433 protein-coding genes, 6 tRNA genes, 2 other RNA genes and 6 pseudogenes (2 of these 447 cut by a window edge) are annotated in these 456,959 nt (G+C 60.3%); 198 read left to right on the top strand and 249 right to left on the bottom strand.

Going from position 1 to position 456,959, the window contains the following annotated elements; translation table 11 throughout:
- The 4 genes in view from STHERM_RS06865 to STHERM_RS06850 are tightly spaced (at most 44 nt apart) and all read right to left on the bottom strand, a layout consistent with a single transcriptional unit that may run on beyond the window.
- Positions 1-199, bottom strand: partial view of a hypothetical protein gene (locus STHERM_RS06865; RefSeq protein ID WP_013314162.1) — the 5' portion only. The gene continues 143 nt to the left of window position 1, outside the view; the window shows 199 of its 342 coding nt (coding positions 1-199); the start codon lies at positions 197-199; its stop codon lies off the left edge, out of view.
- Positions 165-1,124: a CBS domain-containing protein gene (locus tag STHERM_RS06860; RefSeq protein ID WP_013314161.1), complete on the bottom strand. Its 960-nt coding sequence runs from the start codon at positions 1,122-1,124 to the stop codon at positions 165-167. Before STHERM_RS06860 ends, STHERM_RS06865 begins: the two co-directional genes overlap by 35 nt.
- Positions 1,102-1,461: a hypothetical protein gene (locus STHERM_RS06855; RefSeq protein ID WP_013314160.1), complete on the bottom strand. Its 360-nt coding sequence runs from the start codon at positions 1,459-1,461 to the stop codon at positions 1,102-1,104. The genes STHERM_RS06860 and STHERM_RS06855 overlap by 23 nt, the downstream gene beginning before the upstream one ends.
- A 44-nt stretch (positions 1,462-1,505) precedes the next feature.
- On the bottom strand, positions 1,506-2,189 hold the full coding sequence (locus STHERM_RS06850; RefSeq protein WP_148223886.1) for a redox-sensing transcriptional repressor Rex: 684 nt from the start codon (positions 2,187-2,189) through the stop codon (positions 1,506-1,508).
- 100 nt (positions 2,190-2,289) lie between these two features.
- Here STHERM_RS06850 and STHERM_RS06845 point away from each other — a divergent pair, with 100 nt between their 5' ends.
- Genes STHERM_RS06845 through STHERM_RS06825 form a run of 5 tightly spaced genes read left to right on the top strand, consistent with a single transcriptional unit; the run spans position 2,290 to position 7,296 of the window.
- Entirely contained in the window at positions 2,290-2,772 is a 483-nt protein-coding gene (locus STHERM_RS06845; RefSeq protein ID WP_013314158.1) for a complex I 24 kDa subunit family protein, read from the top strand.
- A gap of 4 nt (positions 2,773-2,776) precedes the next feature.
- Positions 2,777-3,400, top strand: a complete 624-nt coding sequence (locus tag STHERM_RS06840) for an ATP-binding protein (protein ID WP_013314157.1) — start codon at positions 2,777-2,779, stop codon at positions 3,398-3,400.
- Positions 3,339-3,737, top strand: a complete 399-nt coding sequence (locus STHERM_RS06835; RefSeq protein ID WP_014625104.1) for a (2Fe-2S) ferredoxin domain-containing protein — start codon at positions 3,339-3,341, stop codon at positions 3,735-3,737. Before STHERM_RS06840 ends, STHERM_RS06835 begins: the two co-directional genes overlap by 62 nt.
- Before the next feature lie 9 nt (positions 3,738-3,746).
- Positions 3,747-5,534, top strand: a complete 1,788-nt coding sequence (locus tag STHERM_RS06830) for an NADH-ubiquinone oxidoreductase-F iron-sulfur binding region domain-containing protein (protein WP_013314155.1) — start codon at positions 3,747-3,749, stop codon at positions 5,532-5,534.
- 10 nt (positions 5,535-5,544) lie between these two features.
- The gene (locus STHERM_RS06825) at positions 5,545-7,296 is read left to right on the top strand and encodes an NADH-dependent [FeFe] hydrogenase, group A6 (protein WP_013314154.1); all 1,752 of its coding nucleotides are present in this window, start codon (positions 5,545-5,547) and stop codon (positions 7,294-7,296) included.
- 72 nt (positions 7,297-7,368) lie between these two features.
- On the opposite strand, the gene STHERM_RS06820 is transcribed toward STHERM_RS06825, so the two are convergent.
- Genes STHERM_RS06820 through STHERM_RS06800 form a run of 5 tightly spaced genes read right to left on the bottom strand, consistent with a single transcriptional unit; the run spans position 7,369 to position 12,401 of the window.
- Positions 7,369-8,838, bottom strand: coding sequence for a DUF4340 domain-containing protein (locus tag STHERM_RS06820; protein WP_148223885.1), 1,470 nt, complete (start codon positions 8,836-8,838; stop codon positions 7,369-7,371).
- Positions 8,835-10,301, bottom strand: a complete 1,467-nt coding sequence (locus STHERM_RS11480) for a GldG family protein (RefSeq protein ID WP_013314152.1) — start codon at positions 10,299-10,301, stop codon at positions 8,835-8,837. The genes STHERM_RS06820 and STHERM_RS11480 overlap by 4 nt, the downstream gene beginning before the upstream one ends.
- Before the next feature lie 10 nt (positions 10,302-10,311).
- Positions 10,312-11,175 (bottom strand): ABC transporter permease, encoded by an 864-nt coding sequence (locus STHERM_RS06810; protein ID WP_013314151.1) that lies wholly within the window; start codon positions 11,173-11,175, stop codon positions 10,312-10,314.
- On the bottom strand, positions 11,172-12,131 hold the full coding sequence (locus STHERM_RS06805) for an ABC transporter ATP-binding protein (protein ID WP_013314150.1): 960 nt from the start codon (positions 12,129-12,131) through the stop codon (positions 11,172-11,174). The genes STHERM_RS06810 and STHERM_RS06805 overlap by 4 nt, the downstream gene beginning before the upstream one ends.
- A gap of 45 nt (positions 12,132-12,176) precedes the next feature.
- The gene (locus STHERM_RS06800; protein ID WP_013314149.1) at positions 12,177-12,401 is read right to left on the bottom strand and encodes a hypothetical protein; all 225 of its coding nucleotides are present in this window, start codon (positions 12,399-12,401) and stop codon (positions 12,177-12,179) included.
- Between the two features lie 188 nt (positions 12,402-12,589).
- On the opposite strand from STHERM_RS06800, the gene STHERM_RS06795 reads away from it, so the two are divergent.
- From STHERM_RS06795 to rph, 3 genes are read left to right on the top strand one after another with little or no spacing between them, the layout of a single operon-like run.
- A complete protein-coding gene (locus tag STHERM_RS06795; protein WP_013314147.1) occupies positions 12,590-12,991 on the top strand; it encodes a HEPN domain-containing protein in 402 nt (133 codons plus the stop codon).
- Positions 12,930-13,280 (top strand): nucleotidyltransferase domain-containing protein, encoded by a 351-nt coding sequence (locus STHERM_RS11325; RefSeq protein WP_071650338.1) that lies wholly within the window; start codon positions 12,930-12,932, stop codon positions 13,278-13,280. The genes STHERM_RS06795 and STHERM_RS11325 overlap by 62 nt, the downstream gene beginning before the upstream one ends.
- Positions 13,281-13,328: 48 nt before the next feature.
- Entirely contained in the window at positions 13,329-14,009 is a 681-nt protein-coding gene (rph, locus tag STHERM_RS06785) for a ribonuclease PH (RefSeq protein WP_013314145.1), read from the top strand.
- Positions 14,010-14,037: 28 nt separating this feature from the next.
- Here rph and STHERM_RS06780 read toward each other — a convergent pair whose 3' ends face one another.
- Positions 14,038-14,232 (bottom strand): hypothetical protein, encoded by a 195-nt coding sequence (locus STHERM_RS06780; protein WP_041623390.1) that lies wholly within the window; start codon positions 14,230-14,232, stop codon positions 14,038-14,040.
- A 59-nt stretch (positions 14,233-14,291) separates the two neighbouring features.
- Between STHERM_RS06780 and STHERM_RS06775 the strand changes: the two genes are divergently transcribed.
- Positions 14,292-15,101 carry a ZIP family metal transporter gene (locus tag STHERM_RS06775; protein WP_013314144.1) on the top strand — a complete coding sequence of 270 codons (810 nt, stop codon included), beginning with the start codon at positions 14,292-14,294 and terminating at the stop codon, positions 15,099-15,101.
- Between the two features lie 80 nt (positions 15,102-15,181).
- Here the strand turns inward: STHERM_RS06775 and STHERM_RS06770 are convergent, their stop codons facing one another.
- Complete coding sequence (locus STHERM_RS06770; RefSeq protein WP_013314143.1) at positions 15,182-17,965, bottom strand: hypothetical protein; 2,784 nt, start codon at positions 17,963-17,965, stop codon at positions 15,182-15,184.
- 96 nt (positions 17,966-18,061) lie between these two features.
- Positions 18,062-18,379: a hypothetical protein gene (locus STHERM_RS06765; RefSeq protein WP_041623754.1), complete on the bottom strand. Its 318-nt coding sequence runs from the start codon at positions 18,377-18,379 to the stop codon at positions 18,062-18,064.
- Positions 18,380-18,512: 133 nt separating this feature from the next.
- Here STHERM_RS06765 and STHERM_RS06760 point away from each other — a divergent pair, with 133 nt between their 5' ends.
- The 4 genes from STHERM_RS06760 to STHERM_RS06745 all read left to right on the top strand — a co-directional run bounded on the left by STHERM_RS06760 (position 18,513) and on the right by STHERM_RS06745 (position 21,132).
- Positions 18,513-19,358: an ATP-binding cassette domain-containing protein gene (locus STHERM_RS06760; RefSeq protein ID WP_013314141.1), complete on the top strand. Its 846-nt coding sequence runs from the start codon at positions 18,513-18,515 to the stop codon at positions 19,356-19,358.
- A gap of 161 nt (positions 19,359-19,519) precedes the next feature.
- Positions 19,520-20,083 carry a hypothetical protein gene (locus tag STHERM_RS06755; protein ID WP_237223187.1) on the top strand — a complete coding sequence of 188 codons (564 nt, stop codon included), beginning with the start codon at positions 19,520-19,522 and terminating at the stop codon, positions 20,081-20,083.
- Entirely contained in the window at positions 20,073-20,456 is a 384-nt protein-coding gene (locus tag STHERM_RS06750) for a GntR family transcriptional regulator (RefSeq protein ID WP_013314139.1), read from the top strand. The genes STHERM_RS06755 and STHERM_RS06750 overlap by 11 nt, the downstream gene beginning before the upstream one ends.
- On the top strand, positions 20,437-21,132 hold the full coding sequence (locus STHERM_RS06745; protein ID WP_041623388.1) for a head GIN domain-containing protein: 696 nt from the start codon (positions 20,437-20,439) through the stop codon (positions 21,130-21,132). Before STHERM_RS06750 ends, STHERM_RS06745 begins: the two co-directional genes overlap by 20 nt.
- Here the strand turns inward: STHERM_RS06745 and STHERM_RS11860 are convergent.
- Positions 21,115-21,612 carry a hypothetical protein gene (locus STHERM_RS11860; RefSeq protein WP_013314137.1) on the bottom strand — a complete coding sequence of 166 codons (498 nt, stop codon included), beginning with the start codon at positions 21,610-21,612 and terminating at the stop codon, positions 21,115-21,117. The two genes, STHERM_RS06745 and STHERM_RS11860, sit on opposite strands and share 18 nt — an antisense overlap.
- Positions 21,613-21,709: 97 nt before the next feature.
- On the opposite strand from STHERM_RS11860, the gene STHERM_RS06735 reads away from it, so the two are divergent.
- The 3 genes from STHERM_RS06735 to STHERM_RS06725 all read left to right on the top strand — a co-directional run bounded on the left by STHERM_RS06735 (position 21,710) and on the right by STHERM_RS06725 (position 24,100).
- Positions 21,710-22,234, top strand: a complete 525-nt coding sequence (locus STHERM_RS06735; RefSeq protein ID WP_052295667.1) for a DUF6512 family protein — start codon at positions 21,710-21,712, stop codon at positions 22,232-22,234.
- On the top strand, positions 22,234-23,265 hold the full coding sequence (locus STHERM_RS06730) for an ATP-binding protein (RefSeq protein ID WP_013314135.1): 1,032 nt from the start codon (positions 22,234-22,236) through the stop codon (positions 23,263-23,265). Before STHERM_RS06735 ends, STHERM_RS06730 begins: the two co-directional genes overlap by 1 nt.
- A gap of 235 nt (positions 23,266-23,500) precedes the next feature.
- Complete coding sequence (locus STHERM_RS06725) at positions 23,501-24,100, top strand: VWA domain-containing protein (RefSeq protein ID WP_013314134.1); 600 nt, start codon at positions 23,501-23,503, stop codon at positions 24,098-24,100.
- Between the two features lie 124 nt (positions 24,101-24,224).
- On the opposite strand, the gene STHERM_RS06720 is transcribed toward STHERM_RS06725, so the two are convergent.
- The 3 genes from STHERM_RS06720 to STHERM_RS06710 are packed head-to-tail and all read right to left on the bottom strand — an operon-like array spanning position 24,225 to position 27,147.
- Positions 24,225-25,523 (bottom strand): TRAP transporter large permease, encoded by a 1,299-nt coding sequence (locus STHERM_RS06720; RefSeq protein WP_013314133.1) that lies wholly within the window; start codon positions 25,521-25,523, stop codon positions 24,225-24,227.
- Positions 25,516-26,061, bottom strand: coding sequence for a TRAP transporter small permease (locus tag STHERM_RS06715; protein ID WP_013314132.1), 546 nt, complete (start codon positions 26,059-26,061; stop codon positions 25,516-25,518). The genes STHERM_RS06720 and STHERM_RS06715 overlap by 8 nt, the downstream gene beginning before the upstream one ends.
- Positions 26,062-26,121: 60 nt before the next feature.
- The gene (locus STHERM_RS06710) at positions 26,122-27,147 is read right to left on the bottom strand and encodes a TRAP transporter substrate-binding protein (protein ID WP_013314131.1); all 1,026 of its coding nucleotides are present in this window, start codon (positions 27,145-27,147) and stop codon (positions 26,122-26,124) included.
- 161 nt (positions 27,148-27,308) lie between these two features.
- Between STHERM_RS06710 and STHERM_RS06705 the strand changes: the two genes are divergently transcribed.
- Positions 27,309-27,632, top strand: coding sequence for a cupin domain-containing protein (locus STHERM_RS06705; protein ID WP_013314130.1), 324 nt, complete (start codon positions 27,309-27,311; stop codon positions 27,630-27,632).
- A gap of 80 nt (positions 27,633-27,712) precedes the next feature.
- Complete coding sequence (locus tag STHERM_RS11855) at positions 27,713-27,862, top strand: hypothetical protein (RefSeq protein ID WP_158304546.1); 150 nt, start codon at positions 27,713-27,715, stop codon at positions 27,860-27,862.
- A 32-nt stretch (positions 27,863-27,894) separates the two neighbouring features.
- On the opposite strand, the gene STHERM_RS06700 is transcribed toward STHERM_RS11855, so the two are convergent.
- From STHERM_RS06700 to STHERM_RS06680, 5 genes are all read right to left on the bottom strand, one after another.
- Positions 27,895-28,350 (bottom strand): TPM domain-containing protein, encoded by a 456-nt coding sequence (locus STHERM_RS06700; protein WP_041623750.1) that lies wholly within the window; start codon positions 28,348-28,350, stop codon positions 27,895-27,897.
- Entirely contained in the window at positions 28,340-29,110 is a 771-nt protein-coding gene (locus STHERM_RS06695; protein WP_013314128.1) for a TPM domain-containing protein, read from the bottom strand. Before STHERM_RS06695 ends, STHERM_RS06700 begins: the two co-directional genes overlap by 11 nt.
- A gap of 14 nt (positions 29,111-29,124) precedes the next feature.
- Complete coding sequence (locus STHERM_RS06690) at positions 29,125-29,733, bottom strand: LemA family protein (protein ID WP_013314127.1); 609 nt, start codon at positions 29,731-29,733, stop codon at positions 29,125-29,127.
- Between the two features lie 126 nt (positions 29,734-29,859).
- Positions 29,860-29,932: transfer RNA gene (locus tag STHERM_RS06685), tRNA-Met, on the bottom strand.
- A 67-nt stretch (positions 29,933-29,999) separates the two neighbouring features.
- Entirely contained in the window at positions 30,000-31,238 is a 1,239-nt protein-coding gene (locus STHERM_RS06680; RefSeq protein WP_013314126.1) for an IS256 family transposase, read from the bottom strand.
- Positions 31,239-31,452: 214 nt separating this feature from the next.
- Between STHERM_RS06680 and STHERM_RS06675 the strand changes: the two genes are divergently transcribed.
- Positions 31,453-32,334 carry an energy-coupling factor ABC transporter permease gene (locus tag STHERM_RS06675; protein WP_013314125.1) on the top strand — a complete coding sequence of 294 codons (882 nt, stop codon included), beginning with the start codon at positions 31,453-31,455 and terminating at the stop codon, positions 32,332-32,334.
- 60 nt (positions 32,335-32,394) lie between these two features.
- On the opposite strand, the gene STHERM_RS06670 is transcribed toward STHERM_RS06675, so the two are convergent.
- The 4 genes from STHERM_RS06670 to STHERM_RS06655 form a co-directional block, all read right to left on the bottom strand.
- Positions 32,395-32,985 (bottom strand): PrsW family glutamic-type intramembrane protease, encoded by a 591-nt coding sequence (locus STHERM_RS06670; protein WP_041623386.1) that lies wholly within the window; start codon positions 32,983-32,985, stop codon positions 32,395-32,397.
- 2 nt (positions 32,986-32,987) lie between these two features.
- Positions 32,988-34,055, bottom strand: a complete 1,068-nt coding sequence (gene hisC, locus STHERM_RS06665) for a histidinol-phosphate transaminase (RefSeq protein ID WP_013314124.1) — start codon at positions 34,053-34,055, stop codon at positions 32,988-32,990.
- Positions 34,056-34,205: 150 nt separating this feature from the next.
- The gene (locus STHERM_RS06660; RefSeq protein WP_041623384.1) at positions 34,206-34,526 is read right to left on the bottom strand and encodes a DUF86 domain-containing protein; all 321 of its coding nucleotides are present in this window, start codon (positions 34,524-34,526) and stop codon (positions 34,206-34,208) included.
- 21 nt (positions 34,527-34,547) lie between these two features.
- Complete coding sequence (locus tag STHERM_RS06655; RefSeq protein WP_013314122.1) at positions 34,548-34,850, bottom strand: nucleotidyltransferase family protein; 303 nt, start codon at positions 34,848-34,850, stop codon at positions 34,548-34,550.
- A gap of 327 nt (positions 34,851-35,177) precedes the next feature.
- Here STHERM_RS06655 and STHERM_RS06650 point away from each other — a divergent pair, with 327 nt between their 5' ends.
- The gene (locus tag STHERM_RS06650; protein WP_041623382.1) at positions 35,178-35,879 is read left to right on the top strand and encodes a type 1 glutamine amidotransferase; all 702 of its coding nucleotides are present in this window, start codon (positions 35,178-35,180) and stop codon (positions 35,877-35,879) included.
- Here the strand turns inward: STHERM_RS06650 and STHERM_RS06645 are convergent.
- Positions 35,818-36,066, bottom strand: coding sequence for a DUF3783 domain-containing protein (locus tag STHERM_RS06645; protein ID WP_041623379.1), 249 nt, complete (start codon positions 36,064-36,066; stop codon positions 35,818-35,820). The genes STHERM_RS06650 and STHERM_RS06645 overlap by 62 nt on opposite strands.
- A 102-nt stretch (positions 36,067-36,168) precedes the next feature.
- On the opposite strand from STHERM_RS06645, the gene clpB reads away from it, so the two are divergent.
- Entirely contained in the window at positions 36,169-38,781 is a 2,613-nt protein-coding gene (clpB, locus tag STHERM_RS06640) for an ATP-dependent chaperone ClpB (RefSeq protein WP_013314120.1), read from the top strand.
- A gap of 295 nt (positions 38,782-39,076) precedes the next feature.
- On the opposite strand, the gene STHERM_RS06635 is transcribed toward clpB, so the two are convergent.
- Positions 39,077-39,346 (bottom strand): hypothetical protein, encoded by a 270-nt coding sequence (locus tag STHERM_RS06635; protein WP_148223883.1) that lies wholly within the window; start codon positions 39,344-39,346, stop codon positions 39,077-39,079.
- A gap of 70 nt (positions 39,347-39,416) precedes the next feature.
- On the opposite strand from STHERM_RS06635, the gene argH reads away from it, so the two are divergent.
- Positions 39,417-40,769, top strand: a complete 1,353-nt coding sequence (argH, locus tag STHERM_RS06630; protein ID WP_013314118.1) for an argininosuccinate lyase — start codon at positions 39,417-39,419, stop codon at positions 40,767-40,769.
- Here the strand turns inward: argH and corA are convergent.
- Positions 40,766-41,818: a magnesium/cobalt transporter CorA gene (corA, locus tag STHERM_RS06625; RefSeq protein ID WP_013314117.1), complete on the bottom strand. Its 1,053-nt coding sequence runs from the start codon at positions 41,816-41,818 to the stop codon at positions 40,766-40,768. The genes argH and corA overlap by 4 nt on opposite strands.
- 106 nt (positions 41,819-41,924) lie before the next feature.
- Here corA and STHERM_RS06620 point away from each other — a divergent pair, with 106 nt between their 5' ends.
- The 4 genes and pseudogenes from STHERM_RS06620 (at position 41,925) to STHERM_RS06605 (ending at position 47,369) form a co-directional block, all read left to right on the top strand.
- A complete protein-coding gene (locus STHERM_RS06620; protein ID WP_013314116.1) occupies positions 41,925-43,280 on the top strand; it encodes an MATE family efflux transporter in 1,356 nt (451 codons plus the stop codon).
- A 129-nt stretch (positions 43,281-43,409) separates the two neighbouring features.
- Positions 43,410-44,648, top strand: a pseudogene (locus STHERM_RS06615) (IS256 family transposase).
- An 85-nt stretch (positions 44,649-44,733) separates the two neighbouring features.
- A complete protein-coding gene (gene prs, locus STHERM_RS06610) occupies positions 44,734-45,999 on the top strand; it encodes a ribose-phosphate diphosphokinase (RefSeq protein ID WP_013314114.1) in 1,266 nt (421 codons plus the stop codon).
- Between the two features lie 71 nt (positions 46,000-46,070).
- Complete coding sequence (locus STHERM_RS06605) at positions 46,071-47,369, top strand: xylulokinase (protein WP_148223882.1); 1,299 nt, start codon at positions 46,071-46,073, stop codon at positions 47,367-47,369.
- On the opposite strand, the gene STHERM_RS06600 is transcribed toward STHERM_RS06605, so the two are convergent.
- The 6 genes from STHERM_RS06600 to bioA form a co-directional block, all read right to left on the bottom strand.
- Positions 47,366-51,088 carry a [glutamate--ammonia-ligase] adenylyltransferase gene (locus STHERM_RS06600; protein ID WP_013314112.1) on the bottom strand — a complete coding sequence of 1,241 codons (3,723 nt, stop codon included), beginning with the start codon at positions 51,086-51,088 and terminating at the stop codon, positions 47,366-47,368. The genes STHERM_RS06605 and STHERM_RS06600 overlap by 4 nt on opposite strands.
- 81 nt (positions 51,089-51,169) lie before the next feature.
- Positions 51,170-51,862, bottom strand: coding sequence for a dethiobiotin synthase (gene bioD, locus STHERM_RS06595; protein WP_013314111.1), 693 nt, complete (start codon positions 51,860-51,862; stop codon positions 51,170-51,172).
- 5 nt (positions 51,863-51,867) lie between these two features.
- Complete coding sequence (locus tag STHERM_RS06590) at positions 51,868-52,626, bottom strand: methyltransferase domain-containing protein (RefSeq protein WP_013314110.1); 759 nt, start codon at positions 52,624-52,626, stop codon at positions 51,868-51,870.
- Complete coding sequence (locus tag STHERM_RS06585; RefSeq protein ID WP_013314109.1) at positions 52,607-53,260, bottom strand: alpha/beta fold hydrolase; 654 nt, start codon at positions 53,258-53,260, stop codon at positions 52,607-52,609. The genes STHERM_RS06590 and STHERM_RS06585 overlap by 20 nt, the downstream gene beginning before the upstream one ends.
- Positions 53,257-54,393 (bottom strand): aminotransferase class I/II-fold pyridoxal phosphate-dependent enzyme, encoded by a 1,137-nt coding sequence (locus STHERM_RS06580; RefSeq protein ID WP_237223185.1) that lies wholly within the window; start codon positions 54,391-54,393, stop codon positions 53,257-53,259. The genes STHERM_RS06585 and STHERM_RS06580 overlap by 4 nt, the downstream gene beginning before the upstream one ends.
- Before the next feature lie 46 nt (positions 54,394-54,439).
- Positions 54,440-55,837, bottom strand: coding sequence for an adenosylmethionine--8-amino-7-oxononanoate transaminase (bioA, locus tag STHERM_RS06575; RefSeq protein ID WP_013314107.1), 1,398 nt, complete (start codon positions 55,835-55,837; stop codon positions 54,440-54,442).
- Positions 55,838-56,141: 304 nt separating this feature from the next.
- On the opposite strand from bioA, the gene STHERM_RS06570 reads away from it, so the two are divergent.
- Positions 56,142-56,441: a hypothetical protein gene (locus tag STHERM_RS06570; protein WP_148223881.1), complete on the top strand. Its 300-nt coding sequence runs from the start codon at positions 56,142-56,144 to the stop codon at positions 56,439-56,441.
- Positions 56,442-56,505: 64 nt separating this feature from the next.
- On the opposite strand, the gene STHERM_RS06565 is transcribed toward STHERM_RS06570, so the two are convergent.
- The 4 genes from STHERM_RS06565 to STHERM_RS06550 form a co-directional block, all read right to left on the bottom strand.
- Complete coding sequence (locus STHERM_RS06565; protein ID WP_013314105.1) at positions 56,506-56,847, bottom strand: P-II family nitrogen regulator; 342 nt, start codon at positions 56,845-56,847, stop codon at positions 56,506-56,508.
- Positions 56,848-56,857: 10 nt separating this feature from the next.
- On the bottom strand, positions 56,858-58,222 hold the full coding sequence (locus STHERM_RS06560) for an ammonium transporter (RefSeq protein ID WP_013314104.1): 1,365 nt from the start codon (positions 58,220-58,222) through the stop codon (positions 56,858-56,860).
- Positions 58,223-58,414: 192 nt separating this feature from the next.
- On the bottom strand, positions 58,415-59,989 hold the full coding sequence (gene nifA, locus STHERM_RS06555) for a nif-specific transcriptional activator NifA (protein ID WP_013314103.1): 1,575 nt from the start codon (positions 59,987-59,989) through the stop codon (positions 58,415-58,417).
- A gap of 45 nt (positions 59,990-60,034) precedes the next feature.
- Positions 60,035-60,478, bottom strand: a complete 444-nt coding sequence (locus tag STHERM_RS06550; RefSeq protein WP_013314102.1) for a hypothetical protein — start codon at positions 60,476-60,478, stop codon at positions 60,035-60,037.
- Positions 60,479-60,542: 64 nt separating this feature from the next.
- Between STHERM_RS06550 and rpsF the strand changes: the two genes are divergently transcribed.
- The 6 genes from rpsF to dnaB all read left to right on the top strand — a co-directional run bounded on the left by rpsF (position 60,543) and on the right by dnaB (position 64,496).
- Positions 60,543-60,887, top strand: a complete 345-nt coding sequence (rpsF, locus tag STHERM_RS06545; protein WP_013314101.1) for a 30S ribosomal protein S6 — start codon at positions 60,543-60,545, stop codon at positions 60,885-60,887.
- Positions 60,888-60,896: 9 nt separating this feature from the next.
- The gene (ssb, locus tag STHERM_RS06540) at positions 60,897-61,322 is read left to right on the top strand and encodes a single-stranded DNA-binding protein (RefSeq protein WP_013314100.1); all 426 of its coding nucleotides are present in this window, start codon (positions 60,897-60,899) and stop codon (positions 61,320-61,322) included.
- 18 nt (positions 61,323-61,340) lie between these two features.
- Positions 61,341-61,646, top strand: a complete 306-nt coding sequence (rpsR, locus tag STHERM_RS06535) for a 30S ribosomal protein S18 (RefSeq protein WP_041623375.1) — start codon at positions 61,341-61,343, stop codon at positions 61,644-61,646.
- A gap of 65 nt (positions 61,647-61,711) precedes the next feature.
- Complete coding sequence (locus STHERM_RS06530; protein ID WP_041623374.1) at positions 61,712-62,599, top strand: hypothetical protein; 888 nt, start codon at positions 61,712-61,714, stop codon at positions 62,597-62,599.
- A 2-nt stretch (positions 62,600-62,601) separates the two neighbouring features.
- Entirely contained in the window at positions 62,602-63,132 is a 531-nt protein-coding gene (rplI, locus tag STHERM_RS06525; protein WP_013314097.1) for a 50S ribosomal protein L9, read from the top strand.
- A complete protein-coding gene (dnaB, locus tag STHERM_RS06520; protein WP_013314096.1) occupies positions 63,129-64,496 on the top strand; it encodes a replicative DNA helicase in 1,368 nt (455 codons plus the stop codon). Before rplI ends, dnaB begins: the two co-directional genes overlap by 4 nt.
- 1 nt (position 64,497) lies before the next feature.
- On the opposite strand, the gene STHERM_RS06515 is transcribed toward dnaB, so the two are convergent.
- The 9 genes from STHERM_RS06515 to STHERM_RS06475 form a co-directional block, all read right to left on the bottom strand.
- The gene (locus STHERM_RS06515) at positions 64,498-66,468 is read right to left on the bottom strand and encodes a WD40 repeat domain-containing protein (protein ID WP_013314095.1); all 1,971 of its coding nucleotides are present in this window, start codon (positions 66,466-66,468) and stop codon (positions 64,498-64,500) included.
- 24 nt (positions 66,469-66,492) lie between these two features.
- Positions 66,493-67,857, bottom strand: coding sequence for an RIP metalloprotease RseP (gene rseP, locus STHERM_RS06510; RefSeq protein ID WP_013314094.1), 1,365 nt, complete (start codon positions 67,855-67,857; stop codon positions 66,493-66,495).
- Entirely contained in the window at positions 67,847-68,983 is a 1,137-nt protein-coding gene (gene dxr / locus STHERM_RS06505) for a 1-deoxy-D-xylulose-5-phosphate reductoisomerase (RefSeq protein WP_013314093.1), read from the bottom strand. The genes rseP and dxr overlap by 11 nt, the downstream gene beginning before the upstream one ends.
- Before the next feature lie 17 nt (positions 68,984-69,000).
- A complete protein-coding gene (locus tag STHERM_RS06500; protein ID WP_013314092.1) occupies positions 69,001-69,837 on the bottom strand; it encodes a phosphatidate cytidylyltransferase in 837 nt (278 codons plus the stop codon).
- Positions 69,834-70,532, bottom strand: coding sequence for a polyprenyl diphosphate synthase (gene uppS, locus STHERM_RS06495; RefSeq protein ID WP_013314091.1), 699 nt, complete (start codon positions 70,530-70,532; stop codon positions 69,834-69,836). The genes STHERM_RS06500 and uppS overlap by 4 nt, the downstream gene beginning before the upstream one ends.
- Positions 70,532-71,086 carry a ribosome recycling factor gene (frr, locus tag STHERM_RS06490; protein WP_013314090.1) on the bottom strand — a complete coding sequence of 185 codons (555 nt, stop codon included), beginning with the start codon at positions 71,084-71,086 and terminating at the stop codon, positions 70,532-70,534. Before frr ends, uppS begins: the two co-directional genes overlap by 1 nt.
- 70 nt (positions 71,087-71,156) lie before the next feature.
- A complete protein-coding gene (gene tsf, locus STHERM_RS06485) occupies positions 71,157-71,999 on the bottom strand; it encodes a translation elongation factor Ts (RefSeq protein WP_013314089.1) in 843 nt (280 codons plus the stop codon).
- A 3-nt stretch (positions 72,000-72,002) separates the two neighbouring features.
- Positions 72,003-72,953, bottom strand: a complete 951-nt coding sequence (gene rpsB, locus STHERM_RS06480) for a 30S ribosomal protein S2 (protein ID WP_013314088.1) — start codon at positions 72,951-72,953, stop codon at positions 72,003-72,005.
- Between the two features lie 48 nt (positions 72,954-73,001).
- Complete coding sequence (locus STHERM_RS06475; RefSeq protein ID WP_013314087.1) at positions 73,002-73,607, bottom strand: Maf family protein; 606 nt, start codon at positions 73,605-73,607, stop codon at positions 73,002-73,004.
- Between the two features lie 179 nt (positions 73,608-73,786).
- Between STHERM_RS06475 and STHERM_RS11730 the strand changes: the two genes are divergently transcribed.
- Positions 73,787-74,152, top strand: a complete 366-nt coding sequence (locus STHERM_RS11730) for a hypothetical protein (protein WP_148223880.1) — start codon at positions 73,787-73,789, stop codon at positions 74,150-74,152.
- A 543-nt stretch (positions 74,153-74,695) separates the two neighbouring features.
- On the opposite strand, the gene STHERM_RS11320 is transcribed toward STHERM_RS11730, so the two are convergent.
- Entirely contained in the window at positions 74,696-75,478 is a 783-nt protein-coding gene (locus STHERM_RS11320; protein ID WP_237223182.1) for an NADase-type glycan-binding domain-containing protein, read from the bottom strand.
- A 229-nt stretch (positions 75,479-75,707) separates the two neighbouring features.
- On the bottom strand, positions 75,708-76,313 hold the full coding sequence (locus STHERM_RS06465) for a Maf family protein (protein WP_013314086.1): 606 nt from the start codon (positions 76,311-76,313) through the stop codon (positions 75,708-75,710).
- Between the two features lie 179 nt (positions 76,314-76,492).
- Here STHERM_RS06465 and rny point away from each other — a divergent pair, with 179 nt between their 5' ends.
- The 3 genes from rny to STHERM_RS06450 all read left to right on the top strand — a co-directional run bounded on the left by rny (position 76,493) and on the right by STHERM_RS06450 (position 79,710).
- Positions 76,493-78,022 carry a ribonuclease Y gene (gene rny, locus STHERM_RS06460; RefSeq protein ID WP_013314085.1) on the top strand — a complete coding sequence of 510 codons (1,530 nt, stop codon included), beginning with the start codon at positions 76,493-76,495 and terminating at the stop codon, positions 78,020-78,022.
- A 105-nt stretch (positions 78,023-78,127) separates the two neighbouring features.
- Positions 78,128-78,913, top strand: a complete 786-nt coding sequence (locus STHERM_RS06455; RefSeq protein WP_013314084.1) for a TIGR00282 family metallophosphoesterase — start codon at positions 78,128-78,130, stop codon at positions 78,911-78,913.
- 5 nt (positions 78,914-78,918) lie between these two features.
- Complete coding sequence (locus STHERM_RS06450; RefSeq protein ID WP_013314083.1) at positions 78,919-79,710, top strand: TlyA family RNA methyltransferase; 792 nt, start codon at positions 78,919-78,921, stop codon at positions 79,708-79,710.
- Here STHERM_RS06450 and STHERM_RS06445 read toward each other — a convergent pair.
- Positions 79,683-80,405 carry a GerMN domain-containing protein gene (locus tag STHERM_RS06445; protein ID WP_013314082.1) on the bottom strand — a complete coding sequence of 241 codons (723 nt, stop codon included), beginning with the start codon at positions 80,403-80,405 and terminating at the stop codon, positions 79,683-79,685. The two genes, STHERM_RS06450 and STHERM_RS06445, sit on opposite strands and share 28 nt — an antisense overlap.
- Before the next feature lie 123 nt (positions 80,406-80,528).
- Between STHERM_RS06445 and ptsP the strand changes: the two genes are divergently transcribed.
- Genes ptsP through STHERM_RS06410 form a run of 7 tightly spaced genes read left to right on the top strand, consistent with a single transcriptional unit; the run spans position 80,529 to position 88,197 of the window.
- Positions 80,529-82,262, top strand: coding sequence for a phosphoenolpyruvate--protein phosphotransferase (gene ptsP, locus STHERM_RS06440; protein ID WP_041623747.1), 1,734 nt, complete (start codon positions 80,529-80,531; stop codon positions 82,260-82,262).
- A complete protein-coding gene (gene der, locus STHERM_RS06435) occupies positions 82,246-83,598 on the top strand; it encodes a ribosome biogenesis GTPase Der (RefSeq protein WP_013314080.1) in 1,353 nt (450 codons plus the stop codon). Before ptsP ends, der begins: the two co-directional genes overlap by 17 nt.
- A 1-nt stretch (position 83,599) precedes the next feature.
- On the top strand, positions 83,600-83,977 hold the full coding sequence (locus tag STHERM_RS06430) for a MerR family transcriptional regulator (RefSeq protein ID WP_013314079.1): 378 nt from the start codon (positions 83,600-83,602) through the stop codon (positions 83,975-83,977).
- Between the two features lies 1 nt (position 83,978).
- Positions 83,979-85,277, top strand: a complete 1,299-nt coding sequence (locus STHERM_RS06425) for a hypothetical protein (RefSeq protein ID WP_013314078.1) — start codon at positions 83,979-83,981, stop codon at positions 85,275-85,277.
- 33 nt (positions 85,278-85,310) lie between these two features.
- Entirely contained in the window at positions 85,311-86,450 is a 1,140-nt protein-coding gene (locus STHERM_RS06420) for a flagellar motor switch protein FliG (protein ID WP_013314077.1), read from the top strand.
- A 10-nt stretch (positions 86,451-86,460) separates the two neighbouring features.
- Positions 86,461-86,955, top strand: coding sequence for a TM2 domain-containing protein (locus tag STHERM_RS06415; protein ID WP_013314076.1), 495 nt, complete (start codon positions 86,461-86,463; stop codon positions 86,953-86,955).
- A 54-nt stretch (positions 86,956-87,009) separates the two neighbouring features.
- Positions 87,010-88,197 (top strand): OmpA family protein, encoded by a 1,188-nt coding sequence (locus STHERM_RS06410; RefSeq protein WP_013314075.1) that lies wholly within the window; start codon positions 87,010-87,012, stop codon positions 88,195-88,197.
- A gap of 6 nt (positions 88,198-88,203) precedes the next feature.
- Here the strand turns inward: STHERM_RS06410 and STHERM_RS06405 are convergent, their stop codons facing one another.
- Positions 88,204-88,518, bottom strand: coding sequence for an antibiotic biosynthesis monooxygenase (locus tag STHERM_RS06405; protein WP_013314074.1), 315 nt, complete (start codon positions 88,516-88,518; stop codon positions 88,204-88,206).
- Positions 88,519-88,672: 154 nt separating this feature from the next.
- Between STHERM_RS06405 and STHERM_RS06400 the strand changes: the two genes are divergently transcribed.
- The 3 genes from STHERM_RS06400 to STHERM_RS06390 are packed head-to-tail and all read left to right on the top strand — an operon-like array spanning position 88,673 to position 91,362.
- Complete coding sequence (locus STHERM_RS06400) at positions 88,673-89,089, top strand: RrF2 family transcriptional regulator (RefSeq protein WP_013314073.1); 417 nt, start codon at positions 88,673-88,675, stop codon at positions 89,087-89,089.
- A gap of 11 nt (positions 89,090-89,100) precedes the next feature.
- Positions 89,101-90,030, top strand: coding sequence for a cysteine synthase A (gene cysK, locus STHERM_RS06395; protein WP_013314072.1), 930 nt, complete (start codon positions 89,101-89,103; stop codon positions 90,028-90,030).
- A gap of 51 nt (positions 90,031-90,081) precedes the next feature.
- Positions 90,082-91,362: an O-acetylhomoserine aminocarboxypropyltransferase/cysteine synthase family protein gene (locus STHERM_RS06390; protein WP_013314071.1), complete on the top strand. Its 1,281-nt coding sequence runs from the start codon at positions 90,082-90,084 to the stop codon at positions 91,360-91,362.
- Positions 91,363-91,481: 119 nt separating this feature from the next.
- Here STHERM_RS06390 and radC read toward each other — a convergent pair whose 3' ends face one another.
- The 8 genes from radC to STHERM_RS06350 form a co-directional block, all read right to left on the bottom strand.
- A complete protein-coding gene (gene radC / locus STHERM_RS06385) occupies positions 91,482-92,138 on the bottom strand; it encodes a RadC family protein (protein ID WP_013314070.1) in 657 nt (218 codons plus the stop codon).
- A 142-nt stretch (positions 92,139-92,280) separates the two neighbouring features.
- A complete protein-coding gene (rsxA, locus tag STHERM_RS06380; RefSeq protein ID WP_013314069.1) occupies positions 92,281-92,853 on the bottom strand; it encodes an electron transport complex subunit RsxA in 573 nt (190 codons plus the stop codon).
- Between the two features lie 3 nt (positions 92,854-92,856).
- Positions 92,857-93,462, bottom strand: coding sequence for an electron transport complex subunit RsxE (gene rsxE, locus STHERM_RS06375; protein ID WP_041623370.1), 606 nt, complete (start codon positions 93,460-93,462; stop codon positions 92,857-92,859).
- On the bottom strand, positions 93,459-94,064 hold the full coding sequence (locus STHERM_RS06370) for an RnfABCDGE type electron transport complex subunit G (RefSeq protein WP_013314067.1): 606 nt from the start codon (positions 94,062-94,064) through the stop codon (positions 93,459-93,461). Before STHERM_RS06370 ends, rsxE begins: the two co-directional genes overlap by 4 nt.
- On the bottom strand, positions 94,057-95,085 hold the full coding sequence (locus STHERM_RS06365; RefSeq protein WP_041623746.1) for an RnfABCDGE type electron transport complex subunit D: 1,029 nt from the start codon (positions 95,083-95,085) through the stop codon (positions 94,057-94,059). The genes STHERM_RS06370 and STHERM_RS06365 overlap by 8 nt, the downstream gene beginning before the upstream one ends.
- 2 nt (positions 95,086-95,087) lie before the next feature.
- Positions 95,088-96,422, bottom strand: coding sequence for an electron transport complex subunit RsxC (gene rsxC, locus STHERM_RS06360; RefSeq protein WP_013314065.1), 1,335 nt, complete (start codon positions 96,420-96,422; stop codon positions 95,088-95,090).
- Between the two features lie 63 nt (positions 96,423-96,485).
- Positions 96,486-97,355, bottom strand: a complete 870-nt coding sequence (locus STHERM_RS06355; RefSeq protein WP_013314064.1) for an RnfABCDGE type electron transport complex subunit B — start codon at positions 97,353-97,355, stop codon at positions 96,486-96,488.
- A 10-nt stretch (positions 97,356-97,365) separates the two neighbouring features.
- A complete protein-coding gene (locus tag STHERM_RS06350) occupies positions 97,366-97,797 on the bottom strand; it encodes a SoxR reducing system RseC family protein (protein ID WP_013314063.1) in 432 nt (143 codons plus the stop codon).
- A gap of 287 nt (positions 97,798-98,084) precedes the next feature.
- Between STHERM_RS06350 and STHERM_RS06345 the strand changes: the two genes are divergently transcribed.
- The gene (locus STHERM_RS06345; RefSeq protein WP_013314062.1) at positions 98,085-99,848 is read left to right on the top strand and encodes a sugar phosphorylase; all 1,764 of its coding nucleotides are present in this window, start codon (positions 98,085-98,087) and stop codon (positions 99,846-99,848) included.
- Here STHERM_RS06345 and STHERM_RS06340 read toward each other — a convergent pair.
- Entirely contained in the window at positions 99,823-101,106 is a 1,284-nt protein-coding gene (locus STHERM_RS06340) for a glycosyltransferase family 4 protein (RefSeq protein ID WP_013314061.1), read from the bottom strand. The two genes, STHERM_RS06345 and STHERM_RS06340, sit on opposite strands and share 26 nt — an antisense overlap.
- 120 nt (positions 101,107-101,226) lie before the next feature.
- Here STHERM_RS06340 and STHERM_RS06335 point away from each other — a divergent pair, with 120 nt between their 5' ends.
- Complete coding sequence (locus STHERM_RS06335) at positions 101,227-102,252, top strand: hypothetical protein (RefSeq protein ID WP_013314060.1); 1,026 nt, start codon at positions 101,227-101,229, stop codon at positions 102,250-102,252.
- Positions 102,249-103,244, top strand: a complete 996-nt coding sequence (locus STHERM_RS06330; protein WP_013314059.1) for a CPBP family intramembrane glutamic endopeptidase — start codon at positions 102,249-102,251, stop codon at positions 103,242-103,244. The genes STHERM_RS06335 and STHERM_RS06330 overlap by 4 nt, the downstream gene beginning before the upstream one ends.
- A gap of 62 nt (positions 103,245-103,306) precedes the next feature.
- On the opposite strand, the gene STHERM_RS06325 is transcribed toward STHERM_RS06330, so the two are convergent.
- Positions 103,307-104,071 (bottom strand): SIR2 family NAD-dependent protein deacylase, encoded by a 765-nt coding sequence (locus STHERM_RS06325; RefSeq protein ID WP_013314058.1) that lies wholly within the window; start codon positions 104,069-104,071, stop codon positions 103,307-103,309.
- A complete protein-coding gene (locus STHERM_RS06320; RefSeq protein WP_013314057.1) occupies positions 104,052-104,948 on the bottom strand; it encodes an alpha/beta fold hydrolase in 897 nt (298 codons plus the stop codon). Before STHERM_RS06320 ends, STHERM_RS06325 begins: the two co-directional genes overlap by 20 nt.
- Positions 104,949-105,100: 152 nt before the next feature.
- On the opposite strand from STHERM_RS06320, the gene pyrF reads away from it, so the two are divergent.
- From pyrF to STHERM_RS06305, 3 genes are all read left to right on the top strand, one after another.
- The gene (pyrF, locus tag STHERM_RS12670) at positions 105,101-106,495 is read left to right on the top strand and encodes an orotidine-5'-phosphate decarboxylase (protein ID WP_013314056.1); all 1,395 of its coding nucleotides are present in this window, start codon (positions 105,101-105,103) and stop codon (positions 106,493-106,495) included.
- Complete coding sequence (locus STHERM_RS06310) at positions 106,495-107,652, top strand: mechanosensitive ion channel family protein (protein ID WP_013314055.1); 1,158 nt, start codon at positions 106,495-106,497, stop codon at positions 107,650-107,652. The genes pyrF and STHERM_RS06310 overlap by 1 nt, the downstream gene beginning before the upstream one ends.
- A 91-nt stretch (positions 107,653-107,743) precedes the next feature.
- Entirely contained in the window at positions 107,744-108,874 is a 1,131-nt protein-coding gene (locus tag STHERM_RS06305; RefSeq protein WP_013314054.1) for an FIST signal transduction protein, read from the top strand.
- A gap of 62 nt (positions 108,875-108,936) precedes the next feature.
- Here the strand turns inward: STHERM_RS06305 and STHERM_RS06300 are convergent, their stop codons facing one another.
- Genes STHERM_RS06300 through STHERM_RS06285 form a run of 4 tightly spaced genes read right to left on the bottom strand, consistent with a single transcriptional unit; the run spans position 108,937 to position 111,949 of the window.
- The gene (locus STHERM_RS06300) at positions 108,937-109,404 is read right to left on the bottom strand and encodes an RrF2 family transcriptional regulator (protein ID WP_013314053.1); all 468 of its coding nucleotides are present in this window, start codon (positions 109,402-109,404) and stop codon (positions 108,937-108,939) included.
- Entirely contained in the window at positions 109,401-110,357 is a 957-nt protein-coding gene (gene cysK / locus STHERM_RS06295; RefSeq protein ID WP_013314052.1) for a cysteine synthase A, read from the bottom strand. The genes STHERM_RS06300 and cysK (STHERM_RS06295) overlap by 4 nt, the downstream gene beginning before the upstream one ends.
- Positions 110,358-110,374: 17 nt before the next feature.
- Positions 110,375-110,938: an elongation factor P gene (gene efp / locus STHERM_RS06290; RefSeq protein WP_013314051.1), complete on the bottom strand. Its 564-nt coding sequence runs from the start codon at positions 110,936-110,938 to the stop codon at positions 110,375-110,377.
- Between the two features lie 36 nt (positions 110,939-110,974).
- Entirely contained in the window at positions 110,975-111,949 is a 975-nt protein-coding gene (locus tag STHERM_RS06285) for an amino acid--tRNA ligase-related protein (protein WP_041623743.1), read from the bottom strand.
- A gap of 140 nt (positions 111,950-112,089) precedes the next feature.
- Between STHERM_RS06285 and STHERM_RS06280 the strand changes: the two genes are divergently transcribed.
- The 9 genes from STHERM_RS06280 (at position 112,090) to aat (ending at position 121,291) form a co-directional block, all read left to right on the top strand.
- Positions 112,090-112,794 (top strand): 5'-methylthioadenosine/adenosylhomocysteine nucleosidase, encoded by a 705-nt coding sequence (locus STHERM_RS06280; RefSeq protein ID WP_013314049.1) that lies wholly within the window; start codon positions 112,090-112,092, stop codon positions 112,792-112,794.
- A gap of 186 nt (positions 112,795-112,980) precedes the next feature.
- Complete coding sequence (locus tag STHERM_RS06275) at positions 112,981-114,126, top strand: galactokinase (RefSeq protein ID WP_013314048.1); 1,146 nt, start codon at positions 112,981-112,983, stop codon at positions 114,124-114,126.
- Complete coding sequence (surE, locus tag STHERM_RS06270) at positions 114,126-114,884, top strand: 5'/3'-nucleotidase SurE (RefSeq protein WP_013314047.1); 759 nt, start codon at positions 114,126-114,128, stop codon at positions 114,882-114,884. The genes STHERM_RS06275 and surE overlap by 1 nt, the downstream gene beginning before the upstream one ends.
- Before the next feature lie 3 nt (positions 114,885-114,887).
- On the top strand, positions 114,888-115,565 hold the full coding sequence (locus tag STHERM_RS06265) for a tetratricopeptide repeat protein (RefSeq protein ID WP_013314046.1): 678 nt from the start codon (positions 114,888-114,890) through the stop codon (positions 115,563-115,565).
- Positions 115,562-117,571 carry a hypothetical protein gene (locus tag STHERM_RS06260; protein WP_013314045.1) on the top strand — a complete coding sequence of 670 codons (2,010 nt, stop codon included), beginning with the start codon at positions 115,562-115,564 and terminating at the stop codon, positions 117,569-117,571. The genes STHERM_RS06265 and STHERM_RS06260 overlap by 4 nt, the downstream gene beginning before the upstream one ends.
- On the top strand, positions 117,568-117,909 hold the full coding sequence (locus STHERM_RS11475; protein ID WP_071650337.1) for a hypothetical protein: 342 nt from the start codon (positions 117,568-117,570) through the stop codon (positions 117,907-117,909). The genes STHERM_RS06260 and STHERM_RS11475 overlap by 4 nt, the downstream gene beginning before the upstream one ends.
- The gene (gene clpS, locus STHERM_RS06255) at positions 117,881-118,198 is read left to right on the top strand and encodes an ATP-dependent Clp protease adapter ClpS (RefSeq protein ID WP_052295694.1); all 318 of its coding nucleotides are present in this window, start codon (positions 117,881-117,883) and stop codon (positions 118,196-118,198) included. Before STHERM_RS11475 ends, clpS begins: the two co-directional genes overlap by 29 nt.
- A gap of 8 nt (positions 118,199-118,206) precedes the next feature.
- A complete protein-coding gene (gene clpA / locus STHERM_RS06250) occupies positions 118,207-120,483 on the top strand; it encodes an ATP-dependent Clp protease ATP-binding subunit ClpA (RefSeq protein WP_013314043.1) in 2,277 nt (758 codons plus the stop codon).
- A complete protein-coding gene (gene aat, locus STHERM_RS06245; protein ID WP_013314042.1) occupies positions 120,452-121,291 on the top strand; it encodes a leucyl/phenylalanyl-tRNA--protein transferase in 840 nt (279 codons plus the stop codon). Before clpA ends, aat begins: the two co-directional genes overlap by 32 nt.
- Here the strand turns inward: aat and STHERM_RS06240 are convergent.
- Positions 121,187-121,507 carry a hypothetical protein gene (locus tag STHERM_RS06240; RefSeq protein ID WP_237223180.1) on the bottom strand — a complete coding sequence of 107 codons (321 nt, stop codon included), beginning with the start codon at positions 121,505-121,507 and terminating at the stop codon, positions 121,187-121,189. The genes aat and STHERM_RS06240 overlap by 105 nt on opposite strands.
- Before the next feature lie 182 nt (positions 121,508-121,689).
- Here STHERM_RS06240 and STHERM_RS06235 point away from each other — a divergent pair, with 182 nt between their 5' ends.
- Positions 121,690-122,541: a sulfide/dihydroorotate dehydrogenase-like FAD/NAD-binding protein gene (locus tag STHERM_RS06235; RefSeq protein WP_013314040.1), complete on the top strand. Its 852-nt coding sequence runs from the start codon at positions 121,690-121,692 to the stop codon at positions 122,539-122,541.
- Complete coding sequence (gene gltA / locus STHERM_RS06230) at positions 122,541-124,082, top strand: NADPH-dependent glutamate synthase (protein ID WP_013314039.1); 1,542 nt, start codon at positions 122,541-122,543, stop codon at positions 124,080-124,082. The genes STHERM_RS06235 and gltA overlap by 1 nt, the downstream gene beginning before the upstream one ends.
- Positions 124,083-124,150: 68 nt before the next feature.
- Here gltA and purD read toward each other — a convergent pair whose 3' ends face one another.
- From purD to STHERM_RS06200, 6 genes are read right to left on the bottom strand one after another with little or no spacing between them, the layout of a single operon-like run.
- Positions 124,151-125,395, bottom strand: coding sequence for a phosphoribosylamine--glycine ligase (gene purD / locus STHERM_RS06225; RefSeq protein WP_013314038.1), 1,245 nt, complete (start codon positions 125,393-125,395; stop codon positions 124,151-124,153).
- Positions 125,392-125,997: a phosphoribosylglycinamide formyltransferase gene (gene purN / locus STHERM_RS06220; RefSeq protein WP_041623363.1), complete on the bottom strand. Its 606-nt coding sequence runs from the start codon at positions 125,995-125,997 to the stop codon at positions 125,392-125,394. The genes purD and purN overlap by 4 nt, the downstream gene beginning before the upstream one ends.
- Positions 125,985-127,001 carry a phosphoribosylformylglycinamidine cyclo-ligase gene (purM, locus tag STHERM_RS06215; protein ID WP_013314036.1) on the bottom strand — a complete coding sequence of 339 codons (1,017 nt, stop codon included), beginning with the start codon at positions 126,999-127,001 and terminating at the stop codon, positions 125,985-125,987. Before purM ends, purN begins: the two co-directional genes overlap by 13 nt.
- 49 nt (positions 127,002-127,050) lie before the next feature.
- Positions 127,051-128,481, bottom strand: coding sequence for an amidophosphoribosyltransferase (purF, locus tag STHERM_RS06210; RefSeq protein ID WP_041623361.1), 1,431 nt, complete (start codon positions 128,479-128,481; stop codon positions 127,051-127,053).
- Positions 128,478-128,966 carry a 5-(carboxyamino)imidazole ribonucleotide mutase gene (gene purE / locus STHERM_RS06205; RefSeq protein WP_013314034.1) on the bottom strand — a complete coding sequence of 163 codons (489 nt, stop codon included), beginning with the start codon at positions 128,964-128,966 and terminating at the stop codon, positions 128,478-128,480. The genes purF and purE overlap by 4 nt, the downstream gene beginning before the upstream one ends.
- 35 nt (positions 128,967-129,001) lie before the next feature.
- Positions 129,002-132,781 (bottom strand): phosphoribosylformylglycinamidine synthase, encoded by a 3,780-nt coding sequence (locus STHERM_RS06200; protein WP_013314033.1) that lies wholly within the window; start codon positions 132,779-132,781, stop codon positions 129,002-129,004.
- Positions 132,782-132,979: 198 nt separating this feature from the next.
- Between STHERM_RS06200 and STHERM_RS06195 the strand changes: the two genes are divergently transcribed.
- Positions 132,980-134,920, top strand: coding sequence for an alpha-amylase/4-alpha-glucanotransferase domain-containing protein (locus tag STHERM_RS06195; protein ID WP_013314032.1), 1,941 nt, complete (start codon positions 132,980-132,982; stop codon positions 134,918-134,920).
- Here the strand turns inward: STHERM_RS06195 and STHERM_RS06190 are convergent.
- Positions 134,910-136,115, bottom strand: coding sequence for a hypothetical protein (locus STHERM_RS06190; protein ID WP_041623358.1), 1,206 nt, complete (start codon positions 136,113-136,115; stop codon positions 134,910-134,912). The genes STHERM_RS06195 and STHERM_RS06190 overlap by 11 nt on opposite strands.
- A gap of 220 nt (positions 136,116-136,335) precedes the next feature.
- On the opposite strand from STHERM_RS06190, the gene STHERM_RS06185 reads away from it, so the two are divergent.
- The 16 genes from STHERM_RS06185 to STHERM_RS06110 all read left to right on the top strand — a co-directional run bounded on the left by STHERM_RS06185 (position 136,336) and on the right by STHERM_RS06110 (position 154,799).
- Positions 136,336-137,631, top strand: a complete 1,296-nt coding sequence (locus STHERM_RS06185) for a cellulase family glycosylhydrolase (protein WP_013314030.1) — start codon at positions 136,336-136,338, stop codon at positions 137,629-137,631.
- Between the two features lie 144 nt (positions 137,632-137,775).
- Positions 137,776-138,895, top strand: a protein-coding gene (prfB, locus tag STHERM_RS06180; RefSeq protein ID WP_237223178.1) for a peptide chain release factor 2 whose coding sequence is annotated in 2 segments (ribosomal slippage) — positions 137,776-137,835 and positions 137,837-138,895 — 1,119 coding nt in all. Because the reading frame shifts where the segments join, the coding sequence is not laid out codon by codon here.
- A 7-nt stretch (positions 138,896-138,902) separates the two neighbouring features.
- Positions 138,903-140,309, top strand: a complete 1,407-nt coding sequence (locus tag STHERM_RS12550) for a PEGA domain-containing protein (protein WP_013314028.1) — start codon at positions 138,903-138,905, stop codon at positions 140,307-140,309.
- Between the two features lie 13 nt (positions 140,310-140,322).
- Complete coding sequence (ftsY, locus tag STHERM_RS06170; protein WP_013314027.1) at positions 140,323-141,192, top strand: signal recognition particle-docking protein FtsY; 870 nt, start codon at positions 140,323-140,325, stop codon at positions 141,190-141,192.
- Positions 141,193-141,194: 2 nt separating this feature from the next.
- Positions 141,195-142,259 (top strand): hypothetical protein, encoded by a 1,065-nt coding sequence (locus STHERM_RS06165; RefSeq protein ID WP_013314026.1) that lies wholly within the window; start codon positions 141,195-141,197, stop codon positions 142,257-142,259.
- Positions 142,256-143,554, top strand: coding sequence for an ABC transporter permease (locus STHERM_RS06160; protein WP_013314025.1), 1,299 nt, complete (start codon positions 142,256-142,258; stop codon positions 143,552-143,554). Before STHERM_RS06165 ends, STHERM_RS06160 begins: the two co-directional genes overlap by 4 nt.
- A complete protein-coding gene (locus STHERM_RS06155; protein WP_013314024.1) occupies positions 143,547-144,227 on the top strand; it encodes an ABC transporter ATP-binding protein in 681 nt (226 codons plus the stop codon). Before STHERM_RS06160 ends, STHERM_RS06155 begins: the two co-directional genes overlap by 8 nt.
- Positions 144,224-145,498, top strand: coding sequence for an ABC transporter permease (locus STHERM_RS06150; RefSeq protein ID WP_013314023.1), 1,275 nt, complete (start codon positions 144,224-144,226; stop codon positions 145,496-145,498). The genes STHERM_RS06155 and STHERM_RS06150 overlap by 4 nt, the downstream gene beginning before the upstream one ends.
- Positions 145,499-145,574: 76 nt before the next feature.
- Entirely contained in the window at positions 145,575-146,093 is a 519-nt protein-coding gene (locus STHERM_RS06145; RefSeq protein ID WP_013314022.1) for a UvrB/UvrC motif-containing protein, read from the top strand.
- Entirely contained in the window at positions 146,090-147,148 is a 1,059-nt protein-coding gene (locus STHERM_RS06140) for an ATP--guanido phosphotransferase (RefSeq protein WP_013314021.1), read from the top strand. Before STHERM_RS06145 ends, STHERM_RS06140 begins: the two co-directional genes overlap by 4 nt.
- Before the next feature lie 17 nt (positions 147,149-147,165).
- Positions 147,166-149,676: an ATP-dependent Clp protease ATP-binding subunit gene (locus STHERM_RS06135; protein ID WP_013314020.1), complete on the top strand. Its 2,511-nt coding sequence runs from the start codon at positions 147,166-147,168 to the stop codon at positions 149,674-149,676.
- A gap of 102 nt (positions 149,677-149,778) precedes the next feature.
- Positions 149,779-150,033, top strand: a complete 255-nt coding sequence (locus STHERM_RS06130) for a (2Fe-2S) ferredoxin domain-containing protein (protein WP_013314019.1) — start codon at positions 149,779-149,781, stop codon at positions 150,031-150,033.
- 3 nt (positions 150,034-150,036) lie between these two features.
- Positions 150,037-151,761 carry a [Fe-Fe] hydrogenase large subunit C-terminal domain-containing protein gene (locus STHERM_RS06125; RefSeq protein WP_013314018.1) on the top strand — a complete coding sequence of 575 codons (1,725 nt, stop codon included), beginning with the start codon at positions 150,037-150,039 and terminating at the stop codon, positions 151,759-151,761.
- Positions 151,754-152,944: a SpoIIE family protein phosphatase gene (locus STHERM_RS06120; protein WP_013314017.1), complete on the top strand. Its 1,191-nt coding sequence runs from the start codon at positions 151,754-151,756 to the stop codon at positions 152,942-152,944. Before STHERM_RS06125 ends, STHERM_RS06120 begins: the two co-directional genes overlap by 8 nt.
- 12 nt (positions 152,945-152,956) lie before the next feature.
- Complete coding sequence (locus STHERM_RS06115) at positions 152,957-153,232, top strand: NAD(P)H-dependent oxidoreductase subunit E (protein WP_013314016.1); 276 nt, start codon at positions 152,957-152,959, stop codon at positions 153,230-153,232.
- Complete coding sequence (locus STHERM_RS06110; protein WP_013314015.1) at positions 153,216-154,799, top strand: [Fe-Fe] hydrogenase large subunit C-terminal domain-containing protein; 1,584 nt, start codon at positions 153,216-153,218, stop codon at positions 154,797-154,799. The genes STHERM_RS06115 and STHERM_RS06110 overlap by 17 nt, the downstream gene beginning before the upstream one ends.
- 6 nt (positions 154,800-154,805) lie before the next feature.
- On the opposite strand, the gene STHERM_RS12665 is transcribed toward STHERM_RS06110, so the two are convergent.
- Positions 154,806-156,194: a CapA family protein gene (locus STHERM_RS12665; protein WP_261339201.1), complete on the bottom strand. Its 1,389-nt coding sequence runs from the start codon at positions 156,192-156,194 to the stop codon at positions 154,806-154,808.
- Positions 156,195-156,319: 125 nt separating this feature from the next.
- On the opposite strand from STHERM_RS12665, the gene STHERM_RS06100 reads away from it, so the two are divergent.
- Both STHERM_RS06100 and STHERM_RS12260 read left to right on the top strand, forming a co-directional pair.
- Complete coding sequence (locus tag STHERM_RS06100) at positions 156,320-157,360, top strand: DUF4236 domain-containing protein (RefSeq protein WP_013314013.1); 1,041 nt, start codon at positions 156,320-156,322, stop codon at positions 157,358-157,360.
- Positions 157,357-157,668: pseudogene (locus tag STHERM_RS12260) on the top strand (DUF2784 family protein); the annotation flags it as partial. The gene STHERM_RS06100 and the pseudogene STHERM_RS12260, both read left to right, overlap by 4 nt.
- A 15-nt stretch (positions 157,669-157,683) precedes the next feature.
- Here STHERM_RS12260 and STHERM_RS12025 read toward each other — a convergent pair.
- The 3 genes from STHERM_RS12025 to STHERM_RS06085 all read right to left on the bottom strand — a co-directional run bounded on the left by STHERM_RS12025 (position 157,684) and on the right by STHERM_RS06085 (position 161,734).
- Positions 157,684-158,901 carry a YibE/F family protein gene (locus STHERM_RS12025; protein WP_013314012.1) on the bottom strand — a complete coding sequence of 406 codons (1,218 nt, stop codon included), beginning with the start codon at positions 158,899-158,901 and terminating at the stop codon, positions 157,684-157,686.
- Positions 158,902-158,959: 58 nt separating this feature from the next.
- Positions 158,960-160,420: an alkaline phosphatase gene (locus STHERM_RS06090; protein ID WP_013314011.1), complete on the bottom strand. Its 1,461-nt coding sequence runs from the start codon at positions 160,418-160,420 to the stop codon at positions 158,960-158,962.
- Between the two features lie 84 nt (positions 160,421-160,504).
- Positions 160,505-161,734, bottom strand: coding sequence for an MFS transporter (locus STHERM_RS06085; protein ID WP_013314010.1), 1,230 nt, complete (start codon positions 161,732-161,734; stop codon positions 160,505-160,507).
- A 72-nt stretch (positions 161,735-161,806) separates the two neighbouring features.
- Here STHERM_RS06085 and mads3 point away from each other — a divergent pair, with 72 nt between their 5' ends.
- The 8 genes from mads3 (at position 161,807) to miaA (ending at position 168,319) form a co-directional block, all read left to right on the top strand.
- The gene (mads3, locus tag STHERM_RS06080; RefSeq protein ID WP_071650335.1) at positions 161,807-163,078 is read left to right on the top strand and encodes a methylation-associated defense system AAA family ATPase MAD3; all 1,272 of its coding nucleotides are present in this window, start codon (positions 161,807-161,809) and stop codon (positions 163,076-163,078) included.
- Positions 163,078-163,689: a methylation-associated defense system protein MAD4 gene (gene mads4, locus STHERM_RS11465; protein WP_148223933.1), complete on the top strand. Its 612-nt coding sequence runs from the start codon at positions 163,078-163,080 to the stop codon at positions 163,687-163,689. The genes mads3 and mads4 overlap by 1 nt, the downstream gene beginning before the upstream one ends.
- 38 nt (positions 163,690-163,727) lie before the next feature.
- Positions 163,728-165,197 (top strand): UDP-N-acetylmuramate--L-alanine ligase, encoded by a 1,470-nt coding sequence (gene murC, locus STHERM_RS06075; RefSeq protein WP_013314007.1) that lies wholly within the window; start codon positions 163,728-163,730, stop codon positions 165,195-165,197.
- Positions 165,185-166,051 (top strand): YicC/YloC family endoribonuclease, encoded by an 867-nt coding sequence (locus tag STHERM_RS06070; RefSeq protein WP_013314006.1) that lies wholly within the window; start codon positions 165,185-165,187, stop codon positions 166,049-166,051. The genes murC and STHERM_RS06070 overlap by 13 nt, the downstream gene beginning before the upstream one ends.
- Positions 166,052-166,056: 5 nt before the next feature.
- The gene (gene cmk / locus STHERM_RS06065; protein WP_013314005.1) at positions 166,057-166,581 is read left to right on the top strand and encodes a (d)CMP kinase; all 525 of its coding nucleotides are present in this window, start codon (positions 166,057-166,059) and stop codon (positions 166,579-166,581) included.
- A 122-nt stretch (positions 166,582-166,703) separates the two neighbouring features.
- Positions 166,704-167,111: a bacteriohemerythrin gene (locus STHERM_RS06060; RefSeq protein ID WP_013314004.1), complete on the top strand. Its 408-nt coding sequence runs from the start codon at positions 166,704-166,706 to the stop codon at positions 167,109-167,111.
- Positions 167,112-167,189: 78 nt separating this feature from the next.
- The gene (locus STHERM_RS06055; protein WP_013314003.1) at positions 167,190-167,390 is read left to right on the top strand and encodes a DNA-directed RNA polymerase subunit omega; all 201 of its coding nucleotides are present in this window, start codon (positions 167,190-167,192) and stop codon (positions 167,388-167,390) included.
- Complete coding sequence (gene miaA, locus STHERM_RS06050) at positions 167,387-168,319, top strand: tRNA (adenosine(37)-N6)-dimethylallyltransferase MiaA (RefSeq protein WP_013314002.1); 933 nt, start codon at positions 167,387-167,389, stop codon at positions 168,317-168,319. Before STHERM_RS06055 ends, miaA begins: the two co-directional genes overlap by 4 nt.
- Positions 168,320-168,599: 280 nt before the next feature.
- Here miaA and STHERM_RS06045 read toward each other — a convergent pair whose 3' ends face one another.
- The 3 genes from STHERM_RS06045 to STHERM_RS11460 all read right to left on the bottom strand — a co-directional run bounded on the left by STHERM_RS06045 (position 168,600) and on the right by STHERM_RS11460 (position 170,100).
- Positions 168,600-169,091: a hypothetical protein gene (locus tag STHERM_RS06045; RefSeq protein ID WP_013314001.1), complete on the bottom strand. Its 492-nt coding sequence runs from the start codon at positions 169,089-169,091 to the stop codon at positions 168,600-168,602.
- A 238-nt stretch (positions 169,092-169,329) separates the two neighbouring features.
- On the bottom strand, positions 169,330-169,794 hold the full coding sequence (locus STHERM_RS06040) for a GNAT family N-acetyltransferase (protein WP_041623349.1): 465 nt from the start codon (positions 169,792-169,794) through the stop codon (positions 169,330-169,332).
- Between the two features lie 3 nt (positions 169,795-169,797).
- A complete protein-coding gene (locus STHERM_RS11460; protein WP_081439510.1) occupies positions 169,798-170,100 on the bottom strand; it encodes a LysE family translocator in 303 nt (100 codons plus the stop codon).
- 95 nt (positions 170,101-170,195) lie between these two features.
- Here STHERM_RS11460 and STHERM_RS06030 point away from each other — a divergent pair, with 95 nt between their 5' ends.
- The 6 genes and pseudogenes from STHERM_RS06030 to ccsA all read left to right on the top strand — a co-directional run bounded on the left by STHERM_RS06030 (position 170,196) and on the right by ccsA (position 175,241).
- On the top strand, positions 170,196-171,035 hold the full coding sequence (locus tag STHERM_RS06030) for an SDR family oxidoreductase (protein WP_013313999.1): 840 nt from the start codon (positions 170,196-170,198) through the stop codon (positions 171,033-171,035).
- Positions 171,036-171,578: 543 nt separating this feature from the next.
- Positions 171,579-171,821 (top strand): annotated as a pseudogene (locus STHERM_RS12725) (transposase); the annotation flags it as partial.
- Positions 171,822-171,905: 84 nt separating this feature from the next.
- Positions 171,906-172,400 carry a hypothetical protein gene (locus STHERM_RS06020; RefSeq protein WP_013313998.1) on the top strand — a complete coding sequence of 165 codons (495 nt, stop codon included), beginning with the start codon at positions 171,906-171,908 and terminating at the stop codon, positions 172,398-172,400.
- Positions 172,401-172,765: 365 nt separating this feature from the next.
- Positions 172,766-173,767, top strand: a complete 1,002-nt coding sequence (bioB, locus tag STHERM_RS06015; RefSeq protein WP_041623346.1) for a biotin synthase BioB — start codon at positions 172,766-172,768, stop codon at positions 173,765-173,767.
- Positions 173,764-174,510, top strand: a complete 747-nt coding sequence (locus STHERM_RS11850) for a hypothetical protein (protein ID WP_158304545.1) — start codon at positions 173,764-173,766, stop codon at positions 174,508-174,510. Before bioB ends, STHERM_RS11850 begins: the two co-directional genes overlap by 4 nt.
- A complete protein-coding gene (gene ccsA, locus STHERM_RS06005; protein ID WP_013313994.1) occupies positions 174,507-175,241 on the top strand; it encodes a cytochrome c biogenesis protein CcsA in 735 nt (244 codons plus the stop codon). The genes STHERM_RS11850 and ccsA overlap by 4 nt, the downstream gene beginning before the upstream one ends.
- Here the strand turns inward: ccsA and STHERM_RS06000 are convergent.
- Both STHERM_RS06000 and STHERM_RS05995 read right to left on the bottom strand, forming a co-directional pair.
- A complete protein-coding gene (locus STHERM_RS06000) occupies positions 175,235-175,780 on the bottom strand; it encodes a cytochrome P460 family protein (protein ID WP_148223877.1) in 546 nt (181 codons plus the stop codon). The genes ccsA and STHERM_RS06000 overlap by 7 nt on opposite strands.
- Positions 175,767-177,206, bottom strand: coding sequence for an adenylate/guanylate cyclase domain-containing protein (locus STHERM_RS05995; RefSeq protein ID WP_013313992.1), 1,440 nt, complete (start codon positions 177,204-177,206; stop codon positions 175,767-175,769). Before STHERM_RS05995 ends, STHERM_RS06000 begins: the two co-directional genes overlap by 14 nt.
- A gap of 291 nt (positions 177,207-177,497) precedes the next feature.
- Here STHERM_RS05995 and STHERM_RS05985 point away from each other — a divergent pair, with 291 nt between their 5' ends.
- The 12 genes from STHERM_RS05985 to STHERM_RS05930 all read left to right on the top strand — a co-directional run bounded on the left by STHERM_RS05985 (position 177,498) and on the right by STHERM_RS05930 (position 193,733).
- Positions 177,498-178,106 carry an ATP synthase subunit E gene (locus tag STHERM_RS05985; protein ID WP_013313991.1) on the top strand — a complete coding sequence of 203 codons (609 nt, stop codon included), beginning with the start codon at positions 177,498-177,500 and terminating at the stop codon, positions 178,104-178,106.
- 11 nt (positions 178,107-178,117) lie between these two features.
- Positions 178,118-178,675, top strand: coding sequence for a DUF2764 family protein (locus STHERM_RS05980; protein ID WP_237223176.1), 558 nt, complete (start codon positions 178,118-178,120; stop codon positions 178,673-178,675).
- Positions 178,672-180,447, top strand: a complete 1,776-nt coding sequence (locus STHERM_RS05975) for a V-type ATP synthase subunit A (protein WP_013313989.1) — start codon at positions 178,672-178,674, stop codon at positions 180,445-180,447. Before STHERM_RS05980 ends, STHERM_RS05975 begins: the two co-directional genes overlap by 4 nt.
- Entirely contained in the window at positions 180,440-181,774 is a 1,335-nt protein-coding gene (locus STHERM_RS05970) for a V-type ATP synthase subunit B (protein WP_013313988.1), read from the top strand. The genes STHERM_RS05975 and STHERM_RS05970 overlap by 8 nt, the downstream gene beginning before the upstream one ends.
- On the top strand, positions 181,746-182,342 hold the full coding sequence (locus STHERM_RS05965; protein WP_013313987.1) for a V-type ATP synthase subunit D: 597 nt from the start codon (positions 181,746-181,748) through the stop codon (positions 182,340-182,342). Before STHERM_RS05970 ends, STHERM_RS05965 begins: the two co-directional genes overlap by 29 nt.
- A complete protein-coding gene (locus tag STHERM_RS05960; protein ID WP_013313986.1) occupies positions 182,339-184,243 on the top strand; it encodes a V-type ATP synthase subunit I in 1,905 nt (634 codons plus the stop codon). The genes STHERM_RS05965 and STHERM_RS05960 overlap by 4 nt, the downstream gene beginning before the upstream one ends.
- Complete coding sequence (locus tag STHERM_RS05955; RefSeq protein WP_013313985.1) at positions 184,240-184,671, top strand: ATP synthase subunit K; 432 nt, start codon at positions 184,240-184,242, stop codon at positions 184,669-184,671. Before STHERM_RS05960 ends, STHERM_RS05955 begins: the two co-directional genes overlap by 4 nt.
- 103 nt (positions 184,672-184,774) lie before the next feature.
- Positions 184,775-185,875, top strand: coding sequence for a flavodoxin-dependent (E)-4-hydroxy-3-methylbut-2-enyl-diphosphate synthase (ispG, locus tag STHERM_RS05950; RefSeq protein ID WP_013313984.1), 1,101 nt, complete (start codon positions 184,775-184,777; stop codon positions 185,873-185,875).
- Complete coding sequence (locus STHERM_RS05945) at positions 185,841-186,746, top strand: hypothetical protein (protein ID WP_237223174.1); 906 nt, start codon at positions 185,841-185,843, stop codon at positions 186,744-186,746. Before ispG ends, STHERM_RS05945 begins: the two co-directional genes overlap by 35 nt.
- Positions 186,747-186,755: 9 nt before the next feature.
- The gene (locus STHERM_RS05940; RefSeq protein WP_013313982.1) at positions 186,756-187,502 is read left to right on the top strand and encodes a DUF72 domain-containing protein; all 747 of its coding nucleotides are present in this window, start codon (positions 186,756-186,758) and stop codon (positions 187,500-187,502) included.
- Between the two features lie 34 nt (positions 187,503-187,536).
- Positions 187,537-190,368: an excinuclease ABC subunit UvrA gene (uvrA, locus tag STHERM_RS05935; protein ID WP_041623340.1), complete on the top strand. Its 2,832-nt coding sequence runs from the start codon at positions 187,537-187,539 to the stop codon at positions 190,366-190,368.
- A complete protein-coding gene (locus STHERM_RS05930) occupies positions 190,365-193,733 on the top strand; it encodes an LPS-assembly protein LptD (protein ID WP_013313980.1) in 3,369 nt (1,122 codons plus the stop codon). The genes uvrA and STHERM_RS05930 overlap by 4 nt, the downstream gene beginning before the upstream one ends.
- 31 nt (positions 193,734-193,764) lie before the next feature.
- Here STHERM_RS05930 and STHERM_RS05925 read toward each other — a convergent pair whose 3' ends face one another.
- A complete protein-coding gene (locus STHERM_RS05925) occupies positions 193,765-195,411 on the bottom strand; it encodes a nucleoside kinase (protein ID WP_041623338.1) in 1,647 nt (548 codons plus the stop codon).
- 77 nt (positions 195,412-195,488) lie between these two features.
- On the bottom strand, positions 195,489-196,322 hold the full coding sequence (locus tag STHERM_RS12545) for an NOL1/NOP2/sun family protein (protein ID WP_013313978.1): 834 nt from the start codon (positions 196,320-196,322) through the stop codon (positions 195,489-195,491).
- A 103-nt stretch (positions 196,323-196,425) separates the two neighbouring features.
- Here STHERM_RS12545 and STHERM_RS05915 point away from each other — a divergent pair, with 103 nt between their 5' ends.
- A complete protein-coding gene (locus STHERM_RS05915) occupies positions 196,426-198,174 on the top strand; it encodes a phospho-sugar mutase (protein ID WP_041623336.1) in 1,749 nt (582 codons plus the stop codon).
- A gap of 14 nt (positions 198,175-198,188) precedes the next feature.
- Here the strand turns inward: STHERM_RS05915 and STHERM_RS05910 are convergent, their stop codons facing one another.
- Entirely contained in the window at positions 198,189-198,473 is a 285-nt protein-coding gene (locus tag STHERM_RS05910; RefSeq protein ID WP_013313976.1) for a hypothetical protein, read from the bottom strand.
- A 29-nt stretch (positions 198,474-198,502) separates the two neighbouring features.
- Here STHERM_RS05910 and STHERM_RS05905 point away from each other — a divergent pair, with 29 nt between their 5' ends.
- The gene (locus tag STHERM_RS05905; protein WP_013313975.1) at positions 198,503-199,099 is read left to right on the top strand and encodes a PolC-type DNA polymerase III; all 597 of its coding nucleotides are present in this window, start codon (positions 198,503-198,505) and stop codon (positions 199,097-199,099) included.
- Here STHERM_RS05905 and STHERM_RS05900 read toward each other — a convergent pair.
- Complete coding sequence (locus tag STHERM_RS05900; RefSeq protein ID WP_013313974.1) at positions 199,096-201,108, bottom strand: hypothetical protein; 2,013 nt, start codon at positions 201,106-201,108, stop codon at positions 199,096-199,098. The two genes, STHERM_RS05905 and STHERM_RS05900, sit on opposite strands and share 4 nt — an antisense overlap.
- 83 nt (positions 201,109-201,191) lie before the next feature.
- On the opposite strand from STHERM_RS05900, the gene STHERM_RS05895 reads away from it, so the two are divergent.
- Entirely contained in the window at positions 201,192-201,722 is a 531-nt protein-coding gene (locus STHERM_RS05895) for a hypothetical protein (RefSeq protein WP_237223172.1), read from the top strand.
- A gap of 13 nt (positions 201,723-201,735) precedes the next feature.
- Positions 201,736-202,455: a HEAT repeat domain-containing protein gene (locus STHERM_RS05890; RefSeq protein WP_013313972.1), complete on the top strand. Its 720-nt coding sequence runs from the start codon at positions 201,736-201,738 to the stop codon at positions 202,453-202,455.
- Positions 202,456-202,522: 67 nt separating this feature from the next.
- Here STHERM_RS05890 and STHERM_RS05885 read toward each other — a convergent pair whose 3' ends face one another.
- The 5 genes from STHERM_RS05885 to STHERM_RS05865 form a co-directional block, all read right to left on the bottom strand.
- Positions 202,523-203,227, bottom strand: a complete 705-nt coding sequence (locus STHERM_RS05885) for a DUF6320 domain-containing protein (protein WP_148223876.1) — start codon at positions 203,225-203,227, stop codon at positions 202,523-202,525.
- Complete coding sequence (locus STHERM_RS05880; protein ID WP_013313970.1) at positions 203,224-204,519, bottom strand: hypothetical protein; 1,296 nt, start codon at positions 204,517-204,519, stop codon at positions 203,224-203,226. The genes STHERM_RS05885 and STHERM_RS05880 overlap by 4 nt, the downstream gene beginning before the upstream one ends.
- A gap of 291 nt (positions 204,520-204,810) precedes the next feature.
- The gene (locus STHERM_RS05875; RefSeq protein ID WP_013313969.1) at positions 204,811-205,113 is read right to left on the bottom strand and encodes an RNA recognition motif domain-containing protein; all 303 of its coding nucleotides are present in this window, start codon (positions 205,111-205,113) and stop codon (positions 204,811-204,813) included.
- Positions 205,114-205,303: 190 nt separating this feature from the next.
- Complete coding sequence (locus STHERM_RS05870; RefSeq protein WP_013313968.1) at positions 205,304-206,446, bottom strand: ABC transporter ATP-binding protein; 1,143 nt, start codon at positions 206,444-206,446, stop codon at positions 205,304-205,306.
- Between the two features lie 40 nt (positions 206,447-206,486).
- Positions 206,487-207,515 carry a glycosyltransferase family protein gene (locus tag STHERM_RS05865; RefSeq protein ID WP_013313967.1) on the bottom strand — a complete coding sequence of 343 codons (1,029 nt, stop codon included), beginning with the start codon at positions 207,513-207,515 and terminating at the stop codon, positions 206,487-206,489.
- An 84-nt stretch (positions 207,516-207,599) separates the two neighbouring features.
- Between STHERM_RS05865 and STHERM_RS05860 the strand changes: the two genes are divergently transcribed.
- From STHERM_RS05860 to STHERM_RS05850, 3 genes are all read left to right on the top strand, one after another.
- Positions 207,600-208,442: an alpha/beta hydrolase gene (locus tag STHERM_RS05860; protein WP_013313966.1), complete on the top strand. Its 843-nt coding sequence runs from the start codon at positions 207,600-207,602 to the stop codon at positions 208,440-208,442.
- Between the two features lie 181 nt (positions 208,443-208,623).
- The gene (gene wrbA / locus STHERM_RS05855) at positions 208,624-209,238 is read left to right on the top strand and encodes an NAD(P)H:quinone oxidoreductase (protein ID WP_013313965.1); all 615 of its coding nucleotides are present in this window, start codon (positions 208,624-208,626) and stop codon (positions 209,236-209,238) included.
- Positions 209,239-209,339: 101 nt separating this feature from the next.
- On the top strand, positions 209,340-210,131 hold the full coding sequence (locus STHERM_RS05850; RefSeq protein WP_013313964.1) for an SDR family oxidoreductase: 792 nt from the start codon (positions 209,340-209,342) through the stop codon (positions 210,129-210,131).
- Positions 210,132-210,204: 73 nt separating this feature from the next.
- Here the strand turns inward: STHERM_RS05850 and STHERM_RS05845 are convergent, their stop codons facing one another.
- The 6 genes from STHERM_RS05845 to STHERM_RS05820 form a co-directional block, all read right to left on the bottom strand.
- Positions 210,205-210,726: a flavin reductase family protein gene (locus tag STHERM_RS05845; protein WP_013313963.1), complete on the bottom strand. Its 522-nt coding sequence runs from the start codon at positions 210,724-210,726 to the stop codon at positions 210,205-210,207.
- 48 nt (positions 210,727-210,774) lie between these two features.
- Entirely contained in the window at positions 210,775-211,251 is a 477-nt protein-coding gene (locus STHERM_RS05840) for a flavodoxin (protein WP_013313962.1), read from the bottom strand.
- 26 nt (positions 211,252-211,277) lie between these two features.
- Positions 211,278-212,483 carry an iron-containing alcohol dehydrogenase gene (locus STHERM_RS05835; protein WP_041623332.1) on the bottom strand — a complete coding sequence of 402 codons (1,206 nt, stop codon included), beginning with the start codon at positions 212,481-212,483 and terminating at the stop codon, positions 211,278-211,280.
- 2 nt (positions 212,484-212,485) lie between these two features.
- Complete coding sequence (locus STHERM_RS05830; protein ID WP_013313960.1) at positions 212,486-212,902, bottom strand: cupin domain-containing protein; 417 nt, start codon at positions 212,900-212,902, stop codon at positions 212,486-212,488.
- 104 nt (positions 212,903-213,006) lie between these two features.
- Positions 213,007-214,227 (bottom strand): MFS transporter, encoded by a 1,221-nt coding sequence (locus STHERM_RS05825; protein WP_013313959.1) that lies wholly within the window; start codon positions 214,225-214,227, stop codon positions 213,007-213,009.
- 52 nt (positions 214,228-214,279) lie between these two features.
- Positions 214,280-215,275 (bottom strand): aldo/keto reductase, encoded by a 996-nt coding sequence (locus STHERM_RS05820; protein WP_013313958.1) that lies wholly within the window; start codon positions 215,273-215,275, stop codon positions 214,280-214,282.
- A 180-nt stretch (positions 215,276-215,455) separates the two neighbouring features.
- Between STHERM_RS05820 and STHERM_RS05815 the strand changes: the two genes are divergently transcribed.
- Both STHERM_RS05815 and STHERM_RS05810 read left to right on the top strand, forming a co-directional pair.
- The gene (locus tag STHERM_RS05815; RefSeq protein WP_013313957.1) at positions 215,456-216,367 is read left to right on the top strand and encodes an AraC family transcriptional regulator; all 912 of its coding nucleotides are present in this window, start codon (positions 215,456-215,458) and stop codon (positions 216,365-216,367) included.
- A 132-nt stretch (positions 216,368-216,499) separates the two neighbouring features.
- Positions 216,500-216,907 (top strand): iron chaperone, encoded by a 408-nt coding sequence (locus STHERM_RS05810; RefSeq protein ID WP_013313956.1) that lies wholly within the window; start codon positions 216,500-216,502, stop codon positions 216,905-216,907.
- Between the two features lie 178 nt (positions 216,908-217,085).
- Here STHERM_RS05810 and STHERM_RS05805 read toward each other — a convergent pair whose 3' ends face one another.
- Positions 217,086-217,517, bottom strand: coding sequence for a pyrimidine dimer DNA glycosylase/endonuclease V (locus STHERM_RS05805; protein WP_013313955.1), 432 nt, complete (start codon positions 217,515-217,517; stop codon positions 217,086-217,088).
- A 145-nt stretch (positions 217,518-217,662) separates the two neighbouring features.
- Here STHERM_RS05805 and STHERM_RS05800 point away from each other — a divergent pair.
- A pseudogene (locus STHERM_RS05800) lies at positions 217,663-218,901 on the top strand (IS256 family transposase).
- Positions 218,902-219,232: 331 nt separating this feature from the next.
- Here the strand turns inward: STHERM_RS05800 and STHERM_RS05795 are convergent.
- Both STHERM_RS05795 and STHERM_RS05790 read right to left on the bottom strand, forming a co-directional pair.
- Positions 219,233-219,305 (bottom strand) — tRNA-Asn (locus tag STHERM_RS05795).
- 59 nt (positions 219,306-219,364) lie between these two features.
- Positions 219,365-219,556 (bottom strand): ferredoxin, encoded by a 192-nt coding sequence (locus tag STHERM_RS05790; protein WP_013313952.1) that lies wholly within the window; start codon positions 219,554-219,556, stop codon positions 219,365-219,367.
- Between the two features lie 125 nt (positions 219,557-219,681).
- Between STHERM_RS05790 and STHERM_RS05785 the strand changes: the two genes are divergently transcribed.
- Positions 219,682-220,527, top strand: coding sequence for a hypothetical protein (locus STHERM_RS05785; RefSeq protein WP_237223170.1), 846 nt, complete (start codon positions 219,682-219,684; stop codon positions 220,525-220,527).
- 2 nt (positions 220,528-220,529) lie between these two features.
- Here the strand turns inward: STHERM_RS05785 and amrS are convergent, their stop codons facing one another.
- The 4 genes from amrS to STHERM_RS05765 form a co-directional block, all read right to left on the bottom strand.
- A complete protein-coding gene (gene amrS / locus STHERM_RS05780; RefSeq protein WP_013313950.1) occupies positions 220,530-221,405 on the bottom strand; it encodes an AmmeMemoRadiSam system radical SAM enzyme in 876 nt (291 codons plus the stop codon).
- Positions 221,402-221,713 carry a hypothetical protein gene (locus tag STHERM_RS05775; protein WP_013313949.1) on the bottom strand — a complete coding sequence of 104 codons (312 nt, stop codon included), beginning with the start codon at positions 221,711-221,713 and terminating at the stop codon, positions 221,402-221,404. Before STHERM_RS05775 ends, amrS begins: the two co-directional genes overlap by 4 nt.
- A 109-nt stretch (positions 221,714-221,822) precedes the next feature.
- Positions 221,823-222,536 (bottom strand): PilZ domain-containing protein, encoded by a 714-nt coding sequence (locus tag STHERM_RS05770; RefSeq protein WP_013313948.1) that lies wholly within the window; start codon positions 222,534-222,536, stop codon positions 221,823-221,825.
- A 1-nt stretch (position 222,537) separates the two neighbouring features.
- Positions 222,538-223,482, bottom strand: a complete 945-nt coding sequence (locus STHERM_RS05765) for a hypothetical protein (RefSeq protein WP_013313947.1) — start codon at positions 223,480-223,482, stop codon at positions 222,538-222,540.
- Positions 223,483-223,520: 38 nt separating this feature from the next.
- Between STHERM_RS05765 and mfd the strand changes: the two genes are divergently transcribed.
- The 3 genes from mfd to STHERM_RS05750 all read left to right on the top strand — a co-directional run bounded on the left by mfd (position 223,521) and on the right by STHERM_RS05750 (position 229,085).
- Positions 223,521-226,904, top strand: coding sequence for a transcription-repair coupling factor (gene mfd, locus STHERM_RS05760; protein ID WP_013313946.1), 3,384 nt, complete (start codon positions 223,521-223,523; stop codon positions 226,902-226,904).
- A gap of 40 nt (positions 226,905-226,944) precedes the next feature.
- The gene (gene trmB, locus STHERM_RS05755) at positions 226,945-227,634 is read left to right on the top strand and encodes a tRNA (guanosine(46)-N7)-methyltransferase TrmB (protein WP_041623318.1); all 690 of its coding nucleotides are present in this window, start codon (positions 226,945-226,947) and stop codon (positions 227,632-227,634) included.
- 89 nt (positions 227,635-227,723) lie between these two features.
- Entirely contained in the window at positions 227,724-229,085 is a 1,362-nt protein-coding gene (locus STHERM_RS05750) for a citrate/2-methylcitrate synthase (RefSeq protein ID WP_013313944.1), read from the top strand.
- Positions 229,086-229,184: 99 nt separating this feature from the next.
- Here STHERM_RS05750 and fusA (STHERM_RS05745) read toward each other — a convergent pair whose 3' ends face one another.
- Positions 229,185-231,266 carry an elongation factor G gene (gene fusA / locus STHERM_RS05745; RefSeq protein ID WP_013313943.1) on the bottom strand — a complete coding sequence of 694 codons (2,082 nt, stop codon included), beginning with the start codon at positions 231,264-231,266 and terminating at the stop codon, positions 229,185-229,187.
- 149 nt (positions 231,267-231,415) lie between these two features.
- Here fusA (STHERM_RS05745) and STHERM_RS05740 point away from each other — a divergent pair, with 149 nt between their 5' ends.
- Positions 231,416-233,344, top strand: coding sequence for a methyl-accepting chemotaxis protein (locus STHERM_RS05740; protein ID WP_013313942.1), 1,929 nt, complete (start codon positions 231,416-231,418; stop codon positions 233,342-233,344).
- 42 nt (positions 233,345-233,386) lie between these two features.
- On the opposite strand, the gene fusA (STHERM_RS05735) is transcribed toward STHERM_RS05740, so the two are convergent.
- Positions 233,387-235,435, bottom strand: a complete 2,049-nt coding sequence (fusA, locus tag STHERM_RS05735) for an elongation factor G (protein ID WP_013313940.1) — start codon at positions 235,433-235,435, stop codon at positions 233,387-233,389.
- 85 nt (positions 235,436-235,520) lie between these two features.
- On the opposite strand from fusA (STHERM_RS05735), the gene STHERM_RS05730 reads away from it, so the two are divergent.
- Complete coding sequence (locus STHERM_RS05730; protein ID WP_148223875.1) at positions 235,521-237,257, top strand: DUF5312 family protein; 1,737 nt, start codon at positions 235,521-235,523, stop codon at positions 237,255-237,257.
- 3 nt (positions 237,258-237,260) lie between these two features.
- Here STHERM_RS05730 and STHERM_RS05725 read toward each other — a convergent pair whose 3' ends face one another.
- Entirely contained in the window at positions 237,261-238,181 is a 921-nt protein-coding gene (locus tag STHERM_RS05725; protein ID WP_013313939.1) for a M15 family metallopeptidase, read from the bottom strand.
- 129 nt (positions 238,182-238,310) lie between these two features.
- A tRNA-Gly gene (locus tag STHERM_RS05720) sits at positions 238,311-238,384 on the bottom strand.
- A 114-nt stretch (positions 238,385-238,498) separates the two neighbouring features.
- Between STHERM_RS05720 and STHERM_RS05715 the strand changes: the two genes are divergently transcribed.
- Genes STHERM_RS05715 through lepA form a run of 3 tightly spaced genes read left to right on the top strand, consistent with a single transcriptional unit; the run spans position 238,499 to position 242,673 of the window.
- Positions 238,499-238,900, top strand: a complete 402-nt coding sequence (locus STHERM_RS05715) for a response regulator (protein ID WP_013313938.1) — start codon at positions 238,499-238,501, stop codon at positions 238,898-238,900.
- Between the two features lie 26 nt (positions 238,901-238,926).
- Complete coding sequence (locus STHERM_RS05710) at positions 238,927-240,825, top strand: response regulator (protein WP_013313937.1); 1,899 nt, start codon at positions 238,927-238,929, stop codon at positions 240,823-240,825.
- A 33-nt stretch (positions 240,826-240,858) separates the two neighbouring features.
- Entirely contained in the window at positions 240,859-242,673 is a 1,815-nt protein-coding gene (lepA, locus tag STHERM_RS05705; RefSeq protein WP_013313936.1) for a translation elongation factor 4, read from the top strand.
- 163 nt (positions 242,674-242,836) lie between these two features.
- Here lepA and STHERM_RS12660 read toward each other — a convergent pair whose 3' ends face one another.
- From STHERM_RS12660 to STHERM_RS05690, 3 genes and pseudogenes are all read right to left on the bottom strand, one after another.
- Positions 242,837-244,354: a 6-hydroxymethylpterin diphosphokinase MptE-like protein gene (locus tag STHERM_RS12660; protein WP_013313935.1), complete on the bottom strand. Its 1,518-nt coding sequence runs from the start codon at positions 244,352-244,354 to the stop codon at positions 242,837-242,839.
- Complete coding sequence (locus STHERM_RS05695) at positions 244,351-245,856, bottom strand: peptidyl-prolyl cis-trans isomerase (protein WP_013313934.1); 1,506 nt, start codon at positions 245,854-245,856, stop codon at positions 244,351-244,353. Before STHERM_RS05695 ends, STHERM_RS12660 begins: the two co-directional genes overlap by 4 nt.
- A 68-nt stretch (positions 245,857-245,924) precedes the next feature.
- Positions 245,925-246,279: pseudogene (locus tag STHERM_RS05690) on the bottom strand (hypothetical protein); the annotation flags it as partial.
- Positions 246,280-246,485: 206 nt separating this feature from the next.
- On the opposite strand from STHERM_RS05690, the gene STHERM_RS05685 reads away from it, so the two are divergent.
- Positions 246,486-246,560: transfer RNA gene (locus STHERM_RS05685), tRNA-Asp, on the top strand.
- A 26-nt stretch (positions 246,561-246,586) separates the two neighbouring features.
- A tRNA-Pro gene (locus STHERM_RS05680) sits at positions 246,587-246,659 on the top strand.
- Between the two features lie 186 nt (positions 246,660-246,845).
- On the opposite strand, the gene STHERM_RS05675 is transcribed toward STHERM_RS05680, so the two are convergent.
- Both STHERM_RS05675 and STHERM_RS05670 read right to left on the bottom strand, forming a co-directional pair.
- Complete coding sequence (locus STHERM_RS05675) at positions 246,846-247,331, bottom strand: nucleotidyltransferase domain-containing protein (protein WP_013313932.1); 486 nt, start codon at positions 247,329-247,331, stop codon at positions 246,846-246,848.
- A 112-nt stretch (positions 247,332-247,443) separates the two neighbouring features.
- A complete protein-coding gene (locus STHERM_RS05670) occupies positions 247,444-248,571 on the bottom strand; it encodes a PQQ-dependent sugar dehydrogenase (protein WP_013313931.1) in 1,128 nt (375 codons plus the stop codon).
- A gap of 106 nt (positions 248,572-248,677) precedes the next feature.
- On the opposite strand from STHERM_RS05670, the gene STHERM_RS05665 reads away from it, so the two are divergent.
- Positions 248,678-249,379, top strand: coding sequence for a DUF429 domain-containing protein (locus tag STHERM_RS05665; RefSeq protein WP_041623739.1), 702 nt, complete (start codon positions 248,678-248,680; stop codon positions 249,377-249,379).
- On the opposite strand, the gene STHERM_RS05660 is transcribed toward STHERM_RS05665, so the two are convergent.
- Positions 249,376-250,620: an OmpA family protein gene (locus STHERM_RS05660; protein WP_013313929.1), complete on the bottom strand. Its 1,245-nt coding sequence runs from the start codon at positions 250,618-250,620 to the stop codon at positions 249,376-249,378. The genes STHERM_RS05665 and STHERM_RS05660 overlap by 4 nt on opposite strands.
- A gap of 101 nt (positions 250,621-250,721) precedes the next feature.
- On the opposite strand from STHERM_RS05660, the gene STHERM_RS05655 reads away from it, so the two are divergent.
- From STHERM_RS05655 to STHERM_RS05645, 3 genes are read left to right on the top strand one after another with little or no spacing between them, the layout of a single operon-like run.
- Complete coding sequence (locus STHERM_RS05655) at positions 250,722-251,072, top strand: ArsR/SmtB family transcription factor (protein ID WP_013313928.1); 351 nt, start codon at positions 250,722-250,724, stop codon at positions 251,070-251,072.
- The gene (locus STHERM_RS05650) at positions 251,069-252,370 is read left to right on the top strand and encodes a permease (protein WP_013313927.1); all 1,302 of its coding nucleotides are present in this window, start codon (positions 251,069-251,071) and stop codon (positions 252,368-252,370) included. The genes STHERM_RS05655 and STHERM_RS05650 overlap by 4 nt, the downstream gene beginning before the upstream one ends.
- 33 nt (positions 252,371-252,403) lie before the next feature.
- On the top strand, positions 252,404-252,646 hold the full coding sequence (locus STHERM_RS05645) for a thioredoxin family protein (protein ID WP_013313926.1): 243 nt from the start codon (positions 252,404-252,406) through the stop codon (positions 252,644-252,646).
- 124 nt (positions 252,647-252,770) lie between these two features.
- Here the strand turns inward: STHERM_RS05645 and ssrA are convergent.
- The 4 genes from ssrA to STHERM_RS05630 all read right to left on the bottom strand — a co-directional run bounded on the left by ssrA (position 252,771) and on the right by STHERM_RS05630 (position 255,916).
- Positions 252,771-253,119, bottom strand: a transfer-messenger RNA (tmRNA) gene (gene ssrA, locus STHERM_RS11455).
- Positions 253,120-253,174: 55 nt separating this feature from the next.
- Positions 253,175-253,759 carry a tetratricopeptide repeat protein gene (locus STHERM_RS05640; protein ID WP_013313925.1) on the bottom strand — a complete coding sequence of 195 codons (585 nt, stop codon included), beginning with the start codon at positions 253,757-253,759 and terminating at the stop codon, positions 253,175-253,177.
- A 50-nt stretch (positions 253,760-253,809) separates the two neighbouring features.
- Positions 253,810-254,271 carry an SsrA-binding protein SmpB gene (gene smpB, locus STHERM_RS05635; RefSeq protein ID WP_013313924.1) on the bottom strand — a complete coding sequence of 154 codons (462 nt, stop codon included), beginning with the start codon at positions 254,269-254,271 and terminating at the stop codon, positions 253,810-253,812.
- Complete coding sequence (locus STHERM_RS05630) at positions 254,264-255,916, bottom strand: SUMF1/EgtB/PvdO family nonheme iron enzyme (protein ID WP_013313923.1); 1,653 nt, start codon at positions 255,914-255,916, stop codon at positions 254,264-254,266. Before STHERM_RS05630 ends, smpB begins: the two co-directional genes overlap by 8 nt.
- Before the next feature lie 96 nt (positions 255,917-256,012).
- Here STHERM_RS05630 and lepB (STHERM_RS05625) point away from each other — a divergent pair, with 96 nt between their 5' ends.
- The 8 genes from lepB (STHERM_RS05625) to queA all read left to right on the top strand — a co-directional run bounded on the left by lepB (STHERM_RS05625) (position 256,013) and on the right by queA (position 262,958).
- On the top strand, positions 256,013-257,020 hold the full coding sequence (lepB, locus tag STHERM_RS05625; protein WP_013313922.1) for a signal peptidase I: 1,008 nt from the start codon (positions 256,013-256,015) through the stop codon (positions 257,018-257,020).
- On the top strand, positions 257,017-257,733 hold the full coding sequence (gene lepB, locus STHERM_RS05620; protein WP_013313921.1) for a signal peptidase I: 717 nt from the start codon (positions 257,017-257,019) through the stop codon (positions 257,731-257,733). Before lepB (STHERM_RS05625) ends, lepB (STHERM_RS05620) begins: the two co-directional genes overlap by 4 nt.
- Entirely contained in the window at positions 257,730-258,962 is a 1,233-nt protein-coding gene (locus STHERM_RS12655) for a coproporphyrinogen-III oxidase family protein (protein ID WP_013313920.1), read from the top strand. Before lepB (STHERM_RS05620) ends, STHERM_RS12655 begins: the two co-directional genes overlap by 4 nt.
- 100 nt (positions 258,963-259,062) lie before the next feature.
- Positions 259,063-259,803: a YebC/PmpR family DNA-binding transcriptional regulator gene (locus STHERM_RS05610; RefSeq protein ID WP_013313919.1), complete on the top strand. Its 741-nt coding sequence runs from the start codon at positions 259,063-259,065 to the stop codon at positions 259,801-259,803.
- Complete coding sequence (gene ruvC, locus STHERM_RS05605; protein WP_013313918.1) at positions 259,800-260,309, top strand: crossover junction endodeoxyribonuclease RuvC; 510 nt, start codon at positions 259,800-259,802, stop codon at positions 260,307-260,309. Before STHERM_RS05610 ends, ruvC begins: the two co-directional genes overlap by 4 nt.
- A complete protein-coding gene (gene ruvA / locus STHERM_RS05600; RefSeq protein ID WP_013313917.1) occupies positions 260,299-260,892 on the top strand; it encodes a Holliday junction branch migration protein RuvA in 594 nt (197 codons plus the stop codon). Before ruvC ends, ruvA begins: the two co-directional genes overlap by 11 nt.
- A 49-nt stretch (positions 260,893-260,941) precedes the next feature.
- Positions 260,942-261,970 (top strand): Holliday junction branch migration DNA helicase RuvB, encoded by a 1,029-nt coding sequence (gene ruvB, locus STHERM_RS05595; RefSeq protein ID WP_013313916.1) that lies wholly within the window; start codon positions 260,942-260,944, stop codon positions 261,968-261,970.
- Positions 261,945-262,958 carry a tRNA preQ1(34) S-adenosylmethionine ribosyltransferase-isomerase QueA gene (gene queA / locus STHERM_RS05590; RefSeq protein WP_041623313.1) on the top strand — a complete coding sequence of 338 codons (1,014 nt, stop codon included), beginning with the start codon at positions 261,945-261,947 and terminating at the stop codon, positions 262,956-262,958. Before ruvB ends, queA begins: the two co-directional genes overlap by 26 nt.
- A 4-nt stretch (positions 262,959-262,962) precedes the next feature.
- Here the strand turns inward: queA and STHERM_RS05585 are convergent, their stop codons facing one another.
- Together STHERM_RS05585 and tmk are read right to left on the bottom strand one after the other, a co-directional pair.
- Positions 262,963-263,574 (bottom strand): hypothetical protein, encoded by a 612-nt coding sequence (locus STHERM_RS05585; protein ID WP_013313914.1) that lies wholly within the window; start codon positions 263,572-263,574, stop codon positions 262,963-262,965.
- 13 nt (positions 263,575-263,587) lie between these two features.
- Positions 263,588-264,235, bottom strand: a complete 648-nt coding sequence (tmk, locus tag STHERM_RS05580; protein WP_041623310.1) for a dTMP kinase — start codon at positions 264,233-264,235, stop codon at positions 263,588-263,590.
- Positions 264,236-264,498: 263 nt separating this feature from the next.
- Between tmk and STHERM_RS05575 the strand changes: the two genes are divergently transcribed.
- From STHERM_RS05575 to STHERM_RS05485, 20 genes and pseudogenes are all read left to right on the top strand, one after another.
- Positions 264,499-268,665 carry a translocation/assembly module TamB domain-containing protein gene (locus tag STHERM_RS05575; RefSeq protein ID WP_237223395.1) on the top strand — a complete coding sequence of 1,389 codons (4,167 nt, stop codon included), beginning with the start codon at positions 264,499-264,501 and terminating at the stop codon, positions 268,663-268,665.
- A gap of 19 nt (positions 268,666-268,684) precedes the next feature.
- Positions 268,685-271,273, top strand: a complete 2,589-nt coding sequence (bamA, locus tag STHERM_RS05570; RefSeq protein WP_013313911.1) for an outer membrane protein assembly factor BamA — start codon at positions 268,685-268,687, stop codon at positions 271,271-271,273.
- A gap of 14 nt (positions 271,274-271,287) precedes the next feature.
- Positions 271,288-271,812, top strand: a complete 525-nt coding sequence (locus STHERM_RS05565; protein ID WP_013313910.1) for an OmpH family outer membrane protein — start codon at positions 271,288-271,290, stop codon at positions 271,810-271,812.
- A 40-nt stretch (positions 271,813-271,852) separates the two neighbouring features.
- Positions 271,853-274,456: a DNA mismatch repair protein MutS gene (mutS, locus tag STHERM_RS05560; RefSeq protein WP_013313909.1), complete on the top strand. Its 2,604-nt coding sequence runs from the start codon at positions 271,853-271,855 to the stop codon at positions 274,454-274,456.
- Positions 274,426-274,566, top strand: a pseudogene (locus STHERM_RS12720) (ComF family protein); the annotation flags it as partial. The gene mutS and the pseudogene STHERM_RS12720, both read left to right, overlap by 31 nt.
- 72 nt (positions 274,567-274,638) lie before the next feature.
- Positions 274,639-275,136, top strand: coding sequence for a ComF family protein (locus tag STHERM_RS05555; RefSeq protein WP_237223391.1), 498 nt, complete (start codon positions 274,639-274,641; stop codon positions 275,134-275,136).
- Positions 275,137-275,213: 77 nt separating this feature from the next.
- The gene (locus STHERM_RS05550) at positions 275,214-277,055 is read left to right on the top strand and encodes a histidine kinase dimerization/phosphoacceptor domain -containing protein (protein WP_013313907.1); all 1,842 of its coding nucleotides are present in this window, start codon (positions 275,214-275,216) and stop codon (positions 277,053-277,055) included.
- A 41-nt stretch (positions 277,056-277,096) separates the two neighbouring features.
- Entirely contained in the window at positions 277,097-277,645 is a 549-nt protein-coding gene (locus STHERM_RS05545) for a ribosome maturation factor RimP (protein ID WP_013313906.1), read from the top strand.
- Positions 277,635-279,101: a transcription termination factor NusA gene (gene nusA, locus STHERM_RS05540; protein ID WP_013313905.1), complete on the top strand. Its 1,467-nt coding sequence runs from the start codon at positions 277,635-277,637 to the stop codon at positions 279,099-279,101. The genes STHERM_RS05545 and nusA overlap by 11 nt, the downstream gene beginning before the upstream one ends.
- 8 nt (positions 279,102-279,109) lie before the next feature.
- Positions 279,110-281,455: a translation initiation factor IF-2 gene (infB, locus tag STHERM_RS05535; protein WP_013313904.1), complete on the top strand. Its 2,346-nt coding sequence runs from the start codon at positions 279,110-279,112 to the stop codon at positions 281,453-281,455.
- A 12-nt stretch (positions 281,456-281,467) separates the two neighbouring features.
- Complete coding sequence (rbfA, locus tag STHERM_RS05530) at positions 281,468-281,854, top strand: 30S ribosome-binding factor RbfA (protein WP_013313903.1); 387 nt, start codon at positions 281,468-281,470, stop codon at positions 281,852-281,854.
- Complete coding sequence (gene truB / locus STHERM_RS05525; protein WP_013313902.1) at positions 281,854-282,720, top strand: tRNA pseudouridine(55) synthase TruB; 867 nt, start codon at positions 281,854-281,856, stop codon at positions 282,718-282,720. Before rbfA ends, truB begins: the two co-directional genes overlap by 1 nt.
- Complete coding sequence (locus STHERM_RS05520) at positions 282,705-283,496, top strand: FAD synthetase family protein (protein WP_013313901.1); 792 nt, start codon at positions 282,705-282,707, stop codon at positions 283,494-283,496. Before truB ends, STHERM_RS05520 begins: the two co-directional genes overlap by 16 nt.
- A 3-nt stretch (positions 283,497-283,499) precedes the next feature.
- On the top strand, positions 283,500-283,769 hold the full coding sequence (gene rpsO, locus STHERM_RS05515; RefSeq protein WP_013313900.1) for a 30S ribosomal protein S15: 270 nt from the start codon (positions 283,500-283,502) through the stop codon (positions 283,767-283,769).
- A 7-nt stretch (positions 283,770-283,776) separates the two neighbouring features.
- Entirely contained in the window at positions 283,777-285,906 is a 2,130-nt protein-coding gene (gene pnp, locus STHERM_RS05510) for a polyribonucleotide nucleotidyltransferase (RefSeq protein ID WP_013313899.1), read from the top strand.
- A gap of 36 nt (positions 285,907-285,942) precedes the next feature.
- Positions 285,943-287,217 carry an LptF/LptG family permease gene (locus STHERM_RS05505; protein WP_013313898.1) on the top strand — a complete coding sequence of 425 codons (1,275 nt, stop codon included), beginning with the start codon at positions 285,943-285,945 and terminating at the stop codon, positions 287,215-287,217.
- Positions 287,214-288,299: an LptF/LptG family permease gene (locus STHERM_RS05500; protein ID WP_013313897.1), complete on the top strand. Its 1,086-nt coding sequence runs from the start codon at positions 287,214-287,216 to the stop codon at positions 288,297-288,299. Before STHERM_RS05505 ends, STHERM_RS05500 begins: the two co-directional genes overlap by 4 nt.
- A 17-nt stretch (positions 288,300-288,316) precedes the next feature.
- A complete protein-coding gene (gene tgt / locus STHERM_RS05495) occupies positions 288,317-289,462 on the top strand; it encodes a tRNA guanosine(34) transglycosylase Tgt (protein ID WP_013313896.1) in 1,146 nt (381 codons plus the stop codon).
- Positions 289,449-291,008 carry a murein biosynthesis integral membrane protein MurJ gene (gene murJ, locus STHERM_RS05490; protein ID WP_013313895.1) on the top strand — a complete coding sequence of 520 codons (1,560 nt, stop codon included), beginning with the start codon at positions 289,449-289,451 and terminating at the stop codon, positions 291,006-291,008. Before tgt ends, murJ begins: the two co-directional genes overlap by 14 nt.
- Positions 291,005-292,375 carry a HEAT repeat domain-containing protein gene (locus STHERM_RS05485; protein ID WP_013313894.1) on the top strand — a complete coding sequence of 457 codons (1,371 nt, stop codon included), beginning with the start codon at positions 291,005-291,007 and terminating at the stop codon, positions 292,373-292,375. The genes murJ and STHERM_RS05485 overlap by 4 nt, the downstream gene beginning before the upstream one ends.
- Positions 292,376-292,427: 52 nt before the next feature.
- Here STHERM_RS05485 and greA read toward each other — a convergent pair whose 3' ends face one another.
- Both greA and STHERM_RS12715 read right to left on the bottom strand, forming a co-directional pair.
- Positions 292,428-295,124, bottom strand: a complete 2,697-nt coding sequence (greA, locus tag STHERM_RS05480; RefSeq protein WP_013313893.1) for a transcription elongation factor GreA — start codon at positions 295,122-295,124, stop codon at positions 292,428-292,430.
- An 11-nt stretch (positions 295,125-295,135) separates the two neighbouring features.
- Positions 295,136-295,699, bottom strand: a complete 564-nt coding sequence (locus STHERM_RS12715) for a tetratricopeptide repeat protein (RefSeq protein ID WP_335323044.1) — start codon at positions 295,697-295,699, stop codon at positions 295,136-295,138.
- A gap of 132 nt (positions 295,700-295,831) precedes the next feature.
- Between STHERM_RS12715 and STHERM_RS11985 the strand changes: the two genes are divergently transcribed.
- The 16 genes from STHERM_RS11985 to mazG all read left to right on the top strand — a co-directional run bounded on the left by STHERM_RS11985 (position 295,832) and on the right by mazG (position 311,272).
- Entirely contained in the window at positions 295,832-296,089 is a 258-nt protein-coding gene (locus tag STHERM_RS11985) for a hypothetical protein (protein WP_174266713.1), read from the top strand.
- 111 nt (positions 296,090-296,200) lie between these two features.
- Positions 296,201-296,992, top strand: a complete 792-nt coding sequence (locus STHERM_RS05470; protein ID WP_148223873.1) for a tetratricopeptide repeat protein — start codon at positions 296,201-296,203, stop codon at positions 296,990-296,992.
- An 82-nt stretch (positions 296,993-297,074) separates the two neighbouring features.
- Positions 297,075-298,169, top strand: coding sequence for a tetratricopeptide repeat protein (locus STHERM_RS05465; RefSeq protein WP_013313890.1), 1,095 nt, complete (start codon positions 297,075-297,077; stop codon positions 298,167-298,169).
- A 1-nt stretch (position 298,170) separates the two neighbouring features.
- Positions 298,171-298,620 (top strand): D-aminoacyl-tRNA deacylase, encoded by a 450-nt coding sequence (gene dtd, locus STHERM_RS05460; RefSeq protein ID WP_041623307.1) that lies wholly within the window; start codon positions 298,171-298,173, stop codon positions 298,618-298,620.
- 54 nt (positions 298,621-298,674) lie between these two features.
- On the top strand, positions 298,675-299,802 hold the full coding sequence (recA, locus tag STHERM_RS05455; protein ID WP_013313888.1) for a recombinase RecA: 1,128 nt from the start codon (positions 298,675-298,677) through the stop codon (positions 299,800-299,802).
- Positions 299,803-300,303: a 2-amino-4-hydroxy-6-hydroxymethyldihydropteridine diphosphokinase gene (gene folK, locus STHERM_RS05450; RefSeq protein WP_013313887.1), complete on the top strand. Its 501-nt coding sequence runs from the start codon at positions 299,803-299,805 to the stop codon at positions 300,301-300,303.
- A 13-nt stretch (positions 300,304-300,316) separates the two neighbouring features.
- Entirely contained in the window at positions 300,317-301,048 is a 732-nt protein-coding gene (locus STHERM_RS05445) for a segregation and condensation protein A (RefSeq protein WP_013313886.1), read from the top strand.
- Complete coding sequence (scpB, locus tag STHERM_RS05440; RefSeq protein ID WP_013313885.1) at positions 301,045-301,581, top strand: SMC-Scp complex subunit ScpB; 537 nt, start codon at positions 301,045-301,047, stop codon at positions 301,579-301,581. The genes STHERM_RS05445 and scpB overlap by 4 nt, the downstream gene beginning before the upstream one ends.
- Positions 301,568-302,335 carry a pseudouridine synthase gene (locus STHERM_RS05435; protein WP_013313884.1) on the top strand — a complete coding sequence of 256 codons (768 nt, stop codon included), beginning with the start codon at positions 301,568-301,570 and terminating at the stop codon, positions 302,333-302,335. Before scpB ends, STHERM_RS05435 begins: the two co-directional genes overlap by 14 nt.
- Positions 302,319-304,718: a 30S ribosomal protein S1 gene (locus STHERM_RS05430; RefSeq protein ID WP_041623305.1), complete on the top strand. Its 2,400-nt coding sequence runs from the start codon at positions 302,319-302,321 to the stop codon at positions 304,716-304,718. Before STHERM_RS05435 ends, STHERM_RS05430 begins: the two co-directional genes overlap by 17 nt.
- Position 304,719: 1 nt before the next feature.
- Positions 304,720-306,231 carry a sigma 54-interacting transcriptional regulator gene (locus STHERM_RS05425; protein ID WP_013313882.1) on the top strand — a complete coding sequence of 504 codons (1,512 nt, stop codon included), beginning with the start codon at positions 304,720-304,722 and terminating at the stop codon, positions 306,229-306,231.
- Positions 306,232-306,252: 21 nt separating this feature from the next.
- A complete protein-coding gene (locus STHERM_RS05420) occupies positions 306,253-306,933 on the top strand; it encodes a tetratricopeptide repeat protein (protein WP_013313881.1) in 681 nt (226 codons plus the stop codon).
- 28 nt (positions 306,934-306,961) lie between these two features.
- A complete protein-coding gene (locus STHERM_RS05415) occupies positions 306,962-309,325 on the top strand; it encodes an adenylate/guanylate cyclase domain-containing protein (RefSeq protein ID WP_013313880.1) in 2,364 nt (787 codons plus the stop codon).
- Positions 309,294-310,022, top strand: a complete 729-nt coding sequence (locus STHERM_RS05410) for a hypothetical protein (protein ID WP_013313879.1) — start codon at positions 309,294-309,296, stop codon at positions 310,020-310,022. The genes STHERM_RS05415 and STHERM_RS05410 overlap by 32 nt, the downstream gene beginning before the upstream one ends.
- A gap of 29 nt (positions 310,023-310,051) precedes the next feature.
- Complete coding sequence (locus STHERM_RS05405; protein WP_237223387.1) at positions 310,052-310,321, top strand: hypothetical protein; 270 nt, start codon at positions 310,052-310,054, stop codon at positions 310,319-310,321.
- A 45-nt stretch (positions 310,322-310,366) separates the two neighbouring features.
- Complete coding sequence (gene mazG / locus STHERM_RS05400; RefSeq protein ID WP_013313877.1) at positions 310,367-311,272, top strand: nucleoside triphosphate pyrophosphohydrolase; 906 nt, start codon at positions 310,367-310,369, stop codon at positions 311,270-311,272.
- On the opposite strand, the gene STHERM_RS05395 is transcribed toward mazG, so the two are convergent.
- The 18 genes from STHERM_RS05395 to STHERM_RS05315 all read right to left on the bottom strand — a co-directional run bounded on the left by STHERM_RS05395 (position 311,184) and on the right by STHERM_RS05315 (position 333,019).
- The gene (locus STHERM_RS05395) at positions 311,184-313,730 is read right to left on the bottom strand and encodes a TIGR03936 family radical SAM-associated protein (protein ID WP_013313876.1); all 2,547 of its coding nucleotides are present in this window, start codon (positions 313,728-313,730) and stop codon (positions 311,184-311,186) included. The two genes, mazG and STHERM_RS05395, sit on opposite strands and share 89 nt — an antisense overlap.
- Before the next feature lies 1 nt (position 313,731).
- Positions 313,732-315,045 carry a rod shape-determining protein RodA gene (gene rodA / locus STHERM_RS05390; protein WP_013313875.1) on the bottom strand — a complete coding sequence of 438 codons (1,314 nt, stop codon included), beginning with the start codon at positions 315,043-315,045 and terminating at the stop codon, positions 313,732-313,734.
- Positions 315,042-316,901, bottom strand: a complete 1,860-nt coding sequence (gene mrdA / locus STHERM_RS05385; protein ID WP_013313874.1) for a penicillin-binding protein 2 — start codon at positions 316,899-316,901, stop codon at positions 315,042-315,044. The genes rodA and mrdA overlap by 4 nt, the downstream gene beginning before the upstream one ends.
- Positions 316,898-317,386: a rod shape-determining protein MreD gene (locus tag STHERM_RS05380; RefSeq protein WP_237223386.1), complete on the bottom strand. Its 489-nt coding sequence runs from the start codon at positions 317,384-317,386 to the stop codon at positions 316,898-316,900. The genes mrdA and STHERM_RS05380 overlap by 4 nt, the downstream gene beginning before the upstream one ends.
- 2 nt (positions 317,387-317,388) lie before the next feature.
- Complete coding sequence (mreC, locus tag STHERM_RS05375) at positions 317,389-318,216, bottom strand: rod shape-determining protein MreC (RefSeq protein WP_013313872.1); 828 nt, start codon at positions 318,214-318,216, stop codon at positions 317,389-317,391.
- A complete protein-coding gene (locus STHERM_RS05370) occupies positions 318,213-319,244 on the bottom strand; it encodes a rod shape-determining protein (protein WP_013313871.1) in 1,032 nt (343 codons plus the stop codon). Before STHERM_RS05370 ends, mreC begins: the two co-directional genes overlap by 4 nt.
- Positions 319,245-319,259: 15 nt before the next feature.
- On the bottom strand, positions 319,260-320,174 hold the full coding sequence (locus tag STHERM_RS05365) for a tetratricopeptide repeat protein (protein WP_041623299.1): 915 nt from the start codon (positions 320,172-320,174) through the stop codon (positions 319,260-319,262).
- 44 nt (positions 320,175-320,218) lie between these two features.
- Positions 320,219-320,562, bottom strand: an RNA gene (gene rnpB, locus STHERM_RS11380) — RNase P RNA component class A.
- A 15-nt stretch (positions 320,563-320,577) separates the two neighbouring features.
- Positions 320,578-321,630, bottom strand: a complete 1,053-nt coding sequence (locus tag STHERM_RS05360) for a zinc ribbon domain-containing protein (protein WP_013313869.1) — start codon at positions 321,628-321,630, stop codon at positions 320,578-320,580.
- Positions 321,631-321,651: 21 nt separating this feature from the next.
- Positions 321,652-323,358 carry an RNA polymerase sigma factor RpoD gene (gene rpoD / locus STHERM_RS05355; RefSeq protein ID WP_237223385.1) on the bottom strand — a complete coding sequence of 569 codons (1,707 nt, stop codon included), beginning with the start codon at positions 323,356-323,358 and terminating at the stop codon, positions 321,652-321,654.
- Positions 323,359-323,374: 16 nt separating this feature from the next.
- Positions 323,375-325,165, bottom strand: coding sequence for a DNA primase (dnaG, locus tag STHERM_RS05350; protein WP_013313867.1), 1,791 nt, complete (start codon positions 325,163-325,165; stop codon positions 323,375-323,377).
- A gap of 17 nt (positions 325,166-325,182) precedes the next feature.
- Positions 325,183-326,226 carry an endolytic transglycosylase MltG gene (gene mltG / locus STHERM_RS05345; RefSeq protein WP_013313866.1) on the bottom strand — a complete coding sequence of 348 codons (1,044 nt, stop codon included), beginning with the start codon at positions 326,224-326,226 and terminating at the stop codon, positions 325,183-325,185.
- Between the two features lie 36 nt (positions 326,227-326,262).
- Positions 326,263-330,276 carry a FlgD immunoglobulin-like domain containing protein gene (locus STHERM_RS05340; RefSeq protein ID WP_013313865.1) on the bottom strand — a complete coding sequence of 1,338 codons (4,014 nt, stop codon included), beginning with the start codon at positions 330,274-330,276 and terminating at the stop codon, positions 326,263-326,265.
- Positions 330,273-330,464, bottom strand: a complete 192-nt coding sequence (locus STHERM_RS05335) for a hypothetical protein (protein WP_013313864.1) — start codon at positions 330,462-330,464, stop codon at positions 330,273-330,275. Before STHERM_RS05335 ends, STHERM_RS05340 begins: the two co-directional genes overlap by 4 nt.
- Positions 330,448-331,392, bottom strand: a complete 945-nt coding sequence (locus STHERM_RS05330; RefSeq protein WP_013313863.1) for an MBL fold metallo-hydrolase — start codon at positions 331,390-331,392, stop codon at positions 330,448-330,450. The genes STHERM_RS05335 and STHERM_RS05330 overlap by 17 nt, the downstream gene beginning before the upstream one ends.
- Before the next feature lie 4 nt (positions 331,393-331,396).
- Positions 331,397-331,834, bottom strand: a complete 438-nt coding sequence (locus STHERM_RS05325; protein ID WP_013313862.1) for a YkgJ family cysteine cluster protein — start codon at positions 331,832-331,834, stop codon at positions 331,397-331,399.
- 55 nt (positions 331,835-331,889) lie between these two features.
- Positions 331,890-332,702, bottom strand: coding sequence for a type I methionyl aminopeptidase (gene map, locus STHERM_RS05320; protein WP_237223380.1), 813 nt, complete (start codon positions 332,700-332,702; stop codon positions 331,890-331,892).
- Positions 332,699-333,019, bottom strand: a complete 321-nt coding sequence (locus STHERM_RS05315; RefSeq protein WP_013313860.1) for a hypothetical protein — start codon at positions 333,017-333,019, stop codon at positions 332,699-332,701. Before STHERM_RS05315 ends, map (STHERM_RS05320) begins: the two co-directional genes overlap by 4 nt.
- Positions 333,020-333,059: 40 nt before the next feature.
- Between STHERM_RS05315 and STHERM_RS05310 the strand changes: the two genes are divergently transcribed.
- Genes STHERM_RS05310 through STHERM_RS05300 form a run of 3 tightly spaced genes read left to right on the top strand, consistent with a single transcriptional unit; the run spans position 333,060 to position 335,327 of the window.
- On the top strand, positions 333,060-334,004 hold the full coding sequence (locus STHERM_RS05310; protein ID WP_013313859.1) for an HAD family hydrolase: 945 nt from the start codon (positions 333,060-333,062) through the stop codon (positions 334,002-334,004).
- Complete coding sequence (locus tag STHERM_RS05305; RefSeq protein ID WP_013313858.1) at positions 334,001-334,813, top strand: SPFH domain-containing protein; 813 nt, start codon at positions 334,001-334,003, stop codon at positions 334,811-334,813. The genes STHERM_RS05310 and STHERM_RS05305 overlap by 4 nt, the downstream gene beginning before the upstream one ends.
- A 10-nt stretch (positions 334,814-334,823) precedes the next feature.
- A complete protein-coding gene (locus STHERM_RS05300; RefSeq protein WP_013313857.1) occupies positions 334,824-335,327 on the top strand; it encodes an HIT family protein in 504 nt (167 codons plus the stop codon).
- 14 nt (positions 335,328-335,341) lie between these two features.
- On the opposite strand, the gene STHERM_RS05295 is transcribed toward STHERM_RS05300, so the two are convergent.
- On the bottom strand, positions 335,342-335,992 hold the full coding sequence (locus STHERM_RS05295) for a thiamine diphosphokinase (protein ID WP_041623737.1): 651 nt from the start codon (positions 335,990-335,992) through the stop codon (positions 335,342-335,344).
- A 146-nt stretch (positions 335,993-336,138) separates the two neighbouring features.
- Between STHERM_RS05295 and STHERM_RS05290 the strand changes: the two genes are divergently transcribed.
- Positions 336,139-337,011 carry a flagellin gene (locus STHERM_RS05290; RefSeq protein WP_013313855.1) on the top strand — a complete coding sequence of 291 codons (873 nt, stop codon included), beginning with the start codon at positions 336,139-336,141 and terminating at the stop codon, positions 337,009-337,011.
- 82 nt (positions 337,012-337,093) lie between these two features.
- Positions 337,094-338,479 carry a CCA tRNA nucleotidyltransferase gene (locus STHERM_RS05285; protein ID WP_041623295.1) on the top strand — a complete coding sequence of 462 codons (1,386 nt, stop codon included), beginning with the start codon at positions 337,094-337,096 and terminating at the stop codon, positions 338,477-338,479.
- A 6-nt stretch (positions 338,480-338,485) separates the two neighbouring features.
- Here STHERM_RS05285 and rnc read toward each other — a convergent pair whose 3' ends face one another.
- The 5 genes from rnc to coaD all read right to left on the bottom strand — a co-directional run bounded on the left by rnc (position 338,486) and on the right by coaD (position 341,330).
- Positions 338,486-339,241 carry a ribonuclease III gene (gene rnc, locus STHERM_RS05280; protein ID WP_014624717.1) on the bottom strand — a complete coding sequence of 252 codons (756 nt, stop codon included), beginning with the start codon at positions 339,239-339,241 and terminating at the stop codon, positions 338,486-338,488.
- A gap of 6 nt (positions 339,242-339,247) precedes the next feature.
- On the bottom strand, positions 339,248-339,490 hold the full coding sequence (acpP, locus tag STHERM_RS05275; RefSeq protein ID WP_013313852.1) for an acyl carrier protein: 243 nt from the start codon (positions 339,488-339,490) through the stop codon (positions 339,248-339,250).
- 30 nt (positions 339,491-339,520) lie between these two features.
- Complete coding sequence (gene rpmF, locus STHERM_RS05270) at positions 339,521-339,709, bottom strand: 50S ribosomal protein L32 (RefSeq protein ID WP_014624716.1); 189 nt, start codon at positions 339,707-339,709, stop codon at positions 339,521-339,523.
- A gap of 128 nt (positions 339,710-339,837) precedes the next feature.
- Positions 339,838-340,842: a calcium/sodium antiporter gene (locus tag STHERM_RS05265; protein ID WP_013313851.1), complete on the bottom strand. Its 1,005-nt coding sequence runs from the start codon at positions 340,840-340,842 to the stop codon at positions 339,838-339,840.
- Positions 340,839-341,330: a pantetheine-phosphate adenylyltransferase gene (gene coaD, locus STHERM_RS05260; protein WP_041623736.1), complete on the bottom strand. Its 492-nt coding sequence runs from the start codon at positions 341,328-341,330 to the stop codon at positions 340,839-340,841. Before coaD ends, STHERM_RS05265 begins: the two co-directional genes overlap by 4 nt.
- 67 nt (positions 341,331-341,397) lie before the next feature.
- Between coaD and STHERM_RS05255 the strand changes: the two genes are divergently transcribed.
- Positions 341,398-342,063: a hypothetical protein gene (locus STHERM_RS05255; protein ID WP_148223872.1), complete on the top strand. Its 666-nt coding sequence runs from the start codon at positions 341,398-341,400 to the stop codon at positions 342,061-342,063.
- 19 nt (positions 342,064-342,082) lie between these two features.
- On the opposite strand, the gene STHERM_RS05250 is transcribed toward STHERM_RS05255, so the two are convergent.
- From STHERM_RS05250 to STHERM_RS05180, 14 genes are all read right to left on the bottom strand, one after another.
- The gene (locus STHERM_RS05250) at positions 342,083-342,472 is read right to left on the bottom strand and encodes a hypothetical protein (protein ID WP_013313848.1); all 390 of its coding nucleotides are present in this window, start codon (positions 342,470-342,472) and stop codon (positions 342,083-342,085) included.
- A complete protein-coding gene (locus STHERM_RS05245) occupies positions 342,432-342,617 on the bottom strand; it encodes a hypothetical protein (RefSeq protein WP_014624711.1) in 186 nt (61 codons plus the stop codon). The genes STHERM_RS05250 and STHERM_RS05245 overlap by 41 nt, the downstream gene beginning before the upstream one ends.
- Positions 342,592-342,975, bottom strand: coding sequence for a YraN family protein (locus STHERM_RS05240; RefSeq protein WP_041623293.1), 384 nt, complete (start codon positions 342,973-342,975; stop codon positions 342,592-342,594). Before STHERM_RS05240 ends, STHERM_RS05245 begins: the two co-directional genes overlap by 26 nt.
- Positions 342,972-344,120 carry an HD domain-containing phosphohydrolase gene (locus STHERM_RS05235; RefSeq protein ID WP_013313846.1) on the bottom strand — a complete coding sequence of 383 codons (1,149 nt, stop codon included), beginning with the start codon at positions 344,118-344,120 and terminating at the stop codon, positions 342,972-342,974. Before STHERM_RS05235 ends, STHERM_RS05240 begins: the two co-directional genes overlap by 4 nt.
- Positions 344,098-344,412: an EscU/YscU/HrcU family type III secretion system export apparatus switch protein gene (locus STHERM_RS05230; RefSeq protein ID WP_013313845.1), complete on the bottom strand. Its 315-nt coding sequence runs from the start codon at positions 344,410-344,412 to the stop codon at positions 344,098-344,100. Before STHERM_RS05230 ends, STHERM_RS05235 begins: the two co-directional genes overlap by 23 nt.
- Positions 344,409-345,236 (bottom strand): hypothetical protein, encoded by an 828-nt coding sequence (locus STHERM_RS05225; protein ID WP_237223377.1) that lies wholly within the window; start codon positions 345,234-345,236, stop codon positions 344,409-344,411. The genes STHERM_RS05230 and STHERM_RS05225 overlap by 4 nt, the downstream gene beginning before the upstream one ends.
- Before the next feature lie 87 nt (positions 345,237-345,323).
- Positions 345,324-345,680: a 50S ribosomal protein L19 gene (gene rplS / locus STHERM_RS05220; protein ID WP_013313843.1), complete on the bottom strand. Its 357-nt coding sequence runs from the start codon at positions 345,678-345,680 to the stop codon at positions 345,324-345,326.
- Entirely contained in the window at positions 345,658-346,404 is a 747-nt protein-coding gene (gene trmD, locus STHERM_RS05215) for a tRNA (guanosine(37)-N1)-methyltransferase TrmD (protein ID WP_041623291.1), read from the bottom strand. Before trmD ends, rplS begins: the two co-directional genes overlap by 23 nt.
- Positions 346,401-346,916: a ribosome maturation factor RimM gene (gene rimM, locus STHERM_RS05210; protein ID WP_013313841.1), complete on the bottom strand. Its 516-nt coding sequence runs from the start codon at positions 346,914-346,916 to the stop codon at positions 346,401-346,403. Before rimM ends, trmD begins: the two co-directional genes overlap by 4 nt.
- A 4-nt stretch (positions 346,917-346,920) precedes the next feature.
- Positions 346,921-347,154, bottom strand: coding sequence for a KH domain-containing protein (locus STHERM_RS05205; protein WP_013313840.1), 234 nt, complete (start codon positions 347,152-347,154; stop codon positions 346,921-346,923).
- 10 nt (positions 347,155-347,164) lie between these two features.
- Positions 347,165-347,416: a 30S ribosomal protein S16 gene (rpsP, locus tag STHERM_RS05200; protein WP_013313839.1), complete on the bottom strand. Its 252-nt coding sequence runs from the start codon at positions 347,414-347,416 to the stop codon at positions 347,165-347,167.
- An 18-nt stretch (positions 347,417-347,434) separates the two neighbouring features.
- Positions 347,435-348,766 (bottom strand): signal recognition particle protein, encoded by a 1,332-nt coding sequence (gene ffh / locus STHERM_RS05195; RefSeq protein WP_013313838.1) that lies wholly within the window; start codon positions 348,764-348,766, stop codon positions 347,435-347,437.
- A 69-nt stretch (positions 348,767-348,835) separates the two neighbouring features.
- Positions 348,836-350,164, bottom strand: a complete 1,329-nt coding sequence (locus STHERM_RS11980; RefSeq protein ID WP_071650332.1) for a hypothetical protein — start codon at positions 350,162-350,164, stop codon at positions 348,836-348,838.
- Positions 350,165-350,506: 342 nt separating this feature from the next.
- Positions 350,507-353,290 (bottom strand): chromosome segregation SMC family protein, encoded by a 2,784-nt coding sequence (locus STHERM_RS05180; RefSeq protein ID WP_013313835.1) that lies wholly within the window; start codon positions 353,288-353,290, stop codon positions 350,507-350,509.
- A 112-nt stretch (positions 353,291-353,402) separates the two neighbouring features.
- Here STHERM_RS05180 and STHERM_RS11445 point away from each other — a divergent pair, with 112 nt between their 5' ends.
- Positions 353,403-353,984: a ribonuclease HII gene (locus tag STHERM_RS11445; protein WP_013313834.1), complete on the top strand. Its 582-nt coding sequence runs from the start codon at positions 353,403-353,405 to the stop codon at positions 353,982-353,984.
- Here STHERM_RS11445 and STHERM_RS05175 read toward each other — a convergent pair.
- From STHERM_RS05175 to nadC, 13 genes are all read right to left on the bottom strand, one after another.
- Entirely contained in the window at positions 353,920-354,192 is a 273-nt protein-coding gene (locus tag STHERM_RS05175; RefSeq protein ID WP_013313833.1) for a DUF3276 family protein, read from the bottom strand. The two genes, STHERM_RS11445 and STHERM_RS05175, sit on opposite strands and share 65 nt — an antisense overlap.
- Before the next feature lie 39 nt (positions 354,193-354,231).
- On the bottom strand, positions 354,232-354,711 hold the full coding sequence (locus tag STHERM_RS05170) for a hypothetical protein (RefSeq protein WP_013313832.1): 480 nt from the start codon (positions 354,709-354,711) through the stop codon (positions 354,232-354,234).
- A gap of 88 nt (positions 354,712-354,799) precedes the next feature.
- Complete coding sequence (locus STHERM_RS05165; RefSeq protein WP_013313831.1) at positions 354,800-356,572, bottom strand: S1C family serine protease; 1,773 nt, start codon at positions 356,570-356,572, stop codon at positions 354,800-354,802.
- On the bottom strand, positions 356,562-358,205 hold the full coding sequence (locus STHERM_RS05160) for a tetratricopeptide repeat protein (protein ID WP_041623289.1): 1,644 nt from the start codon (positions 358,203-358,205) through the stop codon (positions 356,562-356,564). The genes STHERM_RS05165 and STHERM_RS05160 overlap by 11 nt, the downstream gene beginning before the upstream one ends.
- Positions 358,206-358,227: 22 nt before the next feature.
- Complete coding sequence (gene ftsH / locus STHERM_RS05155) at positions 358,228-360,087, bottom strand: ATP-dependent zinc metalloprotease FtsH (RefSeq protein ID WP_013313829.1); 1,860 nt, start codon at positions 360,085-360,087, stop codon at positions 358,228-358,230.
- Positions 360,084-361,502, bottom strand: a complete 1,419-nt coding sequence (gene tilS, locus STHERM_RS05150; protein WP_013313828.1) for a tRNA lysidine(34) synthetase TilS — start codon at positions 361,500-361,502, stop codon at positions 360,084-360,086. Before tilS ends, ftsH begins: the two co-directional genes overlap by 4 nt.
- Positions 361,502-362,062: an aminoacyl-tRNA hydrolase gene (gene pth, locus STHERM_RS05145; RefSeq protein WP_237223422.1), complete on the bottom strand. Its 561-nt coding sequence runs from the start codon at positions 362,060-362,062 to the stop codon at positions 361,502-361,504. The genes tilS and pth overlap by 1 nt, the downstream gene beginning before the upstream one ends.
- 35 nt (positions 362,063-362,097) lie before the next feature.
- Entirely contained in the window at positions 362,098-362,727 is a 630-nt protein-coding gene (locus tag STHERM_RS05140) for a 50S ribosomal protein L25 (protein WP_013313826.1), read from the bottom strand.
- A 65-nt stretch (positions 362,728-362,792) separates the two neighbouring features.
- Positions 362,793-362,864: transfer RNA gene (locus tag STHERM_RS05135), tRNA-Gln, on the bottom strand.
- 27 nt (positions 362,865-362,891) lie between these two features.
- Positions 362,892-363,194, bottom strand: coding sequence for a septation regulator SpoVG (gene spoVG, locus STHERM_RS05130; RefSeq protein ID WP_013313825.1), 303 nt, complete (start codon positions 363,192-363,194; stop codon positions 362,892-362,894).
- A 37-nt stretch (positions 363,195-363,231) separates the two neighbouring features.
- Positions 363,232-364,098 (bottom strand): 4-(cytidine 5'-diphospho)-2-C-methyl-D-erythritol kinase, encoded by an 867-nt coding sequence (gene ispE, locus STHERM_RS05125; RefSeq protein WP_237223374.1) that lies wholly within the window; start codon positions 364,096-364,098, stop codon positions 363,232-363,234.
- A 28-nt stretch (positions 364,099-364,126) separates the two neighbouring features.
- Positions 364,127-365,692, bottom strand: a complete 1,566-nt coding sequence (gene nadB, locus STHERM_RS05120; RefSeq protein ID WP_013313823.1) for an L-aspartate oxidase — start codon at positions 365,690-365,692, stop codon at positions 364,127-364,129.
- A gap of 8 nt (positions 365,693-365,700) precedes the next feature.
- On the bottom strand, positions 365,701-366,576 hold the full coding sequence (gene nadC / locus STHERM_RS05115) for a carboxylating nicotinate-nucleotide diphosphorylase (protein WP_013313822.1): 876 nt from the start codon (positions 366,574-366,576) through the stop codon (positions 365,701-365,703).
- 96 nt (positions 366,577-366,672) lie between these two features.
- Between nadC and STHERM_RS05110 the strand changes: the two genes are divergently transcribed.
- Positions 366,673-367,149 carry a chemotaxis protein CheX gene (locus STHERM_RS05110; RefSeq protein WP_013313821.1) on the top strand — a complete coding sequence of 159 codons (477 nt, stop codon included), beginning with the start codon at positions 366,673-366,675 and terminating at the stop codon, positions 367,147-367,149.
- A 29-nt stretch (positions 367,150-367,178) separates the two neighbouring features.
- Positions 367,179-367,403, top strand: coding sequence for a hypothetical protein (locus STHERM_RS05105; RefSeq protein ID WP_013313820.1), 225 nt, complete (start codon positions 367,179-367,181; stop codon positions 367,401-367,403).
- On the opposite strand, the gene rsfS is transcribed toward STHERM_RS05105, so the two are convergent.
- The 19 genes from rsfS to STHERM_RS05010 all read right to left on the bottom strand — a co-directional run bounded on the left by rsfS (position 367,376) and on the right by STHERM_RS05010 (position 389,034).
- Complete coding sequence (gene rsfS, locus STHERM_RS05100; protein ID WP_013313819.1) at positions 367,376-367,747, bottom strand: ribosome silencing factor; 372 nt, start codon at positions 367,745-367,747, stop codon at positions 367,376-367,378. The genes STHERM_RS05105 and rsfS overlap by 28 nt on opposite strands.
- Positions 367,725-368,900 (bottom strand): LCP family protein, encoded by a 1,176-nt coding sequence (locus STHERM_RS05095; RefSeq protein WP_237223372.1) that lies wholly within the window; start codon positions 368,898-368,900, stop codon positions 367,725-367,727. Before STHERM_RS05095 ends, rsfS begins: the two co-directional genes overlap by 23 nt.
- Positions 368,901-368,907: 7 nt before the next feature.
- A complete protein-coding gene (gene yqeK, locus STHERM_RS05090; RefSeq protein WP_071650331.1) occupies positions 368,908-369,465 on the bottom strand; it encodes a bis(5'-nucleosyl)-tetraphosphatase (symmetrical) YqeK in 558 nt (185 codons plus the stop codon).
- A 7-nt stretch (positions 369,466-369,472) separates the two neighbouring features.
- Entirely contained in the window at positions 369,473-370,045 is a 573-nt protein-coding gene (nadD, locus tag STHERM_RS05085; protein WP_013313817.1) for a nicotinate (nicotinamide) nucleotide adenylyltransferase, read from the bottom strand.
- Positions 370,042-371,073, bottom strand: a complete 1,032-nt coding sequence (gene obgE, locus STHERM_RS05080; protein ID WP_013313816.1) for a GTPase ObgE — start codon at positions 371,071-371,073, stop codon at positions 370,042-370,044. Before obgE ends, nadD begins: the two co-directional genes overlap by 4 nt.
- A 15-nt stretch (positions 371,074-371,088) precedes the next feature.
- Positions 371,089-371,346, bottom strand: coding sequence for a 50S ribosomal protein L27 (gene rpmA, locus STHERM_RS05075; RefSeq protein WP_013313815.1), 258 nt, complete (start codon positions 371,344-371,346; stop codon positions 371,089-371,091).
- Positions 371,347-371,349: 3 nt separating this feature from the next.
- Positions 371,350-371,667 (bottom strand): ribosomal-processing cysteine protease Prp, encoded by a 318-nt coding sequence (locus tag STHERM_RS05070; protein ID WP_014624680.1) that lies wholly within the window; start codon positions 371,665-371,667, stop codon positions 371,350-371,352.
- Positions 371,668-371,671: 4 nt separating this feature from the next.
- Positions 371,672-371,983, bottom strand: a complete 312-nt coding sequence (rplU, locus tag STHERM_RS05065) for a 50S ribosomal protein L21 (RefSeq protein ID WP_013313813.1) — start codon at positions 371,981-371,983, stop codon at positions 371,672-371,674.
- A gap of 54 nt (positions 371,984-372,037) precedes the next feature.
- Positions 372,038-373,513, bottom strand: coding sequence for a glutamate synthase subunit beta (locus STHERM_RS05060; RefSeq protein WP_013313812.1), 1,476 nt, complete (start codon positions 373,511-373,513; stop codon positions 372,038-372,040).
- Positions 373,506-378,038, bottom strand: coding sequence for a glutamate synthase large subunit (gene gltB / locus STHERM_RS05055; protein ID WP_013313811.1), 4,533 nt, complete (start codon positions 378,036-378,038; stop codon positions 373,506-373,508). The genes STHERM_RS05060 and gltB overlap by 8 nt, the downstream gene beginning before the upstream one ends.
- Positions 378,039-378,244: 206 nt before the next feature.
- On the bottom strand, positions 378,245-380,008 hold the full coding sequence (gene argS / locus STHERM_RS05050) for an arginine--tRNA ligase (protein ID WP_013313810.1): 1,764 nt from the start codon (positions 380,006-380,008) through the stop codon (positions 378,245-378,247).
- 63 nt (positions 380,009-380,071) lie between these two features.
- Complete coding sequence (locus tag STHERM_RS05045) at positions 380,072-380,773, bottom strand: polyphenol oxidase family protein (protein ID WP_013313809.1); 702 nt, start codon at positions 380,771-380,773, stop codon at positions 380,072-380,074.
- A gap of 41 nt (positions 380,774-380,814) precedes the next feature.
- Positions 380,815-381,114: a Dabb family protein gene (locus STHERM_RS05040; protein WP_041623281.1), complete on the bottom strand. Its 300-nt coding sequence runs from the start codon at positions 381,112-381,114 to the stop codon at positions 380,815-380,817.
- 61 nt (positions 381,115-381,175) lie between these two features.
- Positions 381,176-382,192 carry a LacI family DNA-binding transcriptional regulator gene (locus STHERM_RS05035; RefSeq protein ID WP_013313807.1) on the bottom strand — a complete coding sequence of 339 codons (1,017 nt, stop codon included), beginning with the start codon at positions 382,190-382,192 and terminating at the stop codon, positions 381,176-381,178.
- Positions 382,192-384,453: a TIM-barrel domain-containing protein gene (locus tag STHERM_RS05030; RefSeq protein ID WP_013313806.1), complete on the bottom strand. Its 2,262-nt coding sequence runs from the start codon at positions 384,451-384,453 to the stop codon at positions 382,192-382,194. The genes STHERM_RS05035 and STHERM_RS05030 overlap by 1 nt, the downstream gene beginning before the upstream one ends.
- 59 nt (positions 384,454-384,512) lie before the next feature.
- A complete protein-coding gene (locus tag STHERM_RS05025; RefSeq protein ID WP_237223370.1) occupies positions 384,513-385,376 on the bottom strand; it encodes a sugar ABC transporter permease in 864 nt (287 codons plus the stop codon).
- 5 nt (positions 385,377-385,381) lie between these two features.
- On the bottom strand, positions 385,382-386,389 hold the full coding sequence (locus tag STHERM_RS05020) for a carbohydrate ABC transporter permease (RefSeq protein ID WP_013313804.1): 1,008 nt from the start codon (positions 386,387-386,389) through the stop codon (positions 385,382-385,384).
- 77 nt (positions 386,390-386,466) lie between these two features.
- On the bottom strand, positions 386,467-387,693 hold the full coding sequence (locus STHERM_RS05015) for an extracellular solute-binding protein (RefSeq protein ID WP_013313803.1): 1,227 nt from the start codon (positions 387,691-387,693) through the stop codon (positions 386,467-386,469).
- 102 nt (positions 387,694-387,795) lie between these two features.
- Complete coding sequence (locus tag STHERM_RS05010; RefSeq protein WP_148223871.1) at positions 387,796-389,034, bottom strand: DUF763 domain-containing protein; 1,239 nt, start codon at positions 389,032-389,034, stop codon at positions 387,796-387,798.
- 57 nt (positions 389,035-389,091) lie between these two features.
- Between STHERM_RS05010 and STHERM_RS05005 the strand changes: the two genes are divergently transcribed.
- The gene (locus STHERM_RS05005; protein WP_013313801.1) at positions 389,092-389,628 is read left to right on the top strand and encodes an 8-oxo-dGTP diphosphatase; all 537 of its coding nucleotides are present in this window, start codon (positions 389,092-389,094) and stop codon (positions 389,626-389,628) included.
- Here the strand turns inward: STHERM_RS05005 and STHERM_RS05000 are convergent.
- From STHERM_RS05000 to STHERM_RS11845, 7 genes are all read right to left on the bottom strand, one after another.
- Positions 389,589-390,137, bottom strand: a complete 549-nt coding sequence (locus STHERM_RS05000) for a cob(I)yrinic acid a,c-diamide adenosyltransferase (RefSeq protein ID WP_013313800.1) — start codon at positions 390,135-390,137, stop codon at positions 389,589-389,591. The two genes, STHERM_RS05005 and STHERM_RS05000, sit on opposite strands and share 40 nt — an antisense overlap.
- 10 nt (positions 390,138-390,147) lie before the next feature.
- Positions 390,148-391,164, bottom strand: coding sequence for a sigma-70 family RNA polymerase sigma factor (locus STHERM_RS04995; protein ID WP_013313799.1), 1,017 nt, complete (start codon positions 391,162-391,164; stop codon positions 390,148-390,150).
- A 61-nt stretch (positions 391,165-391,225) separates the two neighbouring features.
- Positions 391,226-392,023 carry a M23 family metallopeptidase gene (locus tag STHERM_RS04990; protein ID WP_041623279.1) on the bottom strand — a complete coding sequence of 266 codons (798 nt, stop codon included), beginning with the start codon at positions 392,021-392,023 and terminating at the stop codon, positions 391,226-391,228.
- A 43-nt stretch (positions 392,024-392,066) separates the two neighbouring features.
- Positions 392,067-393,263, bottom strand: a complete 1,197-nt coding sequence (locus STHERM_RS04985) for an ABC transporter permease (RefSeq protein WP_013313797.1) — start codon at positions 393,261-393,263, stop codon at positions 392,067-392,069.
- The gene (locus STHERM_RS04980; RefSeq protein ID WP_013313796.1) at positions 393,260-393,940 is read right to left on the bottom strand and encodes an ABC transporter ATP-binding protein; all 681 of its coding nucleotides are present in this window, start codon (positions 393,938-393,940) and stop codon (positions 393,260-393,262) included. Before STHERM_RS04980 ends, STHERM_RS04985 begins: the two co-directional genes overlap by 4 nt.
- 4 nt (positions 393,941-393,944) lie before the next feature.
- Positions 393,945-395,015 (bottom strand): efflux RND transporter periplasmic adaptor subunit, encoded by a 1,071-nt coding sequence (locus STHERM_RS04975; RefSeq protein WP_013313795.1) that lies wholly within the window; start codon positions 395,013-395,015, stop codon positions 393,945-393,947.
- 10 nt (positions 395,016-395,025) lie between these two features.
- Positions 395,026-395,838 (bottom strand): TolC family protein, encoded by an 813-nt coding sequence (locus STHERM_RS11845; RefSeq protein WP_158304544.1) that lies wholly within the window; start codon positions 395,836-395,838, stop codon positions 395,026-395,028.
- 713 nt (positions 395,839-396,551) lie between these two features.
- Here STHERM_RS11845 and STHERM_RS04965 point away from each other — a divergent pair.
- From STHERM_RS04965 to STHERM_RS04955, 3 genes are read left to right on the top strand one after another with little or no spacing between them, the layout of a single operon-like run.
- Positions 396,552-397,133 carry an RNA polymerase sigma factor gene (locus STHERM_RS04965; RefSeq protein ID WP_013313793.1) on the top strand — a complete coding sequence of 194 codons (582 nt, stop codon included), beginning with the start codon at positions 396,552-396,554 and terminating at the stop codon, positions 397,131-397,133.
- On the top strand, positions 397,120-397,413 hold the full coding sequence (locus STHERM_RS04960; protein WP_041623277.1) for a hypothetical protein: 294 nt from the start codon (positions 397,120-397,122) through the stop codon (positions 397,411-397,413). The genes STHERM_RS04965 and STHERM_RS04960 overlap by 14 nt, the downstream gene beginning before the upstream one ends.
- 18 nt (positions 397,414-397,431) lie before the next feature.
- Complete coding sequence (locus STHERM_RS04955; protein WP_013313791.1) at positions 397,432-397,836, top strand: hypothetical protein; 405 nt, start codon at positions 397,432-397,434, stop codon at positions 397,834-397,836.
- Position 397,837: 1 nt separating this feature from the next.
- Here STHERM_RS04955 and guaA read toward each other — a convergent pair whose 3' ends face one another.
- The 4 genes from guaA to STHERM_RS04935 are packed head-to-tail and all read right to left on the bottom strand — an operon-like array spanning position 397,838 to position 403,505.
- Positions 397,838-399,391 carry a glutamine-hydrolyzing GMP synthase gene (guaA, locus tag STHERM_RS04950; protein ID WP_013313790.1) on the bottom strand — a complete coding sequence of 518 codons (1,554 nt, stop codon included), beginning with the start codon at positions 399,389-399,391 and terminating at the stop codon, positions 397,838-397,840.
- Positions 399,376-400,602: an adenylosuccinate synthase gene (gene purA / locus STHERM_RS04945; protein ID WP_013313789.1), complete on the bottom strand. Its 1,227-nt coding sequence runs from the start codon at positions 400,600-400,602 to the stop codon at positions 399,376-399,378. Before purA ends, guaA begins: the two co-directional genes overlap by 16 nt.
- 27 nt (positions 400,603-400,629) lie before the next feature.
- Complete coding sequence (gene guaB / locus STHERM_RS04940; protein WP_013313788.1) at positions 400,630-402,075, bottom strand: IMP dehydrogenase; 1,446 nt, start codon at positions 402,073-402,075, stop codon at positions 400,630-400,632.
- On the bottom strand, positions 402,072-403,505 hold the full coding sequence (locus STHERM_RS04935; protein WP_013313787.1) for a lyase family protein: 1,434 nt from the start codon (positions 403,503-403,505) through the stop codon (positions 402,072-402,074). The genes guaB and STHERM_RS04935 overlap by 4 nt, the downstream gene beginning before the upstream one ends.
- Positions 403,506-403,583: 78 nt before the next feature.
- On the opposite strand from STHERM_RS04935, the gene STHERM_RS04930 reads away from it, so the two are divergent.
- A complete protein-coding gene (locus STHERM_RS04930; RefSeq protein ID WP_013313786.1) occupies positions 403,584-405,128 on the top strand; it encodes a pallilysin-related adhesin in 1,545 nt (514 codons plus the stop codon).
- Here STHERM_RS04930 and STHERM_RS04925 read toward each other — a convergent pair.
- Genes STHERM_RS04925 through STHERM_RS04895 form a run of 7 tightly spaced genes read right to left on the bottom strand, consistent with a single transcriptional unit; the run spans position 405,122 to position 411,204 of the window.
- Positions 405,122-405,943, bottom strand: coding sequence for an SPOR domain-containing protein (locus tag STHERM_RS04925; protein ID WP_237223368.1), 822 nt, complete (start codon positions 405,941-405,943; stop codon positions 405,122-405,124). The two genes, STHERM_RS04930 and STHERM_RS04925, sit on opposite strands and share 7 nt — an antisense overlap.
- 55 nt (positions 405,944-405,998) lie before the next feature.
- Complete coding sequence (locus STHERM_RS04920) at positions 405,999-406,268, bottom strand: hypothetical protein (protein WP_013313784.1); 270 nt, start codon at positions 406,266-406,268, stop codon at positions 405,999-406,001.
- On the bottom strand, positions 406,241-407,587 hold the full coding sequence (gene miaB, locus STHERM_RS04915) for a tRNA (N6-isopentenyl adenosine(37)-C2)-methylthiotransferase MiaB (protein ID WP_013313783.1): 1,347 nt from the start codon (positions 407,585-407,587) through the stop codon (positions 406,241-406,243). The genes STHERM_RS04920 and miaB overlap by 28 nt, the downstream gene beginning before the upstream one ends.
- A gap of 9 nt (positions 407,588-407,596) precedes the next feature.
- Positions 407,597-408,853 carry a phosphoribosylaminoimidazolecarboxamide formyltransferase gene (locus STHERM_RS04910; protein ID WP_013313782.1) on the bottom strand — a complete coding sequence of 419 codons (1,257 nt, stop codon included), beginning with the start codon at positions 408,851-408,853 and terminating at the stop codon, positions 407,597-407,599.
- Complete coding sequence (locus tag STHERM_RS04905) at positions 408,850-409,536, bottom strand: phosphoribosylaminoimidazolecarboxamide formyltransferase (RefSeq protein ID WP_013313781.1); 687 nt, start codon at positions 409,534-409,536, stop codon at positions 408,850-408,852. Before STHERM_RS04905 ends, STHERM_RS04910 begins: the two co-directional genes overlap by 4 nt.
- Complete coding sequence (folE2, locus tag STHERM_RS04900) at positions 409,518-410,318, bottom strand: GTP cyclohydrolase FolE2 (RefSeq protein ID WP_041623731.1); 801 nt, start codon at positions 410,316-410,318, stop codon at positions 409,518-409,520. The genes STHERM_RS04905 and folE2 overlap by 19 nt, the downstream gene beginning before the upstream one ends.
- A complete protein-coding gene (locus STHERM_RS04895; RefSeq protein WP_013313779.1) occupies positions 410,311-411,204 on the bottom strand; it encodes a bifunctional 5,10-methylenetetrahydrofolate dehydrogenase/5,10-methenyltetrahydrofolate cyclohydrolase in 894 nt (297 codons plus the stop codon). Before STHERM_RS04895 ends, folE2 begins: the two co-directional genes overlap by 8 nt.
- A 106-nt stretch (positions 411,205-411,310) precedes the next feature.
- Here STHERM_RS04895 and STHERM_RS04890 point away from each other — a divergent pair, with 106 nt between their 5' ends.
- Both STHERM_RS04890 and STHERM_RS04885 read left to right on the top strand, forming a co-directional pair.
- Positions 411,311-411,946 (top strand): TP0733 family outer membrane beta-barrel protein, encoded by a 636-nt coding sequence (locus STHERM_RS04890; RefSeq protein ID WP_013313778.1) that lies wholly within the window; start codon positions 411,311-411,313, stop codon positions 411,944-411,946.
- 8 nt (positions 411,947-411,954) lie between these two features.
- Positions 411,955-412,989, top strand: a complete 1,035-nt coding sequence (locus STHERM_RS04885) for a hypothetical protein (protein WP_013313777.1) — start codon at positions 411,955-411,957, stop codon at positions 412,987-412,989.
- 93 nt (positions 412,990-413,082) lie between these two features.
- Here the strand turns inward: STHERM_RS04885 and STHERM_RS04880 are convergent, their stop codons facing one another.
- From STHERM_RS04880 to STHERM_RS04790, 19 genes are all read right to left on the bottom strand, one after another.
- Positions 413,083-414,528: a Do family serine endopeptidase gene (locus STHERM_RS04880; protein ID WP_237223366.1), complete on the bottom strand. Its 1,446-nt coding sequence runs from the start codon at positions 414,526-414,528 to the stop codon at positions 413,083-413,085.
- Positions 414,529-414,545: 17 nt separating this feature from the next.
- Entirely contained in the window at positions 414,546-415,340 is a 795-nt protein-coding gene (map, locus tag STHERM_RS04875; protein WP_013313775.1) for a type I methionyl aminopeptidase, read from the bottom strand.
- A 40-nt stretch (positions 415,341-415,380) separates the two neighbouring features.
- On the bottom strand, positions 415,381-416,988 hold the full coding sequence (locus STHERM_RS04870) for a tetratricopeptide repeat protein (protein ID WP_013313774.1): 1,608 nt from the start codon (positions 416,986-416,988) through the stop codon (positions 415,381-415,383).
- Positions 416,985-417,395 (bottom strand): transcription antitermination factor NusB, encoded by a 411-nt coding sequence (gene nusB, locus STHERM_RS04865; protein WP_013313773.1) that lies wholly within the window; start codon positions 417,393-417,395, stop codon positions 416,985-416,987. Before nusB ends, STHERM_RS04870 begins: the two co-directional genes overlap by 4 nt.
- Before the next feature lie 5 nt (positions 417,396-417,400).
- Complete coding sequence (locus STHERM_RS04860; protein ID WP_013313772.1) at positions 417,401-418,441, bottom strand: peptidylprolyl isomerase; 1,041 nt, start codon at positions 418,439-418,441, stop codon at positions 417,401-417,403.
- A complete protein-coding gene (locus STHERM_RS04855; protein WP_013313771.1) occupies positions 418,438-419,253 on the bottom strand; it encodes a J domain-containing protein in 816 nt (271 codons plus the stop codon). The genes STHERM_RS04860 and STHERM_RS04855 overlap by 4 nt, the downstream gene beginning before the upstream one ends.
- A 10-nt stretch (positions 419,254-419,263) precedes the next feature.
- Positions 419,264-419,698, bottom strand: a complete 435-nt coding sequence (locus tag STHERM_RS04850; RefSeq protein WP_013313770.1) for a hypothetical protein — start codon at positions 419,696-419,698, stop codon at positions 419,264-419,266.
- 120 nt (positions 419,699-419,818) lie between these two features.
- On the bottom strand, positions 419,819-420,205 hold the full coding sequence (gene secG, locus STHERM_RS04845) for a preprotein translocase subunit SecG (protein ID WP_013313769.1): 387 nt from the start codon (positions 420,203-420,205) through the stop codon (positions 419,819-419,821).
- Between the two features lie 4 nt (positions 420,206-420,209).
- Positions 420,210-420,971: a triose-phosphate isomerase gene (gene tpiA / locus STHERM_RS04840; RefSeq protein WP_013313768.1), complete on the bottom strand. Its 762-nt coding sequence runs from the start codon at positions 420,969-420,971 to the stop codon at positions 420,210-420,212.
- Between the two features lie 11 nt (positions 420,972-420,982).
- Positions 420,983-422,161 (bottom strand): phosphoglycerate kinase, encoded by a 1,179-nt coding sequence (locus tag STHERM_RS04835; protein WP_013313767.1) that lies wholly within the window; start codon positions 422,159-422,161, stop codon positions 420,983-420,985.
- Positions 422,162-422,270: 109 nt separating this feature from the next.
- Positions 422,271-423,284, bottom strand: coding sequence for a type I glyceraldehyde-3-phosphate dehydrogenase (gene gap / locus STHERM_RS04830; RefSeq protein WP_013313766.1), 1,014 nt, complete (start codon positions 423,282-423,284; stop codon positions 422,271-422,273).
- Positions 423,285-423,371: 87 nt separating this feature from the next.
- Positions 423,372-425,336 (bottom strand): tetratricopeptide repeat protein, encoded by a 1,965-nt coding sequence (locus tag STHERM_RS04825; RefSeq protein WP_013313765.1) that lies wholly within the window; start codon positions 425,334-425,336, stop codon positions 423,372-423,374.
- A complete protein-coding gene (locus STHERM_RS04820; RefSeq protein ID WP_041623273.1) occupies positions 425,333-426,142 on the bottom strand; it encodes a hemolysin family protein in 810 nt (269 codons plus the stop codon). Before STHERM_RS04820 ends, STHERM_RS04825 begins: the two co-directional genes overlap by 4 nt.
- Complete coding sequence (gene ybeY / locus STHERM_RS04815) at positions 426,126-426,572, bottom strand: rRNA maturation RNase YbeY (RefSeq protein ID WP_013313763.1); 447 nt, start codon at positions 426,570-426,572, stop codon at positions 426,126-426,128. The genes STHERM_RS04820 and ybeY overlap by 17 nt, the downstream gene beginning before the upstream one ends.
- Positions 426,565-428,805 carry an HD family phosphohydrolase gene (locus tag STHERM_RS04810; protein ID WP_013313762.1) on the bottom strand — a complete coding sequence of 747 codons (2,241 nt, stop codon included), beginning with the start codon at positions 428,803-428,805 and terminating at the stop codon, positions 426,565-426,567. The genes ybeY and STHERM_RS04810 overlap by 8 nt, the downstream gene beginning before the upstream one ends.
- Positions 428,786-429,757, bottom strand: coding sequence for a PhoH family protein (locus STHERM_RS04805; RefSeq protein ID WP_013313761.1), 972 nt, complete (start codon positions 429,755-429,757; stop codon positions 428,786-428,788). The genes STHERM_RS04810 and STHERM_RS04805 overlap by 20 nt, the downstream gene beginning before the upstream one ends.
- Before the next feature lie 42 nt (positions 429,758-429,799).
- Complete coding sequence (locus STHERM_RS04800) at positions 429,800-430,519, bottom strand: DUF434 domain-containing protein (protein ID WP_013313760.1); 720 nt, start codon at positions 430,517-430,519, stop codon at positions 429,800-429,802.
- A complete protein-coding gene (locus STHERM_RS04795) occupies positions 430,516-431,088 on the bottom strand; it encodes a TIGR00730 family Rossman fold protein (RefSeq protein ID WP_041623270.1) in 573 nt (190 codons plus the stop codon). Before STHERM_RS04795 ends, STHERM_RS04800 begins: the two co-directional genes overlap by 4 nt.
- 34 nt (positions 431,089-431,122) lie before the next feature.
- Positions 431,123-431,506: a hypothetical protein gene (locus STHERM_RS04790; protein WP_237223363.1), complete on the bottom strand. Its 384-nt coding sequence runs from the start codon at positions 431,504-431,506 to the stop codon at positions 431,123-431,125.
- Positions 431,507-431,586: 80 nt separating this feature from the next.
- Between STHERM_RS04790 and STHERM_RS04785 the strand changes: the two genes are divergently transcribed.
- A complete protein-coding gene (locus tag STHERM_RS04785) occupies positions 431,587-432,669 on the top strand; it encodes a pyridoxal phosphate-dependent aminotransferase (protein ID WP_013313757.1) in 1,083 nt (360 codons plus the stop codon).
- A gap of 73 nt (positions 432,670-432,742) precedes the next feature.
- Here the strand turns inward: STHERM_RS04785 and STHERM_RS04780 are convergent, their stop codons facing one another.
- The 10 genes from STHERM_RS04780 to STHERM_RS04735 form a co-directional block, all read right to left on the bottom strand.
- Positions 432,743-433,321 (bottom strand): hypothetical protein, encoded by a 579-nt coding sequence (locus STHERM_RS04780; RefSeq protein ID WP_013313756.1) that lies wholly within the window; start codon positions 433,319-433,321, stop codon positions 432,743-432,745.
- A gap of 110 nt (positions 433,322-433,431) precedes the next feature.
- Complete coding sequence (locus STHERM_RS04775) at positions 433,432-434,007, bottom strand: hypothetical protein (RefSeq protein WP_148223869.1); 576 nt, start codon at positions 434,005-434,007, stop codon at positions 433,432-433,434.
- A gap of 132 nt (positions 434,008-434,139) precedes the next feature.
- The gene (locus STHERM_RS04770) at positions 434,140-435,168 is read right to left on the bottom strand and encodes a flagellar filament outer layer protein FlaA (RefSeq protein WP_013313754.1); all 1,029 of its coding nucleotides are present in this window, start codon (positions 435,166-435,168) and stop codon (positions 434,140-434,142) included.
- Between the two features lie 93 nt (positions 435,169-435,261).
- Complete coding sequence (locus STHERM_RS04765; protein WP_013313753.1) at positions 435,262-435,756, bottom strand: hypothetical protein; 495 nt, start codon at positions 435,754-435,756, stop codon at positions 435,262-435,264.
- 20 nt (positions 435,757-435,776) lie between these two features.
- Entirely contained in the window at positions 435,777-436,796 is a 1,020-nt protein-coding gene (locus STHERM_RS04760) for an N-acetylmuramoyl-L-alanine amidase family protein (RefSeq protein ID WP_013313752.1), read from the bottom strand.
- Positions 436,793-438,403, bottom strand: a complete 1,611-nt coding sequence (locus STHERM_RS04755) for an ATP-grasp domain-containing protein (protein WP_013313751.1) — start codon at positions 438,401-438,403, stop codon at positions 436,793-436,795. Before STHERM_RS04755 ends, STHERM_RS04760 begins: the two co-directional genes overlap by 4 nt.
- A gap of 78 nt (positions 438,404-438,481) precedes the next feature.
- Positions 438,482-440,179 carry a class I SAM-dependent methyltransferase gene (locus STHERM_RS12650; protein WP_041623264.1) on the bottom strand — a complete coding sequence of 566 codons (1,698 nt, stop codon included), beginning with the start codon at positions 440,177-440,179 and terminating at the stop codon, positions 438,482-438,484.
- A complete protein-coding gene (locus STHERM_RS04745; RefSeq protein WP_013313749.1) occupies positions 440,134-440,820 on the bottom strand; it encodes a cytidylyltransferase domain-containing protein in 687 nt (228 codons plus the stop codon). Before STHERM_RS04745 ends, STHERM_RS12650 begins: the two co-directional genes overlap by 46 nt.
- Positions 440,817-441,734 carry a hypothetical protein gene (locus STHERM_RS04740; protein WP_013313748.1) on the bottom strand — a complete coding sequence of 306 codons (918 nt, stop codon included), beginning with the start codon at positions 441,732-441,734 and terminating at the stop codon, positions 440,817-440,819. The genes STHERM_RS04745 and STHERM_RS04740 overlap by 4 nt, the downstream gene beginning before the upstream one ends.
- A gap of 10 nt (positions 441,735-441,744) precedes the next feature.
- Positions 441,745-443,238, bottom strand: coding sequence for a spiro-SPASM protein (locus tag STHERM_RS04735; RefSeq protein ID WP_013313747.1), 1,494 nt, complete (start codon positions 443,236-443,238; stop codon positions 441,745-441,747).
- 89 nt (positions 443,239-443,327) lie between these two features.
- Between STHERM_RS04735 and xseA the strand changes: the two genes are divergently transcribed.
- Both xseA and xseB read left to right on the top strand, forming a co-directional pair.
- A complete protein-coding gene (xseA, locus tag STHERM_RS04730; protein ID WP_013313746.1) occupies positions 443,328-444,584 on the top strand; it encodes an exodeoxyribonuclease VII large subunit in 1,257 nt (418 codons plus the stop codon).
- Positions 444,565-444,816, top strand: coding sequence for an exodeoxyribonuclease VII small subunit (xseB, locus tag STHERM_RS04725; protein ID WP_013313745.1), 252 nt, complete (start codon positions 444,565-444,567; stop codon positions 444,814-444,816). Before xseA ends, xseB begins: the two co-directional genes overlap by 20 nt.
- A gap of 3 nt (positions 444,817-444,819) precedes the next feature.
- Here xseB and STHERM_RS04720 read toward each other — a convergent pair whose 3' ends face one another.
- The 7 genes from STHERM_RS04720 to STHERM_RS11710 all read right to left on the bottom strand — a co-directional run bounded on the left by STHERM_RS04720 (position 444,820) and on the right by STHERM_RS11710 (position 454,660).
- Complete coding sequence (locus STHERM_RS04720; RefSeq protein ID WP_013313744.1) at positions 444,820-445,263, bottom strand: DUF192 domain-containing protein; 444 nt, start codon at positions 445,261-445,263, stop codon at positions 444,820-444,822.
- Entirely contained in the window at positions 445,238-445,774 is a 537-nt protein-coding gene (locus STHERM_RS04715) for a hypothetical protein (protein WP_013313743.1), read from the bottom strand. Before STHERM_RS04715 ends, STHERM_RS04720 begins: the two co-directional genes overlap by 26 nt.
- Before the next feature lie 8 nt (positions 445,775-445,782).
- Complete coding sequence (locus tag STHERM_RS04710) at positions 445,783-446,118, bottom strand: double zinc ribbon domain-containing protein (protein ID WP_041623263.1); 336 nt, start codon at positions 446,116-446,118, stop codon at positions 445,783-445,785.
- Entirely contained in the window at positions 446,115-447,062 is a 948-nt protein-coding gene (locus tag STHERM_RS04705; protein WP_013313741.1) for a hypothetical protein, read from the bottom strand. Before STHERM_RS04705 ends, STHERM_RS04710 begins: the two co-directional genes overlap by 4 nt.
- 67 nt (positions 447,063-447,129) lie before the next feature.
- Positions 447,130-451,722, bottom strand: a complete 4,593-nt coding sequence (locus STHERM_RS04700; RefSeq protein ID WP_013313740.1) for a SpoIIE family protein phosphatase — start codon at positions 451,720-451,722, stop codon at positions 447,130-447,132.
- The gene (locus STHERM_RS12535) at positions 451,719-453,485 is read right to left on the bottom strand and encodes a hypothetical protein (RefSeq protein WP_148223868.1); all 1,767 of its coding nucleotides are present in this window, start codon (positions 453,483-453,485) and stop codon (positions 451,719-451,721) included. Before STHERM_RS12535 ends, STHERM_RS04700 begins: the two co-directional genes overlap by 4 nt.
- Positions 453,410-454,660 (bottom strand): tetratricopeptide repeat protein, encoded by a 1,251-nt coding sequence (locus STHERM_RS11710; RefSeq protein ID WP_041623261.1) that lies wholly within the window; start codon positions 454,658-454,660, stop codon positions 453,410-453,412. The genes STHERM_RS12535 and STHERM_RS11710 overlap by 76 nt, the downstream gene beginning before the upstream one ends.
- Before the next feature lie 92 nt (positions 454,661-454,752).
- Here STHERM_RS11710 and STHERM_RS04685 point away from each other — a divergent pair, with 92 nt between their 5' ends.
- The gene (locus STHERM_RS04685) at positions 454,753-456,003 is read left to right on the top strand and encodes a UPF0164 family protein (RefSeq protein WP_237223361.1); all 1,251 of its coding nucleotides are present in this window, start codon (positions 454,753-454,755) and stop codon (positions 456,001-456,003) included.
- Here the strand turns inward: STHERM_RS04685 and STHERM_RS04680 are convergent.
- Together STHERM_RS04680 and STHERM_RS04675 are read right to left on the bottom strand one after the other, a co-directional pair.
- Complete coding sequence (locus STHERM_RS04680) at positions 456,000-456,782, bottom strand: hypothetical protein (RefSeq protein ID WP_013313736.1); 783 nt, start codon at positions 456,780-456,782, stop codon at positions 456,000-456,002. The two genes, STHERM_RS04685 and STHERM_RS04680, sit on opposite strands and share 4 nt — an antisense overlap.
- On the bottom strand, positions 456,763-456,959 hold the end of the coding sequence (locus tag STHERM_RS04675) for an ankyrin repeat domain-containing protein (protein WP_148223867.1). The gene runs 733 nt beyond the window's last position; the window shows 197 of its 930 coding nt (coding positions 734-930); its start codon lies beyond the right edge, outside the window — the gene reads right to left on this strand; its stop codon occupies positions 456,763-456,765. Before STHERM_RS04675 ends, STHERM_RS04680 begins: the two co-directional genes overlap by 20 nt.

Below are 456,959 nucleotides of genomic sequence, written 5' to 3'. Positions count from 1 at the left end.
CCCTGATGCCGGTGAGGATGGCCACCGCGATGGTGTTCTTGTGCGCCTGGATGGTGATGAGCACGGAGTCCTCCGGCGCATTGGCCATCACATCGCTCAGGAGGTCGGAGGTGTATCCGGTCTTCACCACCACCTCGGGATCGGGGACGAGGACCTCCTCCGCCTCAACCAGAGGGGGTATCTGCTTTATCGTGAGCATCTTCTCCTCCTTGAAGGGATATTGCGACCTTCACAATGGTCCCCTTTCCGGGGGTGGAGTGGATGGAGAACTCGTCCGCCACGCGCTTGGTGTTGGGAAGCCCCATCCCTGCTCCGAAACCGAGGGAGCGTATCCAGTCCGCTGCGGTGGAGTAGCCTTCCTGCAGGGCCAAGGCGATATCCTCGATACCCGGCCCTGAGTCCTCGGCCGTGATCTCCACCCTCCGTGGGGTGAGTACGAGCCTGAGCACTCCTCCCACGGAGTGGACCACGATGTTCATCTCGAGCTCATAGGCGGCGATGGAGGCCCGCCTCACCACCTTGGGGGGGAGCCCTCGCTCGGTGAGGATCCGTTTTATCTGGGTGGACGCGGTACCGGCGTGTTCGAAGTCGTACTGCCTGATGTAGAACTCCCTGGTGTATGAGCCTGCCTCCGGGGGATGTCCCTCGTACGAACGCCTGTAGAGGGTTGCTTCCATCTGCTCGAGGGCACGGTTCGCCTGCAAAAGGAGGCTCGTGATGATATCCCTGCTCGTGACGATGCCCACGAGGCTTCCCTTCTTGTCGAGTACCGGGAATCGTCCGTAGTGGTACTTATCGAGATAGGAGATGGCGAACCTGAGGGGCATGTCCTCTTCCAGCACCACCACGTTTCTCGTCATGTGCCTGCCCGCCGGTTCGTCGATGTAGCCCTTGTCGAGGGCGGTGATGATGTCGTCGAGGCTCACGATGCCCACCAGACGGTGTTTCTGGATCACCGGGACTCCGGTGATGCGATTCGCTTTCATCTTGTGCTGGATGGAACGCAGGGGTTCATCGGGAGTGGCGGTGATGAGATCCCTCGTCATCACGTCCCTCACCTTGAGGGTATAGATGAGTTCGAGGAGTCGGGGGGAGGGGATGTCACTCAGCGGGGTCTGATCCATGAGCACCTTCCTTGATGCGGGCGATGAGCGCACAGGTCTCGAACGTGGGCAGGGGTGTGGAGACGAGGCAGATACCGTATTCGTCGGCGAGGGCCTTCATCCGGGGCTGGACGGATTTCCCGCATACCAGGATCACCGCGGGAGCTCCCACGATGTGGGCGGTACGAATGGTCTGCTCGGAGGCAAGGGCAGTGATGAGCAGAAACCCTTCCCCGTCATGGGTGAGCACGTCGCTCATGAGATCGCTGGCCACCACCTCCTCACAGAGTATGTTCTCCGGCGGAGGCCCCCCTACGTGCGAGCCGTCGATGGTCTTCAGTATATCCGAAAGGAGCATCTTTCCTCCTCGTTCGTGTGGTTCATGCTGGAGTATATCCTTTCTCACTCCTTGAGCAACTCCGGTCGCTGCTCGGTGATGTGCACCATGTGGAAGAGGGTTTCGAGTTCGAGCCCGATATTCACCTGGTGGATGACGCACCGGTTTTCACAGCCGTGGGGGCAACGTTCCTGGCACTTGAGCTCCACCGTGGTGAAGTTGAGGAAGCCGCGTATACCCGCGGCTCGCATGCGTTCGAACACCTCGAGCGCTGCGTGCGAGGGCACGGCCAGGATGCCCACCCTTATTCCCTCTTTGTCAACGATGGACTCAAACTCATCCATGGGAAGGATGGGGACCTCACCCTGCTCTTCTGGGGGCGGGGGAGCTATGTCGAAGCCAGCCACTATCTGGATGCCCTCACGGCGGAGCTCCTGAGACTCGATGAGTGCCCGACCTATTCTTCCGCATCCTACCACCACGGTTTTGCAGGGGTTATTAGCGCCCAGCAGGTGTTCCAGGTGCTCTATGAGTTCATCGATGAGGTATCCACCCTTCTTCCGCCCTTCCATTCCCAGGAGGGAGAAATCTTTGCGGACCACGGCGGGAGTGAGGCCGAGTGCATCGGCAAGATTCGGGGAATAGACCCTCACGAACCCCAGTGACCTGAGGTTCTTGAGAACCCTGAGATACCGCGACGCTCTCGTTATAGTGTTTTTTGTGATCATCTTCTCGTTAAAAGATTCCACGGGAATTTATACTAGCATATTTCAGAAATAAAGAAAAGACTATTGATATTAATTCACCTATTGTCTATAATCCAGTATCCCACGATAGCTAGGAGGGTGCATGGCTCAGACAGCAGAGGTGACGCTCCATCCGGAACTCATGGCCTTCATCGAGCAATGGAAGGAGAAGCCTGGAAATCTCATCATGGTGCTCCACAAAACGCAGGAGATCTACGGGTACATCCCCCGGGAGATCGCCATGGAGCTCGCCAAGGTGATCGATGTGCCACTCGCGAAGATCTACGGCGTGATCACGTTCTACCACTTCTTCAAGCTCCGCAAGCCCGGGAAGCACCGGATCTCGGTGTGTATGGGGACCGCCTGCTTCCTCAAGGGAGGCGAGGACATCCTCAAGGAGCTGGAGGACCTTTTGGGCGTGGGGCCGAACACCGCGACCGAGGATGGACTCTTCTCGTTCGAGGCGGTCCGGTGCCTCGGGTGCTGCGGCCTCGCCCCGGTTGTGATGGTGGACGGCGAGGTGTACGGCAAGGTCACGAAGGACGATCTTCCGGGTATCCTCGCCAAGTACAGGGAGCAGGGATAACACCATGCATCGTACGCTCTCCGACTTCATTCTGGAGCTCGTGCAGAACGCTCTCGAGGCCGGAGCGCGTACGATAGAAGTCTCACTCCATACTGGAGAAGGGTGGTGTACGGTGGAGGTGAGGGACGACGGGAAAGGCATGACGCCTGAAGAGAAGGAGAGGGCCCTCGACCCCTTCTTCACCGATGGGCGGAAGCATCCCGCCAGGCGCCTGGGATTGGGGCTCGCCTTCCTCAAGCAGGCGGTCGACCTGGTCGGAGGCGGGCTCTCCCTGGAGAGTGAGCCGGGCAGGGGCACGGTGGTGCGCTTCACCATGCCGCTCGATCATGTGGATACGCCTCCGATGGGGGACCTGGCCTCCACGTGGCGGCAGGCCCTCTCGTTTGATGGGGACTACGAGCTGGTGGTGGAGAGACGGGGTGAGGGAGGTGGCTACACCCTCTCGAGGAAGGAGCTCTTGGAAGAGCTCGGGGACTTCTGGGATGCATCGCATGCCCTTCTCCTGGACAGGTTTGTGCACGAGCTCGAAGACTCGTGCCTCAACGCTTCACGTGAAGGAGATGTCTATGGGAAAGATGACGCTGGAACAGCTCAGGAAGCTTCGGGAAGAGAAGAAGCGGCTCCTTGAGATGCGGGATCCCGACAACAAGGAGATCCACATCGTGGTCGGTATGGGAACCAGCGGAATCGCTGCAGGGGCCAAGGAGACGCTCGATGCCTTCTTGAGGATCATCGAGGAGAAGGGGCTCACCAACGTGGCGGTTCGTCAGGTAGGGGGCTTCGGACTCGATTATGCCGAGCCCACCGTGGAGGTGATCATGCCCGGCATGCCGCGTGTGATCTACGGTAAGGTCACCCCTGATGTGGCGCGACGCATCGTGGAGGACCACATCCTCGGCGGGAAACTGGTGGAGAATCACGTCTACGACAGACCCGCGGCTGATATCGTGAGCAAAGAGGAATAGGAGGGACGCATGGCATACAAGCAGTACGTGCTCATATGTGGCGGTACCGGGTGTGAGTCGAACAAGTCCGACCAGGTGTACCGGAACCTTCTCGGGCTCCTCGAGAAAGAGGGGATTTCGTCCGATGTCCAGGTCGTCAAGACAGGATGCTTCGGGTTCTGCGAGCAGGGGCCGATCGTGAAGGTGCTCCCCGAGGAGTCCTTCTACGTCCAGGTGAAGCCGGAGGATGCGGAGGAGATCGTCAAGGAGCACCTCATAAAGGGGCGGCCGGTCACCCGGCTCCTCTACAACAAGGACCAGAGCAAGGAATTCGCGCGGGTCGACGATATCGACTTCTATCAGAAACAGTTCCGTGTGGTCCTGAGGAACTGTGGGTTCATCAACCCCGAGGATATCAACGAGTACATCGCCCGCGATGGGTATGCGGCCCTGGAGAAGGTGCTCCTCGAGATGAGCCCCGATGAGGTGATAGAAGAGCTCAAGAGGTCCGGGCTCAGGGGACGTGGAGGAGCGGGGTTCCCCACCTGGCGGAAGTGGCTCTTCACCAAGCAGGTGGAATCTGATATGAAGTACGTGGTCTGTAACGCGGACGAGGGGGACCCCGGCGCCTACATGGACAGAAGCGTGCTCGAGGGTGACCCGCACTCCGTACTCGAGGCGATGATCATCGCAGGTAAGACCGTGGGGGCTCACAAGGGCTACATCTATGTCCGTGCCGAGTACCCCCTCGCCATCCGCAGGCTCAACATCGCCATCGAGCAGGCGAGAGAGCTCGGACTCCTTGGAGAGGACATCCTGGGGAGCGGGTTCTCGTTCGACATCGAGATCAGGCTCGGGGCAGGTGCCTTCGTCTGCGGCGAGGAGACCGCCCTCCTCGCATCGATCGAGGGTTCCAGGGGTACCCCCCGACCCAGGCCGCCCTTCCCTGCGGTGAAGGGGCTGTGGGGAAAGCCCACCGTGATCAACAACGTGGAGACCCTCGCGAACATCCCGGTGATCATCCTGCGGGGTGGCGACTGGTTCGCGAAGATCGGTACTGAGACATCCAAAGGCACCAAGGTCTTCGCCCTCACCGGCAAGGTGAACAACTCGGGGCTCGTGGAGGTCCCCATGGGCACCACCCTGAGGGACATCGTCTTCAACATAGGCGGCGGCATCCCCAACGGCAAGAAGTTCAAGGCCGTGCAGACCGGTGGTCCCTCGGGCGGTGTGATCCCCGAGGAGTACCTCGACACGCCCATCGACTACGAGAACCTCCAGAAGCTCGGCTCCATCATGGGTTCGGGTGGTATGATCGTGATGGATGAAGACGACTGTATGGTGAACGTGGCCAAGTTCTACCTCGGCTTCACGGTGGACGAGTCGTGCGGCAAGTGTGCCCCGTGTCGGGTGGGCGGAAGGAAGCTCTACAACATCCTCGACCGGATCTCGAAGGGCAAGGGCACGCTCGAGGACATAGACAAGATCAAGGAAATCTCCCACGCCATGAAGCGTGCCTCGCTCTGCGGATTGGGACAGACCGCTCCCAACCCCGTACTCTCCACCCTCCACTACTTCGAGGATGAGTACCGGGCACACATCGTGGAGAAGCGGTGCCCCACCGGCAAGTGTGTGGAGCTGGTCACCTACACCATACTTCCCGACAAGTGTATAGGCTGTGGCGTGTGCGCCCGGAGATGTCCGGTGAACGCCATAACCGGGGAACGGAAACAGCCCCACGTCATCGATCAGGACAAGTGTATCAAGTGCGGTGCCTGTTACGAGGCCTGTAAGTTCAACGCCATAGAGAAACGCTAAGGGGGCCATGATGAAGACGATAACGGCTACGATAAACGGCATAAAGGTGGAAGTGCCCGAGGGGACGAGCATTCTCGATGCGGCGAAGAAGATGCAGGTGAAGATTCCCACCCTCTGCCACCACCCCGATCTCCCCGCGTGGGGTGCGTGTGGTATCTGTGTGGTGAAGGTGGCGGGAAGCCCCAAGATGCTCAGGGCCTGCGCCACACCGCTCGAGGATGGGATGGAGGTGATCACCCACGATCCTGAGATCGTCCAGGTGCGAAAGACCGTGATCGAGCTCATCCTCTCCACCCATCCCGACGACTGTCTCTACTGTCCCAGGAATCAGAACTGCGAGCTCCAGCGGCTTGCCGCCGAGTTCGGTGTGCGGGAGCAGCCCTACGAGAAGAACATCGTAGAGCTCCCCAAGGACACTTCCACTCCCTCCCTTGTGCTCGATCCCTCTAAGTGTGTGAAGTGCGGAAGGTGTGTGAATGTCTGTCAGGGCATGCAGAACGTGTGGGCCCTCGAGTTTCTCGGAAGGGGCGACGGTACCCGCATCGCGCCGGCGGGCGACATCGCCCTCAACGACAGCCCGTGCATCAAGTGCGGCCAGTGCTCGGCCCACTGTCCCGTCGGGGCCATCTACGAGAAGGACGACACCCGCAGGGTGTGGGAGGCCATCATGGATCCCGAGATCCACACCGTGGTGCAGATCGCCCCTGCGGTGCGCGTGGCGATCGGTGAGGCCTTCGGCTACGAACCCGGCACCCTGCTCACGGGGAAGACCTATGCCGCCCTCAGGCGACTCGGCTTTGATGCGATCTTCGACACCAATTTCGGAGCCGATCTCACCATCATGGAGGAGGCGAGCGAGTTCGTGGAGCGGTTCGCCCACGGCAAGGGCCCCATTCCCCTCATCACCACCTGTTGTCCCTCGTGGGTGGACTATCTCGAAAAGTACTACCCGGAGATGATCCCCCACTTCTCTTCGGCCAAGTCGCCGCAGATGATGCTCGCGGCCATGGTGAAGACCTACTATGCCCAGAAGAAGGGGATCGATCCGTCGAAGATCTTCATGGTCTCGGTGATGCCCTGTACGAGTAAGAAGTACGAGATCGAGCGCGACGAGAACATGTACTCCTCGGGCTACAAGGATCAGGACGCCTCCATCACCACCCGGGAGCTCGCCCGTATGATCAAGTCGGCGGGTATCGACTTCCACAACCTTCCGGACGAGGAGGCAGATCAGCCGTTGGGGATGTACACCGGTGCCGGTACCATCTTCGGCGTCACCGGCGGTGTGATGGAGGCAGCCGTTCGTACCGCCTACTACTTCGTCACCGGCAAGGAGATGGAGAAGGTGGAGTACACTCCCATAAGAGGGCTCGACGGTGTGAAGGAGGCCACTCTGGATATCGATGGTACGCAGGTGCGGATCGCGGTGGCCCACTCCATCTCCAACGTCCAGTATGTGCTCGATAGGGTGAAGCAGGCCCTGAAAGAGGGCAAGGAGCCTCCCTATCACTTCATCGAGGTGATGGCGTGTCGCGGCGGGTGCGTGGGGGGCGGCGGTCAGCCCTACGGCGCCACGGACGAGATCAGGGCCAAGCGGGCTGCAGGTATCTACACCGACGACGAGCGGTCGGTGTACCGGTGTTCGCACCAGAACCCTGCCATCAAGCAGCTGTATGAGGAGTTCCTCGAGAAGCCCCTCAGCGAGAAGGCCCACAAGTACCTCCACACCCACTACACCCCTCGTCCGCTCTACCTCAAATGACATGAGCAGCTGGGAAAGAAAGAGCGCGCCCTCCACCGGGCGCGCTCTTTTCTCTCTGTGAGCCTTTCGCTCCTAGCTTCCCGCCTCCTCCGCCCTTACCACCTGGTGGGTGAGGGTTTCCTCGGCCGCTTCGAGGAGGGCCTCTATCTGCCTGCGCGAGACGAGGAAGTAGGCCTTGCCCCGTCGTTGCGCGGCGTAGAACTCCTCGTCATAGGGAATGAAGGCGATCTGCTCACTCCTGTGTCCGAGGGTCTCGTCGAACCGGTAGGAGATCACCACCTCCGGTTTCCCCGTGATGTTCGGGGCGGGATTCGGGGAATCGCCGGCGATGCCCACGCACTTCTGATAGAACTGGCGGAAGGCCTTCTCCTCTATCTCCTTGCCGTTGAGGTAGAAGTGTTCTTCCATCTCAGGCGTGGGTGTAGGTGTAGGACTCGATGCAGGGGATGCTCCCGGGGTGGGGGAGGGTGTGGGTGCAGGCTTCGCTACCCTCTCGATCTTCGCTTCATAGGTGATATCCGAAGCCATGATGGAGAAGCCTTCCACGTTGTCTATGTTCACCAGGAATATGAGATTGTCGATGATATCGAACGGAGAGGCCTCGAGCACGTGACTGATGTCCTTTATCACGAACACCTCGTTGCTCTCAGGCCTGCGGGCGTAGTACCTGCCGTCGGGGAGCTGCTTCCCTATGTAGAGATCGAGCGTCTCGTCCTCGTCCTCCACCAGGAGGTGATAGGGAGGATCGACCAGATCCACCTCTTCGGGCGCACGATCCGTGAACTCCTGGATCATGATCCCGCTTATGGGGAGGATGAAGTCCTCGAACTTCTGGGGATCGATGGCGATCCAGTAGGCGAGCGGCTTCGTGAGCTTGTAGGTGTTCAGAGGGGCGAAGATCCTGTCCTCCTGGGTGGTCGGCTGTATCTCGATGGGAGTGGCTCCCTTCCTTTCGAGGAGGAGGTAGTTCAGCTTGCTGCTGTCGATCGAGGCGAGGTGTTTGTCCCTTATGTCGTCCAGGGTGATGAGGAATGCGTCTCCCATGTACTTGGGGATGGTGTAGACCGCGCTATCCCCTTCTCTCATCGCATAGTAGGTGTTTCCCGCCGGACTCAAGTTCCCGAGGAGGATCCGTTCGGTGTTTCCGTTCTTGTCCTCCAGGAGCACGCTCGCCCGTGGTGTATCCAGCCCGTACTTGGCGGGGTCCTGGGTGTTCTCCTCGAGAAGTCTGTCCGCCCGCAGGTTGGTGAGGCTGTAGCAGCGACTCGTCACCTCTGAGTCGTCGATCGCGTAAGGGGTCTCGCCTGCGAACTTCCATTCTCCCAACCCTTCCTCTCCTTCTTTCTTCTCGCGGACGAAGACGAGCCCCGAAGGTTCCACCGTGACCCTCACGATGTCCTGTCGTTCGAGGGTCCTCACGTAGAGGATCGTGTTCTCCTCTGCCTCTTCCTCCTTCTGGAGGAGCGGGCGGAGGAGAATGAGGGCCGCCACCACGGCGGTGGCGGAAAGGAGTATGACGAGAGTCTTTGCACGCTTGTTCACAGGTGCCTCCTCCTGAGCCAGATGATGGTCCCGGTGATGAAGAAGGCGAGGGGAATCACGGCCACCACCACCACGCTGTAGACGAGCACCTGCGTGGCGGTAAGGCTGAGGGGAAGATTGAGCAGGCTCTTGGAGGGAATGGAGAGCATGTCCTTCCTCTCGATGCACCAGAGCACACCTCCCATGAAGAAGTCGAGATTGCCGGGGATCTGGGCGTTGAAGGGGTACAGGTTCTCGAGGAGCGTACCGGCGCCTACGAGGACGATCCGCGTCTTCTTCTCTCCCCTGTCATCGAGGCGTTCCTCTATGGCCGCCGCGAGTGTGTGCGGGCCGGGGACGTCGCCCTCTCCTCTCTGGAGGTCTTCTCGCTCCAGGTCCTTCCTGAGAAAGGAGCTGCCCGAAGAGGTGAGGAGGGCCGTGACATTCACGTTCCGTCTCTTGATCTCTTCCTCCTTCACGGCCTGTGTCCACTGGAGGATGAGCGCCTCTTTGTTCTGGGTGATGGTCTTGGTGATGTCGTGGTACTCCACGTTGGGGACCACCTGGTAGGGGTTGCCCGTGTGGTGTTGCTTATCCTGCTCGATCACGAAGCCATAGTCGAACCGCGCGCCGTACCTGGAGAGGAGCTCGTTGAGCACGGGAAGCTCTCCTGCCTGTACATCGGCTGCGACGAAGAGACGTCCTCCCTCGGCGAGGTAGGTGTTGAGGACCTCTGCCTCACCCGGGGTGAGGTCTTCCTTGGGCGCGAGGATGAGCACCATGGCTGCGTCCTCAGGGACCTCGCCCGCCTGGAGGAGATTGAGTTCCTTGGAGGTGAGGTTCTCCCGTTCGAGGAAGTCGTTCATCGCGTAACGGGCGAGCCGTTCCTCTCGGTGGCCCACCAGCTCGTAGAGCACGGGGCTCGCGCCGGTGGTCACTGCGTGAATCGCTGCGGTGATGCGCTTCTCTGCAGAGAACCCCGTGATCTCGGGTCCCTGGGGAGAGTTGTAGTTGATGTCATAGAGATCGTACGACCTGATGATCCTGTAGGTCCTTTCTCCTTTCACGATGATCGAACCCTGCTGAAGGCGCTCTCCCTCCTTCTCGTACTCCGTGGCGAGCTGGGGGTTCTTCTCGAGGTCCATGAACTCCACGTGTACCCGTGGGGATGCCTTCTCGTAGAGGGTGAGCACCTCCTGTACTACCCGGGGGGCCTTTCCTTCCTCGTAGAGGGCGATGATGGTGATGTCCTCATCGAGCCCCTTGAGGAAGTTCACACTCTCTTCAGAGAGGGAGAAGAGCTTCTCCTCGGTGAGGTCGAACTTGAGATCGAGCTGCTGGACCAAGATGTTCACCAATACGAGGAGGAGGGCCATACCCACCGTGAGGATGGCCGCATACCCGCCGTACCGTACCGGATCCCTGTTGAGGGATGAGATGAGGTCTTTTGCGATCGTTCCTGTCTTCTTGAGTATCTCTTTCATTCCGGCCTCCTTACGACCAGCGCCGCTTCTCGAGCGCGTGGGTGGTGATGAAGAGGAAGAAGGTGATGAACGAGAGGTAGTAGACGAGGGAACTCACGTTGAAGATCCCGAGACCGAACTCCTGGTACCTCTTGTTGATGGAAAACCAGCCGAGCACCTTCTGTATGAGACGTTCGAACACGCTCTTCTCGACACCGTAGCCGATACCTATGGCGAGGATGCCGACGAGGAGTACCGCTGCGGCGAGGAGGGGATTCCTGGTGGTGCTGTAGAGATAGAATCCGAGGGCTCCTATCAGGAGTACGGCAAATACGGCACCGGCGGTGGCGTCCGCAGGGAGTGCGTTCGCAATGCTGTCGATGAGGATGAAGAAGAGGATGGCGAAGAAGGTCACCAGGCCCGCGGTGATCTGGTTCTCGGTGACCGCCGAGATGAAGGTGCCCACTGCGATGTAGCACCCACCCAGGAGGAGGAATCCCACATAGCTTCCCACCGTCTCCCAGAAGGGAAGGGAGCCGTGGATCTCGATGATCACCGCATACACCACGGTGGCGAGGAGGGTGAGCGCAAAGACCGTGAAGGCGGCGAGGAACTTCCCTGTGACGATCTGCCATACCGGCACGGGGGCGGTGAGGAGGAGCTGGTCGGTCTTCTGGTTCTTCTCCTCCGAGAGGAGCCTCATGGTGAGGATGGGGGCGGAGAAGAGGAAGACCATGATGACCGAGGAGAAGAAGCTCGCGTATTCAGGGCTCCTCGTGAAGAGATTCCCCGTGGCGAAGAAGAAGCCCGTGGTGAGGAGGAAGAGCCCCATGAAGACGTAACCCAGCGGACTCACGAAGTAGGTGAGCAGTTCCTTCTTGTAGATCGCCTTCATGCGATTGCCTCCTTGGTCTGGGATTCCTGGGTGACGAGCTGGAGGAAGATGTCCTCGAGCGAGATGTCGAGCGATCGCATCTGGAGTATGGGGAGGTCGGCCCTGGCGCAGGCGGTGAAGACGGCCTTGCGGATGTCGGTCTCTTCGGGAGCCTTGGCGACCACCTCGACCGTGCCCTCTTCCTGGGAGGGGCGGAACTCCAGCTCCTGCACCTCTTTGACGAGCGCGAGGGCCTTCTCCACCTCCTCTCTCGTGCCCTCGATACGGAGGAGCAGGGTGTTGGTACCCATGAGCCGCTTGGCGAGGTTCTCAGGGGTGTCGTCGGCCACGATGACCCCGCTGTTGATGATGAGCACCCGTTTGCACACCATGCTCACCTCGGGGAGGATGTGGGAGCTCAGGATCACGGTCCTGTCCTTCCCGAGGTCCTTGATGAGGGTGCGGATGTCGATGATCTGTCTGGGGTCGAGGCCTATAGTGGGCTCGTCCAGGATGAGGATCTCGGGATCCCCTACGAGGGCCTGTGCGAGCCCCACGCGCTGCTTGTACCCCTTCGAGAGGTTGCGCACCAGGCGTCCCCTCACGTGGAGGATCCCCACCTTCTCCATGATCGACTCGAGGTGTTCTTTCTGGCGTCGCTTCGGTACGTGTTTGAGGTCGGCGACGAACCTGAGGAACTCGTCCACCGTGAGGTGGCCGTAGAGGGGCGGGTTCTCGGGCAGGTAGCCGATCTTCTTCTTGCACTCCTCCGGCTCTTCGAGGAGCTTCACCCCGTCGATGACGACGGTGCCCTCGGTGGCCGAGAGATACCCGGTGAGGATGTTCATGGTGGTGCTCTTCCCCGCGCCGTTGGGGCCGAGGAACCCCACGATCTCTCCTTTCTGGATGCTGAAACTCACGTCGTGGACCGCCGTGTGGATGCCGTAGCGTTTGGTGAGATGCTGTACTTCGATCACGGCTTCCTCCTTCCTATATGAGATTCACGGCCGCTCGTGTGCGGCTCAGGAGTCTGAGCGGTCCTCGTCCGCCTCGCCCTTGTCGAGGAACGAGCGGACGATCCCCCACACACCCCCTACCAGGAGGGCCCCGTAGAGAAAGAGGGAGAAGGCGTTGTAGAGGGTGAGGGGAGGTTGGAGGACCTTCAGGATGTCACCCCGTACATAGAGGAGCACCGGAGCGGCGAGCGCAACCAGAGACGGAACGAGCGTCTGGAGGTGTGGTCGCATCGGAGTCCTCCTTCCGGGGGTTCACGCGTACCTATGATACGGGTACTTTTCATAAAAAACAATAGAGCGGGGAAGAAGTTACAGGTGCGCTACGAGAATGATGCCCACGCGGAGAGCCTCCTCAAGGAGCACCTGTGGACCACTTCTTTGGTTGCTTTTTTCTTGATTTTCTATGATGATGTACGTGGATGAACCGTTGGAGAGATTGGTACAGCCAGGGTGTGCGGGATCTCGAGAAGGCGTGCCTCGATGCGGAGGAGGGCTATCATGAGTGGGCGTGTTTCACCGCTCAACAAGCTGCAGAGAAGGTGACGAAAGCCCTCGCATTACGTGTGGGTGTTGAAGTCTGGGGCCATTCCGTGAGAGAGATTCTCCAGGTGGTCTCGGAAAGGGTGCATATCCCCCCGGCCGTGATGGATGCGGCGCGGATTCTTGATCTCTACTATATTCCTCCACGGTATCCCAATGGGTTCCCGAGCGGACGACCTGCCGATTATTTTACCCGACGGGAGTCAGAGGAGGCCCTGCGTGCGGCGCGTACAATCCTTGCCTTCTGTGAAGGCGTTCTTTCTGGAGAGAGAGACGCTTAAGGTACGACTCAGGGAGACTATCGAGGAGTGTAGCGCTCGTTTCCCTGAAGTGGTAGAGGTGCGCGTGTTCGGGTCTGTGGCACGGGGGGAAGAGACAGGGCTGAGCGACGTGGATCTCCTTGTCGTGATACGCGAGGGGCCCGATGACCCCCTTGAAAGGATGAGGCCGTACTTCTTGTTCTTCTGCGAAAGGATCCCTCTCAGTCTGGATGTGCTGGTGGTGAGGGAGGATGAGCTCCACCTCTTCGAGGGGCTCTATCGGGAGAGCCGCACGGTCACGGAGCTGTGAGGTGTGCTTTCCTTGACAGAGGCGGGGAGTCCCTCTAGCATAGGGGCCATGAGACCTGTGTCGTTTGAAGCGGGGGTCCTCGCCTATCCCGCAGGTTCGTGTCTGGTCTCGTTCGGCAACACCAAGGTGCTGTGTGCTGCCTCCATAGAGGAGGGGGTGCCGCCGTTCATCGAGCAGGAGGGCGAGGGGTGGCTCACGGCCGAGTACGCCATGCTCCCTGCGAGCGTGCCCGAGGGGCGGAAGCGGAGGGAACGGGACAGCAGGGCGGTGGAGATCCAGCGGTTCATCGGGAGATCGCTCAGGGCCGCGGTCGACCGGACGAGGCTCGGCCCTTACACCATAGTGATGGATTGCGATGTGCTCCAGGCGGATGGGGGGACGAGGACGGCGGCCATAAGCGGGGGATGGGTGGCGCTCTACCAGGCCCTCGGAAAGCTCGCCGAGATGCAGGGGGTGGAGGGGCCGGACTACTTCCTGGTAGGGCAGGTGGCCGCGGTGAGCGTGGGGATGGTGGAGGGGAGGCTCGTGGCCGATCTGGATTTCGCGCACGATCTTGCCGCCCAGGTGGACATGAATGTGGTGATGTGTGACGATCGGCTGGTTGAGGTGCAGGGGAACGGGGAGAAGGGATCCTTCACCCGGGATGAGCTCGATGCCATGCTCGATCTGGCCGCACGGGAGATCCGTATCATCTACGAGGCCCAGCGTGCGGCCCTGGGGATAGGGTGAGGGGCGGCTGATAGAGGGCGGGAGGGTTTCAGAGGATATAGGTTTCCAGGCGGATCCCGAAGAGGGTCTTTTTCCGGATGAGCAGGAAGGTGCGTCGGCAGGAGGGACAGGGGATCCTGAGGGCGTCTTCCTTTTCCGTGAAAGGGGGGAGAGGGTGGGTGTGCGTGTGCCCGCAGAACGGACACGTGAGCGGGCGCGTGGAGGACCGAGGGTACTTTCCCATACCCTTATTCCTTTTGTAAAGTATAGTGATTCTCGCGTGTAGATACCAGAGGAGGCGGTATGCAGTGGTTCGTGGATGCACACGTGATCCTTCAGGCCTTTCTCGCCACCCTGTTCACCTGGGGCATGACGGCGCTCGGGGCGGGAGGGGTCTTCCTCTTTCCCAATCCCTCGCGCAAGGTGATGGACGCCATGCTGGGGTTCGCGGCGGGTGTGATGATCGCCGCGAGCTTCTGGTCGCTCCTCAACCCGTCGATCGACCTCTCGGAACAGATGGGTCTTCCTCCCTGGTTGCCGCCGCTCGTGGGCTTTCTCCTGGGGGCGGCCTTCATCCGGCTCATCGACGTGATCCTTCCCCACCTCCACCTCGGGGAGCCGATAGAGCGGGCGGAGGGGGTCCACACGACCTGGAAGAAGACCCTCCTCCTGGTGCTCGCCATCACCCTCCACAACATCCCCGAGGGGCTCGCCGTGGGGGTGGCGTTTGGTGCGGTGGGGGCGGGTATCCCCTCTGCCGACCTCGCCGGGGCGGTGGCCCTCGCCCTGGGGATAGGGATCCAGAACTTCCCGGAGGGGCTCGCGGTCTCTGGGCCTCTCAGGCGTGAGGGGATGAGTCCGGCCAGGAGCTTCTTCTGGGGGCAGCTCTCCGCTGTGGTGGAGCCTGTGGCCGCGGTGCTCGGCGCGGCGTTCGTGCTCGCCATGCAGCCTGTGCTCCCGTATGCCCTCGCCTTTGCCGCCGGGGCCATGATCTTCGTGGTGATAGAGGAGGTGATCCCCGAGTCCCAGCTCTCGGGCAACTCGGATGTCTCGACCCTCGGCGCGATCGCGGGGTTTGCGGTGATGATGACCCTGGACGTGGCGTTGGGGTAGGGTATCGAGGGGCTCCCATCCGGGAGCCCCTCGTTGTGTGCGGGACGGTCCTCCTGTGGGCGACTTGAGGGGAGGCTCATCTACATGAGGAGGAAGCCCAGATCGACGTCGAGCCAGAGGCGGGGCCGTCCGTCGCCGTGGGGGGGGAAGGGCCAGTAGAGGCCGGTGGTGAGGCTGAAGACGAGCGAGGGGATGTCGAAGAGGCCCATGTCGGTGACGAGCCCGCATCCGGCGGATTGGGCCGGGGGGGTGGTGAGGTCGGGGAGTCGGGGGGCCGGGGCCTGCCAGCCTGCGGAGTAGATGCCCGCGAGTCTCATGCGCCTGAGGTAGATGGGGGAGCCGAGGGGGGCGAGGTCGGGGGAGAGGAAGGGGACGGTGTAGGTCGAGGTGATGCTGAGGATGCCCTGTGTGTCCTCGTCCGGGCGGTAGCCGAGGGCGAAGGGTTCCCCGTCGAGGTCGTGGGTGCCCTGGGCGGCGTGGGCCTCTATCGTGAGGCCTGCGTGGGGGAGCAGGCCGGGGGTGCGGAGCTCGAGGGTCTCTGAGAGGAGGTAGGGGGCCTGGCCCTGGAGGGGGTGATGGAGGTGGGAGAGTTCGGCGGTGAGGCCCCAGAGGGGGATGGGGTCCCTCGGGCCGCCTGTACGGCTGAAGACGAAGGAGAGGGTCTCCTCCACGGGGTAGTGTGTCCCCTCTTCAGGGGAGGTGGTGATGCCGGCGGTGAGTGCCGGCCTGAGGACCCACCGGGTGGCGTTGAGGCCTGTGCCGTGGCCGCCCTGGATGGGGAGGCGTGCGGTGGCGAGGTGGGTGGTGGTGAGGGTGCCCGGTACTCCCTCGAGGAGGTACTCGCCTGCAAGGCCGAGGTAGGTGGTGTCGAAGGTCCACACCCCGTGGGCGGTGCGGGTGGGGAAGGTGTAGGCGGCGGAGAGGGCGAGGTCTGCGGTGCCGAGGAGGTCGGTCGAGAAGAGGGTGAGGGAGGCGGTGTTGAAAAGGGTCTCCTCGGGGTGGGGGTGGGCGAGGTCGAGGGGGAGGATGAGCCAGGAGTGGATGTTGAGGAGGTGGCCGAGGACGGAGTAGTCCTTAACCGGGTAGGTGGTCTGCTCCATGTGGATGAGGGCGGTGGTGGCGAAGGGGGTGGAGGGTGCCTGGGGGGTGGGGGCGAGGGGGATGTGGGGCGCCTCTTCGGCAGGGAGGCGGGAGGAGGGGGTGAGGGCGACGGCCTGGATGGAGTGGCCCCTCCAGGAGGTGTGGGCGGCGTAGTAGAGGGTGTCGCCAGCGATGGAGAGGGCGGTGATGTCGTAGGGGGCGGTGGCGGTGAGGAAGAGGCGAGGCGGGCCGTCAGGCTGGGGGAAGGCGGCGTAAATGGCAGGATAGCCGTGGAGGGGGGCGATGAAGTAGAGGGCCTCGGCGCGGTAGAGGGGGCAGGTGAGGGGGAGTGGCTGTGGGGGGATGAGGGTGGTGCGGGTGGCGGTGGGGATGTGGAGGAGCTGGAGGGAGACGCCTGCGGGTGAGTGGACCACAACGGCGAGGGTCTCCTTGTCCGGGGAGACGGCAACCTCCGAGGGGACTTCGCCGTGGGGGAAGGTGTAGGAGAAGAAAGGGGCGGGGGGGAGGCTTCCCGGCCGGTCGAGGAGGAAGACCTGGAGCTGAGCGTCCCTCGAACGGGAGAACCAGAGGCCTACGAGTACCGTCCCATCGTCAGAGAGCCCCACCCCGTAGTACCTGCCCCTCGTGGTGAGCCGTCGTTTCGTGCCAGTGGCTATGTCCATGTACCAGAGATCGGCCCAACCCTCCCATGCTCCCTGCCCCGGGGAGTACTCCACCCAATAGGCACTCGTATCCGAGAGTGCCACTGGTTCCCTGAAGGGGATCTCCCCCACCGTCCGTTTCTCGCCCTCCGCGCTCCGTACCACGAGGCGCATCCCCTCCTCCAGGGTGGCCCGGGCGAGGAGGAGGGAGCCGTCTCTCCTCGCCCGCACCGCCGCATACCAGGTGAAGTCCGCCTCCTCGGGGACCACGGTCCTGGAGGGGAATTGGGGGATGGTGGCGAGTTCCTCTTTCCAGAGGTCCCGGTAGTGGGAGAGCATCTCGTTGTAGAGCCCCTTCACCCCTTTGCCTGTGGCCCGACGCAGCCCTATGTCGAATCCCACGTAGGGGAGTATGCTCCCCCACCTGATGGCCTCCTGGATCGCCTCCTCGCCGTAGGTCTCTCGTATATAGGAGACCAGGTGGTAGCCGAGGACGTAGTGGGTGGGCGTGTAGACCTTGTAGGACCGGTTCACCATCCTGTGGTACGAGAGGGGATGTTCGAGCGTGAGCGCCCTGAACTGCGAGGCGAAGCCGGGAACCCTCCCCCTCCCCCTGTCCGAGTAGGCGGTCTCGGCCCAGACCGCATCGCCCTCCATGAACCACATGGGCAGGGTAAGACCTGTGTGGAGGGCCTCACCGGCCTCCCCTCCGAGGAGGTAGTAGAGCCACCAGGGCCCCTGCCGGGCCGCATCCACCTGGGCCATGTGCCGTCCCTCGTGGACCGCGAGGAGCGAGTACCACTCCCCTGCGAACTGGCCGCCGTACACATACGGGACCTCGTACCAGTAGCTCACCGCCGGTGCGATGCCCACCGAGCCGTTCGCGGTCATGGTGGTGTTCCAGAGCACTACCGGCCACCTGCGGGCAGGCCCTTCAGGCCGTATCCCGAGGATATCCTCCAGGTGGTGCTCCAGGAGGTTGGCAGTGTACTGGGCATCTTTTTCCAGCTCTGCAGGGAAGATGATCTCGAAATGAGGTGTGGTGATGGACTTCCAGTCCGTAGCCCAAACCCCGCCAAGACACACGAGCATCCCTGCGAGTGCGCCGATCCATCGTTTCATACCCCCCTCCTTTCATGGTACCTCCTTACCCGGTGGTGCCTGCGCCTCGCGCCTTACAGAGGCTCACGTCCGTGGAGGTGTGCGCCCACAGAGCCCTTACCGTGGGAGGAAGGAGGCAAGCCGCTCCACGATGACATCCACGGGGAGCACACCCGTGGTCTTTCCTCCCAGGTGGTAGACCCGGCAGGTGAAGCCCACCTCCTCCGGCTCTCTTCCCGTGACGAGATCCTTCCCGTCCACCAGGATGGTGGGGGAGCCGGGGAACCGCCACCTCTCGGCATCCTCCTGGTTCTCTATCCGCACCTCCTGCACTGGCACGTCCTCGAGCCCGAGGCGCGTCAGTGCCTCCTCGAGGTGTGCTCTCGTCTCCTTGCTGTGAGGGCACCCTTCAAAATAGAGGAAATGGATGGTCATGTCCCACATATAACACACCTCATCCTGGAGGGCAATCCCGTCCGACCGTCCGGGAAGGGTTTTTTCACCAAAGGGGTTGACAGATCGGCGAAAGTGTTATACATATATATTACACTATTTCAAAGGAGCACATATGGAGCCTGTGGTACACATCGAAGGGCTCACCTTCGGCTACACGAGCCGCTCCCCCCTCTTCCAGGAGCTCTCGCTCTCGCTCCGCCCCGGTGAGGTGGCAGGCCTTCTGGGGGAGAACGGGGCGGGGAAGACCACCCTCCTCAAGCTTATCGCAGGCGAGCTCTTTCCCGATGAGGGTGTGGGGGAGGTCTTCGGTATCCCCTCGGAGCGACGGGATCCCTCTGTCCTCGCGCGTCTCTGGTTCCTCCCCGAGGAACTCCCCTCGTATTCCATCCCCGCCGAGGACTACGCCTGCAGCACCGGGGCCTTCTATCCAGGGTATCGGCACGACGAGCTTCTCGACCTCTGCGACCAGCTCGAGGTGGATGTGCGGCAGAAGCTCACACGGCTCTCCTATGGCCAGCAGAAGAAGTTCTTCCTGGCCTTTGCCCTTGCCACCGGCGTCCCCCTCCTGCTTCTGGATGAACCGACGAACGGGCTCGACATCCCCTCGAAGCGTCAGGTGCGGCGGCTCATCCCCCGCTACGCCGCCGAAGGCCGGACCTTCCTCATAAGCACCCATCAGGTCCGCGACCTCGAACACCTCATCGACCCCGTGATCATCCTCCACAAGGGGAGGATTGTGCTCCACGCCTCCATGGATGAGCTTCAGGAACGCCTCTCCTTTGTCGTGCTTCCTGAGGCGCCTCCCGATGCCCTCTACGTGGAGAAGGTGCCCGGCGGCTACGGTGCGATCCTCCCGGGAGGGGGGAAGGGCGAGGTGGACCTCGAGCTCCTCTTCGATGCGGCCAGGAGCCGGGAGAGCGAACTCCCGCGTATATGGAGAAAGGAGGAACTGGTATGAAGGCACTACAGCGTGGCGTCCTCTATCTGAAGAGGGATGCCCTCCTTCGGAGGGACTCTCTTATCACACTTTTCCCTGTGGTGATCGCACTCTCCTTCGTGTTTATGTCACTTGGGTTTTTTACGAGTTCTAACGCGGATGAGTTTTCCACGTACCTTATCATGTTCTACTTTACCGGATGGGCCATCGCAGCCTCGGCCCACAAGGAGCTCCAGCAGAAGGGTGCACACCACGAGTGGTTTACCCTCCCTGTGGCAACATGGGAGAAGGCCCTCTTTCGGATGATCCCTTCCCTCGTGCTCTGGCCTCTTGTCTTTTTCCCTCTCGTGTGGGTGGGCCGCATGCTCTCGGTGATCCTCTTTGCGATCATCGATCCCTCTCACCACTTCTTTCTCGTGTCCCTCTATCCGAAGGAGGTGGGGGACCTCGTGCTCACCTATAGCCTCGGTCATGCGCTCTTCTACTTCGGTGGGGTCTACTTCACCTCCCACCCTGTACCCAAGACCATCCTCGTTACGATACTTGGCTTTTTCCTCCTCGGAATGTGGACTGCAGGTTGGCTCTGGGTGTGGACCAGGCTGAAGGGGCTCTCGTTCTTCGGGTGGATCGAAGGTGCCGTCTCGCTCAGTAAGGGTTTTTCCACAGGGATTTCGATTTTTACCACGTTAGTCTTCTGGGGGCTCTCGTTTATACGCATGAAGGAGAGGGAAGCCCGTGGAGTTTAAGGAGACCCGTCCGATCTATCTCCAGATCGCGGACTTCATCTGTGAGAGAATCCTTGAGGGGACCTTCCAGGAAGGGGGACGTATCCCCTCGGTGCGTGATCTCTCCATGGAGATGGAGGTGAATCCGAATACGGTACTCAAGAGTTATGGATACCTGGAGGCGCATGGGATCATTCACAAACAACGGGGTACGGGGTTCTACGTGAGCCCGGGGGCACGGGAGAAGGTACGGAGCCTCCAGAAGGAGCGTTTCTTCAATGAGGTGCTCCCCGAGGTGTTCGCCACTATGGACTCCCTGGGGATATACCCCGAGGAGCTTGCGACATACTATCACGCATGGAAGGAGGAAGAGGATGAGAAGAAGACTCACTAATGTGCTGTTGGGGGTGTGGGCAGGCATGGTGCTCATCGCCTTCACCATCTTCACGGGGGTGGTTTCCTGTATGGGGGGACCTGTCTCCAGATCGTGGGGTGACCTCACCACCAGGCGTGCTGATCTCTCCGGGTTTTCCCGGATCGAGATCTCGGGTGTGTGGGAGGTGGAGGTGATGGTAGGCGAGGAGTGGTCGGTAAAGGTGGAGGCTCCCGAAGGGCTCTTTGACTACATCGGTGCCCGTACCCGGGGAGAGGTGCTTGAGCTCGGATGGAAGGAGCAGCACATCAGCTTTTGGAACAACCTCCCTACTCCCAAGGCCACGGTGACCTTGCCTCGGCTTGAGGAGGTGGAGGCCTCGGGCGCGGTCTCCCTCTCTCTCGTAGGGCTTGAGGGGGGGAGGGGCAGGATCGAACTCTCGGGTGCCGGGGAGGTGACAGGGAGGGGAGGACATCTCGAGTATCTCGAGCTTGCGGTCTCTGGCGCAGGGGATGTAGATCTTACGGGTCTCGAGGTCGCCAACGCAGAGGTGGATATCTCAGGTGCTGCCTCTGTGCGCCTGTGGGTGACCGAAACCCTTACCGGCTCGGTCTCCGGTGCAGGCTCGCTCAGGTATAAAGGGGATCCTGTGGTGGGTGTGGATGTCTCAGAGATGAGTTCAATCAAGTCCCTCTAAGACCTCCCGAAGGAGGGAGGTGAGGGAGGAGATGGTGGCGTCCGCCGAGGTATGGTGGATGAAGATGCCGCCTATCTCCTCCCATGAGGGGCGGAGACTCTCCCTATCGTCGATGAGGAGAGGGACTTCGCCCGGTCGGAGGACCTCGAGGGCGGTGGCGGCCTTGTGTCGGGAGAGGCAGGTGAGGACGGGCACCTCCGGTCCCAGGTGGATCCGGCACCAGGTACGCTTCTGGGGGGCTGCCCACCTTCCAAGTGGGAGGCCGGTGAGGATGGTAGGCTTGAAGGGCCTCAGGAACTCCCAGAGTTTCCGTCCGTCGGGGAGCCAGTCGAGGCGGGCATAGAACTCGGGGGTGCGGGCGAGGACGGCCCACATCTCCGAGGGGCTCTGCTCGTCCACCCGTTTGCCTGTGGCCTCGAGTACGCCTTTTTCGAAGTCTACGAGCACGCCGTCGAGGTCGACGAATATCCGGTACGGCATGGATATAAGGTGCGGAATCCCTCCCCTTGCGTCAAGGATATGGCACAGGGGGTGCCGCCTGGTGTATACTTGGGAGAGGAAAAGAGAGGAGGCGCGTGTGAATCTGTTCCTCAAGTCGCTCGTCTTCCTGGGGCTCTACGGTGTGCTCCATTTCGGGTACGAGCTTTCCGGGTGGGAGTGGCTGGTCCCGGTCTTCGGGACGAACGAGTCGGTGTTCGAGCACCTCAAGATGGCCTACTGGGCGTATCTCTTTGCCTCGTTCGTCGAGGCGGGGGCGGTAGGGTCCCTGAGGAGGCGGGAGACGCCGGGGTTCTGGCCCGCCCGCTTTCTCTCGGTGGTGTTCGCCCCCTGGATGGTGGTGCTCCTGTGGTACGTGCTCCCGGGGCTCGCGGGCAAGGTGGAGAGCCTCGCGGTGGAGCTGGGCTGGGCCTTTGCGGTGACCTATGCCGTGGGGCTTGGTGCAGGGCTTCTCGAGCGTGACCTCGAGCGGCTTCCCTGGAAGGCACGTACCCGGCTTCTGGTGACGGCGTTGCTCGTGCTGGCGGGTTTCTTCTTCGTCTTCTTCTCGTTCACACGGCCGTGGGTCGATCTCTTCGTGGATCCTGCGATGCTGGAGGGGTGATGGGTCCCATCTTCCCGTTTTCCGCGATCGTGGGGCAGGAAGAGGCGAAGCAGGCGCTCCTCCTGGGGGTGATCGATCCGGGGATCGGGGGGGTGCTCCTCTTCGGGGAGAAGGGGACGGGTAAGACCACGTTGGTGAGGGCCCTCGCCTCGCTCGTGCCGGGGATGCCGCTGGTGGAGCTTCCCCTCAATGCCACCGAGGACAGGCTGGTGGGGTCGCTCAACGTGGAGAAGGCCCTCTCCGAGGGGGTGCGCCAGTTCGAGCCGGGGCTCCTCGCTGCAGCGCACGGGGGGATCCTCTATGTGGACGAGGTGAACCTGCTGGAGCACCACCTGGTGGACCTGCTCCTGGATGTGGCGGCGACGGGGGTGAATCGTGTGGAGCGGGAGGGGATCTCCTACGAGCATCCCGCCCGGTTCCTCCTCGTGGGTTCGATGAATCCGGAGGAGGGGGATCTCCGTCCGCAGTTCCTCGACCGTTTCGGTCTCGCGGTGCCGGTGCGGCATCTTGAGGATCCGGACCTGCGGGCCGAGGTGGTGCGCCGGCGGCTCGCCTTCGAGTCCGATCCCGAGGGGTTTGTGCGTGCGTGGCGGGAGGAGGATGCGCTCGCCTCCCAGGTGGCGGTGGCGCGGGAGCGGCTGAGGAGGGTGGGGGTGGCTGAGGAGGTGTATGCCGAGGCGGTACGGATCGCCGGCGTGCTCGGGGCGCGGGGGCATCGGGCCGAGCTGGTGATGGTGCGGGCGGCGAGGGCGCTCGCGGCGTTTCTCGAGCGGGATGAGGCGGATACGGCGCTGGTGCGGGCGGTGGCGCGGTATGCGCTCGTGCACAGGGTTCGGATCGGGCCGGGCGAGCGTGAGGATGCGGTGCTCCGAAGGATCGATGCGGCGGTGGAGGGGCGGGAGGGGGAGCGGGAGGTGGAGGGGGAGATGGTGGAGCCGGAGGATGCGGTGGTGCCGGGGGCTGCGGCGGCAGGTTCGCTCATGTTCGAGTTCGTTAAAAAAAAACTGACGAGGTGGTCCACGAGCCGGTAGAGGTGGAGCTCGAGGGGGTGGGGTTCGAGGAGGGGGTGCAGGAGGTGGGGCGTGGGGTGTGGCGGCGGGAGGTGGCGCATGAGCGGGGCCGGGCGGTAGGGGTGCGCGGGTTTCGGGAGGGGGAGGTGGTGAGGGATGTGGCGCTGGGGGCGAGTCTGTCGGCGGCGGCGTGTGAGGGGGTGCGGCGGAGGGGTGGGAGGCTGGTGCCGGGGGTGGGGAGGGGGCACCTGCGGCGGTGGGTGAGGCGGAGGGGGCGCTCGACCTGGTGGTGCTGGTGGTGGATGCCTCGGCTTCGATGGGGTGGGGGGAGCGGATGCGGGTGGCGAAGGGGGCGGCGCTCTGGCTGCTCGAGCGGGCCTACCTGCTGCGGTGCAGGGTGGGGGTGGTGGCGTTCAGGGGCGTGGGGGCGGAGGTGGTGCTGGCGCCCACGGTGAGCAGGGAGCTGGGGAAGGTGCGGCTCGCCCGGATGCCGGTGGGGGATGCGACGCCGCTCCCGGCGGGGCTTATGGAGGCGGCGCGGATGGTGGAGGCGGAGCGGATGCGCGTGCCGGGGTTGAGGGCCACGGTGGTCCTCATCTCGGATGCCGAGAGCAACGTGCCCCTGCGGGACGGGGCGGATAGCTTCAGCGAGGCGGTGGGGATTGTGCGGACGCTGGTGGGGAAGGGGGTGCGGGTGGTGTGCGTGGATGCGGGGATGGGGGAGGGGAGGGTGCCCGAACTCGCGCGGAAGGGGGGGGCCGAGTACCACCGTCTCCCGCATACTCCCCGCGCTCTCGGCGCGTTCGTCTCGAGCCTCGTCGCATCGGGGGATACCGTGTACGGTGGGCCGGAGTGAGCCGGGTGGGGATGCGGAGCGGCAGGGGCACAGCGTAAGGCCATGAAGCAATTCGGCCTCGCCCTGAGACGAGGCCGACGAAACGGTGTGTATTTCCCTTCGGTATGAACCGGTATGAACGTTCCTATGGCATGAAGATCCCCGGGAGGGTGGTGGTGAGCGGTGGGAAGAAGGTGACCAGCAGGAGTACCGCCACCATCACCAGCCACAACGGGAACATGGTGCGCACCACCTTCTCGATGGGGATCTTGCCCACCGCACACCCCACGAAGAGGGCGGATCCCACGGGTGGAGTGGTGAGTCCTATGGCGAGGTTGAGTACCAGCATCACGCCGAACTGGATGGGCGACATCCCCAGGGTGTCCACCACCACCGGATAGAGGATGGGCGTGGTGATGAGGATGAGGGGTGCCATATCCATGATCATGCCGAGTATGAGCAGCAGTACATTGATGAGCAGGAGCAGGAGCACCTTGTTCGTGGTGATGCTCAAGAGGAGTTCCGTGGCCTTGGCTGGTATCCTCAGGTATGCCATGAACCAGCCGAAGGCGCTCGCGGATGCGATGAGGGCCATCACCATCGCAAGGGTCTTCAGGGAGCTGTAGAGAATCCTCGGGAATCTCTTGAGCGGAATCTCGCGATAGACGAAGAAGGTGACCACGAAGGCCCACACCACGGCGACGGCAGACGATTCGGTGGCGGTGAAAACCCCGGACACCACGCCCACGATGATGATGACGGCCGTCATGAGCCCCATGAAGGCCTCTCCTGTGATGGCGAGTGCCTCCCGAAAGGAGTACCACCGTTCTCTGGGATATCCCCGCTTGATCGAGATGAAATGGGTGATGATCATGAGGGCGAGTCCGAGTATCACGCCCGGCAGGTACCCTCCAAGGAAGAGCCGTCCGATGGATACGCCTCCTGCAGCCAGGGAGAAGATGATCATGTTGTGACTCGGAGGAATGATGATCCCCTGGCATGCGCTGGTCACGGTGATGGCCACCGAGAAGTCCTCGTCATACTTGTTCTCTTTCATCATGGGTATGAGTATCGTCCCTATGGAGGAGATGTCGGCCACTGCAGACCCCGAGATGCCTCCGAAGAACATGCTCGCGAGGATGTTGACCTGGGCGAGACCTCCCGGGAGCCGGCCCACGATCAGGTTCGAGAACTTGATGAGACGCTTGGATATCCCCCCCTGTCCCATGAGTTCTCCGGCCAGTATGAAGAAGGGGATGGCCAGGAGGGAGAAGGACTTGATGCCGTGCACCATCTGCTGTACCACCGCCATGAGGGGAACCTTGAGATATATCCCCGTCACGATGGCCGCCATGGCAAGGGCGAAAGAGATGGAGACTCTCAGGATGATGAGCACGAGAAAGGTGCCGAGAAGGAGAAGGGTGGCGGTCCCTGTATCAGGCATGGAAGACTCCTTGCAGGTACTCTCGTATGGTCATACGTCCTTCGAGGACCGACTCCACGGCCTCCTGTTCCGTGGGGATGCCGAGGAGCCCCATCAACGATTCCACGGTGATGAAGAACCCGGCGAGCGGGAGGATGAGATAGAGGACTCCTGCGGGCCAATGGGTGGCGGGGAGGATGGACCTGAGGGTAAATGCGATGAGGATCCTGCCGTATACCATCATGATCACCCCCACCACACCCTTTACCGCGTAGTCGAGGATGTGCAGGATCCTGTTCACGAGGGGCGGAAGACTCTCCTCGTTCACGAGGTGGAGGCCGATATGGAGGTCCTGCTTGACTCCGAGGGCGATGGATATGAAGGCGAACCACACGAGAAAGACGAGGGAGACCTCTTCCGACCACCTCAGACCGCTGTTGAAGACATATCGGAGCACCACGTTGGTGAAGATGATGAGCACCATGAGCGCGAAGAGGATCTTCGCGAGGAAGAGCGCACCGATATAGAGCAGGTTGAGTATCCTGACGATCTGTTTCATGAACGTTCCCCATGAAGATCACGAAAAAGGGGGAGGGCGCCAGGGGCCCTCCCTTGGAGATTACTCTACTTCCTGGATGCGGCGCACGATCTCCTGGATCTCGGGAGACTGCTTCGCATAGAGGTCCTTCATCCGTGCCTGCCAGGCGCTCTTGTCCTCCACCGGGATGATGGTGTTGCCCGCGGCCCGGACCTTTTCCTCTGCGACCTTTTCATAGGCCGCCCACTGTTCCCTCTGGTACTCTATGGCGTCCCAGGCCGCCTGTCTGAGGATCTCGATCTCCTCTGGTGTGAGTTTCTGGGAGAGGGAGATCTTGCTGCCGATGATGATCTCGGGCACCCTGAGGTGCTCGTCGAGGGTGTAGTACGTGGCTACCTCGTAGTGTCCGCTCGTGTAGTAGCTGGGCCAGTTGTTCTCGGCCCCGTCGATCACGCCGGTCTGGAGGGCGCTGTAGACCTCGCCGTAGGGCATCGGGGTCGCCACGCCACCGAGGGCCTGTATCATGGACACCATGAGGTCGCTTTCCTGTACACGGATCTTCATACCCTTGAGATCCTCAGGTGTCCGCACGGGCTTCTTGGTGTAGAAGCTCCTCGCCCCGGCCTCGAACCACCCGAAGCCGATGAATCCCGCATCTTCCACGGCCTTGAGGAGTTCCTTGCCGATATCTCCCTTGAGCACCTTCCACATGTGATCGGAGTTCCTATAGAGGTAGGGGAGTTGGAGTGCATTGAGGATGGGTACAAAAGAGCTTACGGGAGAGACACTCACCCGGGTGAGGTCGATGGATCCAAATTGGACCTGTTCGATGACCGCCTTCTCTTCACCCAGCTGTGAGCTCGGATAGACCTCTATGACGATCTTCCCTCCGGTACGTTCCTTCACGAGTTCGGCGAACTTGTAGTCACCCTTGGTGGTGGGATAGTCGGGGGGATGGGTCTCGGCGAGGCGGAGGACCACCTGTTGTGGTGCCTCGGCAGTGGCCTCTTGCGGTTTCTCCTTTTTCGCGCATCCCCCGAGGAGGAGCGCTCCGGCCAGCACCAGGAGCACGATGATGCTGGTCACCGTGATGTTCGGTCGTCTCATACCCTCTCCTTTCGAATGGACTACCGATATCATAAACTGGTGACTACCCGCTGTCAACGATAAATCACTTTCGTTTCGGCTTTCGTTTTTTTTCCGGTGTATTGAAATAGATTGCGTGGCCCGCTATCATGTAATATCTATCACTTCCTGAGGGAGGGTGTATGAACTTTTGTCCCGGCGCAGGAACGACCCCGGTGGAGGTCTCTCCCGGGGTGAAGAGGGCGGTCCGCGCGTACGGCGGGGGGCTCATGCTGGTCGAGGTGTGGTTCGAAGGAGGGGCGAAGGCCGCGGTTCACAGTCATCCTCACGAGCAGGCCACCTATGTCCTCGAGGGGAGGGTCAAACTCACGGTCGACGGGGAGGATGTGGTCCTGGGGAGAGGGGATTCCCTCTACATCCCGGCCGACGTCCCCCACTCCGCAGAGGCCCTCGAGCCCACCCGTCTCCTGGACGTCTTCTCTCCTCAGCGTGAGGACTTCCTCTGAAATTTGTCTTTCCGGGGCCTTCTGCCGATATTTGATACAGGGAGAAGGAGTTCCCTCACATCCAAGGCAGGAGGCCCGCCATGACCGATCCGATCCGTCCGGTGGATGCAGTGCCGATCGTTCCCGAGATTCCGGAGGGCCCTCCGGAGCCTCGGCCCGAGGAAAGTGCCGAGACGAAGGAGGTGGTACGGGAAGAGGGGGTGGGAGAAGAGGTGAACGAGGAGGCCTGAGCACACTGGCTCCGATGTGGGCCGAGCCGGACTTACTCGAAGGAGATGTCGTCGGGTAGCTCGTTCACGTCGTCGGGAGTGATGGGGAAGTGGGTCTCCAGAATCCGGCCCACCTCTCGGATCCCGGCGATGAGGCCGTTTCCGAACTCCCCCCTTCTGAAGTACTCCTCTATCTTGCCCGCCGCTTCCTTCCAGAACCCCTCTCCGGCCTTTGCATGGATGCCTTCATCTCCCACCACGGCGAAGGCTCGGTTCTCCGTCGCGAGGAAGAAGAGGACACCCGTGCGGTGTATGGTCCGGTACATGCCGAGCTTGCGGAATGTCTTGACGGCTTCTTCCATCACGTCGCCCTTCACCCGGCGGGTGATGTGCACCCTGATCTCGCAGGTGGAACGCCGCTCCACCTCCTCTATGGCCCTGAGGATCTCTCGTTGCTCTTCTTTGGTGAGGAATCGTCGGGGATCGAGGGGTCTCTCTTTACCAGCCACCGCTCGCACCTCCTCCACCGAAGCCTCCGCCGCCACCGGAGAAGCCTCCCCCTCCGCTCCCCCAGGATCCTCCCCCCGATCCTCCTCCAAACCACCAGTAGAGGGGAATCCGTCGCCGCCTCCGCCTCCCGACCGTGTGAGACCCTCTCGCCTGGTCGAGGAAGAGGATGAGAAAGAGTGCACCGAGGAAGAGGACGACTCCCCACAGCGCACGGTCTTCCAGGAGCGAGGGCGCGTCCGGTTCCGCAGGGGTATAGCCCGAGAAGATGCGGCTGCGGGTCTCCTCGTCCGTGGTGGCTTCGATGATCTTCTCGACACCCAGCCGTACTCCCTCGTCGTAGGCTCCCTCCCTGAAGGCGGGAAGGATGGTGCGCTGGATGATGAGGGCGGAGGTGGCATCCGTGAGCACGGGTTCGAGGCCGTAGCCCACCTCGATGCGGACGAGGCGTTCACGGGGGGCGACGAGGAGGATGACGCCGTTGTCTTTGTCCTTCTGTCCGATCTTCCACTTTTCTGCGAGGCTGATAGAGTAGGATTCGATCGACTCCCCTCCGAGGGAAGGGACGGTCACCACCACGAGCTGGTTGGTGGTGGCCTCTTCGTAGCGGGCGAGGAGCTGCTCGAGGGTCTGCTCGGTCTCCGTGGCGAGTATGTCGGCGAAGTCGTTCACCCTGCCCGCGGGGGTATCGGGGAGGGTGAATCCCAGGAGAAGGGATGAGAGCGCGGCGATGGGTATGGTCGTACGCAGCACGTGCACCATGGTCCCCCGACGGATCATTCGAAGTCGACCACGGGGGCTTTCTCGGCTCCCTCCTGGGCCTCGAAATAGGCCTTTTCCTTGAAGCCGAACATGTTGGCGATGATGACCGCGGGGAAACGTCGGATGGCGGTGTTGAATCGCTGTGCCACCTCGTTGTATCGGCGTCGTTCCACGGCGATGCGGTTCTCGGTTCCTTCGAGCTGGGCCTGGAGGGCGAGGAAGTTCTCGTTCGCCTTGAGCTCAGGATACCGTTCCACCACCACGAGGAGGCGGGAGAGGGTGTTGCCGAGTTCAGCTTGGGCCTGTTGGAAGGCCTCGAACTTCTGCGGGTCTTCGATCGTCGAGGGGTCGAGGGTGAGGGATCCCACCTTGCTGCGGGCCTGTACCACTGCTTCGAGGGTTTCGCGCTCGTGTGACGCGTATCCCTTCACCGTGGCCACCAGGTTGGGGATGAGGTCGGCCCGTCTCTGGTATACGTTCTCCACCTGGGCCCACTGGGCCTTCACCTCTTCTTCGAGCTGGACGAGGTTGTTGTAGGTGCCCACCACGCATCCATAGAGGGAGAGGATAATGACGACGACGATGCCGAGTGCGATGAGAAGGGTACGGGTACCTGATCGCATGATCCACCTGCCTTTCGAAGGTGTGGGCTGTGTGTACGATACTGAAGAGGGAGGATTTGGTCAATCGTGAGGGAACGGGGGTGAGGAAGAAACCACGAAAAACGCCGGTGCGCATGCACCGGCGTCTAGCAGGGGGAGGACTCGAACCTCCGACCTTCGGGTTATGAGCCCGACGAGCTGCCAACTGCTCTACCCTGCGGTGTTGTGTGTAGAGAAATATACAGAAAGCCGAAGAGTGCGTCAACCCCTTCCGGGATTCGGCACTGTCAAGGAGGAGTGTTGAAATTGAGCTGGAGCTGATAAGGGGTGCGTCTCCCACACTGCGTGTGTATCTGCATGCCCACCACGTAGAGGCCTACCGCCTCATCCGCATGGGCACGGCTCATATACCCAGGATACCGTCGAAGAAATGTCCTCATGTGCCGAAAGAGGTTCTCCACAAGGGCGTTCGTCCTCACCTTCTCCTTCCACTCATAGGGTAACTCCAGATAGGAGAAGAGCCGCTCCTTCCGCCACAGGAGTGCGGCACTCATCCGCGGCGCACGGGCTCCCCACTCCTTCCAGAACCCCTCAAGGGCCTTCTCCGCCTCCTCCTTCTCTCGTGCCGCCAAAAGCTTCCGGTAGGCATCCCGAAATGCCCGCCGCATCTCCTGTACGTGCCTCTTCTCCTTACCTCTCAGTTCATTGAGGAGCGTCCGCTCAAGGGTCCGCTCAAGGTGCCAGAGGCATACCTGCTTCTTCGCCTCAGGATACACCGTCTCCACGGCCTGCCAGATCCCCTCAGCCTCATCGGCCACCACCAGCTCCACCTCATGAAGCCCCCGCTCATAGAGCCTGGTAAGCAGTCGCTCGTAGCTCGCTCGCTCCTCCCGCTCCGCAACGACCCAGTCGAGGAGCTCATGAGACCCGTCCTCCTTCACCCCCACGGCACTCAAGACCACCAGCCCCCTCCTCCCTTTTCCCCTCAGCTTTCCCCACACCCCATCCAGCACGAGCGCCTTCACCCCACTAAGCGGCCGCCTCCGCCACCGCTCCTTCTCCTCACGAAGACGCTTTATGATCCGTAAGATCGTCTGAGGGTGGGCCTCGCCTATCCCTAACTCCCGTAACAGGATGGCATATCTCCGCGCGCTCATCCCTCCCACATACCCAAGGAGGAGCTGCTCGGTGAGGGCCACGAGCCTCTGCTCATAGGCGACCAACTTCACCTCCTTCCCCCCGCCGGTGCGGATCCGGGGCACGCGTACCTCCTCGATCGGCCCCCATGGGGTCTGCACACTCTTCCACTTCCTGTAGCCGTACCGGTAGTACGGTGGCTTCTCAGCCTCCCCTCGTGCATATCGCGGTCGCCCTACTGCCTCCTCTCTCAGTGCCTCAAGGAGGTGCTCCAGGTACGTCTTGTAGGTGTGGCGTACCTCCTCCCGGAGCTGGGCCTCTACTTGCTTCATGAGGCCAGAGAGGGTATACTGTGTCTCAGTCAGTGCGCGTGTCTTGCCGCGCTTCATGGGGTATCTCCTCCTTAATCTAATAGGTGTTTGTGGTGGGAGATACCCCTTATCTTTTTTCCCCGCGTTTTTCAACACTCGATGTTACAGGCCCCGGGATTCGGTGTGGGGGCACCCGTCGGGAGGGAGGGGTGGGCTTGTAGTCATATAGCAGAGTCTCTATACTACTCCGTGTACGACGTACGTGGATCAGATCCAGAACGAGGAGGGGTGTATGCATATTCCTTCACACGTGGTCTTGCAGGCACGATCGGCTGGAGCAGGGGGAGGGGTCGCAGGTCTCCTCACCGTGGGGGTGGCCTGGTGGGCTGCCCGAAGTGAGCGGAAGCCCGACGGCCTGCTCTTCGCGAGCGTGACGGCGCTCATCTTCGCCCTGCAGATGCTCAACGTGCCGGTCCAGCACGGTACCTCGGGGCACGTGGTCGGTACGGTGCTCGCGGTGGGGGTGCTCGGGCTTCCGTTCGGTGTGCTCTCCATGGTGCTCGTGCTCTCGCTCCAGGCCCTGGTGTTCGCCGACGGGGGGCTCGCATCGCTCGGGTGGAATGTGATCAACATGGCCTTCGTTGCCGCGCTGCCGGCCCTCGTGGTGGTGCGGATGAGGGGTCGGTCCCCGCTCCTCTGGGCGCTCGCGGGCTGGGTCTCTGTGGTGCTCGCGGCGCTGGCCTGCGGGCTCGAGCTGGGCTTCATGGGGGTCTTCCCGATGGGTGAGGCGGTGCCTGCCATGGTGGGGGTGCACGCCCTCATCGCCCTCGTCGAGGGTGTGGGGACGGCGGTGCTCGTGCCGGTCCTCTCCCGCATGGGGGCCGAGGGACGGGCCACCCGATGGCTCGTGCCGGCGTTCGGGCTCCTGGTGGGGCTGGTACTGCTCGCCCCGTTTGCGAGCCCGCTTCCCGACGGGCTCGAGTGGGTGCTCGATCGCTACGCCCGCATCAAGGAGGCGGCTCCCTCGTTTGCTGCCCTGCTCGCCGAGTATGCGGTGCCGGGGGTGGCGCATCCGTTCGTCTCAACGGTGCTCGCAGGGCTTGTGGGTGTGGGGCTCTCGTTCGGGCTTGCGTGGGGTGTGGGGCGTCTTTTGGGGGCGCGTCGGACGGGGTGAGCGAGGCCGGTATGGCTGGGATGGGAGGCCGCAGGTGTCTGCGGCCTCTTTTTTCGTGGATCAGCGGCGTGAGGGGGAGGGGAGGAGGAAGGAAGTGATGATGAGGAGGGCGAGGGGAAGGATGGCGAGGCCGAGGAGAGGGCGGCTGCGTGAGAGGAGGTTGTAGGAGAGGTGGAGGGCCCAGGCGAGGAGGAGACCGCGGTGGGCCGGGAGGGTGCGGGGTGGAGGGGCGGCGAGGAAGGGGCGGGCCCAGAGGGTGGTGGAGGCGAGGTGGAGGGGGAGGGAGAGGAGGGTGCGTGCGAGGAGGGAGGGGAGGGAAGGGAAGGCGTAGAGCACGGTCTCGAAGGAGGCGAAGCCTGCGGGGACGAGGAGGACGGCGGGGCGGGGGGCGGTGAGGGGGAGGCGGGTGAGGAGGAGGGTGAGGGTGCCCGCCTTTACCGCTTCTTCGAGGAGGGGGATGAGGAGGGTGGCGAGGGAAGGGGAGGTGAGGGGGGAGAGGAGGGAGGTGGCGGAGAGGGTGAGGGCGCCGGCTGCCATGCCGGCTACGGTGAGGGCGAGGAGGTGGGGGAGGGGGAGGCGGGAGAGGAGGGCGGGGAGGCTGCAGAGGAGGAGGGCGCCGAGCCAGATGAGGCCCCACAGCACCGGTTCCACGGCTATCTGCCCCTTGATGCGAGATAGGAGGAGAGGGCTTCGATGAAGGCCTCGTTCTGATCGGGCGTTCCCACGGTGACGCGCATCCATCCCGGAAGCCCGAAGCTGTCGAGCGGCCGGATGATGACGCCTCGTTCCATGAGGGCCTCGAAGGCCTCCTGCGAGCTTCCTCCAAGGCGAAAGCACACGAAGTTCGCCTCGGAGGGATAGGCGAAGAGCCCCAGCCGAGAGAGCTCCCGGTAGAGGAAGGCCTTGCCCTCTCTCGTGAGGGCCCGCGACCGCTCCACGAAGGCCGTGTCGTCCAGGGCTGCACGGGCTGCAACCTGGCCGAGGAGGTTCACGTTGAAGGGGGGCTTGAGCCGTTCGACGTACCGGATCACCTCAGGCCGGGCTATGCCGTACCCCACCCTGAGCCCTGCGAGGCCGTAGATCTTGGAGAAGGTGCGGAGGACCATGAGGTTGGGGTGTCTCTTTACGAGCTCGAGTGTTCGGGGAAAGTCGCGGGCCTCCACGTACTCACGGTAGGCCTCATCCACCACCACGAGCACCTCCTCGGGGACTGTCTCGAGAAATGAGACGAGCTCCTCATGGGAGACGTAGGTGCCCGTGGGGTTGTTGGGGTTGCAGATGAAGACCACCCGGGTGGATGAATCGATCCCGGCGGCGAGTTCGGAGAGGGCGAACCGCCCCTCCCTCATAGGGGCGTAGCGCACCTCTCCCTCGAAGACCCGTGTGGCAAAGGTGTATTCGGAGAAGGTGTGCTCCGAGGTGACCACCGAGATGCCCCGTTCCACGAAGGCCCCTGCGATGAAGAGCATCACCTCGTCCGATCCGTTGCCTATCACGAACCACTTGGGGGTAAGCCCATGCACCTCGGCGAGCTTCTCCTTGAGCGAGGTGCATGCCTTGTCGGGGTAAAGGTGGATGGTCTCCGACGCCTCCTTCAGCGCCTTTAGGGCGAGCGGTGAGGGGCCGAGCGGATTCTCGTTAGAGGAGAGCTTGATCGCACCGGGTCGTGAGGCCCCGGCGGTGTAGGTAGGGAGGCTCTGTACCACCTGCCGGACTCGCATGGACACTCCTTTCTTCCGTTTTCTTCCGTATGGTAGAGTCATAGTAGGCTGAGTGAGAAGTCTGGTCAATCGGAGCTACCCTGGTGGTTGGGATGTGCTCAGGTAGAAAAAGGTCCTCCTCACGAGGGTCCACGAGGGCCGAGATGAAGGCTATCCCTCATGAGAGGTGAGTTCGCTGAGAATCTGCTCCACAGATTCCAGAAGTTTCGGGATCTTGTTCTTCACCACATCCCACAGGATATCTTCATCTATTCCGAAATACTCATGGACAATGATGTCTCTTAAACCAGCAATCTTACGCCAGTCCATCTGAGGATAGCGATCTTTGAGATCATGAGGGAGATGTTTTACGGCTTCTCCGATAACGGCAAGATTGCGGAGCACGGCATCCACCGTCTTCTCATCAGAGCGGAATGCCTCAAAGGAAAGCCCCCGGACGTACCGGATGATTCGACTGCAGCTTTCTCTCAGGTCCTCAAAAAAAGGAGGGGGTCACGTGACACGAATCGCCTCCTTCTCCACGTAGGGCCGTAGGCGTGGTTTGAGTGCCTTTCGGGTGACGAGATCTATCCGGGTTCCCAGAAGGTCCTCAAGGAAGAATTTGAGCTCCATGTATGTGTCGAAAGAGGCTGGTCCCTCGAACTCCACCAAGAAGTCGACATCACTTCCCTCTATGGCTTCATTCCGCGCTACAGAGCCGAATAGCGCCAAGTACGTAACCCCCAGTTTTTTCAGCTCCTCCTGGTGCGCGGCGAGCATGTGGAGGATGCTCTTCCTATCGAGGATCCTGTTCATGAGATGCTCCCCTGTGTTTTCTCACATTGGATCACCCAGCTCTTGAGGAGCCGTTTCATTGTTTCTTCACCAAGGGAAAGTTGCATTTGCCCCCCAAGGAAATTCCGCATTCACAGCACTACCTTTAATTTACTGGTAATGGCTGATTCTCGCAAGAGAAAACCACAGGGACCGCTCTCGTCATGTAATCGCTCAGCAGGCAAAGAGGCCTGAATTGGTTTCAGATGCCCCATAGAGCAGACTGCTTCAACTATGACTGCTTCAACTATGGAAGCTCCCGTAAGAAGTTGGTATACTCAATCCAACGTGTATCACAAAGGAGGTCTCATGCAGGTCCTCTTCGTCCAGCACGTCCCCTTTGAACGGCCGTTTTTGATCGAGGAGTATCTCCGTGAACGGGGCGCACGCTGTGCCTCGGTCTGCCTCTCCTCCGGGGAGCGCCTCCCCGACGAGATTCCCGATGTGGTGGTGCTCATGGGAGGGCCCATGAGCGTGCACGATGAGGAGCGGTACCCCTGGTTGAGGGAGGAGAAGGCCTTCATCAGGCGGTCGATCGAGGAGGGCATACGGCTGCTCGGTGTGTGTCTGGGCGCCCAGCTCCTCGCAGAGGTCCTGGGAGGCGAGGTGCGGAAGGCCAGGGGGAGGGAGATCGGCTGGTTCCCGGTGTACGTGACACCCGAGGCGTCGGGACACCCGTGGATGGAGGGGGTTCCACCCTCGCTCATGGCCTTTCACTGGCACGGTGAGGAGGTGACCCTCCCGCCCGGCGCGCTCCACCTCTTCTACAACCATCACACCGAGGTCCAGGGCTTCCTCTACGAGGACCGCATCCTTGGTCTCCAGTTCCACCTCGAAGGCACCCCCGAGACCGGCGAGGCCCTCCTTACCGCCTGCGCCGACGAGTGCGCAGACGGAGGCCCGTCAGTCCAGGACCCGCAGACCATCCGTGAGGGCTTCTCCCGCTACCTCACTCAGACGCGGAGGATCCTCTTTCACCTTCTCGCCCGCCTGGTTCCTTACGGGCAGTGAGCATCTTGTGTTCTTCGGTGACTTCTCTTATGAGCTCCGCCACCGTCCACTCGAGGTTGGTGGGGGTGGTCATGGCAAAGGCGATGCTGTGCGGATCCTCCACCACCTGCTTTATCGCAGGCAGGAGTCTCTGGATCTCCTGATGGGTAAACCCGTGGAGCAGGACGAGCCGTTCTCGCTGTTCCATCGTAACTCCTTTGTTTGACGATCTTGAGCCCCTTGAGTAGGTTATTATACACAGACCCGGAACGACACGCCAGTACAAAATGTGATCCAAAAGGAGAACGATATGGATCTCGAACGTTTCACGGTGAAGGCCCAGGAGGCCCTCCAGAACGCCGCCAAGCTCATGCACCAGTACGATCACACCCTCCTCGAACCGGAGCACATCGCCCTTGCGATCGTCCAGCAGGAGGATGGGATCATCAAGCCCCTCGTGGAACGGCTGGGTGCCTCTCGCGCCCAGATCGAGCACGAGCTCGTGGCCCTTCTTGAGAAAAAGCCGAAGGTCTACGCAGAGGGTGCTTCCACCTCGGGGGTGAGCCTCTCCAACCAGGCGGCACGGGTCCTCAGCAAGGCCGAGGTGGAGGCCAAGCGCATGCAGGACGAGTACGTGAGCGTGGAACACATCCTCCTCGCCCTCGCCCAGGAGCCGGGTGAGGTGGCGCGGGTGTTCCAGCGCAACGGGCTCACGTACGAAGGGATCTCGCACGCGATCCAGGGGATCCGCCAGGGGAGGCGGGTGACGAGCCAGGACCCCGAGAGCACCTATCAGGCCCTCGAGAAGTACTGTCGCGACCTCACCGCCCTCGCCCGCCAGGAAAAGCTCGACCCGGTGATAGGCCGGGACGAGGAGATACGCCGGATGATCCAGGTCCTCCTCAGGCGCACCAAAAACAACCCGGTGCTCATAGGTCCCCCGGGCGTGGGTAAGACGGCCATCGTGGAGGGCCTGGCCCGAAGGATCGTGGCAGGCGACGTGCCCGATTCCCTCAAGGACAAGCGGATCCTGGCGCTCGACCTCGGGGCACTCGTGGCAGGGGCCAAGTACCGCGGCGAGTTCGAGGAACGACTCAAGGCCGTGATCAACGAGGTGATTGCCTCTGAGGGAAAGATCATCCTCTTCATCGATGAGCTGCACACCCTCATCGGTGCGGGTGCGGCCGAGGGTGCCACCGACGCCGCGAACCTCCTCAAGCCCCCGCTCTCCCGCGGTGAACTGCGCACCATCGGTGCCACCACGGTGGACGAGTACCGCAAGCATATCGAGAAGGACGCGGCCTTCGAGCGCCGATTCCAGCCCATCTCCGTGGCAGAACCCTCGGTGGAGGACACCATCTCCATCCTCCGCGGGCTCAAGGAGCGCTACGAGGTACACCACGGGGTGCGCATCACCGACGAGGCCATCGTGGCCGCGGCGGTGCTCTCGGACAGGTACATCACCTCGCGCTTCCTCCCGGACAAGGCCATCGACCTCATCGACGAGGCGGCCAGCCGGCTTAAGATGGAGATCGAGAGCATGCCCACCGAGATCGACCAGCTCGACAGGAAGATCCTCCAGCTCACCATAGAACGGCAGGCCCTCTCCAAGGAGAAGGACCCCGCCTCTCAGGAGCGGCTCAAGAAGATCGAACAGCAGCTTTCCCAGCTCAAGGAAGAGCGCGACAAGCTCTACCTCAAGTGGCAGAACGAGAAGAAGATCATCGACGAGATCCGGAAGCTCAACGCCGAGATCGAGGATCTCACCATTCGGGAGACCCAGTACGAGCGTCAGGGCAACCTCGACAAGGCCGCCGAGATAAAGTACGGCCTCCTTCCCCAGAAGCGACGTGAGCTCGAGGAGAAGACCAGGGCGCTCGAGCGGCTTAAGGGCGAGGAGAGTTCGCTCCTGAGGGAAGAAGTGACCGAGGAGGACATCGCCCGCGTGGTCTCGAGCTGGACCGGGATCCCGGTGACCAAGATGATGGCCTCGGAGAAGGAGAAGCTCCTCCACCTCGAGGAGGTGCTCGGCAGGCGGGTGATCGGCCAGGAGGAGGCCATCAGGGCCGTGGCCGACGCCATAAGGAGGAACAGGAGCGGCCTCTCCGACCCGAGACGGCCCATGGGTGTCTTCCTGTTCCTCGGTCCCACCGGGGTGGGGAAGACGGAGCTCGCCCGTACCCTGGCCGACTACCTCTTCAACGACGAGCGGGCCATGGTGCGCATCGACATGAGCGAGTACATGGAGCGGCATGCGGTCTCCAGGCTCATCGGGGCACCTCCCGGTTACGTGGGGTACGAGGAAGGTGGACAGCTCACCGAGGCCGTGCGGAGGCGGCCGTACTCCGTGGTGCTCTTCGACGAGGTGGAGAAGGCCCATCCCGACGTGTTCAACATCATGCTCCAGATCTTCGACGACGGAAGGCTCACCGACAGCCAGGGCCACGTGGTCGACTTCAAGAACACCATCGTCATCATGACCAGTAACATAGGGAGCGACCTCATCCTTGAGGCCGACGACCTGGAGAAGGTCAAACCGCAGGTCAACAGCCTCCTGCGGGCGAGCTTCAAGCCCGAGTTCCTCAACCGGATCGACGAGATGATCGTCTTCCACAGGCTCACGCAGGAGCACATCTACAAGATCCTCGACCTCGAAATAGAGCGCCTCAACGAGCGGCTTTCGGAGCAGCACCTCTCCATAGAGGTGGATCAAAAGGCCAAGGATATCCTGGTGAGGGAAGGCTTCAGCCCCGAGTTCGGCGCACGGCCGCTCAAGCGCACCGTACAGCGCCTCATCTACAACCCCCTTGCAAAAGAGCTCATTGCAGGCAAGTATAAAGAGGGTGATACCGTGTACGTGACCGCCGAGCACGGCCAGCTCGTCTTCACACGGAAAGTAGGAGAGGCAGTAGCCTCTTCATAGACACCTCAAATCTCGCCGTGAGGGAGGGCGGACGCCCTCCCTCATTCAACTGTTCCAGCGCGAGGGCGTCTGTTCCAGGATCGTACGCCGCGATGGTGTCATCTCGAGTGGTGGTTCGGGTGGGAGTGGATGAGGAATGAACGCGCGAACGGATTCGCCGCCCACGGTAGTGGTTTGGTAGTGTCCCGTCAAACCTCGTTTCACGCGCTCCCTCCGCGGTATTTAACGATCGCTGAATAACCCACAACAATATTAAACGAAACAAGGGTTTTGTTGAATAAGCTCCACTCGCCGGCTATATCCCGGCACCTCGTGTGGGGAGTACTTCAGCCGTACGTGCGGCAATGCGCTTCCGGAGACGTTCCGGCAATCCGTCGGTACGGGCGATGCGGTAGAGGGTCTTGAGGTCCGCGGCCCAGACGAGGTCCCGATATGCATACCGTTCGCCGTGCTCGTCGGTCACTACACGGGTGGCGGTATCCTCTTCGACCACCCGGGTGTTCGGCCGCAGGTCGACGCCGAGTTCCCGGGCCTTTGCGGCAACTCGATCGGATGGCCCCCTCATACCTCCCTCCATCTTGCACCCTCCTTTCGGCCTCCCTATAATGGCCCCGATTCCGGGACGAGGAGGACCCATGGGGAAGCTCTGGGACAAGGGCTACGAGACGGACAAGGTGATCGAGCGCTACACGGTGGGTGAGGACTACCTGCTCGACAGGAGCCTCCTGCCCTTCGACTGTCTTGCGAGCATCGCCCACGTGAGGATGCTCGCGCACGTGGGGATCCTCTCCGGCGAGGAGGGGAGGGCCCTGGAGGAGGCCCTCAGGGAGCTGCTCTCCCTCGTGAGGGAGGGGCGGTTCGAGATCAGGCCTGAGGACGAAGACGGCCACACGGCGATAGAGAACTGGCTCGTGGCCCGGCTTGGCGAGGTGGGGAAGAAGGTGCACACCGGAAGGTCGCGGAACGATCAGGTGCTCGTGGCCCTCCGCCTCTACATGAAGGACAGGATCTACCTCCTCGCGGAGGTCCTCGAGGGACTCGTCCGCCTCCTCTTCCGGCGAGCTGAGGAGACGGCGCACATCCCCATGCCGGGGAGGACCCACATGCAGATCGCCATGCCCTCCTCGTGCGGGCTGTGGTTTGCCTCGTTCGCCGAGGAGCTCGTGGACGTGCTCTCCCTTCTTGTGAGCGTGCACGAGGTGGTCGATCAGAACCCGCTCGGCGCGGCGGCGAGCTATGGGGTGCCGCTCCCCCTCGACAGGGCCTACACCACCCGGCTCCTCGGGTTCTCCCGGGTGCAGAACAATGTCCTGTATGCGAACAACTCGCGGGGCACGTGCGAGGCCATGGTGGTGGACGCCTGCGAGCAGGTGATGCTCACCTTGAGCAAGCTGGCGCAGGACGTGATCCTCTTCTCGCTCCCCGAGTTCGGCTACATGAAGCTCCCGCCCGAGCTGTGCACCGGCTCGAGCATCATGCCGCAGAAGCAGAATCCCGACAGCCTCGAGCTCCTCAGGGCCAAGGCGGCCTCGGTGGGCGCCTGGGGGGTGCAGATCAAGGGGATCATCAGGAGCCTTCCCTCCGGGTACAACCGGGATTTCCAGGAGACCAAGGGGCCGTTCATGCGGGCGGTGGAGACCACCGTGGACTCGGTGGTGATGAGCAGCCGTGTGGTGGAGGGGCTCCGGCTCTTCCCCGAGCGCATGAGGGCGGGGTTCTCCCGGGAGATATTCGCCACGGACGAGGTGTACCGGCTCGTGCGCGAGGGCCGGAGCTTCAGGGATGCCTACAGGGAGGTGGCCTCCCGGCTGGAGGACCTGCCGGAGGGCGATCCGGAGGCGGCGCTCAAGGCGCGGACGTATCCCGGAAGCCCCGGCAACCTCAACCTGCAGCCTGCGCAGGAGCGGCTCGAGGCCGTGGTGGCGAAGGTGAAGGAGGCGAGGAGGAGGTTCAGGGAGGCGCTGGAGGGCCTTGAGAGGCCGCGCTAGAGCCACTTCTTCCTTTTGAAGTAGAAGAGCATCCCGATCCCGAGCGCGAGCATGAGGGCCAGGACCGCGGGATAGCCCCACCTCCATTCGAGTTCCGGCATGTACCTGAAGTTCATCCCGTAGATCCCTGCGATGAAGGTGAGGGGCATGAAGAGGGTGGCGATGATGGTGAGGACCTTCATGACCTCGTTCATGCGGTTGCTCACGCTCGAGAGGTACAGGTCGAGGAGGCCGCTCGCCATGTCGCGGAGGGTCTCCACCATGTCGATCACCTGTATGGTGTGGTCATAGACGTCCCTCATGTAGAGGCCTACCCGTGAGACGAGGGAGGACTGCTCGCGGGTGAGGGCCGCGAGTACCTCGCGCAGGGGCCACACCGACTTGCGGAGGGTCAGGAGGTTCCGTTTGACGGTGTGGAGGGGGCTTACCACCTGTGGGGAGGGATCCTCCACCACCTGTGTTTCGAGCCGTTCGGTCTCTTCCTCCAGGTGTTCGAGGATGAGGAAGTAGTGGTCCACGATTACGTCGGCGAGGGCGTAGAGGAGGTAGTCGGTGCCGTGGGTCCTGATGATGCCCCTGTTGCGCCGGAGGCGGTCTCGCACCGGCTCGAAGACGTCGCCTTTCCGCTCCTGGAAGGTGACGAGGATGTGGTCCTTCAGCACCATGCTCACCTGTTCCGATTCGACCGTCCGGGCTGCGTGGTCGTAGGTGAGCATGTGGAAGACCAGGAAGAGGTAGTCCTCGTAGTCCTCCAGCTTGGGGCGTTGGATGACGTTGAGGATGTCCTCGAGGGTGAGGGGGTGGAGGTGGAGCATCGAGCCGAGGGCCTCGATGGCCCCTACGTGGTGGAGGCCCACCAGGTTGATCCAGGTGGTAAGGGAGGGATCGAGACGCGAGGAGAGGTCCTCGACGCGCTCGAGAGAGAACTCCCGGTAGGTGTGGGCGTCGTACTGGATCACGGTGAGTTCGAACTCCTCCACGGGTGGGCCGGTGTAGACAAGGGTCCCCGGCGGGCTTCCCGGCTGCTTGCGTGTGGTCTTTCGTCTCATGTGGCCTCCCTTCAAGGAAGTGTAGCGCATACCATAAGGAGATGCCATACTCCCCGGCCGGAAGGCCTTTATGCGGGCTTCGGTTTCATGGTATGGTGGGCGCTCCATGGAAACCACGACGGTGAAGCCACGTCTCACGCTCTCAGGCCTCGCCTGGCCCATCATGGTGGAGACGGCGCTCAGGACCACCCTCACCTCGGTGGACACCTTCATGCTCGCGCGGTATGCCGATGAGGCGGCCGCTGCGGTGGGGATGGTGCAGCAGTTCGTCTTCTTCGTGATGCTCATCTACATGATGGGGGCCACGGGGGCGAGCATCCTCGTCTCTCAACACCTGGGGGCCGGGGATGAGAGGACCGCGGCGGAGATCGCCCGCACCGCCTTGTTCTACAACCTGGTGGTGGGGGTTCTCCTCAGCCTCGGCCTCAGGCTGATCGTGGATCCCCTCATCGCCTCCCTTGGGGTGGATGCAACGGTAGGGGGGTACGCGAGGGACTACCTCTACGTCTACTTCAGCTGTTCGGTGTTCCAGGCGATGAGCCTCCTGCTCGCGAGCCTCGTGCGGAGTTACGGGTACAGCAGCATCCCCATGTACGTGACGTTCGGCGCCAATCTTCTCAACGTGGCAGGGAACTATCTGGTCCTCTTCGGCCCGGGGGGCTTCCCCGTGTTGGGGGTGAAGGGGGTTGCGCTTTCCACCGTGATCTCCCAGGCGGCCGGTATGGTGGCGTTGTTCATCGTCGTCCTCAGGCGGCCGTATCTCGACTTCCTTCGGGGTTTCTCTGCGAACTGGCGACACGTGAGGAACATCCTCCGGATAGGGGGGCCGTCGGCAGGGGAGAACCTCTCCTACAACCTCGCGCAGATGGCCCTCCTCTACCTCATCACTCCCATGGGGACGGCGGCCATCGCGAGCTATACCTACACTGTGAACATCTCCCGGTTCAGCTTCATCGTGTCGCTCTCGCTGGGCCGCGCCTCGCAGATCCTGGTGGGGCACCGGGTGGGTGCGGGCGAGAACGACAGGGCCTTCCGGGAGGTGTTGCGCACCACGGCGGCGGCGATGGTGAGCAGCCTCTTGGCGATGGGGACGATCGCCCTCTTCCGGATGCCTGTCATCCATCTCCTCACCGCTGACGAGGAGATCGTGCGGATCACCTCGGAGCTCCTCCTGTGGGCGGTGATCCTCGAGTTCGGGAGGCCCATCAATCTGGTGGTGATCTCTGCCCTCAAGGGGGCCGGTGATGCCCTGTTCCCGGTGATCGTGGGAGTCCTCATGATGTGGGGGATCTCGGTCACCGGGGCATGGTTCTTCGGGATAGTCCTCTCGTGGGGGATGGGGGGTATCTGGCTGGGAAAGTTGCTCGATGAGTGGCTCCGGGGGTTCGTGATGATAGGACGCTGGGTCTCCAGGCGCTGGGAGGGCCGCAGCTTCGTGGAGACCAGGCGGGAGACGGCATGAACTTGAGGCGTCGTCCGGGGGCGAGGGCCTTTCCCGGGCCTGTAACATCGAGTGTTGAAAAACGCGGGAAAAAAAGATAAGGGGTATCTCCCACCACACTAATCCTTTATTTCAAGGAGGAGATACCCCATGAAGCGCGGCAAGACACGCGCACTGACTGAGACACAGTATACCCTCTCTGGCCTCATGAAGCAAGTGGAGGCCCAACTCCGGGAGGAGGTACGCCACACCTACAAGACGTACCTGGAGCACCTCCTTGAGGCACTGAGAGAGGAGGCAGTAGGGCGACCGCGATATGCACGAGGGGAGGCTGAGAAGCCACCGTACTACCGGTACGGCTACAGGAAGTGGAAGAGTGTGCAGACCCCATGGGGGCCGATCGAGGAGGTACGCGTGCCCCGGATCCGCACCGGCGGGGGGAAGGAGGTGAAGTTGGTCGCCTATGAGCAGAGGCTCGTGGCCCTCACCGAGCAGCTCCTCCTTGGGTATGTGGGAGGGATGAGCGCGCGGAGATATGCCATCCTGTTACGGGAGTGAGGGATAGGCGAGGCCCACCCGCAGACACTCCTGCGGCTCATCAGACGTCTTCGTGAGGAGAAGGAGCGGTGGCGGAGGCGGCCGCTTACAGGGGTGAAGGCGCTCGTGCTGGATGGGGTGTGGGGAAAGCTGAGGGGAAAAGGGAGGAGGGGGCTGGTGGTCTTGAGTGCCGTGGGGGTGAAGGAGGACGGATCTCATGAGCTCCTCGACTGGGTCGTTGCGGAGCGGGAGGACCGAGCGAGCTACGAGCGACTGCTTACCAGGCTCTATGAGCGGGGGCTTCATGAGGTGGAGCTGGTGGTGGCCGATGAGGCTGAGGGGATCTGGCAGGCCGTGGAGACGGTGTATCCTGAGGCGAAGAAGCAGGTATGCCTCTGGCACCTTGAGCGGACCCTTGAGCGGACGCTCCTCAATGAACTGAGAGGTAAGGAGAAGAGGCACGTACAGGAGATGCGGCGGGCATTTCGGGATGCCTACCGGAAGCTTTTGGCGGCACGAGAGAAGGAGGAGGCGGAGAAGGCCCTTGAGGGGTTCTGGAAGGAGTGGGGAGCCCGTGCGCCGCGGATGAGTGCCGCACTCCTGTGGCGGAAGGAGCGGCTCTTCTCCTATCTGGAGTTACCCTATGAGTGGAAGGAGAAGGTGAGGACGAACGCCCTTGTGGAGAACCTCTTTCGGCACATGAGGACATTTCTTCGACGGTATCCTGGGTATATGAGCCGTGCCCATGCGGATGAGGCGGTAGGCCTCTACGTGGTGGGCATGCAGATACACACGCAGTGTGGGAGACGCACCCCTTATCAGCTCCAGCTCAATTTCAACACTCCTCCTTGACAGTGCCCCTTTCCCTTGACCCTGCTTTCCGCGGTGTGGTAATGTGTAGCATCCCACCTCACGACGATCGGAGCAGTAAGGGCGTATGACAGTACATGATCCCTCCTCGCTGGGAATTGTGGCGTGTCCGGGTGGTGAGGCGTTCGCCCGTGAGATCGTGGCCCACCTGAGGCAGATCTACAGGCGTCGTTTCGAGAAGCGGGTAGCACGACTTTCGGAGAAGTACGGTATCTCCCGGGAGGATGCGATACGCGAGATATCCCTTTTCTCGGATCTGGTCCACCCCTCGGTCAACGGGAAGAACACCGAGGTCTATGTTCCCCCCCAGTTCCATATACCTGCCGCGTTCGTGCGTTTCGCGAACGGGGAACTCAAGACCGAGCTCCTCTCCTCGGTGAGGGACAAGGAAGTCTACATCGTCCAGGATGTGGAGAACCGGTATCCCCAGCGTTTCTCCGACGGTAAAGAGTACACCCTCTCGGTGAACGACAACTTCATCATGCTCCTGGTGACGATCGATGCGGTGTTGCAGTCGAGTCCTAAGAGCGTGAGCCTGGTGCTCCCTTCGTATCCGTATGCGAGACAGCACAAGAAGAAGGGGAGGGAGGGGCTCACCGCCGCCCGGGTGGGACAGATCTTCGAATTCCTGGGTGTGAGCAGGATCATCACGCTCGACATCCATTCCACAGAGATCCAGAACAGTTTCAACACCTTGCGGTTGGAGAACCTGCATGCCTCGTATCAGATCCTGCTCAAGCTCTCGGACCTGGTGGATCTTCAGCACGAGGATCTGGTGGTGGTGGCGCCGGACACGGGCTCGGTGAGCAGGAACAAGTTCTATGCGGGGTCGCTCAAGAAGCCGCTCGCGGTGATCTACAAGGAGCGGGACTATTCGAAGGTCTCGACCGATGCCTCCAACAGCAACATCTCCTCCCTCAAGCTCCTGGGTAATGTGCAGGGCAAGACGGTGTTCATGGCCGACGATATGTTGGGTACGGGTGGTACGCTCATCAAGGCCATGCGGCTCCTCAAGGAGGAGGGGGCGGAGCGGATCATCTGTGCGGTGAGTCTTCCCCTTTTCACGGGGGATGCGGTGGAGCACTTCGAGCAGGCGTATCGCGAGGGGCTCTTCCACCGGGTGATCGGTACCAATGCCGTGTATCACGAGGATGATCTGCTCTCGAGGGAGTGGTACATCTCTGCAAACGTGTCCAATCTCTTCGCCCGTACGATTTCGCGTCTCCACCACCGTCAGAGTCTGAGTCCGCTCCTGGATAACAGCAGTATCATCCAGTGGCTCCTCAAGAAGCAGGAGCGCAAGAAAGCGAGGGAGGAGGGTGAGGAAGCCTAGGGCGGTCCTCTCGGTTGATCTCGGGACCTCGTCCCTCAAGGTGGGGGTGGTGGGGGAGGGGGGGGGATCTCTTGGCCTATGCGAGGGTGGGGCTCGATGGGGGGGCGGAGTGGCAGGAGCCGGGGGTGTGGGTGAGGGCGTTGGAGGAGGGGGTCGGTCGGGTGATGCCGGGGCGGTATGCGATCGAGGGGATCGCGGTGAGCGGGCATGGGCCGACGCTGGTCCTGGTGGACGAGGAGTGCGCGCCGCTTGGTCCTGCGCTCATGTGGTCGGCGCGGACCGGGCGGGGGGAGGGGAGCTACTACGTCTCGAGGATGGCGTACCTGGCCCGGGAGTTCCCCGGGGTGTACAGGAGGGCGCGGTGGGTCATGGGCGCGCCTGAGTTCCTGTGCGCGTGTCTTACCGGCCGGGTGGGGATGATCTCTCCTTCGGCGGCGTTCGATGGGGTGGTGTGGTCGGAGGATGAGGTGCGTGGGGCGGGGCTCGTGTGGGAGAAGTGCCCGCCGTTCGTGAGGTCGGGTGAGCGGTGGGGGGTGGTGCGGGGGGAGGTGGCGGCGCGGTGGGGGCTTCCTTCGGGGGTGCCGGTGTACGCAGGGGGGACGGATTTTTTCATGGCGTTGCTGGGGTGCGGGGTGGTGACGGAGGGGGAGGTCTGCGACAGGGCGGGGACGTCGGAGGGGCTCAATTGGGCGGTGAGGGAGTCGGTGGCGGGGGAGGGGGTGCGGTGTCTTCCGCATGTGGTGGAGGGGCTCTGGAACGTGGGGGTGGTCTTCGGTTTTTCCGGAAGGATGTTCGAGTGGTTCAGGGGGCTCTCGGGGCAGGGGGGGAGGGGGTACGTGGAGATGATGGAGGAGATCCGGGGGTTCTGGGAGCGTGAGGGGGAGGGGTGGCTCGGAAGGAGGGGGCCGTTCTTCTTTCCTGCCGGGCATCGGGGTGAGGTGTGGGACTTCACGCACGGGGTGTTCTGGGGGTTCGGGGTGGAGCATGGGCGGGTGGAGATGGCGGCGGCGGTGGTGGAGGCCCTGGGGATGGCGGTGCAGGATGCGTGGGGGGTGTTGAGGAGGTATGGGTGTGGGGCGGATCGGGTGGTGATGTGTGGGGGACAGGCGAAGAACGGGGTGTGGGTGCAGGTGCGGGCGGATATGCTGGGGGTGCGGGTGGTGGTGCCGGCGGTGAGGGATGCGGAGCTGGTGGGGGATGCGTGCTGCGCGTGGAAGGGAGCGGGGATGTTCGGGTCTCTTGCCGAGGCGGCGAAGGGGCTCGTGCGGTACGAGGCGGAGGTGGTGCCGGACGAGCGGTGGCGGGCGTGGTGGGAGGAGGCGGGGAGGCGCTACGGGGAGGAGTGGGAGCGGGTGCGGCGGGTGCTCTAGGCGGTGGTCTCCAGGGTGCGGCGGAAGAAGTCCCGGTTGTAGTGCATGATCTCATCGAGCATGGTCTTGAAGCGTTCCTCGTCGAGCGAGGGATCGAGCCTCTTCACGATGGGGAGGATGCCGGACGAGGGAAGCGTATGGGTCTGTCGGTTTTCCATGAGCTGGAGCACGTGTTCGAGGGCCCTGAGGGTGCGGTAGTTCTGGCTCAGTGTACGACCCTCTTCCTCGCCGAGGATGCCGTGGCGGACGAGAAGGTCGAGGGCGGTGAGCGTGTTGCCGCACCAGAGATCGGGAGCGTCAGGGAGGTGTTTGAGCTGGAGCGCCTGGACTCCGAACTCGATGTCGCGCAACCCTCCCTCGTGCTGTTTGATGTTGATTCCCTTCTTCAGCCCCCTGCCGTACTGTTGAAGTGCGGAGTGTCGAAGCCTGAGGTTCCACTCCCTCACCTCGTCCCATCGGATCCGGGATCGCACGTGTTCCTTCAACCAGGAGAGGAACTCTTCTGAAAGGCGCTCGTCGCCCGCCACGCCTCTGAGCTTGAGGGCGGCCTGATACTCCCAGGGTGAGGCATCCTCCTCGTAGTAGCTGCGGAGCATCATCGAGTCATGGATGAGGAGCCCCTTCTCCCCGAAGGGGCGAAGCCGGTAGTCCACGCGGTAGAGGAACCCCGTGGACGTGTGGACGGTGAGGATGCGGGTGAAGAGGCGCAAGGCCTCCGCGAGTGGTTCCCTGTGTGCTTCCTCTCCAGGATGTACGAGTGGCAGGAGGTCGATGTCCGAGCTGTAGTTGAGCTCCCCCCCTCCCAGCTTGCCGAAGGCGAGGAGCGCGAGGGGGGATCTTCCCTCCAGGGAGGGGGCGGTACGTGAGAGCGCATAGGCAAGGGTATGGGTCAGTATGGCCTCGGCGAGGAGGGAGAGTTCCCGGGTGATCGTCTCGAGGGGGTAGTGGAAACAGATGTCACGGATCCCTATCCGGAGGAGGTGCCGTTGTTTGAAACGTCTGAGGGCCTCGGAGAAGTCCTCCTCTTCGAGGGAGAGTGGGGCTCTCCCTTGGAGATCCGGGAGGAGGGTGTCCGCCGAGAGGGTGGTGTGGATCGTCTTGGGATCCGTGAGCCACTCGAAGAGGTGCGGCGATCCTATGAGGGTGTCGGCGAGGTATTGGCTCGCCGAGAAGGTCTTGAGGAGGATGTCGATGCGTCCGGGCTGGGAGAGGATCTGGGTGAAGTGGGACTTCCGGGAGAGGCCTTCGGATGTCTCCGAAGGGAGGGTCGTGTAGAATCGTTCCCAGTTGTTGAGGGCCATGTCGGGGTCGGGGAGTGCCCGGAGCACGTCCCATGCCACGAGGAGGGCGTAGGCCGCATGAGTGGGGTGCTCTGAGGTGAGTGTGTGGATGTTCCGAAGGGCCCGCCCGGAGTCGGCAAGATGTGCCCTGGAGAGGATGCCCTCGACCCTCGGGGGGGCGAGGTGCGCACCCAGCACCAGGTCTGCGATGCTCGCGGAAGGGGTGGGAGGGAGGGCCTCGTCCCCCAGATGGCGTTCCACGAACGTGCGCACGTACGCGGTGTGTGCTTCGATATCGTAGCGGAGCTGGTCGGCCGCGGATATCTGGTCCTTCATCCGGTAGCCGATCCTGCGTGCGAGGTGTTCGTACTCCAGGGAGCCTCGCTCGGGGAGTTCGAGATCGAGGGCGTTGCCGCGTAACATCCTGAGGCCGTTGATGACTTTCCGGAGGAAGTAGTAAGCCTCGACGATATGGTCCGCTTCCTCTGCCTTCAGTATCCCTCTCCTGTGCAGTACCTCCAGAGCTACGTGTATCCTCGGTGTCCGTACCTCCGGAATCTCGGCGCCGTACCGGATCTGGAGGATCTGGACCGCATACTCTATGTCCACGAGCCCTCCGGGGCTGAACTTCACGTTGTAGGTGCCCGGCCGGGTCTTGTGTGCGATCTGCTTCGCCCGGAGGGAGCGGATCTCCTCCATGTCGATGCTCCGGGCCTCGTAGACGAGCTCGTCCCTGAGCCGCTCCACCCGATCTCCCAGGACAGTGCTCCCCGCCACCCGTCTCATCCGCACCAGGGCGAGGCGTTCCGCGCTGTGTGCCCCACCGCCCTTTCCGTAGTAACGCACGAAGGATTCCAGACTGCATGCGAGTGGTCCGGCGTCGCCGTGAGGTCTCAGCCGCAGATCCACCTGGAAGATCCCCTCCTTCTTCGCCTCGATGAGCGAAGTTCCTTGTCTGAAGAGGCGTTCGAAGAATTCAGCGTTATCGATCGCTTCGGGCCCGTCCGTCCGCCCCTGGTCGCTGAACACACACAGGAGTTCGAGATCCGACGCATAGCCGAGGGCCGCCCCTCCCAGTTTCCCCAGTCCGAAGACCGCCCACTCGGCCTCCATGCCTGCCACGGTGCGGGGCACCCCGTACCGATTCGTCATCTCCTCCCAGGCGAGCTCCATGGCGGCCTGTACCACCACCTCGGCGAGGAGTGTGAGCCGCTCGCTGAGCATGCGGAAGTCCTGCTCCCACATGAGGAGGTGATCGAGGTCGATGAGGTAGAGTTCCCGGTTCTTCCACTCGTTGAGGAGACGTTTCTTCTCTTCAAGCGTCGTGCCCTGTGAGAGGAGGGTTCGAAGAGCGGTGCCGAGCTCCTCCGGAGGTGTGCTAAACCCCTTCTCCGGTCTGTTTTTGAGGAAGGGGAGGAGCTGATCGTAGTGGAGTCGGACAAACTCCTCCCAGAGGAAGTCGCTGGTTCCCAGTAGCACGGCGAGTTCGTCGAGGAGGCGAGGGTCGGAGAGGAGGAGCTCAGGGGCGCTCTCCTGGCGTGAGAGGACTTCCTGGAGGAGGTGTTCAAAGCGGATGAGGGCCCGCGAGGGATCGGGGGCCTGCGCGATGAAGTAGGTAAAGTGCTTGGTGAGCATGAGCGAGAGCTTGAGGCGTCTGAGGAGGTGAGGGTCGGTGATGGGGCGTCTTGTGCTATCCACGAAGTCGAAGATGTCCTCCACCTGCGTGCCCACGGTGGCGATCTGCACGTTCTCCACCGACACATTGTTGAGATGGAGGGCAGTCCCAAGGGCGTAGAGAAAGAAGGGGGTATCGATGGAGGCGACGCGGATCCGTGTGTACTCCTGTACCGTCTCGTCGTGGACCACCAGCACCGGATACATGTAGGGGGGAAGGAGCTCCCTATGGGTATGGAGGTAGCGGGCGACCTCCAGGGCGAGTTCCTCGCGTGCTCGAGCGATCCCCTCTTCGAGTGAGGGGGCTTCTATGAGCGTACGGTAGGTCCGTGCGAGTTTGTGTTCAAGCTCCTGTTTCCAAGAGGAGAAGTCCTTTCCCTCCTCAAGTACTCCAGTGAATCTATCGATGATGAGTCGTCGGGTACGGATGCGATCCTGCCGAGAGAGCGAGTATCGTCTTCGGGGTGAGGCTGCGGGAGGCTCGAGAGGCCGTATCCCGGTGAAGACCGATCCCGCCCTGATGTTGAAACCAGTGGTGCCCAGGAGACCGCAGTAAAGAGAGAAGATACCCGGAACGTCCACACTGATCATGCAGACTTCGCCTATCTTCTCTGAGACAGGATGTACCTTCACCTCGTAGGGCTGCTGTTCGGAGAGGGTGCGGATGAGCTGATCGTGTTCCTCCCGTTCTTTGCGGGGGAAACTCTCGGCATAGTGGGAGGGCATGAGTTCGTCTACGAGAAGGGCAACGGTATCATCAGGCATAGGTGTGCACTACGCTCCTCACATTCGATGCTTACAGAAAGTATAGTAAATAGGGGAATCTCACTCCAGAGGGAGGTGTAGCTACACCAGAGAACCCAGGCACGCGACGAGAGGGTCCAGAGACATGCTCTTAAGGGGGCCGTCCCCCTCTATCTGAGGGAGGCGGACGAGAGGGATCTCCGGCCAGAGGGAGGCAAAGAGGGCGTAGGAGTCCTCTGTGATCCGGGGATGGGTGGGGGGATAAAGATTGTATACCATCCCGAGTATCTCTATGTTGGCTCGTTGAAGGGCCTCGATGGTGAGGCAGGTGTGATTGATGCTCCCCAGCCGGGCGGAGGTCACCACTATAACAGAGAGTCGGTACTCCTGGCAGAACGAGAGAAAGGTGTAACGATCGGTGAGGGGGACACACACCCCTCCTGCACCCTCGACCAGGACGAGCTCCCACCGTTCCGCAAGGGTAGAGAGGGATGCGGCGATCTTAGGGGGATCGATCGTCTCCCCTTCTTCTCGCGCAGCAAGGTGGGGAGAGGCAGGAAGTCTATAACAGTAGGGACATGTGAGCCCAGTGAGGTCCTCCTCCTGGAAGGGGATACCCATGATCCGTCTGTGGAGGGCGATGTCTTCGGCAATGGGTGCCTCGCATCCTGTCTGTACTGCTTTTGCCGTGATGACCCGCCTTCCCTCCTCGGTGAGTGAGCGAGCAAGCAACCCTGTTACCAGTGTCTTCCCTATCCCGGTATCGATGCCAGTAATTGCAATCACTCGTTCCATATAGGTCACCTCTTCCTCCCTATCACCCAAAAGACCTGGTAGGTAAGGGGAACGTGAGTTCCTGATCGCCACATGTCTTCGTACCGTGCGAGGAGGTCTCTGATGCTCCCCTTCCAGGTGTGCCCAAGCCCATGGGTGCCGGTGTGTTTGATGTGGTAGAGTGCCTCACGGGCGTTTGAGAACTGGAGCCTGTAGACCTTCTCTTCAGCCCACAGGGGGAGAAAGCCGGTCCTTCGGAGCGTGTGTACATACCAAGAGAGTGAGCGGAAGGGAAGACTCACCCCAGTGAGCAGGGAGACTTCGAGCATGGTGAGGGGGCCGAATATGGAGAACGCGATGAGACCCCCAGGGCGAAGGGCATGGTAGGCCTTCTTGCAGACGCGGGCTACCTTATGAATCCACTGAAGGACCCCTCCTCCGGTCACTACGTCGAGATGGGATGGATAGTCGAGCTCCTCTGCGTTTCCGGGGAGAAACTCGAGCGAGGGGTGATCCGGGAGATAGCTGTGTACCTCAGGGATCAGATCGTTGGCGATGAGGCGGGTGGGGAGAAGGGAGGAGAGGAGGAGTCGGGTGAGGTATCCTGTGCCACACCCTATCTCCAGGACGTGAGGCGAGGGAGGAGTATAGGTGCGGATGAGCTGGGCGAGGTAGCGTGCCGATTCCCTCTGGACTAGGGCGTAGTGGTCGTATGAGGCGAGGGCCTTTCGAAACCGTTGGAGGACCACCTGCTCGGGAGGGAGGCTATGTGAGACTGCCGACACGTATCACCTCCTCCCATGAGACAAAATGGTGGAAGGGGTAGTGGGGGAGGGGGAGGACGAGATACGGTACCCCTCTGCGCGACCACCCTCGTTCCTGGGCCTCAGGGGGGAAGATTCGGTCCTCTTTTCCTACAACGGCAAGGGAGAACAGCGGCCTCTCCGGTGCTGGCGCCTTCCTCTCCCGCCAGAGTACCGCGAGCTCTTCCTGCCATTCCTGAACAGGTCGCATTCCCTCGGGGTTCCTCATCCCTGAACGCCTGAGAAACTCCTTCTGGACTGCGGGACTACACGATCGATGGGTGGCGAGGAACCATCCAGGAGGGATACCGTAGGCATCGTGAATCCCGAAGGGAGTACCCATAAAGGCGATGGCCCTCTGAGGGTTGATCCCTATCTGAGGCCACACCCGAGCAGCTACCCACACCCCCATCGACCAGGCTACTAGCCATATCGTCTTCCCACGCACGACCTCTTGCACAATTGAGGGAAGGGAGAGGTCCCGATAGTCGTAGAGGACAACCCTTCCCTTTGAGGTGCTCTCCTCAAGATGGGCTATGGATGCCTCACTCACCCCACATCCGAGAAAGCATACGATAAGCTCCTCCCTTTCCGGATCTCTTATGAGGACTCTCATACAGACCTCCTCTTCCCTCGGGCCATCACCTGTACACATGTCTCTGCGAGAGCACGCACATCTTCTGTCGTCATCTCGGCAGTCACAGAGATCCTGATCCTCGCATCTCCCTCGGGCACCGTAGGCGGACGAATTGGGTGCACGAAGAACCCCGCCTCACGGAGACCGTAGGCCCACTCCACAGCCGTTCTGTCGGCTCCTGCTACCACACTCACGATGCACCCTCGTCCTCCTCTCACCGGAAGACAAAGGCTCTGGAGCTCCCTCATGAGAAGGGAGGTGAGATGTCTCACATGTGCTCGTTCCTGCTCCATCTTCTGTATTCGTGGAATAATCCATGCGTGCCACTCCGCAAGGAGAGGGGGGATTCCTGTGGTGAAGATAAAAGGGCGTCCTCGATTCACTATGGCCTCGATCAACCACTTTGGTCCTGCGATCACCCCGCCAGAGGCGCCGAGGGCCTTTCCCCCTGTACCGATGACCACATCGATGTGAGAGAGCATCCCTGCCTCATAGGAGGCACCTTTCCCTTCTGATCCCAGAACCCCAAGGGCATGTGCCTCATCCACAATCAGGAATGCATCGTAGTCTTCCTTAAGCGCACACAGCTCAGAGAGTGGAGGTGAGTCCCCTTCCATGGAGAACACCCCCTCTGTGGCGATCACCGGCTGGGCGCACCCCTTGCCATAGCGGGAGAGGATGGATGCAAGGTGGTCGATGTCGTTGTGCCTGAACCGGAAGAACCGGGTCCCTCCTACTCTAAGCCCGTCCCACATGCTCGCATGGCACTGCTCGTCGAGGAAGACCGTAACCCCTAGCTCTCCCAGTATCGAGAAGAGGGCCACGTTGGCCTGGTAGCCAGTAGGAAAGAGGAGTGCCTGTTCCTTTTCCACCCACCTGCGCCACGCCTCTTCGGCCTTCTGGATGGCAGGAAGATCCCCACAGAGGAGTCGGCTCCCCCCTGATCCGAGGTATCCTCCTGAGGAGTCGGTAGGAGTGAGTATGCCGTGGAGAAATTCGCGTTGGAGTATGAGGTTGCTCCCTATCCCCAGGTAATCGTTTGAGGAGAGGTGGAGAAGTTGTCGGTCGTTCCAATGAATGAGTTTCCCTTCCCGGTGGAGGGATGTACACATGCGGAGTCGAGAAGAAGTGCATAGCTGACCGCGTATCTCTTCCCATTTATGAGAGAGCATCTGAGTTCTTCACCTCCCAGATCGTCTCTTCTATCACCTGATAGGTGGTATGGAGGACCCCACGGACCTCATCAGGGGTGGCATTGAGCCTAAATATCCAATAGATGGTATCTCCAAGTGGCCGGAGAAGGAGTCCGTGCTGTCGTCCCTTTTGTGCAATCCGGCGACCTATCCTCAGTCCAGCAGGGAACGGAATCTCCCTCTCATCCTGTTTGTGCCGCACCACATCAACCGCCCCGACGCATCCTATAAATCGGATATCACCCACCCAGGGAGTACCCCTCCAGCCGAGGAGCTCTCGATGGAAGATCTCCCAGGTCTCCTTATTCGTCTCGAGGATACCTGACTCTCTGAGCAATGTTGCGTTGGCGTGGGCGAGGGCACAGGCGATGGGGTTTGCGGTGTAGCTATGCCCATGGAAGAAGGTCTTTCCTTTCAGGTAGTCATCGTAAAAGGCGTAATAGATCTCATCGGTGGTCACAGTGAGGGCCAACGGCAGCATACCCCCTGTCAGGCCTTTTGCGGCCACCAGGATATCGGGTACCACCCCTGCCTGTTCGTAGGCCCACATCGCTCCTGTTCTCCCACACCCTGTCACTACCTCATCGAAGATGAGGAGGATCTGATACTCACTCGTGAGTTCTCGCAGGCGGCGGAGGTAACGAGGAGAATACACCTGCATCCCTGCCGCGCCCATGAGGATAGGTTCCACGATGACCCCTGCGACCTTATCTCGGAAGCGGTGGAGCACCTCTTCCATTCGGGTAAGCCCCTCCTCGAGGACGCGCTCGTCTCCTCCATCTTCAGTAAAAGGTGGAGGAGATGATGCATACTTTCTAAGAGGTGGGAGTACCTCCACGCTCTGCACCATGAGGCCACGGTAGTGGGAGAAGTAGATCTCTATCCCTCCCACACTCATGCATCCGCTGGTATCCCCATGGTAGGAGTCCTTAAGATGGATAAAGAGCTCCCTGCCTTTCTCTCCCCTATTTCTGTAGTACTGGTAGGCCATCTTGAGCGCCACTTCCACTGCGGTAGAGCCATCATCGGAGAAGAAGAATCGAGAGAGAGAAGGGTGGAGAGTGTGTGAGAGGGTATTCACAAGCTGAATCGCAGGGGGATGCGTACACCCTGCAAAGAGGACGTGGTCAAGCCTCTCGAGCTGAGATCGGATGGCCTCGATGAGCGGCGGGTATCGATGCCCCCATACTGTGGTCCACCATGAGCCTATCGCGTCGTAGTAGCGGTTGCCGAGGTGATCGAAAAGGTAGGGTCCCTCTGCGTGTGTGATGAGGAGGTGATCCTCCTGTTCGTAGTCTTTCATCTGGGTGTAGGGATGCCAGATATGCGCACGATCGATTGCGAGGAGGTCTTCATGCCTCATGGACGTCTCCGGTGTATTGTTAACTTATTTTCAAACAAGGTTAACACAAGAAAAAAGAGGACGCAAGGGGGAGGCCAGTGGAAGCACTCCTCATCTACGTCAACATGTGGCTTATACTCTCGCACACGATATGGTAATGTTCGAAATCCTGTCAGACGTCGGGCGTGCTCTCAACTAGAGGAGGTCTCACATGGTAGTAGTGAGCATCCTGTGATTGGATATTATCGGTGTGCTTCTCGGTGCGTTGTTCCTCTCATGAGGGGCAAAGGCAAGTGAGCTCGAGTAGCAGGGCTACGGCAAGGCCGTGCTCGCTACCCTTGTAGGATGGGTGGTGTTGTTCGTCTTCTCCCTCATCTTCTTCTCCCTCATCTTCTTCTCCCTCATCTTCTTCTCCCTTCCCTTTGTGGGATCGGCGATCGGCTTTGTGATAGGTGTCTTGCTGCAGGCATTGGGGGTGCGCGCGGTGTATAAGACCACCTACGGCAAGTCCCTGGGTGCCACGCTTGTGGCCTGGTTCTTTACGCTCATTGTAGAAGGAGTGCTCGCCGTTCTCTTCTCTCTCATCTTTGGGATGTCGGTACTCGGGTCGCTTGGCTCCATGTAACAGGAGGCCGGCAAAGAGAGAGGGAGGGTGCCCCCCTCCCTCTCTCTTTTATACCCTTCCCGGTCTAACCTATCGCCTCGTTCCCCCGTTCCCCTGTGCGTATCCTCACGCACTCTTCCAGGGGGAGGACGAAGATCTTTCCGTCCCCTATCTTCCCGCTCCGCGCGCCGGCGATGATCCCCTCTATGGTGGGCTCCACGTAGTCGTCATTCACCGCGATCTCGAGCCGCACCTTCTTGAGAAGGTTCACCTCGGTGATCACGCCCCGGTACTGCTCGGTGAAGCCCTTCTGCTGACCGGCTCCCAGGGCATTGGTGACCGACATCTTGTAGATCTCCCTCTTGTAGAGTTCTTCTTTTACTGCGTTCAGCTTGTGTGGCTGTATGTAGGCGATGATGAGTTTCATCGGTTCCTCCTCACATGTTGCTGAAGATCTGGAATCCGGTGTAGGACTCCACCGCGTGTTCGCTCAGGTCGAGACCCTTGAGTTCGTCCTCTTCGCTCACCCTGAGACCGATGGTGGCCTTGATGAGGTTGAACAGGATGAGTCCCGTCACAAAGGCCCAGGCGAACCCTGCGAGCACGCCCACCGCCTGTACGCCGAGCTGGTGCCATCCCCCGCCATAGAAGAGCCCTACGATACTGGGATCGTTCACGCCGTTGGCGAAGAGCCCCACCGCGAGGGTCCCCCAGGCGCCGCAGGTGCCGTGGACCGATACCGCACCCACGGGATCGTCGATGTGGAGCACCTTGTCGAGGAACTCCACGCTGAAGACCACGATGATCCCTGCGATCGCACCCACGATGACCGCTCCTGTAGGGCCGATGACCCAGGTGCCTGCGGTGATGCCCACGAGTCCTGCGAGGGCTCCGTTGAGCGACATGGAGGGATCCGGCTTACCGTACAGTACCCAGGACGTGAGCATGGAGAGGACCGCTCCTGCGGCGGCAGCCAGGGTGGTGGTGACCGCCACATGGCCTATGGAGAGATCGCTCCCCGAGAGCGTCGATCCGGGGTTGAAGCCGTACCATCCGAACCAGAGGAGGAACACCCCCAGGGCGGCGAGCGGGAGGTTGTGACCGGGGATGGCCTTTACCGTGACCTCGTTGCCCACACGGACGTACTTGCCCTTCCTCGCGCCGAGGACGATCGCCCCTGCGAGTCCGAGCCAACCGCCTATGGAGTGGACCACCGTGCTCCCCGCGAAATCGTGGAACCCGAGCTCCGAGAGCCAGCCGCCGCCCCAGACCCAGTGGCCGAAGATCGGATAGATGAGGGCGCTCACGAAGACTGAGTAAGCAAGGTAGGCGGTGAACTTGGTACGTTCGGCCATGGCCCCTGAGACAATGGTGGCGGCGGTGGCGGCGAAGACTACCTGGAACATCCAGTCACGGAAGATGTCGTACATGGACGAGGCCCCGTATGCCTCCAGCGCCTCGGGAGAATAGGAGAGGAAGAACCCGTTGCCCCCGATGAGACCGCCCAGCGAAGGGGCGCCGTACATGAGGGCCCATCCTATGGCCCAGAAGGCGAGGGCTCCCACCGAGAAGTCCATGAGGTTCTTCATGAGGATGTTCGCCGCATTCTTCGCCCTGGTGAGGCCCGTCTCCACCATGGCGAATCCGGCCTGCATGAGGAAGACGAGTGCTGCGGTGAGCACCAGCCAGATCATGTCGAGGGCCGCCCCGTGGAGGGTGAGCGTCTCTTCCACCCCCTCCTGGGCCCAGATCGTTCCTCCTGCGAGGAGGAGGACCAGGATCAGTACGCCTGCTCTTCTCATACGTTCCTCCTGTGAAGCGATGTTGCAGAAGAAAATGCAAATAACATGCCAAGGAGTGACGACCGCATGAGTGCAGGTGCTAACTCACTGAGGACAAAGAGTTGAGCCTACCGGTGAACGGGCCGGATGTCTTACGGTCTCGTTGCGAGGGGGCGGAATCTTTCACATTTCTGTAGAGAATATCGCTGTAACCTACATTTTTGTAGAAATTCTCGTTCGTGGCCTGAAGGCCTTGGGGTTTATCCTGTACTTCCTCACCCTGAGTCCCATGATGCGCTCGGTGATCCCCAGCATCTCGGCGGCCTTCGACATGTTCCCTCTGCACGTCTTGAGGGCGTCGATGATGAGCTCTCGCTCCAGATTCTCCAGGGCCTCCTTGAGGGTCCCCTTGAACTCGGTCTGCGTGGACTCGGCGCTCTGGAGGGTGGGGGGGAGGTGGTAGCTGTGGATCACTCCGTCGGTGCTGAGAAGGACGGCACGCTCTATGCAGTTCTCGAGTTCCCTGACGTTCCCCGGCCAGTGGTAACTCATGAGCAGATTGATGGCCGGGGTCGAGATGCGATGTATGTGCTTGTTGTTCTGCTTCGCGTATTTCTCTATGAAATGATCGGCGAGGAGGAGGATGTCGCTCCGCCTCTCCCTGAGCGGAGGGACGTGGATCGGGAAGACGTTGAGCCGGTAGTAGAGGTCTTCCCTGAACTTCCCCTGGGCCATGAGCTCTTCCAGGTTCCTGTTGGTGGCGGCGAGCACGCGTACGTTCACCCGGATTGTCTCGCTTCCCCCCACCCGCTCGAATTCCTTCTCCTGGAGCACCCGGAGGAGCTTCACCTGTACCTGGGGGGAGAGGTCTCCTATCTCGTCCAGGAAGATGGTCCCTTCGTGGGCGAGTTCGAACCGTCCCTTCCTCCTCGTGAGGGCCCCGGTGAAGGCCCCTTTCTCGTGTCCGAAGAGCTCGCTCTCTATGAGGGTCTCGGGCAGGGCCGCGCAGTTGACCCGTACGAATGGCTTGTCCGCCCGCAGGCTGTTGTAGTGGATGGCCTGGGCGATGAGTTCCTTGCCCGTGCCGCTTTCCCCTCGGATGAGCACGGTCGCCTCACTCCTCGAGACCCGCGCGATCATGTCGAAGACGTCCTGCATGGCCTTCGATGTGCCGATGATGTTCGCAGGACGGAAGTGTTCCTTGAGTTCCTCGTGGAGTCGCGCGTTCTCCTCCATGAGTCGTTCCCGTTCCTCCACGAGTTCCTGTTTGAGCTTCACCGCCTGGGCGATGAGGGATGCGAGGATGGTGAGGAGGCGTACCTCGTCGTCGAGGTTGAGATCGGGATCGTAATCCCTGTCCGCACTCAACGTCCCCACCACTTCGTTCCCCACCTTTATGGGAACGCAGAAGAAGGAAAGGTCCCCGCTCTGCGGCTTCTGGCGTGACCCCGTCCGGTTCAGGAACTCCCTGCTCTCCGAGATCCGTGGTATCACGATGGGTCTGCCGCTCTGTACCACCTTTCCCGTCACCCCCTCTCCTATCCGGTAGCGCCCCCTCATCTTCTGGGACTCGGAGAGCCCGTAGGCCTCCTCGATGACGATCTCCCCCGTGTTGCGGTTGAGGAGGGTGATGGTCCCTCGGTTCATGCCCAACTGTTCGGCGATGAGCCTGAGTACCGGCTGGAGGACTTCCCGTACGTCGATGGTCTGGGCGAGGAGCTGGCTCACCTCGAAGAGGAGTGAGAGCTCACCCACCTTCTTCTCAAGGAGAGCGAGTTGCCGTTCCATATCGATCTTATTGTATCTATGTGGAGGGCGAAGTCCAAGGGGGGGTCAATCCTCTTCCCCTGGGGAGAGGAGTTTGCTTATCTCCTCGGGTGAGACCACATCCCGCTCTCCTTCCTGGGAGGAGATGAGACCCTTCAGCCGTTCCACCTCGCGCTCCTGGGCTTCCTGGAGCACGCGGAGACGCTTCTCCGCCGAGGTGCCCGTCAGATTGAGGGCGGATCCCTTCCTGAGGATGTCTTCTATGAGACGAGAGAAGTGGATGCGCGCCCTTCCTGCGCTGTGGAGAAGGGACTTGTAGTCGGCGAGCTCGGCATGACGTTCGATCTGGCGCTGGAGGAGGTTGAGGCTCCTGTCGAAGAAAAAGACTTCTTCGATGAGGTGGTCCAGGAAGACTTCGGGTTCGAGGGGGAGGCGGAGGATGTCCCTCAGTGCCTGCATGAGCGTCTCGAGAGCGAAGAGGTGTTCGGCATAGGTGGTGATACGGGCCATCACTTACCTATCGGAATCGTCAGGGTTCCTCTTGACCATTCCCTTTCCCCTGTGATAGATTCTCATGACCTCTTTAGCCATCTCGTTGAAGATGGTTCGCCAGGCCGAGAAGAGGAGGAAGACGGTGCGGACGTATGAACTCGTGTGTGTGTTTCGTAGCGAGCAGGAGCTCTATGCGCAAGGGAAACAGAAGACGGTAGAGGTCCTGAGCAAGCACGAGGCGCAGATTCAAAAAGAAGAGGACATGGGTGAGCGACAGCTCGCCTATCAAATCAAAAAACAGACGCGCGGTCACTACTATGTGTGGGTGTTCAATGCAAAGCCGGAGATCATCTCGAAACTCGAACACGATCTCAAGTACATCCCTGAGGTGTTGCGCTTCCTGGTGACCAGGGTCGACACCAAGTGAGGTGTTCCCATGGCAGACATAAACAGTGTGGTCCTGGTGGGAAGGGTCGTGAGAGATGCGGAGCTCAGATACTCTCCCTCGGGGACCCCTGTGTGCAAGTTCTCCCTCGCTGTCAATCGTGACAAGCGTGAAGGCGATTCCTGGTCGGAAGAGGTCAACTTCTTCGATATCGTGCTTTTCGGACGCCTCGGTGAGGCGGTGGCGCGGTATCTGGTGAAGGGAAAGCAGGTCGCCGTGCAGGGGGAGCTCAGACAGGATCGATGGGAGCGCGAAGGCCAGACGGTGAGCAGGGTGGAGATCGTGGCCAACAATCTCCGTCTCCTGGGAGGCGGGGGGACGGGCGGTGGACAGGACAGACCTGCTCCGTCCGGCGGTGGGGCGTCCACCCCACCGGCTGCGGGTGAGCCCGATTTCGAAGACGATATACCCTTCTAAAGAGTGAGGAGTGGAATGATGTCCGACGATGTGAGAACCGAAGAGAGGAACGAGAATGGCTCCAGGGAGGAGCAAAGGGAACAGCGGCCGCAGAGGGGGCCCCAGGACCAGCCGCGGCGCCCCTATTTCCGGAAAAAGGTCGACAAGATAGCCCTCTACAAGCTCGAGATCGACTACAAGAAGCCGGAGGTGCTCCGTCAGTTCCTCACGGAGAACGGCAAGATCCTCCCGAGGAGGATCACCGGGACCTCGGCAAAGAACCAGAGGAGGCTGGTACGGGAGATCAAGAAGGCCAGGATCCTGGCGCTCCTTCCTATGGGTTGATGATGGAGTCTCTGGAGAATAGATCGCGTCTTTGGCTCATGGGCGTGGGAGGAGGAGTCCTCGCGATGGTGTCGTACCTTTCGGGACTCCTCCTCCCCTTTTTCCTCGTCCCCTTCGTCTACCTCTTCTACCGGGAGAGGCGGGTCTCCTGGTATGCGGCCTTGGGGACGGCGGGGGGAGGTCTGCTCGCCCTTCACCTCTTGCTCTGGGGCCTTGAAGGGTGGGACCCGGCGTGGGGGGTCCTGGTCGGGATGAACCTCCTGCTCCTGTTCCTCTGGATGGGAGGTCTCGTGTTCCTGGTGGAGGATGTGCTCCCGTTCCCCCGGTTCACCCGGCTCATCGTGATCACCGTTGCGGCCGCGGTCGTCACGGGTCTCGTGGTGGCCGTGGGGCTCGCGTGGGGGAACCTCGCCGAGCTCGCCTATGCGATGTGGGACAGGGTGCTCGCCCTCCTGGGAGGGGATGTCTTCGTGGAGGATCTCTCCTCGAAGGAGAGGATGGAGACGTTCAGCTTTCTCGTCCAGGCGCTTGGGTCTTCCCTCGTCGTGTGGTACATGGTGATCCTGGCCGGCAACTGGTACTTCGGCTGGCTCCTCTCGCATCCGGGCAGGTCGCTCCTCGCAGGTTTCAGGGCGCCCGCATGGTTCCTCTGGTGGTTCCTCCTGTCCTTCGCAGGGTTCCTCCTCGAGCGGTTCGTCGATCTCCCGTTGGGTCTCGCCTTCGCGGTGCGGAACGCGTTCGCCATGGGGCTCGTGATCTACGGGGTGCAAGGTGTGGGGGTGCTCTCCTTCCACCTGCGCCGTCTCTTCCCCCGTGGGGGGAGTGTTGCCCTCATAGGCCTCTGTGTGGTATCATTGCTCATCCCCGGGATGAACCTTCTGGTGGGCGTTCTGCTCCCCGGGCTCGGAATTGCCGAATACTGGTTAGTCTTAAGACCTCGGAAGGAGTCGTGAGTATGAAAGCAACGAAGGTGATCCTCGTTCAGGACGTGCCTAACCTCGGAGAAGAAGGAGACGTGAAACTCGTCGCTCCTGGATATGCACGGAACTATCTCATTCCTCGGGGCCTCGCCCTTCTCTGGAACAGGGCGAACGTCGCCCTCATCGAGAGCCGACGACACCAGATCCAGAAGCGGAAGGAAGAGAAACGGAAGAAGGCCATGGATCTGAAGGCGCGCCTCGAGAGCGAGCCCCTCGAACTCGTGATGCCCGCCGGTGAGAAGGGCAAGCTCTTCGGTTCGGTGACGGCTGCGGTGATCGTGGAGGCCCTCCAGAAGAAGGGTATACAGATCGAGCGGAAGAGGGTCGAGGTCCCCGGTCACGGGATCAAGATGGTGGGTACCTACAAGGTCCCGGTGCACATCTACGAGGACCAGCGCGCCACACTCACTGTGCTGGTGAAGGCGCAGGGAAGCGGGAACGGGAAAACTGCTGGAGAGGAGACGTCAGAGGCTTCGGACGAAGCCGTCTCCACACAGGCAGAATGAGCAGTGACCCTGTCATAGATCGCGCCCTTCCCTCCACAGGGAAGGGTTTCGTACCTCCTCACGACGAAGCAGCGGAAAAGGCCACGCTGGGGGCGCTCCTCCTCAATCCCGAGACGCTCCCGGTGGTGCTCCCTTATCTCCGGCCGGAGGACTTCTACCGGCGGGCTCATAGAAACATCTATCAGGCTGTGCTGGACCTCTTCGATCGAGGTGAGGCCATCGACATCCTCACCGTGACCGAGGAACTCAAGGCGAGGGACCTCCTCAAGGAGAGCGGCGGGGCTGCGTACATCGCCTCTCTCACCTCGGAGGTGCCCACCACTGCAAACGTGGAGTACTACGCCCGGATCGTCCAGGACAGGAGCATCCGCAGGCGGCTCATCACGGTGGCTCAGCAGGCGGTGGCAGACGCCTACGACGAGGGGAAGGAGATCCGGCTCACCATAGAGGAGGCGGAGCGCCAGATATTCGAGCTCACCGAGCTCGGTACCACCTCCACGGTGAAGCACACGAGGGAGCTCCTCACCGAGACCATCAATATCATCGAGCGCTGGTACAAGACGAAGGACACCTACACCGGCATTCCCACTGGATTCTCCGATCTCGACAACCTCCTCACCGGATTCCAGCGTTCTGAGTTCATCGTGATCGGCGCACGGCCCTCGGTCGGAAAGACCGCCCTGGCCCTCTCCATGGCCGCCAACATCGCCATCCGCAAGAAGGTGCCGGTCGGCTTCTTCACCCTGGAGATGGCGGACATGGCCCTCATGCTCAGGCTCGTGGCGAGCGAGGCGAGGATCAATTTCCATCATATCCGGACCGGGCTCCTCAAGCCCGCGGATTTCCAGAAGATCATGGAGGCTGCGGGCGAGATCTACGAGGCCCCCCTCTACATCGTGGACGTGCCCAACCTGCGGCTCCTCGATCTCCGGGCGCAGGCCAGACGGATGAGGCTTCAGTTCGGGGTGGAGATCATCTTCATCGACTACCTCACCCTCATCACGGCCGAGAACCAGGCCCTCGCACGGCACGAACAGATCGCCGAGATCAGCCGCTCGCTCAAGGCACTGGCCCGCGAGCTCGACATCCCGGTGGTGGCCCTCTCCCAGCTCAGGCGGGAGACCGAGGGGAAGCGTCCGACGCTCGCGGACATCCGAGAGTCGGGTTCCATCGAGCAGGACGCCGACGTGGTGATCTTCATCCACAGGGAGCGACCCACGGACAGGAGTGCGGACGAGGAGCATCCGCACGAGATAGAGACCGAGCTCATCGTGGCGAAGCAGCGTAACGGTCCGATCGGCACGGTGAAGCTGGCCTTCCTTCCTCAATACACCCGTTTCGAATCCCTCACGCGTCACTCGTGAGTCACTTGAGGGGAAGGAACCTCTCCTTCACCCGCTCCGAAGAGGAGAGGAGCAGGCCGTCTCTTCCCTCGATGAGCCACTCCCCGTCGGTGAAGAGCAGCACGTCGTAGAGGTGCGCCCGGGTGTTCGCGTCCCAGATGGAGACGCTCCCGTCCCTGTTGATGGCGTAGAGGATTCCCCTCGAGAGGAAGAGCCTTCGGGGAAGGTGACTGGTGGCTTCGAACAGGAGCCGCCTCGATCCCGACAGGAGGAGGGGGGTGGTGTATCCTGCGGTGGTGTAGAGGGAGCCTGTGTCGGGATCGAAGGTGATGTCCCCTTCCGGATCGAAGATCGTGCTCGTGTACACACGGGACGAGGAGATCCGTTCCCCCGAGATGCGGAAGAGCTCGATGGCCGTCACGTGATCCTGGGTGAGGCCGAGCCCGTAGAGCACGTTCCGGGAAGGATCCAGTACGAGCCGGTAGATCACCGACATCCGGTTCTCGAGCGGGAGGGTCTCCCCGAAGAGCAGGTCGATCTTGAGGAGGGAGTAGGGGGTAAGGGACGTCTGGGTCCTCCCTGCGAAGAGGAGTTCGTCCGAGAGGGCCATGTCGAGTATGCCGTTGCCGGGTATCCGGAGGGTCTCGCCGAGGGTGACAGGGTCGAGGACGCGGATGGAGGTGTTGCGTTCGAGTATGATGATGCGTTCCTCGTCGAGGAGCACACCGGAGGGGTAGGTGGAGAGGGCGCGGTACTGCCCCTTGAGCGACCGGGAGGAGAGGTCGTAGAACATGACCACGGGCGGATCGGGGGGGGCGGTGGTCCACACGGCGAGGGTGTCTCCCGCTATGGAGAGGGCGGTGTTCCTCTGGAAGGGGAGGGCCAGCCGTCGGGAGGTCACGAGCTGTTCGGTACGGCCCCCTATGGAAGCGGTGTCCCACTCGACCACGAAATCCCTGGTGCTGCAGAAGATCCGATCCGCATGAACCGCCAGATCGGTGATCGATGTCTCGAGGTGGGTGGTGATCGCGGTCTCGGACTTCGTCGCCATCGAGAAGCTTCGTACGCTTCCGTCGTTCATGCCAGCGTAGAGCCTACCGTCCTTCAGTGCGAGGGAGACCGCCGAGGAGAGGATTCCTGCGAGGGGTATCCTCTCCTCCTCCACGAGGCTCTGTCCCTGGAACCTGTACCGGATGAGGGAGGGGAACGAGGAGCCCTGTACCACCACGATCTCTTTCCCCGGGTCGACCAGGATGTGCCTGATCTCCCTGAGGGGGACGTCCGCGAACACCTTCCCGGTCACCATATCGAGCACCACGAGCCCCTCCTGCGTCTTCCCCACGAGGAGACGGGGACTGTAGAGCACAGGATCTTCGATCTTCTCCTGGAGGCTCACGCGGGCTTTTTCCCTTCTCGTCTTCGTGTCCCAGTAGATGAGGAGGGAGGATGCGGGGGTGTAGGTGACCAGGGTGGACTCGGTGGATGAGAAAAAGAAGAACGAGACGATACCGAATCCCTGGCTGAAGAAGGAGATGGGGGTGCCTTTCGAGGAGTAGGGGGAGAAGCTCCGCCAGGTCGGGAAGGTGAGTCCTATGTAGGTCCCCTTCGGGGAGTACGAGAGGGAGAGGGGTCTCTCCTGGAGGCGTCGGGAGAACAATCGCTTGCCGGAACGCCACTCGTACCCCTCGAGCAGGTAGGCGTCGTCTCCGGTGTGGACGAGCACCGCGATTTCCTCCCCGTCGGGATGGACGGCGATCCTTTCCAGCGAGTAGGGTGAGACCTGGAGCCGGCGGATGACGAGATTCCGCTCGGTGTCGTAGACCAGGACGCAGCCGTCTGCACCGGCGGAAAAGAGGAGGGGCATCGAAGGATGGACGTCGATGTCGAGGATGGTATCACTGTGGGGTGTCTGGACCACCACCGAGGACTGGAAACCGGGGAGTGCGAGTGCACAGAATCCGAGGATGAAGAAGATGTACATGATGCGTTTCATATCCGTACTCCTCGAAGCGTGTCTCTAGTGCCAGCCGGCGAGCGAGAATATGTCCATGAAGAGGATCACCACGGCGAGGGCCATGATGATCATCCCTCCTATCATCTGGTAGCGGTAGAGGACTCGAGGTGGGAGAGCCCTCCTGCTCAGGAACTCTATCGAGTAGATGAGGATGTGTCCTCCGTCGAATACGGGAAGGGGGAGGAGGTTGAAGACCGCGAGCGCGATGCTGATGAAGGCGAGGAACTGGACGGCCGGGACGATGCCTGCCGCACCTCCCGAGGAGACGCCCTGGGTGATCACGTCACCTACAGCGTAGCTGATCCGCAAGGGCCCCATCACCTCTCCTGCGGGTCTCCCTCTCACCATGTCGACGAGCCCCCGGAGAGTCTCCCTCACCACCAGGGTGATCTGGTTCCACGAGCGGACGAGGGCCTCGAGAGGGGGGGCCTTGAGGGTGACCATCGGGACCGCGAACTGTATCCCGAGGACCGGTGCCCCGTTCTCGTAGTGGGGGATGAGGTCCACGGAGATGGGAGCGCCTCCCCTCGCCACCGAGAGGGAGACCTTCCGGGGATTCCGGGTGGAGAGATAAGAGTGGAGGGCGATGGTGTGGGGAACGGGGACGCCGTCGACGGCGAGTATCCTGTCTCCAGGCCTGATGCCGGCGATCGCGGCGCTGCTCCCCTCCTGTACGCGTTCCACCACCGGGTCGATCCATGCGTACACTCCGATGCGGGGAAGTCCCGTCTCGGGGTTGATCGCGGGAGTGACGGTAAAGGTGAGTCTCGTCCCGTTCCGGTCCACTTCCACGACGAGGGGTTCGTTCCCCTCCAGGAGGATGAGCTCGGAGAGCTCGCTGAAGGTGCGGATCCGGGAGCCGTTGACGGCGAGGATCGTGTCCCCTGTCCTGAGGCCGGCTTCGGTGGCGGGATAGGCGTAGCCCTCTGCGGTGACGAGGGGATAGTCGGATTCCAGGACGATGGTGGTGCCTGGAGAGCGGACCGGGAAGCCCACGGTCCAGAGCATCCCCACCACCAGGATGGCGAAGACCAGGTTTCCGAGGGGACCTGCCAGGCTCACGAAGATGCGTGCGAGAGGCGGGGCCGCGAAGAATGAATGAGGTTCCTTGGGGATCTCGGGGAGTCCCTTGGCGAGGGCTTCCTGGAGGGCGTGTTCGCCCTTGAGACGACAGAAGCCTCCGAAGGGGATCCATCCCAGTTGATAGACGGTGTCTTTCCTGTTGAATCGGAGCAGGGGGCGGCCGAATCCTATGGAAAAGGCCTCGACGTGTATCCCCACGATCCTGGCCGCGAGGTAGTGTCCCAGTTCGTGGAAGAAGACCACGACGCCGAGTCCCACGAGTCCCAGGGCTATCTTAAGAAGCATGACCACTCCTCTCTTTCAGGATACCTTCCGTCACCCTGCGCACTTCGGCATCCAGTGCCAGTATAGGGGAGATCCCTCCCTGAGGGGAAGGCCATTCCCTGGCGAGTACGGATTCCACCACCTGGGCGATCCGGGGGAAGGAGATCCTGCCCTCGAGGAAGGCCCGGACGGCCTCTTCGTTTGCTGCATTGAAGGCGATGCGCTTCCCCTGTGAAGCGAGAGCCTGGTAGGCGAGCTCGAGCATGGGGTACCGCCGCCCGTCCACCGGTCTGAAGCTGAGGTCGAGTCCCTCCTCCAGGAGAAGCGGAGCGGGGGCCTGGGGTGGGACCTCGGGATGGAACAGGGCCTGTTGGATGGGAAGTCGCATGTCCGGGGTGCTCATCTGAGCGTGCCACGACCCGTCACGGAGCAGGATGAGACCGTGTACCACGCTCTGGGGGTGGATGACCACCCGTACGGATTCGGGGGGCACCCCGAAGAGGACCGCGGCCTCGATCACCTCGAGTCCTTTGTTCGCGAGGGTGGCCGAGTCGATGGTGATCTTGGGGCCCATCTCCCAGGTGGGATGTCTGAGCGCCTCTTCGGGGGTGATCTCCTCGAGTCGTGAGAGGGGGATATCCCGCAGTGCTCCCCCGGAGGCGGTGAGATAGAGGGCCTTCACTGCATCCGGAGGAACATTCCGGAGCAGAGAGAAGATGGCTGCGTGTTCGGAATCCACGGGAAGGATGTGCCGCCCGTTCCTGGTGGCCGTCTCGAGGAGGAGTTCTCCCGCCACCACGAGGCTCTCTTTGTTGGCGAGGGCGAGGTCCTTCCCGGTCTCGAGGGCCTTGAGGGAGGGGATCAAGCCTCTCGTCCCCGCGATACCGTTCACCACGATGTCGGCTTCGGTCTCCTCTATGAGGTGGAGGAGACCTTCCTCGCCCTCGTAAGGGACCCCTCCGCCTCGTTTTCCTGTGAGCGCCAGGCGTTCCACGCCGAACTCCCGGGCGGCCGCGAGGAGCTCCCGATCCCTGGTATGCGCCGAGAGACCCACCACCTCGAGGCGCTCGGGATAGGCCCGCACCACTTCCAGGGCGTTCCTTCCGATGCTTCCCGTGCATCCGAGGACGATGATCCGTTTCTTCATAGGCAGCGTCCCTCGACCTAGGTGAAGAGGATGAGGTAGAGGTAATAGAAGACCGGTGCTGCGAACACGGGGGAGTCCACCGAGTCCAGGATGCCCCCCCGTCCGGGGATGATGGCGCCGGAGTCTTTGGTCCTACACGCCCGTTTGATGGCCGACTCGGCGAGATCCCCCAGGATGGCAGCGATGCCGACGAGGCTTCCGAAGAGGAGGGCCTTCCACGCTGGTCCGGGGAATACGTCGGGAACGAGCGCGCGGGAGACGAGGAGGACGAGTGGGGAGGTGAAAAATCCGCCTATGAATCCTGCGATGCTCTTGTTGGGACTTATGAAGAGTACCCCGCCTCTGCCCCAGAGCTTGCCGGTCAGGTAGGCCATTGAGTCGTTGAGATAGACCGCGAGTATGAAGACGGCCATGAGGAGTGCCCCCCGTGGAAAGGCCGTGATGTGGGGGACGAACATGAGGAAGGCCCCGGGATAGAGGAGTATGAAGGCCGCGGCGCTCATTCTGTGAGTGATGTGGGGGACGTCGCTCTCCCGGGAGACGAATGTCTCCCGGGAGAGGGTGGCAAGGAGCACGAGGGTGATCACGAGGATCACGGGGGCCCATCCCAATGAGAAGAGGAGCCCCAGATAGGCTGCGAGAGGGAGTCCCGCGCCCAAGAGGAAGGCCCAGGTTGCGGATCGAGGTCCTTCCTCCTTCAGCATCCGCCTCATCTCGAGGCCGCTCATTCCCCCCACCATGATCGCCACCAGGTTTATCCCTATGTCGTTGTAGTAGGGGAGGAAGATCACGAGTGCGAGGAGGGCGGGGAGCCCTATGGAGAAGAGCAGGATTCGTTGAAGAAGATTGCTCACGCGGTACCTCCGAACTTTCGAGTGCGGCTCGCGTAGTCCTGGAGCGCCTCGTCGAAATCGCGTTCCGAGAAGTCCGGCCAGAGGACCGGGGTGAAATAGTACTCCGCATAGGCAGCCTGCCAGATGAGGAAGTTGCTCAGGCGCTGCTCTCCGGCCGTCCGTATGACGAGATCGGGATCAGGGAGCTCGGGGACGTCCAGGTAGCGACGGAAGGACTCCTCGGTGAGCTCCGGGGCTCCTCCTTCTTCGAGCCAGCGTTTCATCGCCCGCAGGATTTCATCCCTCCCCCCGTAGTTGAGGGCTATGTTGAGGGTGAGTCCGGTGAAGGATGCGGTGTCCCGCATCACGTCGAGGAGATCCCGGCGGATTTCGCGTGGAAGCCCTTCGAGATTGCCGCTGTGGACGATCCTGATCCCATACTCCCTGTAGAAGTCGAATTCCTTCTTGAGGTAGCGTCTCACCAGGCCCATGAGGAAGGAGACCTCTTCTTGTGCCCGTTTCCAGTTTTCGGTGGAGAAGGTGTAGAGAGAGAGATAGGGGATACCTCGCTCGGCGGCGGCCTTCACCACCCTCTTGGTGGCCTTGAGGCCCTCTTCGTGACCCTTGTAGCGAGGAAGTCCCCTCCTGGTGGCCCAGCGGCCGTTGCCGTCCATGATGATGCCGATGTGTCGGGGGAGGGAGGTACCGGTGTCCATCAGTCTTCCATGATCTCCTTTTCCTTGGCCTCGAGGAGATTGTTGATCTCGTCTATGTACTTCTGGGTCAGCTTCTGGATCTCCTCCTCACCTCGTTTCCGTTCGTCCTCGCTCAGCTGGCCCTCTTTTTCCGCCTTCTTGAGAGCCTCGTTCGCATCCCTCCGGATGTTCCGGATGGCCACCCTGCTCTGTTCCGCGACGTTCTTCGCCAGCTTGATGTACTCCTTTCGCCTCTCCTCGGTGAGGGGGGGGATGTTGATGCGGAGGACTTTGCCGTCGTTCACGGGATTGAGGGAGAGGTCTGAGGACTGGATGGCCTTCTCGATCTCCTGGAGCACGCTCTTGTCCCATGGTTGGATGACCACGAGTCGGGGTTCAGGCGCGGATATGGAGGCCACCTGGTTGAGGGGTGTCTGCTGGCCGTAGTAGTTCACCGTGATCTTTTCGAAGAGGGCGGGTGTGGCCCTTCCCGTGCGTATCGTGGCGAGTTGATCCTTGAGCGCGTGCACCGATTTCTTCATCCTGGTCTCTGCGTCGATCTTGATCTGTTCCATGTTCTCCTCCTAAAAAAAGAAAGCGCACTGCTTCCAAGAGTAGCAGTGCGCAAGGGATCATGGCAAGGGCTCAGAGCTCTTCACCGACTTTGTAGTACCGGTAATCCACCAGGGAGATGCCCGCGCCGAGTTGTTTCGAGAGCTCTTCCATCTTCTGTCTCACGCTCTTCTTGTCGTCCTTTACGAAGGCCTGCTCGGTGAAACAGATCTCGGCGAAGTGTTTCTTGATCTTGCCCTGGACGATGCCCTGTATGACCTTCTCGGGCTTCCCGAGGTTCTGGGCCTGCTTGGTGAAGATCTCCTTCTGTTCCTCGAGATAGTCGGCCGGTACGGTCTCCGGGGAGAGGTAGAGCGGGGCGAAGGCCGCTGCGTGGAGGGCGCAATCGAAGGAGAACTCCTTGAAGGCCGGATCCTCCTTCAGCTCGGGTTTCTCGAGCGAGAACTTCACGAGCACGCCGATCCGTCCCTCTCCGTGCACGTAGGAGCTCACGTACTCCTGGGGCCCTATGGTGAGGACGTCCGCCCTCCTCAGCTTGAGGTTCTCCTTCACCTTCATGCCGAGTTCGGTCACCTTCTCCTTGACTTCGGGGCTCTCGATGGAGAGGCCCTTGTCCATGATGAGGGCGAGGATCTCCTCTCCGGTGGTCACGAAGTCCTGGTTGCGCGCCACGAAGTCGGTCTCGCAGAGGATCTCGAGCAAGCCCGCCTTGGTGTCGGTGACACGGACGAAGACGCGGCCTTCCTCCGTGGCCCTGTCGCTCCGCTTGGCTGCGGCGGCGAGGCCCATCTCCTTGAGGATGCGCTCCGCCTTCTCGAAATCGCCGCCCGCCTCCTGGAGTGCGCGTTTGCAGTCCATGATGCCCGCGCCTGTGCGGTCTCTGAGTTTCTTTACGTCAGCAGCACTTATAGCCATGGGTCACTCCTCGTAATATTTGTCTTCGTCGCCTATGAACTTGTCCGATTCGAGTTCGGTGATCTGTTCGGTGGCTTTCTCTTCTTCCTCTTCCGGGGAGTACTCGGAGTAATCGCCTGCGAGAACCCCCTCTTCCTCCTCCTCGTCTTCCTTGCCGAGACGGGCACCCACCGAGACCTTGAGCTCGGCGATTTCTTCTTCCTTGCCGGTCTCTATCTGGCTCTCGTCGATGGGCTCTTCCTCCTGGAGGGATTCCACGACCTCGAGGCCCATCTCGTTGTCCGCCTCGATGACCGCATCCGCGATGATCTTGCTGAAGAGGTTGATGGCTCGAATGGCATCGTCGTTGCCGGGGATGGGATGATCGATGATCTCGGGGTTACAATTGGTGTCCACCACGCCGATGATGGGGATCCCGAGCTTCTTGGCCTCGGCCACGGCGATGGCCTCGTGCTTGGTGTCGATGATGAAGACCACGCCGGGGAGCTCCTTCATCTCCTTGATACCGCCCAGATTCCGCTGAAGCCGGGCCTTCTCTTTCATGAGACGGGAGACCTCTTTCTTGGACATGGTGGCGAAGGTGCCGTCCACCTCCATCTTCTCCAGTTTCTTGAGCCTGAGGATGGACTTCTTGATGGTCTCGAAGTTGGTGAGGGTGCCGCCGAGCCACCGGTGGTTCACGTAGAACATGCCGCACCGTTCGGCTTCGCGTTGGATGGCCGCCTGCGCCTGGCGTTTGGTGCCCACGAAGAGCACGCTCTTGCCGGACAGTACGGTCTTCCGCACCACCTCGTAGGCCTCTTTGATGGCCTGGATGGTCTTCTGAAGGTCAATGATGTGGATCCCGTTCCGTTCGGCGAAGATGTACTTCTTCATACGGGGATCCCACCTGCGTTTCTGGTGCCCGAAGTGCACACCGGATTCCAGCAGGTTCTTCATGGTCACAACTGCCAAGGGAACCTCCTCGATGACCCCGTGGGGTCTCCTTCTCTGTTTCTCGCCCTACGGGCGGAAGATGTGCGGGTAGGGGTACCCGCTTTCCTTGAGCATGCCATAAAGGAGATGGATTGGCAAGCCCACCACGTTGGAGTAGGAGCCCTCGATGCGGGTGATGAAGAGGCCGCCGCGTTCCTGTATGCGGTAGGCGCCGGCGGCGTCCTGCCACTCGCGGGAGGCGAGATAAAGGTCGATCTCCTCCTCGGTGAGCGGCGCCCACCACACCGTGGTGAGGGCGGTACGCGTGAGCGTGGGGCCGCCCCGGTGGTGGAGGGAGAGGGCTGTGAGGATGGTGTGGGATCGGCCGGAGAGGAGGGTGAGCATGGCGCGGGCTTCCGCCTCGTTTCGGGGTTTCCCCAGGATGCGTTCGTCGACTACCACGGCGGTGTCGGCGGTGAGGACCCACTCGCTGGGGGTGGGGGGATCGGCCTGGAGTGCCTGCCGGAGTTTGTCGCGGGCGAGGGCCGCGATGCGTTCCTCGGGTGTTCCCTGCGGCGGGAGGGTTTCGCGATACTCCGGCGCCCACTGGACGAAGGGGATGCCCGCGGAGCTGAGGAGCGAGGCCCTGCGCGGGGATCGGGAGGCGAGGAGGATGGGAGGTGGGGGTGCCATGTGTGCGAGTATAGGTCCGCCCGGGGGATCCTGCAAGTGGTGGTGTAACCGGCGGGGATGCCGTCTGGTTTAGAAGGTGCGACGGAAAAGCGGTTCTGTGTCACGATGACACGGAATAATTGACTTTTCTGTAATATATTCATAGTCTAGGGGTCTAGACAAGAAAGTGGAGGGAGCTGATGAATGTTCTTCTTTCAGTTGCCCTTCCTCTTCTTGGTTTGGCGTTGGGGTGGACAGCTCGATGGCTGTATGCCAGATTTCAGCTTACCTCTGCGGAGCAGAGGCTACCACCATTAAACAAAATAAAAATTATTGCCAAAGCTTTAAATGTAAAAGTCTCTGATTTATTAGAAGATAATAATAACCAATCCAACTCTGATATTGATATTTATAAATTTGATACTAGAAGCTTAAAGAAACTAAAAGATATTTTATCCCTACCAGCAAATGATAGAGCAGATTTATATCGTATGTTAAATAAAATGCTTAGAAAAAACCAATTAGAACTTGAAAAAAGCACTAACAAAAAATCCCCCCAAAAATAACCCTGCTGGCCACCAGCACCGCCGCTAACCCAGCCAAGGCCTTCTCCTTAACCTGTGCAGGTAGCGGGCAAATTGGTTAAAGCCTCTATTTTCCATAAAAGCCACCAGCTGCAGGCTTACAGCTTAAAAAGCTTATTTTCTGCCTCTATAAACCAATCGGGGCACTTCCTATAATTCGCTCATTATTACGAAGTGCCCCTACTTTAACCAATTTGCCTCGCCCCAAACCCTGGCCACTTTAAACAGGGCTTTTTGCCTCTAACTTAGCTTTTAAAAGCCCCCTTAACCACTAAGCCTGTACTTCCCTGTACAGGCTTTCCAGCAGTACATCCCTGTACTTGCTGGCCTCCTTTTTCTTCTTTCCCGGGTTTGGGGGAAACAGAAAAAGTTTTTCTGTTCCCTACCTGCACTACCTCTTTTAAGTCATGTTAAAAGGCTAGAGCCAGAAAGGGAAGCCAGCGCACCCCCACGCACCAGCAGTGGCCACAGGGCAAACAGGCGGGAGGGGGGGCAGCCTACTTTGCTTGTTCTAAGGTGCATTCGTTACTTTGTTACCATTCTTCCCCATATCGCATGTATACACATGTCCTCATATTTTGTTCCTGGGTATACGTCTATAATGGTAATTGTAATATCCTTCATATCAATCAGTCTACCAAATTCTAACACCTGGGGATTTGGCGTATCTGCTACATCAAACACCTTCTCAAATCCGATTTCCTTGCAAGCAACTCGTATCTTCTTGGGTCTTGCATTCTGGGTATATAAATAGGGCTTCTTATACGAAAGATAGCCAGAAAATAGTATAAGACTATCTAAAACTGTATTTTTTATTGTAATTGACTCTCCTATTCCATTCCCCTTAGCACCTTCTACCCAAGGAGTCTCAAGGTCTATGCTTCTAAGATTCTTAACTGTATAGGTAATATCCCCTTCTTTTAATTCACTACTTGCAAAAATAATGTCTGATGGTGGAAAAAAGCCCATCTGATTCCATGTTTTAAAGCTTTTTATCCATATATCATAGGGAGAATTTTCTTCTTTTGTGTACAAAATCATCATATCTTCATTATACAAAACAAGGTATTCTTCTACCTTTTTACCTTTATATATTCGCATAAATGGAATCTTATGCACATATTCAATTTCATACCTGTATACTTCTTCTTTCCCTTCTACATCAATAAAAGCCACTTTATTATTATCTCTAAACTCCACGTCTGTAGCCATCCCTTGTATATATCTGGTACCCAGTGTTATGCTTTGTGAATATAGTGGTAAACCCGCCACTGTTATTATCATAATACCCATAATAGTAAGTTTCATCATTCCATCCTCCTTATCCTCACTTTGATGGTATCACCTCTTTTTTCTGGCTCTCTCTGCCATAGATATCTTTTATAAATAAAGCCCAATCCTTTCAGAATGCCGGTCATCTCATTCTGCGTTTCTGGTGCCCGAAGTGCACACCGGATTCCAGCAGGTTCTTCATGGTCACAACTGCCAAGGGAACCTCCTCGATGACCCCGTGGGGTCTCCTTCTCTGTTTCTCGCCCTACGGGCGGAAGATGCGCGGGTAGGGGTACCCGCTTTCCTTGAGCATGCCATAAAGGAGATGGATTGGCAAGCCCACCACGTTGGAGTAGGAGCCCTCGATGCGGGTGATGAAGAGGCCGCCGCGTTCCTGTATGCGGTAGGCGCCGGCGGCGTCCTGCCACTCGCGGGAGGCGAGATAAAGGTCGATCTCCTCCTCGGTGAGCGGCGCCCACCACACCGTGGTGAGGGCGGTACGCGTGAGCGTGGGGCCGCCCCGGTGGTGGAGGGAGAGGGCTGTGAGGATGGTGTGGGATCGGCCGGAGAGGAGGGTGAGCATGGCGCGGGCTTCCGCCTCGTTTCGGGGTTTCCCCAGGATGCGTTCGTCGACTACCACGGCGGTGTCGGCGGTGAGGACCCACTCGCTGGGGGTGGGGGGATCGGCCTGGAGTGCCTGCCGGAGTTTGTCGCGGGCGAGGGCCGCGATGCGTTCCTCGGGTGTTCCCTGCGGCGGGAGGGTTTCGCGATACTCCGGCGCCCACTGGACGAAGGGGATGCCCGCGGAGCTGAGGAGCGAGGCCCTGCGCGGGGATCGGGAGGCGAGGAGGATGGGAGGTGGGGGTGCCATGTGTGCGAGTATAGGTCCGCCCGGGGGATCCTGCAAGTGGTGGTGTAACCGGCGGGGATGCCGTCTGGTTTAGAAGGTGCGACGGAAAAGCGGTTCTGTGTCACGATGACACGGAATAATTGACTTTTCTGTAATATATTCATAGTCTAGGGGTCTAGACAAGAAAGTGGAGGGAGCTGATGAATGTTCTTCTTTCAGTTGCCCTTCCTCTTCTTGGTTTGGCGTTGGGGTGGACAGCTCGATGGCTGTATGCCAGATTTCAGCTTACCTCTGCGGAGCAGAGGGCTGAGAGAATAAAAGATGAGGCGGTAAAAGAGGCTGAGGCACGGAAGAAAGAGATCCTTTTCGAGGCACAGGAGCAGATCCACAAGGAGCGGCTCCAGCTCGAGAAAGAACTCCGTGAACGACGGGCCGAGCTTCAGCGGACTGAGCGGCGTCTCCTGCAGAAGGAGGAGACGCTCGAGCGAAAACTGGCAGCGGTGGAGCGGAGAAACGAAGCCCTTGCGGACCGAGAGAGGTTGCTGGCGGAAAAAGAGACGGAACTTGGACGACGGGAACAAGAGATCGAGAGCGAACTGGAACGGATTTCTGGACTGACCAGGGAAGAGGCCCGGTCACTCATCATCTCGCGGCTCGAGGAAGAGGCGAAGCGGGATGCCCAGATCCTCGTGAACAAGATCGAGGAGGAGGCCAGGGCCACGGCGGAGCGCAAGGCGCGTGACGTGTTGGTGAGCACCATGCAACGCATCGCCACCGATGTGACGGCCGAGGTCACCGTGACCACGGTGAGCCTTCCCAACGATGAGATGAAGGGGAGGATCATCGGCCGGGAGGGACGGAACATCCGGACCCTCGAGACCCTCACGGGCGTGGATATCATCATCGACGATACGCCCGAGGCGGTGGTGCTCTCGTGCTTCGACCCGGTGAGAAAGGAGATCGCCCGCATCTCTCTGGAGCGCCTCATCGCGGACGGACGGATCCATCCCGCCCGTATCGAGGAAGTTGTCCACAAAGTGACCAAAGAGCTGAGCCAAACCATCTACGAGGAAGGAGAGAAGGTGCTGTTCGAGCTGGGGATACACGATTTTCCCCCTGAGGCGGTCCAGGCCCTGGGACGCCTCAAGTATCGTACGAGCTACGGCCAGAACGTCCTCGCCCATACCAAAGAGGTGGCCGTACTCGCCGGCATGATCGCCGCCGAGGTGGGAGGTGACCCCATGATCGCCAAACGGGGGGCGCTCCTCCACGACATCGGCAAGGCGATCGAGTCCGATGACGACAGCACGCACATCGAGCTCGGGATAGAGCTCGCCAAGCGCATGGGTGAGGACAGCAGGGTGATCAACTGCATCGCCGCGCATCACGGTGATGTGCCGCACACGTGTCCCGAGTCAGTGATCGTCCAGATCGCCGACGCCATCTCCGCCTCGAGACCGGGGGCGAGAAGGGAGTCGCTCGAGAACTACATCAAGCGCCTCGAGCAGCTCGAGAAGATCGCGGAAGGGTTCTCCGGAGTGGACAAGGCCTTCGCGATCCAGGCGGGCAGGGAGATCAGGATCATGGTCAACAACGACCTGGTCGACGACGCCGGGGCGCGGGAGCTCGCCCGGGAGATAGCCCGGAAGATCGAGGAGGATCTCCGGTATCCCGGGCGGATCAAAGTGACCATCATCCGGGAGACCCGGGTGGTCGAGTACGCCCGCTAGCGGATGGGGTTTCATACCGAGGCTGCCTGTGTCCCCCGACATGGGCAGCCTTGCGTTTTTGAGTGATGCATAGTACATGATGGAAGAGAGAGGATGGCTCAGGACATGACGATATTGATGCTCGGAGATATCATCGGACACCCGGGGATGCGCACCCTTTTTTCGGGACTCACCTCCCTGGTTCGATCCACGGGGGCGGATGTGGTGGTGATCAACGGTGAGAATGCGGCCGATGGTTTCGGCCTCTCCCGTGAGCTCGCGGAACGCCTCTTCGCCATGGGGGTGGATGTGATCACCACCGGAAACCATATCTGGCACGACGAGTCGGTCTTCCCCCTCATGGAGCAGGATCCCGCGAGGGTGATCCGGCCGGCGAACTATCCGCCGGGCGCACCGGGCAAGGGGTCGACTGTCTTCGAGAAGGGTGACGTCGCGGTCGGGGTCCTCAATCTCATCGGCCGGCAACGTCTCGTGATGGCCGACTGTCCTTTCCGCAAGGCCCAGGAAGAGATCCGCCGGTTGAGGAGAGAGGCCTCGGTGATTCTGGTGGATTTCCATGCCGAGTCCCCGGCCGAGAAGGAGGCCATGGGCTTCTTCCTCGACGGCAAGGTCTCGGCCGTGGTGGGGACGCATACCCACATCCAGACCGCCGACGAAAAGATCCTGCCGGGGGGCACCGCCTATATCACGGATCTTGGCTCCACGGGGCCTGTGGACTCGGTGATCGGTTTCGATCCCTCCCTTGCGAGCGAGCGGGTGACCACGCAGGTGCCCCACCAGCTCAAAGTGGTCGACAGTCCCGCCACGATCTGCGGGGTGGCGATCGTGGTGGATGTGCGGTCCGGGAAGGCACGTTCCATCGAGAGGATACGGCACTACCTGGGGGTCTAGATGCGATGCGCCGCGTAGTGCTCCTCGATTTGCTCGCCTCACGTTTCCCCGACACCCGCAGGGACATGCTCTATGCCTACGTGCTCTGTGGGGAGGTCTTCGTGGACGGGGTGTGTGTGAAGGATCCCTACCTGAAAGTCCGGGAAGATGTCCGCATAGAGCGGCGGATACCGAGATATGTCTCACGAGGCGGCTATAAACTCGAGGCTGCGCTCCATGCATGGAACCTGGATATCGCAGGCAAGGGGTTCTTGGACGTGGGGGCCTCCACCGGGGGGTTCACCGAGTGCCTGCTCCTCCATGGAGCGGCCTTCGTCCACACGGTGGACGTGGGCTACAACCAGCTCGCCTACAAGCTCCGGGTGGACGAGCGGGTGTTCGTGCACGAGCGCACCAACATCCGGGAGGTGCGTTCGCTCGATCCGGTGCCCGATGCGGCAGTGGTGGATCTCTCCTTTCGTTCGTTGGTCCCGGTTGTGGGACATGTGCTCTCCCTGACTCGTGAGGGGTGGGGGATATTTCTCGTGAAGCCCCAGTTCGAGGTGGTGAGAGGGGGGGGGACTCCTGAGGGCTTCCGGGGCGTGCTCAAGGACCGGGAGGCGATCCATCGGGTGGTGAGGGAGACCCTCGAGGCGTGCGCAGGACAAGGGTTCGTCCCGCGAAGGTGTTTCCCCTCGCCGGTGAAGGGAAAGAAGGGGAACCAGGAGTTCCTCGTGCTGCTCACAGGAGAGGGGGAAGCGACGGGGTTCCGGGACCTCGAGGCGTGGTTCTACAGCGACGATCGGGAGAGGGGGTGATCTATGGGGATGCCCTCGGGACCGAGGTAGCGCACGGTCTTGCCTTCGATGAGTAGTTGCACCTGTTCCACGGTGGGGAACTCGGTGGCGGTGTAGATGATCTGCTTGAGTTGGAGGACGAGTCCCTCCTGGCCGAGCGGGTTGAACCGGAAGGATTCGCTGATGTTGATATACGCAGTTCCGTTCTCCACCCGGACGCCCAGGAGCCTGGTCTCGGGTGGGATGAGGCTCCGGACCCCGGCGGAGAGTTCCCCCGCGGTGGGGCCGTGGAGGAGGGCGTCGAGCGTGGCGGTGAGGGGCGCGTCGGTGTAGGTCACCCGACGTTTCACGGGTACGAGCTCCACCCGACCGTCGTCGAAGACCTGCACGAAATAGAGGAGCGAGGTGCGGCTGCGCGTGGTGGCTGAGGGGGAGGGAGGCGGGGACGTGTGAGGGGTGGGGGATGGTGTGGGCGGAGGGGACGGGGTCGGCGGGCTCGTGTGGGTGGGGCCGGCGGCCACGGGGGGGGTGGGGGTGGGGGAGGACGTGGGGGGGGTGGGACTTGCGATCTTTTCCTTTACGACCTCTATGAAGCCGGTATTCTCCATGACCTTCAGTATGGTGGGCCGGTTCCAGAGGTAGACGATGATCACCACGAGGATCGAGGCGATCCAGAAGAGCACGCCGAAACCCTGCTGTTTCTTCTTCCGAGCCATCACCGAGTGTATCGGCAGGATCCCGGGGAGAGATGAGGGGCTCCTTTGAGGGGCTCCTGTCCTCTCTCCTTTCCGGGGGACTCCGCATTTGACACCGGAGAGAAAACTCCTTATAGTATGCACATGAAAAAATTTAAGGGGATTTCCGTCTTCCCTGGCATCGCGATAGGCCCGGCGTTCGTCTACAGCACCGAACTCCCTCCGATCCCTCGCTATTATCTGCAGGATCACCATGTCGAGGAGGAGCTCCAGCGGTTCAGGGGTGCGGTGGAACGGGCCGTCGAGGAGATCGAACGGATAAAGGAAGGTCAACAGGGCGAGACCGTGAAGATCCTCGATTCCCATCTCCTCATGCTCAGGGATCCGGAGTTCACCGGGAGCGTGGAACGGGACGTCGCCGAGAGCAAGCGGAACGTCGAGTGGATACTCCTCGAGACCACCGAGTCCTACGTGGAGAGACTCAAGGATGCGGACGACGACTATCTCAGGGAGCGTATCTACGATATACGCGACATCGCCAACAGGATCCTCAACCACCTCCTCTACAGGGAACGGATACTCCTCTCGGATCTCCAGGAGGAAGTGATACTGGTGTGTCACGACCTGCTGCCCTCCGAAGCCATCCAGATGAACAAGCGGATGGTGAAGGGTATCGCCATGGATGCGGGTGGGCGTACGTCCCATACGGCGATCCTCGCGCGCGCGTTCGAGATACCCTCGGTCCTGGGGCTCTCCGAGATAAGCAGACAGGTGAAGTCCGGTCAGACCCTCATCGTGGACGGCAGGGATGGCGTGGTCATCGTGGACCCCACGCCGGAAGTCATGGAGCAGTACCAGCAGCGTATGAGGGAGGTGGAGGAGCAGGCGATTCAGCTCCTCAGTCTCAACGAAGTCCCCGGAGAGACGAGGGACGGGAAGAGGATCTTCCTCAGGGCCAATATAGAGGTCCCGGAGGAGGTGGAGTCGGTCCTCGCCCATGGTGCGGATGGCATCGGCCTCTTCCGGACCGAGTTCCTCTTCATGCATTCCCGCCACCTTCCCACCGAAGAGGAACAGTATGCGGCCTACCGTGAGGTGATCGAACAGATGGGCGACCGGGAGGTGATCATCCGTACGCTCGACCTGGGTGGAGAGAAGGTGATCCCCCGGCTCTACGATGCCCACGACGAGCACAACCCCATCCTCGGATGGCGGGCGATCCGCTTCTGCCTCGCCAATCCCCACATCTTCAAGATCCAGCTTCGCGCCATCCTACGGGCTTCCATCTACGGCAAGGTGAGCATCATGTTCCCCCTCATCTCCTCCCAGGAGGAGGTGGTGATGGGCCTCGAGATCCTCGATCAGGTGAAAGAGGAGCTGGAGCGGGAAGGTATCCCCTTTGAACGGGACATCCCGGTGGGGGCCATGATAGAGGTCCCTGCTGCGGCCCTCACGGCCGATATCCTGGCCCAGAAGGTGGATTTTTTCTCCATAGGGACGAACGATCTCATTCAATACACGCTCGCCACCGACCGGGGGAATGAGCGGGTGGCCTACCTGTATCAGCCGTTTCATCCGGCGGTCCTCAGGCTCATCCAGATGACGGTGGACCACGCCCACCAGGCGGGTATCCCGGTGGGTATGTGCGGAGAGATGGCGGGTGATCCGCTCGCCACCTTCGTGCTCATCGGACTCGGGCTGGACGAGTTGAGCATGAGTCCGGCGAGCATCCCCGAGGTGAAGCGGTTGGTCCGTTCCACCTCCGTGGCGGAGTGCGAGGAATTCGTAGGCGCGATCCTGCAACTCAAGTCGCATCGGGAGGTGGAACGCGTGGTGAGGGAGAAAATGGAGGAGCTGGGTCATGTCGGAGCGAACTGAAGGCCGGAGGACCGTGGGAGTGGAGTTCCGTCTCCCCCGGGTGGTGATCGTGGGACGTCCCAATGTGGGCAAGTCCACCCTGTTCAACCGTCTCATAGGACGGCGCAAGGCGATCACCCACCCGCGTCCCGGGGTCACGCGGGATGCGGTGGAGGAAACCTGGGAGCTGGGAGGGGGGCGGGTCCTCCTCGTGGACACAGGAGGGATCACCTCCGAACGGGGAGGGATCTTCGAACCCCTCGTCCGGGAACGGGCGCTCCGTGAGGTGGATCGGGCGGATGTGCTCCTTCTCGTGCTGGACGTCACGGAACTGGTTCCCGAGGATGAGGAACTGCTCGAGCTCCTGCGGCCTTACAAGGAGCGACTCATCCTGGTGGTGAACAAGGTGGACAATGAGGCGAGGGAAGAGATGGCGTGGAACTTCTTCTCTCTCGGGTTCGATACCGTATGCTTCACGTCTGCGGAACATGGACGCGGTATCGATGAGCTCGAGCAGGAGATCGAACGGCGGCTCGTCCTCCCCGAGGAGGGAGGAGACGCACCTTCCGCCCCTGAGATCGACGTGGCAATCCTGGGGAAACCGAACACCGGCAAGTCCACTCTCCTGAACACGCTGCTGGGCGAGGAGCGGGCCCTGGTGTCCGATGCCCCCGGTACGACGAGGGACCTCCTCGAAGGGCGCTTTCAGTACAGAGGGAGGTGGTTCCGGATAGTGGATACCGCGGGGATCAGGCGCCGGTCGAGGATAGAGGATGATCTGGAGTTCTATTCCGTGCGGCGCTCTCTCAAGGTGATAGAAGAGGCCCACGTGGTCTTCCTGCTCATCGATGCACAGGAGGGGCTCACCGAGCAGGACAAGAAGATAGCGGCGGTGGCCCAGAGGAGGGGACGGGGGGTGATCCTGGTGCTCAACAAGTGGGACGCCCTCACCCCGGTTCCCAACCAGTTTCAGGCCATGAAAGCGAGGATCCGTTTCTTCTTCCCCCACATGGACTATGCGCCCATCGTGAAGATCTCCGCGCGGCGGGGTGAGGGAATAGACAAGCTCCTGGATACAGCCCTCATGCTCCGCGATGAACTCGGGAAGCGGGTGGAGACAGGGCCCCTCAACCGCGCCCTCAACCGGTGGAAGGAGGAAGTGCCCCCACCTTCCCGGAAGGGGCGCCGGTACAAGGTCCGCTACATGACCCAGGTGAGTTCCATGCCGGTACGCTTCCTCCTGTTCGTCAACCGGAGAGAAGGGTTCCCGTCCTCGTATCTCTCGTATCTGGAAAACCGGGTGAGGAAGGAGTTCGGATTCTCTCACATCCCCATCTTCATCGATCTGAGGGAATAGGATGCCGGTGTACACCATAGGAGAGGTGTGCAGGCTCTTCAACATCAAGCCTCATGTCCTCCGGTATTGGGAGTCGGAGATACCCCTCCTCTCCCCCAAGAAGGATGCCTATGGGAGGAGGATCTACACCACGGCGGATCTCCAGGTGATCTCGAGGATCCGCTATCTCGCCCACGAGAAACGCTATACCATCGAAGGAGTCAGGAAGGCCCTCGAGGAGGAGATCGCCTCGCACGAGGAGATCCACCTCCAGCTCGCCCTCGTGAGGAGCATCCTCCTCCATTGTCTCTCGGAGGTGCAGCGGATCCGGGAAACGCTCGAGGATGTCATGGAAGATGGGAGAGGTGCCGATGGAGAGAAGAGGGGGGAATCGAGGTAGCATGGGGGGATACAGGTTCCGCTTCGTCCTTCGTCTCGTCGCGTTCCTCATCCCGTCACTCCTTCCAGGGCAGGTGGTGAGCCTGGATACGGGGAGTGATCCGGGAGAGGCGTTCCCCTCATCCTGGGAAGCCCGCGCAGCCTGCAGCGACATCCTCCTCGGAGGACTCTACGAATTCCTCGCTGCGGAGGAGCGGATACTCCCGCAGCGGGGCACCCCGTACCGTGTGAAGGTGCTTCCCGCGCGGAAGGAGGGAGCGGGGTACCTCGTGTTCATTCCCTCCCGGGACGATCGTTTCGTCCTCGAGGGGCCGGGGACCTGGGTGGTGAAGCGGAGTCTGAGAGATGGTTCCTTCCTCCAGGCCAAGATTTTCCTCGGCGGCGATCCCGGCAACGCGATACGGCTCTACCCCGAGGAGACATGGACCAGGATGGATGTCTCGGTCATGGACATCCCATGGGTGCAGGGGCTCCGCCTCCCCTATCGTTTCGAGGATCTCCTCGTCATGCCGGAGGATCGGTGGCTCCCTTCGGCGGGCGTGCCGTGGGAGGTGTTTTCCCATGTCCCGGACGAGTATGACCGTCGTGTGGAGGGGATGGTCGATGCCGTCAGGACTGTACTCCCCCTCCTCCCCGATGCGGACGATGGCGCCCTCGACGCCGCAGGTGTATTCGTGCGGATCGCCACCGGGGAAGCGGTGGATGAGGCCGGTTTCAACTGTTCCGGATTCGCGAAGTGGATAGGAGACAGCATCGCCTTCGTCCAAACCGGCCGTCTCCTGGACATCGAGACGCTCAAAAGGCGCTACGAATCCCTACGGGGGAGCCGCTGGGGGCGTATCTACGAGGAGGTGAGGGATCCCTATTTCGGTCTGGATTGGACCAGGTCTCTCGCGGAGGTGCTCCACTCGCTCCTCACCGGCTCCGGTTCGGCTGATCCGGAGGCGCATGATGTGCGGGAGGTCCCCGGCTTCCGGTATGTGGAGGACGTGGGGTTCCGGGTGAAGGATCTTGCCGCCGTGCTCTATCTGGAGGCGGTGCGAAGGCCGGGGTATTTCTACTTCGGTTCCGTCAACGGGGAGTGGGGGGAGGATCCCACGCTCTGGCAACACTACCATGTGGCGGTCTTCTTTCCTTTTTTCGACGAGGGGGGGAGGTTCCACATCGTGGTGATGGAGCGCGGAAGGGAGACGCCGTTCGCCTCTTTTGTACGCTACTATGAGAGCCAGCACGTGCATCTGGTGCGGGTGCCTGTTCCAGCGCGCTTCTCGCCCTACATCCCCTCTTCCCTCGAACGTTGACCCTTTCGCCCGGTATGGGTAGGATTGGAGGGTATGGAGATACGGAAACGGGGGATAGAGGCCTACAGACGGATCCAGAAGGTCGAACCCCGGCCCGGCGTCGACCCCGGAGAGGCCGATTCCTCCGGGACGGGTTTTCCCCGCAGGGGGCGGAGGCCGGAGGGGAGGGAGGCGCCGGGGAAGCTCTCGCAGGAGAAACTCGACAAGATCGCGCGTTTCCTCATCCTCGTGGGCAAGGAACAGGCGGCCGAGGTGGTGAAACACCTCGATCCCCCCCTCGTGGAGGCCGTTGCCGCCCGGATCGCGAACATCCCCGCCATCTCTCCCAGAGAGGCGCACGACATCCTGGAAGAGTTCAGAAGCGTGAGGGAGGTCGTGAAGTCTCCCCGGGGCGGGAAGGACGTGGCGAAGACCATTCTCGAGGCCGCCTTCGGAGAGGAGCGGGCGGGGCGGATCCTCTCCCGCATCGAGGAGGCGGAGCGGCGCCCGTTTTCCTTTCTGCAGGACCTCACTCCGAGGCAGATAAAGTACCTCCTCCAGAAGGAGGGCCCTGCGATCGTCAGCGCCATCCTTTCCTATCTCGAGCCCGCGAAGGCCTCCGCGGTGATCACCCTCCTCCCCCCGGAGGTGAGGGTGTCCGTCGTGAAGTACATGGCTCGGCCGAGGAAGCTCGACAAGGAGATCCTCCTTCGGGTGGAGGAGGCGCTCAGGAAGCGTCTCCACGAATTGGGGGATACCGAGGTCCCGGAGGTGGACGGGGTGGAGGTCCTTGCCGAGATCCTCAAGCATACACCTCTGGAGGAAGAAGAGAAGATCCTCAAGGCCCTCAAGGACCGATCCCCGGAGCTGGTGGGAAAACTCGAAGAGCGGCTCCTCACGCTCGATATCCTGGAGCAGATCCCTGACAGGGAACTCGCCGGGATCCTCAGGAAGTTCGACGACACGGAGATCGCTCTCCTCCTCAAGGGAAAACCCGAGGAGGTGAAGGCGAGGATCATGAGGAACATCTCCGAGCGCCGCAGGCAGATGGTGACCGACGAGTACCTCCGGCTCGGATCGGTGAAGAGGCGGGACGTGGAACAGGTCACCAAGGACTTCCTGGGCGAGTTGCGGCAACTGGTGAGAGAAGGTCGAGTGATCCTCTCGAGGGATCAGAAAGAATACCTCATGTAGGAGTGAGTATATGTACTATTCCTTGCCGATTGCTTACCTGCTCTGGTTCGTATCCGGTTTCGGGATTCTCGGACTCCATCGTATCTATCTCGGGAAGATCGGCACGGGGATCCTCTACATGTGTACCTTCGGTCTCGGCGCGATCGGGGCTGTGTACGATTTCTTCACTCTTCCCTACCAGGTCGAGGAAGCCAACAGGCGGAGGCAGATCGAGGACATACTCTCGCATTCCATGGGCTCCACTGGAGGCCCTCGTCCTGCGGACAGGAAGAGAGAGCGACTCGAGCGGACCATCCTGCGACTCGCTCGGGCGGGGAACGGGGTCACCTCCCCTGCGGAGGTGGCCCTCGAGGCAGACATCCCCATAGAGAAGGCTCGGGCCGCGCTCGATGCATTGGTGGAGAAGGGGTTCGCGGAACTCAGGGTGAAGAAGACGGGGGTGATCGTCTACGTCTTCCCCGAATTCGTGAAGGATCCCTCGAGGCTCGACATCGAGGAGGTGTGATCTCGAGGGTGTGGGGGAAAGGCCTTCCTGCCGATAGTAGGGAGGGGAGGGAGCGTGCAACGTCTCACGGTGGCACTGTATCTCGGCATCATCGCAGGCAGCCTGCTGGGTCTCGAGTTCCGTTACAAACTCGAACCCGGTGAAGCGTACCGGGTGATCTCCCGGGTTTCCGAGAAGGTCCGTTACGGACAGATCGAGTACGCCAACACCTTCCTCAACAGGATCGCGATAGAGGTGACGAAGAGGGAAGGGGAACGCGTCTTCTGTGAGGCCCGCTTCGTCACCGCGGCTCAGGTGGGTATCGGCTGGGACGTGTACTCCATGGAACGCGAGTACGAAAGCCGGTACTGGCTCTCGCCTTCGGGGAAGGTGGAGATCGCTCCCGAGTACGTGATGCCCGTGGTGCGCGATGTCCCCCTCTTTCCGGAGGAGGACGTACAGCCGGGTGACTCCTGGGTGGCGCAGGGCGAGGAGGTGCACGATTTCGAGGAACTGGGCCTCACCCGGCCGTTCCGATTTCCCATACTGGTCCGGTACACCTATGAGGGGGAAGTGGACTGGAAAGGGCGGCGCCTCCATCTCCTCAAAGTGGAGTACCCGGTCTTCCATGAGCCTTCCGTACCCGATCCCTCGCCGATGGCCCCCGTCCGTATCCATGGCTATTCGAGGCAGAGGCACTACTGGGATGCGGAGCGCGGGATGCTCGTGTACTACGAAGAGGAGTTCGCCTTCGTGCTCACCCTCAAGACGGGGGATGTCTACGAGTTCACCGGCACCGCGGACGCCGAGGTGGTGTGGGCCTCGCCTCTCGACAGGGAGAAGGTGAGGGAAGAGGTGGAAGCCGCGATAGAGGACCTCCAGATCCCCGATGCGGAGGTCGAGACATCGGAGGAGGGGGTGACGATCCGCCTCGAGAACATCCAGTTTCCTCCCGATTCGGCGCTGCTGCTCCCCGAGGAACAGGAGAAGCTCCGAAAGATCGCACAGATCCTCTCCCGCTATCCGGAGAGGGACCTCCTCGTGGAGGGGCATACCGCCCTCGCCGGGACTCCCGAAGGCCGTCTCGCTCTTTCCATCGAGCGGGCGAAGGCGGTGGCCGACTTCCTCATGAAGCTGGGGGTGAGGCGTCCTGAGCAGATCGTCATACGAGGATACGGTGCCACCCGCCCCATCGCGGACAACACCACCGAAGAGGGACGCAGCCGCAACAGGCGGGTGGAGATCACGATCCTCGAGAATTGAGCCCCGTCATGACCGCCACTTTTCCGGATCCTCCGGTGCGATCACCGCGAAGGCCTCTCCCGATCGGGGTCCTGCGGTGAGGGTCTCCGCCGCCTCCTTCCATTCCTTGTAGTGCTCCGTCTCCTTGTGGGCCTTCGTGGCCTCCTCGTCCGTGTAGACCTCGTAGAGCACGTACTTCCCCGGAGTGTCGAGGCTCCTGAGCACGTCGAACCGGAGTACTCCCGGTTCCTGGACAGAGCCTCGGTGGTTCCGTCTCGTGACCTCCTCGAATTCCTTCTCTTTGCCGGGGGCCACCTGGATGGTGATGATACGAACGATCATGGTGCGACCTCCTGGAGTATGGTTCGCTGGTATAGTATAGGCCCTGATTCGGGGAAAGGGAAGGGAGGAATGTTCGCCTTTTTATGACAAAAATACTTTACATTCAAGACGAGTTTTATTATACTTAAACCATATTAAACCTGTAGGAGATTGTATGAAGGTTCCGGCGAAAGTGAGATATGGCCTACAGGCGCTCGTACACCTGGCCCTCTCCCACGGCGCAGGTCCGGTCTCGGTGAAGGAGATCGCCGAGCAGTACGGCATCTCCGAGAAGTTCCTCGAGGGGGTCTTCTCCCACCTTCGTGCGGCTGGCCTGGTCCTCAGCACCAAGGGGAAGGGTGGGGGCTACACGCTTCGCAGGCCTCCCCACAGGATCACCTTGCGCGAGATCGTGACGGCCTTCGAGCCGTATGTGATCTTTCCCCTTTCACACGAGGCGGACGAGGGCCCCGACGCCCCCATCTGGGCCGATCTCGAGAAGCACATCCAGGTATGGATGGAGGAACGTTCCCTTGAGGAGCTCGTAGGACTCGTCAAGCGGAGACGTGGAATCCTCGATTATACGATATAGTGGAGGTATGTATGGCTATTGCAAAGCACATCCTCGAGCTGGTGGGTAACACCCCGTTGGTTCGACTCAACAAGGTGGCCGATGGCCTTCCCGCCGAGGTGGTGGCGAAGCTCGAGTTCTTCAACCCTCTCTCGAGCGTGAAGGACAGGATAGGTCTTTCCATGGTAGTGGAGGCCGAGAAAGAAGGCATTCTCACCCCGGGGGCGGTCATCGTGGAGGCCACGAGTGGAAACACCGGGATTGCCCTCGCGTATGTGGGGGCGGTGAAAGGGTACAGGGTCATCCTCACCATGCCGGAGAGCATGAGCATCGAACGGAGACGGCTCCTTGCGGCCCTCGGGGCCGAGCTTGTCCTCACCCCTGCGGAGAAAGGGATGAAGGGGGCGGTGGAGAAGGCCGAGGAGCTGGTCCGGACCATCCCGAACGCCTTCCTCGCACGGCAGTTCGAGAATCTCGCCAACCCGAAGATCCACTATGAGACCACGGGGCCTGAGATCTGGAGGGATACCGAGGGGAAGGTGGACGTGCTGGTCGCCGGGGTCGGGACAGGAGGGACCATCACCGGAGCCGGTCGCTACCTCAAGGAGCGGAACCCCGAGGTGAAGCTCGTGGCCGTGGAGCCTTCCGACTCGCCGGTACTGTCGGGCGGGGAGCCCGGACCGCACCTCATCCAGGGGATAGGGGCGGGGTTCATCCCGAAGGTGCTCGATCGCTCCCTCATCGACGAGATCATCACCGTGAAGGCCGAGGATGCGGGGGGCGTCGCCCGGAGACTCGCGAAGGAGGAGGGGATCTTCGCAGGGATTTCGGCCGGTGCGAACGTGTGGGCCGCCCTCCAGGTGGCCTCGCGGGAGGAGTACCGCGGAAAGCGCGTGGTGGTGATCGTGCCTGATACCGGGGAGCGGTATCTGAGCACCTGGCTCTTCGAAGAAGAGGCGTGATGCACGGAATCCCCGTGCCTCGCATATACTTGAACGCGACAGGAGGAAGCCATGAGATTGGAAACATTGGCGATTCATGGAGGACTGCCCCGTGACATTGATCCGCCGAGCAGGGCGTATCCGGTGCACAGGACGACGTCCTATCTGTTCAGGGATGCAGATCATGCTGCCAACCTCTTCGCCCTCAAAGAGCTCGGCTATATATACACCCGGCTCCACAACCCCACGCAGGATGTGCTCGAGCAGCGGGTCGCGGCCCTCGAAGGCGGAGCGGCCGCTCTCGCGGTGGCCTCGGGGACTACTGCGATCTTCTATTCGATCATCAATCTCGCCACCGCAGGGACGGAGATCGTCTCCAGCAAGTATCTCTACGGCGGCACCTTCACCATGTTCAACAACATCCTCCCCGACTACGGTATCAAGGTTCGCTTCGTGGATCCCTATGATCTGGAAGAGGTAGAGGCCGCCATCAACGAGAAGACCCGGGCGGTCTTCGTGGAGACCATCGGCAACCCCACCCTCGATGTCCCCGACTTCGAGGCCATCGCTGAGATCGCGCACCGCCACGGTCTCCCTCTCATCGCCGATTCCACCTTCACCACGCCGTACCTCCTGCGACCCATCGAGCACGGGGTGGATATCGTGGTGCACTCCCTCACCAAGTGGATAGGGGGGCACGGTACGGCCATAGGCGGGATCGTGGTGGATTCAGGGAGGTTCAACTGGGACAACCCGCGCTTCACCACGCTCACCCAGCCCGACGAGAGCTACCACGGGCTCAGGTTTGCGTATGATCTCGGAGAGCTCAATCCTATTGCCTACATCATTCGCATGAGGGTCGTGCCCCTGAGAAACCTCGGTGGGGCCATCTCCCCGGACAACGCCTGGATCTTCCTCCAGGGACTCGAGACCCTCCATCTGCGCATGGAGCGGCATTGCGAGAACGCGGCGAAGGTGGCCGACTACCTGAAAGCCCATCCCCAGGTGGAATGGGTGAGGTATCCAGGGCTTCCGGAAGATCCTTCGTATCCCAATGCGCGCAAGTATCTGAAGCAGGGGTTCGGCGGCATGGTGGTCTTCGGGATCAAAGGTGGGAAGGAGGCCGGCAAGCGGTTCATCGACAGTCTCAAGCTCTTCTCCCATGTGGCGAACGTGGGGGATGCGAAGTCACTCGCCATCCACCCCGGGAGCACCACCCATTCCCAGCTTTCCGAGGAGCAGCAACGGGCGGCCGGGATAGACCCCTCGCTCGTACGACTCTCCATCGGTATCGAGCACATCGACGATATCCTGGAGGATCTCGACCAGGCATTGGAGGCCTCTAAGGGGTGAGCAACGGCTCCTGCACGCAGGGGAGCCCCCGGTCCCCTCTGCGTGGCCTTGTCTGAGAAAAAACGGGGCCTCTCACCCGACGGGCGGAGGCCCCGCATATCGAAGAGGAGGCATGCGGTCTACAGGTAGCCTGCCTGTTTGAGGGAGAGGTATCCCTTCTGTGAGAAGACGATATGGTCGAGGAGGGGGATGCCCAGTATCTCGCCCGCCTCTTTGAGTCTGCGGGTGACCTCTTGGTCCTCCACGCTCGGGGTGAGGGAACCGCTCGGGTGGTTGTGGGCCACGATGATGCTCGCGGCCCGGTCGGCGATGGGATCGGCGAAGACCTCGCGGGGGTGGGTGAGGGCCCGGTTCACCAGGCCCACGCTCACCACCCTGAGGGCGATGAGCTCCTGGGCGCCGTTGAGCGAGAGGCAGAGGAAGTGCTCCTGCTTCTTGTCGGCATACGGCCTCAGGAACTGGTAGGCGATCTCCGGCGTGGTGATGGGGGTGGAAGGGGGTGCAAGATACCTTCGCGCGAGCTCGAAGGCAGCGAGGATGAGCGTGGCCTTTGCCTGCCCCAGCCCCTCGATGGTGGTGAGCTCCTTCACCGAACAGGAGAAGTTCCGCGCCTCCAGGAAGGAGAGCACCTCCCGTGCGAGTTTCCGGACGCCCTTGCCTTTGATGCCGCTTCCCAGGATCACGCTCATGAGTTCCTCGCTCGAGAGGGCTCCCGGCCCCCGTTCCACGAGCCGCTCCCTCGGTCTGTCGTGAGGGGGAAGTTCCCGTACCTCCATACGCGCCTCCAGATGGACTCATACATGCTGACGGCGCGTAGTGTCTTCCTGCTTCACGTGAGGAGGAAAGTGGTGCACAAAAAAGGAGGGCGGTGCGCCCTCCAGGGTATATGGGGAAGCGGAGCAGGGCTCCGCGGGAGGCTCACATCATCCCGCTGAAGCCCATGAAGGCGAGGGAGAGAAGCCCGGCGGTGATGAGGGTGATGGGACCTCCCTGCATACGCTTGGGCACGTCGGCCAGCTCGAGCCGCTCTCTGATGCCGGCCATGAGCACGAGGGCCAGGGTAAACCCAAGGGCCGTGGCGGCCGCGAAGACCACACTCTCGGTGAACGAGAATCCCTTCTGGAGTACGAGGAGCGCCACCCCAAGGATGGCGCAGTTGGTGGTGATGAGAGGGAGGAATATCCCGAGGGCCTGATAGAGTGGGGGGGCGATCTTCTTGAGCACGATCTCCACGAACTGGACGAGGGATGCGATGACGAGGATGAAGGCCACCGTCACGAGAAAGTGGAGTCCGAGGGGCATGAGGACCAGATCGTGGATGAGGTAGGTCACGAGTGTCGAGAGGGTCATCACGAAGAGGACTGCGGCCCCCATCCCGGTTGCCGTGGAGAGCCGGGAGCTCACGCCGAGGAACGGACAGATCCCCAGAAACTGGGCGAAGATGATGTTGTTCACGAATATGGCGCCGAAGATGATGGCGATGTATTCCATACCTCAGGCCTCCTTCCTTGAGAGCTTGTCCCGCAGGGCGTTCATGGAGGGGATGAGGAGTCCCAGCGCGATGAAGGCTCCCGGCGGCATCACGAAGAGGAGCACCGTGCTCGCCCCCTCGGGCACGAAGGAAAGGCCGAAGATCGAGCCGGAACCGAGGATCTCCCTCACCGAACCAAGGATGGTGAGCGCAAAGGTGAAACCGAGTCCCATGCTCAGCCCGTCGATGAAGGATGCGCCCACCCCGTGCTTGGAGGCGAAGGCCTCGGCTCGCCCCAGGATGATGCAGTTGACCACGATGAGGGGGATGAAGAGTCCCAGGCTCTCGTGAAGCTCGGGCACGAAGGCCGCCATCACCAGGTCGATGATGGTCACGAAGGTGGCGATCACCACGATGAAGGAGGGAATACGTACCTTGTCCGGGATGAAGTCGCGGATGAGGCTCACCACCGTGTTCGACCCGATGAGCACCGCGGCAGTGGCGAGCCCCATCCCCAGGCCGTTTATCGCCGAATTGGTGACCCCCAGGGTGGGACACATCCCCAACAGGAGGACGAAGACAGGGTTTTCCTTGAAAAAACCTTTGAGGAGGTTCTGCTTCATGTTCATCGAGTCGCCTCCTTGGATGTCACTGCGGCCTCTACCTCTGGAAGGTGAGCCGTGAGGGCCTCGTAGGCCCGCTGCAGGGCGTCGCAGAAGGCCCGCGAGCTTATGGTGGCTGCGGTGAGGGCGTCCACCGGACCGCCGTCCTTCTTGACCGCCAGGGGGAAGTCTGCGGGGTTCTTTCCCCTGAACTGGGCCCTGAACTTCTCGGTGGTCATGTTGGCCCCCAGGCCGGGGGTCTCCTTGTGGTCGAGGACCACCACGTTGTGGATGGTGCCGTCGGGGAGGAATCCCACTATGAGCCAGAACCGTCCGGAGAACCCCTTGTCGGTGTAGGTACGGACCGCGACTCCCACCAGCTCTCCTTCCTTCACGGCGGGGAAGAAGACGAGCTCGGGTGTATCCTCGAAGCTAAGGGCATCCTGTACCGGGTCGTTGTCGAAAGGAGGGAGGACCTCCCTGATGGCCGCGGCCTGTTTTTCCTTCTGCACTTGCGCTATCAGAGGAGCCGTACCGCGGTAGACGAGGGCGAGCAGGAGGGAAGAGAGCAGGGAGATGACCCCGAGGACGAGTACCATGTTCTTGAGGGTCGAGGCGGTCTTAGCCATGGCGCGCCTCCTTCACCTGGGTCTGAACCGGCCGGGCGCCGAAGCGTACGGGCGGGAAGGCCCGGTCGATGAGCGGGACAAAGGCGTTCATGATGAGGATGGAGTAGGAACACCCCTCCGGGTAGCTCCCGAACAGTCGTATAAGCCCTGCGAGCAGGCCTCCACCGATGGCGTAGAGGATCTGCCCCGGCGCGGTCATGGGACTGGTCACGAGATCGGTGGCCATGAAGAAGGCGCCAAGCATCACCCCACCGGAGAGGATGTGGAAGAGCGGATCGGCGTACCTCGAGGGGTCGATGAGATGGAAGACGCCGGTGAAGGCGGCGAGGGTGCCCAGGTAGAAGACGGGGATCCGCCAGGAGATCACCCTGGTGAGGATGAGGAAGAGCCCGCCCACCAGGAGGGCGAGGGCGCTCGTCTCCCCCAGGGATCCGCCCACGTTCCCCAGGAAGAGGTCCCACCACGTGGGGAGCTTGTCCGCGAGCTGGTCGAGTGGGATGCCCGACTTGAGCCCCTCCTTGATGACACCCAGGGGGGTGGCGGTGGTGAGGGCATCGGGCCTCATGAGCGTGCGCGTGACCACGGGCTGGGGCCAGGTGGTCATCTCCACGGGGAAGCTCACGAGCATGAAGGCCCTTCCCGCGAGGGCAGGGTTGAAGGGGTTGGTGCCGAGACCACCGAAGGCCATCTTGGCGATCCCCACGGCGAAGATCGCCCCTGCAGCCACCTGCCAGAGCGGGATGCTGGAGGGGAGGTTGAAGGCGAGCAGGAGTCCTGCCACCACCGCGGAGAGGTCGTGTATGCGTGAAGGTCGTTTGAGCAGGATTCTCTGAATGAACCACTCGGTGAACACCGCCGTGCCCACGGCTACGAGCTCCACGAGGAGGGCCCTGATCCCGAAGAAGTAGATACTCGCGATGAGGGCGGGAAAGAGGGCGAGAATGACGATGAGCATCACCGTCTGGATCCGAAAAGGCGCCTTCGCGTGTGGCGAGAGGGAAACCACGAGTTTCTGTTCCATCATCATGCACTCCTCTTCTTTCTGAGCATCATCACCGTGGTCTTGCCGTAGCGGATGTAGTCGAGCAACGGCCTCGATGCCGGACAGATGTAGGCGCAGGATCCGCACTCCACGCAGTCGACGATCCCCCGTGCCTCGGCCTCTTCCCAGCGTTCCCGTGCCGAGAGGCGCTCGAGCAGGTAGGGCTCGAGACCCATGGGACAGGCCTGTACGCACTTCGCGCACCGGATGCACGGCTCCACGGAGCGCGGCCCGACATCCTTCCTCGGGAGTACGAGGATCCCGGAGGTGGTCTTGGTCACCGGCACCTCGAGGTTGGGGAGCGCCTTCCCCATCATGGGGCCGCCTGCCACGACCTTTCCCGCATCCTCGGGGAGGCCGCCTGCCTGGTCGAGCACCCACTCCACCTGGGTCCCCACCCGTACGAGGAAGTTGCCCGGCCGGGAAATGTCGTTCCCGGTCACCGTGACCACACGTTCCACGAGCGGCATCTGCTTCTGGACAGCCCGGTATACGGCGTGGGCCGTTCCTACGTTGCTCACCACGCACCCCACATCCAGGGGAAGCTTCCCGGAGGGCACCTCCCTCCCGGTGAGTGCCTTGATCAGCTGCTTTTCGGCGCCCTGCGGATACTTCACCTTGAGGGGCCGGACCTCCAGGCCCTCCCACTCCTTTACACGTTCCTTCATCACCCTGATGGCATCCGGCTTGTTGGCCTCTATCCCGATGAAGACCCTCGGTTCTCCCAGGGCTCTTCGGATGATCGCGATGCCCACGAGGATCTCGTCGGTCTTCTCGAGCATGAGCCTGTGGTCGGCGGTGAGGTAGGGTTCGCACTCCACCCCGTTGATGATGAGGGTATCGATCGCCTTCCCCGGGGGGATCGAGAGCTTCACGTGGGTGGGGAAGCCCGCACCTCCCATCCCCACGATGCCGGCGTCCTTGATACGCTCGATGATCTCCTGCGGGGAGAGGTCACAGGTGGTCACGAGCTCGGGCGACCTGTCGATCCCTTCTTCCCACTCGTCGCCTTCCACCTGGATGAAGACCGCAGGCCTCCGATAACCGCTCAGGTCGGTGATCTCGTCCACCTTCAGCACCTTCCCGGAGACGCTCGAGTGTACGTGCGCCGAGATGAAGCCCTGTGCCTCCCCGATGCGGGTGCCGACCTTTACCCGGTCACCCCGTTTCACCAGAGGATGGGCCGGGGCGCCCAGGTGCTGCCCCAGGGGGATCACCACCTGCTCGGGCAAGGGGAGGTGTTCGATGGGAAGGTGGGCCGTCTGTTTGTGTTCATGGGGGTGGATCCCCCCTTTCGGAAACGTTGCGTACTTCACGGCAGCTCCCTTTGACCAGAGGTTGTGGGTGCACCCCTGTGCACCCGCTTTCCGCGCATTGTGCTAGGAGTCCTGGAGGGCCTCCTGTTTCTTCTTGAGCGCCGGCGGGGTGAAGGTGGCGGCGATGGCCCCTGTAGGACATTCGGCCACACACTTTCCGCAGGCGATGCACTTCACGGGGTCGATGTAGGCGAGGTTGTGCTCGAGCGTGATCGCCTGGGTCACCGTCTCGCACACCTTCACACACTTCCCGCACCCGATGCAGGCGACCGCACAGTTCTTCCGTGCGAGGGCTCCCTTCTCCGTGTTCCGGCAGTTGATCCAGACCCGTCTTCCACGCTTGCCTCTCGGCGTGAGCTCGAAGAGGTTTCGGGGGCACACCTCCACACACACGCCGCAGGCCGTACACTTCTCCTCGTCCACCACCGGAAGGCCGGTGACGGGATCCATGCTGATGGCATCGAAGGGACACGCCTCTGCACAGTCCCCGTAGTGGAGGCAGCCGTACGGACAGCCTCCTTCGCCCATGGACGCCATGTGGGCGATCCTGCAGGTACGTGTCCCCTCGTAGATGAACTTGGGAGGGGCCGCCTCGCATGAGCCCCCACAGCGCAACACCGCCACCGGGATATCCTTTCCTCCGAGCTCCACGCCCAGGAAGGCGCCGATGCGCGTCATGGTCTCCTCTCCACCGGGGGGGCAGAAGAGCCCCGAGGTGTCTCCCCGGTCGGCGCCTTCCACGAGGGCCTGGGCAAGGCCTGCACACCCGGGGAAACCGCAGGCCCCGCAGTTGATGCCCGGAAGCAGCTCGGTCACCGCAGCCACGCGCGGGTCCTCCTCCACGGCGAACCTCCGTGAGGCCCAGTAGAGGATCAGTGCGAACACAGCGGCCATCACCACGAGCGTGGCGACAGAAGCGACGATGATACTCACGGCATGCTCCTCATCGTGTGGTATGAGAGATGCGTTCCACCCTCACGCTGAAACTTCGCTCGAGGTTCCTGCGGAAGAGGGCGAGGCTCCCGTAGTAGAGAGCCACGGTCCCCAGTCCCACAAGCGCGGAGACCACCTCGGTTGCCCCCAGAGCCAAGGACACGAAGATCCCTCCCAAAAGGAGGAGGGCAGGGAGGGCGAGGCCCAGAAGGACGGCCTTCCAGCCCAGACGCTCCTCTATGACCAGGCGGACCCGCTCGCCGGGCTCCACCGGCTCCTCCGTCGTGACGAGGAGTTCCTGCTCCTGCGAATCTCCCAGGGTGCAGGCGCCTCGTGCCGCACAGTGGGAACAGAGGGTGGAGCGTTGCATGACGATGCGGACGCGGTTCTCTTCGCGAGCGACCACCACACCGTCGTGTGAAATGTTCTGCACAGTGGCCATAGCGGCTCCTTTTCTCGTATACTCTTATACTCTATACTCTCCTTTTTGGGCCGCGTCTGTCAAGAAAGACATCCAAGAAGCCATCGTTATTCCCAGATCGACACTCGTGAAGGGCTCTCCCGAACCTGTATCACGAAGGTGAGAGTGCAGAAAGGGGTATATGAATAATCATTTATCTATAAAGATTGAAGATTTTCATATTCCGTTCGACTTGCGATACCTGTTTCACCCTACTATAGTCTCTTATTAGAGAAGTCTCTTATTAGAGAAGCGCATGAGGAGGATCTATGGAACCTGTCGATCGCATGAGAGAGCTCCTCTCGTTCATCTATGGACCTGACACGGGACGTGACACCTATGAGCACCTTCGCGCCCTTCTCGAGAGGTGGAGGAGCCGTCTTCCCGCTCCTGACGAGGAGTATGTCTCCGGCCGCCTTCCGCTCGATCACACCGATGCAGTCCTCATCACGTATGGCGATCAGTTCAGAAGAGAAGGGGAAGCCCCCCTCGCTACCCTCGGAGAGTTCCTTCGAGAGTACCTCTCCGGCACGATGAAGGGAGTCCACATCCTCCCCTTCTTCCACTATTCCTCGGACGACGGATTTTCGGTGATCGACTACCGCACGGTGAACCCCGAGTGGGGTACCTGGGAGGAGGTTCGCCGCATAAGCGGAGAGTTCCGGCTCATGGTGGACCTCGTACTCAACCACTGTTCTGCCAAGAGCGAGTGGTTCAGGCGCTTCCTCCAGGGCGATCCTGCGTACGAGGACTTCTTCATCACCGTGGAGCCCGGCACCGATCTCTCAGGGGTCTTCAGACCCCGTGCCCTTCCCCTTGTTCACGAGTTCGAGAGTCCGAAGGGGCCGGTACTGGTGTGGACCACCTTCAGCCGGGATCAGGTCGACCTCAACTATGCGAACCCGCGGGTCCTCCTCGAGATGATCGACATCTTCCTCTTCTATGTCTCTCAGGGTGCCCAGATCATCCGCCTGGATGCTATCGCCTATCTCTGGAAGGAGCTCGGCACCCCCTGTATCCACCACCCCAAGACCCACGCCGTGGTGAAGCTCTTCAGGGCGATCTGTGAGGAGGTGTGCCCCTGGGTCCTCATCATCACCGAGACCAATGTCCCCCACGAGGAGAACATCTCCTACTTCGGGGACATGGACGAGGCCCATCTCGTGTATCAGTTCGCCCTCCCTCCCCTCGTCCTGGATGCCTTTCTCAGGAAGGATGTCTCCTACCTCAGGGAGTGGGCCCGCACCATCGACACCTACGGCGGAAAGGTGAGCTACTTCAACTTCCTCGCCTCGCACGACGGCATAGGGGTGCTCCCCGCCCGGGGGATACTCCCTGACGAGCACATCGACTCGATGATCGAGGCGGTGAAGGATAGAGGCGGCCTCATCTCCTACAAGAGCACACCCGAGGGCGAGGTGCCCTACGAGCTCAACATCAACTACCTGAGCGCCATAAGCGAGGCACATCTCGACCGCCCCACCAGGGCCCGGAAGTTCCTCGCGAGTCAGGCCGTGATGCTCTCCCTGGTGGGGATGCCCGGTATCTATGTCCACAGCCTCCTGGGGTCGGAGAATTGGCGTGAGGGTGTGGAGAAGACCGGGATGAACCGCACCATCAACCGACAGAAGTGTTCCTACGATGAGATACTCCGCGAGCTCGAGGATCCCGAGAGCCTCAGGAGCATGGTCTTCAAAGGCTACCTCGATATGCTCGCCGCCCGACGGAAGAGTCGCGCCTTTGATCCCAGGGGGACGCAGGAGGTGCTGGATGCCCCCGAAACCGTGCTTGCCCTCATGAGGAGGAGCCATGACGCAACAGAGGAGGTGCTTTGCCTCATCAATGTGAGCCACGTCGAGCAGGAGTGCGTCTTCCCTTCGTCGATATTTGCGAGCTCACCGGAGGTGCACCTGTTCACCGAGCTCACAAGCGGGGATACCCTCGTCCCCTACCGAGAGGACGAGGACCGCTTCTCCATCTCGCTCGGCGGCTACGAGGTCCTCTGGCTCACACCCTATCGGGACAGGGACTGATGTTGCTGTACCCGAAGTGGCTCACCAGGATCGAGATGAGCTTAGTCTTGAGCACGCTGTAGGAGTAGTACTGACGCGCGAGTTCGTAGTTGTGCTCCACCCATTCCTGTATCACGTCGGGCCTCTTGAGCAGTGCCCGAGCGGTGTCGATGAGGTCGGTGGTGATGAACTCGTCCATCTCGAGGCACTTGAACCCCTTGGGCCGTATGTCGTGACTGTAGACTGAGTAGTTATTTACGAGGATGGGTTTTTTAAAGTAGATGGCCTCGAGGAAGGCGTTGCCGAAACCCTCGTAGATGGAAGGATAGGTGACCAGATCCGCGTGGGGATAGACGTCGTAGAGTGAGTAGATCTTCCTGCCGTCGGGGGTGTAGCCGCGCTCCTCCCCTATGATGTCGCTCACGAAGAGCGCGTTCACGCCCAGGAGCTGGGCATATTCCCTCACCCGCTGTTCGTACTCGTGGCCTTCGTCCCCTGAGGCGTGGGAGATCACAAGTTTTGCAGGCAGGCCGAGCCGGGCGGTGAACTCTATCGCGTGCTCGATCCCCTTGCGCTGCACCACCCGCGTGGGCTGGAGGATGAAGAGCTCGTCCTCGCGTATGCCAAGGGCCTCCCGCACGTCCTGCGCCCACTCATCGAGAGGCGGGGGAGGGGCTTCGAACTCCATCACGTTGGGGATGAGGGTGGAGGAGATGCCGGTGCGGAGGGCGAGCTGGTTTTGGGCCGAGCTGTTGATGACCACGTGGTGGACGCTCGGGAGGTGGGGGGGATAGGCCCAGTTGATGTAGTCCCACACGCAGTTGGTGAGGAACCGCTTGCGTTCCCAGTAGAAGTCGTGGTGGTGGGCGAGCACCTTGAACCCCGTCTCGGCGATGAACTCCGTGAGGGCGAGGGCGAGGGGGATGTTGAGGGGTATGGCGAGCACGTTCTCGGGGATGAGGAGGTCGAGGGAGAACCTCCGTACGAACTCGTAGAGGTGATCCTTGAGCCTTTCCCTCCTCTCGTGGATTATCCGGCTGGTCTCCGGATCTCTCACCGGCTGGTAGAAACACCGGTAGTAGAGCATCTTCGCATCGGGGGTCTGGAAGTGTGCCTCGGGGACTTCGTACGAGCGGTCGGGGGGGGTGTCGAGCTGACCCGCCATGAAGAAGCACTCGAATCCCATGCGGGTGAGCACGTCGGCCCACTTTTTCGTCTCGAGTGAGACCCCGTCGGTGCCTGAGATCCTGAACGAGATGAATCCGATCCTCAGCGACATGGTTCCTCCTTCTATTCAGTATTGGATACCGGGGGGGTAAAGTCAAACGGTATCCCTTTTTCTTGACAGTAGCGCTTCGATTCCCTACGCTCTTTGTATACGGGCTTAAGGAGGTGACCCATGGAAGAACGTGTCCGTACGTACGGTCTCGGCGAGATGCTCGGTACGACGTTCCGGGTGACAGGCGAGTTGTGGCGACCCTTCCTGGTGGTATGGGTATGCCTCTGGGGCTTCACCGGGGTGTTCCTGGCGGGTACGGCGAGCGTCCTTCCCGGGATCATGAGGACTCTCGTCTTCATGGGCGAGGAGCTCTCCCAACACTATAATCGGGGACTCGACCTCATGCAGGCGGTCCTCGCCCGGTTCGGGAGGCTCTGGGTCTGGGAGCTGGTGTTGATGCTCGTTCAGTGGGTGGGTACACTCGTGGTGGGATTCCTCGCATGGGATCACGTCCACCGTGGTGAGGGAAACCTCCCGGGTGCGCTCGAGGGGGTGGTCAGAGCCTTGGGACGCCTCCTCCTCCAGTGGCTCGTCGTGGCCGGGTTGGTACTGCTCTCGCTCATCGGTCTCGGCGTCGTGGGGGCCGTGGGTGGTTTCCTCGCCTCTCTGCTCGATGGGAGGGTGGGGAGTGTGCTCATCACCGTGCTCATCGTCCTCCTCGTGGTGGCGTGGTACGTATTCCTCGTCTGGTTTTTGGTGGCGGTGAGCTTCGCGGCGTATGCCGTGATCTTCGAAGACAGGGGCGCGTGGGCCGGTATACGTCGGAGTCTCGAGCTCGTCTCAGGGTCGTGGTGGAGGGTCTTCGGGTATCTCCTCCTCTTCTGGTTGCTCGTGGGCTTCATGGGGCTTCTCCTGAGTTTCCTCGTACAGTCTCCCTTGAGCCTGAGTCTCTTCTCTCGGATCCTCCTCTCACCTGATCCGACGAACCTGGAGGACCTCGTCTCCAGGATGCTCTCCTTCTACAGCAGCCCCTGGGTGTGGGTGGGCGTCTGGGTGGTGGAAGGGATCCAGCTCATCGGCTCCCACATCCTCGCTCCTGTCTTCACCGCCCTCCTCTTCGTGGATCTCTCGGTGCGGAAGAACGCCCCGTCATCCGATGTCGTAGAACCTGAGGCAGGCGTGCCGCCCGAGGGGGGCGACGTGTGAGCGAGAGAGGGGCACCCCCTATCGGCACCTTCGAACGTCCCGGGCAGAGTCCGGTGTTGGGGGCCTTCATCCTCGTCTTCCTCACAGGGGGGCTGTACCTGGCGATAGGCGGGCTCGTGGGCGAGGTGGTGGGACTCTTCCTCTTCCTCGTGGGGAAGAGGGTGGAGAGTCCTTCCCTCCTGGACGAGGACTTTCTCTCTCTCCTCAGGGAGTTCTACAGAGCCGTGAAGGTCCCCTCCCTCGTCCTCACCCTCGTAGTGGAGTGGGGAGTCTTCGTTGGGCTCGCCTCCCTCCTCGTGCGTCGATGGTACACCCCTCATGTGTGGGAGTACGTCCTGAACGGAAAGGCCGATCTCGGAGTGACCGTGGGCGCCTTTCTCTGGGGGCCTCTCCTGGTCCCTCTCTCCTCGGTCCTGAGCTCGTGGAATCTCTTGCTCTTTCCCGGGCTCGAGGAATTGTTCGAGGCCTCGAGGGAACTCTACCGGGCCGGGAGTCCCCTCGAATGGGTGCTCGTCACGGTGAGCGTGGGGCTCACTCCCGCCTTTTGCGAGGAGTTCCTCTTCCGAGGGTTCTTCCAGCACACCCTCCAGCGAAGGATGCCTCTGTGGGCGTCGGTGCTCATCTCGGCGGGTGTGTTCTCCCTGTTCCACCGGAGTTTCCTCGGGGTGGTCTCCCTCTTCGCGGTGGGGCTTGCCCTCGGGCTCGTCTATGCGGCCACCGGCTCCATCCTCTCCTCGGGGGTGCTTCACTTCTCCTACAACATGACCATCGTCCTCCTTGAAAACGGCCTCCTGCCCTTGGGGGGGCCGATGTCCGGTAGAGATCCGTCGTTCGGGTTCCCGGCGGCCCTCCTCTCGGGGGTGTGTTCGGTGGGGATGGGGGCCTGGTTGTGGAGGAGGACCCGGAGGCGGTCCGCGGCGAAGGACCCGGAGCCCCCCGAAGGAGGTGTTACGACAGGGGAAGAGGGACGCTCCTCCGTGGGAGCGGACTGAATCGATCCTGCGCTCCGCTGGGGATCGTGCGCTCACGATCTCGCGGGGCTTCGGCTTCTCCGCTAGAGGTCCAGATCGATCTCCAGATGGCGGGCGAGAAGGATGGCAGCCTCGGCCGCCTTCAAGGGGAGGTACACCTCGGTGATGCTCTCGGTGTAGGACGAAGGTTCCGGGTTGATCTCTATGATGTGGGCGCCGGCCCGCTCGGCAATGTGGGGAATGGATGCAGCGGGATACACCACTCCGGCGGTCCCCACGACGAGGAGGCACTGGGCCCTGCGGGCTTCATCCACGCTTCTGGTGTAGGCCTCGGCAGGGATCGCCTCGCCGAAGAAGACGAAGTCCGGTTTGATGAGACCGCCGCACGAACAGGTGGGGGGTGCCTCCATCCCGAGTACTTCCCGGGCTGTGTACCGCCTCCTGCAGAGGGTGCAGACCGCCTCCCGGGTGTTGCCGTGGTATTCTATCACATTGCGGGATCCGGCCCGGTGGTGGAGGTTGTCGATGTTCATGGTGATCACCGCATGGAGCAGTCCTTGTGCCTCCATGCGGGCGAGGAGGAGGTGGGCCGGATTGGGCTCCGGTGGATGGTCCGCCGAGAAGAACATCTCCCGTATGGCCGCCCAGCTCTCCTTCGGATGGCGGAAGAAGAAGTCTATCTCCAGTACCCTCGGGTCGTAACGTGACCAGAGTCCGTCGGGGCCTCTGAACGTAGGCACGCCGCTCTCGTGTGAGATGCCGGCACCGGTGAAGGCCACGGTGTAGGAGGATGCCTTGATCAAGGCTACCGCTCGTTCGAGGAGGGTCTCAGTCATGTCCCGATCCATGGCTCACCTCTTCCCGGGAAGGGATCACCACCCGCTCGAGGAAGTCCTCGATATGGCGGGCTACGGTATGGGGCGCTTCCATGTGCGGCATGTGTCCCATATGTGGTATGGAATAAAAATAGCAGAGGCCGAGGCGTCTCGTAAACTCCGGGGCATGGTGGATCCGCATCACCCTATCGTCCCGTCCCCACAGGAGGAGCACCGGCTGCGTGATCCTGGGGAGGACGTCCTCGAGGTATCCGTCGTGGATGAGGTGTTTGGTGACCAGTTTGAGGGCTTCGTTTCCCCCCTGCTCGAAGAGCGAGGAGAGGACGTACTCGAGGTAGTCCTCGGGGACCGCCTCGGGAGAGGTGAAGGCGTTCTGCTTGATGCTCGTGCGGGCGATCGCAGGGCTGTTGAAGGAAAAGCCCAGGTCCACGAGGGGGCCGAGTCTCGTGAGGAGGAAGAGGAAGTTGTCGTCCTGGACCGCGAAGCCGTAGGGCCCTATGAGCACGAGGGCGGGGATGCGATCGGGTGCCGAGGCGGCCAGATGTGAGGCGAGCCTCCCTCCCAGGGAGTGGCCTATCACGAGGTAGCGGGGGATGTCGAGGCGTTCCATGAGTTCGATGAAGAGTGGGGTGTAGGAAGAGACCCGGTAGAACGAGGGGTCGGTGGGTTTGGAGGAGTAGCCGGAGCCCGGCCAGTCGGGGGCGATGATCCGGTGTTCACGGAGCTCGGCGGCAAGGGGGATGGCTTCGTACCCGCTCCCGTTGTACCCGTGGATGAAGAGGAGGGGGAGTCCTTTCGCGGTGGGGTTGAGGTCGAAGTAGGAGATGGTCAACTCCCCCACCTGTATGAAGTGTTGATCCGGGTGTACTGGTGTGGGATGTGTGGACACGGCAGGACCTCCTCTGCAGGAGAGTAGGGCGATGAGCACAAGCATCGCCGGAACGAGGCGGAACGCGGGGTTGCAACGATTCCTCATTGCACCAGGTATGCTCTCCGTGTTATAAGCATTACACTGTGAGTATACTGAAAAGGAGCGCGTCCGTGGGATTTTTCGAGGCACTTTCCGAGCGGGCAAGGCAAAAACGATCCCTCCTCTGTGTGGGGCTCGATCCTCGTCTTCCGGAGGGAACGCAGGACCCCTACGAGGCCATCATGAGGGAGAATCGCCGCATCGTGGAGGCGACTGCCCCCTATGCAGTGGCCTACAAGCCGAACAGTGCCTTCTACGAGGCGTGGGGGACTGAGGGGATGCGGGCGCTCAAGGATACGGTGGAACTCATCCACGAGCGGACCAGTGCCCTGGTGGTGCTGGATGTGAAGCGTGGCGACATCGGTGCCACGGCCGAGGCGTACGCGCGTGCGGCCTTCGAGTGGCTGGGGGTGGATGCGGTGACCCTCGCGCCCTACATGGGTGAGGATGCGGCACGTCCGTTCCTCGCCTATGAGGGGAAGGGGGTGTTCGTGCTCTGCCGGACGAGCAACCCTTCCGCCGGGCGGTTCCAGGAACTGGAGGTGACGGGAGAGCCGCTCTTCCTCAGGGTGGCCGAGGAGGCGGTGCGGTGGGATGGGGAGGTGGGGCTCGTGGTGGCGGGGAACAACCCGGAGGCCCTTTCCCTCCTGCGTGAACGGCACCCGGATGTCTGGTTCCTCGCCCCGGGGGTGGGGGCGCAGGGGGGGAGTGCGGGGGATGCGGTGCGGGCGGGGATGGATGCGGAGGGGTTGGGGGTGCTGGTGGTGGTGGCGCGGGGGATCGCCCGGGCCGAGGATCCGGGAGAAGCGGCGAAGGGGGTGGTGGAGGAGATACGGGGTGCGCAGGCGGCGGGTCGTGGGCGGATGGGTGAGGGGCTGAAGGAGCGGGTGCTGAAGGGGCTGGTTGAGGCCGGGTGCTTCAAGGTGGGCGACTTCGTCCTCAAGTCGGGGAAGCGGTCTCCGTTCTATGTGGATCTCCGCCGTGTCCCCTCGTTCCCCGAGCTCTTCCCCAAGGTGATCAGCGCCTACGCCTCGCTCGCACGAAGGCTCGAATTCGAGCGTATCGCAGGGATCCCCACGGCCGGGCTTCCCATCGCCGCGGGGCTCGCGCTCCATCTGGGGAAGCCACTCATCTATCCGAGGCTCGACGCCAAAGGCTACGGAACGGGCAACAGGGTGGAAGGAGAGTGGCGTCCCGGTGAGCGTGTCCTTCTGGTGGACGATCTCATCACCACGGGAGGATCGAAGATCGAGGCGGCCACGGTACTCCGGGATGCGGGCCTTGTGGTTGAAGACCTCGTGGTGCTCCTGGAACGCGGGGCGCGGGGACACAAGGAGATGGAAGAGGCCGGCATCCGCCTCCACGCCTATGCCCACATCCGCGAGTTTCTCCCGGTGTGCAGGGCCATGGGGCTCATCACCGAAGGGGAAGAGGAGAGGATGCGCGCCTTCGTAGAGGAGACCTGATGGACGAGATGTGGAAGGCCTTGATCACGTTCCTTTCGAAGCCGCTGAGCATCGGGGGACTCGACTTCCCCTTCACTGTAGGAGACGTGGTCCTTTCCTTCCTCCTCCCTTTGGTTGGTGCGGTGCTCCTCTACAGGGTACTCACCCTCGTCTTTGCCGGGCTTCTCCAGAGGAGCAGCTTCAAGGAGGAGACGAAGACGCGTATCCTCCGCTGGACTCGGCGGTCGCTCCGGGTGGTCTTCGGACTGCTCGCCTTCTTCCTCCTCTTCGGTCTCTTCGGTACGAGGCTCGGTGAGTACTTGGGGAAGATCTACGAGGTACTCAATGAGCCCCTCTACAGTACGGGGGACACCCGCATTTCGCTCATCACCCTGATCCTCCTCATCCCCGTGTTCTATGCAGCTTCGGTGAGCGGCAACCTGGTGCGCCGGTTGCTCGAGCACTCCATCCTTCAACGCGTGAAGGGGATGGACCCCTCGCGGCGATTCACGCTGGTGAACCTGGCCCGTTACCTCACGATCGTGCTCACTTCTCTCATAGGGCTCTCGTTCATAGGGATCAACCTTTCCTCGCTGATGGTACTTCTCGGGGTGCTCGGCCTTGGAATCGGATTCGGGCTCCAGTCGGTGGTGGCCAACTTCTTCGCAGGGCTCATCATCATCTCCACCCGGCCCATCAAAGAGGGGGATCGGATCCTGGTGGGTGACATAGAGGGCACTGTACACGAGATACGCATGCTCACCACGGTGGTGAACACCCTCTTCAACGAGAGCATCATCCTCCCCAACTCCAAGATCGTCCAGGAGGCGGTCTACAACTTCTCGCACTACGATCGAAGGGTGGTCCTGCGGAACCCTGTGCAGGTCTCGTACAAGAGCGACGTGCGGTTGGTGGAGAAGGTGCTCATCGAGGTGGGGGAACGCTGTCCCTACAGGGTGAAGTCCAGGCCGCCGGTGGTCTATCTCAACTCGTTCGACGATTCCGGCATTACCTTCACTCTCTACACCTGGATCTCGAACGTCGACGAAAAGTACCCTGCCAGAAGCTGGATCAACTTCGCGATCTGGGAGGCCTTCAAGGCCCATGGGATCGAGATCCCCTATCCGCAGAGGGATGTCTACATCAGATACATTGCGTCTTCCAGTCTCAAAGAATAGAGAGAAGAAAGAGAAGATGTGAGTTTTTTTGACTTCCTTCCTCCTGTGTTCTATACTGTGTCATAGAAACATTACTGTTTTGGGGGGTTCTATGAAGTATGTACCACTCACTTCCTCCGAGGCATTGGAAGGGGGGAAGGCAGCACTCTGTTACACCACAGTAGAGGTGTCTCAGGATGAGCTCACACAAGTCTCCAAGAAGTATGGTATTCCTCTCTTCGGGTGTACCTCTTTTCAGGGGGTCTTTACGCCTGAAGGCTTTCTCCGGGGAGCACATTCCCTTCTCTGGGAGAAGGGAGATGAGGTGAAGGTGGTGCCATACTTGGTAGAGTGCGGACCAGATGATGCGAGAATGAAGGTGCGGGAAGGGGTAGAGCGGATGTTGAGTGAAGTGAGTAAGCCTGATCTCATCCTTATGCACGCTACTCCAGGATTTGAGGAGAGGGTGATAGAAGGGGTCGAGGATGTACTGGGGACTGGCGTCCCGATCTATGGGGGGAGTGCTGCTGATGATGATGTGTCAGGAAAGTGGAGAGTGTTCTTGAATGACGTCTCAACCCAGAGCGGGGCCCTTCTTGTGGCGATGAAGCATGAGAAGGGTGAAATCTACGGTGGCTTTCTTGGGGGGTACTTCCCTTCAGACAAGAGGGGAAGGGTTACAAGATGTGAAGGTCGGGTGATCTATGAGATCGATGGAAGGCCTGCTGCCGAGGTCTATAATGAGTGGACAGGGGGGGCCATTGGCGAGTACCTGGAGAAGGGGGGTGTCGTGTTGGGCGCTACCACGCTCCGGCCGTTAGGAAGGGTGATTGGGGATTTTAAAGGAATTCCTCAGTACCTCCTCTCCCATCCCCACATGGTATTTGAAGGGTCCCGGGCTCTCTCCTGTTTCACTGAATTTCAAGAAGGGGATGAGGTGGTCCTTATGGAGGGATTTAAAACAGCTCTGATAGACAGGACCTCACACGTGTATGAGCGAGCTGTCTCCTTTCATCGAAGGAAGGGCACTCCTCGGGGAGGAATTCTTATCTACTGTGGTGGCTGTGTGGGGGCTGTGTTGGATAGTGTGCAGGAGATCAATCAGAAATATCGAGAGAGCATCGGGGAGGGAGTACCTTTCATAGGGGCTGCTACCTTTGGGGAGGAAGGATGTATGTATACTAAGGAAGGAGTGGATAATCGACATGGAAATCTCATGACAGACACCATTGTGATAATGTAAAAAGTATCTCCTGGTGATAAAGAGGGAGAAGCGCGCCTTAGAGGGTGCGCTTCTTTTTATTTTCAGATCGAAAAATCCTGGCCCTCGACGATGGCCTCGTACATCCCCTTCTTGGCCTTGTCGATGAGGTCCTTGAGGGTGATGGAGGCGAAGTACTGCCGGAGGTGGGAGGCGGTCTCTTTCCAGACTTCGTAGAGCAGGCAGCGTTCGGCTTTCTCACAGAGCTCGGTCCCGGACTTGCCTTCTTCCTCGGTGCAGGGGGTGATGCCGAGGCCTTCGTCCACTGCATCGAAGATGTCCTTGATGGTGATGCTCTCGAGAGGTCGCGAGATCAAGAATCCTCCTCCCGGTCCCCTCACCGAATCGATGATGCCCGCCTTGCGCAGTTTGAAGAAGATCTGTTCGAGGAACTCCGGAGAGATGCTCTCCTCTTCCGCGATCTTCTTGATGGGTATGGGCTTGGATTCCGTGCTCAGGGCGAGGTTCACCATCGCCCTGATGGCGTATCGACCTTTTGTGGTGATTCTCATCGGTACAACCCCGTGCTCAGGTATGGTATCCCGCTGTCCGGGAATATGATGACCACCTGCGCGCCTTTGATGTCCGCAGATGAGAGATATGCGAGTGCGCCCATGAGCGCGGCCCCGGAGGAGATGCCCACCAGGAGGCCTTCCACGCGGGCGATGCGTTTCGCCCCTTCCTTCGCCTCCTCGCTCGACACGGTGACCACCTGGTCCACCACCTTGAGATCAAGGGTCTTGGGGACGAAGCCCGCTCCGATTCCGGAGATGCCGTGTCTTCCCGGTTCTCCGCCGTGTATCACGGCGGACTCGGCGGGTTCCACTCCGATCACACGGCACTCGGGTTTCTTTTTCTTGAGGAAGCGCCCCGCTCCGGTGATGGTGCCGCCTGTACCGATGCCGGCCACCAGGATGTCCACCTGCCCTTCGGTGTCGTACCAGATCTCGGGACCGGTGGTCTGGTAGTGGGCTTCCGGATTGCCGGGGTTGATGAACTGGCTGAGCATGTAGCTGTCGGGGATCTCCTGTACGAGCTCCTCGGCCCGCTCGATGGCCCCCCGCATCCCTTGCTCGGCGGGGGTGAGTTCGAGATGGGCGCCGAGGGCTGCGAGCATGTGGCGCCGTTCCACCGGGGCGGTGTCGGGCATCACGAGTATGACCCGGTAGCCTCGGGCCGCTCCGAAGGCTGCGAGGCTCACCCCGGTGTTTCCGCTCGTGGGTTCGATGATGGTGTCGCCCGGTTTGATCCTGCCCGAGGAGGCGGCCTGGCCGAGGATATGGGCCACCATCCGGTCCTTCACCGAACCGGTGGGGTTGTACCACTCGAGCTTCGCAAGGAGGGTGTTGCCTTCTTCTTCGGAGATCCGGCTGAGCCGATAGAGGGGGGTGTTGCCGGTGAGGGCCGTGATGTCCTCGATGAGGTTCCGTCGTGCTCTTCTTCTCCGAGTGCTGCCTGCAGGCACCGCCGCTCCTTCCTGGGTCAGGTGTTCACGCGCTCCACGTACTCGCCGGTCTCCGTGTTGACGAGGATCTTCTCACCTTCTTTGATGAAGATGGGCACCTTCACCTGGAGTCCGGTCTCACAGGTGACGGTCTTGGTGACGTTGCTCACCGTGTCTCCCCGCAGGGCCTCGGGGGCCTCGGTGACCACCAGGACCATCTTCGGAGGGAGCTTCACGTCGAGGGGGGCGCCGTTCCAGAAGACGAGGTCGTACACCTCGCCCTCCTTGAGGTAGTGTCCCTTCTCTTCGTGTCCTTCCATGGGGATCTCGAACTGCTCGTAGGTCTCGTTGTCCATGAAGTGGAAGGATGTGCCGTCGCTGTAGAGGTACTGGGCGCGTCGTTCCTCGATGTTGGCCTCTTCCACCGAGTCATTCGTCTTGATGGTCTCTCTGAGCACGAGTCCGGACTTCACGTGCTTGAGTTTGAGCCGCACGAATGCGGATCCTTTGCCGGGATTGACGAACTCCCGCTCGGCCACGAAGTAGGGCTCTCCTTTGTACAGGAGATACATGCCTTTGTCGATGCTTCCTGCCTTGATCATATCCTTCAGCTTCTCCGTTCGATAATCATTAAGTTTTTAGTCCACTATTGCTTCTATATTATCAGACAATGGAAAAAAGATCACCCCCCTTATGTCCTTCTCGCCGGTGATGTACATGAGGAGTCTGTCCACGCCGAGGGCCACGCCGCTCGTGGGGTGGGGGATCCGTGTACACGTGGCGGGGAAGTCGGGGGGAGGGGGCGGCGTGGGGGTGCCTCGCCTCGTGAGTTCGCCTTCCATGAAGTGTTCCACCCGGTCGGGGTCGGTCTCCTCGGTATAGCAGTTGGCGAGCTCCATCCCTCCTGCGTAGAGTTCCCAGCGTTCGCGCCAGGGTGTGTCGGGGATGGGGCGCGCGAGGGTGGGGACGAGGGTGGGGTAGTGGGTGAGGACGAGGGGGCGGTCGACGGGGAGGTGGGGTTCCACGAAGGTGAGGAAGATGCGGTGGAAGAGGTCCTCGGCGCTCTCGTGGGGGGAGACATCCAGGCCGAGCCGCGTGGCGTGGGAGGCGAGGGCCTCGAGGGTGTGGTGCGCCTCGAGGGAGAAGCCTGCGTAGCGGGTGAAGGCTTCCTCCATGGTGAGGCGGTGGAAGGGGGGGGAGAGGTGGGGGGCGTCGAGGGAGTGGGCGAGTGTGGCGAAGAGCTCCTCGGTGAGGGAGATCTGGTCGTCAGCGGTTGAGTCGGTGGTGTACCACTCAAGCATGGTGAACTCGGGGCTGTGCCGGGGGGAGGGGGGTTCGGCGTCCCGGAAGACGTGGGAGATCTGGAAGATGTCGCCGTATCCCTGGGCGAGGAGGTGCTTCATCCAGAGTTCGGGGGAGGGGAGGAGGGAGAGGGTACGGGGAGTGCCGTGGAGAGGGTGGTGGGTGGTGGTGAAGGGGCGGATGTGGGCCTCGGGGATGAGGTAAGGGGCGAGGTGAGGGGTGTCCACTTCGAGGTGGTCGTGTGCGCGGAAGAAGGCGCGCAGCTCGGAGAGGAGGCGGGCGCGGATACGGGCGATGTGGAGAGAGCGCATGGGGGTGTTGTAGCACAGGGGAGTGGGGGAGGTGAAGGGGTGAGGGTGCGGAGGTCTCGTTCCGGTGGGGTGAGGCATGTATACTGTGTTGACAGGTCGGAAGGTGATCGTATAGGAATGGTATCGGCGGGAGAGTGAGTATGTATCTTGTGCTCGGCGCGATGAACGAGGAGATCGCCGCATACCGGGACGTCTTTCAGGTGATCTCCGAAGAGGACTGGAACGGGTTCCCCAGCTACCGGATGCGTTACCGGTCCCTCGATCTCGTGGTGGCGAAGAGCGGGGTCGGCAAGGTCCTCGCCGCCATGGTGTGCCAGCACCTGCTCGAGGTATATACCCCGCAGGCGGTGATCTTCACCGGCATAGGGGGAGCCCTCAACCCCTCCTACGACATAGGGGATCTCGTGGTCTCTCGTGACTGCATGCAGCACGATCTCGACGCCACGGCCCTGGGGATACCTCGGGGTAAGGTCCCGTTCACCTCTTACCACGTGCTGGAGGCAGACCCCTGTCTGCGTGCCTTCATGCAGGGGTTCGCGCCCTCGTGGGGAAGGGTGTGGGAAGGGAGGGTCCTCACCGGGGATCAGTTCGTGGCAGGGGCGCAGAGGGGGCGGATGGCCTACCTCATCGAGGAGCTCGAAGGGGATGTGGTGGAGATGGAGGGCGCGAGCGTAGGGCTGGTGTGTACGGTGAACCGCACCCCCTTCCTCCTCCTCAGGATCATCTCCGACAGGGCGGACGGCAATGCCCCTTCGGACTTCTCGGCCTTCCTCGGCCGCGCTTCTTCCCATCTTGCGGAGGCCCTCGTCTTTCTCCTCGATAGACTCGGGGAGAGAGGGGAATGAGGTGGTGTCTCTGGGATTGGGGAACGAGGGGCCCCAAGGATCCTAGTGGCGAAGAGTGTGGCCTACGGTCGCCCCATCTGGTTTCCCCCTGGAAATCTCTTGTACTGTAAAAGAATAACGATTTTTTATTGAATAGATTCGTTTTTTCGGGTAATATGGGGAAAAGCGTACCAGGAGGACGTGGGCATGTCTGATATCCGGGAGCTCCATAGAGAGGAATATGGAGTCCTCCCAGAGATAGCGGTCTCGGCTCCCGGTGTGGTGAGTCTCCTCGGTGAACATACCGAGGAACACGAGGGCCGGGCCATCCAGTTCGCCGCCTCCCACCGGGTGGATGTGGCTATCTCGAGGAGAAAGGACTCCTCCCTCAGGTTCTACTCCGCCTCCCTCCGAGAGAGGAAGAAGACGAGCATACCCAACCTCAAATATCGAAAAGAGGACCGGTGGGCGAACTATCTCAAGGGCTTCTATGCGCAGCTTCTGGACTGGGGGGCTCCCCCGCACGGCCTCGAGGTGACCATCTATTCCACGGTGAAACCCCAGATCGGTCTGGCTTCCTCGAGCGCCATGGAACTGGCCTTTGCGGTGGCTCTCGCGACCTTGAGCGGGGTGCACATCTCCGAGGCGCAGCTCATCGATCTCATCCAGGCGGGAGAGGAGGAGTATCTCGGCACCGTGCCCAGACGCGTGGATTTCCTCACCATGTTCCACGCGAAGAGGGATCATGTGGTGATGGTGGATACCCGAACCTGGGAGACCGAGGTGCTGCCTTTGGGCTTCCCGGGGACGACGTTTCTCCTGACGGATGCGAATGTGCCCGAGCATATCCTCACCGAGGAGTACGGGGGAATGGACGAGGAGTTCGAAGAGTTTCTCACAGACTTCCTCCGGGAACAGGGGCGTCGCTCCCTCCGCGACTTTTCGGTGGAGGAGCTCAGATCTTCCATGGGTCGCATCCCCGAGCACGTGAGGCGGAAGGCCCTCCACGTGGTGGAGGAGTTCCTCAGGGTGGAGGAGGCCCGGCATGCGCTTCAGAGGAGAGACAAGGTGCTCTTCGGGAGGGTGCTCTCCCGCTCGCACGAGAGCCTCAGGGACAACTATGAGGTCTCCTGCCCGGAGTTCGACTGGATCGCCAAACGCTGTTTCGAGGTGCCCGATGTATACGGTTCGCGACTCGTGGGGACGGGGCTCCGTGGGTGCATCGTGACGTTCCTGGAGGAGCGGGCCGTCTCCCTCTATCGGGAGAGGGTGGAAGAGTACGAACGGATCTTCGGTTTCACGGCCGACGTGTATGAGTGCAGACCCTCCGATGGCGTAGAGGTGATCTCCTGATGCGGGTACTCCTCACGAACGACGACGGGATCGAGAGCCCGGGGTTGTGGGCCCTCCATGAGGCCCTGAAGGATCGTTATGAAGTGGTGGTGATGGCCCCTGAGCAGGAGATGAGCGGCACATCCCAGACCATCACCCTCAGGACACCCATCCGGGTGAGGGAACGCGCCCCCGGGATATACACGTGTGGGGGGTTTCCGGCCGACTGCGTGGTGGTCGCCTGCATGAGCCCTGAGACCAGGCCGGATGTGGTGGTCTCCGGCATCAACCCCGGCCCGAACCTTGGAACCGACATCCTCTACTCGGGAACCGCGGCCGCCGCCCGCCAGGCCGCCCTCATGGACCTCCCGGCACTCGCGGTCTCTCTTGCGGACGCTCCGCCCTATGCGTTCGAGCCGCTCGCGCTCTACATACGCGAGGCCCTGGAGCGCCTGGTCGATGCCTGGGAACCGGATCTCTTTTTCAATATCAACGCCCCCAACCTCCAGTCCCGGTCCCCCCGCGTGGTGGTCACCCGACCTGCACGGAGGGTATACTCGGACTCGGTGCAACGGTTCGAAGGACTGGACGGTTCCCGTTACTTCATCGTCTACGGTACCGCGGTGCACGTCTCGGAAGCCCCCGGCTGCGGTTTCGAAGAGGATATGCCGCTGGATTGCAGCGTGGTGGACGAGGGGGGGATTTCCATTTCCCCTGTTCTGGTGCATCCTGTATGTCACAGGAGCCTGATGTCCCTTCAGGCGCGATTGGGGGAGTGACGCATGGTGGAGAGCCCCTTCCAGCGTGGGAAACAGCTCTTTCAGGAAGGGAAGTACCAGGAAGCCCTCCAGGAGTTCCTCTCTTCCGATGGAACCGAGGGGTTGAGTCCCTCAGACCAGGCCTACTACATGGGACTCTGTTACGCCCGTCTGGGGGAGTACGAGGAGGCCCTCCTCTACCTGGAGCAGGTCCTCACCACCGATACGCATCCACTCAAGCGGTACCAGGTTCGTATGCTCATCGGATACATCTACTCACTTACCGAACGCTACAAGCTGGCCCAGCTCGAGTTCGAGCGGGTGGTCGAGGAGGGATTCGAGTCCGCCACGGTCTACAACGCCCTCGCTCATGTGCGGTACATGCTCGGTGAGTTGAGAGAGAGTCTCAGCGCCGCGGAAAAGGCGCTTTCCCTCGATCCGGACAACCCGAGTGCCCTCAATTCCATGGGCTACCTCCTCGCCGAACAGGGGGTGCGGCTCTCCCTCGCCCTCAAGTACTGCAGGAAGGCGGTCCAGAAGGCGCCCCGTAACCCCGCGTACCAGGACTCCCTCGCATGGGCGCTCTACAAGAACGGTCAGTTCGCGGAGGCGAGGAATGTGATCAGGGTGGCCCACGCCCTTGCTCCCGACTCTCCGACCATAAGGGAACACTACGAGATCATCGTGGGGGAGAGGCCATGAGGATGCGCTGGCTCGTCTTGTGGGTTGGGCTCGCCGGAGGTCTCCTCGCACAGGAGGTTTCCATCGAAGGCATCAGGGCCGAGGAGGAGTTCAGGTGGGGGGTGAGGGCCTTCCATCTCGGTTTCCTCCACGAGTCCATCCTCTCGTTTCAGAAGAGTCTCTCCTATCGCTCCGACCTCCTCCAGGCACATCTCTGGCTGGGGAGGGCCTACCTCAGGTCCGGTTTCTACGACGCAGCGCTCACAGAGTGGGAATACGTCCTCTCCCACGGTCATGCACCCCCGTACCTTCAGTACAAGTACGAAACCGTGAAGAGATGGGTGGGTGTGCTCCCTGAGGAAGACTACCGGATCTCGTTCGTGTCCGTGTTTCAGAAGGAGGGGAGGGAGGGGGAACGGATCCTCTTCCGGAACCCCGCGGGTGTTGACGTGGGACCCGACGGTTCGATATGGATCGCTGCCTTCGGGAGCAACGAGGTGGTACACCTCTCCCCCACCGGCAGGTTCGTAGAGAGCTTCAAAGGCGAGCTCGGGGGGTTCTCGGCCCCCTTCGATGTGAAGCTCTCTCCGGACGGGTTCCTCTATGTGTCGGAGTTCATGGCGGACAGGATCTCCGTGCTCGATCGGTACGGCCGAAGGGTGCGGAGCTTCGGCAAGAGGGGGATGGGCCCGGGTGCGCTTCTCGGCCCTCAGTACCTTGCGTTCGATGAACAGGGATATGTCTATGTCACCGAGTGGGGAAACCGGAGGGTGAGCAAGTTCACCCCCGAGGGGGAGTTCCTCTTCTCTTTCGGGACGGGAGGGAGCGACTTCTCCGGGCTCCAGGGGCCGAGAGGGATCGCCGTTCGAGGAGGTGAGGTGTATGTGGCCGATACCGCGCGGGGGAGCATCGTGGTCTTCGATACCGAGGGGAACTACCTGAGGGAGATGGGGAAGGGGCTCTTCCGTGAGGTGGAGACCCTGTACCCTTCGGATGGACGGTTCTTCCTCACGGCGGGCGATCGACTGCTCCTCTACGATCCGTCCACGGGGTCCCTCGCCCGGGTGGGTGAGCTCTCGGCCAGGCGTCTCATGGGTATGGCGCGGACCCCCAACGGAGATCTGGTGGTGAGCGACATTGATACCGATCAGGTGCATTTCATGGTGGAGGTGGCGGCGGTCTACGGCGGGCTCTATGTGGACGTGGAGCGGGTGGATGCGCGCGACTTCCCGCAGGTATTCGTGGACGTGGCCGTGCGCGATCGGGACGGGAGGCCTCTCGTGGGACTGGAGAACTCCAACTTCCTCCTCACCGAGGGGGGGAGAAACCCGGGAGAGGTCCGGCTGGTCTTCCAGGCGGATCGGAGCGCCCGCAGCGAGGTGGCCCTGATCCTGGAGCACTCCCCGGATATGAGAAGGTATGTGGACCGTCTCTCTTCACTCGTGGTCTCTCTTCTCCCTCCTCTCTCTTCTCAGGGATCGGTGGCGGTCTTCGCCGCGAAAGACGAGCCGGTGCTCCTTGCGGAGTCGGGTCAGGAAGAGCCGCTCTCCCCCGACCGCCTGGTGGAAGGGGCCTTCCCCTCACGCTGGAGGCCGGATCTCGCCTTGAGGCAGGCGGCCTTCCAGGTGTTGAAGTATCGGGGCAAACGAGCGGTGGTCTTTTTCTCCTCGGGTGCCTTCCCTCCCGGCGCCTTTTCCTCATACAGCATCGACACCATTCTGGGCCTCTTCCTCCAGAATGAGATCACCCTCCATGTGGTCGACATGTCGGGCGGACACACCATCCCCGACGAACTCGCCTACCTCGTCGAGAAGACGGGCGGCGAGGTGTTCGATCCCTCGGCCCCCCGGGGTCTTTCCGATCTTGCACAGAGGATCGGGAGTCAGCACTCGGGGCGATACGTGCTCTCGTATACTTCGATTTCCAACCCCGATTTCGGCCGCTCCTTCATCCCCGTGGAAGTGGAGGTGCGCTTCTTCAGTCGTTCCGGACGGGACGAATCGGGGTACTTCGGACCAGCGCAATGATCGGTGCCCTTTGGTACTACCTCCTCCGCGGCAGGAAGGAGTGGGAGGACCTGTGCAACCGGTGCGGGAGGTGTTGTTACACCAAGGATGTCCAGCCCGACGGCACGGTCTTCATAGACTATTCTTCTCCGTGTCGCTATCTTAATAGTGAGACGAATCTGTGCACGGTGTACGAACGTCGGTTCAAGGTGTGCAGGGAGTGCAGGAAGGTGACGATATTCCATGCCCTGTGGGCTAGGTACATGCCCAGGGAATGTGCGTACGTGCAGTTCTACCGTCATGGAGGATATCGCCGCAAGGGAGGGAACCGTGGCAGAGGAATGGACGCCGCTCTTTGAAGAAGAGGAGGCGGTGGAGGAGGAGACCGAGGTTTCGGAACCCGAGATGTACTGGGTGGTCCTCCTCAACGACGATTTCACGCCTATGGAGTTCGTGGTGGACATCCTCGTGGATATCTTCCACAAGGACAGAGTGGAGGCCACGAAGATCATGCTCACTGTACACCGCACGGGCAAGGGAAAGGTGGCGACCTACCCCTATGACATCGCTGTGACCAAGGTCGCCCAGGTACACAGACGTGCACGTGAAGCCGGTCACCCTCTGAGGTGCACTGTGGAGAAGGCGTAGGAGGAAGGATGAAGCTGAGTACTGAGGTACAGGATATACTCTATGCGGCCTATGAGGATGCGAGGGGGAGACGCCATGAGTACGTGACCCCCGAGCACATCCTCTATGTCTCGCTTCAGTTTCAGATGGTGAAGCGCGTGTTCGAGTACTGCGAGGTGGACGTCCCGGCTCTTGCCCGCCCTCTCGAGAAGTATCTCTCGACCAAGGTGCCGCTCAGCAACGATCCGCCGGAACAGTCTCTCGGATTTCAGAGTGTGATCGATCGGGCGTACTTCCAGACCAAAGCCGCCTCCCGCGAAGAGATCGACGTCGGTATGCTCCTGGTGGCGATCTACGACGAGGAGTACACCTATGCGGGACACATCCTCCGGGAGCTCGGGGTGAAGCGCGTGACGCTGCTGGAGGCGGTCACCAGGGCGAGGGAGGAGCAGGAGACCCCCGAGGTGGAGGAATCGCCCAAGGAAGACAGGGAACCCAGGAAGAAACGGAGCGCCTCGAACCCCCTGGAGGCCTTTGCCGTGGATCTGGTCCAGCGGGCGAGGGAAGGGGGGATCGAGCCTCTCGTCGGGAGGGAGGATCTCCTCGAGCGCACCATACAAGTCCTCTGCCGGCGGTTCAAGAACAACCCGCTTCACGTGGGGGAGGCGGGCGTGGGAAAGACGGCGCTCACAGAGGGGCTCGCCCTCAGGATCGCGGAGGGAACGGTCCCTGAGATCCTGAAGGGCTACAAGATCTATGCCCTCGATATGGGCGCGCTCATCGCCGGCACCCGTTTCAGGGGGGACTTCGAGGAGCGTCTCAAGGCCGTCATCAAGGCCCTCCTTGCCGAGGAGCGGGCCATCCTCTTCATCGACGAGATACACACGATAGTGGGCGCCGGAGCCACCACTGGAGGCGCCCTGGATGCCTCCAACATCCTCAAGCCTGTACTCGCTTCAGGCAGGATCAGATGCATAGGGAGCACCACCTACGAGGAGTATCGGAAATTCCTGGAGAAGGACAGGGCCCTCGCCCGCCGGTTCCAGAAGATCGACGTGCCCGAGCCCACCCCGGAGGAGACCCTCGAGATCCTCATGGGTATCAGGGACCGATACGAGACATACCACAACGTACGGTATTCCCGTGAAGCCCTCGAGGCGGCGGTCCGACTCTCCACGGAGTACATCACGGATCGACATCAACCCGACAAGGCCATCGACGTGATCGACGAGATAGGCGCCTACATACGTATGAGGACCTACCGCGAAGGAGTCGAGGCCGGCGAGCCCGTCGAAGTGACGGTGCACGATGTGGAGAGGGTGGTTTCCAGGATCGCCCGCATCCCCGAACGCACGGTCTCTACGTCGGAGAGGGAGCGACTCCGGAACCTCGAGCAGGAGCTGAAAGCACGCCTGTTCGGTCAGGACGAGGCCGTGGAGGCCGTGGTCCAGGCCATCAAGAGGGCCCGAGCCGGCTTCAGGAGGCCCGACAAGCCGGTGGCCTCCTTCCTCTTCGTGGGCCCCACCGGGGTGGGGAAGACCGAGCTCGCCCGCTCGCTCGCCGACATCATGGGAGTGCCCCTCCTCCGGTTCGACATGAGCGAGTACCAGGAGAAGCACACCGTCTCTCGTCTCCTCGGCTCCCCTCCCGGCTATGTGGGATATGAGGAGGGCGCGCTTCTCACCGATGCGGTGCGTAAACATCCCCATGCCGTGCTCCTCCTCGACGAGATAGAGAAGGCCCATCCCGATATCTTCAATGTCCTGCTCCAGGTCATGGACTATGCCACCATCACCGACAACACCGGCAAGAAGGCGGATTTCAGGAACATCGTCCTCATCATGACCTCGAATGCCGGGGCACGGGAGCTCGGTCAGAGGATGATAGGATTCGGAGAGCGTGTGATGCAGGAGGAGAGTATCATACACGCCGTGGAACAACTCTTCAGTCCTGAGTTCAGGAACCGGCTCGACAAGGTCATCATCTTCAAGCGTCTGGCCCCCGAGATCGTGGAGCAGATAGTGAGAAAGGAGCTCAGACTCTTCCAGGAGCAGCTCGCGGAGAAGGGTGTCACGCTCGAGGTCACCGATCGATGCGTGCGATGGCTCGCGGAACACGGGTATTCGCCGGTCTTCGGGGCGCGGAACATCGCCCGGCTCGTAGAGGAGAAGATCAAGGGCTTCTTCGTGGACGCCGTGCTCTTCGGTCCCCTCTCCGAGGGCGGGAAGGCCGTCGCCGACATCGAAGACGACGATGTGGTGGTGAGGTGTGAGGATGAGGAGGAGACGACCGATCCCGTATCTTGAGGGCGTGGCCTACCTTTCCCACAGGGAACGGATCTCGTTTCCTTCTCCCCTGGATGCCGACGAGGATATCGTGGCGGCGGGGGGCAATCTTTCGCCTGGCGTGCTCCTCTCCGCCTACGAGCAGGGGATCTTCCCCTGGTATGAGGAGGGATATCCCATCCTCTGGTGGTCGCCCGAGATTCGTTGCATCCTCTGGTCGAACGACCTCCACATCTCCAAGCGTCTGAGGCGTGACCTTCGACGCACCGACTTCCGGTTTTCCGCAGATCTCGCCTTTGAACAGGTGATCCATGCCTGTGCCACGATACCCAGGCGGGGACAGGAGGGAACGTGGATCACACCGGAGATGCGCGATGCCTATATCCGGCTCCATCACCTGGGTTACGCTCACTCGGTGGAGGTCTGGAGAGGGGAAGCACTCGTGGGAGGGTTCTATGGTGTGAGCCTCGGGCGGGTCTTCTTCGGCGAGTCGATGTTTTCCCTGGTGGACAATGCCTCCAAGGCGGCCCTCGTCTTCTCCAGGGCCCTCTTCCTCAGGCTGGGCATCACCCTCGTCGACTGCCAGGTGCCCACTGATCATCTCCTGAGAATGGGGGCGGTCACCGTTCCGCGCGAGGACTTCCTTGCCTCTCTCGGGCCTCTCCTCCGCACCCCGTCGAGGAGGGGAACGTGGAGGGTGAGCAGTCTCCTGAGGACATGCCTTCTACCGGGTCTTACGCACATGGAGGAGCCGCTCTCCGAACTGCTTTTTCTTGAGAAGTCGCGAGAGCGTGAGACGGTAGATCTCGCAGAGATGGGAGGTGTATGAGGAGATCTGCTCGATGCTCCTCACGGCTTCATGGGCGAGGAAGTCGATGTTGTAGGTGGAGAGCTCTTCCTGGAGGTGGGCGGACTCTTCCTCGATCTCGTCCTGTGAGAGATGCGGTGCCTCTATGAGAAAGTCCTGATACAACACGAGGATGCGCTCGAGGGCCTCCATGGAGTAGCGGAGGAAGGCGAGTTCCTCCTCCACCTTGTCTCTCATAAGACTTTTGTGTTTGAAGAGATAGACGATTTTTTTTCTCGATGGCATCATGTGGTCTCCCTATTAAGAGCCTAGTCCATCCACTGCTGATATGCAAGCTCCGGGATTCCAGGGAAAGAGACGATGCTTGTCTTTTTTGTTATTTTGATTATACTGATATATCACCTCCGCAGGAGTAGTGGATGAGGAGAATCGTTCGCAAGCGGCAACTTTCCGAGAACGTGTTTCAGTTCGTGGTGGAGGCCCCCCACGTGGCGAAGGCCCACAGACCCGGACAGTTCGTGGTCATCCAACTCGAGGACGAGTTTTCGGAACGGATTCCCTTGAGCGTGGCGGACTGGGATCCGGAGGCGGGTACCATCACCCTCATCGTTCAGGTGGTGGGGAAGACCACCCGGATGCTCTCTCTGAGACAGGAGGGTGAGGGGATCGCCCACGTGCTCGGACCGCTGGGTAATCCCACGGACATAGAGAAGGTGGGCACCGTGGTGTGTGTAGGAGGAGGGATCGGAACAGCACCGCTCCATCCCATCGCGAGGGCCTTCCGGCGGAAGGGAAACAGGGTCATCTCCATCATCGGAGCCCGCACGAAGGATCTCATCATACTGGAAGACGAGATGCGGAGCGTCTCGGATGAGCTCATCGTGTGCACGGATGACGGTTCGTATGGGAGGAAAGCCCTGGTGACGGAACCGCTCAAGGAGCTCTGTGAACAGGGAGATGTGAACGAGGTGGTGGCGATAGGGCCTCCCATCATGATGAAGTTCTGTGCCGAGACCACGAGATCGTTCGGTATAAAGACCGTGGTGTCGCTCAATACCATAATGGTGGACGGCACAGGGATGTGCGGCGGGTGCAGGGTGAAGGTGGGAGACGAGATCAAGTTCGTGTGTGTGGACGGCCCCGAGTTCGACGGTCACCTTGTGGACTTCGATGGCATGATGAGGCGCCTTGCCGCCTATCGCCCCATGGAGCAGGAGAAGGACCACCGCTGCAAGCTCGAGCTCGTGGGAAACGAAAGGAGAGGGGAGTGATGGAACACAGGCATATCTCCGACGATGTCCTCTACTCGAAGGAAGAACTCGACCGGAGGGCGAGGGAGCTTCTCTCCGACCTCGAGGGAAGGACCCTCCGGAACAAGGAGCGGCTCGCGATTCCACCCCAGCCCATGCCCGAGCTCGATCCGGTGGTGCGCAGTCGTCGTGTGGACGAGGTGACCCTCGGATACACCGAGACCCAGGCCAAGGTGGAGGCCCTTCGGTGCCTCCAGTGCAAGAACGCGCCCTGTATAGCGGGATGTCCGGTGTCCATCAACATTCCCGCTTTCATACGGAAGATCGTGGAAGGGGAGTACAAAGAGAGCGTCGACATCATCAAGGAGACGAACCTCCTTCCCTCCATCTGCGGGAGGGTGTGTCCTCAGGAAAAACAGTGCCAGGAGGCCTGCACGGTGGGCAAGGCGCTGAAGGACCCGCTCAAGGCGGTCTCCATCGGGAGGCTCGAGCGGTTTGTCGCCGACTGGGAGAGGGAACATGGACTCTATACCCTCCCTCCCGTAAAGCCCGATTCGGGAAAGAAAGTGGCGATCATAGGGAGCGGGCCTGCGGGACTCACCGCGGCGGTGGACCTGCGGAGAGAGGGACACACGGTGGTGATCTTCGAGGCCTTCCCCAAGGCGGGGGGGGTGATGGTCTACGGTATCCCGGAGTTCAGGTTGCCCAAGCGCCTCGTGGAGGACGAGATACGTCACCTCGAAGATCTCGGGGTGGAGTTCGTCTACGACTTCCTGGTGGGTAAGACGCGTACGCTCACCCAGCTCCTCGAGGAAGACGGGTTCGATGTCGTGTTCATCTCCGCAGGGGCGGGGCTTCCCAAGTTCATGGGCATAGAGGGGGAGGACCTCGTGGGTGTCTACTCGGCCAACGAGTATCTGACCCGGACCAACCTCATGAAGGCCTACGACAGGGAACGCGCTGATACCCCCATCTTGCCTTCGAGGCGGGTGGCCGTGATCGGTGGCGGGAATGTGGCCATGGATGCGGCGAGGATGGCCCTTCGGGTAGGGGCCGAAGAGGTGATCGTGATCTACAGGCGGACCGAGAAGGAGATGCCTGCACGGCGGGAGGAGGTGATCCACGCCATGGAAGAGGGTGTGGAGTTCAGATTCCTCACCAACGTGAAGCGTATCATGGGAGACGGGGAAGGGAAGGTGCGGGCCGTCGAGTGTCTTTCCTACCGACTGGGGGAACCGGATGCATCCGGACGTCCCCGACCGGTACCCATAGAGGGGAGCGAGCACTCCATAGAGGTGGATACCGTGATCTTCGCCCTCGGGAGCGTACCGCATCCCCTCATACGGAAGACCATGCCCGAGGTGGCGGTGAGCGAGCGGGGGACCATCGTAGTGGACGAACACCTCCGTACCAGTCACCCCCGCATCTTTGCGGGAGGCGACGTGGTCACCGGTGCGGCTACGGTGATCGAGGCCATGGGAGCCGGAAGGAAGGCGGCACGGAGTATTCACCTTCTCCTCTCAGGGGAACTACCGCCCCCGAAAGAGGCAGGAACCTCGTGAATAGTTGGAGAAGAGGGCCGAAAGGCCCTCTTCTCTTTCGATCCCGATGGGGCAGGCCGGGAGCGGCCCTATATGCCTATGTCCTTCCGGTAGTACATACCGGTGAAGGAGATCTTTTCCATATCCCGGTAGGCCTTCTCCCTGGCCTCCCCGAGTGTGGCACCCGTGGCGGTGACCGCGAGGACCCTTCCCCCCGAGGTGTACAGTACTCCCTCCCGTTCCTCGGCCCCTGCGATGAAGACCGTGTGCTCCACGTGATCGAGGCCGTGGATGGGGTAGCCTTTCTCGTATGGGCCGGGATATCCGCCCGAGGCGGCCACCACACAGCACGAACAGGCGGCTTCCCACGAGAGTCGCACGTGGGTGAGCGCCCGTTCCCAGCAGGCCAGGGAGAGGTCGACGAGATCGGTGGTGAGCATGGGAAGGAGGGCCTGGGTCTCGGGGTCGCCGAAGCGCACATTGTATTCCAGTAGTTTCACCCCCTTCGAGGTGATCATGAGCCCGAAGAAGATGATACCCCTGAAGTCCCATCCCTCTTTCTGAATTCCCTCGAGGGTGGGGTGCATGACTGAACGCTTGAAATCTTCGAAGATCTCCTCCGTGACAGCGGGGTTGGGGGCGATCACTCCCATGCCGCCGGTATTGGGGCCGGTGTTCCCCTCGCCGATGGGTTTGTGATCCTTCGCCGACAGGAAGGGTATGATGGTGGTGCCGTCGGTGATGGAGAGGATGGATGCCTCCACCCCTTCGAGGAATTCCTCGAGCACCACCGTGGTGCCGGCCTCGCCGAAGATCCGCTCCTCCATGTAGGCGCGTAGGATCCTCTCCGCCTCCTCCCTGCTTTGCACGATGGTCACCCCCTTGCCGGCCGCAAGACCATCTGCCTTTATCACGAGGGGGTAGTCGCTCCTTTGGGCGAACCCGAGGGCCTCGGGGAGGGAATCGGTGATGAGGTAGTCAGCGGTGGCCACCCCGTACCTCCGCATGAACTCTTTCGCAAAGGCCTTGCTCCCCTCGAGTCGTGCGCTCGAGGCCGGTGGCCCTATCACAGGGATGCCAACCTTCTGGAACCGGTCTGCCACCCCTTCCACGAGCGGGGTCTCGGGTCCCACCATCACCAGTCCCACCCCTTCCTCCTCCGCCTTTGCGACCATCTCTTCGAAGGTGAGAAGGGAAAGATTCCGAGCCTTCTCCATGCGGGCCGTTCCTCCGTTTCCCGGGACGCAGAGCACCTCGTCGACCTGGCTCGACTGTGCGAACTTCCATGCGAGGGCGTGTTCGCGTCCGCCGCTTCCTATCACCATCACCTTCATAGCAGGTACACCTTCCTTCCTTCCACTTTTATCCTTCCTTCGGCGAAGAGGCGCACCGCCTCCTCGAGGGCCTTGTACTCCTCCTGGTGGATGCGCTCCTGAAGGGTCTCCGGTGTGTCGTCGGGATAGACCGGGACCACCCGCTGGAGGACGATGGGCCCGGTGTCGGTGCCCTCGTCCACGATGTGCACCGTACACCCGGAGACCTTCACTCCGTAGTCTATGACTGCTTTGTGGACTTTGAGCCCATACATGCCGGGCCCGCAGAAGGCGGGGACGAGGGCGGGGTGGAGGTTGATGATGCGGTTCCGATAGACCTCCAGGATGCGCCCCTTCAGGATCGAGAGAAAGCCCGCGAGTACGACGAGGTTGAGGTCTTCGCCGAGTTCCTCGAGGATGGCGTCGGAGAGCCTCTCCCTGTGTGCGCTCCGGGAGACGAGTACAGCCGGAATACCGGCTTTTTGCGCCCTCTCCAGCGCATAGGCGGGTCTGTCGGCGATCACCTTCTCTATGCGTATGGGGAGTCTCCCTCCTTCTGAGGCATCGATGAGGTGTTGGAGGTTGGTCCCGTTTCCTGAGACGAGGACTGCTACTCGAAACATACGCCCTTGGCTCCCTTCCATACTCGTCCGATCCTCCATGCCGGCACCCCCTTTGCGCCGAAGACCTCGATGATCGTTTCAGCTTCCCTGGGGGCGACCGCGAGGACGAATCCGATTCCCATGTTGAAGGTGCGGAACATCTCTTCGTGCGCTACGCCGAGCGATTCGAGGTGGCGGAAGATCGGGGGAACAGGCCAGCTCCCCTCCTCGATCACGGCGGTGAGGTCGTCTTTGAACATGCGTGGTATGTTCTCGGGAAATCCCCCGCCGGTGATGTGCGCCATACCGTGGATCACACCCGGTCGTTCCTCCAGCACCTCCAGGACGGGTCTCACGTAGATCCTCGTAGGCTCCGTGAGTAGCTCACCGATGGGCCGTCCCTCGAAGGCCGCCTCCCAGTCGGGGATGAGCTTCCGTACCAGCGAGAATCCGTTGCTGTGGAGTCCACTGGAGGCGAGCCCCACGAGCGCGTCGCCTTCCCGTACGGCCTTCCCGTCGAGCACGCGGTCGCGCTCCACCACGCCCACGGCGAAACCCGCGATGTCGTATACCCCAGGCGGGTAGAATCCCGGCATCTCGGCCGTCTCCCCGCCTATGAGCGCGCACCCCGCCTCCCTGCACCCCGCCGCCACCCCCTCCACGAGGCGGGCGGCCTTTTCAGGCTCGAGTTTCCCGCAGGCGAGGTAGTCCAGGAAGAAGAGGGGGCGCGCGCCGTGACACAGGATGTCGTTCACACACATGGCCACGCAATCCACGCCCGCCGCCTCGTAGCGATCCATGGCGAAGGCGATCTCCAGCTTAGTCCCCACCCCGTCGGTCCCCGCCACGAGGACAGGGTCGCGGTAGCCCCGGAGGTGGAAGAACCCCGCGAAGCTGCCGATCCCTTCGAGGACCTCCGGCCCGAAGGTGGTCTTCGCCGACTCAGCGTACCGTCGTACCGCGTGCTGGGCAGCCTCTGTGTCGACCCCTGCATCCCTGTAGGTCACGGGCTTGTTCGTATCCATGGCGCGTGGGGCTCCTTTCTCATGGTCTCGTGTGGCCTCCCGACAGGGGTCACCGCCCCTGCGGGGTGCGGGAGGACTCCTCCATCACGTACTTGCCTCGTTCTATGGCCGCTGAGAGGGGGTACATTCCGGTGAAACAGCCGGTACAGTAGTCGTGCCTCCCCCCGATCGCTTCGATGAGGCCCTCCACGCTCAGGTACGCGAGCGAATCCACGCCCAACATCTTTCGTATCTCCTCGAGATCTTTGTTGGCCGCCACCAGTTCCGCCCGTGTGGGGATGTCGATCCCGAAGTAGCACGGGTACCGCACCGGGGGGGAGGCGATGCGGAAGTGCACCTCGCGGGCCCCCGCCTCCCTGAGCATCTGGACGAGTCGACTGCTCGTGGTGCCTCTCACGATGGAGTCGTCGATGAGCACGATCCTCTTGCCCGCCACATTGGGCCTGAGTACGTTGAGCTTCACGTGTACGGTGCGTTCCCTCAGTTCCTGGGCCGGGGCGATGAACGATCTTCCCACGTACTTGTTCTTGATGAGAGTCTGCGCGTACGGCATCCCCGAGGCTTCGGACCATCCCTCGGCCGCCACGATACCGGAGTCAGGGACACCGCTCACCAGGTCCGCATCCACCGGACTTTCCCTGAAGAGGATGCGGCCCGCCTGTTTGCGGGCGAGGTATACGCTCGTGCCGTCCAGTATGGAATCGGGTCGTGAGAAGTAGATGTATTCGAACGAACAGGTGGAGAGGAAGGTGCGCTCCGTACTCATGATACTCCGCACGCCCTCCTTCCCTATGATGAGGATCTCCCCCGGTTCCACGTCCCTCACGAGGCGTGCCCCCACTGCATCGAGGGAGCAGCTTTCGGAGGCGAGCACGTATCCTCCCTCGATCTCGCCGAGACAGAGAGGCCGTATCCCCCGGGGATCCCGCACCCCTATGAGGTACTCGGGCGTGAGGAGGACCATGGCATAGGATCCCTGGATCACCTGGAGGGTCTCGGTGAGGGCCGTCTCGAGGCCCTTCCGCGCCCGTCGTGAGATGAGGTTGAGGATGACCTCGGAATCGTTGGTGGTGTGGAAGACCGTACCGGTCTCCTCGAGGAGATCTCGCAGTACACCGGCGTTCACCAGGTTCCCGTTGTGGGCGATGGCGAGGGTGCCCAGTTTGGACTGGGCGAGAAGGGGTTGGGCGTTCTCCAGGGTGCTGGAGCCCGTGGTGGAGTACCGGGTGTGAGCTATCGCCGCATGGCCTTCGAGCCCCGCGAGGGTCTGTTCACTGAAGACCTCGGCCACCAGTCCCATGCCCTTGTGGAGCCCGATGCTCCCGTCGGGACGGACCATGGCGATCCCCGCACTCTCCTGCCCCCGATGCTGGAGGGCGTAGATCCCGTAGTAGGCGAGCCGTGGGGCGGCCGCCCCCTCTTCCATGCGGATCCCGAATACTCCGCATTCCTCGTGCGGGTGATCGTCCCTCGGGTTCACTCCTGGGCCTCCAGGTCGACGGGCGAGTTCTGCTCCTCGAATTCTGCCTTCATTTTCGTCCGGTAGTCAATAAGGCGTTCCCTGAGCTCCGGATACTTGAGGGCGAGTATCTGGACCGCCAAGATCCCCGCGTTGAAGGCGTTGTCGATGGCCACGGTGGCCACCGGCACGTTCTTGGGCATCTGCACGATGGAGAGGAGGGCATCGAGCCCGCCCAGGGCGCCGTTCAGGGGGACGCCGATCACCGGGACGACGGTCTTCGATGCGAGCACCCCCGGAAGATGGGCGGCGAGTCCCGCCCCGGCGATGAAGCATTCCACTCCTTCCCGCTCGAGACGGGCCGCCTCCCGCTCCAACAGCTCCGGCGCCCGGTGGGCCGAGATGATCCTGGCCTCATAGGGCACACCGAAGAGGTTGAGGGCCTTCGCCGCCCCCCTCATCTTCTCCTTGTCAGAGGCGCTTCCCATGAGAATCGCGACTTTCATCCGTCTCTCCTCCTGGGGTGGGTTTTGGGCGGGGATCACAGGAAATAGGCCACCCCGCTCTCGAAGATGCGCTCTTCCTTGTGGCCGGGTATGTTCTTCCCCACTCCGGGCCGTATTCGTTCGGAGTGGGCCATCTTGCCGAGGATGCGACCGTCGGGGCTCGTGAGGCCCTCCACGGCGAGGACGGATCCATTGGGATTGTATCGAGGGTCCATGGTGGGATTCCCCTCCGGATCCACGTACTGGGTCGCCACCTGGCCTTGCTCGAGGAGACGGCGTGCCTCCTCTTCGCGCGCGACGAACCTTCCTTCGGTATGGGAGACCGGGAGCACGTGGACGGCTCCCGGCTCCTCCTTGAGGAACCACGGGGAGAGGCGGGAGACGAGACGCGTGCGGACGTATCGGGCTACATGGTGGCCGGAGGTGTTGTAGGTGAGGATGGGGGACTCCTCCGCAAGGTCACGGATCTCACCGTAGGGGACGAGTCCCAGCTTGATGAGGGCCTGGAACCCGTTGCAGATACCCAGGACGAGGCCGTCCCGGTGATGGATGAGATCCTCGAGGGCGTCGCGCACCACGGCGTTTCTGAAGACCGTGGCGATGTACTTCCCGGAGCCTTCCGGTTCGTCCCCTGCACTGAAGCCGCCGGGGATCATGAGGATCTGGGCGTTCCTGATGCTCCGGGCGAGGGCCTCGAGCGATTCGTGGATGTGGGTGGGCGTCAGATTCCTGAAGACGAGCACGTCCACCTCGGCGCCCGCACGCCTGAAGGCCTCGGCCGAATCGTACTCGCAGTTGGTCCCGGGGAATACCGGTATGCACACCCTCGGACGGGCGACCTTCGGGCGGGAGGCCCGCCTCCGGGTGGTTTCCTTCTCCACGGTGTGGAAGGGGAAGCTTCGGCCCTTTTCCCTCTCGTGAGGAGGGAAGACATCCTCCAGGGGCCTCGTCCACACGGCGAGGAGCTCCTCGAGGGAGAGCCGTTCCCGGCCTATCACCACGGCATCCCCGCCCGTGACCGCGATGCATGAAGCATGGGGATGCCGCTCGAAGGGCGCGTGGGGCACATCGACCGGTACTTCAACGAGGAAACTTCCATAGCGCGGGCAGAAGAGGTCCTCTCGTCGAGGCTCGGAGACGAATACGCATCCCAACCTGTTGCCCACTGTCATGCGGGTGAGCCCCCCCGCGATCCCGTCGACACGGAGCGCAGTGGCCGAGATGACCACCCCTTCCCCGATCCGCTGTGCGAGGAACTCCAGGTTTTCCATCAGTGCCGTGATGTCGGGAAGGTCGTAGTCGCCCGTGGGGGTGTGGATGAGGTAGATCTTGCTCCCCTCCCGTTTGAGCTCGGGGGAGATCACGCGATCCACCGGGGCCGTGGTCACCGCAAAGGAGACGAGTGTGGGGGGTACGTCCAGGTCCTTGTAGGTGCCGGACATGCTATCCTTCCCCCCAATGGAGGGGATCCCCAGGCTCATCTGTGCATGGATGGCGCCGAGGAGGGCTGCCGCCGGCAGTCCCCATCGGGTCGGATCGCTTCCCGGCCTGGGGAAGTACTCCTGGAAGGAGAGCCGCACGTTCCGCCAGTAGCCGCCCGTGGCCGCCACCTTGCAGACCGACTCCACCACGGCATAGAAGGCGCCGTGGTAGGGGCTCCAGGATCCGATCTCGGGGTTGAACCCGAAGGCCATGATGCTCGCGGTGCGCACGTCCCGTCCCGGCACCGGAATGAGGCTCACCATGGCGTCCACGGGCGTGTCTTCGTGCGCCCCCCCGTACGGCGAGAGCACGGTGCCGGCGCCGATCGAGCTGTCGAAGAGGATCTGGAGTCCCTTCTGGGAAGCGCTCTGGAGGCGTCCCATGCGGAGCTTCCACGCCTCGAGGATGGAACCCTCCTCTCCTTCGGTACAGGTGAACGTGAGGGGAGAGGACTCGGGTCGTGGATCGGGGAGCTCCACCATGGTATTGCGGCGGGCACCGTTGGTAGCGAGAAAGGAGCGGGGAAGGTCCACGGCGGTGAGCCCCTTCCAGAACATGCGGAGCCGCCCCGAATCGGTGACCTCCGCCACCACCGTCGCCTCCAGGTTCTCCTCGTCGGCATAACGGATGAAGGCCTCTGCGTCCTCCCGGGAGGTGACCACCGCCATCCGCTCCTGGGACTCGCTCAAGGCCAGCTCCGTGGCGGTGAGCCCTGCGTATTTCTTGGGCACCCTGTCGAGGAAGATGTCCACGCTCGGGGCGATCTCCCCGATGGAAACGCTCACGCCTCCCGCTCCCATGTCATTGCATCGCTTGATGAGCCGCAACGCCTCGGGCCGACGGAAAAGACGCTGGAGGTGACGCTCGACAGGAGGGTTCCCCTTCTGGACCTCGGTTCCCGCCTTCTCTATAGCCTTCTCGTCGTGGGCCTTGGAAGAACCGGTCGCACCCCCTATCCCATCGCGGCCTGTCCTTCCCCCTACGAGGATCACCACGTCTCCCGGAGCGGGCTCCTCACGCCGCACGTGCTCCGCCCTCACCGCTCCCAGTACCGCACCGATCTCCATGCGCTTCGCCACATACCCGGGATGGTAGAGTTCGACCACCTGACCCGTGGCGAGCCCCACCTGGTTTCCGTAGGAACTGTAGCCCCTCGCTGCTTCCCTGGTGATCTTGATCTGAGGCAGCTTTCCCGGGAGGGTCTCCTCGATCGGACTGTGGGGATCCCCGCTCCCCGTGACCCGCATGGCCTGGTATACATAGGCACGGCCCGAGAGCGGGTCCCTTATCGCACCGCCGAGGCAGGTGGCGGCCCCTCCGAACGGTTCTATCTCGGTCGGGTGGTTGTGGGTCTCGTTCTTGAACATGAGGAGCCAGTCCTCCTCACCCCCATCCGTGGACACCTTTATCCTGATGCTGCATGCGTTCACCTCGGGCGATTCGTCCAGATCGGCGAGGGCACCTGTCTTCCTCAGATACTTCATCCCTATGGTTGCCATATCCATGAGGGTTTCGGGGGGGAGGGAGCTCCCGTAGACCTCGCTCCTGAGGGCATGGTAGGTGCTGTAACTCGCCTGATAGAGGGGGGCATAGGGCCCCTGAGGTATCTCGAGATGGGCGATCTCCGTGAGAAACGTGGTGTGACGACAGTGGTCGGACCAGTAGGTGTCAAGGAGCCGGATCTCGGTCTCGGTGGGGTTCCGCTCGGCGGTCTCCTTGAAGAACCGCTGACAGTGGAGGAGATCGGCCAGATCCATGGCAAGACCCATCTCCTTCCTGAGGTGGAGGAGGTCCTCCTCGTTCGCCGAGATGAACCCCTCTATCGTCGGGATGTGTGCCGGTGGATCCGGAACGGGCTCGAAGAGGTGGGAGGGCTTCTCCAGCCGCGCCTCCCGGGAATCGGTGGGGTTGATGAGGTATGAGCGGATCCTTTCCTTTTCTGCCTGTGAGAGCTCCCCTTCGAAGACGTAGACCGTGGCGTACCTCACCGTCGGTGTCGCCTCTGGCTCGAGGAGCCTGAGGCATTGCACCGCGGAATCGGCCCGTTGATCGTACTGTCCCGGAAGGAGTTCCACCGGGAGCGTCCATCCTCCCGTGACGGGGAGTTCCTCCCGGTAGACGAGATCCACCGGAGGCTCGGCGAAGATACCGGTGAGCGCCCGCTCGAAGGTCTCGGGCGAGACCCCTTCTACGTCGTATCGATGGATCACCCTGAGTCCTGTGAGAGATCGAATGTGGAGGGTGGTGACCAGGTCCTCGAAGAGGTGACGGGCCCTCACATCGTACTCCGGTCTCTTTTCTACGAAGACGCGCTCCACTCGATTCTGAGGCATACCGAATCATTTCAGATTTGCCCGGTTTTGTCAAAGGAAGGAGGGGCTCCATTGACCATGGAGGGACCTCCCTATTAGGATGCCTCCTCTGCTTCGAATAAAAGCTTTTCAATGTCGCCGAGGTGCGCTATACTGACACAAAGGAAAAGTGGTATATCAGGGGAGGGAAGTCGTGCGTAAAAGGAGTACGCTCTCGTAATGAAAAATGTGCAATGCAGTATAGGATTTGTGCTGTCTCTCCCCTATGGGAAGGACAGCAGGGAAGTTGCCTCGTTCTACAAGTCCCTTATAAAACCTCTCGTCTCTCTCATCTATCATACACCGCAGATCCCGGTCTCTATCTACATGGGGGGCGCCCTCCTCGAGATGCTGAGGAGTCACAATGGTGCCTTCTTCGATGTCATGAAGGAACTCTGTGAGAGGAAACAGGTGGAGATCTTGGGAGGAGGGTTCTACGAGCCCCTCTTCCCCCTCATCTCGAAACCCGATCGCATAGGCCAAGTGGAGCTCCTCACCACCTACCTGCGTCAGGAGTTCGGCAAACGCCCGCGTGGGTGCTATTTGCCCTTCGGTATCTGGTCTCCGGATCTCGCCTCCACCCTGGCCACGGCGGGAATGGAGTACGTCCTCCTCCCGGACGTCCACCTCTCCCATGCGGGCATCCGCATGGGCACCCAGGCCGCCTTCCAGCACTACATCACCGAACACGACGGCAAGACCCTCTGTCTCCTCCCTGTGAGTACCCGTCTCAAGAGTACCCTCTACCAGGGGTCTCCGCGGGAGTTCTTCGAGGGCCTCCTGGATCTTCCGCTTCGGGATCAGGGGGTGCTTGTCCTCATGGAGGATTTCGCCTCGTGGAGCACCCTCTCTCCTTCACGTCAGGAGGCGGTGCTCGCATGGTGGACCGAACTGTTTTCGCTTCTGAAGACACGTTACGGCGAGCTCGATCTCCGACTTCCCCGCGACGTGGTGCGGGAGATCGTGCCGACCCGGAGGATACACCTCCCTCCACTCATCCTTTCTCCGGAGGGGAACTCCGAACATTTCTACGTGCGTCAGGAGGTCTCGAGGATCGAAGAACCCCATCTCCTCTATGCGAAGATGCAGTACGTCCAGAGTCTGGTGCGTCAACTGAGGGGTGACAGGTCGAGGAAGAAGACCGCCCGCGAGGACCTCTACCGGGGACAGACCGGGGCGGCGTACAGTATCGTCTCCGGAGACGGTGGGGTGGCCTGTCCCTGGCTGCGGCATGCCGCCTACAGGGCCCTCATCCAGGCCGAGAAGAACACCAGGGAGAAGGGCATCTTCTATCCATCCGTGGTGAAGACCGACTTCACCTTCGATGGGTATCCCGAGTACCTCTTCCAGGGGGAACGGTACAACGCCTACCTCTCCACCAAGGGAGGGGCGGTCTTCGAGCTCGACATCCTGGAAGAGGAGTGGAACCTCCTGGCCACGTGCGGCCGGTACCCCTTCCTCAAGCTGGAGGGGACCTCCCTTTCCGGGGAGGACAAGGAGCCACGGCTCCTGTTCGTCGACCGATTCTACGAGGAAGGGGTGACCCTGGAGCAGTGCATACGGGGAACCGTCCTCGTGGTCGCCGATTTCTCGGGAGCACACTACACCGTGGACCACTACACCAGGGACGTCCTCGACATCACACTCTCGCACGAAGGGGTCGTCCGTCAGGGGAGACGTCAGACCGGCGTCCACCTATCGAAGCGCTATCTCTTCGGACCCGAGACCCTGCGGGTGCGCTACCACCTCGTATTCGAGGGGCAACCTCCACATCCTCTGAGGTTCGTCCCCGAGATCAACCTCTCCTTCCCCCCACAGGTGCCCCGCAAGATGCGCTATCTGAAGGAAGGAGGGGGTGGGCCCCGGGACGCCTCGTTCCTCGAAGCGGGGAAGGAGCGTGCCGAGAAGGTGCTCTTCCTCCCGGAAGGGAAGAACGGCTCGAGGTGTCTGGTCTCGTTCGACAAGGAGGTGCCGCTCTGGCACTATCCGGTGCTCACGGCGGGGAAAAAGGCGGGGGAGACCGTACTTCAGGGGATCGCCCTCCTTCCCCTCGTGGACATCCTTCCTCACACTTCCGAGTACACCTTCGAGATAGCCATCTCGCCTGCGGTCAAGGGCTGAGTATCCTCCTGAGCCACCTCGTGGTTTCGACGTAGTAGGTATCGCGGGCCATGAGAAAGCTCAAGACCGCCTGTTCCTTCTTTCCCTGGAAGAAGAGTAACTGGCCGAGATAGAAGAAGATCCGGGCTTCCAGCTCCGATGACTCGGTGAGGGAGAGGAGGTTGAGGAGCGCCTGTTCGGATGCGGCCCATGTCTGTGGGGAGGAGAGGTCTGCCGCGATGGACTTGAGCGCGGCCTCGATGGCTGTCTCGGGCGATCCGCCCGCCTCCTCCGGGAGCAGCTCCGGTGATGGGGGAACTCGAGTCGGGGGTGGGAGCGAGGAGAGCATCTGCTCCAGCGACTTCCGCGTGGAGAGGGTGAGGGGGACCCGCCTCTGAGGGAGCACGCTCCGAGCCGATGAGCCCGTGCCGGGTGCAAGATAGGGAAGGGGCGCCTCCCTGAGGGACCTGGCTGGTGGTTCGGGCAGGCTCATGACGGCCTTTTCCAGGGGGATCTCCAGCGGGCTCCCTGTAGTGTTCTTCCCTGCCACGAAGACCGTCGCTCCTCGCTCCACCTCCAGGGAATCCACCACCGCATAGTAGTACGGAATCCCCGGGACGGGTTGGTCGAGGTACGAGGTCTCCGAGCTCGGCACACGATCGACCGGAACGGCTTCCCGCAGATCCGCAGGGGAGGTGAAGGGGCGGGTATGGCGGTAGATGACGAGGGTGCGGTCCTCACGTGATGACCTGAACGTGAGTACGATAGTCGATCCCTCCACCCGTCCGGAGAGGGAGAGGACTTCGGCCGTTGAGGGGAGTGCCTCGGCGCTGATGGAGACGGGTGAGACGGTGGTGTTCCGGAAGGGAATGAACACCCTGTGTTCTCTCCCCTCCCGATCGATCGCCAGGACCGCATAGTAGTAGTCCCCTCCCGGTTGAGGCGTGTCGAGGAAGAATTGTACGCCTTCGTCCACCTCTCCTGCGAGTACGGCCCCTTCGAAGGTCTGGTCGTTTATCTGGTAACCGTGCCGGTAGATACGGTATCTTTCTCCCGATATCTCGTCGACATCCCGCCACGTGAGTTTCACCTCGTTCTCCTTCACCGCCACTTTGAGGAACGAGGGATACAGAAGTCTCTCCTGTGCGGAGACGGGGACAAGGATCAGAACCGCACACAGTACGTGGACCAGGTTTCGCATCTTCTCTAGTCCCATCGGAAGAATCCTCCGTAATCTGTAGGACCTGTCCCCTGATGTGCCGGTCCCGTTCCCATGGAGGGCGACTCCACGGTGGTGGGATCCACCCCGGATGGCGATACCGATTTCATTCCGACTTTCAAAAGATAAATGAATTTGACAGGGGATGGTGGAGGATGTAAGATTATACGTGGAAACATCCTTTGGGATGTCATGACTTTCTTTCCGGGAGGTTTCTATGAAACGATTAAACCGATTTCTCACCCTGCTGACCGCCGTGCTCCTCTTCACGGTGGGGTGCTCGCTCTCGACACCCTCCGCCGAAGTCTCCTCCAGGGCGGCTCCCCGCTCGGTGAGCACCGGTACGCTCCGGGGGATCAACCACGCGCATACCTGGTACAAGGACAGACTCGAGAGTGCGCTCACCGGGATTCGATCATGGGGGGCGAATTCCGTACGGGTGGTCCTCAGCAACGGGTACAGATGGACCAAGGACGACGCCGCGAGTGTCGCGACGATCATCGAGACCGCGAAGGGTCTCGGGTTCTCCGCCATCATGCTGGAGGTCCACGACACCACCGGGTACGGCGAGGATGGGGCCGCCTGTTCGCTCGCACAGGCGGTCTCCTACTGGCGGGAGATACAGGCCGTGCTCACGGGAGAGGAGGACTTCGTGCTCCTCAACATAGGGAACGAACCATATGGGAATAACAACTACCAGAACTGGGTGCAGGACACCATCGATGCCGTCCAGGCCTTGCGGAATGCGGGGTTCCAGCACACTATCGTGGTGGATGCGCCCAACTGGGGTCAGGACTGGTCCTTCACCATGAGGGACAACGCCCCTCAGGTGTACGCGGCCGATCCACAACAGAACCTCGTCTTCTCCGTACACATGTACGGCGTATACGACACCGCCCAGGAGGTGCAGGACTATTTCCAGGCCTTCGCCGATATGGGGCTGCCGCTCATCGTGGGAGAGTTCGGCTACATGCACTCCGATGGGGATCCGAACGAGGAGGCCATCGTGAGCTATGCCCGCCAGTACGGCATAGGCTACTGGGGCTGGTCGTGGTGCGGCAACGGCGGCGGGGTCGAATACCTCGACATGGTGTACAACTGGGATCCGGCCGACCCCACCTCGTGGGGCGAGTGGTTCAGGACCACCGCCCTCTCCGGGGGAGGATCCTCTCCCACGCCCACGTCCACACCGACTCCGACTCCCACACCGACGTCTACGCCCACATCCAGCCCCACACCGACCGCTACTCCTGGTTCGGGCGAGTATACCGAGATCAGTCTGCCCTTCACCTATGACGGGGCGGGTGAGTACTACTGGAAGACGAACGGCTTCTCCACCACCACCAATTGGAGCAGGTACGTGAACTCCTGGAACCTGGACCTCCTCGAGATCAACGGGAGTGACTATACCAACGTGTGGGTGGCACAGCATCAGATCCCGGCTGCAGCCGACGGCTACTGGTACATCCACTACCGGAGTTCGGTCCCATGGGGGCATGTGGAGATCAGGTGAGCTTCGATGCCTTGGATCGAAGAGGAACGACGGGGCCGCCTTTCGGCGGCCCTGTTTCTGTGTGAACCGGACGGGCTTCCTTTTATTGAAACCCATTCGGTGAACAGGTATACTGTGGGACGATCATACGAAGGAGAGGTGCATATGCTGGAAGAACTCAGGCCTGCGATCGAGGATCTTGAGGCGAAAGTCAAAGAAACCTGGAGGTATCTTTGAGAACTCGAGCATAAAGGAGCAGATCTCCCGGCTCGAGGAGGAGACCGGACGTCCCGATTTGTGGAACGACAGGAAACACGCCGAAGAGGTGCTCTCCCGTCTCCGACGGCTGAAGGTCCGCTATGAGGGGTGGGCCTCGCTCGTGCAAGAGGTGGAGGACATCCATACCCTCTACGACCTCGCCGCCGAGGAGAACGATCCCTCGCAGGAGGAGGAGTTGAGGCAGCAGCTCGCGGAGGCCGAGCGGAAGTTTCGGGAGCTCAGGCTCAGGGAGCTCTTGAACGAGGAGTACGATCAGAAGGATGCGTACCTCACCATCCATGCAGGAGCCGGGGGGATGGAGGCATGCGACTGGGCCTCCATGCTCCTTCGGATGTACCTCCGGTGGCTCGAGCGGAAGGGTTTCTCCACCCAGATCGTCGACATGGTGGAGGACGAGGGGGGGATCAAGTCGGTGACCGTGGAGGTGAAGGGGGACTACGCCTTCGGCTACCTCAAGGGCGAGGCGGGGGTCCACCGCCTCGTGAGGATCTCCCCGTTCGATGCGAGCGGGAGGCGCCATACCTCGTTCGCTTCGGTGTATGTGTCGCCCATCATCGAAGACGACATAGAGGTGGACATACGCCCCGAAGACCTGAGGATCGATACCTATCGTTCACAGGGGGCCGGCGGTCAGCACGTGAACAAGACCGAGTCCGCCGTGCGCATCACCCACCTGCCCACCGGAATCGTGGTGCAGTGTCAGAACGAGCGGAGTCAGCACAAGAACCGCGAGATCGCGATGCGGATGCTCCGTTCCCGGCTCTACGAGTACTATCAGCAGCTTCGGGAGGAGGAACAGGAGAAGAAGGCCATAGAGAAGAAGGACATCTCCTGGGGGAACCAGATCCGCTCCTATGTCTTCCAGCCCTATACCATGGTGAAGGATCTCAGGACGAGGGTGGAGACGGGAAACATCCAGGCGGTGATGGACGGCGATCTCGATATGTTCATAGAGGCCTACCTCCTCCAGCAGTGGAAGGAGCGTCAGGAGGCGGTACAGACGTGAGGCGGGTATGAAGGCACGGGTCCTGCTGGTAGGTGTGCTCCTGGCCGGCGGGGTGGCTTCGGGCCTCGTGGCCGAGGACGTCATTCCCCTCCCCGAATCATGGGTCCTCGGCTTCCTCCCCCTCGAGGTGGAGGGAGACACCGGGACCTTGGGTACCGTGATCCCGCAGCTCCTCGCGCAGGAGCTGGAGGGGGTGAGGGCGCACCTGTTCTCATCGGCCGAGCTCCGGGCCTACAGCGCGTATCAGAGGGATCTGCTCATACGGAGGCTCCTCGCGGAACGGGTGAAGAAGGTGGCCGAGCGGGACGAGATCCTTTTCGATCCCGATCCTCTCGTGCGGTGGGAGACGCTCGCTTCGAAGAAGAAGGAGATCCGCGAGCTGGATCGGCGCATCGCACGGATAGGTCGACTTCCGGATGTCGCGGTGGATCGGGTGCCGGTGGAGGTCTATCGGGATGACGCGGGGCTTCCGTTCCTTCCGGAGGGGAGGACGCTCGAGGAACGGATGGAGAAGGCGGGTGTGGATCTGGTGGTGCGTGGGGAAGGACGGGTGGCGGAGGGGTATCTGGTCGTGCACCTCGTGTTGAAGTGGCGGTACGGTCCGGATGTCCTGTGGGAGGGGAGGTATGTGGGGGGCGTGGACGAGCTCGTGGACGTGGTGCGGAAGGCGGCGGACGATCTGGCGCCGCACCTTCTGGGTGTGCGCCCCGCACGCCTCGTGGTGGAGGTGCCGGAGGGGGTCCAGGTGTTCGTGGACGGGGAGGTGGCGGGTATGGGTCGGGTGGAAGTCGGTCGCTTGCTCCCGGGGGAACACCGCGTGGAGGTGCGCGGGAGGGGGGTGGAGCCCTGGGAGGCAGTGGTCACGATCGGGGAGGGAGAGGAGCGTGTCGTCGAGGTGCCGATAAGGGAGGTGCCGGAGCGTCTCGTTCAGGTCTCCACCGTGCCCGGAGGGGCTTCGGTCTATCTGGACGGGGTGTATCAGGGCGCTTCGCCGTGTGAGGTGCGGATGAGGGGTGGGGTGGGTGTCCTCGAGGTGAGGAAGGAAGGGTACCTGCCGGTGAGGGCGCCCGTGGCTTCCATCGAGGGTGATGCGGTGGAGTGGGTCCTTTCTCCGGTGGGTATCGATCTCAAGGAGCGTGTGCGGGTGAAACGGGAGCGGTTCTACACCTGGTTCGGTCTGTTTTTCATGTCGGTGCCTCTCACCGTCTTGAGCTACGGGTGGTGGGCGGATTCCTACGAGGCGGCCGAGCTTGCCCTCTCGAGGGGGGCGGCGAATGCTGACGACTACCTCGAGCGTATGGATGTGGCAGCGGGGTGCTACTATGCGGGGGTGGTTTTGAACGTGTCCCTGTTCGTCCAGGCCGTACTGGCATTCGGCGACTATCTCCGCGCCCTCGAGAGGGTGCCTGAATGAGGAAGGAGTAGCTATGGCATGGCTCATGGATCGTCTCAGATCGTTGTGGGGAGGGGCCCGTTTCGATGAGGCCTTCTGGGAGGAGTTCGAGGACCTTCTCATCGAGGCCGATCTCGGAGCCGAGACCGCCTTTGAGGTGGTGGAGGAAGTGCAGAGGAGGGCGAAGAAGGAAGGGGTGGTGGATGTGGAGGGGGTCCGCGAGGTGATAAAGGACGTGCTCCGGCGGTATGTGAGGGCCGGGGACTTCTCCCTTCCCGATTCTGGTACGGTGGTGTTTCTCTTCGTGGGTGTCAACGGGGTGGGTAAGACGACTACGATCGCGAAGTTCGCCCATTTCATACGGTCCACGTGGGGGAGGGATGATGTGGTGCTTGCGGCGGGGGATACGTTCCGGGCGGGGGCTATCGACCAGCTCAGGGTGTGGGGCGAGCGTCTGGGGGTCCGGGTGGTGGCCCAGCAGCCGGGGGCGGATCCGGCTGCGGTGATCTTCGATGCGATTCAGAGTGTGGAGCGGAGGGGGGGAGGGGTGGTGTTGGCCGATACGGCCGGACGGTTCCACAACCGGGCGTCGCTCATGGATGAGCTGGCGAAGGTGGATCGGGTGATCCGTTCCAAGGCGGCGGATGCCGACTACCGGCGGCTCCTGGTGGTCGATGCCTCCACCGGTCAGAATGCCTTCAGACAGGCGGAGGTGTTCCAGGAGACGGTGGGTCTGGACGGGCTGGTGCTCGCCAAGTACGACGGCGCGGCGAAGGGTGGGGTGCTGGTCCCGATCTCCCGAAGGCTGGAGATCCCCGCCGTGTTCGTGGGAACGGGTGAGGGGCTGGAGGATCTCAGGCCTTTCGACGTCGAGGAGTATCTCTCCCGACTGGTGGAGGGGTAGGGATGCGTGCGTACCGATGGCTCCTGTGGGGTGTGGGATGGTCGTTGCTCGCTTCGCCTCTGTGGTTCTCTTCGAACGAGATGGGGCAGGCGCTCGTCCCCATCGAGGAGTTCGACCGAGGTCGTTACGAGTACGTGCTGATGGTGGAGGATGGGGAGGGTCGTCAGGTACGGGTGCTCTTCCGAGAGGGGGAGGAGGTGCGGCGCTGGGAGATCGTGTGGCATAGGGAGGGTGTGCCTTCGCAGGTGAAGGTGTGGGGGGACGGGGTGCTCTCCCGGGTCTCGCGGTACGACGAGGGGGGGCGCCTCCTCGAGGAGGAATTCTATCGGGAGGGGGAGTTCTCCGAGCGGGTGCGGTACGAGTATGAGGGTGCGCGGGTGGTGCGGAGGGTGCGGGAGGGGGTGGATGGGGGGACGAGTACCGAGGAGTTCCGCTACGATCGGGAGGGTCGGCTCAGGGAGGTGCGGGCGGTCCCCGAGAAGGGAGTGGACCGGTACGTGCAGGTGGGAGGCCGGCTCGTGGAGGAGTGGCACGGGGATGGGGGTTCGGGGTTTCTCGTCCGGTACGGCCGTTCCGGCGAGGTGGTGGAGCGTGAGGAATGGGAGGGGGGGAGACTCGTATGGGTGCGCACGTACCGGTACGGCGAAGGCGGGGTGTGTGAGGGGTGGGTGGAGGAGCGGCCGGAGGAGGGGGCGGTAGTGGAGGTCCGTTGCGATGGGGAGGGGCGGCCGGTGGAGGAGGTGTGGCGGCGTGAGGGGGTGTCGGTGCGGCGGGTGGTGTACGGGTACGAGGGGGGTAGGGTGGTGTGGGAGCGGGAGGTGACGGAAGGGCTCGTGAGGGAGTCTCGGTACGGATACGAGGGGGATCGGGTGGTCTGGGAGGAGGTGTGGGAGAATGGCGTGCGGGTGATGAGGCGGGAGTTCGGGGAGGGGGGGGCGGTGTCGGCGGAGGTGGTGGACCTGGGCGAGGGTGCCTCGGTGCGCCGGGTCTACGGGGCGGATGGACGGCTCGTGCGGGAGGAGTTCTTCCTGGACGGCGAGCTCGTGTCGGTGCGGGAGGCGAAGTGAAGGCGTGGCTCCGCTCGAGGTGGAGAGTGTGGCGGTGGGTGGGGCGGCTTGCGGTGATCTACCTTCTGAGGGGAAGACGGAAGAAGACGGCCGCAGCTTCCCTGCTCACGTGGCTCGGAGTGGTGCTCGGGGTGGCCACTCTCGTCACGGTGCTCTCGGTGATGAACGGTTTCCAGAGTCTCACGATCGACTCCCTGGTGGAGGTCGCGTCCTTCCATGTGAGGGTGTACGGAGCGGTGGATGCGGCGGAGGTGGAGAGGGTGGTGGGTGAGGGGGTGGTGGTGCCACAGGTGGAGGTGCGCGTCCTGGCGGGGGATCTGGGGGGTGAGGTGGAGTTCGTGGAGGTACGGGGGGTGCCGGAGGGGATGAGGGAGCGGGATCCGGGGTTCGCGAGGGTGGTGGAGGTGAGGGAGGGTGTCTTCCGGGTGGGGGAGGGGAGGGTGGTGGTGGGGCAGGAGTTGGCCTATGAGCTGGGGGTGGGGGTGGGTGATTCCCTCGTCCTCACCGGGTTGAGCGTGGGAGAGACGGGGATCCTGGTCCCGGTGCGCCGGGGGTTCGTGGTTTCCGCAGTCTTCCGAACCGGAAACTACCAGATCGACCGTTCCATGCTCTTCATGGGCCTCGATGATGCCCGCCTGATCGCCGGTGGAGACGACGGCTCCTTTCTCGCCGTAAAACTCCCGCGCCCCTCACGGGCACAGGAGGTGAAGCGACGGCTCGTCCGCGCGGGCTACGGAGCGGTCACGTGGGAGGAATACAACAGGGCCCTCTTCGACGCCCTTCGTATGGAGAAGCTCTTCCTCGTCTTTCTCGTCGGTCTCATCTTCCTCGTCCTCGGACTCAACCTCGTCCATGGCTTCAGGAGGTCGATTTTCGAACGAAGGGGTGAGCTCGCCCTCCTGGTGGCGGTGGGGGCCCGTGTGGAGGAGGTGAGGCGCGTCTTCCTCCTCGAAGGTCTCGTTCTCGGTGCTACGGGGGCATTCCTCGGCACGATGTGGGGGTATCTCCTCTCCATCAACATCAACCGGGTCTTCTCCTGGGTGGAGTCGATACTCAACGCCGGTATTCACCTCTGGAACGCCCTCGGCAGGTTCTGGGGGGGGCGGTTCCGATTGGGATCCGTCCGCATCTTCTCGCCGCAATCGTTCTATCTCCTGGAGATTCCCTTCAGGGTGTATCCGGTTGAAGTCCTGGGGATCGTCCTCTATGCTGTCCTCGTCTCAGGGGGGGCGGCGTATCTGGCCACCCGCATGTTGCGGACGTTCTCCGTCACCGAGGTGTTACGCAATGAGTGATCCGATCATCGTCCTTGAGGAAGTGGTGAAGGAGTATCCCTCCGGCGAGACATCCCTCCGTGTGCTGGACGGGGTCTCGGGCGGTTTCGAGAGGGGGAAGGTCCATGTGATCATGGGTGAGAGTGGATCGGGGAAGAGCACCCTCCTCCACCTCATAGGGGGGCTCGACACCCCCACATCGGGGCGCGTACTTCTTGAAGGTCAGGACATGGGCGCCCTCGACGAGGAGGGGCTCGCGGCCTTCCGGCAGCGAGACATGGGCTTCGTCTTCCAGATGCACTACCTCCTCCGGGAGTGTACCTCCCTGGAGAACGTCCTCCTCCCCGCTTATATGGCCGGGCTTTCCTTTTCTGAGGCGGCTGCGAAGGCTCGGGATCTCCTCGTGAGGGTGGGGCTCGGAGACAGGATGCACCACTACCCCTCCCAGCTTTCCGGCGGGGAACGACAGCGGGTGGCCATTGCACGGGCCCTGGTGAACGGCCCACGTATCGTGCTCGCCGACGAGCCCACCGGCAACCTGGACGAGCGCACGTCCCGCATGGTGGAGGATGTGTTCTTCTCCCTCGTCCGGGAGGAGGGGGCCACGCTCATCCTCGTGACCCACGATGCCGCCCTCGCCTCTCGGGCCGACACCGTCTACCGCCTTGAGGGGGGGAGGCTCCATCGGTCATGAAGCGCCTCATCTATCTCGCATGGAAGAACCTCTTTGACGGCCCTTCCCTCGCACCCCGTATCCGGTCCTCGCTCCTGGCCGTGGCCCTCGGCCTCGTGCCCTTCGTGGTGGTGCTCCACGTCTCCGACGGGATGATAGAGGCCATCACCCGCCGTTTTCTCGAGACCACCACCTACCACTTTCAGGCCTTCGCGTACGCCCCCGATCTCTCGATGGAGGAGGGCGTGGAACGTCTGGCGGCCGAGGGGTTCCTCGCTGTTCCCGAGATCCAGGGGATGGGCCTCCTGGTGAATGGGGTGAGGCGGGAGGGGGTCACAATACGGGCCGTGCCTTCCTGGTGGTGGGAGAAGGACGAGGGACTTCGCTCCTCCCTCAGCATAGAGAAAGGGCGCTTCGATCTCTCCTCTCCCAGGCACATGGTGGTGGGGGTGGAGGTGGCCCGTACACTGGGCATCTCGGTGGGGGACAAGGTGAAGCTCCTCGTGCTTCGGAGCTTCGGAGGCGGAACCATCCTCCCGCGTATCGCCACCTTCGAGGTCACCGGAGTGACCTCCACGGGCTATCAGGATGTGGACAAGCTGTGGGTCTACGTCCCCTTCGAGTGGGGGGATCGGGTCTTCGACAGGCGATCGTCACGTGCCTTTCTCGGGATCAAGGTGGAGGATCCCTTCCACGACATGGAGGCCTTGCGTTCCAGGATCGCGGCTTGTCTTGGCGCGGGATGGGTCGTCCTTTCGTGGAAGGATCTGGGGCGTGCGCAGTTTCTCTCGTTCTCCACGAGCAGAGCACTCCTCCTCGCCATCATGGGCCTTCTCGTCCTCATTGCGGCCTTGAGTATCTCCTCGTCACTGGTGATGCTCGTGCTGGAGCGGGCCGAGGAGATCGCCATGCTCAAGAGCATCGGGGTGCCACCACGTCTGGTGAGCAGGGCCTACCTGTGGACGGGGATGCTCGTGGGTATGGCGGGATCCCTCGCGGGAATGGCCTGTGGACTCCTCATCTCGCTCTATATCAACGAGTTGTTCGCATTCCTGGAACACCTCGTGAATCTCTGGCTCCGCCTTGCCGCCGGGCTCCGGGGTGGATCCTACGAGCCGGTGCGCATACTCTCGTCGGATTTCTACGTGGAACGCATCCCCGTCCACCCCTCCCCGTTCGTCTTGTGGCTCATCTTCGTGGGGGCCTCGCTGATCGCCTTCCTCGCTTCCTGGGGTCCGGCTCGGTATGTGCTTCGGATCTCACCCGTGGAGGTCCTGCGGAGGGAGGGTTGATCCCGGAGGGGGATATTTCCTTTTGCCCGATTTCCTAGTACAATATAGTAACGCCACGAATGAGGGGAGATCGGCGATGGCATGCACGATCTGCGGTGAGGAGGATGTGGTCCTCAAGATACAGCATATCGCCAATGGCGAGGTGAAGGAGATAGAGCTCTGCGCCCAGTGTGCCGAGAGTGTGGAGATAGAACACTTCGGGGGGGATCTGAGCTTCAATATAGAGGAGTTCCTGCAGGCCCTCTTCGTTCCCGAGGAGGATGGCCTGGACGATGCGGAGGACGAGGAGGAAGACGACGTTCTCTGTCCGGGATGCGGTATGTCGATGGAGGAGTTCAGGGCCAGACAGCGGGCGGGGTGCCCCGACTGCTACTATGTCTTCAGGAAAGAGGCCTATCAGTTCCTCCCGCAGGGGTACAGGTACAGGGGGAGTGTCCCTCGGAGGTTCAACACCGTGAAGCGCATTCTCATGGACAGGATGCGGCTCAAGCGGAGCCTCGAACACGCCATCCGCAACGAGGACTACGAACGCGCAGCGAGGATCCGTGACAGGCTCCGAGAACTGGAAGAAGACAGGGCAGAACAGGGTTCATGAATCCTTACACCATTCCATCGCTCTCATGGTTCAACAGGACACACGAGCCGCACGAGGTGGTGGTGTCCACCCGGGTGCGTCTCTCGCGGAACGTGGCGGGGTATCCGTTTCCCGGTATGCTCGGGACGCGGGTTCAACAGGAACTCGTGGAGAGGATCGTGAGCGCCTGGTCTCACTATCTCCCCGGAACCCGCTGGGTGGATCTCAAGAGCCTCCCCGCCACGGCGAAGAAACAGCTCATAGAATCGCAGGTCCTGACCCGACAGGATCTCATGGCCTTCCCGGGCGGGTCTCTCCTGCTGTCTCCCGATACCGACCCTCTCGGTCTCGTCTGCTTCTCCGATCATCTCCGGCTGGTGCGATACGATCCCGGCTACAACGTGCAGCAGGGTATGGACAGCGTGCGTCAGCTGGCGGAGAAGCTGGACGAGAAGCTCCCGTTTGCCTTCTCGCTCGAATTGGGCTATCTCAATGCCAACGTACAGGATGTGGGAACCGGGTACAGGGTTTCGCTCCTCCTCCACACCCCTGCCACCTTTGCAGAGCGGGCCGTGGTGATGCTGAAGAAGCTCCTTTCCGAGCACGATGCGGTCTTCCTCCCTTTCCAGAGCGGCAGGGATCTGTACTCGCAAGGCATGTTCCTCCTGATGATGGACGGAGTCCAGGGCCTTCCCCCTGAAAAAGTACGAAAAAGGCTTGAAGATACCTGTACTATGGTAATACATTATGAGAGGGAGAAGCGAGAAACCCTTCTCTCCAGCAGGACGAGGAGAGAAGAGGTTCGGGAGAGGATCGACACCGCGTGGAAGATCCTCACGAGCTCCCGGAAGGTGTCCTCGAAGGCTGCCAGTGAGGCCTTGCTCCTCCTGAGGACGGCGGCGGTGTGGGGGGTGGGACCCCGCATGGATCTGGGGTGTTTCCCATACCTGTACTTCGCCTCCCAGCCGGGACACATGAGGAGCAGGATGGAGGTAGAGGGAGTTTCTCTCTCGCGTGAGGGAGAGGAGGAAGCCCGTGCGGCATGGCTCAGGGAGATGCTCTCTGACCATGGGTAGATACAAGAGGGGAGTCTATGTTTAAGGATTTGACGCAGCGCGCCCAGAAGATACTCACGGTGCTCGCCCAGGATGAGGCGAAGCGGTTTCATGCGGAAGAACTGGAGCCGGAGCATATCATCCTCGCCATCATCCGCGAAGGGGCGGGCGTTGCCTATAGAGCGATAAAACGTCTCAAGATCGCGCCGGAGGAGATCCAGGTCTTCGTAGAGAAGAATCTCTCCAAACAGAGGGGGAGTTTCATCCTCGGGGATGTGCCCCTTTCCTCCAGGAGCAGGAGGGTCCTCGAGTATGCAGCCGAGGAGGCCCGCCATTTGGACGACGAATACATTGGGACCGAGCATCTCATGCTGGGATGTGCCCGCGACGGCGAGGGGGTGTTCACCCGGTTCCTGGCCCAGAAGGGCATCGACCTGGAAGTCTTGAGGGAGGCCATCCTCGAGGTGAAGGGGAGTGAATCGGTGTACAACAGCTCGTGGGGGGGGAAGGAGGAACAGGAGAAACGGAGGGGGGCCTTCCAGTCGGCTGCCTACAGAAAGAATACCCCATTGCTCGACGAGTTCTCCAGGGATCTCACCGAGCTCGCCCAGACGGGTAAGCTCGATCCGGTCATCGGGAGGGAGCGTGAGCTCCGTCGTATCGTCCAGATCCTGGCCCGACGTACCAAGAACAACCCCGTGCTCATCGGTGACCCGGGGGTGGGGAAGACGGCGATCGTGGAGGCTCTCGCCCAGCGGATCGTGCGCGGCGAGGTGCCCGAGATACTCGAGGGCAAGCGCATACTCGTCCTCGATCTTGCGGCCCTGGTGGCGGGGACCAAGTACCGGGGCGAGTTCGAGGAACGGCTCAAGCGGGTGATGCGGGAGATCGTCTCGGTGAAGAACGTGGTCCTCTTCATCGACGAGCTCCACACCATCATTGGCGCGGGCGGTGCCGAGGGTGCCATCGACGCCTCCAACATGCTCAAGCCTGCGCTCTCACGGGGGGAGATCCAGTGCATCGGCGCCACCACCCTGGACGAGTACCGGAAGTACATCGAAAAGGATGCGGCACTGGAGCGTAGGTTCCAGCCCGTGTACGTTCGCGAGCCGACCATCGAGGAGACGATCCAGATCCTCGAAGGGATAAAGACGAGGTACGAGGATTTCCACAACGTCACCTATACGCGCAAGGCCGTGGAGGCGGCGGTGGTCCTCTCTGCCCGCTACATCACCGAACGCCACCTGCCCGACAAGGCCATCGATCTGCTCGACGAGGCGGGATCGCGGACCCACGTGCAGGTGCTCAACCGGCCTCAGGAGATAGAGGAGCTTGAGAAAAAGATAGAGCAGCTCAATTCCGAGAAGATCATGCTCGTGAACACGCAGAACTACGAGCGGGCGGCTGCGGTGAGGGACCAGGTGAACCGGCTCAAGATGGAGCTCGAGAGGCTGAAGACCGCCTGGAAGCTCGAGATCAAGCGGACGCAGAACATCGTCGATCAGGAGGACATCCAGGAGGTGGTCTCCGACATCACCGGCATCCCGCTCGTGAGGATCGCGCAGAGTGAATCGGAGCGTCTCCTCCATATCGAGGAGGAACTCCACCGGAAGGTGATAAGCCAGGACGAGGCCATAAAAGTGGTGGCATCTGCCATCCGCAGGGCGCGGACGGGGCTGAGCTCTCCAAACCGTCCCATGGGATCGTTCGTCTTCCTCGGGCCGACCGGTGTGGGTAAGACCCTTCTCGCGAAGACCTTGGCCGAATATCTCTTCGGCGACACCTCCGCGCTCATCCGGCTCGACATGTCGGACTTCATGGAGAAACACAACGTCTCGAGGCTCGTGGGGGCCCCTCCAGGGTATGTGGGCTACGAGGAGGGCGGCCTCCTCACGGAGAAGGTGCGTCATCGGCCCTATTCAGTGATACTCTTCGACGAGATAGAGAAGGCTCATCCGGATGTCTTCAACATCCTCCTTCAGATCCTCGAAGAGGGGGAACTGCAGGACAACCTGGGACACAGGGTCTCCTTCCGGAACGCCGTACTCATCATGACCTCGAACGCGGGTGCCAGGGAGATCACCCGCGAGTCCACGGTGGGCTTCCAGACCAAGGAAGGGATCCTCGATTTCAGAGAGATCCAGGCCTCTGCGATGAACGAGTTGAGGCGCATCTTCCGTCCCGAGTTCCTCAACCGTATCGATGAGATCGTGGTGTTCAAGAGCCTCAGCAGGGCGGATCTCGAACGGATATTGGGGCTCCTCCTGGAAGAGGTGTTCCAGCGGGTGAGGGAGCAGGGGATGGAGATAGAGATCACGAAGCGCGCTCGGGAGTATCTCCTGGAAAAAGGGTATGATCCTCGCTATGGAGCGCGACCCCTCAGGAGGACCATACAACGCGAGCTCGAAGACCCGCTCTCCATGGAGATCCTCAGGCAGCGTTTCGTGCCGGGATCGTACATCCTGGTGACGGTGAGGAGCGGGAAGCTCGTGTTCCAGCAGAAACAGACCAAGAAACCCCCTGAAAAGGTGACGGTGGAGACCCGGTAGGGGGTCTCTGTTTCATAGAACACCTCCCAAGGCAAGAGGCGGGCGTTGCCCGCCTCTTCTTCCCTCTTGACACGATATAAAAATATATATAATTTCATATCGATGACTGAGGACCGATCCATCGTCGTGTGTATGGGAAGCTCCTGCCATGCCCGTGGTAATGCCCTCACGGTGAAGGTGATCAGGGCATGGCTCGAAGAACACGGCCTCGATCAGGATGTCGAGGTGAGAGGTGAGCTGTGTTCCGGAAGGTGCAAGGAAGGTCCTGTGGTACGGATAGGTAACAGGATCTACGAGCGTGTCCAGCCGGAGGCGGTGCCGGACATCCTTTCCTTCGAATTCCCGGAGGACATGTAATAGATGACATTCCAGCGCCTCATCTATACGGTCACGTCCGACTGTTTCGATTGCTACAAGTGTATCCGCGAATGTCCTGTGAAGGCCATACGCATCTCCGGCGGTCGTGCGGAGGTGGTAGAAGAGTTGTGCCTATACTGTGGCCATTGTGTGGAGGTGTGTCCTTCCGGCGCAAAGAGGGTGCGCTCCGGTGTCGACAGGGCCAAGACGATCCTTTCGCTCCGATCGAAGGTCGTGCTTTCTCTCGCACCGAGTTTCCCTGCGTTCTTCAGGGATACGTCCCCTCAGGAGCTCATCGCCGCATGCAGAAAGTTGGGGTTCCATGCCGTCTCCGAAACCGCGGTGGGTGCGGATATCGTGTCCGAGAAGATAAGGGAGATGCTCTCGGGGCACGAGGGACAGGGAGAGGGGCGTCTTCTCATCTCTTCGGCCTGTCCGGTGATCGTGGAGTACATTTCGAGGTATCGTCCGGACCTCCTTCCTTGTGTGATACCTGTGGGCTCCCCCATGAGGGCGCATGCCGAATACCTCAAATCGGTCTTCGGGCATGAGACCGCAGTGGTCTTTGCAGGTCCGTGCATCGCGAAGAAGAGGGAGGCGGAACAGTCGGGAGGGGTGGTGGATCTCGCGCTCACCTTCTCCGAGCTCGCTGCTTGGATGGAGGAGGCGGGTGTCTACCCCTCCGATCTCAGGACCGATGGAGGCGATTTCTATCCTTCACGTTCATCCTATGGCGCCTTGTACCCGATCCAGGGAGGGGCCATCCGTACCCTCGAGCGTATGGGAACTCCCGGCTCGTGGGTCTTCGAGTCGTTCTCCGGGATCACACAGATCGCCCGCGCCCTCGACGGTCTGGACATCGATTCCCTGGATGTACCGCTTTTCCTGGAACTTCTCGCCTGTGAGGGGGGATGTATCAACGGCCCGGCGTTCGGCAGCCGTAGAGGGAGCCTGGACCGTCATCTGAAGGTCCTGTCGTACGCCGAGGGGGCCTCCAGGGAGTGGGTGAGATGCGCGCTCCCGCTCGAGGTGGAGGTGCACGGCGATCCATACCGTGAGACTCCGATCTCCGATGAGGAGATACGTGAGGCCCTCCGCTCGGTAGGCAAGTATTCCCCTGAGGACGAGCTCAACTGTTCCGGCTGCGGCTATGATACGTGTCGCGCCTTTGCCGAGGCCATAGTGCGGGGGAGGGCGGAGCGGACCATGTGTGTTTCCTACATGAGGAAATTGGCACAGAAGAAGGCGAATGCGCTCCTCAAGACCATGCCCTCGGCCGCGGTGGTGGTGGATCAGGATCTGAAGGTGGTGGAGTGTAATTCCAATTTCGCGCGCCTCTGGGGAGCAGAGATAGAGGGTATGTACGGAGTGAGGCCCGGTCTCGAAGGAGCCGATCTGAGAAAGATCGTTCCCTTCTGGAAGGTTTTCCAGCTCGTGCTCGACGATCAGGGACCGGAGCTCGTGGAGGAGGATTTCAGGGTGGGAAAGCGGATCATCCACGGGAGCATCTTCGTGATCGAACGGGGTGCGGTTGCGGGAGGACTCTTCCAGGATATCACGGTGCCCTGGATACAGCGTGACAGGATCGTCCAACAGGCGAGGAAGGTCATGAAGGATCACCTCCGTACGGTCCAGAAGGTGGCCTATCTCCTGGGTGAAAACGCAGCGGAGATGGAAGCGACCTTGAGTTCCATCGTCGAGTCCTTCGAGGGGGAGCATCATGGATGACATCTTCGTCGAAGTCGGGTCGTTCCAGATACCCAAGTACGGTGAACATGCCGAGGGAGATGTGTTCTTCTCGAAGAAAGATCTCAACGGCAAGCGCATCGTCTCCGTGCTCTCCGACGGCCTTGGTTCGGGGATAAAGGCATCTGTCCTGGCCACGCTCACGGCCACTATCGGAGCGGGGTGTATCGCTCACAAGCTCTCCCTGGAAAGGACGGGAGGGCTTCTCATGCGGACACTTCCCGTATGTTCGAAACGCAAGATAAGTTATGCGACGTTTACCATCGTGGATATAGATTCGGACTACAGGGTTTCCTGCCTGGAATACGACAATCCCCCCTATCTCCTGTGGAGGGGGGACCGGCTCCTTGAAACGAGGCGGGACCGGAGGATCCTTCGTCGACAGGGCAAGGGACATCCTGCCTCCATGGAAGTGGCGCTCTCCTCTTTCCAGGCCGTCCTCGATGACAGGCTCATCTTCTTCTCCGATGGGGTGACCCAGTGCGGCATGGGAAGCCGTCGTTTCCCCTTGGGATGGGGATTGGAGGGGGTGATCGACTACGTGGGGAACATCCTTTCCGTCACGCCGGATATATCGGCGCGGGACCTCGCCCGCGTGGTGGTGCAGCGAGCCCTCATGATCGACGAGGGCAAGGCCAAGGATGACATCACGTGCGGGGTCGTGTATTTCAGAAAGGCACGACGGCTACTCGTGGTGACCGGCCCTCCGCTCCGGAGGGATCGTGACAGGGACCTCGCCGCACTCTTCAGGGATTTTAGAGGCACGCGTATCATCTGTGGGGGAACCACTGCCACCATCATCGCCCGGGAGTTGGGCAAGCGGCTTTCGGTGAGGCTGGAGTGTGTCGATCCGGCCTTGCCCCCGCCGGGAGAGATGGAGGGGGCCGACCTGGTGACCGAGGGGATCCTCACGCTTGGGAAGGTGGCGGAGTATCTCGAGAGGGATGAAGTGGTGGAACGTCTTCCTCGCAACCCGGCCGCGGAGATCCTTCGTTTCATGCTCAATTCCGACGTGATCGAATTCCTGGTCGGGACGAGGATAAACGAGGCACATCAGGATCCTTCTATGCCGGTGGAGCTGGAGATCCGGAGAAATGTGGTGAGAAAGATCGCTGGTCTGTTGGAACAGCGATACTTGAAGAAGACCAGTGTACGATTCATCTGAGGGAGTCAAGGAATGAGCAAGATCAGGATCACGGTCTGTGTGGGAACCGCGTGCTACGTCATGGGAGGGGCGGACCTCCTGGCGCTCCGGGACGCTCTTCCCCCGGAGTGGGCCTCTCACCTGGAGTGGGAGGGGACCCCCTGCCTCAACCACTGCCGGGAGTTCGGGACGGAGCGGGCCCCCTTCGTCCTTGTCGACGGAAACCTGTTGGCGGGGGTGACTCCAGAGCGTCTCAAGGCCGAGATAGCACGTCTCATTGCAGGAGGGACCGATGCCGAGAGAGGATAACCGGACGAAGATCCGGAGGGATCTCCTCGTGAGGGTGGCACGCCTTCTCACCAAGGGGACCCTCGAGGAAAAGATAGATGCGATCCCCTTCGAGATGACAGGGGAGGGATGGGAACAGGTTCGATGCTGTATACAGCACGACCGGGCACTCCTCCGGCTGCGGCTCCTGGCCCTCATGGGCTTTGAGGTGGAGGGCAAGGAGGACGTGGCGCGACCGCTCGCCCATTACGCGCGTATCCTCATGGAAGATGTGGCGCGCAGGGTGAGAGGAGAGCGCGCCTTCTCCCGGGTGGAGGAACCGGAAGCGGTGGGTGTGACAGGGACTGGTCACGGCTCCGGGCGTCCCTCGCCGGGTATCAGGGGCTCGGTCGACCTCGCCGTGCCGTTCGAACTGGACGATGGGTTCCCCCTCCATATGATCACCGAGGCCTGCAACGCCTGTGAGGGAGCCCGTTTCATGGTGACGGAGGTCTGTCAGGGCTGTGTGGCCCGTCCATGTAAGACGGGATGCCCCAGGGGCGCCATCTCCATCGTCCGAGGGCGGGCCTCCATCGATTACGAACGATGTATCAACTGTGGACTCTGTGAACGGGTGTGCCCGTTTCACGCCATCGTGAGAATACCGGTGCCGTGTGAAGAGGTGTGCCCTGTAGGCGCGATCGAGAAGGGGGAAGACGGGGTGGCCCGCATTGACCGTGGAGCGTGTATTCTCTGCGGCAAGTGTCTCAAGGCCTGTCCCTTCGGTGCCCCACAGGAACAGTCGGATCTCTTCAGTGTGGTGACCGCCCTCCACGCAGGAAGGACGGTGATCGCCATGCTGGCGCCTGCAGCGATGGCCCAGTTTCCCACTTCTCCCGGACGACTCCTCTCCGCCCTTCGTCGAGTCGGGTTCTCTCGGGTAGTGGAGGTGGCGGCTGCTGCCGATCGCGTGGCGGAAGCGGAGGCCCGGGAGGTCGTAGAGAGACTCTCCGCCGGAGAGGCTTTCGTGGCCACCTCGTGTTGTCCGTCTTGGGTCCTCGCGGCCTCGAGACTGGAAGGGATCTCCGATCACGTCTCGCACACCCCAAGCCCCATGGTGCTGGGTGCCCGAATCCTGAAGGAGGAGGATCCCGACGCCTTCGTGGTGTTCGTGGGTCCGTGTCTCGCCAAGAAACAAGAGGGGAGGGAGGAACCGGCAGTGGACGCCGTCCTTACCATAGAAGAACTCGGTGCCCTCCTCGTCGCCCTGGAGATAGAGGTGGGGGAAGAGGAATCGCTTCCTCTGGAGGAGAGTGTATCGTCCTATGGAAGGGGGTTCGGTGCTTCCTCGGGGGTGAGCCGTGCGGTGCTCCATGCCATGGAGGAGTCGGGGGAGGGGGTGAAGATCGAGCACAGGGTGATAGACGGGCTCTCCTCCGACTCCCTCAAGGAGATCGCTCGATGGAGTATGGATCCACCGAAAAGGACCCTCGTGGAGGTGATGGCGTGTGAAGGTGGGTGTGTGGGGGGACCGTGTGCCATCGCACACCCCAGGACGTCGAAAACCCTGCTCATGAAATATGCCGGTGAGGGCGGTACACGGGGTTGACGCTCTTCATCGTGAGGGGGCGCTGATCAGGGGATGGATGATCCCCCCGTCGCCAATCGTGAGCCGGCCGGACTCGAACACCACGGGGAGGGGGGAGAGAATCCTCACCTCCCCTTTATGGATCCCGAGCCTCAGGATGACCGATCTGAAGGCACGGGGATCGTCCACATCATCGGGGAAGAGGAAATTGCCGAGCGAATAGAAGATGATGCCCTTCTTGTAGGTTTCGACCCCTTGGAGGACATGAGGGTGGGTGCCGATCACCACATCGGCACCATGGTCCACCATCGTACGATAGAGGCGGACGAAGTCTTCTCTGGGCGCGTCGGTGTACTCGAGCCCTCCGTGCACCATCAGGAGACGGAGGCCCTCCCTCTCCCCCTCCATCGCCCCCCACAACCTCTCGTCCGCCCACAGGATCCCCGGCTTCCCCGGCCGTGCAGCCGCGAGCGCCTCCCCGTCGAACCCGCTGTCCTCCCGCAGGTACGCCCCCACCCCCAGCACCCCCACCCACCCCTCCCGCAGCCGCACCCGCCACCACGCCTGCGCCTCCTCCAGGCTTCTCCCCGCCCCCGACGTCGCCAGCCCCACCCTCGCGAGCGCGCGCAAGGTATCGAGGAACCCCGGCTCGAAGAAGTCCCACGAGTGGTTGTTCGCCAGTGACAGCCAATCGAACCCCAGCTCCCTCAGCCCCCGGAGCGCCCCCTCGGGTATCCGGAAGATGTACGGCTTGGGATACGCCCCCGTGCGTGATGTCACCGCCCCTTCCAGGTTGCCGAGGAGCACCTCCACCCCCCTGAGCGCCTCCCACACCTCCCCTGCCACCCTTTGCGCACCCCCTGGCCCCGCCAGCACCTCCCCCAGCGCCCCGAACGGCCCCACATCCCCCACCACCCCCACCCAGCTCACCCCGTCCGCCTCGAACCCCACCCTCTCCCACCATCCGCGCACCTCGGGATCCGCGAGGAGATCCGCCCGCACCCCCACCCACACCCTCACCTCCAGGGGGTATCCCTTCTCACCCGGGTACCGCCCCTCCACCCGCGCCGCAAGATGCGGCAGGACGATCTCTTCGAGACGCACCGCCCGCCCCCACGCCTCTCCCTCCGGAAGGCTCTCCGTGAGCGCCGTCTCGAGCCGCACCGGCACCCCATAGAGAAGCGAGGCCACGGGCCTCCAGAGAAGACGCCCCTCCGGGACCCCTTCCCCCGGAGTCACCCGCACCTCTACCCCCTCAGGCGGCCGAAGACGCGAGACCACCTCCTCCCGCAGCATCTCCTCCACCGGTACCGTCGTGCCGGACGACCCGCCCACCCCCCTGCTACACCCGCTCGAGACGAGGACCAGCAGCAGCACCGCTCCCATCCAGGAGCCGGGTCCATCCCTCCTTTTCATCTCCCTTAAGAGTAGTGGGATTTTCATCCTCTGTCACCATTCGTCTCGGGCCTCCGGGAGACCTTTGACAAATCCCGGCATATCGGCAACAATACGAGCGGACCATCCCTTTCCACGAGGGGACAATGGCCTTCAGGTTCTTCCGTCGGATCCGTCTCGCCCCCGGCATCACCCTCAACCTCTCACGGTCGGGCGCCTCCGTCTCCCTCGGTCCCCGGGGGGCCAGACTCACCCTCGGAGGTCGCACGGGAGCCCGGCTCACCTTCGGCCTTCCCGGTACAGGCCTCTCCTACACCACCACCCTCGGCACGGGCACCACCGGACGGAGGGGAAGGCCTTCCCGACGGAGGGCATCCGCATCCCGAGAGGACTCGCTTACCCCCTCCTTCTGGGACACGCTCACCGTACCGCCGGAAGAACAGGCCCTCCTCGAGGCCTGCAAGGCCCTCGGCCGGGGAGACGAGACGGCGGCCCTCGAGGCCCTCCGCCGGGCGGGATCGCTCCCCGACGCCGCCTACCTGGAGGGATTCCTCCTGCTCAAGCATGAACGCCCTGCCGAGGCAGAGGAGGCCTTCCGACGCGCGCTCCGGCGCCCCGAACAGATCGGCGCCTGGTGTGCGCGACATGGGATAAAGCCGGTCTTTTCCCTCCCCATCACCGAAGAGCTCTCCGCCCACGTGGAACCCTCGACCCACGGCCTCCTCCTGGGGCTCGTGGAGGCCCTTCAGGAACAGGGTAAGCACGAGGAGGCCCTCGAGGTCCTCGCCCGTCTCCAGGGGGAACGCCCCACCGATCCGGTGGTCAGCCTCTCCCTCGTGGAGCTCCTGTGGGACGTGGATAGAGGGAAGGGCGCACAGATCGACCGCATCCTCTCCCTCACCGAGGAGGTGGGCAACGAGACCCCGGTGCACGCCTGCCTCCTTCTCTACCGTGCCCGGGCCCTCAGGGCCAGGGGGCTCCCCCGGCTCGCGGCCCGCGTCCTCACCCGGGCACTCGCGAGGCGGAAAGACCGCCCGCCCGAGCTTCTCAGGGCCCTCAGGTACGAACGCGCCCTCGCCTTCGAGGAGGCAGACCTTCCCGCGCGTGCCCGTGCCGACCTCGAGGCCCTCTATGCCGAAGACCCCCGGTACGAGGACGTGGCCCGCCGTCTTGGACTCGAGCCGTGACCAGGCCCCTCCTCGAGCTCCTGGATTGGTCCTTCCTCGTCTTTCACACCCTCTTTACCCTCTTCAACTGCACCGGCTGGGCCTTCCGTGCCACGCGGCGCCTCAACCTCGCTACCCTCCTCCTCACCGGCGCCTCCTGGGGCATCCTCGGCATCTGGTACGGCTTTGGCTACTGCCCCTGTACCGACTGGCACTGGCAGGTCCGCGAGGCCCTCGGCCGACCCATCGATTCGCCCACCTACATCCACTTCCTCGTGCGCACCCTCACCGGCATCGACGCAGACGTCGATCTGGTCATCCGCGCCACCCTCGGCGTATACCTCTCAAGCCTCGGCCTCAGCCTCCTCTTCAACCTGCGGGACCTCCTGAGGAAGCGCCGGAAGAGGAGAGGGGAGCATCGCCGCATCGCGCAACCCCGGGAAGAGAAGTCCCCCCATCACCGCCGTGGCCGGGGCCACCAGGACCAGACCCATTGACCCCGCGAGGGTGTGGAGCACCTCCACGGCCACGTACTGCAGGTTGAGGGCATTCAGGAGGGGAACCCCCTGCGCCATGAACACGAGGAGGAGGGGAAGGTACGACCCGGAATAGGCAAAGAGGAGGGTGGTGCTCATGGTCCCCAGTACCGCCCTCCCCACCCGCATGCCCGAGAGCACGATCGCCATCCTCCCGATATCGGGCCTGTGTCGTACGAGCTCCTCCTGGGCCGAGGCGATGTCCATCGCGAGATCCATGATCGCCCCCATGGCCCCCATGAAAATGCTCGCGTAGAGGATGCCGGTGAGGTCCAGGTAGGGAAACCCGGAATAGAGGAGGCTCTCGGCGAACTGGCGGACCCCTCCGTGCAGCCTGAATCCCCCTCCCCACAACCCGATCACGACCAGGATGGCCCCCATCCCCACCACCGCCCCGAGGAACGCGACCAGAGTCTTCCTCCTCCACCCCCCTATGAGAAGGAGGATGAGTCCCGTGAGGCAGGCCACCACGGCCACGGCCACCGGGACGGGGGCATATCCTGCGAGGTAGGCGGGAAGGAGGAGCTTCCAGAAACTCACTGCCGTGAGTACGAAGGATACGAGGGCCCTGAAGCCCGTCCATCGCGCGAACACGAGGAGCGATGCCGCAAAGGCGAGGGCGAGGGTGAGCTCCACATCGAGCCTCCAGAAGTCCGGCACCGAGGCCCATGGCGAGAGCACCCCGTCCTGTACGGTGATCACCACCAACACCGCATCCCCGGGGGAGAAGACCTTGTCCAGTTCGAGGCTTCCCTGGAGGATGTTGGTGGCTCGGACGCGCTGTCCCCTCCATGGACCCGATGTCACCTCCACCTCCAGGACCTGTTCACCCTGACGGACCAGGCCGAACTGGTGGAGGTTACTGTCATCGGTCGTCAGCACGAGGCCTTTTGCCCTCACCTCGTCAGGCCGGGGACGGTCAAACCTCGTCGTCGTTGGAAGCAGGAGCAACACCCCTATACAAAGGACGGAAGAGAGAGTGACGAGCCCGTCCTTCGATCTCAGGAGATGGAGTACGCGTATCACGTCCCCTCCTTGTGGCAGAGCGAAGAGGGGCGGGGATCCCCCGCCCCTCCGAACGGGTCTACAGGTCCACGCCCGCCAACCGGGCGATCTGCTTCGGGATATCGGTATTGTCGTAGTAACCTGTGAAGAGGTGAGCCCCGGGGCCTGTGGCATAGACCGGCACAGGCACTCCCGTGTGGCTCCAGGTCGTCCAGCCGAGGCCGGCACGGTTGTTCACCACATGGGTGAGGGTCACGGTGAACGGCTCGTACCCACCGTAGAGGAGGTAGGACTGCGGATCATCCTCGGGAACGCCTTCCAGGCTCGCCCGGAGGGCGCTCGAGAGCACCTCTTCCTCGTAGGGAGTGAGGGACTCGATCCCGAAGTATTCCCTTACCAGGGGCATCACCTCGTCGAGCGTGAGAGCCTTTTTCCCCTTGTATGATTCGAAGACCGCATTGAACCCCTCGAACGAGACCTTCTGGTTGAGGAGCACCGGGAAGGCATTCTCGTATCTCGTGCCGGCGAACCCTATGGTGAGTCCCCCTGTCTCATGGTCGCCGGTGACCACGATGAGGGTCTCATCCGGATGACGCCGTGCGAACTCCACGGCCACCTGCACCGCCTCGTCGAAGTCGAGGACGTCCTGTATGGCCGCCACTGCATCGTTCGCATGACAGGCCCAGTCGATCTTACCCCCCTCCACCATGATGAAGAAGCCCTCGGGATTGTCGAGGAACTCCACGGCCTTTCGTGTGAAGTCGGCAAGATCGAGAGACTCCTCGTCCCTATCGATCTTGTAGGGCATCGCAGCGGATGAAGGGAGCACGGGATTGATCGCGATCACCTTCTGCGCCGACCCTGGAGAGAGACCCAGGATCTCCTCCTCGGTGGTGAGGATGGTATAGCCGGCCTTCCTCGCCTCTTCGAGCACGTTGGACTTCCCTCCTTCCCTCTTACTCCTCTTTCCCTCCGGATCGCGGAATCCCCCTCCACCGAAGAACTCGAACCCGCTCTTCACGAGCTCCAGACCGATCTCGTAGTAGTTGCTTCTACTGGGTTGATGGGCGTAGAAAGACGCAGGGGTGGCGTGGTCGATGGAGACCGTGGAGATGATACCCACTTTGAGGCCTCTTTCATGGAGCCGCTCTGCAATCGTGGTGAAGGTCCGGGTCTTCCCCGGGTCCATGTTGATCACCCCGTTGGCAGTCTTCCTGCCCGCCGCGAGTGCGGTGCCCGCGGCTGCCGAGTCCGTGATGTAGCTGTCCGAGGAATAGGTGGTCGCCATGCCGGTGGCGGGGAACGCGGTGAACGAGAGCCGTACCGGGGCATCCTTCTGCTCCCGGGCCATGAGGTAGGCCTCGGCCGCATTGATCTGCGGAAGGCCCATACCGTCCCCGATGAAGAAGAAGATGTACTTCACCTTCGGCTGAGAAGGCTCTGGGGAGACCTCGGGAGCGGAACCGGTCTCCCTCGTTCCCCCTGCCCCCATGGGTAGCAGGGAAACGAGTAGTAACAGGGATACGATGAGTTTCTTCATTCCACGTACCTCCAGGATGGTGTTGCTCCATCCTGGAGGCGGACGGTAAAGTCCTTATGAGAGCACGGTGAAATTTCGTTTACGTCACGCCGCTCCGCGTCCCGTGCGGTGAGCGGCCGCTGCAATGAGCAGACCGAGCGCCCCGAGGAGGAGGAAGGCGCTCAGACTGTAGAAGGCGAACCCGATCCGGATGCCCCACGCCTCCGATATGGCAGACATGACGAACGGGAAGACGAACGAGCCCACGCCCCCTCCGGTGGTGGCGAATCCCACGGCATCGCCCTGCCACCGCGCGAGCGCGGTACCCACGAGCGAGACCGTGGTAGGGAAGATCACCGCAGCGCCGAGGCCCGAGGCGAGTACCAGGAAGACCAGGAGGAGAGGGGAGGGGAGGAGGATCCCCAGCGCCGCGGTGAGGGCCACGGCCGCGGCGAAGAGCACGGCGCTCCCCAGAAGGACGCCCCGCTGTCGTGCCGGTGTGAGGACCAGGGGGGCGAGGAACCTGCCTGCGAGAAGCCCCACCCAGAACGTGGAGACCAGAAAGACCGCGTACCGTTCCGGTATCCTGAAGACCTGTACCCCGTACTCCGCCACCCAGTTGGACACCCCGAGCTCAGCACCCACGTAGAGGCAGAGGGTGAGAAACCCCAGCCAGTAGACCGGCTCGCGGAGGAGGGCCCCCCGTGGGTGGGTCGCATGATCGGCACGCGGAATGTCGAACCTCGAGGGGTTGAGCCGTTCCATCACCAGCCACAAGACCAGGAAGAGCACCGCCATGCCCCTGTACACCAGGTTCCAGGGGATCCCGGTCTGAAGCAGGGCCCCTGTTGACACGGGACCGAGGATCGCCCCTATGGCGAAGGCCGCGTGGAGCACGTTCATCGCCCTCCCCGATCCGTCCCGCTCGATCCGGAGCATGGTGAGGTTCGCTCCTATCTCCACCGCACCGAACCCCAGCGACATGAGCACGTTCACGAGCACGTTCACCCACATGGAGGGCCACCTCGCGAAGAGGAGGAGCCCTCCTGCCGCGAGCACGAACCCCCCTCTGAAGAGGCGGGAAAGTCCCACCGTGGAGGCGAGCCGCCCCGCGAAAAAGGTGGCGATGAAGAAACTCACCGACCCTGCACCCATCACCACGCCGCTCTCCAGATAGCTCCATCCGAAGGTCCTGATGAGAAGGGGGAGGGTCGCCCCGAAGAGGGTGAGGGCTATCCCCATCATGAGCATCACGCCGAACAGTCCGGCGAACAGACGCTGATCCACCACACCACGCATGAGGGAGAGTATGGCATAACATCGCACGTCTGTCATCAATATCTTTCTAAGGATCAAGCTTGATCCATACGCAGTTTGGAACTATCATGCACACAACAGGAGGCGTTGATGATCACTCGGGTGGAAGTCCGGCACTATAAATGCCTGAAACGAGTAGATGTGATGCTCTTTCCCTTTAATGTTCTTATCGGACCCAATGCGAGTGGCAAGAGTTCGTTACTCGATGTGTTGCAATTTCTCAAAGAATCATTGGAAGAAGGCGTTGATAAAGCAGTTGCCCGGAGAACCTCATCTTTCAAAGATCTTGTATGGAAACAGGGAGAGAAGAAAGAGGTTTTTGAGATTGGACTCGAAGCTGAGCTTCCCCAGGAGCTTCATGGAAATGGATACACAAAACTCCGTTATGAGGTTGCCGTTGGACTTTCTGAAGAAAGAGAGGTGGTCGTCCACTCAGAGAATCTCTGGCTCCTCTCAAAAGGGACAGGCCGTCGCTCCTCCTTTCAGAAGGAGACCGAAAAAGACGCAGCGCTCTTCATCCCTGAGCTCTTTGAGCTCCCGGATACGTCCCTCCTCCATGATGGACATACTCCAGATGGATATCGCCTGGTCATCAGGAAAAAGCACTGGAATAGCAACAACTATTTCAAATCAGAATCCACAAAATGGAATATAGCCTTTCGACTTTCCCCAAAACGACTTTCACTCTCGGGAATTCCAGAAGACAGGGAGCGTTTCCCCATAGCCCTTTGGTTTAGAGATATGCTGCGGGAAGGTATACACATACTACGCTTGAATAGTCTCGCGATGCGTAAACCTTCTCCTGTCGATGCGCCTCTCACCTTTCAACCAGATGGCTCCAATCTCCCTGTGATGGTTGAAAAGCTTCAGAGAGAGCATAAAGAGCGGTATGAATGGTGGGTGGAACATGTAAAAACCACGCTCCAGGATCTCGAAGGGATCGAGGTGAGAGAACGGTATGAAGACAGATCTCGTTATATAGTAATAAAATATTCAAACGATAGCAGCATCCCCGCGTGGATGCTTTCCGACGGTACGTTACGAATGCTAGCCCTCACCCTCCTCGCCTATCTTCCCCCGAAGGAAAGAATAGTGCTCGTAGAAGAACCAGAGAACGGCATCCATCCAAAGGCCATCCAAACCGTGTATCAGGCTTTGAGCTCAGTGCACAAGGGACAGATCCTGGTGGCAACACACTCACCGTTGTTTATGGCCCTTGCTGAACCCAAAGATCTTCTCATATTTTCGAGGACCGCCTCAGGATCCACCGTGATAGTCCGGGGTGATGAGCATCCTGCACTCAAAGATTGGAGGAAACACCACTCTCTTGATGTTCTTTTCGCCTCAGGGGTGTTGGGATGATGAGGGTAGATCTTGTAGTGTTGGTGGCCGATAAAGACATGGAGGTTGCCATACAGACACTCCTCCAATGTCGACACCAAGCATTGGGAATCCGTGAGAACATTACCTTTGACGTGTATACCCATCCTCAGAGAGATCCGGGTGTTGTGAGTGATGGGGTGAATTTCCTGAGAGGGTTCGCGGGAAAGTGTGAGTATGCCTTGGTACTTTTTGACAGAGAAGGGTGTGGGAGAGAAGATCGTTCGGCTGAAGAACTAGAAGAAAAGATGGAGGAGCAGCTACGACGCAACGGTTGGAATCGTGAGAGCGTCTCAGTCATCGTCCTTGATCCTGAGCTTGAGATATGGGTATGGAGTGATTCTCCCCATGTGGCTGAGGTGATAGGTCTCTCGCAAGAAGAGCTTCATAGCATTCTGCAGAGTGTTCCACGCAATGAGCTGGGAAAACCTGCTCGTCCTAAAGAGACGCTCAAGGAGGCGTTACGCAGAAGTACTCGTCCTTTCTCTTCCAGTATATTTGGCACCTTGGCAGCACGCATAAGCCTCACAAGATGTCAGGACCGATCCTTCAAGAAACTCAGGGAGACACTCCAAAGGTGGTTTCCCGCATAGGCCTTGCATAGAGACCACATCCCTCCCTATTATACCGTATGGAGTTGTTCAGCCCTGAGGGACTCGCTTCGGCCAGACTCTTCTTCGTGGGCATAAAAGGCACGGGCATGACCGCCCTCGCCGAGCTCTTCTCGGCCGCGGGCGCCGTGATAGAAGGTTCCGACGTCGACGACATCTTCTACACCGACGAGATCCTCTCCTCCCTCGGCATCCCGGTCCACGACTTTTCCCCCCACCACCTCCACGCCCCCTGGCACGCCCTCATCCACTCCGCCGCCTATCCCCCCACCCACCCCCAGCTCGCCGAAGCCGCCCGCCTCGGCATCCCCTGCTACTCCTACCCCCGGGCCCTCGGCGCCTACTCCACCCACTTCCGCTCCGCAGGCATCGCAGGCGTGCACGGCAAGACCAGCACCACCGCTCTCGCCGGCACCCTCCTGCGCGCCCTCTCCCTCCCCGCCGCCACCCTCACCGGCAGCGCCGTCCCCCTCTGGGGAGGCCGCGCCACCCTCACGCACCCCGCCCCCCGCTACTTCGTGGCCGAAACCTGCGAGTACCGCCGCCACTTTTTGCACTTCTCCCCCACCTGGATCGTCCTCACCAGCGTGGAGGAAGACCACCTGGACTACTATCCCACCTATGAGGACATCTTCGCCGCCTTTCTCGAGTACGCCCGCCTCCTCCCCCCCCACGGCGCCCTCGTCTACTGCGCCGACCAGCCCGGCGCCGCCCGGCTCGCACACACCCTCGCCGCCGAGCGCCCCGAACTCACCCTCATCCCCTACGGCCGCACCGCACCCGGCCCCTTCCGCATCACCGCCGTGCACCAGCACCCCGGCGGCCAGACCGCCCGACTCGCAGCCGGCCTCTCCTTCACGCTCCACGTACCCGGCACCCACATGCTCCTCAACGCCGCCGCCGCCCTCGCCCTCATCTCCCTCATCGCCCAGGACGCAGGCCGTGCCCCCTCGCCCGAGGCCCTCCTCACCGAGTACGGCCCCACCCTTCAGGACGCCCTCGCCTCCTACACCGGCACCCGCCGGCGCAGCGAGGTGGTGGGCGAGGCCTGCGGCATCCTCTTCCTTGACGACTACGGCCACCACCCCACCGCCATCCGCGCCACCCTCGAAGGGTACCGGAGTTTCTACCCCGGCAGGCGCATCATCCTCGACTTCATGTCCCACACCTACTCGCGCACCGCCGCCCTCCTCCACGAGTTCGCCAGGTCCTTCGAGCCCGCCGATATCGTCATACTCCACAAGATCTACGCCTCGGCCAGGGAGAAGGCCGGCGCCGTCACCGGCGAAGACCTCTACCGCGCCGCCAAAGCCGTCCATCCCCGCGTCCACTACTTCCATGAGATCATGGACGCCTTCGAGTACTGCACCCGTCTTCTCGGACCGGGAGACCTCTTCATCACCATGGGCGCAGGCGACAACTGGAAACTCGGCCGCGCCCTCTACCGGCACTATGCAGCACAGGAAGGAGCAACACCATGCGAAGCATGACCGGTTATGCCTACCGAGAACTCGTCACCGACGACTGGAACATCTCCATCGAACTCAAAGGCTACAACAACCGATTCCTCGAACTCTACGTGAACCTCCCTCCCTACCTCAGCCCCCTCGAACCTCGGATCCGGGAGCGACTCACCGGCGCCATCTCCCGGGGCAAAGTGGAGTGCTACCTGAGGATGCGCGAGTACCGGGAACAAGTGGAGATCCACCTCGACGAGGCCGCGGTGGACGCCTATGTGGAGGCGCTCGATCGCCTCAGGAAACGGGCGAAGGTGAAAGGAGGGATCCGGCTCGAACACCTCCTCGGCCTCAACGGCCTCATCAAGGTGGAGAAACTCCAGGACCCGGAACGCTACTGGGGGGCCGTCGCTCCCCTCCTGGACGCCGCCCTCACCGACTTCAAGACCACCCGCGAGCGCGAAGGGGAGAAGACCAAGGAGAACATCATCCAACTCCTCGGCGAGGTGGAGGAGGCCTTTGAGGTGGTCCGCTCCCATGCCGCCGAGATGGAAGCCTATCTCCGGGATCAGCTCGAAACCCGCATGAAGGAGCTCGTGGGCGAAGGGATCGACGAACACCGCCTCCTCACCGAGCTCGCCCTCCTCCTGGCCCGCTTCTCCATCAACGAAGAGATCGTCCGTCTCGAGTCCCACCTCTCGCACTTCAGAGAACTCCTCGACGCCGAAGCCCCGGTCGGCAAGAAGATGGACTTCCTCTGCCAGGAGATGCACCGTGAGGTGAACACCATAGGTTCGAAGACCCCCCTCGTGCTCATAAGCCAGGCCGTGGTGAGGATGAAGGACGCCATCGAAAACCTCCGTGAACAGCTGCGGAACGTGGAGTGAGGGCCATGATCATCGCCATTTCGGGCAAGAGCGGATGCGGAAACTCCACGGTGAGCCGCATGGTCGCAGAGCGCCTGGGACTCAGGTGGATCAACTACACCTTTCGAAACATCGCCCAGGAACGAGGCGTTCCTTTTGAACAGATCCTCAAAGAGGCTCAGGAGAGTCCGAAGTGGGACCTCTACCTCGATGAACGACAGAAAACCTTCCTCGAAGAGGGTGACTGCGTCCTCGGGTCGCGCCTCGCCATCTGGCTCGCCCCTCCCCCTGCCTTCAAGGTGTACCTCTTTGCCCCCCTCGACGTGCGCGCCCGGCGGATCCGGAAGCGGGAGGGCGGCACCTTCGAGGAGGTGCTCGAGAAGACGAAGGCACGCGACAGGAGGGACGCCGAGCGCTACCGCGCCCTCTACGGCATCGACATAGACCGGTACGAAGAGGTCGCCGACCTGGTGATCGACACCACCGAACTCACCCCGGAAGAGATCACCGAGAGGATCGTAGGAGCCGTCTCTGCCCGAAAGAGACGATAATCGTGCCGGCTCTTCGGATCCCGAAAGAGAGGGCCGTCTCCTCGAGGCGTGCCGGACCCTTGCCGAAGGACCCGAGAAACGGATACAGTGACCATACACCATACACAGACAGGGAGGAGCGCATGCCCTTCATCACCTGGAACGACACGATGAGCGTAGGGGTCGAGACCTTCGACACCCAGCACAAGAAGCTCGTTGAGATGGTGAACACCCTTTTCGACGCCATGCGCCAGGGGAAGGGAAGGTCGGTGATGGGACAGGTGCTCGACGAGCTCATCTCGTACACCACGTACCATTTCGCATCAGAAGAGGAGCTCATGCAGAAGCACGGATATCCTGGATTTGTCGAGCACAAGAAGGAACACGACTCCCTCACGCAGCAGGTCGAAGAACTGAGGGAGAAACATCGGAGAGGGGAACTCTTTATCACGATCGAGACGCTCGACTTCCTCAAGGCATGGCTCAACAACCATATCCTCCGGACGGACATGCAGTACAAATCGTTTTTCCGGAACAAGGGACTACGCTGAGCTCTCATCCATACCATGAGGGGCTTTACCTATCGGCACGGTTCTTGCTAAAATATTGCTCGACGAAAGGAGCCGGCTATGATACTCCCCCTGGAAGAGCTCATCAGTTTCGACGGCAATGCCTATGAACTCACCGTCGCGGTCGTAAAGCGGGCGGATCAGCTCGCCAAGCTGAAAGACAAAGAGGTACAGGAAGCCAAGTTCAAGATCGTCTCCCTTGCGCTGAGGCAGGTGCTCACCCACAAGGTCCACTACCAGCTCGAAGACCTCTCCGCATGAAGAGACGCCGTATCCCCGTGGTGGTCCTCCTGGGCCCCACGGGGGTGGGCAAGACCGATCTCCTCTCCACCCTCCTTCCCGGCTGCATCGAAGTGGTGAGTGCCGATGCCTTTCAGGTCTATCGGGGTATGGACATCGGCACCGCCAAGCCCTCCCCCGAGCTCAGGGCACGAGTCCCCCACCACCTCATCGACATACGGGAGCCGCACGAGCAGTACACCGTGGGGGATTTCGTGCAGGAGGCAGATGCGGTCATCCCCCGGATCGTGGAGCGGGGCAGGCTTCCTCTCGTGAGCGGAGGAACGGCCTACTATCTGCGCCACTTCCTCTTCGGCCTTCCCGCCACCCCTCCTGTGGACGACGACGTCCGTGCAAAGGTCTCCCGTTTCATGGAGTCATCGGGGCTCGAACAGGCCTACGCGCGCCTCAAGGAGGTGGATCCCGTCTCGGCCTCCCGCATCTCACCCCGAGACGCCTATCGGATCTCCCGTGCCCTGGAGGTGTGGGAACAGACAGGACGCCCCCTCTCCAGCTTCCCTATGATGCAGGGGCCGAGGGAGGAGTACGATGTCCTCCTTGTGGGGCTCTCCCGTGGGCGCGAAGAGCTCCGGGAGCGGATCGAGCGACGTGTGTGGCGGATGTGCGAAGAGGGCCTTGCCGAAGAGGTGGCCCGTCTCCGTGCCCGAGGCTGCACCGCCCGTACCCCGGGGATGAGGGCCATAGGGTATCGTGAGTTCTTCGAACATGAGGGCGCCCCCCTCGAGGAGATCGCCCGGGCGATCGTGCGCCACACCCGGCAGTTCGCCAAACGCCAGCTCACCTTCTTTCGATCGTTTCCCGGAGTGCACTGGTTCTCCGCAGATAAGCCCGAAGAGATCTCCCGGCTCGTCCACCTGGTGGAAGAGTTTTTCTCGACCCGGATGGGGTGAAAATCCTTGTTTCATATGTGCATCTATATCGCCTTCCTGAACAACGTGGAAAGGCGGATCCTCACCTGGTACCCCGCAACGAGGCCGCCTTGTGGGTGGTGGGCTCCATCTCAAAACGCTCCATCGTCCACAGGAGTTTCCCGGAAGCACAGATTCGTCCCCTCGAACCCGTTCCCAGGTCGGATATTCCCTTCTTTCCTGCAGGGGGAACATTCGTAGTTCTCCGTGAGGAGACCCCGTGGTCGGGATGGGTCTTGGAAGTGGATCCAGTCTCGCGGGTTCACTCCGACCTGAACCGGTACAGGTATCCCACGGCACCATGCGGGACTACGGGCGTGTGTCCGAGGTTCCCCACCTCGTCCCTCCACGGGTGGAGGAGGCCCCACTCGAGGAAGAGTCCCCTGTAACCGAGGCTATACGAGAGGCCGGTCGCCCAGTACCGATACCGTGCCCCCGGATCCTCGGTTGCCACCCTGCTTGTGGTGAGGTTGATACCGTGATGGAACGTGGGGATGTCGGAAAGGGCATATCCCAGGCTCAGAGTGAGCTGATGACAGGTGCTCCCCCAGTACATGCCGGAGGCACGGATCCCCACCGGACCCCACCAGATGCCCAGCGTGAGATTGAGGAGACAGCCGGAGAGGACGAGACCGATTTCAGGATACGCTGAAGGCGTCTCTGTGGCTGAGAGGGGGTGGATGCCTCCCAGTAGCACGCAGAACCCCAGCAGGGTGGTCACGATCAGGCGTCCTGGAGAGATTCTCTGTGCCATCCTGCCTCCTCCCCCTCTCTGATGGGGGTATTCACTCCGGCGAGCCCGGGACTGAAGGGGCTCTCCAGGGATGACGGGGCTCTTCAGCGTATCCCGTACACCCATGATATCAGAAGTGTTGCCATGCAACAACGAATATTCAGTTGCACGAGGAAAGATCGTTTCATTCCGATGTTTTTCCTTACATGAGGACTTGGGTACTCGTTGCGTGGATACCCGGAAGCCACACCACGATCACTCAGTCATGATGCTTTGTGAATGGGTGAGTGTATCTCAACGTGTACTCCGCTGTGTTCGAGTCGAATGCTTGTATCTCGAACTCCTTTTTCTGGAAAAAGTTCAGTGCAGATGTATTCTCAGCTTTCACCTCCGAGAAGAGACTCATGTGTGAACTCGAGAGTGCTTTTATGGCGAAATCTAGTAGAGCTGTCCCATACCCTTTGCCGATTTTGGTCTTTTCGACTGCCAACATCTTTATCCATAGGGGATTTTCCTCACATTTTACTATCATGAAAGCCTTCATGGTTCCCTCTTCAAAGAGACCATAGTATTCGTGATGTCCTTCTGCCCGCTCTCTATACCATAGCTGCAGGGATGAGAGGGTGTGTTTCTTCTTGGATGTGGTGAGGAGAGTATAATGTTCGTTCCATATTTTCAGCATAGATGGTATATCGCGTTCCTCGATCTTTCGGATTCTCCTCATGGATTATTCCTCGGTGAAGGCCAGTCTCACTGCAGAGGCAATCAATACACCCCCAATACACCGCTGTATTCGTCGGGAGATGCGCGGAGAATGGAGGAAGAGGCTCTTGAGGTAGTGCACAAGGAGGGCATATAGCGAGAAGATGAGGAGGGTGAGGCCCATGAAGGTGGCACTCATTATGATCATCCGAGACACATAGTGGGACTCTGGATCCGTAATGAATTGAGGGAGAAAGGAGAAGAAGAACAACATGGTCAACTTTGGGTTGAGAAGGTTGAACAGGACGGCTCTGGATACGAGCTTCAGACCTTTTCTTTCGGGAGGTACTTAGTAATTCCGCATACGGAAGTAGTGAATGCCGTCGTGAGGTCGATATCAGGAACAGGGGGAAGAACATAAAGATGCTCGAAGAACTCTGCTATGCAATAGAGGCTCAGCTTCTCGTCGAGAATGAAGCGGCTAAAAATCGGGAGGAAACCGCCAAAGCGTTTGCGGGCAAGACGGCGGCCGTGAAAGGCGGCGCTTCCGGCATCGGCAAGGCCCTGTGCGAGATGCTTTTGAGCTTTGGCGCGAAAGCGGTGACACTCGCGGATATTAACGAGGAGAACCTGATCAAAGAAACAGCGAGGCTGCAAACCCTCTACCCGGGCAAGGTGTTTGGCATCGTGACGGACGTAACCAATCAGGCAAGCGTCGTCAATATGGTCAAGGCCGCCCGCGAAAACGGGGAAGGACGATTGGACTACCTTTTCAATAATGACGGCCTCGGCTTGACCAAACCTTTCGACGCCTGTTCGGCGGAGGACTGGAAATATGCTTTTGACGTCAACTTCTTCGGGGTTCTTTACGGTACCATTGCGGCCGTCGATATCATGAATGATCAGGATGGAGGTGGAAGTATCGTCAACACAGCGTCTGATATCGCCTTTGTGCCCATGGCTTATCAGAGGATGTACAGCGCCACAAAAGCTGCTGTCCTGGGAATGACGGTAGCGCTGCGATATGAGCTTTCAGACAGGAACATTCGTTTGTTTGCCGTTGCTCCCGGCACGGTTGCGACGCCGATCTTCCGGGGGAATCCGCCCTCTGATGCAATTATGCCGGATGTCGCAGCGGAACGGATTCTTTATTCGGTGGCGCAGAATTTCAGGGTTGTAATCACCACTGTCGAGGACGCTTTCGGCACGCTGGCCAACATACCCCTTCCGGAACTCAGGATGTTATGGGAACAATATGGTTAGCGTAGCCAAGATCCGGCGCGGCGGCAATATGAGCGCCCACTAAAATACCAGTATAAATTCAGGTACGAAAAAAAATACTAATATTCTATGGAGGATCAGAAGAATAATATACCCTCTTTCTTATAAACAGAATATTTTAGTTAGCTGATTTGTTTTATACAAATCCTCAGCTTTTTCTTTTATCTGCGCTGATTATCTTCATTTGCGCCGTTGGCGAGAACATACCAAGCGGTGGGAAACCTCCTGACAACGTCGGTGACTACAACGAGTGCTCTCCGATGTCAAGCATTGAGTTGGCCAGCTTCCTCCAACCTTAAGACAATAGCTCCCCTCTGTTCCGTATGAGCACCGATTTAGAGGTGTTATTCTGTTTCTCCTAATCATTGTTTTGAGTATTATACCGACATCAATACTGGCGCGGGAGGGGAACGGGGATATACCCTCTGTTGCGCCTCCCGTGCTTGTTGTTTTGACCAGGCGATAATCCGATGTGGGATTCGTTGGACACAGCTTTCCAAATGAGGGTGTCGGAATCTGGATCATAAGGATCGACTGTTCTCCTATTTGGAACTACCCTATGATGTGGAAGAGGAAGGTGAGGACGAACGCCCTTGCGGAGAACCTCTTTCGGCACATGAGGACATTTCTTCGACGGTATCCTGGGTATATAAGCCGTGTCCATGCGGATGGGGTGGTAGGCCTCTACGTGGTGGGCATGCAGATACACTCGCAGTGTGGGAGACGCACCCTTATCAGCTCCAGCTCAATTTCAACACTCCTCCTTGACAGAGCCCTCGAATGGGGCTGTTTGACAGAGGCATGATTCCGAAATATGATGATTTACTCAACATACTATAAAAGGGGGTATCCATGCTTTTCAAGTCGTTGGGAAGGATTCTGAGGAAGCGGCACGAGAGTGGTGTGACGAGGGCTGGATTCCGAAGCGGAATCGTTGCGGGACTGATCGGAGGCCTGTTCTCTTTGGTGATTCTCCTCAACAAGAAAGCATTCTCCTCGGCCTACTCCAAGGAGCTCAATCTGGTCTCGAGCAATTTCGGGATGAGCATTCCTCTCGACTACGTATGGTTGATCAGCCTGATCCTCATTCCTCCTTTCATCGTTCTCCTTTACGCAATTATCGGGATGTTTCTAGGGAAATTCCTCGGGCGGTTCAAGACACGCTGGGTTGTGATGCTGATCTTCAGTATCCTTGTAGGGGCCCTGTGTGGCTGGCTCACAGATCTTCCTGCATCGAGATGGCTCATCCTCACCTTCAACCTGATTGCATGGTTCGTCTTCGGCATCCTTTTCATGTTCTACATGAAAGAAGAGAGAGAACAGACGGATACTCCTCCGCGAGACTGAGTCTTGTGCTGAGACATCCTCGTGTGTAAGGGAAGGGGCGCTGCGCACAATTGAATTTTCGCCCCGCGTGGATAGACTGAGAGCTCGGGCTCACGAGGGCATGAGGGGTCTTTTCCGATCCGATGGGGATTACACACTATAAGTCATCTCCTCTATCGGTGATCCATGCCTTTACGGTGTGGGGAGTGGAGTGCCGTGTTCAGTTCCCGATGGTGCCTGCGGGGGGTGTGTCGCTGCTCGGGGGTTCTTTTTTACATGTATCCTGTGTCTATGGTTTCCATCAGTTCAGGGACATGTAGGTGGGTAATGTTAACCATTTATGTAGCCTGGTTGACGAAACCTCCCCCGTATCGCATTATCGGGGCATGGAGCGACTCTTCAAGGTGATAGGGGAGTATGTGGAGGCGGGGGAGAGCCTGCCCGACGAGTATGCCCTGAGGGTGCTGGAGGTGCCGGCCTCGCGCCTCCCCGAGCTCTTCGTCTACACCAATCGACTGAGGCTCGCACGTTTCGGCCACAGGGTGCACCTCTGCTCCATCATGAACGCGCGGAGCGGGGCGTGCACCGAGGACTGTGCCTTCTGCGCCCAGTCGGCCCACCACCGCACGGAGGTGGAGGTGTATCCCTTAAGGCGTGCGGAGGTGATTCAAGAACAGTATCGGGCAGTGGCCCGTCGGCTTCCCGTACGGCACTTCGGGGTGGTGACGAGCGGGGAACGCCTCTCGGAGGAGGAGCTCGATGAGGTGAGAGCGGCCCTCTCGGTGAAGGAAGGGGTGCGCTGGTGTGCCTCGCTCGGGGCCCTGTCGAAGGCGGCGCTCCTCAGGCTGAAGGAGGCGGGGCTCACACGGTTCCACCACAATCTCGAGACCGCTCCCTCGTTCTTTCCCAGGATCTGTTCGACGCACTCGTTCGAGGAGCGTCTTGCCACCGTACGGGCGGCGAAGGCGGTGGGGTTGGAGGTGTGCAGTGGGGGGATCTTCGGGATGGGGGAGTCGCCCGAGGAGCGGGTGGCCTTTGCCCGCATCCTCTACGAGGAGCGGGTCGATTCGGTACCGCTCAACTTTCTCATCCCCGTTCCGGGGACGAGGCTCGGTGGGATGAAGGCCATGGAGCCGGTGGAGATCCTGCGCTGCATCGCGATGGTGCGGCTGGTCAATCCTGCGGCTGAGCTCAAGGTGTGTGCGGGCCGGCTCCTCCTGGGGGATCTGCAGTCCATGATCTTCTATGCCGGGGCCACCGGGATGATGGTGGGGGATCTGCTCACCGTGGCCGGACGCGAGGTGGAGAAGGATCTGAGGATGCTCGAGGCGCTGGGGTGTGAGGTCGGGAGGGAGGGGGTGGGGGAATGGGTGGGGGGAATGAGGTGAGGTCCCTCCTTCTGGGAGCGGTGGGGGTAGGGGTGGTGGGGGGCATGGTGCTCGTGGGAGTGCTCCTGGGGCTCCCGAGTCCCTTTGCCACGGGTGCGATGGTGGGGTTGGGGGTGATGGTGGTCGGGTGTGTGGGCTACCGGTTGTGGAAGGGGAGGGCGTTCAGGGGGAGGAGAGGGCTGGGGGCCGATCTCGTGCATGTGGGGCTCGTGGCGGTGCTGGCCGGCGGGGTGGTGTGGGGGGTGGGGGAGAGGGGCGGGGTGGTGTGGGTGGGTGAGGGTGAGGGGTTCGCGGTGGAGGGTGAGGTGGTGACGGTGGAGGAGGTGGGGGAGGCAGAGGGAGGGGAGGTGCGGCTCCGTGTGGGTGGGAGGGAGGAGTGGGTGGGGCCGAATAGGCCGGTGAGGGTGGGGGTGTGGTGGGTCTTCCTGGGTGATACGAAGGAAGAGCGGCTCGTCCTCAGGGTGCGGGATGGGTATCATGTGCTGTATCCCGGACAGGGAGCGACGGTGGGTGGGGTGCAGGTGTGGTTCGAAGGGGAGGGGAGGGTGAGGATCGGAGAGGAGGGAAGGGTGGTGCGTGCCGGTGAGCGGCTGGGGGGTGTGGAGGTGGTGCGGGTGCAGGAGGGGAGGTTCGTGGGCTTGGTGGTTCGGAGGGTGAAGGGCGTGTGGGTAGTGATGGGAGGGTTGGCGGCGATGGGGGCGGGGGTGGTGCTGCTCGGGATTCCCGGAAGGAGGCGCACATGACACGTATACTGACGATCGCGGGGTGGGGGGTGCTCCTCGCCTCGATGGTGGCGGTGGGCCTCGGCCGTCTCCGGGGGCGGGAGTGGAGGGTGGGGCGCTGGGGCGCTGGCCTCTCCCTCTTCCTCTTTGTCCTCGCCTGGTGCTATGAATCCGCGCGTACGGGCCTACCGGCCTTCCTCTCCCTCTTCCACCTCCTCCTCTTCCTTTCCGTGGGGCTCATTGCCGCCTGGCTCCTCCTGCGCCCGTCCGAGCCGGTCCTCCTCTTCCTGGCCTGGGCCCTCGCTTCCCTCGCCCTCTCCCCCCTGGCCCCGCCTCCTTCTTCCGCCCGCCCCATCCTGGTCTCGGCGTGGCTGGTCCTCCACGTCGGCACCACGGCGGTGGGCGAGGTGCTCCTTCTGGCGGGCGCGGTCCTCGCGCTCCGGCGCTCCTCCTCGGCCGCCACGACATCGACTATGGAGGGGCTTCTCCGGGCTGGCTATGGCCTCTTCACGTTGGGGGCACTCGTCTTCGGTGCGGTATGGGCCTTCTTCGCCTGGGGGCGGTTCTGGGGGTGGGACCCCAAAGAGACCTGGTCACTCATCGTCTGGCTCTGGTACACCGCCTATCTCCACCTTCCGGCCTCGCTCAGCCGACGCACCCCTTTCCGCCTCATGCCCGTAGTGGGCGCTTTCCTGCTCCTCTTCACCCTCGTGGGCGTGCCTTTCCTCTTCAAGGGGCTGCACTCCTACTGAGCTGCCTCCCCATTCCCACGAGGTGGAGGGTAGGGGAAAAACAGGTAGTCCCGGAAGACTCCCCGGGGATTCCCGTCACCGTAGGGATGCGGTTCGTTCGCATTCTCGTGACAGCTCTCGCAGAATGAATCTGATACGATCATCACCTCGTCCCCCGATTGGACCAGCCAGATCCATCCCCCCCGACTCCGCGGATCCTCGGGTGCCTTTATCATCACGGTGAACATATCGGGTGTCTGCTCCGGATCGGTGGGCCGCTGCCGGTAGACCTCTTTCACCACCATGGTCCCCTCGGGATACACGTAGGATCCGTCGGCCCCCCGTTGGGGGGTCTCCCCCTCCGGACTCACGTAGATCCTTCGGTAGGCGGTCCCGTGTCCGGGAATGGGGTAGTCGAGCTCCACCGTGGTGGTGCGTTTCCACGCGCGGTACCCCTCCGGCACCCGATAGGAGGCTCTTTCCTTTTCGCATCCTGCGATCACCGGCAGAACCAGGAGTACGACCACCACGCCCATGAGGGACCTCTCACGCCTCTGCATCGTCTTCTCCTTTCAGGCCTACGAGCATGTACACCTTCTGGTCTTCCTTCTTGCCCTTCACCGAGAGACGATAGGGGCCTTCCACCACGGCTGCCTCCCCGAGGAGCCGGTGGAAGGCATCGGAGATCACCACCTTGCCTGGAGGCGCCACGTCGCAGAGCCTCGAGGCCAGGTTCACGCTGTCGCCTATCACCGTGAAATCGGCCCTCTCGGCGCTCCCTATCTTTCCCAGTATCACCTCCCCGGCGTGGATCCCTATCCCCACGGAGAGGCCCGCCACCTGATCCTTCCTCTCCTCGAGCACGCGCTGTATGTCGAGGGCGGCGCGGGCCGCCCGGAGCGGCGCATCGATTCCCTGGAAAAAGGCGAAGACCTCGTCGCCCACGTACTTGTCGATGTCGCCCTCGTGGGCATGGACGATCGATGTCTGGAGGGAGAGGAGCTCGTTGAGCGCATGCACCACCCGGGCGGGATCCTCCCTGTCGGCGAACGAGGTGAACCCTCGCACGTCGGAGAAGAGGAGCACCATCGTGGTGCGCACCCCTTCCTCGCTCGCGTCCTGTACCGCCCGTATGGTGGTCCTGGAGACGAACTTCGAGAGCTCGAAGCGTTCGTAGAGCCCCTGCACCATGGTGTTCACCGTCTCCCCGAGGAGCCCGATCTCGTCCCGTGGGCGGAGATCCACCCGGACGTGGAAGTTCCCGTTGGTGACGGCGGCGCACACCTCGCCGATCTTCCTGACCGGTTCGAGGACCGATCGCCTGAGGAAGAAGGTGAGGACCCACCCCAGGATGATCACAATGGTGAGGAAGGCGCTCCCTGCGAAGATCACGTTCGCCTGTTGTGTCTGCACCGAGGAGGTGATGTCGTCCTGTATCTCGACGATCCCACGGACCGTGTGGTCTTCTCCGTGGCAGACGGTACACTTGGGGAGGTTGATGAGAGGGGAGTACACCGTGAGGTATGTGCGGCCCTCCGCCTCGTCCTGCACCTGCACGGGGTGGGGGTAGGGCGAACCGATGCGGGCGAGGAGGTCGTCGGAGAGAGGGGGCACTCCCACGAAGGCCCGTGGGCTCGAAGGTGAGAACCGCTGGCCGCCCAGACGCGTGTTCACCTGAAGAATGGTGGTGGTGTCACTGAAGGCCGGGGTGCCGTCGGCCCGGAAGAGGCGGATTCTCGTACCCGGCTGGTCCTCCGAGATGTCCATGAAGTAGTTCACCGCGAGGGGCGCCTCCCCCGGCATCATGAAGTTCTCTATGGCGTTGTAGAGGAGTTCGCTCTGTGTCACGAGGCTCTCGGCCGTGGTCTCGCGTATGAGGTTCACGATGTTGGTGGTGAAGATCCCCACGATGAGCCCGATTCCCACGATGAGCGATCCCGATATGAGGAGGGTCACCTTCCTGGTGATGGGAACGATGCCTTTCATATTCGAAGCATACCCCCGCCCTGGTCGTATGTCAAGAAAATTTTATAATACAAATAGATATCAGACATGACCGATTGGAATGAAGGGCTGCTCACGTCCGTAGTGAGGAAGCCTCGAGGATTCACGTCCGGGAAACACCTGGTGGTGTCTCGACACGATGGGGTGCATGCGATCAGATCTCCAGAACTCTCCCGACCGATAATAAATAGTTTTTTATCCATATGCCCTCTTGACTTTTTTCCCCTCACCTCTAAATATGGTAGTATCACCTCATCACAACAGGAGCGACCCATGGAATCAGTGATTCAGGAGCTCATCGAATCGCTCAAGCGGGACGGTGTGGAGGCCGGAGAGAAGAGGGCCCAGGAGATCGTCCGGAGCGCCGAGATAAAGGCCGAGCAGATCATAGAGAAGGCGAAAGAACAGGCGAGGTCCATGAGGGAAGAGGCGGAGCGGGCCGCGGTTCAGTTCCGACAGAGCGCAGAGGAGGCCATCCGCCAGGCGGGAAGGGACGTCATCCTCTCCGTGCAGCGCGAACTCGAACGCCTCTTCTCTCATGTACTGGAAGAGATGGCGAAGGAGTCCTATTCCGGGAAGGCCCTCGAAGAGGCCGTCGTGGCCGTGGTGAACAGCTGGGACAAGGATACGGTGGGCGATGTGGTCCTTCAGCTCCCCGAGGACGTGGAGGAGCAGGTCCTCTCCTCGCTCAAGCGTCGTGTCGCCGAGAAGGTGGCCGCCGGTCTCGAGATACGGCCGGTGAAAGGTCTCGACAGGGGGTTCCGCATCCAGCTCAAGGACGGGTCGGCCTACTATGACTTCACCGCAGAGGGGATCGCCGAGGTCCTTGCCGCGTATCTCAATCCCAAGGTGGCTTCCCTCCTCAAAGAAGCGGTGAAATGAAGGGGCGAGACGTGGCACGATACTACTATTTCTGCGCCTCCCTCCCCCTCCTTCAGTTCGAAAGTGAGCCCCCTTTTTCGGAGACCCAGTTCCTCGTCCTCGCCGCTCAGCACCTCACACCCGAGGACCGTGCGGTCCTGCTCGCCGCTCTCGACGAAAGGGAGGAGACGGACCACCCTCTCGTCCTCAGGATCAGGGAATGGATGAAGGGTGTGCACAACAACCTCGCCCTCCTTCGGGGGCAGAGGCTCGGGGTGAACGGCCTTTCCTGGACACGAGGCATGGTCGACGGGTACTACGCCGAACGGGTGAAATCCGTCTTCCAGCACGAAAGTCCCACGGGTAAGCAGGACGCGTACGACAGGATGGTCTGGGAGTTCCTCGAGGAGTGCGGGGCAGGGCATGCCTTCGATCTCGAGAGCCTCATTGTATACGCTCTCAAACTCCGGCTTCTTGCGGCTCGAGCAGAGAGGACCGAGGAGCGGGGGAGCGACATCTTCGACAGGGTCTTCCAGCACCTGAGGACCCAGGACATAGTGGAAAAACTACCCTTTGGAGAGAGACAATGATTACAGGAAGAGTCGTGGGCGTCAACGGAAACATGGTGCGCGTGGAGGTGGACGGCAACGTCCGCATGAACGAGGTGGCGTACGTGTGTGTGGAGGACAAGAAACTCAAGTCCGAGGTCATCCGGATCAGGGGGAAGCACGCCGAGCTCCAGGTCTTCGAAATCACCAGGGGGATCGGCGTGGGAGACCTGGTGGAGTTCACGGGAGAACTCCTCTCCGTGAAGCTCGGACCCGGCCTCCTCGCCCAGATCTACGACGGCCTCCAGAACCCCCTTCCCGAACTCGCCCGGAAGTGCGGGTTCTTCCTCGAGCGGGGGGTATATGTGGATCCCCTCGATCCTGAGAAACGGTGGGCATTCACCCCTGTGGCGAAGCCGGGAGATGTGGTGACCGGGGGGGATACCCTCGGTACGGTGCCCGAGGGCATCTTCCAGCATCGGATCATGGTCCCCTTCAATATGAGGGAGCAGTACACCGTCAGACGGGTGGTGCCTGCCGGCGACTACACGGTGAACGACGTGGTGGCCGAGGTGGAAGACCCGCAGGGCGAGGTGTACCCCCTCACGATGTCGTTCTACTGGCCGGTGAAGGTGCCCATCACTGCCTATGCGGAACGCCTCCAGCCCACTGAACCGATGGTGACTAAGATCCGCATCATCGACACCTTCTTCCCCGTGGCGCGCGGCGGAACCTACTGTATTCCGGGGCCGTTCGGAGCAGGGAAGACGGTCCTCCAGCAGATCACCAGCCGGAACGCCGAGGTGGACATCGTGATCATTGCGGCCTGCGGCGAGCGGGCGGGCGAGGTCGTGGAGACCCTGCGGGAGTTCCCCGAACTCATCGACCCCCGCACCGGGCGGACCCTCATGGAGCGCACCGTGATCGTGTGCAACACCAGCTCCATGCCGGTGGCGGCCAGGGAGGCCTCGGTGTACACCGCGGTCACGCTCGCCGAGTACTACCGGCAGATGGGGCTCGACTGTCTGCTCCTCGCGGACTCCACCTCGCGCTGGGCGCAGGCCATGCGCGAGATGTCGGGCAGGCTCGAGGAGATCCCGGGAGAGGAGGCCTTCCCCGCCTATCTCGAGTCGGTGATCGCGAGCTTCTACGAGCGGGCGGGGGTCGTCCGGCTCAAGGACGGTTCCCTCGGTTCGGTGACCATCGGGGGCACGGTGAGCCCGGCGGGAGGGAACTTCGAAGAGCCGGTGACACAGGCCACCCTCAAGGTCGTGGGGGCCTTCCACGGTCTCTCGCGGGAGCGCTCCGATGCCCGTAAGTATCCTGCGATCCATCCCCTCGAGAGCTGGAGCAAGTACCGGGGGGTGACCGACCCGGCGAAGACCGAGTATGCGCGCAAGGTCCTCTTCGACGGGAACGAGGTGGCCCAGATGATGAAGGTGGTGGGTGAGGAGGGAACCACGCTCGAAGACTTCGTCACCTATCTCAAGGCGGAGTTCCTGGACAACGTCTACCTCCAGCAGGACGCCTTCGATCCCGTGGACGCGGCGGTGGGCGTGGAACGGCAACGCCACACCTTCGACATCGTCTTCGACATCCTGAGCGCCCTCTATTCCTTCACCTCCAAGGAGGAGGCGCGCAGGTTCTTCGCGTTGCTCACGCAGAAGTTCAAGGACTACAACACCTCCGAGTGGGATTCGGCCGATTTCAGGAGGCTCGAGAGCGAGATACGGGCCATGGTGGAAGAGAAGACGACGGGCAGGGACGAGGAGGCGGAATACATCCTTTCCAGAAAGGTGGAGAGCCATGCGTAAGATATACAGCAGGATAGAGTCCATAGCCGGGAACGTGATCACGGTACGGGCGCAGGGCGTGCGGTACGGGCATCTCGCCGAGGTGGTCTCACGGCAAGGAAAGACCCTGGCCGAGGTGATCCGCCTCGACGGTGATCTCGTGGCCCTCCAGGTGTACGGCGGGACGCGGGGGATATCGACCGGCGACGAGGTGCGGTTCCTGGGACACCCCATGCAGGTCTCCTTCTCCGACAACCTGTTGGGGCGGATCTTCGACGGGAGCGGGAGGCCGAGGGACAACGGCCCCGACCTCGTGGACGAGCTCATCGAGATCGGCGGGCCTTCGGTCAACCCGGCCAAGCGTATCATCCCTCGTAACATGATCCGTACGGGTATCCCCATGATCGACGTCTTCAACACACTGGTGGAGTCCCAGAAGCTTCCCATCTTCTCGGTCTCCGGGGAACCGTACAACCAGCTCCTCGCCCGCATCGCGCTTCAGGCCGAGGCGGACGTGATCATCCTGGGGGGTATCGGCCTCAAGTACGACGACTACCTCTTCTTCAGGAACACGCTCGAAGAGGGTGGTGCCCTCTCACGGACGATCTTCTTCGTGCACACCGCCTCTGACCCCGTGGTGGAGGCTCTGTTGGTACCGGATATCTCGCTCGCAGTGGCGGAGCGGTTCGCGCTGAAGGGGAGACGGGTGCTCGTGCTCCTCACCGACATGACTAACTTTGCCGACGCCCTCAAGGAGATCGCCATCACCATGGAGCAGGTACCATCCAACCGTGGATACCCGGGTGACCTCTACAGTCAGCTCGCGGCCCGCTACGAGAAGGCGGTCGACTTCGAGGGGGCTGGTTCGATCACCATCCTCGCGGTCACCACCATGCCTGGAGACGACGTGACCCACCCGATTCCCGACAACACAGGTTACATCACCGAGGGCCAGTTCTACCTGAGGAACGGGCGTATCGAGCCATTCGGCTCGCTCTCGAGGCTCAAGCAACTCGTGAACAAGAACACCCGCGAGGACCACAGGGCCATCATGGACGGCATGATCAAGCTCTACGCGGCCTACAAGGAGACCCTCGAGAAGAAGGCCATGGGTTTCAGGATGTCGGAGTGGGACAACAAGCTCCTCACCTACGGCCAGTTGTTCGAGAGGGAACTCATGGATCTCTCGGTGAATATCCCGCTCGAGAAGGCCCTCGACAAGGGGTGGCAGATCCTGGCGGAGTGTTTCACCCCCGAGGAGACGGGACTCCGGTCCGATCTCATCCGCAGGTTCTGGCCGAAGAAACAAGAGGTGGCGCATGGCCAAGATCAAGCTCACCAAGAATGAGCTCAAGCGTCAGAAGGACGCCCTCAAGCGCTACGAACGCTACCTGCCGACGCTCCAGCTCAAGAAGCAACAGTTGCAGCTGGTGATCACCCAGGTGGAGGCGCGGGTCGCGGAGGCATGGAACAGGAAACAGGCACTTCTGGAAGGGGTGAGCGCCTGGCGTCGTCTCTTCGGAGAGGACGTGCGTCTCGAGAACCTGGTGAAGGTGAGGGAGGTTCGTACCGGAGAGACGAACATCGCGGGGGTGGATATACCCACCTTCGAGGGGGTCGACTGGGAGCCTCCCGCCTACGACCTGTACGTCCTCCCCGTGTGGGTGGACGATGCGGTGCTCTTCCTCAGGGAGCTCCTCGCGGTGGAGGCGGAGATCATGGTGCTGGAGGAGCAAAAGCGCAGGCTCTCGGAGGAGCTGCGGATCACCAGCCAGAGGGTGAACCTCTTCGAGAAGGTGAAGATCCCCGAGACCAGGGATCACATCCGCAGGATCACCATCTACCTGGGGGATCAGCAGACCGCGGCGGTGGTGCGCGGCAAGATCGCGAAGAAGAAGCTGGAGGCCAGAGCATGATCGTACCGATGACGAAGGTGTTTCTGGTGATGAAGGCCTCCGAGGCGAGGGAAGCCCTCACGGCGCTCCGTCGTTTCGGCGCGGTCCACGTCCACGTACAGGACCGCGAGACGGACGAGGTGGAGGCGCGGCGCAGGGAGCTGGAGCGGTGCGAACGGGCGTTGGGTGTGCTGGCCGAGTATCGCAGGCGAAGGAAGGGGCGGAATGGGAGCCGGCTCGGCACGGAGGAGGTGTGCGGCCTGGTGGATCGCGTCCTCTCCCTGGCCGAGGAGCGACGGAGGCTCGAGGAGGAGGCGGTGGGGCTGTCATCCCGTCTCGAAGAGCTCGGGCCGTGGGGCGATGTCTCGGATGAGGACATCGCCTTCCTCCGTGAACACGGCGTCCATGTGGTGTTCTGTCTCATGACGGGAGAACAGCGTGCACGCCTTGGGAAGGATTTGGTGTGTGTGGAGGTGGGGGTGAAGGGGGGGAGGCGGATGTGCGTGGTGGTGGGAAGAGGGGAGGAGCCGGCGCTGCCCGAGGGGGTGGAGGTGGTGAGGATCCCGAAGGGAGGACGTGCGGGCGTACGGAGGAACCTTATGAGGGTGAGGGAGCGTGTGAGGGAGGTGGAGGAGGCGCTCCTCGAGGCTGCGGGATCGTACGAGGAGCTCGTCCGGATGAAAGAGGAGGTGGTGCGGCCCGCGTGGGAGTTCGAACGGGTGGCTGCGTCGCTCGAGCAGGAGGGGCCGCTCGTCTGGCTCACGGGTTTCCTGCCCGAACGGGAGAAGGACCGACTCGCCGACTATGCGAGGAAACAGGCCTGGGGTGCGCTCTTCCTCGACCCAGGGGAGGACGACCCTGTCCCCACCTTGGTGGAGAACCCCAGGGCGATACGGATCATCAGACCGCTCTTTGACTTCCTCGATATCGTACCAGGCTACCGAGAGTTCGACATCAGTTTCGTCTTCCTTGCCTTTCTCTCGGTCTTCTTCGCCATGATCGTGGGGGACGCCGGATACGGCCTCATCTTCCTGGCGAGTTCCCTCTACATCCTCCGACGCGAGTACCGGCTCACCGGAAAGGTGACCGATGCGGGAGTGCTCATCGCCTGGATGAGTCTCTGTACCGTGGTATGGGGAGCGCTCACGGGGACGTGGTTCGGCTATGAAGGGTTCGCCCGCACGGCGCCCTTCTCGTGGTTCGTGGTGGAGGGGGTCTCCTCATGGGAGCCCGAGGCCACCCAGACCGTACAGCTCCTGAGCTTCGGGCTGGGGTTGGTGCACCTCTCGATCGCCCATCTGTGGCGGTTCGTGAGGGAGATCCGTGACGGAATGGTGGTCCGTTCCTTCTCGCAGCTGGGATGGCTCTCCATCATCTGGGGGCTCTTCAACGTGGTCCTCAACCTGGTAGTGGATGCCGCGCGGTATCCCATACTCCCGGTCTCGGTGTACGGGATAGCGATCGGGCTCCTCCTGGTGGTGGTCTTCGGCAGCCAGGAAGGCGACGGCTTCCTCAAGGGGGTCGCACGAGGATTCGCCGGACTCTTCACCACCGTTCTGGATGTGATCGGCTCGTTCGGGGATCTCATCTCCTATATCAGGCTCTTCGCCGTGGGACTCGCTACGGTCGCCCTCGCCGAGGCCTTCAATACCATGGCTCTCGGCGCGGGAGGGAGTCTGGTGGGAATCCTGATCGCAGGGATCATTCTCCTCATAGGACACGGCCTCAATCTGGTGATGTCCGCCCTCTCCGTGGTGGTACACGGCGTGAGGCTCAACCTCCTCGAGTTCGCGGGGCATCTCGGTATGGAATGGACGGGGATTCACTATACCCCGTTTAAGGAGCCCACCACTCCTGCAGGCGATGCGGGGGATGAGGGAACATATAAGGACACAACAATCCGAGAAAGGAGTGCAGTATGAACTGGGGACTCATAGGAATCGGCGGGGCGCTCGCACTCGCTGCGGCGGGTTCTGCGATCGGTATCGGAACGGCGGGCATGGCCGCCATAGGGGCGTGGAAGAAGTGCTATGCCCAGAACAAGCCGGCGCCCTTCATGCTCATCGCCTTCACGGGCGCACCTCTCACCCAGACTCTCTACGGGTTCATCCTCATGAACAACCTCCGGGACAAGCTCGGCACCATGGATCCGGGACTGCTTCTCGGGCTCGGTGTACTTGGAGGTCTCGCCATGGGCTACTCGGCGGCCTTCCAGGGGAAGGCCGGTGCCGCCGCCGCGGATGCACTGGCCGAGACAGGCAAGGGAACCGCCCAGTACCTCATCGTCCTGGGAATCGTGGAAACCGTGGCGGTGTTCGTACTGGTCTTCATGATGGGGGTGACCGGTTGAGGAGATCCGATCTCCTCGGGATGGACTCGCCCTACGGTGAACCCGGGCCCGTGCGGATGCACGGGCTTTTCCTTTCGTCCCGTTCCTCGTTATAGTGGTACGTATGGGTGACATGAATCGGAGAAAACACCCCGTCCCGCCCGAAGGCGGACGTGAGGTATATGCGACCAAGGCCGTACCCGTGGGATCCCTCGTGATAGGAGGCGGCGCCCCTCTCGTGGTGCAGACCATGTGGAAGGGGCCTCTCACCCCTGAGGCGGTGTCCACGATCGTGGAAGAACTCGATCGGCTCTCCAAGATGGGGTGCGGGCTCATGCGCTTCGCCGTGCCCGACATGGCTGCAGCGGAGGTGGTGGGGCGCATCGCCGAGCGAAGCCCCATGCCGGTAGTGGCCGACATCCACTTCGACTGGCGTCTCGCGCTCAGGGTGATGGACTTCCCCGTGGCCAAGGTACGGATCAACCCGGGTAACATCGGAGCCCGATGGAAGGTAGAAGAAGTGGTGAGAAAGGCCGAGGAGAAGGGAGTCGCCATACGAGTGGGGGTCAATTCCGGCTCCCTCCCGAAACACCTCCGTCATGATCCCGATGTGGCGGCTGCCCTGGTGAAGGCGGCGGAGGAAGAGCTCGAGATCCTCGGTTCCCTCGGGTTTGAGAGGGTCATCGTTTCGCTCAAGGCGTCCGATATAGAAACCACGGTGCGTGCGAACAGGCTCTTCGCACAGAGGTACGAGATTCCCCTCCATCTTGGCGTCACCGAGGCGGGACCGCTCATCCCCGGTATCGTGAAGTCCACGGCGGCCCTCGTGCCCCTGCTCTCGGAGGGGATAGGCGACACCATCCGCGTCTCCCTCTCGGATTCGTGCGAGAAAGAGGTGCTCGTGGGTATGGAGATCGCCCGGGCGAGCGGTCGCAGGAATACGGGCGTGAATCTCATCTCTTGTCCTCGATGCAGCAGGTACAGCTTCGACGTGATGGGATTCATCGACCGCGTGTATCCCTACCTGCTCTCGATAGAGCGTCCGCTCACGGTCGCGGTGATGGGGTGCGTGGTGAATGGACCCGGCGAAGCGCGGCATGCCGATCTGGCCATCACCGGAACCGGTCGAGGTATTTTCCTCTATAGAAAGGGAGAGAAGATTCGAGAGGTTACTCCCGATGAGGCTGTCGATGCGTTTCTCGAAGAAATTCAGCATCTCCTTTAGCGTCTTCTTGTGCCTCGCCTCGCTGTCCGCCCAGGAAGAGGTGCCGAGCTGGGTGATGTACGAGCGCGCACGGGACCTCGCGCAGGAAGGCCTGATCGCCGAGGCCCTCGTACTCCTCGAAGAGGCCATCGACAGGGAAGTCACCTTCCCCGAGGCCGAGTACGAGCTGGGCCGACTGTTCTTCCGGGAAGGGGAGTTCACCCTCGCCGAACGTCATCTCCTCAAAGCCCTCGCGCAGAGACAGTACCTTGCGGTTGAGGCATCGTTCTATCCCATCGCCTACACCCTCGCCGAACTCTACCTCGCAGAGCGAAAGTATCACGAATTCGAGGAGACCCTCTTCACCTATATCCTCTCGGAGGATGAGTCCTACATCGGCGAGCGCAACCGGAAGAACCGGGAGGTGTGGACCACGACCCTCAAGGAGAAAGGCCTCGACCGCTTGCTCGTGCTCTATCGCTGTCCTGAGAACGCCTCCTACCGGGCCCATCTCCTGCTCTCCGAGTTCTATGGAGAGAACGGACGTATGGACAAGGCCCTCGAACACGCCACGATCGGAGTGATGATGGTGGTCACCACCCTCGTCGATACCATACGAGAAGAGGACTATCTCTACATCTTCTCGTCGATGGAGGCCCTGTGGAGGGAGATCCAACGGGAAGATCTCTTCCTCTCCTATCTCGAGGATCGCGAGGTCTACCGTCTCCTCTACTGGCTCGCCAACGCCCTCTATGGCCTGGCTCACCGGGAGGAGGCGGTGAAGTGGTGGTCGTTCGTCGCCGCCCGGGCGCCCGAGGGGCGATGGAAGTACCTCGCCTTCAGTCAGCTGAAGGAGCCCCGTGTGGCTCCCCCGGAGGAAGGCGTGCGCTAGGAGGCCGTCATGGAAGGGGTCTACGTGGGTACGTCCGGCTGGACCTATCGCCACTGGGCGGGCCTCTTCTATCCCGAGGACCTTCCTTCCTCTCAGCTCCTCGAGTTCTACAGCAGACACTTTCGTACGGTGGAAATAAACTCCTCGTTCTATCACCTCCCCCGCGAGAAGACCTGCAGGAACTGGGCGGGGAGGGTTCCCGAGGGGTTTCTCTTTTCCATGAAGGCGAGTCGGGTGATCACGCATCTCCGGAAGCTCGGAGACGTGGAGGAAGAAATCGAGCGGTTCCTCTCCCGTGCGGCCCTCCTGGGTGACCGACTGGGCGTGCTGCTCTTCCAGCTTCCTCCTTCTCTCCACAAGGACCTCGATCGGCTCGAACGATTCTTCCGTCTGCTCCCGCGGGGCTTCAGGTACGCGGTCGAAGTACGACACGACTCCTGGTTCGATCGGGATGTCTACGATCTCTTCTCTGCCTACGGGGTCTCCTTCTGTATCTTCCACTTTCATCCCCTTCACGCCCCCTGGGTGGTCACCGCGCCTACGGTCTATGTGAGACTCCACGGGGCTCTGGGCCGTTATCGCGGATCATACTCGGACGAGTACCTCGCTGAACTCGCAGAGAAGATGGCGGCATGGCGCGGGGAGGGGAGGGAGGTCTTCTGTTACTTCGACAACGATGCGGAAGGACACGCACTCCACGATGCGGCACGGCTCATGGGCTTCCTCCACGGCCTCCTGGGCGATGCCTCACCTTGAAACCTCCGTGGTTTGTCCGTACAGTAGCGTGGGTATGGATAAGATCATCATCAAGGGTGCTCGCGAACACAATCTGAAGAACATCGACCTCGAGCTTCCCCGCAACAAGCTCATCGTCATCTCGGGGCTGTCCGGTTCGGGGAAATCGTCCCTCGCCTTCGATACCATCTACGCCGAAGGACAGCGTCGTTACGTGGAGTCTCTCTCCTCGTACGCCCGGCAATTCCTCGGCCGCATGGACAAGCCGGACGTGGACTACATAGAGGGACTTTCCCCTGCCATCTCCATAGAACAGAAGACCACCCAGCGGAATCCGCGCTCCACCGTGGGTACCGTGACGGAGATCTACGACTACTTCCGTCTCCTCTTCGCCCGGATAGGCGTGCCCCATTGTCCCCAGTGCGGCAGGGAGATCCAGGAACAATCGCTCGACCAGATACTCGAGCAGGTGCTCCGCATCCCCGAGGGTACGCGAATCATGGTGCTCTCTCCGGTCGTGAGAGGCAAGAAGGGAGAACACGTCCGGATCCTGGAGGATGCCCGGAAGGCCGGTTTCGTGAGGGTGCGGATCGACGGAGAGATCCGTCTCCTGGACGAGGAGATCACACTCGAGAAGAATCAGAAGCACGATATCGACATGGTGGTCGACCGTATCGTCATGTCGCCCAACGTGAGACGACGGCTCGCCGAGGCGGTGGAGACTGCTCTCGAGCTCAGCGGGGGTATGTGTGTCGTGGTGGAGATGCCGGAGGGAGGTGAGGAACGTGAGCACCTCTTCTCCCAGAAGCATGCCTGTCCCGTGTGCGGGGTGAGCATGCCCGATCTGGAACCCCGGCTCTTCTCGTTCAACAGCCCGTACGGGGCCTGTCCCGCGTGTTCAGGACTTGGGGTGACCATGGAGTTCGATCCCGACCTCATCGTCCCCGATCCCTCCCTCTCGTTCAACGAAGGGGGTATAGCCCCGTACAGCCCTGACTCCAACTGGCAGCGGAGCCGGTTCGAAGCATTCCTGAGTGAATACGGGGTGGATCTCGACACGCCCATCGCTGAGTATCCCGAGGAGGTGAGGGAAGCCCTCTTCTACGGGTCCGATCGGGAGGTGGAGGTACACTACAGGAATCGCAAGGGGACCGGCAGGTTCGACTACCGCACGAAGTTCCCCGGCATCCTCGAGGATCTCAAGCGGCGTTACATGGAGACTACCTCGGAGGAGATAAAGGAGTGGCTCGAGGGGTTCATGCGGCAGAAGCCCTGTGAGGAGTGCAAAGGCGCCCGCCTCAAGCCGGAGGCCCTCGCCGTCACCGTGGGGGGGAAGAACATCCACGAGGTCTCCTGTATGTCGGTGGAAGAGGCCCTGGACTTCTTCGTCACCCTCAGGGAACGGATATCCGAGACCGAGTATCAGATCGCCCGGCTCATCCTCAAGGAGATCACGAGCAGGCTGAGTTTCATGAAGAACGTGGGGCTCGAATACCTCACGCTCGAACGCAGGGCCTCCACCCTCTCCGGCGGCGAGGCCCAACGTATACGCCTCGCCACCCAGATAGGGTCTTCCCTCGTCGGCGTACTCTACGTCCTCGACGAGCCTACCATAGGCCTTCATCAGCGGGACAACCAGAGGCTCATCGATACCCTCAAATACCTCAGGGATCTCGGGAACACCCTCATCGTGGTTGAGCACGACGAGCAGACCCTCAGAACGGCCGACTACATCGTGGATCTCGGTCCCGGTGCGGGTATGCATGGGGGAAAGGTGGTGGCTCAGGGAACCGTGGAGGAGGTGACCGCGGTCCCGGAGAGTCTCACCGGCCAGTACCTCGCCGGAACCCTGAAGATCGAAGTGCCCTCCTCCAGGAGAGCGGGCAACGGGAATGCCCTCGTGCTCAAGGGTGCGAAGGAGCACAACCTCAAGAACATCACAGTACGCTTCCCTCTCGGTATGTTCGTGGTCATCACGGGCGTGTCTGGTTCCGGCAAGTCTACGCTGCTCAACGATATACTTTATCCCGCGGTCCACAACCGGCTCCACCGTACCCACTGGCCCGAGGGCGCACACGAGGGCATCGAGGGTCTGGAGCACATCGACAAGCTCATCAACATAGATCAGAGCCCCATAGGCCGCACTCCTCGATCGAACCCCGCTACCTATGTGGGACTCTTCACCCCCATACGGGAACTCTTCGCCTCCCTTCCCGAATCCCGCGCCCGCGGGTACAAGCCCGGCAGGTTCTCCTTCAATGTCTCGGGAGGGAGATGTGAGCACTGTAAAGGCGACGGCACCATCAAGATCGAGATGCACTTCCTCCCCGACGTGTACATCACCTGCGACGTCTGTCATGGAAAGCGATTCAACCGCGAGACGCTCGAGATCAGGTACCGGGGGAAGACCATCTACGACGTGCTCGAGATGACGGTTGAGGAGGCCTACGAGTTCTTCTCTCCCATCCCCCCGGTCGAACGGAGGCTCAAGACGCTCCTGGATGTGGGACTCAGCTACATCAAGTTGGGCCAGCCCGCCACCACCCTATCGGGAGGAGAGGCACAGCGGGTGAAACTGGCCCTCGAACTCTCGCGGAGGAGCACGGGGCGTACCCTCTATCTCCTCGATGAACCGACCACCGGCCTCCATTTCGCCGATGTGAAGAAGCTCCTCGATGTGCTCAACCGTCTGGTCGACATGGGGAACACGGTGGTGCTCATCGAGCACAACCTGGATGTGATCAAACAGGCGGACTGGATCATCGATTTGGGGCCCGAGGGGGGAGAGAAGGGCGGGCGGATCGTCGTGGAGGGAAGGCCGGAAGACGTGGCAGCCTGCAGCGCCTCCTACACGGGACGATATCTGAGGGAGGTGCTCTCGCGGTGAGGGAGCGGCGAGTACCGGAGCGGCGTGCTCTCCTGTTCGTACTCTGCTCCATGGTCCTCACGTCTCTTCCTGCTCAGGAAACTACTCCTCCTACGCCCCCCCCTCCCGTCGTGCAGTCCCCGGAGACAGACTCGCAGGAGTCTGCCGGTGAGCCCGATGACCTCCTCACGCGCACCATCATCCAGGATATCATGACGGCCTCTTTCTTCGAACTCGCCGCCTGGTGCAGGAGACTCGGCCTCCCCGCCACCGGTGACAGGGAGACCCTCAAGGCCCGTCTCTTCTCCCACTACGGGATCACCCCTCCCGAGACCCCTCCTCCGGCCGGGAGGCGCATCACCCTCTCCTCGGCCAGGATCGCCCGCTACACCACACTCACCGAGGTGGACGAGGAATACGTGGAACTCGGTGGGGGGGTCGTCCTGGAGTTCTCCGATGATCAGGGAGAGCACACCATCATGGCCGACCTGGTCGTGTACAACGCGGCCCTCAAGACCCTTTCCGCCTACGGAAACGTGGGTTATGTGAAGAGACGGGCGGGAGAGGAGGTGGAGCGCTTCTCGGGGGACTTCCTCCTGGTGAAAGTGGAGGATGCGAGCGGCCTCTTTCTCTCGGGCACCTTCTCTCAGGAGAAGAAGATAGAGGATGAGCCCCTCACCTTCGGTACGACCGCGGACGAGGCCTTCCGCTACATCGTGGGGGAGGACGAGGCTGTGATCTCCCGTGATGTGAGCATCTCCTCCTCCCGGGGGGATCCTCCCTACTACCAGCTCGCCGCTTCCCGCCTGTGGCTCTTCGGACAGAGCGACTGGGCGGTGGAACATGCCGTCCTCAAGGTGGGGGAGATCCCGGTCCTCTACATCCCTTTTTTCTTCTATGCGGGTGACGAACTGGTGTTCCATCCCGTCTTCGGTATCGACGAGAGGAGGGGCACCTTTCTCCAGACCACCACCTATGTGGTCGGCCATAAACCGCTCTCCACCGAAGGCGCCTTCTCCTTTATGGCGCCCTCGGAAGATCAGTCGTTCAAGTACGTGCGCCACGGCCTTTTCATACACAGAATCCCTGTCGCCCCTTTGGGTGACCAAGAAGCGGATTCAGAAGAGGAGGCCGATTCCCGGGAGGATCGGCTCAAACTCATGCTCGACTACTATACGGGGCTGGGTCTGTTCGCCGGAATGGAAGGGAACTGGAAGTCCCTCGGCCCCCTTTCGGGGCTCGACCTCCAGATCGCCATGGCGCGCAGCAGAACCCTCTTCCCCTCGGGAGACGGCTACACCCCCTATACCCTTGAAGGGGGAGAAGTGGTGAGCAGATGGGACGAGTCGCATTTCGGGAGCGCGGAATTGCCTCTCAGATACCGTCTTTTCTCGGAGGGAGGGCTCAAGATTCCCCGAGGTTCCCTTTCCTGGAAGATCACGGCCCTCTCGGACCCGTATGTGGCGCCCGACTTCCTGGACCGGAAGGAGGATATCGCCTGGAAACAGGTCTTCGGGTTCTCCGACGGAACCGATGAGGATGCGGCCCCTTCGGAAGAGACCTCCATCTCGTGGCTCCTGAGGGGGAGCGTGAGTCCGGGCCTCTCCCTGGGCACCCTCTTCCGATGGACCAGCGTGTCGCTTTCCAATACCCTCCTGTGGGGAGTGAAGAGCCGTTCCGACGTGCCCTCGACCTCCCCTGAACGGACGTACTTCTATCCCACCACCCTGGTGTTTCCCTCCCTCTCCCTCTCCTTTTCCGGCACGCTCCTCTCGTATCCGGGGGGGGGACGCGCCGGCGAGACGTCTCCCGAACTGCCGGAGGGCTTCCTCCCGCCCTGGGAGACCGATGAGTCGGAGGAGACCTCGGAAGGACCGCCGGAAGGGCCGTTCGGACAGTACCTCCTTCCTCCCCTCTTCGATGATCTTTCCCTCTCGTCCTCCCTCACCCCGCTCCGTCTTTCCTCGGCATACGCCATGACCCCTCAGTGGGTCTCGACCTACTACTACCCCTCAGACATCGATTCCCCGGAAGATGTCGAGCTCTCGTCCCCCTCCTACGGGAAGCACAACCTGCGGTTCACCGACACCTTCACCAACACCGCCACCTTCTATGACGGGTTCGGGCAGCTTTCCGCGCAGACCACGTTTTCCGTGAATCGTTACTATCCCGTGAGACTCGACGACGAGATGTCCGACGACACATGGGAGGGGATACGAGACCCCATCCTCAGGCAGAACGATCTCTATCTCGAACAGAGGGTGCAGGCCGTCACAAAACCCTTCCTCCTCTTCCTCCCGCTCAAGGATTCCTCGATCTCCTATACCATCCGTGCGAGGATCGTCGACGAGGAGGTGATCGATATCTCACCAGACGGCCTCCCCCGCTACGACTATCACTTCGTGGAATGGGAGGATGACTACATAAAGGAACACAAGGTGCAGTCTTCGATCGTCCTCTCGGTGCTCGGGACGAGGCACACCCTTTCCGCCTCTTATGTGCTCCCCCCTCTCGACGAGGAGGTGTCGTTCGGACTGTCCAACACCATGGGACCGTGGACCCAGACCACCGCACTCAATTACCAGAGGGGGGACGGGGATTCCTGGGAGTTCGAATCCCTCTCCTTCACCCAGAAACTCTCGTTCCTTGAAAACAACGTCCAGTTCACGGAGAACCTCAAGCTCGTTCCGGACGAAGACGATGCGTCGAGGATCAGGCCCGAGCAGCATGTGCTCACGGCGAAACTGTACCCCCTCACCCTCCAGGCGACCTGGCTCCACACCTATCCCTATACCTTCGGCGGATACGGGGTGGGGTGGATCAAGGAGGATGAAAAGGAGTTCCTCCTCTCGAAGGTGAGTGCGAGACTCGGCTACACCACTCCCGATACGTATCTCTGGAAGAACCGGATGGGAATCAGGGCGACCACGAGCTCCACCTACACCATCACACCCATTCGGGTTACCGACTCGAGGTGGGATCTCTCCTTCGGGTTGTCCTTCTTCATCCAGGAGTTCGTGGAGGTCTCGCTCTCCTCCGTATCGGTCAACAGGGCCGCCTATCGGTACATCCCCGGACTCCCGGAGAAGGTGGGGCTCGAGTGGGTCAACCCCCTCGTGGACATCGCCCGGTCGTTCAATTTCTTTTCCGTTGACGACCGGGAGGAGGCGCTCTTCAAGCTGCAGAGCCTCGATCTCTCGGTGACCCATCACCTGAGCGACTGGTACCTCTCGTTCTCGTATTCGGGTGAACCTGCCACCCGAACCACGGATGCCGGGATACTCGAGACGTACTGGGACTCCAGTTTTTCGCTCACACTCGCCTGGAAGCCCATCCCCGAGATAGAGACGAGTCTCGACTACGAGGACGAGGCCTTCCGGTTCTAGGGGGGCGTCGGTTTCTCTTGAGGAAGGCCTTTCAGTAGTGGAACTCGCTGTCACCGATGAACTCCCTGAGGATGGAACGCCCGGGGACGTGCTGGGAGGAGATGGGGAGGAAGTTTTCCAGGAATCCGAGGAGACGCACCGCCTCGGCGTACTCCCGATGGTAGGGCTTTATGGTCCTCAGGAGGGGTTCGGCGAAGACCTTGAGTACGCCGAGCTCGTAATCGAGCGCCGAGTTGAAGAGGATGTCGGCCTCCTCCTGGAAGGGGAAGATGTGTCGCTCCTCACCCCTGCGGACCGAGGGCCACATCTGGATGGTCTCGAGGGCGGTCTTTCCCCTGAACCGGGCGTCCCTCACCATACGACGGATGAGGCGGTTGTCCGTGGTGGGAATGCGGTTGTGGTCGTCGAGGTTGAGTTGGGTGAGGGCGGAGACGTAGATCTTGTACTTCTGTTCTCTCGGAATCTGGGAGGTGAGTGCCTCGTTGAGGCCGTGGATGCCCTCTATGACGACGATCCCCTTCTCGGGAAGGGTAATGGTCCGCTCTGTGTGCAGAGGGCGTCCTGTCTTGAAGTTGAAGAGGCGTTCCCGTATGGATCCGCCTTCGAAGAGGGCGATGAGATCACGGTTGAGTACTTCTGTATCGAGGGCTTCGAGTGCCTCGAAATCGTAGTTCCCCTCCTCGTCCCGCGGGGTCTCCTCCCGAGGTTTGAAGTAGTTGTCGAGGCTTATGGCGAGGGGACGGAGTCCGAAGACCTTGAGGTACATGGAGAGCTTCTTTGCAAACGTGGTCTTGCCCGAAGAGGAGGGGCCCGCCACCAGGACGAGTTTGATCCGGGGTGTCTCGGCGGCGATGCGGGAGGCGATCTGGGAGATTCGTTGCTCGTGGAGGGCCTCGGCGATCTGGATGAACTCGCGCTCCTTTCTCGCCTCGACGAGGGTGTTCAGGTCGCCCACCGAGGCCACGGAGAGGGTCCGCCCCCACTCTTTGTATTCACGGTAGACCTGAAAGAGCTTGAGGGGGGGTGCGTAGGACTCGGGTACGGGTCGTGCGGGATGCCTGGGAAACCTGAGAACGAAACCAGGGGGGAAGTGCTGAAGGCGGAACCCCTTGAGCAGGCCGGTGCGGGGTACCAGGGGGATGGTGGCGAGGTCGCAGTAGGTGTCGCAGAAGAAGACGGGGATCTTGTTCTCGTTCCTGAACGTGAGAAGCTTGACGGTCTGCATCTGGTCCCTTCCCTGGAACTCCCAGATGGCGTCCTGGTAGGAGAGGACCTTCCGTTGGATGGGGATGTCTCTGCGGATGAGATCCTGCATCTCTTCCTGGAGGAGGTCCACCTCTCTCGGGGTGACATCTTCGCGATCCCTGAGGGTGTAGAAGTATCCGTCGCCCAGGGAGTGGCCTATGATGAGTCTGAGGCCCCTCCTGTGGGCAGCCATGGCAAGGAGGAAGCAGAGGCTCGCGCGGTATATGATCATGCCTTCGGGCTGATCGAAGGTGACGGGCTCTATGCTGCTGTTGAACTCGAGCTTGTAGGTGAAGCTGGTGAGCTCGTTGTTCACGCGCGCCGCTACGGGATGGATGTCCGGGAGATGGGCCTTCAAGAGGTCTCCTACCCGGGTGCCGTAGGGGACTTCCAGTACGTGGCCGTTCGGAAGCATGACACGGATCTCGTTCATAGAGCCTCCCATATAGGTGTATCGCGACAGGGGCCTCACACCCAGTGTAGTGCGGTTTCGCGGGGTTTCGCAAGCGCTCAGGGGCGTGTAAGGGGGATGGATCGGGTCTTTCGTATGAGGGCCATGTAGAGAGGTCCGGCTCCTCGTGAGGTGTCGGGGAGGATGTGAAAGCCGTAGCGGGTCGGCTCGAGGGTGAGGGGGGGGAGGGATGCGGGGAGCGGGGGCGGGTCCTGGACGATTTCGAGGGCGTTCCCGCGTCGTGTGACGAGCTTCTCCACCACGCCGTCGTTCTCCTGAGGGGTGAGGGCGCAGGTGGCGTAGACGAGGAGGCCGCCGGGGGCGAGGGCGAGGAAGGCGGAGGAGAGGAGGGCGAACTGGGTGTGTGTGAGGTTGCGGATGCGGGCGGGGGTCCAGCGGGAGAGGTGGGAGGGGGAGGAGAGGAGATGGGCCTCGGAGGAGCAGGGAACGTCCGCCAGGATGCGGTCGTAGGCCTCGGGCTCGTGGATCCCCCATGTCCGTCCGTCCCTGCCGGCGACGCGGATGGGGGCGAGGAGGTGTGTGGGCAGGTGGAGGGTGAGTACCTGCTTGAGCCGGGCCCTCCTCGAGGAGGAGTACTCGTTGGCCACGAGGAGCCCGCGTCCCTTGAGGGCGAGGGCGAGGAGGAGGGTCTTCCCTCCGGGGGCGGCGCAGAGGTCGAGGACGCGATGGCCCGGCTCGGGGGCGAGGAGGGCGGGGGGGTAGAGGGAGGCGGGGTCGAGGTGGTAGGGAGCGAGGAGCCCCTCGGAGAGGGTATGGTAGGGTGATTCCGTCCTCATCGAGGCCACGAGACCATCCCACCGTTCCCCGAAGAGCGATCGATAGTACTCGTGGAAGCCCTCTTCTCCCTTGGGTCTCTTGTCGATCCTCTTCATACCACGCCAAGAGTAGTATATTTCCCGAAGAATGAAAATCTTCCGCCTTGATACGTTGAGCCGTTATTTCTATTATGAGACCAAACATCCCGAGGAGGAGTACATGGATCTGCGTGAACTGGAGAAGAAAGCCCGGATGTATATTCAGCTCGAAACCGGGGAGGAGTTCAGGAGAGAAGTAGAGGAACTCCTCGAGAGAGAGGACTGGGAAGCGCTCAACGACCGTTTCTTCGCCGACCTCGAATTCGGAACAGGGGGGATGCGTGGAATCATCGGAGGAGGATTCTTCCGCATGAATCCGCTCATGGTGCGCAGGGCCACCCAGGGCCTCGCCAACTACATTCTCTCCCAGGGACTAAAGGATCCATCCGTAGCCATCGCCTACGACTCGAGACGATACTCCCGTGTGTTCGCCCGGGAAGCGGCGCTCGTGCTCTGCGGTAACGGGATAAAGACCTACCTCTTCAAGGACCTGAGGCCCACTCCGGAGCTGTCCTTCACGGTTCGTCATCTCGGCACCACCGCCGGTATCGTGATCACGGCGAGTCACAACCCTCCCCAGTATAACGGATATAAGGTCTACTGGTCGGATGGGGGGCAAGTGGTGCCTCCGCATGACAAGGGGATCATAGAGGAAGTCCGGAAGGTGACCTCCGAGATCAGGTCGATGCCGGAAGAGGAAGCCCTCGCCCGAGGACTGCTCACCTACATCGGGGAGGAGGTGGATCGGGCCTACTTCGACGCCGTGAGACGACAGGTGATCCGTCCCGACCTCTTCAAGGAACACGGAGGAGAGGTCTCGGTGGTCTACACCCCGCTCCATGGTACCGGGAGGATGCCGGTGGAGACCGTGTTGAGAGGATTCGGGATCGACGTCTTCACCGTGCCCGAACAGGCCGAGCCTGACGGGGACTTCCCTACGGTGGAGTATCCCAATCCCGAGGAGGCCTCGGCTCTGGAGCTGGCCCTCTCGTACGCGCGGAAACGGAAGGCCGACGTGGTGATGGCCACGGACCCCGATTCCGACCGACTCGGCATCGCCGTTCCCGACGGACACGACTATGTCCTCATCACGGGGAACCAGCTCGGCGCGTTGTTGGCCGACTACATCTTCTCTTCGAAAAAAGAGATGGGTTCCCTTCCCGAGCGGCCTGCCTTCGTCAAGAGCATCGTCACCACCAATCTTCAGCGGAAGATCGTCGAATCGTACGGCGTGGAATGCCATGAGGTGCTCACCGGATTCAAGTACTTCGCCGCCAAGATACGCGAGTTCGAGGAGAAGGGCGGTCCCCAGTACGTCTTCGGTACCGAGGAGAGCTACGGATTCCTCGTCGGAACCGATGTGAGGGACAAGGACGCCGTCTCCGCCTCGATCCTCACCGTTGAGATGACCCTCTACCACAGGGTTCAGGGTAAGACGCTCCTGCAGAGGCTGGAGGAACTCTACAGGCAACACGGCTACTTCGAAGAGATCCTCACCACGAAGACGTTCCCCGGTGAAAAAGGCATCCAGGTCATGAGAGGGATCATGGAGCGACTCCGTAACGATCCTCCTCTCGCCTTCGGTGACCTCAAGGTGGTGGAGATACGCGACTACCTGGACGGCACCACCCTCTACCTCCCCTCGGGAGAGCGGAAGAAGAACATCGATCTCCCCTCATCCAACGTGCTCCAGTTCGTGCTCGAGGACGGAAGTGTGGTGAGCGCTCGGCCGAGCGGTACGGAGCCCAAGATCAAGTTCTATGCCTCCTGCACCTCGCCGGTGAAGGACTCGCTGGAAGAGGCGAAGCGGGAGGTCAAGGAGAAACTGGAGGTCGTCCAACGGCAGATCGACGGGTGGATCCCCGCATAGTGTCGAGGAGGCCCCTAGGAGAGGGGCCTCCTTTCCGCGGCGGACTTTATCTCCCTGATGAGCTCTCGGATCCCGGCTTCGTCGAGTCTGCCGTCCGAGAGCTTCTGGTTCTGGAGCGAGAGCCACCGTTCTTCCATCTCGTAGAGTTCGTCCGCGACCGTACCTCTCCAGATGAGGAGGGCGAGTTCTTCCGGGACTTCCTGGTATGAGAGGAAACGCTCGGCCGTGGTGAGTGCGAGATACCATCGGATATCGTCGATCGCCACATCGTGTTCCTGGAGTAGCCTCTGGATATCCATGTGTCGGATGGTAGGGAAGGAGACCCTGCATGTCAACCTCGACTGATCCTGGAAGAGATCCCGTATCGATCGATTGGCGCAAGGAGGTGGTGGTGACCTTCGATCTCGAGACCACCGGGCTCGATCCTGTGCGCCATTCGGTGGTGGAGATCGCGTGCGTGAAGTTCCAGGGCGGAGAACCCCGTGCCTTCTTCTCCCTGCTCGTGAAGCCTCCCCATCCCATTCCTGCCGAGGTGACGAAGATCCACGGGATCGGCGATCAGGATGTGGAGGAAGCACCTCCCCTCCCGTCCGTGCTTCCCATGCTCGAGTCCTTCGTGGGGACGCACCTCCTGGTGGCCCACAACGCTCCCTTCGACCTCTCCTTCCTGAGGATGGAGTACGCCCGTTGTGGACGTCCCTATCCTGGGTTCCGCGCCATCGACACCCGGCTCCTCGCCAGGAGCGTCCTCCCTCATCTGGGCAGGTACAGCCTCGCATCCCTCACCCGAGCCCTGGATATCCCCCTCCAGCACCATCACAGGGCGCTGAGCGACGCATGGGCCTGCGGGGATCTCTTCTACGCCCTGGCAGAGCGCTCGTCCGGAGAGGGGGCCCTCCCGCTCGACGGGATACTGGTCGGTTAGAGCTTGCCGAGTATCTTGAGCATGTAGAGTTCGAGGTATTCGCGGAAGGCCTCCTTCTCCTTGATGCGTTCGAAGGCCTTGTTCTCCGAGAGGGTCTGGGCCATGGTCCGGATCTGCTCCTCGGTCGGGGGCCTTCTCCTGTTGAGAATACGCATCTTCCGCAGGAAGTCTTTCGCGAAATTGTTCACATCCTCCACGAGGATCTCCTTCGACTCTTCGTCGATGAGCGGATTCCACCGCTCGATGAGTGACTCGAGCGCTTCATCGATCCGCATGCCGGGCGGGAGGAATGCCTTCGTCAACTCCTGGATCCTCGCACGGAATTGATGGGGGGTATACGGCTGCGAGGCGGGGGTGGGCGGAGGGGGAGACGCCTCGCCGCGGTCGGTCGGGACCGGAGGGGCTTTCTGTCGGGGAGGTGCGGAGGAAGGTGAGAGGACCAGTGAGGATTTCTTCTTCTTGTGGGGACGGGTCGGCTTTCCCAGGAAGAGACGCTTGAGGAATCTGATGATGGTGCTCACCACCGGTATCACCTTCCAGAAGGGGAGCATGAGTCTTGCGTCCTTCAGGAGCTTCTCCCGGTCGAGGTCGAGGATTTCGGGGAGCGGCCTGAGACGCCGGTTCCGTTCGTCGAAGATCTTCTGGAGCTCACCCTTCTGAGCAGCAGGGAGGTCGGTTCCCTCCCATGCAAGATAGAGGAGGTGGAACTGGAGGAAGCCCGGAAACACGGGGTCTTTCCTCGCCACGCGTTCCCTCACGTCGCGTGCGAATTCCTCGTCGTCGAACATCTCAGGGAGCTCTTCGTCCTTCTTGAGGAGGAGGTACCACTGGTTGGTGTATTCCCTCTTCAGCTCCATGGAGAGGAGGAATCGCCGTTCCTCGAACACGGGGAGCAGGAGTTCCCTCCGGATGTAGTAGTCCTGGTCGTCGGCTCCCTTGAGCTTCACGAGAGGAGGGAGGGAGAGGGGGTCGGGTGCCGTGGAATGTTCCTTCACATACTCCACGATGTCGTCCCTCTCGCAGAGCTTGAGGAGCGGGATCCCTCGATCGTCCGTGAAGGAGAGGATCTCCCCCAGGGTGAAGGTGTAAGGCCGCTTCCTGAGCTGGCGTTCGAGGATCTGGAGGGCTCGTTCCTTCTCCTTCTTCTTCCTCACCTTGCTTTTGTAGTAGAGCAGGAAGTAGGTGAGAAGATAGGCGGCGTGGCAGTAGGAGGTCTCCACCTCCTGTCGATCCTTCTTCGATGTGATGTCCTTGTAGAGGAAATTGGCCAGTTGGTTCCAGAAGTAGTACACGGTATCGGAGGGTTCCCTTATCTCTCTGAGCGCCTGATCGGCCCGCGTGAGGGCGGCGTGGAGCATGTTCCTGAGCATGGTTTCGTTCTGGCGGAAGAAAGGCCGTATCTTCTGGAGGATGTAGGCCGAGTTCCGTTCATTGGTGAGGTAGGCGCGCAGTTTGATGACGCAGAGCTCACAGAGCTTCTGGAGCAGGATCCTCTCGGTGATGACCACGGCCGGGAGACCGTCCGGGAAGGTGAGACGTATGAGTGTGTTCCCCTCGCCCGTCTCTTCGTGGCGTTCGAACCAGTGGAGGAAATCGTCCTTTACCGAGAGGGTGAGGAAGAAACGTTCGGGGAGGGCTATACCGAGAAGGCCGGTGTCGGGGAACGGAAGATCCTGTGTGAGGGACATCTCCTGATAGTGGGCCTCGATACGCTCGTAATAGGGTGCGAGGTAGTAGAGCGTGTGGATCGTGCCGTGGGGATCTGCATCGAGGATCAGCGTCCCCTCCCGTTCGAGCGGTTTCGCGAGACGGACGACCTCCCGGGAGAGGGATTCCAGCGAGGTGTGGGCGGAGAAGGAGGGGAACTCGTCTGTGTTCCTCTGGGCCTCCCGGATGGCGTAGGCCGCGAAGTGGTTGAAGGGGATCTCGGTATGTCGGAATCTGCTGAAGTAGGCCTCCACGAGCCGCCTGAACTCGTCTGCCTGTCGTTTCCCTTCCTCTGTGCTCATGGAATAATAGTATCCTGCTTTTCCTTGTCTTGCAAGGAAGAATGTTGACAAAACACGAGATCACCACTTACACTCTAAGTGAGATGAAGAGCAGAGACTGGGGTGTGCTGGTGTTCTCGGTCGTCTTGCTGGTGTCGGGGTGTGTCTCTGGACAGGAGGCCCCTGTCTCTCCATCCCCCACCCCGACCCCTCCGATCGTCGAGGAAGAAGAAGTCGTTTCCGACTCGGAAGGGACGATAGAAGTCTCCCAGGAAGTGTATGAACGTACCTTCGTCGAGATCGAGGCGTTCCTCGAGGAACTCACCCTCATCATCCAGAAGCGTGATTTCGAGACGTGGAAGAGCTACCTCTCCCAGGACTACATCGCGAGGGTGGGCGATCCCTCGTATCTCGCCGAGGTCTCGGAAGAGCCGAAACTCAAGAAGAGGGGGGTCGTACTCCGTACGCTCGAGGACTACTTTCAGCAGGTGGTGGTGCCGAGCCGGTCCCGCGTGCGGCTGGACAAAATAGAGTTCGTGACCGAGGATATAGTGAAGGCCTATATGGTGATCAACGAAACCCCCTATCTCCTCTACAGGCTCAGACGGGAGGAGGGGGGGTGGAAAATCTATTAACGAGGAGTACGGCATGAAACGAAAAGGGGTGTTTCTGGCAGTATGTGTGTTCTCCGCCCTCCTCCTGCACGGTCAAGAGGCGGGGGGGGATGAGGCGACGATCGAGGAATACTATCTCAGTCAGGATATCGAGCTCAGACTCATACAGGACGAAGCCTTCTCCAACAGCGAGGAACTCAAGCTTCTGGCCCTCAGGAACCTCGAACGCATGGTGGACGAAGGCCGGATGAGCGACGAGGATGCCGCATTTGCGATCCTCGAGACCCTCGCCACCGAGACCATCTCGCGGGAGGTGAGGGTGGGAAACCGGACGGTGAACAATTTCCCCGAGGTGAGACGACAGGCCTGCAACCTCCTTGGTCGTATAGGTGGAGAAAAGGCCAAGGATTCCCTCCTGACGGTGGTGTTGAAGGAAGAGGAGCCCATGGTGGTGGCCGAGGCGGTCTACGCCCTCGGGAGGATCGGTCTCAACGAGAACGAAGAGGTGACGAACGTGCTCGCCTACAGGCTCCACCAGGAGAACATCAAGCCCGTTCCCGACAACAATCTCGCGTTCTCCACCCTCCTCGCCGTCGAGAAACTCGCGCAGGCCAATGACGGGGTGACGAACCCCGAGCTCATCAACGCCATCGGGGAAGTGATCACCCAGGGCAATTACGTGAGGATGGTCAAGCTCAAAGCCCTCTCCGTCCTCGAAGAGCTGCGGAAGATCGCGGTGGAAAGAAAGCGATAGGTCACGACCATGTGCATGGTCCTCCAGGCCCTCCCTGCGGGGAGGGCCTCTTTTGCACTGGAGTGCACTAGAGATGGAAGAACTTCTCGAGGTGGAGTTCCTTCTTGAGTCCGAAGTGGAGATAGAAGAAGAACCAGGAGAGTGGAAGGGCGATCGCATCCACGATGAGCGCCCAGTCCAGTATCCTCGGGACCCCGAGATACCGATTGGTGATGAGATTGACGGCGGTGGTGACGAAGGCCACGATCACGAGGATGGTTCCCAGGACCAGGTATCCGTGGTGTTTGCCCTTGATGATGAAGGCGGTGAGGCCGACAAGGGCGAGGGCGCTCACCAGTACGAGCGGCAGACCGAGCCTGAGTGACCACGAGAGTGCACCATCGTCGAGGAGATCCAGTACGAGGAGAAATGCGGAAGCGGCCACCGGGATGGATCCAGAGAAGAGGAGCGGCCTCTTGTGGAGTGCCGCGGCCGAGAGGGTGAGGGACCAGACGAAGAGGATGGAGACGAGAGGATAACGGGACCAGGTGATGCCCCCGGTCACGAGGAGATCAACCGCAGCCACCACCATGCCCGTCATGAGGGAGAACACCGTCACCAGGGGAAGGACGATGGAAGCGTTGCCCGAGGCGGGAAGATCCTCGCTGTTGGGGGAAGTGCGGTGCATCCCTTCCTCGGGATGTGCGCCGCTCTCGGAGAACGGCGTCCCGCAGAGAGGGCATGTGTCCCTCTCCTCCCTCGTCATGATCCCGCAGGAGTTGCATCGTTTCACAGGTGGTAGTCCTCCTGGACATTGGTCTCTATGGTAACGGGGAGTCCCTTCTCGGTGAGCCATCGGAAGAAGACCCGCTCCACCACCGGTTCATGGATGAGCCTTCCGAAGCTCAGGGAAACCGTATCCCCGAAGGTGATCACCCCCGCGCAGATCTTCATGATGGGATTGGGGGGAGGGTAGAAGTCGAAACGTTCGATGTACGGCCGCATCTCTTCCGGAACCTGCACCACCCCGAGATTGGAGAGACTGCTCGTGGCCCTCCTGTCTCCCATGATCTCGTACATCCGACTGAGCACGAGGTCCTTGAGAAACACCGGTACGAATCGGGCGAAGGGGTTGCGCTCTCCCCCCACGTTCCTCCTTATCTGTGGAGCGAGGGCCTTCGGTGTGCTCTCCATCTTCATGAAATGAGTCACGTAGGAGAGAATCTCCTCGAACTCGTACTCGCCCAGCCGAGGATCGATCCTGGGGAACATGAGGAGGAAGAAGTTGCGCATCGTCTGGGAGGGGAAGAGGCGCCTGAGGTTCACGGGTATCTGGATGATGATGGGTTTCGACCCCTTGGCTTTGCCCTCACGGATGATGGTATGGAACGACAGGAAATAGAGTGCGGTGAGAAGGGCGGTGACCGTGGTGTGGTATGACCGCGCGAGCCCTCTGAGCCCATCGGAGGGGACGAGCCCCGTGGTGATGTAGTAACGACCTGGAGGTATGAGAGATCCGAGAACGTGGAAGGCTCGGGGAGGGATCGAGGAACTCGGAATCCCGGGTTGATAATGTCGTGCGAAGCTGTCCTCGGTCTCCTCTGGATGTGGTGTGGAGAAGGGGGAAAGGAGGTGGGGTGAGGATGGAATGGAGAGCCCTTCCTCTATGGAAAGATAGGAGGCCATGAGGGTCTTGAGGAACTCGAGGGCACCCATTCCATCGGTGAGGGCGTGGGCCACCTCGAGGGCGATCCTCCCGTGCGAGATACGGATGCGGAGGGGGATCCCGGGACTCCTCGTGGGGTCCCACATGCAAGGATACTCCGGATCTCGTTCGAGGGGGGGAAGATGGGAGATCCGATCGAAGTAGTACCAGAAGAACCCCCGTCTTATCCTGACCTGGAAGTAGGGGAATCTGTGCAGAGTGAGACGGAGGGCTTCGCGTATGGATTCGTACACCACCGGTTTCTTCAGCGTGGCGGAGATCCGAAACACCGTCGTCTTCCTCCGACCCGTGATCGGAGGAAAGATCTTCGCCGCATTGTCCAGAGGAAACCAGTCTCGTTCACGGTTCACGTCGCTCATCGGTGGCTTCAATCCATCATGATGGAGGAGTTCCTCCCTTTTTTCAATAGCCGATGGCGGGCCTCGGCCGGGAAAAATCTCAAATATCTCAAAAACCTCAAAAATCTTCAATTTTTCTCTTGACAATCCGGGGATCGATGTGTATAGTAAAGACACAACCTCCAGTCCCCCCCTTTTGATACTGGCTTCCAGAGTTTTCCTCCTTTCTCTGGGAGCCTTTTTTCGTCCTTCATCCCAGGGTAAGACGAAAAAAGGCCGGCGACAGCCGGCCTTCTCGATCACTCTCAGTGGTCAGTAATAGCGATATGAGGAGCTCCGGGAGCGATCGCCTCCGAAAGAGGACCGACGGCGCTCATGAGCCTTGTTGACTCTCAGCTGTCTGCCTTCGAGTTCATGCTGGTTGAGTGCGCTGATGGCTGCTTCTCCTGCCTCTTCGCTTGACATTTCCACAAAGCCAAAGCCCTTGGAAAAACCCGAATCGCGATCGGTGATGATCTTCACCGACTCGACCTCTCCGTACTGCTCGAAGAGCTGGCGGAGAGTGTCCTCTGTGGTCTGGTAATTGAGATTACCCACATAAATCTTGAAAGACATACAAAAAAACCTCTTTCCCCGAACGGGGTCATCATTCACCCTATCTACGATAGGGGAGTATACGGAACCAGTGAGGAATGGAGAAAGGCGAAGAAGCTCTCAACATCCTACATTCTGTTTCCTGCTACTCAGCTTGTATAGTAGCCCCAATCCGCTCACCCGTCAAGTGTTTTTGTCCGGCCTCGGGATTTCAGAGGTGCACTTGCATGTGATGGGTGGCGGTCCGCTCTCCTGTGAGAGGATCGAAGATGTGCATCCGCGAGGGGAGGAGGCCCACCTCGTCGCCCTCCGAAGGGGAAGTGCCCGAGGGGACCGGCACTTCCACGAACACCCGGTCCTTCACTTTGAGCCGCATGGCTGCTTCCATGGCGAGGGGGCTCTTGAAGACCGAGACCACCTGGGCGGGCAGGATGTAGTCACCGGCGGCACGCGGAGATCTGAGGGAAAAGTCTTCGGGCCGTATGCCTATCACCTTCTCCCGGTACTCGGGACCCATGAGATCCCCCGGGATCAGGTTGATGGCCGGGAGAGAGGGGTGCGGATGGAGGAACTCGGCCACGAAGAGGTTCCGGGGCGCCTGGTAGATCTCCTCGGGGGTCCCGGCCTGCTCGATCCTCCCCTCGCGCATGACCACGAGCCGGTCCGCGAGCAGGAGGGCCTCGTGCTGGTCGTGGGTCACGTACACCGTGGTCACGTCGAAGTAGGAGAGGAGGGCCTTGAGCTGACGCCGGTATTCCTCCCTGAGCGGCTGGTCGAGATGGGAGAACGGTTCATCCATGAGGAAGAGGGCGGGATCACGGGTGATGCACCTCCCTATGGCGACGCGCTGTTTCTCCCCGCTGGAGAGGTTGGGGGGAAACCGGCCGGAGAGGTGTTCGAGCTTCACCCCCAGGAGTTGGCTCGTGCGGCGGTACTTCTCTTCCGCTTCCATTTCCATCTCGTCCGACCACTGCTTCGTCCATTTCTTGAAGAAGAAGTAGGAGAGGATGTTGGTCTTGACGGTGAGGTGCGGGTAGAGTGCGTAATCCTGGAACACCATGCCGATCCGTCTCTCGCCCGGTGGGAGCTCTGTGATGTCCTTTCCGTCGAAGAGCACTTTCCCCTGGTCGGGGGGGAGGAGCCCGCCGATGATGCGGAGGAGCGTGCTCTTTCCGCATCCCGTCGGACCGAGGACCACGGTCGTTCGCGCATCGGGGATGGTGAGATTCACGTCCGTGAGGGCGAAGTGAGGCTCTCTGGGGCCGAGGAGGGCCCCCTTCTTCCGAAAGAAGTTCTTGAAACTGAACGCTGGGTAGAAATACTTGTACACGTGGACGAGGTTTATCTCTGCCACACTATGAGTATATCCTGTATCCGATCATCTGTCAAAAACTTTACGGGTTCACCTTCACCGGTACGGGTGAGACTCCGACGGGCCGCCTCGCGAGGGCAGCCCGGATGTATCTCAGCACCGCCCCGGTGGAATCCGTGGTGCAGATGGGCTCGGACGTAGAGGGTTGCCGGGGAAAGGTCTCTATCTGATGGATGAACTCCGTGAGCTTCTCCTTTAGTCGGGAGGGTGGGGCGTGGAGTCCCCGGCCCGATCGTTCCAACATGATCGCGTTGAGCCTCTGCTCGTACTGCCCCTTGAAAGGGATGGCACACACGGGCTTCCCCAGGTAGAGGGATTCCGCGATGATCTGGTGGCCTGCACCGGTGATCACACCTCTGCACCGGGCGAGATGCGAGGGAAAGTCTTTGTGCGGGTCCGGGAAGAGGTCGTAGGGCACCCCCAGTTCTTCCAGGATCTCCACCACCTGTGCCTTGAAGCAGGGTTTCGCGTACACGAGGAAACGTTCCCCCGGTGTGGGGACCTGCTCGCGGATCTCCTCGCGGATGAGTGGTCCCACCGTGCCCCGGTAGAACGAGGAGAGGAGGCGTGTGCCTCCGGAGGGCATCATGAAGAGGGACACCAGTTTCGCCGCCAAGGCATCGGGAAAGAGTGAGAAGCTCCTCAGGACCACTCCCGGGTGGTTGAGGAGCAGACAGGGGATCCTCTCCCTCACTGCCGCCCTCGAGAGGAACGGCTCGTAGTCGCTCACCACGAAGTCCACGCGTTCCTCACGCAGGGATGCGCGGAGTGTCGCGAGGATGGTGGGGAAGCGGAGGAGGAGGGGGAGGTTGGATCGTATGGTTGCCGGATAGTTGATTTTGAACTCCTCCGTGATATAGTGGATGTGGGGAAGGTCCCGGAGCTCTACGCCTTCCCGCGTGAACGGCCGGAAGAGGGGTCGGATGGTGTGTGGTGCGTAGACGACCACCCGATACCGTTCGACAAGAGAGGGGAGGATGCTGAGGGCCCGGGAGGCATGGCCCCTTCCTTCTCCGTTTATGCCCAGGGCGATGGTCTGTCGTGGTTTCATGTCACGAGAGATACACCGAACGGGTCAGTCGGGTGTGAGCGGAATGTGAGATTTTCATCATAGTGCAGAGAAAGGAGGGCACACATGGCGTTGCGCTCTTACGAAGAACACGTGGTGGACCATGCAGGTGTTCGACTCTTTTACCGGCTCTGGATCCCGGACCGGGTGAAGGCGGTGGTCATCGTGGCCCATGGGTTTGGGGAGCATTCGGGCAACTTCGTGGAACTCGCGGGACGGCTTGCCGACGAAGGGTGTGCGGTCTATGCGCCGGATCACTACGGCCACGGACAATCGGGGGGAGCACGGGGCTACATCCCCTCGTGGGACGTCTTCCATGGGGAGCTCTCCCTTTTCAGGGAGAAGGCCGTACGCGACTTCCTCGACCGGCCCGTGTTCCTCTACGGGCACAGCATGGGCGGCACGATCGTGCTCGAGTACGCCGCCACCGAGGGTGAGGGGCTCGCCGGTGTGGTCGCCTCGGCTCCCGCCCTCTCCCTCGAGGGGATTCCCCCCTGGCGAAGGACGCTCGGACGCCTTCTTGCCGCCCTTCTTCCCGGGCTCCGTATCCCCTCGGGACTCGATACAGGCGGCCTCACCAGGGATCCGGTGATGTTGAAGCGTCTTCTCTCCGATCCCCTCTCCCACGGACTCGGGAGTCCGAGGCTCGTCGTGGAGATGGAAGGGGCAATCGAACGATGCCATGAGCGGGCGCCGGGTCTCACGATCCCCCTCCTCGTGCTTCAGGGCCGCAGAGACCATGTGGTGTCTCCGCCCGCCACCGAACGTTTTTTCCAGCACGCGGGGAGCTCCGACAAACGGCTCCTCTGGGTCGAGGAGGGGCTGCACAAGCTCGAGCACGACCTCGCTCGGCAGCACGTCCTGGAGGAAGTGCTCCTCTGGGTACGTACTCACCTCCCTGCACGGTGAGCCGGAACCCCTCACGGGCGTCCTCCATCGAGTCTCCCTTTGGGCTTCCCCGGGGCGCGCCTTCGCTTGTACCCGCCTCATGGAGCAGTCGATTCCCCATGGTCGGGGAAGGGTGTGTCCTTGCCGATTTCTTACTGTTTTAGTAATATAAGTGTACGATTATATAGTCCACGGAGGTGGTATGAAGATCTATCTCGTCTACTATTCGACGTATGGTCACACCTATAAGATGATCCAGGCGGCGGCCGAAGGGGTCAAGTCCGAGGGAGGAGAGGCGGTGATCCGACGCGTACCGGAGACGGTCTCGGAGGAGATCCTCTCCCAGATGGGTGCCCTTGACTTCTACAAGGCGCAGGCCCACGTACCTGTCGTCACGGTGGAAGAGCTCACCGAAGCCGATGGGTTCATCTTCGGGAGTCCCACCAGATTCGGGAACATGGCGGCCCAGATGAAGGCCTTTCTCGACGCGACCGGCCCCCTCTGGGCGAAGGGCGCCCTCGTGGACAAGCCCGCGGCGGTGATCACGAGTTCCAGCACCCAGCACGGTGGGCAGGAGTCCACCATACTGAGCTTCCACACCGTGCTCCTCCACCATGGTATGATCCTGGTGGGTCTTCCGTACACCTTCCAGGGCCAGATGGAAAGGAACGAGATATCCGGTGGCTCTCCCTACGGCGCGTCCACCATTGCGCTTGCAGGAGAGGAGGGGAGCAGGGAACCCACCCAAAACGAACTCGAGGGGGCCCGCTTCCTGGGAGCGCGGCTTGCCCGTGTGGCACGAGCCCTCAAGGGATAAGGTCCTGCACGATCGGGGCGCATGCTCTGCCATGCGCCCCTCTCTTGTGAGCCTGCGGTACCGGGGAGTATCATACGGCATTCCCCGATGAGGAGGTGCACATGGAACTCGGCCTTAGAGGAAAGACGGCCCTCGTCGCTGCGGCGAGTTCGGGATTGGGGTATGCGGTGGCACTGCGTCTCGCCGCCGAAGGGGCACGTGTGGCGATCTGTGCCCGCTCGGAGGAACGCATCACGCGCGCGGCCGAACGGATTCGGAGAGAGACAGGAGCATCCGTCCTCCCCGTGGTGGCGGACCTCACCAGGAGAGGGGATGTGGAGCGATTCGTGGAGGCGGCCCGTCGGGAACTGGGGCCTGTCTCCATCCTGGTGACGAACACCGGAGGCCCTCCTTCCGGTCCACCTCTCTCCTTTTCCGACGATGACTGGGAAGCCGCCTTTCAGCTCGTCTTCTACAGCGCCTTGAGGCTCATCCGATCCGTGCTCCCCGACATGGAGGAGCGGGGGTGGGGAAGGGTGGTGGCGCTCACCTCCATCTCGGTGAAGCAGCCCATCGACACCCTCGTGTTGAGTAATGCAACGAGGTCGGCCCTCACCGCCCTCATGAAGACCCTCTCCACTGTCTATGCCTCCCGGGGGATCACCTTCAACACCGTGGCGCCCGGCCCCATCGCAACCAGTAGGATGGAGCAGCTCATCCAGGCCGCCGTCTCCCGAGAAGGCCTCTCCCCGGAAGAGGCCCTCTCACGATGGATCGGCGACATACCCATGGGAAGGCTCGGGAAGCCGGAGGAACTCGCCGACCTGGTGGCCTTCCTGTGCTCGGAGCGTGCGGGCTTCATCACCGGCGCCACCATCCCGGTGGACGGTGGCGCGGTGAAGGGACTCTTCTGAGGCCCCTCCGAGGGGCGGTGAGCCCATAGCCACATATGTATGCTCGAGTATACATATTAAAGCGTTTTATGATCTACGACACGGGTTCCCCCGGCTGGTAGAACAGGCCGTTCTCCACGTGGTGGAGCACGAGTTTCCAGGCTTCGGGAACCGCAAAGGCTGCCTTCACCGTGCCGCACACCACCGCCACCTCTCCCGGCCGGTAGACCTGACTCACCTCGCACTCGGCCCATCCGGCGACCCCCTCCGGGATGAGCGCATCCACCACCGTTCCCTTCCTCACGGGTATACCGAACCGGGCGATCTTGTCCACCTTGTGCCCCGAGACCTCGCCCGTCTTCAGCACGAGATCCTTTTGATGGAAGGTGGGAAGGGCGGCGATGAAGCTCCCCGTGGCCTCGATGTTGTGGAACGTCGCATGCGAGGGATCGCACACGAAGAGGAGCTGGGTCACCGGCTCATAGTCGAGTGGGCATGTCCACGCAATGGGTGCCATATCGTATCTGCCCTCGGGACTCCTCGTACACACGAGGATGAGCCCTCCACCGTTGAAGATGGTATACGCCTTCTCAGGGGCGAGAGGAGAGTAGTCCATCACACACCTCCTATGGGGTATCGTGCGTACTATAACACTTCTCGTTTTTCATTCTGCACGTATCGTCGAGATCCAGGCTTCCACTTCCTCCCCGGTGCCCCTCCCGTACACCACGAGTGCGGGGAGGACCTGCGCACGGGGACATCGTTTCCGGATTTCGTCCAGCGTACGTTGGGCACCCCCTCCACCGTGGGTGATGAAGGGGGCGATGATCTTTCCCGCGAGGTCGTACTGCGAGAGGAAGGCGGCGACCGGCGGCGCGATAGTGCCCCACCAGTTGGGCGACCCGAGGAAGATGAAGTCGTACGCATGGATCGCCAGGTCCATGGGGGCGAGCGCAGGGAGTTTTCCCTCCCGTATCTCTGCCTTCGCAAGGGAGAGGGTTGCCTCATAGGAAGACGGGTAGGGTACCTCCGGCTCGAGTGCCTTCAGCACCCCTCCTGTACGGGCCTGGATCAGACCCGCCACGTGGCGGGTGTTGCCCGACCAGGAGTAGTAGACGACAGCAGTGCTCCCACGGCTCATCGGTCTTCCTCCCTGCATCCACGTATCTATCGAGCCGATGCCAGTATCTCCACAATGTCTTCTTTTGAGAGCGGGGGGCGGCCCGGGAGTCTTCCTTCCTCGTCCCTTACCACCTCCAACGTCTTCTCGGCCCAGTGGGAAAAATCCTTCTCGTCGACCTCACCGATTCCCAGTTCGGAGAGTCGTGTGGGACATCCAATCGACCGCAGAAATTCCTCGAACCTGTAGATGCCTTCCATGGCAACTTCTCGTTTGTCTCTACCTTCCATGGACACCCCGAATATGCGCTGTGCAAACTGAACGAAACGATCCGGGTTGTACTTTGCGGCGAAGCGCATCCATGCCGGGTTGAGGACCGCGAGTCCTGCACCGTGGGGCACGTCGTAGATGCCGGAGAGGGTGTGCTCTATCTGGTGTACGGGATAGGGAGCGTGCACGCCGGTTTGCACCCACCCGTTCAGGGCCACGATCGACGCCCATTGAAGCTGGGTCCTCGCCTCCAGGTCGTCTCCGTGGGCCACGGCGCGTGGACCCCACTCGAGTACGGTGCGGATCACCGTTTCGGCGAACCCGTCCTGAATGGGAGTGCCGTCCACGCCGTTGAAGTATCCCTCGGTGACATGGGCGAGGATATCCGCGACACCGTACGCCGTGTGGTCGGGTGGCACGGAAAGCGTGAGCGTGGGATCTGCGATCGCCAGTCGGGGATAGAGTGCCTCGGCTATCACGAAGGTCTTGAGCGGTTCTTCACCCGTATCGAGGGTGATCACCGCTCCGCAGTTGGTCTCGGATCCCGTTGCCGCCAGGGTGGGTACGGTGATGATGGGGAGCGCCGCACGTGGGAGCCGCGGCGGCCGATCGGCACGCATCAACATCTCGGAGGGATCTCCCTCGTAGCGCACCGTGGCCGCAATCACCTTGGAAGCATCCATCACGCTCCCACCCCCGAGCGCGACGACCATGTCACAGCCGTGTTTCTTTGCTGTCTCCGCACCTTTGAGCACTGTTGTAAACCTTGGATTCGGCTCTACCCCGGATAACTCCACCACCTCGACCCCCTCCTTCTCGAGGCTTGCCACCGCCCTGTCGAACGCACCGGTCCTCTTGACGCTCCCTTTACCTATGACGAGCAGCGCCTTGTTTCCGTACGCCCGCGCCCTTTCTCCCAGGCTTTCCAGGGCGCCGGCGCCGAATACGAGTCTCGTGGGATTGTAGTACTCTAAGTGCATCATCGTCATCCTCCTCTTCGTTGATCTGTTTCGGTTGTATATGCATCGTCCGTCACCGGGCCGAACCATTGGGCCGGTCCCCGGTGGATCTGTGTGCTGAGCCCGATATGGGCGAACTCCCCGTCCGGCCCGGCGCCGTGCCAGTGGACCACACCGGGCGGGATCTCCACCACGTCCCCCGGTGTGACAAGCCGCGCGGGTGCACCCTTCTCCTGATAGAACCCGTTTCCCCGCGTCACGATCAGGATCTGTCCGCCAGGATGTGCATGCCAGTGGGTTCTGGCCCCCGGCTCGAAGACCACGTGGTACACCTGGGTGTCGAAAATCCCCTTCTCATCGGTGACGAGCATCTTCACCCAGACCGTGCCCGTGAAAAACTCGTCCGATCCTTTGTTGCCTTTCTCGAAGAGGTCGTCTCTCATGGCCTCCCTCCATATAGGGGTATGAATTGATCCTTTCGGCGGTGAACCGCTCTCCGGTTCGCCGATTTCTCGGCCTTCAGCGTGTCATCGATCGTCATTTCCTCCTATGCACTTGCCGGGTGTGCGCAATAGACCCTTTTCGCAGCCAGGGTGTAGAAGAGCGGAGAGAACAGGAGAATGAGCGCGCTCAGGAGTATGGGGTATCTCATCGACCCCGTGAGAGAGACGAGGTACCCGTTGATCACCGACGAGGAGATCCCCGAGGCGAACACGGCGAGCATGTACATGTTGCTCGCCTTCCCGAAGTGCGCGAGGGGCACGAGATCGCTGAAGATGCTCCAGAAGGAGGGGCTCGCGAGCCTCCAGGTGAGGATCGCGAACGACATGAGGATCCCGGCGATGAGCGCAGAAGGAATCCAGGGGGCCACCGTGAGGAGCACTACCGAAGGGATGAACCCCATGAAGAGGGGGAGCACCCGCCCCCTGAACCCCCTAAGCCTGTCGGAGCGCACTCCGATGAGTACCTCTGCCACGCTCGCGACCAGGGCCATGGCCGAAAGCGAGAGGGCGATGGCGCCATAGGGGAGTGCGAGATCGCGCACCAGGAAGGTGGAGAGCCAGTTGAACATGAGGTTCCATGTGTAGACCGCACAGAAGTGCCCCAGCATCAGGAGGAGCACGAGCCCGTAGGGGAACGGCCCGGAGGCGATCGTGCGGTCCGGGTCGGGCTTCCCAGCCGGATCAGCCTGGAGGGGCTTCTCAGCATCGGGAGAAGGGAAGGCGTACTTCCACAGCCCGAAGGCCACCGGTAAGAAGGCGATCCCCAGAAGCCCTGCGACGAGGGTGGCGAGGCGCCAGTGGCTCCCTGAGAGCGCGATGACCACGTAGGCCAGGGCGAGTCCGATCATGGACCCCGTCCCGTAGATCGCGGTGGCCAATCCCCGTCGGTGCTCGCTCACATGGGAGGTGACCACCCGTGCGGCAAGAGGGAAGGGGAAGGCGATCGCCAGACTCGATGCCACCCTCACGAGGTTGAGCGCCACGAGGTCCCTCACTGCGGTGAGGGCGATGGAGGAGAGGGAGAGAAGGAGCATCACCACGGTGACGGCCGTGAGGGGAGGGGCCTCGTGCACGTAGCGGCCCAGCACAAAGGGTGAAAGCGCGCAGAGCACGGTCCACGCAGCTATCATGAGCCCCATGAGGCCCCAGTCGATCCCCAGATCCCCTACGATGAGGGGGAGGGCCGCCCCAAAGATGGAGCCCTGCAGGGTGGAGAGGGTGGTAACCCCTACGCAGATCACCATGAGCACCAAGGAACGTCTCACCGTGGGATCCTCCTTCCTGATGGTCGATGCATCTTCTTTTCGGAGCGGGCCTCTAGAGGTAGGTCATCTTCTCCATCTCTTCCGGGTATCGTTCGCCCACTATCCGGATGCGGGAGAGGGCCTCGTCGATCTCCTCGAGGTCCTCGGGAGTGAGCTCCACATCCGCCGCGCCTACGTTCTCCTTGAGCCGCTCCGGCTTGGTGGTGCCCGGAATCGGCACGATCCACGGTTTTTGGGCGAGGAGCCAGGCGAGGGCGATCTGTGCAGGGGTGGCCCCCTTCCTCCCCGCGATCTCCTTCACCAGATCCACCAGGGCCATGTTCGCCTTGAGGAACTCCGGTTTGAAGCGGGGGATCCTGCTCCGTATGTCGGTCTCGTCGAACCTCGCCTTCTCGTCGATGGTCCCGGTGAGGAACCCCTTCCCGAGGGGGCTGAAGGGCACGAACCCTATCCCCAGCTCCTCGCAGGTAGGGAGCACTTCCTCCTCGGGTTTGCGCCACCAGAGGGAGTATTCGCTCTGCACCGCGGTGACGGGACACACGGCATGGGCCCTGCGGATGGTCTTCGCCCCTGCCTCGGAGAGGCCGAAGTACTTCACCTTCCCCTCATCGATGAGGTCCTTCACCGCCCCCGCGACGTCCTCTATGGGGACATTGGGATCGACCCGGTGCTGGTAGTAGAGGTCGATCGCCTCCACCCTCAGCCGCTTGAGCGATCCCTCCACCGCCTTCTTGATGTGCTCAGGCCTGCTGTTGAGCCCTTTCCAGCCCGGTCTCCCGTCGGGATGAAGCTCGAAGCCGAACTTGGTGGCGATGACCACCTCTCCCTTGAACGGTTCGAGGGCCTCTCCCACGAGCTCCTCGTTGGTGTAAGGGCCGTAGACCTCGGCGGTATCGAAGAAGGTCACCCCGAGCTCCACCGCTGTTCGGATGAGCTTGATCATCTCGTTCCTGTCGGGGAGCGGCCTCTGTCCGAAGCTCATGCGCATGCATCCCAGCCCTATGGCCGAGACCACGGGGCCGTTGGTTCCGAGTCGTCGCATCTTCATCGTCAACCTCCGGTTGGTGTTACACCTCAAGTATAGAGAGATTCCCTTACCGTGAGGTACTCCGATAGTGGGAAATATTTGCCTGATCCTCCAGAATGCCGGAGAATCGGTTGCGAAACGAGGAAAGAGGAGCTACCCTTAATATGGAGAAAAGGGACGGCCGCCTGCAGGGAGGAGGATATGGGCGAAAGGTTCGAAGAGATACGCTCGCGCCTCGCGGAGAAGCTGCTCCGGTATACCGCGGAGCGAGAACACATCGAGTACGAGATCCCCGGGCTCCTCATCCACAGGATCACCCGGCCCACCGAGCCGGTGAGCTACCTGCTTCCCCCCAGCATCTGTATGGTGGTGAGCGGGGCCAAGCGGGTGGTCCTCGGTGAGGAGGAGTACCGGTACGACGCCCACCACTTCCTCCTCTCCTCGCTCGACCTCCCGGTGGTGGCCTGTATCGTGGAGGCCACGGAGGAGGCCCCCTACCTAGGGATGCGCCTCGAGCTCGACATGGAGGCCCTCCTCGAGGTGGTCTACGACCCCGACGTCGTCTCGTTCGTCGAGGCCCGTTCCTCCAGGGCCATGGCCATAGGAGAGATGACCGCCCCCCTCCTTTCCTCCTTCGAACGCCTGGTCGACCTCCTGGAGGAACCCGACCACATCCCCGTCCTCGCCCCTCTCGTACACCGGGAGATCCTCTACCGGCTCATCCTGAGCGGACAGGGCGCACGCCTCAAGCAAATCGCCACCATAGGGAGTCACTCCCACCAGATCGCCCGGGCCGTCACCTGGCTCAAGGAGCACTTCACCGAGCCTCTGCGCATCCTGGAGCTCGCCGCTCTGATCGGTATGAGTCCTTCCAGTTTCCACCAGCACTTCCGTACCCTCACCGGAATGAGCCCCCTCCAGTACCAGAAGCGCCTCAGACTCAACGAGGCACGCCGGCTCATGCTCCAGGGGCTCGATGCCACGAGCGCCGCCTTTCAAGTGGGATACGAGAGTCTCTCCCAGTTCTCCCGCGAGTACAAGCGCCTCTTCGGCCTTCCTCCGAGCCAGGATATCCGCAGGCTGAGAGAGGAGGGAGTGGCCCAGCGGGCGTAGGGAAGAAGGAGAAGGAGGGGAGGCCCTCCGGCAGCCGGGGGCCTGCAGAATACTTCGGCATCGAGGGACGGTGTGCCTCCTGGTCGTGTCTTCTATATCCTCATGTCTTATACTGGTAATGAGGAGGTTTCCATGGCTGTCGACAGAGGTCCGGGCGAGTCCTCGAAAGATGCGGCGAGGACGAGAAAGAAGGGGAGGGGAGCCGGAGAGGAGGAGGTGCGTGCGAAGATCGCCGAGATGGGCGAACCCGACCGGACCATGGCGGAGCGACTCCACCGGCTCATCCTGGAGGAGGCGCCCATGCTCACGCCGAAGACCTGGTACGGTATGCCGGCGTATGCCAGAGAGGGCAAGGTGGTCTGCTTCTTTCAGAGCGGGCAGAAGTTCAAGACCCGGTACGCGACCCTTGGGTTCACCGATGTCGCGACGCTCGACGAGGGGTCCATGTGGCCCACCGCATTCGCCCTTGCCGGGTGGAACCCCGAGGTAGAGGCACGGGTCCGTGCCCTCATACGGAAGGCGGTAGGCACGGCCACGTGATGAGGGAGGAGCGCACCCACCCGGTGGTCCAGCCCAGGACCGGCAGCGTCCCGGGGAGGGTGGGTGGTGAGGGCTGATGCGGGTCCCCGCTCGCTTGAGCACGGGGAGGATGACGCCGCCCTCCTGCACACGCACCGCCTCACCGCAGGGAAGGGGCGCTCCTGCGTGCCCTGCAGACTTAGTGCACTACCTCCCAGGCCTCGATATCGCCGGGAACGACCCTCATCAGCGGATGCGGATCGGGATCTTCCAGCGTGCACAGCCGTTGAAAGCGTGCCGGATCCCTTCTCTTCAGCTTGAAGAGGAGGTGCCTCCACTCATACCGTAGCTGCCCAACAGAGACTTCGATAGGCTTCACAGGAGCGTGAGGGGAGAGTTTAGTCTCGTCGAAGTGATACCCGCGGCGCCGTGCCTCCTCGAGCACGGCGTGCAGGTACGCATCGATGGCAGCAACCGGGTCTTCCTGCGCCCTAAACCGCCTGAGCTGAGGATGCGATCGATACCCTCGTGTCTTTCCTTCCAGCACTGCCTTGGCGAGCAACCCCTCCCGCCACACTGCCACCAACCCCTTGGAGTCAAGGTACTTCGGATGCAGAGACCACAGCCTCATCGGCCATTTTTCAGCATGATCACCTCCTCGTCAAGGCCGTGGCGAAAGCACGGGCCTGTAACATCGAGTGTTGAAAAACGCGGGGAAAAAAGATAAGGGGTATCTCCCACCACACTAATCCTTTATTTCAAGGAGGAGATACCCCATGAAGCGCGGCAAGACACGCGCACTGACTGAGACACAGTATACCCTCTCTGGCCTCATGAAGCAAGTAGAGGCCCAACTCCGGGAGGAAGTGCGCCACACCTACAAGACGTACCTGGAGCACCTCCTTGAGGCACTGAGAGAGGAGGCAGTAGGGCGACCGCGATATGCACGAGGGGAGGCTGAGAAGCCACCGTACTACCGGTACGGCTACAGGAAGTGGAAGAGTGTGCAGACCCCATGGGGGCCGATCGAGGAGGTACGCGTGCCCCGGATCCGCACCGGCGGGGGGAAGGAGGTGAAGTTGGTCGCCTATGAGCAGAGGCTCGTGGCCCTCACCGAGCAGCTCCTCCTTGGGTATGTGGGAGGGATGAGCGCGCGGAGATATGCCATCCTGTTACGGGAGTGAGGGATAGGCGAGGCCCACCCGCAGACACTCCTGCGGCTCATCAGACGTCTTCGTGAGGAGAAGGAGCGGTGGCGGAGGCGGCCGCTTACAGGGGTGAAGGCGCTCGTGCTGGATGGGGTGTGGGGAAAGCTGAGGGGAAAAGGGAGGAGGGGGCTGGTGGTCTTGAGTGCCGTGGGGGTGAAGGAGGACGGGTCTCATGAGCTACTCGACTGGGTCGTTGCGGAGCGGGAGGACCGAGCGAGCTACGAGCGACTGCTTACCAGGCTCTATGAGCGGGGGCTTCATGAGGTGGAGCTGGTGGTGGCCGATGAGGCTGAGGGGATCTGGCAGGCCGTGGAGACGGTGTATCCTGAGGCGAAGAAGCAGGTATGCCTCTGGCACCTTGAGCGGACCCTTGAGCGGACGCTCCTCAATGAACTGAGAGGTAAGGAGAAGAGGCACGTACAGGAGATGCGGCGGGCATTTCGGGATGCCTACCGGAAGCTTTTGGCGGCACGAGAGAAGGAGGAGGCGGAGAAGGCCCTTGAAGGGTTCTGGAAGGAGTGGGGAGCCCGTGCGCCGCGGATGAGTGCCGCACTCCTGTGGCGGAAGGACCGACTGTTCTCCTATCTGGAGCTGCCCTATGAGTGGAAGGAGAAGGTGAGGACGAACGCCCTTGTGGAGAACCTCTTTCGGCACATGAGGACATTTCTTCGACGGTATCCTGGGTATATGAGCCGTGCCCATGCGGATGAGGCGGTAGGCCTCTACGTGGTGGGCATGCAGATACACTCGCAGTGTGGGAGACGCACCCCTTATCAGCTCCAGCTCAATTTCAACACTCCTCCTTGACAGTGCCTAGAGATGCTAGGCGTGGACGATCTTCCGGAGAAGATCGTCCAACAGGTCCTCCTTTTTGTTCATGCCCACCTGTCCGTTTGAGAATATACGGATCTTATTCTACTGGAGAGTGTCATGGGGATCAAGGTGAATCGGTTCTTTAGTGGTAGTGGTGGTTTCTCTGGGGCCGGACGGGAGGGGAGGGGTGAGTGGGGGGCTCTCCCTTGTGGCCCACCACAGGAGGAGTGTGAAGCAGTTCCCTGCAATTAAAGAGGCTATAGAGGAAATGGGAAAATCGTGCCGCGCGGGCATGAAAAAACCCACCTCATACGGTGGGCTCTCGCTCCGGCGGCAGGACTCGAACCTGCGACCTAGTGGTTAACAGCCACCCGCTCTACCGACTGAGCTACGCCGGAATGTCCGGTAGGTGCCGTGACTATATCCCGACCGCCGGGGCTTTGTCAAGTATTTTTGATCACTCCTCCCAGTGGATGCATTCCACAGGACAGATGGAGATGGCCTCCTCTATGCAGGTTTCATCTCCTCCTTCCGGGAGGATCACGCGGGCCTTGCCCTCGTCGTCCATCTCGAAGACATCGGGACACGCGTCGGCGCAGCTGCCGCACCCTATGCACTCATCGCGGTCGATGACCACTCTCTTCGCCATGGCACACTCCTCAGTATTGGTCTCCTAGCCGTATTATACTCACACAATGTAACAAAATGAGAAGTCTTGACTTGTTATTACTGGAAATAATCTGTAACGAGGGTTACACTCGTAAGGGGTTTAGTATGAAAGTGCGATACGTGTGGCTGATACTGGTGTATGTATCGAGTCTTTTTGGAGAGGAGGTTCTGACAGTAGGGCAGGTTCTCGAAAGGGCTGAGGAGTTGGTAGGGAGAGAGGTGTTGTGTGAGGGGGTGTGGATGGGGTTTCAGGGGCTCAGAGGGGCCCTTGTGAGTCCAGATGGGGTGGTACCGGGGGTCGGGATGTCTGGGATGGGGGAGTGGGGGCGGTATCGAGTGGTGGTGTACGCCACACCTGAAGGGGTGGTGGTGAATGTAGTGAGATGGGAAGCGACATGGCCTGAGGTGGTGACATGGGCGATCTGGCATGTGGGGGGCGTAGTAGGATTCAGGGATATGGTGGTGCTAGGAGCGAATGGTGAAGGATATGTGGTGAGTGGAGGGGCAGGGTGGGTGAGGATAGAGACGGCGGTTGAGGCGAGGGATGTGCTTGAGGGAGTGTGGAAAAAGGTGAAGGGAGGGGTGTGGGGCAATGCTGTGGCGGATGGGGTGCAGGTGCGCGTGGTACAGGCGGGCGAAGAGGGCCGGTGGTGGGCGCCGGGGCTTCCAGGATGGCTCGAGGAGGCGCACGAGGTGGTGGAGACGTGGGCTGGGGCTGCAAGAAGGGCCCGATGGGTAGAGGGGTGGGCAAGGGAGAGGTGGGGAGAAGGGTGGGTGGTGGAAATGATGGAAGCATGGTGGCCGGATGCGAGTCTTGGCTGGCCAGAGGAGGGGAAATTCTACGCGCAGGTGATCACTCCTGGATGGCGGGTGTGGATACAGCACAGGGAAGGGAGGCGTGAACTTAGAATTCCATCCAGAAAGGGACTCCCGCTGGTCCGGAGTGAATAGGTCTACACATTCCCTGCGTGCACGTAGTCGAGGTACTCTTTTGCGATCTCCACTGCCCGATATACGGTCGCTCGGGGTGTGGGGGGGATGGTGTACTTGTAGCGAGGGAAATAGGCGGAGAGGTGGAGGGGGATGTCCTTGCGTATGCCGGCGAGCCGGCGGGCGATGCTCCGCACTTCCTCCTCGCTGTCGTTCTTCCCCGGGATGAGGAGGGTGGTCACCTCCACGTGGATCTTTTTCGCAGCCTTTTCGATGAAGGCGAGGACCGGCTCGAGGCTCCCTTTGATCTCCTTGCGATAGAACTCGTCGTTGAAGCTCTTGAGGTCCACGTTGGCCGCATCCACCACTTCGAGGAGCTCGTCGGACGGTTCGGGGTTGATGTACCCGTTGGTCACGAGCACGTTCTTGAGCCCGTGTCTCCGCGCCTCGACGGCCACCTCCATTACGTACTCGAAGTGGATGAGCGGTTCCGAGTAGGTGTAGGCGATACCGATCGAGTGGTAGGCCTTGGCCTGATGGATGAGCCTCTCGGTGGGTATCTCGAGCGCGGTGCGGAGGTATGTCCGATACTCCTGGGAGATCTCGAAGTTCTGACAGAAGGGACACTTGAACGAGCAACCGAAGAACCCGATGCTCAGGATCACCGAGCCGGGGTGGAAGTGGTAGAGCGGTTTTTTTTCTATGGGGTCGAGTGCGATGGAGGATATCTTGCCGTAATAGGGAAGGATGAGCCTGCCATCGCGGTTGAGGCGCACGGTGCAGACCCCGGTCTTCCCCTCACGTATGATACACCGATGGGGGCAGAGCTCACACCGTACAGCCGAATCCTCGAAGGGGGTGTAGTACCGTGCCTCCGGAAGCGCGTCGTCCATGGTCATACCACGAAGGGCTGTATCTTCACGGCCCGGGTCCCCTTTCTCACCCATACGGTGACCACTTGAACCGCGAGGCCCTCTTCGGTTCCGAGGGTGGCCTCGAGTTCGACATGGAGGATGTCGTCGATGATGAACTCGTAGAACCCCGCCTCCTCCTTGAAGGGGGGTTCCCACAGAAGCACCTTGTGCGGATCATAGGGATGCTTCTTGAGGGTTCCCGAGAAGGGCACCCCTTCCAGGGCGTAGTCGGTATATCGGTGTCGAAGCTGCAAGGCGTGGAGTGGTTGGGCCTCGAGGTATTTCTGCGCCATATCCCCGCTCTCCCTCGTCCCATCCGCCCGCGGCAGCGGGACGGCGTAGTCGTTCCCGACGGGTCTACCATCAGAGTAATGAAAGATCACGGAAGATGTCAAGGAAATCTCAGAGCCGGGAGGCGGTGTGGGTCTCTATGTACCGCTTCACGTCGAGGAAGAAGTCCTCGGTGGCCTCGGTGAAGACGAGGTGTAGGGAGTCGTCGCGGGATGCCACGGTACACGAGAGGGTATGGATGCGGTCTCCTATCCTGAGCGAGCATGTGCTGAGGAGCTGTCCCTGTTTGAGATCGGAGACCAGATGGGGGGCCTCCGGTTTGAAGCGCATACCCTGTTCGGAGATGTCTTCGACCGAGCCGAAGACGAGGCGGTTCCTTCCCGGATGGGTGAAGATGAACCGCACGGGTTCGCCGGGAGTGGGGACATACCTGCCGTGCCGCCTCTGCTCCCTGAACTCGCCGTACCGGGTGATGATCTGCCTGAGCCGCAGGCGTTCCTCTCTCTCCTCGAGGTTGCTGCTCAGGAGGGCACGGACGCCGAGGGTCGTGGCCTTTGCGCTCTCTTCTTCGGAAAACGAGTCTCCCACCAGGAGGACCACGGGGACGGGAGCGGGAAGGGTGGCCTTGAGGAAGCTCGTGAAGGTCTTCCAGTGTCTGGGGAAGTCCTCGGCGTTGAAGATCACGAGGTCGGGATCCACCTCCTCGAGGTTGTCCATGGCTTTCACCGGATGCCAGTAGTGCACCACCTCCAGCATGTGCGGGGGAAAGGCCCCTTCCACGAGACGGGGCAGATCCTCTCTGTCGGTGACGAGGAGCACCTTCATGCTATTCGGTCCTCAGGTTCTGCACGGTATAGTCGACAATATACCAGATTCCGTCGCGTTTTTGGAGGGAGTAGGTGTACTCCTTGACCTCCGTGTAGGTGGGATACTTGAACTTCTCGATGACCCGTACCGACCCCTCCCTGGAGGTGTACTCGGTCTTCACGATCTCGAACTCCTGGGGGATGAGCACGATGTCCTGATCGACCACCTGCTGGGTGAGTCCTCTCTTGAACTCCTCGAGCAGCCGGATGCGGTCTTCTTCCGCGGCGTTGAGGTAGCGTTGCCGGCGTGTCCGGTCGCGGGTGTAGAGGGCCTCGAGGTCGATGAACAGGAAGAACCTCTCCCACTGTCCTTTCTGTCGCGCCTCTATCACGGTGCGCACGACTTCGTCGGGAGGCAGGGGCTGGGCCTTGAGGACCTCTCCGGTCTGCGTTTCCACCCGTACCCCGGCCTCTTTGAGGGTATCCATGGGGGGGTGGACGGTGAGGATGAGCCGGTTGGAGAGGATGGGGGTGGACGATGCCGTGTAGAGGTCGGGGTAGAAGAGCCCCTGGATGACGTAGACCCCCGGTTCGGTGACGGCGCAGTAGTCCTTCAGGTCTTCCACGATGGCGTACTCCTCACCCGGGAGCAAGGTGATGGTACGGTAGAACACCGGTTGATTTTGGATCCGGTGTGTGATAAAAAACTCAGACTCCGGGACCCGAGTGTTTGAGATGGTCCTCATATCGAATCCGAAGGAATGAATCCTTTGATCCGCGATCTTGAACGAGATGTCCCGCGCGCCGGCGTTGGTGAGGGTGATCTTTATCTGTATGGGGGAATCGGGATAGTAGATGCGCTGGTTGTAGAGGCGGATGGAGAACTCGAGCCCGCTCACGTCCTGAGCCGGGAGTGCAAGGCATGCGAGGAACAGGGCGGGCACGATCGTGTGCAATCTCTTCATGTGTACCTTCCTGACTGTTATTATCATCGGATGAAGTGATGGATTCCTTATTTTTTCAGGATATATTTTCCGTCCTCTCCTCGTCCAGGGCGTGGAAGGACTTGCTCTCCCGGTACAACCGGGGAGAGCTGCCCATAGGTGTTCGAGGGGTGCAGGGTGGATTCTCGTCCTTCTTCCTCGCGCGGCTTTCCGGACTGGGACGCCCCCTCTGTGTGGTCTTCCCCACCGAGAAGGAGGCCGAGGATGCGGTGGAGAGTCTCCGTGCCCTGGGGGTGGAGGCGGAGTGTTTCCCCGAGTGGGGGGTCACGCCCTACGGGGAAGGGCTCGCGGAGCACGCGCCGGTGTTCGGAAGGCGCGCCGAGGTCCTCGCCCGGCTCCTGGCGGGTGAGCTCGGGGTGGTGTGTACCTCGTTGCGGGCCTTTCTCTGGCGCCTGCCGCCCGCGGATCGGTTCAGGGAGCGGCTCCTCGTCCTGAGGAGGGGGCAGCAGGTGGATCCTGCGGCTCTGACCGGGCGTCTCGTGGAGATGGGGTATTTCCGGGTGCCGCGGGTGTCCCTGAGAGGGGAGTGTGCGGTGCGAGGAGAGGTGGTGGACGTCTTCGCCCCGGGCGAGGAGGGGGCCTTCCGACTGGTGGTGGACTTCGACCGGATCGAGCGCATCCGGCTCTTCGACCCCTCGAGTCAACGCACCCTGGAGGAGAAGGACCGGATCGTGGTCCCGCCCTTGAGGGAATATCTGTGGGAGGAGGAGGGGCTCTCCCGCGTGAGGGAGGCCCTCAAAGCCCGCGCCCCCAGGCTCGACGTGGACGGCCTCGTCGGGGAGCTTGCAGCGCGGGGGCGGATGCAAGGGGAGGAGCTCTACTGGCCGCTCGCCTACGAGACTTCCTCCTCACTCCTGGACTACGTGCCCGGCACCCCCCTCCTGCTCCTCATGGGCAAGGAGCGGCTCATCCACGCCGACGAGGCCTACAGGACCGAGCTCTCCACCGTACATGGACAGGTGAGACATCTGAGGCCGGTACCCACGCCGGAGGATGTCCTCCTTCCGTTCTCGCACCTCGAGACCCGTCGCGACAGGATCGAGATCTTCCTTCTCGAAGGGGAAGACTCCATGGTGCACTTCTCCTGCGAAGGGCCCAGAGTCTTCTTCGGAAACGTGAATTTCCTCAAGGAGGAACTCTCCCGGCTCCTCTCCCTCGGCTACCGTGTGTACATCCTCACGGATTCCGAGCCACAGCGGGAACGCCTCGCCTTCCTCCTGCGTGAGTTCCCGGACGTGAAGGTGGAGCTCACCGGTCTCTCCACCGGTTTCGTCCTCCCGGAGGCGAAACGCGCCGTCTTCCACGAGAACGAGATCTTCGGCCGCAGGAGACGCACCCCCGCCTCGGTCAAGCGGGTGAAGAGCGCGCCCATAGACAGTTTCGTGGAGCTCTCCCCCGGCGACTACGTGGTGCACGTTCACCACGGCATAGGCCGCTTCCTGGGGATAAAACGGATGAAGGTGGGGGAGAACGAGCGGGACTATCTCCACCTCGAGTATGCCGGCGAGGAGTACGTGTTCGTTCCCATCGAACAGGTGAACCTCGTCCAGCGTTACATAGGGAGTTCCGACGCAGCACCCCGTCTCGACAAACTGGGGTCCTCGAGCTGGCAGAAGCGCAAGGAACGGGTCAAGAAGTCGGTGGAGGACCTCGCGAAGCGTCTCCTCGCCATCTACTCGCGCCGGAAGCTCGCCCACGGATTCGCCTTTCCTCCCGATACCGAGTGGCAGATGGAGTTCGAGGCCCGGTTCCCCTTCGAGGAGACCGAAGACCAGCTGCGCTGTATCGAAGAGGTGAAGCGCGACATGGAGTCTCCCCGGCCCATGGATCGCCTCGTGTGCGGGGACGTGGGCTTCGGCAAGACCGAGATCGCCCTCAGGGCCGCCTTCAAGGCGGTGACGGCCGGAAAACAGGTGGCCATACTGGCCCCCACCACCATCCTGGTGGAGCAGCACTACGAGACCTTCCAGGAACGCCTCGAAGGCTTTCCCGTACGAGCGGCCATGCTCTCGAGGTTCGTCCCGGTCCCGGAACAGAGGGAGATCCTGAAAGACCTCCGGGAGGGAAAGGTCGACATACTCATAGGAACCCATCGTATCCTCCAGAAGGATGTGGTGTTCAAGGATCTCGGACTCCTCGTCATCGACGAGGAGCAGCGTTTCGGCGTGAAGGACAAGGAGCGCCTCAAGGAGCTCAAGGCCTCGGTGGACTGTCTCACCCTCACCGCAACCCCGATACCGCGCACCCTCCACATGTCGCTCCTCAAGATCCGGGACATCTCGCTCCTCGAGACACCGCCCAGGGAACGCCGCCCCATAGAGACGCACATCCTCGAGTTCTCTGAGGAGATCATCGCCCGGGCCATCCGCCGCGAGGTGGAGCGCGGAGGCCAGGTCTTCTATCTCCACAACCGGGTGGAAACCCTTCCCCAGGTGAAGACGTTCATCGAGCGCCTCGTCCCCGAGGTGATGGTGGAGGTCGCCCACGGCAAGATGAGTTCTCACCAGCTCGAGGAGATCATGCACCGGTTCATCCACGGCGGGTTTCACGTGCTCGTCTCCACCACCATCATAGAGAACGGCATCAACATTCCCAACGCGAACACCATCATCATCGACCGGGCCGACATGTACGGCATCGCGCAGCTCTACCAGCTGAGGGGGAGGGTGGGCCGCTCCGACCGCACGGCCTATGCCTATCTCTTCTATCCTGCCCAACGTGAGATTTCCGAACTCGCCGCCAAGCGCCTGCAGGTGATCGCCGACCACACCGAACTCGGCGCCGGGTTCAAGGTGGCACTCAAGGATCTGGAGGTGAGGGGCGCGGGGAACCTCCTGGGACGGGAACAGAGCGGTGATATCCACTCCGTGGGCTTCGACATGTATCTCCGACTGCTCGACGAGGCCATACGCGAACTCGAACAGAAGGAGGAGCGGCCCGAGGAAGAGGTCTACCTCGAGCTCGAGTACACCGGCTTCATTCCCGATTCCTACATACAGGAACCCCAGGAAAAGATGGTGGTGTACAAGAAGATCGTCTCGGTGCGCACGGAGGAGGATCTGGCGGCCGTCCAGGAGGAGCTCGAGGACAGATACGGTCCGTTGCCTCCCGAAGTGGCGAGCCTTCTCGGGATCGCCGAGCTCCAGATCCTGGCGAAGAAACTGGCCATCCGCGCCATCAGGGAACGAAAGGGAGAGGTGGAGGTGGAGTTCGGCAAGGTCTCCCTCCTTTCCCCGGACAAGGTGCTCAGGCTCATACGGGAAGGCAAGGGGAGGATACGCCTCGATGCCCACAGGCCGCACGTCCTCCGCCTCACCGGCGATTCGGTGGGGCTCAAAGAGAAGGCCGAATACCTCGTCCAGCAACTGGGAAGGCTGCTCTAAAGTCTTGCAAGAGGACTCATTTTCCCCTACCATTGCGCACATGACATCGGGATGGGGTGTGAGGACGTATGCCCCGCGTCAGGGGCGGATCACGAAAGGACAACGGCGTGCCCTCGATGCACTGAAACCACTCTACGCCGTGGATCTCACAGGTGGGAGGCGGCCGGTGGCGTCGCTCTTCCCCCGCCCGTTCGATCGCTACGTGCTCGAGATCGGTTTCGGCATGGGGGACGCCACCGTGGCACTCGCGGAGCGGTTTCCCGGGACGGGCTTCCTGGGGGTGGAGATCCATTCCCCCGGAGTGGGGAAGGTGCTGAGGGAAATCCATACGAAGGGACTCGACAACCTGAGGGTGGTGCAGGCGGACGTGTTCCTCGTCTTCGAACAGCTCCTCCTCCCGGACTCCTTCGACGGGGTACACATCTTTTTCCCCGACCCCTGGCCTAAGCGGAAGCACCACAAGCGGAGGATGATCCAGTCCCCGTTCCTCGACATCCTTCATCCCTTCATGAAGGAGGGCGCCTACCTCTACATCACCACCGACTGGGAGGACTATGCCTCCCAGATCCTCCAGGTATGCTCCTCCCATCCGGCGTTCGTGAACGAGTACGGGGGGTTCGCTCCGAGGCAGGTGTGGCGGCCCGTGACCAAGTACGAGCGGAAGGGGGCGAGGGAGCACCACCCCATCTGGGAGGTCTTCCTGTTCAAACGGACCTCCTCTCCGGGGTGAACTGCATATTCTTACGTTTTTTTTGCAAGAATATTGAATTTTTCCCCGATTTTTGCTAGTATACTGCAAAAATATGCAAGGGGGAACAGATGGAACTCACAGCCAGAGAGAAGGCCTTTCTCGAGAAGATCACCCCGATCGCACGAAAGAACAACACCATAGACCCCGCCCTCTACTCACGCTACAACGTGAAACGCGGCCTGCGCAACGAGGACGGAAGCGGTGTCCTCGTGGGGCTTACGGAGATAGGTGAGGTACACGGTTATGTGATCGACGAGGGAGAGGCGGTTCCCGTCCCTGGAAGGCTCCTGTACCGGGGCATCTCGGTGGAGGATCTCGTGGCGGGTTTCCAGGCCGACGGTCGTTTCGGCTTCGAGGAGACCGCCTTCCTCCTCCTCTTCGGGTACCTTCCTACGAAGAGCGAGCTCGAGGAGTTTCAGGCCGTGCTGGGAGAGAACCGCGATCTCCCCGGGGATTTCACCGAGAGCACGATCCTCAAGAACCCGAGTTCCGACATCATGAACAAACTCGCACGATCGGTGCTCACCCTCTATTCCTTCGATCCCAATCCTGAGGATCTGTCCATAGTGAATGTCCTCAGACAGAGCATAGAGCTCATCTCCCGATTCCCCGTACTGGTGGCGTACGGCTATCAGGCCAAGCGCCACTACTACCACGGAGAGAGCCTCTACATACATCCTCCTCAGCCCGATCTCTCCACCGCCGAGAACTTCCTGTACCTGATACGCCCCGACAAGGAGTACACCAGGAGCGAGGCGGAGATCCTCGACCTCGCCCTCGTCCTCCATGCGGAGCACGGCGGAGGCAACAACTCCACGTTCACGATACACGTGGTCACCTCGGCGGCCACCGACGTGTATTCCGCGGTCGCGGCGGCCATCGGCTCTCTCAAAGGGGCCAAGCACGGCGGAGCCAACATCAAGGTGATGGCCATGATGGAGGACATCAAGGCCCACGTGAAGGACTGGAGCGACGAGCAGGAGGTGAGGGACTACCTCGTCAAGATCCTCAACAAGGAAGCCTTCGACCGGAGCGGTCTCGTCTACGGCATGGGACACGCCGTCTACACGATTTCGGACCCCAGGGCGGTGCTCCTCAGAGAGAAGGCAGAGACACTCGCGAAGGAGAAGGGGTTCGAGGAAGAGTTCGGTCTCTATGAACTCATCGCCCGGCTCACCCCGGAGCTGTTCGCCGAGATAAAGAAGTCGAACAAGGTGATAGCACCCAATGTGGACTTCTATTCCGGCTTCGTCTACAAGATGCTGGGGATCCCCACCGAACTCTACACCCCCATATTCGCCATCGCCCGGATCGCCGGGTGGTCGGCCCACCTCGTGGAGGAGCTCATAAGCGGAGGGAGGATCATCCGTCCCGCCTACAAGAATGTGATAGGGAAACGCGAGTACGTCCCTCTCGACCGGCGGGGTTGAGCGGTCATGTGCGTGGCCCGGCCCGGGGCACGAAAAGGGGAGGGAGGTTGAACCTCCCTCCCATCCCTCCTTGCGAGGCCTCCTTTTTCTCTTTCACTCCTATTGACCTGCCTTTACCTCCTCCTGGCGCGACTGTGCTCTCTTTATCACCTCCTCGGCGATTCTACCCGATATCGGCTCGTAGTGGCTGAACTCGATTTCGAAGGACCCCGTTCCGGAGGTCATCGACTTGAGGTCGATGGCGTAGCGGAGGAGCTCCGCCTGCGGAACCAGGGCGTCGACCTCGACGATCCCTCCTCCTATGGGCTTCTGTCCCAAGACCTTCCCCCGTCGTCCGCTCAAGTCGGAGAGGATGTCGCCCAGATACTGTTCCTCGATGAAGACCGTGAGCTTCATGATGGGTTCGAGGAGCACGCAGCCCGCCCTCGTGAGGGCGTCCTTGAGCGCCTCCCGGGCCGCGATCTTGAACGCCAGCTCCGAGGAATCGACCGGGTGCTCCTTGCCGTCCACCACGGTGGCTTCCAAGTCCACCACCGGATACCCGGCGAGGATGCCCGCTTCCATCCCCTCTCGCACGCCCTTCTCCACGCCGGGGATGTAGTTCTTGGAGATGGCGCCGCCGTGGATGGCGTTGTGGAAGGCGAAGATCTCTCCCCTGGGAAGGGGTTTGATCTCCATGACCACACGGGCGTACTGTCCGTGCCCCCCGGTCTGTTTCTTGTGGGTATACTCCGCGGAGGCCGGTTTCGTGATGGTTTCGCGATAGGCCACTTCCGGGGTCTTGGTGTGCACGTTGATCTTGAACTTCTCCCTGATCTTGTTGAGGATCATGTTGATGTGGAGCTCGCCCATTCCTGAGATCACGGTCTCCTTCGTCTCGGGGTTGTAGGTGAGGGTGAAGGTGAGGTCTTCCTCGGCCTCCCTGTGGAGGAGTTCGCCCAGCTTGTCCTGCTCCTTCTTGGAGTCCGTCCCGATCGCGAGCGAGAAGATCGGTTGAGGGAGGGCGAGTGGCTTGAACCGGAAATCGACCTCCTGCGCGGCGAGGGTGTCGTTCGTTCTGAGGGAGTCGGCCTTTGTCACCACGGCGATATCCCCTGCCACTGCCCCCGAGGTCTCGACGAGTTTCTTCCCGATCGCGGTGAACACCTTGGAGATCCGTTCTTTCTTCTGTTCGGAGAGGTTGAGGACCTCGGTGCCGGGTGTGAGACTCCCCTGTACGACCTTTATGAAGGAGAGCTTTCCCGAGAACTGATCGTAGAATGTCTTGAACACGTATCCGCAGAAGGGCGCATTCGGATCCACGGGCAGGCGATCCTCCTCCCCGTTCCGGAGGATCGGTTCCGAGAGGGCCTCGGGAGAGGGGGCGATCTCGTTTATGACGTGGAACAGATCGTTGATACCGGAGTGGAGGAGGGCAGATCCACAGAGCACGGGCACGAACTTGTTCTCCTTGAGCCCTTCGGCGAGCCCGCGTTTCGCCTCTTCGATGGTGAGCGTCCCGGCCTCGAAGTACTTCTCGGTGAGCTCGTCATCCCCTTCGGCCGCCGCTTCTATGAGTTCGAGATGGGCCTGTTCCGCCGCCTCCCGGTATTCCTCCGGTATGTCGACCTCCTTCTCCTGCCCGTCATCCATGACATGTGCCTTCATGGTGAGCAGGTTGATCACACCCTTGTAGTCCGTTCCCTCACCGAGCGGGATGGTCACCGGGATGAAGGTCTTCTGGAATCGTTCTTTGAGGTCCTCCACGGTCTTGTTGTAGCCCGCATTGTCGAGCTCTATCTTGTTGATGAAGACCATCCGCGGCATGTTGCGCATGTCGAGCCTTCGCCAGAGCTTGATCGTCTCTATCTGGACGCCGGACTTCGCGTCCACCACCATGAGGGCGCAGTCGGATGCCCGGAAGGCGGAGATCACTTCACCTATGAAGTCGCCGGCTCCCGGGGTATCGAAGAGGTTGATCTTTATGTCCTTCCAGGTGAAGGCGGAGAGTGCGGTCTTTATCGAAAAACGGTTCTCTATCTCCTCGGGGAGGAAATCGCTCACCGTTCTGCCGGACTCGACGGTCTCGGGCTTGTCTATCACCCCCGCGGCGTAGAGGATGTGCTCTACGAGGGTGGTCTTCCCCGTTCCCCCGTGTCCCACTACGGAGAGGTTTCGGATGGTGGCGGTACTCACAGACATGGCGCACTCCTTTCCCCTGGTGATACATCTAGGTCTTACTACTATAGGGGCGGGGAAAAAGAGTTGTCAAGAAAAATATTCTGGATCGTTTCTTGTGCAGTTGATTGATTACGTGTATAATGAGAGCATTATCATACGGGAGACAAAGGATGCGCATCAGAACGAGATTGATCCTCCTCCTCGTCACGGTGGTCACCGGGATAGGGCTCATTCTCGCAGGGATCACCATCCGCAACAATCTCGTCACCGCTCTTGGGGCCCTCCAGTCGGCTGGCTACGACGTGCTCTTCGCGGCCCATGGTTTCCTGGAGAGCACCGCCGAGGTGCTCGCCTACGACCACGAGGAACGCGGGGTGTACCTCGACACCGTGGTGGAGGAGTGGAGGCAGAGCATCGACCACCTCGGCAGCGCGCTCGGGGCCCTCGTGTCGCACCCCGGGAAGCGGCTCCTCCCGAAGGGGCTCCAGCAGGAACTCGACGCAGCCTATGAGTCCTGGGAGAAGGAGGACATCCCCCTCCGCATGGAGGTGGCCTACGAGTACCTTCAGGCCATCATCAACACCAGCGAGATCCCGAGGGACAGGCTCTTCGGCATCCTCCAGATACAGAGTTTCCTCTATCAGCAACAGGAGACCCTCCATCATGAGGATGCGGGTATCGCATCTACAGTGGGGCTCGCCCTCTCCCGCATCCAGCAGGCCTGGAACCAGGTGGTGATCGCCCGAAGGGTGATAAAGGACTTCCTCGCCACCCGGGTGGAAGGGGTCATAGAGAAGGTCGATGCAGAGGTGGCCCGGATCACCCTCTGGAGCCAGATCGCCCTCGTGCTCTTCACCTTGGCGGTGATCATCCTCTCCTCCCTCTTCGTGGTCCGGATCAGTTCGACGCTCGCGAGGAGGATCATTCACCTCGAGCAGGTGATGAACCAGGTGAAGGACCGTGATCTCATGGTCGTGGCGAAGGTGGAAGGAAGGGATGAGTTGGGCAGCCTCGCGAGGAACCTCAACGAGGTGCTCGACACCCTGCGCGACTTCCTCCTCTCGGTCCGCGAGGCCTCCCGCAACGTCGAGGAGCTCAAGGACGTCCTCGCAGGCGGCGCCGCCCAGTCCGCCAGCGCCCTCAACCAAATCACCCGCACCATCGAGTCCATCCGCGACCTCGTCACCCGCCTCGATGCCAACCTCGACGCCACCTCCTCCGCCATCTCCTCCATCGTCGACCGCATCCACTCCGTCGTCTCCCAGATCCAGACCCAGGCCCGCAACATCGCCGAAAGCTCCGCCGCCATCGAACAGATGAACGCCTCCGTCCAGCACGTCGCCTCCCTCGCAGAGGACCGCCGTGCCCGCACCGCCGACCTCCTCTCCGTCATCCACGACGGCGGAGAAAAGGTCAGCACCACCAACGAGGTCATCTCCTCCATCCACCGCGAAATCTCCGACATCCAGGAGATCATCGAGATCATCGACACCGTCGCCGAGCAGACCAACCTCCTCTCCATGAACGCCGCCATCGAGAGCGCCCACGCCGGCGAGGCCGGCCGCGGCTTTGCCGTCGTCGCCGAGGAGATCCGCAAGCTCGCAGAGTCCACCGGCGAGCACGCCGACCGCATCAGCCAGTCCCTCTCCCGCATCACAGACCGCATCCAGCAGGCCCTTCACGCCAGCGACGAGAGCCACCACGCCTTCGAGAACATCCGCCGTGACGTCTCCCAGTTCGCCACCGCCCTCGACGAGATCGCCGCCAGCATGACCGAGCTCTCACGCGCGAGCTCCTCCATCCTCTCCGCCACGCACGCCATCAACGAGATCACCACCCGTGTACGGGAAGGAGCGGAGGACATGATGCAGAGGGCAGGGCAGATCCGGGATGCTGCGGAGGGATCTCGAAACATCTCCCTCGAGGTGAGGAAGGGGGTGGAAGAGATCGAACGCGGCACCAGGGAGATCCTCCAGGCGGTGAACACCATAAGCGACCTCGCCCAGGAGAGCCGCAACCGGATGGTGGAACTCCACAAGGTGGTGGAGACCTTCAGGATCGAGGAGGAGCCGGACGCATCGGCGGTTCAGGCGGAATAGGACGTGTGAAGCCGGTCTGATCGCACCTCGGAACGCGTGCATCTACGAACGCGGTCTCGCCTGCTCCTCCTTGGGGGCGAAGTGACTGAATTCCATGGAGAAGCTCGCCCGTCCCTGGGTGACGCTCCTCAAGGCGGTGCTGTAGCCGAACATGCGTTCGAGGGGAGCCTGCGCATGTATCTCCTCCACGGTGCCGCGGGACTCGATCCCCTGTATGACTCCTCCTCGGCCGGAGAGCTGGTTGACCACCTCCCCGAGGAACTCCGAGGGGGTGATGACCACGATACGCATGATGGGCTCGAGTAGCACGGGGGCCGCCTCCCTGCAGGCCCGCTCGAAGGCCCCGCTCGAGGCCGCCTCGAAGGCGAACTCCGTACCGGTCTCGGGATCGAACTCCACCTCGCGCAGTTCAGCCTCGACGTCCACGAGGGGGTATCCAAGGAGGATGCCGCCTGTGAAGGAGGCCTCCACCGAGCGGCGTATCGCCTCCAGGATCTCCTCCGGAATCCTGTTCCCCCTCACCTGAGAGACGAAGCGGTTGCCCGTTCCCCGCTCTCTGGGCCGCACCGCGATCGTGACGGTGGCGCGCTGTTCCTTCCCGCCGATGATCCTGTCGAAGGTCTCGGTGACCGTGGCCTCCCTGGTGATGGTCTCGCGGTAGGTGACCCTCGGCTTGCCCGTCCTCACGTCCATGCCGAACTCGTCCTTTATCCTGGTCACCACCACCTCCAGGTGGAGTTCCCCCATTCCCGAGAGGAGGATCTCCCCGGTCTCCTCGTCCTCTTTCATGGCCAGGGACGGGTCCTCCGTGGTGAGGACGGAGAGGGTGTCGAGGAGCTTCTTCCTGTCCGAGAGCGTCTTCGGCTCCACCGAGATGGAGATGACGGGTTCGGGCAGGTGCATGCGCTCGAGGAGCACGGGCTGTCCCTCGGAGGAGACGGTATCGCCTGTCTGGGCGAGTTTGAACCCCACGACCACACCTATGTCCCCGGCCCTCAACGTATCGAGCGGCTCGGTACGGTTCGCATGCATCCGGAAGATGCGGGTGATCCGTTCGCGTTTCTTCTTCGCCACGTTGTAGACCGTGGTGCCCGTCTTGATGCTTCCGGCGTACATTCGGACGAAGCACAGGTTCCCCGCATCCCTGTCCGCATGGATCTTGAAGATCAGGCCGAGCGGTTGACTCGACTCCTCCTGCGGTATCTCCACCTCCTTTTCCTTCTTCACATGATAGGCCTTGATGGGCGGCAGGTCGGCTGGTGAGGGGAGGTACGAGATCACCCCATCCAGAAGAGGTTGCACGCCCATGTTCCTGAGAGAGCTCCCGCAGAACACCGGTGTGATCTGACGTGCGAGCGTGCACGAACGTATGGTGCGCAGGATGAGGTCCTCCGGTATCTCTTTGCCCTCGAGGAAGAGCTCGGTGATCCGGTCAGAGTAGGTGGAAAGGGAATCGAGCAGGCGTTCACGCCACGCGGCGGCCATCTCCTCCATGTCCTCGGGGATCGGCAGGTAGTGGTATTCCGCCCCCTGCACCTCCTGGTTCCATTCGATCATCCTCATCGTTATGAGATCGATCACCCCCCGGAACGACTGTTCCTTCCCCACGGGGATCTGGAGGGGGACCGGATGCGCACCGAGTTTCTTCTCCATCTCCTCCAGCACGGCGAAAAAATCCGCCCCCATGCGGTCCATCTTGTTCACGTAGGCGATCCTCGGCACCCCGTAGGTGTCGGCCTGGTGCCACACCGTCTCGGACTGCGGTTCCACTCCCCCCACGGCACAGAAGATCACCACCGCGCCGTCGAGCACCCGGAGGGCGCGTTCCACCTCCACGGTGAAATCCACATGGCCCGGGGTGTCGATGATGTTTATCTGATGATCCTTCCAGAAACAGGTGGTGGCGGCCGCCGTGATGGTGATACCGCGGTTCTGTTCCTGCTCCATCCAGTCCATGGTCGCTTGGCCGTCGTCCACCTCTCCGATACGGTGGGTCTTCCCCGTATAGTAGAGGATCCGCTCGGTCGTGGTCGTCTTGCCGGCATCGATGTGTGCGATGATCCCTATGTTGCGAATTCTCGTCCTGTCCATAGCTCCTCGTGCGACCGATCGTAGCATATTCCGGGGGAAAAGAGAAGGCCTGTATTTCCTTTCGATACTCGGTTATACTGTCCCTATGGAAGCGAGCGTCTTCTCCCGCCTGGTGAGAGAACTCTCGGCCGAAGAACGTGAAGCCCTGAGAAAGAAGCTCCTCGACGAGCAGACGCACCCCGAGGATCTTCCCCTGGGTGCCACGGAGGAGGAGCTCCACCTGGAGGATCAGAACTATGAGGAGGTGTGGGACCGGCTCTCCCTCATCCAGAAGTTCCTGGTCTTCCTCAAGGAACTCTTCACGGGCATCTCACGGGAGCTCTCCATCAAACAGTATCTTCTCAGGAAGGTGCGGGGGCGTATCCAGCGGAAGGACCCCCTCCTCCTCCACTTTCCGGAGAAACGCCTGGGGGTGAGGCTCTACGAGAGGATCCGGGAGATCGCCCGGAAGACGAGCATCCTCAGGGAAGAGCTCGGCCCCCTCTGGACGAGGGACCACGAAGATGCCTTCCTCGCCGCCCTCTTCGCCTTCGTGAGCCCCGAGGTCGACACGGAACTGCAACAGCTTCTCCTCGTGGATCGTATGGAGGAAAGGGTCGAACGTGAGGCGCCGGGACTTGCATTTCCCGAGAGGCGGAAGGAGATAAAGAGGCGACTCTCGGAGGGCATGGAACGGATCTTCTCCTATATTCCCACCACGACCCGGAAGAGGATGCAGGGAGCCGCCCGACTCCTCTCATATCTCAAGCAAGTGTGCGAGTTCCCCTATGCGACGATCCTCTCGTTCTGGGAGGGAAAGGGCAAGATCTCCTCACCCGGATGGGAGAATCCCGATCTGAAGAGGCGTCTTCTCGAGATGGCGAGTCTCCTCTATGCTGAGGTGGAGCCCCCTCCCAGGGGGTTCTTCCATTTCCTCTCTCTCTACCTGGAGGGCCTCCGGGAAGAGGACGGGGTTCCTTCTTCCGGAACCGATGTGGAGGCTTCGCTCCTCAGGGTCATACAGGAGCTCACGGAGGAGGTACACCGGCTGCCGCTCCTGGACGTGGCACGCGTCGTGTCGGGAAACCCGGTCTTCGTTCCCTCGCCCTTCGCAGGGGGAGAGGAGTGGCTCGTCCGTGTCCGGCGCTACTGGGACCAGGTGCTGCAGGAGTCCTTCGACCGGTTCGTCATCCGCAGGGAGAAGGAGGACCTGGAAGAGAGGATGTGTTCCTTCCTCGGAGTGGAGGATCTCTCTCCGCTTCCCTACTATGGATACTTCATCGACGACGAGTTCTTCCCCGGGAAGTTCGCCCTCTCACTCCGTTTCACGGTGGAATTCGCCGAAAAACTGTTCTTCCCGCAGTACCTCACCTGGCTCAACGTGATCATGATCGACGGGGCCTTCTACAAGGAAGAGAACCGGATCCAGCTCGTGGATTCCTTCACCGTGCTCACCGGCATGAGGGAGGTGTTGGCGGATCTGGCCCTGCGCTTCTCTCCCGAAGGGGAGATAGGCAGGAGGCGGCGCATGGTGGAACAGGAGTCCATCATCAAGCCACTCAAGCGGCGTCGACTCGAGGTGGTCATGGAACAGGAGGAAAAGCGGATAGGACGCTGGCTCTCTTCCCTCCAGGAGGCGGCCGATCTCCTGGGGAAGGTGCTCGGCGGCATCCTGTGGGGGAGGAGCGGAGAACCCTTCGACACCCTTTCCAACCTGGAGGACCTCGACGTGAGGGAACACCGGCGCCTCAGGAAGTCGCTCACCGAGGTGCAGCGTGGCATCGCACTCATGGCGGGGCTGCTCAGGGAGTCGCTCGATCTCGAGTCGCGGGAGAGGGGATAGGAGTCAGTCCGTAAAGAGACTTCTTCCCTCGATGAGCTCGGGCCGGTATTCGAAGTGCATGTTGTCCCACACCGGCCACTTCCCCCCCCAGATGAATCCGTGTGCCTCGAAGACCTCTATCACCTTGAGAGGCGGCATCCAGCGTTCGGAGAGGGGGATGAGCATCCAGCGGTCGTTACCCTTGTTGCGTTCCCAGTACCAGTAGAGGGTCTTACGCTGCCATCCCGCCGGGAGGAGGTCGAGGGCGATCCCCATGCTGTGGAACGACCTTCCGGAGGTGTCCCTGATGGTGCGCCAGGAATAGCCTTCGACGACCTCGAGGGTATGTATGAATCCCGCGGTCTCGGGGTCTTCCTCCGCGAGACGCAAGAGGGCGGCCTCGATGCGGGCGAGCGGCTCCACGATCCGCTCGTGGACCTTCACCTTCTTGCCCAGGAACGAGACCTGGACGATGTGCCGCTCCACCTGTTCCATGGAGGCCGAATCGTAGACCAGGTCGAAGAAGAAGGTGGGGGTCACCCGTCCTGAGCTGCGGTTCTCCGGGGAGGCGAATCGGACGATTCTCTCTATGTCTTCCTCGGTGAACCTGCCGGGATCGGGGATCTGTTCCGCATAGCGGTAGATGAGCATGCGGTACCGATCCTGGTCTCCGACCCGATCGGGAGGGAGGAACCGACCCCCGGCGCGGTAGAAGACCCCGGTGCGCCCCCCTGCGCTCACGACCAGACGCCAGTCCCCCTGCTCATGATCGTAGACCGGATCGAAGGTGAGATCGGGATACGCATTCCTGAGCACGGAGAGTTCGGGGAAGGGAGGAGGTGTGGGTTCCTCCGGAGGAGGGGAGGAGGTGACGAGAAAGGGGCCCGCGAGAATCGGCACGCGCAGGATGAGGTAGAGCCCCACGATGAACTTCGTTGAACCCATGTCGATCCTCCTTCGTGGCGTCTGTTATATATTACTGTATTTGTCATGATTCGACAGCATTCCGAGGGACGAGGGGGATGTCCTCCGGCACAAAAAACGTCCTGCAGGAGAGGTCCTGCAGGACGTGCCTGGAGCGCCCGATGGGAATCGAACCCACATCATCAGCTTGGAAGGCTGAGGTACTACCATTGTACGACAGGCGCCGATTTCCCGGGCGATGCACATAGTACAAAAAGATGTGGTCGGTGTCAATATTTTCGACCGGATCCCTTGATAATTCTGGGGAAGGGATTATCATTGAAAGAGGAGGATACGGAATGAGGTTTTTGATCGTGGAAGACGATATCGCCGCTCGAGTGGTGCTCACCAAGTATCTGGAACGTATCGGAGAATGTGTGGTGGCAGAGGACGGGATCGAGGGCTTCGAGGCCTTCGTCGAGGCATGGGAGGGGGGGGAGCGCTTCGACGTGGTGTTCCTCGATATCATGATGCCGCGCATGGATGGACAGGAGACGCTCAGGAGGATCCGGGAGTTCGAGCGTTCCAAAGGGGTGGATCCTTTCACGAGCACCAAGGTGCTCATGACCACCGCGCTCAACGATCCCCAGAACGTGATCCAGGCCTTCCACGAGGGAGGGGCGCAGGGATATCTCGTGAAACCCATACGCAAGGAGCGTCTGTACGCAGAGCTCGTCTCCTTGGGGATTCCGGTGGACTAGGGGGGAACCACCAAGGATGGGAGACCATGGTGCTGAAAAAGGAGGAGTCGGTCGGGGTCTTCACCGTCCTCGTGCTTGAAGACGAGCCGGTCGTGGCCCTCGACATAAAGTTGCACCTCGAGCACATGGGCTACAGGGTCCCGGCGGTCTTCTCCTCGGCCGAAGCCTTCCTCTCCCATTGGCAGGAATACGATCCCGATCTCATCCTCATCGATGTCCAGCTGGAAGGGGCCATCGACGGGATCTCGGCGGCCCGGCACCTCAAGGAACAGAGCGATCTCCCGTTCATCTTCGTCACCGCATATGCGGACGAGCACACCATAGAACGGGCGAAGGAGGTGGAGCCCTTCGCCTACATCCTCAAGCCCTTCGACGAGCGGGAGCTCAAGGGTGCCATAGAGCTCGCCCTCTACAGACACCGTGTCGCCTCCGAGCTCAAGGAGCGGGAGAAACTCTTCTCGACCACTCTCCAGAGCCTGAGGGAAGGGGTGGTCATCACCGATGCCGAGGGGAGAATCCGCTTCGTGAACAGGGCGGGGGAGGCCCTGCTGGGACGGTCGGAGTCAGAGGTGTCGGGACGGAAGTTCGAGGAGGTGGTGCGTCTCTCGCCGTACGAGGAGGAGGGGGAACGGCGGGAGGGGATGTTCGTCCTGGGCGATCGCCTCGTGGAGTACTCCGAGACCGATCTGGTGTGGGACGTACCGAGAGAGTCGTTCGGCAAGGTCCACGTGTTTCACGACTTCACCCACTGGATGGAGACGGAGAGTAAGCTCAGGGAACGGGAACGACAGCTCCTCCAGTCACAGAAGATGGAGGCGGTGGGTCGTCTCGCCGGCGGAGTGGCCCATGATTTCAACAACCTCCTCACTGTCATCATGGGCTATTCGAAGCTCATCCTCCAGGGACTTCCGGCCGATTCCCCCCTCAGGAGCGATGTACAGGAGATACAACGTGCCACCCTCCGTTCCTCGCACCTCATACGTCAGCTCCTCCTCTTCTCCCGCCACCAGATGGCACAGCCCGAGGTGGTGGACCTGAACGAGCTCCTCCGGGAGATGGAGCGCCTCCTCCGGAGGGTCCTCCGCGAGGATATCGCCCTCACGCTTTCCTGCCTGGCGGGATCTGCACGGGTCTACGTCGATCCGGCCCAGTTCGAGCAGGTGGTGGTGAACCTCGCAGTGAATGCGCGGGACGCCATGCCGGACGGCGGCATGCTCACCATACAGACGAGAAACGAGGTCCTGCGGGAGGAACGAAAAGGGGCCCTCGTCTCCGTGCCTCCAGGCGAGTACGTGGTGTTGGATGTCTCGGATACGGGATCGGGGATCCCTCCGGCGATTCTCCCCAGGATTTTCGAGCCGTTCTTCACCACCAGGGAGGACGAAGGTACGGGCCTCGGACTGTCCACGGTCTACGCGGTGATCACCGGCGCAGGGGGGTTCGTGGACGTCTCGTCCACACCGGGCAGGGGGACGACCTTTTCGCTCTACCTTCCTCTCACGGACCGGCAGGCGCGGAAGCCGGAGGAAGTGAGGGAGGAGCCGCACCCGGCCGGGGGGTCGGAGACCATCCTGGTAGTGGAAGACGACGATCACGTGAGGGATTTCATCCACCGGAGTCTCCAGCGGAGGGGGTACCGGATGCTGGTGGTGGGGAATCCCGGGGAGGCCCTCCTCCTGAGCGAAGAGTACAAGGGTCCCATCCACCTGGTGATCACGGATCTCATCCTCCCCTATATCGACGGGAAGCGCCTCGTCGAACGGCTCAGGAAGGCGAGGCCCGAGACGAAGGTGCTCTTCATCTCGGGGTATCCTCCCTCCATGATAGGGGAGCGGTTCTCCCTCTCTCCGGAGGAGCCTTTATTGCAAAAACCGTTCGATCTTGATACACTCCTGCGCAAGGTGAGAGAGGTACTGGAGTCCTGACTCTCTCCGTATATCCCCTCCAAGAAGAAGGTTATGACCGAACGCCAGCAGACTCTGCGTAATTTCTGTATCATCGCCCACATCGATCATGGGAAATCGACGCTCGCCGACAGGTTCATCCAGCGCGCGCACATCGTGGACGATCGGGAGTTCCACGACCAGATGCTCGATACCATGGACATCGAACGCGAACGGGGGATCACCATAAAGTCACAGACCGTGAATCTCCCCTACGAGGCTTCCGACGGTACGCTCTACCGGTTCAATCTGGTGGACACGCCCGGCCACGTGGATTTCTCGTACGAGGTCTCGCGCGCCATCTCGGCGTGCGAGGGTGCCCTTCTCCTGGTGGATGCCACGCAGGGGGTGGAGGCGCAGACCCTCGCGAACATGTACATGGCCCTCGAGTACAATCTGGAGATCATCCCGGTGATCAACAAGATAGATCTTCCCGCCGCGGACGTGGAGGGGGTGAAGGAACAGATCGAGCACGAGCTGGGGCTCCCGGCGGATGAGGTGGTGTCCATCTCGGCGAAGATGGGGACGGGTCTGGAGCGTCTCTACGAGGCGATCGTGGATCGGATCCCTCCTCCGTCCGGTGATCCCAAGGGGCCGCTCAAGGCCCTGGTCTTCGACTCGCACTACGATCCCTACCGCGGGGTGGTGCTCTACATCAGGGTCTTCGAGGGGTCGGTGGGTCGGGGGGACGAGGTGCTCCTCATGTCCTCCGGCGCCCGCTACGGGGTGGAGGAGGTGGGTATCCTCAGGATGCGGGGGCTTCCCGTGGATCGTCTCGAGGCGGGGGACATCGGATACCTCATCGCCGGCGTGAAGACCATCCGGGACGTGAGGGTGGGCGATACCATCACCTCGGCCGCGCGTCCGGCCGCCGAAGCGGTGCCCGGGTTCAGGGCGGTGAAGCCGGTGGTCTACTCCTCCATCTTCCCGGTGGACAGCAACGACTACGAGGAGCTGGGGAAGGCGCTCGAGAAACTGGTGCTCAACGATGCCTCGCTGGTGTACGAGAAGACGTCCTCCTCGGCCCTGGGGTTCGGATACAAGTGTGGATTCCTCGGTCTGCTCCACCTGGAGGTGGTGCAGGAGCGCCTCGAGCGGGAGTTCGGGCTTTCGGTGGTCTTCACGGCCCCCTCGGTGCAGTATCGGGTGAGGCTTCGGAACGGTGAGGTGGTGACCATAGAGACCCCGGACGAGTATCCCGATCCTTCCAGGATCGAGGAGGTGGAGGAGCCGTACATAAAGGCCACGATCATCACCCCGGACGAGTATGTGGGGCCCATCATGAAGCTGTGCATGGACAAGCGGGGGGTGCAGACTTCCATGATCTATCTGGACAGCAAACGGGTGGAGCTCATCTACGAGATGCCGCTCGCCGAGGTGCTCTTCGACTTCTACGACAAGCTCAAGTCCATAAGCAGGGGATACGCCTCGTTCGACTACGAGATCCTGGGGTTGCGTCCCACCGATGTGGTGAAGCTCGATATCCTGGTGAACGGCAAGCCGGTGGATGCCTTGTCCCAGCTCGTCTTCAGGGGGAATGCGGCCACCCGTGCCCGGGCCATCTGCAGGAAGCTCAAGGACGAGATCCCCCGACATCAGTTCAAGATACCCATCCAGGGTGCGGTGGGGAGCCAGATCATCGCACGGGAGACGATTCCGGCCCTGCGGAAGGATGTGACGGCGAAGTGTTACGGCGGGGATATCACCCGGAAACGGAAGCTTCTCGAGCGCCAAAAGGAGGGGAAGAAGCGGATGAAGATGATCGGCGAGGTGGAGGTGCCGCAACGGGCGTTTCTCGCGGCGCTCAAGGCGGGGGAGGGTGAGGAGTAGGTCCAGGGGTGCCGTCCGGGTATGCAGATGGTGAGGGAGGGGGTGCCCGTGTGACGGGCCGTGGTGCAGGGGCGGCCTTTGTGCGGGTGCGGGGTGTCGTCCCAGGGGCGGGTGCCCGGAAGGGCGGGAAAGGGTGTGCGTCCGGTGGTGCGTGTGCGGTGTCTCAGGTGGGTCGTTCCAGGATGGTCCGCGCGATCTTCGTGCTCCGCAGGAGTTCGGCGAGGATGGCGTGGGCGGCCGCCCGTGTGCCGGGGTGGGTGGGGTCGGGTTGGATGCCGGGGAGGAGCGGTTCGAGGTAGTCGGGAAGGGTGGGGGTGCCGGAGGAGAGGGTGCTGAGGGTGTGCTCGAGTTCTTCCTCGAGGCGGGTGAGGAGGGTGGCAACGGTCCAGGGCTCGGGGGGGGTGTAGGGGGGTGCTGCGGGAGATGCGGCGAGGGAGGGGATGGTTTCGGAGTCGATGAGGGGGATGTGGGGGCAGGGGGGGATGGGGGTGAGGGTGTGGATTCGAGGATGGATGTGTGCGAGGTCTTCGAGCTGGCGTGCGAAGGTGCGCAGCGGGGGGGTGGTGTGGAGCCGGGGGTGTGAAGGGAGGGGGCGGTGGCCGGGGGGATAGGTGAGGGAGGGCCAGGGGGTGGTGCGGGTGCGGGCGGCGAGCTGGAGGGTGTGGTGGAGGGTCCCGGGGCTGTGGGTGAGGCCGGGGGGAAAGGAGAGGTCGAGGCCGGCGAGGATGACGGGGCCGTCCGAGAGGAGGAGGGCGAGGAGGGCGGCGAGGGTGCCGACGGAGCCCATGGGCGGGACGAGGGGAAGGCGGGGGAGGTGTTCGGAGAGGAGGTCGAAGAGCCGGGAGGGGAGGAACCGGGAGCACAGGGGGTGGCGCGGGCCGTGGAAGTGGCGGATGGCCGAGGGATGGGCGACGAGGTCGAAGAAGAGGGGGATCCCGGGGGGGATGCCGGCGAGGTCCAGGGCGTTGAAGGCCTGGGGGTCGAGGAGGAGGACGGCGTCGGGGGTGATGCCGGCGGAGAGGAGGGTGGGGGCGGCGGTGTCGGCGGCGAGGAGGAAGAGGGAGGTGCGGTGCCGGCGTATGGCCGGGAGGGCGAGGGGGAGGCTCGGACCGGCTGCGGCGACGAGTACGGGGCGGGAGGGGCGGGGATAGGGGACGGTGTGGGGAAGGGAGGGGAGGTTGAGGATGAGGTTGCGGAGGTAGCGGGGGCCGAGCCGGATGAGGGTGAGGCGGTTCTGCCATGCACGGTGGAGTTCCCGGCGGTGGTGCTCGAGCCACTCGGTGTAGGTGCGTGGGGCGAGGCGGTAGCCGGAGGAGAGGTGGACGGGCTGGATGGCGCGGAAGCGGGCGGGGGGGAGGGGGTCGTCCGGGGCGAGGAGGGGGATGTGGGAGAGGGAGGGAGGGCGGCGGGAGGCAGCGAGGGAACGGAGGAGGGGGTCGGCCTCGAGGGCAACGAGGGTACTCGTTGGAGGGAGACGCGAGACGAGTTCCTCTACACCGTACCAGAAGAGCGGTGAGATGATCACATAGAGGGTATGTGGAGAGAGAGGAACGCGCCGGGCTTTCTCCCCGGCGCGGCTCTTCGGTGCTTCAGGGTGATAGAGAGAAACACCTCTGTATCTGAGACTCTCCCCCTCGTCGGTGGGAACGATCTCGAGGTCCCTCTCTCCCGCGTTCCTCATTGGCTCTGGAAATAGCGCACGAACACTTCGTTGAACCTGTCCTCGAGGAGATCCTTGTCCACGAGGAGGTTCACCACGTCTCCTTGCATGAAGCGCTGTGCGAAGTACGAGTAGAAATCGCGGGAGAAGGTATCATCGTCTTCTGGTTCTGTCTTTTCGGCTTCTATGAAGGCGACGAGAAGCCCGCCTTGAAGGTTCACCGGGTCCGTCACGCCTCCCACGGGGGTGGAGAACACGCGTTCAAAAAAGGTCTCGCTGTAGGCGGCCGCCTGAAGGATGTTCCCGTCATCGGTGTTCGCCACAGGCGAGGGGAACATCTCGAGATTCCCGTAGTTGATCGCAAAGTAGCCGGTGGATCCCGGCGTCTTGCCCTGATCCCGTGCCATGGCCTCGAATTCGTCTAGGGACTGTGCCACGCGGAGCGCCGAGGCCTTGGTGGAGAAGTACTCCTCCACGATGTTCCGCTCGTAGCTGAGGAGGTAGTTCTTGATATAGTCGAGGGTATCCTTCCTCGTCAGATCGGGGGCCTCGGCTTCCTTGTCGCAACGCACGATCACCCACGCCCCGGAAAGCGTGGTAAAGACGCCCAGGATGTCTCCCTTCTTCATCGAGAAGATGGTGGCAAGGTCATCCTCCGAGAGGAGATCCTTGAGGTCGGCATACCGGACCACACCCATCTTCCCGCCTTGCGAGGCATTCGGATCCCGTGAAGAGGCGCGTGCGAGCTCTTCGAACCGTTCGGGCTCCTTGAGGAGGGTCTGGTAGAGCTTCTCCGCTTCTATCTGGCTCGAGGTGATGGTGATGCGGCTCAGCTCCATGGTCCTGAAGAGATCGGGATGAGCCTCTCCGTATGCCTTCGCCTCGGTCTCGGGATACTCGTCGAAATCATAGACGAGATAGCGGATCTTGCGTTGTGGATAGTTCATCCCGGCTATGAACGAGCGCTCGGCCTCTGAAACCACACTCCCGAACACGAGGTCGTTCACCACTTGCTGGGAGAGGATGGTCTCCCGGTAGAACTTGCGGATCTGATACCGTTCGGCCGGTGGAGTGGCCAGATAGCGATCCTCGCTGAATTCCCCGTCTTCCGTGTACTCTCTCATCACCGCACGATCGAGGGCCTTCGAAGACACATGGAGCCCTGCGTCCTGGGCGAGCTTCAGTGCGGCGAGGTGGAATACCGTATTGTTGAAAGCGGTCCTGAGTATCTGATAGGTGAGAAACTGACTTTGCTCGGCCGTGACGTTCTGCTGACGGATCTGATCGGAAAGCCGTTCGATTTCACGCTGAAAATAGGTGTAGGGCATCTGGGGGAGCTGTTCCACGGGCATCCCTGCGTACTTTCCGTACACGATCTTCGTCTGCGATCCCACACCTGCGGAGGGCACTCCCACGAAGATGAACGACACCACGATGATGGCGAATACGATGATACTGCCCCAATAGAGAGCCCCTCTCTTCCTGTGCGAGTCTCTCTGCTCTTCCTTTACCTTCTTTGCCATACGTATCCCTTTGCTTGCTGGTCAGATTATTGAAAGCGTTCTCACGATAGCACGAGTATCTTGGGCTGTCAATTGTAGAGGTTTCCAGGAAGTGTCAAGGAGGAGTTGTTGACATTGAGCTGGAGTTGATAAGGGGTGCGTCTCCCACACTGCGTGTGTATCTGCATGCCCACCACGTAGAGGCCTACCGCCTCATCCGCATGGGCACGGCTCATATACCCAGGATACCGTCGAAGAAATGTCCTCATGTGCCGAAAGAGGTTCTCCACAAGGGCGTTCGTCCTCACCTTCTCCTTCCACTCATAGGGCAGCTCCAGATAGGAGAACAGTCGGTCCTTCCGCCACAAAAACACGGCGCTCATCACCAGCGCACGGGATCCCCCTTCCTTTCAGCCTCTCAGGGGCCTTCTCTGCCTCTTCCTTAGGTCAGAGAGGGTCTGCTGTCTCTCACCTAGTGCGCGTGTCTTGCCGCGCTTCATGGGGTATCTCCTCCTTAGGTGATGGTGGTTTGAGATGGGAGATACCCCTTATCTTTTTTTCCCGCGTTTTTCAACACTCTATGTTACAGGCCCCTATTCAAGGTCTGCTTGACAGAGTGCGTCTTTTTGTGTATAGTCCACGCGTCACGTGGGGGCGTAGTTCAGTTTGGTTAGAACGCCGGGCTGTCAATCCGGAGGTCGCGGGTTCAAGTCCCGTCGCTCCCGAAGCCCCGAAAGGGGCTTTTTTTCATCGGGCTGTAGCGCAGGGGCTAGCGCGCTTGGTTCGGGACCAAGAGGCCGCGGGTTCAAATCCCGCCAGCCCGAAGACGTGGACGATGTCACGGCAACAAACTACGAGGTATGACCTCATCTCTCAATCTGCGGTAGACGAATGGGAACGAGAGGGGGGGAAGGCGGGCCTTTGACGTGTGAACCGCGAGACACACGTTTTCCTCTCTGAAAGCGAAAAGGTCCCAACGATCAGGAAAGCACCTTCTGGAAACGCATGACTCACCTGCAGGTCGGCGGGTGTGTTTCCAGCCATTCCCTTATCACCGCCGCTCTCTCGAGTCTCCCGAGGGTTCGATACGCATGGTATTCGTATTCCAGGGAAAGTACGGGGATCTTCCTGCCGTCCAAGGTGATCCAGCATCTATGCGGTGTCACGTCCACTGGAGGCTCCCATGTGCCGTCAGGGAGTCGTTTCTGGATCGCCCCCATCATCTCGACTTTGACGGTGTCGATCATGCACGCACCCAGATGAGAGCGGATGCGCTCCGATCTGATGTACTCGACCGGTCTCGTGACGTATTCGCTCAGGCGGGCTTCAATCTCGTAGGCGCCTTCCGCGTTAGTCTGGATGTCGATATCGTGTATGTCGAGCGGAAGCCCCTGCAGAACCATCCCCAGGCTACCCGTGATCACCCAGGGATGCGGTATATCTCTCAGTCGCTCCTCAATGAGGAGGAGAACTTCGCGATACAGGGCAGGAAGCATACTCTCCTCATGTTCCACCCTCTGGGAATTTCACCATACTCCCCGGGTCTTTCCCTGTCAAGGAAACGAGAGACGGTGATCCACATGATCGGAAGCGAGCCTTCGAAGCGGCTCATCGTGCGGGCGGCTCGAGCACGTAGAGTCTGCCGTTGGGGTGGTCGGTGATGAGGAGGATGCGGCCTGCGTGGTCCTGGGCCACGTCGCGCACCCTTCCCCCCGTGTCCTTCAGCAGGACCTCTTCGTGTACCACGTTATCCCCTTCGAGGACGAGGCGCCTCAGGTGGGTGCCCGCGAGGGCCCCGATGAAGAGGTTGCCCTTCCAGCGGGGGAAGGCCTCTCCTGTGTAGAAGAGCATCCCGGAAGGGGCTATGGAGGGGCTCCAGTAGACCACCGGCTGTTCCATGCCGGGTGCGTGGGTCCCTTTTCCTATGGGTGCCTGAGTCCCGTACTCCTTGCCGTAGGTGATGACCGGCCACCCGTAGTTCCTTCCCGGGAGGACGATGTTCACCTCGTCTCCCCCGAACGGCCCGTGTTCGTGGGCCCAGAGGATGCCCGTCTCCGGATGGACGGCGAGGCCCTGCACGTTCCTGTGTCCCAGGGAGTAGAGCGCGGGGTGGAAGCCCGTTCTCCCCACAAAGGGGTTGTCCCGGGGGATGGTGCCGTCTTTGTTGAACCTGAGGATCTTACCGGCGGTATCGGAGGGGTCCTGGGCCCTGTTCCGCTCGCCCCGCTCGCCGGTGGAGACGAAGAGGGTGCCGTCGGGGGCCCAGGCGAGCCGGGACCCGAAGTGCCTTCCGGATGAGGTCTTCCGCTCCATCTCCCAGAGGATGCGCACATCCTCGAGGCGCGTCCCCGAGAGACGGGCCCGCGCAAGGGCGGTGCCAGAGGTCCCGCCGGGCCCCGGGGCGGCGAAGGTGAGGTAGAGGTACGGCTCCTCCGGAAAGGCCGGATCCACCTCTACATCGAGGAGTCCGGCCTGGCCTGTGGCCCTCACGGCCGGAACGCCGGTGATCCGCACCTTTTTCCCCCCCTGCACGAGCCAGAGGTTCCCCTCCCGCTCGGTGATGAGCAGACTTCCGTCGGGGAGGACTGCCATGCCCCACGGGTGCGAGAAGGTGTGCGGCGTCTCCACCAGGAGAAACGTCTCCTCCTCCGAACGGACCACACGGCCTTCCTCTGCAGAGAGAACCACGCCCCCCAGTATGAGAAGACCCACCGAGATGAGAGTGCGAAGCGTCATTTTCTGCTCCCTACTATGAGTAATATACTACTATTTTACTCAGGTAACCATTCCGCTCCACGGCCGGTGTGCACCCCATGAGGGGATGTGGTATCCTTACCTTATCATGCGGGTAGCGGGCATTGATGGAGGCGGGGGTGCGTGGACGGTGGCGCTATGGGAGGGGAGGAGCGTGCGCATCCAGAGGTGTCGCTCTCTCCGAGAGGTGATCCCCCTGAGCCCGTCCGTGGTGGGGATCGACATGCCCATCGGCCTTCCCTCAAGGAGGGAGCCCGGCGGAAGGCGGGCCGACAGGGAGGCGAGGAGGCGCCTGGGAAGGAGGGGCGTGTGCGTCTTCAGCCCTCCGGTGCGGGAGAGCCTTTCCGCGGCCACCTACAGGGAGGCACTCGGGATAAACCGGGAGGCAGGAGGGGGGATCTCGGTCCAGTGCTTCGGGCTCTTTCCCGCACTCCGGGAGCTCGACGACTGGATGCGGGAGGACCCCTCGCGTCGGGACTGGGTGAAGGAGGTGCATCCCGAGCTCTCCTTCATGGCGATGAACGGGGGCAGGCCGATGGAGCAGAGCAAGCACACGCCGGAAGGGATCCGGTGCCGCATCTCGCTCCTCGACGAGGCCCTCTTCCTCCCGCGGTGCGGGAGGAGGATGGAGGAGGTGCTGGGCCCCCTTCCTGCGGCATGGCGCGAGCACGTGGTGGATGCGTGCGCAGCCCTCTGGAGTGCGTTGCGCATCGTGGAAGGGACGGCCGAGAGGCTCCCCCCCGAGGAGGAGCGGGACTCCTGCGGCCTCCCCATGGAGATCTGGTACTAGTCCTCGAGCACGAAGATCTCCACCCGTCGGTTGAGGCGGCGTCCCTCCTCGGTGTCGTTCGGGGCCACCGGCTCGGTGCCTCCCTTGCCGAGATAGATGAGCCTTTCGGGCTTCACCCCGCGCTTCACCAGCTCCTCCACGATGGTCTTCGCCCGCGCCTCGGAGAGGGCCATCTGTCCGCGCGGCTTGCCCACGTCGGCGGTGTGGCCCACCACCAGGATCGTCCTATCAGGGATCGCGTTGAGGGCCTCTGCGAGGAGGTCGAGCTTCTCCTCTTCCCCCGGGAGGAGGACGGCCTGATCGGGGAGGAAGTGGAGGGTCCGCAGGGTGATCTTGATCCCCTCGGGGACCTCTTCCACCGAGTTCTCCTCGCCGAGTGAGGGGATGCGTTCGCCCGGTGCGGCGAGAGACGGAGCGCTGGGCGGGAGAGAAGCCTCGGGCGCAGGGGAAGGCGGGGAGGAGAGGAGGGGAGAGAGACGCTCCGAGAGGAGGGTGATGGTGGTACCGGGCTGGAACGGCACCACCTCCCGATACCAGATGAGGCTGAAACCCTTCGCCGCAACGACGGTGCCGTCTCTGTAGAGGAACCGGTCGTCGAAGGTGTCCTTCATGAACCTGAGCACCCCTTCCTTCGAGAGGTAGATGGTGAGCACGTGGCTCCCCTCGCTCCTCGCGAGCTTGGGGTCTCCTCCGGGATCGTCTCCCCTATAGCGAAGCCCGAACCTGGCCCACAGGACGAGCACCTCCTCGTCCTCGTACCAGGTGGTGCCCTGGAAGCGGTACTCCACCAGGACATCCACCCGGGTGGGCGTCCCCTTGCCTTCCGGGTCCACGTACACCGTGCCCGGTCCCTGCCAGGACCCCTCCATGGGGATCCCGTCTTCCGGGATGAGGGGGATACCCTGGTGGGAAGGGAACGGCGAGGAGGGGAGCGCCGCCGATCGAGGGGCGAAGGGGTAGAGATCCACCTCGATGGCCTCGTCGACCCTTCGGGGAACGGAGGGGGCGAGATGGGTGAAGCGTTCGAGGAGAAAGGCCGTGCCGCGGTAGTGGGGGCCGTGGGGAGAGGGCTCCACTTCGAGCCGTCCCCTCATCTCCCTGTAGAGGTGGCCCTGGTACCTCCCGTTCCTGGTGAGGGCGTAGTTGTGTTTTTCCACCACCCTCACGATGGGCAGGAGGGCGGGCTCGGCCGAAAGGAGTGTCGGCCCCAGGAGGATGAGAAAGAAGAAGAGAACCCGCATGAAAAGAGTATAGGCGGTGAGGGTGTGAAAGGGAACAGGGGTTGACGCGGTAAAAATATTTGGTTATATTGCCAAATATCTAATCAAACAGGAGAGACGCCGTGAACAGGCCCAACAAGGACGCCTACAAGACGAAGGCGGCAGTACTCAAGGCGCTCGCCCATCCGACCCGGCTGTGGATGGTGGAGGAGCTCGCAAAGGGACCGAAGTGCGTCTGTGAGTTCGTGGCCGCCCTGGACGTGGATTTCTCCACGGTCTCCAAACACCTCTCGATCTTGAAGGGGGCAGGTCTCGTGGAGGATGAGAAGCAGGGGAGACAGGTCTACTACAGGCTCACCACCCCATGTGTGATAGGTTTTCTCTCCTGCGTGGAGGAGGTGATGGCCGACCGGGGACGCAAGCTGATGGCGGGCGCTCGTGTTCGCCGTGGATACGAGGGGGAGAGGTCATGAACTGGAAAGAGGAATGGAAATATCTCGTAGGGATCGCAGGTCTCTTTCTGGTCTTCTACTATCTGCCGGTGGGGCAGGAGAGGTTCGATACCGCGGTATATGAGGCGCTCTCGCTCGCGAAGTGGTATGCGCGGGAACACGTGATCCTATGTCTCATCCCCGCCTTCTTCATAGCCGGGGCCATCTCGGTCTTCGTGAGTCAGGCCTCGGTGATGCGCTACCTCGGCCCTTCTGCCCCCAAGGTGCTGGCCTACGGTGTGGCCTCGGTCTCGGGAACCATCCTTGCGGTCTGTTCCTGCACCGTGCTCCCCCTGTTCATGGGGATCTACCGGATGGGAGCAGGGCTGGGACCTGCCGTCACGTTTCTCTACTCCGGACCCGCCATCAACGTGCTCGCCATCATCCTCACGGCGAGGGTCCTGGGGATGCCCATCGGCCTCGCCCGGGCACTGGGGGCCGTGGTCTTCAGTATCGTGATAGGGCTGCTCATGCACCTCTTCTTCAGGCACGACGAGGACGAGAAGTCGCGGATGGAGGCGGCCTTTGGGTACGAGGGGGAGGAGGGGCGTCCCCTCTGGCAGGAGGTGCTCTTTTTCGCCGCCCTTGTGGGGATACTCGTGAGCGCGAACTGGGCCTCTCCTTCAGGGGACGGGGGGCTGTGGGCCGGGATCTATCGGGCGAAGTGGCTCCTCACCTCGGCGTTCGCCCTTGGGCTCGGGGTGATGCTCGTGGTGTGGTTCGAACTCGCCTGGTGGAAGGTGGGATCGGTGGCCCTCGCGACCGGCATCCTTGCACTCGCCTTCCCCCGGCATCCGGAGGTGGCCTTCGCCGGAGGATCGATCGGTCTCGGCCTCATCACCGCCACCTCTAAGGGACAGGCAGGTGAGTGGTTCTCCGCCACCTGGGGATTCGCCAAGCAGATACTCCCCCTCCTCCTCGGGGGTGTGCTCGTCGCCGGATTCCTCTTCGGGCGGCCGGGACACGAGGGGGTCATCCCTGCGACATGGGTGTACCGGGCGGTGGGGGGCAACTCGATCTGGGCGAACTTCTTCGCCGCCCTCTCGGGGGCCTTCATGTACTTCGCCACGCTCACCGAGGTGCCCATCCTTCAGGGACTCCTCGGTAACGGCATGGGGAACGGTCCTGCCCTTGCCCTCCTCCTCGCAGGGCCTGCACTGAGCCTTCCCAACATGCTGGTGATCCGAAGCGTGTTGGGTACCAGGAAGACCGTGGTGTTCGTGTCGCTCGTGGTGGTGATGGCCACCATAACCGGTATGCTCTTTGGCGTGCTGGTATAGCACGCTCGAGGTACATCGACTCGGAGGTATGGTATGAAGATGAAGATCCAGATCCTCGGCATGGGATGTCCCAAGTGCCAGAAACTCACCGAACGGGCAGAGCAGGCGGCCCGCGAACTCGGGCTCTCGTACGAGCTGGTGAAGGTGACCGATCCGCAGGAGATCATGTCGTTCGGGGTGATGATGACGCCGGCTCTCGCGGTGAACGGCAAGGTGAAGCTCGAGGGGAAGGTACCGGAGGTGGAGGAGGTCAAGAAGTTACTTCAGCATGTATGAAAAAGAGGACACAGGCAGGTAGGAGGCGTACACTTTCGAAGACATCCTCATCCGATTTCGAGGTCATCATCGGTTGCACGTCCCTGCCCATACGACAAAAGAGGCCCTTCGGGCCTCTTTATTATGCTGGAGGTGGCGGGAATCGAACCCGCGTCCTGAGAAGCGGCCTATAGGCCTCTACAGGTTTAGGTGCCGGTTGCTATCTCGGAAGAAAGGAGGCCCGGCACCGGCCTCTTCCTTCCCAGTCCGGCGTGTGGTGTCCCGCACGGCGGCCGGACACGCCGTACGGTGAGCCCTGGTTTCTGTCGGACACTCCCGTGCTCAGGGCTGCGCCCGGGCTGCCCGTGGCTGCGTTACTTAGGCAGCCAGAGCAAGTTCGTCGTTGGCACCTATTGCCGTGGCAGTTTTAGGAGGTGCCGCTCCACCTGCAACCTATAGACACGACCCTTCCCAGTCGAATCCTGTACACCCCCTTCGTTTTCATGTCTACTGTAACAATGCATCCGGTTCACTGAATCGTCAAGTGGTCTACGGATGCTTGCTGTAGAGCTCGACGTTGAGCAGGGTGATTTCGGCCTGCTTTCGTATTTCCTCAGGGATGTCGAGCTGGAGGAGCTGATAGAGGACTTCCCGTGCCTGATCGAAGTCCTTGAGATGGATGCACACGTTGCTGAGGGCGAAGAGCGTGAGGTAATCCTCAGGGTTGATCTCCCTCGACTTCTCGAGACAGCGGTAACTCGCCTTGAAATCCTTCATCACGTGAAGGGTGACGCCGAGGTTCCTGAGGGCCGAAGCATGATAGGGGAAGAGTTCCACCGCCTTCTCGAAGGCCTCCTTGGCCTCTTCGAGCTTGCCTGTCCGATAACAGGCACATCCGTACGCCTCCCAGATGTCGGGGTCTTTCTCTTCTTTCTTGAGGGCGAAGGACAGGGTCTTGATGGCCTCCGCCTGCCTGCCTGACTCGGTGAATGCCACTCCGAGTCTGTGGAGGGCCCCGGCGTGATCGGGCTCTTCATAGAGGATGTTCTGGAGGAGAGGGATCGCCTCTTCATAACGCCCCTGCTGGAGGAGGGCATCGATCTCGGAGAAATCCCATTCCTGATGAGTGCTCATACAATCAATATACTGTATTTTCCTGAAAAATAAAGGGTGATCCCTCCGGACTAGTATCGCCTGAGCTCCCGGTCCATCTCACGTTTGATGTCCCGTTCCTTGATGGCCTCTCGCTTCTCGTGCTTCTTCTTCCCCTTCGCGATACCCACGAGCACCTTGACCAGGCCCCTCTTCACGTAGAACCTCAACGGCACCAGGGTATAGCCGCGTTCCTCGGTCTTCCGACGGAGCTGGTGGATCTCCTCTGCATGGGCGAGGAGTTTCCTGGGTCTGAGAGGATCGTGGTTCTCTATGGTGGCATGGCTGTAGGGGGTGATGTGAAGTCCCATGAGCCACAGCTCGTCGTTCTTCACCCGTACGTAGGCGTCCCCGAACGACACCCGTCCTTCCTTGACGGACTTGACCTCCGATCCCTTGAGCTCGATACCGCACTCGAGGGTGTCCTCTATGAGATAGTCGAAGCGGGCGCGTTTGTTCTCGCCGAGCACCTTGATATCGTTCTGTTTAGCCATCGTGCCTCCGGATGAGGATGGGTCTGAAACCCACCACGGGGCTGGTCCAGGAGGGGTGGAGCACACCCCGCATGGGAGGCGCCAACCTGGCCTGGAGGATGCTCCCCCCACGGACGGTCCGGGAGGCCGGTTCGTCCACGCCTGCTTCGATCGTATGCCAGCTGAGCACCTCATCGACAGGTGGAGCGAGCGCATAGAGCGAATAGTAGGGGCCGGCCGTCCATTCCCACAGATTACCGAGGAGTGAGGCGATGCCTCTCTTGTCTTTCGCTGCCCCGGCGAAGGGCTCCGGAGGCCGGGGGCGGCTGCTCTGGGAGATCTCTGCAAGGCCGGAGAGGCGCACTGCCCACTCCCACTCCTGCTCGGCGGGGAGTCGTACTTCGTAGTGCGCCGTGATGGAGGGGGGAAGGTAGTCCTCCAGCCACCTGCAGAAGGCCTGGGCCGCATACCAGGAGACGTAGGGGAGCGGAGCGTCTTCCTCGAGGGTGGCGTAGTCGTACAGGTAGGTCCCGTCGACGAGGCCTTGTTCGACGAGGGCGGCCTTGGCCTGTGGTGACCACTCGGGATGTGCCTGGAGAAAGAGGGCATACATCCCCTTTGTGACCTCACGGTCGAGGATGTAGAAGGGGGCGATGCGCCACGGCCGGGGAGAGAGGACCCGGGCTTTCCCTCCGTCGAGGTCTTCTTCCCGACTGCTGGGGTAGAGCTCTCCACCCGGGAGTGCCCTGAAGACGAAGGGGCCATGGCCGAGGGTGTCGGGCGCGGGGGCGGGAGTGGTGATGCGGTAGGGTGAGAGCGAGGAGAGGCGCCGTTCGACGTGGGTATGGTAGAAGGCGTTCTCCTGGTAGGCGTCCGCCGGGGCGGAGGGAAGAAGCGCGGGGAGCACGGAGAGGAGTCCGGGATGCTCCTGGAGGAGAGAGAGCGCCATGCGGAGGGCGGCGAGGGGTGCGGAGGGGGTGGGTCCTGTGCGGGCCTCCGAGAGCACGAGGATGGCTCGTGCGAGGTCCACGGCCTGATCGGTGTGGGAGAGGAAGGGGACTGCGTGCGCGAGTGCGTGAGCCGCGGCCTCTGTGAGTCGCTCCCGGTGATCCGGTGCGGGGGTGGTGCGGGCGTCGTCGGCGAGCCAGGTGAGGAGGGGGGGGAGGGCGTAGGTGGAGATGGGGGGGGTGGTGAGGCTCCAGGAGGAGAGAGATGCGAGCACCTGGTTCACGGGAACGGCCGGCTCTTCGAGGGAAAGGGGTGTCCGTATCTCCACATGATGCGGGAAGAAGAGGGTGGCGAAGCGTCTTCCCCGTATCTCTACGCTCTCCACTGCCGTATCCCATCCGGCTTTCCGGACTCGCAGGGTGTGGACTCCGTCAGGGAGGAAGACCGTGCACGGGCTCGTTCCCGCGAATCCGTCGTCGAGGTATACCGAGGCCCGGGCAGGGGCGGTGATCACCGTGAGGTACGCTCCCGGGTTGAGTATCCCGGGAAGGAGGAGGAGCACGAAGAGCACGAACACGATGAGGAGTGTCCATACCACCGGGACATAGATCGTGGGAGGGATGCCGAGGAGGGGCTTGAGTCTCACCTGGATCTCGTCCGGGGTGGGGGCTGCAGGAGGCGTCTGTGCTGCACGCTTCGGTCGTCTGGACTTTTTCATCCTCCGCAGTATAGGTGTGAGGCTACCGCTTGTCAACGCTGGGGGGTTGTGATAGGGTAGGTTTCGATATTGCACGGACTTAGAAAAGGGGTGCCGATGAAGGAGTTCTCATCCTGGCTCGTGGAGAAGACCGAGGCGGTCCTCACCTGGAGGGCGCGACGCAAGGCGAGGAAGAAACAGCGGGAGGCTGCGGTCAGGGCGCGGCGGAATACGCTCCTCAAGAAACTGGGGGGGCTCTTCAGGGAACTGGTGGAGACGGTGCTCATCGTTCTGGTGATCCAGCAGTACCTCATCCAGGCCTACGTGATCCCCTCCGGTTCCATGGAAAAGACGCTCATGATCGGCGACAGGGTGATGGTGGACAAGCTCACGTTCGGTCCGGAGATCCTCCCTACCGTGGGGAAGCTGCCGGGTCTGAGCTCGCCGAAGCGGGGTGACATCGTGGTGTTCGAAAACCCCTCGTACATCAGTCCGGGGGTGGCGTTCGAGATTCTCCACCGGTTCATCTACATGATGACGCTGAGTCTGGTGGACATCAACCGCGACGAACAGGGCAATCCCCGTGCTCAGCTCCTCGTGAAACGGGCGGTGGGTACGGCGGGTGACAGGGTGAGGCTCGAAGAGGGGGAGGTCTTCTACTGGTTTCCCGGCGAGGGGGGATGGATCGCCGAGCGGGCTCTCCTCGGAAAGGGGGTGAGGTTCTCCTATCGTCCCCAGCGGTTGGTGTCTCCTGACATGTACCCTCTCTTGGAGAAGGCGGCCCGGGCGGTGGTCTGGTTCTCGGAAGGGTTCACGCCCGATCTCGAAGGGCGGGCCGCCTATCAGCGGATCGCGGACAGTAACGAACTCGTCGACTACTATGCATTTGAGCTCTACCAGATGGGTGAACGTGCGCGGCTTCACCCCGAGGAGCGCGACTATGCGCGCATCTGGTGGCAGGGGGCGATGGGGTGGTACATCCCGCCGGGAAGGCTCCTCCCTCTGGGTGACAATAGGGACAACTCGAGGGATGGTCGGTACTTCGGGACGGTCTCGCTCAGGAAGGTGCTCGGGCGGCCGATCTTCCGCTTCTGGCCGCCTGCGAGGATCGGAGGGGTGAGGTGAGAGAGCGGATCTTCGCTTCGCGTCAGGAGCGAAGACGGCAGATGAAAATCCTCTGGATCAAGCGTCTCCTCCTCGTGGCGGTGTTGTTCAATCTCCTCCAGATGTGTGCCCTGCGCACCTACCGGCTCGACTCCGAGGTGATGGCGCCTCTGTACCACCGGGGGGCCTTTCTCGTGGCGACCCCCCTCGCCTATGGGCTCGATCTGGACTGGCTCGGTGTCCCGCTTCCCCGTTGGCGCGAGCCGGCCCGGGGGGATGTGGTGGTGGCGGTGTCCCCCTTTTGGGATCCTCCGGAAGGGGCTGCGGGTGTAGGGCTGCGGCTCCTCGACTATGTGACGGGCGGGCGTTGGATACCGGGGCCCGGCTGGCGGGTCCACTATGTGGTGCTCCGGGTGGTGGGGCTCCCGGGCGAGCGGATACGGGTGCGCGACGATGTGGTGTACGTGCGAGGCGCTGACGAGAGGGGGTGGGTCTCGGAGGAGGTGCTCCTCCCGGGGATGACGCGGCTGCGGGGTGGCGGTGAGGGGCCGCCTCCGTTCGACAGGGTGATCCCGGCCCTCCAGGAGGAGATGGTGCTCGGCGAGGGTGAGTACTTCCTCGTGGGAGACAACCGGCGCCTGGTGGCGGATTCCCGGATCTTCGGGCCTTTCGAGCGGTGGCGGATACGTGCCATGGTGATGTGGGCGCCGATCCGAGGAGGGGGGGAGGAGTGAAGCCTTTCCTCGATATGGAGGCGGTGAGGGCCATCCTCGAGGGGAGGGGGGGATATCCGGTCTCGGTCTACGTGCATGTGCCGTTCTGTGCCCGGCGATGCCGGTACTGTGACTTCTTCAGCGTGGCGGGGGCGGGTGTGAGGGTCATGGAGGGGTACGTGGAACGGGTGCTGGAGGTGCTGGAGCAGATGCTCGCCCTCCTCCGGCCGTCGGAGATTCCCACGGTGTACGTGGGTGGGGGGACGCCGAACGTGCTCCCCCTGCGGTTGTGGGAGCGGCTCCTCAAGGGGATTCGGGAGCGGGTGGAGGTGTGGGGAAGGCCTGTGGAGTGGACCGTGGAGGTGAATCCGGAGTGGGTGGATGAGGAGAAGGTGGAGGTCCTCGGAGAGGGGGGGGTGACGCGGGTGAGTCTGGGGGTGCAGGGGTTGGATGAGGGGTTCCTCCGGCTCATGGGAAGGGGGGCGGGGAGGAGGGAGGTGGAGCGCGCGGTGGAGGTGCTCGCGGGCTGGGGGGGGCGGGTGAGTGTGGATCTTCTGGCAGGGAGGCCGAGGGGGATGAGTGGGGATGTGGTGCGGGAGCTCGAGGAGGTGAGCGGGTGGGGGGCGGGGCATGTGTCGGTGTACGGGCTCACGGTGGAGGAGGGGACGGTGCTGGGGGCGATGGTGCGACGGGGGGAGGTGGTGATGCCGGATGAGGAGGAGCTGGCGGGGGAGTGGGAGGCGATCTGCAGGTGGTTCGGAGAGCGGGGGTTCGTACGCTATGAGGTGTCGAACTTTGCGTTGCCGGGCGAGGAGTGCCTCCACAACCTGCGGTACTGGAGGCTGGAGCCGTACCTGGGGGTGGGGCCCTCGGCTGTTTCGACGTTGCCGGGGAAGGAGGGGCCCGTGCGGGTGCGGCAGGTGCGGGATGTGGGGCGGTTCGTGGCAGAGGGGGGTGTGTGGGAGGAGGTGGAGGTGATCGGCCCGCAGGCGTTTCTCCTGGAGTGGTTCATGATGGGGTTGCGTACGAGGGAGGGGGTGGAGGGGGAGCGGTTCCGGAGGGTGTGGGGTGTGGGGGTGGAGGAGGTGCTGGGGGAGGTGGGACGGCGCTGGTGCGGGTGGGGGGCGGCCGAGATGGGGGAGAGCGGAATACGACTCTCGGAACACGGACTCGACATCCTGGATTCTCTCCTCAAGGCTCTACCTATCCTCATCTGGGAAAAGCAGATAGGGAAACCGCTCTGGCCCTGAGATCGAGGCCACGTTGACAGGAAGAGGCACTCGTGTTATGGTGATCATCACAGAGATTCGTTTCTACGAATGAACTTCATCACATCCAACAGGAGTCACGATGTCAGGACATAGCAAATGGGCGACGATCCGGCACAAGAAGGCCGCGATGGACGCCAAGCGTGGCAAGGTCTTCACAAAGCTCATCAAGGAGATCTCGGTAGCAGCTCGGACAGGAGGTGGAGATCCTGAGGCCAATCCACGACTCCGCACGGCGATCCTCAAGGCAAAAGCCGCCAACATGCCCAAGGAAAACATAGAGAGGGCCATCAAGAAAGGGACGGGTGAACTCGAAGGAGCGGACTACACCGAAATCGTCTACGAGGCCTACGGACCGGGGGGGGTGGCCATCATCATCGAAGCCCTCACCGACAACAAGAACCGCACGGCCTCGGAGGTGAGGCACATCCTGTCCAAGCACGGTGGATCGTTGGGAGAAACCGGGTGTGTGTCCTACCTCTTCAAGAAGCGCGGCCTCATCACCTTCGATGCGACGAAATACACCGAGGATGAGATCATCGAGGCAGCGTTGGAAGCAGGGGCCGAGGACGTCTCCTCCGACGGGGAGGTGATAGAGGTGCTCACCGACCCCTCGTCTTTCGAGGAAGTCCAGCAGGGCCTCACGGAGAAAGGGTTCGAATATGAGACCGCCGAGATCAGCCTCATCCCGGACGCCCGTATCACCGTGGACAAGGAGACGGCGGAGAAGGTGCTCAAGCTCATCGAGGCGCTCGAGGACAACGATGACGTCCAATCGGTCTCCACGAACCTGGAACTCCCCGACGACCTGACTGTGGAATGAAGCGTTACCTGGGGATCGATCCCGGCCTTGCCACTACCGGCTACGGAGTGATAGAGACCGACGGTCGAGGACATAAATACATCGTCGCCGGTACCATCAGGACGTCCTCCAGCCACACCCAGTCCGCACGGTTGCTGAAGATTTTCCGCCACGTGCAGGAGCTCCTCCTGAAGTATGCGCCCGAGGCCATCATCATGGAGGAGCTTTTCTTCGCCCGTAATACCACCAGCGCCTTCTATGTGGCCCAGGCCATGGGTGTGGTGTCGCTCGCCGCGGCCATGGAGGACATCCCCGTCTATACCTATGCACCCCAGATGGTGAAACAAGCCATCGTAGGCCACGGCAGAGCGGACAAGGCGGAGATCCAACGTTTCCTCAGGCTCCTGCTCGACCTTCCGGACACCAAGATGTCGGATCACGCCTCCGATGCCTTGGCCATCGCACTCTGCCACGTGCACCAGCATGGCACACCCTTCGCCATCCAGGGGGGAGAAGATGCTCTATAGTCTGAGTGGTGTCTATAGGGGCATCGAAGGAGAAAAGGTGCTCATCGAAACCGGGGGACTCACCTGGGAGATAGACGTGCCGAGCAGTCTTCTCTCGCAGCTCCCCGACCCCGGGGATTCGCTCCTCCTCCATGTGTACCTCTACCATAGGGAGGACGTCCTTTCCCTGATCGGTTTCGCATCGAGGGAGGAGCGCAGGCTCTTTCTGGATCTCCTCAAGGTACAAGGGATCGGGCCCCGACAGGCGCTGCGGATCATCTCCTCCGTCCCGGTTCCGCTCTTCCGGGAAATCATTCAGAAAGAGGATCTCGCTCGACTGGCGAAGACCCCGGGAATAGGGAAAAAGACGGCTCAGAAACTGCTTCTCACCCTGAAGGGCAGTTACGTGAGACAGGGGACGGGTGACACGGAAGAAGCCGGACCGCATCGAGAACTCGTGGAAGCCTTGGTGGAAATGGGGTTCGACAGAGCGCGCGCCGAGCGCGTACTCCCCGATATCATCCGGGAAGTGTCCGAAGGGGAGGGCGTGGAGGGGAAAGAGCAGGAGATACTGCGAAGAGCGATCATCAGGTTGAGTGAATGACCCGGAGGATCGGCTTGTCGTACCTTCAGACACGGGGTAGGATGGGGATATGGACCACACCCTCTCACCGTTGAAACGGGAGGAGGATGCGCAGGAGGAGCGTCTCCGTCCTCTCTCTCTTTCGGAGTTCCAGGGCAAAGAGGAGATCAAGGAGAACCTCAGGGTCTTCATCCATGCCGCCAGACAACGTGGGGAAGCTCTCGATCACGTCTTCCTCAGTGGGCCGCCCGGTCTTGGGAAGACCACCCTTGGGAGCATCATCGCCCACGAGTTGGGGGTCGAACTCAGGATCACGTCCGCCCCTGCTCTCGAGAAACCCAAGGATCTGGCAGGGATACTCACCACTCTCAGTCCCCGAAGCGTGCTCTTCATCGACGAGATACACAGGCTCAAACCGGCCATTGAAGAGATGCTCTATGTAGCGATGGAGGATTATGTCATCGACTGGATCATAGGCCAAGGTCCTTCGGCCCGGACCGTGAGGATACCCGTGCCCCCGTTCACCCTCGTGGGGGCCACGACCAAGGCCGGGAAACTGGCGACGCCCCTTGTCTCACGATTCGGCATAACATTTCACTTCAACTTGTATGAAAAAGAGGACATAATCAAGGTTCTCCGCCGCTCCGCCCGTATCCTCGGGCTGCAGGTGGAAGAACCCGCATTCGATCTCCTTTCTTCGTGTTCCCGTGGCACCCCTCGGATCGCCAATAGGATGCTCCGGAGGGCGCGGGACTTCGCAGAGGTCTACGGGAAAGGCGTGATCACCCCTCAGATCGTACGACTCACCATGGATCGCCTGGGCATCGATGAGGCCGGTCTCGAGGCACACGACAGGCGCATACTCGACACCATCATCACGAAGTTCGACGGAGGCCCGGTAGGTGCGGAATCCCTCGCCATCGCCCTTGGAGAGAGTGTAGATACTCTCGAGGACTTCTATGAGCCCTACTTGATTCAGTGCGGTTTCCTCCAGAGGACCCCTCGTGGACGCATAGTCACGCCTCGAGGATATGACCATCTCAACATCCAGCCCAGAGGAAAAGACAGCGACGATGAAACTCAAAGACTTCTATTTTGATCTTCCTGAAGAGCTCATCGCCCAGCACCCGGCTCAGCGAAGGGAAGATGCCCGCCTCATGGTGGTCCACAGGGAAACGGGACGGATCGAACACGCGCACGTGAGGGAGCTTCCCTGGATACTTCCTCCCTCATGCCTGGTATTCAACGATACCCGGGTGAGAAAGAGTCGCCTCCTGGCCACGAGGAGGGATTCCGGAGGAAAGGTCGAGATCCTCCTCCTCGAGGAAGTCGAGCCCTCTCTGTGGAAGGCGGTGGTTTCACGGGCCAGACGACAACGGCCAGGTGTGGTCTACGAGCTTCCTGGTGGACGGGAAGCGGAAATCGTAGGCATGGAGGAGGGGCTTCGTCTTGTCCGCATCTCTCCCCCCATCGACGAGGTCTATCTCGATCGACATGGCCACGTCCCTCTTCCTCCGTATATCAAACGATCGGACCTCCCTGAGGATGAGGAACGATACCAGACGGTCTTCGCCCGGCACCCGGGATCAGCGGCCGCCCCCACTGCGGGACTCCACTTCACCCCTGCTTTGATGGATGAATTGAAATCGCGTCACACCGTAACCTTCCTCACCCTCCACGTGGGACTGGGTACCTTCCAGCCCGTGAGGACCGAAAACGTGGAGGAGCACAGAATGCATAAGGAGAGGTTCTATATCCCAGAAGAAACCGCACGGGTCATAGAGGGCGCAAAGAGCCAGCACATCCCTGTGTGCGCAGTGGGGACGACAACGACAAGAGCGCTCGAGTCCGCCTGGGAGCATGGGAGACTCAAGCGTGGATGGCAAGAAACCTCGCTCTACATCTATCCAGGGTATACTTTCAGAGTGATCGACCGACTCTTCACCAATTTCCACACCCCTGGCTCTTCCCTGGTCCTTCTGGTCTCTGCCTTCCTTGGCAAGGACCTCCTTCTTGAAGCCTACAGGAAGGCGATAGAGCACCGCTATCGATTCTTTTCCTATGGCGACGCCATGCTCATCATCTAGGGTCTCAGTAGGTATCCTCGTCCATGGCGAGGAAGGCCTCGCGTACCGATTGGAGGCGGGCGAGATGCTCGCCGATGATCTGTCGGTAATCGAGTTCCCCGTTCGCTATCCTGGCCCGCTCATCGGCCCAGTACTGTATCTCGGGAAGGAAGAGATACGATAAGGGCTCCGCCTTTTCCGCCCATCTCCTCGCTTCTTCCCAGTATACCAGTGCGTACCGATAGAGGGCCTCGGCCTTGTCCAGACTCTCGAGATTCTGTTCTTTCCACGGAGCGTTGTAGAAATAGGCAACCTGCTTGTCGTATTTGGAGCCCCAGAGGAGGTATTGCTCCACAAGCTTGAGACTCACGTGCATGGAGAAGAGGTAGCGGTAGTACTCCCATTCGGTGGGATTCCCGATCCTCGCAAGGGCATTCAGAGGATTGGCGAAGTCTGCCCGCAAGGCCTGCTCGAGATAGTAGATATTCTCGGCGCACCGTTCCGGGTATTGATAGAAGTGGAGGTGAAAGAGCCGGTACCATTGTTCAGCGTAGAGCACCTTGTACCCGTGGAGGGGAAGGATGCTCACGAGAAAGAGGAGGAGAGAAACCACCGTCCTATGCCGGCCTTGCTTCATACCTTACTCTAAGTTAGATATCGAGTGTTCTTTCCAAAAACTTCAAGATCTCCCGGAAGATGAGATCCGGCGGCTGTGTGCCATCCACATAGAGAACCTTGCCACCTTCTGCTTCGTATGTCCGGAGCACCTCTCTGTATCGGGAAGCCACGTTCATGAGCACCTCCCGTTGCTCGAAAAGATCCTTCCGGGGTCTCGAGGAAAGACGTCTGAGACATTCCTCCACGGGCGTATCCAGATAGATCACCACCTCCGGGAGCGGGAACCTGCGATTGAGATCCTCTACCAATTCCCTCGTGTGAGCGGAATCGCTCTGATAGGCGAGCGAGGAGTGGAGATACCTGTCGCAGAGTACGATTTCCCCCCGTCCCACCCGAACCATGACCCCGTCTTCTCCGAAGACGTGAAGATCTCGATCAGCGGCGAACAGGTACGCATAGACGGAAGCAGGGAAGGAGAGACCGCTCGCAAGACATTCCCGGATGAAAGTCCCCACAGGACCGTCGGTCGGTTCCCGTGTCTCCCACAGGGTGTGACCACGTCCCTTCAGGGAGGAAGCCACCTTGCCGAGTTGTGTCGTGGTTCCCGCACCGTCTATACCCTCGAACACGACGAAACGGGAAAGGATCGTCCTGCCGCTGCTTTTTTTACGAGATGACATGTGATAGAATTTATACGATAAACAAGCGAAGCGCAATTTCCCGGAGTGATACAACGGACATGACGAAGCGACTGCCCTCATCGTTTCTGCTCCTCATTTTTGTGACCTCCTTTCTTGTGCTGTCGTGGGCAGTTTCGTTAACCCTCAGGCACAGTGCAACACCAAGTCTCCAATTTCTCGTCACCCAGGTCGTGCACGACTTTGAATCCCGATGGGATATCGAAGTCTCCTATGGCGCGATCGAGCCCTACATCTTTCCTTTCGTGAAAATCAAACATGTGGAATTGAGAGACCCCCAAGAGAGGTTCGTCGTATACGTGGGAGAGGGGGTACTCACCTATAGTGCGCTCGCCCTGCTCAGAGGGGACGTCTCCTCCCTGGTGAAGAAAATCGAGCTCACCGATGTCCATGTGTTCTGGAATGCAGGCGAAACACCTCCCACGGAGGATGCTGCCTCGTCTCATTCCAGGCTCACCTCTTCTCTTTCCCTCCAACGAGTACTCTCTTCACTACCTTCCGAGGTCCTCATCCGTCGTGGGACCTTTCAGATGGTACTCCCTGACCAGTCTCGTATCATGGGTCGGGACCTTCGTGTCGACATCGCTCCCGGCAACGATGGATCCGCACGATACTCGCTGAGCGCTTCCCTCTTCTTGGACGTCTCTCATGAGACCGCCGCATACTACGAGGGAGTACTCCCGGAGAGGACCTTCTTCGTACCGATACGGGCGAGGGGCACGTTTTCCCCGGACATACCGAGCATGGAGATGGAGCTTTCCTGCTCGTTGCAGGGAACCAGGATGGAACTCTCCACCCAACGGTTTCTGTTGTCCATAAAAAACGACGCCATCTCCTTCCAGAACCTCCAGGCATCGGTCCCATACGACCTCCTTGGAGAATATGAATGGTCGTCCTCCACACTCAACGTCATGGTGCTCACCGAGGACTTTCAACCGAGCTCCCAACTCAGGGGATCTCTCCTCGAGAGCATGCCCGCGAATCTGAAATTTTTCCTCGAGGCCACGTATTCGACCCACCTTCAAATCTCATATCATCTCCCCTCCCGCACTCTCCGCTATACGGGAAGCGGTTCGGCTTCGTTCCTCTCGAAGGATCTCCATTCGATAGCCTTTTCGCTCGATGGGGAGAATTCCCGGATTCACCTGGATTATCTTACTGCCTTCACCCGATACGGCAGGGCCTCCATGGAAGGACTGGTCGACATCCATCCCTTCTCATTCCAGGGCAGGTTGCACATATCGGAGGCCCGACCTCCGGGGATGTCGTCGTTCGAGCGCATGAGCGGACGATTCAATGTGAACATCTCGGGATCGAAGGAGGCGATAAAAGGGTATGCCTTTTCCGGAGACGCGTCATGGGGGGGATTCGAGCTCTCGAGAGCAGAGCTCTCTTTTGAAGGGGATATCGTACGACAGGAATACGCGCTCAACGTGCTCCTCCTCCCCCGGAAAGGTGAGGGGTATGTCTATGGGGAAACCCACCTCTTCCCGACCTCCGGTCCGTCGTCCCTCAGAGGGCAGGGACTCCTCCTCTTCCGCGATCTCTCCTTGTCCGATCTCACCCTCGCCCTCTCCGGATCGCAACGACGGTGGCATCCGCTCATCCCCGAGCAGGCCACCATCAGAGGCGCGCTCGAATTCGATTTCGACGCGTCACGATATCGTGTCTCCAGCATGGAGGACATCGTACTCTCGATCTCTGAGGAGGCGGATGCATCCCTCTCCCTCTCTCTCACCCCCGATCAGCTCTCCCTTTCTTCCTCGGGCACCCTCTATACCGTGCCCTTCCAAGGGACCTTCTCCCTGATGCTTCGGGATACACAGAGATTCTCCGGCGAGTTGTTGGTCGAGAATATCCTCTATCGGTTCTCGGGTATCCTACGGGAGAACAGGTTCTCCCTGTCGGGAGACAATCTGACGTTTCTCCTGGAGGAGAAAGAGGGCAGATGGGTCTTCCGAGGGAAGACGCGAACTCTTCCTCTGCCGATGATGCCCGGTCAGTCCCCTCCGCAGGTGAGTGTCGACCTCTCGGGCGAGTTCCACACCGCAGAGGAGTGGTGGATCTACGTCCCCTATCTGAGGGTGACTGATCTCTTTCTCCTGCCCTCTGTTCGAGGGAATCTGAGCGGCCGCATTGCCATCGATCCATCGGGAATCGAAGCCTTCGATCTTTCCTACGGCGATTCGTACTCCAATCTCGAAGGAAGTATGAGCCTGGTCCTGCCCGAGGGTCTGGAGGGACTCCTCTCCCGCCGACGGTTGGCAGGAGAGATCGTCCTGCAATCGAAGACGAGCAGGGAACGCTACGGCCTTCAGGCAGACATCTCCTCTTCACGTATCGACCTCACCGTGCACGCAAGAGAGGCCCCGCTCGGGAGGTGGACACGGGAGAAGGCACGGGGAAGACTGACCGCCACCGTAAACCTCGAGGGGCCCTGGAACGATCCAGATCTCGAAGGAACGGTCACTTTGATAGAAGGGAGTATCAACGGCATCCCGCTGGCCGCAAACGGATCTTTCGAGAAACGCTCCTCCACCATGAGCATCTCTCTCTCGGAACTCCTCCTCGCGCAGCACCGCCTCAGCGGTTTCCATCTGACCTACGATCTTTCCTCGGGCACCTTCAGAGGGGAAACGGATCTCTCTCTCGCAGTAGGCAGGACGACACAGAGCACTCCGGTGAGTCTGTACGGTACGGTGGAACAGCGGTACGAAGATCTCTCCCTCTTCCTCCACTCTCTTCCTTCACTCTCCTGTACCGGGTCGCTCGTCCTACACAAGGTCTCACTCGTAGAGGGACAACCCGTCTGGAGGTTCCTGTTCGCCTATACGCGTGCGGGTGTCACGCTCAGAGGCGGTCCGTCGAACGCAGCGAGCCTTGCCTTTTCCTTCGAGGAAGGAACACTCGATGCGAGTTTCAGTTCACCCCTTCCTCTGCAGGGGAGTATCAAAGGAACGATCCGTGAAGAGCATCTTTCACTCACCCTGGCATTCTCGCGAATCGACGTGAAATCGTTTCAACCGCTCTTCGATCTGGGCGTGGTGAGGATTCGCGAGGGAATCCTCACCGGTGAGGTTTCCCTCGAGGGAGACCCCCGAGATCCGACCCTCACGGGGAACCTCGAGGGCAGAGACCTCAGGGGTGTGTTCTTCCTCGTACCCGAAGAAATCTCGTCCGAACGTCTGGAGTTGGAGTTCCAGGGAGAAGGATTCCAGATCCTCCCCTCTAGAATCACTGCAGGAGACGCCACCGTGATCCTCTCGGGTGCTTTCACGAGAGAGGCATGGAGTCTCCCGTTCTTCCAGATCTCCATCGCCACCCTTTCCCCCAACAGACTCCACATCCTCTACGATTTCGGAACCCTTCAGGTAGACGGCTATGCGGCAGGGTTCGTGACCATCGAACAGACCCCCCAGTACCTCTCCATCGCTGGAGATATCTTGGCCGAGTCCACGGTGGTGACACTTGCTCAAAGGAGGACTGAGGCCCCGGGAAAAGGGGAACCCGTTCCCCTCGAGATAGATCTCCGAATCCAATCGGGTCCCGATGTGCAGTTCGTGTGGCCCACGAGGACCCTGCCGATCCTCCGACTCTATGCCGATACCGGGGAAAGACTCCGGTACACCGCCCACGGGGGTGAGGGGAGCTTCTCCCTGGAGGGGAATATCGGATTGCGGGGGGGGGAAGTCTTCTACTTCGAACGAAGCTTCTATGTGAGGGAAGGCAGCATCCTCTTTCAGGAAAACCAGGACAAATTCGATCCCCGGATCACCGTTCGAGCCGAGATGAGGGACTTCTACAAGGGAGACCCCATAAGGATTTATCTCGTCTCCTACAACACCCCGCTCTCCCAGTTCTCACCCCGTTTCGAGTCGGATCCTCCGCTTCCTCCTGAGGATCTCAACATCGTACTCGGTCAGCGGTTCAACGAGGAGTTCGCCGAGGGATTCCTCAGTCCGGTCTCCCTCGTAGGACTCACCACCGACCTCGTGAGCCAGTTCGCCCTCATGAGGGAGTTCGAGACCTCGGTGAAGAAGACCTTCGGGCTGGACGTCTTTTCGGTACGGACACACCTCTTCCAGAACGTTCTCGAGAGCGCCCTCCAGTCCCCTGAGTACCCTCTTGACAGGCAATCGCCATCTCTTGGAAAGTATCTCGACAATACCACTATCCTGGTGGGGAAGTATCTTGGCTCCGATGTGTTTCTGGAATCCCTCTTCCAGATTGCAGCGGAGAACCCCCTCGCTTCGGAGGTTCGAAGCTTCGGAGGGTTCGAGGTGAATGTAGAGGTGACGGTTGAATGGGATACTCCGTTCTTCCTCCTCTCCTGGAAGTTCGCTCCCGAGCATCCGGAAGAACTCTTCATCCCCGATCAGACGATTTCTTTGAAGTGGCGATTTACTTATTAGCATGAGGAAAGGAGTGTTCATGAGAGTAACGCGTCGTTTTATCATCCTCCTCCTGTCGGTAGTGATCTCTCTTCCGCTCTTCACTCAAGAACCTCCTCCCGATTGGTATCTCGGCAAACCGATAAAAGAGTTCTCGTTCTCAGGGCTCTCGGCCGTGTCTGAAAACGAGATCCGGGGGATTCTCAGGCCCTATGTGGGGAAGATCTTCACCAACGATTTGTTCTGGGAGATCCAGAGCAAGCTCTACGCCCTGGAATATTTCGATGAAATCATCCCCAGCGCACAACCCGCCGATGAAAACTACTCAGCGGTGATCATCCACTTCGAGGTGAAAGAATTCCCTTCTGTGGATCGGATCACCTTCGAAGGGAATCAGAGGGTCAGGGACTCGGAACTCCTCGACACCATACTCCTGAAACGGGGCGACATGGTCACCCAGGCGAAACTCAGAGCCGACGAGCGTGCCATCATAGAGCTCTATCATGAGAAAGGTTTTCCCGAGGCCTCCGTGGAAGGAGTCCTGCGGGAAGGGGACCGGGGGACCGAGGTGGTCTTCGTGATCTCGGAAGGTCCCCAGATCATCGTGAGGTCCATCACCTTCTCGGGCAACCTGCTTTATCCTGAAAAGACGCTCCGGGGACTCATGAAGACCAAACCACAAGGGTTCCTCGTGAGTGGAGTATACAACGAACAGACATTCCAGGAGGATCTCAGGAAGATCGAAGACTACTACGCCCAACGCGGCTATATCGACGCACGGATCACCCACGTGGAAAAGACCGAGGAGATAGAGGGGGATCGTCACTACCTCCACATCACCATCTATCTCTCGGAAGGGGAACAGTACCGGTTCGGAGGAATCACTTTCGAAGGCAACAAGATCTTTTCCACCGAACGGCTCCGGGAGCTTTTCTCTCTCGAAGAAGGAGATATCTTCGACCGCACCGCCTTCAGCCGGGATTACCAGAAGCTCCTCGACCTTTACTACGAGAACGGCTACATCTTCAACCGGATCGACCTCAGGGAAGAGAAGGACTCCGAACAGCATCTCGTCTCCTACCACGTGATGATAGAGGAACGCGGGCGGGCGCACATAGAGAACATCATCCTCAGGGGAAACACCAAGACCAAGGACTTCGTGATCCTCCGGGAGCTCCCCATAGAAGAAGGGGACGTCTTCAGCAAGACCAAGATCGTAGAAGGTCTGCGCAATCTCTATAATCTCCAATATTTCACCTCCATCGCCCCCGAAACCCCTGCCGGAAGCACCGAGGGGCTCATGAACCTGGTGATCAATGTCGAGGAAGCGCCCACCGCCAATATCCAGTTCGGGGTGAACTTCGGGGGGAGCAGCGATTTCCCTGTAGCGGCGACCGTGGCCTGGAGTGATCAGAACTTCCTGGGCTATGGGCTCGACTTCGGTGTGAACCTGACGGCGGCACCAAATGAACAAACCCTCGGATTCAACTACACTGACAGATGGCTTTTCGGGAAACGGTGGACGGGTGGAGTGAGTTTGAGCATCTCTCACAAGGATACCGGGAAGACAATTCCCCAGGACACTGCTATAGATGGGATAATCTTCACCGGGAATGAGGACAACGCCGTTCCTGACAATGGCCTCTATACAGGGCAATGGGTGGATGCGGAGACTGGAGAGATCGTGCCCAACCCTTCCCAGGAACAGATCGACGCCGGAGACGTGATAACCGATTACGAGTACGCACGGAGAAACGGCTTCAATATACCTGAAGAATATCTCATGAGCTACGAAACATGGGCGATCTCTTTCGGAATCAATACGGGATACCGTTTTTATACACCTGTGGGGAGACTCACTCCCAGTACCTACTTTTCCACTTCACTCACCACTCTCGACTACGATGCGAGCAGATATCGTCCTTTCGACCCCACGACGCGGGAAAACAGAGGGAAGTGGTTGTTTGTCAACAAATGGAACCTCGGAGTCTCTCTCGATACGCGGGATATCTTCTACAGTCCCAGCTCGGGATACTATCTCAGCCAACAGCTCCTCTTCGTGGGAGGGTTCCTGGGGGGAAGCCGTCACTATATCCAGCCTACCACAAAGATGGAAGGGTATCTCACCCTCTTCGACATTCCCGTAGCCGAGAATTGGAACTTCAAGTGGGTGCTCGCCGCTCACACGAGGCTCACGTATAACCTGGACCAGTTCTGGGTTCCTGAAGGTGCCACCTATCAAGCCACTTCTTTGGATCAACTCTATGTCGACGGTTTCTTTGTGGGGAGAGGATGGCCAAGAGAACCCATCGGAGGGGGGAGGACCCTCTGGGACAACTGGATAGAGCTCCGAATGCCCCTTATCGAACAGATCATGTGGTGGGACTTCTATTTCGATTTTCCCGCGTTTTCGGTGGATGTGACGGCTCCTTGGGACATTCCCCTGGAAAACTACCGGTTCGGGGTAGGAGGAGGGATCCGGTTCGTCATCCCTCAGTTCCCTCTCCGGTTCTACATAGCCAAGCGTTTCAAGGTGGTGGACGACAAGATAGAATGGCAGGAGGGGAGTCTGTTCCCCGACTCGCTGGGTCTGGATTTCGTGTTTACCATCGGATATGACCTCTATTAGAGCGGGAGGGACCCATGAAGCGTATACTCATCTTCGTGACAGGACTTCTCTTACTCGGAAGCACGATCGCCCCTGGAGAGGAGCTCATCACAGTGGCCGTGGTCGACATCAACAGGGTGGCGATGGCCTTTTTCCGAAACTCTTCGGCGGTGAGAGAGATAGAACGTTTCAAGACAGAGATCCAGGAGGAGGTGAACCGACTTACCGCCGAAATAAAGGCCCTCCAGGAGCAGAAACTTCAGGCACAGGAAGCGGGAAACGAGGAGCGGGCGTTGACCCTCGATCAGCAGATCTACCAGAAAACCCAGTATCTGAGGGATTACTATCGAGTGAAAACCCAGCAACTCGAAGAGCGGCAGAGAAAGCTCACAGAATCGTCCACCTTCCTCCAGGAGCTGAAAAACGCGCTGGAATACGTGGCCGAGACACACGGTTTCAGCGTCATCTTCAAGAGTACGGATCCCGATCTCCTCTGGTGGCACAAGGAAGTGGACATCACGGATCTCGTGATCGAACGGCTCATGGGAAGCGCTCGCTGACGTCATCAGGCAGTCCCATCGTGCGACCCATGGAGGGATGATGCAGGATCTCCAGACCCCTATGATGCAGCAATACTGGGAATTCAAGAAGCGTTATAGGGAGGAGATCCTCTTCTTTCGTCTGGGTGATTTCTATGAGATGTTCGCAGACGATGCAAAGGAAGCAAGCCGGATACTGGGCATCACCCTCACCCAGAGGAATGGGATTCCCATGTGTGGGATACCCTTCCACGCCGCTCAGAACTATATCGCAAGACTCCTCCGGGCGGGAAAGAAGATCGCAATTTGTGAACAGGTGGAAGTCCCGGAGAAGGGGAGGGGACTCGCCCGCCGGGAAGTGATCGAAGTGATCACCCCCGGCACAGTCACGGATGAGGAGCTCCTTGAAAAACAGAAGAACAACTTCCTTCTCGCAGCAGCTCCCGCCGGCAAGGAGAGGGTCTCCCTCTCCTGCGTGGAACTGTCCACCGGGGAATTCCTTGCCGGCACCGCCCCCGGATCCTTTGCCGAGATCCTCGCACGGGAACTCGCCCGCATCTCTCCCTCCGAGCTCATCCTCCCGGAGTCTGCGATGGAGGAACCCGAGATCGAGAAAGTCCTCGACGCCCATGGCGAGATCTATGTCAACCGATTCCCCGACTGGTATTTCGATCCCCGCACCTCCTTCGAACGGCTCGTACGACACTTCAGGAGTGTGAACCTGAAGGCATTCGGGCTCGAAGAGGATTCTCCAGAACTCATCACCGCGGGTCCTCTTCTCCAGTACCTCGAAGACACGTGCCACACCCTTCTTCCCCACGTCCGTTCCATCCATCCCTACCGGGAGGAAGACGCGCTCCTTCTCGATGAAACGACCATCAGGAATCTCGAATTGGTGAAGAATATCCAGGACGGGGGGGAGCACTTCACACTCTATCGAGTGCTCAATCACACCACCACCCCCATGGGAGCCCGCCTCCTCCGACGATGGATCCTCTATCCACTCGTCACACCCGCCGACATAGAGGCGCGGCTCGAAGCCGTGGAGCACCTCTATCGGGATCAGCACCTTCTCCAGACACTGAGAAAGCTGTTCGCTTCCATGCTGGACATCGAACGCCTCGCCACGCGGGTCGCCCTGGACAAGGCACACGCGAAGGACCTCCTCGCCATAGCCGGTACCATTGAGGCGTATGAAGAGGCTTTTGCACTCCTCTCCGGGATCGAAGCATTTTCCTCCTTCCTCCTCCCCATGGATCTCTTCGAGACGCTGTCGACCCTCGCCGACTCGCTCCTTCCTGCTCTCATGGATAACCCCTCCACCTCCCTCAATGAGGGCAACATCATACGAGAAGGCTATGATCCGGAAGTCGACCGCTGCCGAACACTTCGGGATCACAGCCAGGAGATCCTGGATCGCTATCTCCAGGAGGAACGTGAACGGAGCGGGATAAGCTCGCTCAAACTCAAATACAACAAGGTGATCGGCTACTTCTTCGAGGTCACCCGAGCGAACGCCCATCTGGTCCCCTCCTATTTCATACCCCGTCAGACATTGGTTCAGACACAGCGATTCACCACGGAACGTCTCATCGAGCTCGAATCCCAGCTCGCGGAGGCGGAGGAACGACTCGTCGAGCTGGAGCGGAAGATCTTCATGGATCTGCGCGAACGAACCAAGACACATCTTGAAGGACTGCTCGCACTCGGAAAGAGCGTTGCAGCCATCGACTGTCTCCAGTCGCTCGCCTATGCGGCGACCCGATACGGATACACCCGACCCGTCGTCACTACCGAACTCGTGCTCGACGTGAAGGAGGGGCGTCATCCCGTGGTGGAGGCCCATCTTCCCACAGGGAGTTTCGTCCCCAACGACCTCCTCCTCGATCCCCCCCGCAGGACCCTCGCCGTCATCACCGGACCGAACATGGCAGGCAAGTCCACCTTTCTCAGACAAAACGCCCTCATCGTGCTGATGGCCCAGATGGGGTCGTTCGTCCCTGCGAAGGAAGCGGTGATAGGGATCGCGGACCGCCTCTTCTGCCGCGTGGGAGCGAGCGACAACATCGCCCGCGGGGAATCCACGTTTCTCGTGGAGATGAACGAAACCGCCTACATCCTGCATCACGCCACTCCGAGGAGCGTGATCATCATGGATGAGGTAGGGAGGGGCACCGGAACCATAGACGGGCTTTCCATTGCATGGGCTGTGGTGGAGTATCTCCTGGAGAGGGTGAAAGCCCGCACGCTTTTCGCCACCCATTTCCACGAGCTCACGAAGATCACACATCCCGCGGTCTTCAATCTCAGTATGGCGGTAAGGGAAGATCGGGATGGAATCGTCTTCCTCAAAAGAGTGCGGGCAGGGGCCGCGGAAAAATCCTACGGCATACACGTGGCACGACTGGCCGGTGTCCCGGAGGCTGTGGTGAAGCGGGCCCGCGCGATAGAAGAGGCTCTGAGCCGGAGGGAGGAAGATCTCACTGGAACCGAAGGGGGCCCCTCCATCCCCCCGGCCGACTCCAGGGACGAGCAGCCCGAACTGTTCTCACCATACGAACTCCTCGCGGAAGAACTCTCGCATTTCGACGTGGAAAGGCATACCCCACTCGAAGCCCTCAATGCCATAGCACGATGGAAACGACTCCTTTCGAAGCGATCCTAGATCTGCTCGCGCCTCTCCATTGCCAGGTATGCGGCACCTTCATCCCCCGCCCGCATCCCCTCCATCCCCTCTGTCCCCGCTGCCTCGCCGGTCTCATCCCGATCCTCCCCCCTCGTTGCCCCCGCTGCAGCCAACCCCTCCCTACGCCCGCCTCCCCATGCCCACGCTGCATCCCCCCCTCCGTGGACGCACTCCAGGCCCCCTTCCTCTACCATCACACCATCCCCCGTCTCCTGCTCGCCTACAAACATCACGGACAGCGGCATCTCGCGCGCCTCATCGCCGCCCTCCTCCTCCCCGCCCTCGCATCCTTCCCTCCCGACGCCCCCCTCATTCCCGTCCCCACCCACCCCCGCCGCCTCCGCGCCCTCGGATTCGGCCACACCGAACTCGTCGCCCGTCACCTCACCCGGCTCACCCGACGTCCCCGATCCCCCCTCCGCCTCCAGCACACCAACCCCACCCGCTACCACCCCCAGAAGCACCTCCCCCGCGCCCTTCGCCTCACCTCGGTCCTCGGCGCCTACCGGGCCGCCCCTTCCCCCGCCGATCCCCCCCGCACCGTCATCCTCCTGGACGACGTAGTCACCACGGGAGCCACGATAGGGGAGTGTGCACACATCCTGCGGACCGGAGGAGTCTCCATCGTCTACGCCCTCGCCCTCGCCCGCGACATCTGACCCACCTCCCCACCGCACCCGCACGATCCCCCTTTCCTTTGCCTTTCCCGCCCGTCTGCACTATACTACCTGATAGGATGTCACACCCCCACTCCTCCCGTTCCGCCCGCCTCATCGACCGCATCCTCATCCCCGTCATAGTCGCGAGCATAGGGGCCCTCGCCGCGGGCGGACTCCTCATGTACCTCTCCCTCCCCCAGATAGCCCACACCACCGCCGAGAAATACCTCACCGCCATCGAACGCGCCGTGACCTCCGAGCTCCACGCCCTTCTCGACCCACCCGCCGACCTCGCCCTCATCAACGCCCACATCATCTCACTCCACCCCTCCCTCCCCACCGAAAAGATCCACGCCCTCTTTCTCAAGGAAATCGAATCCCACCCTGAAATCTCCATCGTGGCCGCAGGCATGGAAGACGGAACCTACGTGGAAGTCCAACGACTCCCGCAAGGAATCAGGTACGGCTACCGACCGGCAGGCAGGGAAGGGGACCTCACATTCTTCTCCACCCCCTCCCTCTCCCCCGGCACCGAGCTCCAGCGTGTAGCCGGCTACGACCCCCGCACCCGTCCCTGGTACACCGCGGCCCTCGACGCCGGCACCATGATCTGGTCCCCCCCTTACCGCCTCGCCTCGAGCGACGCCCCCGCCATGGCCGTGAGCACCCCGATCAGAGTCGGAGACCGCACGATCGGTGTGAGCACCGTCACCATAGAACTCCTCCACTTCTCCCGCATCCTCGAGACCCTCACGACCCCCCTCGACATCCGGTGCTACCTTTTCGACGACTCACACCACCTCCTCGCCGCAGCTCCTGCGCCGCCGCCATACCGCCTCCTCACCCCCCTGGACTCCCGGGAGGGATCCGGCACCCCTTCCCGGGATGACCCCCTCACCCGCCACCATCCCGAGACCATCACCCTCACCGAGTTGGACGGCATCCCGGTCTACCTCCAGGAGCACATCCTCACCTCCCGGTCCACGACCTTCCACCTCCTCACCGCCGTCCCGAGAGACTCCCTCACCGCGCCTTTCCGCCGTGCCCAGCTCGCCGCCCTCTTGACCATCCTCCTCCTCATGGCCGTGGTCGTAATGATCGCCCTCTTCTCCTCGAGGAACATCGCCCGGCACTTCGACCTCCTCACCCACCACACCAGGGTCCTGAGGCTCCAGGAGGCCATACCCGCCGACCTGTTGACCCTCTCCCAGCGAACCGACGAGCTCGGGGAGATATCCCGCGCCCTCATCGACCTCAAGCAACGACTCGACCAGCAACACGAAGAAGTCCTCCAGCACCTCGCGGCACGGGAACTCCTCCTCAAGGAGATCGACCACCGAGTCAAGAACAACCTCCAGACCATGGTGAGCATCCTCACCCTGGAGATGGAACCCCTCCCCTCGGGACGGGTGAAAGACACCCTCCACCTCATACGACAACTCCTCCACACCATAGCCCTGGTCCACGACATGGCCTACACCCAACCATCGCTCACCAGCATCGACCTCGCCCAACTCTTCGACCACATCGTCTCCCTCTACAGGACCACCGGTCTCTCCCTTTCCTACCATCCCTCCGCTTCACCCCACGTACCCCTCGCATCCGCCATCCCCTACGGCATCCTCCTCTCCTATTTCCTCGAAGCACTCCGTTCCTACGCATCCCCCTCAAGCCCTTCCACGCTCGAACTCCGTGCGCATGAGGAAGGGTACATCCTCACCATGAGAGCCGTCTTCTCTCCCTCCAGGGCGGAGGAATTCGAGAAACGCATCCTGGGATCCCTCCTCGTCAAGGGGCTCCTCCCCCAGCTCGGAGGACAGGTCGTCTTCACCCACACCCCCCTCTCTCCCCGGAAGGTGGAACTCGAAACCCGCATCCCTTTGTCCGCTTTCGAATGGTCTACCGACACCTCCCATTGACACACGGAGCCTTCCCTGCTACCTTATACCCGAGGAAGACGATGAGTGGGCAGCAGAGAGTCGAGACTCCTCGACTCTCTTTTTTTACCCGGCGAGGAGGCACGCCCTTGTTACCCAGAGCGATCCGGACTCCGGAAGAAGAGAAGTTGTATCAGCACTTCGTGCCGCTCCTTGAGAAGATGGGCTACGCCCTCGTTGAACTGCACCTCAGGTATCGTAGAGGAGGAGCGGCCCTCGAAATAGTCATCCACGGCGCACACCTCTCCGTCGACGACTGTGCCCGTGTCCTCAGACTCCTCAAACCCAAGGCACAGCTGCTCCTCGACCTTGCCGACCTCCACATGGAGGTCATGTCGCCGGGTATCGACCGTGTGCTCAAGAACAGGGATGAACTCGCACTCTTCGTCGGGAAAGGCCTGAAACTCCTCGACACGCGTAGCCAGCGGTGGGAGGGGGGCATTCTCGAGGCCGTCACCGAAGACCACGTCGTGCTCCGGAAGGGAGCGGAGCGCCGGTCCATCCCTATTGACTCCATAGGAAAAGCGAAATTAGACTTCACCCAAGAGGAGACTACCCCCTATGGCCACTGATCTCAAAGAAGCCATTCAGATGCTCGTCCAGGAGCGCGGCATACCGGAGGAGCTCGTCCAGAAGACCATCGAGGACTTCCTCCTCGCGGCGTACAAGAAGAGATTCGGCACAGCGGAGAACGCCCACGTGGAGTTCTCCGAAGACGGCACCGAAGTGACCCTCTACGCGAAGAAGCAGGTGGTGGCGGACGAAGACTTCGAAGACGAAGTGCTCCAGATCCCCCTCTCCGAGGCCAGGAAACTCGCGCCCGAGGCCGAACCAGGCGATGAGTTGCTCATGGAGGTGGACCCCAAGAGCTTCGACCGCGGGGCGGTGCAGGTGGCGAAACAACGCGCCCAACAGGAACTCAAGGAGATACAGAGGGACACCCTCTACTCCGAGTTCAAGGACAAGGTGGGAGAACTCATCATCGGGTATTACCAGCGGGAACGGAACGGCAACATCTACGTGGACCTCGGCAAGATCGAAGGCATACTGCCGCGGAAATACCAGTCCCCGAGAGAGGTCTACCGTCCCAACGACAGGATCAAGGCCCTCATCTACGAAGTCAACAAGACCCCCTCCGGCCTCCAGGTGATCCTCTCCCGCACCCACACGGAATTCGTGCGCAAGGTACTCGAACTGGAAGTCCCTGAGATCTACGACAAGACTGTCGAGATATTCAAGATCGTACGCGAACCGGGATATCGCACCAAGATCGCCGTCTACTCGAGGAAAGAAGGGGTGGACCCGGTGGGTGCGTGCGTGGGGGTGAAAGGCGTGCGCATCCAGGCCCTGGTGAACGAACTGGAGGGGGAACGCGTGGACGTGATCCGCTATGACCCCGACCCGGTCGCCTTCATCAAGAACTCCCTCTCTCCCGCTGAGGTGGAGCAGGTCATCATCCTCGACCGCAACAAGAAACACGCCCTCGCAGTGGTGAAGGACAACCAGCTCTCACTCGCCATCGGAAAGCAGGGGCTCAACGTCCGCCTCGCCAATCGCCTGGTCGACTGGAACATCGACGTGAAGACCGCCAAACAGGTCGAAGAGATGGGTATCGGAAAGGAGGCCATGGAAGCGGTCTCCGCCGTCTTCAGCGACCTCGATGAACAAGTGGAGGAGATCACGAGGATAGAAGAACTCCCGGGTCTTCCCCCACATATCGTGGAGATCCTCTCCCGTCAGGGATACGAGGAGATAGAGGATCTCGTCTTCGCCTATCAGGACAACGGACTCGAGCACATCCCCGAGCTCACCGAAGAGGACAGGCAACTCATCGGCAAGATCCTCGAGGACGCCGTCGAAATCGTAGAAGAAGAGGAGACGGCGCAGGGGATTACGGAGGAGGGAGAAGAAGAGTATGTCGAGACATACCTCTGCCCCGAATGTTCCGCCGAGGTGACTCCGGGAATGGATCGTTGTCCACAGTGTGGGGTGGAGCTCGTGTTTACAGATGAAGAAGAGGAGAACTAGGATACATCATGGCACAGGAACAGGAAAAAAAACCAAAAGTCACGCTCATCAAACACCAGGACACCGAGCCCAAGGAGGAGGCGCCTCCCACTCCTGCGGTACCCGTCAAGAAGAAACGGGTGGTGGTGAAGAAGACGAAGAAGGTAGTAGCCGTCGTAAAGACGGATACCCCGGAGGAGGCCCCACCCACGGAATCCCCGCAGCCCCAAGGGCCGGAAGCGAAAACCTCGGAGCCCACTTCGCCCCCTTCGACTCCCCGGCAGCCCGCCCGCGAGGAAGGACCGCGGGATCGTTCACGACCCCCTCGGCCTCGGGGGGATAGGCGTCCCCCCCGGCCCCAGCGGAACAGAGGGCCGAAACCGGGAGGCCCCCCGTCCCGGGACCAGGGAGCGGACCGTACGAAGCCCAGGCTGAGGATCACTCCCAAGACGGGAGCCCCTCCCGTTCCACCTGCAGGCGAGACCCCCGAAGCGGCGAGGGCCAGACAGCAGAAGGAACGAGAGCGAGAGCGCCGCAGGGAACTCTACCTGGAGAAGGAGCGTGAACAGGAAGAGAAGATCCTCAACCAGGTCAAGCGGAAAAAGAAGATCGAGACGAATCCTGTGCCGAAGGAGATCGACATCACGGAAGCCATCACGGTAGCGGAACTCGCAAAGAAGATGAATCTTAAGGCATCGGTCCTCATCGCCAAGCTCATGAGCATGGGCATGATGGTGACCATCAACCAGCAGATAGACGCCGACACCGCCACACTCCTCGCAGACGAGTTCGGCTGCAAGGTGAACGTCGTGTCCCTCTACGACGAGACGGTGATCGAACGCGAGGAGGACTCCGAAGAAGACCTCCGTCCTCGTCCTCCCGTGGTGACGGTGATGGGACACGTGGACCATGGAAAGACGAAACTCCTCGACGCCATACGGTCCGCCAACGTCGCCGAAGGAGAATACGGAGGCATCACCCAGCACATCGGCGCGTACCAGGTCGAGCTCCCCCAGGGGAAGATCACCTTCCTCGACACCCCCGGCCATGAGGCCTTCACCCTCATGCGTGCTCGAGGTGCGCAGGTCACCGATATCGTGGTCCTGGTCGTAGCGGCAAACGATGGGGTGATGCCTCAGACCGTCGAGGCACTCAACCACGCAAAGGAGGCCAACGTCCCCATCATCGTGGCGATCAACAAGGTGGACTTGCCCGATGCCAATCCTGACAGGGTGAAGCAGCAGCTCTCGGAGTACGGACTCATCCCCGAGGAATGGGGTGGGAACACCATCTATTGCGAAGTCTCGGCCCTCAAGAAACAGGGGATCCAGGAACTCCTCGAGGCCATCCTCCTGCAGGCGGAGGTCCTCGAACTCAAGGCGAACTACTCCTGTCGAGCGGAGGGGAAGATCCTCGAGTCGAAGATCGAACATGGCCGCGGCATCGTCGCCACCGTGCTCGTCCAGAGGGGAACCCTCAGGATAGGCGACCCATTCGTGGCCGGGGTGTACAGCGGGAAGGTGCGGGCCATGTTCGACGAATGGGGCAACCGAGAGGAAGAGGCCACTCCATCCACCCCGGTGGAGGTCCTCGGATTCGACGGCCTTCCGGAAGCAGGAGATCCGTTCCAGGTCACCGAAAGCGAGAAACATGCGCGTGAAGTGGCCTCCAAGCGACAGGAACTCAAGAAGCTCGAAGAAGCCCGTAACGTCCAGAAGGTCACCCTCGACAACCTCTATCAGAAGATCCAGGAGGGGGAGGTCCAGGATCTGAAGATCATCATCAAGGCGGACGTGCACGGATCGGCCGAAGCGATCAGGACCGCACTCGAGCGCCTCTCCACCGAAGAGATCCGTGTGCGCATCATCCACGCCGCAGCCGGTGCGGTCAACGAGAGCGACGTACGTCTCGCCTCGGCCTCCAATGCAATCATCGTAGCCTTCAACGTCCGTCCCACCTCCCAGGCGAGCACCCTCGCAGAGAAGGAGAAGGTGGAGATCCGACGCTACACCATCATCTACGAGGTGATAGACGACATCAAGGCGGCCATGGAAGGCATGTTGCAGCCCGAAATCAAAGAAGAAGTCGTGGGACTCGTGGAGGTCCGAGAGACCTTCAAGGTACCCAGGATCGGCACCGTGGCGGGGTGTTATGTCCTCGAGGGGAAGGTGAAGAGAAACGCAGAGGTGAACGTGATCCGCGACGGGGTGGTGATCCACAGCACCAGGATAAATTCCCTCAAGCGCTTCAAAGAGGATGTGAGAGAGGTGGACGCAGGATACGAGTGTGGAATAGGCCTCGAGGGCTTCCAGGATATCAAAGTCGGAGATCAGTTCGAAGTGATTGAGCGTAGAGAAATAGCCAAGAAACTATGAGGAGAGGGCGAGGTGAAAGAGGAACGACTGACACGACTTGCACATCTCATACAGGAAGAACTCGCCCGCCTGCTCGTCTCGGGAGAGCTCAAGGATCCGCGCATCCACTGCTCTCTATCGATAAATCACGTCAAGCTCTCGAAGGATTTCTCGTTCGCGAAGGTCTACGTCTCCAGCTACGATCCCAACCTTCCGGTCGAAGAGGGCGTGGAAGCGCTCAATCATGCGGCGGGTTTCATCCGCACCGTCTTTGCAAAGAAACTCACCACCAGGACAGTGCCCAGGTTCCGCTTCCTTCCGGATTCCTCGATCAAGGAAGGATTCGAGATTTCCAAAAAGATCGAAGCCCTCTTCCCCTCGGACGCCTCATCTCCCCCGCAGGGGGGCGATGAGAGCTGATGAACGGAATACTCCTCTGTCATAAACCTCCCGGTATACGGTCCTTCGAAGTGGTGGAACGAGTGCGCAGGCGTCTCGGGGGCGTTCGTACCGGTCATACCGGCACCCTCGACCGTTTCGCCCAAGGGCTTCTCATCCTGCTCACGGGTCGATGCACCCGACTCACACCGATATTCCATTCACTATCCAAGGAATACGAAGCCGTCATCGAATTCGGCAAGGAGACCGACACCCTCGACCCCGAAGGCAGGATCATTCAGGTGGGCCCTGTTCCCGAAGAAAAGGCGCTCAGGGAGACGCTCGGAAGATTCCTCGGGACATACGAACAGATTCCTCCCGCCTATTCGGCCCTGCGGGTGGGAGGGCGTCGGGCACACGACCTGGCGAGAAGGGGGGAGGAGCCGGATCTGGCCCCCAGACGTGTGGAAATATACGCACTTTCCCTCCTCGAATGGAGGCCTCCCTATGCGACCGTACGGGTCTCCTGCTCCGGAGGAACCTACATACGGGCTCTCGCCCGCGACATCGGATCCAGCCTCGGGACCTGTGCCTATGTGACCGAACTGAAACGCACTGCGATCGGTCCGATTCCATCCGACGGCGCGGTTCATCCCGACAAGGTTACCGGCGAGGATGTGCTCACCCCGGAAGCGTTCCTGAACGCATATCCCGAAACAGCCCCCCCTTTGACAGTCAAACCTTCTCATGAGAGGGGAATAGCCCATGGAATCCCTCTTTCGGACCATATGTGGGACACCCCTCCAGAGGCACAAGGGTACTACACCGTGGTGACTCGAGATGGCAGGGTTCTGGCCTTCATCGAAAAGGCGGAAGAGAGGTATCGCTACATATGTGTGCTTCCGTAGACAGGCTCACGTGGGCTGAGTTTCTCTCCCTTCCTCGGAATCCGGAAGACTCCGCAGTGACCATAGGAGTGTTTGACGGTGTACACCTAGGGCATCAGGAACTCCTCGAAACGCTCCTCTCATCCTCGCTCCACCCCCTCGTGATCACCTTCGACAAGAATCCGGAGGAACTCTTTTCACCCGACAAGCGCTACGAACGTCTCACTTCCCTTCGACAGAAAGTCTCGAGGATACGTGAGATGGGAATACCCGATGTACTCGTTATTGACTTTTCCCGTGATTTTAGTACAATCGAAGGACGGGAGTTTCTCGAGCGTGTGATCGATGTCACACGTATGAAAAGACTTCTCGTCGGAAAGGATTTCAGGTGCGGGAGGGGAGGAGCCGTTGGGATAGCAGAAGCGGAGGAGCTATGCGCGAGGAGGGGAGTAGAGCTCGTGGTGATGGAGGACGTGACACAGAATGGTACACGCGTGAGCAGTACCGAGATCAGAAAGAGGATTCTCGAAGGGGAACTCGACGCTGCGGAACAGATGCTGGGACGACCCCATACGCTCGATCTCCGGGGGCTCGTGGGGGAGGGGAGAGGAACCCTTTGTATTCCCAGATGGAAGATTCCTCAGATCCTTCCGCCCCCAGGGGAGTATGCCGGAAGGGGTACGGGAGGAGAGCCCCTTCGTATCTCGATACATCCTTCCGAGATCTGGATCAGCCCCCTCGACGAGAGGGATTCCTCCTCTCTGGAGGTGATGATACTACATAAACAAGGAGAATAGACGATGGCACTTACCAAAGAAAGAAAGCAGGAAATAATACGGGAGTTCGGTGGTTCTGAGAAGAACACCGGAACCGTGGAGGCCCAGGTTGCCCTCCTCACCGAGCGGATCAACCTGCTTACCGAGCACCTCAAGGTGCACAAGAAGGATTTCAGTACGCGCCGAGGGCTCCTCAAGCTTGTGGGGCAGAGGACCGCGCTGTTGCGTTACCTTCAGAAAGAGGATCTCAATCGCTATCGAGAACTCATCAAGAGACTAGGTCTGAGGAAATAGGAGAACCATGGAACATTCAGTGACAATAGACGTAGGAGGACGGGAACTCGTTCTCACGACAGGAAAGATGGCCCGTCAAGCAAATGGAGCGGTCTTCGCCCAGTACGGAGGCACGTGCGTCCTCGCAACTGCCTGTTGCGGGAGCGATGTGAAGGAAGACCTCGATTTCATCCCCCTCTCTGTGGATTACAACGAAAAATACTACGCTGCAGGCAAGATCCCCGGAGGATTTTTCAAGCGGGAAGGGCGTCCACGGGAGAAGGAGATCCTCGTTTCGCGTCTCATCGACAGGCCGATGAGACCCCTCTTCTCGAAGGCGTTCAAGAGGGAGATCCAGATCATCCCCACCACGGTATCCGCTGATCAGATCAACACGCCCGATGTGGTGGCGATCGTGGCGGCCTCTGCTGCCGTCACCGTCTCCGACATCCCCTTCGATGGGCCGGTGGGGGCGGTGAGAGTGGGGCTCGTAGACGGCACGTTCGTCATCAACCCCACCCTGGAGCAGCTGGAGGCCTCGGCTCTCGATATCGTAGTGGCGGGAACCCTGGAAGGCATCACCATGGTGGAAGGCGGGGCGAAAGAGGTCTCCGAGGACACCTTGGTGGAGGCGATCGAAATCGCCCGTGGCGCTATCGTTTCGCTCTGCAAGGCGCAGCTGGAGCTTCGCGAACGCGCAGGCAAGGAAAAGCTTCCCCTCCTGGAAGAGGAGAGCTTCCCGCTCAAGGATGAAGTGATAGCATACGCCCGTCCCCGACTCGAAGAGGCATGCTTCGTCAAGGGAAAACTCGAACGGGCAAAGGCCATAAAGAAGACGCGGGAAGAGGTCAGAACCTACTTCGGAGAACGGATTCCCGATGAGCAGGAACGTGCCTTTAATGCGGTGATCGAAGAGCTCGAACGGGAGATCGTACGTTCCTCGATTCTGGAACGGGGGATCCGGACGGACGGAAGGGGACCGGAGGACATACGCCCCATCACCTGTGAGATCGGTGTCCTTCCTCGAACGCATGGATCCGCTCTCTTCACGAGAGGCGAGACCCAGGCCCTCGCGATCACCACACTGGGGACCGTGTTCGACGAGCAGATAATGGACGATCTCGAAGGCGACAAACGGGAAAACTTCATGCTCCACTACAACTTCCCCCCCTTCTCGGTAGGTGAGGTGGGGAGGCTCTACACGGGCCGACGTGAGATAGGCCACGGTCATCTCGCACATCGGGCGTTGGAAGCTGTGCTCCCCTCGAAAGACGACTTCCCCTATACTCTCCGCGTGGTCTCGGAGATCCTCGAATCGAACGGCTCTTCCTCGATGGCGACGGTCTGTGGAAGCACCCTCTCCCTGCTCAATGCAGGGGTCCCCATCAAGAAACCCGTGGCCGGGATCGCGATGGGACTGGTGACGGACGGAGAGCGCACGGTGATCCTTTCCGACATCCTGGGCGAAGAGGATCATTTCGGTGACATGGACTTCAAGGTGGCCGGTACGGAAGACGGTATCACGGCCTTCCAGATGGACATAAAGATCAAGAACATAGATCCGGCCACGATGCGGAAGGCCCTCGAGCAAGCCCGTAGGGGAAGGCTCCACATACTCGGGATCATGAATCAGGCCATCTCCGAACCGCGCCCGGAACTCTCCCAGTATGCTCCCCGAATCATCAAGTTCGCCGTCGATCCCGAGAAGATAGGCCTCATCATCGGCTCCGCCGGTAAGACGATCAGGCAGATCTCGGAGAGTTTCGATGTGACCATCAACATCGACGATGATGGGAGCATCGTCATCTACAGCAAACAGAAGGAGAACGCCGAGCAGGCGAAGGCCTACATCGACAAGATGCTTGAGGAACCAGAGGTGGGAAAGGTCTACACGGGGAAAGTGAAACGGATCGTGGATTTCGGAGCATTCATAGAATTCCTGCCGGGCAGGGAAGGCCTCTGTCATATCTCCCAGATGTCGGTCGATCGGATCGGATCGCCCCACGATGTGGTGAAGCTGAATCAGGAGGTCCCCGTGAGGATCCTCGAGATAGATCGATTGGGGAGGGTGAATCTCACCATGCTCATAGACGAGAGCAAGGCGAAGGAGAAGGCGCAGAGCTACTCCCGGAGACCGCCCCGGACTCGTCGCAGGTAGGAGTGATCGCCCTCCGGGGCGATCCTTTTGTTCTGTATGACACGGAGAAGTTATCTTACCCTGTACCGATATGTTGGAGAGGAGATTGCACTTTCATTTGTGATCTCCTTCCTTTTTTTCTTTGTCATCTTCCTCATCAACCAGTTCCTCCTCATGGCTGAACAGATCCTGTCGAAACGGGCTCCTCTCTTCGATGTGATCCTCCTCATCATCTATGCGCTTCCCTCGATCGTCGCCATATCCGTACCTTTTGCTTCGCTTGCCGCTGCACTCATGAGTATCACCCGGCTCAGCTCCGACAACGAATTCCTCGCCTTCCAGGCGGGTGGGATCTCCCTCGTCCATGCCTTTCTTCCTATGGTCGTATTCAGCCTTCTGCTCTCCTCGGTGTCCTTCGTCGCCAACGACTATTTCCTTCCACTCGGCACCCTCAACTTCGCGAAACTCTATCGCCAGATCCTCTACACCACTCCTGAGATCGAACTCGAATCGTATGCCATCAAGGAGTACCAGAATACCATCCTCATCCCGGGGAAGGTGAACCAATCCCACATCGACGATCTGCTGATCATAGAGGAGACGGAAGAGGGAACGAGAATCCTTCAGGCTCGCGAAGGAGACATAGTTCCGGGAAGGAATGAGAAAACAGCCCTTGCTCTGGAACTCCACGACGTGTTTCTCTCGCTCGTGAAGAGGGAAGGGGATTACGAGTACAGTTCCGCGGAAACACTTACGTATACGATCCTCGTAAAGGACATCAACATAGCCCTCAGGAATCCGGGGCCGAGAGAGATGTCCTCAGTGGATGTCTATCGCGTAATGAAGGAACGAGAGCAGGTGCTCGAGCAGAAACGCAGGTCTCACGAGAAGGAGCGTGATGATTTGCGTCGTAGTGTGAGCCGTCTCTATCTGACCACCCTCTCCCTGTCGAACGAATCGATCCGGAGCCGCTTCCTGGGGAGCCTTCGCTCGTCGCTTCAACGTCTCAGACAGAAAGAACGGATCACGATCGAGGACAGGACCCTCCAGATCTATACGCTCGAATTCCACAAGAAGTTCTCCATCCCGTTCTCCTGTATACCTTTCGTGCTGCTCGCCATCGCGATCGGACTCTTCAACCTCAAGGGTGGGAGAGCAGCCGGCTTCGGTATAGGGATCTTCCTCTCCATCCTGTACTGGGGGATGCTCGTGGCGGGACAGATGCTGGGACTCAGGACGTCCTTCTCTCCTTCGCTGGCGATGTGGCTTCCCAATATCCTCATAACTCTCGTGGCGCTCACGCTCTTTCTTGTCAGGAAGGTTCGACGATGAGGGTCATCACACGCTTCGCTCTCTCCTGGTTTCTCCCTCTCTTTCTCGCGGCACTCCTCAGCTTCGTGACCATCCTCGAACTCATAGACCTCTTCACCAATCTGGTGGCCTACATAGATGCCGATCTCACCACGTTCCAGATCCTCCACCTGCAGCTCCTCTACCTTCCCAAGTGCGTCACCTACAGTCTGCCCATCGCCACCCTCTTCGCCGTCGCCTTTTCCCTGGGATCGCTGCATGCGAGTAACGAGCTCATCGCCCTCTTTGGAGCAGGGATCTCGCTCTATCGCTTCGTCCTTCCCTTCGTGGTGTGCGGTCTCCTCTTCAGCGGCGCCTACTTCTTCATCGAGGAGCTCCTTGCCATTCCCTCCCTCACACAGAAACAGGAACTCATGGCCATCCTCATGGGCCGGACCTCTCCCACTCAAGTGGTGAACGTCACCCTGGTGGGTGAGGAGAATCGGCTTGTGGTGCACACCCGCCGGTACGACGATCGATCGCATACCATCACCCGCGTGCTCGTATACGAGAAGGACGAAGAAGGAGAGTTCGCCTCCCGGATAGAGGCAGAACGCGGCACATGGGATCCCGACCAACGGGAATGGGTGCTGCAGCGGGTCCGACGGTATATCCGAGACGAAGAAGGAAACCTGAAAGAAGAATCATTCGAGAAGCTTCGAACGGATCTGGGCGAGATTCAGCCGGAGGACTTCCTCCAGACCCGTCATTCCATAGACAAGATGACCTTGGCAGAAGCGGGGAGATGGATACAGACCCTCAAACGGGCAGGACTCCCCTACAGGGAGGCCCTCACCGATTACTACAAACGCATTTCCTTCGCCTTCACCTCCTTCATCGTGGCCCTTCTCGCCACATCGGTCGCGGGACGCTTCAAAGCCAATGCCCTGCTCCTGAGCCTTCTGCTCAGCCTCTCCATCGGGGTATCGTATTACGTGTTCCAAATGGTGACAACGCTCTTTGCAAAACTCGGGTATCTTCCTCCGGTCGTGGGGGCGTGGCTTCCAGTCCTCGTCTTCTTCTCCGGGAGCATCCTTTTCTTCAAATACATTGCGAGAACATAAACATGGGAGTGAACACGATGCATGGGATTTTCTCCATCACGCACAGGGACCCTTCGTGTCTTGCCCGGACGGGACGTCTCCTTCTGCCTCATGGGGAAGTCGAGACCCCGGTGTTCATGCCGGTGGGGACCAACGGGTCGGTGAAGGCCGTGGACTTCTCCGTACTCGATGAAATGGGGATAAGGCTGATACTTTCCAACACCTATCACCTGTTCCTTCGGCCTGGTGTGGACATCATCAGGGAAGCGGGCGGACTTCATTCGTTCATCGGGTGGCAGGGGAACATACTCACGGATTCCGGTGGGTACCAGGTCTTCTCCCTCGCCCCGTTCAGGAAGATCCGGGAGGAAGGGATCTACTTCCGTTCACACATCGACGGTTCCTACCATACACTCACTCCGGAAGGGGTCGTGGATATCCAAACAGCCTTTGGAAGCGATGTGATGATGCCTCTCGATGTGTGTACCCCGCCGGGTATATCGAAGAAGGAGGCGGAGGAGGCCCTGGAGATCACGACTGCGTGGGCGAGGCGGAGCAAGGAACGATGGGAGTCCCTCCGAGAGGAAACCGGGGGGCTCCTCTTCGGGATAGTGCAGGGCAATTTCTTCCATGACCTGAGACGGAGAAGCGTGGAAGAGATCTGCGCCCTCGATCTTCCCGGCACTGCGATAGGAGGGCTTTCCGTGGGAGAATCCTTCCCGGTATTTCAGGAATTCCTCGCGTTCACGGCCGCCCTGCTCCCGCCCGAGGTGCCCCACTACCTCATGGGCATAGGAACCCCGGAGTACATCCTGGAGGCGGTGGAGCAGGGGATAGACATGTTCGATTGCGTATTCCCCACCAGGACCGCACGCAACGCCAGTGTGTTCACCAGGAGCGGGAGGATCTCCCTTCGAAGGGAACGATTCACCAGGGACTTCAGCCCCTTGGATCCTGAGTGTAGCTGTTACACCTGCCGACGGTATACCAGGGCATACCTGAGACACCTCTTCAAGACCCAGGAGATCATGGGACCGGTATTGGCTACTATCCACAACCTACATTTCCTGTTCACAATGGTGGAGGAAATTCGAGAGAGCATCAGAGAGGGGAACTTCTCCCGATACAAGAGAGCGTTCCTCGCCCGCTACCAGGAGGGAACGAGAGCAGATGAGAACGAATGAATCCACATCCGGAACAGTACGAGCGAGTATCGTGCTCATGATCTGCACCACCCTTTCCCGCCTTCTGGGATTCGTAAGGGTGGGGGTGGTGGCGGCGGTCTTCGGGGCATCAGGGAAGGCCGACGTCCTCAACGCAGTATTCAACATACCGAACAATCTCCGCAAACTGATGGCCGAAGGCGCCCTTTCCTCTGCATTCATTCCGGTACTCACACAGACCCACCAGCAGGATCCGAGCGGCAGGATATCCAGGAGACTCATGAGTACCATCCTGGGATTCCAGATCATCGTCCTCGTTCCTCTCATCGCAGCAGGTATCGCAGGAGCGAAGGCGATCGTACCTGTGTTGCTCGATTTCCCCGACCCCGGGAAGATGGCTCTCTCCATCAGTCTCTTCCGATGGTTCCTGCCGTACACATTCCTGGTGAGCATAAGCGCAGTTCTCATGGGCACGCTCAATTCACATCAGCGATTCTTCATACCCGCCGTGACTCCGCTGCTCTTCTCCCTCTCGGTGATTGGATGTATTCTCCTGGCGGGAAACAGGCTCGATGTATATGCCATGGCCTTGGGGGTCCTCATCGGGGGGATGATGCAGATCCTCTTTCAGATCCCTTCGATTGTGAAGAGAGGATACTCACTCATCCCCAACCTTCACTTCCACGATCCTCCTTTCAGGGAAGTGCTCAGGCTCTGGGGTCCCATAGTGGCCAGTTCCTCACTCCTCGTGATCGATCAGCAGGTGGCGATCCTCTTCGCCTCCGGGCTCGAGGACGGCAGCACCTCCGCGCTCACCAACGCCATCGTCTTCTGGCAGCTCCCGTTCGGGATCTTCTCGGCGTCGATCAACACCGCCTTCTTCCCCCGTTTCGCACAGGACGCCCTCGACAGAAAAAAAACAGCGTTGAGGTCGTCGGTTGAACAGGGACTCCTGGCCCTCGGTTTCTTTCTCTTGCCGGCCTCGATCGCCATGGGGGTTCTCTCCCACGACATCATATCGGCCGCGCTCCAGCGGGGGGCCTTCCTCTCCTCACACACCGAAATGACGGCCCAGGTCCTACGTGCATATCTTCCCGGCATGTTCTTCGTGGGATCGTTCAATCTCCTCCAGCGCGTTTCCTATTCGCAAGGAGAAAGCGTGAGGCCGTTCATGCTCGTCTTGCTGGTGGTCGCTCTTGACATCCTCCTTTCCCTCGTTCTCAAGGAGACGTCTCTTCGGGTGGCGGGACTCGCGCTGGCGCACTCACTCTCCTTCCTGACCGGGAGCATCCTCTTGTTTCTCACCACGACAAGAGAGCTCGAAGGGTTTCCCTCTTCCCAGTTTACGAGGGAACTCGGGAAGATCGTGGCCGCCCTCATACCATTCGGAATCGTCCTTTTGGGTATACGTGGCTTCCTCGGCGATCGCTGGAGGGAAGGGAGTTCCTTTTCCTATTTTCTCCTCGTGGCACTCTTGATCATAGGATCTGCGATGCTTATCCTCCTCATGTACCGCCTCTTCAGAGTCGATCTCTCGAAGAGAATCCCTCTGAGGAGAAACCGATGAGACGGCATACGCGACCATCCCTGTATCTGATCTTCCTTCTCCTTCCCTTGAGTGCGGCGGGCCAGCAGCAGGGAGGATCCGAGACGACATCCATCGTGGAAGAACGGAAGCAAGTCCTCCTCTACGGTATAGAAACCGAGGTGATCGATGTGCTGGACAGGATCAAGACCGAACCCGATCCTTCCTACATCGAGCCACTCATAGCGCTCTACGGACAAACCACTTCAAAGGAACTCAAGACAGCGGTGCTCGCCTATTTTTCGGAGAATGGGCTTCCTGACCTCGTCCCGGAGGCGAAGGAGACCCTCGACGCCTACGAGGACGCGTTCGATACTTTCGGAGGTGCATTCCTCGGTGATGTCCTGGAGTACCTCAAAGAGGTGTCTCCCCGGGACTGCGAGGAGGTGCTCGCCACGTCATTCGATGCACTGTTCTCCCTCAACGACGAGGGTCTCAAAACCACCCTGGTGAGGATAGCGGGCGATCTCCAGCTTTCGCGACACCTCGAGCGAATCCGTTCCATCGCAGAAGACGATACAGCATCCGAACGTATCAGGATGGAGGCCCTCAAGGCGCTGGGAAAGATGAAGGACCCCGGGGCACTCGAAACCCTCCGAGAAGTCTTCGATACGGAAGAGAAAGGACTCAAACGAGCGGCCTGCGAGGCCATCGGTTTCCTGGCGGATCCCTCTACGCTCCCTCTCGTTCTCAAGGCGCTCCAGGATCAGACCGACCCCTACCTGAGGGCCACAGCAGTGAGAGCGCTCTCCCGCTTTCCTGATACCGAGGAGATCGAAGTCGCACTTCAGGACGCCCTTCGGGACAGTTTCTGGAGGACGAGGGTCGCGGCGTGTGAGGTCCTGGGAGAAAAGGGGAGTCGAGAGAGCATCCCCATCCTGAAATACAAGGCGGAAAAGGATCCCGAATTCCAGGTGCGGCAGGCCGCCGTGAAAGCCCTCTCCAGCATCGGGACCAGAGAAGCTGTCGGCTTTCTCGAGGATCTCCTCCTGAGCGAACGGACCTCATTCCAACTTCGTCCGGTGATCGCAAAAGAACTCATCGACCGACACTTCTCCTCTGTTGCTGAAACGATAGAAAAAGCCATGGCTCAGGAGTGGGAGAAGGAGAACTCTCAGTTGCTCCTCACCATCTGCAAAGAACTCTCTTTGAAGTCTGATCCGGGGCTTTCCTCTCTATACGAACGAATGCTCGGACACGCGAACTTCATCATCCAGATTTACGGGATAGAAGGCATCCGTCGGAACCGCCTCACCTCCTTCATCCCCCGACTCGAGGAAATCCTCGCCACTTCCAAGAACAATACCCTCAAGAAATATGCCCAGGCGGCACTCGATGGATTGAAGTGATCTCCGCCATACGGATGGAGAAGGGGAGGGGAGAGCCCCTCCCCCCTCATGTTCACGACATGTCGGCTTTTTCTATCTTCTCCACCACATAGTGATACGTTCGCTCGTTTATGGTGAATTCGAGTTCCTCCCCCTCCTTGTGCCCATAGAGCTCCGAGCCGAAAGGCGAGAGGTAGGAGATTATCCCCTTGTCCGGATTCGACTCCCAGGGCCCCAGGATCACGTAGGTCTCTCTCTTCTTGGTCTCCTTGTTGAGGAGTGTGACCTTGGTCCCGAATGAGATCTGACTCGCATCGACTTCGTCCGGCCGCACGATCTGGGCCCTTTCCAGTTCTTCTTTGAGCTTTCCGATCGTGCTGTTCAACATTTCCTGTCGCTCCTTGGCTGCCTTGTACTCGGCATTTTCGCGTAGATCCCCAAGGAGCAGGGCCTGGCTGATTTCCTTCGAGTTTTTGGGCACCTCCACCTCGTGGAGATATTTCAGCTCCTTCTGCTTGGCCGCATACGCCGCAGGGGTCACCATGATACCCCGTGGAACGACCACCTCGCGTTCCTCTCTGCCAGGCAACTTGATCCCGGGGAAGTGTTCCATGATGAGATGCCGCAACTCTATCTTCGTGGCGGGATCGAGCCCTTCCACATCCTCCACCAGACTGTAGATGCGTATCACCTCTTCTTCCGATGCATGGAGAAGGTACTGTTCCAGCCGCTGCTCCTGGAAGAGGAAGGCATACACCTGTTTGTTCAGCTTCCTGTTGTGAACCACGTTCTTCGAGTTTTCTATCTCCCGATACGTGATATCGAGCAGATGGAGGAAATTGATGAGGATGCGCTCGAAAGAGAGCTCGAACGTCTTCCTGAACCACTCTTCATCGAGATAGTTCCGTATCAGCCATATGAAGGCTTCCCTCTCCTCCTTGTATCGATCGAAGAGGTCGTCCACGAGCTCCTGGAGGACATCGGTCCTACCCGCATCCCGGAGCGACTCGATGATGTAACGGTTCAGATACTGTGGGAAGAGATCCTTGAAGATTCTCGGCCATCCGGGAAGATTGTGCTTCACGAATTCGAGGAAGAGTCGTCTGTAGTCCTGATCCTGTATCTTTGCGAAGACATCCTTCATCGTGCGAGGGTCGTCGAGTCTGGAGAAGAGATCGAGAAGATCCACCTGGATCCTCTCCCCAAGATAGGGGTACTGTTTGAGGAGGCGTGAGAGAAAGAGTCCGGAACAGATCGTGGTCTCCGTGATCTCCTCGCCTTTCAGGAAGGAAATGAAATACTCCAACATCTCGTTGAAGAATTCGCTGTCCGGCTCTCCCTGCTGAAGGTATTCCTCCATGGTCTTGAGACGGGCAAAAAAGCTCTTCTCGGCCTTGAAACGGAGATAGATCTTCTCTTCGAAGCTTACAGGATGGCTCCTCACCATGTACCTGTCGGATCGATTGGGAACGTTACCGAACATGGGGTCCGTCTTGAGGAGTTCCCTGGCCCGTTCACTCCACTCCATCCACTCCCGGGAGGAGAGGATGGATGGGACGAGTTCGCTTTTTATGTCCCGGATACTCGCATTGTTTTCGAGACTCTTGATCACCACCTCGAGACCCCATCTCACGTTCGAGAGGAACATCTTCTTGAGTTTTTCCTTCGAAGACACCGCCTTCAACACCCATATGTGGCGCTTGTCCAGAACCTGGAGAGAGTCGATGGCGAGCTGAAGCGACATCTTGTGGCCGCGTTTCTTCACAAAATCTATGACGACCTCATCGCCTTTGATGGAGCGTATCCTCCCCACTCCCCACGTCCTGTGGTAGACGAAGTTGCCTTCGTCGAATGCGATATGGCGTTCGAAATCCTCTATGGCTTCATGGACGTTCCGCCAGTTCTGCGTGAGGTTCGAGATCTTGAGATACTCCTCGAGATTGCTGTGTCCCGCATATTTTTTCCTGTACGCCTCCACCAGGGCCTTTCGAGCCCGGGTGTCCCGCGGGTCGTAGGAGAGGATCTGCTTGAGGATCGATATGGGGATGTCCTGGTCTTCGGCATCCTTGTGAGCCTCATAGAGGAGATAGAGAAGCTGAATGGCCTTCTCCTCTCCGAGCATCGTCACGATCTTCGACTTCGCGTGATCGAAAAAGCTGATGTCCTGGGGAGCCAGGGTGAGCAGCCGCTCCCAGATCTCCTTTACATTGGGAAAATCCCCCTTCCCGATATACCGATGGAGGGCCTTCTTGTAGAGATCGACGGCTTCCTCCGTGGCCCCCTGCTCCAGCTTTTTTTCCGCAAGTGTCTTCACGAGATCTGCTTCTTCATAATCAACTTTTATGAGCCGTTCCCATATGGCGACTTTATCGGCCTCCCGTCCCTCCGTCTCGTACCAATGGGCCAGGGTCTTGAGTGCAAACCGATTCTCTCCGTACTCGAGAACCCTCTGACAGAGGTATTCGACGATCTTCCACTTTCTTTGATCGATGAACAGCTGGATGAGCGACACGAGGTGCTCGTCGTCCACTGCGCGTTTCTCTATCTTGAGAATCCCCGAAATATAGAGGGCCACGATGCTGTGTTTCGTGTGCTCCAGATGCTCCTCGCATATCTGGAGCGCCTCGGTGGACCATCCTGCCTTTCGTATCCTCTCGATGAGGTCATCGAGTTCTTTGAACTGGGTCACCGAATAGCTGGTGAGCGCCGCTCGCGTCCACTTCTCTTCGTTGAGTTTTTCCTGGAGTTCCTTTCGTAGTGCGTCAGACATACATCCTCTCCTCAATGGATATAAAGTTCATAGATCTTCTCATCCAGAAGTCGTATCTTGTAGAGCGTATCCTGGATCTTGAGAGGTTCTTCATTGTTGATCCTGTAATGGTCCATGAGCCAGAAATACCTGTTGAGCAGGCGGGGGATGATCGTTCTTCTGTCCGCGTGTTCGTCCGTGAGTTCTCCTTCCAAGGCATAGATGGATTGCCGGAGTTTCCCATATTCGAGCGATTTGAGTTCCCGCTTCACCGTGAAGACTCCATAGAGTACACCATACACAGGAAGCCACTCCTGAAGGAGGGGAGGCTCGTACCCGAGCTCCTTCACCCGAGAAATCAGTCTGTTGATCATCTCGGATTCCAGGAAGGCGAGCTCGATCTCGGCGGGGTTGTGAAAGAAGGCCTCGCGGAAGAATACCTTCGCGAGGTGCACCTCTCCCATCAGGGCATACGTGTCCGCGAGTTGCGAGAGAAAAAAGGATCGCCGAGGGAACTCTCTCACAACCCGCTCAAGGGTCTGCCGGGCTGGTTCATAATCGCCGAGAGACTTCTCGCAAACCCCCTTTTTGAACATGAGCTCACTCTCTCCTTCCTTCCCCTCCGAAGCAGACTCATACCACCTCAGAGCCGAGCCGAATACATACGTCTTACAACTGAAGACACACCGTTCCTCTGCACCTCCGATATGTTCGAGAAATGAGACGAAATGCTTCCATCGTTCCATGTAGAAATCGCCTTTCTCTTCAGCCGACCACTCATGATCCACCTCTTCTTCCATTTCTTTCCAGTACTGCACACACTTCAAGGAAGCGAGGATTCCCCTGTCGTCTCCATCAAGGAGAAAGGCCTGATGAAAGGAGTGAAAAGCCTCCTCCCACAATCCTCTCCTGAGAGCTTCATAGCCCTCTTCTACAAACCTGTGGAGCATGGATATATCGTTGTCCACACTTCTCCTGAAAAGTGATAGAAGTTTTTTCTATTATACCACTTACGGAATAATAGTCAATGAAGTGCCCTCACGCTCCCACCAAAGAAACCGTTCATTTTCATGAAAAAGTGTCGACAATATAATCGCATGAGATCCAGAGTCACCGCCGTCATCGTGCTCGTGATGTATATTCTCTCTTCCCCTCTCGGCGCCCAAGAAAACGGAGACGAAGCCCTGCTGCGACATGCGTTCGTCCTGGTGAAGGCCGGGGAGTACATCCAGGCGAAGGAGGTGTTCAGCCGGCTCCTCTCTTCAGCCGATTCTCCCGTCTACCTGGAGGCGCTCTTCTGGTACGGGAAGATCTGTCTCACCCTGGGGGAATATGACGAGGCACGGGAATCCCTCGAGGCCTTCCTGCTGAGAGGGGGGTCCCACCCCCTCTACGAGGAAGCCCTCTATCAGAAGGGAAGGCTCCTCTACCTCGAGGGTGACTACCAATCCTGTATCTCCCACTTCAACGCTTTCCTCGCCTCGTATCCTACATCCCAATTCGTTCCCAACGCCCTCTACTGGTCCGCGGAATCACTCTTCTCACTCGGCCACTTCACCGAAGCGAGACCGCTCTACGAGCATATCGTGGAGAACTACCGGTCTTCACCAAAGGCAGAGGCGGCACGTTACAGGATGGAACTCATCGAGTATGCGATGAGAGAGGAGGAACTGCTCCGACTCCTCAAATGGAGTCATGAAGAATATTTGAAACTCGCTGAAGAACTCAACCAGAAAGAACGATCCTACAAGGAAGCACTCTCCATCTACCAGCAAAAACTCAATCAGGTCCCTTCCCTCGAAGAGGTCGAGGCTCTCAAAGCCAGAATCAAGGAACTCGAGGCAGAGCTCTCACGCCTGAGACAACAGACGAACGAGTCCTCACGGTAATTCGAGGGAGTCTTCGGTCTTCCCATCGGACATTCCATGGGCTACAATGGAGGACACACTCAGACATCGTGGTGAGGAGAGGATGAAGGAATCAGATCTCCGTATGGCCCAGAAATTGTTCGCACGACGTCGTTACGGAGATGTCATACGCCTGCTCGAACCGTTGATCTTCGAGTACAGGGAAAGTTTCACGTTCTATGCCCTCCTCGGCCTCTCTTGCCTGCATGTCGGGGACTACGGGGGAGCGGAGACCTTTCTCCTCAGAGCCCATCACCTTCGGCCGGAACGCCCCGAGATCATCCACGGCCTTGCCCTCATCTACCTGAAACGGGGGGACTCCTCGTTGGCCATCCAACGATGGCTGGAAATACTCGAGGACCATCCGCACTATGCTCCTGCCAGACACGCCCTCGACATGGTACGTACGTGTAGAACCGACGATGATCTGGAAGACCTCATCACCTCTCCCCGATTCAGGAAGCTCTTCCCCAGGATGCGCTTCCAACGGCGTCGACTCGCTCCCGTGCTCTTCCTCACGTCCTTCGCAGGGATCCTCCTCATCGGAGGTCTCATCGTGTTCACCATACACGGGAGGGAGAGAGAGGACGCACTCTCGCCCGAAACCCGGCAAATCCTCCGCGAAATCGAGGCATACAATGGGGCTCTCTTCTCCCAAGAAGGGGAGTTCCGATACGTACTGACCAGCCGGGAGGCGCAGGAACTTCTCCACGAGATCCAGGAGGCCCTCGTGGCCTTCGACGACAATCGAGCCCGTATCTCTATAAACAAGATCCTTCTCTCGAACGTAGCTCCGGAAGTAAAAAAGAAAGTGGAAGGGCTCATCCCCCATCTCCACCCCCCCGAATTCGGCACATTGAAAACTCGCGTGGGATTCGCTGAAGTGATGAAAGATCCTCCTCTCTATGCGGGAGTGGGAATCCAATGGAAAGGAAGAATCTCCAACCTCGAGGTCGGACCCGATGCGATCACCTTCGACTTCCTGGTGGGTTACCACACGAGGCGGATTCTGGAGGGGATCGTCCCCGTAGAGGTTCCTTTTCCCGTGACGATCGATCCCGAACGGGCGTATGAGATCGTGGGAGAGATCACGATCGACGAACATTCGCCGATAGGCTTCCTGGTTCGATGCCACTCTCTCCGATGGTTGGAGGACTGACGTGCGAGCCGTGGTCCAGCGAGTCCATCGAGGTGTCATTGAGGTCGAGGGAAGGGTAGTGGCATCGATCGAAACAGGGATCGCAGTCTTCTTGGGAGTAGCCATCGGTGACACGGAGGAAGACGTGGCCTATCTTGCGACAAAAGTGGCCCACTTGAGGATATTCGAGGACCACGAGGGAAAGATGAACCGCTCGGTCATCGAAGAGGGGAGGAACATCCTCGTGATTCCACAGTTCACCCTGCTCGGAGACGTGCGGAAAGGGAGACGCCCCTCCTACAATGCGGCGGCTCCACCGGCCGAAGCCGAGCCCCTTTTCACGCGATTCTGTGAAACGATCGAGACATTCGGCCTCAGGACGGCCCGCGGCGTATTCGGCACTCATATGGAAGTCTCGCTGGTGGTGGACGGGCCTGTCACCATTCTCCTCGACTCGAAGAAGGCGTTCTGAATATGCTATTGACGGATTCCCCGTGAGGCTCTACTATGCGTGAGAGGGGAGACTATGGCAAAAAACAATTCCTCACCCAACGTACGAGAAGAAAAACTGAAGGCACTCGAGGCCGCGCAACTCCAGATCGAAAAGCAGTTCGGCAAGGGAGCACTCATGCGCCTGGGCTCCCGCAGCCATGTCGAAGGCCTCGATGTCATCCCTTCGGGATCCATTCTCCTCGACTATGCCTTGGGCGTGGGTGGATATCCCAAGGGGAGGATCATCGAGATCTACGGTCCCGAGTCCTCGGGAAAGACCACCATCGCCCTTCACGCGATCGCCGAAGCCCAGAAGCGGGGAGGAATCGCCGCCTTTGTCGATGCAGAACACGCGCTCGATCCCACGTATGCAAAGAACCTGGGTGTGAACATCGATGAACTGTGGGTCTCTCAACCCTCTTCCGGTGAGGAAGCCCTCGAAATCACGGAATCCCTCGTGCGTTCGGGAGCAATCGACATCATCGTGGTGGACTCTGTGGCCGCTCTCACCCCGCAAGCCGAGATCGATGGTGACATGGGAGACGCCCATGTGGGGCTCCAGGCCCGGCTCATGAGCCAGGCACTTCGTAAACTCACGGGAGCCGTCGCCAAATCGGGCACCTGTCTCATCTTCATCAATCAGATACGGATGAAAATCGGGGTGATGTTCGGTAATCCGGAGACCACCACCGGAGGGAACGCCCTGAAGTTCTATGCCACGATCCGACTCGATGTCAGGAGAACCGAGACCATCAGCGAGGGGGCGGACAACGCAGTGGGAACCAAGGTGCGTGTCCGGGTGGTGAAAAACAAGGTGGCCCCTCCGTTCAAGAAGGTGGAACTGGAAATGGAGTTCGGGAAAGGGGTCTCCAGTATCGCGAGCCTGCTGGACGCCGCAGTGGAACACGGGCTCATCCAGAAGAGCGGGAGCTGGTACTCGATCGGAGACGAACGGATAGGGCAGGGGAGGGAGACGATAAAGCAATATCTCGTGGAACACCCAGAGGAAGCCTCGCGCATCGAGGAGGAGCTCAGAAAGAAGCTTTTCCCACATCTCTACACGAACAAGACACCTCTTCCCGAAGAGGGGAAAGACGGTGTTCAGAAGAAGAACGGGAATGGGCAAAAAAAACCGAAGTCCCAGGAAGAGATACTCTTCTAGATGGCGACGACGTATATCGCTGTGGGTTCGAACAGGGGAGATTCCCTCGGTATAGTGGGACGCCTCCTTTCTGCCCTCAGGAAGAGGGACCCGGAGCTGAGGTGTGCTTCGCTCTACAGATCGGAACCCATGTACCTGAGGGACCAACCTGACTTCCTCAACACAGTGATTGAGTTCCATACCGACCTTCACCCCGAAGCCCTCCTGAGGTTTCTCCAGGAGCTCGAAACCAACGCGGGCAGGAACAGGGCCGAAGAACCACGTTACGGCCCGAGACCGCTCGATCTCGACATACTCCTCTACGACGATCTGCTGCTCACCACCCCTTCCCTCCAGATCCCCCATCCCAGGATGCAGGAACGACTCTTCGTGCTCGTGCCTCTCCTGGAACTCGCCCCTGACCTCGTGGACCCCCGGGACGGAGTCCCGTTCCGGGTGAAACAGGAGCAGGCCGCTCTCCACCATCCTCTTCACCTTGAAAAAATAGCGCCACTGGTATAGAAATGATCTTCCCATGGAGACGACGACGTTCAGACTACAGGACTTCGAAGGCCCTCTCGACCTCCTTCTTTTCTTGATAAAGCGGGCCGAGATAAACATATACGACATACCTATCGCGGAGATCACAGAGCAGTACCTCGAATTCCTCAGATACGCCGAACGGGTGGAACTCGACAATCTCACCGATTTCTATCTCATGGCCGCCACCCTGCTCTATATGAAATCACAGATGCTTCTCCCGCAAGAGCACGACGAGGTCGATGAGGACTGGGAAGATCCCAGAAAGGACCTCGTGGAACAGTTGATAGAATATCAGAAATACAAGAAACTCTCGGAACTCATGGAAAAAAGGTGGGAAGAGGCAGAAAACTCTCCCCTCTCGTGGTTCGAGCGTAGAAACGGGCAACCCCGTCTACCTTTCGATGAGGAACCGGTCTTGGAGGAAATGGATCCGTGGAACCTCTTCAAGGTCTTCTCCCACCTCATGAGCAAACTCTCGGCCGGAAGACTCATAGACCTCTCCGAGGATGTGACCACCTCGGAGAAACAGGCACTCCTCCTTGAACTCCTCTCCCAAAAGGACGAGTTCCCGTTCACCGACCTGATCACCCGTCCCCACTCGCTCCTCGATCTCATCTGTGCTTTCCTTTCAGTACTCGAGAGCAGTCGCCTGAAATTGATTCGCGTCTTCCAGAACCGTCTCTTCGGGGATATCATCATCAGGAAGAGAGAGGAGGGCACATGAAACTCTCACCCAGCGCCGCTCTGTGCGAGGCAGTCCTTCTGCTCGAGTCGGAACCGATCTCGATGGCCCAGATCGCGGAGACCACCGGACTCTCCTCGGAAGAGGTGGAACAGTCTCTTCAAGAGCTCAAACAGGTCTATGAGACAAACGGACATGGGATCGACCTCTACATCTCCTCCGATGAGGTGTTTCTCTCACCCCACAAGCGCTTCTGGAGCGCGCTTCGCCCTCGATACGGGAAGAAACACCGCTCGAGGTTGAGCCGTGCGGCCCTGGAAACCCTGGCAATCATCGCCTACAGACAACCTATCACCCGGGCGGAAATCGAGGCCATAAGGGGGGTATCCTCCGACGCCATGATCAGGATGCTCCTCTCCCGAGAATTGATAAAGGAAGTGGGCCGTAAAGACCTCCCGGGAAGACCTGCCATGTACGGTACCACCCCAGAATTCCTTCGCATGTTCGGACTCAAGAGCATCGCCGATCTCCCGAAACTCCAGGAAGAAGAGGCGGAACGATTTGAACTCAAATAGTGGACAGAGACATCCCGGCTCATCCTCGCAACTGCGGCTCCACGTCTTCCTCGCACGGTGCGGTGAAGGCTCTCGGCGGGCATGCGAGGAACTCATCAAGAAGGGACGGGTGAGAGTGAACGGCAGGGTGATAACCAATCCCGCCCATCGCGTGGACCCGCAGGAAGACCGCGTGACCCTGGACGGGAGGGATGTCCACCTCGTCGGAAAGTTCCTCTATCTTGCATTTCACAAACCCCCGGGATATCTCTGTACCCGTTCCGATCCGCAGGGGAGGCCGCTCGTCTATGACCTCATAGATCCCGTCCTGCCGTATAAGGTATTCTCCATCGGACGGCTCGACTTCCTCTCTTCCGGTCTCCTGCTTCTCACAAACGACGGTGAGTTTGCGGATATCGTGATGCATCCCAAACACCGGGTCGAGAAAGAATATCTCGTGGAAACCAAACGACCCATCCCCAGAGCACTCCTCGAATCCTACCTGAAGGGAATACGGATCGAAGGGGAACGATATGTGCTCAAAGCCTATAAATCGAAAAGCCCCCACAAGGTCCATCTCATTCTCGAAGAAGGAAAAAACAGGGAGATAAGGAAGGTCTTCTATTCCTCTCATATCCCCATTGTGAGGATACACCGCATCAGGATAGGGCCTGTCCGGTTGGGTCGGCTCAGGCCCGGGCACTTCCGGAATCTCACCAAGGAGGAAATCAGACTTCTACGGGAAGGGAGAGGACATGATGATCATAGCCATTGACGGACCAGCCGGGGTGGGCAAGAGCACGGTAGCGAGATGCATCGCAGAGCGGCTCCACCTCCCCCATGTCAACTCGGGAGATCTCTACCGGGCGGTCACGTACCTTGCCATCATGGCACAATACCTCTCTCCTCTTCGGGAAGAAGCCATCATTCTCCTGGCTCGAGACCTCACCTGCAGGATCGTCGAGGGCGTTCTCGACATCGACGGCATTCCCTCCCTTTCGGAGCTCCATACGGATCAGGTGGACAGGTGGGTGGCTCAGGTCTCTTCACTCCCCGAGGTGAGGAACCACGTCACGGAAAAGTTGAGAACCCTGGTACGAGAATCAGGCGGAGTCGTGGAAGGACGGGATATCGGCACAGTGGTCTTTCCCGATACACCCTACAAGTTCTTCCTTGACGCCACGCCGGAGGAGAGGGCACGAAGACGCTTCCTCCAGGGGACATCCTCGCTCCCCTATGAGGAGCTTGTGAAGGAGATCCGGAGAAGAGACGAGATCGACAGGAACAAACCACTGGGAGCCCTCAAGCAAGCGCCCGGTGCGGTCTATATTGACACCTCCGACTTGACCAGCGAGGCGGTTTGTGAGAAAGTTATACAGATCATTCGGCAGATATCGGAGAACAGGAGTAGGACTGACATGATGAACCATCAGAACTCAACGCTGGACCCCCAGATGAATACCTCCCCCGACCCATCCGTGCCAGAACAGGAGGAACTGCAGGAAATATATCTCAAGACCCTGGAAGAGGTGGAAGAGGGGTCTCTCGTAGAAGGCACAGTGATCGAGATCAACAAAGATTATGTATACCTCGACGTAGGCTATAAATCCGAAGGCCAGGTTCCCATAAGCGATTTCGATACCCTTCCGAAAGTAGGGGATACCGTCCCCGTGGTCATCCTCCGCAAGGAGACGGCCGACGGTCACATTCTCGTGTCCAAGAAAAAGGCGGATCAGCGGCTCTTCTGGAAGACATTGAAAGACGCCTTCCAGGAAAAGAAGCCTATCGAAGGGAAGATAGTACGGGAGATAAAAGGCGGCTTTGAAGTGGACCTGGGACACGGGTTCTCTGGTTTTCTTCCCAGGTCGCAGACCGACATCGAGCGTGTGGAGGACGTGAGCCCCTACATCGGGCTGGAAACCCGCTTTCTCATAGAACGTCTCTTCTCCAACAGAAAGGTGAACATCGTCCTTTCGAGAAGGAGGTGGCTCGAGGAGGAACGGGAAAGGAAGCGGACCGAGTTCTTCGAAACGAGAAAGGAAGGCGACATCGTAGAAGGAGTCGTGAAATCCTTCGCACCCTTTGGAGCCTTCATAGATCTGGGAGGATTCGACGGGCTCCTCCATCTTCAGGACATGAGCTGGGGACGGGCCGTACGACCCAAGGATTACGTGAAAAAGGGTGAAAAGGTCAGGGTGAAGATAATCAAGATGGACAGGGAGCAGCAGAAGGTGAATCTCTCCCTCAAGGCACTCAAAGAAGATCCATGGACCCACTTTGAAGAACGTTACCACAGGGGAGATGTGGTAGAGGGGGTGGTGACCAAACTCATGCCCTTCGGGGCCTTCGTGGAGATAGAAGAAGGCATCGAGGGTCTCGTCCATATCTCCGAGATGTCATGGGTGAAGACCATCGAGCATCCCAAAGAAGTTCTCAAACGGGGAGCGAAGATCCAGGCCAAGATCCTCGACTATGACATCCAAGAACGACGACTTTCGCTGGGTATTCGTCAGCTCCAGGAAAACCCGTGGGAGACCCTCCACGAACGCTATCCTGTGGGGATGAGGCTGACCCGTCCTATCACGCAGGTCTTCCCGCACGGGGCGGTGGTTGAACTCGAAGAGGGAATCGAGGCCTTTCTTCCTGCAGAGAACATCTCCTGGACCGAAAGGGTGGAGGATGTCACAACCCTCTTCCAGCCGGGACAGGAGATCGAATTCTGTATCACCCGTATCGACAAGAGGAGACGCAGGATCCAGATCGGAATAAAACAACTCTCCGAAGATCCATGGAAAGCCCTTGCCAAGGCCTTCCCCGAAGGAAGCGAGATCGAGACCAAGGTCCTCAGGAAGGAACCTCAGGGAATCGTCGTGGAGGTTCAGGGGGGAATAGAGGGCTTCATTCCCAATCGTCAGCTGTGCGATCCGGCTGTGGAGAGTCCCGAGACCGTCCGTGACCGACTCAAGGAGGGCGACACCATACGGGCGCTCGTACTCGAGCTCAAACCCTCGAAGAGGCGGCTCATCCTCTCCATCCGGGAGAAAGAGAAGAAAGAGCAGGAACGCGAATTGAGCAAGTACCTCCATGAAGGAGAAGGGGAGACCACCTTCAGCATAGCAGACCTCCTCTCTTCAGGCCAGGAGGACGAGTCGGAATGATATGATCTTTTCCTCGGAGATCATCGACAAGAGGAAATTGGAAAAGCTTCTCGAGATCAACCTGAGGATCAACTCGAGGTATCAGGACGTACATACCCTTCTGGAGGAGATCCTCTCCTCGGCAATGGAGCTCACGGAAGGGGAGGCCGCCTCGCTCCTCGTGTTGAATCGAGAGATGAATCGCCTCTATTTCGAAATCGCCCTCGGTCCCAAAGGACCGGAGGTGAAACGCTTCTCCCTCAAGCCCGGAGAAGGTATCGCCGGATGGGTGGCGAAACACAATCGTTCACTCATCGTCAACAGCGTGGAAGACGATCCCCGACATTTCCCTGAAATCGATCGTGAGACGGGTTACAGGACGCGCTCGATTCTCGCCGTACCCATGAGGGTCAAGGAAGAGTGCGTGGGGGTCATAGAGGTTCTCAACAAGAAGGGCGACAAAGGATTCACCCAGGAAGATCTCGAGTGGCTCGAAGTCTTCGCGAATCAGGCCGGAATCGCCTTTCAGAACGCGCGCTATCTCCAACGGGTCCACAATGAGATAGAGCACCTCCAGATCCAGATCACCACCGCACAAGGTTTCCACCCTCTCATCGCGGAGAGTCAACTCATCAAGGAAAAACTCCAGCTCGTGGACAAGATAGCCCAGACCGACTCTCCGGTACTCATCCAAGGGGAGAGCGGAGTCGGGAAAGAACTCTTCGCCGAACAGATCCATCTGAGGAGCAAACGCAAAGACGGACCGTTCGTGCGAGTCAATTGCGCGGCACTTCCGGAGAGTCTTCTGGAGAGCGAGCTCTTCGGACATGTGAGGGGGGCCTTCACCGACGCCGTCCAGGATCGCAAAGGCAGATTTGAACTCGCCCATGGAGGCACGATATTCCTCGATGAGATCGGGGAGCTTCCCCTCACACTCCAGGCGAAGTTTCTCAGGGTCCTCCAGTACAAGACCTTCGAGAGACTGGGGTCGAGCGAGCCCATCCAGGTCGACGTGAGAATCATAGCCGCTACCAATCGAAACCTGGAGAAGGCGGTGGCGGAAGGATCATTCAGACAGGACCTCTACTACAGACTCAATGTCATTCCTCTCTATATTCCCTCCCTCAGAGAACGGGTGGAAGATATACCTGTCCTGGCCGAATTCTTCCTGAAGAAATATACCAGAGAGATGAACAAACCCATAAAGGGTTTCACCCCTGAAGCCTTCGAAGTCCTCCTCGGATATACATGGCCAGGCAATGTGAGAGAGCTCGAAAATGTCGTGGAACGTGCGGTGGTGATATCCCAGGAAGAGTACATCACCCCCGAGGATCTCATGATCTCCCGACCGTCCGAGTACTCTGAGCTCTATCAGCAAAAAGGCCTGAAAGAAGCCGTAACCATCTTCAAACGGAACTTCATCCAGAACGCGCTTCGTATGAACAGGGGGAACCAGACCCTCACCGCAAAAAAACTGGGGATCCAAAGAACCTATCTTGCGAAACTCATCAAAGAGTATGATATCAAAATCTAATGCGATGCAAGGAGAGAGACGATGCCACCAGTAGTACAGGAAAGAGAGGTGAGTACCACACCGCGAGTGGAAAGGTTCTTCAGCCGGTTCCGATGGGTGATCCTGGGAACGCTGCTGCTCGTGATCGCCGTGCTCACCGGATTCTTCACCTATCAACAGAGAGAGGCGGCGCTCCTCGATAAGGGAACCTACGAAGTCGAACAATTGGAAGAGCGTTTCGCCCGCCTACAGACGAGTGACAGAGAACAGGTCGGAGATGAGGAGGTGCTATCCCTCGAAGAGGATCTCAAGAGGGTCGTCGATACCTATAGAAAGGCCTATCCCTCCCAACGCGCGATGTACCTCCTCGGACACCTCGCCTTCTGGCAAGAAGACTGGGATGACGCTTCGATCTGGTTCGATCGTCTTGCAAAGGAATTCCCCCGCAGTTATCTTGCTGCAGTCGCACTCCTCGACGCCGCGGCAGCACGAGAAAACCTCGGCGATACAAGCGGCGCCACGACGCGTTATGAGAAAGTGATCGAAGCCGGTTTCTCCGTCCTGAAACCGCGGGCCCTCTTCTCGCTCGGAAGGCTCAAGGAGTCCTCCGGAGACAGAGAGGGAGCCCGACAGATCTATACTCAGCTCTTGGAGGACTATCCCTCATCCCAGTGGAGTCATCTCGCACGTGACAGAATGATATTCCTCCAACTCCAGGAATAACACCCAAAACCACGGAAGGAGGAAGAGGATGAAACGGATCAAAACAGGATGTGCCGGCTTCCTTATCGCCACGGGGATTTTCCTCCTCTTCCTCCTCCTCAAAGAGACCACGGCGATCTTCGACCGATGGGAACTCAAGGTACTCGATACCCATTTCAAGCTCAAGACTTTGACCACCTCCCGGAAGATAAAAGAGGGAGTAGAGGTCCGCGCCCAGAATCCCAACATATCCCCCGACATACTCATCATAGGAATCGATTTCCGAACCTTGAGTGACATCGGCAGGTGGCCTTTCGACAGATCCGTCCATGCGAAACTAGTGAGCAGATTCGCTCGTATCAGGGATCAGCAACAGAGGGAACGGGCGCTGTTCCTCGACATCTTCTTTGTAGAGCCGCAGGAAGAGGCCTTCAACGACGCCCTCCTCGTAAAGAGCATCGAAGAGAACGGCCGCGTCTTCCTCGACACCGTGCTTGAACTCAATCCTCCGCCTCCTGCCTATGAGGAGGTCCTCCACAGACGGCAGGAGACACTTTTCGAGGAATACGGGCTGATCACACGGATCGAGGGAGACTGGGAATCCATCCCTGCCTTCTACGGGCTTCAACCACCTCTCATCCCGTATGGCAAAGCCGCAAAAGGATACGGTCATGCGAATTTCGTGGAAGACTATGACAAAGTGTTTCGTCGCCAGCCGCTCATAGCCAAGCAGAGCCGGCTGGTGAGACTCATCCCCCTCCCAGAACTCACCACGGATTTCTCGATCGACAGGTCCAGATTCGAACGTCTCGCGTGGGTGGATATGGAGGGGAGGGAACATCCCATCCCTTATCCTCTCACTGAGGAGATTCTGCGGAAATTGCAGGTGGAGATGGAGAAAAAGGCCCCGCCCAAGGAAATAGATCTGGATGGAGACGGCACCATCGACGGAGAATTCTTCGTGGTAAGATACTACAGGGACTATTTCCTGCCGGCGATCACCCTCTCACTCGCCCTCGAGTACATGCACAAACGGCCCTCGGATGTGGAAGTGGTACTCGGCGAATACATCAGGATACCTGATCCTCAGAAGTACAATCCGAAGACAGGGGAGTGGGAGCCCTATACCATCGTAGCGCGTCCTGCGGAGACGGACGAGAACGGCCGGATCGTGAAACCCGCGGAGGAGAAGACGATCCACGAACTTCGGATCCCCATAGATGAATGGGGCAATATGATCATAAATTACATGGGTCCCCCGTCCTCTTCAGATGGATACCAGACATTCCCGGTCCGCCCCTATGTGGGGTACGTCAAAGGTGCCTTACCGGAAGATCCTTCAAAAGGCCCGCGGGCGATAGCCCCGAACAAGATCATCATGGTGGGGCCCTTCGCAAAAGGGATGGCGGCCGATGAGAAGCCCACTCCGCTGGGATTGATGTATGGAGTGGAAATCCATGCAAACGCCCTGAACACCATACTCATGAGTCAGTTCATCATACCCATTCCCTGGTGGGCGGACATCGTCTTTCTCCTCGGAATCATATATTTCATCGCCTTCCTCAGCAGCCGGAAATCGATCCTCCTTTCAGCGATACTCACGGTGTTGTCTCTTCTCGTCATGTTCCTTGCGATCACCGTGGCATTCGATCTGTCCGGAGTACTCGTCCCGTTCTCCTCCACGGGTACCGCAGGGCTCTTCACCTTTTTTGCAATCGTCGTATATCGTGTGATGACCGAGGAGCGGGATAAGCGACGGATAAGAGAGATGTTTTCAAAATACGTGAGCCCCCGTGTCGTGGATCAACTCATAGACATGGAATCCCTCCCGGAACTGGGGGGAGTAGACAAGGAACTCACCGTCTTCTTCTCCGATATCAGGGGGTTCACCACGCTCTCTGAAACCATGACCCCTCAGGAGCTCGTAAATCACCTGAACGAATATCTCACGGTGATGACCGACATCATCCTGGACCTCGAAGGAACGCTCGACAAATACGTAGGAGACGAGATCATGTGTTTCTGGGGGGCCCCGATCCCGCAGGAAGATCATGCCCTCAGGGCCTGCATATGTGCGATCAGACAGATGAAAGCCTTGGAGGAACTCAACGCGAAATGGCCTCCCGAAAAACGACTCAACATCGGGATAGGAATCAACTCGGGGATCATGACGGTGGGCAACATGGGTTCCCCTGGACGGATGAACTATACACTCATGGGCGATAACGTGAATCTCGGAGCACGCCTCGAGGGTACGAACAAAACCTATATGACGAATATCATCATAAGCGAATACACCTACAGCCTCGTAAAGGACAAAGTAATCGTACGAGAACTCGACAATATCAGGGTGAAAGGGAAGAACAAACCGGTACTCATCTATGAACTCATCGACGTACGAGACGATAGCTAGGAAGACATCTCCCCCCGAACGAGGGAAAAAAAGGAGGAGAGCAGGGGAGTGGACACTCCTGTTGTTCCTGCTCGGCGTATACGCCGGATGTGGGCTTGAGACAGGCGTGATCCTTAATCCCATAGAGAGCGGACACCTTCTCTATCCAGGAGAAGACACCAAAACGGGTTTCAGGTATGACGGAGAGAACAGCGTATATGAAGCCTATTTCAAGGGTGTGGAACTCTACTACAAATTCTACGCGAGCGACATCTCCGATCGACAGACGTTCTTTGTCGACGACGCTTCATTCACATCCGACAAAGAGGACATAGAGGATATCCTGTACAACCCCGTCTCCTCGCTCACGAGCAAAGGGTACCGACGCGTCTATGCTGAAGGCTCCGAAGAGCTTCCTCTCATCCCCTTTGGATACCCCGATGGCACATACACCGTGACCATCACAGTAGACACCAGCAATAGTATCAGCAGGTTCGATGTAATAACCGGAAAAGAGACGAAGACCTCCACCATCATACGAACCGTCGAAAACGACGAACCATTCTCCTCTGCAGACAGGGACGACATCGACGTCCCCGATTCAGGAACGCATGTCTATCTCGTATTCGTCGCCGTGTGTTTCGGAGTGGACGACGAACTGAACAATCTCTACAGTGCCGCAAGGGTCCTCTATCCCATAAAAGTGGAAGTCCAATGATGAGCGAAATTCTTTTCTATCATACGAAAATGCTTCTCACACACCTTTCGGGAGCAGCGATCCTCACATGGGCCTACTACTTCCTTCACTTGAAAAAAGTCATGAGGTCTCACGAGGTTCGCATATGGTGGTGCTTCCTCGTCGCCTTCATCGGGAGCATTGGAGGAGGGACCCTCCATGTGGTCTTCACCGCGGTCTCCGGACGCATACATCCCATCATCTTCATCCTGGGAGGTGCGGGGGTGGCTCTGCTCATATACCATGCAAGTCGGCAGATACTCCACAAGGAAGACTTCTGATAATATATATTCTGTCTAGTTGAACGAATATCACCTGGAGGCTACATGAAGAACGAACCCCGGAAGACCAAGGAAGCCATCGTAAAGGAAATTCTTGCCCTCCCTCTCCCGGAAGGAGGCCCCCGTGCCTCTCGCGAGGAACTGTCTTCTTTATTGTACGACATCATAAAGTTTCTCAGAAGCCCCGAAGGTTGCCCCTGGGACCGCACGCAAACTCTCACCTCCGTGCTCCCGAATCTCCTGGAAGAAGTGTATGAACTTTGGACCGCCCTCTTTGCCGGACGCATGGAAGAAGTCGAAGAGGAGATCGGAGATGTCTATCTCAACGCCCTGATGTTCATGGTCATCGCAGAGGACATGGAATACTTCTCCCCCGACCAGGTCTTGTACAGGGTGATCCGGAAACTCTATTCTCGTCATTCGCACGTCTTCGGGGAAGCGAGAGCCGCCAATGCCGAAGAAGCACTCGAGAACTGGAACAACGAAAAACGTAAGGAACACAAGCCCCCCTCCTCGATTTCCCCGGATGAACCCCCTCCCTTCTCCACTTCGCACATCAGAGAACATCTCTCCGGCATCCCTCCTTTTGAAGCTGCGTATCTTTTACAGAAGATTCTCGCCGACTACACCTTCGATTGGCCTACATACACCGGGCCGCTGGAAAAGACAAAAGAGGAGATCGATGAAGTCGAAGCCGTTCTCGAAAAATCGCCTCATGACAGAGAGAGTCTGAAGAAAGAGATCGGAGACCTTCTCTTCTCTGTGCTCAATCTCTCACGAAAACTCGACATCCACCCATCCGAAGCCCTACTGTCGACCCTTGGGAGCATCCTCTCCAGACTGGAGTCGATGGAGAAAAAACTCAAGGAAAAGGGGATCTCATTTCAGAAAAGCTCGCCAGAGGAACTCGACTCCCTCTGGGAGGCCGCCAAAGCAGAGATTGAAGACTGAAATGTCCGGGGAGATCATACACGGAGAAACATCGCCCCGCATCTCGCAGGATGATGTCCTCACGAACAACGGCAAGCCCCTCATGGGGGGGCAGCGCGGACAGGAGGGCCTTCAGATTCGCTCCTCCCTCCACGGGAACGTACAGGAGAATACCGTCGTCGACAAGACACGATTCGGAAAGCACCTCCAGAGAGGGACCTTTCTCAGAATGTTGTATTGTTTTCAAGACATGCTCAAGCTCTTTATGATCTATCCCGCTCAATCTATAGATCTCTCCGGCATAGAGAGGAGTGAGAGATCCGGGAAAATCCTTCTTCACTATACCCCACACATCGATTCCAGGGGGAAAGCTGTCTGACAGTGTCCCAGGATCGGGTAGTGTCGAAAGCGCTGCACGAAGTCTCACCACTTCACACAGCGAAGAGACCGCAACCGGAAGGGGCCGCAGGAATTCCATCCTTGGATGCGGGCTGAACCCTCTGGAATACTCTATCCTCATCCCGGCCCTGATAAAGGATCGTTCGAACACTCCGAGCATCGCTCGATGAGGAATATAGGAAATTCCTTCCTTTTTCACGAAGAAAATCAATACCTCTTCCAAGTCGTCCGAATGATGTGGCTCCTGGGCGGACGGTATCTCGATGTCTTCCGTTGAAGCGGCCCGAGCACTCGAAAAAAGTTGGAGAGGTGCCTCATGGGTATGCTTCAGACGCACCTTTCGAGAGCACACCCCGCACGCATGATCACAGGGCACATCACAAGGAGCGGTCATCTCACCTTCCTGCGCTCGTTTCCACTCCCTCGTGAGAAAGTGACGACCGACTCCCAGATCCACGCCCCCCCAGGGGAGCTCATCACTTTCCGGACGTCCGCCGAGCACCTCATCTACAAGCTGTTTTTCCCTTTCGAGGAGGTTCATCCAGAGTTCTTCGTTCAGATACTCATCCCATGCCTCGAAGCGGGCCCCCCTCTCCCATGCCTCCAGGAAGAGCCCCCCTACCCTTTCATCGCCCCTGGAAAGAAGCCCTTCAAGTACTGACTGAAGCGGATTGTGGAAACCCACTTTCACCCACTTGTATCTCTTGAGACGGTCCCTCACCTGGAAGATCCTTCTCTTCGCTTCCTCATAGGAGAGCTGAGGAGCCCATTGGAAAGGTGTATGGGGTTTGGGGACAAAGGTGCCGATGTTCACATGAATGGAAATACGCGTTGCACGAGAGATCGTTTCTATGTATTCCACGATTCGCTCAGGTTCTCTCTCGTCTTCGATCGAATGCGGGAGTCCTATCATGAAGTAGAACTTCGCCAGACGCCATCCCTCTTCCTTCGCCCGCTGCAGTATGGAAATCACTTTCTCCAACTCAACCTCTTTGTTGAGTCCCTTCTGTCCCTCAGGATAAGGCGTCTCTACGGCAAACGTGAGTCCACTCTTTTTGCCCCTTCCTATCTCTTCGAGCAGCTCCAGAGCGAATGTACTGACCTTCAGAGAAGGTAGGGCGAAGCTGAGGTGTCTCCCTGCAAACTCCCGATTGAGTGACCGCACGAGGTCGAAGATGCCGGGATAATCCCCGCTGCTGAGGGAAGCGAGGGTGATCTCCCTGTAACCGAGATCTTCGTGGAGATGCCTCACCTCCTCATGGATCGCGGAAGGAGGCTTCACCCTCTGCGGCCTGTAGAAGATCCCTGCATGGCAAAACCTGCATCCCTGCGGGCAGCCCCTCATGATTTCCACCACTGCATGATCCTGCACGGCGGGTATATTCGGAACAGGTCGATACGAATAGATCCGGGGTTCTCCAAATCCCATCCAGATCGCACGCTTTGCCTTCTGCTTGCCTGGCATCCACACGTGGGGGTCCTCGCCGAGGACCTGCAGAATGGTATCTCTGTCTCCCCCCTTTCTCTTCTCGTCTCTGAGACGATAGAGGAGATCAGGATAGATGGCCTCGAATTCGCCGACGAACACCGCATCGACCAAGGAAGCAAACGGAAGGGGATTCGTGGCTCCAGGCCCTCCCATGAGTATCACCGGATCTCCGGCAAGACTCCGGCGTGCTCCTTCTACAGCCACACCACCCGTTCGAAGTATGGTAGCTATATTGGTGAAACCGAGTTCGTATCCAACGGATATCGCCACGATATCGAACTCTCGAAGAGGGGTACGTGTCTCGAGGCCGTACAAGAGTAATCCATGATCCGAAAGGGATCGCTCAAAGTCAGGGGCGGGTGCAAAGACCCTCTCACAGTGCACACCCGGGATGCGATTGAGGAGATCATACAGATAGTATATAGCGGTATTGGACATTCCGATCTCGTAGAGATCGGGGAAACAGATGGCAATGGTGAGATCGTCCGGAGAAAACTCCTCCGTGATTGCACCGTATTCACCACCGACGTATCTCCCAGGTTGCCGCACAGAGTGGAGCGCTTTTTTCAAACGATCGAAGGCATACCCCATGTCATGCAGTATATCTGTTCCTGTAGATATTGAGAACCATGCCCACAGAGATCAAGGCGGTCCAGAGGGAAGATCCCCCATACGAGACAAGGAACAGAGGGATACCCGTAATGGGCATGATGCCCAATGTCATCCCCACATTGACCATGAAATGGAACAGGAACATCCCCCCGATCCCTGCCGCGATCAACCTCCCAAAAACGTCAGGGGCAAGGACCGCCGTCCTGAAAATCCGTACTAGTATCACGAGGTAGAGGAAAAACAGACCGACCGCTCCCACAAATCCCCACTCCTCCGCAAGGATCGAAAATATGAAATCGGTACTCTGTTGGGGAAGGTATTGATAGTGACTCTGGGTTCCCTGAAGGAATCCCTTGCCCCAGATTCCTCCGGATCCTATGGCGGTCAAGGATTGTATGATATTCCATCCGGCTCCTCGTGCATCGACATAAGGATCGAGAAAAACGATGAGGCGCATGATCTGGTATTCCTTGAGGAATCCTCGGACGGGAAAGGAGAGGACAAGCGGGATCAGCAACAGCGCACAGAAAAAGCTGCCCCAATAGAAGGCCCGCGACTTTGTAATGAAATACCCTGCCAGAAGGAGAAGGAGTACAACTCCTGTTCCGAGGAGAATGAAGGGACTGAGGGACCCTGCGAAGATCTCGGCATAGAGAGGAGAGAGATGGAAGATCTCGACCATCCATGGGAAGACAGTCCAGAACAGGGAAAGCACTCCTACGAGTCCCCAGAATACGATATAACGGATGGGGGTACCCGCTACGAAACTCATCGTGAGGAAGATGGGGATGTACACCATCGCAGTTCCAAAATCGGGCTGCAGCAGTATCACCACGACGGGAATCATCACAATGAGAAACGCCTGTCCGAACACCTTCAACGATGTGACTTCGCCAGCCCTTTCCTCGAGGAAGTGGGCGAGCACAAGGATCGTTGCCACCTTCATGAACTCGGACGGCTGAATCCCCAGATCCCCTATTCCCAACCACGCTTGTGCCCCTTTCACCGATTTTCCTATGAAAAGGGTGAGCACCAAGAGGAACAGCAGACTCAGGAAGATGACGAAGGCGAGATTCTTGTAGATTTGATAGTCAAGCATGGAAAAGACGAGAAGCAGACCAATTCCTGAAACAGCCCATACGATTTGGCGTATATACTCATCGTTGTATCTCTCACCGGTCGAGGTAATCCCGCTCGAATAGATGAAGAGTATACCAATACAAACGAGGATCTGCACCGTAACAAGGAGAATCCAATCAGTATATGCCCACTGTCCCTTTATCAACCTTCTCATCGATCCTCCAACGCGGGAAGATACCATCGGGCAGGACCTTGCCTCAGTTCTCTGACGGTATCTTCATACGACAACCCTGAGAAGATACCATGAAACACGATGTTCGCCGCCTTCGGCGCCCACCATTCCCAGTCATTCGTGGCCTCCACCAGCACCGACACCACGACCACTTCCTCGGGATCCAAGGCATCGTAAGGAGCATAACCTACGAACCAGGAGGTGTATCGGTTCTCCAGGCCCACCTCTCCCGTTCCGGTCTTCCCCGCCACTTCCACAATCGGTGTCGTGATGACAGGGAGGGCGGTTCCATGGGTAACGACTCCCCGCATCGCTGCACGAACAGAGCTGAACACATCTTCCGTGATATTGGACGTTCGCAAGAGGGAGGGGGATATATCCTCTAGGACCTCTCCCGTCGTGGGATCCCGGACCTCCTTCAACACATGAGGCCTCATGATGAAGCCTCCGTTCACCACCGACGCCACTACGTCCGCGAGCTGAAGCGGGGTGACGCTGAGGAAGCCCTGACCTATCGACATGTTGACCGTATCTCCTCCCACCCAGGGATAGTTGTAGGTCTCCATCTTCCATCTGGGTGTGGGGACGATCCCCCTCACCTCTCCAGGAAGGTCGATCCCCGTGGGCTCCCCCAATCCGAACTCCTTCGCATAGGCCGCTATCCTGTCCACCCCCAGGTATTCCGCCCCGACCGTATAGAAGTATACATCACACGATTGAGCGAGCGCGTCTTCAAGGGCAAGGGGACCATGCCCTGCTTCCTTCCAGCACTTGAAAACCCTATCTCCATAGCGGTACTCACCCCTGCAGACGATCGTCCTATCCGGAGGAAAGACCTTTTCCATGAGCACAGCCGCAGTCATGACGATCTTGAAGGTGGAAGCCGGGGCATAACTCGACTGGATGGCCCTGTTGATGAAGGGAAACGACTTGTCGAGACTCAATCGAGTGAAGTAGGCCCTCCCCTCCTTGGGATCATAGAGAAGATTGGAGTCATAAGAGGGATACGAATAAAGACCGAGGATCTCCCCTGTGGAAGGCTTCAATACCACGATGGCACCGTTCCTTGGTCCAAGAGCCTTCTTTATCAACGTCTGTATCGCGGGGTCGAGGGTGAGCACGAGTGTCTTTCCGTTCTCAGGAAAGAACACCACCTGCTCATCGAGGATCTGTCCCGATGCATCGACTATTCTATGTTTCAATCCGGTCTTTCCTCGAAGGAGTTCGTCGTACACCTTCTCCACCCCTGACTTTCCTATGAGGGTCCCCTGGGTATAGCCCTTGTTGTAGAGGGCGGTGAGCTCCTCCTGAGTGATCTCCCCGATGTATCCGACCACATGGGCGAAGAGATCCCCATAGGGATAATACCGGGATGGTTCACGCTGCCATCCGATCCCCGGGAACTCTGACAAATGTTCAGCGATCCCTACGATCTGCTCGTATCCCACGCCCTGAGCGAGCACCACGGGATCCGAGGCCGAGGATTCAATCTTGTCCAAAAGGCTACGTGCTGAAACCCCAAGGTGCCCGCCCAGTCGATCCACAAGGGGCGGGAGTTGTTCTTTTCCCACTTCGGATCTGAAAAAGAGCAGGGTGAAACTGTCTCTGCTCGTGGCCAGGATGCTCCTATAGTCCCTCGCAAAGACGTCTCCCCGCCGGGCCGGGATGAGCACCGCCCGCTGAATCGTCTTCTGCGACTGGGCGGAGAACAGCTCATTCTCCACCACCTGTACGGAAAAGAGACGGCCTATATAGAGAAATACAATCACGACGCTGAGGGCGATGAGAATGGAAATCCTCTGATTCGAGGAGGTTTTGCCGTATTCCTTCACTTTCATGACTGCTCTTCACTGATGAGGCGAAGCCTTCGTAATCCTCCCCACAGGAGAGGCAGAGAGATCAAGGTGTATACGATATTGAGAAGGTGTTCGACAGAGAGGAACTTCATGGATGGTCTCATCTGGACAACGGTACCCAGTCCGAACACGAGGGCCGTGTGCAGCAGAATCGCCAGGAGATAGACCCACACTCGCATCCCACGGGCTATATTCGAGATATTCCTCATGAACAAGAAATAGAGAACCTCAGTGAGGCGGATGATCGCAAAGAATCCCAGAGGGGTGCTGCCAAGGGCATCCTCGAGGAGTCCTATACCCACTCCCAGGAGTTGAGCTGCTCTCCATGGATGGGTAAGGGAGAAAGCCCCCAGAAGAACCATCACAAGATCGGGGGTTCCACCGATGACTCCTGCGTATCGATGGAGGATCCCCATGAGAAAGACTCCAAGTACTGAAATGAAGGCCCATATGAGATAGTGCCTCATACTCATGACTCGTCCTCATCATCAGGAAGGAGCACAAAGACATCGGTGAGGACATGCGGATCCATCGAAGGCCGAAGATAAAGCAGAAGAGAGGACTCGTGGGGATATGATACGATTTTCTCCACTCTTCCGATCTCGATACCGGGGGGAAACACTGTGGAGCGATGGGAAGTGACAACCACCTCTCCTACACTCACCCTGTGTTTCTCCGTCTTGGGAATGTATTCCATCACCACCGTCCCCTCCCCTGCCCCATGGACGAGCCCCTGTAATCCAGTCTCCACGAGTTCAGCGGCGACATAGAAATTCCGTCGAAAGAGGGGTATGACCCGGGATGTAGAGCCGCCCACCTCATCGATCTTCCCTATGAGTAACAGTCTGGAACCCTCGAGGGTCACCACGGGAAGCCCCTTCTGTATCCCTGTGGAGCGGCCTCGATCGATTATGAAACCGCTGAAGAGAAGCGAGGGCTCGTCGGCCAGTACCCTTGCCGCCACGGAGCGATAGCCCAATCCCTCCTGAAGTCCAAGCACGGCTCTGCTCTTCATATATTCTTCTTTCAAAGCGAGATATTCGATATACAAACCTCGATATCGGTCGAGCTCCCTCCTCAACGCCTCGTTCTCCTTGAGCAACCGGTCTCTGGAGCGGATGTTCGAAAGCGTAGAGGTTACCGTCTCCCCTATTTTCCCTCCAAATCTATATAGATACGAAAAAAAACCAAAGGACAGCGTCTCGCCCATTCCCAGAGAAGACAACAACAACACCAGGAGCACTCCGTAGAGTCCGCCCGTGAAGAAGAGGCGATCCCGCCACCTATCGGTCTTCATAGATTCCCGAGCCTACTCTTCTGCATGGCCTTTTCATATTCAAAATAGAGACCAGCCCCTATCGCCACACATTCGAGAGGGTTCTCCGCCACGAACACCGGAACCCCGGTTTCCTTTGCGACCAGTTTGTCGAATCCTTTGAGGAGAGCCCCCCCACCGGTGAGGACGATCCCTCTCTCCACGATATCTGCGGCCAGCTCAGGAGGGGTCTCACCGAGGGTCTTCTTTATTTCCTCGATGATGGCCACCAGGGGCTCCTGAAGCGACTCTCTCACCTCAACACTGTCGATCTCAAGGCGTCGGGGGAGACCGGTGATCGCATCGGTCCCCTTGATTTCCATCTTTTCTATCTTCCCTTCCGGCATGGCGTTACCGATATTCTTCTTCAGGGACTCCGCAGTCTGTTCTCCGATTATGAGGTTGTGCACGTTTCTGATATGTTTGATGATGGCCTCATCGAACTCATCCCCACCTATACGTATGGCATTGGTGACCACCATGCCACCCAGAGAAATCACGGATATTTCGGAAGTCCCTCCCCCGATATCGCATACCATATGGCCTGCAGGTTCATAGATGGGTATATCGGCGCCTATCGCGGCTGCAAGAGACTCCTCGATGACTTTCACTTCACGCGCGCCTGCTTTATAGCCACTCTCCTCGACCGCCTTCCTCTCCACCTCGGTGATACAGGAAGGAACGCCTATGACCATCCGCGGTTTGATGAGCCATCGCTTCGAAAAGACCTTCTCTATGAAGTAACGGATCATCTTCTCGGTGGTCTCGAGATCCGCGATCACCCCATCCCGGAGCGGTCGTATCGCCACGATCTCTCCGGGAGTCTTCCAGAGCATTCTCTTGGCCTCTTCCCCCACCGCCAGAAGTCTCTTCGTTCCCCGTTCCACGGCCACCACGGAGGGTTCGTTGATGACGATCCCCTTCCCCCGCACATAGATCAGCGTGTTACAGGTTCCCAGATCGATTCCGATATCGGGAGAGAGATTCTGAAACAGCCTGGACATTCCCATAGAAAGACCCCCATGTTAATGAGCACTCAACCTCTCAAGAGAGAGGAGGTGGTTAGGATTTATTTGTAACGCTTTTCGCCAAAAAGATCGAGCCTTTATCTGGTCTCCCGCGTGTGAGGCTATCTCTCCGAGATAGAAATAGGCCTCCGCGCTTTCCTGTATCTGGACGAGCTTCTCGAGGTAATCTCTCGCATCCTCGTATCGCTGAGCACGATAGTGCAATTCCCCCAGGAGGAGGAGTGCTTCCACCTGATACTCTCGGTTCGATTGCTCAGCGAGAGGTAAAAGCAGGTCATGCGCACGATCATAGTCACCGAGCTCTATAAGCGATCGAGCGAGTGCGAGGTCGAGGAGTGGAGAATCCTTGCCCTGATCCTTCGCGCGAAGGAAGAACTCACTGCTTTTCGAATAATCCCCTTCTCGTGCAGCTGACAGTCCCAGATATTCCAGAAGGTCTGCAGCCTCGTACCCCTTGGAAAGAGCATAATCCAGGTAGTATGAGGAAAGGTCGGCATAGAACTCCCCTTTATGGAAATAGGCCTTGCCGAGCATATAGGCTATTTCAGGAGTGAGGGACCTCAGGATGAGGAGTTTCCGAAAGGCTACAATCGAGGCGTCAAAAAACTCCTGACGCTGCTCTTCCTCTATCTCACCCATTCCAAGCATGAAGTTCGCATATGCATTGAGGAGAAGTGCATGTTGATCTATCGGATTCTCCTCGAGGATTCCCTCGGTCTCGTCTTTCAGGGCGATATAATCGCCTGCCTCGAGGAGACTCCTCAACGATTGAGACATCGTTTCCTCATTTTTCCAGAAAAAGAAAGCCCCCCCTGCCAGGATGAGGCTGAGGAAAACCCCTATCCCTATAAAGAAGAACGATCTCCGCCCGCGTCGTCGTCCAGAGGATCCAGATACATACAGCGCACTCATGGGGTGCGCTCATTTAATTACAAAAGTAGAAAAAAGTCAATGAAAAAGCCGGCAGGCCCGTAAGCCGGGTTCTGTTCTAGGCCATCATTTATCTGGTCGCCTTGAGGCTGGAGCGGTCCACCCGCGGGTTGTACGGCCGAGCAAGCCCCCGCTGCTTGACCTTGCTCCGGGTAAGGTTTGCCCTGCGCCCACTGTTACCAGCGTGCCGGTGGGCTCTTACCCCACCATTTCACCCTTACCTGCCAGAGGGGCAGGCGGTATCCTTTCTGTGGCACTTTCTGTCGGAGATGGTATCGCATCTCCTCCCAGATGTTATCTGGTACCCTGCTCTATGGAGCCCGGACTTTCCTCCTCCATGAGATCAGGAGGCGATGGCCCGACCTGCCGGCACTATACAATGTGCTCAGTCTTCGTCATATTCGTCAATATCTTCGTCGATCTCCTCCTCTTCCTCCTCTTCTTCCAACTCGTCCACCTCATCCTCGATATCGATATCTTCCTCCTCGAGTGGATGATCCAGATCTTCCTCGTCCAGATCTTCTTCAATCTCTTCCTCGGGTGCTTCCTTGTGCTTGAGGAGGGTCGAAGGCGCGATGGTTTCTCCTTCTTCCTCCTCCTCTCCGAGAAAGTCGATGGAGTCCTCGTCGTCGATCAGATCATCTTCAAAGAGCTCATCCTCGTCCACAAGATCCGAAAGCTCACCGAAGGACTCCTCCTCCTCTTCCACTTGGGGCACCTCTTCCGGAACCTCCTGGAAAAAGAGAATCCTGGAACAATGGGGACAGAAGATGATCTCCTCTCCCCGACGTATCCTGTTGACGAACTCCCGGGGAAGCAGCATGAAACATCCTTGACACACGTCTTTGATCACCGGAACGATCCCGACCCCCTCTTTGCTCTGGATGATTCGAGAGAATTTGAACACCATATCGGGATCCAGAAGGGGACCGATCTTCTCTTCCTCTCTCTTGAGTTCCTCCAGGACTTTCATCTTCTCCTGGAGTGAGGACTGGATTGCTTCTTCTTCCTTCGAGATCTCCTTCTCCTGTTCCTCGATGAGCAATCTCTCCCGCTCGAGTTCCTGCTTTATCTCCTCCATCCTCGACTCCTCGCGCTGCAGATCCCTGCGGATCTGCTGTTCCTTCTCCGCCGCCATCCTTATCTCTTTGTCCTGCGCCTCGAACTCCCGCTGGGTCTGCAGGAACTCCATCCGGGCCTCCAACTCCGCCCGTTTCTGTTCGGCTTCGGCGAGCTGTTCCCGGAGCTCCTTGACTTTCGATTTCACCTGTTCGTACCGCTGGTTCTTCTGAAGGAAATCTTCCTTGAGTCGAACCAGCATCTCTTTCTTCGCGGTAAGGGTATGGGGAAGTTCCTTCATTTCCTTTTGCAACTTGAACTTTTTACTGAGAACTGTCTGTAGCTCCTGGAGTGTGCTCAGGATTTCCGTGATGTTCATGTCCACCTCTCCATACAAAGGTTATTCTTCGAGATAGTCTTTGAGACGGCGGCTCCTCTTTGGATGGCGGAGACGCCGGAGGGCTTTCGCTTCTATCTGTCTGATCCTCTCCCTGGTGACGTTGAAGTACAGACCCACCTCTTCCAGGGTGAGGGAGTAACCATCTTCCAGACCGAACCGCATCTTCAACACCTCCTGTTCCCGTGGAGGAAGAGTCGCGAGGACATCCTTGATCTGTTGCTGGAGGAGCGCATAGGCTGTCTGATGGGAAGGATTGATCGCCGTCTTGTCCTCGATGAAGTCCCCCACGCTCGAATCCTCCTCTTCCCCTATGGGACTCTCGAGGGAGATGGGCTCACGAGCCACGTTCTTCACCGACTTGACCCTGCTGAGAGGCCATCCCAGACGGTCGGCGATCTCCTCATCGGTGGGTTCTCGACCGAGTACTTGCATGAGCTGTCGCGCCTCCCTCTGCACCTTGTTGATCTGTTCGATCATGTGTACCGGTACCCTGATGGTTCTCGCCTGATCGGAAATCGAACGTGTGATCGCCTGACGGATCCACCATGTCGCATAGGTGGAGAATTTGTAGCCTTTTCTGTATTCGAACTTTTCCACAGCCTTGATGAGTCCGATGTTTCCCTCTTGGACCAGATCGAAGAAGTGAAGTCCCCTGTTCGTATATTTCTTTGCGATACTCACCACCAACCTGAGATTCGCCTGGATGAGTTTGTCCTTCGCGGTCTTCATCAGATGATGTCCCCGCGCGATCTCTTTGCTCATCTCCAGGATCTGGGGGATGGTGGCCTCAAACTCGATCTCAAAGGCCTTGAGCTTCTTTTCAGTGAGTTGGAATTGACGGATCGTCTCTTTTATGTCTTCAGCACTCATATTGAGCCGTTCTTCGATCCTCTTTCGTTCATCGGCAGAGGCGAGCCCCCTGCCAAGCAGACGCAGTTCCCGGACATCCTTCACCCCGAGACGGCGTTCGATGGATTCCTGCTCCCGTCGGTATTCCTCTATCTTGCGCGCGGTATCGAGAAACTTCTGCTGAAGTTGCTGTATCTCCTCTTGCTGGAGAGGGATCTCAGCGGCTTTCAGAAGAAGGTTATCCCTTGTCTTCAGGAACTCCTCGTGCTCGAGGATATTTACTCCCCGCTGCAGGAGCCGTCGCTTCTCCTCATGGTATTGTTTGAGGGAGACGGCGATCTTCTTGAGGAAATCCCTGTACGCCTGCTGAAGACGCTTTTTCTCAGCTAGATATTCGGTAAGTTCTTCCTTCGTGAGTCCCAGATCCTCGGGATTCTTCTTCGAAAAGATCTTCTGAGCGACCTGGTAGAAGAGGGAGAGGAGGACACCTGAGTGCTTGAGCACCTCTTTGATGATAGTCTCCCCTTCCTCCATCTGTTTGGACAGGGACACCTCTTCTTCGGCGGTGAGCAGGTTCTCCCGTCCTATTTCCCTGAGGTAGAGCCGTATGGGGTCATCCGTACTCCCTTCTCGTTCGGTGATCACCACCCTTCGCCGGTTCTTCGCCTTCGATTCTCCTCCTTCCGAATCATCCTCCTCCACCACCTGGATGTGCGCCTCTTCCAGAACAGCGAGCACCTCCTGAATCTTCTCTTCGGAATCAGAGATCTCCTCCGGGAGGAAATCGGAGAGATCGTCGTATGTGAGGATCCCCTTCCTCTTCCCATATTCTATGAGTTTCTGAACCGAAGGGTGCATGGTCGTGGATGGAGTATTATTCTGATGTTTTTCCATATCGCTCATACCCTCTCAATTTCTCGAGTTCCTTGTCGAGGTACATCTTTTCAAGAAGGAGCTCCTGGATATCCCCTCCCTCTCGCTCGTACAAGGCTATCTTTCGCTCTATCTCCCTTCTTCGTCTGTGGAGCCACTGCTCCCTCCATCTGAACACCGCCTCTCTCACCGCCTCGAGAGGCACCTCGAATTCCCCGGAGAACACGGCCTCCAAGGCGAGCTCCCGGGCCTTCTCGTCGGTCACGTGTTCGAGCACCGCATCCGGCCGATCCATGGTCCCCGCCCTCAGACATTCCTCAAGCGCAAAAAAAAGCTCCTTTGCAGAGGCATCCTCCAGGGCGTCCTCCTGGATGAGAGGTCTCACCACGGTATAGTACTCCGGATGGGCGCAGAGAGCCTGGAAGAGGAAGACCTCGGTGGTCCTCCTGCGATTCCTCCCCATAGTAGTGGACAAGGGAGCGGAGTTCCCCTCCGACGATTGAAAGCGGTCGAAATCCTCTTTTATGGCCCCCAACGAGACACCCATCGATTCTGCCATTTCCTCCAGAAGCCGTTCCCGCCTCATGGTGCTCTGAACGGAACGAATGTATGAAAACATGGACGTGACGAACTCACGCATATCGGTTTCGGAAGACGTCAGTATACCTTCTTTCACTCTTCTTTCCAAGAGGCACTGAAACACGTCTTTCTCTTCCATAAGGATCTGTCGTACTTCTTCCACTCCCTTTTTCTGGAGAAAGGATGCAGGATCCTCTCCCCGCGGTGGTACCACCATCCTACATGAGAAGTCCACTGCTTCACATATCATCCCGGCACGCTGGGCAGCTCGTTCCCCGGCAGTGTCACCATCAAAGAAAAAGATAATACTATCGGCGTAACGTTTCAACTGAATCGCCTGTTCTCGGGAAAAGGCCGTACCCAGGGGAGCAACCACGTTCATGATACCATGCTGGTGGAGAAGGAGGACATCGATATACCCTTCCACGAGGATCACCTTCTTCGTCTTTTTGAGTTCCGGAAGTGCCCGATGGAGCCCGTAGAGGAGTCTCTTCTTCTTGAAAAGAGAGGTTTCCGGGGAATTCAGATACTTGGGCTGCTGATCCTCACGAAGCGCTCTTCCCCCGAATCCCACGACCTTCCCGCTCACATCGTAGATGGGGAAGATGAGTCTATGAGAGAATATGGCGTACCCCTCTCTCTTGGCTGAAAAGAGTCCGGAGACATGGAGGAGCTCCTCCGAATATCCCTTCCTGCGGAGGAAGCGATAGAGCCAGCACGGGTCGTGTGGTGCATACCCCAGGTGAAAGGTATCTCGTGCCCACGAGAGGTCGATCCCTCGGGAAACACAATACTCCCTCGCGGCTCTCCCCTCCTCCCTCGAATGGAGAAAATGTTCGAACAGGCCCACGAGACGGAGATTGAGATCCTGAAGCGCCCGTTCCTTCTTGAAGGAGGCCTCTTCCTCAGGTGTGACCTTCGCTGTGATCGAGACACCGGCTCTCTCCGCAAGTCGCTCCACCGCCTCGTAGAACGTACAGTGCTCCACCTCCATCACGAACTGAAAGATATTGCCTCCTTTGTGACATCCGAAGCAATAGAAGAGCCCTTTCTCGGGATCCACGGAAAAGGAAGGATCGGAATCCGCATGGAAGGGACAGAGCCCCATGTAGGAGTTGCCGGTTCTTCGAAGGGAGGTGTATTCCCCCACCAGAGAAAGCACATCCACCCTTCTCTGGATTTCTTCGATGATCTCTTGCGGTATTCTCGCCATGGTCTCTCGATATCACCCTAGGGTGAAACGGGCTTGAGATAGAGGTACTTCGCCTCGACGTGTTCTTCGAACGACCGGGAGAAATAATGTCTGCCGTTCTGCGGGTCCTTCAACACGAAATACAGATAGTCGGTCTTGGCCGGCTCGAGCGCCGCCCGGATGGCGACAAGGCCGGGGTTGGAGATGGGGTGCGGAGGGAGTCCCATCCGCCGGTACGTATTGAAGGGGGAGTCAACCTGGAGATCGTCATAGGTGAGCACGCTCCGTGGCGGCTGTCCAAGTTCCTCCGTGAGGACGTATTCCACCGTGGCGCACGACTCAAGAGGAATGTGCCTCTCGAGACGATTGAGGAACACCGAGGCGATGAGAGGGGCCTCCTCGGGATCCCTGTACTCCCGTTCCACGATCGAAGCGAGGATGAGACGCCGATAGAACCAGGACGAAGAGATGCTCTCTCCTTCAGGCAAAAGCGGGGTGACACGTCTCTTGAACGTTGTCACCAGAGCCTTCACGATCTCTCTCTGCGAGGTGCCATACGAGAAAAAATAGGTTTCAGGGAAAAGGTATCCCTCCAGCGTGGTCGCATCCACACCCAGCTCCGCAATGAGGCCAGGATCCTCGATGAGACGGAGGAACGCCTCCTCTGTACCGAACCCCTCTCTCTCCAAAAGTCTCCCTATCCGTGAGGCCGTCCATCCCTCGGGGATCGTGATGCGTGCATATGTCTCCCCACCAGATGTCAGCTTCTCGTGGACCTGGAAGAGCGACATGGAGGGAGAGAGAAGGTAGCCCCCGGCCCTGATCCGATGGGCGGTATTCGTGAGGTAGAGAAGGAGTTCGAACGCCAGCGCGCTGCGTATGTAGCCCTGATCCGCCAGGCGCGTCGATACACTCTTGCCCGTATCGCCTCGATACACGATGAAGAGTGAAGAGGAGGTCTCATCCCGAGTGGTGGGGAGGGAGAGGTATATCGCCCCTCCCCCCACCACGAGAAGCAGGATCATCACGAAAAGGAGCATCAGACCTACCGAGCGGAGGAAACTTCTCACGGTTCTCTTCATGCATCCCTCATTTCATCCCTTCGGTGCCTCACCACGCTATTCCTTGAGAAGGATGAACTCCACCCTTCTGTTCTTCCATCTGTTCTTTTCGTCCGTATGGGGTACGATGGGGAACCTTCCCCCCATGCCGGCGGTGGTAATCCTCCCCGGGTCGAGCCCCATGGCCACCAGGGCCTGCTTGACAGCCTCGGCACGGGCGAGGGAGAGGGGAACGAGCTCTTCCCGTTCCTCACGCTCGGTACCGGAGAGGTTCACGGCATGTCCCTCGATCCTGATCTTGTACCGCCGGTACTTGGTGAAGATCTGAACGAGCCGCTCGATGATCGCGCGGTTCTTCCGACCTTCCTCGCTCTCATCCAAGATGAGGTCCGCCTTGTTCGGTGGGAAGTGGATGCTCGAGATCTTGATCTTGAGTTTGTCACCTTCCCGTATCACAAGGACATCCACGCTCACCTTGGTTTCGAACCGGGCGGTATTTCCGACCCTATCGGTCGCGGTAAAGATGAGGGGATAGTCTTCTGCCGAGGAGACGAGTTCCCCGGAGAGGGATCGGCCGTCCCAGATGATCTGTGGAGCGGGAGAGCCCTGCCCTCCGAACCGGGTGAAGGGATTCCCATACGGATCCGTGATCACGATCTCCCACGTCTGAATCCCGGTCAGGTCACGGGCTCGGATGGAGATGGCGAGCTCATCGTCCACACCGTCATTGTCGGGGGAGAAGGGCGTCGGGGAGAGGGATATCGACAGTTCCGGAGGCTGCACATCGAGCACGAAGGGCGACGATTCCACCGTCATCTCATCACCCCGGAGGTATTTCACCGTATAACGGACCACATAGGTACCTTCCCGGTAGTCACCCGCATCGCTCTTGCCGTCCCAGTTGAGGGAGTACTCCGAGGCGATCTCCTTCCCGGACAGTCGCTTCTCCACCTTCCCGTCTCTCACGAATTCCAGGGTCCACTCCTCGATCCCATCCGAGGGTGAGGTATAGACCTTGATCGGCTGGACGTCCAGGTTGCCGTCACCGTTGGGGGAGAAGGCCGGGTGGGTCACCGTGAGGAAGACCCTCACCGGTCGGGTATCGAGAACGATCTCGTCCACCTTCCGCACCACCTCGTTCTCCGCAGCATCCCTTCCTGTGAGGATGTACGTGTAGGTCCCGTCCTTCACCTTGTTCCCCGCGCTATCGGTGCCATCCCAGAGGAGGTCGGTGACAGTCCCCTCCCATCGGAACTCTCGGAGTATCTTCCCCTGTGTATCACGGATGTGGGCCACCCACACCGCACTGTCAGGGGAGCTCTGTCTGAAGATACACACATCCTTCTTGCCGTCCCCGTTGGGTGAGAAGATGCGATTCTCCACCGTGAAGGTGAGCGCGGGCGCCTTCGTGTCCACCACGAAGCGAGAGACCTTGGCCGATGCAATGTTCCCATTGGTAAACTCTGCGGTCAGTTCCGCAGTGTACCCTCCATCGGGAACCGTCTCTCCCTTTTCATTCCTGCCGTTCCAGACGATCTGTTCGGGTATTCTGTTTCCCCCGGTGAAACTCCGGACCACCTCCCCCTTCTCTGAGAGCACCTTCAGCGTATAGCTCCTGAGGAGGGAGGTCTCCTTTATCTGAGGATAGAAGATGAGGCTGTCCCGTCGGCCGTCGCCGTTGGGAGAGAAGATGTCATAGTTCACCGAAAGGAGGACCGGTGTCTGCTCCGTGGAGAGCGTGAAAAAGACCCGCTCGGAGGTGAAGGAGTTGCCGGCCTGGTCGGTGGCTTCAACGAGATAGTAGTAACGTCCATCGAGCGCAAGACCCGTGCCCTCGGTACGACCGTCCCACTCGAACCGCTCGGGCAGACCGTTCTGCCAGGAGAAGGTACGCACGAGAACACCATCCTCCCTATGGATCGAGGCCTTCCAGACAGGATCCTTCGTGGCATTCTTGTGGATGATGGGGAGGGTGTCCTTTCTCCCGTCACCGTTTGGAGAGAAGATGGGGTCGGGGATTTCCACCATCACAGAGGGAGGCGTGATATCGAGTACGAACGTGGGCGTTCCCGCCTCGGGGCGGTTACCGTTCTGATATTCGACCATGAGGAGGGCCTGGTATTCGCCTTCGGGGAGCACCCTTCCGTCGGCGGTCTTGCCATCGAAGACAAACGAGGCAGGAGGAACATCGGTGCCTTCCCGTCTGTACACCGTGTTCCTGGAAGGAATCTCCACGATCTGGAGCGACCACCTCACGATACCTCGCTTCACAGGAACATCGAGCTCGAAACGGATCACATCCTTCACCCCATCCCCGTTCGGAGAGAAATAGGCAGCGTCCACTTTGAGGGCCACGGGAGTCGGCTCGGTACTTATCACGAGGTTCGTGATGGTGGCCTTCACGGCATTTCCGGCCCTGTCCTTCGCAGCGATCTCATAGGAGTAGACACCATCCGGACACAGGGTCCCCTCGTCGTCCTTTCCATCCCACACGATGGTCTGGGGGGCTGCATCCCTCCACTCGAAGCGTCGCACCACCTCCCCTTTCTGGGTGAGAATACGGCCTTCCCAGCGTTCCTCGACAGAGCCTTCCTGGACAATCTCCACCTCGTCCTTGAACCCGTCGCCGTTCGGGGAGAAGATCTTCGCATCCTCACTCGCTACCTTCACGTCCACACGGGGCGGCGTGGCGTCCACCACCACTCTGTAGGGCTCGGTGGAGATGGTGTTCCCGTTGTCGTCCCATGCCTCGAGGTGCACGAAGTACGTCCCATCGGGGACCACCCCTCCGCTCTCGCCGAACCCGTCCCATCTCAGGCTCTCCGGAACCGGGATGCCCGATTTGGGCCTCACGAGTTCCTTGAAAAAGGTCTTCACGTCTCGTTCGGTGGGTCGTACTTCCTTGTTCTCTATTCTGCGGACTTCGGATCCCTGCTCATCCTCGACCACGAGCGTATACCCCATCACGAAACGCTCATCCGTGATGGAGAGCGGGAGGAGGAGCTCGTCCTGGACTCCGTCGTTGTTCGGAGAGATGTAGGGGTTTTCAGGATACGAGATCTCGACCTTCGGGGGATTCCTGTCGATCACCCCGAGCGGTACGTTCACCCCTCCGGAGAAAAGCCAGAGTCCCCGGTTGAGCGGGGCGAGGGCGAACCGCGGCCTGAGCTCGCTCTTCGTCCACCCCTGTTCCGCCAGGAGTCCCTTCGACTGCTGGAGCTCGACAGGGAAGCTCGCCCCCACCGAGATCGAGGGGTACACATGCTGAAGAGGGACATCCTCGTCGAACCATTCCCGGGCATTCACCACGTATCCCGTGTAGATCTCCACCACGTCGCCGAAACCAAGTCGGAAGCCGGTCTTGAGAATCGCATTCTGAAAGGAGGGGAAAGAGAGTCCTGCGCCCACCCGGAGAGAAGCCATCGATCCATCGAAGAGGAGTCCGTCGAAGGTGATCCCCGGCGTAAAGAGAGGGGGAAACGCTGCGATATCAGTAGAAGGCGAATACCCCTTCCCGAGTCCGGCCAAGGTGACTCCGAGCCTCGCACCCTTGAAGAGCCCCACCTGTTGGAGGAGGAAAAGCGCCCCGAGATCGACCCCTGCTCCCACGTCGTAACGGTCCGCATTGCCGAAGAGGACTCTGAGTCCCATCCCCACCCACACATCCTCGAACACGTCCTTTGCCGCGGTGAGGGACACGCCGAACGTCGATCCCACCGGTATCTCATCCATACCGGAGCCCACGTACATGAGGGCCGGCGAGAAGACACCATATCGTGTAGGAAAGGCCATCCCCAGAGAGAAACCATGAAGCGCATAGCCGGTCTCGGAAGAGATCCCCCCGGTATAGCCAAGCTCCAGGGTGGTGCGCTGTTCTCCCGCCCCCGCTGCCGGGTTCACCATGCCGGTTGAGGGGAGGTCCTCCGAGAGGAGGAGCGCATCCGTTCCCACCAGGACGGGAGAGGAGAACACGGAGAACGACTCTCCAAGAGGAGAGGGCACATATTGGCCCACCAGCGCAAGACCGCTGCAGAGGATGAGGAGCGTGACGGTCCTGACATACTGTTTCATAATTGTTCCCCCTCTTTCAGTGCAAGGTAGACTCTTTCGACATCGCTCATCTCTTCGATGGATAACCGCTCGAAGAGCCACTTCTCCATCCTGTGCTTCACACGGGAGAGCACGGGATCCAGTTCCTCTTCATGTCTCCTCAATAAAATATACAGTGCGAGACGTTCTTTATCATTCAACAGAAACATAATGGATTTCCCCCTCCTGGGCAAGCCGAATATCCAGATCGCCCCCCTGATGGGCCGCGTACTCCCTGGCGGCTTCACAGTTGTGGAAGAGGAACTTGTCGTCGTAGAGGGGCTCATGATGGAAGAGGAGTACGCGCGGGATCTTCCAACGAACCGCAAAATCCACCACAAGAGTGAACGAGGAATGCCCCCAGTTGATCTTCTCTATCGCCTCACCAAGGGTATACTGACTGTCGATGATGAGGAGATCCACCCCGGAGAATCTCCTCCGGTTCTCCGGGGTCGGGAGGAAGTCCTCATCCGCCAGTTCCACATCCGTGGCGTAGAGTACCGCCTTTCCCCCTTTCTCGATCCTGTAGGCATAGCTGCCTCCGGGATGCGTCATGGGAATGGGGGTCACGAACCCGCGACCCACCCGATACGGCACGTCCTCCTCCAGCACGATGAACTCCTTGTCCGCCCTCATCGCCTCCATGGTCACCGGGAAGAATGGCGGGCTCATGAGAACCTCCAGATACTCCCGAAAACGACGTACAGGAGAATAGAGACACACCCGCACCCCAGGATCGTAGAGAGGGGTGAAGAACGGGAGACCGATGATGTGATCCCAGTGGAAATGAGAAAAGAACAGATGATACTCCCGCTGCTTCCGGGGCCTCCTCATGATCTCGGTGGCGAAATCCCGGATCCCCGAACCGGCATCGAAGAGCAGGATATCGGCACCGGATCTCACCTCCACACATGCGGTATTCCCCCCCCATGTACCGAAAAGCCACTGAGGAAGGGAGGCGAGGAAACGTTCCTTCGCCTCCATCGAGCGCATGTCTTCGGAGGAGGCACGAGAGATCACGGCGGCTATCTTCTCCCTGACGGTTTCAGGGGCGAGAGGGGTGGGAAGAGATCCTCTCACCCCCCAGCATCTCACCATGAAATCACAGGACGATCGGAGGGTGCTCACGGCGTATTCTTTTCAGCTCCTCTATTTCCTCGAAGGTGTACAGCCTTCCTTTGTTCACCCCCGGGCAGGAGAGCTCGAGCGATCTCCACGTCTCCTCATCTCCGAGGTATTCTTCCCAAAAGGGGTAGGTTCGACACTGGATGGGACGTGCCCGGTAGATGCTGCATCCTCCATTCTCCCAGAAGATACAGTCGAAATTGGGTTTCTCCTTGAGGGAAAGCCGTCTGAACCCATTTATGTGGACCTCCCTGCAGTATCGGTCCACCGTTTCCGAAATATCGAGACCCAGGAAACGCGCGATCTCCTTGAGATCATCCATCGAGAGGAAGACATATCCAGGCTCATGTCGACAGCATCTCGAACAACGAACACAGGAGAATCTCAGGCCGTTTCTGTAGAACTCCGTCTCCATACGTACTACCCTACTACGGAATCGAAGAATGGGAAAGTATCACCCCATGGACAGCCTAGAGGAAGAGATCCTCCTTCAGGAGATCATCCCCATACTGGCGCCTCCCCAGGGTGAGGATCTCGGTATGATGAGGAAAGACCGCCACGGTGTGTTCGAACTGCGCCGTTTTGGATCCATCCCGCATGCGAAAACCGCCTGTTCCGTCTTTAAACACCTCCGGGCGTCCAAAGGTTACAATGGGCTCTATGGTGAAGACCATCCCAGGCACGATTTTGAGGCCGGTACCGGGGATACCGTGATGATAGATGAGAGGCTCTTCGTGGTAGGCCCTTCCTATACCGTGGCCCGCGAAATCGGGGATCACCGAACACCCCACCCTGGACGCCTCCTCCTCTATCGCCGCCCCTATGTCACGGACGAAGCCGCCGGCCACCGCAGCACGGATCCCCGCCATGGTACACCTCCAGGCGGCACGGACGAGGGCCCTCCCCTCCTCGTCCACCTTCCCCGATATGTATGTCCAGGCCCCGTCACCATGCCACCCCTCCAGGGCCACCGTGATGTCGATCGTGAGCAGATCGTTATCACGGAGTACATAATCTGCAGGCACGCCGTGGGCCGCCACATCATTGAGGCAAAATGAGACGGGATAGGGGAATCCCGCATCGAGTTCCAACGACGGACGCACCTTCTTCCTCGCCATGGCCAACTCGCAGATATGCAAGAGCTCTTTCATGTTCACACCGGGACGCACCATCGGCTTGATATGCCTGAAAAGGACCTCGATGAAACGGCAGGACCTACGTATACAGGTGACCTCCACCGGGGTCTTGAGCGGGCCATACGAGAGATGCCGCATCTTCCTCATACTCCTCTGAAAAGGAGATCGAGGAAGAAGAGCCCTCCCAGCATCACGAGCCCCAGAGTGAAGCCAAGGAAGGCCCACACACGCAGGCCGATCGAGTGGTGGGCCCTGGGATGAAAAGAGAAGACGAGCAGGAGAAGACTCGCCGCAACCACCCCGCCGAAAAGCACCTGCATGAGTGCGAGAAGTAACTCCTGTGTCTCCTCCGCGAGCCCCTGGATTCCGCCGGAGAGGAAAAAGATCCCCGTATAGAATAGAAGCACGAGATCGAGGAGGAGAACCAGCAGGAGACTCTGTTCGAACAGTCGGCGTATCTTCATATCTCTTGCATTATCGGCGCCTCTATAGTATCACTATCACATGGATCGTGTGGAGGGTAGTCTCTACTCCGAAGGATTGTACCGACGGGCGGAACCGGTCTTCCACAGGTATCTGACCCCGCTCGAGCCACATCCGACGGACAGGGATCCGATTCTCCCCGAGTCCCTCCCGATAAAGGCGCTGCTGTTCGACGTATACGGCACCCTCTTCATCTCGGGAAGCGGCGATATCGGGGTGGTGCAGAAACAGAACCCCGAGCATGCCATGCGGCGGGCCATGAGGGAAGCCGGGTTCCCTCTCATGGAGGAAGATGCCTCGTATACCTCGATCTTCTTCTCGCTCATCGAGAAACATCACGAGGCACGCAGGAGGGAAGGCATCCTCTTTCCCGAGGTGGATATCCTGGAGATCTGGAAAGAGTTCATCGAAACTTTGATCGAAGAAGGACGATTCGAGGGCGAAAGCCCCTCCGAAGAGGATCTCCCCCTCCTGGCCATCCGGTACGAGCTCATCTCGAATCCGGTCTTCCCCATGCCCGGGGCGGAGGAGCTCCTGTCTTTCCTCCGGGAAGCAGGCTTCACCTTGGGTATCATCTCCAACGCACAGTTCTACACGCCCCTCCTCTTCAGGCACTTCTGGAATCACTTTCCCCCCTCTCTGGGATTCAGGAGCGACCTCTGCATCTACTCGTTCCTCTGTGGTGAGGCGAAACCTTCTCGCTCGCTCTTCGAGAAAGCGAGGAGTCTGCTCGAAACCGAAGGTGTCGATCCCGATCAGGTGCTCTATGTCGGGAACGATATGAGGAACGACATCGCCCCTGCCGCCGAGGTCGGGTTCCGGACTGCGCTCTTCGCCGGGGATTCCCGATCACTGAGAACGCGGGAGGAGGATCCGTCGTGCCGGGGAGTGGTTCCGGATTGCGTGATCACGGATCTCAGGGAACTCCTCTCTCCGATAACCGCCACGAAGGGGGTGCCGCGATGAAGAAGTTCATCATCGTGCTCGTCATTCTCTTACTGATCGGAGGGGCGATTTTCTATGCGGGATGGATCCAATTCTCACTGGACGAACATGAATACGGCGTGATCTTCACCAAGACATCCGGATGGGCCTCACGGGTAGTCGCCCCTGGTGAATTCGTGTGGCGGTGGGAACGACTCATCCCCACCAATCTCACGCTCCACGCATACCCCGTGACCACGCGGGCCACGGACATCGTGGTCGAAGGAGGGCTCCCCTCGGCCGATCTCTTCTCGGAAATCCTTCCTACGTCAGCCGAGTTCTCCTACCGGCTGGTCGTCCACCTCTCCTATCGCCTCCGCCCCTCGTACCTGCCCTCCCTCGCCCGAGAGGGGATCCTCCCGGATGATCTGGAGGACTGGTATGAGAACCAAGAGGTTCGAATCCGGGACCTCACGGAAGAGACATTCTCCCGGGTGATCTCGGATACATCGCTCGACATGGACGCTTTCGGACCGAAGCTCTCGGAACGTTTCCGGGAAGAGATGCCGGCCTTCGAACTACTCACCCTTTCCGTCGATCTCGAACGCCTTCCGGACCTCGAGATCTACCGTCAGGCCCGACAGCTCTACGAGGAGATTCTCAAGGCCCAGGCAGAGGCACGAAGAGCTGCGGTGAGGGAGCGGGCATTCAGAGAGGAACGGGAGAAGATCCTCCTCGAACGGATGGAACGGTACGGAAAGGTGCTTCAGGAGTATCCCATCCTCATAGAGTACTTCAAACTCGACCCTTCGAATCCCGACCCTTTGGGGATTCTGGAAGGCCTCGAATAGTGGCGTTGCCATGGCCTACTTCTTCGTCTTCAACAAACTCGGTTACGTACAATCACGGACGACGGACAAGGGATGCATCCTCTGTCACATAGCCCAACACGACGGTACGGTACCTGAACTCGTTCTCTGGGAGGACGAGACGTTCATGGTGTCGGTCAATCTCTACCCCTACAATCCCGGACACCTCCTCCTCTTCCCTCGCCACCACACGGAGGACATACGAGACCTCACGGGGGAACAGCAGGTCCGTCTCATCGATCTCACAAGGGCGTGCCTGACACTCCTGGACCACACCTATCATCCCTCGGGCTACAATGTGGGATTCAACATGGGGCTGTGTGCAGGAGCGTCGATCCCCCACCTCCACCAGCACATCATCCCCCGCTTCCCGAACGAAATCGGAATAGGAGAGCTGCTCGGAGGCAACCGTATACTCGTGGAAGACCCGCGGAGGACCCTCGATCGGCTCAAGGAGACGGCGAGAGAAAAAGGACTCTTTCCTCCACCCTCCTGACCTTCGGCCTTCCTTCACACGGGGGCGAGGTTCCTCACCCAGAGGTACCGTCCCTCCATCACTATGACCTCCACGACATCATCCACCGCCTCGTTGCTGATACCCATATCCCCCGGCCGCCACTCGAGGGAGTCCAGCGGCCACCGCAATCCTCTCGTGACGGCACGGCACCTCCCGCAGGAGAGAGGAAAGAGGGAAATGACGTCACCCCTCTGCACGTCGATCCTGTACCTGCATCCTTCCCGGAGCACCCGGATCTCCTCGCGGTGGGTGAGCCACACCTCAGGATGAAAGTCGCGCATGCACAGGGAGACAATGCCGAGGAACTGATCGGCACGTCCCCCTCCCCCTCCAAGGAGAAACCAGCGATGCACCCCTCTCTCCCTGAGAGCCTCTATCGCGAGTTCCGTATCGGTATAGTCCTTGTCCCTGGGGAATATCCTCACCTCGGTACGAGGAAAGGCGTGGAGCACGCTTCTGTCCGGGAGGGAATCGAGGTCTCCCACGAAGAGGTGGGGGGTCAGCCCATACTCTCTGCACAGGAGGAGACCGGAGTCGGCGGCCACCACGAAGATCCGATCCGGATCCTCCGTCCGCGACAGGAGAGATGCGACGAGCTCCTTTTCCGGTCCGAGCCCTCCCGTACAGACGATCCCCACGTCCATGGGTTCTATGTAACGAAAAACCAGAGGCATCTGTCAACTACGGGAAAAATGATAAAGCGCCTGCAGGGACATCCGACAATTGAAGAGAGGTCTCGTCGAGACCGGGGAACAGGGAGGTTCCCACAATCTATCACGGAGGATAGCACATGATTATCAATCACAACATCAGTGCCCTCTTCGCTCATCGTCAGAACAAGTTCAACGGGATCGACATGGACAAGAGCATGGAAAAGCTCTCGTCCGGTCTCCGTATCAACAGGGCCTCTGACGATGCATCAGGCCTTGCCGTCTCCGAGAAGATGCGTTCCCAGATCCGGGGACTCAGGCAGGCCGAGAGAAACGCCGCCGACGGTATCTCGTTCATCCAGACCGCCGAGGGATATCTCCAGGATATCCAGGACATCCTCCAGCGGCTGAGGGAACTGGCAGTTCAGGCCGCCAACGGCATCTACTCGGACGAGGACAGGATGCAGATCCAGGTCGAAGTCTCCCAGCTGGTGGACGAGATCAACAGGATCGCATCCCACGCCCAGTTCAACGGCATGAACCTCCTCACCGGAAGGTTCGCGCGGGAGACCGGGGAGAACGTGGTCACCGCCAGCATGTGGTTCCACATCGGAGCCAACATGGATCAGCGCGAGCGAGTCTATATCGGGACCATGACTGCGCAGGGCCTCGGTATCCAGAGCACCAACGGACTCCCCCATACCGCCAGTTTCTTCACCCTCGGCACCCCGGAGGATGCCAACAGGGCCATCGGTCTCATCGACAAGGCCCTCCTCAAGGTGAACAAGCAGAGGGCCGATCTCGGCGCGTATCAGAACAGGCTGGAGTACGCCCGAAAGAGCCTCTCCATAGGCGCCGAGAACCTCCAGGCCGCAGAGTCGAGGATCAGGGACGCGGATATGGCTGCAGAGATGGTGGAATACGTGAAGAAGCAGATCCTGATTCAGACCTCTACCGCCATGCTCGCCCAGGCCAACCAGAAACCTCAGTCGGTACTCGAGCTGCTCAGATAGCCCCGCCACACCTCTATCGAAAGGCCCCGGAGATCGGGGCCTTTTTATTGACAGAACTCCCCCCATCCTTATACTTGGCTCCATGGAAGCGCGCAGAGCACCGTTTCCTCTTCCCCGTTTCCCTGGAACGCTCCTGCTTGTTTGCAGGACACTGAGGAGACACGGATTCTCCTGCTATATCGTCGGAGGCGCCCTCAGGAACATGGCCTTGGGCACCCCTCCCGATGACTACGATCTTGCCACGGATGCCCCCCCTCGAGAGGTGATGAAACTCTTCAGGAGGGTCATCCCCACGGGGATCCAACACGGCACCGTCACGATCGTGTTCAGGGATCACTGTTACGAGATCACCACCTTCCGGGTGGAAACATCCTATTCAGACGGCCGGCATCCCGACGAAGTGCGGTTCACCACGTCCCTCGAGGAGGATCTCTCACGGAGGGATTTCACCATCAACGCCATGGCACTCGATCCTCTCACCGGGGAGTTCTTCGACCCATTCGATGGGTACAGCGATATCAAGAGGAGACTCATAAAGGCCATCGGGAACCCTGAGGAGAGGTTCGAGGAGGATGCGCTGAGGATTCTCAGGGCCATACGCTTCGCCACCCAACTCTCATTTTCGATAGAGCAGGAGACCTATGCAGCCATAGGAAGGCATGCGGAGTACCTGAGACGCATCTCCTGGGAGCGGATACGGGACGAACTCTCCAAGATCATGGAAGCAGTCCGGCCCTCCCAGGGATTCCTCCGGATGGAAGAGACCGGGATACTCTCCATCGTAGTCCCGGAGCTCAAGAAGTGCAGAGGTGTTCCTCAATCCCCCCCCCACAGGTTCGACGTCCTCGATCATCTCCTTCACACCTGTGACGCCCTCCCCCCCTCCGATCCGCCACTCAGGTGGGCGGGGCTCCTTCACGACATCGGGAAGCCCGAGACCCTCAGTGAGGACGATCTCGGTGGCATCCACTTCCATCGTCACGAACACGTATCGTCTCATCTTGCTCAACACATACTGAAGAGGCTGAAGTTCCCCAACGCCGTCATCCAGGATGTGAGCCACCTGATCAGACACCACATGTTCGACTACACACCCGACTGGACGGACGCAGCAGTACGCCGTTTCCTCCACCGTACAGGTCCGGAGTATCTGGAACGACTCATCAAGCTCAGGATCGCGGACCGGATAGGGATGACGGGGGAGACGGCTCCTTCCCACGATCTTGCGGGACTCAAAGCAAGGGCGGAGCGCCTCCTTGCCGAGAACACCCCCCTCAGCATAAAGGACCTTGCGGTGGACGGACACATCCTCAAGGAAGACGCCGGTATCCCTCCCGGTCCCTGGATGGGGAAAACCCTCAGATTTCTCCTGGATGCGGTACTCGAAGACCCCTCTCAGAACACCCGCGCGCGCCTCACAGAGCTCGCACGGAATTTCTATACCCAGAGGGGGAAACAACACGTCTGAACGGATTCAATCCTCGTCACCGACGATGGCTCTGTAGGCGATGGAGGCGGCACTCTGCTCGGCTTCCTTTTTGTTCTTCCCCTCTCCAGGACCGTACTTCTTGTCACGGATCTGCACCTCGATCCTGAAGGTACGGTTGTGTTCAGGGCCGAGTTTCTCCACCACCCTGTAGCGAGGATAGGTCTTGAAATTCTTCTGCACGTATTCCTGAAGGAGGGTCTTGTAGTCTTTCTTGTGGCGGTTCTCGACGACTTTCTCGATCTCCGGCACCACCAGCCGGAGGACGAAGTCCCTCGCCGCCTCGAACCCTGCATCGAGGAAATACGCCCCTATGATTGCCTCCATCGCGTCGGCGAGGAGGGCCTTCTTCGTCCTCCCCCCGGCATACTCTTCACCCTTGCTGATGAGGATGAAGTTGTCCACCTTTATCCTTCGGGCGATCTCGTAGAGGGTGTCCTCGCTCACCACGAACGACTTTATGCGGGCGAGTTCCCCTTCCTGTTTCTCGGGAAACGTCCTGTACAGGTAATCGGCGACCGCCAGTCCGAGCACCGCGTCGCCAAGGAATTCGAGGCGCTCGTTGTCCCCCATCGAAACACGCTCGTTTGCATAGGAACGATGGGAAAATGCCAGGTTCAGAAGCTCGAGGCTTCTGAACCTGATCCCTACCTGTTTTTCGAAGAGTCGAAGCTCTTTCTTCCGGTCGTCAGAAAGGGGAGAATCAGCCCGTTCATTTCTTCCAGATGTCTTAAGAAACCACACAGGTGCTTATTTCTTCTCCAATTCTGCCTTTATGAATTCAAGCGCATCGCGCACCGTCTCAAACTCATTGGCCTTTTCATCAGGGATGGTGATCCCCAGTTCCTCTTCGATGGCATATACGAGCTCGTACGTATCGAGGCTATCCGCCCCAAGATCCTGACGGAAAGAGGAATCCAGGGTGATCTTGTCTTCCTCGATCTCGAGCTTTTCGGCGATAAGTTTCTTCATCTTTTCAAAGAGTTCGTCCATGATGCGATCTCCCTTCTCCTTTAGGATTGATCAGGCCATCTCCTCTGGCTCTAGGACCTGCTGATCCTTGTAGTGTCCGCACTTCGGACACACCCTGTGCGGCCGCACCTTGCTCCCACAGTTGGGACACACGCTCAGCCCCACGGGCGAGAGCTTCATGTTGATCGACCGACGCCGCCTCGAACGGGCTTTGGAAGTCTTATACTTTGGTACCGCCATCTGTGCTCCTATCTCCTGTACTCGAATGCTTCAACACTATCGTAAGAATGAAAAAAAGTCAACCCTCTCGTGATTTTCTCATATCCTCTTCACTAAAAGTGAGTTAGAAATCGGCTGAGAGCCGAATACTACTGGAACCGGGTGAAATAGAGCAGGACGATGTATCCCGTATAGAGCAGGAGAAACCCTGCCCCCGCTGGTCTCCCCACACGCCCCCTCCGCTTGAGGAGAACCACGAGGAGAGCCGAGGAGAGACACATCATTCCATAGTCGTACCAGAACTCCGGGATGGAGACATGCAGGGGCGACAGCACGGCACTCACCCCGAGCACGCCCATCACATTGAAGATATTGCTCCCCACGATGTTCCCGAGCGAGATCTCGTTCTCGTCCTTCGTACTTGCCACGATCGAGGTGACGAGCTCGGGAAGACTCGTGCCTATCGCGATCACCGTGAGGGAGATGAAACGTTCCGAGACATGCAGCACCTCCCGGGCGAGCCATGTGCTTCCACGGATGAGGGCTTCGGAACCGAGGAGAAGGAAGGAAAGGCCGAGGAAGAGGCGGACGACGATGCGGGAAAGGGAGACGGTTCTCTCGTGCCCGTCTTCCACGAGACCTTCGGCCTTGAGAAGCTCCTCCTGGAGTCGCTGCTCCTTCTTGCTCTTCCTGTAGAGCAAGGTGAGGTAGGCCGCAAGGGAGAGGAGGAGGAGCCCACCCGCCCACCGTGCAAAGGCGCCATAAGACGAGGGGTAATACACGATCACCCCAATGAAGACGAGCAAGTACGAAAAGAAGAGCCACGGGAAATCGAAGGTGAAGAGCTGTGCCTCCTTCATGACGGGAGCCAGGAGGGAAGCCACCCCGAGGATGAGCAGGACGTTCGCCACATTGCTCCCCACCACGTTTCCCACGGCGATACTGGGATGTCCCTGGAGGGCTGCGAGAAAACTCACGAAGAACTCGGGAGCAGAGGTGCCCATCGCCACCACGGTGAGCCCCACCGCGAGAGGCGAGACCCTCAGACGGGTCGCGAGGAGCGAGGCGCCCCGTACGAATTCGTTCCCCCCGTAATAGAGGGCCCACACCCCTCCCACCACTCCGAGGAGGGCGAACAGGAGGTGGAAGGTCATCGCCTCCCCTCCTCCCCCAATCTCTCGCGGAGTGCTCTTTCCACGGAGGAGGGAACCAGGGAGGAGATATCCCCTCCAAACGAGACGATCTCCTTGATGGCGGACGATCGAAGGACGAAGTATTGTGGGTCGGTGGGTATGAATATGGTCTCGACTTCGGGATCGAGCCCTTTGTTGAGCATGGCGAGTTCGAACTCATGTGCGAAATCACCGAGGGCACGGACCCCTCGTATGATCACCTGTGCACCCGTGGCCTTGGCATAGTCCACCACCAGCCCATCCCACACCACTATGCTCACGTTGCCCATGCCGCGCACGAGGTCGTCGAGAAGGGCCTTCCGTTCGTCAGGTGAGAAAGTAGACTTCTTCCGCGGATTCACCGAGATCACCACTTCCACGGACTCGAAGATACGGGCCGCTCGCTCGATGATATTGAGATGCCCGTACGTGGGAGGATCAAACGAACCGGGATATATCACTTTGGGCATAGGGCGAGTATATCCACCCCTCATCCGTTTGACAACCGAGAAAAATGGTGTAGAGTGTACAGTAGGGATGAAACGGGAAGGTCTCCTGCTCTGGTGTCTGTTCGTCTCCACGCTGACGGCTCAGACCGAGCCCGACTGGATACTCGAGACCCGCAGGAAGCCGGATTTCCTGCTCTTCGAACAGGAGATGCGTTCTGGGGATCCCATACTCACCTCTCATCTCCTCTCCAGCCTCGAGAAGGAGATGGAGGAAACCTCACCCCACTTGAACACGCAAGAGATCCTCTACCTGCTCGAAGGGGTCCTCACGCGAGGTGAGGGAAGAAGGGATCACCTGACTCTCCAGAAGGTGACGAACCTGCTCTCCAGGATCGACCCTCATGAGCGGACTCCTGTCATCCTTCGTATACTCTCCGAAGAAGGAGAAAGGCGCTCCGTGCTCCCCCGTTATCTCCTGCCCCTGATTGCAGACGAGGATTCGCCACTCACTCCGCAAGGGATCTCGGTACTGGGGAACCTGATCGAATACTATGGTGTGGTCGAACCCGATCTCTCACTCTTCTCCCTCGTCCTGAGGTGTGCAGAGGTACACGCCCGAAGGACCCCTCTCCTCTTCCAGGACGAATCCTTTCTCTCGCCCCTCATCCTCTCCCTCGAAGGACCGTTTCCTCGAGGCACGACCGAGAGGGTGTACGCCCTCCTCGAGGGTATCCTCTACGGATGGGAAGAGTGACAACGGTGGGGATCACGGCTCAGGGTGAGAGGTGGAGCTGTTTGCGCCAGTCCTTCCTCTCCTGAGGTTCGAACTCGATGCGCTTTCTCACGAAGAACCGTACGGGACTCGGTGGACTCTTGCGTAATACGATCCCGAAGCTCCCTCCTCCGAGGTAGCAGATTTCCTCCCCCTCCCGAAGCTGTTCCCTCTCCTTTATGAGCGATACGGCGCATTCGAAATGGATGGGGTCTCCCGTATCGGGGTGGGCGATGGCCTGGAGCACGTCGGCGATGGCATCACCGCAATGGGAGCACGTGAAGACAGGTAACGCGCGCTGGGGCGTCTTCTCCTGAGGGGGTGATGTCCGGGAACGATTCCCACTGCCGTCAGGCCTGCGGTTGCCTCTTCTCCGTCTCTTCCTGCTCATGGACCGCCTTTCCTCTCTGGATGAGCTCTATGGTAATGATCGTGGCGATTCGGTCAATAGCCTCCTCCAGATAGTGCTCATCCTGGATCTTCTTCTTGAGATCCTCTATCCTGCGTGGATCAATCTCCCGAGCAATCCGTACCATCTTCTGTCCCGTCAAACGCTGCTGGTATATGACGGACCTCTCCCGAGCGTCCTATGAAGACTACATCGAATCGGATGTCGAACCTCTCCTCATCGAATCCTCCACGCAGGAGGAACTCACGAGCGGTACGCACGATGCGTTCCTTCTTCCTGGAGGAGAGTGCGTATTCAAGATCGGACATCCCGAACCCCTTCCAGGATTTCACTTCGACGAAGACGAGCGTTCGTCCCCTTACAGCTATAATATCGACCTCTCCCGCCGATCCTGTAAAATTTCTTTCCAGAATCCGGTAGCCTTCGGCAAGGAGATAGGAGACTGCCTGTTCCTCCCCACGCGCGCCTTGGGCCCGTCGGTTCATCGCGACACGAGCCGTGACTTGATCTCCTGGGGCTCCACGGCCTTCACGATGAAGAGGGAACGGTTCTTCTCGAGATCACACGATGCCTCGTCCCTCCCTCCAAGTTCGCGGCCCTCCGCCGACACGAGGAGGCGGAGTCGCGGTCTGAGAGGTGCCCGGGGGTTGGTCTCCACCACTACCCCCACCGCTCCGTTATTGAGGACCACCAGACTCCCCAAGGGGTAGATCCCTACCGTACGGATGAAGGCCTTCAGGATCTCCGGGTCGAAGCGCTTTCCGTTCTCGCTGAGAATCGATCGCATGGCCGTGTACCCGGTGAGAGGGCTCCGATAGGGTCTGTCGCTCACCATGGCCTGGAAGGCATCGGCGACCGAAACGATCCTCGCGAAGGGGGAGATCTCGTCCCCTACCAGACTCTTCGGATACCCACGGCCGTCCCAGCGCTCGTGGTGCTGGAGGGCCACGAGGGCCACTTCCTCAGGATAGCCCAACTCGTTGTGGATGATGCGGTAGGCGTGCACCGGATGCGTCCTCATGAGATGGAGTTCGGTGTCCGTGAGGGGAGCGTCCTTGTGGAGGATGTGTTCGGGGATGCGCAACATGCCCACATCGTGGAGAAGCGCGCCGGTTCCGAGAGAGAGACGCCGATGCCGAGGCACCTGGAGCGTCTCCGCGAGGAGGAGGGAGAGGAGGGCGATGCACACCCCGTTCGCCGGCAGGTCATAGACATCGACACCGCTGTAGAGTACGAAGTGGAGCACCTCCTGTCCAAACCGCTCCACGATGGAAACGAGACCATCCACGATACGGTCGATGTGGTCTCGCTGGACCGATGACATCTCCGCTATACGGTCGAAGACCTCCTTTGTCTCTCCTATGACCCCCTTCAACCGCTCGTAGAGCTCCTTCTGATGCGGGGTGTGGAACGAGGAGAGAAAGAGCATGAGATCCCTCGTGTTGTCGGGATCGATGGCTTCCCCTTCGGAGTAGACCTCCTCTATGTTCCATTTGATGAGTTTCTGGAGGTCCTTTCCCTTGAGGGGCACGTCGGCGGGAAGGAAGAGGCTCTTTTTCTCCTTGTCGAGATAGACCGCCGAGGTGAAGCGTATTCCCGGTTTCAAGTCATGGATCGCTATCACTTTCATCTCTTCGTACACTCCGTTTTTCTATACTATATACAAACGCGAAGATCGTCGCTACCACTTCATAGAGATCCTCCGGAACATATGTGCCGGGGAGGAAGAGGTCGTAGCCTTCGCGCGCGATACGATGCTCCACCACCGGGATGCGATGCTCCCGGGCAAGATCCAGTATGAGATCGGCGGTCTTCCCTCTTCCCTTCGCGATCACGAAAGGAGCCGGGAGCTCGGGAGTGTACTTCATGGCGACGGCGGCGGACGCGCTCCGCCTCCTGTCCTGATCCTTCTCCTGTCTCATACCGAGAGATCCACCTGCATCCCCCTGCCGGGAACATGGATCTCGAAGCCGTCGAAGGCGTCCCTGGGGAGAGGGTTGACGTGACAGGGAAACCCCTGTCCCTCGAGCCGGCGCTTCAGGCCGGCGATGAGGTCTCCATGGGGCTCGAAGACTTCCGGTGAGAGGAAGACATCGATCCTCCGGGAGGGAGCCCTCCAGAGAATGAAGACGTATTCGGCGTTTCCCTTCAGGTGAAGCGTATAACGCTCAATGGGGGAAGCCGCCTCCCGTCTCTCATAGGAGAGACACCCCTCGATCGAGCGGTCCTGTGCGAGGAAAAAGCGGAACGGGACGATCCAGGCCGTGTGATCGGGGCCTTGGAGGGAGTTGAAGAAGGGCAGCACCCCCTCTCTCTGTTCCTCGTGAGCCCCGAGTGAGGGAAAGTAGACAGAGGGGACGTCCATCTCTCTTGGAGCCGGGAAAGGGAGGGAAAGTTCGGAGAGGAGTCGTTCGAGGAGCTCGGGTTCGGGTGCGAGGCCTTTGAGGAGCGCCCTCACGATGAGGCCGAGTTCGCGGGCACCCAAGGCGCCTTCGTTCGCCTTTGCCTCAAGGAACCGAAGGAAACGGGGGGGGATGAGGTATGCGTACTTCGTAAGCAGGAACCGGGAGAGAGGAGAAAACGGGTCCCGAAAGGGGCGGGAGAGGATCCTGAGGTAGATCACCCCGTGGCGTCGTTCGACTCTCGCGGTGTAGCGGGCCCCCTCTTCGAGGGGGAGGCTGCTCTTCACCACGTAGCGGTGTTCTCCCACACGGGCTTCCCAGAGCCCGGATCCAGCCTTTCTCAAAACAAAAAGGGATACGACCGAACCCTGTCGTATCCCCTCTACCCTCGCAAGTGGATGCTGTCGTTGGACGTCCCAGACGAACATCGTCTACTTCTTCGAGGGAAGTTTCTCTTTCACCCGGGTGGCGCGCTTTCCGATGCGATCGCGCAGGAAGTAGAGCTTCGCACGTCGGACCTTTCCTCTCCTCACCACTTCGATCTTCTGAATGCGGGGCGAATGGAGGGGAAGGATGCGCTCCACTCCCACCCCATAGGAAATCTTACGCACGATGAACGTCTCCCTGAGGCCGCCGTGCTTTTTCGCGATGACGATACCTTCGAAGACCTGAATCCGTTCATTCTGGCCCTCGTCGATGCGGAAGTGGACACGTACCGTATCCCCCACGTTGAAGTTGTCCCGATCGTCCACCATCTGCCTCGCTTCAATCGCCTGTAGCTCGTTCATCTCCTCTCTCCTCTAAGATGATCTTGAGAATGCCTTTTTCCTCTTCTGTGAGCGCTTTATTATGCAGTAAATCGGGACGCCTGTCCAGAGTCCTCTCGAGGCTTTTCCTGAGCCTCCACCTGCGGATCTCCTCGTGATGTCCCGAGAGAAGCACGTCTGGAACGGACATCCCCCGGAACTCCACGGGTCTCGTGTAATGCGGATACTCCAGGAGGCCGGAGGCATAGCTCTCCTCCTCCAGCGATTCCCGGGTGATGACCCCTTCCCGGAGGCGGATGACGGCGTCGATCATCACGAGCGCGGCGAGTTCCCCGCTGGAGAGCACGTAGTCGCCGATGGAGTACTCCCGCGCTCGATAGAAGTCGAGCACCCGTTGGTCCACCCCTTCGTACCGGCCGCAGATGAAGATGAGGGTCTCCTCGCGGGAGAGGTCCCGAGCGACCTGCTGGGTGAACCGGTATCCCGCGGCACTGGGATACACCACGGTGTGTGAAAGGGCGTTCACGCTGTCGAGGGCCTCGGCGAGAGGTTCGGGCTTGATCACCATTCCCGCCCCCCCGCCGTAAGGTGCATCGTCGCATGTCCGATGACGATCGTGGGCGAAATCCCGGAAGTTCACGATGGTATAGGAGATGAGTCCTCGTTCCACCGCCTTGGCGGGAATGGAGGTGGTGAAATAGGGCTCCACCAGCTCCGGAAAGAGGGTGAGTACCACGATGTTCATTCGAGGATCCATGGGGTCTTGAGCTCGATTCTTCGCCTCAGGATGTCGACTTCACCGACGAAGTGATCCTGAAAGGGGATCATGGCCCGCCCCCCGCCTGAGAGGGCGACCTCGAGAAGAAAGGTGTGCGGCGCTTCGATCACGGCGACGATCGTCCCATGGAACACCGAGCCCTCCTCTCCCCTGCTGTACACCTCACACCCTTCGAGATCGGCGATGTAGTACTCCCCTTCCCTGCAGGGAGCGGCATTCTCACGAGGCACCCAGATCTCCCAGCCCTGGAGACGCTGGGCGGCTTCCCGTGTATCCACCCCTTTGAGCTTCACGAGAAGGGTGGGATGTGTGCCGAAGACGCCTTCCACCTCGTACTCGCGTTCGATACCGCGATAACGGAGAGTGAGCCGCTCCAGCTTTCTGAAGTGCTCACTCTCCCCCGAAAAGCTGTGTACTCTGAGGGCACCGTTGGTGCCATGGGCGGACCGGATGTACCCTATGGCAAGCCGATCCTTCATCGACTCAGTCGAGGATCTCGAGGATCACCCGCTTGCCCGTCTTGGTGGCAGCCGCGCCCAGTATGGTACGGATCGCCTTGGCGATGCGGCCGTGTTTGCCGATCACCTTCCCCACGTCGTTGGGATCCACCCTGAGTTCGAGGATGGTGGACTTCTCGCCTTCGATGAGGTTCACCTCGACGCTGTCCGGATTATCGACCAGGGCCTTCGCGATGTAGGCGACGAGTTCCTTTTCCATTATCCACCTCTCATTTCACGGTGATGTTCTTTTTGTTGAGAAGGCGCTTCACCGTTTCGCTCGGCTGCGCACCCCTCTTCAGCCACTCCCGGACCTGCTCTTCTTTCACCACGATCTGTTTCTCCGGGTCCTTTTCGATGGGGTGATAGAGTCCCACCTCATCGAGTACCCGTCCATCGCGCGGGTTCCGAGATTCGGCGACCACAATCCGGTAGTACGGCCGCTTCTTGGTACCGAATCGCTTGAGTCTGATCTTGACCACCTCTATCCTCCTCCTGTGCTAGTTCATCCACGACGTTGGCATGGACTGCTGCATTCCTTTCTGTTTCAGCATCTTCTTCATCATAAGACGCGTTTTTTCAAAATTTTTCAAGAGGCGGTTGACCTCGTAGACCGAGGTGCCGCTCCCTCGGGCAATACGCTTCTTACGGGAGGGGCCTATGATCTTGGGGTTGCGTCGTTCCGCAGGCGTCATGGACAGGATGATGGCTTCCTCCCTCCGTACGGCCTTCTCGTCGATCTCCTGTCCCCCGAGGGCTGCCTGCATCCCGGGGACGAGTTCGGCGAGCTTCTGTAGACTCCCCATTTTCTTGATTTTCTGGAATTGTTCAAGATAGTCCTCGAGCGTGAAGGTGGCCTTCTTGATCTTCTCCTGGAGCTTTTCGGCCTCCTCCGCCTCGGTGAGTTCCCGAGCCTTCTCCACGAGGGTGACCACGTCGCCCATGCCCAGGATACGGGAGGCGATGCGGTCGGGATAGAAGGGTTCGAGGTCGTCGACCTTCTCGCCGACGCCTATGAACTTGATGGGCGCGCCGGTGATGGTTCGTATGGAGAGGGCGGCGCCGCCCCTGGTGTCGGAGTCGAACTTGGTGAGCACCACACCGGTGATGCCCACGGCCTCGTTGAAGGCCTTGGCCACGTCCACGGCCGTCTGTCCGGTCATGGCGTCGGCCACGAGGAGGGTCTCGTCGGGGGAGAGGTCACGGACGAGGCGGGAGAGCTCATCCATGAGCTCCCGGTCGACCTGATGACGACCCGCGGTGTCCACGATGAGGGTGTCGACGGCCTGCCGCTTCGCGTGCGAGAGGGCGCGCTTCACGAGCGTGCGCGGGTCCTTCAGGGACCGGTCGGTATAGACGGGTACGTCGATGGTGGCGCCCAGGGTCTCGAGCTGGTCTATGGCGGCCGGCCTGGCGAGGTCGGCTGCCACCAGGAGGGGCCGCCTCCCCTTCTTCTTGAGATGGAGCGCGAGTTTCGCCGCCGTGGTGGTCTTTCCCGATCCTTGGAGGCCTGCGAGGAGGATGATGCTCAGGGTGTCGGGGCCTTTGAGTGCGAGATCCTGTCGTTCGTCACCGAGGAAGGAGACGAGCTTGTCGTAGAGGATCTTCACGAACTGCTGGCCCGGGGTGACGGACTTGAGGACGCGTTCTCCGGTGGCTTCCTGGATGGTCTGGTTGACGAATCGTCGTACGACGCGGACGTGGACGTCGGCTTCGAGGAGGGCGTACTTTATCTGTTCCACCGCTTCCTCGATGTTCTTCGGGCTGATGGTGGCCTTGCCGGTGATGGTACGGACGATGTCCTGAAAGGTTGCGCTTATGCGATCAAACATGGATCTCCCCTTCTGCCAAAGACAAGCTCTATGTATAACGAAATCCCGGGGAAAAGTCAAGCAAACTGTTTATCTCACATAGAGATAATGTCGTTCGAGATAGCGCATGCGGGAGAGTATCTCTTTTCTCCTCTGGGTAAGGGGATAGGTCTCGAGGATGCGACGATAGAGGTCATAGGCGTCTTCGATCCGGTGGGGAGGGGCTTCCTCGTAGTAGCGGGCGCGGTAGTAGAGGAGGTCTTCGTGCTGGGCCGGGGTGAGGGGGGCCTGGAGGAGGGTCTCGAGGATGGAGGGGATGGGGGGATAGGTGTGGGTGTCGAGGAGGATGGTGAGGGCGTCGAGGAGGACGGCGGGGGAAAGGAGGGAGGCGGCTTCGACGTGGCGGGCGATGAGGTCGGGGGTGCGGGTGAGGGTCCCGAGGCGGAAGAGCTGGGCGCGTATGGGGAGGGTGTCGTCGGGAGAGGCGGAGAGGAGGGTCTGAAGGACGCCGAGGGCCTGGTCGTAGGCGCCTTGGTCGATGAGGTCGAGGGCCTCCCTGAGGGTGGGGGAAGAAAGCGCGGAGGCCGGGGTGGAGAGGGGGACAGGGGTGGAGACGGGGGTGGGGCCGGGGGACGCGCGGGGGGTGGTGAGGCCGCGGGTGGTGGAAGGTGGGGTGACCTCGAGGATGAGTTCTTTGATGCGCATGGTGCCGTCGTAGGGGTTCTGTTGCTGGAAGAAGAGGGTGTAGGTGCCGGGGGCCGGGAGGGCGAACTGGAAGATGGTGGTGCTTCCGGTGGAGAGGCGATCCTCGAGGGTCACGGTGCCGCCTTCACGGGCGCCGGCGAATATCCAGCCCGAGCCTTCGAGCACGACAGGGATGATCTCCTGGTAGGGGATGGTCTGGTGGTCGGTTTCGTCGGGCTGGAGGGTGGTGGGGAGGAGGGGGGCGGTGGGAGTGGGAGTGGGAGTGGGAGTGGGAGTGGGAGTGGGAGTGGGAGTGGGAGTGGGAGTGGGAGTGGGAGTGGGAGTGGGAGTGGGAGTGGGAGTGGGAGTGGGAGTGGGAGTGGGTGTGGGTGTGGGTGTGGGTGTGGGTGTGGGTGTGGGTGTGGGTGTGGGTGTGGGTGTGGGTGTGGGGACTGGCGAAGGGCTCGGGGAGGGAGCGATCATGGGAGTCGGAGAAGGACCGGTCTCCGGAGAAGACGCCATCCGCTCTGCACTCCTCTCCTCCCCCTCCATGAGATCCGGGAGGGGGTCGAGAAGGAGGAGTTCTTCGAGCTTCATCCAGCCCTGCTCCGGTTCATCCGACGGATCGGCCAGCAGATCAAAGGGGAGATCGAAGGCGAGCTGAAGACCTGGGAGAGGGGCCAGGCAGAGGGAGAAAGCGGCGACGATCGTCCTCCAGCACCGATTCAGCATCATGGGATATGCTCCAGAATCGTACGAATTTCACGACGGACACGTGCCCGATAATCCTCGCTTCCTTCGACCATCGTCCACCACTCTTCCAATTCATCGGATGTCCAGGCGTCCGCTGCATTCCGAAGGGGGAAAAGCCGGAACTCAGTGATCCTCCGGAAGAGATCGGGTATCAGGAGATCATCAACGCTATAGAATGAAGCGATGGGAGAAGAAGAGACGGAGGAAGGAGACTCCGGTGCCTCGTCTGGACCTGAGGGAATACCGCTCCAGACCCACACTGCGATACCTATACCCAAGAGTCCACCGGCAAGGAGTGAGAGTAGTACGTGGAGAGGGAGACTTTTAAACGATATCCTCCGCATATGAGGGCTCTTCCTTCCCCAGAAGTCGTATGGTCACTATCTTGGAGATCCCGGACTCTTCCATGGTGACCCCGAGAAGGTTGTCGGCTCCTGTGATGGTCTTCTTGTTGTGGGTGATCACGATGAACTGGGAACGCTCGCTGAACTCCCTGAGGAGCTCCACGAACCTTCCGATATTGTTCTCATCAAGAGGGGCATCTATCTCATCCAGGATACAGAAGGGAGATGGTTTCACCATATAGATGGCGAACAATAACGCCACCGCGGTGAGCGATCGTTCCCCCCCTGAAAGCAACCCGATGTGCTCGAGCTTTTTACCGGGAGGCTGTGCGAAGATTTCGATACCCGACTCGAGAGGATCGGAGGGATCAAGCAGTTTGAGCTCTGCCCTCCCGCCACCGAACAGACGTCGGAACACCTGATGAAAGTTCACCTTGATCTTCTCATACGTGGCGAGAAAGAGTTCCCTCGATTCCCTGCGGATCTCCTGGAGCACAGTGGTGAGGTTTTCCTTTGCCTTGTTCAGATCGCTGAGTTGGGACACGAGGAATTCATAGCGGTCCTTCACGTCCTTGAATTCCTCCGCAGCCATGAAGTTCACGTTACCCAGTCGCCTCCGTTCCTCTCTCTTCTCCGCCAACACTCGGGCGAGATCCCCTGGATTCTCCTGCACTTCCATCTGAAGGAATTCCCTCAGAGTCCTCCCGTGCTGGTCTTTGAAATACGTTTCCAGTGCCTTGATCTCCTCTTCATACCGCGCGACTTCCACCTGGAGCCGTTCCACATCCTCCTGGAGCCGGGAAAGCTCCCCCATCTTTTGTTTTATTTCATTTTCATGAGAAGAGATAGCGAAATTCTTCTCCTTGATGTTACGCTCTATCTCGACGATCTTTTCTCTACAGGAAGCCTCCTCCTGGAGGAGGGCCTTCTGCTCCCGTTCGAGGGCATGGAGGGAAGCCTTCACGGTATCGAGTCGTCGGTTCGAAAGATCCACCTCCTTCTGGATCTGGTTGATCAAGGAGAGCGTCTCCTCCTTGTCCCTCAGGAGGGCATTCACGGTCTCACGGAGGGCTTCCGCCTGAGTCGCGATCCTGGTACTCGTCAATCGCAGATCCTCGAGGGATTTCCGCCGCTGTTCGTTTCTGGTACGGACCTCACGGATGCGGGTCTGGAGCTCAGCTATCCTTTCCCGAGAAGACTGTATTTTTTTTGTTACATCTTCAAGTAAATTATCAATAGCCCGTTTCTTGGTGATGATCCCCTCGGGAGCGGTGAAGGCTTCGAGAAATGAAGGTTCCGTGGCCAGATACGCGGCATAGAGGTCTCTCGCCTGCTCCACCGTCCGGGCCATCTCCTCCAGCCATTCCTCAAAGGGGGGGTCGGGATTCCCGAGCCGCTTGAAGTCCTGCAGGATCTCCCGTCTATGACGGATCCTGGCAAGGAGGTGATCGAGGGACTCACGGAGCGCGTGCGAGAGTGTGACTCGTTCCTTTGCGGAGAAATTGCTCCTCTTCAACCCTTCATCGAGCTCCTTCACAATCTCTTCCGTGAGATTCGCGAGCTCCCCATGGAGGTGTTCTCGTTCCCGTTCCAGCTCGGCGATCATGCCTTCAGAATCAGCGATTTCCTGCTCGAAGGCGATGATCTGACGCTCGGAAACGGCGATGCTCTCTTCCCATTCCTGTATCTGGCTCTGGATATGTCGCCGCTCCTCGAGAATGCGTTCGTATTCCTTCTCTTTCTCCACAATACTCGATTCGATACGGAGGAGACGATCACGAAGGTGTTGCTCCCTCACCCGGTCGGTGGAGATCTTTCCTTCGATCTCACTGATCTGTTCAGAGAGGAGGGTCATCTGGGAGGAAAGGCTGTGCCGCTTCACCTCGAGTCCATAGAGTTCCCTTTGATAACGTGCGAGATCGTGTTCCAACGAGCCCATGGTATCAAGGCTGTCCTCCACCGAATCGTTCAAGCGATGTATCTGCTCTTTCAGCCTGCTTCTCTCCTCCTGTCGCTCCCGGAGCCTCTCCCGGTGACGCACGAGGGCCTTCTCTATGCGCCGATACTTGAGAAGAGACTGTTTTATCTCGATTTGGAAGATCTCCTCCGAGAGTGCACGATACCGTTCCACCTTTTCGGCCTGCGCCTTGAGGGCATGATATCTCTTTTCCACTTCACGAAGTACGGATTCCACATGAACCATGTTCTCTTCCGTCCGGAGGAGTTTTTGGTTCGCTTCGACTTCCCGCTGGCGGTATCTGGTGATCCCCGCGGCCTCTTCGAATATCTGTCTTCGATCCTCTGGACGTGAGGAGAGGATCTGGTCGATCTTCCCCTGCTCCATGATGGAATACGCGGATTTACCTATCCCCGTATCGAAAAAGAGCTCCTTCACGTCCCTGAGACGCACAGGAGCATTGTTGATCGCATACTCGCTCTCCCCCGAGCGATACACCCTCCTCCTTATGGCGATCTCATCGAAGTCGAGAGGAAGATGCCCCTCGTTGTTGCTCAGGATGAGCGTCACTTCCGCCACATTGAGAGGTTTTCTGTCCTCGGTTCCATTGAAGATGACCTCCTCCATGGAAGAGGTACGAAGGGTCTTGGTGCTCTGTTCGCCCAACACCCATTTGATCGCATCCACGATATTACTCTTCCCACAACCATTTGGGCCAACGATGGCCGTCACTCCTTCCCGGAACTCTATTCTCGTCTTCTCGCCGAAGGATTTGAAACCGAAAAGCTCAACCGCCTTGAGTATCATGCACCGTCCTGATCAGATAGTAATGATGGGGAATCATAGCAGGAGAAAGGTGGGCTGTAAAGGGAAAGCCTTGCAAGGGGATAGGAACCCCTGGTAAGATGGGACTCACCCCATGGATACGGTATGCGGCATCGACGAGGTAGGCAGAGGCCCTCTCGCCGGCCCGGTGGTGGCTGCAGCGGTGGTTCTCACGCCTGGAACCTCCCTGCCCGGGCTCAAGGACTCAAAAAAACTCTCCCCTGAAGAGAGGGAGCGTCTCTTTCCTCTCATACTGGAAGCGGCGGCAGCCGTCGGGGTGGGATGGGCGTGGCCGCACGAAGTCGATCGTTTCAACATCCACAACGCCACGCTCAAGGCGATGGAACGGGCCTACGAAATGTTGATACAGAAGCTATCGCCGTCCCTCGTTCCCACCGAAGTAGTGATAGACGGGAGGCACGCCCCCCCGTCCATCACGCATGCACGGGCGGTAGTAAAAGCAGACTCGTTCGTACCTGAGGTCATGGCCGCGTCGATCGTGGCCAAAGTGTTCCGGGACGAATGGATGAAGATCTATCATAGGTTTTTGCCGGAATACACCTTTTCACAGCACAAAGGTTACCCCACCCGGCTTCACAGGGAACGGATTCTCACAATCGGAAGCTGCCCAATTCATCGTCGGACCTTTCTTGTTCGAGCCGCTCGATCTCCTTGAGCGCTTCCCTTAGGCCGTTGAGGAAACGGTAGAGATCTTCCCTGTAGACCACCACCTGATCCCTCTCAAACCCTTCCCCCAGCTCATCCTTTCTGCTCTCCACGATTGCGAGGAAGAGTTCTCCATACCGGTTCTCTTTCACATTGAAGAAGTAGGTCCTCTTGCCTGCGAATACCTTTGATGAAAAGAGTTCTCCTCTTGTCCCCATACTCACTCCTTCTCTACGTATCATTGATGAGGTTATACCTCAAAATCTCTCATCGTGCAAGTAGATATTTCTCCTCGAGCAGTAAATTCCAGATGAGGGATCGACACCCTTCCCCGACGGGCGCCCTTCGCTGTGTTTCCATCGGCTTTTCACTGTATCTCCATTGACAGAAAAAGAGAACTCCTTCTTGATCGTCTCTCCTTCCAAGAAACATTCGCCGGGTGTCGACGAGTCGAGGGCGTGACCGAGATAGTCGGAGAGATGGACGAGACTGTAGACGAGTACATCCGACATGCAACCGGTCCTGCGGGTGTGGAGGAGACACGCATCGACGAACAGAAGGACATCTGCGACTTCCGCACACCCACACTCGAGGAAGCATCGAAAGAGCTCTCTGATGATCTCCTGGATCCTGACGAGCACCGCATCCATGCTCGTCGTCGAAGGGGCAAACTCGGTAAGGGCATGAAACGTTCCAACGAGGGTCCTGAGCCGTTTCCTTCGTGGAGCCTCGATCATCCCTCCCCCTGGGAAGCGTTATGTGCTCCTCTTCTCATCCTACTCCTTCCTCCAGGAAAAATCCAGCCTCCGGAAGCCCCTGTGGGAACTACAATATATTGGAGAGAGAGAAGGAGGCCGCGAGCTGAAGATAGGCATCGAGGAATCCGGATGTGCGCTTCTTTATATAGAGTTGAACGGCCAGATATTCGTCCTCTCGATTCACCACCCACTTCTTGAGCGTAAAGGGATCGTTCACGGAGATACTCGCCTCATCTGCGATGCTCCCCGGGTATACCCGAACAACCCTGTAATTCTCCTCCCACGGCAGGCCTCCACCTACCTTTTCCACTCTCATTCCAAAAAGGACCGAAAACACCACGGGACGCGGGGCCCGGTTGAGGATCCATTCCGCCACTTTCTCCGGCCGTTCCCCAAGTGCCGTGATGATGCGTCTCGGTTGCCCGTCATGCAGGTAGTCGAGAGAGACAAGCGTCCCCGGACTGAGGTCGAGAAGCACTCGCTGGGCATCCCTGAGCGTGTGTACCTCCCGTGCATCTATCGATGTGACGACGTCGCCCGGGCCGAGGGGGAATCCATCGAGGGGTCCACCGGGGATCACCTCCACGACCTCGATCCCACTCTCCCCTTCGTACAGTGAGAGTCCCAGCCACGGGTACATCACCCTCCCTCCCCCATACAGGCGAGGGATGATGAGAGGAAACCAGTACCCCGGAATGGCGAAGTTGATACCCTCGAAATCCTCCACCCCGGCGAATATCACCCCTACCACCTCCCCTCTCTCGTCCAGGAGCGGACCTCCGCTATTTCCGGGATTCACAGGCACATCCACCTGAAGGACGTCCCCCAGTTCGAGGAAGGGCCGGTGGAGGGCCGAGATGATCCCCGAGGTGAGGGTGCTCTGAAGACCTCCGGGAGAACCCACTGCAAAGAGCTTCTCTCCCGGGGAGAACCCTTCTCTCAAGGAAAGAGGAAGCACCACAGGGACGTCGACCTCCGTCTTGAGAAGGGCGAGATCGAAGACGGTATCATACGCGAGAACCTTTGCGGGTATCTTCTCCTCCGGTCGTGAAGGGAGACGGACGAAGACCCTCGAATAGCCCTCGTAGGAGGGATCGACCTCCGAGTGGATCACATGATAGTTGGTGAGCAGGTGGCCCCGGTCATCGATGAAAAAACCGCTTCCTATGGCCCGGTCGGGCACTCCAACCCCTTGGCGGATGGAGATTCCCCTGTCCACCCAGATGGTCACCACCCCTCCTACATATCGGGGCAGAAGATCGGAGGATGGGGAATGGCTCTCACCCCCATCGGGCGAAACCTTTGAAAGCCAATAGGAGTACTTCCACTTTTTCGCCTGTGAGATATATGGTTCAAGGGCCTCACGAGGAGGGGAGTATCCCTCCTCCACCGCTCGATAGAGCATCATCAGGGCGGGAACCCAGCGATGCTCCTCCCGCAGGACTTCCGCCTCCTCGAAGAAAAGGCGTCCTCTGCTCCACTCGGGCAGTTCGACCCCAAGCGTCGTGAGACTCACGAAGAACTCGCGGGCTTTCCCGAACTCTTTTTCCTCGATGGCCTCCGAAAATCCCGCCTTCATCATCTGGAGGGCCCGCTCCCTCAAATGAACACGATCATCTTCCGAAAGGGCGGCGCCTCCTCCTGCCTCCATGAGGGAGAGAAGCGTAAGCACACGCTCCGGTTTTCCGTCATCGAGGAGGGATTCGAGCATGGAAATCGTCACCTCTTCCACAGGGGGAATGGGCTCCTGCACCCTTCCGGATTCGGTGACGCAGGACGAAAACACGAAAACCGAGAGAGAAATTCCCAGGAAGATCCCCTTGAGATGTTCATTTCCCATGATCATACAGCTCCTCACACATGCTGATGAAATCGAACGAGTCACCCAACAGTGAGGGCGTCCGGAGAGTCTGGATGGAGACCCCATCCTCCACGAACCAGCGATATTCCGCCTCTTCGTAGCGATATTCGAGATTCTCTTCCGACACCGAGCTCTGCACGAGATTCCCTTCACCGTCGAAGAGGTCTTCGACCTCGAAGATCCCATCCCCATCGGGATCGCGCTCGCCCTTGAACGGAACTCCCCCTCGATACCATATGCGGACATCCCATCCTTCTTCCCCATAGAGGCGAAGTTCTTGTTTGAGTATCTTCCGGCCCTCCAAGGTAAACTTCCGCCAGGGCAGCTCATCGGAGCTCCTGATTTCTTCAAACGAGACGGCATGGCGCCAGAGATCATCGAGGGAAAAGGAGAAGGAAGGACGGTTCCCACCCCAATCGGCGAGATACCAGTCGGCACCGCCGTGAGGCACTCCCCTGATCGGCAACTCCCGAGAGAGGCTGGAGAGGGAGAGGATGTACTTCCCGGTGTCGGTGTTCCAGGAGCATCGTGAGATGTACGGGTACGGAGCGAACTCCACGGAAAAGAAACGCTCCCTCACCGGATATACGGTGAGGAAGGAGGGATTCCCATTGAGATAGACCACTTCCAGCTCCGGCGCACCGTCCTGATTCTCGTCGTACGAGAGCCGAACAGGACTGCCCCTCTCCATCTGAATCGAATATTCCGGCATGCCGTCCATGTTGGTATCCCAGAAATACCAGGGACTCCCCTCTATAAACGCACGCAGGGAGACACGTTCCTCTTCCGTGAGGGAGGCCCCACGAGTGCAGGACAGGAGGAGTTCCCTCTGCCTATAGCCCCCTTCATGGAGGAAACCTTGCCACAGGAGAGGATCCCGAGGACGTTGTCGTGCCAGCTCGAAGGCCGAGAGGAGGGGGGAGGCCTCCCCGTTCCTCCGCCACCGCGTGACCAAAGGACGAAGAAGCTCGACACGCTCCTCTTCAAAGAACAACCGTACGAGACTCTCCAGGTGAGCGATATCCCCACCTTCAGAGAAGACCATCCGCGAAGGGGATCCCACACCCAGGAGTGCGGAACCTATGATGAACCATTCCTCCGAAGGGTACAGGTGCAGCGCTCGTGTGAACCATGCTTCCAGGTCGGGGTCCTCCGTCCGTTTCATGGCCATGAGCAGGAGCCTGTACCATTCGGAAGGCACCCTCTCCCGGGAGGCGACTTCATCCCGGAGAAGACGAGCGAGCAGGTGGTACTCCTTCTGCATCCAGAGCACATTGAAATAGAGGGTCTCTATCCGTTGGGGTTCCACGTATACAGGCGCGAGAGGGGCACTCAGGGCTTTCACCAGTGCATCCCGCACCTCCCATCCCCTCCCCGCCCGGTCGAAAAGAACGGCTGCCTTGACGAACCAGAGATCGGGGAGATCCTGGGAGAAGTCCAGGCCCCTCAACGCGATCTGAAGTGCACTCTCCAGATGTCCCTCAGCGTAGAGATCGACCGCGGTCCGGGCATATATCTTCGCCACCTTCGAAAAGAGGGGATCTTCCTCCGAGAAAAGGGAACCACACAACCCTCCCCAGAGCAGGAAGAGGAGCAACGATCTGGATTTCACCCCCGTCCACGGCCTCCTTCGCTCAAGCTTCTCCCGGAACCCGCCGGGGCCTCATATTCAGGAGCTCGCAGATATCCTCTTCAGTGAGGGTCTCTCTCTCGATGAGGGTTCTCGCGAGCACGTCGAGTTTTTCCTTGTGTTCCCCCAGGAGATTCATCACCTCGTTCAAGGCAGAGGTGAGGATGTTCCTTATCTCCTCGTCTATCTTGCGGGCAGTCTCCTCCGAATAATCCTTATGCCGAGCGATCTCCTTGCCGATGAAGATGGGCTCCTCCTCCTGTCCAAGGGCTACGGGCCCAAGGGTTTCACTCATCCCCCACTCGCACACCATCCTTCTGGCGATCTCGGTGGCCTGTCTGATATCCTCCTTCGCTCCCGTGGTCGTCTCATTATACACGATCTTCTCGGCCGCATAACCCCCGAAGGCGACTTTTATGCGATCCATCAGCCAACTCTTACTCTTGGAGTACTCGTCCTTTTCCGGAAGGGAGACCGCCATTCCCAGCGCCCTCCCCCTCGGGACGATGGTCACTTTGTGGAGGGGATCCACGTGCTCGAGAAGGAAATGGAGGAGCGCGTGACCGGACTCGTGATAGGCCGTCTTCTCCTTTTCTTCCCTGCTCAATACTCGAGACTTCCTGGCGACTCCCATAAGGATCTTGTCCCGCGCTTCCTCGAAGTCTTCCATCTCCACCACACCTTTGTTCTTACGAGCAGCGAGGAGGGCTGCCTCATTGACCAGGTTCTCGAGATCGGCCCCGGATGTCCCCGCCGTCCCGCGGGCGACCCGCTCGAAGTCCACATCCTCTCCGAGCGGCACCTTACGGGCATGAATGCGCAATATCGCCTCCCGCTCCTTCACATCGGGCATGTCCACCACAACCTGACGGTCGAAGCGTCCCGGCCTGAGAAGGGCCGGATCGAGGACATCGGGGCGGTTGGTCGCCGCGAGCACGATCACCCCTTCCTTGCTCTCGAATCCATCCATCTCGACGAGAAGCTGGTTGAGGGTCTGTTCCCGTTCATCATGTCCCCCCCCATATCCTGCCCCCCGCACTCTTCCCACGGCATCCAACTCATCGATGAATATGATGCAAGGGGCATGCTTCCGTCCTTGATCGAAGAGATCCCTCACGCGTGCGGCACCCACTCCCACGAACATCTCCACGAAATCCGAACCGGACATATGGAAGAACGGCACTCCGGCTTCTCCGGCCACCGCACGGGCAAGCAGGGTCTTCCCCGTCCCGGGCATCCCCACGAGCAGCACTCCCTTGGGGATACGGGCACCCATACGGGTAAACTTGTGAGGATTCTTGAGGAACTCCACCACTTCCTGGAGCTCGTTCTTCGCCTCCTCCTGGCCGGCGACGTCGGCGAACATCACCTTCTTGCCGTCCTGATACTGGCGCGCCCTGCTCTTCCCGAAGGAAAAGGCCTTGTTTCCTCCCACCTGCATCTGTCGGAACATGAACCATATGAACAGAAACCCGATGATCCATGGGATGAGTTCGAGAACGATACGGAGTGGAGAGACCCCCTTCACGTCCCCAGAGACTCGGACCCCTTTCTCCCGCAACTCGCGCATGAGCATATCGTCATAGTAGGGAATCTTGGTGGTGAACAAGGTCCTCTCACCATCCCTGCTCTGGAGTGTACCACGTATCTCGAACTGGTCGAGAATGGTGACCGAATCGACCCGCCCCTCTTCCAAGTAGGAGAGGAAGGTGGAATACGGGATCTCAAGGCCCGTGTTCTGGCTCGAAAAGAAAAAGCTGATGATAAAGAGGGTAATGAGGGCAAAAAGAAAGATGAGAGCAAAACGATTGCTATTGGGATTGAACTGGAACTGTGGCTGTTTAGGATCGCGTTCGTGATTCACCGCTCAATGCTCCTTCCAACATGGTGTAATCGGATATACAGTACATCCTCGTCTCCTTTGAAAGGGATAGGGTTCGGATCGGCAAAGATATCCTCATATCCCGCCCATCCCCCGAGTATCGCTACGATACCCTTTCCTGGAGCTTCCAATACGGGAACACTGCATCTCAAGTGAGGAGGAAGGTTCCACATCTGGAAAACCTTATGCACACTCCTTCTGAGAGACCCCCTCGCCACCGCATCTCCCGCCTTTCTGGATCGGCACACATACGTTCCCACAGGCAGAACCATCTCATTCGCTCCAGGCCTTCCCTTCTCGAAGGGAATGTGTCGACCACATCGGACCTCCATCCTCAACTCGTCTGTAAGTCGAAACTCACCTTCTTTTTCTATCACTACAAAATACCCATTTTCTCCATGAAGGACAACATGGGACCGCACCACGAGATACTCACCCTCCCGCCGCATCATGACCCCTCTCCCCACCACTATCCCGTCCCACAGGGATTCCGGATGCCATACATACGGACGTATGTGCCAGAAAGGCAATTCCTCACTCTCGGATGTCCCCTCTCGACTCATGAACACCTGGTACAACCTGTAGAAGAGGAGGTAACGCTCGAGGGGATCGGCCCTCGACACGAGGTGGAAGGGAACCCTGAGTCCGGAAGGGGTCTCCTCGATGGGGAATCCCCCGACAGGATCTCTTCTCTCCAGATAACGATGATACAGCTCGGCCTTCTCGCTCAACGCCACGACGGCCTTCGTCCATCCGGGGAATCGCTTCTCGAGGACCGGGAGGACATGGATCCTCAAGAAATTGCGATCGTAGGCATCCTTCTCGTTTGAGGAATCCTCGAGATAAGAGAGCCCCTGCTCCTGCAGGAAGGAAAGAACCTCACTCCTCGAACAGGAGAGAAGAGGACGGAGATAGCGGTCGCGTACGGGAGACATCCCCCTCAAGGCGAGAGGATCCGATCCCCGAAGGAAGCGAAAGACGACGGTCTCCACCTGATCATCCCGCGTGTGACCGAGGGCCACGTAGTCTCCTTCGCCTTTCGAGAGGAGTTCCTCGAAAAAGGCATAGCGCTCCTCCCTTGCCACCTCTTCCACACTCTTCTTCGAAGCCTTCGCACGATGGAGGATCCATCCCTCGGGGAGCCGCTTGATATGCGAGGGGAGGTCGCGGGTCTCCGCCAGAGACATCACGAACCGATACTCCTGATCCCGCTCCGACCGAGGGCGTATCCCGTGATCGAGATACACCACCTTGAGAGTCAGGTTCAATCGTTGGCGGAGGAGGAAGAGGGAGTGGAGGAGCGCGGTACTATCAGGCCCTCCCGAACAAGCGACGAGGACCACCGCTCCTTCCACGTGATCGAATCCTTTGAAAAAGGTGTACACTTTTTCGAGCATCAGTAGTACCGCCGGTTGAGGACCTCCATGACACTCTCCACCTCTTCCTCGATGAGACGGGGAAGATGCTCCACAAAACGGAGTACCGTTTCCTCGATCCTCTCCCTTTCTTCCCGCGGAGGCACAGAGAGCACATAGTCCGCGAGGTCCTCCCCTTCTGGAGGACGTCCCACCCCCACATAGTACCGGACGAAGTGAGGAGAACCGAGGTGCTGAATGATCGATTTGAGACCGTTGTGTCCTGCGTGTCCCCCTCCGATCCTCAACCTGCCGTTTCCCGGCGTGAGATCGACTTGATCGCACACCACGACGAGATGCCGGGGAAGCCACGTTCGATCAACGAGTAGATGTGAGAAGATCGCACCGGATCTGTTCATGTAGGTGAGGGGCTTTATGAGGACCACCTCCCGCCCCTTGATCGTCCCTCGGGCCTCAGCCCACAGAGCTTTCTCCTTGAAAGGGGCATGCAAATGGGTGGACGCTATGCGCTCCACGGTCCACCATCCTACATTGTGCCGTGTGAGCGCATAACGCCTGCCGGGATTACCAAGACCGACGATATAGTACGGCGGAGCCAGGGCGCTCGCTCCTCAACTCAGTCCTCGGGTTCTTCGGAGACAGCGGCACCACCCTCTTCCTCGGCCGCTTCAGGTGTCTCGACGACGACTTCGCTCACCGCGTGACCGACAGCCACCACCGTCTGATCCGGAGGATTGAGGATCTCCACGCCATCCGGGGCCTGGATATCCTGTACATGGAGGGAATCGCCGACTTCGAGAGACGAGATATCCAGTACGATCACCTCGGGAAGATCCTTCGGAAGACAGGTGACTTCCAGTTCCTGCACAAAGAATTCCAGGAGTCCTCCCTTCTTCACCCCTTCGGGCGTGCCTTCGAGGTGGATGGGGACGTGCGTCTTGAGTTTCTTCTCGGGATTGATCTCCATGAAATCGAGATGAATATACTGTCCTCGGATCGGATCGTACTGATAATCCTTTATGAGGACCTGCCGCGTCTCTTTGCCTTCCAAGGAAAGGTCCACGATGACATTCTCGGCAACGGTTCCATGAAAGGTCCTATGGAACTCCCTCGCATCGAGCGCTACCGGCACCTGATCCTTTCCCCCATAGACCACACCGGGGATCTTGCCCTCCCGCCGAAGGGCTTTGGCCTCGGTCTTTTTCTGTGCCGTTCGCACGATCGCAGTCAATTTGGTCTTTTTCACGACTCACTCCCTTCTTCGAAATTACATAATCGATTGAGTACTCACATGTACACTACTGCAGGAAGCTGGGACGGCAGGATTCGAACCTGCGAATGCCGGGACCAAAACCCGGTGGCTTACCACTTGCCGACGTCCCAGAGATGAGACACGTATGTGATATAGTCCTATGCTCCCGCCTGGGGAGCTTCGTCTGCCATCGAGATCTCCTCACGCTCCCCCATCCGTTCGTACATGGAGAGGATATCGGCCTGAAGCTTCTCCCGGAAATCGGCCTTGATCGGATGAGCTACATCCTTATACTCCCCGTTCCGCGTCCTCCTGCTCGGCATGGCGATAAACGTCGCGGTCCTCCCCTCGATGACCTTTATGTTGTGCACCACGAAGCAATCATCAAAGGTGACCGTGACGTAGGCCTTGAGTTTCCCCCCTCCCTCCACCCTCTTTATACGGATGTCAGTAACTTCCATGGGACCACTCCTTATGCTGGATCATCGCCCGATCACATCAGGCGCACCATACACGAGGCAACCGCTTCAGGGGGTGAGCTCGATACGTTTCATAGCCCTGTCGAACCATCGCAGCATCCGCCCTCACAAGATCGATAAAGGAGGGAAAAACCCCGTACACCACACTCCCACTACCTGAGACGTTCGCGTACAAGGCCCCTAGCTCAGCCAACCCCTGCACGATATCTTGGAGGAGAGGATATCGGGGAACGAGTACGTCGAAAAACGCATTGTGAAACCCCCAGTCTTGCGGTGCGTACGACTCATAGGACTCCACGATCCGCCTCGGGGACACCCCCTCGTGCATCACGAGACCTTTCCGTTCATCATAAAGGGCGTACGCCTGCACGGTGGATATGGGGAATCCGGGTGCCACACAGAGGAGCCAGAAGTCGTCCCTGGGTTTCACCGGATGGATCACCTCCCCCCTTCCCTCCACGAGGGCGGCCGAAGCACGACAAAAGAAGGGGACGTCGCTGCCCACCTTTAGTCCGAGCTCAGCGAGTCGTTCTTCTCCCAAACCGACTCCCGTGAGGGCATCGAGCGCCCTCAGCACGGCAGCAGCATTGCTCGAAGCCCCGCCGAGACCCGCCCCGGAAGGGATGCGCTTTTCCACCTTGACATGGACATATCCTCTCCACCCTGTCGCCTCTCTGAAGATCCGGACTGCCCTGTGAACAGTACTCTCTTCAGGAGTGGCCGGAACACCATCCACTACATCTTCTTCCGTGTCTGTCAAAGAGCGAATCCATATCCGGTCGAATATGGATACCGTCTGGAATATCGATCGTATATTATGATAACCATCCTCCCTCGTGTCAAGTATTTCGAGATGGAAGTTCACTTTGGCAGGGGAGAGCACCATGGCCTCCCGGCCGTTTCGACCTCTCGTTCTAGTGCTCCACATAGTGGCACCCTACCGATACCTGCTGAGAGACCGCCGACTGGGTGATGATTCGAGCCACGAGAACCGCATTCCGGAGTTCGACGATATCCCTCCTCACCTTCGCCTTCTTGTAAAAGCTTTCGACGCGATGTTGGAGGTAGTTGATATCGGCGAGCGCCCTGTTGAGACGCTTGGATGTCCGGATGATCCCCACATAGTGCCACATCAGAGACCTGAGGTACTTGAGATCGCTCTTCACCAGCACCGGATCCACGTCCTCCTCTTGAGGGGGGAAGACCCAGTCGGGTATGCTCCTCTGAAGGCGTCGAGTGGGGCGGCTGTGGCGACGGGCGATGTCCTTACCGGCACGGATACCGAAGGTGAGAGCCTCCAGTAGCGAAACAGAGGCCAGCCTGTTGGCTCCGTGAACACCGGTGCAGGCGCACTCCCCCACGGCATAGAGTCCCGAAAGCTCCGTTCTCCCATCGAGATTCACCTTCACACCCCCACAGAAATAGTGGGCTGCAGGGACCACCGGGATGGGATCCTTGGAGATGTCCAGTCCGAGCTGCAGACAGGATTGATAGATGTAGGGGAATCGCGTCCTCACATCCACGGAGAGCGTTCTCGCATCGAGGAACACATACTCCGTCCCCTCCCTCTCCATCTCCCGGTAGATGGCCCGGGCCACTTCATCCCTGGGAGCCAGATCCTTGAGCGGATGTATGCGCTCCATGAAGTACTCGCCCGAATGGTTCATCAGGCGGGCACCTTCCCCTCGAAAGGCCTCTGTGATGAGCATTCGCTTGAAGTCCCTATGGTACAGCACAGTGGGATGAAACTGGATGAAATGGGCGTTGATCACCGGAACCCCCGCACGGGAGGCCATCGCCACTCCATCACCCGTGGCTCCCGGCGGATTCGAGGTGTGAAGGAACAGATTGCCGATCCCGCCGGTGGCAAGGACCACCGCCCCGGTGAAGACCAGATCGACCCCGCCTTCCGGGTTCAGAAGATACACTCCTACCACCCGGGATCTGCGATACCGTTCCTCGGGATCTAGAGAGTTGTGACTGTTCGTCACGAGATCGATTGCCGTGTAGCCGGAGAGGAATTTCACATGCGGATTCGAACCCACATAGGCGAGGAAGTGCTCCTGGATGCTCTTTCCCGTCTCGTCCTTCACATGGAGAATACGCCTCAGGCTATGGGCCCCTTCCTTGGTGAAATCGAATCCATCCGTTGTGGTGTCGAACGGAACACCCGCCCGTTTTATGAGATACTCTTCCACCATCCCGGGACCTTCTTCGGCAACCAGCCGTACGGCCTCCTTGAGATTGTAGTAGGCCCCTGCCTCAAGGATATCCCTCATGAGGAGGTCGGGAGAATCCTTCTCCCCCCGGTATACGATCCCTCCCTGCGCCAGGTAGGTGTTCGATTCGAGAGGATTATCCTCCTTGGTGACCACGAGGACATCGAGACCTTCTTCGGCGGCAGCCACGGCGGCACTGAGTCCTGCGAGCCCCGATCCCAGCACCACCACGTCCACATACTCCCTGTTCCAGACACCCATCCGTACTCCTATCCTGCAGCGACTACTTTCATGGAAAAATCGAACGCAGGGGCTGAATGTGTGATCCTGCCCACCGAGATATAGTCAACTCCGAGTTTCGAGACTTCGGCGATCTTCGGAAGGTCCATATCCCCCGAACACTCGAAGAGGACCTTTCCCCTCCCCCGGCGTATCGATTCCTCCATCTCACTCGGTGACATGTTGTCGAGCATGATGATGTGTACACCGGCACCGAGGGCCTCTTCCACCTCTTCCACGGTACGACACTCCACCTCTATCTTGAAGCGATCCCCCCATCTCTCTCTGACCCGCTCCACCGCCTTGGTGATGGATCCCGCCCCATCTATGTGGTTGTCCTTGATGAGCACCATGTCATAGAGACCCATCCTGTGGTTTTCCCCGCCCCCGATCCTCACCGCGTACTTCGAGAGGCGTCGGAATCCGGGGAGGGTCTTCCGGGTGTCGAGGATCACCGTGTGTCCCGACTTCCCCGCCTCCTTCACGAACTTCGACGTATAGGTGGCGATCCCGGAGAGGAACGCCAGGAAGTTGAGGGCGATCCGCTCCCCCGTGAGGAGATCCGCCATCGGGCCGGAAAGCTCAGCCACCACATCTCCACGGGAAAGCACATCCCCGTCCTGCCGGAGGAACGAAACCGAGATGCGCTCGTTGATCTTCCGAAAGACCCTCTCGAACACGAAATCACCAGCCAGTATCCCCTCCCCTTTACTCACCACGCGGGCGGCACCCTCCGCCTCGGGAGGAAAGACGGCCTTGCTGGTGACGTCACCTTCCTCTCCCAGGTCCTCCTCCAGGGCGAGAGAGATCAACGCATCCAACTCTCTTTGGTACATCTCCTGAAGGGACTTCATCCTCGATCGCATGAGGCTATGCTATCGCAATGTATACAAAAAGACAAGAGAAGACATTCAAGGGGTACTTGATTATCACACCCTCTCTCCTGCACACTATATCCTGTCATGGATCTTACAGAAATCCGTTACGCACTTGAAGATGCGATCAGCGAGTTGTTCCAGGAGATAGGGCCGCTTCACGCGAGTATAGCCGCGGTGTCCTCAACCCCGTCGGTGGAGATAGTGAGTTCGCTCGGTCTGGTCGGAGGCATGAAAGGATACGGATTTCTCCTCTTCTCACAGAGAAACGCCCTCCTCTTCACCTCCACCGTCTCACGGGCGCTCGGGTATGCGATAGAGGGGGAGGAGCTCACGGAGCTCCACAGATCGTTTCTCCTCGAGTTCACCAACCAGATCTTCGGAAGGACCGCAGGCAAGTTCTCACGCCTGGGCATCGATGTGCGTATCACCCCCCCCTCCCTGCTATTGGGGAAAGGGGTCTCGCCTCTCTTCTTCCACGAGGCCGCACATCTCCATCTCTCCATACAGGGGACGTTCGGGACCTTTCTCCTGTCTCTCATCCTGAAACATCCTTTGAGATAAAGACACTATTCCCATCCCGGGGGGCCGCCATGGACCGGAGACACGAATACCACGACGACTACGAGACCTTCCTCAACGAGGAGGACGACGAAGAGGATTTCCTCGAAGAGGAAGAAGACGAAGGGGATCTGTTCGAGGATGAGTACGAGGACTTCGAAGACGAAGATCTGGAGGAGGACGACTGGGAGGAGGACTGGGAAGAAGATGCGGAAGAAGATGACCTGGACTACGACGATTTCGAGGAAGATCCGTAGATCACAGGAGCCTCGTGCCAGAGCTTCTCGAGCTGATAGAATCCTCTCAGTCGCTCGCTCATGAGATGTATCACCAGCACGCCATAGTCGAGCAGGACCCACTCGCTGTAGGACAACCTCCCCGTTCCCGACAACGGGAAGAGGGCCTTCTCCTCGCAAAAGGTCGTGAGCTGCCCCAGCAAGCCTCTGAGATGTCCCTCGCTCTGGAACGTGGCGATCACGAAGAAATCCGCAATCGGGGATATCCCCCTGAGATCGAGGGCCACGACGTCACGTGCCTTGTGGTCTTCCAGGAATTCGGCGATCTCCCGTACATCCAGTTCATTCTTTACAGTACCTTCCATCGAAATCCCTCCCAAGGATGATAGTGATATCCGCTGGTGGATCAGACTCCATGAGCGACTCAACTCTCGTGCAGTGAATAATACGGGCTACGTTCTGAGCCCTTTCGGGATCCCCCCTCCTGTCGATGATCCTCGTATATTCCTCCTGATCGGATTCTGCATTCCCGATACTCACCACCTCATACCCGAACCCTTCAAAGAGGGTTGCGGTACGACGGGCCAAGCCCTGCACCGTGGTACCGTTGAGTATCTGCAGCGTAACCCTCCTCTCGATGGGAGAGAGGGCGGAATCCTCCTTCAAGAGCCCGACAAGATGTTGGACGGTCTGGCGAAGCAGATCCCCCTGGAAGTGGGGAATGAGGAGATCCTGTTCCTCCACGCGCGAGATCTTCCCGAGCACCCGCTGGGTGACGATCCCGGCGAGATGCGCATTCCCCAGGGCGTCCCTGAAGTGTCGGAAGGAAGAAGCGTTCATGCTGCTCGAAAAGAGGGAGAGGAACAACCTCACCACCTTGTCATGATGGAGGAGTGGATGCTGGGCACAGGAAGAGATGAAGGATTGAAAGAACTGCTGACGCAGAGAAGTCGCTTCAGGGTCCGATGGGGGTGTCCCCTTCCCCCGGGCAGCATAGAGAACCAACTGCCGTGCCTTCGCTCCATCGAGTCGCACATTCCCTGAAGGGAGAAGCACCCTGTGCGGTTCCTTGATGGAGATCTCCTCCGGAATGAAGACCTCGATACCCTCCAGGAGATCCACCACCTTGCCCAGGTTCTCAAGTGAGATCTCGAACACGAAATCCATCTCCACGCCCAGGAGAGATTCCACGTACTTCTTGAGATAGGAGATCCCCCTCTGCCTGTATGCATAATCGAGAGAGTCTATCCGTTCCAATTCGGCGAAGAGCATCCCGGTGTTGAACGGCACGTCGAGAAAGGCGAGGTTGCCACGCGAAGGTTCGAAGAAGAGGACTTCCGTCATCAGACCGCCTTCCTCATCGTATACCACCCAGAGGAAAGAGATCACCTCCTTCTGCCCGGCTTTCATCGTGAAATCATCCACCCTCACATGGGAGTAGACGAGGAACCCCACAGCAAGGATCGTGAGGACGATTCCCCCCAGTATGAGACCTACGACCAGTCGGGAGGAGCGCATACGTGTGTCATACATGAGCATTGACCCTCTCTTCCCTCAACGCTCGATACATCTCCATGGTGACCGGGTGAACCGGGAACCCGGATCGCTCCATGTGCTCGACCACCGCACATACCATGTCGGGAAGGGGAAGAGAAAGGATCCTCCCGGCCTCTTCCCTGGATATGTGCGTACGCTGGGGTTCAAGGTAGTCGGCACAGAAGAGTATCTGTCCGAGCGGACCAAGACCGGGAGCCCCAAGGGTATGATGCCGAACGGCCTCCAGGATCTCCGGGATCGGAAGGCCATAGACATGTGCAAGGAGGTGGGCGGCCACAGCTCCATGGAGGAGAACCGGATGTTCCACCTCGTGTTTCCCTACATCCTCGAGGCACGGAACGAACGCGACGAGCACATCCCGGGGAAGGTCCCTCGCGAGATCGTGGGAAAGGCCTGCCAGGTGGGCGGAAACGATCGAGACCCCCTCCCTCCGGGCGATCTCCCTGCAGAGGGTCGCCACCCTCAGGGAATGTCGATAACGAGCAGGGCCGACAAGCCGCTTGAGGCCACCGTGGACCTCTCTCATGAGGTGCCTATGATCTATAGAGTCCGTGTTCCACGATATACTCATACACCGGTTCAGGGACAAGATATCGAAAGGCCTTTCCTTGGGCAACCCTTTCACGAATTTCCGAAGAGGAGATGTGAATGATGGTGTTGGTGATATAGGTGTGACGCCATGGCACCTCATAGGGTGAGGAAGAAGTCCTCCGTGCGATCACTATATCGACGAGTTCCGGAAGGATATCGGCATGCTTCCACGAGGAAAAGCCGGGGACCAGGTCGTCTCCTATGAGGAGGCCAAGTTTCCCCGTCAACGGCAGAGTCTCCATGAGATATGTGATCGTGTCGAGAGTATACGAAGTCCCCTGCCGACGTATCTCGCAATCATCCACCGTGAATCGAGGGTTGCCTGCAGTCGCGCGTTCGACCATCTTGTACCTGTGCATGGGATCGTCGTGGTCTGCAAGGACCTTGTGGGCAGGACGGTAGGCAGGCACGAAGATCACCTTCTCATACCCAAGCTCTACACAGGCTTCCTCTGCGACGAAAAGGTGTCCTACGTGAATGGGGTTGAATGTGCCTCCGAAGAGGAGGACCCTCATAGGCCGCCCTCCTCCGCCGCCCGACGCTTGAGATCGAGAAAGGCTTCCCCGAGCTCCCGGAGCCCCTTCCGCTGGACTGCCGAAATCCCGAGGACAGGGATCCCCGGATGCATGGACCTGAGGGCCCTGAGTCGTTCCTCGGTACCGGGGAGATCGATCTTCGTCCCCACGATGATAGAGGGTTTCTCGGCAAGGCCCTGCCCATAGGTCCTGAGTTCGTTCATGAGGATGTCGAATGCACCTTCCCACATCTCATCCGCGAGGTCTATGAGAAACGCGAGACCGGCGGTTCGTGCGATATGCTTGAGGAATCGGAGACCGAGTCCCGCGCCCCTGCTGGCCCCCTCGATGATGCCGGGGATGTCCGCGAGAATGAGTTCGGTCTCGTGGATATACATCACACCGAGGTGGGGGATCCTGGTGGTGAAGGGATACGAGGCGATACGGGGGTGCGCATTGGTCACGACACTGAGGAGGGTGGATTTACCTGCGTTCGGGAAACCGACCAAACCGATATCGGCGATCAGTCTGAGTTCGAGGATGATCCTCCGTGTCTCACCGGGGCGGCCCGGTTCCGCATGACGGGGAGCCTGATTGGTGGGAGACTTGAAATGCACATTTCCCCGTCCTCCCCTCCCCCCCCTGAGGAAGACCCACTTCTCCTCAGGGGAGAGAGAGGAAAGATCCTTGAGCACCTCACCGGTCGCGGCATCCCTGACCACCGTTCCGGGAGGCACTTCGATAACCAACTCCTCTCCGTTCTTGCCGTGCTGCTGTTTCCCTCGTCCCGGCTCACCGTTTCCGGCTCGGTAGACAGACCTGCGTCTCAGATGCACGAGGGTTTTCAGATTGGGCCGTATGACGAAGACGACATCTCCTCCCTTCCCTCCATCGCCTCCGTCGGGACCGCCCCTGGGGACATACTTCTCCCTCCGGAACGATACACAACCATCCCCCCCCTTCCCGGAGGATACCTCTATCTCCACCTCATCGACGAAACGTTCCACACCCTCTGCCGCATCCGACACGAAGCTGAAAGAGGATCATACCGAGACGGGAAGCACATCGATGAGCTGCTTCCCCCTGCGGATCCTGAAATTGACTCGTCCCTCGACCTTCGCATAGATGGTGTAATCTTTGCCCAGCCCCACATTGAGTCCGGGGTGGAACTTGGTACCACGCTGTCTCACGATGATCTCCCCGGGCTTCACGATCTGCCCACCGAATCGTTTCACCCCGAGGCGCTTCGACTGAGAATCCCTTCCGTTCTTCGAACTTCCGCCACCCTTCTTATGTGCCATATGTCATTCCTCCCTGTAGTCGATGTCTTCGGGATACTCCCGAGCCAAATCCTCGAAACCCTTTTTCAGGAAGGCGGTCACGCCCTCCAACCACTCGCGATCTGTGGCCACGAAGGGAATCCGGATCCAGAGGCTTCCCTCCTCGCTCGCCTCGCCTTCCAGAAGCCCACCCAACCGCTCTTCCAGGAGTCGGGCCGCCGTCCTCGCAAGTATACTCACCCCCGCACAGGGTATACTCAGGCTCCCCCTCCGTGTCGCATGCCCCTCGACCTCGAGCGTCCGCAGAACTCCTTCCTGCACCTCAAGGAGGACCCGGATCATCCCGCTAGGCCTGTATCTGTTCCACCTTCAGGAGGGTGTACTGCTGCCTGTGGCCCTGTTTCCTCCGGTAGTTCTTCCTCCTCTTATACTTGAAGACGATCACCTTCCGGTCTTTCCCGTGCCCGGAGACCACGGCCTTCACCTTTGCACCTGTCACATACGGTGCACCCACTTTTATCCCGGCATCGTCCCGCACCATGAGGACGGTGTCGATATCCACCGGCTGCCCCTCATCTGCATGGAGCCGTTCCACCTTGAGGATCTTCCCCTCTTCAGCCTTGTACTGCTTACCACCGATTTCTACCACTGCGTACATAGTCCTACCCTCTCTGAAATGTCCTGGTGTGTATACCATATAGGCGCTGCATGGTCAAGGTCTCATCCTGGGCAGAACACTCTCTCCCATGAGGAACCGGTCCACTTCGTATGCAGCTTCACGCCCTTCATGGATGGCCCATACCACGAGGGATTGGCCCCGCCTGGCGTCACCTGCAGCGAACACCTTGGGATGCGAGGTGAGGAAGGAGCCGTAAGGTGCCGCTATGTTGCTCCTCGGATCCCTCTCGAGGCCGAGGATTCCAGGCACGTCCTCTTCCGGCCCCAGGAAGCCCAGGGCAAGAAGGACGAGATCGGCCTTCCAGATCTCCTCAGTGCCGGGGATCTCTTTCATCACGTGACGTCCCTGTTCGTCCTTCCCCCACTCCACCCTGACCGTGCGGACGGCCTTCACATGTCCGCGTGCATCCCCGATGAACTCCTTGGTGAGGATGCAGTATTCCCGCGGATCCCTTCCGAATTTCGCGATGGCCTCGGCATGACCGTAGTCCACCTTGAACATCCGCGGATAGAGGGGCCACGGCGCCGCTTTCTCCCTCTCTTCCGGAGGCTTGGGGAGAAGCTCGAAGTTCGTCACTCCTGCGCAACCGTGGCGGATGGAAGTGCCGATACAATCGTTCCCGGTATCGCCGCCTCCTATGACAATCACGTGCTTGTCCTTGGCCGAAATGTAGGTGCCGTCCGAGAGATTCGAATCGAGGAGACTCTTGGTGTTGGCCTTGAGGAACTCCATTGCGAAGTGAATCCCCTTGAGATCACGTCCCGGCACGGGGAGATCCCTCGGCCTGGTCGACCCTATGGCGAGGATCACCGCGTCGTATTCGGCCACGAGCTTCTCCGGATCCACATCCCTTCCTACCCACGCGTTCGTGACGATCTCCACCCCCTCCTGGACCATGATGTCGATCCGCCGTTGCACGAGCCCCTTGTCCAGCTTCATGTTGGGGATCCCGTACATGAGAAGCCCACCGGGCCTGTCATCACGCTCGAATACCGTCACCTGATGACCCGCTTGATTGAGCTGGTCTGCGGCGGCGAGTCCCGCCGGTCCGCTCCCCACCACGGCCACCCGCTTCCCGGTGCGTACCTTCGGCGGGCGGGGCACCATCAGCCCCATCTCATAGGCCCGATCGATGATCGTGCACTCGTTGTCCTTGATGGTCACCGCGGGCTCGTTGATCCCGAGCACACAGGCCGTCTCACAGGGGGCGGGACAGACCCGTCCGGTGAATTCGGGGAAGTTGTTGGTGTATTTGAGGCGATAGAAGGCCTCTTCCCATTTCCCCTTGTAGACGAGGTCGTTCCACTCCGGGATGAGGTTATGGATGGGGCACCCATAGGAGGTGTGACAGAAGGGAACTCCGCAGTCCATGCAACGGGCCCCCTGCTGTCTCCGCTCCTCCTCGGAAAGGTGGATGTGGAACTCCTCGAAATCCCTTATCCGATCAAGAGGATCTCTATCGACGATCCCCTTGCGGGCATATTCCATGAATCCAGTCGGCTTACCCATGTGTCACCTCCACGAGCGGCAATCCCTTCTTCTTTCTCTCAAGGACTCGTTCGTATTCGGGAGAGATCACCTTGACGAACTCGTTCCTGCGCTCCTCCCATGTCTCGAGGACATGAGCGGCCACGGTGGAACCCGTATACGAGAGGTGATTCCTCACCAGTCTCAGGATGTTCTCTTCATCCTCGGGGAGGAGCTCCCTCACGTTCACCATGTCGTAGTTCACCTTCTCCCTGAACTCCCCATCCTTGTCCCACACGTAGGCGATACCTCCACTCATCCCCGCACCGAAGTTCCGACCCGTAGACCCGAGGATCACGGCGATTCCCCCAGTCATGTACTCACATGCGTGATCGCCCACCCCTTCCACCACGGCGTGGACACCGGAGTTCCTCACACAGAAACGTTCCGCCGCCATGCCTCGGAAATAGGCTTCACCATAGACGGCACCGTAAAGCACCACGTTCCCCACGATGATGTTCTCCTCCGGGACGAAATCCGACTCGGCAGGCGGGACGACGACGAGTTTCCCTCCGGAAAGTCCCTTACCCACGTAGTCGTTCGCATCACCTTCGAGGATGAAGGTGAGCCCCTTCGCGAGCCACGCTCCGAAGCTCTGACCCGCAGAGCCCTTGAAGCGGACGATGAAGCTGTCGTCCTCCAGGGCATCGGCTCCCAGTTCCTTGGTGAGGGAATGACTGAGCATGGTGCCGGTGGCCCGGTCGGTATTACGGATGTGATAGAAGAGCTCCTTCTTCTCCCCACGTTTCGCCGCAGGGACGATATCCTCGATGAGCCTCCGATCGAGCACCGTATCGATACCATGGTCCTGGGCCTGCATGCAGTAGACTCCCACGTCCGGACGAGGCCTGAGGGGCTGAGCAAGCACAGGGGTGAGATCCAGACCTGCCGCCTTCTCGGGGATGGCATCCTCGTCCACCTCCAGGAGGTCGGTGCGTCCGACCAGCTCGTTGAAGGTGCGGACACCGAGTTGGGCCATGATCTCGCGTACTTCTTCGGCCACGAAGTGGAAGTAGCGTTCCACGTATTCGGGTTTGCCCCTGAACTTCGCCCTGAGCCGCTCGTCCTGGGTTGCCACGCCCACAGGGCAGGTGTTCTTGTGGCACTTCCTCATCATGATACAGCCCATCACGATGAGCGGGGCGGTTGCGAACCCGCACTCCTCCGCACCGAGGAGCGCGGCGATCACCACGTCCCGTCCCGTCTTGATCTGACCGTCGGCCTGGAGCACGGTGCGGGAACGCAGATCGTTCATCACCAAGGTCTGGTGCGTCTCTGCGATACCGAGCTCCCACGGGAGGCCTGCGTGCTTGATACCGGTGAGCGGTGACGCCCCGGTGCCCCCGTCGTGTCCAGAGATGAGGACATGGTCAGCATGGCCCTTGACCACTCCTGCGGCGATGGTACCCACTCCCACCTCGGAGACGAGCTTCACGCTGATGCGGGCGCCCGGATTCGAGTTCTTGAGGTCGAAGATGAGCTGGGCGAGGTCCTCGATGGAGTAGATGTCGTGGTGAGGGGGAGGACTGATGAGACCGACGCCGGGTGTGGTATACCGGGTTCGGGCGATGATCTCGAAGACCTTGTGCCCGGGAAGCTCTCCCCCCTCCCCGGGCTTGGCCCCTTGGGCGATTTTGATCTGGATATCGTCGGCATTGGTGAGGTAGTTGATGGTCACTCCAAAGCGGCCCGATGCCACCTGCTTGATGGCCGAGCGCTTGGAATCCCCGTTAGGGAGAGGGAGGAAACGCTCGGGCAGTTCTCCACCTTCACCCGTATTCGACTTGCCGCCGAGTCTGTTCATCGCGATGGCGAGTGTCTCATGTGCCTCCTGCGAGATGGAACCGAAGCTCATCGCCCCGGTAGCGAAGCGCTTCACGATCTCCGAGGCAGGTTCCACCTCCTCGATAGGGATGGGCGTGGTCTTCTTGAACCTGAGGAGTCCTCTGATCGTGGCCTGTTCCCTGGAACGTCGGTTCTGCCGCTCGGAGAATCGCCGATAGGCCTCAGGATCGTTGTACCAACATGCGTGCTGGAGGTTCGCGATGGACTCTGGATCCCACATGTGCTTCTCGCCGGCATAGCGGTAGTGGAAATCCCCGGGATTGGGGAGGTCGTCCCCTATGGGTTTCGGACGGCGGGGATAGCCCAGGCTGTGTCTGAGGAGGGCCTCGTCCGCCAGGGTCTCGTATCCCACCCCGCCGAGTCTGCTCACCGTACCGGCGAAGGAGCGCTCCACCACCTCCTGGGAGAGTCCCACGGCCTCGAAGATCTGGGCACCCTTGTAGCTCTCGAGGGTGGAGATCCCCATCTTACCGAAGACCTTGAGCATTCCCTTCTCGAGGGCCTTGATATAGCGATTGAGGGCAGTCTCATCATCGTACTCGTGTTCTCCCTCGCGTCCCATCTCCCAGATGGCCTCATAGGCCAGATAGGGGTTGATCGCATCGGCGCCGTAACCGACCAGCATGCAGAAGTGGTGCACCTCGCGGGGTTCGCCCGACTCCACTACGACGCCGATCTGTGTCCGCAGGGCCTTTCTCACCAGATGATGGTGAACCGTACCCGTGGCGAGGAGGGCGCTCACCGGTACCCTGTCCGGGCCGGCGTTCCGGTCGGAAAGGATGACAAGGGAGTACCCTTCCCCGATGGCCTCTTCCGCCTCCTTCTCGATACGATCGAGGCATGCGAGGAGCCCCGCCCTCCCATCCCGTCTTGGGAAGGTGATATCGATCACCTTCGACCGCCACCCCCGGTAGTCGAGATGCTTGAGTGCCGCGAGCTGCTCGTTGGTGAGAAACGGCGAGGGGAGGTGGAGCCTATGACAGTGCTCGGGCGTGGTCTCGAGGAGGTTCCGCTCCGGCCCGATGAACGTCTCCAGGCTCATGACCTTCCACTCCCGGATCGAGTCGATGGCCGGATTGGTCACCTGCGCGAACAACTGCTTGAAATAGTCGTACATGAGACGTGGCTTGTTCGAGAGAACCGCGAGTGGTGTATCGTTCCCCATGGACCCCAAGGGCTCCTTCGCATCCTGCACCATGGGCTTGAGGATCATGGAGAGGTGTTCCCTCGTGTATCCGAACATCCGGAGCCGCTCTTTGATCGTCTCGGGGTAAAAGCCATGAGGTTCGACTTCGGTCTTGAGCTCATCGAGCTCGATCACCTGATCCTTGAGCCACTCCCCATACGGGCGGGCATTGGAGATCTTCTTCTTGATCTCCTCGTCATCCACGATACGCCCTTCCTGGAAGTCGACGAAGAACATCCGGCCTGGTTGAAGGCGCCCCTTCTTCACCACCTTGGCCGGGTCCACGGGGAGGACGCCCACCTCACTCGCCATGATCACGAGGTCGTCCTCGGTCACGTAGTACCTGCTCGGCCTGAGACCGTTCCGATCGAGTACCGCACCGATCACGCGTCCGTCGGTGAAGGCGATGGAGGCCGGGCCGTCCCACGGCTCCATGAGGCAGCTCATGTACTTGTAGAAGTCCCTCTTGTCGTCCTCCATCTTGTAGTTCTGCCAGGCCTCGGGAATCATCATCATCACGGCCTCGGGAAGGCTCCTCCCTCCCATCATGAGGAGCTCGAGCACATTGTCAAAGGTTCCCGAGTCGGAGAGATCCGGCTCGATGATGGGGAAGATCTCCTTGAGCTCGTCTCCCAAGAGGTCGCTCTTGAGAAGCCCCTCTCTCGACCGCATCTTGTTGATGTTGCCTCTCAGGGTGTTGATCTCTCCGTTATGGCTCATGTAACGACACGGCTGGGCCCGGTCCCAGCTCGGGAAGGTGTTGGTGGAGAACCGGGAATGCACCATGGCGATGTGCGAGGCAAAGTCGGGGGACATGATATCAGGATAGAACCGGAAGAGCTGTTCGGGGGTGAGCATCCCCTTGTAGACGATCACCCGAGGGGAAAGACTGCAGACATAGAAAAAGTCGTCGGGATCGTGCTCCTTTCCCCGGAGCATGTGGGTCGCCTTTTTCCTTATGAGGAAGAGCCTGCGTTCGAAAGTGTCGATATCGATCCCTTCTTCCGCGCCTACGAACAACATCTCGATGACCGGCTCGGAGGCCTTCGCCGTAGGGCCGATCATGTCGTCGACCACCGGCACCCTCCTCCAGCCGAGCACCTTCTGCCCGTAACGAGCGGTCACTTCCTCCATGACGACACGACAGGCCTCCCGTCTCTCTTCCTCCCGGGGGAAAAAGACGAGCCCTGCGGCATAGCTCCCCTCGGGGGGGAGATCGATGCCCAGGTCTTCCTTTGCGACCCGTGCGAGGAAGGCATGAGGGAGGGACACCAGGATGCCGGCGCCATCGCCCGTGTTCTTCTCACTGCCCACCGCACCGCGGTGCGTCATATGGATGAGGATGTCCTTCGCGTGCTCCACGATCGTGTGACTCGGTCGCCCCTTGATGTTGGCGACGAATCCCACACCGCAACTGTCGTGTTCGAACCAGGGGTGGTACAAGCCATGCGGACCCGGTCTCTTCTTGAACGCCATACACCTCTCCATCGCAGAAATTTCGGGACTAATATTTATGCAAAGAACGTACCAGATTTGTAATATTTATACAATACCCGAGAGTAGAATAAGTACCGGGGTGGGAGGGACTACCGAGATACCGGTTCACGCCCCCACCCCTCTCCCCCTCATGACCCACCAAAATGTAGGTTTTCGAGAAGAATTTTCTACATTTTTGTAGATTGTTACATCCTCTCGAGGAACGGTATGTTCACCAGTCTGAATCCGTTCTCCAACACTTGTCGGATCCCTCGGGCGAGCGCGAGCCTTGCCCGGGCGGTATCTTTATTCGGATGGGTGATGATGGGGTTGTCGTGGTAGAAGCTGCTGAAGGTCTTTCCCAACTCGTAGAGGAAACCTATGACCAGAGACGGGTTGTACTCCCTGGCAGCCGATTCCACGACCTCGGGGAACTGGGAGAGGAGCACGATGAGCTCCCATGAGGCATCGTCGACAAGCTCGGCCGTCGGCACCTCCTCCACAGGCACCACGAGGGAAGGATCGGCCTTCCGCTCCATACTACAGATGCGGGCGCCCATATACTGCAGATAGGGTCCGGTGTTGCCGGTGAGGGAGAGCGACTCCTTGGGGTTGAAGATCATGTCCTTGTTGGGCGAGACCTGGAGGAGGAAGTAGTGAAGGGCGCCCAGGGCGATGGCCTCCGCCGTACGATCGATGTCCTCCACCTCGTCCACACGCCCCTTCTCCCTGATCTCCTCGCGGGCCATCTCCACGAGCCGATCGAGGAGGTCGTCCGCATCCACCACCGTCCCCTCACGGGACTTCATCTTCCCTTCGGGGAGATTCACCATCCCGTACGAGAGATGGTAGAGGTTCTTCGCCCAGGAGAAACCGAGCTTTTCGAGGACGTAGAAGAGCACCCTGAAGTGATAGTTCTGTTCGGAGGCCACCACATAGATGAGGAGATCGAAGGCCCAGTCCTGGTACCGGGCCACCGCGGTTCCCAGGTCCTGGGTGAGGTAGAGGGACGTCCCGTCGCTCCGAAGGAGCACCTTCTTGTCCAGACCGATCTCCGAGAGATCCACCCAGACCGAGCCGTCCTCCTCCTGGTAGAAGACCCCATCCTCGAGTCCCTTCAACACCAGGTCTCTGCCAAGCAGATAGGTGTCACTCTCATAGTAGATCTTGTCGAACGAGATCCCGGTGCGACGGTAGGTCTGTTCTATGCCTTCGATCGCCCAACGGTTCATCTTCTCCCAGAGGGCCCGCACCTCGGCATCCCCATCCTCCCAGGCTCTGAGCATCCGTCGCGCCTGCTCCTCGGCCGTGGAGTCCTCCTTCGCCCACTCGTTGAACTTCACATAGAAGTCGCCTACGAAATGATCCGGCTTCTTCCCCACCTCCTCGGGTGTCTTCCCCTCGCCGAACTTCTTGTAGGCGAGCATGGACTTGCAGATGTGGATCCCCCTGTCGTTGATGAGATTGACCTTGAGGACATCCGCACCCTGGGAGGCGAGGATGCGAGAGACACTCTCTCCCAGGATGTTGTTACGCATGTGCCCCAGATGAAGGGGCTTGTTGGTGTTCGGGCAGGAGAATTCCACCATGATCCGCTTGTCCTGGTGAAGGGTTCCGGCTCCGTACCCGGGTCCGGCATGTGCGATATCGGAGAGCACCGAAAGGGCGAACGCCTCTCTGTCGAGGAAGAGATTCACATATCCCCCCGCTCCCTCAATCTTCCTCACAGCCCCCTCTGGAAGGAGTCGCGCCACGACCTCCTCCGCGATCTTCTGGGGTGCGGTCCTGAAGACCTTCGCGAACCCGAAGAGGGGAAAGGCGACATCGCCGAACTGCGACGAAGGAGGGCGCTGGGCCACGAGGCCGACCTCGTCGAGGAGGAGGCCCTTCTCCCGGGCCAGATCGAGGAGCACGGTTCGGATCCGTTCGGTCCACTCTCGTTTCAACTTCGTCAGAGCCCATTCTCTCATCGTACGTCTTCCTCTCCTTACCTGACGTAATGGGAAACGTCGATCACTCGATGCGTGAGCCATCTAAAGGTGCGTGATTTTTCCGATTATGGCAAGCATGTGCGTAAAGTGCGTTCCCTCCCGCCTGAACGAACCGAAGCGCGTATCACAGGCGGTACATGCATCCACGACGAACACCCTCGCCCCCGCCTCCCTGCAGAGCCTCCGATTCACCGCAGCCAGGTCCAGATAAGGCCCCTCCTCCCTCCACACCACCGCTCCCTCGCCCCACGCCCGTTCGAACCACCTCGCCCGCTCCTCATCCACCCGGTAGCAGCACGCCCGTATGGACGGCCCCACCACCGCCACCACCCCCTCACCCCCCAACCGCCGCACCAGCTCCCCCGCGATCCCCGTCCCCCGCCACCCCGAGTGCGCCACCCCCCACGCCCCCCCATCCATCCGCCACGCCCACACCGGCACGCAATCCGCCACCGTGACTCCGCACACCACCCCCTCCTCCTGCGCCACGAGCCCGTCCGCCTCCACCCCCGCCTCCCCTGCATCCACCACCCGCCGTCCGTGCACCTGCCGCACACACCGCACCCCCTCCACCCCCACCTCTCGGCACCACACCTCCCTCGCCGGCGTCCCCTCAATCCCCATCCCCATATCCCCCGCCGCAGCCAACGAGATCGCCGCCCTCACCCCACCCACCGGCTCCCCTGCACCATCCTCCACCCACACCCACATCGCCCGCTCCCCGGTCTTCACCACGAGCCACATCGCTCCCCCCTGGCATCACCCTGCCCACGCCCCATGGCGCCTCACACCCTCACCTCGTAGTCCACCACGCACCGCCCGGTGAGCCGTTCACCGAGGAAGGCCTTCACCTCCTGGTGGTAGGGGTGCGCCTGGTAGGCATCCAGACCCTCCCAATCCGCGTGTCTCGTCACGAGCACCACATCGTACGCATCCGGATCCGGCCTCCCCTGGACCCCCACCTCCACGTCCAGAACCTGTGGGATCCGTCCCTGCATGGAGAGGAGCCGCTCCCGCACCTCCCGGAGCACCTCCTCCCGACGCGAGGCATCGGCCAACCTCCACATCACGACATGTACCACCATACACACCTCCGCGAACACATACCCTGTGGGTGTACACCGAACCTCCCTGCCCCATCAACCCCTACGGACGAGTCGTCTCCCGGGGGATGATGTGCGTATCCACCACGAAGTGAGGGGGCACGTTCTCCTCCTCGTCGAGGTGGGCGATGAGGAGACGCGCGGCGTGATACCCCAGATCATAGGGATGGATGTCCACCGTGGTGAGAGACGGCCGATGGAACTGCCCCTGTACCGTGTTGTTGAACCCCGTCACTCCGATATGGCGGGTGATCCCCAGCTCCTCGATCGCCCTGACCACCCCGATCGCAAGCAGATCGTCCGTGGTGAGAATCCCATCCACGGCGCGGTCCCTCGAGAGAAGTTCACTCGCACACCGATACCCCTCCTCCTCGGAAAACCCCTTTGCATAGAGCACCCTCCCCTCCCTGAGAGGAAGCCCCCTTATCCTGAGCGCCTGTTCGAACCCTGCACACCTATCCTGCGTCACCATCAGTTCGGCAGGCCCCCCAAGGAAGGCCAGCTCGGCGTATCCCTTGTCCACCATCCAGTTCACCAGCCGATACATCGCCTGGAAGTTGTCGTTGTCCACCCAGAGCACGCCCTTGAGCCCCTCGGGGTGCCCTATCACCACGAACGGGATCTGCTGTTGCTTCATAAACGCGAGACAGGCATCGTTCCTCCGCACCGTGAGGGCAACCACCCCATCGATCCTCCGTGACCTGTAGAGCTCCTCGATGAAGGAGATCTCCTCCTCCTCGTTGTTCGAGAAGGCATAGAGGATGAAGTACCCCCGCGACTGGGCATGGATGCTCAATCCTCGCAAGGCGTGGATGAAAAAGGGATTGAGAAAGAGATCATCCTCCCCGTTGGGGAGGATGACCCCGAGCGTCATGGTCCGCTTGTGCACCAGGGCCCGGGCCGCCGCATTCGGGTAGTAGCCCAGCTCCTCCATGGCCCGGAAGATCCGCTCCTTGGTCTCGGGCTTGAGCTTCGCGGTCGAATAGATGGCCCGGGACACGGTGGAAGGAGACACCCCGGCCCTCGAGGCCACATCCTTGATCGTCACCTTCTTCCTCATCAGCCTTCATCCAGATCGATCTCGGTACGTCCCCCCCTCACGGGAACCGACAGACTCCTCCACGCTCCCCCGGGGAGAGGAAGGAGGACCCGAACCTCTTCGAACCGCGTCCCGGCCTCCCACTGTATGATAAGCCGGTTCCGGTCCCTTGTAAATCTGTGCACCAGAGCAGGAGCGGGCGTCTCCCCATCATCCTCGTGGAGCACCCCCTCCCTCTCACCCCCCGGCCACACCTCGAGAGAGAGGACCCCCTCCTCCCTCTCTCCTGTGTGAGCCATAGGAGAGGGATACACCGGGATGACCGCCCCTGCACGGACGAACACCGGGATGTTGTCGATCGGGGTCTCCACGATCGAATACCCCGACGCCCACCTCTCGTGGGTGTGGTAGTGGAACCACTCACCCGGCGGGAGGTAAACCATTCTCCGCCGCATCCCCCGCTCGAGCGCAGGTGCCACCACCAGGTCCCCCCCCAGGAAGAACTCGTCGTTCCTGAGTGCATCCGGGCTCCTGTCGTACCAGAAGAGAGGACGCCACACAGGCGCACCGGTAGCCGCCATCTCGTGGAAGCGCTCATACACATAGGGGAGGAGGCGGTACCTCAGACGTATGGCCTCCCTGCAGAGATCCGTGACCGAACCGTCGAAGGCGAACGGCTCCTGCGGCACGAACCCCTTGGCGTTGTGCCCCCTGAAGAAGGGGTAGAAGGCCCCGAGCTGGTACCACCGTACCAGGAGCTCAGGCGTCACATTCTCACCGAACCCTCCCACATCCGCACCCACGAACCCCACACCGGAGAGCCCCATGTTGAGGATCTGCGGGATCGACATGCGCAGATGCTCCCAGGTGGAACGGTTATCACCCGTCCAGACCGCCGCATACCGCTGGATCCCCGCAAACCCCGCCCTCGTCAACAGAAAAGGCCTCCTTCCCGGGCGGAACCGCTCAAAGGCCTCTCTCGTCGCCATCGCCTCCAGCAGGGCGTAGAGGTTGTGCATCCTGTCCTGTCCCGACCACCGCCCCTCGTCGTACATCCGCACCTCCTCCGGAACGGTCTTGCTCTCGAAGACATGATCCGAGAGCAGGGCCGGCTCGTTCATGTCGTTCCAGATCCCCTCCACTCCGGCCTCGAAGTAGACCCTGTGGAGCCCTGCCCACCAGGACCGCACCTCCTCCCTCGAGAAGTCGGGAAACTTCACCAGACCGGGCCACACCCTCCCTTCGAACTCCGACCCGTCGGGCCTGCGCAGGAAGAACCCCCTCTCGCTTCCCTCGTCCACCGCCGGATACACACCCGGGGGATCGGCCTTGAGCCCCGGATCCACGATCACCACCGGCCTGAACCCCAGTTCCTTCACGGCCCTGAAGTGTTCCGCCGGATTCGGGAAGCGTTCCCTGTCGAAGGTGAAGACACGGTACCCATCCATGTAGTCGATATCGTACCACAACCCGTCACAGGGGATGTCGAGCTCCCGGAACCGCTTCGCCACTCCGAGGGCCTCCTCCTCCGACATGTAGCTGTACTTGCACTGCTGGTACCCGAGGCTCCACAGGGGAGGAACCTCGTGCCTCCCCGTCAGCCCGGTATAGAGGGAGAGCACCTCGTGAGGGGCATCGCCGGACATCACGTACACCGTGAGGTCGTCACGGAAGAGGCGCACCGTGAGCCTCTCGGGATCGGCGTTCCCCACATCGAAGAGCGACCTGTAGGGCGAATCGAGGAAATACCCCCACCACGGGCCGCCCCCCAGCCGCCCTCCCAGCATGAACGGGATGCTGCAGTACATGGGCCGGGATGCCTCGGTATGGGGGAAGTTCGCATCCGTGTTCCAGTGCTCTATCACATAGCCCCGCCGGGAGAGGGGCGTCATCTGCTCACCCAGCCCGAACACCTCGTCCTCCGGCCCGAGTCGGTGCCGATCCTCCATCCACTCCACGTCCCGGAAGACCCCCTCCGACTCCCAGAGGAAGACCTCGCCCCGATACCACGAAGCCGCACCACCATCCTTCACCACCACCCGGAGCACGCCGTCCCCCACCTCCACTCCTCCCTCGAGCTCACGCACCTCGAGCTCCACGGGCCGCGCACTCCCCACCACCGAAAGGCTCCGGTACTCCCGGAGCGGACACGACCTCCCGAACCGGACCCTGAAGATTCCTTTCGCATGCGACGAAACCTCCATGACACCCCGTTCGAATTCGAACCTGACGGTGGAGCCGTCCACCACGACCCACGACTCACACCTTCCTGCAGACACCATACTCTCTCCTTTCCGAACACTCGATGTCACATCCGTAGACCGCTACCACAGCCCCCAGGCTAGTCTCCCTTCACCGAACCCAGGGTGAGACCCGAGATCAGATATCTCGAAGTATAGAGGAAAAGCGCCACCACTGGAATCGCCACCATGATGGAAGCCGCGGCGAACATCCCCCACGAGGTCCTGAACTGACCCTGCAGCTGCTGGAGCCCGAGCGGCCAGGTGAAGAGGAAATCCTTCTGGAGCATGATCCTCGCGAGGAGGAAGTCCTTCCACGCGCTCATGAAATTGAAGAGAAAGGCGATGGACAGACCGGGAAGCGAGAGCGGCAGTATGATCCTGTAGAAGGTCTGCATCCTGGTGGCCCCGTCTATCATCGCAGCCTCCTCCAGGGAGGCGGAGATGGAGTCGTAGTAGCCCTTGAGTATCCACACGCTGAACGGAATGGACCCCACCGAGTAGGCCAGGACGAGCCCCCTGTAGGTGTTGATGAATCCGAGCCTCGCCGCAAGGATGTAGAGCGGGATCATCATCATGCTCGCCGGAATCATCTGGGTGGCGAGGAGGAAGACAAGACCCGCCTTTTTGCCGGGGAAGTTCCAACGTGAGAACCCGTAGGCTGCGGTGGAAGCGAGCATGAGCCCGATGAAGGCCGTGGTCACGCTCACCACCAGGCTGTTCCACAACCACAGGAAGAAGTCCTTCTTGAAGAGCACATTGTAGTAGTTTTCGAGCGTCGCCCCCTCGGGAATGATCCTGAGCGAGGTGGAAAGCAGTCTGTCACCCGGTCGCAGGGACACCGAGACGATCCGCAAGATGGGGAAGAGAGCGATCACACACGCGACGATGAGCACCGCATGGGTGAACACCCTGAACCACAGGGGATCCCCACCTATAGTAATACGCTTCATGGATCTCTTCATCACACTCATTCCTTCACCCCCTTCAAGCCGCCGGTTATTCTTATGTACCACAGAGAGAAGAAGAGCAAGACGAGGAACACCACAAAGGCGAATGCCGCGGCGAACCCGTACTGGTTGTATTCGAACGCCGCCCTGAAGAGCGCGGTCACCAGGAGGTCGGACGATTCCAGCTCGTTCTGATTGATGAAGTAGGGGACGTTGAAGTTGTTGAAGGTCCATATCACCCCGAGGATCACCGCCGGCGTGAGGATGGGCTTGAGAAGGGGAAGGGTCACGTACCACAGCTTCTGGGCGCTCGTTGCGCCGTCGATCTGGGCGGCCTCGTAGTATTCCTTGGAGATACTCTGGAGACCTCCGAGCGAAATCACCATCATGAAGGGGACACCGAGCCAGATGTTCGTGATGTTCATGGCGATGAAGTTCCAAAGCGGATCCGACTTCCAGGGAATGGGGTCCGCGCCCAGGCGTGTGAGAATGATGTTGAACACCCCGTACTCGTAGTGGAACTCCCCCCTCCACGCCAGTCCTGAGATGATATCCGGTATCGCCCACGGGAGGATGAGGAAGGCCTTGTAGATGTTCTTGAGGAACATGGGCCGGTTGAGGAGGATCGCCAGACCCAACCCCAAGGTGACGTGGGCGCTCACCTGGATCACCGTCCACAGTACCGTCCTGAAAAAGATCGGGAAGAAATACGTCTGCTTGAGCACCGGCCGGGTGAAGACCCGTACGAAATTGTCGATCCCTTCCTTTATCCCGAACGTGGGATGCTTGAACGTACGAAGACTCATGTTGCTGAAGGCCAGTGCCAATTCGAATACCAGGGGATAGACCACCAACAGGATGAGCCCTACGATCCCCGGAGCCAGGAGCATGTAGAGGAGCATGTTCTTCATCCTGAAGACACGTCCCACCCCCCAGAGAAGCACCTCGAGGAGGAGCACGCCCCCCAGAATGAAGAAGATGGTCCCCCCCACCTGCCCCAGCGAGGTGGCTATGATGCCTGTTCTCATATCGCCTCCATTCGACCAAAAAGGGGGGGAGGGATCCTCCCCCCTTTCTCAGTGTATCACAGGCACGGAGGATTTCCCTACCTGAGTGCCTCTATGCCGGCCTCCGCGGCCCCCTGCATGGCAGCAGCCGCCTCCTCGGGGGTCTTCTGATCCGCGAGTACCGCATTCATCTCTGGTTTCATCGCATCCCACACCGCCCTCATCTCGACCACGGAGGGCATGGGCGTGCCCACGGCCATCTGGTCGGCGGAGGCCTTGAGGATCGGATCGTTCTTGATGAGAGGATCGTCCAGGGCAGCCTTCAGGCCGGGCAGACGACTCAGCGTCTTCACCATGCGGATCTGGTTATCATAGTTCGTGGCATACTTGATGAATTCCACCACTGCAGAGAGCTTCGCACCGGAGACTTCCTTGGGGATCATGAAGTACTTTCCACTCGTGTAGGGCGCAGGCCAGAGACCCGTGGCGCTCACCTTGGGGATCCGGGCCACACCGAGCTTGTCACCCATGGCCTCCCTGTAGCCGCTCAGCGACCAGTCGCCGTTGATGATCATCGCGGCCTTCCCCTCCTTGAAGAGGGTATCCGCACCGTCGTAGTCGGACTCGGGCGGGAGCAGTCCGTGGGTGAACTTGAGCTCGTGGAGGAACTTCAAGGTAGCCACCATCTCCTTGGTGTCGAGCGTCGGGGTCACCCCATCCGAGGCGAAGACCTTTCCACCGAATCCGCCGAGCCAAGGAACGAGCCAGAACGGCTCGGTCTGGTTGAACACGAGGGGGATCACACCCTTTGCCTTGAGCTGAGAGCCAATCTTGATCAGCTCGTCGGTGGTCTTCGGTGGATTCGGCACGAGGTCCTTGTTGTAGAGGAGCATGAGGTGGTTGCCGCTCGAGATGGGCACTCCCCAGACATGACCTTTCATCTCCACCGAGGGGACGTACTTCGAAAGATCCACCAGGTTCTCGACGGGCTGGATGAGATCGGCGACGACGAACGGACCGGCATGGTCGTTCACGGTCCACAGAAGATCAGGCGCGGCCCCGGCGAGACTCGCGGTCTGGAAGTCCTCACGAAGGGCCTCGGTGTCCTTGTTGAGCACCTCGATAGTCACACCCTCATGGGCTTCGGAGAACTCTTGAGCAAGCGTTTGCACAAACTGGAAAGCTCCTTCTGCTTCACCTTCCTGGGTCCAGAGGGTGATGAGCACTTCGCCTGCTTCTCCGGCGGCCTCACCCCCACCTTGTGCCATCAGGAAGGGGACGCCGACGAGAAGCAACATGAAGAGAGAGGCAACAAGACGTCTCATAACGCGACCTCCTCATAAGGTTATACGCTCGCTATGCAAGCGTTTTCATGAAGAGTATACAACATCTTCCCACATCTTGCAAGTTTTTCTTTCAACCACCTGCTAGAACGGAAGCTCGAATTGGAGCGGGGAGGTGCTCGATTCCCCTCGAAGGTCTTTCCTTCCGCGGCCCTCCCCCACCGATCTGCCTCCATGGAGCGGGGCGTTCACCCGTTCGTGCTCCATCACGGCGCTCACATCCGCTTTCGGCTGGAAGGTCTCCTCCACCCAACGCGTGAACGCGTGTAGCTTCTGGAGCGAAGCACGCTTCTCCGAGCGATCCGCCTTCATTCTCCCCACCAGGAGGTCGAGCTCTTCTATCACCCTGTCATAGACCCCGGTGAGTACCGGGAACGGATGGCCGTCCTTTCCTCCGTGTGCGAACGAGAAGCGGGCCGGATCCGTAAAGCGTACCGGCGCCCCATAGATCACCTCCGCCACCAGGGCGAGGGCCTGTAGTGTCCGGGGCCCCATCCCCTTGAGGAGGAGGAACTCCGAGAACTCCCTGAGTGAGGCCTCATGGGCCACGGCGAGTACGGCCCCCAGCCGAACCGGGTCTACATCCAAAGGAGCGACATGGTGACGGGAGGGCATGCGCACGCAGTCCACGGCCCGGGCGAGTTCCCCGAGCTGGGTCTTCAGGGGTTGGGCCACGAAGTCGAGTATCCCCTCTCGGGCTGGAGCCGCCCCGGAGGCGGCAAGGTTGATGATCCGGCCCCTGTGCGGCCCCACCACGGCCGTGTGGGGATCGGCGAAGAAGTCGCTCACCTTCTGGGAATACCAGTGATAGCGCCTCGCCGTCCGTTCCTGGGGATTCATCCCCTGCTGGATCACCACCCACTTTCCCGAGCGGGTTACCACAAAGGCATGGAGGTAGAGCTGATACCCATCCTGTACACAGGTGTTGTCCACCTTGGCAACGAGACGAGATGTCTTCACGAGGGCCTCGCCCTCGAGTCCGGTACGCTCGGCGAAGGCGAGGAGCTGCTCGGGAGTCTTGCGGGAGAACCTCCCCCTCCCGCCGCACACCTCGATACCAAGTTCCGGACGCTCGTCGAGGGCACGTTTGAGGGCGTAGAGCACGGAAGTCGTCACCCCGGAAGAGTGCCAGTCCATACCGAGAAGAGCGCCGAACCCCTGGAACCAAAGAGGATCCGCCAGTCGAGAGAGGAACCCCTCCTCTCCGAACTCGAGGAGGATGAGTTCTGCAAGCGGACCGGAGAGACGCCTCATCCGCTCGGCGAGCCATGCGGGAACGTGTCCCGAGTGGAGGGGAAGGTCGGCACTCCCTGTCTTTCTCATACCGCTCTCATTGACGAAGCCTCGATCTTTGCGAGTTTGCGAGATAGTATATCCCATATGTCCGAAACACACCACCTCTACGAGCATACTTCAGCGAAGGACGTTCCATGGGAATCCCTCTCCTTCACCGAGAGAGCGGTGCTCTGTTTTGTCTTCGAGGGCGAGCGGGTACTCCTCATCCACAAGAAACGCGGTCTTGGAAAGGGGAAGATCAACGCCCCCGGAGGAAGGATCGAACCAGGGGAGACGGCCCTCGAGGCGGCAGTGAGAGAGACCCAGGAGGAGGTCGGGCTGATCCCGATCAATCCCCAGGAGTGTGCCCGTCTGCACTTCCTGTTCACCGACGGCTACTCCCTTCACGGCACGGTCTTCAGGGCCTTTTCCTACGAGGGGACCCTCCGAGAGACGGAAGAAGCCATCCCGCTGTGGAGTCCTGTCTCCTCCATCCCCTACGATCGCATGTGGGAGGACGACAGACTCTGGATTCCCCATCTCCTGGAAGGCCGCTACGTGGAAGGATTCTTCATCTTCGACGGCGATACGATGCTCGACGCTCACGTGGTGACCGGAGCGATTCTCCCTCCGCCCAGATAGCGGGCGAGGACAAAGAGGTAGTCGGAAAGTCGGTTCAGGTATCGCTGTCCCTCCGCAAGATCGGTCATCCCCCGCGCACGGATATAGCGAACGAGCGAACGCTCGACCCGTCTGCAGACTGCCCGGGCGAGGTCGGCATAACCGGAGGCGAGGCTCTCTCCCGGCAGGACGAACCCCCTGAGGGGAGGGATCTTCCTCAGGAGATCCGCTTCCTCTTTCTCGAGTTCTTCCACATCGTCGGAGGAAAGCGAACGTCTGTGATCCCCTTTACCCACTGACGCAACCTGGGCCCCCAACACGAAGAGCCTGCGTTGAATCTCCTCCAGGACGTCGGAGAGCCGGAACTCGCTCTCCGCCAGCGATGCCTTCAACACACCGAGCCACGAGACCAGTTCGTCGAGATCGCCGAGCACTTCGAAGACCAGATCGTCTTTCGGCCTTCTCTCCCCAGACGAGAGGGAGGAGACCCCTTCGTCTCCCCCCCGGGTGGTGATCATCGAAAATTCCATATCCGGACCTTCAGGTATAATGGTGAAAGTCTTTGATGAATCCCATCTCCCTCAACTTGGCCAGGGCCTTCTCCTGGATCTGCCTCACCCGTTCCCTCGTGATCCCGAGCAACTTCCCGGTCTCTTCCAGGGTGAGCGGTCCCTCACCGTTGAGCCCGAAGCGAAGGGAGATGACGTTTCTCTCGCGCTCACTGAGGTCGCCGAGCGCCTCGAGGAGGACGTCATGGAGGTACCGATGGAAGACCTTTTCGAAGGGGCCCTGATCCTCGTCGTCGGAAACGAGGTCCCCCAGCGTGGTCATGTTCTCCTCATCGACCGTGATATCCAGGGAGGCCGTTTCCTGTGAGACCTGCATGATCTCCGCCACCCGCCTGTCCGGGAGCCCGGTGTACCGGGAGAGCTCCTCTTCCGTGGGATCACGTCCCAGTTCCTGTGCAAGCTCTTTGGAGAGCATGAACACGTTCTTTATGGTGTTGAGCATGTGGATGGGAATGCGGATCACGCGGCTCTTGTCGGCGAGCGACTTCACGATGGCCTGCCGAATCCACCATGTACCGTAGGTGGAGAACCGACATCCCTTGGTATAGTCGAACCGTTCCACGGCCTCGATGAGCCCTATGTTCCCTTCGTCTATGAGATCGAGAAGGGAAAGGCCTCTGTGCTGGTATTTCTTCGCAATGGAGACCACGAGACGCAGATTGGCCGTTATCATTCTGTTCTTGAGTTCACGAAGCCGTTGGTCGAGCCGTCGTTCCTCCTCGAAATGATGAGCCCTCTGTTCCTCCGGGAGCGAGGAAAGCTCCCGCAATCGAAGCTTTATCCTCTGTATTTCCCCCCCGATCCAGTGCTCTTCCTCCGGAGTGAGGAGGGGATACGAGGAGATCTGTTTGAGGTAGAGCGCGAGGGCATCTGCATCGGAGAGTTCATCCTCCCGTGCTCCCGCCTCCCTCGCCCTTCTTCTCTTCGATATCTGGTTCACCTGCTCTTGTTCATGGGACATGGAATTGATGTGGTGTTTGTGTTCCATGGGCCTATCTCTAAGAATAATAGCCGGGTATGCCCGAGTCAAGGAAATAGAAGAAATTTCCTCATGAATTTGCACGAGGAGCCCTCTCGGGATCCACCGGTTGCCCGTCCCTGTAGACGAAGAAGAAGACCGACACCGGGTTTCCCAAGGGCGTCTTCCCCGCAGTTCCGAGGTTCGTACCCGTGCTTACCATCTGTCCAGGGGAGACCTGGACTTCCTCGAGTCCTCCATAGACGTAGATGTACCCCCGGAACTCCACCATCACCACTTTCCCGAAGCTCCCGTACGGTCCCACCCAGATGATCCGTCCCCCGGTCACCGAGATCACGGGATCCCCCATCGAGGCCCTGATGCTCACCCCTCTCACCCTTCCTTCGAGCGGAGACCTCTCCCCCGGATGGGGCCACGTCCCTCCCGCCGCATACACGACAGGGGACGGGGATTCACCCCCCGGCGTCTCCTGTTCACGAGAATCCTCATTCCGGAGGACCGGTACCCCCTCCACAGGGAGGTAGAGGAAATCCCCCGCCTTGATCACGTTGGAAGTGAGCCCGTTCACCTCCTTCAGGGCTTCGAGAGGCACATTCCACCGTCGTGAGAGACTGTAGAGGGTATCCCCCTTTTGCACCTCGTAGACCCCCGGGAGGAGGAGCTCCTGTCCCGGCTTGAGACGCCTCTCGTCCACCGTTGGGTTGCTCGAGAGGAGAACTTCCAGAGGGATATGAAACGTCCGGGAGATACCGAACAACGTATCCCCCGGACGGACCGCATACCGTGTGACCGGGACATCTTCCGCGGGCAGCACCGCGACACACACCAGTATCCATCCTGTGATGCCGAGCACTCTCTTCACCTTCATGCGTTCTCTGTATCGGCACCGCGGGGCTAAAATCTTACCGCCCTCACTCGAACATGAGAGCCTGGACGGGATCGAGACGAGAGGCCCGATACGCGGGATAGAACCCGAAGAAGATGCCCACGAGTGCGGAGAAGACGAACGCGAAGACCACCGCAGGCGCGTTGAGGACGAAGGACCACTTCATCAAGGAGGTGATGAGAATTCCGAGCCCTATTCCGAGTCCCACCCCCACTGTGCCACCCACGGCACAGAGGGCCACCGCCTCCAGGAGAAACTGCCCCCTGATCATGAGAGGCGTGGCCCCCAGGGCCTTTCGAATACCGATCTCCCTCGTCCGTTCAGTCACCGAGACGAGCATGATGTTCATGATTCCGATCCCGCCCACGATGAGAGAGATGGCGGCCACCCCGCCGAGGAGGAGATTGAGGGTGCCCGTGGTCTCGGAGTATACCTCCGCGATGGTGGCGGGAGAGATCACCCGAAAGGCATCGGAGTTTCCGGAAGCCTTCTGCGTGAGACGGGTCTCTATCCGATCCGCAAGTTCCACCACGTCCTCTCCCTCCTTCACCACGAGGAGGTAGCTGCTCACGTTGTCCGTCCGTTCGAGCCTCGTGGTATAGGTGTGGTACGGAACGAAGATGCTCGTATCGAAGGACACGCCTACGGTATCCGAGCGCGACTTCATCACCCCTATCACCCTGAATCGTTTCGCTTGATCACGAAAGATCCTGATGTACTTCCCGATGGGGTCGGTATAGGGAAAGAGAGCCTCCGCGACCTCCGATCCCAGGACGGCCACCTGTTTCCTCGCCGTATCCTCCCCTGAGGAAAAGAAACGACCTTCCTCCGCCTCGTAGGAGAACATGGAAGCGAACGAGGCAGGAACGCCCATCACCGTAGCGGAAGTGGAGGAATGCCCATACGTCACGAGGAATTGTCCACGCTGGAGGGCAACCCCCTGCTCGATGGAGGGGAATTCGGACGAAAGGTCGTCCACCAGATCCGGGACCGCAAGCCGGACCGCCTCCTTTTCCGAGAGCCGGGGGAATATGGAGATCACATGCAATCCCGCCCGGGCGATCTGTTCCTCCACACTCGCGGTGGCGCTCTTCCCCAGGGAGGTGATCATGATGACCGAGGCCACACCGATGACGATCCCCAACATGGAGAGGAAGGTCCTCCCCTTGTGGTGCATCATGCTGAGAAACGCAAGCCGTATATTCTCCCAAACAAACGTCATACCTCCTCCTCTATGAGCCCGTCTCGTATCCGTATCACGCGCTGGGCCTCTTGCGCCACCTCGGGATCGTGTGTCACTATCACCAAGGTACGCCCCTCCTCATGGATCTCCCGGAAGAGATCGAGGATCTTCCTTCCGGTCTTCGTATCCAGGGCTCCGGTGGGTTCGTCGGCGAGTATGATGAGGGGCTCGGTCACCAGGGCCCTGGCGATCGCCACCCGCTGACGTTCTCCTCCCGAGAGCTCCGTGGGTCTGTGGGAGAGGCGATGTGAGAGACCGACTCTCTCGAGTGCCCCTATCGCCCGTCTCCGCCGTTCCTTGGAAGGAACCCCCGCATAGATGAGGGGGGTCTCCACGTTCTCCACTACGGTGAGTCGGGGGAGGAGGTTGAACTGTTGGAAGACGAAACCGATCTTCCTGTTCCGTATCCTCGCAAGCTCCCGTTCCGAGAGTCTCGAGACGTCTTCCTCCTCGATGAACACCTTCCCTCCTGTGGGGACGTCCAAACACCCGATGAGGTGCATGAGCGTAGACTTCCCCGATCCCGAAGGCCCCATGATCGCCACATACTCCCCCTTCTCCACCCCGATACTCACCCCCCTCAGTGCAGAGACTACCCCCTCGCCCATCCTGTACTCCTTCACCACTCCTTCGACCCTAACCACAAAGGGTGCCATACACTCACCGCCCTCCCTCACGTCCCGGTGCACCCCCCGGAGGAGGCCCCCCTACACCAGGTCCCACGAAAAACATGCGTGATCGAGCTCCGGAAAATCCCGAGGCCTCAGAGGAGGAGAGGATGAGGACCTCTTCCCCTTCCTCGAGTCCGGAGAGCACTCGAACTCGATCCTCATCGAACTCCTCCACCTGGACCTCCTGTGGTACAGGTCTCCCGGTCCCATCGGAGGAGACCCTCATGACGACGGTCCTGCCCTCTCTGGTGATCACCGCACGTTTATCAAGGAGGAGGAATTCCTCGGCCTCCTTCACTACGATCTGTCCGGTGAACGAGAATCCGGGCTTCACCCCTTCCGGAGGATTCGGAATGAGAATATCCACATCACACACCGCGATCCCCTGCGAGTCAACCGTCGCAGTCTCTGATATGTCTTCGACCCGGCCTTGCACCTCGACGTCAGGGAAGGCATCGAAGAGGATCCTCACCTTTTGACCTATATTCACCTTCCCGAGGTCGAGCTCATCCACCTGTACCGTTGCCCTGAGGAAATCCGTGCGGATGATTCGACCCACCGATTGAAGCTCATTGGAGACAAGGCGATCCCCAGGCTTCACCTCAAAATCCACGAGTAGTCCTGAGAGAGGAGCGATGAGAACGCGTTTCTCCAGATCCTTCTTCGCGAGGTTCACTCTCATCTCGAGGAGTTGTTGTTCCCGAGCCGAGATCGTCCCTTTCTTCTGATCGAGCTCGTACACTGCCTGCTGGTACTCATACTGCTCCTCATCGTCGTCCAACCTGAGAATCACTTCCCCCTTCTCCACCATGTCCCCTTCTTCCACATAGACTTGTTTCACCTCTCCCCCGCTCGTGATGGTAAGGGTTTGTTCTTCTCCCGGCTCTACATGACCGGAGACCTCCACCACCTCATCCTGAACGACCTTCTCCACTTTCACCCTCTGTGGGGTAAACTCATCCGAGTCCGCCCGCCCCTGTCGCAGAGAGAAAAGTACGATCACCCCTCCCAGTACTATGACGACTGTTGAAACGATAATGATGAAGCCTCTTCTCCTCACGATATCCTCCTCACTCTTCAGATACGAGAGATGCATGTATGCTGGAGTCGAGAAGAAGGAGCTTCACGGAAAGAAGCTCCTCTTCGATGGCAAGACGATCCACTGCCCTCTTTTTCTCGTCGAGCTCTTCCTGAGAGATGATTCCCTCCTCATACCGTGTGAGTGCCAGACGATACTCCCTCTCGACGAGAGGCTTTTCATCCCGAATGTCTTCGAGGTTCATCCGGTACTCCTCAAGTTGAAGACGCCAATCCTCGATCTGAGAGACAGCATCCTTCACCGCACGTTCCTTCCTGAGGTGTGCGAGAGAGAGATCCAGCTCTTTGCTTGTCCTTTCCCGGGAGGAATCACCAGGGGAGATGCTCCAGCTTATCGCTGTCTGAAGGGTGAAAGTTCCATCCTCTGGGGTGAACCCCACCCGACCAGAGAGAGTCCCATCTCCCCACGAGAAGTAAAAAAGCCCCCCAAAAGAGAACCGAGTCCCTTCCACGAATTCCGAAAGCGGAACAGTGGAGAAACCTCCCACCTTCAACTCCGGGAGAGGGGAAACCTCGTCCCGATATCCGACCTCTTCCAGTTCCCGTTCTCTCTCAGCCATGACCACACTGGAAAACCCATCATAGCTTTCGGGGATGGCTATCATGATATCAGCAGGATCAGGAAGGTCCGGAAGCTCTCGTACTCCTGTGACAGTTCGATACTCTTCAATATACTGCTCTTCTTTCATCTCCAGGAGTTTCAGGGCCCGCTCCGTGCTTCGTAGTTCCACCCTTGCCCTCTCCAGTTCCAGAGAATCCTCCGGATAGCCGAGATCCTCGTACAACGACAGGGTTCTGAGGATCTCGTCCTTCTGGGCCTCCAGATCCAGTCGGTCACGCCTCACCTCGTGGATACTCCTCAGGATCTCCAGGAGTTCGCGGGTCACCTCATACCTCCTTTGGAGGAGTTCCTCATAAGCATTCTCGCGTGTATACCTCGTCTGGAGGATCTGGGCACGCGAAGTGGAGGGATACCCCAACAACGGGTGAAGGATCTCGAGAGTGAGGAAGCCTTCCCTCTTTTCCGAGGGAAATGAGGTCTCGAGCGCCATTCCGATCTCGGTACCGAGTGGATATGGAAGCACCAGGGAGAGTGAAGGTGAGAGAACCGTGTGAGAGCCCTCTTCGGAAACATCAAAGGAGAGGATACTGCCTCCGCTACCGCCGCCACGAATATCCAACGAGAGACCGGGTCGGAGGGACGACTCTTCCAGTTCCGCCTGCTCCAGCTGTATCTCGAGTATGCGATACGTCACATCCGCTTTGAGCGCCATATCAACCACCGCATCAAGGGACCACCTCTCGTCCGCCGCAAGACCCCACATCACGGAGAGAAGCATGCACACGAGAGCTGCACGATAAGGACTTCTCATCTCATACTCCCTCATATAGACTCATAGTATTCGACCATGAGACTCCCCCCCATATTCCATGAGCGACTCCCACATGGTACGTTTGGAATATGATCGTGTACGAGATGGTCAAATAACTACGGAAGATGGTGGTGGAACAGGATCGCAGGCGCTCTCACGAGTGGACAGGTGGAGCGGAAGGGCTCGTCGATGCCGCACGGAACGGAGATCATGCGGCCTTCCGTAAACTGGTCGACATGTACAAGGACAGGGTGGCCCGAACAATAGTGGGTATCCTCGGCCCGGTCCCCGAGGTGGAGGACATCGGGCAGGAGGTCTTCCTCCGCTTCTACAAGTCGCTTCCGAAATTCAGAGGGGAGGCGTCGGTGGGCACCTATCTCACCCGGATCACCATCAACCTCTGTCTCAACGAACGGAAACGCCGTTTCCGGGTACCACTTCCCCTCGAAACGGCGAAGGAACCGGAGATGGATCCCCCGGACGAGCGGACCATCACCACCCTGGCTGTCCACGAAACACTGGCAGCTCTCTCGGTAAAGCACAGGGTGATACTCACTCTCTTCTACCTCAACGAGCTTTCGGTGGAAGAAATCTCACGGTCCCTCGAGATCCCGGTGGGCACCGTGCTCTCGCGGCTCAGCAGGGCCCGGGATGCATTCGAGAAGGCATATACTCGTCGTATGGGAGACACTCATGGAACGGCGTGACGATCCGATCAAGGAACTCCTCGAACCTCTGAGGAGCTACACATTCAGCCCTTCGTTCATCGACAGGGTCATGGACCGTGTCATCTCGGGGCGGTCCGAGGCCCACGTGTGGGCCTATCTGCTCGCATGGAGGAAACCGCTCCTCGCGGGCCTCGCCGGATCCCTCGTGGCTTGCATGTTCCTCTTCGCCTTCTCCGTGTCCCCGCCCCGCCAAGAGATCGACATCACCCAGATGGCCTCACATCAGGTGGTCATCTCCATGCTCGAGGACCTGTTCTAGGAGAAAGGAGAAGAGAACGTGAAACCTTCGGTCAAGGCGTTTCTGCTCGTGGCACTGGTCTTTCTCATCGGGGCTGCCCTGGGAACAGGAGCGACGCTCCTCTACATGAAAACCCATCCCCGCTCCTTCAGGGTACTGTTTTTTCAAGCGCCTCCACAGACTTCAGACCTCATCCGCGAGGAGTTCACGAGACGCCTCCGGCTCGATCCCGAGCAGGAACGGAAACTTCTGGACATATGGGATCGCTACAGCAAGCGCTTCCAGGCTATCGAAGACGAGTTCAAGGACGCTCTGCGCACGGAACTCGAACAGATGAGGGAGGAGATGGCCCCCTATCTCACCCCCGAGCAACGGGAGTTCCTCTTGGAGAGACTCACCCGACCGCCGCGGCACCCCCTTCCCCCACCCCCCGCTCCACGCTAGGCTACTCCCACTCTATGGTGGCGGGTGGTTTGCTCGAGACATCGTAGACCACCCGGCCTACATCCTTGACACGGTTCGTGATGAGCGCAGCGATCTCCAACAGGTCCGCCGTGGGAAAGGGATAGGCGTCGGCCGTCATCCCGTCCTTGGACGTGACGGCACGGAGGGCCACCACATACCCGTAGTTGCGGTCGTCCCCTGTGACCCCCACGGTCCGTACCGGCAGAAGGACACAGAAGGCCTGCCATATCTCCTGGTACAGGTGACGCCTCTTCAGCTCGTCGATGAAAATCGCGTCGGCTTCCCGGAGGATGTCGCACTTCTCCCTGGTCACCTCCCCGAGTATCCTCACCGCGAGGCCGGGTCCAGGAAACGGGTGGCGCTCGAGCACCTCCCGGGGTACGCCGAGATGAGCCCCCAGTCTGCGCACCTCATCCTTGTAGAGCATGGAGAGGGGCTCGATCACTCTCCCTTCCTTCCGCTTCCGCTCGATGAGGGGGGATCGCACATTGTGATGCGATTTGATGACCTTCGCCTTGTTCCCCACGCCTTTCCCAGATTCGATGAGATCGGTGTAGAGGGTCCCCTGGGCGAGGAAGGCCTGATCGGGGATCCTTCGACGCCGAAGCTCCTCCTCCTGGACCTGGATGAACACATCCCCGATAATCTGACGTTTCTTCTCGGGATCCACCACCCCCTTGAGGGCCGAAAGGAACCTCTCCTCGGCATGGACGATATAGAGATTGCTGGCTCCAAGGGTTCGGAGATTGGCCTCCACCTCCTCGGTCTCGTTCTTCCTCATGAGGCCGGTATCGATGTAGAGGAGATGGACCTGCTCGGGTGGGAATGTCTTGAGCAGGAGGGCGGCCACCACGGTGGAGTCCACCCCTCCCGAAATGAGGAGGAGGAGAGGATCATCCCCCACTTGTGTCCTGAGGAGTCCCTGGACATCCTCGAGGTACGAGGCCATGGTCCACGTCTTCCGGGCCCCACAGATACGTACGGCGAAGTTCTCGAGCACGGTGAGGCCGTACTCGCAGTGGGTCACCTCCGGATGGAACTGGATCCCGTAGAGCGGGAGTCGCTCGTGGGTTATGCCGGCCACCAGGTTGTGCTCCGAACGTGCGATCACTCGAAATCCCTCGGGCACCTCCACGATGGTGTCTCCGTGGCTCATCCACGAGACGAACCCTTCCGGGACGCCCTCGAAGAGCGGCGAGGCTTCGGTGAAGAAGAGTCTACTCCGACCGTACTCGCGGTGATCGAGCGGGGCCACCTTCCCCCCGAAAAGGTGCGCGAGCTGCTGCACCCCGTAGCATATCCCCAGTATGGGGATACCCAGGGAAGAGACGCGCGGATCGACCTTCGGCGCCTCCGCATCGTAGACCGAGTAGGGAGAGCCCGAGAGGATGATCCCCTTCACGCCTTCAAGGGGTAGGGATTCCACCGGCGTATCGCCGGGAACGACCTCGCTGTAGACCCCTATCTCACGGATCCGCCTGGCGATGAGCTGGCAGGTCTGACCTCCGAAATCGAGGACTAGGATCTTTTCCATGGGTCCTTCCGGATGATGGTCTCCTCCCTCTCACATCCCACCGATACGATCTCCACCGGAGTGGAGGTGTACTCCTCTATGAGATCCACATAGGCCCTCGCCTCGGAGGGAAGGTCGTCATAGGATCGGCACTCCCGTAAGGACCGCTTCCACCCTTTTACGGTCCGGATGACAGGTTCGGCATCCTCGAGCGCCGAAATGGAAGAAGGGAACTCGGTGATCACGTCTCCCCCTATCCGGTAGGCGACACACACCCCGATCTCATCGAACGTATCGTAGACATCGAGGTGTGTGAGGTGGAGGGCCGAAAGGCCTCCCGCCTCACAGGCGTACTTCAATGCCACGAGGTCGAGGTAGCCGCACCTTCGGGGACGTCCTGTGGTGGTGCCGTACTCGTGCCCTATCTCACGGATCCTGTCGCCCAGGCCCGCCTCATGATCCCGGAACTCGGAGGGGAAGGGCCCATACCCCACCCGTGTGGTATAGGCCTTGCAGACGCCGTACACCGCATCGAGGTCACAGGGTCCCACGCCGCCCCCCAGGGACGCACCCGCGGGAGCGGAGACGCCGGAGGAGACGTACGGATAGGTGCCCACGTCGAGGTCCAGGAGGATACCCTGGGCCCCTTCGAAGAGGATGTTCCCGGACGCACGGCCTCGCATGAAGGAGACGAGGTTCACGAGGAGGGGCTCGAGGCGGGAGAGATAGGGTTCGACGAACCTCTTCTCCTGAGGGGTGAGTCGGGAAAAGAACTTATCGTCGAAGAGGTCTATCATCCGCACCCCATCCCTGAAGGCCTTCTTCGCATATGCCACCCCTATCCCCCTCCCTGTCGTCCCGATAGGGTAACGACGCTTCTCGTCTGCGGCCTTGTCCTCAGCCTTGTAAGAAGGAAACACCAGATGCGCCCTGTCCGAGATATAGAGCCTCCCCTTCCAGTCCACCCCGAGGGCTTCGATCTGGGAGAGTTCCAGGAAGAGTGCCTCGGGATCGATCACCATCCCCGTGCCGAGCACCACTTCCGTGTTAGGATACACGATCCCGGACGGAACGAGATGGAGCTTGTACGAGACACCATCGTGCACGATGGTGTGTCCCGCATTGGCTCCCCCCGAATACCTCACCACGAGATCCGCCCGGCTCGCGAGCACATCCACGATCTTGCCCTTCCCCTCATCCCCCCATTGAGCTCCTACCACCACTATGTTCATCGTCGCTCCTCTCTCTGTTTTCTCGTACTATCGGGAATAGTTCGGAGGCTCCTGGGTCACGGTCACATCGTGGACATGACTCTCTCTGAGCGCCGCATGTGTGATCTTCACGAATCGTCGATAGGACCTGAGCTCCTCGAGGGTACGGCACCCGCAATACCCCATGCCCTTCTTGAGACCAGATACGAGCTGGTGGAGATAGGGGGCGAGTTCGCCCTTGTAGGGGACTCTCCCTTCCACTCCTTCGGGCACGGGTTCCTCTCCCTCGCCGATCTGATACCGATCTCCCGAACCCTCCCTGATGGCGCCGAGAGATCCCATCCCTCTGTAGGTCTTGAAGATACGTCCCTCGTAGATGATCTCCTTGCCCGGAGCCTCCTTGAGCCCGGCGAAGAGGTTCCCGATCATCACCGCATGGGCACCGGCCCCTATGGCCTTCACTATATCCCCCGAGTACTTGATACCCCCGTCCGCTATGACAGGGACGCCGTGCTTTGCAGCCTCCTCCGCACACTGGAGCACGGCGCTGAATTGCGGCACCCCTATCCCCGCCACGATCCTCGTGGTGCAGATGGAACCGGGGCCGATACCCACCTTCACCACATCGGCGCCGGCTTCGATGAGGGCCTTCGTCCCTTCCACCGTCGCCACATTGCCCGCGATCACCGGGACGTCCCACTCCTTCTTTATGGCCTTCACGGTCTCGATCACGTTGCGTGTATGTCCGTGCGCCGTATCGATCACCACCACGTCAACCCTGTTCTCCACGAGAAGCGGGAGGCGACGCCTGAAGTCCCCCGGAGAGACCGCAGCCCCCACGAGAAGACGGCCGTGACCATCGAGGGCGGCACGAGGATGTTTCTGATGCTTCTCTATGTCCTTGACCGTCACGAGACCGATCAGCTTCCCTCCCTCGTCCACGAGAGGGAGCTTCTCCACCTTGTGTCGGTCGAAGGCCTCCTGGGCCTGGTCGATGGTGGGTCTTCCCCGCTCCACCACCGGGTCCGGGGTCATCACCTCTTCCACCTTCAGCCGTTCGTCCTTCACGAACCGCAGGTCCCGACCGGTGAGGATGCCGCACAGGCTCCCTTCCCCGTCCACCACCGGGAGGCCGGAGATGTTGTACTGCTGCATCAAGGCCTTGGCCTCCCTCACGGTCTGTCCCTTCCGCACGGTGATGGGCGACTCTATGATCCAGTTGAGGTAGCGCTTCACGGCCGCCACCTGGCCGGCCTGTTCCTCCGGAGAAAGATTCCGGTGGATGATCCCCAACCCGCCTTCCAGGGCCAAGGCGATCGCCATCTCCTTCTCCGTGACCGTATCCATCGCAGCAGAAAGGATGGGGATATTGAGCCTGAGCCGCGGATGGAGTTCCACCTCAACCCTCGCCTCGGAGGGAAGGAAATCCGCGTATCCGGGGAGGAGGAGGATATCGTCGTAGCTGAGTCCCTCGAACATCTGTATCTGATTCATAGGCGCTCCTCTATCTCGTCCATGAGCCGTGAAAACTCGCGCGCGAGCTCCCGGGCACGCTCCGGGGCCTTGCCGCGATACCTCCATGGTTCTGCAAAGAAGGTCTCGGGCTCCTCGCCCACCGTCTCCGCGAGGGAGGAGGACAGTTTCTCCCACACCGTCCGATCCTCGGCGAGCACCTCGAGGAAGGACTTGCCCGTGCGCTCCGCCTCGAGGGTCGCCCTCCTCACGATCTCGTGGCCGTTCCATTCACCCGCCCGGGCAAGGAGCACATAGGCGGCCTCGGCCAACATCGCCCCCCCGCCCTCCTTCAGGTGCTGGAGCATCCGGTCCCTATGCACCTTGAGACCAGAGAGGATACGTCGCATCCTCTCGGCTGCGGCCACGAACCCCGCCACGTACTCGGTCACGAACCTCGCCGAAGCGGAATTGGTGAGATCCCGCTGATGCTCGGAGATCTGATCCATGTAAAAGGTGAGGACCCTGGGGGCGAAAGCCTTCCAGAGACTCTTCACATGTTCCGAGTTCCAGGGATTCCGCTTGTGCGGCATGGTGGAGGAACCCACCTGCTTCTCCCCGAACGCCTCCTGGACCTCGCCTATCTCGGATCGCTGGAGGTGCCTGAGATCATCCGCCAGATTGGCGAGGATCCCGAATGCCACGTTGAGCTCGAGGAGGAGACGGAGGAGGTACTCGGGCTCAACGAGCTGGGTGGCATGATCGGTGGGGAGGAGCCCGAGTCTCGAGAGGACACGACGCTCGAACGCCCGGGGATCCCTCACCAGAAGGCTCGTGGCGTTGTAGGCACCCACCGCGCCTGAGAGTTTCCCCCTCAGATCCCTCGAAAGATCTTCCAGACGAAGGATGGACTTCCCGAGCCGGGAGACGTATTCGGCGACGGCATATCCGAAGGTGATGGGCACCGCATACTGACCGTGTGTCCTCCCCACCTGGGGAGTCTCGGCCTCACGTTCGGCAAGCTCGATGAGTATCCGCTCCACCTGGAGGAGGAGCGGGAGGACCACCCGCCGCATCGCATCCCGATACCGGAGCGCCGCAGCCGTATCCATGATGTCGACCGAGGTGGCCCCGAGGTGGACGTAGGGGCGCACCTTTTCTGGAAGATGACGCACGTAGACGTTGACGAGGGCGCGGATGTTGTGCTGTGTCTGCGCCTCTTCCTCATACACCTCATCCGGCGTCACCTCCTCGGCGGCCTTCCGCACCGCCTGTTCGAGATCGGGGTCGAGCACCCCTGCTTCCTCCAGATGCGTGAGGAGCAACGCCTCCTCCACCCTGAGGAGGTACCAGATATTCCCCTGCTCGCTCAGGTATCGGGAGAGTTCGTCGAAGAGCTCCCTGTTGGCCATGTAATACCTGTGGTCGAGCGGGGAGAGATTGAGGTAGAGGGATTTTTCCTGCGATGGCATGGGGGAATCATTGCAGATTTGGGAGGCTTTGTCAAAGACTCCCTTGGCGAAGCCTTCTCCAGTCCGTAGAATAACCCCATGCACGCCACGAGACCCCTGCAGATCATCTCGCTCGCCGTCTTTCTCATCCTTCTCTCCTGTGCCCCCACGCCGGGTGGAAGGAGATCCTCACCAGGATCCCTCCCCATTCTCGAGCAGGAAACACGCTTCGTCTCCCTCTCTCCTCAGGAGCACCCGAACGAACAGGAAAGCGAAGGCCTCTTCGCCAAGCCCTACATCTCCCTTCCCGAGTCATCACAGGTCATCACCGTGCTCACCGTACAGCTCGATATGGATGGTGAAGAGGAACAACTCGTGGCATACAAGACCAGCCCCCAACCGGCCACCCCCATCACCCTCTCGGTCGCCGACTACGACAGTATCCGTGATGTCTACCGGGAAGTGTGGAAGACCTCGCTTCCCATGACGAGTCCCTACTTCTTCTCGATGGAGGCAATCGATCTCACGGGAGACCACACCCCCGAACTCGTGGTCCAGGGTATCACGGAGAGAGGAGACCTCAATCTCCAGATCTTCCGCAGGACCCTCTCTCCGTGGGGGCTCTCCCTCTCTTACAGATCCGTCCTTTCCATCACCACTCAGGGAAAGGTGGAGATAGTGCGCCATGAGCGTTCCACGGCCTACGCCGAGGGTCAAACCACCGGCCAGGCCTTCCCGGTACGTGTGACCACGGAACGCACCGACGAGGGCGGCACGATCATCCAGACCATCACGACGTACGAGTGGGATGTCTTCCAGGAGGTTTACACCGTGCGCGCCACGGAAGAACGAGCCCTGGAACACCGGGGCGACACCTCGGAAGAACTCCGACGCCTCTTCGAGGGAACCGCCGAAGCCATCGCCACTTTCGTGGCCGGGCCCTGGTTCAAGGAAGAAACCCACGAGGAAACATTCCTCGTACTCGACTACGAGAACAGGGAGATATCCTTCTATCGCGAGGACATCCAGGAGATCTACCTGTGGCAGAACTCGATCAAGAACTTCTACCGGGGGATCTCCATCATCGCACAGAACAAGACACTCCCCGGCTTTTCCATATCGATCTACCTCTCACTCCAGGACGCGAACACCATACAGATATCGATCACCACACCCGAGATACGGGATCCATCCCCCTGGAACGGGACCTATTCCCGCTTCACGGAAGGACTCCAGAGGGCCTTCTTCTCCCGCTCTCCCATCTCTCCTCGTCCCCTGCACCTCTCCGGTGTGTTCACGAACGAAACCACGGGAGGGCAGGTCATCTTTTCCGATCCCTCCCGTCTCACATGGCACACCGAGGACAAGAGCCTCTCCGGATTCTTCACCACCTATGCGATCAAGGAACACACGATCCTCGAGTTCCTCCTCTTCGAGGAACGACATACCCCCCCGACGCACAGACTATTCCTCGTGACATCATCGAAGGAAGAGACCGTGCCGCTGGGCATGAAGAAGGAACTCGTGCTCCTGCCCATCCGCCTCACCCCCTTCGGGGTGGAACCACTCCCCTCCGCCGTTCCCATCACACTCCAGCAGATCATCAGGGAACAGCGGGAGACCCCTGCCCCCACCCCTCAATAGAACACGACGAACCCCTCGATGCGCTGGTCCTTGAGGGAGACCAGGATCTCCTGGGCTCTCTCCTGGGTGAGAGAGGGAGTCTGGGCCTCCACAGGAAGGAGCACGCGGAAGAAGGTCCTCCCATCCCTCACGGCCTCGACTATCACTGCCGTGAAGCCCTTCTCCCCGAGGATGTCCACCATCTCCTGAGCGTTCTTTCGTTCGAGGAAGGACCCCACCTGGATCCCAACCCGCAGCCCTCCCTCCTCATCCGTAGTCGCCCGCTCCCCGGTGCTCCCGGCGGGGGACATGGTCACCCCTTCGCCCAGGGAAAGCATGTACGAAGGATACCAGGAAATCTCGGCGTGTGAAGCGGAAAGCCCTCTCACGAGCACCGACTCGGGACTCTCCGGAAACATCTCTTCCAAACGGTCTCTGATCCTCTCCGCCGACGTCCCCTCACCATTCAAGAGGCTCGCGAGAAAGGCCGTATACAGGAGAGCGGGGGTAGGATCGGACAGATCGAGAAGGGCCGTCGTGAGGGCATGGGCATCCTCGAAGCGCCCCGTGGCGAGATAGATGTGAGCGAGGAGCAAGAGCGCATCCCGTTTGATCACGGTGGAGACATCCTGAGAGAGGAGTTCCCGCGTCCTCGATTCCGCGAGGACGAAATCCCCCAGCTCGTAAGTGAGGCGAGCTATCCCAAAGAGATCGACAGGATCGCGGGAGACCGAATACCTCCGAGTGAGGGCTGCGAGTGCTCCTTCCAGATCGCCCGAGAGCTCCAGTGCAAGGATCTGCTCCCGCGAAACTGCGCCCACTCCCTCGGCAGGCAACAGTCCCCCCGGTGGGAGGCACCAGAGGAGGAGTCCCAGCACAAGAGTGTACAGCCTACCTCTTCTCCGGAACCTCGCCGGATGTCTCCTTCCTGGAATCATCGCCTGAACTCCCCTTCTTCTCTTTTCGGCCCCGCCGGAGAAGAGTAAAGGGAATCGTCACCACGACACCCAGGAAGAAGGCGAAACTCAAAGCAAAGGCCACCCGTACATCCTCCAGGGTGTACACGCCGAACGAGATCGTGGTCCTGTTGTCGAGGTTGAGACCCACGAACACGAGGACCAGGATGAGGAGCACTATCGTGAGGATGAATCTCCAAGGCATCGTACCACCTCCTCGGCTCTGAATGTGTTTCCCTCAAGGGACACGAGTTGCACGCGGGCGAAACGACCGATCCTCTCAGGGGAAGCCGGGAAGACCACCATTTCGTCCTGCTCCGTCCGGGCGAGCACCTCGTCTTCCCGCTTCCTGCTCACCTCCTCCACCAGGACATCCACCATCCGCCCTATCCTCATCTGCTTCCACTCCAGGGAGAGCTCCCTCTGAAGTCTGATCACCCGATCCAACCGTTCCTTCTTCACCTCGAGAGGGATGGGGTCTCCCCATTCGTACGCCCGGGTTCCCTTCCGCGGGTTGTAGTAGTACGTATATGCATCGGCGAAGCGAACCCGACGCATGAGGTCGAGGGTGAGCTCCAGATCCTCCTCCGTCTCCCCCGGAAAGCCCACGAGGATGTCCGTAGTGAGGGCGATCCCGGGCATCGCGGTGCGGATCCTCTCGACCAGGTTCAGATAGTGCTCCCTGGTGTAGCGGCGGTTCATGGCCCCGAGGATCCGGTTGGAGCCGTGCTGCACAGGCAGGTGAAGGTGTTTGCAGATAGAAGGAGAAGCGCTCATCACCTCGATCAGCTCGTCGGAGAGATCCTTGGGATGTGAGGTGAGGAACCTGAGCCACGGAAGCTCGGGGAATCTATGCACGATCTCCCTGAGGAGGCCGGCAAATCGCACCTCTTTCCCCTCCCACGTGAAGCGGTAGGAGTTCACGTTCTGACCGAGGAGCGTGATCTCCTTCACCCCCTTCTCGAGGAGGGCCTCTATCTCCTCGAATATCTCGGAAGGGTGCCGTGAAACCTCACGCCCCCTCACGTAGGGGACGATGCAGTAGGAACAGAAGTTGTTGCATCCGTGCATGATGGGGACGAAGGCCTTGAACCCCGGTCCACTGTGATGGATCTTCTCGAAGCTGTACTCGTCCTCCTCGGTGAGGAGAAGCTGCTGGAGAAGGGTGAGATCCTCGGCCCGCTCCCTGAGGAGCCGGACGAAGGACTTCTTCTGGAAGGTGCCGACCACCACGTCCACATGGGGGAACGCTTCGAGCACCTCCTCCTTCATGCGCTCCGCCATGCACCCCATGAGGACCAGGACGAACCTCCCGTGCTTCTTGAGATACCTGTAGTAACCGAGCCGTCCCGCGATCCGTTCCTCAGCGGTCTGGCGCACTGCGCAGGTGTTGAGCACCACCACGTCTGCCTCGTCCGGAGCCGACGCACGTCCCCACCCCGCCTCCTCGAGATCCCGTATGAGGGCCTCGGACTCGGCCTTGTTCATCTGGCACCCGTAAGTCTCCACCCAATAGGTTCTCATCTCGCTCCCCTAGTGGCGGAAACACCGCTGGCCTGTGAAGACCATGGTAACCCCCGCCTCGTTGCAGGCCTGGATCACCTCATGATCCCTGAGCGAACCACCGGGCTGGACCACACCGGTGATCCCCTCGCGGATCCCCACATCGACTCCATCCCTGAAGGGGAAGAAGGCATCGGACACCATGATCGCCCCTTCCAGGCCACCCCTCGCCTCTTCCACCTCCTCCCAAATTTCGCGGCGTTTCGTCTCGTCGTCAAGCTCGTACCAGCTCACTCCGAACCGTTGCCAACAGAGCCGGTCGGCCATCTTCACGTAGGCCTTGTCCCTGGCGATCATCGCCACCCCCACCCTGTCCTGCTCACCGGTCCCTATCCCCACCGTGACACCATCCTTCACATAGATGACCGAATTGCTCGTCACCCCGGTCTCCACGAACCACCCGAAGAGCATGTCCTCGAGCTCCTTTTCAGTGGGTTTTCGCTCGATCTCGTAGCGCATCCCCTGATGCTCGGCCACCGCCGGGAAAAAGTCCTCGGCGGTTCGAACGGAAGAAGCGAAAGAAGCCTGGAGGATGAGCCCTCCGTCCAGGAGTGAGGTGAAGTCGATGTATCGTCTGAAGGCGAACTCCCGGAGATTCTCCATCCTCGAGATACGCATGATCCGCAGGTTCTTCCGGGTCTTGAGAAGGTCGAGGGCCTCACCCTCGTAGTCGGGCGCCGCCACCACCTCGCAGTACGTACGGGCGATCTCCTCGGCCGTCTGGCGATCGACGGTCCGGTTGAGCACCACCGCTCCACCGAAGGCCGCGATCCTGTCCGCGAAGTAGGCCCTGGTATAGGCCTCCGCGAGGCTGTCGGCCACCGCCACGCCTGAAGGATTGTTGTGCTTCACGATCACGCAGCACGGCCTCTCCTGGAGGTAGCGGAGGATGTGGAGGGCGCTGTCCACATCGGTGATGTTGATCTTGCCGGGGTGTTTCCCCGACTGCAGGAGCTCCACGTCGCTCGAGAGCCATGCACCGTCGGCGAACACCTCCACCGACCCGAGGGAGACCGCACCGTTCACGAGGCGGTACATGGCCGCAGGCTGATCGGGATTCTCTCCGTACCTGAGGCCTCGGTCCTCGCCCTCTATGGTCCAGCTCACCTTCTCGTAGATGAGGGTGTACCGTCCCCCCTCATTGACGAAGGCGAGCTCTATCCGAGGCGGGAAGGGGTCCTCCCGAATCGTTCGATACATCCTCTTGAGTTCACGGTAGTCCTTCATGCCTCCGGCTCCTCGTACGGGGAATCCTCGAAGGTTGCGGGCACATGCTCAAGAAACCGGGCAATGGCCCTATCATAGGCCGAGGTGCGGGCGAAGACCTCACGTGCGAGCGAGAGCCGGAGTTCGTAGCTGGTCGCCCCTGTGTTGACCTCGAGGTCCTCGAGCACGCGCCCGTACTGTGAAGGATCGCTCACCGCAGCCACCCGGAGGAAGTTCTTGGCCGCGGCCCTGAGCATACAGGGACCGCCGATGTCGATGTGGGTCCTTCCGTCCTCGAGCGTGGCCCCTGCCTCGGACACCGCCTTCTCGAAGGGGTAGAGGTTCACCACCACCATGTCGAAGGGGACCGCGCCGGTACGCGCCATGTCCTTCCGGTGCTCCTCGTTGTAGGTCTCCGAAAGGAGCCCCATGTAGATCTTGAAGTCGAGGGTCTTCACCAACCCTCCCTGCATCTCGGGCTGCCCCGTATACGAGGAGATGGGGACGAGATGATGGGAGGAGGCCTCCCCCAACACCTCGGCTACGAGACGCGCGGTCCCCCCTGTCGAATAGATGCGCACATCGGGTGCGAGGCGGACGAGCGCGCGGACGAACTCCGGAAGTCCGCTCTTGTCGGCCACGCTGATGATCACGTGCCGTACCGGGACCAGCCTATGCACCAGGTTCACACGATTGAGTTCCATACCGATCGCTCCCTCTTCCCACGCTCTATGCAGGCATAGGCGTTGTGGTTATGGATACTCTCCATGTTCTCCACCTCCACCCTGAACCAGGGGAAGGCGGCGAATCGCTCCACCCGGAGGACCACCTCTCTCGCCACGTCCTCCACGAAGCGGGGATGCTCGTAGCCGTGTTCGGTGATGAACTTCTCGTCCTCACGCTTGAGGAGGGTGTAGATCCCTGCGGAGGCTGAGGCCTCTATCTCTTCGATCATATCCTCTATCCAGAAGAAAGGCCCCAGTTGGACCGTGAGCCGTACTATCCCCCTCTGGTTGTGGGCGCCGAACCGGCTTATCTCCTTGGAACACGGACAGACCGTGTTGATGGGCACCTCTATCCCCACGAAGAAACTGCGGTGTTCCCCGTTGAGCTCCCCTATGTAGCTGCACCGATACTCCAGGAGACTCTTCTGGCGGGAGACCGGGGCTTCCTTCTCGATGAAGTAGGGAAACGAGAGATCCACGAAGGCCGCCTCTGCATCGAGCGCCTTGCGGACATCCTCGAGCATGGAGAGGAACCCCTTCATCTGGATGTTCTTGTAGTGTGCCTGAAAGACCTCCACGAATCTGCTCATGTGCGTGCCGCGAAAGTGATGGGGAAGGTTGGCGAACATGTTCACCGTGGCCACGGTGTGTTGGATCCTGTGCCTCTTGTCGAGCACAGTCACCGGATAGGTGAGGCCCTTGATACCCACCTTGTCGATGGGGATGTTCCTGTCGTCGAAGGCGCTCTGGGTGTCAACCACCACGACGCTCCTGTGCGAGACGGGCGGCCCGCACCGTGTTCCAGAGGAGCATGGCCCGGGTGACGAGGCCCACCCCTCCCGGCACGGGCGTGATCAGGGAGGCCTTCCGGGCGACCTCCTCGAAGGCCACATCGCCTATGAGCCGATATCCCCTGGGGGAGGACGGATCCTCCACCCTGTTGATCCCCACGTCGATCACCACCGCCCCCACCCTCACCATATCGGCCGTGAGCACACCGGGACGGCCTGCCGCCACCACCACGATATCGGCCTGACGTGTGAAGGAGCCGATGTCGGGCGTGGCCGTGTGGCACACCGTGACCGTGGCGTTCCCCCCCTCCCGCTTCTGCAGGAGGAGGTTCGCCAGGGGCTTGCCCACGATGTTGCTCCTTCCCACCACGACCACGTGGCGGCCCCTCACCTCCACCCCTGCGTGGCGCAGCATCATGAGGATACCGTGCGGCGTACACGGCAGGAACGTCTCCTGGCCGAGGACCATCCTCCCCACATTCACCGGATGGAAACCGTCCACGTCCTTCTCCGGGGCGATCCGCTCGATAATGGCCTCCTCATCGATGTGGGGAGGCAACGGAAGCTGGACGAGTATCCCGTGCACTCCTTCCTCCCGGTTGAGCCGGTCGATGAGGGCGCACACATCCTCCTGCCCGGTCTCCTCCGGGAAGGTGTGTTCCTCCGAGAGGATCCCCACACGCGCTGCATCCTTGCGCTTTCCCCTCACATAGGCCACACTGGCAGGATCATCCCCCACCCTCACTACGGCGAGAAACGGCCTGCATCCCGAGCGTGCGAGCGAATCGACCTCCTTCGCCACATCGGCGAGGATCCGATCGGCCACCTCTTTTCCGGAAAGGATCTGAGCAGGCATGCTTTACTCCTCGGAGCTTTTCACGGTATGATGTGTACCAGGCTTTGTAGCACAAAAACGACCGGAACGCAAGGAACAGGCCGATGGACTTCAAAAGGAGCGTTGCATGAAATCCAGAATCACAAGGCGTGTGTGGGCAGGTCTGCTCTTCTCCCTCTTCATCCTCCAGTGGACGGGGGCCCAGGAACTCCCCACGAAGGAACCTGGAGCACGACCCCGTCCCACCTATGGACTGGGCGATCAGAGTCTCTCCCTCTCCGCGGGTGTGCTCCTCCCCCTCTTCTTCCAGTTCACCGAGGACTTCAGGACCGCCCCCACCAACCTGAGTCTGGGGGGCACCGCATCACTCAAGTGGTCGGGATATCTCTCCGATGCCACCAGGCTGGGGTTCGACTTTGGCGGGATGTTCGCCTTCAGCCCGAACTCGAGGGCCCTCTACATGGTCCCCTTTCTCTTCACGTTTGACTACATCGTCTACGCCTTCCCCTTCGAGGTGCCGCTCCATGCGAGCGTGGGACCGTGCTTCACCCAGCTCGAAGAGCTCTTCCACATAGATCCCATGCTCAAGATCGGGGCCACGATCCTCTGGGACTACGACCCGGCCTGGTCCTTCGGGATGAATCTCCACTACTGGTGGATCATGCAGCTCTACACCAGTAATCCGGATAGCCCTCCACCATCTCACTCGGCCTTCGGGAACTTTCTCGAGATCAGTCTCGTAGCGGAATACAGGATACGATAGGAGGCACCATGAAGCGTATCGCCCTCTTCATACCCCTGTTTTTCCTCCTCGTCTCTTGTACGAGGGGGACCGTCGGCATCTTCTACAGCCTCTCCATCGAGGAGAAGATACTGGACCTCTCCAACCTTCCCAATGATCTTCGAGTAGAACGATTCGCCGCGAGCTCAGACCGGTATTTCGTGAGCGAACTCACGATCTTCTACCGTGATGCGGACTCCTCCGAGTGGGAGACCATCCCGTCCCCCGAGGGGCGGCCGATGAACACCTCACTCGCGGTCTTCGGAGGATATCTCTACGCAGGGTTCGCCGACGCAGAACTCACGAAGACAGGGCTCTACCGGGTGGATGCGAGCGCCTCCCCGTACGATGCAGCATCCTGGGAGGAGGTGGGCTCCTCGGACCTTCCCTCGGGTACCATCACACGGCTCTTCGCGGCGGGCTCGGCCCTCTTCGCCTGTATCCACGATGGGGGCTCCTATCGGCTCTACTACTCCACCGACGGCACCTCCTTCAGCGATACCGGGCTTTCCCCCTCCGCCCCGGTACAGGGCGTCGCGTTCTTCAACTCCACCTACTATGTGCTTGCCGAGGACGGGGTGTATGGAGGCTCCTCTCCAACCGGCCTCTCTCAGATCTCCGATTCTGCCTTCGATCCGATCGATGCCTTCACCTCCATCTACACCGACGGGACGACCCTCTACCTCACCGGCATCGATCTGGATGAGGACGGAGACGTGGTGAACGGATACCTCCTCACATACGATACGTCCACCTGGGAGTCTTCCACCGGCTATGATGGAGAGGGCTTCACCTCTTTCACAAAGGAGGGGACCTCTCTCATAGTAGGGACCTACAGCGGTATCCTCACAGGGAACGACATCGATTCCCTCGATTCACCTTCGGACGGAAACTATCTCTCCACCGAACTCCCCGGCCTTCACATCTCCACCCTCTATTACGATTCCAGTACTCAGACACTCTTCGCAGGAACCGTGGGGGGAGGGTTGTGGCAGAGAACCGAAGGGGAATGGAACAGGGAGTAGTCCCCCCTCCGCACTCAAAGTAGTGTGCCATGAGAAGAGGGGCTTCCCGACGGGAAGCCCCTCATGCGTCCGTCCGATCAGCAGGTCCCGGCCTCAATCCCCCCAGGTGAGCTCAAATCCGATCTCCTGTCCCTCCCTGACCACAGTCAGGCCGAGCGTCCCTGTCTCCTTCAACCGGCCGAGCTGCACGTAGAAGTCCTTCAGGCTCTGTACAGGGCTTCCTCCCACCGCAGTGACGATATCCTCCGCCTTGAGCCCCGCCATCGCAGCCACGCTTCCCTGCTCCACCGAGGAGACGATGAGACCTTCGAGGTCCTTCGTGTCCTCGGGAAGATGACGGCGTACCTCGTCGGTGAGTGGGTACACGCTGAACCCCGGCCAGAGGTGCTTGTTGAGGGTGCGGATCGCCTCCTCGGCAGGCCGCTGGCCGATCCTCACCTCCACCACTTCCTCCTTCCCCATCCGCAGCAACGTGAAGTCCACCTTCTCGCCCGGCCGCAGGTCTCCGACCCTGAGGACGAGTTCGTCCGCATCCCTAATAGGCGCATCCCCCACCTTGACGATGTAATCACCGGGCAGGATGCCTCCCTCATAGGCAGGACTTCCCCTGAACACCTGGTACACGAACGCACCCCTGTGCCCCTCGAGCCCCATCTCCTCTTTCACCGCGTCCGCGGGATCCCCCACGCTCACCCCGAGCCACCCGTACTCCACCTTGCCCTTCTCGATGAAGTCACGGATCACCTTTTTCACATTGTTGATAGGGATCGCGAACCCCAGACCGATGCTCCCACCGGTGGGTGAGGTGATCCAGGTATTGATCCCCACCACTTCCCCTTTGAGGTTCACGAGAGCTCCTCCGGAATTCCCCTTGTTGATGGCGGCATCGGTCTGTATAAAGTCGCTGATGTTCCCGTCGGGGCCTCCCCTCCTCCCCAGGGCGCTCACGATCCCCGCCGTCACCGAGAAGTCGAATCCGAACGGATTTCCGATGGCGAGCACCCAATCACCCACATGGAGGGTGGAGGAATCGCCGAGGACCGCTACGGGTATGTCGGTGCTATCGGCCTCGAAGGAGAGGAGGGCGAGATCCTTACGCTCGTCACGACCCACGATGGTCCCGGGGAAGGTCCTGTCATCGTAGAGACGTATCGTGATCTTCTCGGCCTTGCCTATCACGTGGTTATTGGTCAGCACGTAGTAGGTCTTTCCCTTGCGATCGACGATCACGCCCGATCCCAGGGCCTCGCTCTCATAGGGCTGAGGCTCCCCCTCCTCGGGCTCGCCGAAGAAAAAGAAAAACCAGGGAGTCCCCTCCTCGGGAGAGGGCTGCTGCTTCGTCTCCACCACGCTGATCTCCGTGACGATCGGAAGCGCCTGCTCGGCCACCTCCCGGAACGAGTTCTGGAGGGCCTCCAGATCGATGGCGGCCCCTGTGTGTGGTGGAGGGGTTGCAGAGGCCCCTGTGGAACACGAGAAACCGAGAAGGAAGACCATCCCTCCCAGGAAACCCATCAAAAACACGAAAAGACCTTTCATCGTGCGAGAATAACCCCTCATAGTTCTCCCTCCTGTTGTTTCGATAGCAGAGGAACGCGTTCCTCGCCCCAATCGGTGAGTATCTCGGGTCCGTCCGGAAGAACGGCGATCGTGTGCTCGAAGTGGGCCGAGAGGCTCCCGTCCACCGGCACCACGCTCCACCCGTCCTCGAGGATCCGTACGTAGTCAGCCCCCAGGGTGAACATCGGCTCTATCGCAAGGACCATCCCGGGCATGATACGGGGGCTTCGCCCTTTCCCCACATAGTTGGGTATCTGCGGTTCCTCGTGGGGCGAAAGTCCCACCCCGTGGCCGCAGAACTCCCTCACCACCCCCAGCCCGTGGGCCCGTGCGTGCCGATAGACGGCGCGTGAAACATCATGGATGCGATTTCCCGGCCTGGCCTGGGCTATCCCGAGATACAGGCTCTCCTCGGTGACTTCGAGGAGCTTCCGCACCTCTTCCGCCACCCCTCCCACCGGTACCGTGAAGGCGGCGTCGCTGAAGAAACCCTCGTAGTCGACTCCGCAATCGATGCTCACAATATCGCCTTCCTTCAGGCGCCTCCCGTCGGGTATCCCGTGGATCACCACCTCGTTCACCGAGATACAGACCGCAGCGGGGAAATCCATGTAGCCGAGAAAGGCCGGTCGGGCCCCGAAGGCGGCGATCTCCTTCCTGGCGATCCGATCGAGCTCCCGGGTGGGTATACCCGGCCCTATCGAAGCCCGCAAGATCTTGAGCACCTGAGAAAGGATGCGCGCCGATTCGCGTATCCCTTCCAGTTCCCTTTCGCTCTTGAGAGGAATCATGCTATACTCCTTCGCTCCCGTTATAGCAGCTTTAGGCCCCTCACTCAAGCTTTCGCAGGAGCACCGCTGCATCCACGGTACCCGGATTCACCGAGAGCACCTGCCGGAGGAGGGCCCTCGCTTCACCCGTGGAGCCCGAGGCGGCAAGGAGCCACGCCCTGAGTGTGAGCAGGTCCAGCTGTTCTTCCTTGGCAAACGTCTCCAGCGGTACACGGGTCAGGAGTTCGGCCCCTTCCCGATATCGCCCTTCCTCCCCAAGGATGAGGGCGAGATCGTAGAGAGCCGCAGCCCTGTAGTCCCCCTCGACCTCGGACAGGAGCCTCTTCGCTCCCTCCCTGTTGCCCCGTTTCAGAAGCACCAGCCCCCTGTAGAATCGGTACCAGGTTCTCCCCTGCCAGAGGCCGAAACCGCTCTCCAGTAGTTCTTCCAGATCATCCCACAATCCGTGGGAAGAAAAGAACCACGCTCCATATTCCCAGGCCGCCTCTTCCCCCCTATGACCTTCGATCATCTCCCACACCTCCCCCCTCAGGAGGAACGGCTCATGGGTTCTTCCTTCCAGGAGAAGGGAGACAATACGGGCGAACGGATCGTCCAGTGAGGCAGCCAGGATGCGCGCTTCATCCTCCTCTCCCCGAAAGAGGAGCAATCTCACCCTGTCCCTCAGGAGGAGTCCATCACCGGGAAAGGCGCGCAGACCGGCCTCGAGGACCTCCTCAGCCTCCTCCAGCCGCCGTTCCTCGAGAAGGGAAACCAGGAGATTGTGATACGCACGGGGGTCGTGACGTGGGAAAGCCGCGATCAGATGGCGATAGAGCGCCGAGGCCTGAGTGATCCGACCTGTGTGCCAAAGGCTTTCCGCGACCAGATGGAGTCGTTCAGGAGTGGGGACACGGAGAAAGTCCTCGGACCTCTCCACCACCTCCTCGTGGACTCCGGCGTCATGGAGGATATAGACCAGCAGATCCCGCGCCGTCTCTCCCGAGAGATCGGCCAGGATACGAGCCGCCTCATGGTAGGCCCGGTCCCTCCGAAGGAGGAGCAACACTCCCCGCATCGTGAAGGACTCGTCATCGAGCTCTTCCCCGAGGGAGAGATACACATCCGGATCCAGGAGAAAAGGGAGGAGCCTCCCCATCCGCTGGATCCGCTGGACCGAGAACTCCTCGGCATGCTGTTCCAGGAGAGCGTGCCAGAGAGACTGAAAGACATACCGGTAGTCGGAGGGCGGCAGGTGGCGCCAGGCCACTTCCATGGCCTCCTCCGGCCGCCCCGCCGAGAGCAGGGCGTGGATGAGGAGGAGCCATATCCGGGCCTGCCCCGGATATTCGGCACCCGCTTCCCGGCCCAGCTCCAGGAGTACCGAGTAGTCTCCACCCATCTCCCCCACGAGGTAGGCCCGCTTGAGCACGCGGAGCCATCCGGCCGACGTCCGGGGGAGACCCCTGTCCATGTTCGCGAGGATCGTCGCGGCGGCCACGGTTTTCCCCGAGGAGAGCATCTCGTCCACACGATCGAGCAGGTCCTGGAACGACCGCTCGTCCTGCCATGAGGTCACGTCTCTCCACACGAAGAAGACCGCGAGGGAGAGTCCCGAGAGCACCACGAGGAGGAGTGCCAGGGCTCCGACCCAACGTATCCTCTTCATGTCCTCCCCAGTGTCTTCCGGATCGCATCGAGGACACCGTTGACAAAGCGATAGGAATCCTGCGTACCGAACTGCTTCGCGATCTCCACGGCCTCGTCGATGATCACTCGGGCGGGTATCTCCTTCTGGTAGAGGAGGGCGTAGACACTCATCCTGAGGATGGCGCGATCGGTCCGCGCGATCCTCCCGAAATCCCAGTGCTCGAGGTGCTTCTTGATGAGATCGTCGACCTCCGGAAGGTGTTCGAGCGTTCCCCTCAGCAGGAGCTGGGCAAAGGTCCTCACCTCCTCCGGAATCTCCCCATCCGCCCATGGGAAGGAGAAGACCTCCAGTCCATCCCCTCCCCCACCATCACTCGCAAAGAGCGCCTGGAATGCGAGTATCCTCGCCTTTCTCCTGAGGCCCATACCACCTACCAGGAAAGGTTCTTCTCATAGATCGAGACATCGGCCTGTGACCTGAGCTCTTCTATGAGCTTCTGAAGCGCTTTCTGGTATGCCTCCTGCCGCTTCTGACCGACGAGGAGCGCGGTGATCTGATCCCTGACGGTCTGCTTGCTGTTCGGGAGGAGTCTGTCGTCGAGACCGAGAAGCCTCGGTTCGTGGTGCTCGGTGACCACCACAATGTGGTATCCCACATTGGAGGCGAGTACATCGCTCACCTTGTTGAGGGGGAGGGAAAAGATTTTGGAAAAGAACTCTTTTCCGAGAAAGGATTCACGCTGCTTATCCGTTCGCAGGAGGTATCCCACATCACCTCCCTGATAGCGGGAGGCCTGATCGTCGCTGTATTTCTCCACCGCTTCCCGAAACTTCGCGAGGCTTCCATCCACTTCTTTCTTCACCTGAAGGGCGCGGTTGTACGCCTTCTTCTTCTCCTCATCGGAGAGACCACGGGTGTCGATGAAGATATGTGAATACCGCACCATCTCCGGGGCCGTGAAATTGCTTATGTTCTCGTTATACACCCTTCGTATCTCTTCCTCGGAAGGAGCGGGTACGTTCTGAATCTCCTGCCCCTTCTTCTGGTAGAGGTACTTCTCGGCGATGAGCCGCTTCTTCATCTGCTCCTGGAATTGCTCCCATGTCATCCCTCCCTGGGACTCGATCAGTCTTTGGAATTCTTGGTCCGAGACATTGGGAGCCACACTTTGCTTGTACTGCGCGATCGCCTGGGAGAGTTCCTCCTGGGTCACCGAGAGATACTCCCTTTCCGCGGCCTGATAGATGAGGATCTCCCCGATCCGGGCATCCAGGAGCTGTTTCCGCTCCTCCAGGGAAAGTTCTCGTCCCAGCTGTTTCTCGAGGAGTTCCACGTCGGCCTTGAATTGACGCTGCGTGATCACCTCGAGTTTGGTGAGTTTCACCCGTGCGACGGGCGCATCTATGATCTGTCCGAACGCGGGAAAGAGTCCCATCACCACCACACCCAGTACGATCTTCCAGAGTCTCATACGCTTTCCTCCTGTAAAATCTTCTGATAGAGGCGAGAGACATCCGCACGTCCGCCGTTCCGCACCAGTGCTCTCTGAAGATAGAATCTCGCCTGCGTCCTGTCCCCTCTCCTGAGCGAAAGCTCGGAAAGCCGCTTATAGAAATAGGCCTCATCCCTCGGGCCCAGTATCCCGAGACCGATCAACTCCACAATATATCGCATCCGCCGTTCCATCTCAATCTCGGAACCGCCCGCCCATCCGAGAAAGCGCCTGAGCTTCGTGAGCACCTCCTCGAAGAAGTGCCTGAAATACGGCTTCTCCTTCTCCATGGAGCTCACCGCGAGGAGATGGACAACCGCCTCCTCGAGCTCACCCCTCTTCTCATAGGCCTCGGCCACCAGGAAGAGACAATCCATGGCATCCTCGCGATCCAGATACTCCTCCAGCCGGAAGTCCCCTTCCTTCCGAAGCCGTTCGTACAGTGATATCGCCTCCTCCTCCCTGTCGTGGAGGAGATCGAAGAAGACCAGCTTGGCCTGACTGTGGAGATCGTCCGCCCTCTCTCTGAGGAACTCCCGGTAATCGAAACGATACCTCTTTTCCCGAGGATGGCAGGTGAGGATGCACCGGTCATAGTCTTCCCTCTTCCGGGGATCGCTGAGGGTCTGATAGGCGAGGAGGAGTTCCCTCATACGCGCGAGATCCTGCTCGGAGGCATTCTCGTGCAGATCGGGATGCATCTCCTTTGCCTTTCTCCGAAAAGCACGCTTGATCTCCGGGAGACCGGCGTCCCGGGGTACACCCAGGATCTCATAGTACGTACCGCTCATCTGTGTCCGCTCACTCCTCACGAGGACGGGTGGAGAGGTGGAGGTGTTCTCCGAGGTACTCGGCCTCTGCGGGAGAGGAAATCACCGCGGAATTCTTGAGATAGAGTCCCTCGTGTTCCATCGCAGCCATGAGTTTGAGGAGGGCCTTCGCCGCGAACATGCGCTTCGGAACGAAGGCAAACGCCCGTTTTCCCGCGATCTGTCCGGCCCTCGCGAGAAACTCCTTGAGCGCCCCAGGAACCTTGGGCCGGAACAGGGTCTCAGACACCATCCCCACCACGAGGTAATCGTACAGGGTGAGTTTCTTCTCCCGATCCACAGCCACATCCAGGAGATCCACCTGTACCTGGACCCCTTGACGTTCGATCCCCCGTGCGAGGGCCCTCGCGAGGTCCTTGAGCTGGTCCGACCTGCCCGATCCATAGAAGACGACTGCTACTCTCATTTCACTCCCTCAGGCTCATAGTACCTCGATTTTCCTCGATTGACAACGCAGTCCCACGAAGAAAAACGGGGAGAGGTCACCCTCTCCCCTGTGCTTCATCCTCACGAGAGCGCCGCCTCGTCACTCGGACGAAGAGGCCCCGGTCCCGCTCTCCATCTCCTGCTCTGCGGGCACTGTCGCCTCCTCACCGGCGGGGAGTTCCTCCTCCCACCACCTTACCCCCTGCTCCATCTTCTCCTGACGGGCCGTGGTGAGGACGCTCTCGGCCTCCGGACTCCTGTAGACCCAGGCGATCCCGATCACGCAGAGGAAAAAGATCACACCGAGGATCTTGGTCCCCTTACTGAGGATGTTGTCGGACTGGACTCCGAAGACCTGGGAGGCCCCTCCTCCACCGAATATACCGCCGAGCCCCTCACCCTGCTCATCCTGGAGCAGGACAAGGAGTATGAGGAGGAGAGAGGTGATGACGAACACCACGATCAGAAAGACACCCAGTATTGTCATGGTATCACTCCAGATGAAAGTTTACGATGGGCAGGAAGTTCTCCGCGGAGAGGGAGGCGCCGCCCACCAGCGCCCCGTCGATATTCTCCATCGCCATGAGCGCCTTGATATTGCTCGGCTTCACGGAGCCCCCATATTGGATGATGAGGGCCTCCGCCGCATCCGTACCGTGTAGACCTGCAACGGTCCTGCGGATGTGCCTGTGCATCGCATCGGCATCTTCAGGTCGCGCGGTCCGCCCCGTACCGATGGCCCATACCGGTTCATACGCGATGGTCACACGGGAGAGATCCTCCGGGGCCACCCCATCGAGCCCTCGCTTCACCTGCTCCTCGACCACCTGTTCTGCCTTGCCGGCCTCCCTCTGTTCGAGGGTCTCCCCCACGCAGAGGATCACCTCCATCCCCTCTTCGAGCGCGAGGCGTACCTTTTCGTTGATGAGCCTGTCGGTCTCTCCATAGATGAGACGTCGTTCGGAATGGCCCAGTATCACCACCGAGACATCGAGATCCTTGAGCATGAGGACGGAGATCTCACCGGTGTGGGCGCCCTCCCTCACGGAACACATGTTCTGTGCCCCCAAGAGGATAGGGGATCCCTTCAGCACCTCCCGCACCGCGGAGAGGGCAGTGAAGGGAGGAGCGACCATCACCTTGTGGGGGCAGTCCTTGAGGTTCTCCACAAGGGCCTCCGCAAGGGCGCGAGCCTCCCCTGTCGTCTTGTGCATCTTCCAGTTTCCTGCGATGAAAGGCCGTCTCTCAGTCACGGTACTGCTCCTTACTTCTTCAACACTTCGATACCGGGAAGGGGTTTGCCCTCCAGGAATTCCAGAGAGGCTCCACCACCGGTGGAGACATGCGTCATCTTGTCGGCCACACCGAAGGCATTCGCCGCCGCCACCGAATCACCTCCGCCCACCACAGTGGTGCCTTTGCACTCGGCGATCGCCTCGGCCACCTTTCTGGTGCCCTCTGCAAATGCCGGGAACTCGAAGACCCCCATGGGACCGTTCCACACCACCGTCTTCGCCCCACGGATGCGCGCACACGCCTTCTCCACGGTGCGGGGGCCGATGTCCATGCCCACCTTACCCTCAGGGATATCCACCGCATCCACGTACTCCGCCTTCGCCTGCTCAGAGAACTCCGAGGCCACCAGGTGATCCTCGGGGAGGATCACCTCCACTCCCAACTCCCCGGCCTTCTCGAGGAAGGAACGTGCGGTGTCGGCGGACTCCTCCTCGTAGAGCGAGTTCCCGATGGAGTGGCCCTGCACCTTGAGGAAGGTATAGGCCATACCTCCGCCGATCACCATGGCGGTGCACTTGGAGAGGAGGGATTCGAGGACACCGATCTTCGTAGAGACCTTCGCCCCGCCGATGACCGCAACGAACGGCTTCTCGGGATTCTCGAGGACGTAGGAGAGAAACTTGACCTCCTTCTCCATGAGGAATCCCGCCGCCGCGGGAAGAAGGTGAGCGATCCCTTCGGTGGAGGCATGGCCCCGGTGCGCACTCCCGAAGGCGTCGTTCACATACACCTCGCCGAGGGAGGCGAGCTTTTTCGCAAAATCGGGGTCGTTGCTGGTCTCTTCCTTGTGGAATCTCACGTTCTCGAGGAGGAGGACTTCACCCGGCGTGAGCGCCTCGGCCATCCGCTCCACCTCCGGCCCCACACAATCCGGCGCCATTTTCACCTCCCGGCCCAGGAGTTCTCCGAGACGCTCGGCCACGGGGGAAAGGCTGTACTCCGGCTTCCGCTCACCCTTCGGTCTCCCGAGATGACTCATGACGATGAGCGCAGCCCCCTGGTCGAGCAGGTACTGCAGGGTGGGAAGCGCAGCACGAATGCGGGTGTCGTCGGTGATCACTCCGTCCTTGAGAGGCACATTGAAGTCCACACGCACGAGAACCTTCTTGCCCCTCACCTCTATATCCTTCACGGTCTTCAATTCCATGGTGTTCCCTCCTCTCTCGGAAATGGACATGCGCGCTTCATGGCGCACGAAAACATAAAGAAAAAAGGAACGCGGGGAACATCCCAGGAGGGACGTCCCCCGATAGGTTTCAGCAGTAGGGTTCGAGCTTCTTCACGAGGTCGACCACCCGGTTGGAGTAACCCCACTCGTTGTCATACCAGGAGAAGACCTTCACGATGTTGCCACCGAGCACCATGGTGCTCTGCGCATCGAAAATGGAAGAATGAGGGTTGTGGACGATGTCGGCCGAGACGATCGGATCCTCGCAGTACTGGAGGATGCCCTTGAGCTCGCCCTCGGCGGCCTTCTTGAAGGCATCGTTCACTTCTTCGACGCTCACGTTCTTCTTCAGAATCGCTACGAAGTCGGTGATGGAGCCGGTGGGCACGGGAACCCGGAGGGCCACTCCGTCGAGCTTGCCCTGAAGCTCGGGAATCACCTTGCCGATGGCCGCAGCGGCACCCGTGGTGGTGGGGATGATCGAGACCGCACACGACCTTCCCCTCCGGAGGTCCTTGTGGGGCATGTCGAGGATCACCTGATCGTTGGTATAGGCGTGCACCGTGGTCATCATACCGGACTCGATCCCGAAATTCTCGTGAAGCACCTTCACGAGGGGAGCGAGGCAGTTGGTGGTACAGGAGGCGTTCGAGATGCACTGATCCTCGGGCTTGAGGTCGTCATCGTTCACCCCGATCACGATGGTCCTGTCGATCTTGTCCTTCGCCGGCACGGTGAGGATCACCTTCTTGGCAGGATACTTCTCATTGAGGAGGTGGTCGCCGTACCCCCCCTTCTCGCCCGACCTCGAGCGGAATACGCCCGTGGACTCGATCACCACGTCCGGGGACTCACCCCATGGAATGTTCTTGGGATTCCGCTCAGCGGTCACGCGGTACTTCTTCCCGTTCACGATGAGATGCTGATCGTCGTAGTCCACGGTTCCGGGGAACTTCCCCTGAGTGGAATCGTATTTGAGGAGATACGCGAGGGTCTTGGTATCGGTGAGATCGTTGATACCGACGACCTCGACACCCTTCTCGAGCGCAATCTTGAATACATTCCGCCCGATCCTTCCGAATCCGTTGATAGCGATCTTCATCAGTATTCCCCCTCGACTAAAGGTTTATGGATAATTCTTTACATATTCGACTATACGGAAAACGCCATTCCGTGTCAATGCTCCCTCTCACGGAAAGAAGAGCTGGAAGATGCGGTAGAGGAGAGGGTCGGGCGGGGCGGGCGGCTGCTCCTCTTCGGCCTCTGCCACAGGGGGAACCACCACCATGTCACCCCGGTTCACCCTGTCGTATATCGAAGAAAGCGTGAGGCTCCCCTCACTCACCAGATCGCTCACCGCCTCGACCTTCACCCTTCCCAGGACACCTTCCGGATCCCAGGTGAACCCTCCGCTCACCCCTTCGAGCCGTACCGTAGCAGGATCGAGCACCACGAACTCCATCCCCTCCTCCACCCCATGGACGCGTCCTATGTTGAGAAGGACCGAGGAGAACCTACGGTCCGCGATCGTTCCGTAGAGAGGAACGGCTGCAGAGACTTCCTCGGCCACCCGGAGGAGGGATTCTTTCAGGCGGTCGTTCCCGTACTTCCGTATCCTGAACTCCTTCTTGAGCAGGCCGCTCGAACCGAGATAGAGTCTGGCCCTCCACTCTACCACCCTGTCGGTCTCCACGCAGTCGAGGAGGAGGAAAAAGTCCGCCCCGTCCCCTCTGGCCCGGCCGAAGGCCTCCTCCCAGGAGAGAGGATGGTCGTCCTCCACCTTGACCGTGAGCCGCTCATCCACGCCCAATGCGAAACGCAACCCGGCGAGGAGGTAAGGGAGGGAAAACGGGTGCAGATCTGTGGACCTGGAGGAAAGCCCCACGAGTATGCCGATGGAGGGAGGGGTGAGGTCGAAGGGGTTCACCCCCCAACGGGAAGGGACGTCCTCCTCGAGCATCCGGCGGGCCACTTCCAGACGGTCCTCCACGTGTTGATCCGCGATGCCGGAAGAGACCATGAATTCGAGCCTGTCCACGTACTTGTGGGGGAATCCCATCCTCCGCTGAAGTTCCGCAAACTCGAGATTCGCCCCAGCGTCGTAGGGGAAGAGGCGCAAACCCCTCCTCAGGAAGTGATAGGCCCTCCGAAAATAGAACTTTTCGGCATATTCCCTTGCTCTCGTGAAGTGATAGCCCGCCGCCGCTCGTCTCTCAGGGGCCGAAACGGGAAACCGCTCGAGCAATATCCTCTCCATGGCGTAGCGGGCCACCTCGTCGTCGGGATATCGCTCCAACACCTCCCGGAAGGCCCTGAGACTCTCCTCAGGACGATCGAGTCGGTCCAGGATCACGCCTTTGAGGTACCATCCCTCCCGGGAATCCGGTCGAGCGCCGAGGAAACCGTCGAGGTGATCGAGTGCCTCTTGAAACCGTCCCTTCCCCGTGGCGACCTGGGCGAGGAGATAGGAGGCCTCCACCGCATTCTCATCGAGGGTGAGGGCGCGTCGGGCCTCCCTCTCGGCCTCGTCCCATTCCTCCTTTCTCAGGTGGGAGGAGGCGGCGAGGAGGTGCACCTCCGGATCCGATGGATAGAGACGAAGGGCCTCTTCGAGATACGAAGCGGCCTTGTCCCGTTCCCCTCTATACTCGTAGAGAAAGGCGAGTATGGTGAGAATCTTCTTGTGTTCCGGAAACATCCTGAGGGTGCGCTCGTACTCCCTCAGGGCTGAGGCCACCTGCCCTCTCGCGAGCGAAAGCTCCGCGATCCCCATGCCGGCCTCCACGTTCTGAGGTTCCCGGGAAAGGATGTCACGATAGATCCGCTCGGCCTCTTCGAGTCTTCCCAGTGCAAGAAGGCACCGTGCATAGAGGAGGTGGTTATCGGTGGAGCGGGGATCGAGGCTCTTCGCCTTCTCCGCTCCTGCCAGGGCCACCTCGTACTGACCGAGGGAGAAGTACGCTTCGGCCAGTCCCTTGTAGGCCTGGACGAACGCCGGATTCTTCTGGATCGCCTGTTGGTAGAGTTCGATCGCCCTGTGGTAGTCTTCCTGGATCCGGGCCTCTTCCCCCTGTCGGAAAAGCTGGAGGGATGTCTCTTCCCCTGCCAGAGGAGAGACGATCAGCATGAACAGGAGAAAGAGCCGGTACCTCATCCATCCTCCCCCCGCGCGTCCTTTCCGCCCGACCTTCCCGGGAGCACCACCTTCACCTTCTTGATCTTGTGCCCCTCGAGGTCCTGCACGATGAACTCTATATCGTTGTAAATCACGCGTTCATAGCACACCGGGATCTTACCGAGAAGCTCGAACACGAACCCCCCGAGGGTGTCGGTCTCAGGACTCTCCAGTTCGATCCCCAGGATGTCGCCGAGCTCCTCGAGGAGGATCCGAGCGTCACAGAGGAAGGTCCTCTCGTCGAGCTGAACCACCTCCTCCTCTTCATTGTCGAACTCGTCCTGTATGTCCCCCACGATCTCTTCTATGATGTCCTCCAGACATACGATACCCGATACCCCACCGTACTCGTCGACCACGATGGCGATGTGAACCCTCCTTCGCTTCATCTCCCTGAGGAGGTCATCGAGGCGTTTGCTCTCCGGGATGAAGTAGGCGGGCCGTACGAGCTTCCCTATCTCGATGGGTTGATTCTTGACGAGGAGCTTCAGGAGATCCTTCACATACAGGATCCCCACCACGTTGTCGATCGTCTTCTCGTATGCCGGGAGACGGGAATGTCCGGAATCGGCGACCCTTTCGAGCAGCTCCTCCAGAGGACTCTCTATGTCCACGAAGACCACGTCGATACGGGGGACCATCACTTCCTTCACGGTGGTCTCGGAGAGTTCCTCTATACCCCTGATCATGTCCTGTTTTTCAGCCTCCACCTCGGGCGGCGGCTGTTCCCTCTTCTTCGGCCCGAAGAGAGAGAAGAGAGAAAAACCCCTACGTTCGGATTTCAAACCGGTATTCCTCCTTGACACGTGAAAGAATGTCCTCCTGGTATACGAGCATCGGCTCTGAGGGATCGGTGCTCATATGGTCCATGCCCGAGAGGTGGAGGAGCCCATGGAGGATCACCCTCAGAAGCTCCTCATGTGCAGGCACACCCCAGTCAGCGGCTTGATGCACCACCACCTCCGGCGCGATCACGATATCTCCCTGGATACGAGATCCCCCCTCGGAATTGGGGAAGGAAAGCACGTCGGTGGGTTCGTCCTTTCCCCTGAACGTCCTGTTGAGTTCCTGGATGAACTCCGCGGAACACATCACCACCGCGATGTCTCCGGACTCTTTCCCCACTTCCTCGAGCACCCGTGCGACGAAGGAAGCGACCACCTCTTGCCACGGGGAGGGAGGGATATCTTTCCATATCACCACGATCTCACTCACTCCGGGGATCCTTCTTCGTATCGGGATATTCTATCCTCGTATGGACGCTGGCGGCAAGGATTCTCACGAACGTCTCCTCTATGCGGGTGAGGTCCTTGATGGTGAGAGGGGCGTCGTCGAGTTGGCCGTTCTTCAACTTCTCGAAGATGACCGCGTGCACCCGCTTCTCGATGGCTGCATGCGAAGGTTTGCCCGAGAGGGCGCGTACCGCAGCCTCCACTGCATCGGCCAACATCACGATGGCCGCTTCTCTGGTGAGAGGCCGATCTCCTGAATACGAGTAGTCCTCCCTACTCACCTCGCCCCCGTTCTTCTTTACGGCCTCCTGATAGAAGTACTTGATGAGATCGTCTCCGTGGTGCTGGGCGATGATATCGATCACCGCCTGTGGAAACCCCATCTTCTTCGCGATCTCCACCCCCCGCTTTGCATGAGCCTTGATGACCGCGGAGGAGAGCGAAGGATTGAGGTCGTCGTGTCGATTCGTTCCTCGTTGATTCTCCACGAAGTACTCTGGCTGTTCGATCTTCCCTATGTCGTGGTAGTAGGAACCCACCCGCGCGAGAAGGGGGTTGGCCCCCACCACCTCTGCAGCGGCCTCGGCCAACTGGGCGACCATCATGCTGTGGCTGTAGGTACCCGGGGCTACGGCGAGCATCCGTTTGAGGAGGGGTGTGTTGAGATCCGAGAGTTCCAGGAGTCGGAACCTCGTAGGCGCGTTGAGGAGGTGCTCGATGAGCGGGAGGAGCATGGTGACGAGCATCCCCGAAACGAGGACGTTCGCCGCACCATATCCCATGAACGTCCCCACATCCGTGAGAGAGAGGGAAGCGAGCCCTCCGAGCACCCCGGTGACGGGAATGCTCACCACAGTGAGGATCAGGGAGGACCGGATGAGATCCATGCGTTGTCTCACCCCGTGCACGAGAAGCACTCCACCCATACCCATGGCGAGCGAGAAGAGATAGGCATGCATATCGAACCCGAAAAAAGGAAGGAAGAAGACAGACAGGAATCCCACGGCAAGAAGCGATCGCTCACGGCCCCAGAACACGGGGAGGAACAGGGCGCAGACCGGGAGGAGGAGAAGCACTCCGGGAGAGACGCCCTCTGGAGGGGGGAAGAGGATCCGAAGTCCGAACCCAAGGAGGATGAGAAGGACGAGGAGGGCGGAAAAGAACCTCCAGAACCCTGCGGCAGCGCTGGACTGGAGATCGGGAGCCATGCGGAGGAGGAGGAATCCCAGGAAGAGGACCGCCGATGAAAAGACGAACTCCCAGAGAAACGAACGGGGGACCGTAAAGACGCGGTATCTCTTGAGCAAGTTGAGAGTGGCCACATCGTCCTCTGTGAGCACGAATCCCTTCCTCACGATCACGTCGCCCTTCTTGAACTCGCGCACTACGGGTTCCACATTGCTCAATATTGCATCGCGCTTCTCTTCCGATGCCCTCCTGTCATACACCACGTTTTCCCGGATGAACCTCGAGACGAACAGCTCGAGAGCCTCCACCTCCCGATCCGTAAACCCATACTTGGTCCGGTACTCCTCGATCACCTCGGAAAGCCGGGATCTCGTGAGAACGTCTCCCATACTCCGGGAGAGGGCCCGGAAGGTCTCGCCTTCTGAAGGGATGCGGAGTTCCACGGTATCCGCGTACCCGAGCACTTCCGAATCCGGGAGTCTGAACACACCCTGTTCCTCCACCCGCTGCATGAGGGAGGAGAGGGCCTCCCTCCATCGAGGATGTGCGGCCGCTTCGAACAGGAGCGTGAACTCCTCTTCAGAGAGCATCCCCGGGAGTCGCGCTTGGAAACGGAAGTACGCCCCCTTCACATCCGCCTCGGAAGAAGGCCCCCTGGACGCAGGATCCAGGACGAGCTCCCGTACAGCGGCGAACTCCCTCTGCATGATCTCCGTGACCTTCCTGTCGAGGACGAAGACAGGGGGAACCAGTCTCTCCATGGCGCTGAGCCTTATCGCAGTGGCCTTCTCGTCCACCACCACCACATCACGGTCCAGCACCACATCCCGCTCCGCCACTCTGCCCACCTCGAAGTCGTCGTATGAAGGACGCTCGAGAAGGTCGAGCACACGCAACCCTCCCACCTGGATGAGAGAGAGACAAAGCACGACGGCCGCGCCCCAGAGGACATCCAGCGGGAGACGTCGAAGCCGTCCCACCACCCGAAAAAGAAACGAGAGGAATGGGCTACGAGGGGTCTCTTTCATATGCCTCTATGATCTTCTTGACAAGGGGATTCCGCACCACATCCTCCCGCGTGAAGTAGGAGAACCGTATCTCGTCTATCCCCTGCAGGATGGATTCCGCATGGAGGAGCCCGGACCTTCCGGGGTCGGGCAGATCTATCTGGGTCACGTCACCCGTTATCACCGCCTTCGAATTCTGACCGAGCCGGGTGAGGAACATCTTCATCTGTTCCCTGGTGGTGTTCTGGGCCTCGTCGAGGATGATGTAACTGTTGTCGAGACTCCTCCCCCTCATATACGCCAGAGGAATGATCTCGATCATCCGTTGTTCCTCCATCTTCTGGTACATCTCGAGGGGGATGAGGGCATCGATGGCATCGTAGAGCGGCTTGAGATAGGGATTGATCTTCTGGAGGAGGTCACCGGGAAGGAATCCGAGGCGCTCTCCTGCCTCCACCACCGGACGGGTGAGCACCAGTTTCTTTCGTTTCCGCGAGATGAGCTCCTCGAGGGCATGGGCCACCGCCAGGAAGGTCTTCCCCGTACCCGCAGGTCCTATGGCGAAGACCATAGTATGCTCCCGCATCGCCTGGATGTACACCGCCTGATTGTAAGTTCGGGGGAAGATGGTGGTCTGTCCCCCTCGTATGGAGATGGAGACATCCTTGAGGAGCTGGGTCTCCTCCTCCGCATCTCTGAAGGCCGAATCGAAGAGGGACTCTATGAGATATCTTCCCGGGAGATGTCCTCTTTGCACGTGGTAGCGGAGTTCCTCCACCACTTTTTTGAGGGCGCGGATCTTCCCGGCATCGTCGGAAAGGATGGTGATCTCGTTGCCCCTCGTGCGGATGGGCGCACCCAGGATGTGCTCGAAAAGCACGAGGTTTTCGTCGTGTGTCCCACATATCCCTGCGAGGAGGGCGTTGTCCTCGACGACGATGGTGTAACCCTTTTTGGATCGCTCGTTTACCATCTTCTGTTTGATCCTACATAGTAGGCAGAAGCGCTCACCCCGTCAAGAGGAAGACCCTTTCCTTTCGAGAGAGAGCAACCTGCCAAGATCAGGGAGTCTCTTCGGGTGGTACCTGTAAGAGAGCACGTGAAAGGCGAGATCGAACGCCTCCCCTGCACGGGAGAGGACGGCGGAATCACTCGTCGCGATGAGCACACCGGCACGCTTCAATTCGTAATCCGCAGAATCACACACCGAGACCTCGCCTGCAAGTCCTCGGACATCGAAACGTCGTTGAAGAGCGGAAGCCAGGTCTCCGCTATGGGAGACCGGTCTGTCGAGGAGGATGCGGATTCCCACCCCGGGGAGCTCGGTCTCGAAGAAGGAGAAAAGGGCTTCCACCACCTCCTCGAGAATCTTCACGTGGTGGATATGACCGTGGATGCCGCCTATATCCCTGAGGAAACCGTCAGTGGAAAGAAAGACAGGCCTGCCGAGGCGATACGTGAGGAGGGTGAGGAGTATGTTGTATCCGTCCACGAGGAGGCTCCCCCTTTCCAGGATCCGCACGAGAGGCACCTGCTTTTCCCTGTGGGCCTTGGAGACGGAACTCGGCAACACGCCGCGGTAAAGGATCATCCGTTGATCCCGGGAGAGGCGGAATCGATTCCCCACGAGCCTCGCCACATCCCCTTCGGGATAACCTCTGTCGAGCAGCCAGAGATAGTCCCGTGCCGCTTCGAGAAAGGCAGGGGAAAAGAGATCCTCGAACGCATCGTTCATCCCGTTCCTCGCATACGGGGCGGATTCCACGCGCTGAACACGGCATGGATGTCCTCTGGGCGTTCACTCACACACAGGAGATCCCTGAAAGAGGCTTTGAGAAAGCCTTCTTCCACCATCCTCTCGATGAGTGAGAGGAGAGGGTCGTAGAACCCCTGGAAGTTGAGGAGCATGACAGGTTTCGCATGCTGTTCCAGCTGGAGGAGGGTGTACACCTCGAAGAACTCGTCCATGGTACCGATCCCGCCCGGAAGCACCACGAATCCGTCCGCCTTCTCCTCCATGAATACCTTCCGTTCGGCCATCCCCCCCACCACCACATACGTCACTCCCTCCATCCGCTCCACCCATCCCTCCATGAACCGGGGGAGCACTCCGGTGACCCGCCCTCCTTTCCGCAGTGCGCCCCGAGCCACCGCTCCCATGAGCCCCACGTCCCCACCACCGTATATGAGTTCAAGACCCTCCTCCGCAAGCACCTCGCCCACCCGCTCCGCGAGCCGTCTATACCCGTCCGCTCTCCCCTCGGAAGCCCCGCAGAAGACAGCCACCGTTCGTACGTGATACATGAATCCTCCCTCCGCGATACCGTTTTTCGTAGGTTTACCACAGAGCCGCGGTAAGGACCAGTACACCCCCCATGAGGGCGAGACCATCCGGTCGGGCATCCCCCTCCGCCATCCCCCATGCACAGGCGGCCCAGGCCACCCCCATCCAGGTCGCCACCACATCCCGCCACTCCACATCGCCCCCCGAGAGCCCGTCCCACACCTCTTTCCCGATCGCCGCACCGATCCCCATCCCCGCCCCCAGAGGGAGCCCAGTTCCATCCCAAAGCGCTCCCATGCCTCCACCGAGCAGGGTGAGTCCCGCTCCCATGCAGAAGTGACGCCCCTTGTCGGTGAACGGAGATCCAGTGGTACCCTCGAGGCCGGCCACCGATCCCGCTATGAGCATCAGGAGAAGGACGATCCGCACTCTCCTCACGATACAGGAGTATATCCCCATCCGCGAATGAAGACCACCCCCGTATTTCCATCACATCTCCCCTGTGGTATCGTTGGCGTATGAGCATCACACCTCGCAAGGCGCTCCAGGACGTTCCACGGATCATCCACGGAGGACTCCATGGAGGATCCTCACGCCTCCTCGACTTCAGCGTGAACCTCAATCCCTTCCCCATCCCTCGGGTGATACGGCGTGCGGTCATCCGGGGCATACGTCACGCGTATCCGGACACCGCCGCGGCCCTCCTCATCGACGCCCTCAGCACCCACCTGTCCGTCCCGAGCGATTGGCTGATGGCCCTCAACGGTACCTCCGAGGGGATACTCCTGCTCTCCCTCTGCTATCTTTCGCCGGGGGATTCCGTCCTCATCGTGTCTCCCACGTATCAGGAATACGAGCGGGCTGCACTGCTCATGGAAGCACGTGTCCACCATCATCGCCTCGAGGAGAGAGCCCTCTTCGGGCTCCACACGGAACGTCTCGAGGACGACATCCGTAGGATCCGCCCCCGGCTCCTCTGGATCGGCAGCCCCAACAACCCCACCGCCACACACCTCACCCAGGAACAGGTGCGCGAAATCCTCTCGGTCTGTGAATCGACGGGCACGCTTTTCATCCTCGACGAGGCGTACGCCAACTTCCTCCCCTCGGGCCCCCTTTCGCCGCTCCAACCCTTCGTGCGGAGCGGTCACCTCGCCGTACTCCGATCCATGACCAAGGACTATCTCCTGACTCCCCTACGCCTGGGCTACATCGTCGCCCATCCGGACATCATCTCCACCCTCAAGAAGGCGCAACCCCCCTGGTCGGTGAACATCCCTGCCCAGGAGGCGGGCCGTGCCGCCATCCGGATCACGGATGTCTTCGCCAGGCAATGGCGGGCCGCCCGCAACCTCGCCCGTGATCTCCGCCACGCCATCGAGTCCCTCGGATATCCCACCATACCCTCGGAGTGCAACTTCTTTCTCTCACACGTGGGAGACTCCTCCGGGATCACCGCAGCCCTCCAGACACTGGGAGTGGTGGTGAGGGACTGCTCGTCCTTCGGGCTTCCTTCCTACATACGCATAGGGACGAGAACGGCCCGCGACAACGCCCTCCTCATCCGGGCCCTCCGGCACGTCGGGAGAAAGCGGCCGTAGACGAGGAGAGCCCACCCGGAGGGGCGGGCTCTCCTTCTCCGGAGGGGCGGGCTCTCCTTCTCCGGAGGGGCGACTAGAACTTGATGAGCACCCCGATGAGGCCTGAACCGTACCACCCATAGTAGCCGCCTTCCAGGTTGATCGCGAAGTTGGGCGTGAGGAAGTAGCTCACACCAGCGAGCGTCCCGATCCCGATCCTGAACTCATGGTCCTGTTCCCCCGTCCATCCCCACGAGTACGAAGTGAACTGCGGGCCGAGGCCCACATACCAGTCCGTGTTGGCGAGGAACTTCACGTTCTCAGGGGCGCTCTCTTCCGTGAACCCCAGATGGGCGGTCGCAAAGACCCCTCCTCCAAGGTAGGCGTAGTGATAGTCGTCTCCCAAGTAGTCATCGGTCCACCCATAGTACGAGACCCGTGCGGCACCACCAAAGGTGAGGGGGACCTTTTCCCCGAGATCGATCTGATGGAAGATCACCTCCACTCCACCTGAGACATCGACGGCGCCCCAGAAGAACCCCCACCCCACCCCTGCGTAGATACCGAAATCACCCGGCCCCATGAGGGCCTCCATCGCCCCATCAGTCTCCTGGGCGAAGGCCATGCCTCCCACGACGCACAAGAACACCACAACAACACCACACCTTCTCATCGTTGACCTCCTAGGATTCAGGGATGTTACCCTACAACATACCACATGCCGGCTCGCAATTCAGGGAATTTCCTCCGAACAGTGGACACGTGGGTTCCTGATGGGAAGCATCACCCTATCTCCGAAGGGGGCCCCCCCTCGAGAGGCCTGCCCTGTCGCAAATAAGAAAGGAAGAGGCGGAACTGTTCACGGTTCATCGAGGCGATCTGGGCATAGGAGAGGGAAGCGACATGTCCCGACGAGGGGAGTCGTTCGAGATCTTCCAGATACATCTTTCCCAGATCCCTCATCACCTCCTTCTCGAAGAGGACCTTCCCCCCCTGGTATCCGGTGAGTCTCGTCACACCGGTGGAAGGATCCATCGCAAGATGGAGGATCTGGAGATGCTGGAAGGAGGGGATGAAGAGGTCGATGTTGAGGGCGAAGAAATTCCACGAGGTGAGGAAGTGATAGACGAGGCGTACCTGATCATGTTTGTAGATCACACTGAGGTTGAGGTACTCCACATCGAGGACACCCGAACGGGTATGTCCATCGTCCCGCAGATTCGAAAACTCGATGAGAGGGGCGAACGATCCCGGCCCTCCCCCCTGGGGGGGCCTCACCGTCTGCCGTATGAACTCGTATACCTCGGTTTCCTCCCTGAACGCTGAGACTGAAAGTACGTTCGTAACCCATCCCGACATATTCCCAGTATACCACCTTTCAGTGGTTTGTCCAGAGAAAGAACCCGCAGGCTTCCCGGATACAGACAAAGACAGCCACCCCGCAGGGTGGCTGTCGGATACCGATCTCGCGTATTCCGATCGCGGACTATCTCACTGGGTCTGCGTCTCGGCCCCCGCCTCCGTACCGGCCTCGGCGTGCATCTTCTTCCGCTCGAGATAGCGGAGCACCTGGAGGTTCCCGAGTCTGCGGAGTTCGGCGTTTCGACGCGCTTCTTCTCTCGACTGGAGGATACCCCAGATGGCCTCGTGGTCGATGTCCTCTTCGAGATCGAGCACGGCCTTGTCGTAGACCACGCGCACATCCTTGATGTAGGTGATGAAATCACCACCCGCCATGCTCCCATCCTTGTAGATCCTGAACCCGATGAGCTTCACAAGAGGCCGCAGGTTGGGATAGAGAGGATAGGTCTTGAGTTCCCGCTTCCTCACGTCCTCGATGTAGTTCGGGTTCTCCCACACGAGCTCCTTCCAGCCGTCGAAGTTCAGATAGCCGAGGAAGATCTCCTGCTGCTCGCCGTTCTGATCCTGGAGGATGAGGGAGAGGCCCTGTGGGAAGTTGAGTCCCCGAACGTTCACATGGACCGACTTCAGGACGCCCACGTTGGTGACCACCCCGTATCCATGGAATTTAGTCCCCTTTCCTACTTCTTCCTGAGGTACGCTGAGGGTCCCGTCAGGATTCACCACGGTCTTGTCCGCATATGCGGGGATCTCGAAGGGCGGCTGGACGATCGCCCAGGCGTTGTAGGGGGTATCCGGGAAGGCCACCCGCACGCCCATCACCGTCTCTCCGGCGTACTTGGGAGCCGTGTCCTTCACCCTCGCCTCTCTGACATAGGAGTTCACCTCGGTGACCACGAACCTGGCCGAAGAGTTGAGGTGGACCTCCCAGTTGTTGATTGCGAGCGAGGTCTTCATGAGGGCCTTATCCTCCTCGCTGAACCCCGCACCCGCAGAGACACTGTAGTCCACGAGGGTGGCACTGTTCTCCGTGGGATTATCCGCGGGATAGTCAGGCGTGAGGGTGGAAAAATCTATAAGGACAGCTTCCTCCGCAAGGACCTGCAGACTCCCCAGAACCAGAAGACTCATCGCCAAAAGCATAAAGATCCGTTTCATCCCGTGCTCCTTTTTCATAAAGGCTTACTAATTAGAATTATACGTATCACGTTTGGTTTGTCAATGTTTTTTTGGCAAAGACAAAAAAAATTTTCACATTTCCTTCTCCAGATCCTCAAGGAAGGGAGACTCATAGGGGAGCTGCCCCTCGATCGTTATGTTCATTTCTTTTATATATCGAAAATTAAAGAATACGTTCTTCCTGAGGGCCTCCAAACTCTGACGGAACGACACCTGCAATCTCTCCGTGGAGAAAAAGGCCTCCTTGCTGAGATCGAGGTAGACCGTGGTCTCGGTGACGATGAGGATCAGTATACGTGTGTCGTGGGTGAAGAGAGGGGTGTGCGTCACCTCCTTGGGACCGAGGAAGAGGTGCCGGATGAACTCCTCCACCTGCCCCTCCCTCGTCTCCTCCCGGGGGAGATAGTGTACCTCGCCTTCGAGGCGCGGCGTGATCACTCCGGGAAAGAAGGTGACCACCCGCACATCTTCGGGAGGGAATACCCGGTAGAGGAAGACGGAGAGGACGAATGTCACGATATACGCCGCGAGTGCATACTCAGGCCTCGTGAGGATGTTCCTTCGCACGGATCCTTCCTTGCACGACATCAGAATGAGAGCGATTCATAGTGCTCTATGAATCGGGCGACTCCATTATAGAGGCCGCGCGCGATATCCTGCAAGTAGGCAGGGGTGGAGAGCAGCCTCGCCTCCTCGGGTTCGGTGACGAATCCCACCTCCACGAGGACCGCAGGCATCCGCGCGTTCCTCACCACGTACCACTTCTCGGCCTTGAGCCCCCTGTTGGGACTCACCTTCCCGATCGTCGACTCGAGCCCGTCGGAGACCATTCGTGCGAGGAGCAGTCCCTCGACGAAGAGCTCCTCCTCCTTCATGCTGTTGAGGATGGGGAAGACCTCCTCCGCCTCGACATCCTTTGGATCCACCACTGTTCTCCGATAGTCCTCGGGGAGATACCACACTTCGAAGCCCTTCGCGTTTCGATTGAGAGAGGCGTTCGCATGAATCGAGATGAAGAGAACGGCATCCTCCCAATAGTCGCTCAGTACGGTGTTGGCGAATTCGGTGCGCTCTTCCAGCGAGAGGTAGCGGTCGGATTCCCTGGTGAGGAAGATGCGCTTGTCGGGATACGCCTTCTCGAGGAGATCCCTCAACCGGAGGGAGATGGAGAGCACCACCTCCTTCTCCTGGATCACGAGCTTCTTCCCGTCGGACAGGGTGTGGGTGCCTATGGTCCCCGGATCCTTGCCCCCATGTCCGGGATCGAGGATGATCGCGGCGATCCGAGGGCCCCGTTCCTCCTCGAGGAGGGAGAGAAGGCGGTCCTTTGTCTCGTCGGTGAGGAAAATCGCGCCGTTCCGTTCGGTGAATGTCACCTTCACAGGGGTACGGTAATCCAGGTAGGCCACAGGACTCTCCGGCGAGAAGGAGAGGAGATGGGAGGGTGTGGAGATGAGGCCTTTCCTCCCAAGGGGATCCCAGTAGAGATGGCCTCCGACATCGTGGAGGAAGGAGAGGAGTGGATATATACCTGCGTTCCCTTCCTCACCGAACACGGCGACGAGAGAAACGAGGAACACGAGCAGGAAGAGGACTCCTCTCTTCATCCCACAGGCTCCAGGGTTCTCGGATCAACTCCCTCGCGGAGGGTGTCCACGTACCACCTCGCGCCCTGCCAGCCACCTTTGAGAAGGGCAATCCAGAAGTCCCTCCCCAGAATCCGCGGGAGAGGTGGCATCGAGGCGAGGTATGTGTCCATCTCTTCCAGGATCTCCCCTATGGTGTGACAGTACCAATCCCGGTCCTGTTTCACCCTGAGAGGGAGGATGTCCACATAGGCGTTCCGTCCTACGTTCCTCACCCGACAGGGAGGGGAAACCCGAGGTAAGCTGCGGTACAGAGGCGAGAGACGAGAGAGGTGGACCTCTTCGTGATGAGCGAGTCCGAAGGCGGAAGGGAACGAGGTGTCTTCGAAAAGGAAGGAGGAGGTCTCCGTATCTCCGGGGAGGAGTACGAGTCTCACCCGGGACACGCTCCCTTCTGCGCGGGCGACCGCCTCTTCCCGAGTCTCGCCAAGGGCGAGCACGTTCCCGCACTTCTCCACGTTGTTCGTCGGGAAGCGCACCCTGTCTCCGGGAGAGATCCTGAGGAAGGTCTTCTTCACCCCCGGCTCGAGCCTGAGGAGGTGGAAGCCTTCTATCGATCGCACCACGCCGGGTATGGAGAGAAAGGCCCGCTCGGCGCACACCCGTTCCCACCGGGGGGAAAGATCACCCGGCGGGAGGCCGACCGCGATGCGGAGGGCGGCCTCGGTGACCTCCACCCCCGAGGCATAGGGATAGGTCCACCCCGACATGTAGCCGCCCGAGAGGCGGGCCGCGATCTCGCCGATGACAGGGCCGCGGCCGGTGTAGAACACGTCGCCCTTCGCCGCACCCTCGGTGATCCCCAAGGCCTTCACGGCCTGGACAAAGACCTCCTCGAGCTCGGCCCTCACCGAGGGGGGGGTATCCGTGGGCATGGTGTGGCCCATCTCCACGAAATAAGGAGGGAAGAAGATGTGCCTGTCGGCGACGCCGCAGATGTGCACCTCTCCCCGCCACACCACGGCGTCGATACTGAACTCCGGACCCTCGAGGAACTCCTCCAGCACCACCTTCCCGGAGAGGGAACAGGCCGCAGCCCTCTCGAACGCCTCCTCAAGCTCAGTGGTGTCCCTCACCAGCCGCACGCCACGGGCCCCCATGTTGTCCGCGGGCTTCACCACGAGGGGAAAGGGGATCCGACGTGCCTCCTCGAGGAGGCGGTTCGCTCTCTCCTCACGTGAGAGCACCCCATATCGGGGTACCGGGATTCCCGCACGGTGGAGGTGGTCCCGCATGAGCGCCTTGTCCTTGGCCCTCAACGCCACCTCGTAGGGTATGCCCGGGAGCCCCATCCTCTCGGCCACGTAGGCCACGCTCGTGGAGAAGTCGGTGCCTGCGGTGAACACACCGTGAAGCCCTCCCTGAGAGGCGAGCTTCCGGGCTGCAGCGAGGAGCCCTTCGGTATCCTTGAGATCGACGTGGAAGAAGAGATCCGCAAGCCGTGCCCCTGGGGCAGAGGGGTCGGCGTCGGCCACAGCCACCCTCCATCCCAGGCGCCTGGCGATCTTGATCGCGGGAAGCTGCATGACCCCTGCACCGAGGATGAGTACGGTCTTCTGGTCTTCCATGATCCCCTCCCACACTACACCTCTTACTCCAAGAATCGGCACATCTTCAGCTCGCATGAGGATGTGAGGAGGGAACACTCATCCGTACTTCTTGGCATAGATCTCGATAGTATCACCGAGCCCCAGGAGACCCAGGAGCCGGCCCGTGATCCTCCATCTCAGCGTCCCCGGGGGAAAGAGGCGTCCCAGGACCGGGATACGTTCCGGGTGGAGGCCTGTCTGTCTCACGGCCACCACCTTCATCCCCCACCGTCCGAGGAGACGGCGCACCACCCCCACCGAAAGGAGGAGGTGATGATCACGGGGGCTCTCCCGATAGAAGCGATCCCTCCTGAGGAGCCAGGAGAGGCCGCGCGCGTTCGGGGTGCCGAAGGCGAACATCCCTCCCTTTTTGAGGAGGCGGGCTACCTTGTCGAGGACCTCCGAAAGCCTGCGGAAGTGTTCTATCACGAACCACATGGTGAGGGCATCCCACTCCCCCTCCTCCTCCCACTCCTCGAATCGTCCCACCCACGCCCACACCCCCAGCTCCTGCCGCACATACGCCACCGCATCCTCCCCCACATCCAGCCCCGCCGGCACATACCCACCCTCCCTCGCCGCCACCAGGAACGGCCCATACGCACACCCCACATCCAGCACCCTCCCCCCCTCCGGCACCCATCGCCGCAACACCTGCACCCGCTCCCTCCCCCGCTCAACTATGGACGCAAAGTCCTCCAGGTAGGTCCTCCCGTACTGCGCGCGGTACTCCTCGAAGAAGTAGTCCGGCCCATACTCCCGCTCCGCCGGCCCCAACCCCAGCACATACTCCAGCCCACACCCCGCGCACCGCACCACCGTCCTCTCCTCCCCCCGCCACACCGCCCGCCTCCCCCGCTCCCCACACCCCGGACACCCCACCCCACCCCACCCCTCCACCACCCCCCTCACCACCTCCACCGCACTCCTCCCCCCGACCCCCTCCCCCCACACCCCCTCCTCCCCACCCCTCAACACACGCCCAAGCAGCCTCACCCACCCCCGCCCCGGCCGCCCCCCCGCAAACCCCGCCCGCCTCCCCAGTCCCGCGTGGTAGGCCGTAGGGTTGAGGAGCAGGACCCCCACCCCCGCCTTCCGCGCCTCGTACGCCGTGAGCCCGAACGAGGTGATCACCAGATCGTAGTCCCCAAGGCGCTCGTGGAGCGGCCCTGAAGGCCGCACCACCCGCCACCCCGTGCGCACCTCCCTCCCGAACCTCGGCCCCACCACCACCTCCACCTCACACCCCCCCCACACCCCCCCATCCAGACCGCACACCCACTCGGTGAGCCCCCACGGATCCTCCCCCCCGAAGCTCACCAGAACCCGCCGGATCTCGCGCCCCCTCCCCTCCCGCCGCGGCACCTCCCACCACACCGGCGCCACCCGCACGTTCACCCGCTCCCGGTGCGCCTGCGGCAACCCAGCGAGCACCACATCCGCCTCCCGGGCGAGCACGGGATCCGGATCGAGCGCCACCACCACCCCCTCCTCCTTGAGCGCCCTCACCCACCCACGCTCCGAGCGCCGCACATCCACCACCCACACCACCTCCCCCCCCTCACCCTCCCACCTCCCCCCATCCCACACCCGCACCCCTGCCTCAACCCCCTCTTTCCGAAGCCCCTCCGCGAGCCGCTCCATCCTGACCCTGTGCCCCGTCCCCACCCCCTTCCCCTCCTGGGCCACACACACCACCCTCACCCCCATCACCACACCCCCCCCACCACCGCATCCCGCGCCTTCCCACCCCACCCCGCCACCAGGTCCTCGATCTCCACATCCGGATCCTCGCTCATGATCCGACACACGAAGAGGAAGTCATCGAGGGTGTCCACCGTGACCCTGAGGTGCGGCGCAGCCCACGAGGGAGGCGGATCGACCAGGTTGACCACCAGTCCCCCCTCCCCCCGGCGCACGTATGGCGTCACGTGCTCCCTGTCGTAAGGGTCGACCGTCTCCTCCGCGGCCCGGAAGAGAGCCGACGCATCCACCACCTCCACCCCCGTACCCAGCGGGATGTCCCTGAACCCCGTATAATCGGCCCCCCCTCGGGAGTGGAACTCAAGCGCCGCCGAGGCCGCCACTGCAGAGACGAGCGGATTGTCGCCCGTGGCACGGACCACCGTACGCACCCCATAGGCCTTGGCCGCCATGACGTACCGCATGAGCACATCATCCCTCGGCCCTGCAAAGACCTCGAACCCACGGGCCTGGGCATAGGGAGCGAGAAAAGGAAGGCTCGCATCATCCGTGAGCAGCACGTACACATCGGCCGGCACCCGCCTCAGCCGCACCATGGCGTGCTCGATGAGGGTCCTCCCCCCCAGCGCGAGGAGGGCCTTGGCCGGAAGCCGCGAAGAGTCGATCCTGGCCTGGAGGAAGATGCCCGTCATACCTCCTCCACCTCCCAGGAGGCCACCAGGGTGACGGCGTCCTGTCGGAAGAGGCCCTCCGTCTCCTCCAGCCACCTTCGCACATCCCGGAACTCCCTCACCGCCCGCTGCCACCCCACCCCTGCCCGGATCCCTGCGTGGAGCGCCCTCCACAGGGAGAGGTGCATCTTCCCCTCCTTCCTCCTCGGTGCGAGCACCTTGAGGAAAAACCTGAAGGACGAACTGTCGGGCGTGAGATCCTCCGGTGCGGGCTGGGAAAAGAGCTCCACCTCGACGTGTGGGTAGTAGAGGAGCCTGTAGCCGAAGAGGAAACACCTGAAGGCGAACTCGAGCCGCTGCCAGTAGGGATGTGGGATCTCGGGGTCGAACCCGCCCACGGCTTCCACCAGGTCACGACGATAGAGCCCCGTGTAGCCGGGGATGAGGATGGTGGGAGTCCCCCCTGCAGGCCTGCCTAAGGGGAGCACCTTGAGGAGCCGCCGGGAGAAGGCAGGGGCGTAGACCGAGGGGAGGGGCTCTCCTGCGAACCGTAAGGCCGGGACCGAGACCACCACATCCTCCTCAGGCACGGGAAGGCGCCTGGGGAGCCTGAGATCGTGCACCGGCCCGTCGAGTACGAGCACATAGTCGGTGGCGGCCTCTGAGAGGGCCACCTCCACCATCTGCCCCCGGGGGACCTGCTCCTTGAAGTAGAGCACACGGAGTTCTGGGTACGTGCTCACCAGGGCATCCACATCGTAGTGCACGGGCCGCTCCTCGAGGAAGAGGATGCGGGCCGGCTGCACCCGTCGGGCGGTGCGGGCGAGGTCCTCCCGCGAGGCGAGGAGCCCGCGCACCATGAGGGCCACGGTGAGGCCCGAGTGGTTCGGGACGGTGCCTGATCCTTCTCCTACCACGGTGTACGGTACGGTCATGCGCATCCCTCTAGAAGTTGAAGTTGAAGTACTCGGTGCACCTCGCGCAGAGCTCGGGATACTCCTCCCGCGCGTGACGTTCGTACCACGGCCTCCCCCGCTCCCATAGCTCCTCGAGCTCGTCCTCCCAGACGTTGCCGAGGGGGTGCGCCGCATCGAGGTCTTCGCGGCAGAGGGGTACGGTGCCGTCGAAGAGGATCACCATGTCGCGGGCGAGGTGCCAGCAGGGGATGCGGGTGAGGGGCGAGATGTCCACCACCATGCGGTCGGGGAGCCTGCCGCAGAAGGAGTCGTACTGCTGGAAGATCACCTTGTACCCGCGCTCGGTGAGGCGCTGATAGAAGGTGCGCAGGTGGGCGTCGTTCTCCTTCATGCGCACGGCCTGGACATGGGTGTGGTCCGGGACGATGCGGTGGAGGGTTTCGACGGTGCGAAGGGCCTCCTCGAGGCCGTCGCCGCGGAGGCTCCGGTAGAGGGCGGGATCCACGGCGTCGAGGGAGACGATCCACATGAGCCTGCCGGTGGTATCGAGGGAGGCGGTGCGTTCGAGTGCCGCAGGGTCCCAGCCTATCCCGGAGGTCTCGACCAGGAGGGAGAGCCGCGGGTGGGCGAGGACGGAGGCGGCGAGTTCGGCGACGGCGGGGTGGAGGCCGGGCTCGCCCCAGAGGGAGAGGCCGATCACCGCATCGTCGGAGAACGCGGCGATGCGGTCCACCAGGCCGGCGAAGCGTGCCGGTTCCATGAAGGCGCGCACCGCACGTACGTCTTCCTCGAGGGGATAGGGGCAGTAGGCGCAGGCCTGGGGACACCCACGGACCACCTGGATCTGATAGTAGGCCGGGAGGGTGCGGAGGAGCTCCTTGTGGGAGAGGAGGTAGGCGGTGATCTCGTCGGCGTCCTTGTCCCAGAGGGGAAGGGCTGCAAGCCGGTCGCAGAGGAGGTGGTTACGGCGGGTGTCGGCGAAGAGGGGGATGCGGAGGAGCCGGGCGTCATGCGACGAGAGGACGGTCTCTATGTCGAAGGCGTTGATGTCCTTCTGGAGGATGGGAAAGAGGGCCTTGCGGGTGAGGGGTTCGTCGCCTGCGAGCCGGGTGAGGGCCGAGAGGGCACGGCGTGAGATCACCTCAGGCGCGAGCCCGTCGGGGTAGCCTTCGGCAAAGGTGTAGTCGGCTAGGTAGCGTTCGTGCTGGTCGAGGAGGCGGGTGGCGAGGCCGTGGTGGGTGAAGGGGGCGTCGGCGTGGAGGATGAGGAAGGCCTCGGCGTCGGTGCGCGCGGCGAGGGTGGCGAGGGCCTCGGCGAGGCCGCGCTGGGTGGGGGGGACGGTGAGGGGGGTGGGGGCGCCGTCGGGGAGGGGTGGGTGGGTGGGTGGGAGGAGGAGGTGGTGGCGGGGGGAGAGCCGGCGGGCGAGGTCGAGGGCGCGGGCGAAGGCGGAAGGGCCCGAGGCGAGGGGCGTAAGGGCATATTCGGTGAAGTGCAGGCCGGTGAGCACCACGTCGTACTTCATTGTTCACATTATCGTCACCAACCCTCAGGGGGTAAAGAGGGCTCCTTGCCCCGTGGGGGGAAGATGGGGTAGTCTTGCTTCCAGTACCTATGAGCATACCGCAGAAGGTCTTCTCCGTCTCAGAACTCACCTCGCTCATCAAGGGCTACCTCGAGGATGCCTTTCCCTACGTGGCGGTCCAGGGGGAGATCTCCAACTGCCGGCCTTCGTCCACCGGGCACCTCTACTTCAGCCTCAAGGATGAGCGGGCCGTACTCAACGTGGTGATGTTCCAGAGCAGGTACCGTCGCCTCTCGTTCCAGCCCAAAGACGGGATGATGGTCCTCGCGAAGGGCGCCTTGAGCGTGTACGAGGCGCGAGGCGCCTACCAGCTCGTCTGCGAGGAGCTGGAACAGGTGGGGATGGGGGCCATCCTGGAGATGCTCGAGAAGCGAAAACAGAGGCTCGCGGCCGAGGGGCTCTTCGACAAGGAGCGCAAGAGGCCCATCCCCCTCTTCCCTTCCCGCATCGCGGTGGTCACCTCTCCCACGGGCGCCGCCATACGGGACATCATCAACGTCCTCACGAGGCGCAACGCAGGGGTGGATATCGTGGTGGTACCCGCCCCTGTGCAGGGTGAAAACGCCGCCCCCATCATCGCCGAACAGATCCGCAGGGCCGATCTCTGGAGGCTCGGCGACGTCATCATCGTGGCCCGCGGAGGCGGCTCCATCGAGGACCTTCTTCCCTTCTCGGAGGAGGTGGTGGTGAGGGCCATCGCCGCGTGCGAGACCCCCGTCATCTCAGCCGTGGGACACGAGATCGACTACAGCCTGAGCGACCTCGCGGCCGACCTACGCGCACCCACCCCTTCGGCTGCGGCGGAGATGGTGAGCGCCCACCGGGAGGAGCTCCTCCAACGCGTGCAGCACGCCCACCTCACGGTGGTTCGGGAGACACGCGGTCTCTGCGAGCGCCTCAGATTCCGCCTCGGCAAGGTGAGCGAGGAACAACTCGCCCGTCTCTTCACCCTCTACCGGGCACCCTATCTCCAAAGATGGGACGAGGCACACCAGTCCATCGTTCGTACGATGCGGAAATATCTCATCACACTGCGACACCGTATCGAGATGGCACGAGAGATCACCCAGGCGCATTCCCCTCGCGCCGTCCTCTCCCGGGGGTATGCCATCGTACGGGACGCTGCAACGAGGGAGATCCTACGGGACACGCGTACCGCCTTCGAGGGACAGCGGCTCTCCATCACCCTCGCCCGGGGGGAACTCGAAGCACGGACCACCCAGGTGGCCCCGCCGGAAGACGAGTCAGCAACAACGGAGGTGCACGATGCCGAAGAAGGACTTTGAGACCAGGCTCTCGCGCCTTGAAGAGATAGCCCAGCGTCTCAAGGAGGGGGATCTCCCCCTCGAGGAGGCAACCGCCTACTTCGAGGAGGGGATCACGCTCGCCCGCCAGCTCGAGAAGGAACTCGCCGCGGTGGAGCGGAAGATCGAGATCCTCCTCAACAATCCGGAGGATCCCGAGAGCGCTCCCGAACGGAAGAAGCCCGAACTGGGTCTTTTCGACTTCGAAGGCTGACGGCTACTGCCTGAGCCGCTCAGGCAGATGGACCACGTCCCCTACCCTGATACCGTGCATATCGAAGAATCCCTCTTCCACCTCGAGGGCGTACCGCACAGGGACTGAGGCCTGAACGGGCACTGTCGAAAACGGTACAAGGTGGTGTATCTCCCGGATCACCCCCGCCTCGTCGATGAATGCCACCGAGAGCGGGAGCGGGGTATCCTTCATCCAGAAGGCCGCCCGGTACGCCCTGGGGAACACGAAGAGCATGCCGTCATAGGGCGCGAGGGTCGTGCGGCCCATGAGCCCGCGCTCCCGTTCCGCCGGGGTGTCGGCAACCTCCACCTTGAGCGATACCCCGTCGATCCTGATGTGTGCCACCTCTCCTCCCACGCATCCGAACAGGACGGAGAGCGTGAAGACCAGGCCAGCCGCCTTAGAACAGATCCATGAACGCTTCACGGGCCATGTCCTCCGTGCTCTGAAGTACAGCCTTGCCTTGGGTGAGCTCCTCGTGGGAGGCCCGGTCGAGGTACTTCACGGTGAGCGGTCGCTCGAGGATGAGGATGGTCTTCTCGTCCGACCAGCGTGCGAGCGAGGGGCTGAACTCCTCCGGGTCGCCGTATTTCTCCACGAACTTCCGGTACATCCCGAAGTAGTCGAGCTGCGTGGTATCGAGCTGAAGCACGATGAGCGAGAGCCGCTCGTTGTAGAACTGGAACTGGGCGTTCGTGATATACTTCCAGGCCCTGGTCTGGATGATGATGTCGTCCCGGCCGGGGCTGAAACTCACATCGAGCTCCTCTCTGTAGAAAAAGAAGGTGTCACGTTTGAGCTTCTCCTTCACCACCTCCACGGCCTCACCCAGCTGGATGCCACGGAACCCCCGCTGAATGGGCTGGGGAGGCGGCGCCTCCTCCGGAACGATCCAGAGGAGGGACACACACATCACAAGGAGGCCGTAGACCCTCATGGCACCTCCTAGAGAGAGAGATAGAAGTAGACGAGCACCAGGAAGGTGGCACCCAGGAGGAGCATGATGATCCAGAAAAGCGAAGCGGGAAGGGATTCCTTCTTCTCGAACATCACGAAGGAGCTGGCTCCATCCGACGGTTCCTCCCGTCTCTCCTCCGGATAGTGCACCTCACCCAGGTAGCCGCAGCTCGGGCACCCCTTCAGGAACTCCTTCACCCCCCCGGTATATCCGCACTCGGGGCACCTCACATCGGTGAAGATCCTTCCGCAGTGGGGGCAAATCCTGTCCCGCGGGCTCACCTGCTGGTGACAATACTCACAGTAGAACGTGCTCCTCTTCACGGCGAAAGCTCCACCACGTCTTCGGCCTCAAGCACGGCGATGAGGAACTCCTCGTAGGTGGTACCTTCGTGATAGTAGGTGGTGATCTCCCATCTCCGGGGCGTCTCCTCGTCCACCGGCCAACGCGCCTCGATCACCTCAGGCCCTGCACACCAGACCCCTGCAGGCTCAGCTCTTCCCTCCCAGGAAGCGAGGTAGCCGTAGGATCCTCCGGAGAGGGGAATCTCGAGCACCCGGATCGGGACCTCGTCCCGACCGTAGGCATAGAGGAAGAGGGAGAGCCCGGCTTCGGCGGGGAGACCTGAGACCGCGAGGTACCAGTGGGTGTGATTCCGTGCCAGCCAGATCCGCTCAGGGAGGAGGTCGCGAGTCCTCCACAACCGTGCGTCCTCAAGGGCGATCTCCTCCTCCCCCTCACGCGTGCCCCGGAAGGCGCGCAGGGGGAGGCCGTCGTCGGGAGCCCCCCACGAGGGCGGGTATCTCTTCCAGTCCCGGACCGTGCCGTCGAGGAGCACCGGCGAGAACGGCACCGGCACACTCCAGAGGGGAAGCACGACGGGGGCACCGGCCTCACCGAGGATCACCTCCTCGTCGAGGGGATACCACCCGGGCGTGGACGGAAGGAGAGCGCGGAACAACCTCGCCTGGAAGGTCTCACGATCGATGAGGTACCCTGTGACCAGGGCGGGCGCCTGTCTCATCTCGACCCACTCCCCTGGAGCGAGGAGCTCGATCTCTTCCCCCCTCTCCTCGAGGAAGGAGAGGAGATCGGGGATCGAGGCGGCCGAAAGGCGGGCGATCTCCTCCTCGTTGTGCACGAGAAGGAAGCCTGCCGGCTGGGTGGAGGCGTTGTAGAGCACCACCTCATCCCCGAACTGGCTCGAGTTGAGGGCGGCGAGCACGGTGGTGAAGAGGAAGAGGAGCACGTAGTGGCGTATCTTCATCCTTCTTCCTATCGGCATGGAAGGCTCTGTTTTTCAGCGGAAACAGGAGACAGCCTCACACCCATGCCTACCCCTTCCTCTGGAGGGCCAACACGGTGAGGTCGTCGTACTGCTCGTCTTCCTTCAGGTTGCGATAGATAAGATACTCAGGCCGTTCGGGGTCGGGCTCGGGATCCCTGAAGTAGAGACCATACTGGAGAAACGTACGCCTGAGGTACTCATCGACGGCCCGGTCCACCACTACCACATCCGAAGGACCGGTGGCGGGATCCCGGTAGAGGCGGAAGACCTTTTCCACGGCGAGCAGGCCCAGCACCATGTCCCTCGCTGTGCTGGAAAGGGAAGAAAAATCGAAGACGAGCTCGACGGGATCCGGATCGAGCACCCGGATGAGTCGGTAGGTCCCCTTCCGTGCAATCGTCTCCACCACGGCTCGGATCCGTTCGAGGCCGAACTCTTCGGTCTCCTCTCCGGGACGCAGGTAGGAGGGCACCTTTCCTGAGGCAATCTCCTCCTCGGTCACGGTGTGGGGGGTGTAGTCGGGATTCTTGATCACCCGCTGGGCCTCCTCGAGTCCGTCGGTGAAGAGGATGAGGATATCGCCGGGCGAGAGCTGGAGTGAGATCTGCTTGAACCCGCCCTGCATCTCCACGAGGGAACTGTCGAAGACCCCGGCCGCCGGCGCGGTGGGGAGCCGTACCTCCTTGAGATGCCTCTCGGCGGCACTGAAGTAGTGAAGAAGGGTATCCCCCGCGTTCGAGACGAAACACCTCCCCGTCCGCTCGTTGTAGAGTCCCACGGTCATGGCTGCGAACCGGCCCTTGAACTCTCTCCCTGCGATGAGATCGTTGATCTCCGAGAGGAGCCTGTCCAGGTGCACCCCATCTCTCCGCACGTCCAGGTTCTGACAGTAGTTGAGGAAGATGGTGGCAACCTCAACCATGATCAGGGCTGCAGGTACCCCTTTCCCTGCCACGTCACACTTGATGAACGCGTAGTGCTCACGGTCCACCTTCTGATAGTAGAAATAGTCCCCCGAGACGCCCTTTGCCCCCTCATAGTACCCAAAGAGGGAGACGCGCTCGTCTTCCTCCTCGGCGGTGGTGAGTTTGCGCCCGGCCTCGTCCTTTCTCAAGGGGATGAACATCTTCTGGACTTCCTTACCCACGATGAGCTCCTTGTTGGCTGCCGCGGCCTTCACAAGCCCCTGGGTCATTTCGTTGATGGTCTCGGCGAGAAGGGCCAGCTCGTCACGCGACTTCACCTCTATCACGTGGTCGGCGAGCTTCTCCTTGTCCTCGGTGTCCCGTATCACCTCCACCCCCGCGACGAGCTTCTTGATGGGATTGACGGTGATGGCCGAGAGCAGGAGGGCCCCTCCTATGCCCAGGAGGAGCGCCGCCACGGTGATGAGGGCCGTGATCCTGATGAGAGCGGCCCGGGAAGAGGCCACCTCCTGGATGATCCTCTCGGTGGAGATCGTGAGCCGGACCATCCCACGGACATAGGCGTCCTCCCCCCGCACCCTGTAGAGCACGGGCTTGAAGAAGGTGTACGTGGTGGTACCATAGTCCAGGTCTTCGGGGTCGAAGGTGGGGACGCTCCCGACCACATTGCCCACCTGCTGGAGCACCGCACGCATGCGGGCGTCGAGGGTGCGGATGGTCTCCTGGAGGTCCTGGAGCCTCATCCGGGAGGCCTCGTCGGTGCGCGTGGCAAGGGCGAGGGCCTCACGACCGAGGCTGTCGATCTGTCGGGGGAGATCACCCAAGGCCTCGCGCGCCCGCTCGTTCAGGGTGCGGACGAGCTCGATCCTCAAGGGCGTGACATCGTCGGTGAGCACCGACTCCCCGGGTACGAGCTCGGGGGTGTCGATCCTGGAGGCGATCTGGGAATCGTTGGAGGCCCACACGATCTCAGGGGCGTCGGGTTCGAGACCCGCGAAACCCGTGATGGTGGCTGAGAGGGCCTCTTCCATGGCCGAGATCTGGGCAGGCAGCTGGAGCAATTCGAGGGTGCTCTGCGAGGGCAGGTAGGTACGGGCTCCGCTGGCGAGGCTCTCCAGGAGTACTTCCGTGCGCTCCTTCAGGGCGCGGGCGAGACTGCGCTCCTGCGTGGAGATCATGTAGGCCCCGAGCGGGATGGCCACCAGGAGCACCACCGTGATCACGAGCACGGTGAAAAGGAGGGTGAACTTCACCCTGAGACTCATTCCTCTTCGTCGCATACGCACCACCTCCTGTTTCGTCAGACCCGGCAGCCGCATCCCCTTCACGAGAGCACGCGCCTGGGCGGTGAGGAGGGACTGTTCCCTCATCACCCCTGCGAGCTGGAAACCCGCCACCCCACTCACCACGAGGAGGGTCAGCATGACGAGGACTACCGCGACGGTGCCCGAGGAGATACTGTACCGAGGAACCGGGAGGAGGGTCACCGGGAGGGAGTAGTCACCGAAGTACCCGATCTTCACCGTGCCGCCCGGTTCCAGAGCGATGAGGGGCCGCCCGGTGATCGAACGGCCACGGGTGGGGTGGATGACCCCCACGTAGTAGCGCCCTTCATCGGGATTATCGATCACAGGGCCGGCGATCACCCTGTCCGATCTCACCGTGAACTCACCCCTCTCCAGCGAGAAGACGTAATGGTAGGGCTCCTTCCCATCCTCGTCGAGAAAGATCGTGTGCACCTCCCCGCCTTCCGCGAATCCCCGGCCGTGGATGGTGAGGGCCACACGCCCGAGGTCGTCCTTGCGCGCATCCACGTAGGTGATGTAGGTGACCGGCACGTACTTGTTGAGCCGGAAGAACACCACCTGCGGAGGACCCGCGTTTCCCACGGTATCGACGGCCCTCACACTCAAGGCCCACAACCCGTTGTCGAGGTTGCGGAAAGAGAGGATCGGATCCTCGGTCATCACATAGGCGGGAGGGGGCGAAGGGCTCCACCCTTCCGGAAGCTCGGGCTCCATCCAGCGGACAGGTTCCTCATCTCCCGGCTGCCCCTCCTCTCGAAAGGATACCAGCTCGTCAGATCGATTCGGACGTACGTACTCGAGCCGGTAGGAATAACCTGCCACGGGCTCGTCGGGTGGGGGAGTCCAGCTCACGCTGAAGGTGTTGGAGGGGAGGAATCCCTCCTCGTCGTAGGGGAGGGGCTCGAAGACCACCTTGCCCGGGGGCGAAGTATCGAGAATGTAGGAGAACGTGGCAGGCTCCGACCAGTTACCGGCGTAGTCCTGGGCGATGATCCTGAAGTACCACGGCCCGTCTTCGACTGCCTCCACCGTCACCTCCGTGGTGTCCTCGAGGACCATGAGCCTGTGCGGCACCGGTGCCGAGGGATCCTGCGACCATACGTAGCTGAAACCGGCTATCCCGGAGGAATCGGAAGGAACGCTCCAGCGGATACGCACGCTCCTCGTGCGCGATCGGGCACCGTCGCGTACCCCTTCGGCTGCTATCCTGGGCGGGGAGACGCTCCTGTCGGGCTCGAGGAAGACGATGCGCGATCTCGGCCCCTGACGCTGTTCCCAGAAGATGAAGAGATCGTCGTCGATTAGGAGGGGAAACGGGAAGAGGGCCCGCACCCCTGTGGGAGAGAGATCCCTCGATCTCCAATCCAGTCCCACCCTGTAGGCAAGCCGCACGTGCTCCTCCCCCTTACCCGTGTCCAACCACAGGACGTAAGGCCTCCCCCTATAGGGGAAGATGCGAGGGGCATAGTGGGCATAGTCCCCCGAGGAGATCCGTTCCATGGGACCGGCGGGAGCCCCCTCGGAAGTGAGCTCAAGGAGGTAGATCTGCGTGGGGTTGCGAGCGTAGGTGCGCTCCCAGATCAGGTAGAGTCTGTCGTCCACCACGGCGAGGAAAGGCCTCTGGTTGTCGAAGTCCTGGAAGGCCGCGTCGGGCACCTGTGGATCTTCACCGTGGGTGAGGGGCACGGCAGGAGACCACGTCCTCCCTCCGTCGGTGCTCACCTTGCAGTAGAGCTGATAGGTCCCCCGCTCCGAGAGGCCGAACGACTGGTAGACCACGTACTCTCTCCCACGCCAAGAGGCATGCGCGGGGAGGAAGTTGAGTTCCAACTCCCGCCTCTCCTCCAGCTTGGCGAAGGAAGACCATGTCCGTCCGTCGCTCGAACGGGCATAGAACAGGCTGAGAGAGTCCTCGATGGACTGGTTGACGAAGAGGAGATACCCTCCGTCCTGGGTCTCGAAGAGGCGCGGTCCCACCGAGACATCGAAACCGGCCCCCATGTCGAAGGAGGAAAACGAGGAACCCCCGTCCTCGGAGATGAAGAGGCGTGTGGTCCGCTCGTCGTACGTGAGGGCCACGAACACCCTTCCCCGTCGATCCACGAGGAGGGAATAGATGGCGGTCTCATCCCCCACGAAGGGGACTTCCGTCACGAGGGAAGGCTCGCTCCACTGCCCCCCTGCGCGGAACGCACTCACGAACACCCCTATCACACGGGAGGACCCTCTCCGGTAGAACTCCTCCCATCCGATCACCGCGAGGCCCCCACCCGTATCCCCCTGGATGAATCGCGCACCCTCCCTCCCCATCACATGGGGGGCCTCCCAGTAGAGTTCCTGAGCCCCCATACCCCAGGGAACGAAGAGGCTCACCGCCACCACGCAGAGGGGGAGGAGACGTCTCATAGCCTTGATTCTATCCTCCGTTTGAGCTCCAAAAGGGGAGGATACCGTTTCGCCCTCTCATCGGCAAGAAGCTCCTGGACGATGGCCAGGGCCTCGTAGTATCTCCCCTCCACGTATTTCTGTTCGGCCTCCTTGTAGCGCCTGAGCGCATAACTGGGGAGGGTGACCGTGGTCTGAGCCCCCATGGCAAGCTGGATCCGGTCCTTGAGCACGATGGCATCCTGATTGTCCGGATCGAGGGTGATCGCCTGATTGAGCTGCTCAAGGGCCACAGGAAAGTTCGCCCGATCGTTCCGGTTGAAGATCTCGAGAGCTTGCGCATAGAGCTCTTTCGATCGAGCGATATTCCTGGGATCAGGAGGAGGCACCCGTATTCCCAGGGTGATCTCGGCCCGGTAGATCGCATCCTTGAGCCCCGGAAAGTCGGGACGTATGGCGGCCAGATCCTGGAGCTCCACGTAGGCCTCCTGCGGCGCCGTGTTCAGCTTGGCGATCGCCTCATCGATACGCCTCCTGAAAAGCGCATCGAAGTTGTCGGGATTTCGCAACTGTTCGATGCTCAGGAGGAGGATGCTCGCATCCCTGTTGAGGGGGAAGGCCATCCTCACCCTGAGCAGCTTCTCCACCGCCTGATCGAGCAGCCTCATCGCCTCGCTCTCCCTCCCCTCAGCCATGAACCCCGAAGCAGCCTGGTAGTCTTGGCGCGCGAGGTTGAGAAGCTGGGTGATCTCGCTGTAGAGAGGATCGGTCTCAGAGATGATCCTGCCCCGCTGGACAGCGAGGGCGGCCCGGACGAACTTGAGCCAGTAGACCACCTCCTCATTGTCCTCGGTATGGGTCACCCGCCACCTGGCCTGGGCTCGGAGCAGGAGTCGTTCCGCCTCCTCGAAGTTGCCCAGGAGGTACTGCTCCCTCCCCTGGGTGATGAGGGATCGCACCTCACGGATGATCCGCTGGTTCTCTTCGCTCACGATACGCTCCGACAGGGCGATGAGCCTCGCATCCACCTCCCTCCTCAGGTCCGGATCTTCCTGGTGCGAGAAGGAAGTGGCGAAGAGTTCCCCCGCCTCGGAGAGCAGGGTCCGAGCTTCGTCGTAGGCCTCGCGCTCGATCGAGCGCTCCGCGTCCTGGAGCCTCTTCAGCCCCTCGTTGCGGTATCGTTCCGCGAGGAGAGACTGCTCACGGGCCTGTTCCTTGAGCCCCTGGAGCGTCTCGAGGAGAGCACGCGCTTCCTCTGCGCTCGAGTCGAAACCCGCAACGAGCCTCTCCACCCCCTCATCGGTACGAAGGTACTCCTCCAGAGCGGCGTACACCCGGCTGCGGGATGCATGGAACGACAGGTATCCCTGCAGCGCCTGCTCTGCCTCCTCCGCCAGGACAAGGGCCTCCCGAGGATACTTCGCGAGCACGGTCTGGAGCGTACCCCCCACCTCCACCTCCTCCTCCCTCCCCTCGAGCAACTCCCGCACACCCTGCACCATCGCCGCCCCCTCCCTCACCCCCTCCTCCATCCTCCCCACATCCCTCGCCAGGGCCTCCACCACCACCCGCACCGCCCGCCTCTCCTCCTCCGCCGCCACCCCTTCGAGGTGCCGCACCGCACCCCTCACCACCCGTGCCGCATCCCTCCCTCCGAACGCCCCGAACCGCCCCTCGAAGACCCTCACCACCTCCTCGAGCTCCCCCATCACCCCCCGCACCCCGGCCACCCGCTCCCGCACCGCCGCGAGCCGCACATCCACATCCCCCTCAGGCTCCCCCACCCCCGCACCTCCCCCAACCGCTCCATCGCCCTCGCCACCGCCCCGTACGCCCTCCCCAGCAACACGACCCTCCCCCCACGCCCCACGACCTCCCGCTCCCACTCCCCCATCCCCCCCCTCTCCCATACCCCCGAGGCCCCCCAGCACTCCTGCACCCGCACCATCACCCCTGCGAGCCTCACCACATCCGCCCACACCGCCCCCCCTCCGAACCCCTCCTCCACCACACCCTCAAGCCTCCGCTCGAGCCCCGCCGTTACCCCTCCGAGCCCCTCGAGCAGGGCCCGCTCCAGGGCCCCCAGCACCCCCTCCCGTTCCCGCACCTGCATCCGTCCGAGGACGAGCCGCTGCATGAACCCCAGGAAGAAATCCTCCCGCTCCAGCCCTGCACTCTCCATCACCCGGAGGTTCTCCCACGCCACCACCCGCCCCAATCGGAAGACCTCCCTCCTCGCAGCAGCCAGCCGGAACGCAGCCTCTCTGAAAGCCTCATACCCCTCCACCACCTCATCCACCCCACCCCCTTCGACCACAGCCGCATACCCCTTCCAGGCATCATCAAAATCGGCCAGCACCTCGGAGAGCCCGCCTACGATCCCGTCCAACCGTGAGACCACCCTGCCCACCTCGTCGAGTATCACATTCCCATACTGCGAGGAGAAGAACTCCTCCCGGTAGAGCCCGAACCCCTCCCGATAGAGCCGGACCGCCTCGGCGTATCTCCCTGCATTGAGGAGCCGGGCCCCCTCCTCCATGATCTCCCTGAACCGATCCTGATTGTACACGAACCGGGCCGTCTCCTTGGCCCTCGCGAGCGACTCCCTCACCGCCGGATCCGGTTCCTCGTCCATTCCCTCCAGCTCTTCGATGATCCTGAGGGCCCGCTCCACATCCCTCTGGACATAGAGCACCTCGATGAGCTCGGCATACAGGGCGTTGAAATCCCCCCGCACCATCCGCACCCGTGCGAGAAGGGCCTCAGCCTCCTCCATCCGATCGGGATCCTCCCGCATCACCTGCGTGATGATCTCTATCGCCCTGTTGTACCGCTTCTCCTCTATCAGACGCCGGGCCGTTTCGAGCGCATCCTCCCCCTGCCCACCTGCATACACCACCCCCCCCACCAGGAAGACGAGGAGACACCACAGGAGCAGCCTCACACCCATGTACCTCACGCGGCCTGCCTCACCATGCCAAAGTATACCACCCCTTCCACATCCTCACCGCACTGGAAGAACCTCCCCCGATGAAGTATATTGAATATGGAATGAAACACCCACTCCTGTATACTCTCATCCTTCTCCTTATCGGCACAACGCCCCCAGCCCTTTTCCCGGAAGAATTCTCCACCACCTACGGCAACATCGCCGAAACCCTCTCCGCCCTCTCCGATCCGAACACCGGGCTCACCATATTCCCCTTGCTCAGCATCCCCATAGGCGGAGAGTACCAAGCCATGGGCACCGCCTACACCGCCCTCACCCGTCACGCGAGCTTCATCGACGCCAACCCCGCCGCCTCCGCCGCGCTCCCTCTCACCGAGCTCGCGCTCTACCACAACGACTGGATCGCCGACACGAACATAGAAGGCGTCGTCTACACCATCCGCTTCGACGACCTCGGCATCGGCGCTGCAGGCAAGTTCCTCTACGTCCCCTTCACCCAGTACGACGCCTGGGGCAACCGCCTCGCCACAGGATACTACAGCGAGACCGTGATCGGCTTCAACGTGGCCTACAACTTCTTCTCTTCCTATGACTTCTTCGGCATCGCAGCAGGCATCACCCCCAAGATCGCCATCAGATCCATCCCATCCGTGTTCTACGCCGACCAGTCGGCCTTCGCCTTCATGGCGGACATAGGGATCCTCACCAAGGTCAACTTCCTCAAGTTCTATTCCTCCCGAAACAAGAACCTCTCGTTCGGACTCGTGATCAAGAACCTCGGCATCGAGATACTCGCACCCACGAGGGAACCCCTCCCCACCGCCCTCACCACCGGACTGGGCTACTCACCCATCCGCCCCCTCACCATCGCCTTCGACTTCACCCTCCCCTTCAACCTCATCCCCGACGTACCCGCCGAGGCCCCCTCCTACGCCACCGGGGTGGCCCTCACCCTCACCGACTTCCTCACCATGCAGACAGGCCTCCTTCTCAAAGGAGGCAATCCACGCATCTCCATGGGCACCCTCTTCACCATGAAGGACCTCTCCATCCAGACCACCTATGTGCTGGACATGACCACCCAGTTCGTCCCCCTCGACAGGCTCAGCGTGAACCTCACCCTCAACCTCGGCGACAACGGGAGGGCCGCACTCCAGGCCGAAGTCGACCGGTACTATCTCCAAGCCCTCGAAGCCTACGCCCGGGGCGACCTCGAGACCACCATAGCCCTCTGTGAAAAGGCCCTCGCCCTCGACCCCGACTTCACCCCGGCACGAAAGACCCTCCTCCTCGCCGAAGAGAGCCGCGAGCTCCAGAAACGGATGCTCGAACTTCAGCAGATAGAAGGTTAACGCCCGTTCACCCCTCCCCTCACTCCGCCCGGCTCCTCGATCGCCACGTGGAGGAGGAAGAGAGGACCGTCCTTGCTCTGGAAGGCCTTCCTCGCCCTGCGCGACGGGGCCCCTCCCCCCGCCAGATACGAGCGGAGACTCCTGCGCACCAGCTTCCACGAGAACGAGGAGAACTTCCCGCGGAGGAACGCGTTCAGATCCGAGAGGAGCCTCTCCTCCGTCTCCGACCGGTCCCTGAGGAGGAGACCCGCCTCCTCCAGGGCAGCAGGCCCCTCCTCCTCGAGCCGCCAGAGCGCCGACTCCACCCTCCTGAGGAACGGATGCTCCTGGAACCGGATCCCGTCCACCTTTTTCCTGAGCCGCGCCTTCCGTTCGAGCACCTCGAACGACCGCAGCTCCCTCCTCAACAGAAGCACGAACGTCGCCACCGAGAGGCCGAACGCAACCACCGCCTCGTCCACCACCGGGAGCGGATCCCTGATGGCAAAGGCAAGGACGAAGTAGCTCACCAGGAACACCAGAGCCGAGAGGAGAAACCGCACCACGAAACGGTTCTCCTGCACCCACTCCCTCACCCCATCCTCGATGAGCCCATAGAGATGGTTTCTGAAAGCCGTGAGCGCCGAGACATCGGGCTCATTCCCGAGGAACCCCACCACCTCGACAGTCTCGAGGAGGAAGACATCCTCAGGCCGGTTGAACGGATGGAGGAACCGGCTCGAGCCATCCTTCATGAGGAGGTGGAAGATGGGGGATGCGTTACGCCTTCTGGAAGTCATACTCCCTCTCCTTGATCTTCCGTGCGAGATCGTGATAGCGGAAGAGCTCTGCATACCTGCGGGCAGTCATCCCGAGCGAATCCCTCAGCGTGACATCCGCGCCCCGGTCCACCAGCAACTCGGCGATATCGAGGGCCCCCTGACCGATGGCGAGTATGAGCGCCGTCTGCCCGTTCT

Origin of the sequence: Spirochaeta thermophila DSM 6192 (genome assembly GCF_000147075.1) — a bacterium.
GTDB lineage: Bacteria > Spirochaetota > Spirochaetia > Winmispirales > Winmispiraceae > Winmispira > Winmispira thermophila_A.
The sequence above is the reverse complement of the archived record's forward strand: the minus strand, read 5'-3'. Positions and strand labels throughout refer to the sequence as shown.

Coding starts and splice junctions, on each gene's coding strand:
- STHERM_RS04800 (WP_013313760.1), bottom strand. CDS start 430,519: ATGAACGATGCGTTCGAGGATCTCTTTTCCCCTGCCTTTCTCGAAGCG.
- STHERM_RS06715 (WP_013314132.1), bottom strand. CDS start 26,061: ATGAAACAGATCGTCAGGATACTCAACCTGCTCTATATCGGTGCGCTC.
- STHERM_RS06085 (WP_013314010.1), bottom strand. CDS start 161,734: ATGACAGACGTGCGATGTTATGCCATACTCTCCCTCATGCGTGGTGTG.
- STHERM_RS06195 (WP_013314032.1), top strand. CDS start 132,980: ATGAAAAATGTGCAATGCAGTATAGGATTTGTGCTGTCTCTCCCCTAT.
- STHERM_RS05835 (WP_041623332.1), bottom strand. CDS start 212,483: ATGATGCACTTAGAGTACTACAATCCCACGAGACTCGTATTCGGCGCC.
- STHERM_RS05710 (WP_013313937.1), top strand. CDS start 238,927: ATGGTGCTGAAAAAGGAGGAGTCGGTCGGGGTCTTCACCGTCCTCGTG.
- STHERM_RS05420 (WP_013313881.1), top strand. CDS start 306,253: ATGCCACCAGTAGTACAGGAAAGAGAGGTGAGTACCACACCGCGAGTG.
- murC (WP_013314007.1), top strand. CDS start 163,728: ATGGAGTTGTTCAGCCCTGAGGGACTCGCTTCGGCCAGACTCTTCTTC.
- greA (WP_013313893.1), bottom strand. CDS start 295,124: ATGTCTGACGCACTACGAAAGGAACTCCAGGAAAAACTCAACGAAGAG.
- STHERM_RS05235 (WP_013313846.1), bottom strand. CDS start 344,120: ATGAAAGTGATAGCGATCCATGACTTGAAACCGGGAATACGCTTCACC.
- STHERM_RS06475 (WP_013314087.1), bottom strand. CDS start 73,607: ATGGCACCCCCACCTCCCATCCTCCTCGCCTCCCGATCCCCGCGCAGG.
- STHERM_RS12665 (WP_261339201.1), bottom strand. CDS start 156,194: ATGAAAAGGAGGGATGGACCCGGCTCCTGGATGGGAGCGGTGCTGCTG.
- STHERM_RS06830 (WP_013314155.1), top strand. CDS start 3,747: ATGGCATACAAGCAGTACGTGCTCATATGTGGCGGTACCGGGTGTGAG.
- STHERM_RS05110 (WP_013313821.1), top strand. CDS start 366,673: ATGGATCTTACAGAAATCCGTTACGCACTTGAAGATGCGATCAGCGAG.
- surE (WP_013314047.1), top strand. CDS start 114,126: ATGCGGGTACTCCTCACGAACGACGACGGGATCGAGAGCCCGGGGTTG.
- STHERM_RS06855 (WP_013314160.1), bottom strand. CDS start 1,461: ATGCTCCTTTCGGATATACTGAAGACCATCGACGGCTCGCACGTAGGG.
- STHERM_RS11985 (WP_174266713.1), top strand. CDS start 295,832: ATGCTTCCATCGTTCCATGTAGAAATCGCCTTTCTCTTCAGCCGACCA.
- corA (WP_013314117.1), bottom strand. CDS start 41,818: ATGAGACGAAAGACCACACGCAAGCAGCCGGGAAGCCCGCCGGGGACC.
- STHERM_RS05820 (WP_013313958.1), bottom strand. CDS start 215,275: ATGAAGATGCGACGACTCGGAACCAACGGCCCCGTGGTCTCGGCCATA.
- STHERM_RS06745 (WP_041623388.1), top strand. CDS start 20,437: ATGAGAAGAAGACTCACTAATGTGCTGTTGGGGGTGTGGGCAGGCATG.
- STHERM_RS05905 (WP_013313975.1), top strand. CDS start 198,503: ATGTCAACCTCGACTGATCCTGGAAGAGATCCCGTATCGATCGATTGG.
- STHERM_RS04995 (WP_013313799.1), bottom strand. CDS start 391,164: ATGGAACACAAACACCACATCAATTCCATGTCCCATGAACAAGAGCAG.
- STHERM_RS05415 (WP_013313880.1), top strand. CDS start 306,962: ATGAAACGGATCAAAACAGGATGTGCCGGCTTCCTTATCGCCACGGGG.
- STHERM_RS06585 (WP_013314109.1), bottom strand. CDS start 53,260: ATGAGAGTCCTCATAAGAGATCCGGAAAGGGAGGAGCTTATCGTATGC.
- STHERM_RS04780 (WP_013313756.1), bottom strand. CDS start 433,321: ATGAGAAGGTGTGGTGTTGTTGTGGTGTTCTTGTGCGTCGTGGGAGGC.
- mfd (WP_013313946.1), top strand. CDS start 223,521: ATGGATTCCTTATTTTTTCAGGATATATTTTCCGTCCTCTCCTCGTCC.
- STHERM_RS06800 (WP_013314149.1), bottom strand. CDS start 12,401: ATGCGACCACACCTCCAGACGCTCGTTCCGTCTCTGGTTGCGCTCGCC.
- STHERM_RS06565 (WP_013314105.1), bottom strand. CDS start 56,847: ATGAAACTCATCATCGCCTACATACAGCCACACAAGCTGAACGCAGTA.
- STHERM_RS05445 (WP_013313886.1), top strand. CDS start 300,317: ATGGAGACGACGACGTTCAGACTACAGGACTTCGAAGGCCCTCTCGAC.
- STHERM_RS04855 (WP_013313771.1), bottom strand. CDS start 419,253: ATGAGCGGTACGTACTATGAGATCCTGGGTGTACCCCGGGACGCCGGT.
- frr (WP_013314090.1), bottom strand. CDS start 71,086: ATGGAACAGATCAAGATCGACGCAGAGACCAGGATGAAGAAATCGGTG.
- mads4 (WP_148223933.1), top strand. CDS start 163,078: ATGAGGGTAGATCTTGTAGTGTTGGTGGCCGATAAAGACATGGAGGTT.
- STHERM_RS05940 (WP_013313982.1), top strand. CDS start 186,756: ATGGAAGGGGTCTACGTGGGTACGTCCGGCTGGACCTATCGCCACTGG.
- STHERM_RS04960 (WP_041623277.1), top strand. CDS start 397,120: ATGGAACGGCGTGACGATCCGATCAAGGAACTCCTCGAACCTCTGAGG.
- xseB (WP_013313745.1), top strand. CDS start 444,565: ATGCCGAAGAAGGACTTTGAGACCAGGCTCTCGCGCCTTGAAGAGATA.
- STHERM_RS04910 (WP_013313782.1), bottom strand. CDS start 408,853: ATGAAGGACTACCGTGAACTCAAGAGGATGTATCGAACGATTCGGGAG.
- STHERM_RS05250 (WP_013313848.1), bottom strand. CDS start 342,472: ATGAGCAGGAAGAGACGGAGAAGAGGCAACCGCAGGCCTGACGGCAGT.
- STHERM_RS04850 (WP_013313770.1), bottom strand. CDS start 419,698: ATGAGAGTAGCAGTCGTCTTCTATGGATCGGGCAGGTCGGACCAGCTC.
- rplI (WP_013314097.1), top strand. CDS start 62,602: ATGAAAGCAACGAAGGTGATCCTCGTTCAGGACGTGCCTAACCTCGGA.
- STHERM_RS04965 (WP_013313793.1), top strand. CDS start 396,552: ATGGTGGTGGAACAGGATCGCAGGCGCTCTCACGAGTGGACAGGTGGA.
- STHERM_RS05505 (WP_013313898.1), top strand. CDS start 285,943: ATGACACGGAGAAGTTATCTTACCCTGTACCGATATGTTGGAGAGGAG.
- STHERM_RS05610 (WP_013313919.1), top strand. CDS start 259,063: ATGTCAGGACATAGCAAATGGGCGACGATCCGGCACAAGAAGGCCGCG.
- STHERM_RS04770 (WP_013313754.1), bottom strand. CDS start 435,168: ATGAAACGGATCTTTATGCTTTTGGCGATGAGTCTTCTGGTTCTGGGG.
- STHERM_RS06120 (WP_013314017.1), top strand. CDS start 151,754: ATGGATGACATCTTCGTCGAAGTCGGGTCGTTCCAGATACCCAAGTAC.
- STHERM_RS06040 (WP_041623349.1), bottom strand. CDS start 169,794: ATGAGGAGAATCCGAAAGATCGAGGAACGCGATATACCATCTATGCTG.
- STHERM_RS05900 (WP_013313974.1), bottom strand. CDS start 201,108: ATGAGCACAGAGGAAGGGAAACGACAGGCAGACGAGTTCAGGCGGCTC.
- STHERM_RS04685 (WP_237223361.1), top strand. CDS start 454,753: ATGAAACACCCACTCCTGTATACTCTCATCCTTCTCCTTATCGGCACA.
- STHERM_RS05725 (WP_013313939.1), bottom strand. CDS start 238,181: ATGGGTTCAACGAAGTTCATCGTGGGGCTCTACCTCATCCTGCGCGTG.
- STHERM_RS06760 (WP_013314141.1), top strand. CDS start 18,513: ATGGAGCCTGTGGTACACATCGAAGGGCTCACCTTCGGCTACACGAGC.
- amrS (WP_013313950.1), bottom strand. CDS start 221,405: ATGACCATGGACGACGCGCTTCCGGAGGCACGGTACTACACCCCCTTC.
- purM (WP_013314036.1), bottom strand. CDS start 127,001: ATGGATACGAACAAGCCCGTGACCTACAGGGATGCAGGGGTCGACACA.
- STHERM_RS05880 (WP_013313970.1), bottom strand. CDS start 204,519: ATGAGCGACGTGAACCGTGAACGAGACTGGTTTCCTCTGGACAATGCG.
- nadC (WP_013313822.1), bottom strand. CDS start 366,576: ATGCGATCGAGGATGAAGTCCCTTCAGGAGATGTACCAAAGAGAGTTG.
- STHERM_RS05005 (WP_013313801.1), top strand. CDS start 389,092: ATGTCCGAAACACACCACCTCTACGAGCATACTTCAGCGAAGGACGTT.
- STHERM_RS04735 (WP_013313747.1), bottom strand. CDS start 443,238: ATGAAGTACGACGTGGTGCTCACCGGCCTGCACTTCACCGAATATGCC.
- nusA (WP_013313905.1), top strand. CDS start 277,635: ATGGCCACTGATCTCAAAGAAGCCATTCAGATGCTCGTCCAGGAGCGC.
- STHERM_RS04680 (WP_013313736.1), bottom strand. CDS start 456,782: ATGACTTCCAGAAGGCGTAACGCATCCCCCATCTTCCACCTCCTCATG.
- STHERM_RS04980 (WP_013313796.1), bottom strand. CDS start 393,940: ATGGCACCCTTTGTGGTTAGGGTCGAAGGAGTGGTGAAGGAGTACAGG.
- STHERM_RS05290 (WP_013313855.1), top strand. CDS start 336,139: ATGATTATCAATCACAACATCAGTGCCCTCTTCGCTCATCGTCAGAAC.
- STHERM_RS04805 (WP_013313761.1), bottom strand. CDS start 429,757: ATGGTAAACGAGCGATCCAAAAAGGGTTACACCATCGTCGTCGAGGAC.
- gltB (WP_013313811.1), bottom strand. CDS start 378,038: ATGGCGTTCAAGAAGAGACCGGGTCCGCATGGCTTGTACCACCCCTGG.
- STHERM_RS06280 (WP_013314049.1), top strand. CDS start 112,090: ATGTATCTTGTGCTCGGCGCGATGAACGAGGAGATCGCCGCATACCGG.
- rpmF (WP_014624716.1), bottom strand. CDS start 339,709: ATGGCGGTACCAAAGTATAAGACTTCCAAAGCCCGTTCGAGGCGGCGT.
- STHERM_RS05015 (WP_013313803.1), bottom strand. CDS start 387,693: ATGAGACGTCTTGTTGCCTCTCTCTTCATGTTGCTTCTCGTCGGCGTC.
- STHERM_RS06110 (WP_013314015.1), top strand. CDS start 153,216: ATGCCGAGAGAGGATAACCGGACGAAGATCCGGAGGGATCTCCTCGTG.
- acpP (WP_013313852.1), bottom strand. CDS start 339,490: ATGGACGAACTCTTTGAAAAGATGAAGAAACTTATCGCCGAAAAGCTC.
- xseA (WP_013313746.1), top strand. CDS start 443,328: ATGAGCATACCGCAGAAGGTCTTCTCCGTCTCAGAACTCACCTCGCTC.
- rplS (WP_013313843.1), bottom strand. CDS start 345,680: ATGAACGAGCTACAGGCGATTGAAGCGAGGCAGATGGTGGACGATCGG.
- STHERM_RS06600 (WP_013314112.1), bottom strand. CDS start 51,088: ATGCCTGATGATACCGTTGCCCTTCTCGTAGACGAACTCATGCCCTCC.
- yqeK (WP_071650331.1), bottom strand. CDS start 369,465: ATGAGAGAGGTCCACGGTGGCCTCAAGCGGCTTGTCGGCCCTGCTCGT.
- STHERM_RS05000 (WP_013313800.1), bottom strand. CDS start 390,137: ATGGAATTTTCGATGATCACCACCCGGGGGGGAGACGAAGGGGTCTCC.
- STHERM_RS05715 (WP_013313938.1), top strand. CDS start 238,499: ATGAGGTTTTTGATCGTGGAAGACGATATCGCCGCTCGAGTGGTGCTC.
- STHERM_RS06325 (WP_013314058.1), bottom strand. CDS start 104,071: ATGGATCGGGACATGACTGAGACCCTCCTCGAACGAGCGGTAGCCTTG.
- STHERM_RS05365 (WP_041623299.1), bottom strand. CDS start 320,174: ATGAGTGCGCTGTATGTATCTGGATCCTCTGGACGACGACGCGGGCGG.
- mltG (WP_013313866.1), bottom strand. CDS start 326,226: ATGAAGAGAACCGTGAGAAGTTTCCTCCGCTCGGTAGGTCTGATGCTC.
- STHERM_RS06335 (WP_013314060.1), top strand. CDS start 101,227: ATGGAAGAACGTGTCCGTACGTACGGTCTCGGCGAGATGCTCGGTACG.
- purD (WP_013314038.1), bottom strand. CDS start 125,395: ATGAAGGTGATGGTGATAGGAAGCGGCGGACGCGAACACGCCCTCGCA.
- ruvB (WP_013313916.1), top strand. CDS start 260,942: ATGGACCACACCCTCTCACCGTTGAAACGGGAGGAGGATGCGCAGGAG.
- der (WP_013314080.1), top strand. CDS start 82,246: ATGTCGGAGCGAACTGAAGGCCGGAGGACCGTGGGAGTGGAGTTCCGT.
- STHERM_RS06705 (WP_013314130.1), top strand. CDS start 27,309: ATGAACTTTTGTCCCGGCGCAGGAACGACCCCGGTGGAGGTCTCTCCC.
- ruvC (WP_013313918.1), top strand. CDS start 259,800: ATGAAGCGTTACCTGGGGATCGATCCCGGCCTTGCCACTACCGGCTAC.
- infB (WP_013313904.1), top strand. CDS start 279,110: ATGGCACAGGAACAGGAAAAAAAACCAAAAGTCACGCTCATCAAACAC.
- STHERM_RS05545 (WP_013313906.1), top strand. CDS start 277,097: ATGAGTGGGCAGCAGAGAGTCGAGACTCCTCGACTCTCTTTTTTTACC.
- STHERM_RS06780 (WP_041623390.1), bottom strand. CDS start 14,232: ATGGGAAAGTACCCTCGGTCCTCCACGCGCCCGCTCACGTGTCCGTTC.
- aat (WP_013314042.1), top strand. CDS start 120,452: ATGAGGAGGAGACGACCGATCCCGTATCTTGAGGGCGTGGCCTACCTT.
- STHERM_RS06350 (WP_013314063.1), bottom strand. CDS start 97,797: ATGGCCACTGTGCAGAACATTTCACACGACGGTGTGGTGGTCGCTCGC.
- STHERM_RS04885 (WP_013313777.1), top strand. CDS start 411,955: ATGAAGCGTATCGCCCTCTTCATACCCCTGTTTTTCCTCCTCGTCTCT.
- STHERM_RS05995 (WP_013313992.1), bottom strand. CDS start 177,206: ATGAAAGGCATCGTTCCCATCACCAGGAAGGTGACCCTCCTCATATCG.
- STHERM_RS04930 (WP_013313786.1), top strand. CDS start 403,584: ATGCACGCCACGAGACCCCTGCAGATCATCTCGCTCGCCGTCTTTCTC.
- STHERM_RS05470 (WP_148223873.1), top strand. CDS start 296,201: ATGAGATCCAGAGTCACCGCCGTCATCGTGCTCGTGATGTATATTCTC.
- STHERM_RS04755 (WP_013313751.1), bottom strand. CDS start 438,403: ATGGAAGACCAGAAGACCGTACTCATCCTCGGTGCAGGGGTCATGCAG.
- STHERM_RS05305 (WP_013313858.1), top strand. CDS start 334,001: ATGAAGAAGTTCATCATCGTGCTCGTCATTCTCTTACTGATCGGAGGG.
- STHERM_RS05925 (WP_041623338.1), bottom strand. CDS start 195,411: ATGAACGAGATCCGTGTCATGCTTCCGAACGGCCACGTACTGGAAGTC.
- STHERM_RS04705 (WP_013313741.1), bottom strand. CDS start 447,062: ATGAAGATACGCCACTACGTGCTCCTCTTCCTCTTCACCACCGTGCTC.
- STHERM_RS05895 (WP_237223172.1), top strand. CDS start 201,192: ATGAAGAGCAGAGACTGGGGTGTGCTGGTGTTCTCGGTCGTCTTGCTG.
- STHERM_RS06055 (WP_013314003.1), top strand. CDS start 167,190: ATGATACTCCCCCTGGAAGAGCTCATCAGTTTCGACGGCAATGCCTAT.
- STHERM_RS04895 (WP_013313779.1), bottom strand. CDS start 411,204: ATGCCTGCTCAGATCCTTTCCGGAAAAGAGGTGGCCGATCGGATCCTC.
- ispG (WP_013313984.1), top strand. CDS start 184,775: ATGGGTGACATGAATCGGAGAAAACACCCCGTCCCGCCCGAAGGCGGA.
- map (WP_013313775.1), bottom strand. CDS start 415,340: ATGATTCCTCTCAAGAGCGAAAGGGAACTGGAAGGGATACGCGAATCG.
- STHERM_RS05740 (WP_013313942.1), top strand. CDS start 231,416: ATGCGCATCAGAACGAGATTGATCCTCCTCCTCGTCACGGTGGTCACC.
- STHERM_RS05630 (WP_013313923.1), bottom strand. CDS start 255,916: ATGAAAAAGTCCAGACGACCGAAGCGTGCAGCACAGACGCCTCCTGCA.
- STHERM_RS06620 (WP_013314116.1), top strand. CDS start 41,925: ATGGAAACCACGACGGTGAAGCCACGTCTCACGCTCTCAGGCCTCGCC.
- STHERM_RS05310 (WP_013313859.1), top strand. CDS start 333,060: ATGGATCGTGTGGAGGGTAGTCTCTACTCCGAAGGATTGTACCGACGG.
- trmB (WP_041623318.1), top strand. CDS start 226,945: ATGACATCGGGATGGGGTGTGAGGACGTATGCCCCGCGTCAGGGGCGG.
- STHERM_RS05975 (WP_013313989.1), top strand. CDS start 178,672: ATGATTACAGGAAGAGTCGTGGGCGTCAACGGAAACATGGTGCGCGTG.
- STHERM_RS05230 (WP_013313845.1), bottom strand. CDS start 344,412: ATGAGACAGGAGAAGGATCAGGACAGGAGGCGGAGCGCGTCCGCCGCC.
- tmk (WP_041623310.1), bottom strand. CDS start 264,235: ATGTCATCTCGTAAAAAAAGCAGCGGCAGGACGATCCTTTCCCGTTTC.
- STHERM_RS05300 (WP_013313857.1), top strand. CDS start 334,824: ATGGCCTACTTCTTCGTCTTCAACAAACTCGGTTACGTACAATCACGG.
- STHERM_RS06115 (WP_013314016.1), top strand. CDS start 152,957: ATGAGCAAGATCAGGATCACGGTCTGTGTGGGAACCGCGTGCTACGTC.
- STHERM_RS06130 (WP_013314019.1), top strand. CDS start 149,779: ATGACTGAGGACCGATCCATCGTCGTGTGTATGGGAAGCTCCTGCCAT.
- STHERM_RS06755 (WP_237223187.1), top strand. CDS start 19,520: ATGTTCTACTTTACCGGATGGGCCATCGCAGCCTCGGCCCACAAGGAG.
- bioA (WP_013314107.1), bottom strand. CDS start 55,837: ATGAGGCATGAAGACCTCCTCGCAATCGATCGTGCGCATATCTGGCAT.
- STHERM_RS04870 (WP_013313774.1), bottom strand. CDS start 416,988: ATGAAGAGGATACGTTGGGTCGGAGCCCTGGCACTCCTCCTCGTGGTG.
- STHERM_RS05465 (WP_013313890.1), top strand. CDS start 297,075: ATGAAGGAATCAGATCTCCGTATGGCCCAGAAATTGTTCGCACGACGT.
- STHERM_RS05095 (WP_237223372.1), bottom strand. CDS start 368,900: ATGCGCTCCTCCCGACTGGTCGTAGGTCTCATACTGGGGGGAATCGTC.
- STHERM_RS05255 (WP_148223872.1), top strand. CDS start 341,398: ATGAAACGGGAAGGTCTCCTGCTCTGGTGTCTGTTCGTCTCCACGCTG.
- STHERM_RS04890 (WP_013313778.1), top strand. CDS start 411,311: ATGAAATCCAGAATCACAAGGCGTGTGTGGGCAGGTCTGCTCTTCTCC.
- dnaB (WP_013314096.1), top strand. CDS start 63,129: ATGAGCAGTGACCCTGTCATAGATCGCGCCCTTCCCTCCACAGGGAAG.
- STHERM_RS05020 (WP_013313804.1), bottom strand. CDS start 386,389: ATGAGAACAGGCATCATAGCCACCTCGCTGGGGCAGGTGGGGGGGACC.
- STHERM_RS05165 (WP_013313831.1), bottom strand. CDS start 356,572: ATGGGAAATGAACATCTCAAGGGGATCTTCCTGGGAATTTCTCTCTCG.
- mutS (WP_013313909.1), top strand. CDS start 271,853: ATGCAGGATCTCCAGACCCCTATGATGCAGCAATACTGGGAATTCAAG.
- STHERM_RS05875 (WP_013313969.1), bottom strand. CDS start 205,113: ATGTCTTTCAAGATTTATGTGGGTAATCTCAATTACCAGACCACAGAG.
- STHERM_RS12660 (WP_013313935.1), bottom strand. CDS start 244,354: ATGAGGAACGCGGGAGAGAGGGACCTCGAGATCGTTCCCACCGACGAG.
- STHERM_RS06235 (WP_013314040.1), top strand. CDS start 121,690: ATGAGGAGAATCGTTCGCAAGCGGCAACTTTCCGAGAACGTGTTTCAG.
- STHERM_RS06305 (WP_013314054.1), top strand. CDS start 107,744: ATGAAGTATGTACCACTCACTTCCTCCGAGGCATTGGAAGGGGGGAAG.
- STHERM_RS05205 (WP_013313840.1), bottom strand. CDS start 347,154: ATGGAAAAGGAACTCGTCGCCTACATCGCGAAGGCCCTGGTCGATAAT.
- STHERM_RS11320 (WP_237223182.1), bottom strand. CDS start 75,478: ATGAAACTTACTATTATGGGTATTATGATAATAACAGTGGCGGGTTTA.
- nadD (WP_013313817.1), bottom strand. CDS start 370,045: ATGAGGGTCCTCCTCTTCGGAGGCACATTCAACCCCATTCACGTAGGA.
- STHERM_RS06645 (WP_041623379.1), bottom strand. CDS start 36,066: ATGGAACAGCGAGAACGGCTCGTCCTGCTCCACGGGTTTACCCATCAG.
- STHERM_RS06345 (WP_013314062.1), top strand. CDS start 98,085: ATGGAACCTGTCGATCGCATGAGAGAGCTCCTCTCGTTCATCTATGGA.
- STHERM_RS05010 (WP_148223871.1), bottom strand. CDS start 389,034: ATGAGAAAGACAGGGAGTGCCGACCTTCCCCTCCACTCGGGACACGTT.
- STHERM_RS05645 (WP_013313926.1), top strand. CDS start 252,404: ATGAAGATGAAGATCCAGATCCTCGGCATGGGATGTCCCAAGTGCCAG.
- nifA (WP_013314103.1), bottom strand. CDS start 59,989: ATGGAACGGCAACTCGCTCTCCTTGAGAAGAAGGTGGGTGAGCTCTCA.
- STHERM_RS05045 (WP_013313809.1), bottom strand. CDS start 380,773: ATGTGGCTCGTGGTGAAGACCGGGGAGCGGGCGATGTGGGTGTGGGTG.
- STHERM_RS06465 (WP_013314086.1), bottom strand. CDS start 76,313: ATGGCACCCCCACCTCCCATCCTCCTCGCCTCCCGATCCCCGCGCAGG.
- STHERM_RS04860 (WP_013313772.1), bottom strand. CDS start 418,441: ATGAGACTCTGGAAGATCGTACTGGGTGTGGTGGTGATGGGACTCTTT.
- STHERM_RS06390 (WP_013314071.1), top strand. CDS start 90,082: ATGAGATTGGAAACATTGGCGATTCATGGAGGACTGCCCCGTGACATT.
- clpB (WP_013314120.1), top strand. CDS start 36,169: ATGGATCTCGAACGTTTCACGGTGAAGGCCCAGGAGGCCCTCCAGAAC.
- tsf (WP_013314089.1), bottom strand. CDS start 71,999: ATGGCTATAAGTGCTGCTGACGTAAAGAAACTCAGAGACCGCACAGGC.
- cmk (WP_013314005.1), top strand. CDS start 166,057: ATGATCATCGCCATTTCGGGCAAGAGCGGATGCGGAAACTCCACGGTG.
- rpoD (WP_237223385.1), bottom strand. CDS start 323,358: ATGCACCCTTCGGTTCAGAAACTCATAGAATATGGGAAGAGGAAGGGG.
- STHERM_RS04785 (WP_013313757.1), top strand. CDS start 431,587: ATGAGCATCACACCTCGCAAGGCGCTCCAGGACGTTCCACGGATCATC.
- STHERM_RS06450 (WP_013314083.1), top strand. CDS start 78,919: ATGCGCCGCGTAGTGCTCCTCGATTTGCTCGCCTCACGTTTCCCCGAC.
- rsxA (WP_013314069.1), bottom strand. CDS start 92,853: ATGGAATACATCGCCATCATCTTCGGCGCCATATTCGTGAACAACATC.
- STHERM_RS06045 (WP_013314001.1), bottom strand. CDS start 169,091: ATGGCACAGAGAATCTCTCCAGGACGCCTGATCGTGACCACCCTGCTG.
- wrbA (WP_013313965.1), top strand. CDS start 208,624: ATGAAGATCTATCTCGTCTACTATTCGACGTATGGTCACACCTATAAG.
- fusA (WP_013313940.1), bottom strand. CDS start 235,435: ATGGACAGGACGAGAATTCGCAACATAGGGATCATCGCACACATCGAT.
- STHERM_RS12545 (WP_013313978.1), bottom strand. CDS start 196,322: ATGAAGAGGATCGACAAGAGACCCAAGGGAGAAGAGGGCTTCCACGAG.
- STHERM_RS11445 (WP_013313834.1), top strand. CDS start 353,403: ATGGATACGGTATGCGGCATCGACGAGGTAGGCAGAGGCCCTCTCGCC.
- STHERM_RS06710 (WP_013314131.1), bottom strand. CDS start 27,147: ATGAGACGACCGAACATCACGGTGACCAGCATCATCGTGCTCCTGGTG.
- STHERM_RS05785 (WP_237223170.1), top strand. CDS start 219,682: ATGAAAGTGCGATACGTGTGGCTGATACTGGTGTATGTATCGAGTCTT.
- STHERM_RS06690 (WP_013314127.1), bottom strand. CDS start 29,733: ATGCGATCAGGTACCCGTACCCTTCTCATCGCACTCGGCATCGTCGTC.
- STHERM_RS06090 (WP_013314011.1), bottom strand. CDS start 160,420: ATGAAGAAACTCATCGTATCCCTGTTACTACTCGTTTCCCTGCTACCC.
- recA (WP_013313888.1), top strand. CDS start 298,675: ATGGCAAAAAACAATTCCTCACCCAACGTACGAGAAGAAAAACTGAAG.
- STHERM_RS06405 (WP_013314074.1), bottom strand. CDS start 88,518: ATGATCGTTCGTATCATCACCATCCAGGTGGCCCCCGGCAAAGAGAAG.
- STHERM_RS04715 (WP_013313743.1), bottom strand. CDS start 445,774: ATGAGGGTCTACGGCCTCCTTGTGATGTGTGTGTCCCTCCTCTGGATC.
- STHERM_RS05240 (WP_041623293.1), bottom strand. CDS start 342,975: ATGAACCGACGGGCCCAAGGCGCGCGTGGGGAGGAACAGGCAGTCTCC.
- rsfS (WP_013313819.1), bottom strand. CDS start 367,747: ATGGAAGGTACTGTAAAGAATGAACTGGATGTACGGGAGATCGCCGAA.
- STHERM_RS05805 (WP_013313955.1), bottom strand. CDS start 217,517: ATGAGGCTGTGGTCTCTGCATCCGAAGTACCTTGACTCCAAGGGGTTG.
- rny (WP_013314085.1), top strand. CDS start 76,493: ATGAATGTTCTTCTTTCAGTTGCCCTTCCTCTTCTTGGTTTGGCGTTG.
- STHERM_RS05295 (WP_041623737.1), bottom strand. CDS start 335,992: ATGGACGTGGGGATCGTCTGTACGGGAGGGCTCGGACCGGAAAAGGAG.
- bioD (WP_013314111.1), bottom strand. CDS start 51,862: ATGGAACGAGTGATTGCAATTACTGGCATCGATACCGGGATAGGGAAG.
- hisC (WP_013314124.1), bottom strand. CDS start 34,055: ATGCGAGTCCGGCAGGTGGTACAGAGCCTCCCTACCTACACCGCCGGG.
- tgt (WP_013313896.1), top strand. CDS start 288,317: ATGCATGGGATTTTCTCCATCACGCACAGGGACCCTTCGTGTCTTGCC.
- STHERM_RS05040 (WP_041623281.1), bottom strand. CDS start 381,114: ATGGTGGTACATGTCGTGATGTGGAGGTTGGCCGATGCCTCGCGTCGG.
- STHERM_RS06240 (WP_237223180.1), bottom strand. CDS start 121,507: ATGAGAGACAAGGTGGAGGAGGAACTCGCCTTCCTCCGCTACTCCATG.
- STHERM_RS05865 (WP_013313967.1), bottom strand. CDS start 207,515: ATGAAACCACGACAGACCATCGCCCTGGGCATAAACGGAGAAGGAAGG.
- STHERM_RS06445 (WP_013314082.1), bottom strand. CDS start 80,405: ATGGCTCGGAAGAAGAAACAGCAGGGTTTCGGCGTGCTCTTCTGGATC.
- STHERM_RS05915 (WP_041623336.1), top strand. CDS start 196,426: ATGGATCTGCGTGAACTGGAGAAGAAAGCCCGGATGTATATTCAGCTC.
- STHERM_RS05520 (WP_013313901.1), top strand. CDS start 282,705: ATGTGTGCTTCCGTAGACAGGCTCACGTGGGCTGAGTTTCTCTCCCTT.
- STHERM_RS06340 (WP_013314061.1), bottom strand. CDS start 101,106: ATGTCGCTGAGGATCGGATTCATCTCGTTCAGGATCTCAGGCACCGAC.
- STHERM_RS06400 (WP_013314073.1), top strand. CDS start 88,673: ATGAAGGTTCCGGCGAAAGTGAGATATGGCCTACAGGCGCTCGTACAC.
- rodA (WP_013313875.1), bottom strand. CDS start 315,045: ATGAGAAGGTTGATAAAGGGACAGTGGGCATATACTGATTGGATTCTC.
- coaD (WP_041623736.1), bottom strand. CDS start 341,330: ATGCCCAAAGTGATATATCCCGGTTCGTTTGATCCTCCCACGTACGGG.
- STHERM_RS05030 (WP_013313806.1), bottom strand. CDS start 384,453: ATGGTGTCTGCAGGAAGGTGTGAGTCGTGGGTCGTGGTGGACGGCTCC.
- purN (WP_041623363.1), bottom strand. CDS start 125,997: ATGTTTCGAGTAGCAGTCCTCGTCTCAGGAAACGGGACCAACCTCCAA.
- STHERM_RS04795 (WP_041623270.1), bottom strand. CDS start 431,088: ATGTATCACGTACGAACGGTGGCTGTCTTCTGCGGGGCTTCCGAGGGG.
- STHERM_RS06655 (WP_013314122.1), bottom strand. CDS start 34,850: ATGAACAGGATCCTCGATAGGAAGAGCATCCTCCACATGCTCGCCGCG.
- STHERM_RS04935 (WP_013313787.1), bottom strand. CDS start 403,505: ATGCCATCGCAGGAAAAATCCCTCTACCTCAATCTCTCCCCGCTCGAC.
- STHERM_RS05840 (WP_013313962.1), bottom strand. CDS start 211,251: ATGAGCCGTGGGAGCACTGCTGTCGTCTACTACTCCTGGTCGGGCAAC.
- pnp (WP_013313899.1), top strand. CDS start 283,777: ATGGAACATTCAGTGACAATAGACGTAGGAGGACGGGAACTCGTTCTC.
- STHERM_RS05565 (WP_013313910.1), top strand. CDS start 271,288: ATGAAGCGTATACTCATCTTCGTGACAGGACTTCTCTTACTCGGAAGC.
- STHERM_RS06650 (WP_041623382.1), top strand. CDS start 35,178: ATGCAGGTCCTCTTCGTCCAGCACGTCCCCTTTGAACGGCCGTTTTTG.
- STHERM_RS04740 (WP_013313748.1), bottom strand. CDS start 441,734: ATGACCGTACCGTACACCGTGGTAGGAGAAGGATCAGGCACCGTCCCG.
- STHERM_RS05650 (WP_013313927.1), top strand. CDS start 251,069: ATGAACTGGAAAGAGGAATGGAAATATCTCGTAGGGATCGCAGGTCTC.
- STHERM_RS05410 (WP_013313879.1), top strand. CDS start 309,294: ATGAACTCATCGACGTACGAGACGATAGCTAGGAAGACATCTCCCCCC.
- STHERM_RS06720 (WP_013314133.1), bottom strand. CDS start 25,523: ATGCCTGATACAGGGACCGCCACCCTTCTCCTTCTCGGCACCTTTCTC.
- spoVG (WP_013313825.1), bottom strand. CDS start 363,194: ATGGAAGTTACTGACATCCGTATAAAGAGGGTGGAGGGAGGGGGGAAA.
- guaA (WP_013313790.1), bottom strand. CDS start 399,391: ATGGAAAAGATCCTAGTCCTCGATTTCGGAGGTCAGACCTGCCAGCTC.
- STHERM_RS06775 (WP_013314144.1), top strand. CDS start 14,292: ATGCAGTGGTTCGTGGATGCACACGTGATCCTTCAGGCCTTTCTCGCC.
- STHERM_RS05965 (WP_013313987.1), top strand. CDS start 181,746: ATGGCCAAGATCAAGCTCACCAAGAATGAGCTCAAGCGTCAGAAGGAC.
- ssb (WP_013314100.1), top strand. CDS start 60,897: ATGGCAGACATAAACAGTGTGGTCCTGGTGGGAAGGGTCGTGAGAGAT.
- bioB (WP_041623346.1), top strand. CDS start 172,766: ATGGAGCGACTCTTCAAGGTGATAGGGGAGTATGTGGAGGCGGGGGAG.
- ccsA (WP_013313994.1), top strand. CDS start 174,507: ATGACACGTATACTGACGATCGCGGGGTGGGGGGTGCTCCTCGCCTCG.
- STHERM_RS05060 (WP_013313812.1), bottom strand. CDS start 373,513: ATGGGTAAGCCGACTGGATTCATGGAATATGCCCGCAAGGGGATCGTC.
- STHERM_RS05360 (WP_013313869.1), bottom strand. CDS start 321,630: ATGAACATCACGGAAATCCTGAGCACACTCCAGGAGCTACAGACAGTT.
- guaB (WP_013313788.1), bottom strand. CDS start 402,075: ATGAATCAGATACAGATGTTCGAGGGACTCAGCTACGACGATATCCTC.
- nusB (WP_013313773.1), bottom strand. CDS start 417,395: ATGGGCCTCAGGAGAAAGGCGAGGATACTCGCATTCCAGGCGCTCTTT.
- mazG (WP_013313877.1), top strand. CDS start 310,367: ATGAAGAACGAACCCCGGAAGACCAAGGAAGCCATCGTAAAGGAAATT.
- STHERM_RS05425 (WP_013313882.1), top strand. CDS start 304,720: ATGATCTTTTCCTCGGAGATCATCGACAAGAGGAAATTGGAAAAGCTT.
- STHERM_RS06765 (WP_041623754.1), bottom strand. CDS start 18,379: ATGACCATCCATTTCCTCTATTTTGAAGGGTGCCCTCACAGCAAGGAG.
- STHERM_RS05670 (WP_013313931.1), bottom strand. CDS start 248,571: ATGACGCTTCGCACTCTCATCTCGGTGGGTCTTCTCATACTGGGGGGC.
- STHERM_RS11855 (WP_158304546.1), top strand. CDS start 27,713: ATGACCGATCCGATCCGTCCGGTGGATGCAGTGCCGATCGTTCCCGAG.
- STHERM_RS05675 (WP_013313932.1), bottom strand. CDS start 247,331: ATGCTTCCTGCCCTGTATCGCGAAGTTCTCCTCCTCATTGAGGAGCGA.
- STHERM_RS05890 (WP_013313972.1), top strand. CDS start 201,736: ATGAAACGAAAAGGGGTGTTTCTGGCAGTATGTGTGTTCTCCGCCCTC.
- STHERM_RS05325 (WP_013313862.1), bottom strand. CDS start 331,834: ATGGAGACGGAGTTCTACAGAAACGGCCTGAGATTCTCCTGTGTTCGT.
- STHERM_RS05035 (WP_013313807.1), bottom strand. CDS start 382,192: ATGAGGAAGAAGGTGACGATCAAGGATGTGGCCTCGAGGGCCGGGGTG.
- clpA (WP_013314043.1), top strand. CDS start 118,207: ATGAAGCTGAGTACTGAGGTACAGGATATACTCTATGCGGCCTATGAG.
- STHERM_RS05850 (WP_013313964.1), top strand. CDS start 209,340: ATGGAACTCGGCCTTAGAGGAAAGACGGCCCTCGTCGCTGCGGCGAGT.
- STHERM_RS11475 (WP_071650337.1), top strand. CDS start 117,568: ATGATCGGTGCCCTTTGGTACTACCTCCTCCGCGGCAGGAAGGAGTGG.
- nadB (WP_013313823.1), bottom strand. CDS start 365,692: ATGGGTGTCTGGAACAGGGAGTATGTGGACGTGGTGGTGCTGGGATCG.
- secG (WP_013313769.1), bottom strand. CDS start 420,205: ATGACAATACTGGGTGTCTTTCTGATCGTGGTGTTCGTCATCACCTCT.
- rpsF (WP_013314101.1), top strand. CDS start 60,543: ATGACCTCTTTAGCCATCTCGTTGAAGATGGTTCGCCAGGCCGAGAAG.
- STHERM_RS04775 (WP_148223869.1), bottom strand. CDS start 434,007: ATGTCGGGATGGGTTACGAACGTACTTTCAGTCTCAGCGTTCAGGGAG.
- trmD (WP_041623291.1), bottom strand. CDS start 346,404: ATGAACATCGTGGTACTCACCCTCTTTCCGGAGCTGGTGGAGCCCTAT.
- STHERM_RS05265 (WP_013313851.1), bottom strand. CDS start 340,842: ATGACCTTCCACCTCCTGTTCGCCCTCCTCGGAGTGGTGGGAGGGGTG.
- STHERM_RS05395 (WP_013313876.1), bottom strand. CDS start 313,730: ATGGGGTATGCCTTCGATCGTTTGAAAAAAGCGCTCCACTCTGTGCGG.
- STHERM_RS05285 (WP_041623295.1), top strand. CDS start 337,094: ATGGAAGCGCGCAGAGCACCGTTTCCTCTTCCCCGTTTCCCTGGAACG.
- STHERM_RS05815 (WP_013313957.1), top strand. CDS start 215,456: ATGGGCGAAAGGTTCGAAGAGATACGCTCGCGCCTCGCGGAGAAGCTG.
- STHERM_RS05485 (WP_013313894.1), top strand. CDS start 291,005: ATGAGACGGCATACGCGACCATCCCTGTATCTGATCTTCCTTCTCCTT.
- STHERM_RS06680 (WP_013314126.1), bottom strand. CDS start 31,238: ATGAAGCGCGGCAAGACACGCGCACTGACTGAGACACAGTATACCCTC.
- STHERM_RS05180 (WP_013313835.1), bottom strand. CDS start 353,290: ATGATACTCAAGGCGGTTGAGCTTTTCGGTTTCAAATCCTTCGGCGAG.
- STHERM_RS05500 (WP_013313897.1), top strand. CDS start 287,214: ATGAGGGTCATCACACGCTTCGCTCTCTCCTGGTTTCTCCCTCTCTTT.
- rpsR (WP_041623375.1), top strand. CDS start 61,341: ATGTCCGACGATGTGAGAACCGAAGAGAGGAACGAGAATGGCTCCAGG.
- STHERM_RS06000 (WP_148223877.1), bottom strand. CDS start 175,780: ATGCAGAGGCGTGAGAGGTCCCTCATGGGCGTGGTGGTCGTACTCCTG.
- ptsP (WP_041623747.1), top strand. CDS start 80,529: ATGAAAAAATTTAAGGGGATTTCCGTCTTCCCTGGCATCGCGATAGGC.
- efp (WP_013314051.1), bottom strand. CDS start 110,938: ATGATCAAGGCAGGAAGCATCGACAAAGGCATGTATCTCCTGTACAAA.
- murJ (WP_013313895.1), top strand. CDS start 289,449: ATGAGAACGAATGAATCCACATCCGGAACAGTACGAGCGAGTATCGTG.
- STHERM_RS05550 (WP_013313907.1), top strand. CDS start 275,214: ATGTCACACCCCCACTCCTCCCGTTCCGCCCGCCTCATCGACCGCATC.
- STHERM_RS06030 (WP_013313999.1), top strand. CDS start 170,196: ATGCTCGAAGAACTCTGCTATGCAATAGAGGCTCAGCTTCTCGTCGAG.
- STHERM_RS04835 (WP_013313767.1), bottom strand. CDS start 422,161: ATGGAATTGAAGACCGTGAAGGATATAGAGGTGAGGGGCAAGAAGGTT.
- STHERM_RS06415 (WP_013314076.1), top strand. CDS start 86,461: ATGTACTATTCCTTGCCGATTGCTTACCTGCTCTGGTTCGTATCCGGT.
- STHERM_RS05945 (WP_237223174.1), top strand. CDS start 185,841: ATGCGTTTCTCGAAGAAATTCAGCATCTCCTTTAGCGTCTTCTTGTGC.
- STHERM_RS05790 (WP_013313952.1), bottom strand. CDS start 219,556: ATGGCGAAGAGAGTGGTCATCGACCGCGATGAGTGCATAGGGTGCGGC.
- STHERM_RS06060 (WP_013314004.1), top strand. CDS start 166,704: ATGCCCTTCATCACCTGGAACGACACGATGAGCGTAGGGGTCGAGACC.
- STHERM_RS04700 (WP_013313740.1), bottom strand. CDS start 451,722: ATGAGACGTCTCCTCCCCCTCTGCGTGGTGGCGGTGAGCCTCTTCGTT.
- STHERM_RS11730 (WP_148223880.1), top strand. CDS start 73,787: ATGAATGTTCTTCTTTCAGTTGCCCTTCCTCTTCTTGGTTTGGCGTTG.
- STHERM_RS06070 (WP_013314006.1), top strand. CDS start 165,185: ATGCGAAGCATGACCGGTTATGCCTACCGAGAACTCGTCACCGACGAC.
- STHERM_RS05025 (WP_237223370.1), bottom strand. CDS start 385,376: ATGAAGAGATCCATGAAGCGTATTACTATAGGTGGGGATCCCCTGTGG.
- fusA (WP_013313943.1), bottom strand. CDS start 231,266: ATGTCTGTGAGTACCGCCACCATCCGAAACCTCTCCGTAGTGGGACAC.
- STHERM_RS04990 (WP_041623279.1), bottom strand. CDS start 392,023: ATGAAGGTGAAGAGAGTGCTCGGCATCACAGGATGGATACTGGTGTGT.
- STHERM_RS06825 (WP_013314154.1), top strand. CDS start 5,545: ATGAAGACGATAACGGCTACGATAAACGGCATAAAGGTGGAAGTGCCC.
- uppS (WP_013314091.1), bottom strand. CDS start 70,532: ATGGACACCGGTACCTCCCTCCCCCGACACATCGGCATCATCATGGAC.
- STHERM_RS11860 (WP_013314137.1), bottom strand. CDS start 21,612: ATGCCGTACCGGATATTCGTCGACCTCGACGGCGTGCTCGTAGACTTC.
- purA (WP_013313789.1), bottom strand. CDS start 400,602: ATGAACATAGTGGTGGTAGGAGCTCAATGGGGGGATGAGGGGAAGGGC.
- ftsY (WP_013314027.1), top strand. CDS start 140,323: ATGGCATGGCTCATGGATCGTCTCAGATCGTTGTGGGGAGGGGCCCGT.
- STHERM_RS05330 (WP_013313863.1), bottom strand. CDS start 331,392: ATGGTGAGATGCTGGGGGGTGAGAGGATCTCTTCCCACCCCTCTCGCC.
- STHERM_RS06840 (WP_013314157.1), top strand. CDS start 2,777: ATGCATCGTACGCTCTCCGACTTCATTCTGGAGCTCGTGCAGAACGCT.
- STHERM_RS06260 (WP_013314045.1), top strand. CDS start 115,562: ATGAGGATGCGCTGGCTCGTCTTGTGGGTTGGGCTCGCCGGAGGTCTC.
- scpB (WP_013313885.1), top strand. CDS start 301,045: ATGAAACTCTCACCCAGCGCCGCTCTGTGCGAGGCAGTCCTTCTGCTC.
- STHERM_RS06430 (WP_013314079.1), top strand. CDS start 83,600: ATGCCGGTGTACACCATAGGAGAGGTGTGCAGGCTCTTCAACATCAAG.
- STHERM_RS06515 (WP_013314095.1), bottom strand. CDS start 66,468: ATGAAACGCATCATGTACATCTTCTTCATCCTCGGATTCTGTGCACTC.
- STHERM_RS05765 (WP_013313947.1), bottom strand. CDS start 223,482: ATGAAGAGATTGCACACGATCGTGCCCGCCCTGTTCCTCGCATGCCTT.
- STHERM_RS06300 (WP_013314053.1), bottom strand. CDS start 109,404: ATGAGAATCACCACAAAAGGTCGATACGCCATCAGGGCGATGGTGAAC.
- truB (WP_013313902.1), top strand. CDS start 281,854: ATGAACGGAATACTCCTCTGTCATAAACCTCCCGGTATACGGTCCTTC.
- tilS (WP_013313828.1), bottom strand. CDS start 361,502: ATGCTCGAAAAAGTGTACACCTTTTTCAAAGGATTCGATCACGTGGAA.
- STHERM_RS05430 (WP_041623305.1), top strand. CDS start 302,319: ATGATCATAGCCATTGACGGACCAGCCGGGGTGGGCAAGAGCACGGTA.
- STHERM_RS06190 (WP_041623358.1), bottom strand. CDS start 136,115: ATGGGACTAGAGAAGATGCGAAACCTGGTCCACGTACTGTGTGCGGTT.
- STHERM_RS06145 (WP_013314022.1), top strand. CDS start 145,575: ATGGCATGCACGATCTGCGGTGAGGAGGATGTGGTCCTCAAGATACAG.
- STHERM_RS06730 (WP_013314135.1), top strand. CDS start 22,234: ATGGGTCCCATCTTCCCGTTTTCCGCGATCGTGGGGCAGGAAGAGGCG.
- STHERM_RS06550 (WP_013314102.1), bottom strand. CDS start 60,478: ATGGCCCGTATCACCACCTATGCCGAACACCTCTTCGCTCTCGAGACG.
- STHERM_RS05775 (WP_013313949.1), bottom strand. CDS start 221,713: ATGGCGCAGAAATACCTCGAGGCCCAACCACTCCACGCCTTGCAGCTT.
- STHERM_RS05175 (WP_013313833.1), bottom strand. CDS start 354,192: ATGGGGACAAGAGGAGAACTCTTTTCATCAAAGGTATTCGCAGGCAAG.
- STHERM_RS05970 (WP_013313988.1), top strand. CDS start 180,440: ATGCGTAAGATATACAGCAGGATAGAGTCCATAGCCGGGAACGTGATC.
- STHERM_RS06635 (WP_148223883.1), bottom strand. CDS start 39,346: ATGAGGGGGCCATCCGATCGAGTTGCCGCAAAGGCCCGGGAACTCGGC.
- gap (WP_013313766.1), bottom strand. CDS start 423,284: ATGAAGATCGCTATCAACGGATTCGGAAGGATCGGGCGGAATGTATTC.
- argS (WP_013313810.1), bottom strand. CDS start 380,008: ATGAGAGAATGGGCTCTGACGAAGTTGAAACGAGAGTGGACCGAACGG.
- STHERM_RS05340 (WP_013313865.1), bottom strand. CDS start 330,276: ATGAAACAGTATGTCAGGACCGTCACGCTCCTCATCCTCTGCAGCGGT.
- STHERM_RS06365 (WP_041623746.1), bottom strand. CDS start 95,085: ATGGAACAGAAACTCGTGGTTTCCCTCTCGCCACACGCGAAGGCGCCT.
- STHERM_RS06135 (WP_013314020.1), top strand. CDS start 147,166: ATGTTTAAGGATTTGACGCAGCGCGCCCAGAAGATACTCACGGTGCTC.
- STHERM_RS06020 (WP_013313998.1), top strand. CDS start 171,906: ATGCTTTTCAAGTCGTTGGGAAGGATTCTGAGGAAGCGGCACGAGAGT.
- miaA (WP_013314002.1), top strand. CDS start 167,387: ATGAAGAGACGCCGTATCCCCGTGGTGGTCCTCCTGGGCCCCACGGGG.
- STHERM_RS04810 (WP_013313762.1), bottom strand. CDS start 428,805: ATGAAAGAGACCCCTCGTAGCCCATTCCTCTCGTTTCTTTTTCGGGTG.
- STHERM_RS05960 (WP_013313986.1), top strand. CDS start 182,339: ATGATCGTACCGATGACGAAGGTGTTTCTGGTGATGAAGGCCTCCGAG.
- rseP (WP_013314094.1), bottom strand. CDS start 67,857: ATGCTTCTTAAGATAGCCCTGGGACTCGTGGGACTCGGCGTCGTGGTC.
- STHERM_RS05730 (WP_148223875.1), top strand. CDS start 235,521: ATGGAAGCGAGCGTCTTCTCCCGCCTGGTGAGAGAACTCTCGGCCGAA.
- mrdA (WP_013313874.1), bottom strand. CDS start 316,901: ATGAAAGTGAAGGAATACGGCAAAACCTCCTCGAATCAGAGGATTTCC.
- STHERM_RS05105 (WP_013313820.1), top strand. CDS start 367,179: ATGGACCGGAGACACGAATACCACGACGACTACGAGACCTTCCTCAAC.
- STHERM_RS04905 (WP_013313781.1), bottom strand. CDS start 409,536: ATGGAACTCAATCGTGTGAACCTGGTGCATAGGCTGGTCCCGGTACGG.
- STHERM_RS05405 (WP_237223387.1), top strand. CDS start 310,052: ATGCTTCTCACACACCTTTCGGGAGCAGCGATCCTCACATGGGCCTAC.
- STHERM_RS06795 (WP_013314147.1), top strand. CDS start 12,590: ATGAACCGTTGGAGAGATTGGTACAGCCAGGGTGTGCGGGATCTCGAG.
- STHERM_RS06285 (WP_041623743.1), bottom strand. CDS start 111,949: ATGCGCTCTCTCCACATCGCCCGTATCCGCGCCCGCCTCCTCTCCGAG.
- STHERM_RS06580 (WP_237223185.1), bottom strand. CDS start 54,393: ATGTGTACATCCCTCCACCGGGAAGGGAAACTCATTCATTGGAACGAC.
- STHERM_RS05245 (WP_014624711.1), bottom strand. CDS start 342,617: ATGGTACGGATTGCTCGGGAGATTGATCCACGCAGGATAGAGGATCTC.
- STHERM_RS05810 (WP_013313956.1), top strand. CDS start 216,500: ATGGCTGTCGACAGAGGTCCGGGCGAGTCCTCGAAAGATGCGGCGAGG.
- STHERM_RS11980 (WP_071650332.1), bottom strand. CDS start 350,164: ATGATGCTGAATCGGTGCTGGAGGACGATCGTCGCCGCTTTCTCCCTC.
- folK (WP_013313887.1), top strand. CDS start 299,803: ATGGCGACGACGTATATCGCTGTGGGTTCGAACAGGGGAGATTCCCTC.
- bamA (WP_013313911.1), top strand. CDS start 268,685: ATGAGAGTAACGCGTCGTTTTATCATCCTCCTCCTGTCGGTAGTGATC.
- STHERM_RS06835 (WP_014625104.1), top strand. CDS start 3,339: ATGGGAAAGATGACGCTGGAACAGCTCAGGAAGCTTCGGGAAGAGAAG.
- STHERM_RS12715 (WP_335323044.1), bottom strand. CDS start 295,699: ATGTTCAAAAAGGGGGTTTGCGAGAAGTCTCTCGGCGATTATGAACCA.
- STHERM_RS06845 (WP_013314158.1), top strand. CDS start 2,290: ATGGCTCAGACAGCAGAGGTGACGCTCCATCCGGAACTCATGGCCTTC.
- STHERM_RS05845 (WP_013313963.1), bottom strand. CDS start 210,726: ATGGACTACTCTCCTCTCGCCCCTGAGAAGGCGTATACCATCTTCAAC.
- STHERM_RS04825 (WP_013313765.1), bottom strand. CDS start 425,336: ATGAGGTACCGGCTCTTTCTCCTGTTCATGCTGATCGTCTCTCCTCTG.
- mads3 (WP_071650335.1), top strand. CDS start 161,807: ATGATCACTCGGGTGGAAGTCCGGCACTATAAATGCCTGAAACGAGTA.
- STHERM_RS06140 (WP_013314021.1), top strand. CDS start 146,090: ATGAATCCTTACACCATTCCATCGCTCTCATGGTTCAACAGGACACAC.
- STHERM_RS06560 (WP_013314104.1), bottom strand. CDS start 58,222: ATGAGAAGAGCAGGCGTACTGATCCTGGTCCTCCTCCTCGCAGGAGGA.
- STHERM_RS06185 (WP_013314030.1), top strand. CDS start 136,336: ATGAAACGATTAAACCGATTTCTCACCCTGCTGACCGCCGTGCTCCTC.
- STHERM_RS05335 (WP_013313864.1), bottom strand. CDS start 330,464: ATGTTTCTGTTGAATGATAAAGAACGTCTCGCACTGTATATTTTATTG.
- STHERM_RS06530 (WP_041623374.1), top strand. CDS start 61,712: ATGGTGTCGTACCTTTCGGGACTCCTCCTCCCCTTTTTCCTCGTCCCC.
- ispE (WP_237223374.1), bottom strand. CDS start 364,098: ATGGTGCTCTCCCCTGCCAAAGTGAACTTCCATCTCGAAATACTTGAC.
- rpsO (WP_013313900.1), top strand. CDS start 283,500: ATGGCACTTACCAAAGAAAGAAAGCAGGAAATAATACGGGAGTTCGGT.
- STHERM_RS04880 (WP_237223366.1), bottom strand. CDS start 414,528: ATGAAAGGTCTTTTCGTGTTTTTGATGGGTTTCCTGGGAGGGATGGTC.
- STHERM_RS06150 (WP_013314023.1), top strand. CDS start 144,224: ATGAAGCGCCTCATCTATCTCGCATGGAAGAACCTCTTTGACGGCCCT.
- STHERM_RS06125 (WP_013314018.1), top strand. CDS start 150,037: ATGACATTCCAGCGCCTCATCTATACGGTCACGTCCGACTGTTTCGAT.
- STHERM_RS06810 (WP_013314151.1), bottom strand. CDS start 11,175: ATGAAGGCGATCTACAAGAAGGAACTGCTCACCTACTTCGTGAGTCCG.
- STHERM_RS06455 (WP_013314084.1), top strand. CDS start 78,128: ATGACGATATTGATGCTCGGAGATATCATCGGACACCCGGGGATGCGC.
- prs (WP_013314114.1), top strand. CDS start 44,734: ATGACAGTACATGATCCCTCCTCGCTGGGAATTGTGGCGTGTCCGGGT.
- rpmA (WP_013313815.1), bottom strand. CDS start 371,346: ATGGCACATAAGAAGGGTGGCGGAAGTTCGAAGAACGGAAGGGATTCT.
- STHERM_RS06420 (WP_013314077.1), top strand. CDS start 85,311: ATGGAGATACGGAAACGGGGGATAGAGGCCTACAGACGGATCCAGAAG.
- STHERM_RS06200 (WP_013314033.1), bottom strand. CDS start 132,781: ATGCCTCAGAATCGAGTGGAGCGCGTCTTCGTAGAAAAGAGACCGGAG.
- miaB (WP_013313783.1), bottom strand. CDS start 407,587: ATGAGAACCTATTGGGTGGAGACTTACGGGTGCCAGATGAACAAGGCC.
- STHERM_RS06165 (WP_013314026.1), top strand. CDS start 141,195: ATGCGTGCGTACCGATGGCTCCTGTGGGGTGTGGGATGGTCGTTGCTC.
- radC (WP_013314070.1), bottom strand. CDS start 92,138: ATGGAGGTACGGGAACTTCCCCCTCACGACAGACCGAGGGAGCGGCTC.
- uvrA (WP_041623340.1), top strand. CDS start 187,537: ATGGATAAGATCATCATCAAGGGTGCTCGCGAACACAATCTGAAGAAC.
- rsxE (WP_041623370.1), bottom strand. CDS start 93,462: ATGAACATGAAGCAGAACCTCCTCAAAGGTTTTTTCAAGGAAAACCCT.
- STHERM_RS05955 (WP_013313985.1), top strand. CDS start 184,240: ATGAACTGGGGACTCATAGGAATCGGCGGGGCGCTCGCACTCGCTGCG.
- STHERM_RS05660 (WP_013313929.1), bottom strand. CDS start 250,620: ATGCGGGTTCTCTTCTTCTTTCTCATCCTCCTGGGGCCGACACTCCTT.
- STHERM_RS06275 (WP_013314048.1), top strand. CDS start 112,981: ATGTCTGATATCCGGGAGCTCCATAGAGAGGAATATGGAGTCCTCCCA.
- STHERM_RS05830 (WP_013313960.1), bottom strand. CDS start 212,902: ATGAGAGACGACCTCTTCGAGAAAGGCAACAAAGGATCGGACGAGTTT.
- STHERM_RS05170 (WP_013313832.1), bottom strand. CDS start 354,711: ATGATCGAGGCTCCACGAAGGAAACGGCTCAGGACCCTCGTTGGAACG.
- STHERM_RS04760 (WP_013313752.1), bottom strand. CDS start 436,796: ATGAAGAGAGGAGTCCTCTTCCTGCTCGTGTTCCTCGTTTCTCTCGTC.
- STHERM_RS05370 (WP_013313871.1), bottom strand. CDS start 319,244: ATGGGAATGTCCAGGCTGTTTCAGAATCTCTCTCCCGATATCGGAATC.
- STHERM_RS06675 (WP_013314125.1), top strand. CDS start 31,453: ATGCATATTCCTTCACACGTGGTCTTGCAGGCACGATCGGCTGGAGCA.
- STHERM_RS05665 (WP_041623739.1), top strand. CDS start 248,678: ATGCGGGTAGCGGGCATTGATGGAGGCGGGGGTGCGTGGACGGTGGCG.
- ffh (WP_013313838.1), bottom strand. CDS start 348,766: ATGTTTGATCGCATAAGCGCAACCTTTCAGGACATCGTCCGTACCATC.
- STHERM_RS05585 (WP_013313914.1), bottom strand. CDS start 263,574: ATGAAGCAAGGCCGGCATAGGACGGTGGTTTCTCTCCTCCTCTTTCTC.
- STHERM_RS05380 (WP_237223386.1), bottom strand. CDS start 317,386: ATGAGGCACTATCTCATATGGGCCTTCATTTCAGTACTTGGAGTCTTT.
- STHERM_RS05315 (WP_013313860.1), bottom strand. CDS start 333,019: ATGAAGATACGCCGACTGTTCGAACAGAGTCTCCTGCTGGTTCTCCTC.
- rplU (WP_013313813.1), bottom strand. CDS start 371,983: ATGTACGCAGTGGTAGAAATCGGTGGTAAGCAGTACAAGGCTGAAGAG.
- STHERM_RS11480 (WP_013314152.1), bottom strand. CDS start 10,301: ATGAAAGAGATACTCAAGAAGACAGGAACGATCGCAAAAGACCTCATC.
- dxr (WP_013314093.1), bottom strand. CDS start 68,983: ATGAAGAAACGGATCATCGTCCTCGGATGCACGGGAAGCATCGGAAGG.
- STHERM_RS06310 (WP_013314055.1), top strand. CDS start 106,495: ATGGACGAGATGTGGAAGGCCTTGATCACGTTCCTTTCGAAGCCGCTG.
- rph (WP_013314145.1), top strand. CDS start 13,329: ATGAGACCTGTGTCGTTTGAAGCGGGGGTCCTCGCCTATCCCGCAGGT.
- STHERM_RS06265 (WP_013314046.1), top strand. CDS start 114,888: ATGGTGGAGAGCCCCTTCCAGCGTGGGAAACAGCTCTTTCAGGAAGGG.
- lepA (WP_013313936.1), top strand. CDS start 240,859: ATGACCGAACGCCAGCAGACTCTGCGTAATTTCTGTATCATCGCCCAC.
- lepB (WP_013313922.1), top strand. CDS start 256,013: ATGAAGGAGTTCTCATCCTGGCTCGTGGAGAAGACCGAGGCGGTCCTC.
- STHERM_RS06695 (WP_013314128.1), bottom strand. CDS start 29,110: ATGGTGCACGTGCTGCGTACGACCATACCCATCGCCGCGCTCTCATCC.
- STHERM_RS05910 (WP_013313976.1), bottom strand. CDS start 198,473: ATGGATATCCAGAGGCTACTCCAGGAACACGATGTGGCGATCGACGAT.
- ruvA (WP_013313917.1), top strand. CDS start 260,299: ATGCTCTATAGTCTGAGTGGTGTCTATAGGGGCATCGAAGGAGAAAAG.
- mreC (WP_013313872.1), bottom strand. CDS start 318,216: ATGAAGACCGATAGGTGGCGGGATCGCCTCTTCTTCACGGGCGGACTC.
- STHERM_RS05985 (WP_013313991.1), top strand. CDS start 177,498: ATGGAATCAGTGATTCAGGAGCTCATCGAATCGCTCAAGCGGGACGGT.
- STHERM_RS05860 (WP_013313966.1), top strand. CDS start 207,600: ATGGCGTTGCGCTCTTACGAAGAACACGTGGTGGACCATGCAGGTGTT.
- STHERM_RS05695 (WP_013313934.1), bottom strand. CDS start 245,856: ATGGCAAAGAAGGTAAAGGAAGAGCAGAGAGACTCGCACAGGAAGAGA.
- STHERM_RS06155 (WP_013314024.1), top strand. CDS start 143,547: ATGAGTGATCCGATCATCGTCCTTGAGGAAGTGGTGAAGGAGTATCCC.
- STHERM_RS04985 (WP_013313797.1), bottom strand. CDS start 393,263: ATGACGTTTGTTTGGGAGAATATACGGCTTGCGTTTCTCAGCATGATG.
- cysK (WP_013314072.1), top strand. CDS start 89,101: ATGGCTATTGCAAAGCACATCCTCGAGCTGGTGGGTAACACCCCGTTG.
- purE (WP_013314034.1), bottom strand. CDS start 128,966: ATGAAAGTCGCGATTCTCATGGGAAGCGCCTCTGACAAGGAGAAGATG.
- STHERM_RS05070 (WP_014624680.1), bottom strand. CDS start 371,667: ATGATCCGGGTCCTCCTTGAGGTGCAGGAAGGAGTTCTGCGGACGCTC.
- dnaG (WP_013313867.1), bottom strand. CDS start 325,165: ATGGCGAGAATACCGCAAGAGATCATCGAAGAAATCCAGAGAAGGGTG.
- STHERM_RS05770 (WP_013313948.1), bottom strand. CDS start 222,536: ATGAAGGTGCTCCTCGTCACCGACAGAGAGGATCTGCCCCGTCTCGTG.
- STHERM_RS06860 (WP_013314161.1), bottom strand. CDS start 1,124: ATGGATCAGACCCCGCTGAGTGACATCCCCTCCCCCCGACTCCTCGAA.
- smpB (WP_013313924.1), bottom strand. CDS start 254,271: ATGGCTAAACAGAACGATATCAAGGTGCTCGGCGAGAACAAACGCGCC.
- gltA (WP_013314039.1), top strand. CDS start 122,541: ATGGAACACAGGCATATCTCCGACGATGTCCTCTACTCGAAGGAAGAA.
- STHERM_RS05750 (WP_013313944.1), top strand. CDS start 227,724: ATGGAACTCACAGCCAGAGAGAAGGCCTTTCTCGAGAAGATCACCCCG.
- STHERM_RS04745 (WP_013313749.1), bottom strand. CDS start 440,820: ATGACGGGCATCTTCCTCCAGGCCAGGATCGACTCTTCGCGGCTTCCG.
- STHERM_RS06770 (WP_013314143.1), bottom strand. CDS start 17,965: ATGAAACGATGGATCGGCGCACTCGCAGGGATGCTCGTGTGTCTTGGC.
- STHERM_RS06370 (WP_013314067.1), bottom strand. CDS start 94,064: ATGGCTAAGACCGCCTCGACCCTCAAGAACATGGTACTCGTCCTCGGG.
- STHERM_RS04920 (WP_013313784.1), bottom strand. CDS start 406,268: ATGCCTTGGAGATTCATCCTCACGATAGTGCTCCTCATCCTGGTCCTC.
- argH (WP_013314118.1), top strand. CDS start 39,417: ATGGGGAAGCTCTGGGACAAGGGCTACGAGACGGACAAGGTGATCGAG.
- STHERM_RS06100 (WP_013314013.1), top strand. CDS start 156,320: ATGGCCTTCAGGTTCTTCCGTCGGATCCGTCTCGCCCCCGGCATCACC.
- rimM (WP_013313841.1), bottom strand. CDS start 346,916: ATGAAGGATCGGCTTGCCATAGGGTACATCCGGTCCGCCCATGGCACC.
- STHERM_RS05640 (WP_013313925.1), bottom strand. CDS start 253,759: ATGAGCACTCATCAGGAATGGGATTTCTCCGAGATCGATGCCCTCCTC.
- STHERM_RS12550 (WP_013314028.1), top strand. CDS start 138,903: ATGAAGGCACGGGTCCTGCTGGTAGGTGTGCTCCTGGCCGGCGGGGTG.
- STHERM_RS06425 (WP_013314078.1), top strand. CDS start 83,979: ATGGGGGGATACAGGTTCCGCTTCGTCCTTCGTCTCGTCGCGTTCCTC.
- map (WP_237223380.1), bottom strand. CDS start 332,702: ATGAGGAAGATGCGGCATCTCTCGTATGGCCCGCTCAAGACCCCGGTG.
- queA (WP_041623313.1), top strand. CDS start 261,945: ATGAAACTCAAAGACTTCTATTTTGATCTTCCTGAAGAGCTCATCGCC.